This window comes from Streptomyces sp. NPDC039423, from assembly GCF_055598725.1.
Genome location: NZ_JBVKAH010000002.1, coordinates 503006 through 960682 on the forward strand (window position 1 = coordinate 503006; position 457677 = coordinate 960682).

General features: G+C 72.4%; 401 protein-coding genes, 3 tRNA genes, 3 pseudogenes and 2 riboswitches (1 of these 409 running past the window's edge). Of the genes and pseudogenes, 243 read left to right on the plus strand and 164 right to left on the minus strand.

The features are described from left to right. Nucleotides 1-2201 carry the 3' portion of a SpoIIE family protein phosphatase gene (locus ACZ7LK_RS08335; RefSeq protein ID WP_471139083.1) on the plus strand. Its footprint begins 337 nt before the window's first position, so only the last 2201 of its 2538 coding nucleotides appear in the window; its start codon lies beyond the left edge, outside the window; it ends in the stop codon at nucleotides 2199-2201. A 43-nt stretch (nucleotides 2202-2244) separates the two neighbouring features. Here the strand turns inward: ACZ7LK_RS08335 and ACZ7LK_RS08340 are convergent, their stop codons facing one another. Next, the gene (locus tag ACZ7LK_RS08340) at nucleotides 2245-3948 is read right to left on the minus strand and encodes a coiled-coil domain-containing protein (RefSeq protein ID WP_471139085.1); all 1704 of its coding nucleotides are present in this window, start codon (nucleotides 3946-3948) and stop codon (nucleotides 2245-2247) included. 120 nt (nucleotides 3949-4068) lie between these two features. Here ACZ7LK_RS08340 and ACZ7LK_RS08345 point away from each other — a divergent pair, with 120 nt between their 5' ends. Next, nucleotides 4069-5100, plus strand: coding sequence for a glycoside hydrolase family 18 protein (locus ACZ7LK_RS08345; RefSeq protein ID WP_392272246.1), 1032 nt, complete (start codon nucleotides 4069-4071; stop codon nucleotides 5098-5100). Nucleotides 5101-5115: 15 nt separating this feature from the next. On the opposite strand, the gene ACZ7LK_RS08350 is transcribed toward ACZ7LK_RS08345, so the two are convergent. From ACZ7LK_RS08350 to ACZ7LK_RS08365, 4 genes are all read right to left on the minus strand, one after another. After that, nucleotides 5116-5886, minus strand: coding sequence for a succinate dehydrogenase/fumarate reductase iron-sulfur subunit (locus tag ACZ7LK_RS08350; RefSeq protein ID WP_471139087.1), 771 nt, complete (start codon nucleotides 5884-5886; stop codon nucleotides 5116-5118). After that, a complete protein-coding gene (locus ACZ7LK_RS08355; protein ID WP_392272244.1) occupies nucleotides 5883-7793 on the minus strand; it encodes a fumarate reductase/succinate dehydrogenase flavoprotein subunit in 1911 nt (636 codons plus the stop codon). Before ACZ7LK_RS08355 ends, ACZ7LK_RS08350 begins: the two co-directional genes overlap by 4 nt. An 18-nt stretch (nucleotides 7794-7811) precedes the next feature. Beyond that, nucleotides 7812-8651 carry a hypothetical protein gene (locus tag ACZ7LK_RS08360; protein ID WP_392272243.1) on the minus strand — a complete coding sequence of 280 codons (840 nt, stop codon included), beginning with the start codon at nucleotides 8649-8651 and terminating at the stop codon, nucleotides 7812-7814. 323 nt (nucleotides 8652-8974) lie between these two features. Further along, nucleotides 8975-9205: a hypothetical protein gene (locus tag ACZ7LK_RS08365; RefSeq protein ID WP_392272242.1), complete on the minus strand. Its 231-nt coding sequence runs from the start codon at nucleotides 9203-9205 to the stop codon at nucleotides 8975-8977. Between the two features lie 243 nt (nucleotides 9206-9448). On the opposite strand from ACZ7LK_RS08365, the gene ACZ7LK_RS08370 reads away from it, so the two are divergent. The 12 genes from ACZ7LK_RS08370 (at nucleotide 9449) to ACZ7LK_RS08425 (ending at nucleotide 26154) form a co-directional block, all read left to right on the plus strand. Next, on the plus strand, nucleotides 9449-11782 hold the full coding sequence (locus ACZ7LK_RS08370; RefSeq protein WP_471139091.1) for an ABC transporter family substrate-binding protein: 2334 nt from the start codon (nucleotides 9449-9451) through the stop codon (nucleotides 11780-11782). A gap of 365 nt (nucleotides 11783-12147) precedes the next feature. Beyond that, complete coding sequence (typA, locus tag ACZ7LK_RS08375; RefSeq protein ID WP_392272240.1) at nucleotides 12148-14055, plus strand: translational GTPase TypA; 1908 nt, start codon at nucleotides 12148-12150, stop codon at nucleotides 14053-14055. A gap of 474 nt (nucleotides 14056-14529) precedes the next feature. Continuing rightward, nucleotides 14530-16149: a peptide ABC transporter substrate-binding protein gene (locus ACZ7LK_RS08380; RefSeq protein ID WP_392272239.1), complete on the plus strand. Its 1620-nt coding sequence runs from the start codon at nucleotides 14530-14532 to the stop codon at nucleotides 16147-16149. Nucleotides 16150-16306: 157 nt separating this feature from the next. Next, complete coding sequence (locus tag ACZ7LK_RS08385; RefSeq protein ID WP_392272238.1) at nucleotides 16307-17230, plus strand: ABC transporter permease; 924 nt, start codon at nucleotides 16307-16309, stop codon at nucleotides 17228-17230. After that, entirely contained in the window at nucleotides 17223-18173 is a 951-nt protein-coding gene (locus ACZ7LK_RS08390) for an ABC transporter permease (protein ID WP_392272237.1), read from the plus strand. The genes ACZ7LK_RS08385 and ACZ7LK_RS08390 overlap by 8 nt, the downstream gene beginning before the upstream one ends. 11 nt (nucleotides 18174-18184) lie before the next feature. Then, entirely contained in the window at nucleotides 18185-19228 is a 1044-nt protein-coding gene (locus tag ACZ7LK_RS08395) for an ABC transporter ATP-binding protein (protein ID WP_392272236.1), read from the plus strand. After that, the gene (locus tag ACZ7LK_RS08400; protein WP_392272235.1) at nucleotides 19221-20384 is read left to right on the plus strand and encodes an ABC transporter ATP-binding protein; all 1164 of its coding nucleotides are present in this window, start codon (nucleotides 19221-19223) and stop codon (nucleotides 20382-20384) included. The genes ACZ7LK_RS08395 and ACZ7LK_RS08400 overlap by 8 nt, the downstream gene beginning before the upstream one ends. A 221-nt stretch (nucleotides 20385-20605) precedes the next feature. Continuing rightward, the gene (locus ACZ7LK_RS08405; protein WP_471139098.1) at nucleotides 20606-22231 is read left to right on the plus strand and encodes a peptide ABC transporter substrate-binding protein; all 1626 of its coding nucleotides are present in this window, start codon (nucleotides 20606-20608) and stop codon (nucleotides 22229-22231) included. Between the two features lie 29 nt (nucleotides 22232-22260). Continuing rightward, entirely contained in the window at nucleotides 22261-23184 is a 924-nt protein-coding gene (locus ACZ7LK_RS08410) for an ABC transporter permease (protein ID WP_392272233.1), read from the plus strand. Further along, nucleotides 23177-24136, plus strand: a complete 960-nt coding sequence (locus ACZ7LK_RS08415; protein WP_392272232.1) for an ABC transporter permease — start codon at nucleotides 23177-23179, stop codon at nucleotides 24134-24136. The genes ACZ7LK_RS08410 and ACZ7LK_RS08415 overlap by 8 nt, the downstream gene beginning before the upstream one ends. Before the next feature lie 7 nt (nucleotides 24137-24143). Beyond that, nucleotides 24144-25127 carry an ABC transporter ATP-binding protein gene (locus ACZ7LK_RS08420; protein WP_469462477.1) on the plus strand — a complete coding sequence of 328 codons (984 nt, stop codon included), beginning with the start codon at nucleotides 24144-24146 and terminating at the stop codon, nucleotides 25125-25127. Then, nucleotides 25111-26154, plus strand: a complete 1044-nt coding sequence (locus ACZ7LK_RS08425; protein ID WP_392272230.1) for an ABC transporter ATP-binding protein — start codon at nucleotides 25111-25113, stop codon at nucleotides 26152-26154. The genes ACZ7LK_RS08420 and ACZ7LK_RS08425 overlap by 17 nt, the downstream gene beginning before the upstream one ends. A gap of 433 nt (nucleotides 26155-26587) precedes the next feature. Here ACZ7LK_RS08425 and ACZ7LK_RS08430 read toward each other — a convergent pair whose 3' ends face one another. Beyond that, a complete protein-coding gene (locus tag ACZ7LK_RS08430) occupies nucleotides 26588-28717 on the minus strand; it encodes a S9 family peptidase (protein ID WP_392272229.1) in 2130 nt (709 codons plus the stop codon). A 157-nt stretch (nucleotides 28718-28874) separates the two neighbouring features. Here ACZ7LK_RS08430 and ACZ7LK_RS08435 point away from each other — a divergent pair, with 157 nt between their 5' ends. The 4 genes from ACZ7LK_RS08435 to ACZ7LK_RS08450 all read left to right on the plus strand — a co-directional run bounded on the left by ACZ7LK_RS08435 (nucleotide 28875) and on the right by ACZ7LK_RS08450 (nucleotide 32550). Then, nucleotides 28875-29069, plus strand: coding sequence for a hypothetical protein (locus ACZ7LK_RS08435; RefSeq protein ID WP_189550932.1), 195 nt, complete (start codon nucleotides 28875-28877; stop codon nucleotides 29067-29069). Nucleotides 29070-29106: 37 nt separating this feature from the next. Further along, complete coding sequence (gene mshB, locus ACZ7LK_RS08440) at nucleotides 29107-29991, plus strand: N-acetyl-1-D-myo-inositol-2-amino-2-deoxy-alpha-D-glucopyranoside deacetylase (RefSeq protein ID WP_471139104.1); 885 nt, start codon at nucleotides 29107-29109, stop codon at nucleotides 29989-29991. Next, on the plus strand, nucleotides 29988-30356 hold the full coding sequence (locus ACZ7LK_RS08445; RefSeq protein WP_392272227.1) for a DUF6113 family protein: 369 nt from the start codon (nucleotides 29988-29990) through the stop codon (nucleotides 30354-30356). Before mshB ends, ACZ7LK_RS08445 begins: the two co-directional genes overlap by 4 nt. A 142-nt stretch (nucleotides 30357-30498) precedes the next feature. Next, a complete protein-coding gene (locus tag ACZ7LK_RS08450; RefSeq protein WP_471139107.1) occupies nucleotides 30499-32550 on the plus strand; it encodes a peptidoglycan binding domain-containing protein in 2052 nt (683 codons plus the stop codon). Between the two features lie 181 nt (nucleotides 32551-32731). On the opposite strand, the gene ACZ7LK_RS08455 is transcribed toward ACZ7LK_RS08450, so the two are convergent. Both ACZ7LK_RS08455 and ACZ7LK_RS08460 read right to left on the minus strand, forming a co-directional pair. Continuing rightward, nucleotides 32732-33556, minus strand: a complete 825-nt coding sequence (locus tag ACZ7LK_RS08455; protein WP_392272225.1) for a transglutaminase-like and tetratricopeptide repeat-containing protein — start codon at nucleotides 33554-33556, stop codon at nucleotides 32732-32734. Between the two features lie 5 nt (nucleotides 33557-33561). After that, nucleotides 33562-34563, minus strand: a complete 1002-nt coding sequence (locus ACZ7LK_RS08460; RefSeq protein WP_392272224.1) for a GNAT family N-acetyltransferase — start codon at nucleotides 34561-34563, stop codon at nucleotides 33562-33564. A gap of 113 nt (nucleotides 34564-34676) precedes the next feature. On the opposite strand from ACZ7LK_RS08460, the gene fdxA reads away from it, so the two are divergent. Both fdxA and ACZ7LK_RS08470 read left to right on the plus strand, forming a co-directional pair. Further along, a complete protein-coding gene (gene fdxA / locus ACZ7LK_RS08465; protein ID WP_031078476.1) occupies nucleotides 34677-34997 on the plus strand; it encodes a ferredoxin in 321 nt (106 codons plus the stop codon). Nucleotides 34998-35079: 82 nt separating this feature from the next. After that, nucleotides 35080-36177, plus strand: coding sequence for a bifunctional succinyldiaminopimelate transaminase/glutamate-prephenate aminotransferase (locus ACZ7LK_RS08470; protein WP_392272223.1), 1098 nt, complete (start codon nucleotides 35080-35082; stop codon nucleotides 36175-36177). 60 nt (nucleotides 36178-36237) lie between these two features. Here ACZ7LK_RS08470 and ACZ7LK_RS08475 read toward each other — a convergent pair whose 3' ends face one another. Beyond that, nucleotides 36238-36591 (minus strand): ATP-binding protein, encoded by a 354-nt coding sequence (locus tag ACZ7LK_RS08475; protein WP_469462489.1) that lies wholly within the window; start codon nucleotides 36589-36591, stop codon nucleotides 36238-36240. Between the two features lie 329 nt (nucleotides 36592-36920). Further along, on the minus strand, nucleotides 36921-37826 hold the full coding sequence (locus ACZ7LK_RS08480; RefSeq protein ID WP_471139112.1) for a VldE C-terminal domain-containing protein: 906 nt from the start codon (nucleotides 37824-37826) through the stop codon (nucleotides 36921-36923). 51 nt (nucleotides 37827-37877) lie between these two features. Between ACZ7LK_RS08480 and dapE the strand changes: the two genes are divergently transcribed. Both dapE and ACZ7LK_RS08490 read left to right on the plus strand, forming a co-directional pair. Next, nucleotides 37878-38957, plus strand: a complete 1080-nt coding sequence (dapE, locus tag ACZ7LK_RS08485) for a succinyl-diaminopimelate desuccinylase (protein WP_469462564.1) — start codon at nucleotides 37878-37880, stop codon at nucleotides 38955-38957. 77 nt (nucleotides 38958-39034) lie between these two features. After that, entirely contained in the window at nucleotides 39035-39805 is a 771-nt protein-coding gene (locus tag ACZ7LK_RS08490) for an LOG family protein (protein ID WP_392272220.1), read from the plus strand. Nucleotides 39806-39821: 16 nt separating this feature from the next. On the opposite strand, the gene folP is transcribed toward ACZ7LK_RS08490, so the two are convergent. Next, nucleotides 39822-40682, minus strand: coding sequence for a dihydropteroate synthase (folP, locus tag ACZ7LK_RS08495; RefSeq protein WP_471139115.1), 861 nt, complete (start codon nucleotides 40680-40682; stop codon nucleotides 39822-39824). A 127-nt stretch (nucleotides 40683-40809) separates the two neighbouring features. On the opposite strand from folP, the gene ACZ7LK_RS08500 reads away from it, so the two are divergent. Together ACZ7LK_RS08500 and ACZ7LK_RS08505 are read left to right on the plus strand one after the other, a co-directional pair. After that, entirely contained in the window at nucleotides 40810-41175 is a 366-nt protein-coding gene (locus tag ACZ7LK_RS08500) for a DivIVA domain-containing protein (protein WP_471139118.1), read from the plus strand. Beyond that, nucleotides 41172-41762 (plus strand): DNA-3-methyladenine glycosylase I, encoded by a 591-nt coding sequence (locus tag ACZ7LK_RS08505; protein ID WP_471139121.1) that lies wholly within the window; start codon nucleotides 41172-41174, stop codon nucleotides 41760-41762. Before ACZ7LK_RS08500 ends, ACZ7LK_RS08505 begins: the two co-directional genes overlap by 4 nt. A 184-nt stretch (nucleotides 41763-41946) precedes the next feature. On the opposite strand, the gene chcB is transcribed toward ACZ7LK_RS08505, so the two are convergent. Further along, entirely contained in the window at nucleotides 41947-42729 is a 783-nt protein-coding gene (chcB, locus tag ACZ7LK_RS08510) for a 2-cyclohexenylcarbonyl CoA isomerase (RefSeq protein WP_392272216.1), read from the minus strand. Nucleotides 42730-43042: 313 nt separating this feature from the next. On the opposite strand from chcB, the gene ACZ7LK_RS08515 reads away from it, so the two are divergent. Further along, nucleotides 43043-43210 carry a DUF3117 domain-containing protein gene (locus ACZ7LK_RS08515; protein WP_003966491.1) on the plus strand — a complete coding sequence of 56 codons (168 nt, stop codon included), beginning with the start codon at nucleotides 43043-43045 and terminating at the stop codon, nucleotides 43208-43210. A gap of 111 nt (nucleotides 43211-43321) precedes the next feature. Here ACZ7LK_RS08515 and ACZ7LK_RS08520 read toward each other — a convergent pair whose 3' ends face one another. Further along, on the minus strand, nucleotides 43322-43987 hold the full coding sequence (locus ACZ7LK_RS08520) for an O-methyltransferase (protein ID WP_392272215.1): 666 nt from the start codon (nucleotides 43985-43987) through the stop codon (nucleotides 43322-43324). Between the two features lie 144 nt (nucleotides 43988-44131). On the opposite strand from ACZ7LK_RS08520, the gene sigE reads away from it, so the two are divergent. The 5 genes from sigE (at nucleotide 44132) to ACZ7LK_RS08545 (ending at nucleotide 48975) form a co-directional block, all read left to right on the plus strand. Continuing rightward, nucleotides 44132-44896: an RNA polymerase sigma factor SigE gene (sigE, locus tag ACZ7LK_RS08525; RefSeq protein ID WP_392272214.1), complete on the plus strand. Its 765-nt coding sequence runs from the start codon at nucleotides 44132-44134 to the stop codon at nucleotides 44894-44896. Beyond that, on the plus strand, nucleotides 44893-45729 hold the full coding sequence (locus tag ACZ7LK_RS08530) for an anti-sigma factor family protein (protein ID WP_471139125.1): 837 nt from the start codon (nucleotides 44893-44895) through the stop codon (nucleotides 45727-45729). The genes sigE and ACZ7LK_RS08530 overlap by 4 nt, the downstream gene beginning before the upstream one ends. 92 nt (nucleotides 45730-45821) lie before the next feature. After that, on the plus strand, nucleotides 45822-47537 hold the full coding sequence (locus ACZ7LK_RS08535; RefSeq protein ID WP_471139128.1) for a S1C family serine protease: 1716 nt from the start codon (nucleotides 45822-45824) through the stop codon (nucleotides 47535-47537). 188 nt (nucleotides 47538-47725) lie between these two features. Then, on the plus strand, nucleotides 47726-48151 hold the full coding sequence (locus tag ACZ7LK_RS08540) for a sec-independent translocase (protein WP_392272211.1): 426 nt from the start codon (nucleotides 47726-47728) through the stop codon (nucleotides 48149-48151). Between the two features lie 128 nt (nucleotides 48152-48279). Beyond that, nucleotides 48280-48975 (plus strand): hypothetical protein, encoded by a 696-nt coding sequence (locus ACZ7LK_RS08545; protein WP_469462499.1) that lies wholly within the window; start codon nucleotides 48280-48282, stop codon nucleotides 48973-48975. 103 nt (nucleotides 48976-49078) lie between these two features. Here ACZ7LK_RS08545 and ACZ7LK_RS08550 read toward each other — a convergent pair whose 3' ends face one another. Genes ACZ7LK_RS08550 through ACZ7LK_RS08560 form a run of 3 tightly spaced genes read right to left on the minus strand, consistent with a single transcriptional unit; the run spans nucleotide 49079 to nucleotide 52071 of the window. Continuing rightward, nucleotides 49079-50212, minus strand: a complete 1134-nt coding sequence (locus ACZ7LK_RS08550; RefSeq protein ID WP_392272209.1) for an Mrp/NBP35 family ATP-binding protein — start codon at nucleotides 50210-50212, stop codon at nucleotides 49079-49081. Between the two features lie 43 nt (nucleotides 50213-50255). Continuing rightward, entirely contained in the window at nucleotides 50256-50801 is a 546-nt protein-coding gene (locus ACZ7LK_RS08555) for a DUF1003 domain-containing protein (protein ID WP_392272208.1), read from the minus strand. Beyond that, nucleotides 50791-52071, minus strand: a complete 1281-nt coding sequence (locus ACZ7LK_RS08560) for a magnesium transporter MgtE N-terminal domain-containing protein (RefSeq protein WP_392272207.1) — start codon at nucleotides 52069-52071, stop codon at nucleotides 50791-50793. Before ACZ7LK_RS08560 ends, ACZ7LK_RS08555 begins: the two co-directional genes overlap by 11 nt. Before the next feature lie 175 nt (nucleotides 52072-52246). Between ACZ7LK_RS08560 and ACZ7LK_RS08565 the strand changes: the two genes are divergently transcribed. Continuing rightward, entirely contained in the window at nucleotides 52247-53071 is an 825-nt protein-coding gene (locus ACZ7LK_RS08565) for a hypothetical protein (RefSeq protein ID WP_471139133.1), read from the plus strand. A 79-nt stretch (nucleotides 53072-53150) separates the two neighbouring features. On the opposite strand, the gene ACZ7LK_RS08570 is transcribed toward ACZ7LK_RS08565, so the two are convergent. Both ACZ7LK_RS08570 and ACZ7LK_RS08575 read right to left on the minus strand, forming a co-directional pair. Continuing rightward, nucleotides 53151-53657, minus strand: a complete 507-nt coding sequence (locus ACZ7LK_RS08570; RefSeq protein WP_392272205.1) for a hypothetical protein — start codon at nucleotides 53655-53657, stop codon at nucleotides 53151-53153. A 23-nt stretch (nucleotides 53658-53680) separates the two neighbouring features. Beyond that, complete coding sequence (locus ACZ7LK_RS08575) at nucleotides 53681-54814, minus strand: magnesium and cobalt transport protein CorA (protein WP_392272204.1); 1134 nt, start codon at nucleotides 54812-54814, stop codon at nucleotides 53681-53683. Nucleotides 54815-55286: 472 nt separating this feature from the next. Between ACZ7LK_RS08575 and ACZ7LK_RS08580 the strand changes: the two genes are divergently transcribed. From ACZ7LK_RS08580 to ACZ7LK_RS08595, 4 genes are all read left to right on the plus strand, one after another. Next, a complete protein-coding gene (locus tag ACZ7LK_RS08580) occupies nucleotides 55287-55877 on the plus strand; it encodes a suppressor of fused domain protein (RefSeq protein ID WP_392272203.1) in 591 nt (196 codons plus the stop codon). Between the two features lie 153 nt (nucleotides 55878-56030). Continuing rightward, complete coding sequence (locus ACZ7LK_RS08585) at nucleotides 56031-56669, plus strand: DUF6758 family protein (RefSeq protein WP_392272202.1); 639 nt, start codon at nucleotides 56031-56033, stop codon at nucleotides 56667-56669. Between the two features lie 74 nt (nucleotides 56670-56743). Continuing rightward, nucleotides 56744-57610: a PHP domain-containing protein gene (locus tag ACZ7LK_RS08590; RefSeq protein ID WP_471139138.1), complete on the plus strand. Its 867-nt coding sequence runs from the start codon at nucleotides 56744-56746 to the stop codon at nucleotides 57608-57610. A gap of 126 nt (nucleotides 57611-57736) precedes the next feature. Next, a complete protein-coding gene (locus ACZ7LK_RS08595) occupies nucleotides 57737-58342 on the plus strand; it encodes a MarC family protein (protein ID WP_392272200.1) in 606 nt (201 codons plus the stop codon). Nucleotides 58343-58453: 111 nt separating this feature from the next. Here the strand turns inward: ACZ7LK_RS08595 and ACZ7LK_RS08600 are convergent, their stop codons facing one another. Beyond that, nucleotides 58454-58606, minus strand: a complete 153-nt coding sequence (locus ACZ7LK_RS08600) for a hypothetical protein (protein ID WP_392272199.1) — start codon at nucleotides 58604-58606, stop codon at nucleotides 58454-58456. Nucleotides 58607-58781: 175 nt separating this feature from the next. Here ACZ7LK_RS08600 and ACZ7LK_RS08605 point away from each other — a divergent pair, with 175 nt between their 5' ends. Continuing rightward, entirely contained in the window at nucleotides 58782-59693 is a 912-nt protein-coding gene (locus ACZ7LK_RS08605) for an NYN domain-containing protein (protein ID WP_392272198.1), read from the plus strand. Here the strand turns inward: ACZ7LK_RS08605 and ACZ7LK_RS08610 are convergent, their stop codons facing one another. Together ACZ7LK_RS08610 and ACZ7LK_RS08615 are read right to left on the minus strand one after the other, a co-directional pair. Continuing rightward, a complete protein-coding gene (locus ACZ7LK_RS08610) occupies nucleotides 59694-60575 on the minus strand; it encodes an alpha/beta fold hydrolase (protein ID WP_471139141.1) in 882 nt (293 codons plus the stop codon). 98 nt (nucleotides 60576-60673) lie between these two features. Continuing rightward, on the minus strand, nucleotides 60674-62755 hold the full coding sequence (locus ACZ7LK_RS08615) for a DEAD/DEAH box helicase (protein ID WP_471139144.1): 2082 nt from the start codon (nucleotides 62753-62755) through the stop codon (nucleotides 60674-60676). 481 nt (nucleotides 62756-63236) lie between these two features. On the opposite strand from ACZ7LK_RS08615, the gene ACZ7LK_RS08620 reads away from it, so the two are divergent. Then, nucleotides 63237-63983: a ferritin-like fold-containing protein gene (locus tag ACZ7LK_RS08620; protein ID WP_392272195.1), complete on the plus strand. Its 747-nt coding sequence runs from the start codon at nucleotides 63237-63239 to the stop codon at nucleotides 63981-63983. Nucleotides 63984-64111: 128 nt separating this feature from the next. Here ACZ7LK_RS08620 and ACZ7LK_RS08625 read toward each other — a convergent pair whose 3' ends face one another. From ACZ7LK_RS08625 to ACZ7LK_RS08640, 4 genes are all read right to left on the minus strand, one after another. After that, nucleotides 64112-64384: a hypothetical protein gene (locus ACZ7LK_RS08625; RefSeq protein WP_392272194.1), complete on the minus strand. Its 273-nt coding sequence runs from the start codon at nucleotides 64382-64384 to the stop codon at nucleotides 64112-64114. A 172-nt stretch (nucleotides 64385-64556) separates the two neighbouring features. Then, nucleotides 64557-64784, minus strand: coding sequence for a DUF3107 domain-containing protein (locus ACZ7LK_RS08630; RefSeq protein WP_392272193.1), 228 nt, complete (start codon nucleotides 64782-64784; stop codon nucleotides 64557-64559). 85 nt (nucleotides 64785-64869) lie between these two features. Then, nucleotides 64870-65511 carry a TetR/AcrR family transcriptional regulator gene (locus ACZ7LK_RS08635; RefSeq protein ID WP_392272192.1) on the minus strand — a complete coding sequence of 214 codons (642 nt, stop codon included), beginning with the start codon at nucleotides 65509-65511 and terminating at the stop codon, nucleotides 64870-64872. A gap of 145 nt (nucleotides 65512-65656) precedes the next feature. Then, nucleotides 65657-65887 (minus strand): hypothetical protein, encoded by a 231-nt coding sequence (locus ACZ7LK_RS08640; RefSeq protein WP_392272191.1) that lies wholly within the window; start codon nucleotides 65885-65887, stop codon nucleotides 65657-65659. 153 nt (nucleotides 65888-66040) lie between these two features. Between ACZ7LK_RS08640 and ACZ7LK_RS08645 the strand changes: the two genes are divergently transcribed. From ACZ7LK_RS08645 to moeZ, 7 genes are all read left to right on the plus strand, one after another. Further along, nucleotides 66041-67048 carry an alpha/beta fold hydrolase gene (locus ACZ7LK_RS08645; protein WP_392272190.1) on the plus strand — a complete coding sequence of 336 codons (1008 nt, stop codon included), beginning with the start codon at nucleotides 66041-66043 and terminating at the stop codon, nucleotides 67046-67048. 8 nt (nucleotides 67049-67056) lie between these two features. After that, on the plus strand, nucleotides 67057-68373 hold the full coding sequence (locus ACZ7LK_RS08650; RefSeq protein WP_471139150.1) for a DUF3152 domain-containing protein: 1317 nt from the start codon (nucleotides 67057-67059) through the stop codon (nucleotides 68371-68373). Nucleotides 68374-68557: 184 nt separating this feature from the next. Then, nucleotides 68558-70498 (plus strand): DUF3492 domain-containing protein, encoded by a 1941-nt coding sequence (locus ACZ7LK_RS08655; RefSeq protein ID WP_471139153.1) that lies wholly within the window; start codon nucleotides 68558-68560, stop codon nucleotides 70496-70498. Beyond that, nucleotides 70491-71867 (plus strand): hypothetical protein, encoded by a 1377-nt coding sequence (locus ACZ7LK_RS08660; RefSeq protein WP_471139156.1) that lies wholly within the window; start codon nucleotides 70491-70493, stop codon nucleotides 71865-71867. Before ACZ7LK_RS08655 ends, ACZ7LK_RS08660 begins: the two co-directional genes overlap by 8 nt. 129 nt (nucleotides 71868-71996) lie before the next feature. Continuing rightward, nucleotides 71997-72980: an NAD-dependent epimerase/dehydratase family protein gene (locus tag ACZ7LK_RS08665; protein WP_392272186.1), complete on the plus strand. Its 984-nt coding sequence runs from the start codon at nucleotides 71997-71999 to the stop codon at nucleotides 72978-72980. Next, complete coding sequence (locus ACZ7LK_RS08670; RefSeq protein WP_392272185.1) at nucleotides 72968-73732, plus strand: spherulation-specific family 4 protein; 765 nt, start codon at nucleotides 72968-72970, stop codon at nucleotides 73730-73732. Before ACZ7LK_RS08665 ends, ACZ7LK_RS08670 begins: the two co-directional genes overlap by 13 nt. Before the next feature lie 70 nt (nucleotides 73733-73802). Beyond that, complete coding sequence (gene moeZ, locus ACZ7LK_RS08675) at nucleotides 73803-74981, plus strand: adenylyltransferase/sulfurtransferase MoeZ (protein WP_469462517.1); 1179 nt, start codon at nucleotides 73803-73805, stop codon at nucleotides 74979-74981. A gap of 65 nt (nucleotides 74982-75046) precedes the next feature. Here the strand turns inward: moeZ and ACZ7LK_RS08680 are convergent, their stop codons facing one another. The 3 genes from ACZ7LK_RS08680 to ACZ7LK_RS08690 all read right to left on the minus strand — a co-directional run bounded on the left by ACZ7LK_RS08680 (nucleotide 75047) and on the right by ACZ7LK_RS08690 (nucleotide 81079). Next, on the minus strand, nucleotides 75047-76600 hold the full coding sequence (locus ACZ7LK_RS08680) for an alpha/beta hydrolase (RefSeq protein ID WP_471139161.1): 1554 nt from the start codon (nucleotides 76598-76600) through the stop codon (nucleotides 75047-75049). A gap of 75 nt (nucleotides 76601-76675) precedes the next feature. Beyond that, nucleotides 76676-78262, minus strand: a complete 1587-nt coding sequence (locus ACZ7LK_RS08685; RefSeq protein ID WP_471139164.1) for an alpha/beta hydrolase — start codon at nucleotides 78260-78262, stop codon at nucleotides 76676-76678. Between the two features lie 174 nt (nucleotides 78263-78436). Next, the gene (locus tag ACZ7LK_RS08690; RefSeq protein WP_392272181.1) at nucleotides 78437-81079 is read right to left on the minus strand and encodes a lysylphosphatidylglycerol synthase domain-containing protein; all 2643 of its coding nucleotides are present in this window, start codon (nucleotides 81077-81079) and stop codon (nucleotides 78437-78439) included. Nucleotides 81080-81258: 179 nt separating this feature from the next. On the opposite strand from ACZ7LK_RS08690, the gene ACZ7LK_RS08695 reads away from it, so the two are divergent. From ACZ7LK_RS08695 to nudC, 5 genes are all read left to right on the plus strand, one after another. Beyond that, nucleotides 81259-81702 carry an MGMT family protein gene (locus ACZ7LK_RS08695; protein ID WP_392272180.1) on the plus strand — a complete coding sequence of 148 codons (444 nt, stop codon included), beginning with the start codon at nucleotides 81259-81261 and terminating at the stop codon, nucleotides 81700-81702. A 167-nt stretch (nucleotides 81703-81869) separates the two neighbouring features. Beyond that, on the plus strand, nucleotides 81870-85412 hold the full coding sequence (locus ACZ7LK_RS08700; protein ID WP_471139572.1) for an ATP-dependent helicase: 3543 nt from the start codon (nucleotides 81870-81872) through the stop codon (nucleotides 85410-85412). 117 nt (nucleotides 85413-85529) lie between these two features. Next, nucleotides 85530-89225, plus strand: a complete 3696-nt coding sequence (locus ACZ7LK_RS08705) for an ATP-dependent helicase (RefSeq protein ID WP_471139168.1) — start codon at nucleotides 85530-85532, stop codon at nucleotides 89223-89225. A 10-nt stretch (nucleotides 89226-89235) separates the two neighbouring features. Further along, entirely contained in the window at nucleotides 89236-90642 is a 1407-nt protein-coding gene (locus tag ACZ7LK_RS08710; RefSeq protein WP_471139170.1) for a dipeptidase, read from the plus strand. Between the two features lie 67 nt (nucleotides 90643-90709). Continuing rightward, complete coding sequence (gene nudC / locus ACZ7LK_RS08715) at nucleotides 90710-91657, plus strand: NAD(+) diphosphatase (RefSeq protein WP_392272177.1); 948 nt, start codon at nucleotides 90710-90712, stop codon at nucleotides 91655-91657. 101 nt (nucleotides 91658-91758) lie between these two features. Here nudC and ACZ7LK_RS08720 read toward each other — a convergent pair whose 3' ends face one another. Then, complete coding sequence (locus ACZ7LK_RS08720; RefSeq protein WP_392272176.1) at nucleotides 91759-92001, minus strand: mycoredoxin; 243 nt, start codon at nucleotides 91999-92001, stop codon at nucleotides 91759-91761. 159 nt (nucleotides 92002-92160) lie between these two features. On the opposite strand from ACZ7LK_RS08720, the gene ACZ7LK_RS08725 reads away from it, so the two are divergent. From ACZ7LK_RS08725 to ACZ7LK_RS08745, 5 genes are all read left to right on the plus strand, one after another. Next, nucleotides 92161-94380 (plus strand): ATP-dependent DNA helicase UvrD2, encoded by a 2220-nt coding sequence (locus ACZ7LK_RS08725; RefSeq protein WP_471139175.1) that lies wholly within the window; start codon nucleotides 92161-92163, stop codon nucleotides 94378-94380. 169 nt (nucleotides 94381-94549) lie between these two features. Then, nucleotides 94550-94882, plus strand: coding sequence for a hypothetical protein (locus ACZ7LK_RS08730; protein ID WP_392272174.1), 333 nt, complete (start codon nucleotides 94550-94552; stop codon nucleotides 94880-94882). A gap of 169 nt (nucleotides 94883-95051) precedes the next feature. Next, nucleotides 95052-95420: a WhiB family transcriptional regulator gene (locus ACZ7LK_RS08735; RefSeq protein ID WP_073754157.1), complete on the plus strand. Its 369-nt coding sequence runs from the start codon at nucleotides 95052-95054 to the stop codon at nucleotides 95418-95420. Continuing rightward, nucleotides 95417-95743 carry a hypothetical protein gene (locus ACZ7LK_RS08740; protein ID WP_392272173.1) on the plus strand — a complete coding sequence of 109 codons (327 nt, stop codon included), beginning with the start codon at nucleotides 95417-95419 and terminating at the stop codon, nucleotides 95741-95743. The genes ACZ7LK_RS08735 and ACZ7LK_RS08740 overlap by 4 nt, the downstream gene beginning before the upstream one ends. A gap of 115 nt (nucleotides 95744-95858) precedes the next feature. Next, nucleotides 95859-96056: a hypothetical protein gene (locus ACZ7LK_RS08745; RefSeq protein ID WP_392272172.1), complete on the plus strand. Its 198-nt coding sequence runs from the start codon at nucleotides 95859-95861 to the stop codon at nucleotides 96054-96056. 55 nt (nucleotides 96057-96111) lie between these two features. Here the strand turns inward: ACZ7LK_RS08745 and ACZ7LK_RS08750 are convergent, their stop codons facing one another. Both ACZ7LK_RS08750 and ACZ7LK_RS08755 read right to left on the minus strand, forming a co-directional pair. Beyond that, on the minus strand, nucleotides 96112-97488 hold the full coding sequence (locus ACZ7LK_RS08750) for an ABC1 kinase family protein (RefSeq protein WP_392272171.1): 1377 nt from the start codon (nucleotides 97486-97488) through the stop codon (nucleotides 96112-96114). A 64-nt stretch (nucleotides 97489-97552) separates the two neighbouring features. Then, on the minus strand, nucleotides 97553-98698 hold the full coding sequence (locus ACZ7LK_RS08755; protein ID WP_392272170.1) for a ThiF family adenylyltransferase: 1146 nt from the start codon (nucleotides 98696-98698) through the stop codon (nucleotides 97553-97555). A 297-nt stretch (nucleotides 98699-98995) separates the two neighbouring features. Between ACZ7LK_RS08755 and ACZ7LK_RS08760 the strand changes: the two genes are divergently transcribed. The 4 genes from ACZ7LK_RS08760 (at nucleotide 98996) to ACZ7LK_RS08775 (ending at nucleotide 102831) form a co-directional block, all read left to right on the plus strand. Next, nucleotides 98996-99571, plus strand: a complete 576-nt coding sequence (locus ACZ7LK_RS08760; protein ID WP_392272169.1) for a M48 metallopeptidase family protein — start codon at nucleotides 98996-98998, stop codon at nucleotides 99569-99571. Nucleotides 99572-99679: 108 nt separating this feature from the next. Beyond that, nucleotides 99680-101362, plus strand: a complete 1683-nt coding sequence (locus ACZ7LK_RS08765) for a TerD family protein (RefSeq protein ID WP_471139181.1) — start codon at nucleotides 99680-99682, stop codon at nucleotides 101360-101362. A gap of 13 nt (nucleotides 101363-101375) precedes the next feature. Beyond that, complete coding sequence (locus ACZ7LK_RS08770; RefSeq protein WP_392272167.1) at nucleotides 101376-102056, plus strand: AIM24 family protein; 681 nt, start codon at nucleotides 101376-101378, stop codon at nucleotides 102054-102056. A gap of 19 nt (nucleotides 102057-102075) precedes the next feature. Continuing rightward, entirely contained in the window at nucleotides 102076-102831 is a 756-nt protein-coding gene (locus ACZ7LK_RS08775) for an AIM24 family protein (protein ID WP_392272166.1), read from the plus strand. 112 nt (nucleotides 102832-102943) lie between these two features. Here the strand turns inward: ACZ7LK_RS08775 and ACZ7LK_RS08780 are convergent, their stop codons facing one another. Both ACZ7LK_RS08780 and ACZ7LK_RS08785 read right to left on the minus strand, forming a co-directional pair. Next, nucleotides 102944-103474: an NUDIX hydrolase gene (locus ACZ7LK_RS08780; RefSeq protein WP_471139184.1), complete on the minus strand. Its 531-nt coding sequence runs from the start codon at nucleotides 103472-103474 to the stop codon at nucleotides 102944-102946. Continuing rightward, complete coding sequence (locus ACZ7LK_RS08785) at nucleotides 103471-104898, minus strand: zinc-dependent metalloprotease (RefSeq protein ID WP_471139187.1); 1428 nt, start codon at nucleotides 104896-104898, stop codon at nucleotides 103471-103473. The genes ACZ7LK_RS08780 and ACZ7LK_RS08785 overlap by 4 nt, the downstream gene beginning before the upstream one ends. Before the next feature lie 190 nt (nucleotides 104899-105088). Here ACZ7LK_RS08785 and ACZ7LK_RS08790 point away from each other — a divergent pair, with 190 nt between their 5' ends. From ACZ7LK_RS08790 to ACZ7LK_RS08805, 4 genes are all read left to right on the plus strand, one after another. Beyond that, complete coding sequence (locus ACZ7LK_RS08790) at nucleotides 105089-106222, plus strand: SDR family oxidoreductase (RefSeq protein ID WP_392272163.1); 1134 nt, start codon at nucleotides 105089-105091, stop codon at nucleotides 106220-106222. Between the two features lie 161 nt (nucleotides 106223-106383). Then, complete coding sequence (locus tag ACZ7LK_RS08795; protein WP_392272162.1) at nucleotides 106384-106845, plus strand: molybdenum cofactor biosynthesis protein MoaE; 462 nt, start codon at nucleotides 106384-106386, stop codon at nucleotides 106843-106845. 146 nt (nucleotides 106846-106991) lie between these two features. Continuing rightward, complete coding sequence (locus ACZ7LK_RS08800) at nucleotides 106992-107162, plus strand: hypothetical protein (RefSeq protein WP_392272161.1); 171 nt, start codon at nucleotides 106992-106994, stop codon at nucleotides 107160-107162. Between the two features lie 69 nt (nucleotides 107163-107231). Then, nucleotides 107232-108320 (plus strand): YlbL family protein, encoded by a 1089-nt coding sequence (locus ACZ7LK_RS08805; RefSeq protein WP_471139192.1) that lies wholly within the window; start codon nucleotides 107232-107234, stop codon nucleotides 108318-108320. Nucleotides 108321-108445: 125 nt separating this feature from the next. Here ACZ7LK_RS08805 and ACZ7LK_RS08810 read toward each other — a convergent pair whose 3' ends face one another. Beyond that, nucleotides 108446-109003 carry a PPA1309 family protein gene (locus tag ACZ7LK_RS08810; protein ID WP_471139195.1) on the minus strand — a complete coding sequence of 186 codons (558 nt, stop codon included), beginning with the start codon at nucleotides 109001-109003 and terminating at the stop codon, nucleotides 108446-108448. A gap of 138 nt (nucleotides 109004-109141) precedes the next feature. Between ACZ7LK_RS08810 and ACZ7LK_RS08815 the strand changes: the two genes are divergently transcribed. The 4 genes from ACZ7LK_RS08815 (at nucleotide 109142) to ACZ7LK_RS08830 (ending at nucleotide 114589) form a co-directional block, all read left to right on the plus strand. Continuing rightward, nucleotides 109142-112114 (plus strand): UPF0182 family membrane protein, encoded by a 2973-nt coding sequence (locus ACZ7LK_RS08815; protein WP_392272674.1) that lies wholly within the window; start codon nucleotides 109142-109144, stop codon nucleotides 112112-112114. Nucleotides 112115-112189: 75 nt separating this feature from the next. Then, nucleotides 112190-112263 (plus strand) — tRNA-Met (locus ACZ7LK_RS08820). A gap of 257 nt (nucleotides 112264-112520) precedes the next feature. Next, nucleotides 112521-114380, plus strand: a complete 1860-nt coding sequence (locus tag ACZ7LK_RS08825) for a tetratricopeptide repeat protein (protein WP_392272158.1) — start codon at nucleotides 112521-112523, stop codon at nucleotides 114378-114380. A gap of 135 nt (nucleotides 114381-114515) precedes the next feature. Beyond that, nucleotides 114516-114589: transfer RNA gene (locus tag ACZ7LK_RS08830), tRNA-Met, on the plus strand. Between the two features lie 166 nt (nucleotides 114590-114755). Here the strand turns inward: ACZ7LK_RS08830 and ACZ7LK_RS08835 are convergent. Then, complete coding sequence (locus tag ACZ7LK_RS08835; RefSeq protein WP_392272157.1) at nucleotides 114756-115172, minus strand: Fur family transcriptional regulator; 417 nt, start codon at nucleotides 115170-115172, stop codon at nucleotides 114756-114758. Nucleotides 115173-115325: 153 nt separating this feature from the next. Between ACZ7LK_RS08835 and ACZ7LK_RS08840 the strand changes: the two genes are divergently transcribed. Further along, on the plus strand, nucleotides 115326-116777 hold the full coding sequence (locus ACZ7LK_RS08840) for a catalase (RefSeq protein WP_392272156.1): 1452 nt from the start codon (nucleotides 115326-115328) through the stop codon (nucleotides 116775-116777). A gap of 75 nt (nucleotides 116778-116852) precedes the next feature. Here ACZ7LK_RS08840 and ACZ7LK_RS08845 read toward each other — a convergent pair whose 3' ends face one another. Both ACZ7LK_RS08845 and hisN read right to left on the minus strand, forming a co-directional pair. Beyond that, on the minus strand, nucleotides 116853-117257 hold the full coding sequence (locus tag ACZ7LK_RS08845; RefSeq protein WP_392272155.1) for a CBS domain-containing protein: 405 nt from the start codon (nucleotides 117255-117257) through the stop codon (nucleotides 116853-116855). A 220-nt stretch (nucleotides 117258-117477) separates the two neighbouring features. Then, the gene (gene hisN, locus ACZ7LK_RS08850; protein ID WP_392272154.1) at nucleotides 117478-118278 is read right to left on the minus strand and encodes a histidinol-phosphatase; all 801 of its coding nucleotides are present in this window, start codon (nucleotides 118276-118278) and stop codon (nucleotides 117478-117480) included. 109 nt (nucleotides 118279-118387) lie between these two features. Between hisN and ACZ7LK_RS08855 the strand changes: the two genes are divergently transcribed. Further along, nucleotides 118388-119038, plus strand: a complete 651-nt coding sequence (locus ACZ7LK_RS08855; RefSeq protein ID WP_469462542.1) for a TetR/AcrR family transcriptional regulator — start codon at nucleotides 118388-118390, stop codon at nucleotides 119036-119038. On the opposite strand, the gene ACZ7LK_RS08860 is transcribed toward ACZ7LK_RS08855, so the two are convergent. From ACZ7LK_RS08860 to ACZ7LK_RS08875, 4 genes are all read right to left on the minus strand, one after another. After that, nucleotides 119004-119327, minus strand: coding sequence for a DMT family transporter (locus ACZ7LK_RS08860; RefSeq protein WP_392272152.1), 324 nt, complete (start codon nucleotides 119325-119327; stop codon nucleotides 119004-119006). The two genes, ACZ7LK_RS08855 and ACZ7LK_RS08860, sit on opposite strands and share 35 nt — an antisense overlap. A 188-nt stretch (nucleotides 119328-119515) precedes the next feature. Next, entirely contained in the window at nucleotides 119516-120529 is a 1014-nt protein-coding gene (gene rsgA, locus ACZ7LK_RS08865; protein ID WP_392272151.1) for a ribosome small subunit-dependent GTPase A, read from the minus strand. A 4-nt stretch (nucleotides 120530-120533) separates the two neighbouring features. Further along, nucleotides 120534-121850 (minus strand): 3-phosphoshikimate 1-carboxyvinyltransferase, encoded by a 1317-nt coding sequence (aroA, locus tag ACZ7LK_RS08870; protein WP_392272150.1) that lies wholly within the window; start codon nucleotides 121848-121850, stop codon nucleotides 120534-120536. 37 nt (nucleotides 121851-121887) lie between these two features. Further along, on the minus strand, nucleotides 121888-122580 hold the full coding sequence (locus tag ACZ7LK_RS08875; RefSeq protein WP_469462545.1) for a M50 family metallopeptidase: 693 nt from the start codon (nucleotides 122578-122580) through the stop codon (nucleotides 121888-121890). 52 nt (nucleotides 122581-122632) lie between these two features. Here ACZ7LK_RS08875 and ACZ7LK_RS08880 point away from each other — a divergent pair, with 52 nt between their 5' ends. From ACZ7LK_RS08880 to ACZ7LK_RS08920, 9 genes and pseudogenes are all read left to right on the plus strand, one after another. Continuing rightward, entirely contained in the window at nucleotides 122633-123454 is an 822-nt protein-coding gene (locus tag ACZ7LK_RS08880; RefSeq protein ID WP_469462547.1) for an SOS response-associated peptidase, read from the plus strand. A gap of 25 nt (nucleotides 123455-123479) precedes the next feature. After that, a complete protein-coding gene (locus tag ACZ7LK_RS08885) occupies nucleotides 123480-124118 on the plus strand; it encodes an alpha/beta hydrolase family protein (protein WP_392272147.1) in 639 nt (212 codons plus the stop codon). Between the two features lie 293 nt (nucleotides 124119-124411). Then, the gene (locus tag ACZ7LK_RS08890) at nucleotides 124412-125068 is read left to right on the plus strand and encodes a sigma-70 family RNA polymerase sigma factor (protein ID WP_198944053.1); all 657 of its coding nucleotides are present in this window, start codon (nucleotides 124412-124414) and stop codon (nucleotides 125066-125068) included. Next, nucleotides 125065-125364, plus strand: a complete 300-nt coding sequence (gene rsrA / locus ACZ7LK_RS08895; protein ID WP_392272146.1) for a mycothiol system anti-sigma-R factor — start codon at nucleotides 125065-125067, stop codon at nucleotides 125362-125364. The genes ACZ7LK_RS08890 and rsrA overlap by 4 nt, the downstream gene beginning before the upstream one ends. Nucleotides 125365-125597: 233 nt before the next feature. Further along, nucleotides 125598-127139, plus strand: coding sequence for an HD-GYP domain-containing protein (locus tag ACZ7LK_RS08900; RefSeq protein WP_471139206.1), 1542 nt, complete (start codon nucleotides 125598-125600; stop codon nucleotides 127137-127139). A gap of 17 nt (nucleotides 127140-127156) precedes the next feature. Next, nucleotides 127157-128440 carry an HD-GYP domain-containing protein gene (locus ACZ7LK_RS08905; RefSeq protein ID WP_392272144.1) on the plus strand — a complete coding sequence of 428 codons (1284 nt, stop codon included), beginning with the start codon at nucleotides 127157-127159 and terminating at the stop codon, nucleotides 128438-128440. Nucleotides 128441-128545: 105 nt separating this feature from the next. Next, a complete protein-coding gene (locus tag ACZ7LK_RS08910; RefSeq protein WP_189553039.1) occupies nucleotides 128546-129526 on the plus strand; it encodes a tetratricopeptide repeat protein in 981 nt (326 codons plus the stop codon). 99 nt (nucleotides 129527-129625) lie between these two features. Next, nucleotides 129626-130258: a peptide deformylase gene (gene def / locus ACZ7LK_RS08915; protein ID WP_471139209.1), complete on the plus strand. Its 633-nt coding sequence runs from the start codon at nucleotides 129626-129628 to the stop codon at nucleotides 130256-130258. Between the two features lie 57 nt (nucleotides 130259-130315). Continuing rightward, nucleotides 130316-130891, plus strand: a pseudogene (locus tag ACZ7LK_RS08920) (D-Ala-D-Ala carboxypeptidase family metallohydrolase); the annotation flags it as partial. Nucleotides 130892-130895: 4 nt separating this feature from the next. Here ACZ7LK_RS08920 and ACZ7LK_RS08925 read toward each other — a convergent pair. Continuing rightward, nucleotides 130896-131861 (minus strand): helix-turn-helix domain-containing protein, encoded by a 966-nt coding sequence (locus tag ACZ7LK_RS08925; RefSeq protein WP_471139212.1) that lies wholly within the window; start codon nucleotides 131859-131861, stop codon nucleotides 130896-130898. A gap of 93 nt (nucleotides 131862-131954) precedes the next feature. Between ACZ7LK_RS08925 and ACZ7LK_RS08930 the strand changes: the two genes are divergently transcribed. Beyond that, the gene (locus ACZ7LK_RS08930) at nucleotides 131955-132143 is read left to right on the plus strand and encodes a hypothetical protein (RefSeq protein WP_392272141.1); all 189 of its coding nucleotides are present in this window, start codon (nucleotides 131955-131957) and stop codon (nucleotides 132141-132143) included. A 13-nt stretch (nucleotides 132144-132156) separates the two neighbouring features. Here ACZ7LK_RS08930 and ACZ7LK_RS08935 read toward each other — a convergent pair whose 3' ends face one another. From ACZ7LK_RS08935 to ACZ7LK_RS08960, 6 genes are all read right to left on the minus strand, one after another. Further along, nucleotides 132157-133173, minus strand: coding sequence for a ribonucleotide-diphosphate reductase subunit beta (locus tag ACZ7LK_RS08935; protein ID WP_392272140.1), 1017 nt, complete (start codon nucleotides 133171-133173; stop codon nucleotides 132157-132159). Continuing rightward, nucleotides 133173-135530, minus strand: coding sequence for a ribonucleoside-diphosphate reductase subunit alpha (locus tag ACZ7LK_RS08940; protein ID WP_471139215.1), 2358 nt, complete (start codon nucleotides 135528-135530; stop codon nucleotides 133173-133175). The genes ACZ7LK_RS08935 and ACZ7LK_RS08940 overlap by 1 nt, the downstream gene beginning before the upstream one ends. Before the next feature lie 139 nt (nucleotides 135531-135669). Beyond that, a riboswitch (cobalamin riboswitch) is annotated at nucleotides 135670-135792 on the minus strand. A 53-nt stretch (nucleotides 135793-135845) separates the two neighbouring features. Beyond that, complete coding sequence (locus ACZ7LK_RS08945) at nucleotides 135846-136349, minus strand: GNAT family N-acetyltransferase (RefSeq protein WP_469462556.1); 504 nt, start codon at nucleotides 136347-136349, stop codon at nucleotides 135846-135848. Between the two features lie 75 nt (nucleotides 136350-136424). Then, nucleotides 136425-138053 (minus strand): monocarboxylate uptake permease MctP, encoded by a 1629-nt coding sequence (gene mctP / locus ACZ7LK_RS08950; RefSeq protein WP_392272137.1) that lies wholly within the window; start codon nucleotides 138051-138053, stop codon nucleotides 136425-136427. Continuing rightward, a complete protein-coding gene (locus ACZ7LK_RS08955; protein WP_392272136.1) occupies nucleotides 138050-138328 on the minus strand; it encodes a DUF3311 domain-containing protein in 279 nt (92 codons plus the stop codon). The genes mctP and ACZ7LK_RS08955 overlap by 4 nt, the downstream gene beginning before the upstream one ends. A 120-nt stretch (nucleotides 138329-138448) precedes the next feature. Continuing rightward, complete coding sequence (locus ACZ7LK_RS08960) at nucleotides 138449-139213, minus strand: GntR family transcriptional regulator (RefSeq protein WP_366127527.1); 765 nt, start codon at nucleotides 139211-139213, stop codon at nucleotides 138449-138451. Nucleotides 139214-139507: 294 nt separating this feature from the next. Between ACZ7LK_RS08960 and ACZ7LK_RS08965 the strand changes: the two genes are divergently transcribed. The 4 genes from ACZ7LK_RS08965 to ACZ7LK_RS08980 all read left to right on the plus strand — a co-directional run bounded on the left by ACZ7LK_RS08965 (nucleotide 139508) and on the right by ACZ7LK_RS08980 (nucleotide 144361). Then, on the plus strand, nucleotides 139508-140794 hold the full coding sequence (locus tag ACZ7LK_RS08965) for an extracellular solute-binding protein (protein WP_392272135.1): 1287 nt from the start codon (nucleotides 139508-139510) through the stop codon (nucleotides 140792-140794). Between the two features lie 136 nt (nucleotides 140795-140930). Beyond that, on the plus strand, nucleotides 140931-141953 hold the full coding sequence (locus tag ACZ7LK_RS08970) for a carbohydrate ABC transporter permease (protein WP_392272134.1): 1023 nt from the start codon (nucleotides 140931-140933) through the stop codon (nucleotides 141951-141953). Between the two features lie 107 nt (nucleotides 141954-142060). Next, entirely contained in the window at nucleotides 142061-142837 is a 777-nt protein-coding gene (locus tag ACZ7LK_RS08975) for a carbohydrate ABC transporter permease (protein WP_392272673.1), read from the plus strand. 9 nt (nucleotides 142838-142846) lie between these two features. Next, nucleotides 142847-144361 (plus strand): glycoside hydrolase family 3 protein, encoded by a 1515-nt coding sequence (locus ACZ7LK_RS08980; RefSeq protein ID WP_392272133.1) that lies wholly within the window; start codon nucleotides 142847-142849, stop codon nucleotides 144359-144361. Between the two features lie 87 nt (nucleotides 144362-144448). Here ACZ7LK_RS08980 and nagB read toward each other — a convergent pair whose 3' ends face one another. Continuing rightward, nucleotides 144449-145234: a glucosamine-6-phosphate deaminase gene (gene nagB, locus ACZ7LK_RS08985; RefSeq protein WP_392272132.1), complete on the minus strand. Its 786-nt coding sequence runs from the start codon at nucleotides 145232-145234 to the stop codon at nucleotides 144449-144451. A 102-nt stretch (nucleotides 145235-145336) separates the two neighbouring features. On the opposite strand from nagB, the gene ACZ7LK_RS08990 reads away from it, so the two are divergent. Then, the gene (locus ACZ7LK_RS08990; protein ID WP_392272131.1) at nucleotides 145337-146386 is read left to right on the plus strand and encodes an SIS domain-containing protein; all 1050 of its coding nucleotides are present in this window, start codon (nucleotides 145337-145339) and stop codon (nucleotides 146384-146386) included. 15 nt (nucleotides 146387-146401) lie between these two features. Here the strand turns inward: ACZ7LK_RS08990 and ACZ7LK_RS08995 are convergent, their stop codons facing one another. Continuing rightward, entirely contained in the window at nucleotides 146402-147154 is a 753-nt protein-coding gene (locus tag ACZ7LK_RS08995) for an SDR family oxidoreductase (protein ID WP_392272130.1), read from the minus strand. An 84-nt stretch (nucleotides 147155-147238) separates the two neighbouring features. Here ACZ7LK_RS08995 and ACZ7LK_RS09000 point away from each other — a divergent pair, with 84 nt between their 5' ends. Beyond that, a complete protein-coding gene (locus ACZ7LK_RS09000; protein WP_392272129.1) occupies nucleotides 147239-147856 on the plus strand; it encodes a TetR/AcrR family transcriptional regulator in 618 nt (205 codons plus the stop codon). 378 nt (nucleotides 147857-148234) lie between these two features. Next, nucleotides 148235-149704 (plus strand): sensor histidine kinase, encoded by a 1470-nt coding sequence (locus ACZ7LK_RS09005; RefSeq protein WP_471139575.1) that lies wholly within the window; start codon nucleotides 148235-148237, stop codon nucleotides 149702-149704. 192 nt (nucleotides 149705-149896) lie between these two features. On the opposite strand, the gene ACZ7LK_RS09010 is transcribed toward ACZ7LK_RS09005, so the two are convergent. Both ACZ7LK_RS09010 and ACZ7LK_RS09015 read right to left on the minus strand, forming a co-directional pair. Then, nucleotides 149897-150154 (minus strand): WhiB family transcriptional regulator, encoded by a 258-nt coding sequence (locus ACZ7LK_RS09010; protein ID WP_003953983.1) that lies wholly within the window; start codon nucleotides 150152-150154, stop codon nucleotides 149897-149899. 318 nt (nucleotides 150155-150472) lie between these two features. Next, nucleotides 150473-151441 carry a diacylglycerol/lipid kinase family protein gene (locus ACZ7LK_RS09015; protein WP_392272128.1) on the minus strand — a complete coding sequence of 323 codons (969 nt, stop codon included), beginning with the start codon at nucleotides 151439-151441 and terminating at the stop codon, nucleotides 150473-150475. A gap of 92 nt (nucleotides 151442-151533) precedes the next feature. Between ACZ7LK_RS09015 and ACZ7LK_RS09020 the strand changes: the two genes are divergently transcribed. Then, complete coding sequence (locus tag ACZ7LK_RS09020) at nucleotides 151534-151965, plus strand: hypothetical protein (protein WP_392272127.1); 432 nt, start codon at nucleotides 151534-151536, stop codon at nucleotides 151963-151965. 64 nt (nucleotides 151966-152029) lie between these two features. On the opposite strand, the gene ACZ7LK_RS09025 is transcribed toward ACZ7LK_RS09020, so the two are convergent. From ACZ7LK_RS09025 to ACZ7LK_RS09035, 3 genes are all read right to left on the minus strand, one after another. Beyond that, nucleotides 152030-152938: an RNA polymerase sigma factor SigF gene (locus ACZ7LK_RS09025; RefSeq protein ID WP_471139224.1), complete on the minus strand. Its 909-nt coding sequence runs from the start codon at nucleotides 152936-152938 to the stop codon at nucleotides 152030-152032. Continuing rightward, nucleotides 152935-153348: an ATP-binding protein gene (locus ACZ7LK_RS09030; RefSeq protein WP_064068524.1), complete on the minus strand. Its 414-nt coding sequence runs from the start codon at nucleotides 153346-153348 to the stop codon at nucleotides 152935-152937. Before ACZ7LK_RS09030 ends, ACZ7LK_RS09025 begins: the two co-directional genes overlap by 4 nt. Before the next feature lie 241 nt (nucleotides 153349-153589). Next, a complete protein-coding gene (locus ACZ7LK_RS09035) occupies nucleotides 153590-153850 on the minus strand; it encodes a UBP-type zinc finger domain-containing protein (RefSeq protein ID WP_392272125.1) in 261 nt (86 codons plus the stop codon). Nucleotides 153851-153948: 98 nt separating this feature from the next. Here ACZ7LK_RS09035 and ACZ7LK_RS09040 point away from each other — a divergent pair, with 98 nt between their 5' ends. Further along, on the plus strand, nucleotides 153949-155547 hold the full coding sequence (locus ACZ7LK_RS09040) for a Na+/H+ antiporter (RefSeq protein WP_469464264.1): 1599 nt from the start codon (nucleotides 153949-153951) through the stop codon (nucleotides 155545-155547). Here the strand turns inward: ACZ7LK_RS09040 and ACZ7LK_RS09045 are convergent. Both ACZ7LK_RS09045 and ACZ7LK_RS09050 read right to left on the minus strand, forming a co-directional pair. Then, complete coding sequence (locus ACZ7LK_RS09045; RefSeq protein WP_392272123.1) at nucleotides 155523-156446, minus strand: 1-aminocyclopropane-1-carboxylate deaminase/D-cysteine desulfhydrase; 924 nt, start codon at nucleotides 156444-156446, stop codon at nucleotides 155523-155525. The two genes, ACZ7LK_RS09040 and ACZ7LK_RS09045, sit on opposite strands and share 25 nt — an antisense overlap. 10 nt (nucleotides 156447-156456) lie before the next feature. Continuing rightward, nucleotides 156457-157047: an N-acetylmuramoyl-L-alanine amidase gene (locus ACZ7LK_RS09050; RefSeq protein WP_392272122.1), complete on the minus strand. Its 591-nt coding sequence runs from the start codon at nucleotides 157045-157047 to the stop codon at nucleotides 156457-156459. A 253-nt stretch (nucleotides 157048-157300) separates the two neighbouring features. On the opposite strand from ACZ7LK_RS09050, the gene ACZ7LK_RS09055 reads away from it, so the two are divergent. Further along, nucleotides 157301-158716 (plus strand): family 2B encapsulin nanocompartment shell protein, encoded by a 1416-nt coding sequence (locus ACZ7LK_RS09055; protein ID WP_392272121.1) that lies wholly within the window; start codon nucleotides 157301-157303, stop codon nucleotides 158714-158716. A 495-nt stretch (nucleotides 158717-159211) separates the two neighbouring features. Further along, nucleotides 159212-159670: a DUF6304 family protein gene (locus ACZ7LK_RS09060; protein ID WP_392272120.1), complete on the plus strand. Its 459-nt coding sequence runs from the start codon at nucleotides 159212-159214 to the stop codon at nucleotides 159668-159670. A gap of 69 nt (nucleotides 159671-159739) precedes the next feature. On the opposite strand, the gene snpA is transcribed toward ACZ7LK_RS09060, so the two are convergent. Next, nucleotides 159740-160411, minus strand: coding sequence for a snapalysin (snpA, locus tag ACZ7LK_RS09065; protein ID WP_469464263.1), 672 nt, complete (start codon nucleotides 160409-160411; stop codon nucleotides 159740-159742). Between the two features lie 174 nt (nucleotides 160412-160585). Here snpA and ACZ7LK_RS09070 point away from each other — a divergent pair, with 174 nt between their 5' ends. Continuing rightward, nucleotides 160586-161575 carry a LysR family transcriptional regulator gene (locus ACZ7LK_RS09070; RefSeq protein ID WP_392272118.1) on the plus strand — a complete coding sequence of 330 codons (990 nt, stop codon included), beginning with the start codon at nucleotides 160586-160588 and terminating at the stop codon, nucleotides 161573-161575. A gap of 15 nt (nucleotides 161576-161590) precedes the next feature. Beyond that, entirely contained in the window at nucleotides 161591-162118 is a 528-nt protein-coding gene (locus tag ACZ7LK_RS09075) for a GNAT family N-acetyltransferase (RefSeq protein WP_471139231.1), read from the plus strand. Between the two features lie 84 nt (nucleotides 162119-162202). Here the strand turns inward: ACZ7LK_RS09075 and sodN are convergent, their stop codons facing one another. Next, nucleotides 162203-162598, minus strand: coding sequence for a superoxide dismutase, Ni (sodN, locus tag ACZ7LK_RS09080; RefSeq protein ID WP_392272116.1), 396 nt, complete (start codon nucleotides 162596-162598; stop codon nucleotides 162203-162205). A gap of 153 nt (nucleotides 162599-162751) precedes the next feature. Between sodN and sodX the strand changes: the two genes are divergently transcribed. After that, nucleotides 162752-163189 (plus strand): nickel-type superoxide dismutase maturation protease, encoded by a 438-nt coding sequence (gene sodX, locus ACZ7LK_RS09085; RefSeq protein ID WP_392272115.1) that lies wholly within the window; start codon nucleotides 162752-162754, stop codon nucleotides 163187-163189. Here the strand turns inward: sodX and ACZ7LK_RS09090 are convergent. Continuing rightward, nucleotides 163093-163722 (minus strand): CGNR zinc finger domain-containing protein, encoded by a 630-nt coding sequence (locus ACZ7LK_RS09090; protein ID WP_392272114.1) that lies wholly within the window; start codon nucleotides 163720-163722, stop codon nucleotides 163093-163095. The genes sodX and ACZ7LK_RS09090 overlap by 97 nt on opposite strands. A gap of 79 nt (nucleotides 163723-163801) precedes the next feature. Between ACZ7LK_RS09090 and ACZ7LK_RS09095 the strand changes: the two genes are divergently transcribed. Further along, nucleotides 163802-164563 (plus strand): class I SAM-dependent methyltransferase, encoded by a 762-nt coding sequence (locus ACZ7LK_RS09095; protein ID WP_469464271.1) that lies wholly within the window; start codon nucleotides 163802-163804, stop codon nucleotides 164561-164563. A gap of 58 nt (nucleotides 164564-164621) precedes the next feature. Here the strand turns inward: ACZ7LK_RS09095 and ACZ7LK_RS09100 are convergent, their stop codons facing one another. The 3 genes from ACZ7LK_RS09100 to ACZ7LK_RS09110 all read right to left on the minus strand — a co-directional run bounded on the left by ACZ7LK_RS09100 (nucleotide 164622) and on the right by ACZ7LK_RS09110 (nucleotide 167918). After that, nucleotides 164622-165383: an amino acid ABC transporter ATP-binding protein gene (locus tag ACZ7LK_RS09100; RefSeq protein ID WP_392272113.1), complete on the minus strand. Its 762-nt coding sequence runs from the start codon at nucleotides 165381-165383 to the stop codon at nucleotides 164622-164624. Continuing rightward, nucleotides 165380-166285: an amino acid ABC transporter permease gene (locus ACZ7LK_RS09105; protein WP_469464270.1), complete on the minus strand. Its 906-nt coding sequence runs from the start codon at nucleotides 166283-166285 to the stop codon at nucleotides 165380-165382. The genes ACZ7LK_RS09100 and ACZ7LK_RS09105 overlap by 4 nt, the downstream gene beginning before the upstream one ends. Nucleotides 166286-166937: 652 nt before the next feature. Continuing rightward, nucleotides 166938-167918, minus strand: coding sequence for an ABC transporter substrate-binding protein (locus ACZ7LK_RS09110; RefSeq protein ID WP_392272112.1), 981 nt, complete (start codon nucleotides 167916-167918; stop codon nucleotides 166938-166940). Nucleotides 167919-168479: 561 nt separating this feature from the next. Between ACZ7LK_RS09110 and ACZ7LK_RS09115 the strand changes: the two genes are divergently transcribed. The 3 genes from ACZ7LK_RS09115 (at nucleotide 168480) to ACZ7LK_RS09125 (ending at nucleotide 172345) form a co-directional block, all read left to right on the plus strand. Beyond that, nucleotides 168480-169697: an NAD(P)-dependent malic enzyme gene (locus ACZ7LK_RS09115; RefSeq protein ID WP_392272111.1), complete on the plus strand. Its 1218-nt coding sequence runs from the start codon at nucleotides 168480-168482 to the stop codon at nucleotides 169695-169697. A gap of 230 nt (nucleotides 169698-169927) precedes the next feature. Then, the gene (locus tag ACZ7LK_RS09120; RefSeq protein ID WP_392272110.1) at nucleotides 169928-170893 is read left to right on the plus strand and encodes a zinc-binding dehydrogenase; all 966 of its coding nucleotides are present in this window, start codon (nucleotides 169928-169930) and stop codon (nucleotides 170891-170893) included. Nucleotides 170894-170950: 57 nt separating this feature from the next. After that, nucleotides 170951-172345 (plus strand): glycoside hydrolase family 5 protein, encoded by a 1395-nt coding sequence (locus ACZ7LK_RS09125; protein WP_471139238.1) that lies wholly within the window; start codon nucleotides 170951-170953, stop codon nucleotides 172343-172345. A gap of 60 nt (nucleotides 172346-172405) precedes the next feature. On the opposite strand, the gene ACZ7LK_RS09130 is transcribed toward ACZ7LK_RS09125, so the two are convergent. After that, nucleotides 172406-173284, minus strand: coding sequence for a PadR family transcriptional regulator (locus tag ACZ7LK_RS09130; RefSeq protein WP_392272107.1), 879 nt, complete (start codon nucleotides 173282-173284; stop codon nucleotides 172406-172408). Nucleotide 173285: 1 nt separating this feature from the next. Beyond that, nucleotides 173286-174119, minus strand: coding sequence for a DUF4097 family beta strand repeat-containing protein (locus ACZ7LK_RS09135; RefSeq protein ID WP_392272106.1), 834 nt, complete (start codon nucleotides 174117-174119; stop codon nucleotides 173286-173288). Nucleotides 174120-174239: 120 nt separating this feature from the next. Here ACZ7LK_RS09135 and ACZ7LK_RS09140 point away from each other — a divergent pair, with 120 nt between their 5' ends. Beyond that, entirely contained in the window at nucleotides 174240-175130 is an 891-nt protein-coding gene (locus ACZ7LK_RS09140) for a hypothetical protein (RefSeq protein WP_471139242.1), read from the plus strand. 69 nt (nucleotides 175131-175199) lie between these two features. Here the strand turns inward: ACZ7LK_RS09140 and ACZ7LK_RS09145 are convergent, their stop codons facing one another. The 5 genes from ACZ7LK_RS09145 to ACZ7LK_RS09165 form a co-directional block, all read right to left on the minus strand. Further along, nucleotides 175200-175382 carry a DUF6104 family protein gene (locus ACZ7LK_RS09145; RefSeq protein ID WP_003961784.1) on the minus strand — a complete coding sequence of 61 codons (183 nt, stop codon included), beginning with the start codon at nucleotides 175380-175382 and terminating at the stop codon, nucleotides 175200-175202. Between the two features lie 119 nt (nucleotides 175383-175501). Then, nucleotides 175502-179356, minus strand: coding sequence for a multifunctional oxoglutarate decarboxylase/oxoglutarate dehydrogenase thiamine pyrophosphate-binding subunit/dihydrolipoyllysine-residue succinyltransferase subunit (locus ACZ7LK_RS09150; RefSeq protein WP_471139245.1), 3855 nt, complete (start codon nucleotides 179354-179356; stop codon nucleotides 175502-175504). 269 nt (nucleotides 179357-179625) lie between these two features. Next, nucleotides 179626-180714, minus strand: coding sequence for a HAMP domain-containing sensor histidine kinase (locus tag ACZ7LK_RS09155; protein ID WP_392272103.1), 1089 nt, complete (start codon nucleotides 180712-180714; stop codon nucleotides 179626-179628). Further along, nucleotides 180711-181448, minus strand: coding sequence for a response regulator transcription factor (locus tag ACZ7LK_RS09160; protein ID WP_392272102.1), 738 nt, complete (start codon nucleotides 181446-181448; stop codon nucleotides 180711-180713). Before ACZ7LK_RS09160 ends, ACZ7LK_RS09155 begins: the two co-directional genes overlap by 4 nt. A gap of 82 nt (nucleotides 181449-181530) precedes the next feature. After that, nucleotides 181531-182310, minus strand: a complete 780-nt coding sequence (locus ACZ7LK_RS09165) for a spermidine synthase family protein (protein ID WP_469463142.1) — start codon at nucleotides 182308-182310, stop codon at nucleotides 181531-181533. 142 nt (nucleotides 182311-182452) lie between these two features. Here ACZ7LK_RS09165 and ACZ7LK_RS09170 point away from each other — a divergent pair, with 142 nt between their 5' ends. Continuing rightward, nucleotides 182453-183274, plus strand: coding sequence for a rhomboid-like protein (locus ACZ7LK_RS09170; protein ID WP_469463140.1), 822 nt, complete (start codon nucleotides 182453-182455; stop codon nucleotides 183272-183274). Nucleotides 183275-183352: 78 nt separating this feature from the next. On the opposite strand, the gene ACZ7LK_RS09175 is transcribed toward ACZ7LK_RS09170, so the two are convergent. Next, nucleotides 183353-184156: a nucleotidyltransferase domain-containing protein gene (locus tag ACZ7LK_RS09175; RefSeq protein WP_469463139.1), complete on the minus strand. Its 804-nt coding sequence runs from the start codon at nucleotides 184154-184156 to the stop codon at nucleotides 183353-183355. Further along, nucleotides 184150-184572, minus strand: a complete 423-nt coding sequence (locus tag ACZ7LK_RS09180; RefSeq protein WP_392272098.1) for a DUF4259 domain-containing protein — start codon at nucleotides 184570-184572, stop codon at nucleotides 184150-184152. The genes ACZ7LK_RS09175 and ACZ7LK_RS09180 overlap by 7 nt, the downstream gene beginning before the upstream one ends. A gap of 151 nt (nucleotides 184573-184723) precedes the next feature. Here ACZ7LK_RS09180 and lon point away from each other — a divergent pair, with 151 nt between their 5' ends. Further along, on the plus strand, nucleotides 184724-187135 hold the full coding sequence (gene lon / locus ACZ7LK_RS09185) for an endopeptidase La (protein ID WP_392272097.1): 2412 nt from the start codon (nucleotides 184724-184726) through the stop codon (nucleotides 187133-187135). An 81-nt stretch (nucleotides 187136-187216) separates the two neighbouring features. Here the strand turns inward: lon and ACZ7LK_RS09190 are convergent, their stop codons facing one another. Next, a complete protein-coding gene (locus ACZ7LK_RS09190; RefSeq protein WP_392272096.1) occupies nucleotides 187217-188044 on the minus strand; it encodes a trypsin-like serine peptidase in 828 nt (275 codons plus the stop codon). 29 nt (nucleotides 188045-188073) lie between these two features. Continuing rightward, on the minus strand, nucleotides 188074-189075 hold the full coding sequence (locus ACZ7LK_RS09195) for a helix-turn-helix domain-containing protein (protein WP_392272095.1): 1002 nt from the start codon (nucleotides 189073-189075) through the stop codon (nucleotides 188074-188076). Between the two features lie 149 nt (nucleotides 189076-189224). Here ACZ7LK_RS09195 and ACZ7LK_RS09200 point away from each other — a divergent pair, with 149 nt between their 5' ends. After that, nucleotides 189225-192041 carry a M4 family metallopeptidase gene (locus tag ACZ7LK_RS09200; RefSeq protein WP_392272094.1) on the plus strand — a complete coding sequence of 939 codons (2817 nt, stop codon included), beginning with the start codon at nucleotides 189225-189227 and terminating at the stop codon, nucleotides 192039-192041. Between the two features lie 83 nt (nucleotides 192042-192124). Here ACZ7LK_RS09200 and ACZ7LK_RS09205 read toward each other — a convergent pair whose 3' ends face one another. After that, on the minus strand, nucleotides 192125-192955 hold the full coding sequence (locus tag ACZ7LK_RS09205; RefSeq protein WP_471139254.1) for a lysozyme: 831 nt from the start codon (nucleotides 192953-192955) through the stop codon (nucleotides 192125-192127). A gap of 219 nt (nucleotides 192956-193174) precedes the next feature. Between ACZ7LK_RS09205 and ACZ7LK_RS09210 the strand changes: the two genes are divergently transcribed. Continuing rightward, nucleotides 193175-193660 carry a MarR family winged helix-turn-helix transcriptional regulator gene (locus ACZ7LK_RS09210; RefSeq protein ID WP_392272092.1) on the plus strand — a complete coding sequence of 162 codons (486 nt, stop codon included), beginning with the start codon at nucleotides 193175-193177 and terminating at the stop codon, nucleotides 193658-193660. Nucleotides 193661-193726: 66 nt separating this feature from the next. Here ACZ7LK_RS09210 and ACZ7LK_RS09215 read toward each other — a convergent pair whose 3' ends face one another. Beyond that, on the minus strand, nucleotides 193727-194527 hold the full coding sequence (locus tag ACZ7LK_RS09215) for a hypothetical protein (protein ID WP_471139257.1): 801 nt from the start codon (nucleotides 194525-194527) through the stop codon (nucleotides 193727-193729). A 353-nt stretch (nucleotides 194528-194880) separates the two neighbouring features. On the opposite strand from ACZ7LK_RS09215, the gene ACZ7LK_RS09220 reads away from it, so the two are divergent. From ACZ7LK_RS09220 to ACZ7LK_RS09240, 5 genes are read left to right on the plus strand one after another with little or no spacing between them, the layout of a single operon-like run. Then, on the plus strand, nucleotides 194881-197934 hold the full coding sequence (locus ACZ7LK_RS09220; protein WP_471139260.1) for a sensor histidine kinase: 3054 nt from the start codon (nucleotides 194881-194883) through the stop codon (nucleotides 197932-197934). After that, nucleotides 197931-198452 carry a roadblock/LC7 domain-containing protein gene (locus tag ACZ7LK_RS09225; RefSeq protein ID WP_392272089.1) on the plus strand — a complete coding sequence of 174 codons (522 nt, stop codon included), beginning with the start codon at nucleotides 197931-197933 and terminating at the stop codon, nucleotides 198450-198452. Before ACZ7LK_RS09220 ends, ACZ7LK_RS09225 begins: the two co-directional genes overlap by 4 nt. Beyond that, nucleotides 198449-198856 carry a DUF742 domain-containing protein gene (locus ACZ7LK_RS09230; RefSeq protein ID WP_392272088.1) on the plus strand — a complete coding sequence of 136 codons (408 nt, stop codon included), beginning with the start codon at nucleotides 198449-198451 and terminating at the stop codon, nucleotides 198854-198856. Before ACZ7LK_RS09225 ends, ACZ7LK_RS09230 begins: the two co-directional genes overlap by 4 nt. Beyond that, a complete protein-coding gene (locus ACZ7LK_RS09235; protein ID WP_392272087.1) occupies nucleotides 198837-199454 on the plus strand; it encodes a GTP-binding protein in 618 nt (205 codons plus the stop codon). Before ACZ7LK_RS09230 ends, ACZ7LK_RS09235 begins: the two co-directional genes overlap by 20 nt. A gap of 16 nt (nucleotides 199455-199470) precedes the next feature. Beyond that, nucleotides 199471-200706 carry a styrene monooxygenase/indole monooxygenase family protein gene (locus ACZ7LK_RS09240; protein WP_392272086.1) on the plus strand — a complete coding sequence of 412 codons (1236 nt, stop codon included), beginning with the start codon at nucleotides 199471-199473 and terminating at the stop codon, nucleotides 200704-200706. A gap of 108 nt (nucleotides 200707-200814) precedes the next feature. Here the strand turns inward: ACZ7LK_RS09240 and ACZ7LK_RS09245 are convergent, their stop codons facing one another. Next, nucleotides 200815-201714 carry a DMT family transporter gene (locus ACZ7LK_RS09245; protein ID WP_471139265.1) on the minus strand — a complete coding sequence of 300 codons (900 nt, stop codon included), beginning with the start codon at nucleotides 201712-201714 and terminating at the stop codon, nucleotides 200815-200817. Nucleotides 201715-201751: 37 nt separating this feature from the next. Between ACZ7LK_RS09245 and ACZ7LK_RS09250 the strand changes: the two genes are divergently transcribed. After that, a complete protein-coding gene (locus ACZ7LK_RS09250) occupies nucleotides 201752-203167 on the plus strand; it encodes an aminotransferase-like domain-containing protein (protein ID WP_471139268.1) in 1416 nt (471 codons plus the stop codon). A gap of 107 nt (nucleotides 203168-203274) precedes the next feature. Here the strand turns inward: ACZ7LK_RS09250 and ACZ7LK_RS09255 are convergent, their stop codons facing one another. The 5 genes from ACZ7LK_RS09255 to ACZ7LK_RS09275 form a co-directional block, all read right to left on the minus strand. Next, nucleotides 203275-204429, minus strand: a complete 1155-nt coding sequence (locus tag ACZ7LK_RS09255) for a C40 family peptidase (protein ID WP_392272083.1) — start codon at nucleotides 204427-204429, stop codon at nucleotides 203275-203277. A gap of 107 nt (nucleotides 204430-204536) precedes the next feature. Next, entirely contained in the window at nucleotides 204537-207008 is a 2472-nt protein-coding gene (locus ACZ7LK_RS09260) for an outer membrane protein assembly factor BamB family protein (protein WP_471139271.1), read from the minus strand. 39 nt (nucleotides 207009-207047) lie between these two features. Beyond that, entirely contained in the window at nucleotides 207048-207314 is a 267-nt protein-coding gene (locus ACZ7LK_RS09265) for a hypothetical protein (protein ID WP_392272081.1), read from the minus strand. A gap of 11 nt (nucleotides 207315-207325) precedes the next feature. Further along, entirely contained in the window at nucleotides 207326-208054 is a 729-nt protein-coding gene (locus ACZ7LK_RS09270; RefSeq protein ID WP_469463083.1) for a TetR/AcrR family transcriptional regulator, read from the minus strand. Between the two features lie 42 nt (nucleotides 208055-208096). Further along, nucleotides 208097-209032, minus strand: coding sequence for an AurF N-oxygenase family protein (locus ACZ7LK_RS09275; RefSeq protein ID WP_392272079.1), 936 nt, complete (start codon nucleotides 209030-209032; stop codon nucleotides 208097-208099). Between the two features lie 159 nt (nucleotides 209033-209191). Between ACZ7LK_RS09275 and ACZ7LK_RS09280 the strand changes: the two genes are divergently transcribed. Both ACZ7LK_RS09280 and ACZ7LK_RS09285 read left to right on the plus strand, forming a co-directional pair. Next, on the plus strand, nucleotides 209192-210295 hold the full coding sequence (locus tag ACZ7LK_RS09280) for a ferritin-like domain-containing protein (RefSeq protein WP_392272078.1): 1104 nt from the start codon (nucleotides 209192-209194) through the stop codon (nucleotides 210293-210295). 122 nt (nucleotides 210296-210417) lie between these two features. After that, nucleotides 210418-211242, plus strand: coding sequence for a hypothetical protein (locus tag ACZ7LK_RS09285; RefSeq protein ID WP_392272077.1), 825 nt, complete (start codon nucleotides 210418-210420; stop codon nucleotides 211240-211242). A 16-nt stretch (nucleotides 211243-211258) separates the two neighbouring features. On the opposite strand, the gene ACZ7LK_RS09290 is transcribed toward ACZ7LK_RS09285, so the two are convergent. The 5 genes from ACZ7LK_RS09290 to ACZ7LK_RS09310 all read right to left on the minus strand — a co-directional run bounded on the left by ACZ7LK_RS09290 (nucleotide 211259) and on the right by ACZ7LK_RS09310 (nucleotide 218653). Then, on the minus strand, nucleotides 211259-212779 hold the full coding sequence (locus ACZ7LK_RS09290) for a penicillin-binding transpeptidase domain-containing protein (protein WP_392272076.1): 1521 nt from the start codon (nucleotides 212777-212779) through the stop codon (nucleotides 211259-211261). Continuing rightward, the gene (locus tag ACZ7LK_RS09295) at nucleotides 212776-214128 is read right to left on the minus strand and encodes an FtsW/RodA/SpoVE family cell cycle protein (protein ID WP_392272075.1); all 1353 of its coding nucleotides are present in this window, start codon (nucleotides 214126-214128) and stop codon (nucleotides 212776-212778) included. Before ACZ7LK_RS09295 ends, ACZ7LK_RS09290 begins: the two co-directional genes overlap by 4 nt. Nucleotides 214129-214266: 138 nt before the next feature. Further along, nucleotides 214267-215523 carry an ATP-binding protein gene (locus ACZ7LK_RS09300; protein WP_392272074.1) on the minus strand — a complete coding sequence of 419 codons (1257 nt, stop codon included), beginning with the start codon at nucleotides 215521-215523 and terminating at the stop codon, nucleotides 214267-214269. Continuing rightward, nucleotides 215523-216251, minus strand: coding sequence for a hypothetical protein (locus ACZ7LK_RS09305; protein ID WP_392272073.1), 729 nt, complete (start codon nucleotides 216249-216251; stop codon nucleotides 215523-215525). The genes ACZ7LK_RS09300 and ACZ7LK_RS09305 overlap by 1 nt, the downstream gene beginning before the upstream one ends. Before the next feature lie 170 nt (nucleotides 216252-216421). Next, nucleotides 216422-218653, minus strand: coding sequence for a HEAT repeat domain-containing protein (locus tag ACZ7LK_RS09310; RefSeq protein WP_471139278.1), 2232 nt, complete (start codon nucleotides 218651-218653; stop codon nucleotides 216422-216424). Nucleotides 218654-218821: 168 nt separating this feature from the next. On the opposite strand from ACZ7LK_RS09310, the gene ACZ7LK_RS09315 reads away from it, so the two are divergent. Next, a complete protein-coding gene (locus ACZ7LK_RS09315; RefSeq protein WP_469463075.1) occupies nucleotides 218822-219628 on the plus strand; it encodes a nuclease-related domain-containing protein in 807 nt (268 codons plus the stop codon). Between the two features lie 51 nt (nucleotides 219629-219679). On the opposite strand, the gene ACZ7LK_RS09320 is transcribed toward ACZ7LK_RS09315, so the two are convergent. Together ACZ7LK_RS09320 and ligD are read right to left on the minus strand one after the other, a co-directional pair. Then, nucleotides 219680-220573 (minus strand): ATP-dependent DNA ligase, encoded by an 894-nt coding sequence (locus tag ACZ7LK_RS09320; protein WP_392272070.1) that lies wholly within the window; start codon nucleotides 220571-220573, stop codon nucleotides 219680-219682. Then, nucleotides 220570-221454: a non-homologous end-joining DNA ligase gene (gene ligD, locus ACZ7LK_RS09325; protein WP_392272069.1), complete on the minus strand. Its 885-nt coding sequence runs from the start codon at nucleotides 221452-221454 to the stop codon at nucleotides 220570-220572. The genes ACZ7LK_RS09320 and ligD overlap by 4 nt, the downstream gene beginning before the upstream one ends. Nucleotides 221455-221494: 40 nt before the next feature. On the opposite strand from ligD, the gene ku reads away from it, so the two are divergent. The 6 genes from ku to ACZ7LK_RS09355 all read left to right on the plus strand — a co-directional run bounded on the left by ku (nucleotide 221495) and on the right by ACZ7LK_RS09355 (nucleotide 227177). Continuing rightward, entirely contained in the window at nucleotides 221495-222547 is a 1053-nt protein-coding gene (ku, locus tag ACZ7LK_RS09330; RefSeq protein WP_469463072.1) for a non-homologous end joining protein Ku, read from the plus strand. A 215-nt stretch (nucleotides 222548-222762) separates the two neighbouring features. Next, complete coding sequence (gene glgA / locus ACZ7LK_RS09335; protein ID WP_392272067.1) at nucleotides 222763-223983, plus strand: glycogen synthase; 1221 nt, start codon at nucleotides 222763-222765, stop codon at nucleotides 223981-223983. Nucleotides 223984-224074: 91 nt separating this feature from the next. Then, nucleotides 224075-224782 (plus strand): SDR family oxidoreductase, encoded by a 708-nt coding sequence (locus tag ACZ7LK_RS09340; protein WP_392272066.1) that lies wholly within the window; start codon nucleotides 224075-224077, stop codon nucleotides 224780-224782. 41 nt (nucleotides 224783-224823) lie between these two features. Then, the gene (locus tag ACZ7LK_RS09345) at nucleotides 224824-225303 is read left to right on the plus strand and encodes a nuclear transport factor 2 family protein (RefSeq protein WP_392272065.1); all 480 of its coding nucleotides are present in this window, start codon (nucleotides 224824-224826) and stop codon (nucleotides 225301-225303) included. 27 nt (nucleotides 225304-225330) lie between these two features. Continuing rightward, nucleotides 225331-225858: a nuclear transport factor 2 family protein gene (locus ACZ7LK_RS09350; protein WP_392272064.1), complete on the plus strand. Its 528-nt coding sequence runs from the start codon at nucleotides 225331-225333 to the stop codon at nucleotides 225856-225858. A gap of 50 nt (nucleotides 225859-225908) precedes the next feature. Then, a complete protein-coding gene (locus ACZ7LK_RS09355; RefSeq protein WP_392272063.1) occupies nucleotides 225909-227177 on the plus strand; it encodes an MFS transporter in 1269 nt (422 codons plus the stop codon). Between the two features lie 71 nt (nucleotides 227178-227248). Here ACZ7LK_RS09355 and ACZ7LK_RS09360 read toward each other — a convergent pair whose 3' ends face one another. Beyond that, the gene (locus tag ACZ7LK_RS09360) at nucleotides 227249-228223 is read right to left on the minus strand and encodes an SMP-30/gluconolactonase/LRE family protein (protein WP_392272062.1); all 975 of its coding nucleotides are present in this window, start codon (nucleotides 228221-228223) and stop codon (nucleotides 227249-227251) included. 374 nt (nucleotides 228224-228597) lie between these two features. Here ACZ7LK_RS09360 and ACZ7LK_RS09365 point away from each other — a divergent pair, with 374 nt between their 5' ends. From ACZ7LK_RS09365 to ACZ7LK_RS09420, 12 genes are all read left to right on the plus strand, one after another. Next, a complete protein-coding gene (locus tag ACZ7LK_RS09365) occupies nucleotides 228598-229794 on the plus strand; it encodes a low temperature requirement protein A (protein WP_471139286.1) in 1197 nt (398 codons plus the stop codon). Continuing rightward, nucleotides 229791-230252, plus strand: a complete 462-nt coding sequence (locus ACZ7LK_RS09370) for a nuclear transport factor 2 family protein (RefSeq protein WP_392272060.1) — start codon at nucleotides 229791-229793, stop codon at nucleotides 230250-230252. Before ACZ7LK_RS09365 ends, ACZ7LK_RS09370 begins: the two co-directional genes overlap by 4 nt. Nucleotides 230253-230343: 91 nt before the next feature. Then, entirely contained in the window at nucleotides 230344-230790 is a 447-nt protein-coding gene (locus ACZ7LK_RS09375; RefSeq protein ID WP_392272059.1) for a nuclear transport factor 2 family protein, read from the plus strand. Further along, nucleotides 230790-231824 carry an ankyrin repeat domain-containing protein gene (locus tag ACZ7LK_RS09380; protein WP_392272058.1) on the plus strand — a complete coding sequence of 345 codons (1035 nt, stop codon included), beginning with the start codon at nucleotides 230790-230792 and terminating at the stop codon, nucleotides 231822-231824. Before ACZ7LK_RS09375 ends, ACZ7LK_RS09380 begins: the two co-directional genes overlap by 1 nt. A 4-nt stretch (nucleotides 231825-231828) precedes the next feature. After that, entirely contained in the window at nucleotides 231829-232137 is a 309-nt protein-coding gene (locus tag ACZ7LK_RS09385) for a muconolactone Delta-isomerase (RefSeq protein ID WP_392272057.1), read from the plus strand. 185 nt (nucleotides 232138-232322) lie between these two features. Beyond that, nucleotides 232323-233504 (plus strand): MFS transporter, encoded by a 1182-nt coding sequence (locus tag ACZ7LK_RS09390; RefSeq protein WP_392272056.1) that lies wholly within the window; start codon nucleotides 232323-232325, stop codon nucleotides 233502-233504. A gap of 24 nt (nucleotides 233505-233528) precedes the next feature. Then, nucleotides 233529-235178: a benzoylformate decarboxylase gene (gene mdlC, locus ACZ7LK_RS09395; protein ID WP_471139292.1), complete on the plus strand. Its 1650-nt coding sequence runs from the start codon at nucleotides 233529-233531 to the stop codon at nucleotides 235176-235178. Nucleotides 235179-235195: 17 nt separating this feature from the next. Further along, on the plus strand, nucleotides 235196-235708 hold the full coding sequence (locus ACZ7LK_RS09400; protein WP_471139295.1) for a quercetin 2,3-dioxygenase: 513 nt from the start codon (nucleotides 235196-235198) through the stop codon (nucleotides 235706-235708). Beyond that, nucleotides 235705-236649, plus strand: coding sequence for an NADP-dependent oxidoreductase (locus tag ACZ7LK_RS09405; protein ID WP_392272053.1), 945 nt, complete (start codon nucleotides 235705-235707; stop codon nucleotides 236647-236649). The genes ACZ7LK_RS09400 and ACZ7LK_RS09405 overlap by 4 nt, the downstream gene beginning before the upstream one ends. 54 nt (nucleotides 236650-236703) lie before the next feature. Beyond that, nucleotides 236704-237543 carry an NAD(P)H-binding protein gene (locus tag ACZ7LK_RS09410; RefSeq protein ID WP_471139299.1) on the plus strand — a complete coding sequence of 280 codons (840 nt, stop codon included), beginning with the start codon at nucleotides 236704-236706 and terminating at the stop codon, nucleotides 237541-237543. After that, nucleotides 237540-237836, plus strand: coding sequence for an antibiotic biosynthesis monooxygenase family protein (locus ACZ7LK_RS09415; protein WP_471139302.1), 297 nt, complete (start codon nucleotides 237540-237542; stop codon nucleotides 237834-237836). Before ACZ7LK_RS09410 ends, ACZ7LK_RS09415 begins: the two co-directional genes overlap by 4 nt. A gap of 91 nt (nucleotides 237837-237927) precedes the next feature. Beyond that, nucleotides 237928-239307 (plus strand): FAD-binding oxidoreductase, encoded by a 1380-nt coding sequence (locus tag ACZ7LK_RS09420; RefSeq protein ID WP_471139305.1) that lies wholly within the window; start codon nucleotides 237928-237930, stop codon nucleotides 239305-239307. A 104-nt stretch (nucleotides 239308-239411) separates the two neighbouring features. Here the strand turns inward: ACZ7LK_RS09420 and ACZ7LK_RS09425 are convergent, their stop codons facing one another. The 20 genes from ACZ7LK_RS09425 to ACZ7LK_RS09520 all read right to left on the minus strand — a co-directional run bounded on the left by ACZ7LK_RS09425 (nucleotide 239412) and on the right by ACZ7LK_RS09520 (nucleotide 263426). Next, nucleotides 239412-240638 (minus strand): cation:proton antiporter, encoded by a 1227-nt coding sequence (locus ACZ7LK_RS09425; protein ID WP_392272049.1) that lies wholly within the window; start codon nucleotides 240636-240638, stop codon nucleotides 239412-239414. A gap of 4 nt (nucleotides 240639-240642) precedes the next feature. Continuing rightward, nucleotides 240643-241128 (minus strand): cation:proton antiporter regulatory subunit, encoded by a 486-nt coding sequence (locus ACZ7LK_RS09430; RefSeq protein ID WP_392272048.1) that lies wholly within the window; start codon nucleotides 241126-241128, stop codon nucleotides 240643-240645. Between the two features lie 27 nt (nucleotides 241129-241155). Then, nucleotides 241156-243345, minus strand: coding sequence for a 1,4-alpha-glucan branching protein GlgB (glgB, locus tag ACZ7LK_RS09435; protein WP_392272047.1), 2190 nt, complete (start codon nucleotides 243343-243345; stop codon nucleotides 241156-241158). Continuing rightward, entirely contained in the window at nucleotides 243342-245504 is a 2163-nt protein-coding gene (locus ACZ7LK_RS09440) for an alpha-1,4-glucan--maltose-1-phosphate maltosyltransferase (RefSeq protein WP_471139580.1), read from the minus strand. The genes glgB (ACZ7LK_RS09435) and ACZ7LK_RS09440 overlap by 4 nt, the downstream gene beginning before the upstream one ends. A gap of 49 nt (nucleotides 245505-245553) precedes the next feature. Further along, entirely contained in the window at nucleotides 245554-246324 is a 771-nt protein-coding gene (locus ACZ7LK_RS09445) for a MinD/ParA family ATP-binding protein (protein WP_392272046.1), read from the minus strand. 23 nt (nucleotides 246325-246347) lie between these two features. Further along, nucleotides 246348-247667 (minus strand): PP2C family protein-serine/threonine phosphatase, encoded by a 1320-nt coding sequence (locus ACZ7LK_RS09450; RefSeq protein ID WP_392272045.1) that lies wholly within the window; start codon nucleotides 247665-247667, stop codon nucleotides 246348-246350. 6 nt (nucleotides 247668-247673) lie between these two features. After that, on the minus strand, nucleotides 247674-248558 hold the full coding sequence (locus tag ACZ7LK_RS09455) for an ATP-binding protein (RefSeq protein ID WP_471139311.1): 885 nt from the start codon (nucleotides 248556-248558) through the stop codon (nucleotides 247674-247676). 14 nt (nucleotides 248559-248572) lie between these two features. Then, entirely contained in the window at nucleotides 248573-248884 is a 312-nt protein-coding gene (locus ACZ7LK_RS09460) for an anti-sigma factor antagonist (protein WP_392272043.1), read from the minus strand. Beyond that, nucleotides 248881-251049, minus strand: coding sequence for a glycogen debranching protein GlgX (glgX, locus tag ACZ7LK_RS09465; RefSeq protein WP_392272042.1), 2169 nt, complete (start codon nucleotides 251047-251049; stop codon nucleotides 248881-248883). The genes ACZ7LK_RS09460 and glgX (ACZ7LK_RS09465) overlap by 4 nt, the downstream gene beginning before the upstream one ends. After that, nucleotides 251046-251387: an STAS domain-containing protein gene (locus tag ACZ7LK_RS09470; RefSeq protein ID WP_392272041.1), complete on the minus strand. Its 342-nt coding sequence runs from the start codon at nucleotides 251385-251387 to the stop codon at nucleotides 251046-251048. The genes glgX (ACZ7LK_RS09465) and ACZ7LK_RS09470 overlap by 4 nt, the downstream gene beginning before the upstream one ends. Next, nucleotides 251384-253228 (minus strand): AGE family epimerase/isomerase, encoded by a 1845-nt coding sequence (locus tag ACZ7LK_RS09475; RefSeq protein WP_471139316.1) that lies wholly within the window; start codon nucleotides 253226-253228, stop codon nucleotides 251384-251386. Before ACZ7LK_RS09475 ends, ACZ7LK_RS09470 begins: the two co-directional genes overlap by 4 nt. 4 nt (nucleotides 253229-253232) lie before the next feature. Beyond that, on the minus strand, nucleotides 253233-253841 hold the full coding sequence (locus ACZ7LK_RS09480) for a DJ-1/PfpI family protein (protein WP_471139318.1): 609 nt from the start codon (nucleotides 253839-253841) through the stop codon (nucleotides 253233-253235). After that, nucleotides 253825-255480 carry a thiamine pyrophosphate-binding protein gene (locus ACZ7LK_RS09485; RefSeq protein WP_392272038.1) on the minus strand — a complete coding sequence of 552 codons (1656 nt, stop codon included), beginning with the start codon at nucleotides 255478-255480 and terminating at the stop codon, nucleotides 253825-253827. Before ACZ7LK_RS09485 ends, ACZ7LK_RS09480 begins: the two co-directional genes overlap by 17 nt. 39 nt (nucleotides 255481-255519) lie before the next feature. Next, complete coding sequence (locus ACZ7LK_RS09490; protein ID WP_392272037.1) at nucleotides 255520-256356, minus strand: type 1 glutamine amidotransferase domain-containing protein; 837 nt, start codon at nucleotides 256354-256356, stop codon at nucleotides 255520-255522. 47 nt (nucleotides 256357-256403) lie between these two features. Continuing rightward, nucleotides 256404-257108: an EthD domain-containing protein gene (locus tag ACZ7LK_RS09495; protein WP_469463041.1), complete on the minus strand. Its 705-nt coding sequence runs from the start codon at nucleotides 257106-257108 to the stop codon at nucleotides 256404-256406. 143 nt (nucleotides 257109-257251) lie between these two features. After that, nucleotides 257252-258190, minus strand: coding sequence for an NAD(P)/FAD-dependent oxidoreductase (locus tag ACZ7LK_RS09500; RefSeq protein WP_469463149.1), 939 nt, complete (start codon nucleotides 258188-258190; stop codon nucleotides 257252-257254). Between the two features lie 77 nt (nucleotides 258191-258267). Next, nucleotides 258268-259716, minus strand: a complete 1449-nt coding sequence (locus ACZ7LK_RS09505; RefSeq protein ID WP_471139323.1) for a maltokinase N-terminal cap-like domain-containing protein — start codon at nucleotides 259714-259716, stop codon at nucleotides 258268-258270. Then, nucleotides 259713-260912: an IS701 family transposase gene (locus ACZ7LK_RS09510; RefSeq protein WP_469463147.1), complete on the minus strand. Its 1200-nt coding sequence runs from the start codon at nucleotides 260910-260912 to the stop codon at nucleotides 259713-259715. Before ACZ7LK_RS09510 ends, ACZ7LK_RS09505 begins: the two co-directional genes overlap by 4 nt. A gap of 447 nt (nucleotides 260913-261359) precedes the next feature. Continuing rightward, nucleotides 261360-262052 (minus strand): SDR family oxidoreductase, encoded by a 693-nt coding sequence (locus ACZ7LK_RS09515; protein WP_392272033.1) that lies wholly within the window; start codon nucleotides 262050-262052, stop codon nucleotides 261360-261362. A gap of 27 nt (nucleotides 262053-262079) precedes the next feature. Beyond that, entirely contained in the window at nucleotides 262080-263426 is a 1347-nt protein-coding gene (locus tag ACZ7LK_RS09520; protein WP_392272032.1) for a sugar phosphate nucleotidyltransferase, read from the minus strand. Nucleotides 263427-263975: 549 nt separating this feature from the next. Between ACZ7LK_RS09520 and ACZ7LK_RS09525 the strand changes: the two genes are divergently transcribed. The 3 genes from ACZ7LK_RS09525 (at nucleotide 263976) to ACZ7LK_RS09535 (ending at nucleotide 269998) form a co-directional block, all read left to right on the plus strand. Next, entirely contained in the window at nucleotides 263976-264794 is an 819-nt protein-coding gene (locus ACZ7LK_RS09525) for a helix-turn-helix transcriptional regulator (protein WP_392272031.1), read from the plus strand. Between the two features lie 268 nt (nucleotides 264795-265062). Beyond that, nucleotides 265063-267021, plus strand: a complete 1959-nt coding sequence (locus ACZ7LK_RS09530) for a site-specific DNA-methyltransferase (RefSeq protein ID WP_471139328.1) — start codon at nucleotides 265063-265065, stop codon at nucleotides 267019-267021. Nucleotides 267022-267034: 13 nt separating this feature from the next. After that, nucleotides 267035-269998, plus strand: a complete 2964-nt coding sequence (locus ACZ7LK_RS09535; protein ID WP_471139331.1) for a type III restriction-modification system endonuclease — start codon at nucleotides 267035-267037, stop codon at nucleotides 269996-269998. 311 nt (nucleotides 269999-270309) lie between these two features. Here ACZ7LK_RS09535 and ACZ7LK_RS09540 read toward each other — a convergent pair whose 3' ends face one another. After that, nucleotides 270310-270657 carry a hypothetical protein gene (locus tag ACZ7LK_RS09540; RefSeq protein WP_469463034.1) on the minus strand — a complete coding sequence of 116 codons (348 nt, stop codon included), beginning with the start codon at nucleotides 270655-270657 and terminating at the stop codon, nucleotides 270310-270312. A 137-nt stretch (nucleotides 270658-270794) separates the two neighbouring features. Continuing rightward, nucleotides 270795-270962 carry a hypothetical protein gene (locus ACZ7LK_RS09545; RefSeq protein ID WP_471139333.1) on the minus strand — a complete coding sequence of 56 codons (168 nt, stop codon included), beginning with the start codon at nucleotides 270960-270962 and terminating at the stop codon, nucleotides 270795-270797. A gap of 843 nt (nucleotides 270963-271805) precedes the next feature. Between ACZ7LK_RS09545 and ACZ7LK_RS09550 the strand changes: the two genes are divergently transcribed. From ACZ7LK_RS09550 to ACZ7LK_RS09570, 5 genes are all read left to right on the plus strand, one after another. Continuing rightward, entirely contained in the window at nucleotides 271806-272348 is a 543-nt protein-coding gene (locus ACZ7LK_RS09550) for a hypothetical protein (RefSeq protein ID WP_392272026.1), read from the plus strand. Further along, nucleotides 272348-273487, plus strand: a complete 1140-nt coding sequence (locus ACZ7LK_RS09555; protein WP_392272025.1) for a hypothetical protein — start codon at nucleotides 272348-272350, stop codon at nucleotides 273485-273487. The genes ACZ7LK_RS09550 and ACZ7LK_RS09555 overlap by 1 nt, the downstream gene beginning before the upstream one ends. A 4-nt stretch (nucleotides 273488-273491) precedes the next feature. Then, the gene (locus ACZ7LK_RS09560; RefSeq protein WP_392272024.1) at nucleotides 273492-273980 is read left to right on the plus strand and encodes an SRPBCC family protein; all 489 of its coding nucleotides are present in this window, start codon (nucleotides 273492-273494) and stop codon (nucleotides 273978-273980) included. A 1640-nt stretch (nucleotides 273981-275620) separates the two neighbouring features. Then, nucleotides 275621-276448 (plus strand): hypothetical protein, encoded by an 828-nt coding sequence (locus tag ACZ7LK_RS09565; protein ID WP_471139340.1) that lies wholly within the window; start codon nucleotides 275621-275623, stop codon nucleotides 276446-276448. A gap of 224 nt (nucleotides 276449-276672) precedes the next feature. Next, nucleotides 276673-277014 (plus strand): hypothetical protein, encoded by a 342-nt coding sequence (locus tag ACZ7LK_RS09570; RefSeq protein ID WP_392272022.1) that lies wholly within the window; start codon nucleotides 276673-276675, stop codon nucleotides 277012-277014. Between the two features lie 125 nt (nucleotides 277015-277139). Here the strand turns inward: ACZ7LK_RS09570 and ACZ7LK_RS09575 are convergent. After that, a pseudogene (locus tag ACZ7LK_RS09575) lies at nucleotides 277140-277905 on the minus strand (transposase). Nucleotides 277906-278318: 413 nt separating this feature from the next. After that, nucleotides 278319-278390, minus strand: a tRNA-Arg gene (locus ACZ7LK_RS09580). Between the two features lie 120 nt (nucleotides 278391-278510). Between ACZ7LK_RS09580 and ACZ7LK_RS09585 the strand changes: the two genes are divergently transcribed. The 28 genes from ACZ7LK_RS09585 (at nucleotide 278511) to ACZ7LK_RS09720 (ending at nucleotide 308047) form a co-directional block, all read left to right on the plus strand. Next, nucleotides 278511-278990: a response regulator gene (locus tag ACZ7LK_RS09585; protein WP_392272020.1), complete on the plus strand. Its 480-nt coding sequence runs from the start codon at nucleotides 278511-278513 to the stop codon at nucleotides 278988-278990. Between the two features lie 76 nt (nucleotides 278991-279066). Next, nucleotides 279067-280143 (plus strand): ArgS-related anticodon-binding protein NrtL, encoded by a 1077-nt coding sequence (gene nrtL / locus ACZ7LK_RS09590; protein ID WP_471139343.1) that lies wholly within the window; start codon nucleotides 279067-279069, stop codon nucleotides 280141-280143. A 7-nt stretch (nucleotides 280144-280150) separates the two neighbouring features. Continuing rightward, nucleotides 280151-281542, plus strand: coding sequence for a diaminopimelate decarboxylase (gene lysA, locus ACZ7LK_RS09595; RefSeq protein ID WP_471139345.1), 1392 nt, complete (start codon nucleotides 280151-280153; stop codon nucleotides 281540-281542). 95 nt (nucleotides 281543-281637) lie between these two features. Beyond that, entirely contained in the window at nucleotides 281638-282930 is a 1293-nt protein-coding gene (locus ACZ7LK_RS09600; RefSeq protein ID WP_392272017.1) for a homoserine dehydrogenase, read from the plus strand. Nucleotides 282931-282936: 6 nt separating this feature from the next. Then, complete coding sequence (gene thrC / locus ACZ7LK_RS09605; RefSeq protein WP_392272016.1) at nucleotides 282937-283995, plus strand: threonine synthase; 1059 nt, start codon at nucleotides 282937-282939, stop codon at nucleotides 283993-283995. 382 nt (nucleotides 283996-284377) lie between these two features. Further along, entirely contained in the window at nucleotides 284378-285295 is a 918-nt protein-coding gene (gene thrB, locus ACZ7LK_RS09610) for a homoserine kinase (RefSeq protein ID WP_392272015.1), read from the plus strand. A 381-nt stretch (nucleotides 285296-285676) separates the two neighbouring features. Then, entirely contained in the window at nucleotides 285677-287758 is a 2082-nt protein-coding gene (gene rho, locus ACZ7LK_RS09615; protein ID WP_471139349.1) for a transcription termination factor Rho, read from the plus strand. Between the two features lie 310 nt (nucleotides 287759-288068). Then, complete coding sequence (locus tag ACZ7LK_RS09620; RefSeq protein ID WP_471139351.1) at nucleotides 288069-289775, plus strand: trypsin-like serine protease; 1707 nt, start codon at nucleotides 288069-288071, stop codon at nucleotides 289773-289775. Between the two features lie 226 nt (nucleotides 289776-290001). After that, nucleotides 290002-290577 carry a hypothetical protein gene (locus tag ACZ7LK_RS09625; RefSeq protein ID WP_471139353.1) on the plus strand — a complete coding sequence of 192 codons (576 nt, stop codon included), beginning with the start codon at nucleotides 290002-290004 and terminating at the stop codon, nucleotides 290575-290577. A gap of 254 nt (nucleotides 290578-290831) precedes the next feature. Beyond that, nucleotides 290832-291929 carry an LCP family protein gene (locus ACZ7LK_RS09630; protein WP_471139355.1) on the plus strand — a complete coding sequence of 366 codons (1098 nt, stop codon included), beginning with the start codon at nucleotides 290832-290834 and terminating at the stop codon, nucleotides 291927-291929. A 132-nt stretch (nucleotides 291930-292061) separates the two neighbouring features. Beyond that, nucleotides 292062-292286 carry a 50S ribosomal protein L31 gene (gene rpmE / locus ACZ7LK_RS09635; RefSeq protein WP_392272010.1) on the plus strand — a complete coding sequence of 75 codons (225 nt, stop codon included), beginning with the start codon at nucleotides 292062-292064 and terminating at the stop codon, nucleotides 292284-292286. Nucleotides 292287-292391: 105 nt separating this feature from the next. Continuing rightward, the gene (prfA, locus tag ACZ7LK_RS09640; RefSeq protein ID WP_392272009.1) at nucleotides 292392-293471 is read left to right on the plus strand and encodes a peptide chain release factor 1; all 1080 of its coding nucleotides are present in this window, start codon (nucleotides 292392-292394) and stop codon (nucleotides 293469-293471) included. A gap of 32 nt (nucleotides 293472-293503) precedes the next feature. Next, a complete protein-coding gene (gene prmC / locus ACZ7LK_RS09645) occupies nucleotides 293504-294385 on the plus strand; it encodes a peptide chain release factor N(5)-glutamine methyltransferase (RefSeq protein ID WP_179166411.1) in 882 nt (293 codons plus the stop codon). Between the two features lie 29 nt (nucleotides 294386-294414). Continuing rightward, the gene (locus ACZ7LK_RS09650) at nucleotides 294415-295062 is read left to right on the plus strand and encodes an L-threonylcarbamoyladenylate synthase (protein WP_392272667.1); all 648 of its coding nucleotides are present in this window, start codon (nucleotides 294415-294417) and stop codon (nucleotides 295060-295062) included. Then, the gene (locus ACZ7LK_RS09655) at nucleotides 295059-295697 is read left to right on the plus strand and encodes an arsenate reductase/protein-tyrosine-phosphatase family protein (RefSeq protein ID WP_392272008.1); all 639 of its coding nucleotides are present in this window, start codon (nucleotides 295059-295061) and stop codon (nucleotides 295695-295697) included. The genes ACZ7LK_RS09650 and ACZ7LK_RS09655 overlap by 4 nt, the downstream gene beginning before the upstream one ends. Nucleotides 295698-295829: 132 nt before the next feature. Further along, nucleotides 295830-297104 carry a serine hydroxymethyltransferase gene (locus ACZ7LK_RS09660; RefSeq protein WP_392272007.1) on the plus strand — a complete coding sequence of 425 codons (1275 nt, stop codon included), beginning with the start codon at nucleotides 295830-295832 and terminating at the stop codon, nucleotides 297102-297104. 106 nt (nucleotides 297105-297210) lie between these two features. Next, entirely contained in the window at nucleotides 297211-298527 is a 1317-nt protein-coding gene (locus ACZ7LK_RS09665; RefSeq protein WP_392272006.1) for an MraY family glycosyltransferase, read from the plus strand. A 262-nt stretch (nucleotides 298528-298789) separates the two neighbouring features. Then, the gene (locus ACZ7LK_RS09670) at nucleotides 298790-299227 is read left to right on the plus strand and encodes a hypothetical protein (protein WP_469463009.1); all 438 of its coding nucleotides are present in this window, start codon (nucleotides 298790-298792) and stop codon (nucleotides 299225-299227) included. Nucleotides 299228-299452: 225 nt separating this feature from the next. Then, the gene (gene atpB / locus ACZ7LK_RS09675; protein ID WP_392272004.1) at nucleotides 299453-300262 is read left to right on the plus strand and encodes a F0F1 ATP synthase subunit A; all 810 of its coding nucleotides are present in this window, start codon (nucleotides 299453-299455) and stop codon (nucleotides 300260-300262) included. 87 nt (nucleotides 300263-300349) lie between these two features. Then, nucleotides 300350-300583 (plus strand): ATP synthase F0 subunit C, encoded by a 234-nt coding sequence (gene atpE, locus ACZ7LK_RS09680; protein ID WP_010474382.1) that lies wholly within the window; start codon nucleotides 300350-300352, stop codon nucleotides 300581-300583. A gap of 41 nt (nucleotides 300584-300624) precedes the next feature. Further along, nucleotides 300625-301170, plus strand: a complete 546-nt coding sequence (locus ACZ7LK_RS09685) for a F0F1 ATP synthase subunit B (RefSeq protein WP_392272003.1) — start codon at nucleotides 300625-300627, stop codon at nucleotides 301168-301170. Beyond that, nucleotides 301167-301982, plus strand: coding sequence for a F0F1 ATP synthase subunit delta (locus ACZ7LK_RS09690; RefSeq protein ID WP_392272002.1), 816 nt, complete (start codon nucleotides 301167-301169; stop codon nucleotides 301980-301982). Before ACZ7LK_RS09685 ends, ACZ7LK_RS09690 begins: the two co-directional genes overlap by 4 nt. A 126-nt stretch (nucleotides 301983-302108) precedes the next feature. Beyond that, nucleotides 302109-303707 (plus strand): F0F1 ATP synthase subunit alpha, encoded by a 1599-nt coding sequence (gene atpA / locus ACZ7LK_RS09695; protein ID WP_392272001.1) that lies wholly within the window; start codon nucleotides 302109-302111, stop codon nucleotides 303705-303707. Between the two features lie 20 nt (nucleotides 303708-303727). Continuing rightward, nucleotides 303728-304645, plus strand: a complete 918-nt coding sequence (locus ACZ7LK_RS09700; RefSeq protein WP_392272000.1) for a F0F1 ATP synthase subunit gamma — start codon at nucleotides 303728-303730, stop codon at nucleotides 304643-304645. Further along, nucleotides 304645-306087, plus strand: a complete 1443-nt coding sequence (gene atpD / locus ACZ7LK_RS09705; RefSeq protein WP_392271999.1) for a F0F1 ATP synthase subunit beta — start codon at nucleotides 304645-304647, stop codon at nucleotides 306085-306087. Before ACZ7LK_RS09700 ends, atpD begins: the two co-directional genes overlap by 1 nt. A 153-nt stretch (nucleotides 306088-306240) precedes the next feature. Then, entirely contained in the window at nucleotides 306241-306615 is a 375-nt protein-coding gene (locus tag ACZ7LK_RS09710; RefSeq protein ID WP_392222507.1) for a F0F1 ATP synthase subunit epsilon, read from the plus strand. A 129-nt stretch (nucleotides 306616-306744) separates the two neighbouring features. After that, nucleotides 306745-307218, plus strand: a complete 474-nt coding sequence (locus ACZ7LK_RS09715; RefSeq protein WP_392271998.1) for a DUF2550 domain-containing protein — start codon at nucleotides 306745-306747, stop codon at nucleotides 307216-307218. 73 nt (nucleotides 307219-307291) lie between these two features. Then, nucleotides 307292-308047 (plus strand): 4'-phosphopantetheinyl transferase family protein, encoded by a 756-nt coding sequence (locus tag ACZ7LK_RS09720; protein ID WP_471139364.1) that lies wholly within the window; start codon nucleotides 307292-307294, stop codon nucleotides 308045-308047. On the opposite strand, the gene ACZ7LK_RS09725 is transcribed toward ACZ7LK_RS09720, so the two are convergent. From ACZ7LK_RS09725 to ACZ7LK_RS09735, 3 genes are all read right to left on the minus strand, one after another. Beyond that, nucleotides 308048-309904 (minus strand): glycosyl hydrolase family 18 protein, encoded by a 1857-nt coding sequence (locus ACZ7LK_RS09725; RefSeq protein ID WP_392271996.1) that lies wholly within the window; start codon nucleotides 309902-309904, stop codon nucleotides 308048-308050. 131 nt (nucleotides 309905-310035) lie between these two features. Next, complete coding sequence (locus ACZ7LK_RS09730; RefSeq protein ID WP_392271995.1) at nucleotides 310036-310737, minus strand: response regulator; 702 nt, start codon at nucleotides 310735-310737, stop codon at nucleotides 310036-310038. Next, entirely contained in the window at nucleotides 310734-311945 is a 1212-nt protein-coding gene (locus ACZ7LK_RS09735; RefSeq protein WP_392271994.1) for a sensor histidine kinase, read from the minus strand. The genes ACZ7LK_RS09730 and ACZ7LK_RS09735 overlap by 4 nt, the downstream gene beginning before the upstream one ends. A gap of 150 nt (nucleotides 311946-312095) precedes the next feature. Here ACZ7LK_RS09735 and ACZ7LK_RS09740 point away from each other — a divergent pair, with 150 nt between their 5' ends. Further along, entirely contained in the window at nucleotides 312096-312680 is a 585-nt protein-coding gene (locus ACZ7LK_RS09740; RefSeq protein WP_392271993.1) for a hypothetical protein, read from the plus strand. 51 nt (nucleotides 312681-312731) lie between these two features. Here the strand turns inward: ACZ7LK_RS09740 and ACZ7LK_RS09745 are convergent, their stop codons facing one another. Genes ACZ7LK_RS09745 through ACZ7LK_RS09755 form a run of 3 tightly spaced genes read right to left on the minus strand, consistent with a single transcriptional unit; the run spans nucleotide 312732 to nucleotide 314858 of the window. Next, nucleotides 312732-313304 carry a cob(I)yrinic acid a,c-diamide adenosyltransferase gene (locus ACZ7LK_RS09745; RefSeq protein WP_392271992.1) on the minus strand — a complete coding sequence of 191 codons (573 nt, stop codon included), beginning with the start codon at nucleotides 313302-313304 and terminating at the stop codon, nucleotides 312732-312734. Nucleotides 313305-313317: 13 nt separating this feature from the next. Further along, complete coding sequence (locus ACZ7LK_RS09750) at nucleotides 313318-314067, minus strand: ABC transporter permease (protein WP_392271991.1); 750 nt, start codon at nucleotides 314065-314067, stop codon at nucleotides 313318-313320. Nucleotides 314068-314075: 8 nt separating this feature from the next. Continuing rightward, entirely contained in the window at nucleotides 314076-314858 is a 783-nt protein-coding gene (locus ACZ7LK_RS09755) for an ABC transporter ATP-binding protein (RefSeq protein ID WP_392271990.1), read from the minus strand. Nucleotides 314859-314936: 78 nt separating this feature from the next. Between ACZ7LK_RS09755 and ACZ7LK_RS09760 the strand changes: the two genes are divergently transcribed. The 4 genes from ACZ7LK_RS09760 (at nucleotide 314937) to ACZ7LK_RS09775 (ending at nucleotide 320277) form a co-directional block, all read left to right on the plus strand. Continuing rightward, complete coding sequence (locus tag ACZ7LK_RS09760) at nucleotides 314937-315587, plus strand: TetR/AcrR family transcriptional regulator (RefSeq protein ID WP_392271989.1); 651 nt, start codon at nucleotides 314937-314939, stop codon at nucleotides 315585-315587. Nucleotides 315588-315752: 165 nt separating this feature from the next. After that, a complete protein-coding gene (locus tag ACZ7LK_RS09765) occupies nucleotides 315753-316601 on the plus strand; it encodes a 3-hydroxyacyl-CoA dehydrogenase family protein (RefSeq protein ID WP_392271988.1) in 849 nt (282 codons plus the stop codon). A 179-nt stretch (nucleotides 316602-316780) separates the two neighbouring features. Then, nucleotides 316781-317104 (plus strand): STAS domain-containing protein, encoded by a 324-nt coding sequence (locus ACZ7LK_RS09770; protein WP_031073773.1) that lies wholly within the window; start codon nucleotides 316781-316783, stop codon nucleotides 317102-317104. A 296-nt stretch (nucleotides 317105-317400) separates the two neighbouring features. Beyond that, nucleotides 317401-320277 (plus strand): ATP-binding protein, encoded by a 2877-nt coding sequence (locus tag ACZ7LK_RS09775; RefSeq protein ID WP_471139372.1) that lies wholly within the window; start codon nucleotides 317401-317403, stop codon nucleotides 320275-320277. 136 nt (nucleotides 320278-320413) lie between these two features. On the opposite strand, the gene nucS is transcribed toward ACZ7LK_RS09775, so the two are convergent. Beyond that, entirely contained in the window at nucleotides 320414-321076 is a 663-nt protein-coding gene (gene nucS, locus ACZ7LK_RS09780) for an endonuclease NucS (RefSeq protein ID WP_185923484.1), read from the minus strand. Between the two features lie 220 nt (nucleotides 321077-321296). On the opposite strand from nucS, the gene ACZ7LK_RS09785 reads away from it, so the two are divergent. Next, nucleotides 321297-321689 (plus strand): SCO5389 family protein, encoded by a 393-nt coding sequence (locus ACZ7LK_RS09785; RefSeq protein WP_064071815.1) that lies wholly within the window; start codon nucleotides 321297-321299, stop codon nucleotides 321687-321689. Between the two features lie 113 nt (nucleotides 321690-321802). Here ACZ7LK_RS09785 and ACZ7LK_RS09790 read toward each other — a convergent pair whose 3' ends face one another. Then, on the minus strand, nucleotides 321803-322837 hold the full coding sequence (locus ACZ7LK_RS09790; protein ID WP_392271986.1) for an LLM class flavin-dependent oxidoreductase: 1035 nt from the start codon (nucleotides 322835-322837) through the stop codon (nucleotides 321803-321805). A 192-nt stretch (nucleotides 322838-323029) separates the two neighbouring features. Between ACZ7LK_RS09790 and ACZ7LK_RS09795 the strand changes: the two genes are divergently transcribed. Next, nucleotides 323030-323359 carry an ATP/GTP-binding protein gene (locus tag ACZ7LK_RS09795; protein WP_392271985.1) on the plus strand — a complete coding sequence of 110 codons (330 nt, stop codon included), beginning with the start codon at nucleotides 323030-323032 and terminating at the stop codon, nucleotides 323357-323359. Between the two features lie 12 nt (nucleotides 323360-323371). On the opposite strand, the gene ACZ7LK_RS09800 is transcribed toward ACZ7LK_RS09795, so the two are convergent. The 7 genes from ACZ7LK_RS09800 to mce form a co-directional block, all read right to left on the minus strand. After that, nucleotides 323372-324181, minus strand: a complete 810-nt coding sequence (locus ACZ7LK_RS09800; RefSeq protein ID WP_392271984.1) for an ABC transporter permease — start codon at nucleotides 324179-324181, stop codon at nucleotides 323372-323374. After that, nucleotides 324178-325392, minus strand: coding sequence for an ABC transporter ATP-binding protein (locus ACZ7LK_RS09805; protein ID WP_469463606.1), 1215 nt, complete (start codon nucleotides 325390-325392; stop codon nucleotides 324178-324180). Before ACZ7LK_RS09805 ends, ACZ7LK_RS09800 begins: the two co-directional genes overlap by 4 nt. 173 nt (nucleotides 325393-325565) lie before the next feature. Beyond that, nucleotides 325566-326345 (minus strand): ABC transporter permease, encoded by a 780-nt coding sequence (locus ACZ7LK_RS09810; protein WP_471139377.1) that lies wholly within the window; start codon nucleotides 326343-326345, stop codon nucleotides 325566-325568. A 2-nt stretch (nucleotides 326346-326347) separates the two neighbouring features. Then, complete coding sequence (locus ACZ7LK_RS09815) at nucleotides 326348-327283, minus strand: ABC transporter ATP-binding protein (protein ID WP_469463607.1); 936 nt, start codon at nucleotides 327281-327283, stop codon at nucleotides 326348-326350. 214 nt (nucleotides 327284-327497) lie between these two features. Further along, entirely contained in the window at nucleotides 327498-328436 is a 939-nt protein-coding gene (locus ACZ7LK_RS09820; protein WP_064071808.1) for a coiled-coil domain-containing protein, read from the minus strand. Between the two features lie 115 nt (nucleotides 328437-328551). After that, nucleotides 328552-332607, minus strand: a complete 4056-nt coding sequence (gene scy / locus ACZ7LK_RS09825) for a polarized growth protein Scy (RefSeq protein ID WP_471139382.1) — start codon at nucleotides 332605-332607, stop codon at nucleotides 328552-328554. A 166-nt stretch (nucleotides 332608-332773) separates the two neighbouring features. Beyond that, complete coding sequence (mce, locus tag ACZ7LK_RS09830; protein WP_392271979.1) at nucleotides 332774-333226, minus strand: methylmalonyl-CoA epimerase; 453 nt, start codon at nucleotides 333224-333226, stop codon at nucleotides 332774-332776. A 138-nt stretch (nucleotides 333227-333364) separates the two neighbouring features. Between mce and ACZ7LK_RS09835 the strand changes: the two genes are divergently transcribed. Further along, nucleotides 333365-334573 (plus strand): acetyl-CoA C-acetyltransferase, encoded by a 1209-nt coding sequence (locus ACZ7LK_RS09835; RefSeq protein ID WP_392271978.1) that lies wholly within the window; start codon nucleotides 333365-333367, stop codon nucleotides 334571-334573. 16 nt (nucleotides 334574-334589) lie between these two features. Next, nucleotides 334590-335546, plus strand: coding sequence for a methylmalonyl Co-A mutase-associated GTPase MeaB (gene meaB / locus ACZ7LK_RS09840; RefSeq protein ID WP_392272666.1), 957 nt, complete (start codon nucleotides 334590-334592; stop codon nucleotides 335544-335546). Nucleotides 335547-335645: 99 nt separating this feature from the next. Here meaB and ACZ7LK_RS09845 read toward each other — a convergent pair whose 3' ends face one another. Continuing rightward, on the minus strand, nucleotides 335646-335930 hold the full coding sequence (locus tag ACZ7LK_RS09845; RefSeq protein ID WP_392271977.1) for a PepSY domain-containing protein: 285 nt from the start codon (nucleotides 335928-335930) through the stop codon (nucleotides 335646-335648). Nucleotides 335931-336047: 117 nt separating this feature from the next. Here ACZ7LK_RS09845 and ACZ7LK_RS09850 point away from each other — a divergent pair, with 117 nt between their 5' ends. Together ACZ7LK_RS09850 and ACZ7LK_RS09855 are read left to right on the plus strand one after the other, a co-directional pair. Next, a complete protein-coding gene (locus ACZ7LK_RS09850; RefSeq protein ID WP_392271976.1) occupies nucleotides 336048-336707 on the plus strand; it encodes a response regulator transcription factor in 660 nt (219 codons plus the stop codon). Next, nucleotides 336704-338059: a sensor histidine kinase gene (locus ACZ7LK_RS09855; protein WP_471139387.1), complete on the plus strand. Its 1356-nt coding sequence runs from the start codon at nucleotides 336704-336706 to the stop codon at nucleotides 338057-338059. Before ACZ7LK_RS09850 ends, ACZ7LK_RS09855 begins: the two co-directional genes overlap by 4 nt. 3 nt (nucleotides 338060-338062) lie before the next feature. Here the strand turns inward: ACZ7LK_RS09855 and ACZ7LK_RS09860 are convergent, their stop codons facing one another. The 4 genes from ACZ7LK_RS09860 to ACZ7LK_RS09875 all read right to left on the minus strand — a co-directional run bounded on the left by ACZ7LK_RS09860 (nucleotide 338063) and on the right by ACZ7LK_RS09875 (nucleotide 340735). Further along, the gene (locus ACZ7LK_RS09860) at nucleotides 338063-338539 is read right to left on the minus strand and encodes a MarR family winged helix-turn-helix transcriptional regulator (RefSeq protein WP_392271974.1); all 477 of its coding nucleotides are present in this window, start codon (nucleotides 338537-338539) and stop codon (nucleotides 338063-338065) included. Between the two features lie 137 nt (nucleotides 338540-338676). Beyond that, on the minus strand, nucleotides 338677-339450 hold the full coding sequence (locus ACZ7LK_RS09865) for an AIM24 family protein (protein WP_392271973.1): 774 nt from the start codon (nucleotides 339448-339450) through the stop codon (nucleotides 338677-338679). Further along, nucleotides 339447-340097 carry an AIM24 family protein gene (locus ACZ7LK_RS09870; RefSeq protein WP_392271972.1) on the minus strand — a complete coding sequence of 217 codons (651 nt, stop codon included), beginning with the start codon at nucleotides 340095-340097 and terminating at the stop codon, nucleotides 339447-339449. The genes ACZ7LK_RS09865 and ACZ7LK_RS09870 overlap by 4 nt, the downstream gene beginning before the upstream one ends. Beyond that, nucleotides 340097-340735, minus strand: coding sequence for an AIM24 family protein (locus ACZ7LK_RS09875; RefSeq protein ID WP_392271971.1), 639 nt, complete (start codon nucleotides 340733-340735; stop codon nucleotides 340097-340099). Before ACZ7LK_RS09875 ends, ACZ7LK_RS09870 begins: the two co-directional genes overlap by 1 nt. A gap of 174 nt (nucleotides 340736-340909) precedes the next feature. Here ACZ7LK_RS09875 and ACZ7LK_RS09880 point away from each other — a divergent pair, with 174 nt between their 5' ends. The 4 genes from ACZ7LK_RS09880 (at nucleotide 340910) to glxA (ending at nucleotide 345471) form a co-directional block, all read left to right on the plus strand. Continuing rightward, nucleotides 340910-341254 carry a DUF3817 domain-containing protein gene (locus ACZ7LK_RS09880; protein WP_392271970.1) on the plus strand — a complete coding sequence of 115 codons (345 nt, stop codon included), beginning with the start codon at nucleotides 340910-340912 and terminating at the stop codon, nucleotides 341252-341254. Next, a complete protein-coding gene (locus tag ACZ7LK_RS09885; RefSeq protein ID WP_392271969.1) occupies nucleotides 341251-341544 on the plus strand; it encodes an MTH1187 family thiamine-binding protein in 294 nt (97 codons plus the stop codon). Before ACZ7LK_RS09880 ends, ACZ7LK_RS09885 begins: the two co-directional genes overlap by 4 nt. Nucleotides 341545-341703: 159 nt before the next feature. Continuing rightward, nucleotides 341704-343497: a glycosyltransferase family 2 protein gene (locus ACZ7LK_RS09890; protein WP_392271968.1), complete on the plus strand. Its 1794-nt coding sequence runs from the start codon at nucleotides 341704-341706 to the stop codon at nucleotides 343495-343497. Nucleotides 343498-343500: 3 nt separating this feature from the next. Next, nucleotides 343501-345471 carry a radical copper oxidase GlxA gene (gene glxA / locus ACZ7LK_RS09895; protein ID WP_392271967.1) on the plus strand — a complete coding sequence of 657 codons (1971 nt, stop codon included), beginning with the start codon at nucleotides 343501-343503 and terminating at the stop codon, nucleotides 345469-345471. Between the two features lie 116 nt (nucleotides 345472-345587). Here glxA and ACZ7LK_RS09900 read toward each other — a convergent pair whose 3' ends face one another. Beyond that, nucleotides 345588-346625 carry a glycoside hydrolase family 6 protein gene (locus tag ACZ7LK_RS09900; protein WP_471139393.1) on the minus strand — a complete coding sequence of 346 codons (1038 nt, stop codon included), beginning with the start codon at nucleotides 346623-346625 and terminating at the stop codon, nucleotides 345588-345590. Between the two features lie 159 nt (nucleotides 346626-346784). Here ACZ7LK_RS09900 and ACZ7LK_RS09905 point away from each other — a divergent pair, with 159 nt between their 5' ends. The 3 genes from ACZ7LK_RS09905 (at nucleotide 346785) to ACZ7LK_RS09915 (ending at nucleotide 349463) form a co-directional block, all read left to right on the plus strand. Next, nucleotides 346785-347294 (plus strand): MarR family winged helix-turn-helix transcriptional regulator, encoded by a 510-nt coding sequence (locus tag ACZ7LK_RS09905; RefSeq protein WP_392271965.1) that lies wholly within the window; start codon nucleotides 346785-346787, stop codon nucleotides 347292-347294. 52 nt (nucleotides 347295-347346) lie between these two features. Continuing rightward, on the plus strand, nucleotides 347347-347679 hold the full coding sequence (locus ACZ7LK_RS09910; RefSeq protein WP_469463611.1) for a DUF3817 domain-containing protein: 333 nt from the start codon (nucleotides 347347-347349) through the stop codon (nucleotides 347677-347679). 83 nt (nucleotides 347680-347762) lie between these two features. Further along, complete coding sequence (locus ACZ7LK_RS09915) at nucleotides 347763-349463, plus strand: acyl-CoA mutase large subunit family protein (protein WP_392271963.1); 1701 nt, start codon at nucleotides 347763-347765, stop codon at nucleotides 349461-349463. A gap of 93 nt (nucleotides 349464-349556) precedes the next feature. Here ACZ7LK_RS09915 and ACZ7LK_RS09920 read toward each other — a convergent pair whose 3' ends face one another. Beyond that, a complete protein-coding gene (locus tag ACZ7LK_RS09920; protein ID WP_392271962.1) occupies nucleotides 349557-350018 on the minus strand; it encodes a MarR family transcriptional regulator in 462 nt (153 codons plus the stop codon). Nucleotides 350019-350080: 62 nt separating this feature from the next. On the opposite strand from ACZ7LK_RS09920, the gene ACZ7LK_RS09925 reads away from it, so the two are divergent. Continuing rightward, nucleotides 350081-350572 (plus strand): GNAT family N-acetyltransferase, encoded by a 492-nt coding sequence (locus tag ACZ7LK_RS09925; protein WP_471139584.1) that lies wholly within the window; start codon nucleotides 350081-350083, stop codon nucleotides 350570-350572. Between the two features lie 25 nt (nucleotides 350573-350597). On the opposite strand, the gene ACZ7LK_RS09930 is transcribed toward ACZ7LK_RS09925, so the two are convergent. After that, entirely contained in the window at nucleotides 350598-351224 is a 627-nt protein-coding gene (locus ACZ7LK_RS09930; protein ID WP_392271961.1) for a TetR/AcrR family transcriptional regulator, read from the minus strand. A 294-nt stretch (nucleotides 351225-351518) separates the two neighbouring features. On the opposite strand from ACZ7LK_RS09930, the gene ACZ7LK_RS09935 reads away from it, so the two are divergent. The 4 genes from ACZ7LK_RS09935 to ACZ7LK_RS09950 all read left to right on the plus strand — a co-directional run bounded on the left by ACZ7LK_RS09935 (nucleotide 351519) and on the right by ACZ7LK_RS09950 (nucleotide 355668). Beyond that, complete coding sequence (locus tag ACZ7LK_RS09935) at nucleotides 351519-352487, plus strand: tetratricopeptide repeat protein (RefSeq protein WP_392271960.1); 969 nt, start codon at nucleotides 351519-351521, stop codon at nucleotides 352485-352487. A 587-nt stretch (nucleotides 352488-353074) separates the two neighbouring features. Next, complete coding sequence (locus tag ACZ7LK_RS09940) at nucleotides 353075-353740, plus strand: DUF6230 family protein (RefSeq protein WP_471139399.1); 666 nt, start codon at nucleotides 353075-353077, stop codon at nucleotides 353738-353740. Between the two features lie 94 nt (nucleotides 353741-353834). After that, nucleotides 353835-354368, plus strand: a complete 534-nt coding sequence (locus ACZ7LK_RS09945; protein WP_471139402.1) for a DUF6114 domain-containing protein — start codon at nucleotides 353835-353837, stop codon at nucleotides 354366-354368. Beyond that, the gene (locus ACZ7LK_RS09950; protein WP_471139405.1) at nucleotides 354358-355668 is read left to right on the plus strand and encodes a hypothetical protein; all 1311 of its coding nucleotides are present in this window, start codon (nucleotides 354358-354360) and stop codon (nucleotides 355666-355668) included. The genes ACZ7LK_RS09945 and ACZ7LK_RS09950 overlap by 11 nt, the downstream gene beginning before the upstream one ends. 149 nt (nucleotides 355669-355817) lie before the next feature. Here the strand turns inward: ACZ7LK_RS09950 and ACZ7LK_RS09955 are convergent, their stop codons facing one another. From ACZ7LK_RS09955 to pta, 4 genes are all read right to left on the minus strand, one after another. Next, nucleotides 355818-356312 carry a hypothetical protein gene (locus ACZ7LK_RS09955; protein ID WP_471139407.1) on the minus strand — a complete coding sequence of 165 codons (495 nt, stop codon included), beginning with the start codon at nucleotides 356310-356312 and terminating at the stop codon, nucleotides 355818-355820. Nucleotides 356313-356463: 151 nt separating this feature from the next. Beyond that, on the minus strand, nucleotides 356464-357894 hold the full coding sequence (gene pyk, locus ACZ7LK_RS09960) for a pyruvate kinase (RefSeq protein ID WP_392271955.1): 1431 nt from the start codon (nucleotides 357892-357894) through the stop codon (nucleotides 356464-356466). 87 nt (nucleotides 357895-357981) lie between these two features. Beyond that, nucleotides 357982-359211: an acetate kinase gene (locus ACZ7LK_RS09965; protein WP_469463614.1), complete on the minus strand. Its 1230-nt coding sequence runs from the start codon at nucleotides 359209-359211 to the stop codon at nucleotides 357982-357984. A gap of 29 nt (nucleotides 359212-359240) precedes the next feature. Then, the gene (gene pta / locus ACZ7LK_RS09970; protein ID WP_471139410.1) at nucleotides 359241-361349 is read right to left on the minus strand and encodes a phosphate acetyltransferase; all 2109 of its coding nucleotides are present in this window, start codon (nucleotides 361347-361349) and stop codon (nucleotides 359241-359243) included. Between the two features lie 326 nt (nucleotides 361350-361675). Between pta and ACZ7LK_RS09975 the strand changes: the two genes are divergently transcribed. Beyond that, entirely contained in the window at nucleotides 361676-362701 is a 1026-nt protein-coding gene (locus tag ACZ7LK_RS09975; RefSeq protein WP_392271952.1) for an ATP-dependent 6-phosphofructokinase, read from the plus strand. A 197-nt stretch (nucleotides 362702-362898) separates the two neighbouring features. Further along, on the plus strand, nucleotides 362899-363318 hold the full coding sequence (locus tag ACZ7LK_RS09980; protein ID WP_469463617.1) for a hypothetical protein: 420 nt from the start codon (nucleotides 362899-362901) through the stop codon (nucleotides 363316-363318). Between the two features lie 48 nt (nucleotides 363319-363366). Here the strand turns inward: ACZ7LK_RS09980 and ACZ7LK_RS09985 are convergent, their stop codons facing one another. From ACZ7LK_RS09985 to ACZ7LK_RS09995, 3 genes are all read right to left on the minus strand, one after another. Continuing rightward, nucleotides 363367-364053: a helix-turn-helix domain-containing protein gene (locus ACZ7LK_RS09985; RefSeq protein WP_392271950.1), complete on the minus strand. Its 687-nt coding sequence runs from the start codon at nucleotides 364051-364053 to the stop codon at nucleotides 363367-363369. A gap of 110 nt (nucleotides 364054-364163) precedes the next feature. After that, entirely contained in the window at nucleotides 364164-364892 is a 729-nt protein-coding gene (locus ACZ7LK_RS09990) for a response regulator (protein WP_469463618.1), read from the minus strand. Then, nucleotides 364889-366601, minus strand: a complete 1713-nt coding sequence (locus tag ACZ7LK_RS09995; protein WP_469463619.1) for a sensor histidine kinase — start codon at nucleotides 366599-366601, stop codon at nucleotides 364889-364891. Before ACZ7LK_RS09995 ends, ACZ7LK_RS09990 begins: the two co-directional genes overlap by 4 nt. Before the next feature lie 124 nt (nucleotides 366602-366725). Here ACZ7LK_RS09995 and ACZ7LK_RS10000 point away from each other — a divergent pair, with 124 nt between their 5' ends. Next, entirely contained in the window at nucleotides 366726-368072 is a 1347-nt protein-coding gene (locus ACZ7LK_RS10000; protein WP_392271947.1) for a cation:dicarboxylate symporter family transporter, read from the plus strand. Nucleotides 368073-368227: 155 nt separating this feature from the next. Next, complete coding sequence (locus tag ACZ7LK_RS10005) at nucleotides 368228-369415, plus strand: YncE family protein (protein WP_471139415.1); 1188 nt, start codon at nucleotides 368228-368230, stop codon at nucleotides 369413-369415. Between the two features lie 76 nt (nucleotides 369416-369491). Here the strand turns inward: ACZ7LK_RS10005 and ACZ7LK_RS10010 are convergent, their stop codons facing one another. Next, on the minus strand, nucleotides 369492-370091 hold the full coding sequence (locus ACZ7LK_RS10010; RefSeq protein WP_471139418.1) for a TetR/AcrR family transcriptional regulator: 600 nt from the start codon (nucleotides 370089-370091) through the stop codon (nucleotides 369492-369494). A gap of 102 nt (nucleotides 370092-370193) precedes the next feature. Here ACZ7LK_RS10010 and ACZ7LK_RS10015 point away from each other — a divergent pair, with 102 nt between their 5' ends. Next, the gene (locus ACZ7LK_RS10015) at nucleotides 370194-371810 is read left to right on the plus strand and encodes an MFS transporter (RefSeq protein WP_392271944.1); all 1617 of its coding nucleotides are present in this window, start codon (nucleotides 370194-370196) and stop codon (nucleotides 371808-371810) included. A gap of 101 nt (nucleotides 371811-371911) precedes the next feature. Here ACZ7LK_RS10015 and ACZ7LK_RS10020 read toward each other — a convergent pair whose 3' ends face one another. Both ACZ7LK_RS10020 and ACZ7LK_RS10025 read right to left on the minus strand, forming a co-directional pair. Next, nucleotides 371912-372742 carry an aldo/keto reductase gene (locus ACZ7LK_RS10020; RefSeq protein WP_392272664.1) on the minus strand — a complete coding sequence of 277 codons (831 nt, stop codon included), beginning with the start codon at nucleotides 372740-372742 and terminating at the stop codon, nucleotides 371912-371914. 44 nt (nucleotides 372743-372786) lie between these two features. Continuing rightward, on the minus strand, nucleotides 372787-373662 hold the full coding sequence (locus tag ACZ7LK_RS10025; RefSeq protein WP_392271943.1) for an NAD-dependent epimerase/dehydratase family protein: 876 nt from the start codon (nucleotides 373660-373662) through the stop codon (nucleotides 372787-372789). Nucleotides 373663-373707: 45 nt separating this feature from the next. Between ACZ7LK_RS10025 and ACZ7LK_RS10030 the strand changes: the two genes are divergently transcribed. The 4 genes from ACZ7LK_RS10030 to ACZ7LK_RS10045 all read left to right on the plus strand — a co-directional run bounded on the left by ACZ7LK_RS10030 (nucleotide 373708) and on the right by ACZ7LK_RS10045 (nucleotide 377341). Then, nucleotides 373708-374220, plus strand: a complete 513-nt coding sequence (locus ACZ7LK_RS10030) for an Lrp/AsnC family transcriptional regulator (RefSeq protein ID WP_392271942.1) — start codon at nucleotides 373708-373710, stop codon at nucleotides 374218-374220. A gap of 29 nt (nucleotides 374221-374249) precedes the next feature. Next, a complete protein-coding gene (locus tag ACZ7LK_RS10035) occupies nucleotides 374250-374639 on the plus strand; it encodes a MerR family transcriptional regulator (RefSeq protein ID WP_392271941.1) in 390 nt (129 codons plus the stop codon). Continuing rightward, nucleotides 374636-374971: a thioredoxin gene (gene trxA / locus ACZ7LK_RS10040; protein ID WP_392271940.1), complete on the plus strand. Its 336-nt coding sequence runs from the start codon at nucleotides 374636-374638 to the stop codon at nucleotides 374969-374971. The genes ACZ7LK_RS10035 and trxA overlap by 4 nt, the downstream gene beginning before the upstream one ends. Before the next feature lie 147 nt (nucleotides 374972-375118). Next, nucleotides 375119-377341 (plus strand): HelD family protein, encoded by a 2223-nt coding sequence (locus ACZ7LK_RS10045; RefSeq protein ID WP_392271939.1) that lies wholly within the window; start codon nucleotides 375119-375121, stop codon nucleotides 377339-377341. Here ACZ7LK_RS10045 and ACZ7LK_RS10050 read toward each other — a convergent pair. The 6 genes and pseudogenes from ACZ7LK_RS10050 to ACZ7LK_RS10075 form a co-directional block, all read right to left on the minus strand. Further along, nucleotides 377331-377636: a hypothetical protein gene (locus ACZ7LK_RS10050; protein WP_471139423.1), complete on the minus strand. Its 306-nt coding sequence runs from the start codon at nucleotides 377634-377636 to the stop codon at nucleotides 377331-377333. The two genes, ACZ7LK_RS10045 and ACZ7LK_RS10050, sit on opposite strands and share 11 nt — an antisense overlap. A gap of 76 nt (nucleotides 377637-377712) precedes the next feature. Further along, nucleotides 377713-379938 (minus strand): 1,4-alpha-glucan branching enzyme, encoded by a 2226-nt coding sequence (gene glgB, locus ACZ7LK_RS10055; protein WP_471139586.1) that lies wholly within the window; start codon nucleotides 379936-379938, stop codon nucleotides 377713-377715. A 192-nt stretch (nucleotides 379939-380130) separates the two neighbouring features. Further along, entirely contained in the window at nucleotides 380131-381513 is a 1383-nt protein-coding gene (locus tag ACZ7LK_RS10060; protein WP_469463623.1) for a maltokinase N-terminal cap-like domain-containing protein, read from the minus strand. Between the two features lie 448 nt (nucleotides 381514-381961). Further along, nucleotides 381962-383653: pseudogene (gene treS, locus ACZ7LK_RS10065) on the minus strand (maltose alpha-D-glucosyltransferase); the annotation flags it as partial. Beyond that, entirely contained in the window at nucleotides 383650-385635 is a 1986-nt protein-coding gene (locus ACZ7LK_RS10070; protein WP_471139589.1) for an alpha-1,4-glucan--maltose-1-phosphate maltosyltransferase, read from the minus strand. The gene ACZ7LK_RS10070 and the pseudogene treS, both read right to left, overlap by 4 nt. A 262-nt stretch (nucleotides 385636-385897) precedes the next feature. Further along, complete coding sequence (locus ACZ7LK_RS10075) at nucleotides 385898-386839, minus strand: SDR family oxidoreductase (protein ID WP_392271936.1); 942 nt, start codon at nucleotides 386837-386839, stop codon at nucleotides 385898-385900. Nucleotides 386840-386969: 130 nt separating this feature from the next. Here ACZ7LK_RS10075 and ACZ7LK_RS10080 point away from each other — a divergent pair, with 130 nt between their 5' ends. The 6 genes from ACZ7LK_RS10080 (at nucleotide 386970) to ACZ7LK_RS10105 (ending at nucleotide 396380) form a co-directional block, all read left to right on the plus strand. Next, the gene (locus ACZ7LK_RS10080; protein WP_471139427.1) at nucleotides 386970-387941 is read left to right on the plus strand and encodes an AraC family transcriptional regulator; all 972 of its coding nucleotides are present in this window, start codon (nucleotides 386970-386972) and stop codon (nucleotides 387939-387941) included. A 118-nt stretch (nucleotides 387942-388059) separates the two neighbouring features. Beyond that, nucleotides 388060-389511 carry a 4-hydroxyphenylacetate 3-hydroxylase family protein gene (locus ACZ7LK_RS10085; RefSeq protein ID WP_469463625.1) on the plus strand — a complete coding sequence of 484 codons (1452 nt, stop codon included), beginning with the start codon at nucleotides 388060-388062 and terminating at the stop codon, nucleotides 389509-389511. Nucleotides 389512-389755: 244 nt separating this feature from the next. Then, on the plus strand, nucleotides 389756-391147 hold the full coding sequence (locus ACZ7LK_RS10090; protein WP_469463626.1) for an MFS transporter: 1392 nt from the start codon (nucleotides 389756-389758) through the stop codon (nucleotides 391145-391147). A gap of 61 nt (nucleotides 391148-391208) precedes the next feature. Further along, entirely contained in the window at nucleotides 391209-392330 is a 1122-nt protein-coding gene (locus ACZ7LK_RS10095; protein WP_469463627.1) for a monodechloroaminopyrrolnitrin synthase PrnB family protein, read from the plus strand. Nucleotides 392331-392343: 13 nt separating this feature from the next. Next, nucleotides 392344-393627, plus strand: coding sequence for an FAD-dependent monooxygenase (locus tag ACZ7LK_RS10100; RefSeq protein WP_471139431.1), 1284 nt, complete (start codon nucleotides 392344-392346; stop codon nucleotides 393625-393627). Between the two features lie 125 nt (nucleotides 393628-393752). Then, nucleotides 393753-396380 carry a glycosyltransferase family 1 protein gene (locus ACZ7LK_RS10105; RefSeq protein WP_392271930.1) on the plus strand — a complete coding sequence of 876 codons (2628 nt, stop codon included), beginning with the start codon at nucleotides 393753-393755 and terminating at the stop codon, nucleotides 396378-396380. 316 nt (nucleotides 396381-396696) lie between these two features. On the opposite strand, the gene ACZ7LK_RS10110 is transcribed toward ACZ7LK_RS10105, so the two are convergent. Beyond that, complete coding sequence (locus ACZ7LK_RS10110) at nucleotides 396697-398730, minus strand: M4 family metallopeptidase (RefSeq protein WP_392271929.1); 2034 nt, start codon at nucleotides 398728-398730, stop codon at nucleotides 396697-396699. Between the two features lie 396 nt (nucleotides 398731-399126). On the opposite strand from ACZ7LK_RS10110, the gene ACZ7LK_RS10115 reads away from it, so the two are divergent. The 4 genes from ACZ7LK_RS10115 (at nucleotide 399127) to ACZ7LK_RS10130 (ending at nucleotide 405320) form a co-directional block, all read left to right on the plus strand. Next, entirely contained in the window at nucleotides 399127-399630 is a 504-nt protein-coding gene (locus tag ACZ7LK_RS10115) for an SseB family protein (protein ID WP_471139434.1), read from the plus strand. Continuing rightward, on the plus strand, nucleotides 399627-400274 hold the full coding sequence (locus ACZ7LK_RS10120; protein WP_392271927.1) for a hypothetical protein: 648 nt from the start codon (nucleotides 399627-399629) through the stop codon (nucleotides 400272-400274). Before ACZ7LK_RS10115 ends, ACZ7LK_RS10120 begins: the two co-directional genes overlap by 4 nt. Next, the gene (locus ACZ7LK_RS10125; RefSeq protein WP_471139437.1) at nucleotides 400274-405019 is read left to right on the plus strand and encodes a putative T7SS-secreted protein; all 4746 of its coding nucleotides are present in this window, start codon (nucleotides 400274-400276) and stop codon (nucleotides 405017-405019) included. The genes ACZ7LK_RS10120 and ACZ7LK_RS10125 overlap by 1 nt, the downstream gene beginning before the upstream one ends. Nucleotides 405020-405083: 64 nt before the next feature. Beyond that, the gene (locus ACZ7LK_RS10130) at nucleotides 405084-405320 is read left to right on the plus strand and encodes a hypothetical protein (RefSeq protein ID WP_392271925.1); all 237 of its coding nucleotides are present in this window, start codon (nucleotides 405084-405086) and stop codon (nucleotides 405318-405320) included. 80 nt (nucleotides 405321-405400) lie between these two features. On the opposite strand, the gene ACZ7LK_RS10135 is transcribed toward ACZ7LK_RS10130, so the two are convergent. From ACZ7LK_RS10135 to glgX (ACZ7LK_RS10145), 3 genes are all read right to left on the minus strand, one after another. After that, a complete protein-coding gene (locus ACZ7LK_RS10135; protein WP_471139440.1) occupies nucleotides 405401-407332 on the minus strand; it encodes an ABC transporter ATP-binding protein in 1932 nt (643 codons plus the stop codon). After that, nucleotides 407329-409110, minus strand: a complete 1782-nt coding sequence (locus tag ACZ7LK_RS10140; protein WP_471139442.1) for an ABC transporter ATP-binding protein — start codon at nucleotides 409108-409110, stop codon at nucleotides 407329-407331. The genes ACZ7LK_RS10135 and ACZ7LK_RS10140 overlap by 4 nt, the downstream gene beginning before the upstream one ends. 96 nt (nucleotides 409111-409206) lie before the next feature. Further along, the gene (gene glgX / locus ACZ7LK_RS10145) at nucleotides 409207-411483 is read right to left on the minus strand and encodes a glycogen debranching protein GlgX (RefSeq protein ID WP_471139445.1); all 2277 of its coding nucleotides are present in this window, start codon (nucleotides 411481-411483) and stop codon (nucleotides 409207-409209) included. A gap of 279 nt (nucleotides 411484-411762) precedes the next feature. Between glgX (ACZ7LK_RS10145) and ACZ7LK_RS10150 the strand changes: the two genes are divergently transcribed. The 8 genes from ACZ7LK_RS10150 to ACZ7LK_RS10185 all read left to right on the plus strand — a co-directional run bounded on the left by ACZ7LK_RS10150 (nucleotide 411763) and on the right by ACZ7LK_RS10185 (nucleotide 419585). Continuing rightward, the gene (locus tag ACZ7LK_RS10150; protein WP_392271921.1) at nucleotides 411763-412995 is read left to right on the plus strand and encodes a L,D-transpeptidase; all 1233 of its coding nucleotides are present in this window, start codon (nucleotides 411763-411765) and stop codon (nucleotides 412993-412995) included. Nucleotides 412996-413192: 197 nt separating this feature from the next. Next, on the plus strand, nucleotides 413193-414452 hold the full coding sequence (locus tag ACZ7LK_RS10155) for a L,D-transpeptidase (protein WP_392271920.1): 1260 nt from the start codon (nucleotides 413193-413195) through the stop codon (nucleotides 414450-414452). A gap of 115 nt (nucleotides 414453-414567) precedes the next feature. Further along, complete coding sequence (locus ACZ7LK_RS10160) at nucleotides 414568-415335, plus strand: enoyl-CoA hydratase/isomerase family protein (protein ID WP_392271919.1); 768 nt, start codon at nucleotides 414568-414570, stop codon at nucleotides 415333-415335. A gap of 231 nt (nucleotides 415336-415566) precedes the next feature. Continuing rightward, nucleotides 415567-416082, plus strand: coding sequence for an ATP-binding protein (locus ACZ7LK_RS10165; RefSeq protein WP_392272661.1), 516 nt, complete (start codon nucleotides 415567-415569; stop codon nucleotides 416080-416082). A gap of 345 nt (nucleotides 416083-416427) precedes the next feature. Beyond that, nucleotides 416428-417633: a YncE family protein gene (locus ACZ7LK_RS10170; RefSeq protein WP_471139450.1), complete on the plus strand. Its 1206-nt coding sequence runs from the start codon at nucleotides 416428-416430 to the stop codon at nucleotides 417631-417633. Between the two features lie 61 nt (nucleotides 417634-417694). Then, nucleotides 417695-418336 (plus strand): ADP-ribosyltransferase, encoded by a 642-nt coding sequence (locus ACZ7LK_RS10175; protein ID WP_392271917.1) that lies wholly within the window; start codon nucleotides 417695-417697, stop codon nucleotides 418334-418336. Nucleotides 418337-418431: 95 nt separating this feature from the next. After that, nucleotides 418432-418647, plus strand: coding sequence for an EF-hand domain-containing protein (locus ACZ7LK_RS10180; RefSeq protein WP_392271916.1), 216 nt, complete (start codon nucleotides 418432-418434; stop codon nucleotides 418645-418647). Continuing rightward, nucleotides 418644-419585: a CopD family protein gene (locus tag ACZ7LK_RS10185; RefSeq protein ID WP_471139452.1), complete on the plus strand. Its 942-nt coding sequence runs from the start codon at nucleotides 418644-418646 to the stop codon at nucleotides 419583-419585. The genes ACZ7LK_RS10180 and ACZ7LK_RS10185 overlap by 4 nt, the downstream gene beginning before the upstream one ends. On the opposite strand, the gene ACZ7LK_RS10190 is transcribed toward ACZ7LK_RS10185, so the two are convergent. The 4 genes from ACZ7LK_RS10190 to gcvT all read right to left on the minus strand — a co-directional run bounded on the left by ACZ7LK_RS10190 (nucleotide 419572) and on the right by gcvT (nucleotide 423926). Next, the gene (locus tag ACZ7LK_RS10190; RefSeq protein ID WP_392271914.1) at nucleotides 419572-420942 is read right to left on the minus strand and encodes an L-serine ammonia-lyase; all 1371 of its coding nucleotides are present in this window, start codon (nucleotides 420940-420942) and stop codon (nucleotides 419572-419574) included. The genes ACZ7LK_RS10185 and ACZ7LK_RS10190 overlap by 14 nt on opposite strands. Nucleotides 420943-421102: 160 nt before the next feature. Further along, on the minus strand, nucleotides 421103-422362 hold the full coding sequence (gene glyA, locus ACZ7LK_RS10195) for a serine hydroxymethyltransferase (protein ID WP_392271913.1): 1260 nt from the start codon (nucleotides 422360-422362) through the stop codon (nucleotides 421103-421105). 12 nt (nucleotides 422363-422374) lie between these two features. Further along, nucleotides 422375-422752, minus strand: a complete 378-nt coding sequence (gene gcvH / locus ACZ7LK_RS10200; RefSeq protein WP_392271912.1) for a glycine cleavage system protein GcvH — start codon at nucleotides 422750-422752, stop codon at nucleotides 422375-422377. 58 nt (nucleotides 422753-422810) lie between these two features. Next, entirely contained in the window at nucleotides 422811-423926 is a 1116-nt protein-coding gene (gene gcvT, locus ACZ7LK_RS10205) for a glycine cleavage system aminomethyltransferase GcvT (protein ID WP_392271911.1), read from the minus strand. A gap of 155 nt (nucleotides 423927-424081) precedes the next feature. Continuing rightward, nucleotides 424082-424174: riboswitch (glycine riboswitch) on the minus strand. Between the two features lie 153 nt (nucleotides 424175-424327). On the opposite strand from gcvT, the gene ACZ7LK_RS10210 reads away from it, so the two are divergent. The 10 genes from ACZ7LK_RS10210 (at nucleotide 424328) to ACZ7LK_RS10255 (ending at nucleotide 435009) form a co-directional block, all read left to right on the plus strand. Then, nucleotides 424328-424990 (plus strand): AAA family ATPase, encoded by a 663-nt coding sequence (locus ACZ7LK_RS10210; RefSeq protein WP_471139458.1) that lies wholly within the window; start codon nucleotides 424328-424330, stop codon nucleotides 424988-424990. Nucleotides 424991-425094: 104 nt separating this feature from the next. Continuing rightward, nucleotides 425095-425844, plus strand: a complete 750-nt coding sequence (locus ACZ7LK_RS10215) for an enhanced serine sensitivity protein SseB (protein ID WP_392271909.1) — start codon at nucleotides 425095-425097, stop codon at nucleotides 425842-425844. Between the two features lie 41 nt (nucleotides 425845-425885). Next, nucleotides 425886-426677 carry an enhanced serine sensitivity protein SseB C-terminal domain-containing protein gene (locus tag ACZ7LK_RS10220; protein WP_392271908.1) on the plus strand — a complete coding sequence of 264 codons (792 nt, stop codon included), beginning with the start codon at nucleotides 425886-425888 and terminating at the stop codon, nucleotides 426675-426677. Between the two features lie 297 nt (nucleotides 426678-426974). Further along, on the plus strand, nucleotides 426975-427973 hold the full coding sequence (locus ACZ7LK_RS10225; protein WP_392271907.1) for an ABC transporter permease: 999 nt from the start codon (nucleotides 426975-426977) through the stop codon (nucleotides 427971-427973). An 85-nt stretch (nucleotides 427974-428058) separates the two neighbouring features. Continuing rightward, a complete protein-coding gene (locus ACZ7LK_RS10230; RefSeq protein ID WP_392271906.1) occupies nucleotides 428059-429813 on the plus strand; it encodes an ABC transporter substrate-binding protein in 1755 nt (584 codons plus the stop codon). Between the two features lie 81 nt (nucleotides 429814-429894). Beyond that, nucleotides 429895-430902 (plus strand): ABC transporter permease, encoded by a 1008-nt coding sequence (locus tag ACZ7LK_RS10235; RefSeq protein ID WP_392271905.1) that lies wholly within the window; start codon nucleotides 429895-429897, stop codon nucleotides 430900-430902. Then, nucleotides 430899-431990: an ABC transporter ATP-binding protein gene (locus ACZ7LK_RS10240; RefSeq protein WP_392271904.1), complete on the plus strand. Its 1092-nt coding sequence runs from the start codon at nucleotides 430899-430901 to the stop codon at nucleotides 431988-431990. The genes ACZ7LK_RS10235 and ACZ7LK_RS10240 overlap by 4 nt, the downstream gene beginning before the upstream one ends. Next, nucleotides 431987-433222, plus strand: a complete 1236-nt coding sequence (locus ACZ7LK_RS10245) for an ABC transporter ATP-binding protein (RefSeq protein WP_392271903.1) — start codon at nucleotides 431987-431989, stop codon at nucleotides 433220-433222. The genes ACZ7LK_RS10240 and ACZ7LK_RS10245 overlap by 4 nt, the downstream gene beginning before the upstream one ends. 261 nt (nucleotides 433223-433483) lie before the next feature. Then, nucleotides 433484-434164 (plus strand): trimeric intracellular cation channel family protein, encoded by a 681-nt coding sequence (locus ACZ7LK_RS10250; protein ID WP_392271902.1) that lies wholly within the window; start codon nucleotides 433484-433486, stop codon nucleotides 434162-434164. Nucleotides 434165-434190: 26 nt separating this feature from the next. Continuing rightward, nucleotides 434191-435009 (plus strand): thioesterase family protein, encoded by an 819-nt coding sequence (locus ACZ7LK_RS10255; RefSeq protein WP_392271901.1) that lies wholly within the window; start codon nucleotides 434191-434193, stop codon nucleotides 435007-435009. 121 nt (nucleotides 435010-435130) lie between these two features. Here ACZ7LK_RS10255 and ACZ7LK_RS10260 read toward each other — a convergent pair whose 3' ends face one another. Then, the gene (locus ACZ7LK_RS10260; RefSeq protein WP_392271900.1) at nucleotides 435131-435748 is read right to left on the minus strand and encodes a TetR family transcriptional regulator; all 618 of its coding nucleotides are present in this window, start codon (nucleotides 435746-435748) and stop codon (nucleotides 435131-435133) included. Between the two features lie 117 nt (nucleotides 435749-435865). Between ACZ7LK_RS10260 and ACZ7LK_RS10265 the strand changes: the two genes are divergently transcribed. From ACZ7LK_RS10265 to ACZ7LK_RS10275, 3 genes are all read left to right on the plus strand, one after another. Beyond that, entirely contained in the window at nucleotides 435866-436012 is a 147-nt protein-coding gene (locus ACZ7LK_RS10265) for a hypothetical protein (RefSeq protein ID WP_392271899.1), read from the plus strand. 10 nt (nucleotides 436013-436022) lie between these two features. Next, the gene (locus ACZ7LK_RS10270; RefSeq protein WP_392271898.1) at nucleotides 436023-436316 is read left to right on the plus strand and encodes a DUF4190 domain-containing protein; all 294 of its coding nucleotides are present in this window, start codon (nucleotides 436023-436025) and stop codon (nucleotides 436314-436316) included. A 95-nt stretch (nucleotides 436317-436411) separates the two neighbouring features. Further along, nucleotides 436412-437581 (plus strand): cysteine desulfurase family protein, encoded by a 1170-nt coding sequence (locus ACZ7LK_RS10275; protein ID WP_392271897.1) that lies wholly within the window; start codon nucleotides 436412-436414, stop codon nucleotides 437579-437581. Between the two features lies 1 nt (nucleotide 437582). Here the strand turns inward: ACZ7LK_RS10275 and ACZ7LK_RS10280 are convergent, their stop codons facing one another. Continuing rightward, nucleotides 437583-438266, minus strand: coding sequence for an N-acetylmuramoyl-L-alanine amidase (locus ACZ7LK_RS10280; protein ID WP_392271896.1), 684 nt, complete (start codon nucleotides 438264-438266; stop codon nucleotides 437583-437585). A gap of 60 nt (nucleotides 438267-438326) precedes the next feature. Here ACZ7LK_RS10280 and mnmA point away from each other — a divergent pair, with 60 nt between their 5' ends. The 4 genes from mnmA (at nucleotide 438327) to ACZ7LK_RS10300 (ending at nucleotide 442315) form a co-directional block, all read left to right on the plus strand. Next, a complete protein-coding gene (mnmA, locus tag ACZ7LK_RS10285; RefSeq protein WP_471139466.1) occupies nucleotides 438327-439451 on the plus strand; it encodes a tRNA 2-thiouridine(34) synthase MnmA in 1125 nt (374 codons plus the stop codon). 91 nt (nucleotides 439452-439542) lie between these two features. Then, on the plus strand, nucleotides 439543-439938 hold the full coding sequence (locus ACZ7LK_RS10290; protein ID WP_471139468.1) for a hypothetical protein: 396 nt from the start codon (nucleotides 439543-439545) through the stop codon (nucleotides 439936-439938). Next, nucleotides 439935-441752 (plus strand): alpha/beta hydrolase, encoded by a 1818-nt coding sequence (locus ACZ7LK_RS10295; RefSeq protein WP_471139470.1) that lies wholly within the window; start codon nucleotides 439935-439937, stop codon nucleotides 441750-441752. Before ACZ7LK_RS10290 ends, ACZ7LK_RS10295 begins: the two co-directional genes overlap by 4 nt. A gap of 113 nt (nucleotides 441753-441865) precedes the next feature. Continuing rightward, a complete protein-coding gene (locus ACZ7LK_RS10300; protein WP_469464454.1) occupies nucleotides 441866-442315 on the plus strand; it encodes a hypothetical protein in 450 nt (149 codons plus the stop codon). A 9-nt stretch (nucleotides 442316-442324) separates the two neighbouring features. On the opposite strand, the gene ACZ7LK_RS10305 is transcribed toward ACZ7LK_RS10300, so the two are convergent. After that, entirely contained in the window at nucleotides 442325-442648 is a 324-nt protein-coding gene (locus ACZ7LK_RS10305) for a DUF427 domain-containing protein (RefSeq protein WP_469464455.1), read from the minus strand. Nucleotides 442649-442698: 50 nt separating this feature from the next. Between ACZ7LK_RS10305 and ACZ7LK_RS10310 the strand changes: the two genes are divergently transcribed. From ACZ7LK_RS10310 to ACZ7LK_RS10365, 12 genes are all read left to right on the plus strand, one after another. Further along, nucleotides 442699-443238, plus strand: a complete 540-nt coding sequence (locus tag ACZ7LK_RS10310) for an LOG family protein (protein WP_469464456.1) — start codon at nucleotides 442699-442701, stop codon at nucleotides 443236-443238. Between the two features lie 27 nt (nucleotides 443239-443265). Continuing rightward, nucleotides 443266-443955, plus strand: coding sequence for an SDR family oxidoreductase (locus tag ACZ7LK_RS10315; protein WP_469464457.1), 690 nt, complete (start codon nucleotides 443266-443268; stop codon nucleotides 443953-443955). Then, nucleotides 443952-444956: a methionine synthase gene (locus ACZ7LK_RS10320; RefSeq protein WP_392271889.1), complete on the plus strand. Its 1005-nt coding sequence runs from the start codon at nucleotides 443952-443954 to the stop codon at nucleotides 444954-444956. The genes ACZ7LK_RS10315 and ACZ7LK_RS10320 overlap by 4 nt, the downstream gene beginning before the upstream one ends. Nucleotides 444957-444979: 23 nt before the next feature. After that, nucleotides 444980-447163: an NAD-dependent DNA ligase LigA gene (gene ligA / locus ACZ7LK_RS10325; RefSeq protein WP_471139473.1), complete on the plus strand. Its 2184-nt coding sequence runs from the start codon at nucleotides 444980-444982 to the stop codon at nucleotides 447161-447163. Between the two features lie 226 nt (nucleotides 447164-447389). Then, the gene (locus ACZ7LK_RS10330; protein WP_392271887.1) at nucleotides 447390-449498 is read left to right on the plus strand and encodes a putative bifunctional diguanylate cyclase/phosphodiesterase; all 2109 of its coding nucleotides are present in this window, start codon (nucleotides 447390-447392) and stop codon (nucleotides 449496-449498) included. A 372-nt stretch (nucleotides 449499-449870) separates the two neighbouring features. Continuing rightward, nucleotides 449871-450167 (plus strand): Asp-tRNA(Asn)/Glu-tRNA(Gln) amidotransferase subunit GatC, encoded by a 297-nt coding sequence (gene gatC, locus ACZ7LK_RS10335; RefSeq protein WP_016642027.1) that lies wholly within the window; start codon nucleotides 449871-449873, stop codon nucleotides 450165-450167. Between the two features lie 2 nt (nucleotides 450168-450169). Next, nucleotides 450170-451663 (plus strand): Asp-tRNA(Asn)/Glu-tRNA(Gln) amidotransferase subunit GatA, encoded by a 1494-nt coding sequence (gatA, locus tag ACZ7LK_RS10340; protein ID WP_392271886.1) that lies wholly within the window; start codon nucleotides 450170-450172, stop codon nucleotides 451661-451663. Nucleotides 451664-451751: 88 nt separating this feature from the next. Further along, nucleotides 451752-451991, plus strand: coding sequence for a hypothetical protein (locus tag ACZ7LK_RS10345; protein WP_064071714.1), 240 nt, complete (start codon nucleotides 451752-451754; stop codon nucleotides 451989-451991). Nucleotides 451992-452007: 16 nt separating this feature from the next. After that, the gene (gatB, locus tag ACZ7LK_RS10350) at nucleotides 452008-453519 is read left to right on the plus strand and encodes an Asp-tRNA(Asn)/Glu-tRNA(Gln) amidotransferase subunit GatB (RefSeq protein WP_471139476.1); all 1512 of its coding nucleotides are present in this window, start codon (nucleotides 452008-452010) and stop codon (nucleotides 453517-453519) included. A gap of 501 nt (nucleotides 453520-454020) precedes the next feature. Further along, nucleotides 454021-456303 carry an MMPL family transporter gene (locus ACZ7LK_RS10355; RefSeq protein WP_471139479.1) on the plus strand — a complete coding sequence of 761 codons (2283 nt, stop codon included), beginning with the start codon at nucleotides 454021-454023 and terminating at the stop codon, nucleotides 456301-456303. A gap of 18 nt (nucleotides 456304-456321) precedes the next feature. After that, nucleotides 456322-456897 (plus strand): GNAT family N-acetyltransferase, encoded by a 576-nt coding sequence (locus ACZ7LK_RS10360; RefSeq protein ID WP_392271882.1) that lies wholly within the window; start codon nucleotides 456322-456324, stop codon nucleotides 456895-456897. A gap of 35 nt (nucleotides 456898-456932) precedes the next feature. Further along, nucleotides 456933-457595: a hypothetical protein gene (locus ACZ7LK_RS10365; protein WP_471139482.1), complete on the plus strand. Its 663-nt coding sequence runs from the start codon at nucleotides 456933-456935 to the stop codon at nucleotides 457593-457595. The last annotated feature ends 82 nt before the right edge of the window (nucleotides 457596-457677 follow it).

Here is a 457677-nt window from a genome sequence, read left to right on the forward strand (position 1 = left end):
AGACCGAGCGCGGGGAGAGGGCGGCGCTCTGCATCGTCGTCGACGTCCGGGCCCTGCGGCGCATGGAGACCGATCTCGCCGCCGCGCAGGCGATTTTCGGTCAATCACCTTTCGGTTTCCTGTTGTTCGACACCGACCTGACGGTCAAGCGTGCCAACCAGCGCTTCGCGACCGTCTTCGGCGGCTCCGCCGACGACCACCGCGGGCGCACCGTCCACGACTACCTCTCCCGCCCCGAGGCCGAGCGGATGACCGCCGCGCTGCGCCGGGTGCTGGAGACCGGCGAGTCCGTCACGGACCTCCAGCTCACCGGCGCGGTGCCCGGCAGCACCGACCGCAGGCACTGGTCGATCAACCTCTACCGGGTGCACAGCGGCTCCGGCCGGCCCGTGGGCGTCGCCGGACTCGGCACGGACGTCACCCGCCGCCAGATCGCCGCCCGCGAGGCCGCCAACGCCCGCCGCAACCTCGCCCTGCTCAATGAGGCGAGCGCCCGCATCGGCAACTCCCTCGACCTGGAGACCACCGCCCGCGAGCTCCTCGACGTCGCCGTCCCCGGCTTCTGCGACCTCGCCTCCGTCGACCTGTACCAGGGACTGCTCAGCGGGGACGAGGCGCCGCCCGGGCGGGCCGACGGGTCCAGCGCCGAACTGCGCCGGGTCGCCTTCGCCAGCGCCGTCTCGGACGCCCCCCTCGTCAACCCCGGCTCCGCGTCCGGCTGCTGCGAGACGGCGTCCACGGACGTCGGCGCCATCCACCGCTACCCCTTCAACTCGCCGTGCGCCGACGCCCTGCGCACCGGACGGCTGCGCGCCGTGCCCGGCGCCGACGGCAGCCTCGTCCAGTCCACCCTCGTCGTGCCGATGGTCGCCCACGACACCGTCGTCGGCCTGGTGCAGTTCTCCCGCACCAAGGGCAGTGAGCCCTTCGGCGAGCGGGACCGGGCGCTCGCCGTCGAGCTCGCCGCCCGCGCGGCGGTCTGCATCGACAACGCCCGCCTCTACCGGCGGGAGCACGAGCGGGCCCTGATCCTCCAGCGCAGCCTGCTCCCGCCCGGCGACCCCGAGGCCGCCGGTCTGGACATCGCCTGCCGCTACCTGCCCGGCAACACCGCCACCGAGGTGGGCGGCGACTGGTTCGACGTCATCCAGCTACCCGGCCACCGCACGGCCCTGGTCGTCGGCGACGTCATGGGGCGCGGGCTGCGGGCCGCCGTCGCCATGGGGGAACTGCGCACCGCCGTACGCACCCTGGCCCAGCTCGACCTGGAACCGGCCGAGGTCCTCTCCCACCTCGACGAGATCGCCCGCGGCCTCGGCACGCCCACGGGCGGCGGACAGGCCTCCCGGGTCGCCGCGGCGCGCGGCCCGGAGCTGTCCGAGGTCTACCTGGCGACGTGCGTCTACGCCGTGTACGACTCGGTCACCCGCCGGTGCACCTTCGCCAACGCCGGCCACCTGCCGCCGGTGCTGGTCGAACCCGGTGAGGAGGCCCTGCTCCTCGACGTACCGCCGGGGATGCCGCTCGGCGTGGGCGGCGAGCCCTTCGAGGAGGTGGAGGTCGAACTCCCCGAGGGCGCGCTGCTCGCCTTGTACACGGACGGGCTCGTCGAGTCCCGCCACCACCCGCTCGACGAGGGCATGCAGGCCTTCCGCAGCGCGCTGACCGATCCGGCACGGCCGCTGGAGGACGTCTGCGACCACGTCCTGAACACCCTCGACACCCGGCACGGCGAGGACGACATCGCGCTGCTGATGGCCCGTATCCAGGGGCTGCCCGCCGAGGCGGTCGGCGACTGGCGGATGCCCCGCGAGCCGCGCTCGGTGGGGCGCGCCAGGGAGCTGGCCCGAGCACAGCTCACCGCCTGGGACCTGGAGCCGCTCGTCGACACGGTCGAACTCCTCGTCAGCGAGCTCGTCACCAACGCGCTGCGGTACGGCGAGGGCGAGATACGGCTCCGGCTGCTGCGGGACCGCTCCCTCGTCTGCGAGGTGTGGGACGCGGGCCTGGTCCAGCCCCGGCGGCGGCGGGCGCGGGACACCGACGAGGGCGGCCGCGGCCTCCAGCTCGTCGGGCTGCTCAGCGCCGGGTGGGGCTCCCGCCGTACACCGCGCGGCAAGACGGTCTGGTTCGAACTGCCGCTGCCGGACGGTGACGCCATGAAGGAACCGACCGTCGACCAGCTCCTGAGCATGTTCTGACGCCCGCTCGCGCGGCGCGGCGCGTCCGCGCCGCGCGCGGCCGTCATGTCCCGGAGGAGGGGCCGGGGCGGAACCGGTCGCCCCCGCCCAGCCGGCCGCGCGTCCTCCGGCCACCGAAGCGACCGGGCCCGCCGCCGTACCGCGCGTCCGCCCGGCCACCGCCGCCATCGGCCCCGGGCGGGTCGTCGCCGCCCGCGCCGCCGGTGCCGCCCGGTTCGCCGCGCAGCAGGATCCCGCCGAGCACCGCCCCGCCCAGCCCGTCGGGGGGTGCATCGCCGTCGGGGGGTCCGCCGCCCGGGGGAGCGAACCGCCGTACGTCCTGCTCGGCCAGGCTCAGAGCCTGCCGGGCCAGCGCGTCCGCCTGCCGGGCCTCGGCCGCCGCCTCCCGCGCGTCCTCCGCGCCACCCGCCGCGAGGTCCCCCGTCGCGAGGTACCCCTCCGCGAGCTCCCGCGCCCGCTCCATCCGCCGGTGCGCCTCCGCGAGCCGGGTACGGGCCAGGGCGCCCACGGCTCCCCGGTGCGCCGCGAGGTGGTCCGCGGCCGCTTCCACCGCCGAGCCGGCCGTGAGCAGCGCCGCGTCGAGCAGTGCGCCCGCCCGCCGCGCGCCCCGGTCCTCCCGCGCGGCCGCCAGGGCCTCGTCCAGCGCGGCGCCCGCCTCCCCGACCCGGCGCAGCGCGTCGATGGGGTCGTACCGTCCGTCCGCCACCGCCGCCCGTACGTCGGTGACGACCGACTCGGCGCGGGCGGCCCGGCCCCGCAGCCCGGCCGGGGGCGCCCCCGCCGCCCCCTCCAGCAGCCCGCCCGCCTCGGCCAGGTCCGCCTCGGTGCCGGCGAGCACGGTCGGCAGCCGCCCCGCCGCCTCCGCCAGTTCCCTCGCGCGCCGGTCCACCGCGTCGACGAGCAGCGCCGCCTGGTGGAGGGCCCCCTCGGCGGCCCGTACACCGACCGCCGCGGCGGCGGCATCGCCCCCGTCCACCGCCTCCGCGGCCCGCTCCAGGCCGGCCGACGCGAACAGCAGCCGCTCCCTGGCCCGCCGGGCGCCCTCCGCCACCGGCACGGCGGCCGACTCCGCGTACCGCTCGCGCATCGCGACGAGTCCCGCCTCCGCCAGGTCGGCCCGGCCGCGCACCGCGCGGAACTCCTCCCGGGCCGCGGCGAGGACTTCCCCCGCCGTCCGCTCCAGGGCGCGCAGCCGGTCGAACGCCTCCGCCTCCGCGTCCAGCCGCCGGCCGGCCTCCTCGCACCGCGCGACGATCTCCTCCAGCGTGCGGCGGCGGGTCGCCTCGTCCTCCGGGCGTTCCTCGTCGAGCCGCTGGCGCAGCCGGAAGGCCTCGGCCAGCTCGCCCTTCGCGTACGCCACCGCCTCGGTGAACGGCCGCGCCGGTTCCCGCCCGAGCCGCGCGAGGGCGAACCCCAGCTCCTCCTCGCTCGTGCGCACCGCCTCGTCCGTATCGGCGAGGAGCCGTCCGGCGCGGGCGTCCGGCTCGTCCGGGGAGGGCCGCGCCGGGGCCGGTTCCCACCGGTCGTGTCCGCCGTGCGGGGTGGTGCGGGTGGCGGTGCGCCGACGGCGCTTGGCGTACGTGTACGCCGCCACGGCGGCGACCGCGACGAGCACCGCCACGGGCAGGACCAGATCGGCGCCGGAGGACCCCTGCCCGCGCGGGGTGCCGGGCAGGGCAGCCGGCGACCACGCCGCCACCAGTGCACAGAGGGGTACGGCGAGGAAGGCCAGAGTGGCGCTCCGCATCACATGCGTGAGGCTATGTCGGGCTTTGTCCGCACGCGACCCGGCGCCGATCGTCACTGTCAGTGGCGACCCTTAGGGTGGAGATCGTTCGGCACCGCTGACGGGGGGTTCGTTGTGAACATGCGTGCGCTGAGGGCGAAGTGGCGAGGTCCGGGGCTCCGGTGGCCCAGGCGGATCGCACTGGCGCTGCTCCTGCTGGTCGTCCTGCCCCCGCTGACCGCCGGGGCGGCGCTGCGGATGAACTACGCGGGGGAGGTGCGGGAGGGGACGAAGACCCGGGGCAAGGACGCCGTCTGGCTGGGGCACGCCTGGGTGGACGGCCGGAAGAAGGACGCCGATCTCGCCGCGTTCGCCGCGCGGATCAAGGGGACCGGCATCCGGGACCTGTACGTCCACGCCGGGCCGCTGGAGCACGACGGGAGCCTGCCCGCCGGGCGGTACCCGCGGGCGAGGTGGCTGATCGACTCCGTGCACCGCACGATGCCGGGGATACGGGTCCACGCCTGGCTCGGTGACGTGCTGGCCACCGAGGGGCCGGAGGGGCTGCGGCTGGAGCGGGCCGCGTCCCGCGCCGCCGTCGTGCGCTCGGCGCGGCAGGTCCTGGACGCGGGCTTCGACGGCGTCCACTTCGACCTGGAGCCGCTGCTGTCCGGCGACCGGCACTACCTGAGCCTGCTGGACGACCTGGGCGAGCTGACGAGGGCCCGCGAGGCGCCCCTGTCGGTCGCCGCCCACCAGATCGACCCGCTCCCGGCGGCGCACGCGGTGAACGGCGCGCTGAGCGGCAGCGAGAAGTGGTGGTCGCAGGAGTTCTTCGGCCAGGTGGCCCGCCGGGTCGACCAGATAGCCGTGATGTCGTACGACACCTGGATGCCGCTGGAGGGGATGTACGGCGGCTACGTCGCCCAGCAGACCTCACTCGCCCTGGAGGTCACCCCCGAGGACACCGACCTGCTCATGGGCCTGCCGTTCTTCCACGAGGACGACCTGGGCCATCACGACGCGGCCGAGACCGTCGCCGCCGCGGTCCGTGGCACCCGGCTGGGGCTGGGGCGCACGGACCACGACCGCGAGCGGTTCGGCGTCGCCCTGTACGTCGACTTCGCCGCCACGGAGGAGGACTGGGCGGCGTACCGGGCGGGATGGCACTGAGGCGCCGGGACGAGGTCAGCCCATCCGGCGGCCGATCTTGTCGCCGAGCCACACCAGAGGGTCGTACTTCCGGTCCACGGCCCGCTCCTTCAGCGGGATCAGCGCATTGTCCGTGATCTTGATCTGTTCGGGGCAGACCTCGGTGCAGCACTTGGTGATGTTGCAGTAGCCGAGCCCGTGCTCCTCCTGTGCCGTGCGCTTGCGGTCCAGCCCCGCTTCCGCGGCCGCGTCCAGGGGGTGCATGTCCAGTTCGGCGATGCGCATCAGGAAGCGCGGACCGGCGAAGGCGGGCTTGTTCTCCTCGTGGTCCCGGACCACGTGGCAGGTGTCCTGGCACAGGAAGCACTCGATGCACTTGCGGAACTCCTGGGGGCGCTCCACATCGATCTGCCGCATCCGGTAGTCGCCCGGTGCCACGCCCGGCGGCGGGACGAAGGACGGCACCTCACGGGCCTTCTCGTAGTTGAAGGACACGTCCGTCACCAGGTCGCGGACGACCGGGAAGGCCCGCATCGGCGTCACCGTGACGACCTCGTCCCGGGAGAACACCGACATCCGCGTCATGCACATCAGCCGGGGCCGGCCATTGATCTCGGCACTGCACGAACCGCACTTGCCGGCCTTGCAGTTCCAGCGCACCGCCAGGTCCGGCACCTGGGTCGCCTGGAGCCGGTGGATGATGTCGAGGACGACCTCCCCGTCGTTCACCTCGACGGTGAAGTCCTCCAGTCCGCCGCCCTCCGTGTCGCCCCGCCACACCCGGAAGCTCGCGTCATAGCTGGTCACTCGGGCAGCTCCTCTTCGGCGAGGTACTTGACCAGCTCCTCCTTGTCGAACAGGGCGAGCAGGTCGGGACGGATGGGTTCGGTCGTCGTGCGGTCGAGGGCGATCTGGCCCTCGGCGGACTCCGGGTCGGCGATCCGGCACAGCAGGTTCACCCGCCGCCACGAGCGCTCCATGGCCGGGCAGTCCTCCCGGGTGTGCCCGCCCCGGCTCTCCGTGCGTTCCAGCGCCGCGCGGGCCACGCACTCGCTGACCAGGAGCATGTTCCGCAGGTCCAGCGCCAGGTGCCAGCCGGGGTTGAACTGCCGGTGCCCCTCGACGCCCGCGCCCCGGGCCCGCAGCCGCAGCTCGGCCAGCGTCCGCAGCGCCCGCTTCATCTCCTCGTCGCGGCGGATGATGCCGACGAGGTCGTTCATCGTCTGCTGGAGCTCCTGGTGCAGGGCGTACGGGTTCTCCGGCCGCGGGCCCGGCCCGTCGGCGGCCTCGCCGCTGAACGGGCGCAGTGCCTCCGCGGCCGCCGCCTGCACCTGATCGTCGGCCGCCCGCGGACGGGCGGCCAGGCCGCTCGCGTACCGGGCCGCGTACAGCCCGGCCCGCCGGCCGAAGACCAGCAGGTCGGACAGCGAGTTCCCGCCGAGCCGGTTGGAGCCGTGCATCCCGCCCGCGACCTCACCGGCCGCGAACAGCCCCGGCACCCCCACCGCCGCGGCCGTGTCCGACTCCACCGCCACACCGCCCATCACGTAGTGGCAGGTCGGCCCGACCTCCATCGCCTCGGCCGTGATGTCGACGTCCGCGAGTTCCTTGAACTGGTGGTACATCGACGGCAGCCGGCGCCGGATGGTCTCGGCCGGCATCCGGGTGGACACGTCCAGGAACACCCCGCCGTGCGGCGATCCCCGGCCCGCCTTCACCTCGGAGTTGATCGCGCGGGCCACCTCGTCGCGCGGCAGCAGCTCGGGCGGCCGCCGGTTGTTGTCCGGGTCCTCGTACCAGCGGTCGCCCTCCTCCTCCGACTGCGCGTACTTCTCCTTGAACACGTCGGGGACGTAGTCGAACATGAACCGCTCGCCCTCGGAGTTGCGCAGCACCCCTCCGTCGCCGCGCACCGACTCCGTGACCAGGATGCCCTTTACCGACGGCGGCCAGACCATGCCGGTCGGGTGGAACTGCACGAACTCCATGTTCACCAGCGGCGCGCCCGCCAGCAGGGCCAGCGCGTGACCGTCGCCGGTGTACTCCCACGAGTTGGACGTCACCTTGAACGACTTGCCGATGCCACCGGTCGCCAGGACGACCGCCGGTGCCTCCAGCACGAAGAAGCGGCCGGACTCGCGCTCGTAGCAGAAGGTCCCGCACACCTGGTCGCCGTCCTTGAGGACACGGGTGACCGTGCACTCCTGGAACACCTTCAGCCGGGCCTCGTGGTCGCCGAAGGCCCGGAAGTCCTCCTGCTGGAGGGAGACGATCTTCTGCTGGAGCGTCCGGATCAGCTCCAGGCCGGTCCGGTCGCCGACGTGCGCGAGGCGCGGGTACTCGTGGCCGCCGAAGTTGCGCTGCGAGATGCGGCCGTCCTTCGTACGGTCGAAGAGGGCGCCCCAGGTCTCCAGCTCCCACACCCGGTCCGGCGCCTCGCGCGCGTGGAGCTCGGCCATCCGCCACTGGTTGAGGAACTTCCCGCCGCGCATGGTGTCGCGGAAGTGGACCTGCCAGTTGTCACCCGCGTTGACGTTGCCCATGGACGCGGCGATGCCGCCCTCGGCCATCACCGTGTGGGCCTTGCCGAACAGGGACTTGCAGATCACCGCCGTACGGGCACCCTGCTCGCGCGCCTCGATCGCCGCCCGCAGCCCCGCACCGCCGGCCCCGACCACGACGACGTCCCATTGCTGCCGTTCCGCTGCGCTCATCGGAAAGGCACCCCCTTTCTAGAAGAAGCGCGGATCCTCGAAGGCGCCCGTGGCGAGCAGGTACACGTAGAAGTCGGCGAGCGCGACGCTGAGCAGCGAGGCCCAGGCGAGCTGCATATGACGCGCGTTCAGCCTGCCCACCCAGCTCCACAGCCGGTAGCGGACCGGATGCCGGGAGAAGTGCTTCAGGCGCCCGCCGACGATGTGCCGGCAGGAGTGGCAGGAGAGCGTGTACGCCCAGATCAGCGTGATGTTGACGAGGAACACCACTGTCCCCAGGCCCATGTGCCCCCAGGCGTAGGACGCGTCTCGGAAGGCGAGCACGGTGTCGTACGTCAGGATTCCGGCGACCGGCAGGGCGGCGTAGAAGAAGTACCGGTGGATGTTCTGGAGCACCAGCGGGAAGCGGGTCTCGCCCGTGTACGCGCGGTGCGGCTCGGCCACCGCGCAGGCCGGTGGCGACGCCCAGAAGCCCCGGTAGTAGGCCTTGCGGTAGTAGTAGCAGGTCAGCCGGAAGCCGAGCGGGAAGATCAGGATGAGCAGGGCGGGGGAGAGGCCCCACCAGCTTCCGAAGACCTCCCAGTTGGGGCCGCCCTTCATGGGCGCGCAGTTCTCGGCGAGGCAGGGCGAGTAGAACGGCGAGACGTAGGGCGCCGCGTAGTAGTCGCTGTTCGCGAAGGCGCGCCAGGTCGAGTAGACGATGAACGCGAGCAGTCCGGCCGCGGTGGCGGCGGGTGCGAGCCACCAGCGGTCGGTACGGAGGTGGGCGGCCGCGATGCGGGCGCGGGCCGGGCCGCGCACGCCGCCGCGCCCCGGTTCCGCCGGATCGGTGTGTGGTTGTCGGGTGCCTGTGGCCAACGGGGTCTCCTGGGGCCCGCGCCGGTGGTGGCGCGTGCCGGTCGGTGAGAGTGGTTGCCGGTTCGGCTGCGGACCGCGCCCGGCGTACCGCGGCCGGGCGGGTGCCTGTGCGGGGCGGAGGGGCCCGGCGGCCCGGGCCCGGGCGCGGCGCGGCCTTCCGCCCGGCACCCTGACGCGGCACCGGACGCCCGGCACCCTGACGCGGTACGGGGCGGCGCGCACCGGCGCACGGGTCGCCGGCGGCCGCGCCGGTCATGGTCCACCGCCCGGCGGGCGGGGGCCGTGGCACCGCCGCGACGCCCTGCCCGTCGGTGCCACGCCCGTCAGGGGGCGCGGCGGTCCCGCGCGCCCAGGCCCTCGTCGTCCGAGTCGGTCCACAGGGTGTTGTCGTACGGCGTGTCCGGGATGGTCACCAGGCCGTCGGGCCGGCCGACCGCCATGGGGACGGGCTTCCCCTCCCGCTGCTGCGTGAGGTTCCGTTCCAGCTGGATGACCGAGCGGGCCAGCTCCTCAAGGCGGCGCTTGACCTCTGTCAGATCGTCTTCGAGTGACATGAATTGCCCTCACTTCCGCAATAGCGGGTGGCAAACACGCGCCTGAGAGTGTCGCGCGTCACATCCCCCATTGTGAAGCCATGTGCACCGATTCCACTCCCCCGGGGCTTGGGCCGCACGGGTGGAGTTCGAGCGCCGGGCCGCCGTGTCGCCGCCGCGGAGCCCTCCCGGTCGCTTTCAGTGTATGGGCAATAGGTGTGATCATCTCTAAATTCCACAAAACAGGACGAAGAGGTACAAGACATGTCCCACGTCGGCGCCCCTCGGGGGAGGACATGCTCCCGGGGACCCCGTTCCCGCACGCTGCGGTCCGCCGTCCTCCTCACCACCGGCGTACTCGCCGTCTCCGTGCTGGGCGGCTGCAGCTCCCCCGAGGAGGAGAGCGACGCCAAGGCCGTACCCCAGGACATCGCCCACGCCGCCCGCGCCAAGGTCGCCGACGGCGGCACCCTGCGCTGGGCGGTCGACGCGATGCCCACCACCCTCAACGCCTTCCAGGCGGACGCCGACGCCACCACCACCCGCATCACCCAGGCCGTCCTGCCCACCCTCTTCACCCTCGACGAGCGCGGCCGCCCCCAGCGCAACGCCGACTACCTGGAATCCGCCGAGATCGTCGAGCGCGAGCCCAAGCAGGTGGTCCTCTACAAGCTCAACCAGCAGGCGGTGTGGAGCGACGGCCGCGAGATCGGCGCTCCCGACTTCGTCGCCCAGTGGCGGGCGCTCAGCGGCAAGGACTCCGCCTACTGGACCGCCCGCAACGCGGGCTACGAGCGCATCGAGAAGATCGAGCGCGGCGCCGGCGACCTGGAGGTCCGGGTCACCTTCAACAAGCCGTACACCGACTGGCGCGCCCTGTTCTCGCCGCTCTACCCCAAAGAGGTGATGGCGACCCCGGCCGCCTTCAACGACGAGGCCCGCACCCGGCTGGCGTCGACCGCCGGCCCCTTCCAGCTCAAGGGCGTCGACTCCCGCGCCGGCACGGCCACGCTCGTCCGCAACCCCCGCTGGTGGGGGGAGCCGGCCAAGCTGGACGCGATCGTGCTGCGCGCCGTCCCGCGCACCGGCCGCGCCACCGCCCTCGCCGCCGGGACCGTCGACCTCGCCGAGATCGACCCCGCCACGGCGGACCGCATCACCCGCGCGGCACAGCAGAAGGACGGCGCGGCCCACGGCAAGGCCGGCACGCCCGCCGGGGGCGCCGGTGCCGCCAAGGCCCCGCTCCCCGCGGCGGCCGGCCCCAAGGACCAGCAGGACCGGCAGGACCAGCAGTCCCTGGCGGCCCGGGCCGCCGAGGGGCGGGTCCTGCGCGGCTGGGTGGTGCGCAAGTCCCTGGAGCCGGCGTACACGCAGCTCGCGCTGAACGGCGAGAGCGGGCCGCTGTCCGACGAGCGGGTGCGCCGCGCGGTGGCCCGCGCCCTGGACCGCCGGGAGCTGGCCGAGGCGGTCCTCAAGCCGCTGGGGCTGCCCGCCCAGCCGGTCGGCAGCCATCTCGCGCTCGCCGGGCAGCAGGCGTACGCCGACAGCAGCGGCGCCCTGGGCGGCCAGGACACCGAGGAGGCCCAGGAACTGCTGGCCGACGCGGGCTGGACGCGTGGCGGCGCCCGTAAGCCCGCCGCCCCGAAGGCGGGCGCGAAGGCCGGCGCCGGGGCGTCCCCCGCCGCCCACGGCCCGGTCGCGGGCGGGAAGAACGGCGGGAAGGCCGACGTACCGTCCGACGAGGGCCTGTACATCGTCGGCGACGACAAGCCGGCCATCGGCGGCGACGACAAGCCGGCCATCGGCGGCAACGACGGCCCCGAGGGCACGTACGTCCTGGCCCCCGCCCCCGCCGCGGCGGCCCAGGGCATCGCCCTCCACCGCCAGGCCGAGGGCCAGGCGCACCGGCGGACCGCCGTCCTGGAGGACACCGACACCGACACCGACACCGGCGCGGCCGCCCGGTCCGAGGCGCAGGGCGGCGGCGTCCCCGGCGCCTACGCGCCCGTCGGCACCGCCGCCCCCGCCCCGGCGGGCCCCGCGGGCCGCGCGGCCGCCGGCCCGCTCGGCAAGGACGGCCAGCCGCTGACGCTCCGCTTCGTCCTCCCGTCGGGCCCCGACTCGCAGACGCTGCGGACCGTCGGTGAGAAGATCACCCGCATGCTGGACCGCGTCGGCATCGGCACCGAGATCGTCAAGGTGCCCGACGACAGCTATTTCAAGGACCACATCGCGTCCGGGGCCTACGACCTGGCCCTCTTCTCCTGGCCCGCCACCGCCTTCCCCGCCACCGACGGGCGGCCCATCTTCGCCAAACCGCAGCCCGCCGCCGACGGCTCGCTGCTGGTGGAGCAGAATTACACCCGGGTCGGTACGGACCACATCGACCAGCTCTTCGACCAGGCGGCCGCCGAGCTGGACGAGAAGGCCGCCCGCGACCTGGTGAAGCAGGCCGACGCCCGGATCTGGGCGGCCGCCGGCTCCATCCCGCTCTTCCAGCGGCCGCAGCTCGTGGCGGCCCGCCCGACGGTGGTGAACGCGGGAGCCTTCGGCTTCGCGACCCCCCACTACGAGGACATCGGCTTCCGGCGGAAGTGAGCCGCCGGGGGCGAGCCGCCCGCGGCAGGTAAGGCCAAGCTCAGAATCCGCTCAAGTCACTTGCCCGCCGGTCCCACCGGCGGGCAAGCTCCGTTCCGGACCATGACCCGGGCTCCACCACGCAGCACCCACCCGCGCGCACCGCGGCACCCGCACGCGGGCGCGCACCAGGACCCGTACCCGCCCCCGTACGCGGATCCCGCAGCACCCCGCCACACACCCGTTCGATCTTCTCCGGATGGGCCGGGAAGCCTTGTGCGCCTCGGCCCCGTACCATGGACACAGCCGTGGCGCGTCCGCCCGGCGGGCGTACGAGGAACAAAGAGACGCCGCACCCACGATCCTGAGAGAAGCGCCAGCCACTCATGCCCACGCGCCACGACATCCGTAACGTAGCCATCGTCGCCCACGTCGACCACGGCAAGACGACCATCGTCGACGCCATGCTCAAGCAGGCCGGCGCCTTCGCCGCCCACCAGCTCGACTCGGTCGACGACCGCATGATGGACTCGAACGACCTGGAGCGTGAGAAGGGCATCACGATCCTCGCCAAGAACACGGCGGTGAAGTACCACCCCAAGGACGGCGGGGCGCCCATCACCATCAACATCATCGACACCCCCGGCCACGCCGACTTCGGTGGTGAGGTCGAGCGCGGCCTGTCGATGGTCGACGGCGTGGTGCTCCTCGTGGACGCCTCCGAGGGTCCGCTGCCGCAGACGCGCTTCGTGCTCCGCAAGGCGCTCCAGCGCCGGATGCCCGTCATCCTCTGCATCAACAAGACGGACCGCCCGGACTCCCGGATCGACGAGGTCGTCAACGAGACCTACGACCTGTTCCTGGACCTGGACGCGGACGAGGAGCAGATCGAGTTCCCGATCGTCTACGCCTGCGGCCGTGACGGCATCGCGTCGCTGACCAAGCCGGAGGACGGCACCGTCCCGGCGGACTCCGCCAACCTGGAGCCGTTCTTCTCCACCATCCTGGAGCACATCCCGGCGCCGACGTTCGACGAGGAGGCCCCGCTCCAGGCGCACGTCACCAACCTGGACGCCGACAACTTCCTCGGCCGTATCGCGCTGCTCCGCGTCGAGCAGGGCGAGCTGCGCAAGGGCCAGACGGTCGCGTGGATCAAGCGCGACGGCACCGTCTCCAACGTGCGCATCAGCGAGCTGATGATGACCGAGGCGCTCACCCGCAAGCCGGCCGAGGTGGCCGGCCCCGGTGACATCTGCGCCGTCGCCGGCATCCCGGACATCATGATCGGCGAGACGCTGGCCGACCCGGAGAACCCGGTCGCGCTGCCGCTGATCACGGTCGACGAGCCCGCGATCTCGATGGTCATCGGTACGAACACCTCGCCGCTGGTCGGCCGGGGCGCCACCGGCAAGGGCGCGGACAACAAGGCGGCCGTGAAGGACCGCAAGGTCACCGCCCGCCAGGTGAAGGACCGCCTGGACCGCGAGCTGGTCGGTAACGTCTCGCTGCGCGTCCTCGACACCGAGCGCCCGGACGCCTGGGAGGTGCAGGGCCGCGGTGAGCTGGCGCTGGCCATCCTGGTCGAGCAGATGCGCCGCGAGGGCTTCGAGCTGACCATCGGCAAGCCGCAGGTGGTCACCAAGGAGATCGACGGCAAGGTCCACGAGCCGGTCGAGCGGATGACCATCGACGTGCCCGAGGAGCACATGGGCGCCGTCACGCAGCTCATGGGCGTCCGCAAGGGCCGCATGGACAACATGTCCAACCACGGCTCCGGCTGGGTGCGCATGGAGTTCGTGGTGCCGTCCCGCGGCCTCATCGGCTTCCGTACGGAGTTCCTGACGCAGACGCGCGGCACGGGCATCGCCCACTCCATCCACGAGGGCCACGAGCCGTGGTTCGGCACGCTGACGACCCGTAACAACGGTTCGCTCGTCGCCGACCGCTCCGGCGCCGTCACCGCCTTCGCGATGACCAACCTCCAGGAGCGCGGCGTCCTCTTCGTGGAGCCCGGCACCGAGGTGTACGAGGGCATGATCGTCGGCGAGAACTCGCGCTCCGACGACATGGACGTCAACATCACCAAGGAGAAGAAGCTCACGAACATGCGGTCGTCCTCGGCCGACTCGTTCGAGGCGATCGTCCCGCCGCGCAAGCTCTCCCTGGAGCAGTCCCTGGAGTTCTGCCGCGACGACGAGTGCGTCGAGGTGACCCCCGAGGCCGTACGCATCCGCAAGGTGAACCTGGACCAGCGCGAGCGCGCCCGCGCCGCCTCGCGCGCCAAGAACGGCTGACACGGCCCCAGGGCCCGCCCGCCGGGCCCGCCGGCCGCCGACTCCCCGTCCGGGAAGGGTTCATCCCTTCCCCGGCGGGGAGTTTTTCCTGCGCCCGCGCCGGGCAGGGAAGGGTCGCCGACCGACCGCTCGTCAACGCTTTTTCACCGCCGAAGCGTCCGGATATCGACCGTCGCTCTCCGGAACATGTGTTAACGGTCCGTTTCGCGGGTGTCTGTCTGTGCTCGCTTTGTCCGGATTTCGGTCTTCGGCCCCTTGGTGATGTTGCCAAAACGAGACCCTTTAAGTGTGGTTTACGGCCCGGACGTACTTAATAGTTGGCTCCATTGAGCTCGGGTCAATGGGTCACGCGCTGTGGGGAGCGCCGACTCACGAGCACACTCGGGGCACTTGGGTCATCGCCGTCAGGGGTGTCGGCGTGCAACCTCGAAGTGCCCTTCTCGTAGTGACAAGTGGACTCATGAGGAGGAACCCATGCGCGGTGCCAAGAGCGCCAAGTGGGTCGCGGGCGCGATAGTCGTCGCCCTGGCAGCAACGGCTTGTGGCGGTGGCGGTAGCGAAGGCAAGAGCGGGGGCGCCCGCCAGGTCGTGATGGAGCTCGGCGAGCCCCAGAACGGTCTGATCCCTTCGAACACGTACGAGTCCGAGGGCTCCGAGGTCATGAACGCGCTGTTCACCGGCCTCGTCAAGTACGACGAGAAGAACGAGACCCAGCTCGACATGGCCGCGTCGATCGAGACCAAGGACAGCAAGGTCTGGACGATCAAGCTGAAGGACGGCTACACCTTCCACAACGGTGAGGCCGTCACCGCGCAGTCCTTCGCGGACGCCTGGAACTACGGCGCCAACCAGGACAACACGCAGGAGACGAACCCGCTCTACAACAAGATCGACGGGTACGCCGACCTGAACCCGGGCGCGGGCAAGAAGCCCGCGACGGACAAGATGAAGGGCCTGAAGGTCGTCGACGAGAAGACCCTCGAGGTCACGCTCACGGCCCCGTTCAGCGCCTTCAAGACCATGCTGGGCTTCAACGCGTTCTTCCCGCTGCCGAAGGCCTTCTTCAAGGACCCGAAGGGCTTCGAGACCGCGCCCATCGGCAACGGCATGTTCAAGATGGACGGCAAGTTCGTCCGTAACCAGCAGATCAAGACCGTCAAGTACGACAAGCACCCCGACGCGTCGCAGATCAAGGTCTCGGGCGTCACGTTCAAGATCTACAACAACCAGGACACGGCCTACCGTGACCTGCTCGGCGGCCGCGTCGACATCATGGACACCGTTCCGCTGTCCGCGATGACCACCGCCGCGAAGGACCTCGGCGACCGCTACATCCAGGGCACCGACTCGGGCGTCGGCTACATCGGCTTCCCGATCAAGTACAACAAGGTCTACGCGAAGCCGGAGATCCGCAAGGCGATCTCCCAGGCGATCGACCGCAAGGCGATCACCGAGAAGATCTTCGTCAACACCCGTACGCCGGCGGACGACTTCATCAACCCGCTGGTCCCGGGCTACCGCAGCGGTGCCTGTGGCGCCCCCTGCACCTTCGACCCGGCCGCGGCCAAGAAGGCCTTCGACGCCGCGGGCGGCCTGCCGGGCAACAAGATGGAGCTCGGCTACAACGCCGACGGCGGCCACAAGGACTGGATCGAGGCCGTCGCCGCGCAGCTCGAGAAGAACCTCGGCGTCGACGTCACCGTCAAGCCGTTCGAGCAGTTCCAGACCATCCTGAACGACCTCGGCGAGAAGAAGTACGGCGGCGCGTTCCGTCTGGCCTGGTCCATGGACTACCCGCACGCGGAGAACTACCTGCGTCCGGTCTTCTCCCAGGACGCCATCGAGAACGGCTCCAACTACTCGGGCTACGTCAACCCGCAGGTCGAGAAGCTCCTCGACCAGGGCGACACGGCGACCACCGAGGACGCCGCCATCAAGGCGTACCAGCAGGCTGACGACCTCATCCTGAAGGACATGCCTTACATCCCGGTGTACTTCTACAAGCTGAACGCCGGCGTCAGCAAGAACGTCAAGCCGGGCGTGCGGATCGACAACATGACCCAGATCGACTGGACCACGGTCAACCCCGCCTGACGGTTCGGAGGATCTCCTCCCGGGAGATCCTGACAGCAGTGGGGGTGACGGGGTTCTGCCCCGTCACCCCCCTTCTGCCGTCCGTTGTCGATTACCCCTCACCCGGGGCGGGGCCCATTGGTGTGCCCCTCCCGGTATCCGTACAACTGGAGACCTGATGGGTCGTTATGTGATCAGGCGTCTTCTGCAGGCGATACCCGTACTGCTCGGCGCGACAATTCTTCTCTACTGCCTCGTCTTCCTGCTGCCCGGTGACCCGATCCAGGCACTGGCCGGAGAGAAGCGGGCGGACCCGGCCATCGCAGCGATCCTGCGAGAGCAGTACCACCTCAATGACCCGCTCTACATGCGGTACTGGTACTACATCTCCGGAGTGCTCACCGGGGACTTCGGCACCGACTTCACCGGCCGCGCGGTGTCCGAGATCATGGGCGAGACCTTCCCGGTCACGCTCCGGCTGGCGGCGATCGCCTTCGTCGTCGAGTCCATCGTCGGTATCGTCGCGGGTGTGTTCGCGGCGCTCGGCCGTGGCAAGTTCCTCGACAACGTCGTGCTCCTGTCGACCCTTCTCCTGGTCTCCATCCCGGTGTTCGTGCTCGGCAACGTCCTCCAGCTCGTGCTCGGCGTCCAGTGGGCGATCGCGCCGATCTCGTACGACGCCGAGGACATCACCACCCTGATCCTCCCCGGCACCGTGCTGGCCTCGGTCTCGCTCGCGTACATCGCGCGGCTGACCCGGACCAGCATGATCGAGACGATGCGCGCCGACTACGTGCGCACCGCGACCGCCAAGGGTCTGAGCCGGTCCCGCGTCATCGTGCGCCACGGTCTGCGCAACGCGATGATCCCGATCATCACCTTCCTCGGTGTCGACCTCGGCTCCCTCATGGGCGGCGCGATCATCACCGAGCGCATCTTCAACATCCCCGGCATCGGCGGCACCCTCTACCAGGCCGTGTACCTGCGCCAGGGGACGACCGTCGTCAGCATCGTGACGGTGCTCGTCCTCGTCTACATCGCCGCGAACCTGATCGTGGACCTGCTCTACGCCGTGCTCGACCCGAGGATCCGCTATGCCTGAGAACACCTCCACCACCGTCGAGGAGAGCGAGGCCGTCAAGACGGCCGCGCCCGGCAGCCCCGTCCGCACCAAGCAGGACAAGCCCGAGCGGGTCGCCAGCATGTGGAGCGACGCCCGGCGCGACCTGATGCGCAACTGGGTGTTCCTGGTCTCCGCGGTGCTGATCCTGTTCCTGCTGGTCATGGCGGCCCTGCCGCAGCTGTTCACCAGCGGCGACCCGTACGCCAAGGGCTTCTGCGACCTGTCCAACTCGGTCACCCCGCCCAGCGGCGCGCACTGGTTCGGCTTCGACGTCCAGGGCTGCGACATCTACACCCGCACGATCTACGGCACCCGCAACTCGATCATCGTGGGTGTCCTGACGTCGGTGCTGACGACGCTCGCCGGCGGCGTGCTCGGCATGATCGCCGGTCTGCGCGGCGGCTGGCTGGACGCCGTGGTGTCCCGCTTCACCGAGATCTGGTTCGCCATCCCGACCCTGCTCGGCGGTCTGCTGGTGCTGGCGATGCTGGGCACCGGCAACGTCGTCACCGTCTCGCTGATCATGGCCGTGCTCGGCTGGCCGCAGCTCTTCCGCATCATGCGCGGTTCGGTGATCACCAACAAGCAGAACGACTACGTGATGGCGGCCCGCGCCCTGGGTGCCGGCGGCTGGCGCATCGCGATGCGCCACATCCTGCCGAACGCGCTCGCGCCGGTCATCGTCGTCACGACGATCAACCTCGGCGTCTACATCTCGGCCGAGGCGGCGTTCTCCTACCTCGGCATCGGTGTCCAGTCCCCGAACATCTCCTGGGGCCTGATGATCAGTGACGGCCAGGACCGCTTCCTGAGCAGCCCGCACATGGTGCTCTTCCCGTCGCTGTTCCTGAGCATCACGGTCCTCGCGTTCATCATGCTCGGCGAAGCTGTTCGCGACGCCCTCGACCCCAAGCTGCGCTAGGAGGGCGTACGTTGACCACCATCGACAACAAGACGAGCGCGCCGGGCGCCACGAGCGCCCCGCTCCTCGAAGTGCGCGACCTGCACGTCGAGTTCCACACCCGCGACGGTGTCGCCAAGGCCATCAACGGCGTGAGCTACAGCGTCGACGCCGGTGAGACCCTCGCCGTCCTCGGCGAGTCCGGCTCCGGCAAGTCGGTCACCGCCCAGGCGATCATGGGCATCCTCGACATGCCGCCCGGCCGGATCCCCAAGGGCGAGATCCTGTTCCACGGCCAGGACATGCTGAAGATGTCCGCCGAGGAGCGCCGCAAGATCCGCGGCCGCCGGATCGCGATGATCTTCCAGGACGCGCTCTCCGCGCTGAACCCGGTGCTGACCGTCGGCTACCAGCTCGGCGAGATGTACCGCGTGCACCTGGGCATGTCCCGCAAGGACGCCAAGGCCAAGGCCATCGAGCTGATGGACCGGGTGAAGATCCCGGCCGCCGCGGCGCGGGTGAACGACTACCCGCACCAGTTCTCCGGCGGTATGCGCCAGCGCATCATGATCGCCATGGCGATGGCCCTGGAGCCGGACCTGATCATCGCGGACGAGCCGACCACCGCGCTCGACGTGACCGTCCAGGCCCAGGTCATGGACCTGCTCGCGGAGCTCCAGCGCGAGGAGAACATGGGCATGATCCTGATCACCCACGACCTGGGTGTGGTCGCCGACGTCGCCGACAAGATCGCGGTGATGTACGCCGGCCGGATCGTCGAGAACGCGCCCGTCCACGAGCTGTACAAGCGCCCCGCGCACCCGTACACCCGTGGCCTGCTCGACTCCATCCCGCGCCTGGACCAGAAGGGCCAGGAGCTGTACGCGATCAAGGGCCTGCCGCCCAACCTGATGAAGATCCCGCCGGGCTGCGCCTTCAACCCGCGCTGCCCCAAGGCGGACGACATCTGCCGTACGGAGATCCCGGCCCTGGTGCCGGTGACGGAGCAGGACGGTGGCGAGCTGCCGGGCCGCGGCAGCGCGTGCCACTTCTGGAAGGAGACGATCCATGGCTGAGCTCAGCAAGCCCGCCACGTCGGCACAGGACGCGGCCGTGGACGCGACCCCGAACGTCACCGAGGTGGAGACGGTCGAGGCGGCCACCGAGACCGCCGCCGTCGCGGCCATCGAGGCCCCGGTGGAGCGCGGTGAGCCGATCCTCCAGGTGCGCGGTCTGGTGAAGCACTTCCCGCTGACCCAGGGCATCCTGTTCAAGAAGCAGGTCGGCGCGGTCAAGGCCGTGGACGGGGTCTCCTTCGACCTCTACCAGGGCGAGACGCTCGGCATCGTCGGCGAGTCCGGCTGTGGCAAGTCCACGGTCGCCAAGCTGCTGATGATGCTGGAGACGGCGACCGCGGGCGAGATCTTCTACAAGGGCCAGGACATCACCAAGCTGTCCGGCCGGGCGCTGAAGGCGGTCCGCCGGAACATCCAGATGGTGTTCCAGGACCCGTACACCTCGCTGAACCCGCGGATGACGGTGGGCGACATCATCGGCGAGCCCTTCGAGATCCATCCCGAGGTGGCCCCGAAGGGCGACCGGCGCCGCAAGGTGCAGGAGCTGCTGGACGTCGTCGGTCTGAACCCCGAGTACATCAACCGCTACCCGCACCAGTTCTCCGGCGGTCAGCGCCAGCGCATCGGCATCGCCCGCGGCCTGGCCCTCAACCCGGAGATCATCATCTGCGACGAGCCGGTCTCGGCGCTGGACGTCTCGGTGCAGGCGCAGGTCGTCAACCTGATGGAGAAGCTCCAGGACGAGTTCAACCTCTCCTACCTCTTCATCGCGCACGACCTGTCGATCGTCCGGCACATCTCCGACCGCGTCGGCGTGATGTACCTGGGCAAGATGGCGGAGATCGGTACGGACGTCCAGATCTACGACCACCCGACGCACCCCTACACCCAGGCGCTGCTGTCGGCCGTCCCCGTCCCGGACCCGGACGCCCGCGACGGCCGCGAGCGGATCATCCTCACCGGTGACGTCCCGTCTCCGGCCAACCCGCCGTCCGGCTGCCGCTTCCGCACCCGGTGCTGGAAGGCCGAGGACAAGTGCGCCACCGAGGTGCCGCTGCTGGCGATCCCCGAGCGCTTCCAGGGCTCGGACAGCCCGGCCGCGCACGAGTCGGCGTGCCACTTCGCCGAGGAGAAGGACGTCGTCCACGCGGCCTAGGCAGTGTCCGTAGTCGCGTACGGCTCACCGCGCACGAGGGTGCCCCGGCCGGATCCCGGCCGGGGCACCCGTGCGTCCGCGGCCGGGTCCGGTTCCGGGCGCGCACCCGCGTCCCGCATGCGGGTGGTGCCGTGCCCGTACGGGCGGACAAAGAGTGCGATACCCGTGCGTATGCGGTGGTATGTGGGCCTAGGCGAGTCCGAGGACCACGGGAGGCACCCATGCGCCGAGCCACCAGGCACGCCCAGTGGGCCGCGTGCGCGACCGCCGTCGCCCTCGCGGCGACCGCCTGCGGGGGCGGCGCCGACAGCGGCGGCGGAGCCGACGGGATCCTCAGCTCCTCCTGGGGCGACCCCCAGAACCCCATCGAGCCGGCCAACACCAATGAGGTCCAGGGCGGCAAGGTCCTCGACATGCTCTTCCGCGGCCTGAAGAAGTACGACCCGAAGACCGGCGAGGCCAAGGACATGGTCGCCGAGAAGATCGAGACCACCGACTCCCGGAACTTCACCATCACGCTGAAGCCCGGCTGGAAGTTCAGCAACGGCGAGCCGGTCACCGCCCGCTCCTTCACCGACGCCTGGAACTACGGCGCCCACGTCGAGAACAAGCAGGCCAACTCGCCGTTCTTCAGCGACATCGTCGGCTACGAGGAGGTCCACCCCGCCTCCGGCACCGCCAAGGCCACGACCATGCGCGGACTGGTCGTCAAGAACGACCGCACCTTCACCGTCGCGCTCAAGGACACGTTCTCGAGCTGGCCCGAGACCCTCGGCTACCAGGCCTTCGTCCCGCTGCCCAAGGTGTTCTTCACCGACCACGACGCCTGGCTCGCCAAGCCCATCGGCAACGGCCCCTACACCGTCGAGTCCTACGCCCGCGGCAGCGGCATGAAACTGCGCCGCTGGGACGGCTACACCGGCGAGGACAAGGCGCAGAACGGCGGTGTCGACCTCACCGTCTACACCGACAACAACACCGCCTACACCGACCTGATCGCCGGCAACCTCGACCTCGTCGACGACGTACCCGCCCAGCAGCTCAAGAACGTCAAGAACGACCTCGGCGACCGCTACATCAACCAGCCCGCCCTCATCATCCAGACCCTCGTCTTCCCGCTCTACCGGCCCGAGTGGAACAAGGCCGGCATGGAGAAGGTCCGCCGCGGCCTGTCCAGGGCGATCAACCGCGAGGAGATCACCAAGCAGATCTTCCAGGGCACCCGCACCCCCGCCAAGGACTGGACCTCACCGGCCCTCGGCGCCGACGGCGGCTACAAGGAGCTCTGCGGCGACGCCTGCGACTACGACCCCGCCGCGGCCAAACGGCTCATCGAGGAGGGCGGCGGGCTGCCCGGCGGCAAGGTGACGCTCACCTCCAACGTCGACACCGGCTCCCACCGCGCCTGGATGGACGCCGTCTGCAACAGCGTCAACAACGCGCTCGGCCGGGGCGCCGTCTGCACCGTCAACCCCATCGGCACCTTCGCCGACTTCCGCAACCAGCAGACCACCTTCAAGCTCAGCGGCCCCTTCCGCTCCGGCTGGCAGGCCGACTACCCGCTGATCCAGAACTTCCTCGAACCGCTCTACTACACCGGCGGCTCCTCCAACTACGGCAAGTTCAGCAACAAGCAGTTCGACGCCCTCGTCGACAAGGCCAACCGCGAGGCCGACCGGGCGACCGCCGTCAAGGACTTCCAGGCCGCCGAGCAGATCCTCGCCGAACAGATGCCGGCCATCCCCCTCTGGTACCAGAACGGCAGCGCCGGCTACTCCGAGCGGCTCTCCGACGTCGCCCTCAACCAGTTCAGCGTCCCCGTCTACGACCAGATCAAGGTCGGCTGACACCCGCCACCTCCCCCACCGGAGCCCCCATGGGACGCTACGTGATCCGGCGGCTGCTCCAGATGATCCCGGTGTTCATCGGCAGCACGTTCCTCATCTTCTTCATGGTGTACGCGCTCGGCGACCCGGTCGCGGCCCTGTTCGGCGACAAGGCACCCGACCCCGCCACCGCCGCCCGCATCCGTGAGGACCTCCACCTCGACGAGCCGCTGTGGAAGCAGTACCTGCTCTACATGGGCGCGATCTTCCAGGGCGACTTCGGCACCGCGTTCAACGGCCAGCCGGTCACCGAACTGATGGCCTCCGCCTTCCCCGTCACCCTCCGCCTCACCGTGGTCGCCATCGTCATCGAGATCGTCGTCGGCATCACCCTCGGCGTCGTCAGCGGCCTCAAACGCGGCCGCCCCCTCGACACCGGCCTGCTCGTCCTCACCCTCGTCGTCATCTCCATCCCCACCTTCGTCTCCGGCTACCTCCTCCAGTTCCTCTTCGGCGTCAGATGGGGCTGGGTGCGCCCCTCCGTCTCCTCCGACGCCCGCATCGACGAACTGATCCTCCCCGGCGTCGTCCTCGCCCTCGTCTCCCTCGCCTACGTCACCCGCCTCAGCCGCACCTCCATCGCCGAGAACGTCCGCGCCGACTACGTCCGCACCGCCGTCGCCAAAGGCCTGCCGCGCCGCCGGGTCATCACCCGCCACCTGCTGCGCAACTCCCTCATCCCGGTCGTCACCTTCATCGGCGCCGACATCGGCGCGCTGATGGGCGGAGCGATCGTCACCGAGCGGATCTTCAACATCCACGGCGTCGGCTACCAGCTCTACCAGGGCATCCTCCGCAACAACGCGCCCACCGTCGTCGGCTTCGTGACCATCCTCGTGATCGTCTTCCTGGTGGCGAACCTGCTCGTCGACCTGCTCTACGCGGTCCTGGACCCGAGGATCCGTTATGCCTGAGCCCGACCCGTACGAGAACCCGAGGGAGGCCATCGCCCCCACCGGCGCGGGCGGCGGCATGGACCTCGCCATGAGCGAGGCCGAGACGCTGCGCCCCACGACCGGCAGACCCCGCAGCCTGTGGTCCGACGCCTGGCACCAACTGCGCCGCAACCCCGTCTTCCTGGTGTCCGCGCTGCTGATCGTCTTCCTCGTCCTCATCGCCATCTGGCCGCAGATCCTCACCAGCGCCGACCCGCTCCAGTGCGACCTGTCCAAGTCGCAGCAGGGATCCTCCCCCGGCCACCCCTTCGGGTACGACACCCAGGGCTGCGACGTGTACACCCGCACCGTGTACGGGGCCCGGGCCTCCATCACCGTCGGCGTCTGCGCCACCCTCGGCGCCGCCCTGCTCGGCAGCCTGCTGGGCGGGCTCGCCGGGTTCTTCGGCGGCTGGTGGGACGCGCTGCTCTCCCGGGTCGCCGACGTCTTCTTCGGCATCCCCGTCGTCCTCGGCGGCCTGGTCTTCCTGTCCGTCGTCACCAGCTCCACCGTCTGGCCGGTGGTCGGCTTCATCGTGCTGCTCGGCTGGCCCCAGCTCGCCCGTATCGCCCGCGGCTCCGTCATCACCGCCAAGGAGAACGACTACGTCCAGGCCGCCCGCGCCCTCGGCGCCGGCAGCGGCCGGATGCTGCTGCGCCACGTGGCGCCCAACGCGGTCGCGCCCGTCATCGTCGTCGCCACCATCGCCCTCGGCACCTACATCGCCCTGGAGGCCACCCTGTCGTTCCTCGGCGTCGGACTGCGGCCGCCCACCGTCTCCTGGGGCATCGACATCTCCAACGCCGCCCCCCAGATCCGCAACGCCCCCCACATGCTGCTGTGGCCCGCTGGCGCCCTCAGCATCACCGTCCTGGCGTTCATCATGCTCGGCGACGCGGTGCGCGACGCCCTCGACCCGAAGCTGCGGTAGGCCCACCATGCTGCTCGAAGTACGCGACCTGTACGTGGAGTTCCGCACCCGGGACGGGATCGCCAGGGCCGTCAACGGCGTCACGTACTCCGTGGACGCCGGCGAGACCCTCGCCGTGCTCGGCGAGTCCGGCTCCGGCAAGTCCGTCACCGCCCAGGCCGTCATGGGCATCCTCGACACCCCGCCCGGGCGGATCACCGGCGGCGAGGTCCTCTTCCAGGGGCAGGACCTGCTGACGCTCAAGGAGGACGCCCGGCGCGCCGTACGCGGCGCCCGGATGGCGATGATCTTCCAGGACGCGCTGTCGTCCCTCAACCCCGTCCTCACCGTCGGCGACCAGCTCGGCGAGATGTTCGTCGTCCACCGCGGCATGTCCAGGAAGGACGCCCGGGCCAAGGCCGTTGAGCTGATGGACCGCGTCCGCATCCCCGGCGCCGCGCAACGCGTCGGCCAGTACCCCCACCAGTTCTCCGGCGGCATGCGCCAGCGCATCATGATCGCCATGGCGATGGCGCTGGAACCGGCGCTCATCATCGCCGACGAACCCACCACCGCCCTCGACGTCACCGTCCAGGCCCAGGTCATGGAACTCCTCGCCGGACTCCAGCGGGAAATCGGCATGGGCCTCATCCTCATCACCCACGACCTCGGCGTCGTCGCCGACGTCGCCGACCGGATCGCCGTGATGTACGCCGGGCGGATCGTCGAGACCGCGCCCGTCCACGACATCTACAAAAGCGCCGCTCATCCCTACACCGAGGGCCTGCTGCGGTCCATCCCGCGCCTCGACCGCAAGGGCAAGGAGCTGTACGCCATCAAGGGCCTCCCGCCGAACCTCACGGCCATCCCGCCCGGCTGCCCCTTCCACCCCCGCTGCCCCCGCGCCCGCGACGTGTGCCGCGTCGACGTCCCCCCGCTGTACCGGGTAGCCGAGGACCGGCGCAGCGCCTGCCACTTCTGGGAGGAGACGGTCCATGCCTCCTCTTCTTGAGGTGCGCGAGCTCGTCAAGCACTACCCGCTGACCCGGGGCGTCCTCTTCCGCAAGCACATCGGCGCCGTCAAGGCGGTCGACGGCGTCTCCTTCGCCCTCCAGCCCGGCGAGACCCTCGGCATCGTCGGCGAGTCCGGCTGCGGCAAGTCCACGGTCGCCAAGATGCTCGTCAGCCTGGAACGCCCCACCGCCGGACAGATCCTCTACAAGGGCGAGGACATCACCAGGCTGTCCGGCCGGGCGCTGAAGGCGGTCCGCCGGAACATCCAGATGGTGTTCCAGGACCCGTACACCTCGCTCAACCCGCGGATGACGGTGGGCGACATCATCGGCGAGCCGTACGAGATCCACCCCGAGGCGGCCCCCAAGGGCGACCGGCGCCGCAAGGTGCAGGAGCTGCTGGACGTCGTCGGCCTGAACCCCGAGTACATCAACCGCTACCCGCACCAGTTCTCCGGCGGCCAGCGCCAGCGCATCGGCATCGCCCGCGGCCTCGCCCTCCGGCCCGAGGTCATCGTGGCCGACGAACCGGTCTCGGCCCTCGACGTCTCCGTCCAGGCCCAGGTCGTCAACCTGATGGAACGGCTCCAGGACGCCTTCGGCCTGTCGTACGTGTTCATCGCGCACGACCTGTCCATCGTCCGGCACATCTCCGACCGCGTCGGCGTGATGTACCTCGGGCGGATCGTCGAGACCGGCACCGACACCGAGATCTACGACCACCCCACCCACCCCTACACCCAGGCGCTGCTGTCGGCCGTGCCCGTACCCGACCCGACGACCCGGGGACGGCGCGAGCGGATCCTGCTCACCGGCGACGTGCCCTCGCCCACCGACATCCCCTCCGGCTGCCGCTTCCGCACCCGCTGCTGGAAGGCGCGCGAACGCTGCGCCACCGAGGTGCCGCTGCTCGCGGTCCCGGCCGTCTTCCGCGACAGCGACACCCCGGCGCGGCACGACTCGGCGTGCCACTTCGCCGAGGAGAAGCACGTCGTGCCCGGCGGGACCGGGGGGCCGGCGGGCTGACCGTCCGTCAACCTCGTTAACACCCGGGCAACCCGCCCGACCCCGCTCCGATATACGGACACGGCACGCTGGCCACCGTACGGCCGTGCGGGTGCCGTGGACCGGCCGGGGCGCACCACGCCGCCCCGGCCGGTGTGGGCGTCCCCCTTCTGGGCTCGGTTCACCTCCGGGGCGCTGGAGCCGGGCTCACGACCCCGACCGTGCTCGACCCGTTCGTTCCTCACGGGCCTCCGCGCGCTCGGGACCGTTCCCCCGGCGGCGCCCCTTCGGCTCACTCGCCCCCTTTCCGGGCTCGGTTCGCCTCCGGGGCGCTGGAGCCGGGCTCACGACCCCGACCGTGCTCGACCCGTTCGTTCCTCACGGGCCTCCGCGCGCTCGGGACCGTTCCCCCGGCGGCGCCCCTTCGGCTCACTCGCCGGCGCGCCGCCCCGCGTTAGGCGAGCCCCAGCGACCGCTTCAGGAAGTCCACCTGGAGCAGCAGCAGGTTCTCCGCCACCTGCTCCTGCGGCGTCATATGCGTCACGCCCGTCAGCGGCAGCACCTCGTGCGGCCGGCCCGCCGCCAGCAGCGCCGACGACAGTCGCAGCGTGTGCGCCGCCACCACGTTGTCGTCCGCCAGCCCGTGGATCAGCATCAGCGGGCGGTGCGGGTTCTCCGGCGCCGACAGGCCGTCGTCCGTGATCAGCGAGTTCGCCTCGTACACCTCCGGCGCCTCCTCGGGCAGGCCCAGATACCGCTCCATGTAGTGCGTGTCGTACAGCCGCAGGTCGGACATCGGCGCGCCCGCCACCGCCGCGTGGAACACGTCCGGCCGCCGCAGCACCGCCATCGCGGCCAGGTAGCCGCCGAACGACCAGCCCCGCATCGCCACCCGGCCCAGGTCCAGCGGGAACCGGTCCGCCAGCCCGTGCAGCGCCTCGATCTGGTCGTCCAGCGCCAGCGTCAGCCGGTTCTTGACCGCCTTCTCCCAGCCCGGCGACCGGCCCGGAGCGCCCCGCCCGTCCGCCACGACCACCGCGAAACCCTGCTCGGCGAACCACTGCGACGTCAGGTGCGGATTGTGCGCCGCCACCACCCGCTGCCCGTGCGGCCCCCCGTACGGGTCCAGCAGCACCGGCAGCGGCCCGTCGCCCTCCCGGTGGTCCCGGGGCAGCAGCACGGCGCACGGGACGCGGTGCGGGCCCGCCTCGGTGAGCGTCAACCGCGGCGACAGCACCGGCCGCTCCGCGTACGACTCCACCCGCGCCACCGGCTTGCCCTCCCGCAGCACCCGCACCGTCGTCCCCGGCTCACCGGGCCGCGCCGACGCCAGCACCGTCACCGCGCCGGACCGGACCGCCGCGTGCACACCGGGCCCGTCGGAGACGCGCTCCACGCCCAGTTCGTTGACCCGGTACACATGGATCTCGCCAATTTCCGCGTCGACGGCCTCCTCGCCCGCCGACGCCGACACCAGCACGTCGTTCTCGCCGACGTCCAGCACCGCCCGCAGGTGGAGCTGCGCCCCCGTCAGCGTCCGGTCGCCGACGGCCAGCACCCGCGCCCCGCCCTCGTCGGCGATCCGCACCAGCCGCCCGTCCGGCGCCCACGCCGGCACCCCGCCGAGCAGTTCCAGCCAGTCCGGGTCCTCGTCGACGTGCACCGTCCGGGTCGACCCGGACGCGGTGTCCACCGCCAGGTAGAGCTGGGTGCGCTGGTCGCGGGCCTGCACCAGCAGCAGCGGAGCCCCACCGGAGGACCAGTGGACCCGCGCCAGGTACGGGAAGCGCGTACGGTCCCACTCCACCTCCGTACGCGTACCGTCCAGGCCGAGCAGACACAGCGACACCTCCGCGTCCGCCGTCCCCGCCGCCGGGTATGCCACCTTCACCGGCTCCCGGTCCGGATGCGCCGGGTCCGCGATCCACCAGCGCCGCACCGGGCGGTCGTCGGCCCGCGCGACCAGCAGCCGGTCCGACTCCGGCGACCACCAGAAACCGCGCGAGCGGCCCATCTCCTCGGCCGCGATGAACTCCGCGAGCCCGTACGTCACGTGCCCGTCCTCCGGCTCGGCCAGCGCCCGGTCACCGCCCTCGCCCCCGGTGCCCGTCACCCGGAGGGCGCCCCCGCTCACATACGCCACGTGCCGCCCGTCCGGCGACGGCCGCGGGTCGATCACCGGGCCCGGTACGCGCAGCTCACGCGCCGTCCCGGCCCTCAGCTCCGCCACGAACAGCCGCCCCGAGAGCGCGAACGCGGCCAACTCGACGGCCCCGTCCACCGCGTACCCCACGATGCCGCCCGCGCCCTCCCGGCTGCGCTCGCGGCGTGCCCGCTCCTCGGGCGACAACTCCTCCTCCGCGCCGCCCAGCAGCGCCCCGGGATCGGCGGCCACACGCTCCCGCATGCCGTCGTCCAGGTCGAGCACCCACAGCCGGTTCGCTCTGTCGGTGCCGGCGGGGGAGCGGAGGAACACGACCCGGGAGCCGTCCGGCGAGACGGTGAACGCCCGGGGAACACCAAGGGTGTAGCGCTGAGTCCGCGCGTACTGGCGAGGGAATGAGAGCTGTTGCCTGGAGGTCATACGACCGAAACTAGCGGTCGTGCGCCCCCATGTGCTGCCGTGCACCGATCGATGCGTGGGAACGGATAGTTATGATCCGTAGCGCCGGGTGGGTATGTACCCTCCGGCACGTGCTCCCTGCCCGGTCCGGAACGAACACGTATGGAGGTGAACCGCCGTGGCACTCTCGATTTCGGCGGTGGTGCTGCTGGCGATCGTCGTCTTCCTGCTGATCCGGAAGTCCGGCCTGAAGGCCGGCCACGCGGTCGTCTGCATGCTCCTCGGCTTCTACCTGGCGAGTTCCTCCATCGCCCCGACCATCAGCGAGCTGACGACCAACGTGGCGGGCATGATCGGCGGCATCAAGTTCTAGTCGCCGGGTTCCGGGCACCACCCCCTAGGGTGTCGGTATGACGGAACTCCCCGCCCGTCGTCTGCTCCTGGTGCACGCGCACCCCGACGACGAGTCGATCAACAACGGCGCCACCATGGCCAAGTACGCGGCCGAGGGCGCCCAGGTCACCCTGGTGACCTGCACACGCGGCGAGGAGGGCGAGGTCATCCCGCCCGCCCTCGCCCATCTGGCACCCGACCGGGAGGACCGGCTCGGCCCCCATCGCGTCGGCGAACTGGCCGTCGCGATGAAGGAGCTGGGCGTCACCGACCACCGCTTCCTGGGCGGGGCCGGCCGGTACCGCGACTCCGGGATGATGGGCACCGAGCAGAACCACCGCGACGGCGCCTTCTGGAGCGCGGACGTGAACGAGGCCGCCGCCCACCTGGTAGCCGTCGTCCGCTCGGTCCGCCCCCAGGTGCTGGTCACCTACGACCCGGACGGCGGCTACGGCCACCCGGACCACATCCAGGCGCACCGCGTCGCCATGCGCGCCGCAGAACTGGCGGCCGAACCGGACTTCCGGCGCGACCTGGGCGCACCCCACCGGATCGCCAAGACCTACTGGAACCGGGTGCCGCGCACGGTCGCCGAGGAAGGCTTCGCCAGGCTCCGGGCCGCGGGCGCCTTCCCCCGGACCGCGTCCGTCGCCGACGTGCCCGGCGTGGTCGACGACGAGCTCGTCACGGCCGCGATCGACGGCACCGCGCACGCCGGCCGCAAGGCCGCCGCGATGCGCGCCCATGTCACCCAGATCACCGTGGAGGGGGAGTTCTTCGCCCTGTCCAACGACCTGGGCCAGCCTCTCTTCACCACGGAGTACTACCAGTTGGTACGGGGGGAAGCGGGCGCCCCGGCCGGCCGGCGCGAGGACGACCTGTTCGCCGGGGTGACGTCATGAGGGCCGCGCGGATCGCCTCCTACGCGGGCCTGGCCGTGCTCGGGGCCGTGGTCGGCCTCGCCGGGGCGCTGGTCCAATCGGCCTGGTTCCCCGGTGGGTTGCTGCTGGCGCTGGCGGCGTGCGCGGGGCTGTTCCGCGGCGGGATGCGGGCGACGGGCACTCAGGCGGGTGTGCTGGCCCCGGGGGCCGGCTGGCTGATCGCCGTGGTGCTGCTGAGCCTCGGACGGCCCGAAGGGGACCAGCTTTTCTGGGGCGGCCTGGCCGAGCTGGTGTACGTCCTGGGCGGCATGGTCATCGCTGTGATGTGCGCCACGATCACACGGCTTCCGCATCGGGACGGCCGATCCGGGTCACTTGGCATGTGACGTGCCCTGACTTGGGGCGGAATGCCCGGCCGGGTTGCCCTGGTCGTGGGATACCCGGCGGCGGCGGCCAGTATGGTGGTGCGCGCCGCCGAGCGCCCGCACGTGTAAGAGCGGGCGGCGGAGCCAACCGGGAGAACCTGCTTTGAGTCGTGAAACTGACAGTTCGTCCTCCGGCGCCCAGGGGCGCGGCGGAGCCGCGTACCCCTCGGGTACACCGCCGTACGGATCGCGCCAGTATCCGTCGCTGCACCCGACGCAGGACGCACCGGAGGAGGGTGCCGGAGCCGCCGCCGCGGAGCCGGACGAGCCCAGGACCGAGACCACGCTGACCACCCGCATCCGGATCAACATCCCGGGTTCGCGGCCCATCCCGCCGGTCGTCATGCGCAAGCCGGTGAGCGAGACGGACGGGGCGGGCACCGCCCCGGCGCCCCGCTCCGCGCCGGCGGAGCGGCCGCCGGCGGCCGAGGCCCCGGAGCCGGCGGAGGAGCCGCCCGCGGAGGAGAAGCCGGCCAGCGACTGGTTCGCCCCCCGCAAGCCCCCGGCCCCCGCGCCCGCCCCCGCCCAGCCGCAGGCCTCCGCGCCGGGGCAGGCCTCCGCGCGGCCTTCCGCGCCCGAGCGGCCCCAGGGGCCCGGCCGCGTCCCCGGCCAGGGGCCCGCGCCCACCGGTGCGCCCGCGCCCGGCGGCCCGGCCGCCCCCGGCGGGGTGCCGCGCCCGGCCGACGCCCCGCGCGCCGAGGCGCCGCGCCCGCACAGCTCGCTGGCCGACCTGGCGGGCGACACCGCGCCCCCCGGCCCGGGCGGCCCGGCGCGCCCGGACGGCCCCACGACGGGCCCCGTGACCGGCGCCATGGCCGCCGTGCCGTGGATGTCCGACGACACCGCCGTACTGACCCCGCAGCAGCCCGCGCCCGAGCCGGACCCCGGCGCCGGGTACGACACCGGGTACGAGCCCGGCTACGAACCCGCGTACGGCCAGGACCCCCAGGTGCCCCGGCAGGGTGCCGCGCGTCCGCCCGCCGGCCCGCCGGCCGGGGGGCACGTGTCGGGCGACACCCTCACCAGCGGCATCCCCGTGATCCCGCCGGAGCACCGCTCCTCGTCGCCGTTCCCGGTCACCGGCCCCGCGCAGGTCGCGGCCGACCGGGTCCCCCCGGCGTACGAGGACTTCGAGCCGGAGGCGGCGCCCGCACCCGTACCGCCCGCCCCGGCCCCCGCCGCCTCCCCGGCCCGCCCGCAGCAGAAGAAGGGCCGCTCCAAGGTGGTCCTCCTGGGCGCCGCGGTGATCGGCCTGGCCGGTGTCGCCTACGGCGCCGGGCTGCTGCTGAACCACTCCGAGGTCCCGAAGGGCACCACGGTCCTCGGCGTCGACATCGGCGGCGGGACCAAGGAGCAGGCGGTGCAGAAGCTGGACACCGCCTTCGGCGACTGGGCGTCCGCCCCTATGCAGCTCAGCGTGGGCGGCAAGAAGGAGGAGCTGGCCCCCGACAAGGCCGGGCTGTCCCTGGACGCCCAGGAGACCGTGCGGGCCGCCGCGGGCGCCGACTACAACCCGGTCTCCGTGATCGGCTCCCTCTTCGGCGGCGAGCGCGTCGCCCAGCCGGTGATCCTGGTCGACGAGGAGAAGCTGGGCGTGGCCCTGACCGACCTCGCGGGCACCTCCGGCTCGGCCACCGAGGGCACGATCCGGTTCGAACCGGGCAAGGCCGTCGCCGTACCGGGCAAGGCGGGCAAGACCCTGGACGTCCAGCGGTCGATGATCTCGGTACGGGACGCCTACCGCGCCCAGGTCGAGACCGGCAGGACGAACCCGGTCGAACTGCCCGTCGTCACCAAGGAGCCGACCGTCACCCAGGCGGAACTGAACCGGGCGATGAAGGAGTTCGCCGAGCCCGCGATGTCCGGGCTGGTGACCATCCAGGCCGGCGGCAAGCAGATCCAGTTCGGCCCCGAGAGGTCCCTGCCGAAGATCCTCTCCATGAAGCCGGTCAACGGCCGGCTGGTCGAGGTCTACGACAAGCAGGCGATCAACACGCTCCTGGACGGCGTCTTCGAGGGCGTCATGATCACCAAGGGCGACGGCAAGGAGCACGAGGTCTCCGCCGACGACGTGGCCCACGCGATGCAGAAGGCCCTGCTCGGCAAGACCCCCGCCGAGCGCACCGGGACGATCGAACTCGACCCCCAGGGCTGAGCCCGCCCCGGCCCCCGGCCCCCGTCCCACCCGGGCGGGGGCCTTCCGGGTGCCTCCGGTCCCCGGCGGCCTGCCCGGGCACCGGACCGGTTACCGGTGCGGACCTGACCGCTCGGCCCCGCCTCCGTAAGGATCGTGGGGGAGCACGTCGACCGGGACCGACCCCCGCCGCCGGCCGCGATCAGTTCAGCCGGGCACGGGCCGCACGGGCACGGTGGCGGACCGTCTCCGCCACGGTCGGCTCGACGGCGGCCACCACCTCCGCGTACGCGTCCATCTCCGCCGCGCCCGTCAGGAAGTCACCGCGCTGCACCAGCAACTGGGCCCGTTCGTACCGCAGCCGTGCGGGGTGCGCGGGCAGCAGCAGGGACAGCTCCACCGCCCACAGGGCCACGTCCGAACGCTCCGGGCGTACGGACGCCCAGGCGCGGATGTTGTTGAGGATCCGCTGCACGATCTGCAACGGGTCCGCGGGCGTCAGCATCGACGGGACCAGCCGCTCCCCGGTCGCCCCCGCCACCAGCAGCTCCGCGTCCGCCCCGGTCAGGGCCCGGCCACCGGCGAACGGGTCCGCCAGCACCCGCTCCTCCGGGTCGCCGAACCCGACGACGAAGTGCCCGGGCAGCGCCACCCCGTACACCGGCGCGCCCGCCCGCCGGGCCACCTCGGTCCACACGACCGACAGCAGGATCGGCAGCCCCCGGCGCCGCCGCAGCACCTCGTGCAGCAGCGACGACTCCAGACGCTGGTAGTCGCCGGGCGTGCCGTGGAAGCCGCACCGGTCGCCCAGCAGGGCGGCGAGCGCGGCCACCCAGGAGCGGGGCCCGCGCAGCCCGTACGGCAGCAGCCCTGCCAGCCGGTCCAGCTCGATCTCTGCGGCGTCCATCCCGGCCTGCCCCAGGGCGGGATCCGCCTCCGCGCCCACCAGCAGGCACAGCGCCGCGAGGTCCGGACGCTCCTCGCGGGCCTCCTCGGCGAACCGGCGGCGCCACTCCGTGGTGTGCATACGCCTCACGTACCCGCTTCGGGGGACCGGAAGTGGTGGTACAGGTGGTGGACGGTGAAACCCATCCCCCCGTACAGGGCGAGGGCGCCCTCGTTGTCCGACTCCACCTGGAGCCAGGCGGCCGACGCGCCCTCGTCCAGCGCCCGGCGGGCGAGCGCGGCCATCACCGCCGTGCCGAGCCCCCGCCTGCGGTACGCCGGGTCCACCTCGACCGCCATGAAACCGGCCCACCGCCCGTCGACCACGCACCGCCCGATGGCGGCGGGCACGTCACCGTCGCCCGGCACGGTGGCGAACCACACCGACGGCCCGCTGCCCAGGACGCGCAGCACGTGCGGGCCCGGCTCGCCCGAGCGGTTGTAGCGGCGCAGCCACGCCCCGTCGACGGACCGGGACAGCCGTACGTCACCGGCGTCCAGGTCCCCGACCGGCGCCAGCGCCCCGGTCCGCAGCTCCGCCGAGACCTCCCGGCGCCAGCCCCGCTCCTCCAGCGCCGCGCACAGCCGCTCCTGGGTGTCCGCCGCGCCGGTCGCCGCCTGCACGTACGCGGGCAGGCCCCGCTCCTCGTACCAGGCACGCGCGCGTGCCAGGGCCTCGTCCAGCGGCATCCCGGGATCACCGAGCGGCAGCACGGAGTTGGCCCGGCGGGTGAACCCCGCCGCGGCCCGCAGCGTCCAGTCGCCGAGCGGCTCGCTCTCCACCGGCTGCCACGCCCGCGCGGCCGCCCGGGTCAGCTCCTCGAAACCGGCCGCGGGGCCCCGCCGGCGGGCCGGCGCGGCGGGCACGACCTTCCCCGCGACCAGCGCCGATTCCGCGATGCGGACGGTCTCACCCGTCCGTCGTGTGATCACCAGCACACCCCCGGTCCATGATGTGAGAACACCGACCGTGTCGGTGAACCTCTCCGGCCGCGCTCCGGTGTCGCTCAACCGGCGGACGGAGACTCGTTTACCCACGTCAGAAGGGGTGATCCGGACCTCCAGCCGTCCGCCCGCAGTGAATTCCACAGCTCAGTCCGCCCCTCCTGTTCGGTTCCGTCGTGAGAACGGAGATACTAGGTGCGGGCATCGACGACGCCGCGCTCCCGCGCAAACAGCCCTACCGAGGAGGAACGACCAGCGTGACCTACGTCATCGCGCAGCCTTGTGTCGACGTCAAGGACAAGGCGTGCATCGAGGAGTGCCCCGTCGACTGCATCTACGAGGGCCAGCGGTCCTTGTACATCCACCCGGACGAATGCGTCGACTGCGGTGCTTGTGAGCCGGTCTGCCCGGTCGAGGCCATCTTCTACGAGGACGACACCCCGGAGGAGTGGAAGGACTACTACAAGGCGAACGTCGAGTTCTTCGACGATCTCGGTTCGCCCGGTGGTGCCTCGAAGCTGGGCCTGATCGAGCGCGACCACCCCTTCATCGCCGCTCTGCCGCCGCAGAACGGCTGATCGCGCGCCCTCGGTCCCGTACGGCTCCGCCGCTGTACGGGACCGACGCGTATCGCCCCTGAAGCAGAAGAAAGCGAGCACCGTGTCCTCCCCCGTCTCCTCCCGCCTCCCCGTCTTCCCGTGGGACAAGCTCGAGCCGTACAAGAAGACGGCCGCGGCCCACCCGGACGGCATCGTGGACCTGTCCGTCGGGACGCCGGTGGACCCCGTCCCCGAGGTGGTGCGGCGGGCTCTGGTGGCCGCGGCGGACTCGCCGGGCTACCCGACGGTGTGGGGCACCCCCGAGCTGCGCGACGCGCTCACCGGCTGGTGCGAGCGGCGCCTGGGCGCGCGCGGCTTCGCGCACACCAACGTCCTGCCGGTCGTCGGCTCCAAGGAACTGGTCGCGTGGCTGCCGACCCAGCTCGGCCTGGGCGCCGGTGACACGGTGGCCTACCCGCGCCTCGCCTACCCGACGTACGAGGTCGGCGCCCGGCTGTGCGGCGCGACGCCGGTCGTCTACGACGACCCGACGGAGCTGGACCCGGCCGGGCTGAAGCTGCTCTGGCTGAACTCGCCGTCCAACCCGACCGGCAAGGTCGTCCCCAAGGACGAGCTGGTCCGGATCGTGGCCTGGGCCCGCGAGCACGGCGTCCTGGTCTTCAGCGACGAGTGCTACCTGGAGCTCGGCTGGGAGGCCGACCCCGTCTCGGTCCTGCACCCGGACGTGTGCGGTGGTTCGTACGAGGGGATCGTCGCCGTCCACTCGCTGTCCAAGCGCTCGAACCTGGCCGGCTACCGGGCCGCGTTCATCGCGGGCGACGCGGCCGTCCTCGGCGAGCTGCTCCGGATCCGCAAGCACGGCGGCATGATGACGCCCGCCCCGGTCCAGGCGGCCACGGTCGCGGCGCTCGGCGACGACGCGCACGTGGCCGACCAGCGCGCCCGGTACGCGGCGCGGCGTACAGCGCTGCGCACGGCCCTGGAGACGCACGGCTTCCGGATCGAGCACAGCGAGGCCAGCCTGTACCTGTGGGCGACCCGGGACGAGCCCTGCTGGGACACCGTGGCCGACCTGGCGTCCCTCGGCATCCTGGTCGCGCCGGGCGACTTCTACGGCGAGGCGGGGGAGCGGTTCGTCCGGGTGGCGTTCACGGCCACCGACGAGCGGGTCGAGGCCGCGGTCAAGCGGCTGGTCTGAGACACACCGAAGGGCCCGGGGAGCGTGCGTCGCTCCCCGGGCCCTTCGGCGTGCGTACGGTTACGCGCCCAGCGCCGGCAGGCCGGCCGGCATGCCGCCGACGAGCCCGCCGGCGGCCTCCTGGGCGGCGGGGGCGGCGGTGCCGCCCGTCTTGGTGACGGCCTGGCCCGCGGCGGGTCCGGCCTGCTCGACCGTCCGGCCGCCCGCCTCCCCGACCGTGCCGGTCGTGTTCCGGGAGGCGCCGCTGACGGTCTCGGACGCCGAGGCCGTGTCGAGGCTGCTCACGCCGCCCAGCTCGGGTGCTTGGGGAAGGTCCACGGCGCTCGCGGAGCCGGCCGCACCGACCACGGGAGCTGCGCCCGCTGCGAGCAGCAGCGCGGCACGGGCGATCCGGCGGGTCAGGGGGAGGGACATGATGCTCCTTCGACGGAAGAGGTCGTTGTCTGTGGTGCCTGTCCGACGATCGGACGCTGTGACAACCGCTCGGGGGCCGGGGGAGGTTGCGGTGACCCGAGGTAAAGAGTGGGTAATGCGTCGCATTATCGGCCCGCCGTAAACCCGGGCAAAGGGGCCCACTGAGGAACCGTCACTTCGCAGCTCGGAACGGGTGCGCGGGCCCGGTACCGAACACGGTCGGCATCCCGTGTGCACGCTCCTCGCCCGGGTGAACGCCCGTACGCGCGCACGGCCCGCCCGGAACCCCGACCCGGCCCGCGCGCGGGGGCGGACCCGGGGCGCCGCGCCTAGGAGCGCTCGGCGACCCGGATGTGGACCTCGTCCGCGCGCGGGGCGGGGCCCTCGGCGGGGCGCCAGCCGTCCTCGGAGTCCGCCGCGCTCCAGACCCGGCCCGCGTACGTCACCTCGGCGATCCGCAGGGCGTCCGCCCGGGCCACCGCCCACTGCGCCAGCTCCCAGCCGCCGCGCGAGCCCCCGGGAGCCGCGCCGGCGCCCTCGGGGCCGGCCGGGCCGGCGGCGACGGTCCGCACCGGTACGACGATGTTCCGCGCGGTGCCGCCGGCCGGCGCGTCCCCGCCGAACGCCCGCTTCAGCTCCGCCCGCACCTTCGCCGGGTCGCCGGCCCGTGCCGGCCCCGTGCCGGCCGTGCACGTCAGGGACGCCGGCGACCGCCCGGTGAGCGCGGCGGCCAGCAGCGCGGCGTCCGGCTCGTGCTTGGCGTACGCCTGCGGGAACCCGCTGCGCTGCACGCGCTGCGCGGCGACGGTCAGCGGCAGCCGCGAGTAGCCCGGGACGTCGGCCAGGTGGTCGTAGAACTTCCCGGCCGAGAACACCGGGTCCAGGATCTGCCGCTCGGTGCCCCACCCCTGCGAGGGGCGCTGCTGGAACAGCCCCAGGGAGTCGCGGTCGCCGTACCGGATGTTCCGCAGCGCGGACTCCTGGAGGGCGGTCGCGAGCGCGATGGTGACCGCCCGCTCGGGCATTCCCCGGGTGGTGCCCACGGCGGAGATCGTCGCGGCGTTGGAGGCCTGCTCGGGGGTGAACCGGTACGTGTTGTTCCCGCTGCCCACGACGCAGTGCGGGGCGTCCTTGCCGCCCGTCACGTACTGCACCACCACGTACGCGATCACCGCCAGCAGCACGGCGAGCGCGACGGCGGTTCTCAGTCGGCGGGGGCGGATGGACTCGGACACGAAGCACACCGTACTGGAGGCCGCGTTAGGCTCGGCACCATGTCCGAAACGATGCCCGCCACCCTGCTGGACCTCACCCAGGACGGCCCCGCGCTCACCGCCGCGCTGGTCGACTTCCCCTCGGTGAGCGGCACCGAGAAGCCGCTCGCCGACGCGATCGAGCAGGCGCTGCGCACGCTGCCGCACCTGACCGTCGACCGGTACGGCAACAACGTCGTCGCCCGGACGCACCTGGGCCGGGCCGAGCGGGTGGTGCTGGCGGGACACATCGACACCGTGCCGATCGCCGACAACGTCCCCTCCCGTCTCGACGGGAACGGGATCCTGTGGGGCTGCGGCACCTCGGACATGAAGTCCGGCGTGGCCGTCCAGCTCCGCATCGCCGCGACCGTCCCGGCGCCCAACCGCGACCTGACCTTCGTGTTCTACGACAACGAGGAGGTCGCCGCCCACCTCAACGGCCTCGGGCACGTGGCCGAGGCGCACCCCGAGTGGCTGGAGGGCGACTTCGCCGTCCTGCTGGAGCCGTCCGACGGCCAGGTCGAGGGCGGCTGCCAGGGCACCCTGCGGGTCCACCTCCGCACCACCGGCGAGCGGGCGCACTCCGCGCGGAGCTGGATGGGGTCCAACGCCATCCACGCCGCCGCGCCCATCCTGGCGAAGCTGGCCGCGTACGAACCGCGCCGCCCGGTGATCGACGGGCTGGAGTACCACGAGGGCCTCAACGCCGTGGGCATCGAGGGCGGGGTCGCCACCAACGTGATCCCCGACGCGTGCACCGTCACCGTCAATTACCGCTACGCGCCGGACCGCTCCATGGCGGAGGCCGAGGCCCATGTGCGCGAGGTGTTCGCGGACTGCGGGGTCGAGGAGTTCGTGGTGGACGACCACACCGGCGGCGCCCTGCCCGGGCTGTCGCACCCGGCCGCCGCGGCCTTCATGGCGGCGGTCGGCGGCACGGCGCAGCCCAAGTTCGGCTGGACCGACGTGTCCCGGTTCAGCGCGCTGGGCGTGCCCGCGGTCAACTACGGCCCGGGCGACGCGCTCTTCGCGCACAAGCGGGACGAGCACGTCGCCGTGGACCGGATCACCCACTGTGAACGGCGACTGTACGACTGGCTCACTGCCTGACCTCCGTAATTTCGCCTTTTGTCACGTCCTCCGTCCTACCCTGAGCGGGAAACGATGTTCAGCGGAGGGAGCGGATCATGGGCAACCCCGAGGCCGAGGCCGAAGGACTGCGAGCGCTGGCCGAGCAGCGGCTGGGGCCGGTACTGCGCCGCCGGGAGCAGGTCCAGCCCGGCACCACCGATCAGCGGCTGCTGGACACCGCGGGCGACTCCGAGTGGGTCCACACCGACCCGTGGCGCGTCATGCGCATCCAGTCGGAGTTCGTGGAGGGCTTCGGCGCGCTGGCCGAACTGCCCAGCGCGATCAGCGTCTTCGGCTCGGCCCGCACCCCGGAGGGCACGCCGGAGTACGAGGCGGGCGTGCGGCTCGGCCGGGCGCTGGTCGAGGCCGGCTTCGCGGTGATCACGGGCGGCGGCCCGGGCGCGATGGAGGCGGCGAACAAGGGCGCCCGGGAGGCCAAGGGCGTCTCGGTGGGCCTGGGCATCGAGCTGCCCTTCGAGCAGGGCCTGAACCCGCACGTCGACATCGGCGTCAACTTCCGGTACTTCTTCGTCCGGAAGACGATGTTCGTGAAGTACGCCCAGGGGTTCGTGGTCCTGCCGGGCGGGCTCGGCACCCTGGACGAGCTGTTCGAGGCCCTGACGCTGGTCCAGACGCGGAAGGTGACCCGCTTCCCGATCGTGCTGTTCGGCACCGCCTACTGGTCGGGCCTGGTCGACTGGCTGCGCGACACGGTCATCGCCCAGGGCAAGGCCTCGGAGCGGGACCTGCTGCTCTTCCACGTCACGGACGACGTGGAGGAGGCGGTCGCCCTGGTCACCAAGGAGACCGGGCCCGGCCACCCCTGACGGGGCGCTCCGGGTGTTACGCCAGCCCCCGGCGGGCGACCGCCGGGGCGCGGTGGCCCGCGATGGACGCGACCATGTCCAGCACCTGCCGGGTCTCGGCGACCTCGTGGACGCGGTAGACCCGGGCGCCCAGCCAGGCCGAGACGGCCGTCGTCGCGAGCGTCCCCAGCAGCCGCTCCTTGACCGGCCTGTCGAGGGTCTCGCCGACGAAGTCCTTGTTGGACAGCGACACCAGCACCGGCCAGCCGGTGTCGGTCAGCTCGCCCAGCCGCCGGGTCGCCTCCAGGCTGTGCCGGGTGTTCTTCCCGAAGTCGTGACCGGGGTCGATCATGACCCCGTCGCGGCGTACGCCCAGGGCGGCGGCGCGCTCGGCCAGGCCCACCGTCACCCGCAGGATGTCCGCCACCACGTCGTCGTACGCGACCCGGTGCGGCCGGGTGCGCGGCTCCGCGCCGCCCGCGTGCGTGCACACCAGCCCCGCCCCGTACCGCGCGGCGACCTCCGCGAGCTTGGGGTCCACCCCGCCCCACGCGTCGTTCAGCAGGTCGGCCCCCGCCTCGCAGACCGCCTCCCCGACGTCGTGCCGCCAGGTGTCGACGCTGATCACCACGTCGGGGAACCGCCGGCGGACCTCGGCGACGAAACCGACCGTGCGGCGCGCCTCCTCCTCGGCGGTGACCTCTTCGCCGGGACCGGCCTTCACCCCGCCGATGTCGATGATGGCGGCGCCCTCCGCCACCGCCCGCTCGACGCGGGCGAGCGCCGGCTCGTCGTGGAACGTGGCGCCCCGGTCGTAGAAGGAGTCGGGCGTCCGGTTCACGATCGCCATGATCACCGGCTCGTGCGGCCCGAATTCCCGCCGTCCCAAGCGCAGCATCCCGTTCGTCCTCCTCGCGTTCGTCGCCTGCGACCTTAACCGTCGGTGGGGCATGGCACGATCGGCACCGTCGGGTTTTCGCTCCGGGTGGAGAGGCACGGTCGTGTTCTGGTTCTTGGCTGTAGCGATGGTCGTGGTCGTTGCCGCGGTCACCCTCGCCGTGATCGGCGGCGGGGAGAGCGACGTGCTCCCGGAGGCGGCGCCCGAGCACACGGTGGACCGGCTGCCGCTGACCCGCCCCGTCGGCCGCGCCGACGTCGACGCGCTGCGGCTGCCGCTGGCGCCGCGCGGCTACCGCATGGCGGAGGTCGACGACGTCCTCGGCAGGCTCGGCGCCGAGCTCGCCGAGCGGGACGCGCGGATCGCCGACCTGGAGGCCGCGCTCGCGGGCGCCCGCGCGGACGCGGCCGGCCGGCCGGAACCGTTCGACCTGCCCGGCGAGGCCCCGGGCGGGGAGGCGGGACACCAGCCGGGCGGGGAGCGGGACCGGTGACCGGGGAGGCACTGCCGGGCCAGGACGGGAAGCTGCGCTGCCCGTGGGGCCTGTCGACCGAGGACTACGTGCGGTACCACGACGAGGAGTGGGGACGCCCGGTCCACGGTGACGACGCCCTGTTCGAACGGCTCTGCCTGGAGGCGTTCCAGTCCGGCCTGTCCTGGCTCACCATCCTGCGCCGCCGGGAGGGCTTCCGGCGGGCGTTCGCCGGCTTCCGGATCGCCTCGGTCGCGGAGTTCACCGACACGGACAGGGGCCGGCTGCTGGCCGACACCGGCATCATCCGCAACCGCGCCAAGATCGACGCCTGCCTCGGCAACGCGCGCGTGCTGGCCGGCTGGGCGCCCGGCGAGCTGGACGCCCTGATCTGGTCGTACGCCCCGGACACCGCCGACCGTCCGGCACCCCGCACCACGGCCGACGTGCCGGCGGTCACCGACGAGTCGACGGCGCTGTCCAAGGCGCTCAAGAAGGAGGGCGTCCGGTTCGTCGGCCCCACCACGGCCTACGCTCTGATGCAGGCCTGCGGCCTGGTCGACGACCACCTCGCCGACTGCGTCGCCCGCACCGACGCCCCGGCCTGACCGCCCCGGCCGCCCGGGCCCTCCCGGCCGCCCGGCCCCGGCCACCCCGGCCTCCGGCCACCCCGGCCCCGGCCACCCCGGCCTCCGGCCACCCCGGCCTCCGGCCACCCCGGCCTCCGGCCACCCCGGCCCCCGGCCGCCCGGCCGGGACCGGCGTCCGCCCCGGCCCGCCCGCCCGGCGGGATCAGCGGCCGAGGTAGGTGGGCTTCTCCTTGGCGAGGAAGGCCTGCACCGCGATCCCGTGGTCCGCCGACGCGCCCGCCTTCGTCTGGAGCTCGTCCTCCTTCTCCAGCGCCTCGTCGAGCGTGTGGGCGGCGCCGTACGCCAGGGACTCCTTGAGCGCCGCGTACGCCAGGGTCGGGCCCGCCGCGAGGGTGCGAGCCACGGACGCGGCCTCCGCCGCCAGGTCCGCGGCCGGGACCAGCCGGGTCGCGATGCCCAGCTCGTACGCCTCCCGCGCGCTGATCGAGCGCGGGAAGAACAGCAGGTCCGCCGCCCGGCCCGGGCCCACCACCCGGGGCAGGGTCCAGGAGACGCCGGAGTCGGCGGTCAGCGCCACCCCGGCGAACGAGGTGTTGAAGGACGCCGTGTCGGCCACCACCCGGTAGTCCGCCGCCAGGGCGAAGCCGAAGCCCGCGCCGGCCGCCACGCCGTTGACCCCGGCGACCACCGGCTTCGGCATGCCGGCGATGGCGCGGACGATCGGGTTGTAGTGCTCCCGCACGGTGCTCATCGTGTGCTCGGTGCCGATCAGCGCGACGTGTTCCTTGAGGTCCTGGCCCACGCAGAAGGCCCGGCCCGTCGCGGTGAGCAGGACCGCCCGCACGGCGGTGTCCCCGGCCGCGGCCGTGAGCGAGTCCCGGAGGGCGACTTTCGCCTCGGTGTTCATCGCGTTCATGGCGTCGGGCCGGTTGATGGTGATCGTGGCGAGCCCGTCGCTCACCTCGTACAGCACGGTGTCGGCCATGGCAGGGTCCCCTTTGCGGCTACGGCGGTGATGTCCCGCCCAGCATGGCGGAGATCATCCCGCCCGGACATGTGACCTGCGTCAAAGAAGACCGGGCCCCGCCGACGTGTGCGGCGGCGAAGTATCGCAGGCGGATCGCCGAATTGGACGGTTTTGCGAGAGCGCGTTGCGCAAGCGATGCCGACCGATGTTGGTCATCGGGTCCTGCCATGCGGGATAATGACCTGGAAGCAATGTGTTCGATGCCGGTGATGCGTGCCCATGCCAGAGGGCCGTCGGCGACGATGAGCTGGTTTCAGGAAGGGGAACGAGCATGGCGGCCATGAAGCCGCGGACGGGCGACGGCCCGCTCGAGGTGACCAAGGAGGGGCGGGGCATCGTCATGCGCGTTCCGCTCGAAGGCGGCGGTCGGCTTGTCGTCGAGCTGACTCCGGACGAGGCCGACGCGCTCGGCGACGCACTCAAGAAGGTCGTCGGCTAGCGGAACGCCCCCTGTGTTTTCGGGAAGCCCCGGTGCGGTGCGCGGTGACGCGGCCGGGCCGGGGCTTCCGTCCTGCGCGGCCGTACCCGGGCCCGTGCACCCGTACGCGGCTCAGCCGCGCCGCACCGCGCACAGCAGCCCGTCGCCCACCGGCAGCAGCGCCGGCAGCAGCTCCTGGCTCTCCCGGACCGCCCGCAGCAGCTCCCGCACCCTGAGCACCTCGGCCGGCTGGGCCGCCGAATCCACCGTCCGGCCGTCCGCGAAGACGCCCTCGAAGCAGACCAGGCCACCCGGTCGCAGCAGACGCAACGATTCGTCGAGGTAGTCCAGGCACTCGGTGCGGTCGCCGTCGCAGAAGACGAGGTCGTACCCGCCGTCCGCGAGCCGGGGAAGGACGTCCAGGGCGCGCCCGGGAATGAAACGGGCCCGGTTCCCGGCGAAGCCGGCCGCCCGGAACGCCTGCTTGGCGAACTGCTGGCGCTCCGGCTCGGTGTCCACCGTGGTCAGCACGCCGTCCGGGCGCATCCCCTCCAGCAGGTAGATGCCGGACACCCCCGTCCCGGTGCCGATCTCCGCCACCGCCTTGGCGTCCGCCGTGGCCGCCAGCAGACGCAGCGCGGCGCCGGTGCCTGGCGACACCGAGGGCAGCCCCGCGTCCCGGGCCCGGTCGCGGGCCCAGCGCAGCGCTTCGTCCTCGGCGACAAAGGCGTCGGCGAACGCCCAGCTCGTCTGCCGGTTGGCGGTAATGACCCTCTCCTGTCCCCGTAGTTGGCGCAACGGTGACTGTAGCCGTTCGGGGCCGGGAACCCGCAGATGGGACCACGCGTTGTGGAGGGGTGGGGGGAGCACATGGATCAAGAGCCGAAGACGGTCCCAAATTCACGTAAAGATTCTTATCCGGAGCTAACGGGCGAGGTGGCTATGGTAGGGGCTCCACTGGACACCACCAGAGCCGATAGGGGAGGTGCGGCTGCGCCTGTGGATCGGGGAGGAGTGCTGCGGCGCCTTCTCAGGTCGGCGGGTGAGCCGAAATCCGTGACCGACACCGCTGACCGTTCCGTGCCCGCACCCTTCGCACCCACCACAGCGACCTTCGCATCGGATGCGGAACCGCAGGCGTGGACTCCGCCCTCGTGGGAGGAGATCGTCAGCACGCACAGTGGCCGGGTCTACCGCCTCGCGTACCGCCTGACCGGCAATCAGCACGACGCCGAGGACCTCACCCAGGAAGTGTTCGTCCGGGTGTTCCGCTCACTGTCCACGTACACACCGGGCACCTTCGAGGGCTGGCTGCACCGCATCACCACCAACCTCTTCCTGGACATGGTGCGCCGCAAGCAGCGCATCCGGTTCGACGCCCTCGGCGACGACGCGGCGGAGCGGCTGCCCAGCCGGGAACCCTCCCCCCAGCAGGTCTTCCACGACACGCACTTCGACGCCGACGTCCAGCAGGCCCTCGACACCCTCGCTCCCGAGTTCCGCGCGGCCGTGGTGCTGTGCGACATCGAAGGGCTGTCGTACGAGGAGATCGCCGCGACCCTGGGGGTCAAGCTCGGCACCGTCCGCAGCAGGATCCACCGCGGGCGCTCGCACCTGCGCAAGGCCCTCAAGCACCGGTCGCCCGAGGCCCGGGCCGAGCAGCAGCGCGCCTTCGTGGCCGTGGGCGGGGAGGGCGGACCCGCGTGAGTGGCACCGGTCCGACCCCCGCGGAACAGCACCTGGGGGACCGCCTCGCCGCGCTCGTCGACGGCGAGCTCGGTCATGACGCCCGCGAGCGGGTCCTCGCCCATCTGGCGACCTGTCCCAAATGCAAGGCCGAGGCCGACGCGCAGCGACGGCTGAAGACCGTGTTCGCCCAGGCCGCCCCGCCGCCCCCCTCCGAGGGGCTGCTCGCACGCCTCCAGGGGTTGCCCGGGGGCGCTCCGGGCGACGACGACCGGGGCGGACCCTTCGGCGGTGACGGACCCTACGGAGTGAGACCCGGCGCCTTCGGGTACGCCCAGGGAGCCGACTCCGGGTTCCGGATCCACGACGTGGGCCGTCAGGAGCAGGAGCGCTCCCCGTGGCGCGGCCGGAGGTTCGCGTTCGCGGCCGCCAGCGCCGTGTCGTTCGCGGCCATCGCCCTGGGCGGTGCGCTGCCGACCGTCGCCACGGTGGACGCGCGCGGCGACGGCACGGGCAACAACGTCACGCCGCTGCGGTCGCCCGGACAGACCCAGAGCACCGGGTCCGGGGCCGGCGAGAACAGCCGCCGCCGGGGCGGTGGGTACGGCCCGGTGCGGACGGCCGACCGGCCGGTCACGCCGCTGTCCGCCGTACCGCTGCACGCGGTGCAGCGCCCGGGAGCGCACCCCTTTCTCTCGGCCTCCCCGCTCGGCGTGGTGAACGCGGCCGGCAGCGCGCCGCCCGCCCCGCTGATACGCCCCACCGGGGCGGTGTCGCGGCTCGCGACGGCCACCGGGACCACCCCGGCCGCCACCCCGTCACCGAGCTCGCTCTCCCTGTCCGCGGGCCACTGACCGGCGCCCCCTGCGCGGCGGCGGTCCGACCTGGTTGAATCCTGCGCAGGGGCGTCCCGAGGGGGCGCGTACGGGTACGCAGCGGGGAGAACATGGACGACGACAAGCCCACGGGGCCGAAGCCGAAGTGGTGGAGTCGCCCGACGCGGCAGCAGACCGTGACGGCCGGGCCGGAGACCGCCCCCGCCCCGGCCCCGGACATCCCGGATCAGGCCGCCCCGGCCCCGGACGCCCCGGAGCAGGCCGTCCCGGCGCGCGAGGCGGCCGTCCCGGAGCCGCGCCCGTCCGACGCCACCGTGGCCGCCGCCGAACAGCAGCCCGCCGCCCCCGCCGCCGAACAGCAGCCTGCCGCCCCCGCGCGCCCGCAGCCGCTGCACCAGCCGGACGAATACCGCACCCCGCCCTACGGCGAGCCGGGCCCCTGGGCGCCCGCACCGCCCGTCCAGCGGCCGGTGGCGACCCCCGCGCACGGGACCACCGTCCCGCCCGCCTACGGGACGCCCCAGCCGGGCACACCGCACCAGCAGCCGCACCCACCGCAGCCCCGGCCCGCCGCCGCGCCCCCGCTCCCACAGCCGCAGGCCCACCCCGTGCCGCAGCCGACGCAGTGGTTGCAGTACGACCCGTGGAGCACTCCCGCCGGGCCCCAGGCCCCGCTCCTCCACCCCGGCGGCGCCGCGCCGCACGCCCCGCGCAAGGGCCGGCGCCGCGGCCCGGTCGTGCTGGCCGCGCTGCTCTTCGCGGGCCTCACCGGCGTCCTCGGCGGCGGTGTCGGCGCCTACCTGGAGCGGCACGGCGGCCTCACCACCGTCGAGCTCCCGCAGGCGGGCCCCGAGAACAGCGGCCGCGCCCCGGACAGCGTCGCCGGCATCGCGGCCCGCGCCCTGCCGGGCGTGGTCACCCTCCACGTCAGCGGCAGCGGCGAGCAGGGCACCGGCACCGGCTTCGTCCTCGACGAGCAGGGCCACATCCTGACCAACCACCACGTGGTCGACCCGGCCGGCACGTCCGGCGACATCACCGTCACCTTCAGCGGCGGCGAGACGGCCGCCGCCGAGCTGGTTGGCAAGGACAGCGGCTACGACCTGGCCGTCGTCCGGGTGAAGGGCGTCGCCAACCTCCGGCCGCTGCCGCTGGGCAACTCCGACAACGTCCGCGTCGGCGACCCGGTCGTCGCGATCGGCGCCCCCTTCGACCTCCAGAACACCGTGACCTCCGGCATCATCAGCGCCAAGGAGCGGCCGATCACCGCGGGCGGCGAGAAGGGCGACGGCAGCGACATCAGCTACGTCGACGCCCTCCAGACCGACGCCCCGATAAACCCCGGCAACTCGGGCGGCCCGCTGCTCGACTCCCAGGCCCGGGTGATCGGCATCAACAGCGCCATCCGCGCCGCCGACAGCGGCTCCGGGGCCGAGGGCGGCCAGTCCGGGTCGATAGGCCTCGGCTTCGCCATCCCCGTGAACCAGGGCAAGCGCGTCGCCGAGGAGCTGATCAACACCGGCAAGGCCGACCATCCGGTCATCGGGGTCAGCCTGGACATGAAGTACACCGGTGACGGCGCCAGGGTCGGGGACAAGGGCCAGGACGGCAGCGCCTCCGTCACGCCCGGCGGCCCGGCGGCCGAGGCGGGCGTCCGGCCCGGTGACGTCATCACCAAGGTGGACGGCCAGCGGATCCACAGCGGCGAGGAGCTCATCGTCAAGATCCGCGCCCACCGCCCCGGGGACCGGCTCCGGCTGACCCTGGAGCGGGGCGGCCGGGAGCAGACCAAGACGCTGACCCTGGGGTCCTCCGCGGGTGGCTGAACGTGCACCGGCAGGTCACCGCGGCGTCGCCGGCAGGTACCGCCCCGACAGCGCGGCCAGGTACCGTGTTACGGGCCCCGGGCCCTGCCGAGCGGACCGACGGGAACCGGCGGGCCGGCGGAACCGGCGGACCAGGACCTGACCGGACCAGGACCGGACCGGACCGGACCCAGTGAAGGAGCAGCAAGGTGTTCAATGACATAGGCGCACTCGAGCTGGTGGCGCTCGTGGTCCTTGCCGTGCTCGTGTTCGGCCCCGACAAGCTGCCGAAGGTCATCCAGGACGTCTCCGGCTTCATCCGCAAGATCCGTGACTTCTCCGAGAGCGCGAAGCAGGACATCCGCAGCGAACTGGGTCCGGAGTTCAAGGACTTCGACTTCGAGGACCTGAACCCCAAGACGTTCATCCGCAAGCAGCTCACGGAGAACGAGGACCTCAAGGAGATCCGCACCAGCTTCGATCTCAAGAAGGAGATCGACGACGTCGCCGACGCCGTCAACGGCCGCGAGCGGGACTCGTCCGTCCCCGCCGGGGTCAACGGCACGGACATGCTGAAGAAGGGCGACGGGCCCGGCCGCGGCGAGCGTCCGCCGTTCGACGCCGACGCCACCTAGATCCCCACGCACCGCACTTCCGGAAAGAGCCCCCGCAGGGTGGCTATCCTCTCCATCTGTCCGGTAGCGAGAACGCCCGTCGGGGCGTGCCGTCCCGGACTCCATGGATCGAGGAGGCGGCCGGGCAGATGGAGACGACGAGTCGAGTGGGGGCGCAGGGTGCCGCACCCGGCGCCACGTCGGCGCCCGAGGGGGCGGGGTCGCCCGAGGGGGCGCCCGCGGCCCGGCGTACGGCCGACGGCTATCAGCGGGCGTCCTTCCCCTGGTACGCACTGGACGAGGCGTACACCGGGCCGCGCTGGCTGATGCAGGTGGGCACGTCCGCCGACGGCACGGTGCAGCACGGCTCGATCGGCCACGGCGACGAGCCGTCGATACGGCCGGACCGGCTCGACCCGGCCGGCGCCGAGAAGGAGCGGTTCGCGGTCGTGGTGACGATCGCGGCGAGCCCCGTGCGCCGCAGCGGCGACGGTACGGGCGTGCTGGACGCCACCAGCGTGTCGTCCGCCGCCTGGCTGGCCGGCTCCGGGCTCCTCGCGTACACCTGGCCGCCCCAGCTCGACCACACGCGGCGGGACGACTGGCTGGACCAGCAGACGGAGGCCGCCTTCGAGCTCGCCGACGACCTGGACGGCCCGGAGTGGTCGACGCTCTCCCTGCCCGTCGACGGCGTCCCCACGCCGTTCCACTACCGCGAGTCGGAGTTCGGCTGGGTGCTGGCCGGCACGACGGACCGGGGCGTCCATCTGGGCGCGTACGGCCGGGGGATGAGCGCCTACGGCCTGGGCTTCGCCGTGGTGCAGGACGTCGCCGCGTACGTCTAGCCGCCGGGTACGGGCGCACGGCCCCGTACGCCAGGAGTGCGCGAGAGGGGCACCGCTCGACGAGCGGTGCCCCTCTTCCGTCTTCCGTACCCGTGCGCCGGGGTCAGAACTTGTTGCGCGGGGTGATCCCCAGCGACATGCCCGACAGGCCGCGCTGACGGCCGCCGAGCTTGCCCGCGATGGAGCGCAGCGCGGCGCCCGCCGGCGAGTCGGGGTCGGACAGGACGACCGGCCTGCCCTCGTCGCCGCCCTCGCGCAGCCGTACGTCGATCGGGATGGAGCCCAGGACCGGCACCGTGGCGCCGGTGGTCCGGGTCAGGCCGTCGGCGACCTTCTGGCCGCCGCCCGTGCCGAAGACGTCGACCATCTCGTCGCAGTGCGGGCAGGGCAGGCCCGACATGTTCTCGACGACGCCGACGATCTTCTGGTGGGTCTGCACGGCGATGGAACCGGCACGCTCGGCGACCTCGGCCGCCGCCTGCTGCGGCGTGGTGACGACCAGGATCTCCGCGTTCGGCACGAGCTGTGCCACCGAGATGGCGATGTCGCCGGTGCCCGGCGGCAGGTCCATCAGCAGGACGTCCAGGTCGCCCCAGTACACATCGGCGAGGAACTGCTGGAGCGCCCGGTGCAGCATCGGGCCGCGCCAGACGACCGGCGTGTTGCCGGGAGTGAACATGCCGATGGAGATGACCTTCACGCCGTTCGCCGACGGCGGCATGATCATGTTCTCGACCTGGGTCGGACGGCCGTCGGCGCCCAGCATGCGGGGCACGCTGTGGCCGTAGATGTCGGCGTCCACGACACCGACCTTCAGACCGTCGGCGGCCATCGCCGCCGCCAGGTTCACGGTCACGGACGACTTGCCGACGCCGCCCTTGCCGGAGGCCACGGCGTAGACCCGGGTCAGCGAGCCGGGCTTGGCGAACGGCACCTCGCGCTCGGCGGTGGTGCCGCGCAGCGCGGCGGCCAGTTCCTTGCGCTGCTCGTCGCTCATCACGTCGAGCGTCACGTCGACGCCGGTGACGCCCTCCACGCGGGAGACCGCCTCGGTCACGCGGGTGATGATCGTCTCGCGCATGGGGCAGCCGGAGACCGTGAGGTAGACGGTGACGGCGACCGTCCCGTCCGCACCGATCTCCACCGACTTGACCATGCCGAGCTCAGTGATCGGTCGGTTGATCTCGGGGTCGTTCACCGTCGCCAGTGCTTCGCGCACCGCGTCTTCCGTAACCATATGGAGATGGTACGGCGCCGCCCCCGGCCCCCGGAAAGCCCTGTCAGCGGTCGGCTTCGTCACTCCGGTGGGATCCGCCGGGCGGGAATAGATCCCGGCGCTCGTCCAGCTCCCGGACGAGGTCCGCCAGCTCGGAGCGGATCCAGTCGCGGGTGGCGACCTCGCCGAGGCCCATCCGCAGGGCGGCGATCTCCCGGGTGAGGTACTCGGTGTCGGCGATGGACCGCTCGTTCTGCTTGCGGTCCTGCTCCAGGTTGACCCGGTCGCGGTCGGCCTGCCGGTTCTGGGCCAGCAGGATGAGGGGGGCCGCGTAGGAGGCCTGGAGGGACAGGGCGAGGGTCAGGAAGATGAAGGGGTACTCGTCCCAGCGCAGCTCGTCGGGCGCCGAGATGTTCCACACCACCCAGACGACGACGATCACCGTCATCCAGACCAGGAACCGGCCCGTGCCGATGAAGCGGGCGACCCGCTCCGAGAGCCGGCCGAACGCCTCCGGGTCGTAGGCGGGCAGCAGCTTGGGCCGCCGGATGCGCGGCTGGTCGAGCCGGATGCGGGGCGTGGACGGCTCGCCGGGGCGCTCATGCGCCATGCGGGGCCTCGCTCTCGCCGTCCGGTTCGAACTCCGTCTCGCGCCAGTCGTCGGGCAGCAGGTGGTCGAGCACGTCGTCGACGGTGACCGCGCCGAGCAGGGAACCGCTCTCGTCCACGACCGGGGCGGCGACCAGGTTGTAGGCGGCGAGGTAGCTGGTCACCGAGGGCAGCGGGGTGTCGGGGGACAGCGGCGCCAGGTCGGTGTCCGCGATGGCCGAGACGAGGGTGAAGGGCGGGTCCCGCAGCAGCCGCTGGAAGTGCACCGTCCCCAGGTACTTGCCGGTCGGTGTCTCGTCGGGCGCCCGGCACACGTACACCTGAGCGGCGAGGGCGGGGGAGAGGTCCTGCTGGCGCACCCGCGCCAGCGCGTCGGCGACCGTCGCGTCGGGGCGCAGCACGATGGGCTCGGTGGTCATCAGCCCGCCCGCCGTGCGCTCCTCGTACGACATCAGCCGGCGTACGTCGGCGGCGTCGTCCGGCCGCATCAGGGTCAGCAGGCGCTCCTTGTCCTCCTCGGGCAGCTCGGACAACAGGTCGGCGGCGTCGTCCGGGTCCATGGCCTCCAGGACGTCGGCGGCCCGCTCCTCCTTCAGCTTGCCGAGGATCTCGATCTGGTCGTCCTCGGGCAGCTCCTCCAGGACGTCGGCCAGCCGGTCGTCGTCGAGGGCGGCGGCGACCTCGGCCCGGCGCTTGGGGGTCAGGTGGTGCAGGACGTTGGCGAGGTCGGCCGGGCGCATCCGCTCGAAGGTGGCGACCAGGCTCTCGGCGCCCTGCCCGTGCTCCTCCAGCGAGAAGCCGGTCACCGCCGACCACTCGACGGTGAGCGTCTCGCCCTTGCGGCGCAGCGCCCCGCCGCCGCCCCGGCGGACCGCGACCTTGTCGATCTCCCAGTCGCGGCGGGCCGGGAGCTGCTGGATGGCCACGTCCAGGACGGTCACCTCGGAGCCGTCCTCGACGAGCCGGACGCGCCGGTCGAGCAGCTCGCCGAGGACCAGCCGCTCGGTGGGGCGCTGCTCGAAGCGGCGGACGTTGAGCACACCGGTGGTGATGACCTGGCCCGACTCGACCCCGGTGACCCGGGTCATCGGCAGGAAGATCCGGCGGCGGCCGATCACCTCCACCACCAGGCCCAGCAGGCGGGGCGGGCGGCGGCCGACGCGCAGCATCGCGACCAGGTCGCGGACGCGGCCCACCTGGTCGCCGTTGGGGTCGAAGACGGGGACGCCGGCGAGATGGGAGACGAAGATGCGGGACGCGCCTGCCGCCATGCCGCACACCTCCTCGCCTGCCGGGAAAACGTCCTTTGTGCCGGTTCAGGCTAGCCCGTCCCGGTGCGGGTCGCCCAGGCAGGGCGTCCGTACGGCTCTCTGCCGACCGCCGTGGGCGGCACGGGTACGCTGCGGTCTGCCAACCCCCCACGGTTTGATGAGAGGCAGTGCGCTGGTGACCCTTCCCGCCCCGGCTTCGCGCGCCCGCCGGGCCGCCCTCCCCGTCGCCCTGTGTGCCGGGCTGACCGCGGTGCTCACCGCCTGCGGAGAGGAACCCGATCCGGACGCGGGCACGAACGGGGTGGGCAGACTGTCCGCCACCGCGATCGAGTCCAAGGCGCGGGCGGCGGCCAACGGGGCGACGGCGGTGCGGCTGTCGGGGTCACTGGTCAGCAAGGGCGGCACCTACGAGCTGAACATGCGGCTGAACCGGTCGGGGGCGGCGGGGTCGGTCGTGACCAGGACGTCGACCTTCGAGCTGCTGCGGGTCGGCGACGCCCTGTACCTGAAGGCCGACGCGGACTTCTGGGCGAGCGCGACGGGCGAGGACGGCGAGGAGGACGGCGCCGGCGGGTCCGGGGAGTCCGGGGAGTCCGGAGAGGCGGGCGGCTCCGGGGACCCCGGGGACGAGGCGGCGGACAAGCTCGACGACAAGTACGTGAAGGTGCCGCAGGACGACCCCTCGTACAAGCAGCTCCGGGGCTTCACGGAGATGAACGTCCTGCTGGGCGGGCTGCTGGAGCTGCACGGCGACGTGGTGAAGGGCGACCGTTCCAAGATCGGCGGGATCCGCACCATCAAGGTCGCGGGAGGCCCCAAGGGCGAGGGCGGAACCCTGGACGTGTCCCTGGAGGGCACGCCGTACCCGCTCCAGTTCGCCCGGGGCGGCGGCGCGGGAGTGGTCGTGCTGTCGGACTGGAACAAGCCGTTCCCGCTGGCCGCCCCCTCCAAGGACGAGACCCTCGACTACGGCCGCCAGCTCCCGCGCACCAGCGACTGACCGCCGCCGCGGGCACGCGCCCGGGCGCCCTGGTGGCCTCCGGCGCGCCGGCGCCCCGTGCGCTTCCCCCCCGGGGGTGTCAGCGCTTCTTGCGCTTGAAGAGCAGCCGGGGCAGCGCGGCCGGTACCGGCCGGCGGGTGGTGGCGGTGGTGGGCAGCGGGCGGGCGGCCAGGGAACCGTCCGGGTGGGCGGTCGTGGCCCCGGTCGGCGCCAGTCGCAGGACCCGGCATTCGCGGGCCCAGCGGTCGGTCATGGTCTCCGCGTCCGGGGCGTTCAGCCGCTTGCCCTTGAGCTCGGCGACGGCGGCCTCCCACACCTCGGTCCCGGCGGCCAGCTCGGTCACGCCGGCGGTCCAGGCGACCACCCGGCCGCCCTTGTCCTTGCTGCGGACCGTCACCTCGGCCTCGGAGCCGTCGGTCAGCCCCGGCAGCGGCTGCTCGCCCGGGCCGTCGCCGACGACGTACGCCGCTCCGTCGAGCCATACGTGCCACAGCGCGCGGGCGGGGCCCCCGCCGCGTACCCAGATAAGGCCGGACTTCTTGGTGGCCTCCTCGACGAGGGCCTGCTGGAGCGACGCATTTGTCATGGGCCGCAGCTTAACCAGTCGGGCTACAGCCAGCCGTTGCGCTTCAGGGTGCGGTGGATGGCGAAGCAGACGCCGATGATGCCGGTCAGCACCATCGGGTAGCCGTACTTCCAGTGGAGCTCCGGCATGTGGTCGAAGTTCATGCCGTACACCCCGCACACGGCGGTGGGCACGGCGACGATCGCCGCCCAGGAGGTGATCTTGCGCATGTCCTCGTTCTGCGCGACGGTCGCCTGTGCCAGGTTGGCCTGGAGGATGGAGTTCAGCAGCTCGTCGAAGCCGATGACCTGCTCCTGGACGCGCGCCAGGTGGTCGGCGACGTCCCGGAAGTACTTCTGGATGTCGGGGTCGACCAGCCGCATGGGCCGTTCGCTCAGGAGCTGCATCGGCCGCAGCAGCGGCGACACCGCCCGCTTGAACTCGAGCACCTCTCGCTTGAGCTGGTAGATCCGCCCGGTGTCGGTGCCGCGCGTGGAGGTCTTGGTCGGCGGCGAGAAGACGTCGATCTCGATCTGGTCGATGTCGATCTGCACGGCGTCCGCGACCGCGATGTAGCCGTCCACCACGTGGTCGGCGATCGCGTGCAGTACCGCCGAGGGGCCCTTCTCCAGCAGCTCGGGCTCGCCCTCCATCCGGTGCCGGAGGTTGCGCAGCGAGCCCTGGCCGCCGTGCCGGACGGTGATCACGAAGTCCCGGCCGGTGAAGCACATCACCTCGCCGGTCTCGACGACCTCGCTGGTGGCCGTGAGTTCGGCGTGGTCCACGTAGTGGATGGTCTTGAAGACGGTGAACAGCGTGTCGTCGTACCGCTCCAGCTTGGGCCGCTGGTGGGCGTGGACCGCGTCCTCGACGGCCAGCGGGTGCAGTCCGAACTCGGCGGCGATACCGGCGAATTCGGCCTCGGTCGGCTCGTGCAGGCCGATCCAGGCGAAGCCGCCGCCCTCGCGCACCTGCCGCATGGCCTCGCGCGGGGTGAGGCAGGCGTCGGTGGTGTCGTCCTTCAGCCGGCGGCCGTCGCGGTAGACGGCGCAGTCGACGACGGCGGTGGACGTGGAGGGGTCACGGGTCGCGTCGTAGGAGTTGTACGTGTTGTAGGAGGCACTGCTCTTGCGCAGGGACGGGCGGACCGCTGCGCGCAGGTCACGGATCATCGACATGGCTGGCTCCTTCACGGAGAGGCCGTCGCGGGGCGTGGCACAGCCCGGAATGGGGACGTGTCGTTCCTTACGTCCGCAAAGCGGGCGGCACCTCGGGATCGCGGTGGCGGCGTTCGCTACAGACAGGCAAAACGGTGTGCTCTTCCGTCGTGCGAAAAGCCATGACCCCGGTGTCGCGCTCCCTGGGAACGAGCGCGAGGAGGCGGATGGGATGCCTCTCAGGTCACAGAGAAAAGCCGCGGGCGGAAGAGCGGGTGGTACTGCACGGTCGACTTCGATCCACCGCAGCCCCACCTCCTCCGGCCGGTCCCCCGTGGGGGATGACGTGTTGTCGGGACCGGAGAGTGCCTCTCCCGGCCACCGCCGGAGGAGCTCCGGCGTGCTGTCCCGAACAGCAGACGGCCAAGACTATCAGCCGACTGAGGGTCAATCCCTTACTTTGCCCGTTCCATACGCGCTCTATGCTCGCCACATGGGAGAAGTTCTTGCTCTGGTCGAGGCCCGTTTGCGCACCGCCCTCGGAGAACCGGACGCGCGCGCCGCGGTGACCTTCCTGGGCACCGACCGCATCGAGGTCCTCCGTTTCCCGGACGCCGCCCTCGGCCTGGTGAGGTACGCCACCCTCGGTATGGCGGACCGGCCGATGACCGACCCGGCCGCCGTCCTGGCCGACCCGGTCGAAGGGCCGCGCGCCGAGCTGCTGCTGACGGTACGGGCGGGGCTCGCCGACACCGACAAGGTGCTGCGCCCGCTGGCGGTCCTCGCGGCCACGCCGCAGGTGGAGGGCGTCGTCGTGGCCCCGGGCGCGTCCCTGGACACCGGCGAACCCCTGTGGCCGGGCGCGCCGTTCACCTCTGTGCTGGTGGCGGAGTCCGGCGGACTGGTGGAGGACCTGGAGCTGGACGCGCCGATGGATCCGGTGCGCTTCCTGCCGCTGCTGCCGATGACGCCCAACGAGGCGGCGTGGAAGCGGGTGCATGGGGCGCAGGCCCTCCAGGAGCGGTGGCTGGCGGCCGGCACGGACCTGCGCGATCCGCTGCGCGGGCCGGTGCCCCTCGGCTGAGCCGGCCCGGCCGGCCCACTGGGTGCTCCATGCACACAGTGAGCGGGACGGGCTAATAAATGTGATCTACATCCATATTGGTGGGTGTCGGCGGCACACCGGACGGGTGATCGTCCTTGACGGGGCGACGGGCGGGGAGGACCGTTGAACCCTATGAGGGGCGAACCCAGTTGCCCGAAGTGCGGTGGTCGGGTCCGGGCGCCCGGTCTCTTTTCCGACGCCTGGCAGTGCGACCTGCACGGCGCCGTGCACCCGCTGCAGCCCGTGATCCCGCCCAGCGTCGAAGCGCTCGGCGTGGTGACGCACCGGTCGCTGGTGCCCGTGTGGATGCCCTGGCCGCTCCCGGTGGGCTGGCTGTTCACCGGCGTCGCGTACGCGGGGGACGACCGCAGCGGCGGCCGCGCCACCGTCGTCGCCTGCTCCGGCCCCGGGCCGCTCGGCGGCGTGGGCGAGCTGCTGCTGGTCGCCGAGGAACTGGGCGTCGGACTCGGGGCGCGGTACGCCGGGCTCGACGGCCCCGACCCGGGCCCCCACATGTGCACCGGCACCCGCCCGCAGGCCAAGGTGCTCGCCGCCGGCCGCCCCACCCCGCTCTGGCACGTCAGCGACGCCCCCGAGGACCGGGCCGTGTTCGCCGGTGAGGCGCGGGGTCTGTGGCTCTGGGCGATCGTCTGGCCCGAGAAGTCCGGCCTGCTGATGTACGACGAGCTGGTGCTGACCGACCTCCGCGAGGCCGGGTCCGAGGTGGAACTGCTCCCGTGCGGAGCGCTCAGCCCCAGGCTGCTGGACTGACGGGGCCGGGGGGTGCGGCCGGGGCCGTTATCCTTGGGTGTCCCCTGTCCGTCCCGAGCCCCGGAGTCCGCGTCGTGCGCATCGACCTGCACACCCACTCCACGGCTTCCGACGGTACGGACACCCCCGCCGAGCTCGTGGCCAACGCCGCCGCGGCGGGACTCGACGTCGTCGCGCTGACCGACCACGACACCACCCGCGGCCACGCCGAGGCGGTCGCCGCCCTCCCCGAGGGCCTCACCCTGGTCACCGGCGCCGAGCTGTCCTGCCGGATCGACGGCATCGGCATGCACATGCTGGCCTACCTCTTCGACCCGGACGAGCCCGAGCTGCTCGCCGAGCGGGAACTGGTCCGGGACGACCGCGTCCCGCGCGCCCGGGCCATGGTCGGCAAGCTCCAGGAGCTGGGCGTCCCCGTCCGCTGGGAGCGGGTCGCCGCCATCGCCGGCGACGGCTCCGTGGGCCGGCCGCACATCGCCGAGGCTCTCGTCGAACTCGGCGTCGTCCCCACCGTCTCTGACGCCTTCACGCCCCAGTGGCTCGCCGACGGCGGCCGGGCGTACGTCGACAAGCACGAGCTCGACCCGTTCACCGCGATCCGTCTGGTCAAGGCGGCCGGCGGCGTCACGGTCTTCGCCCACCCCGGTGCCGCCAAGCGGGGCCGCACGGTGCCCGAGTCCGTCATCGCCGAACTCGCCGCGTACGGCCTCGACGGCATCGAGACCGACCACATGGACCACGACGGGCCGACCCGCGACCGGCTGCGCGGACTCGCCGCCGACCTCGGGCTGCTCACCACCGGTTCCAGCGACTACCACGGCACCCGCAAGACCTGCGGGCTCGGCGACCACACCACCGACCCCGAGATCTACGGCGAGATCACGCGCCGCGCGACCGGCGCGTTCCCCGTCCCGGGCACCGGGGGACCCTCCCGGGCCTAGCCGTCCCGCACCCCGTGCTGCTGCCGCCGCCCCGTGGGCCGCGGCTCCCTCGGGCGCGGCTCGCCGGGGCGGTCGCCGCCCCGCCCCTCCTCACTTCCGTACGACCCTCTCTCGCAAGGCCTCACCGTGTTCGACGTCGCCGTCTTCGGCTCCCTGTTCCTCACCCTCTTCGTCATCATGGATCCCCCCGGGATCACCCCGATCTTTCTCGCCCTGACCTCGGGGCGCGCCACCAAGGTGCAGCGCCGGATGGCCTGGCAGGCCGTCGCCGTCGCCTTCGGCGTCATCACCGTCTTCGGCATCCTGGGCCAGCAGATCCTGGACTACCTGCACGTCTCCGTGCCCGCGCTGATGATCGCCGGCGGGCTGCTCCTGCTGCTGATCGCGCTCGACCTGCTGACCGGCAAGACCGACGAGCCCAAGCAGACCAAGGACGTCAACGTCGCCCTCGTTCCGCTCGGCATGCCGCTGCTGGCGGGACCCGGTGCCATCGTGTCCGTGATCCTCGCCGTCCAGCACGCGGACGGCGTGCGCGGCCAGGTCTCGGTGTGGGCGGCCATCGCCGCCATGCACGTGGTCCTCTGGCTGACCATGCGCTACTCGCTGCTGATCATCCGGGTCATCAAGGACGGCGGGGTCGTGCTGGTGACCCGGCTCGCCGGGATGATGCTGTCGGCCATCGCGGTGCAGCAGATCATCAACGGCGTCACCCAGGTCATCCAGGGCTCCTGACCCGGCCGCCCGCCACCGGCCACCCGCCCCCGCACAGCACTGCGCCCCCGTACGGATTCCGGCTCACATCGGGCGCCGGAGTCCGCGCGGGGGCGCGGTGGCATGTACGGGTTACGAGGCCGGGGCACCGGTCGGGCGGATCCAGATGCGCTGGCCGATCGAGGCGGCATGCTGCACGATCCGGTTGACGGAGGCGGCGTCCACGACGGTGGTGTCCACGGGCGTGCCGTCGACGTCGTCGAGTCGCAGGATTTCGAAGCGCATGGGGCTTCTCCCTTCGTCCGAGTTGATCCTCCTGGTGGAGAACTGTGTTTCGTTACCCGTTCCAACGGCTTGTAGGGGGCAAACATTCCCTACGCTAAAGAAAATTTTCGCACGTCTAAGTAATCGCGGGTGGATGGTGGCGACCGGGCTCCCGGACCCCGACAATGGGCACCGTATGAACCAGCACCCTGACACCCCCACCCTCAGCGAGCTCGGCACCCGCCTGGAGCGCACCAACGAGCTCCTCCAGCGGATGCTGGCCGAGGTCGCCAAGACTCCCTCGACACACGCCATCTTCGTCGACGCCGGTTACGTCCATGCTTCGGCCGGGTTGCTGGTGGCGGGCACCGAGGACCGGCGCTCCTTCGACCTCGACGCGGAAGGGCTCATCGAGGCCCTCATCGACAAGGCCCGCTCCGTCTTCGCCGACAGCCGGCTGCTGCGCGTCTACTGGTACGACGGCGCACGCCGCCGTATCCACACCCCCGAACAGCAGGCGATCGCCGAACTCCCGGACGTCAAGGTGCGGCTCGGCAACCTCAACGCCCACAACCAGCAGAAGGGCGTCGACTCCCTCATCCGCTCCGACCTGGAGTCCCTGGCCCGTCACCGCGCGATCAGCGACGCCGCCCTGATCGGCGGGGACGAGGACCTGGTCTCGGCGGTCGAGGCGGCCCAGGGGTACGGGGCCCGCGTCCACCTCTGGGGCATCGAGGCGGCGGAGGGCCGCAACCAGGCCGAACCCCTCCTGTGGGAGGTCGACAGCACCCGCACCCTGGACCTCGACTTCTGCCGCCCCTACGTCAGCCGCCGGCCCGTCACGACCTACGAGAGCGAGGGCGAGCCGCCGCCGTCACGGGACGAGGTGCGGTTCGTGGGCGCCCGGATCGCCGAGGCGTGGCTGGGGGAGCGCGGCCGGGCGGCCATGGCCGAGCTGCTGCCCGGGCACCCGTACCTGCCCGGGCCGGTGGACCAGGACCTCCTCATGGAGGCGGAACGCGTCCTGAGCCGGTCGCTGCGCGGGCACGCGGTGCTGCGGCGCTCGCTGCGCGACGGCTTCTGGCAGCACCTTCAGTCCCGGTTCTGATCAGGCCCGGTTCCGACCACCGGCGTGGTCGTCCCAGAACCGGGCGACCGCCGCCGCCGTCTCCCGCGGCCGGTCCGTGTTCGGTGAGTGCTCGGCCCCCTCGACGCGGGTACGCCGGGCGGCCAGCCGGCCCGCCATCGCGTCCAGCAGCGCCACCGGCCAGGTGTCGTCCCGGATGCCCGAGACCACGTGCACGGGCAGCGGCGGCTCCAGGGCGGCCAGCTCGTCGACACGGTCGGGCTCCACCGACAGCCGGCGCCCGGTGGCCAGCAACTGCGCCGGATTGTGCAGCAGCCAGCGCCGCCGCAGGTCCTCGCGATTGCCTCCCGCCTCGTCGGCGTCCTCCGGCGGGTCGAGCGCCCGCATCGCCTCCCACACCTGGCCCATGGTCATCACCGCCAGCGCGTCGCTCAGCAGCTTGATCTTCTCCTGCTGGGCCGGAGCGACCTGGGCGGGCCCGGACGACATCAGCGTCAGCGTGGTGAACGGCGCCGGGTCCAGCAGCACCGCCGCCCGGGCGATCTGCCCGCCCAGGGAATGGCCGAGGAGATGGACCCGGCCCACCCCGAGGGCGTCCGCCTGGGCAAGCACGTCACGGGCCAACTCCTCCTGCTCGTACGCCTGTTGGTCAGCCGTCCCGGGGGTCTCGTACTGCCCGCGACCGTCCACGGAGACGGTGCGGTAGCCGGCCTCGGCGAGCGGTTCGAGCATGGCGATGAAGTCCTCCTTCGACCCGGTGTACCCGGGCAGCAGGAGGGCCGTCCCCTTCGGCTCCGTACCGTCGGCGGGCGCCGCGTCCAGGACGGCGAAGTCACCACGAGCGGTGCGGAGGGCGTAGGAGCGGGCACAAGGGGGTGGGGTGAACGTGGGAGGGCGGCTCATGGGACGAGGCTAGCGGGGCCCGGGGTCCGGGCGCGGGTACGGCCACGGCCCCGCACCCGGAAAGGGAGCGGGGCCGTCGGCCGTGTGCGCGGGGTCCGTCAGCCCTCGGGCTGGGCGGCGGCCGCGGCCTTGACCGTCCGGCGCCGGCGCGGCTTGGCCTCGGTGACCGTCTCGGTGGCGTCGGCGGCCGGTTCGGCGGTCTTGCGGGTGCGGGTGCGGCGGGGCTTGGTGGGCTCCTCCGTGACCGGCTGGGTGACCGTCTCGGTGGCGTCGGCGACCGGTTCGGCGGTCTTGCGAGTCCGCGTGCGGCGGGGCTTGGTGGGCTCCTCCGTGACCGTCTCGGTGGCGTCGGCGACCGGTTCGGCGGCCTTGCGGGTGCGGGTGCGGCGGGGCTTGGTGGGCTCCTCCGTGACCGGCTCCGCGGCCGGCTCGGTGGCGTCGGCGACCGGTTCGGCGGCCTTGCGCGTCCGCGTGCGGCGGGGCTTGGTGGGCTCCTCCGTGACCGGCTCCGCGGCCGTCACGGTGGCCTCGGCGACCGGTTCGGCGGTCTTGCGGGTGCGGGTGCGGCGGGGCTTGGTGGGCTCCTCCGCGATCGGCTCGGTGACCGTCTCGGTGGCCTCGGCGGCCGGTTCGGCGGTCTTGCGGGTGCGGGTGCGGCGGGGCTTGGTGGGCTCCTCCGCGATCGGCTCCGCGGCCGGCTCGGTGACCGTCTCGGCCGGCGTGACCGGTGCGGTGGCCACGGCCTCCGTCACCGACGGGGCGCCCGCACGGGTGCGCGTCCGGCGACGGCGCGGGGTGCGCGGCTCCGGGGCGGCGTCGGGCGCGGGGGTGACCGTCTCGGCGGTCGTCGCCGCCTCGTCGGCGGCCAGCGGCGTACCGCCCCGGGTGCGCCGGCGCTGACGCGGCGTACGCGTACGCTCCGGGCGCTCCTCCGTACGGCCCGCGCGCTCCGGACGCTCCGAGCGCCGTCCGCGCGACCCGCGGCCGCCCGTCTCGCCGAGGTCCTCGACCTCTTCCGCGTCCAGACCGGCCCGGGTGCGCTCGGCACGCGGCAGGATGCCCTTCGTGCCCTCGGGGATGTCCATGTCCGCGTACAGGTGCGGGGACGTCGAGTACGTCTCGACCGGGTCGTTGAAGTCCAGCCCCAGCGCCTTGTTGATGAGCTGCCAGCGCGGGATGTCGTCCCAGTCGACCAGCGTGACGGCGATGCCCTTCTTGCCCGCGCGGCCGGTGCGGCCCACGCGGTGGAGGAAGGTCTTCTCGTCCTCGGGCGACTGGTAGTTGATCACGTGCGTGACGCCGTCGACGTCGATGCCCCGTGCCGCGACGTCGGTGCAGACGAGCACGTCCACCTTGCCGTTGCGGAAGGCGCGCAGCGCCTGCTCACGGGCGCCCTGGCCGAGGTCGCCGTGGACCGCGCCGGAGGCGAAGCCCCGCCGTTCGAGCTGCTCGGCGATGTCGGCCGCCGTCCGCTTCGTACGGCAGAAGATCATCGCGAGTCCGCGGCCATTGGCCTGGAGGATGCGCGAGACCATCTCGGGCTTGTCCATGGAGTGCGCGCGGTACACGTACTGCTTGGTGTTCGCGACCGTCGCCCCCGCGTCGTCCGGGGAGGTGGCGCTGATGTGCGTCGGCTGCGACATGTAGCGGCGGGCCAGGCCGATGACCGCGCCCGGCATGGTGGCCGAGAACAGCATGGTCTGGCGCTTCGCCGGAAGCATGTTGATGATCCGCTCGACGTCGGGCAGGAAGCCCAGGTCGAGCATCTCGTCGGCCTCGTCGAGGACGAGCGCCTTGACCTTGGACAGGTCCAGCTTGCGCTGGCCGGCCAGGTCGAGCAGGCGGCCCGGGGTGCCGACGATCACGTCGACGCCCTTCTTCAGGGCCTCGACCTGCGGCTCGTAGGCGCGGCCGCCGTAGATCGCGAGGACGCGGACGTTACGGACCTTGCCGGCGGTGAGCAGGTCGTTGGTGACCTGGGTGCACAGCTCGCGGGTGGGGACGACCACGAGCGCCTGCGGAGCGTCGGTGAGCTGCTCGGGCGTGGCCCGGCCCGCCTCGACGTCCGCGGGGACGGTGACGCGCTCCAGCAGCGGCAGGCCGAACCCGAGGGTCTTGCCGGTGCCGGTTTTGGCCTGGCCGATGACGTCGGTGCCGGAGAGGGCGACCGGGAGGGTCATCTCCTGGATGGGGAAGGGGGACGTGATGCCGACGGCTTCGAGGGCCTCGGCCGTCTCGGGAAGGATCCCGAGCTCTCGGAAAGTCGTAGTCAGGGTGCTGCCTCTTCTGTGAGACGCGGCATGAGGCGAACGCTGGGGGTCTTACCGTGCCGGTAGCGGCCGGCCGCGGGTCGTCAAGACCGCTGCCGGGTGGCGCGGGACCACTTCCGTCGCTCGAGCGTCATACCGCTGAGGGGCCCCTCATGTGCGGCTCATGCGCACGGAGGGCTGTCGGGTCGGAGCCGATCGGGCCACCGACCGGGCATCCTCATTCATGAGATGGCCCGCCGAGTACGTACGAACATGACTGAGTGCTCAGCAGGCGCAATATCACTGTACCCCGGATCCGCGCAGGTGTGTCGGGCCGATTCATAAGGAGGGGGAGGTCACAGTGGATGACCAGGACCTTCCGACGTCCGGCGGGCGGGCTATTGTGCGCTTCATGGAGACGCCTGACAACGCCACCGCCTCGTCCGCAGCCGAAGAAGCACCTACCGGGATCGCCGCCCTCGACTGGGCCGGAGCCTCCGCCGAGCCGCAGTACCGCGCAGCCGTCGTGGACCTGCTCGGCGCGCTCGCGTACGGGGAACTGGCGGCCTTCGAGCGGCTGGCCGAGGACGCGAAGCTGGCGCCGACGCTCGCCGACAAGGCGGAGCTGGCGAAGATGGCGTCGGCCGAGTTCCACCACTTCGAGCGGCTGCGGGACCGGCTGGCGGCGATCGACGCCGAGCCGACGGCCGCGATGGAGCCCTTCGCCAAGGCGCTGGACGACTTCCACCGCCAGACCGCCCCGTCCGACTGGCTGGAGGGCCTGGTCAAGGCGTACGTCGGCGACTCGATCGCCAGCGACTTCTACCGGGAGGTCGCCGTCCGTCTGGACTCCGACACGCGCGCGCTGGTGCTGACGGTGCTGGACGACACCGGGCACGGCAACTTCGCCGTCGAGAAGGTGCGCGCCGCGATCGAGGCCGACCCGCGGGTGGGCGGCCGCCTCGCGCTGTGGGCGCGCCGGCTCATGGGCGAGGCCCTGTCGCAGGCCCAGCGGGTCGTCGCGGAGCGGGACGCGCTGTCGACGATGCTGGTGGGCGGCGTCGCGGACGGGTTCGACCTGGCGGCGGTGGGCGAGATGTTCTCCCGGATCACGAAGGCGCACACCAAGCGCATGGCCGCGCTGGGGCTGGCCGCCTGACGCCCACGGTGCCCCGGTGTCCCCCGTCGGGTTCACCCCGCCGGGGGCCGCTCCAGGGGTGCCGGGGCACCCGGCACCCGCTTCCGAAAGGCGACACCCGCCCCCAGGGGGCGGGGCACACGCCCCGGTCAGGTCGGCGTGGCGGCGGAGCGGCGCAGCCGGCGGCTCGGACGCAGCAGGAGCGAGAGCACGACCGCGGCGACGGCGACCGCGCCCAGTACGGTGCCGGGCGCGTGGCCCGGGCCCAGCGCGGCATGGGTGATCAGCGAACCGAAGAGCGCACCGAGCACGCCCGCGCCGAGGACCACGCGGCGTGACGGGAGCCGGCCGGCGAGTCGGTGGGCGGCGGCCCAGGACAGTGCGAATCCGAACACGACGGAGCCGAAAGCTTCCCAGAACACGCGGATCACCTCGCGGACGGCGGGCCGGGCAAAACGGTCACAGCCCGTACTACCCGATGCGCACGAAACGCAATCATCCTCGTGGGGCGGGACCGCGGACGCGGGACCGTACACACGGACAAGGCCCGGCGGGATCATCCCGCCGGGCCTTCGCGTCGTGCGTCCGTGCTGCTCAGATCGCCCCGAAACCGACCCGGGGCTTGGCCGGCTCGCCGATCTCCACGTAGGCGATCCGGTCGGCCGGCACCAGGACCTTGCGGCCCTTGTCGTCCGTCAGGCTGAGCAGCTGCGTCTTGCCGGCCAGCGCATCGGCCACCGCGCGCTCCACCTCCTCGGCGGACTGCCCGCTCTCCAGAGCGATCTCCCGGGGCGCGTGCTGCACGCCGATCTTGACCTCCACGGCTATGTCCCTCCGAACGGTCAGCGTTGCGCGGTCAGCCGCGCCGTACGCTGCACACATTAGCCCGGAGAGACCACACCGATCATCAGTGGGATTCCGAGCCGTGCAGCGGGAAGCCGGCGATGCCCCGCCAGGCCAGCGATGTCAGCAGCTGCACCGCCTTGTCGCGCGGGATGGGCGACTCGCTGGACAGCCAGTACCGCGCGACCACCTGGGAGACGCCGCCCAGGCCCACGGCCAGCAGCATCGACTCGTCCTTGGACAGCCCGGTGTCCTCGGCGATGACGTCGGAGATGGCCTCGGCGCACTGGAGCGATACCCGCTCGACGCGCTCGCGCACCGCCGGCTCGTTGGTCAGGTCCGACTCGAACACGAGACGGAAGGCGCCACCCTCGTCCTCGACGTACGCGAAGTAGGCGTCCATGGTGGCCGCCACGCGCAGCTTGTTCTCCGTGGTGGAGGCGAGCGCGGTGCGCACGGCTTGGAGCAGCGACTCGCAGTGCTGGTCCAGCAGCGCCAGGTACAGGTCCAGCTTCCCGGGGAAGTGCTGGTAGAGCACGGGCTTGCTCACACCCGCGCGCTCCGCGATGTCGTCCATCGCGGCCGCGTGGTACCCCTGTGCGACAAACACTTCCTGGGCGGCGCCCAGGAGCTGGTTGCGTCGGGCTCGGCGCGGCAGGCGCGTGCCCCGCGGGCGCGCCGCCTCTGTCTGCTCGATGGCTGTCACGCCGCCTCCCAAAATCGATCCTTGCGCGCAGTGCGCCGCGCCCGCCATCGTACTTTTGGGTAACCCGGCTGTGCGCGGTGCGAGCGCAGAATTTCATGTACCGGACGCCCGGGGTAGCCGGAGATTCAACGTTAAACCGACCAAATCATCGGTAGTCGTCCTCGTCCAGCGTCACCACTCGGGTCTGTTCGGCGGCGTCGGCCTCGTTCGCCACGGTCGGGTCGATACGGGTGAGCGGGTCGTCCGCGTCGGGGCTGAGCTCGCGGTGCTGTTCGGCCGCGTCGGCCTCGGGCGTCTCCTCGTCCAGCGCGGCGGCCGCCGCCTCGCCGTTCTCGGTGGCGTCGAAGGTCTCGGGGTCGGTCGGATCGACGGTCATGGGCTCCCTTTCACTGGGCTGGTCCACATCGTGTGCGGGGGCCTGGGCGTACTGCCCTCAGGTACGAGCCTAGGAGGTACCCCCTTCCAGCGCTATGCGATCTGTGACGGCGAACACACCGGAGCGCGCGTGATCGTCTCGTAACATTGGCGCATGTCTTCGACCGAGCTGCCGGAATCCATCGCCGCCACCGCGGCGGGGCCCCGGGTGAGCGCCGTACGGGTCGCGGAGGGGGAGCGGCTGCGTTCCGTCACGCTGCCCGGCCTGACGCTGAACGTGCGCTGCCGGCCGTCGGAGCGGCGCGGACTGCCGCCCGCGCTGTACGTGCACGGGCTCGGCGGTTCCTCGCAGAACTGGTCGGCCCTGATGCCGCTGCTCGAGGACGTCGTGGACGGCGAGGCGGTCGACCTGCCCGGTTTCGGCGACTCCCCGCCGCCCGACGACGGCAACTACTCCCTGACGGCGCACGCCCGCGCGGTCATCCGCCTGCTGGACGCCGGGGAGCGCGGGCCGGTGCACCTGATCGGGAACTCCCTGGGCGGTGCCGTCGCCACCCGGGTCGCGGCGGTCCGCCCCGACCTGGTCCGCACGCTGACCCTGGTCTCGCCCGCCCTTCCGGAGCTGCGGGCACAGCGCGGCGCCTGGCCGACGGCGCTGCTGGCGCTGCCGGGGGTCGCCTCCCTCTTCACCCGGCTCACCAGGGACTGGACGGCCGAGCAGCGCGTACGCGGAGTGCTGGCGCTCTGCTACGGCGACCCGGGCCAGGTCACCGACGAGGGCTTCCGCAACGCCGTGGAGGAGATGGAGCGGCGGCTGAAGCTGCCGTACTTCTGGGACGCGATGGCCCGGTCGGCGCGCGGCATCGTCGACGCGTACACCCTGGGCGGGCAGCACGGGCTGTGGCGGCAGGCGGAACGGGTGCTCGCCCCCACCCTGCTGGTGTACGGGGGCCGCGACCAGCTCGTCTCGTTCCGGATGGCCCGCCGGGCGGCGGCCGCTTTCCGCGACTCGCGGCTGCTGGCGCTTCCGGACGCCGGGCACGTGGCGATGATGGAGTACCCCGAGACGGTCGCGCAGGCCGTACGGGAGCTGATCGCGCAGCACGACCGACGCGACGGCCGCGACGGCGCACAGGACGACGAACACGACGGCGGGAGCTGATCCGGGGCGTGGGACGACACAGCCGCAAAGGCCCCGCACCTCAGGGCTCCGAAGAGACCAAGGGCGAGGCCAGGGGCGCGGTGCGGGAGGGCGCGCGCCCCGGCAGCGGGCGCCGGCGCAAGTCCTCCGGCCCACCTCCCGAGGCGCACCACCCCCACGGCGCGGAGCACGTACGCGGCGGCCACCCCGAGCAGCGCGAGCCGGGCGGCGGCTGGGGCGAGCCCGGCCGCTACGGCGACTGGCGCGGCGTACCGGCCCGCCCCGCACCGCCCACCGGCCCCGCGGGCGCGGGTTCTGGACCGGCCGGCCCCGCGCCCGCGGGTCCCGCCGCGCGGGGGCCGGCCACCGGGGTGGGCGCCGGGGCCCGGATACCGGGACCGCGCCGCGAGTTCGTCGAGGCCTTCGACCGCGCCCCGCACGACGGCCCGCCGCCCGAGGGGCCCGGCCGGCCCCCGCTGCGGGAGGCCGGGCCCCCCGCGGGCGGCGGCCGGAGCGGCGGCAAGGGACGTACGTTCACCGGCATCGCCGCCGCGGCGGTCACCACCGTCCTCGCCGTCGTGGTGGCCGGCCAGGTCACCGGCACCGGACCGGACAGCGCCGCCGCCCGCCCGCCGGGCGAGGCCGCCGGCCGCGCCGCCGACGGCGGCACCGGGTCCCGGTCGGACCGCTCCGACGAGCGCGCCGTCCCGCCCGGGGCGGCCCGCCGCGCCGCCCCGGCCCCGGTGACGTACGCGCAGGCGATGGCCAAGCGCTTCCCGCTCGACCCGGGGACGAAGGGCTCCGGCGCGTTCGAGGTCGTGCCGGGCACCGACCCGGCCCCCGGCAAGGGGCGCAAGGTGCGGTACCGGATCGACGTGGAGAAGGGGCTCGGTCTCGACCCGGCGCTGTTCGCGCGGGCGGTCCAGGAGACCCTGAACGACGACCGGAGCTGGGCGCACGGCGGTGCCATGACCTTCGAGCGCATCTCCAGCGGCGAGCCGGAGTTCGTGGTCACGCTGGCGAGCCCGGTGACCACCGGCGTCTGGTGCGCCAAGTCGGGGCTGGACACGACGGTCGACAACGTCTCCTGCGACTCCGCCGCCACCGAGCGCGTGATGATCAACGCGTACCGGTGGGCCCAGGGCTCGCAGACGTACGGGGTCGACGCCATGTACACGTACCGGCAGATGCTGATCAACCACGAGGTCGGGCACCGGCTGGGGCACAACCACGTGAACTGCCGCACGCCGGGCGCTCTCGCGCCGGTGATGCAGCAGCAGACGAAGTCCCTGGAGATCGAGGGCGTCAAGTGCCGCCCCAACCCCTGGGTGTTCCCCACCGGCTGATGGGGCCGATCCACTTCTAGCGCGTCGAAACGCGGCGCGTACAGGAAAGTTACGAGCATTCACCCCTTCCGGTGGCGCAACGGACAACCGTCCATCGCGCCACCGGCGGATCCGCTTACGTTCTTCCCGCTGTGAGCCGCCGGACCAACGGTGGCCGCGCACAAGGGAGATCGGGGGTGTACTCGTGCGGATCGGACTGCTCACCGACGGTGGATACCCGTATGCGTCGGGTGAGTCCAGGGTCTGGTGCGACCGGCTCGTACACGGGCTCGCGCAGCATGAGTTCGACGTCTACGCGCTGAGCCGCAGCGCCCGCCAGGAGGACGGCGGCTGGCTCCCGCTCCCGCCCCAGGTGCGGCGGGTGCGCACGGCTCCCCTGTGGGGGCCCGAGGACACGGCGCGAGCCGGGCGCGCGTACGGCCGGCGTGAGCGCCGGCGCTTCACCACCGGCTTCACCGCCCTCGCCGCCGCCGTCTGCGGCACACCGGCGGCATCGACGGCACCGGCCGCGTCGACGGCACCGGCCGTGTCGGCCGCGTTCGCGGAGGGTCTGTACGGGCTCGCCGACCTGGCCCGGGAATGCGGCGGCCTCTCCACCGCCCTCCGCTCGGAGGACGCCGTCCGCGTCCTGGAGAGCGCCTGCCGCGCCGGGGGCGTGCGCCGGGGCGTGCACGGCGCCACCGTCTCGGACCACCTCGCCTTCGCCGGCCAGGTGGAGCGCGCCCTGCGGCCCTTCTCCCTCGACTGGTACGGCGAGAACGACCTCGGCGCGGTCGACCTCTGCCATGCGGCGTCGGCCGGCACGGCGGCCCTGCCCGGCCTGCTGGCCAAACGCTTCTTCGGCACTCCGCTGCTGGTCACCGAGTACGGCGTACGGCTGCGCGCGCACTACCTCGCGGCCGCCGAGGCCCCGCTGAGCGCACCCGTACGCGCCCTGCTCGCCGCCTTCCACCGCTGCCTGGCCGCCGAGGTGTACGACCAGGCGGCGGCGATCACCCCGGGCAACGGCCACGCCCGGCGCTGGCAGGAGAAGTGCGGCGCCGACCGCGCCAAACTGCGCACCGTCCACCCGGGCATGGAGGCCGAGCGGTTCGCGGCCGTCGGCGAGGGCGGCGACGGGGGAGACCCCCGCACCCTGCTGTGGGTGGGCCGCGTCGAGCCGGCCAAGGACCTCGTCGGTCTGCTGCACGCCTTCGCGGAGGTCCGGCGGCGGGAACCGGCGACCCGGCTGCGGATCGTCTCCGCGCCCGTCCGGGACGCCGAGTCCGCCACGTACCGCGCGCACTGCCAGGCCCTGGCCGCCCAGCTCTTCCCCGACGAGGCCACCGGCGCGCACGCCGTGGGCGACAACCCCGTCTCCTTCGAGGAACTCGGCGGCCCGGAGGCGCCCGATCTCGCCGGCACCTACGCGGCGGCCGGCGTGGTCGTCCTGTCCAGCGTGGTCGAGGGCTTCCCGGTCGGGCTCGTCGAGGCCATGTTCTGCGGGCGCGCCACCGTGTCGACCGACGTCGGCGCCGTCGTCGAGGTCATCGGCGGTACGGGGCTGGTCGTGCCCCCGCGCAACCCGCGGGCGCTCGCGGACGCCTGCCTGGCGCTGTTGCGCGACCCCGCGCGCCGGGAACGGCTGGGCGCCGCGGCCCGGGCCCGCGCCCTCGAACTGTTCACCGTGGAGCAGAACCTGGCGGCGTTCCGCGCCCTCTACCTGGAGCTGATCTCCCGGGCGCCCGTCCGTCGCGCGGCGGAGGCCGTCGGCGCGGACGGCGAGCCCCGGCTGTTCGCCCACCCGGCCGAGGCCCATGTGCCCGGGCACTGGACGGGCCGCGGCTCCGGCGGCGTGACCGCCCCGGCGTGGGCCACCGCACCGCACCCGGGCGGCGCCCCCGGCGTCCCGGCCGCCGCCCCGGCCCGCAACCGGCCCCCGGCCCCGGACCCGGACCTGCCCCCTACCCCCACCTCCACCCCCACCCCCACCCCGGCCCCGACCGCGTTCCGGGCCGCCCCGGCGGCCGCCCTGGTGACGACGGCGGACGCCCAGGCGCCCGTGGTCGCGTCGCTCCCGGTCGCGGCCTCGTTCCCCGTCGCGGCCGCGTACCCGGTCGCGGGAAGGGCGGACGGACATGTCTGACACGGGCACACCCGTACCGGGCGCCACACCCATCACGGACGGCCACGCCAGGGGCCCGCACCCGGAGCCCGGGGCCACCGCCTGGGACAGCCGCGCGGAAGCCCTGCTGTCCCGGCCCGCCCTCGGGGCCACCGGCGCACCCGCCGGCGCCCGGCCGTCCGGGCCCACCGCGTCCGGGCCCACCGCGGCCGGACCCACCGCGTCCGGGCCCATCGCGGCCGGGCTCCCGGTGGCAGGACTCCCGGCGGGCGGGTACACGACGGGCGGGTACACGGCGAGCGGCCTCCCGGGGCCCGCCCGCCGAGGGTCGGCCGATCCGGTGAAGGCGCTGCTGCACCGGCACCGGGACCTGTGCGAACGGGCGGTCGACCCGCTGGAGATCGCCGCCGGCCTGGAGGCCCACGGGGTCACCGACCGGACCGCCGCCCGGTTCCGGCACCGGGACGTCTTCTCCCTCGCCGAGGAGCTCTACGCGCGCGTGCCGCGCGGTGATGACGGCGACCCGCCCCGGCCCGCCGCGCCCGCTCCCGGGGCGGACGCCGGGCGGAGCGGCCGGGCCGTCCGGGCCGTCGTCCTGGCGCTGCTGCCCGGCGCCCTGGGCGGGCTCACCGTCGCGGGGCTCGCGCTGACGGACGGGCCGGCGCGGGCGGCGGTCGGGCTGATCGGTGTCGTGGCGCTCGCCCTGGCGGTCACGGCCGGGCGCCCGCGCGGACGGCGGGGCACGCGCGCGTGCACCGGCTTCCTGCTGCTGTACGCCCTGTTCGGCGACGGCCTCCTGGACGAGCTCCTGACCGGCGGACCCGACGGGCCCTGGCCACTGGACGCGCCACCGCTGCTGGGCCTCGCCCTCGCCGCCGCGCCCGCCGTCTGGTGCGCCCGCCTCTTCGCCGTACGGGCCCGGCGCAAGCTCACCGCCAGCCGCGGCCTGGCGGACTTCGCCGCCCGGACCCGCCCGCTGCTCCTCGGCACGGTGGCGCTGTACACGGCCGCGCTGACCGGACTGCTCGTCCTCGTGGACACCGCCCTCGGCGGCACCGCCCCCGGGGACGGTTCGCCCGGCGGGGGCGCCCTGGCCCTGGGCAGCCTGCTCCTGCTCGCCCGGCTGCTCACGGCCCATGGCTTCGCCCGGGCCGCCGCCGCCGGGCTGCTCGCCGCGTGCGCCGCGGAGGCGGTCGCGCTCGCCTCCGTCCTGGCCGGCCGCCTCCCCGGCTGCGACCTGCTCGGCCGCCCCGTCGAGGCGGCCGTGGCCGCCGGGGGCCCGGCCGTGGTGCCCGCGTCCGCGTGCGGCGCGGCGGCGCTCGCCCTGCTGGTGTACGCCACCGCCGTACTGGCCCGGGCCTCCGCCCACGCGGACGACACCACCACCTGAGACCCCCACCCCCCCCGTGACCCCCGCCGGTACCCGGGTACGCCTCCCCACCGGCACACACTCCAAGGAGACAACGGACATGACCCCCCAGATCCCCGCAACGGCCACTCGGCGCGAAGGGGGCGCGCGATGAGGGTGCTGCTGCTCGGTGCCAATGGATTCATCGGCCGCTTCGTCGCCGACCGGCTGCTGGCCGACCCGGCCGTCCACCTCACCGCCCTCGGACGCGGCGACGACGCCGACGTGCGCTTCGACCTCGCGGGCGGGAGCCCCGGCGCGCTCACCCGGTTCCTGGACGCCGTCCACCCCGGCGTCGTCATCAACTGCGCCGGCACCACCCGGGGCGGCGCGCGCGAGCTGACCCGGCACAACACCGTCGCCGTCGCCACCGTCTGCGAGGCGCTGCGCCGCAGCGGCTGCGGGGCGCGCATGGTCCAGGTCGGCTGCGCCTCCGAGTACGGGCCGTCCCAGCCCGGCTCGTCCACCGCCGAGGACGCGGTGCCGCGCCCCGGCGGGCCGTACGGCGTGTCCAAGCTCGCCGCCACCGAGCTCGTCCTCGGCTCCGGACTGGACGCCGTCGTCCTCCGGGTCTTCTCACCCGTCGGACCCGGCACCCCCGCCGGCTCGCCGCTCGGCCGGCTCGCCGAGGCCATGCGGCGGGCCATGCAGACCGGTGACGGCGAGCTCAAGCTCGGGGGACTCGGCGTGCAGCGCGACTTCGTCGACGTACGCGACGTGGCGCGCGCCGTGCACGCCGCCTCCCTCTCCGCGGCGCAGGGCATCGTCAACATCGGCACCGGCCGGGCCGTACGGCTCCGCGACGCGGCCGCCGTGCTGGCCAGGGTCGCCGGGTACGCCGGGTCGCTGCACGAACTGGAGGCGCCGGCCCGGCCCGCCCTGTCGGCGGTGGGGTCCATGGCGTCCATCGGCGCCCAGCGCGGGGAGAGCGTCCCCGACCATGTGGTGCCCGCCCCGCACCCGTATCCCGACGGGTGCGGCAACTGGCAGCAGGCCGACGTGCGCACCGCTCGCGACCGGCTCGGCTGGCGGCCGCGCATCAACCTGGAGGAGTCCCTGGCCGACATCTGGATGGAGGCGGCGTGCCGCATCTGACCCGTACGGACACGGGGCTCTCCGCCACCGGCGCCGAACGGCTCGGCTTCGGTGTGCCCGGCTACGCCCATCCCCTGATCGCGCCGGTCGAGTGGGCGGAGCTGACCCGGCCCGGAACGCCCCTGCACTGGGCCGTCCTCAACGTCGCGGACGGCCCCGGGGCCCGGCCCGACCCGCACTGCCTGGAGGCGGTGGGCAAGCTGCGCAACGCGGGCGGCCGGGTGCTGGGCCACCTCGACCTCCGCCACGGCTCCCGCCCCTTCGGTGACCTCGTCACCGACGCGCACCGGTTCCTGGACTGGTACCTGGTGGACGGCTTCCTGCTGGACCGCTGCCCCACCGACCGGGCCGACCTGGCCGCCGTACGGCGGGTCACCGCCACCCTGGAGGTGGTCCTGGAGCACGCCGACGGCGGGCACTTGGTGCTGGGGCACGGCACCCATCCGCACCCGGGCTACGCCGAGGTCGCCGACCAGCTGGTGACCTTCTCCGGGCCCTGGGCCGAGTACCGCTGGTCACAGGTGGCCGAGTGGACCGCCGACCATCCGCCGGAGCGCTTCGTCCATCTCGTCCACGGGGTACCGCGCACCCATCTCGACGAGGCGACGCGCATCGCGCGCTGGCAGGGCGCGGGGACGATCTTCTTCACCGACCGGACGGGCGACGACAGCGGACAAAACAGCCCATTCGCGGCTCTGCCCGGCTACTGGGACGAAATCGTCTCGCAGATCGGACGAGGTGTCTCGGAATGAGGAGTGCCATGGCAGTGTTACGGAAGAACAACCGTACTGACTACCGACCAGCTGTATTGATGAGGTCTCCGTGTCGCTGCCACCCCTGGTCGAGCCGGCTGCCGAGCTCACCGTAGACGAGGTCCGCAGGTACTCCCGCCACCTGATCATCCCGGATGTCGGGATGGACGGGCAGAAGCGGCTCAAGAACGCCAAGGTGCTCTGTGTGGGCGCCGGAGGCCTCGGCTCGCCCGCCCTGATGTACCTCGCCGCGGCCGGCGTGGGCACGCTCGGCATCGTGGAGTTCGACGAGGTCGACGAGTCGAACCTCCAGCGCCAGATCATCCACAGCCAGTCCGACATCGGCCGTTCCAAGGCCGAGTCCGCGCGCGACAGCGTGCTCGGCATCAACCCGTACGTGAACGTGGTCCTGCACGAGGAGCGGCTCGAGGCCGACAACGTGATGGACATCTTCGCCCAGTACGACCTGATCGTCGACGGCACGGACAACTTCGCCACCCGCTACCTGGTCAACGACGCCTGCGTGCTGCTGAACAAGCCGTACGTCTGGGGCTCGATCTACCGCTTCGACGGCCAGGCGTCCGTCTTCTGGTCCGAGTACGGCCCCTGCTACCGCTGCCTGTACCCGGAGCCCCCGCCGCCGGGCATGGTCCCCTCCTGCGCCGAGGGCGGCGTGCTGGGCGTGCTGTGCGCGTCCATCGGTTCCATCCAGGTCACCGAGGCGATCAAGGTCCTGGCCGGCGTGGGCGACCCGCTGGTCGGCCGGCTGATGATCTACGACGCCCTGGAGATGCAGTACCGCCAGGTCAAGGTCCGCAAGGACCCCGACTGCGCGGTCTGCGGCGAGAACCCCACCGTCACCGAGCTCATCGACTACGAGGCCTTCTGCGGCGTCGTGTCGGAGGAGGCCCAGGAGGCGGCGCTCGGCGCGACGATCACTCCCAAGCAGCTCAAGGAGTGGATCGACGAGGGCGAGAACATCGACATCATCGACGTCCGTGAGCAGAACGAGTACGAGATCGTCTCGATCCCCGGTGCCCGTCTGATCCCGAAGAACGAGTTCCTGATGGGCAACGCCCTCCAGGGCCTGCCCCAGGACAAGAAGATCGTCTTGCATTGCAAGACGGGTGTCCGCAGTGCGGAAGTGCTCGCCGTGCTGAAGTCCGCGGGCTTCGCGGACGCGGTGCACGTCGGCGGCGGCGTCATCGGCTGGGTCAACCAGATCGAGCCGGAGAAGCCGGTCTACTAGACCACGGCGGAAAACAAGGGCCGGACCCCGTGCGGGGGTCCGGCCCTTTTGCCCGGGCGGGATGTTCAGGAGCAGGTCGTGCCGTTCGGGGGGACCTTGCCCTCCAGCAGGTAGGCGTTGACGGTGTCCCGCACGCAACGGTTGTCGCCGGTGTACGCGCCGTGCCCCTCGCCCTTGAAGGTGAGGAGGACGCCGACGCCCGCCCCCAGCTCGTCCGCCATCTTCTTGGCGCCCTCGTACGGCGTCGCGGAGTCGCCCGTCGTCCCGACCACCAGGATCGGGCCCGCGCCCGGGGCGCTGGTCTCGGGGGTGGCGCTCTCGCCCTTCACCGGCCAGTCCGCGCACCACCCGGCCGTGTCCCAGGCCATGAACTCGGCGAAGACCGGCGATATCCGCCGGAACTCCGGCAGCAGCGCCTTGGCCTCGGCGGCCGTGGGCCGGCTGCTGCTGTCGGCGCACGAGATGGCCCGCTGCGAGTGCGCGCGGGTGTCGTAGGTGCCGTCCTCGCCGCGGCCGTTGTACATGTCGGCCAGTCGCAGCAGCGCGTCACCCCGGCCTCCCTCCGCCTCCTTCAGCCCCTCGGTGAGGTACGACCACATGCGCTCCGAGTACAGGGTCTGGGCGATGCCGGTCAGGGCCAGGCTCTGGGTGAGTTCGCGGCCGTCCGCGGCGGGCAGCGGTGCGCGGTCCAGCCGCTCCAGCAGGGCCGTCACGCGCGCGTTGCCCGCGGCCGCGCCCTCGCCGGTGGAGGCGAAGTAGTTGTTCAGTGCCCGCTGGAAGCCGATCGCCTGGTTGCGGGCGTGGCCGGCGGTGTCCGCGGTCGGGTCGACGACCGCGTCCAGGACGGTCCGGCCGACGTTGCGCGGGAACAGGTGGGCGTACGTCCCGCCGAGCTGGGTGCCGTAGGAGAAGCCCATGTAGTGGAGCTTGTCGTCACCCAGCACGTACCGGACGAGGTCCAGGTCCCGTGCGGTGTTGGTCGTGGTGACGTGGCGGATGACCGTGCCGGACCGCTTGGCGCAGCCGGCGCCGAAGGCGGCCCCGTCCGCGAGGAAGGCGGCCTCCTCGGCGGGCGTGTCCGGGGTGAGGTCGATCCGTGCCACGGAGGCGGCCTGCTCCTCGTTGTCCCGGCACACCACCCCGGAGCTGCGGTCCACCCCGCGCGGGTCGAAGCCGACCAGGTCGTAGCGGCTGCCCAGCTCCTCGAACTGCTCGGCCGCCTGCGGCATGGCGGTCACACCGGAGGCGCCCGGGCCGCCGAAGTTGAACAGCAGGGAGCCGATCCGGCGGTCCTTGTGGCGGGCCTCCTTGCGGATCAGCGCGATGGGCAGGGTCGCGCCGCCCGGCTTCGCGTAGTCCAGGGGGACCCGCACGGTGGCACAGCGCCATTCCGGGCCGGGCTCCTCGGCGCCCCGCGGCGCCTCGCAGCCGCGCCAGTCCGGCTTCTGGCCGGTGAGCGCGGCGGGCAGGGACGCCATCGGGGGGCCCGCCGAGGTCCGGCCGGTGCCGCCGTCCGTACCGCCGGGGGTGCCGCCGCCTCCGCCGTCGCAGCCGGTGACCAGCCCCGCCACCAGCGCCGCCGCGACCGCGAGCCCGGCCGGCCGTACCCGAATGGACATGTGTCCCCCCAACTCCTGTGCCGAACAGCCATCCTAGGCACGGCCCCCGGCGGCACTCCCCGGGAGGACGGCGCCCTACGGGCACACGGTCCCCGACTTCGGCACCGTGCCGTTCAGCAGGTAGGCGTCGACCGTGCGCTTCACGCACGCGTCGCCGCTGTTGTACGCGCCGTGGCCCTCGCCCTCGTACGTCAGCTCCACGCCGACGCCCTTGCCGAGCGCGGCGGCCATCGCCCTCGCCCCGGCGTAGGGGGTGGCCGGGTCCCCGGTGTTGCCGATGACCAGGATGGGCGCCGAGCCGGGGGCGCTGACGTCGGGGTGGTCCCAGGTGCCGGGCACGGGCCACTGGGAGCAACTGATCAGGCCCCAGCCGAGGAAGCCGCCGAAGACGGGGGACGCCTTGCGGAACTCGGGCAGCTTCGCCTTGGCCTGCTCCACGGTGAACCGCTCTTTGTCGTCGACGCAGTTGATGGCCGCGTTGGCCGCCTGGAGGTTGCTGTAGTCGCCGTTCTGGTCGCGGCCGTTCATGGAGTCCGACAGGGCCAGGAGCAGGCCCCCGTCCCCGCCGTCGGCCTCGTCGAGGCCCTGTTCCAGATAGGGCCAGTACTCCTTGGAGTACAGGGCCTGGGCGATGCCGTTGGTGGCCTGGGACTGGGTGAGCTTCCGGTCGCCGATGCCGGGGATGGGCTTCTTGTCGAGCCGGGCGAGCAGGCCGGTGATGAAGCCTTCGATCTCCTTGGCGTCGCTGCCCGGCAGCTTGCAGGCGTCGCCGCGCGCGGCGCAGGCCTCGGCGAAGTTGTTCAGCGCGAGCTGGAAGCCCTTGGCCTGCCCCAGGGCGCCCTGTTCGGTGGTTCCGCCCGGGTCGACGACGGCGTCGAAGACGGCACGGCCGACGGTCTTGGGGAACAGGTGGGCGTAGACGCCGCCGAGTTCGGTGCCGTACGAGATGCCGAAGTAGTGCAGCTTGCTGTCGCCCAGCACCTGGCGCATCAGGTCCAGGTCGCGGGCGGCGTTGGTGGTGCCGACGTGCGGCAGCACGTCACCGGAGTTCTCGTCGCAGGCCTCGGCGAACTTCTTCAGGCCCTCCTGGTAGTCCCGCTCCTCCTGCGCGGTGTCGGGGGTGGAGTCCAGCGCGAAGAAGGCGTCCAGTTCCGGGTCGTCCTCGCACTCGACGCCCTCACTGCGGCCGACCCCGCGCGGATCGAAGCTCACCAGGTCGTAGCGGGTGCGCAGCGACTCGTAGTCCTTGGCGAAGGAGGGCAGGGCGGTGATGCCGGAGCCGCCGGGGCCGCCGAAGTTGAAGATGAGCGAGCCGATCCGGCCGGCCGGGCGGGAGGCCTTCGCCCGGATGAGCGCCAGTTCGATGGTCCCGCCGTCGGGGTCCTCGTAGTCGAGCGGCGCCTGCATGAAGGAGCACTCCCACTTGGTGCCGCCGGGCAGCGGGGACGGGGCGGTGCCCTCGCCCTCCTGGACGGACGGGGCGGCACAGGGCTCCCAGGTCAGCTTCTGGGTGGCCAGCTCCCTGGGACGGGCCGGTTCGCCGCCCTCGTCCCCGTCGCCGGAGCAGCCGGCGGCCATCACCAGGGCGGCGGTCGCGGCGGCGAGCACGGCCGCACGCCGTGGCGTGCGGATGGCGGCGGACCGGGCGGCGCGGGAGGTCATGGCTCCATCGTGCGCCCGGCGCCCGCCCGGCGCCCGTGCCCGCGTCCATGCGGGTGGCCGGGGCGGGTACCGGGGGCGGCGGCCTCCGGGCACCGGGGGACGGCGGCCCGCGGGCGCCGCACACGGCCGCTCCCGGGTGCCCGGCGCCCCGGACCGGTCAGGGGCCCTCCCGCGTCAGAGGGCGCCTTTGCGGGTCAGGAAGTTGAACGAGAACCACCCCGGCAGCACCGGCAGCCACAGCGTCATCACGCGGTACAGCAGCACCGCCGGTGCCGCGACCTCCGCCGGCAGACCGCCCACGGCCACCAGGCCGAAGGTCAGCGCGCCCTCCACGGCCCCCACACCACCCGGTGTCGGAGCGGCCGACCCCAGGGCGTTGCCGGCCAGGAACACCACGGCGAGGCTCGCGTAGCTCAGCGGCTGGGCACCGTCGGAGAACGCCCGGATCGACGCGTCCAGGCACAGCACGAACGCACCGGTCAGCAGCAGCATGCCGCCGATCCCGGTGAGCAGCTTCCCCGGCCGCTGGAGCACGTCCAGCATGCGCGGCACCACACCGGCGAACAGCGACCGCAGCCGGGTGGAGACGAACTTGCGCAGGGCGGGGATCGCCGTGACGACCAGCACCAGCACCGCGGCCGTCAGCAGACCCGCGATCACCGTCCGGGAGGGCGTGAAGTCCTGGGTCTTCTCCGTGCCGGTGAGGTAGCCGAACGACAGCAGCAGCAGGATGTGCGCGCCCAGCCCGAAGAGCTGCGAGGCGCCGACACTGGCGACCGCCAGGCCGGGACGTACGCCCGAGCGCTGGAGGAAGCGGGTGTTGAGGGCCACCCCGCCGACCGCCGCCGGAGCGACGATCTTCACGAACGACCCCGCCACCTGGGCGATCACGGTACGGCCGAAGGAGACCCGCTCCGGGACGAAGCCCAGCAGGCTCATCGCCGCCGCCACGTAGCTCACCGCGGAGAACAGCAGCGCGACCGTGATCCACGCCCAGTCGGCGCCGGCGAACGTGGACACCGACAGCGACGCCTTGGAGATCTGCGAGATCAGGAAGTACACGGCGATGGCGCCGGCGATGATGCTGATCAGCGTCCGCGGCCTGATCCGCTCCAGCCTTACGGGCTCCACCGGGGCCTGCGGCCGGATCAGCAGCACCTGCTGCCGGATCTGGGCCAGCAGGTCCTCCTCGCGGACCTCGTCCATCGCCTCGTCCAGCGCCCGCTTCTCGGCCTGCTTCTCGGCGCGCACCGCCTTGCGGTCCGCCTTCCTCTCCTCCTCGCTGCCGGCGGCGTGCCCCTCCAGCCGGGCCTGCTTGGCCGCCTCGGAGGCGGCGAGGACCGCCTCCCGCTCCCGCTGCGCCCGCTCCCGCGCCAGTCTGCGCAGGGTCGCCCGGGTCGAACGGCTCAGCGCGATCGGCTGGAGCAGCGGCAGGCAGTCGGCGACCCGGTCGGGGCCGAGCGCGTCGACCGCGGCCGCCACCGCCCGCCGCGCGCCGACGCGCAGCCCCAGGGTGGTCAGAAGCTGGGCGATGTCCATCCGCAGGACGAGGTCCCCGGCGGCGATCTCGCCACCCCGGAGATCCGTGACGATCACCCTGCCGGAACGATCCACCACAAGGGCGTCGCCCGTCAGCCGGCGGTGCGCGATACGGCGCGACTGGAGCGCCTTCACCTGCAGCCAGGCGCCCCGGACGACCTCGTCGGTGATCTCCTCGTCGTCCAGCGCGTCCAGAGAACGGCCGCCCAGGTGCTCGTACACCAGCATCACGGCGTCCGGGCCGAGCTCGGAGGTGGCGATCAGCTTGGGCGCGTTGGCGCCGGCGGCGATCGCCGCGTACGCCAGCAGCGCCTCCTGTTCCAGGGCCTGGCGCAGCGACTGGAGGGAGCGGCGGGTGGTGATGCCCCGCAGGGTGAGCCTGCGCCACACCCGGTAGAAGAACCCCTGCGCCTGCTGTTCGCGGTCCACCACGGTGACGTCGAGCGGCGGGCCCTCCTCCAGGGTGACCAGGTAGCGGCGGCCGCGGTCGCCCTGTTCGGCGGAGTCGACGACGTCCTCGGCGCGCATCGCCGTGACCGGGCGGAAGCCGACGTGGCGCAGCCCGGCCAGGAGCGTCTGGCCGGTGGGCCGCACGTTCGGGGAACCGACCGCGTAGAGGGTGCCGTAGGCGACGGTCCAGCCGATCAGGATGGTCAGGACGATCGAGAACGGGGTGGTGTAGTCGGCCACCAGCATCGCGAACGCGTCGAGCAGCAGCACCACCCACAGCGACACCCGCCAGCGAGGCCGGCGGGCCATGCCCACGGCCGTCATGTAGGCGATGACGGGGGCGAGGTACCCGTGGACCGGGTCGGACAGCCCGCCGCCCGCCTGGGGCTGCGTCAGCGCCTCCTGAATGGTGCCCGGCGCGGCCCTGGCGACCCACAGGTCGGTGGCCAGGGTGACCCCGTGCGCCAGTACGGCGGCGAGGACGCCGTCCGCGATGCGCAGCCCGTCCCGCTTGATCAGCCGCTCGATGGCGAAGGCGACCGGGACGAGCAGGACCGCGATGCTGGACACGAGCCCGGCGACCTTGACGAAGACGTCGGGAGCCTGGCCGGTGCCCTTGCTGATGTCCTCCTCCAGGCCCGTGGTCGTGGCGTGGGCGAAGGCGGCGATGGCGATGACGACACCGATCGCGAGGATGCCGATGAGCAGCCGCAGCAGGTCGGACGGCCGGTGGACGCGGGCGGCGAGCAGCGGCTCGTCACCGGAGACGCGGTCGATGTGCCTCTCCGCGTTCACGCATACCGTCTCCTTCGTCTCGTTCGTCTCCATCGTCTCAGGAGGCCCCGAAGTGGACTCCACCTCGGGAGGCCGCACATCCCGCCCCTTCGCCGTGTCTGTGTCTTGTTGATCTCGTATCACCGGTCACCGCCCGGAAGATGGTGGCATGACCGGGCGGCGGCGGGGGCCAGCAGGGTGCATTGCCCGCGTTGTCGGTGGTGTGGTGCAGGATGGACCGGATGAGTGCTGAGGAGCTTCCGGAGTACGCGGAACGGGTGCTGGAAGTCGCCGAGCTGATCCCGTCCGGCCGGGTGATGACATACGGGGACGTCGCCGAATGGCTCGCGCAGGAGGGGGAGCGCGAAGCGCTCTCGGACAAGGATGGTGGTGGGCGACGGGTGGGCGGCCCGCGCCAGGTCGGGCGCGTCATGGCGCTCTACGGCGGCGCGGTGCCGTGGTGGCGGGTCGTGCGGGCCGACGGGCAGCTCCTCCCCGGCCACGAGCTGCGCGCCCTCGGCCACTACCGGGCGGAGGGCACCCCGCTGCGCGAGGCCGCGCGGCAGGCCGAGGGCCACCTCCCGCGGCTCGACATGCGCCGGGCGCGCTGGGACGGCGGGGACGGGTCCGGCGGCGGCGGTTCCGGCGGCGGTGCGAGTGCGATGTCTCACAGGTGACAGCTTCGGCCACGCGGCCGCGCGGCGGACGTGGTGGGCATCGCGGGCACGACCGTACGGAGTACGCGTAACGTCGTCCCGCGTGGCGTGCTCCCCGCGCCCCCCACCCAGCATCCTCAGCACCAGCACACCCACCAGGACCGGCGATCCACGTGAGCTCCTCCTCGATTACCACCGGGCGTACGCCATCTCGTGGGCGGACCCCGGGCGCGTACCGACTGGTGCGTACCCCGCCGGCTCCCGTGAGCCCCCCTCTCCTGGACGCATCGCAGCGTGCCGTGGTTGACCATCCCGGCGGACCGCTCCTGGTCCTCGCCGGCCCGGGCACCGGCAAGACGACGACGCTGGTGGAGGCGGTCGCGGCCCGGATCGCCCGGGGCGCCGACCCGGAGCGGCTGCTGGTCCTCACCTTCAGCCGCAAGGCCGCCGTGGAACTGCGCGACCGGATGGCCGCCCGGATCGGCGGGACGCGCGCCCCTCAGGCGACCACGTTCCACTCCTACTGCTACGCCCTGGTCCGCGCCCACCAGGACGCGGACCTCTTCGCGGAGCCGCTGCGCCTGCTGTCCGGCCCGGAGCAGGACCTCGCCGTGCGCGAGCTGCTGGCGGGCCAGCTCGACCTGGAGCGGGAGGGCCTGGCCCGTATCCACTGGCCCGACGAGCTGCGGGCCTGCCTGACCACGCGCGGCTTCGCCGACGAGGTACGGGCCGTCCTGGCGCGCTCCCGGGAACTGGGCCTCGGCCCGCGCGCGCTCGCCGACTTCGCCGCGCGCACCGGGCGGCGGGACTGGTCGGCGGCGGCCGAGTTCCTCGCCGAGTACCTGGACGTGCTCGACATGCAGGGCGTCCTGGACTACGCGGAGCTGGTGCACCGGGCGGTGCTGCTCGCCGGTTCGGCGGCGCTGCCCGGCTACGACGCCGTGTTCGTCGACGAGTACCAGGACACCGACCCCGCCCAGGTGCGGCTGCTGCGGGCGCTGGCGGGGGGCGGGCGGACGCTGTACGCGTTCGGCGACCCGGACCAGTCGATCTACGCGTTCCGGGGCGCGGACGTCAACGGGATCCTCGACTTCCCCGGCGCTTTCCGCCGCGCGGACGGCGCCCCCGCGCCGGTCGCCGTCCTCACCACCTCGCGCCGGTCGGGCGCCGCCCTGCTGTCCGCCACCCGGCTGCTCACCACCCGGATGCCGCTGCCGCGCCTGCCCGCCGACAAGGCCCGGGCGCACCGGGACCTGACGGCGGGCCGGGGCGGCGGCCGGGTCGAGACGTACACCTTCCCCACCTCCTCCACGGAACTGGACAACATCGCGGACATCCTGCGGCGCGCCCACCTGGAGGACGGCGTCCCGTGGAACGACATGGCCGTCCTGGTCCGCGCGGGCGGCCGCACCCTGCCCACCCTGCGCCGCGCCCTCACCTCGGCGGGCGTCCCGGTCGAGGTGGACGGCGACGACGTCCCGCTGCGCCACGAACCGGCCGTCGCCCCCCTGCTCGCCGCCCTCCGCGCGGCGGCGACCCCGGAGGGGGGACGGGTGGAGGCGGGGGGATCCTCCTCGGGGTCCGAGGGGTCCGAGGGGTCCGAGGGGGCCGAGGGGGCCGAGGGGGCCGAGGGATCCGAGAGGTCCGAGGGGGCCGTGGGATCCGGAGCGCTCACTCCTGTGGGTGACGGCGACGACATCCGCGAGGGTGACGGGAGCGCCGGGGCCGGTCCCCGCGCCGACGACGACGATGCCCCGGCAGGCGCCGCCGCCGACGCCCCGGACGCCGACGCCCCGACCGGCGACACCCCGGCGGGGCCGGGTGTCCCGGTGGACGACACCCCGGCGGGGCCTCGGCCATGGCTGGACACCGAGACCGCCATCGGCCTGCTCGCCTCCCCGCTGGGCGGCATGGACGCGGCCGACCTGCGCCGCCTCGGCCGGGCCCTGCGGGACGAGGAGCGGGCTGGGGGCAACAAGGTCCCGCCGCCCTCCGACGTCCTGCTCGCCCGCGCCCTCGCCGAGCCCGAACGGCTGGTGGCGCACGACCCCGCCTACGCGCGCGGTGCCCAGCGGCTGGGCGACCTGCTGCGCCGCACCCGCGAGCTGCTGGCCGGCGGCGGGACCGCCGAGGAGGCCCTCTGGCTGCTGTGGAACGGCACGCCCTGGCCCGCCCGACTCCAGCGGGCCGCCCTCCGGGGCGGCGCGGCCGGCCGCAACGCCGACCGCGACCTGGACGCCGTGTGCGCCCTGTTCGACACCGCCGCCCGCGCCGAGGAGCGCACCGGCGGCCGGGGCGCCCTGAACTTCCTGGAGGAGCTCGACGCCCAGGACATCGCCGCCGACACCCTGTCCAAGCGGCCGGTACGCCCCGACGCCGTACGCCTGATGACCGCCCACCGCTCCAAGGGCCTGGAGTGGGGCCTGGTCGTCGTGGCCGGCGTACAGGAAGGCCTCTGGCCCGACCTGCGCCGCCGGGGCTCCCTCCTGGAGGCCGACCGCATCGGCCGCGACGGCATCGCCGAGCCGCTCAGCCCCGGCGCCCTGCTCGCCGAGGAGCGTCGGCTCTTCTACGTGGCCGCCACCCGCGCCCGCGACCGGCTCGTCGTCACCGCAGTCAAGGCGCCCGCCGACGACGGCGACCAGCCGTCCCGCTTCCTCACCGAACTCGGCGTCGAACCGAAGGACGTCACCGGCCGCCCCCGCCGCCCCCTCGCCGTGGCCGCGCTCGTCGCCGAGCTGCGCGCCACCACCGTCGACCCGGACGCCACCCCCGCGCTGCGCGACGCCGCCGCCCGGCGCCTGGCCCGGCTCGCCTCGCTCACCGACGACGAGGGGCAGCCGCTGGTCCCCGCCGCCCACCCGTACCGCTGGTGGGGTCTGTACGAGCCCACCCACTCGACCACCCCCCTCCGTGACCGCGACCGTCCCGTGGCGCTCTCCGGCAGCGCCCTGGACCAGCTCGCCAACACCTGTGCCCTCCAGTGGTTCCTGGGCCGCGAGGTCAAGGCGGACGCCCCCGCGACCGCCGCGCAGGGCTTCGGCAACGTGGTGCACGTCCTCGCCGACGAGGTGGCCTCCGGCCGCACCCCCGCCGACCTGGCCGTCCTCATGGAACGCCTCGACTCGGTCTGGGACGCGCTCGCCTTCGACGCCCCCTGGAAGTCCGCCCAGGAGAAGGAGCACGCGCGCGTGGCGCTGGAGAGGTTCCTGCGCTGGCACGTCATGGACCGCGGTGGCCGCACATCCGCGGCCACCGAGCACGCGTTCGACGTCACCCTGGAGGCGGGGGAGTACGAGGTGCGGATCCGCGGCTCCATGGACCGCGTCGAGGCCGACGAGCACGGCCGCGCCTACGTCGTGGACTTCAAGACCGGGAAGTCGGCCCCCACCAAGGACGAGGTCGCCCACCACCCGCAGCTCGCCGTATACCAGCTCGCCGTCCGCGAGGGCGCCGTCGACGAGGTGTTCGACGGTCGCCGTCCCGAGCCCGGTGGCGCCGAACTCGTCCAGCTCCGGCAGGCCGCCCCCAAGAAGGAGGGCGGCGAACGGCTGCCCAAGGTGCAGGCGCAGGAGCCGCTCGGCGGCGAGTGGGTCGGTGACCTGCTCGCCACCGCCGCCGGGCGCGTGCTGGACGAGCGGTTCACCCCGTCCACCGGCAAGCACTGCGACCACTGCGCCTTCCGGGCCTCGTGCAGTGCCCGGCCCGAGGGCCGCCACATCGTGGAGTGAGCCCGGCCGGGCCACCGGGGACCGGGCGCGGCCGGGCACTGGGGAGCGGGGCGGCCGGGGCACCGGGGACCGTGGACGGCCGGGGGCTGTCAGTGGGGCCGGTTAGCCTCGTTGACCGTGACCACTCGCCTCACCGACCCCGAGCAGCTCAAGGAGCTCCTCGGCATCCCGTTCACCCCGGAGCAGACGGCCTGCATCACCGCGCCGCCCGCCCCGCAGGTCATCGTGGCCGGAGCGGGCTCCGGCAAGACGACGGTGATGGCCGCCCGGGTGGTCTGGCTGGTCGGCACCGGGCAGGTCGCACCCGAGCAGGTCCTCGGCCTGACGTTCACCAACAAGGCCGCCGGCGAACTGGCCGAACGGGTCCGCACGGCCCTGGTGCGGGCCGGGGTGACCGACCCGGACGTCATCGACCCGGACGACCCGCCCGGCGAGCCGCGCATCTCCACGTACCACGCGTTCGCCGGTCAGCTCCTCACCGACCACGGCCTGCGCATCGGCCTGGAGCCCACCGCCCGCCTCCTCGCCGACGCCACCCGCTACCAGCTCGCCGCCCGGGTGCTGCGCGAGGCGCCCGGACCGTACCCCGCCCTGACCAAGTCCTTCCCCACCCTCGTCAGCGACCTGCTCGCCCTGGACGCCGAACTCGCCGAACACCTCGTACGCCCCGCCGACCTCCTCCGGCACGACACCGGCCTGCTCGCCGCCCTGGCGGACGCCAGGCTCACCAACGCCGACCTGCGCAAGGTCCCCGAGGCGGCCGACGCCCGCCGGGAGCTCACCGATCTCGTCGTCCGGTACCGCGCGGCCAAGCGCGAGCGCGACCTGCTGGACTTCGGCGACCAGATCGCCCTCTCCGCCGAGCTGGCCCTCACCCGCCCCGAGGTCGGCGCGATCCTCCGGGACGAGTTCCGGGTCGTGCTGCTGGACGAGTACCAGGACACGTCCGTCGCGCAGCGGCTGCTGCTGTCCGGACTCTTCGGCGGGGGCACCGGACACCCGGTCACGGCCGTCGGCGACCCGTGCCAGGCGATCTACGGCTGGCGCGGCGCGTCCGTCGCCAACCTGGACGACTTCCCCGAGCACTTCCCGTACGCGGACGGCACCCCCGCCACCCGCTTCTCGCTCAGTGAGAACCGCCGCAGCGGCGGCCGCCTCCTGGACCTCGCCAACGGCCTCGCCGAGCCGCTGCGCGCCATGCACGAGGGCGTGGAGGCGCTGCGCCCGGCGCCCGGCGCGGAACGCGACGGCAGCGTGCGGATCGCGCTGCTGCCCACCCAGGCGGAGGAGATCGCCTGGCTGGCCGACTCCATCGCCCATCTCGTCCGCACGGGCAAGGAACCCGGCCACATCGCCGTGCTGTGCCGCACGGCCACCGACTTCCCCGAGATCCAGGCCGCCCTGGTGGCGCGGGACGTCCCGGTCGAGGTGGTGGGCCTGTCCGGGCTGCTGCACCTGCCGGAGGTCGCCGACCTGGTCGCGGTCTGCGAGGTGCTCCAGGACCCGGGAGCCAACGCCTCCCTGGTACGGCTGCTCACCGGACCCCGCTGGCGGATCGGCGCCCGCGACCTCGCCCTGCTGGGACGCCGCGCACGGCTGCTCGTCCACCGCTCCCGGGACGACGCCGGGGCGGACGCGGACGAGCGGCTGGCGGCGGCGGTCGAGGGCGTGGACCCCGCCGAGGTGGTCTCGCTCGCGGACGCCCTGGACACCTTCCTGGAGCCGGCCGGCCACGACGACGGCCTGCCGTTCTCCGGAGAGGCCCGGGTGCGCTTCGCCCGCCTCGCCACCGAGCTGCGCGACCTGCGCCGCTCCCTGGCCGACCCCCTGATGGACGTCCTGCACCGGATCCTGGCCACCACCGGCCTGGAGGTGGAGCTGTCCGCCTCCCCGCACGCGCTGGCCGCCCGGCGCCGGGAGACGCTCTCCCACTTCCTCGACACGGCGGCAGGCTTCGCCTCCCTGGACGGCGAGGCGACCCTGCTGGCCTTCCTGGGCTTCCTGCGCACGGCCGCCCAGTACGAGAAGGGCCTGGACAACGCCCTCCCGGGCGGCGAGAACACGGTCAAGGTGCTGACCGCCCACAAGTCCAAGGGCCTGGAGTGGGACGTGGTCGCCGTCCCGGGACTGGTCACGTCCCAGTTCCCCAGCACCAGGTCCCGCGAGTCATGGACCTCCCAGCCCCAGGTCCTCCCGCACGCGCTGCGCGGCGACGCCCCGACGCTCCCCGCGATCGACGACTGGGACGCCCGGTCGCTCGCGTCCTTCAAGGCAGCCATGAAGGAGCACCAGCACACCGAGGAGCTCCGCCTCGGGTACGTGACCTTCACCCGCCCCCGCTCCCTGCTCCTGGGGTCGGCCCACTGGTGGGGCCCCTCCCAGAAGCGCCCCCGGGGCCCGTCGGCGTTCCTCCACGCGCTGTACGACCACTGCGCCGCGGGCTTCGGCGAGGTCGAGGCGTGGGCGGACGAACCGGACGGCGACGCCGGCAACCCCATGCTCCAGGAGTCGGCGGCCGACCATGCCTGGCCGCTGCCCCTGGACCCCGCATCCCTGGCCCGTCGCCGCGCGGCCGCCGACCAGGTCCTGGCGTACCTGGCCGCCCTGCCGGAGGCCGGCACCGAGGACCCCCGGTACCCCGCGGGTCACGACGCTCGGGACCCGGGCCCGGGCCCGGAGCCCGGCCGGGACCTGGACCTGGACCCGGACCTGGACCTGGACCTGGACCACGGTCACCCGGTGGCGGACGACCCGGACGCACCGGACGTCCCCGGCCACCCGGACCCGGACGAGCCCTGGCCCGACGATCCCGGTGCCCCGGAGGACCCCGCCGACTGGGCGGACTGGGACGACTGGCCGGCCGAGCCGCCCACCGAGGGCCCCGCGGTCGCACCCGCGGGGCATCCGCACGCCCCGGCCCGCCACCCCGCCGTCCCCGCCCCGCGCCACGGCGACACCGACGCGGGCGCTCCCCGCACGCGTGACGCGGGCGTGCCCGGCCACCCGGGCGAGGCCCCGCACCCGCACCCGGACCCGGACCCGGGCGAGGCCCCGCACCCGCACCCGGGGGAGCGCCTCACGCCCGAGGAGGCCCGCACCATCGCCTCCTGGGACCGGGATTTGGACGCCCTCACCGGGGAGCTCCTCCGCGCCCGCGCCACCACCCGGGACGTCCTCCTCCCGGCGTCCCTGTCCGCCTCCCAGCTGCTGCGCCTCGCCGCCGACCCCGAGGGCTTCGCGCAGGAGCTGGCCCGCCCCATGCCGCGCCCGCCGCAGCCCGCCGCGCGGCGCGGGACCCGGTTCCACGCGTGGGTGGAGGCCCGGTTCGAGGAGCTGCCCCTGCCGATGCTGGGCCCGGACGAGCTGCCCGGCGGCGAGGTGTACGCCGACGAGCCGGAGATCGCCGACGAGCGGGACCTGGCCGCGCTCAAGGAGGCGTTCGAGAACACCGCGTACGCCCACCGCACCCCGCACCGGGTCGAGGCGCCCTTCCAGTTGGCGCTGGCGGGCCGGGTGGTCCGCGGCCGCATCGACGCGGTGTACCGCGACGTCGACCCGGACACCGGCGCGGTGACGTACGAGATCGTCGACTGGAAGACCGGCCGCTCGCACACCGCCGACCCCCTCCAGCTCGCCGTCTACCGGCTCGCCTGGGCCGAGCAGCACGGGCTGCCCCTCGACGCGGTCACGGCCGCCTTCGTCTACGTACGGACGGGTGAGGTCGTCCGCCCCGGCGACCTGCCCGGGCGCGACGGGATCGAGCGCGTCCTGCTCCGTGGGACGGCCGACGAGACGGCCCCGGATGCCGGATAGGCTCAGAGGCATGAGCGACACCCCGGACAGCGCCGTCCAGACCGTACGTACGTACGTCGAGCAGCACCGCGACGCCTTCCTCGACGACCTCGTCGAGTGGCTGCGCATCCCCTCCGTGTCGGCGCAGCCCGCGCACGCCCCGGACGTACGGCGCAGTGCCGAGTGGCTCGCGGCGAAGCTCCGGGAGACCGGCTTCCCGGTGGCCGAGGTGTGGGAGACGGACGGCGCCCCGGCGGTCTTCGCCGAGTGGCCCTCCGGCGAGGAGGACGCCCCCACGGTCCTGGTCTACGGGCACCACGACGTCCAGCCGGCCGCCCGCGAGGACGGCTGGGACACCGACCCGTTCGAGCCGGTGGTCCGCGGTGACCGGCTCCACGCGCGCGGGGCGGCCGACGACAAGGGCCAGGTGTTCTTCCACACCCTGGGGGTGCGCGCGCACCTCGCGCTGACCGGCCGGACCACCCCCGCCGTCAACCTCAAGCTCCTCGTCGAGGGTGAGGAGGAGTCCGGCTCCCCGCACTTCCGGGCGCTCGTCGAGCGGCACCGCGACCGGCTCGCCGCCGACGCCGTGATCGTCTCGGACACCGGCATGTGGTCGGAGACGACGCCCACGGTGTGCACCGGCATGCGGGGCGTCGCGGACTGCGAGATCGAGCTGTACGGCCCGGACCAGGACATCCATTCCGGTTCCTTCGGCGGCGCCGTGCCGAACCCGGCCGCCGTCGCCGCCCGTGTGGTCGCCGCGCTCCACGACGAGGACGAGCGCGTCACGGTCCCCGGCTTCTACGACGGCATCGCGGAGCTCACCGACGCCGAGCGGGCGCTGATCGCGGAGCTGCCCTTCGACGAGGACTCCTGGCTGGCGACCGCCAGGTCCTACGGGACGCTCGGCGAGGCCGGCTACACCACCCTGGAGCGGGTCTGGGCGCGCCCGACCGCGGAGGTCAACGGCATCGGCGGCGGCTACCAGGGGCCCGGCGGCAAGACGATCGTCCCGTCGTCCGCCCAGGTCAAGCTGTCGTTCCGCCTGGTGGCCGGCCAGGACCCGTACGTGATCGAGGCGGCCGTGCGCGACTGGGTCGCCGCCCGGATCCCCGCCGGCATCCGCCACAAGATCACCTTCGGGGCGCCGACCCGTCCCTGCCTCACACCGCTGGACCACCCGGCGCTCCAGTCGGTCGTACGGTCGATGAGCAGGGCCTTCGACGGCGCGAAGGTCCGCTTCACCCGGGAGGGCGGTTCGGGCCCCGCCGCCGACCTCCAGGACGTGCTGGACGCGCCGGTGCTGTTCCTGGGCGTGTCCGTACCGTCCGACGGGTGGCACGCGCCGAACGAGAAGATCGAACTGGACCTGCTGTTCAAGGGCGTGGAGGCGACCGCCCACCTGTGGGGCGACCTGTCCGCCGCGCTCCGCTGAGCCGTACGGCGAGCGGCTGGACAGGCACCCAGGACAACCCATCCACCCGGGGGAGTTGGAAGTACCAGTGAGCACCATCAGTAACGAGGCCGGGCACCGGCCGATCAGCCTCACCGCTCCGAGCGGCATCGACCGCGCGGCCCACCACCGGCTCGACGAGGCCTGGCTGGCGGCGGCGTGGAGCCACCCGACGACCCGGGTCTTCGTCGTGTCCGGCGGTCAGGTCCTGATCGACGACACCCCCGACGGCCGCACCGAGCTGGTCATGACCCCCGCCTTCGAGGCGCCGGTCACCGAGACCCACCGGTACTTCCTGGGCACGGACGAGGACGGCGTCCGGTACTTCGCGCTCCAGAAGGACTCCCTGCCGGGCCGCATGGACCAGTCCGCGCGGCCGGCCGGGCTGCGCGAGGCGGGGCTGCTGCTGTCCCCGCGTGACGCGGGGCTGATGGTGCACGCGGTGGCCCTGGAGAACTGGCAGCGGCTGCACCGGTTCTGCTCCCGCTGCGGCGAGCGCACGGTGATCGCGGCCGCCGGCCACATCCGCCGCTGCCCGGCGTGCGGCGCCGAGCACTACCCCCGCACGGATCCGGCGGTGATCATGCTGGTGACGGACGACGAGGACCGGGCGCTGCTGGGCCGGCAGGTGCACTGGCCGGAGGGCCGCTTCTCGACCCTGGCGGGCTTCGTGGAGCCGGGCGAGTCGATCGAGCAGTCGGTGGCGCGGGAGGTCTTCGAGGAGGCCGGGGTGACGGTCGGCGAGGTGGAGTACGTCGCCAGCCAGCCGTGGCCGTTCCCGTCGAGCCTGATGCTGGGCTTCATGGCGCGGGCCACGTCGTCGGAGATCGACGTCGACGGGGACGAGATCGAGGAGGCCCGCTGGTTCTCCCGGGAAGAGCTGGGGGCCGCGTTCGAGTCCGGCGAGGTGCTTCCCCCCTACGGGATCTCGATCGCGGCCCGTCTGATCGAGCTCTGGTACGGCAAGCCGCTGCCGAGGCCCGGCACCGCGGCCTGACATCGCCCGGGCCCGGCAGCGCGGCCTGACACCGCCCGGGGTCCGGCAGCGCGGTGTGACGCCGGACCCCGGGCGGCGTCACACCGGCGCCGGCCGTCCGCTCAGGCGCCGATCTTCTGCTTGACCTGGGCCAGCGAGGGGTTCGTCAGGGTCGTCCCGTCCGCGAAGAGGACGGTCGGGACGGTCTGGTTGCCCCCGTTGGCCTTCTCGACGAACGCGGCCGACTCCGGGTCCTGCTCGATGTTGATCTCGGTGTACGCGATGCCCTCGCGGTCCATCTGGCTCTTCAGCCGACGGCAGTAGCCGCACCACGTCGTGCTGTACATCGTCAGGTTGCCCTGCATCGTCGTCGCTCCTCGGGGGTCGCTTCCGGGTGGGGTGCCTCGGGGCACCAGGAATCAGAACGTACCGGGCGGCGCCACCATTCCCGATAAGTACGACCGGAGGGCGGGCCCTGTGGACGACCGTCCCGTCCGCCCCGGGCGACCTGGCAGCATGGCAGGGTGACAGCAGCAACGCACTCCACTCTCTTCCCGCAGGCCCCGGGCGCCGGCCAGATCATGGCCCCGCCCCGGGACGCCGACGCGGTGCTCGACGGGCTGGACCCCGAGCAGCGCGAGGTGGCGACCGCCCTGCACGGTCCGGTGTGCGTGCTCGCGGGCGCCGGTACGGGCAAGACGCGGGCGATCACCCACCGCATCGCGTACGGCGTCCGCGCGGGCATCCTCCAGCCCAGCAGCGTGCTGGCCGTCACCTTCACCAACCGGGCCGCGGGCGAGATGCGCGGGCGGCTGCGGCAGCTCGGCGCGAGCGGCGTCCAGGCGCGCACGTTCCACTCGGCCGCCCTCCGCCAGCTCCAGTACTTCTGGCCGAAAGCCGTGGGTGGCGAGCTGCCCCGGCTGCTGGAGCGCAAGGTGCAGCTGGTGGCCGAGGCCGGTGCCCGCTGCCGGGTCCGGCTCGACCGCAACGAGCTGCGGGACGTCACGGCCGAGATCGAGTGGGCCAAGGTCACCCAGACCGTCCCCGCCGACTACCCGGCCGCGGTCGCCAAGGCCCATCGGGACGCCCCGCGCGACCCCGCGGAAATTGGCCAGATCTATGCGATGTACGAACAGCTCAAGCGGGACCGCGGGGCGATCGACTTCGAGGACGTCCTGCTGCTGACCGTCGGCATCCTCCAGGACCGGCACGACATCGCCGACCGGATCCGCGGCCAGTACCAGCACTTCGTGGTGGACGAGTACCAGGACGTCTCCCCGCTCCAGCAGCGCCTGCTGGACCTGTGGCTCGGCGACCGCGACAACCTCTGCGTCGTCGGCGACGCCAGCCAGACGATCTACTCCTTCACCGGCGCCACCCCCGACCACCTGCTGAACTTCCGCACCCGGCACCCGAACGCCACCGTGGTGAAGCTGGTCCGCGACTACCGCTCCACCCCCCAGGTCGTCCACCTGGCCAACGGGCTGCTCGCCCAGGCCCGCGGCCGCGCCGCCGAGCACCGCCTGGAGCTGGTCTCCCAGCGGGACCCGGGCCCCGAGCCGGTCTACACGGAGTACGGCGACGAGCCCGCCGAGGCGGAGGGCACCGCCCGCCGCATCCGCGACCTGATCGCCGCCGGCGTCCCGGCCGGCGAGATCGCCGTGCTCTACCGGATCAACGCCCAGTCCGAGGTCTACGAGCAGGCCCTCGCCGACGCGGGCGTGCCCTACCAGCTGCGCGGCGCCGAGCGCTTCTTCGAGCGGGCCGAGGTCCGGGAGGCGGGCGTCGCCCTGCGCGGCGCGGCCCGGGCGGGCGGCAACGACTCCCTGCTGGACGACGCGGAGGACCTGCCCTCCCAGGTGCGGGCCGTGCTGTCCACCAAGGGCTGGACCACCGAGCCGCCGGCCGGTTCCGGCGCGGTCCGCGACCGCTGGGAGTCCCTCGCCGCCCTGGTGCGGCTCGCCGAGGACTTCGCCCGGGCCCGCCCCGGGGCCACCCTCGGCGATCTGGTCGCGGAGCTCGACGAGCGCGCCGCCGCCCAGCACGCCCCGACCGTCCAGGGCGTGACCCTCGCCTCCCTGCACTCGGCCAAGGGCCTGGAGTGGGACGCGGTGTTCCTGGTCGGCCTCACCGAGGGCATGATGCCGATCACGTACGCCAAGACCGACGAGCAGGTCGAGGAGGAGCGCCGGCTGCTCTACGTCGGCGTCACCCGCGCCCGGGTCCACCTCACGCTGTCGTGGGCGCTCGCCCGCTCCCCGGGCGGCCGCGCCTCGCGCCGCCCGAGCCGGTTCCTGACCGGGCTGCGCCCCGGCACCGGCGCGCGGGGGGCCCGTGCCGCGGGCGCGGGCGGGAGCGGGGGCGTCGAGCGCGGCGGCGGAGGCACGGCCACCGCCCGGCGCGGGCGCCGCGGCCCGGTGCGGTGCCGAGTGTGCGGCGCGACCCTCACCGACGCGGGCGAGATGAAGCTGATGCGCTGCGAGGACTGCCCCTCCGACATGGACGAGGCCCTGTACGAGCGGCTGCGGGACTGGCGCGCGGAGCAGGCCGGGCGGCTGGGCCAGCCGCCCTACTGCGTCTTCACCGACAAGACCCTGATGGCGATCGCGGAGGCCGTGCCGTCCACGGACGGCGAGCTCGCCCGCATCTCCGGGGTCGGCGCCCGCAAGCTCGACCGCTTCGGCGCCGATGTCCTCGCCATCTGCGCAGGTCAGGAAGTGGATGAGGGTGACGGCGAGGACTGATCCAAACTCGTCGGAAAAATAGTTTGCGCCCGCCCCGTCAAGCCCCATAGGTTCTTAACCACGGAAACGGCGGCTTCTCCGAAGCCCCGTCTTCGTGCTGTACTTATCCGAATACGCGCGGGACCGGTTCCGACCGATCCCCCAGAGACGCCGAGAGGAGGCGATTCCAGTGATCAGCATCACCAGCAGCAACGTCAGCACCACCGCCAAAATGACCGATCGCTCGGTCGTCTCCGCCTGCTCGCTCGGCCTCTCCGGCTCGGCGCTCATCGGCACCGGTATGCCCGGCTTCGCAGCCGTGCGTCCCGCCGCCCTCCTGACGGCCCTGCCCGTCCTGGAGCGCAATGAGCGACCGACCGAGGCACTGGAAGCAGGAGTAGCAGCAGGCAAGGCCCAGGCCTATGCCTTTGCGGCGACCGGTGCCGAAACCAAGACGCAGACGCAGCAGCACCACACGATGTGGGCCTTCCGTGGGCTCGAACCCTGGAGTGATCCAGCCTGATCCCAGATCAGGCCGGCGCCTTCAGGGCCGCGGAACCCCACCCGGGATCCGCGGCCCTTCTGTTTTGCCCGAACGGGCGGAACGGACCGAAGGGGCCTCGGGACGACGCAGTACCCGGTACCAGCCCACCGGCCAACAGCCGGACCGACCAGACGAGGAAAAAGACACCGTGCAACTCGAAGCGCACGCCCCGTCCGTACCGCCTTCCGAAACGATCCCCCCGCCCGGTCTCACGGAGGACCCCACCTTGACCCCCCTCACCGCGCTCACCGCGCTCGACGACGCCATCGAGAACCTCGGCGTACCCGTCCCCTGCCGTTCGTACGACCCCGAGGTCTTCTTCGCCGAGTCGCCGGCCGACGTGGAGTACGCCAAGTCCCTCTGCCGCACCTGCCCGCTCATGGAGGCCTGCCTCGCCGGCGCCAAGGAGCGGCGTGAGCCGTGGGGCGTCTGGGGCGGTGAGCTCTTCGTCCAGGGCGTGGTCGTCGCCCGCAAGCGGCCCCGTGGCCGCCCGCGCAAGAACCCGGTCACGGCATGAACGTCCGCGCCGGAACCATCGACCGCCCCCTCACGCACGATCCCCAGAAGCAGGCCCCGATGACCTCTTCCGCCAGCGAGCCGTTCGGCTCCGCGACCCCAGCCGTCAGCACCATCAACGCGAACGCCTCGCGTCAGAACAGGAACCGTGAGATGCAACTCATCCAAGAAGCCCTGGCCCGTGCCCATATGCACGAGCGCCTGCGGGAAGCCGACGCGGAACGCCAGGCCCTGCGCCTGGTCGCCGCCCGGCGCATGCAGCGCCGCGCCGAGCGCGTGTCCATGCGCGCCCGCCGCGCGCTGGCCATGGCCGTCATGAACTAGTCACGTCCCAGTGCCGGCACGGCACTGAACACCACACGGGGACCGGTCCGCACGGGCCGGTCCCCGCGGTGCGTTGCGCACGGCCCGGGCCACCCGGCGGGGTTATCGTCTCGTAGTGAACGAGCGGACTCCTCCCCCCGCGCAGCCGGGAGCGCAGAGCGTGGTGTGCTCCCGCTGCGGCGCGACCGCCGACAGCCTCCCGGTCACCTGGACCTGTTCCATGGAGAACGGCGGCCGCCTCTACTTCTGCGACGACTGCGCCCGGGCCCACCTCAGAGCCATCGAGAGCAGACTCGACTCCTCCTGGTGGTGACCCGGGCCGGCGGCCCGCGCCCGGCCCGGGACAGGGCCACCGGGCCGGGGCGTGGTCAGGCGCGCGTCTCCGCGGGAGCCGGATCCACGTCGTCCTCCGGCAGGAAGCCGGGCAGCCACGACTCGAGTTCGTCCCGCAGCCGCACCGTCGCGTTCAGCTGGCACAGCACCCCGATGGTGCTCAGCGTCACCCGGTGGATCAGCAGGTACGACGGCGGCAGGTTGAGCTGCTTGCCCAACTGGTGGGCCGGGGAACGGATGTCCGCGATCCGGGCGGCCTGCCCCCGTATCCACTCCCGGGTGAAGGTGAACTCGTCCGCCTCCGCCGGCTCGATGATCGGCAGCAGGTACTCCAGCACCGCGTCCGGGTCGAGATCGATGTTCTCCCTGACGAAGCCCTCCTCGCGCAGCAGCGCGTACACCGCCTCGGCGTCGCCCTCCAGCGTCATGCGCAGCGAGACCCCGATGGTCTCCGGCAGGCCGCCCGGCAGCCGGTCGACGGTGCCGAAGTCCAGCACGCCCAGCCGCCAGCCCGCCACGTCCCCGTCGTCCTCCCCGGACGGCAGCAGCCGGAAGTTCCCCGGGTGCGGGTCCGCGTGCAGCAGCCCGGTGCGGGCCGGCCCCGAGAACAGGAACCGCGCCAGCAACTGCCCCGCCCGGTCCCGCTGCTCGGGCGTGCCGTCGGCGATGACCTTCGACAGGGGTATCCCGTCGATCCACTCGGTCACCAGCACTTGCTCGGACTGGTGCACCACGCCCGGCACCACCACGTCCGGATCGGCGGCGAACACCTCGGCGTGCTCCCGCTGGGCCTCCGCCTCCAGGCCGTAGTCCAGCTCCTCGGCCACCCGGTCGCGCAGCTCCGTGATCAGCGGCTTGATGTCCATGCCCGGCATCAGCGGCCCCAGCAGCCGGGCGAACCGGCTCAGCTGGGTCAGGTCCGACAACAGGGCCTCACCCGCGCCCGGGTACTGCACCTTCACCGCGACGGCCCGCCCGTCGTGCCACACCGCCCGGTGCACCTGCCCGATCGACGCGGCCGCCGACGGCTTGTCGTCGAACTCCAGGAACAGCTCCCGCCATTCACCGCCCAGCCGCTCCTCCAGCACCGCGTGGACCGTACGGGTCGGCATCGGCGGAGCGGCTTCCTGGAGCTTCGTCAGCGCCGCCCGGTAGGGCCCGGCTATCTCCTCGGGGAGTGCCGCCTCGAAGACGGACAGGGCCTGTCCGAGCTTCATCGCCCCGCCCTTGAGCTCTCCCAGCACCCGGAACAACTGGTCCGCCGTGCGCTGCTGGAGCTCCCGTCCCACGATCTCGGCGGACTTGCCACCGATCCGCTTGCCCAGCCCCCATGTGGCCCGGCCGGCGAAGCCCAGGGGCAACGCGGCCAACTTGACGGTACGGGTTACCGCCTTCCGGGGAAGATCAGACATGCGCCCCTCCAATTCCCGAACTGCCGAGCCGCGTCTGCCATCGGCGTCGCACCGTCGACCGCGGTTACCCGGCCATTGTGTCCTGCTCCCTCGCGGGCCCGGAGGGGCGCATCCACTCCGCGCTCCTCGCCGCCCCGCACGGGCACTCCGCGTGGGCCGGCAACCGCTCCGAGCGCCACTCCAGCGTCGGCAGCGACGCCTCCCAGCGGGCGCCCGTGCTCGCCGGCAGGTCCCCGTCCAGGAAGGACAGCGCGTGCGCCGCCGCGAGCCCGGCCACGGCGGCGGCGAGGCCCTGGTCGCACGCGGGCACCTTGTGCTGCCGGCCCGACCGCCACTGTGCCAGCATTCTCGGCCACACCGGGTCCCGGTCGGTCCGCTCCCGCTCCACGCACCCGGCGCAGGCCGTGCCGCCGGGCAGCACCAGCGGCCCCACCACCCCGGTCGCCTCGATCACCCCGGCGTACAGGTGGGGCGTGCCCGTGGCCACCCAGTCGTCCGCGGGCACCGGGTCCGGGGCGTACGCCGCCAGACCGTCCCGCGGAGCGACCACCACCAGCGACAGCCCGGGCTCCGACCCGGCCTCCCGCCCGCCCGGCGCCGCCCGCGGCACCCGCCCGCCCGGCGCCGACAGCCCGACCAGCCGCCGGGCCGACGCGTCACGCCGTCGGCCCACCGCCTCCGCCGGCAGCCCGCCGGGCGCCACGTCCCACGGCTCCACCCGCCCACCGTCCAGCACCTCCACCCGGCCCACCCCCGACGCGGACAGCAGCGCCGCGATGGCCGCACCCACCCGCCCGGCGCCCCTGACCTGCACCCGCATGCCCCGCCGCGCCGACAACCGCCGGGCCGCCGCGCCCGGTTCACGGTGCACGACCGACAGCGACGCCAGGTCGGCCCGCGGCCGGTCGGCCGCGTCGTCCTCCCGGCACGACGCGTCGGCCACCGGGCCGCCGGCCGTGGCGTCGTCCAGCAGCCCCGCTTCCGCCAGCCGGTCCAGCAGCGCCTCCAGCCGGCCGTCGGGCAGTCCGAGGGCCCGTGCCTCCTCCCGCAGCAGCGCCAGCCCCCGCGTGCCGTCGAACAGCGAGAGCAGGCTGCCCGTCGTCGTGTCCACCGGGCCGACCACCACCGCGTGCGCCGGTGCGGCGCCGAACTGCACGTACTGGAGATTCCGCCAGGCGCGCCGCAGCGCGGGCTTCACCATCGGATGCATATCCGCCCCCGTGATCATTTCCGCTCCCCGCCCCTCTCCGCCCGGCCCGCCGCCCCGGCCGTCGGCGATCTCAGCCATATCGGCCAACTCAGCCATCCCGGCGATCGGCGGTGGTCCGGTGGTCGTGGTGGTCGTCGATCTTTCGGCGTCAGAATGCCCGGCCGCGGTCGTCGTCGCGGAAAGTTGTCCACAGGGCAGGGGTATTAGTCGTTCAAATGGTGCAGCCTGTGGATGGATGAACGGCGAACCGTTCCCGGCTCGGGACTTCCCGTGCTGACAGCGGGTAACGTCGGGGCCGTGCCCGCCGACCCACAGCGCAGTCCGACCAGCGACCCGTCCCGCACCTCGGGGACGCGTGCGGTCGAGGTCCGCAGGAGCTCCCGGCGCCGCAGGACCGTGTCCGCGTACCGCGAGGGCGACCGGACGATCGTGCTGATCCCCGCCCGGATGTCGGAGGCGGAGGAGCGGCGCTGGGTGACCGTGATGCTCGACAAGCTGGCCGCGCAGGAGAGCAAGCGCGTCCTCGGTGACGCGGAGCTGACCGAGCGGGCGGAGCGCCTGTCCGCCCAGTACTTCGACGGCAGCGCGCGGCCCACCTCCGTCCGGTGGGTGACCAATCAGAACACCAGATGGGGCTCGTGCACCCCGGCGGAGGGCAGCATCCGCCTGTCGCACCGCCTCCAGGGCATGCCGGAGTACGTGGTGGACTACGTCCTCGTCCACGAGCTGGCGCACCTGCTGGTACCCGGTCACGGGCCCCGGTTCTGGCGGCTGCTCGAGGCCTACCCGCGCACCGAGCGCGCCCGCGGCTACCTGGAGGGCGTCGTCGCGGCGGGCCGGCTGCCGCACCCACCGGTCGCTCGCGGAGAGTGACGTTCACCGATCCTGTACCGAAACAGTCCCGACTTGGCTCATTGTCGTCGCCAGCCGTTAGCCTGGCGCGACGGATTCACACATCGGGATGGGGGACGGTCGTTACGCATGGCCAGGGAATTCCAACGGGGCCACAAGGCCAAGATCAGCGATCTCACACCCGGAACCGATCTGTACGTGGGCGTGCAGATCGCCGCTCCAGGACTGACCTTCGACATCAGCTGCTTCGGCCTGGACGCCAATGAGCAGCTCTCGGACGACCGGTATTTCGTCTTCTTCAACCAGCCGAAGTCGCCAGAGGAGTCCATCCAGCTGCTGGGTCCGCAGGCCGGGGACACCGAGTCCTTCCGCGTCACGCTGGACCGCGTCCCGCCGCAGATCCACAAGCTGTCCTTCACCGCGACGATCGACGGTGCCGGACAGATGTCCCAAGTGGGGCCCGGTTACCTCCGTATCGTCGCGGGCGGCGAGGAGGTCGCCCGGTACGCGTTCGACGGCTCGGAGTTCAGCACCGAGCGCGCGGTGATGCTCGGCGACTTCTACCTCAAGGACGTCTGGCGGTTCGCCGCCGTGGGCCAGGGCTTCGACGGCGGTCTGGAGGCGCTGCTGAAGAACTTCGGCGGCGAGGTCGCCGAGGAGGAGCCGGCCGCCCCGCAGCAGCAGCCGCAGGCCGCCGCGCCGTCGTTCGCCCCGCCCCCGTTCGCGGCCCCCGGCGCCCCGGCGGCCGCCGCACCCCAGGCGCCCCAGCCGGCCCCGTCGTTCGGCGCCCCCGTCGCACCGGCTCCCGCGCCGGCCGCTCCCGCCCCGGCGCCCGCGCCGGTGCACAGCGCGCCGACACTGGCCGCGCCCATGGCACCGGCCGCGCCGGCCCCGCCGCACCAGCCGTCCCCGTACGGCCAGCCGCCCCAGCCGTCCCAGCCCTCTCCGTACGGTCAGGTCCCCGGGCAGACGCCCCCGCCCGGCACGACCCCGCCCTACGGCCAGCAGGCCCCGTCCCCGTACGGCCAGCAGGCCCCGGCCGCCTACGGCCAGCAGCAGTACGCGCAGCCCTACGGTCAGCAGCCGCCCGCCGGAATGCCGCCCGCCGGCATGACCCCGGGCGGCATGCCCCACGGGGCGCCCCAGGGCGGCGCCGGACTGGACGCCGCACTCCAGAAGTACCGCGAAACGGCCACCGGACAGCGCTGGACACCGCAGAACCAGCAGCTCATGCGGGTCGACCTCGCGATGGGCGGCACCCCCGTCCTGGCCCGCCAGGGCAGCATGGTCATGTACCAGGGCAAGGTCGAATTCGGCTACAAGGGAGCCGGTTTCGCCGGCCGCGTCGTCGGCAATGCCACCGGCCAGGAAATGCAGCTGATGCGCTGCACCGGCCGCGGCCAGGTCTTCCTCGCCGAGGAGGGCGCCCATCTGCACCCGATCGAGCTCCAGGGCGACGGCATCTGCGTCAGCGCCGAGAACGTGCTCGCCTTCGACGAGTCGCTCCAGTACGAGGTCCGCCGCATCGAGGGCCACGGCATCCCCGGCGGGGCGCTGTTCACCATGCTGTTCCAGGGCTCCGGCACGGTCGTCGTGAAGACCCACGGCGTCCCGGTCGTCCTGCCGGTGACACCGACCACCTTCGCCGACTGCAACGCGGTGGTCGCCTGGTCGGCCGCCTCCCAGGTGATCCTCTCCAGCCAGGTCCGGCTCCGGCGCAACGCCTACCCCGGCCACAGCGGGGAGACGGTCAACCTCCAGTTCCGGGGCGCACCCGGCAACTTCATCGTCGTCCAGCCCTACGAGGTCTGAGGGAGCCCGAACAATGAACCAGCAACTCGCGGGCTACGCCCCGACCCCCGTCGTGGCCCGGATGGAGAACCACGGCCGCTCCATGCTCAAGGTCGCCATGACCTCCGGGCAGGACCTGTACGCGCGTACCGGCTCTGTCGTCGCCTACGAGGGCTTCGTCCAGTACGAGCCCAACCCGCCCGCCGTCCGCCAGATCGCCTCCCAGTGGGTCACCGGCGAGGGCGCGCCCGTCATGAAGTGCTCGGGCGACGGACTGCTCTACCTCGCCGACTACGGCGCCGACGTCGTCGTCGTCAACCTCGACAACGACGCCCTGTCCGTCAACGGCACCAATGTGCTGGCCTTCGACGCGCACCTCCAGTGGGGCGCCGAACGCGTCAAGGGCATGGCCAAGTTCGCCGGCCAGGGCCTGTGGAACGTCCAGTTCGCCGGCACCGGCTGGGTCGCCCTCACCTCGCGCGGCACCCCGATCGTCGTCGACTGCGGACGGGGCGAGGACGAGACGTACGTCGACCCCGACGCGCTCGTGGCCTGGTCGCCGTCGCTCAAGGTGAAGGGCAAGCGCAGCTTCAAGGCCTCCTCCCTGATCGGGCGGGGCAGCGGAGAGGCGTACCAGATGGCCTTCTCGGGACAGGGCATCGTCGTCGTACAGCCGAGCGAGGACAGCACCGACCGCCTGCGGGTCCGGGGCTGAGGGGGAGCGAGAACACATCATGCAGAGCCCGCTTTTCAGCCACGCCGAACAGCAGAGCCAGGACCGGTACGTCGTGCAGAACCCGCAGCTCCTGCGGGTCGCCCTCACGGGGCACGACGACGTCCTCGCCCGCAAGGGCGCCATGGTCGCGTACCAGGGCCTGATCGACTTCGACGGCGAGTACCAGAACAACAACCAGCGCCGCGCCCGCGCCAACACCGGCGAGGGCCTGGACCTCATGCGCTGCTCGGGGCAGGGCACCGTCTACTTCGCCAACCTGGCGCAGTACGTCCACGTCGTGGACGTCGACCAAGAGGGCCTGACCGTGGACAGCGCCTACGTCCTGGCGCTGGACTCCACGCTGCACACCGAAGTGATCGCCGTCGACAGCCAGTACGGCATCTCCGGCTCCGGCAAGTACCAGCTGAACATCTCCGGCCGGGGCAAGGTGGCCCTGATGACCTCCGGCCAGCCGCTGATGATGCAGGTCACGCCGGACAAGTACGTCAGCGTCGACGCCGACGCGATCGTCGCCTGGTCGACGTCGCTGCGGGTCCAGATGCAGGCGCAGACCCACTCGTCCAACGTGCGCCGCCGGCGCGGCAGCACCGGGGAGGGCTGGGAGCTGAGCTTCCTGGGCCAGGGCTTCGCGCTGGTCCAGCCCAGCGAGGTCATGCCGCCGCAGAACGCCCAGATCGGGCAGGGCCTCGGCGCGCAGTTCGGCGTCGGCCAGCACGGCGCCCACGCCCAGAACCAGAACAACGCCTGGAACTGACGTCCACGAGGGGGCGGCCGCCACGGCGACCGCCCCCTCACGCGCGCCCGGAACCCGCGCCCGGAACCGGCGCCCGGAGACCCGCTCCCGGACCCCGCTCCCGGAGACCCGCCTAGAGTGACGCCCGGGCCGCCTCGACCAGCCGCACGACCGACGTGTCGGCCACGGCCGCCACCTCGTCGTAGGGGAACCAGCGCAGGTCCAGCGACTCGTCGCTGATCGCCTCCACCGCGTCCGCCGGGGCCACCGCCACGTACTGGACGTCGAGGTGCCAGTGGCAGGGCGCCGGGATCGGGTGCCGGTCCAGCCGGGCCGGCCCGCCGGGCAGCAGCGTCAGCCCGGCGATCCCGGACTCCTCCGTGGCCTCCCGCAGCGCCGCCCCGGCGACCGTCCCGTCACGGGGCTCGCAGTGCCCGCCCATCTGGAGCCACATGCCCAGCTTCCTGTGCAGGGTCAGCAGGACCCGGCCGCGCTCCGGGTCGACCACCAGCGCGCTCGCCGTCAGGTGCCCGGCACCGCACGCCTTCCACATCCCGTCCGGGTGGGCGGCCAGGTGGTCCAGGTAGACCTGCCGCAGCTCGGCCTGGTCCTCCCGCCCTTCGTACGCCTTCAGTACGAGGACGGCGTCGTCGTGCAGGCTCACTTGTCCGTGTCGTCCTTGCCGTCGTCCGTGCTGTCGCCCTTGTCGTCGCCCTCGGGCCGGTCCTGGTTGCCGGCGGCCTCGCCGAGCATCTTGTCGAGCTCCGAGAAGTCCAGGTGCTCGCGGTGGACGAAGCCGTCGGGGTCGTCCAGGTCGGAGGCCGTCGGCAGCATGTCCGGGTGCTCCCACAGACCGTCCCGGCCGTCGACACCGCGCGCGTCCGTGAGCGACGCCCACAGCCGCGAGGCGTCCCGCAGCCGGCGCGGCCGCAGCTCCAGACCGATCAGCGTGGCGAAGGTCTGCTCGGCGGGGCCGCCCGAGGCGCGGCGCCGGCGCAGCGTCTCGCGCAGCGCGTCCGCCGACGTCAGCCGGGTCCTGGCGGCCTCGTGCACCACGGCGTCCACCCAGCCCTCGACCAGCGCGAGCGCCGTCTCCAGACGCGCCAGCGCGGCCTTCTGCTCCGGCGTGTCCTCCGGCTGGAACATGCCCTGCTGGAGTGCCTCCTGCAACTGCTCCGGGTTGGACGGGTCGAGCCCGCCGACCGCGTCCTCCAGCTTGCTGGTGTCGACCTTGATCCCGCGCGCGTACCCCTCGACCGCGCCGAACAGGTGCGAGCGCAGCCACGGCACGTGCGCGAAGAGCCGCTGGTGGGCGGCCTCGCGCAGGGCCAGGTACAGCCGCACCTCGTCCTGCGGGACGCTCAGGTCCTTGCCGAACGCCGCCACGTTCAGCGGCAGCAGCGCGGCCTTGCCGGCCGGCCCCAGGGGCAGCCCCACATCGGTCGAGCCGACCACCTCACCGGCCAGGACGCCCACGGCCTGACCGATCTGCTGGCCGAACATGGCACCGCCCATGGAGCGCATCATGCCGATCAGCGGGCCCGCCATGGCCTGCATCTCCTCCGGCAGCACGTTCCCCATGGCCGCGCCGACCTGCTCCGCGACCGGGTCCACGAGCTGCTGCCAGGCGGGGAGCGTCGCCTCGACCCACTCCGCGCGGCTCCACGCCACGGCGGTGTTCGCCCCCGACGGCAGGGACGTCACCCCGTCCAGCCACAGGTCCGCCAGGCGCACGGCCTCCTCGACGGCCGACCGCTCGCCCGGACGGACGCTCGCGTCCTTGGTGCCGTCGGGCGTGCCCTGCGAGACCGTCTGGCGGGCGATCTGCTTGGCCATGTCCCAGTTGACGGGACCGCCCTCATAGCTGAGCATCTGCCCGAGCTGCTGGAAGGCCGCCCCCAGGTCCGTGGGGTTCAGGGAGCCGAACATCGCGGCGAACGGGTTGTCCCCGCCGCCCGGCATGCCGCCGATCCCGAAGGGGTCGCCACCGGCACCCTTGCCACCTTCGGCAGGTCCCTTCTTCTTGCCTTCGTCGCCGTCCTCCGGCTCCTCCGGCGGAAGGCCGAATCCGAATGGGGTGTCACTCACGGGGTTCCTCGGCTCGTAGGGCCGCCGGCTTCCTGCCGACGGCGGCTGCCCGACAACACCACCAGCGTAGACATCCGAGCCGGATGTGGGCTCGGTGCTCCACCGGCTCATGGCCTGCGGCAGGATGGACGCCACCTGGTACGTACGCGTCATACACGTACGTACTGAAGACAACCGCTGGAGACGCCCGGTGAGTTCCCCAGATCCGCAGGTTCCCGAAGCACACGACGATGAAGTTCGCCAGAGGCGAAACAACCGAATCCCGTCCGCCGGCCGCGGCCCCGTCGTCGCGGTCACCGGTGCCGCGTCCGGCGTCGGCGACCTGCTCACCCGGCGCCTCGCGGCGTCCGAGGAGGTCAAGCAGGTCGTCGCCATCGACGAACGCCGGGGCGAGGTCTCCGAGGCCCAGTGGCACGTCCTGGACGTGCGCGACCCGGCGATCGCCGAGAAGCTGCGCGGCGCCGACGTCGTGGTGCACCTGGCGCTCGACCTCGACCTGGAGACCGACGCGGCCGCCCGTACGGCGTACAACGTGCGCGGCACGCAGACGGTGCTGACCGCCGCGGCCGCCGCGGGCGTGCACCGGGTGGTGCTGTGCACCTCCGCCATGGTGTACGGGGCGCTGCCCGACAACGACATCCCCCTCTCCGAGGACGCCGAGCTCCGGGCCACCGCCGAGGCCACCGGTGTGGGCGACCTGCTGGAGATCGAGCGCCTGGCCCGCCGGGCGCCCCGCGCCCACCCGGGTCTGAACGTCACCGTCGTCCGGCCCGCCGTCCTGGTGGGCGGCACGGACACGGCCCTGACCCGGTACTTCGAGTCGCCCCGGCTGCTGGTGGTCGCCGGATCACGTCCGGCCTGGCAGTTCTGCCACGTCGAGGACCTGGTCAGCGCCCTGGAGTACGCGGCGCTGGAGAAGGTCGAGGGCGAGTTCGCCGTCGGCTGCGACGGCTGGCTGGAGCAGGAGGAGGTCGAGGAGCTGAGCGGCATCCGCCGCATGGAGCTGCCCTCCGCCGTCGCCCTGGGCGCGGCCGCCCGGCTCCACCGGATCGGGCTCACCCCCTCGCCGGCCGGTGACCTGGCCTACACGATGCACCCGTGGGTGGTCAGCGTCGGGCGGCTGCACGACGCGGGCTGGCGGCCGCGGTGGACCAACGAGGAGGTCCTCGCCGCGCTCCTGGAGGAGGTCGAGGGCCGCCACACGGTCGCCGGCCGACGCCTCGGCCGCAAGGACGCCACCGCGGCGGGAGCCGCCGGCGCGACGGTCGCCCTGCTCGGCACGGCCGCCCTGGTCCGCCGCGCCCGCAAGCGCCGCGGCCTGTAGTCCCCGCGCGGCCGTCCCGGCGGGGCGGCCGGGCCCCCGGGTGCACCGGGGGCCCGGGGCCGGGCCGGGGCGGGTGTCTGTAGGAGGCTCCAAGGGGCGCGGGGCCGGGCCGGGGGAAAACGCTATTCCGTGATGTCCGTGCGGTGCGGCACGATGGCTGTATGGCACCCATGTACGACCACCCCGGCGAGCGCGCGGCGGCGGACCCGATCCGGCTGCTGGCGATCCGTGACACCCCGCTCTCCCTCGACGAGGTCTTCCGGGCCGTCGGCGACGACGCGGCCGGCGGGACCGCCCTCTTCGTGGGCACCGTGCGCGATCACGACGGCGGCGCCGACGTGGACGCCCTGGGGTATTCCGGCCATCCCACCGCCGAGGCCGAGCTGCGCAGGGTGGCGGAGAAGGTCGTCGCGGACTATCCGGTGCGGGCCCTCGCGGCGGTCCACCGGGTCGGCGACCTGACGGTCGGCGACCTGGCCGTCGTCGTGGCCGTGTCGTGCCCGCACCGGGCGGAGGCCTTCGAGGCGTGCCGGAAGCTGATCGACGACCTGAAGCACGAGGTGCCGATCTGGAAGCACCAGCGCTTCTCCGACGGCACCGAGGAGTGGGTCGGCGCCTGCTGAGCCCCGGGAATCCACGGCCGTCCGGTTCCGGACGGTGGGCAGGCGTCCGATTTGCGTAACCCGACCCCCGGCACGAGCGTTGAACAGACGGATGGTTAATCTGCTGATCGGTCAGTGCGTTGTGAACATGGGGACGGGAGGTCGCGATGGCAGTTCTCGCCTGGTTGCTGATTCCGCTCTTCGCCGCCATCGGTGCTGCGATATGGGGAAGCTGGGCCTCCCGCGACCGCACCACCGGTGATGTGGCCGAGCTGGCCGGCTACGCGCGCTTCCGCGAGGTGATGGAGAAGTCCCACACCGGCAGCGGTACGGCCTGACTCCCACGGCCGCCCCGTACGGACCGGCCCCGGGGGTGCACGGACACGCGCGTCCCGTACTGTCGTTCCATGCCACGCCGCACCGCGACGATGCTCGCCTCCACCCTCGTCCTCATCGCGCTGCTCTGCGCGGGAGTGTTCTTTCCGGTGCCCTACTCGGAGATGAGCCCGGGACCGACGGTGAACACCCTCGGCGAGGCGGACGGCGAGCCGGTGCTCCAGATCTCCGGCCACAAGACCTACCCCACGACCGGTCACCTCAACATGACCACCGTCAGGGTCACCGGTGCGGACTACCGGATGAACCTCGTGGAGGCCGTCTACGGATGGCTGGCCCACGACAGCGTCGTGGTGCCGCACGACACGCTCTATCCCAACGGCAAGACCGAGGAGCAGTCGACCCAGGAGAACGCCGAGGAGTTCAGCCAGTCCCAGGAGAGCGCCAAGGTCGCCGCCCTCGGACAGCTCGGCATCCCGGTCGCTTCCCGCGTGATCGTCTCCTCCGTCCAGAAGGACAGCCCCGCCGAGGGCACGCTGCACGCGGGTGACGTGATCAAGGCGGTGGACGGCACGGCCGTCAAGGCGCCGGAGGACGTGGCGAAGCTCGTCACCAAGCACCGGCCGAAGGAACCCGTCGTCTTCACCATCGTCCCGGCGAAGGACGCGGCGGCCGCCGAGAAGGCGGGCCGGGAGCCCGCCACGACCGAGCGGGTCACCCTCACCACCAAGACCTCCGACGAGGGCGACCGGGCGATCGTCGGCATCCAGGCCGGGACCGACCACACCTTCCCGTTCGCCGTCGACATCAAGCTCGCCGACGTGGGCGGCCCGAGCGCGGGCCTGATGTTCTCCCTCGGCATCGTCGACAAGCTGACCCCCGGGGACCTCACCGGCGGCAAGTTCGTCGCGGGCACCGGCACGATCGACGACACGGGCAAGGTCGGTCCGATCGGCGGTATCGAGATGAAGCTCGTCGGGGCGCGGAACGCGGGCGCCAGGTACTTCCTGACGCCCGCCGACAACTGCGCCGCGGCGGCGTCCGACATCCCGGACGGACTCACCCTGGTCAAGGTCGACACGATCAAGGACGCGATGACGTCCCTGGAGAAGCTCCGCAAGGGCACCACCACCGGCCTGCCCGGCTGCTCCAAGAGCTGAACGGCCGGCGCGCGGGCCGCACGGCACCGCCGCGCCGCGCGGCCGCCCCCATGCCGCACCGCCGCGGGCGGGCCGCCCCCCGAGCCGGCCGGGCCCCCCGCCGACCGGCTCCGGGGGCCGCCGCCTCAGGACTCGAACGTGGCGGCCAGCGCCTCCGCGAGGCCCGGGACCAGGTCGGCGCCGGTGAGGACCTCGGTGGGGGAGTCCTTCTCCCGCAGCCGGAGGGCCGACTCGCGGGCACCGTCGCGGAGGACCGCCACGGTCATCCGGACCTCCTGACGGTCCGGGTGGGCGGCGACCCACTTGGCCAGCCCCGCCTCGTCGAGGCCGTCCGGGACGGAGGCCTCGGCGGACGGCGGGAGCATCAGCCGCTCCACCGTCATCGCGCAGCCCGCCACGGCGTCGGGCCAGGCGATGGTGCCGAGGAACTCGTCGAGCGGCCGGCCGGCCGGGATCTCGTCCTGCTCGATCGGGGTGAGCGGGGCGGCCGTCTCATCGGCGCCGAGGCCGAGCTGGGCGGTCAGGCCGGGCTCCTGGGAGCGCAGCCGGGCGGTGTCGACGAGGGCGAAGAGCCGGGCCGGCTGGTCCCAGCCGAGGCCGGACGCGTACTCGTCGATCTCGAGCACCGCGCGGGTCAGCGGGCTGGCGGCCATCGGGGGGCCTGAGGGGGAAACGTTGGACATGGTCAATATCCTGCCTCCTTTCGACCCCGAGGCGGGAACTAGGTAAAGCCTCAGTAAGTTGCATCAGTGGGCTCTACGATCGCTGGGCCTGCTACACCACACGACCGCGAACTCGAGGGGCGCACGTTGGCTTTCCAGATGCCGGACCGCGGCGGAGGCCCGACCGGGCCACGGATCAGAGTCGGCCGGCCGTCCCGGCGGGCCCGTACCCTGCTCATGACACTGGGTGTGCTGGCCGTCCTGGCCATGCTCTTCGTCATGTTCGCCGGGTTCTGGACGGACTGGCTGTGGTACAGGTCGGTCAATTATTCGTCCGTCTTCACCACCACCCTCTGGACCAAGATCGGCCTGTTCGCCGTCTTCGGCCTGCTGATGGCCGTGGCGGTGGGACTGAACATCTGGCTCGCGCACCGGCTGCGCCCGCCGCTGAGCGCGATGTCGCTGGAGCAGCAGAGCCTGGACCGGTACCGGATGGGGCTCGCCCCGTACAAGAAGTGGGTGCTCCTGGCGCTGACGGCCCTGATCGGGCTGATCGCCGGTGCCTCCGCCTCCGGTCAGTGGCGCACCTGGCTGATGTGGGTCAACGGCGTGTCCTTCGGGCAGAAGGACCCGCAGTTCGGCCTGGACGTGTCGTTCTTCGCGTTCGACCTGCCCTGGTACCGGTTCCTGCTGGGCTTCGGCTTCGCCGCGACCGTGCTGTCGCTGATCGCCGCCGCGCTGACCCACTACCTGTACGGCGGCCTGCGCATCACCAGCCCCGGCGCCCGCGCCACCGCGGCGGCGACCGGGCACCTCTCGGTTCTGCTCGGCGTCTTCGTCTCGCTGAAGGCGGTCGCCTACTGGCTCGACCGGTACGGCCTGGCGGTGAAGTCCAGCGACTTCAAGGCGACCGGCAACTGGACCGGCCTCCGGTACGTGGACGCCAACGCCTACCTGCCCGCGAAGACCATCCTCTTCTGCATCGCCGTCATCTGCGCCGTGCTGTTCTTCGCGACGCTCTGGCGCCGCACCTGGCAGCTCCCGGTCATCGGCTTCGGCCTCATGGTCCTGTCGGCCATCCTGATCGGCGGCCTCTACCCGGCGATCGTGCAGAAGTTCCAGGTTCAGCCGAACGAGCAGGCCAAGGAAGCGCCGTACATCGAGAAGAACATCGACGCGACGCGCAAGGCGTACGACATCGACCAGACCAAGCCGGAGAACTACTCCGGCAAGTCCACGGTCAAGGCCAAGGACAAGCTCCGGGCGGACGCCGACTCCGCCGCCAGCTACCGCCTGGTCGACCCCAACATCGTGTCGCCGACCTTCCAGCAGCTCGAGCAGCGGCGGAAGTACTACCAGTTCCCGACCACGCTGGACGTCGACCGGTACCAGGGCAAGGACACGGTCATCGGTCTGCGGGAGCTCAACATCAGGGGCATCCCGAAGCGGAACTGGATCAACGACCACTTCACCTACACCCACGGCTACGGCGCGATCATGGCCACGGGTACGGCGACCGACGCCAACGGCTCCCCGGTCTTCACCGAGTCCGGCCTGCCCACCAGCGGCCAGACCCCGAAGTACGAGCAGCGGATCTACTACGGCGAGAAGACCGAGCAGTACTCGATCGTCGGCGGCCCGCAGAAGGAGCTCGACTACGAGGAGAACGGCGAGAAGACCACCAGCTACCAGGGCAAGAGCGGGGTCAACCTCGGCAACGCGTTCAACCGGGCCGCTTACGCCGTGGCCTTCAGCGAGCCCCAGATCCTCTACTCGGGTGCCATCGGCGACGGGTCGCGGATCCTGTACAACCGCACGCCCAAGCAGCGTGTCGAGGCGGTCGCCCCCTGGCTGACCATCGACGGTGACGCGTACCCGGCGGTCATCGACGGCCGCATCCAGTGGATCGTCGACGCCTACACGACCACGAACGGCTACCCGTACGCGTCCCGTACGACGCTGGGGGACACCACCACGGACTCCCTCACCGCCGGCAACCAGACGCGCGCGGTCGTGGCCCAGCAGAACCAGGTCAACTACATCCGCAACTCCGTGAAGGCCACCGTCGACGCGTACGACGGCACGGTGAAGCTGTACCAGTGGGACACCAAGGACCCGGTCCTCAAGACCTGGATGAAGGCGTTCCCCGGCACGGTCGAGCCCAAGAGCGCCATCAAGGCGGACCTCCGGGAGCACCTGCGCTACCCGCAGGACATGTTCAAGGTCCAGCGCGAGCTGCTGACCCGCTACCACGTCCAGGACGCCGCGCAGTTCTACAGCGGCAGTGACGCCTGGCAGGTGCCGGACGACCCGACGAACAAGGACGGCAACGCGGTCCCGCCGTACTACCTGAGCATGAAGATGCCCGGGGACACGAAGCAGGAGTTCGCGCTGACGACGACGTTCACGCCGAACGGCCGGCCCAACCTGGGCGGCTTCATGGCGGTCGACGCCGACGCCAACAGCAAGGACTACGGCCGGATAAGGCTGCTCAGGGTCACGCAGGACGTGCCCGGCCCGGCACAGGTGCAGAACAAGCTCAACAGCCTCCCCTCCGTGGCCCAGTTCGTGCGTGACCTCAAGGGTGCCGACTCCGACATCCAGTACGGCAACCTGCTGACGGTGCCGCTGGACGGCGGCTTCCTGTACGTCGAGCCGATCTACGCGCAGGGCCGCAACGCTCTCTACCCGCTGATGCGGAAGGTGGCCGTGTCGTACGTGGACGCGGACCAGCCGGAGGGCGACACCACCAAGGACACCACGGTGTTCGAGGACAACCTCGCCAAGGCGCTGAACGCGGTCTTCGGGGTGGAGGGCGAGACGCCGACCACGCCGCCGCCGAGCGACCCGACCAAGCCCCCGGTCACCGGTGACGCCGCGCTGGCCCAGGCGATCGCGGACGCCCAGAAGGCGTTCGCGGACAGTGAGGCGGCTCTGAAGAAGGGCGACTGGACCGCGTACGGCAAGGCGCAGGACGAGCTGGCCGCCGCGTTGCAGCGGGTCGCGGACGCCGACGCCCAGCGCAAGGCCGACGCCGGCAAGAACGCCGACGGCAAGCCCGCGGCCGGGGCGGCCAAGCCCGCGGCCGGCGCCGGTACGGCCGGGGCGGCCAAGCCCGCCACGGGCGGCTGAACCACCGGCGCCCCCGCCCGTCCCCAGGGGCGGGCGGGGGGCCCTCCGGGTCGTGATACGGTAGTGACACAACGACGCGGGGTGGAGCAGCTCGGTAGCTCGCTGGGCTCATAACCCAGAGGTCGCAGGTTCAAATCCTGTCCCCGCTACTGAAGACAGGGGCCCGGATCCTTTCACAGGATCCGGGCCTTTGTCGTGTCCGTCGTCCTCCCCCGGGCAGGAGAGTCCGGGTGGGTGGGATCCGGTCGCGGGGACGTCCCGGGGCTCATGTGAAGAACGGCCCTGAGGGGGGCAGTTGAGGTGAGACGTGTTTGACTTGTCTCCCTGTGGGCATGTCGACAAAACGCTGAAGTGACCTCACTGGCTGCGGTATACCAGGTGTACGCGGGTAGCAGGTGGTGCGACGATGGGAATTATGGGGGACAGGGCAACTCTGTTGGAAACAGGGCGGTTTGTGCAGCGGTACACCGATAGCGCCGCGGATGTGATGAGCGACGCCGCCATGGAGACCACCGCCATGGACAGCGCCGAGTCCGGCGACCCCGTGGAGATCGAGGAGCGCCACCGCCGCGCCGCCGAGAACGGCGACACCGCCGCCATGAGCGTCCTCGGAGCCCTGCTGCTGCGCCGCGGCGACCTCGACAGCGCCGAGCCCTACCTGCGCGGCGCCACCGCCGAGGGCGACCGCGCCGCCGCCAACAACCTCGGTGTCCTCCTCCATCAGCGCGGGTACGCCGACGAGGCCGCCGGCTGGTGGCGCATCGCCGCCGTGGCCGGGTCCGCCGCCGCCGCCCACGCCCTGGGCCGCCACTACCGCGAGCGCGGCGACGAGCCGGCGGCCGAGTACTGGCTGCGCCAGTCCGCCGAGCAGGGCCACGCCCTCGGCGCGTACGCCCTCGCCGACCTGCTGGAGCACCGCAGCGACGTGGGCGCCGAGCGGTGGCTGCGCGCCGCCGCCGAGCAGGGCCACCGCGAGGCCGCGTACCGCCTGGCCAGGTCCCTGGAGCGCAGGGCCCAGGCGCGCCCCGCCGACGACCCCGCCACCGGCACGGCCACGGGCACCGAGACCGCCGAACAGTGGTACCGCCAGGCAGCCGCCCGCGGTCACCGCCGGGCCGCCCTGCACCTCGGGGCGATCCTCGAACGGCGCGGCGAGCTCAAGGAGGCCGGCCGCTGGTACCTGACGTCCGCCAAGGACGGCGAGTCCCGCGCCGCCTGCGCGCTCGGGTTCCTGCTCCGTGACGCGGGCGACGAGGAGAGCGCCGCCGTCTGGTGGCTGCGCGCCGCCCAGGACGGCGACGGCAACGCCGCCAACGCGCTGGGCGCCCTGCACGCTGCCCGCGGCGAGCACCAGACGGCCGAGCGCTGGTACCGCGCGGCCACCGACGCGGGCGACGTGAACGGCGCGTACAACCTCGGGCTGCTGTTCGCCGCCCAGAACCGGGTCGCCCAGGCCGAGCAGTGGTACCGCCGCGCCGCCTACGCGGGGCACCGCGAGGCCGCCAACGCCCTGGCCATCCTGCTCCTCCAGAGCGGCGACCCGAACGGCGCGGAACCGTGGTTCTCCAAGGCCGCCGAGGCGGGGAGCGTCGACGCCGCGTTCAACCTGGGCATCCTCCACGCGGGCCGGGACGACGACGCGACGGCGCTGAGCTGGTACGAGCGGGCCGCCGCGGCCGGCCACACCGAGGCCGCCCTCCAGGTCGGCATCGCCCGCCTCCGGGACGGCGACGAGCAGGAGGCCGAGCGCCACCTGCGGTGCGCCGCCGGCGGGGGCAGCGCCGAGGCCGCGTTCCGCCTCGCCACCGTGCTCGACGCCCGCCAGGCGCCGGCCGGGCCGCCCGCGCTGGGCGAGCCCCAGGCGCCCAAGAGCGAGTGCGAGGAGTGGTACGAGCGCGCGGCCGAGCAGGGTCACCGCCGCGCCCAGGTGCGGGTCGGCATGCTGGCCGCCGCCCGCGGGGACAGCGCCGAGGCGGCGCGCTGGTACCGCGAGGCCGCCGAGGCGGGCAGCCGCAACGGCGCCTTCAACCTGGGCCTGCTGCTGGCCCGCGACGGCAACGAGCGGGAGGCCTCGCTCTGGTGGTCCCGGGCCGCCCGGGCGGGCCACGGCCGGGCCGCCCTGCGCCTGGCACTGCTCGCCGCCCGCCGGGGCGAGCTCACCGAGGGCCGCCGCTGGTGCGCGCGCGCCGTCGAGCTGGGCCCGGCGGAGGTCGCCGAGCGCGCCGCCCGGCTCAGCGAGGCCCTGCACCAGGAACTCACGGCCTGACCGCCCCCGGGCGGTGCCCCCGGCGCCGGCGGGGCCCCTGGAGAGGCGGGCGGGCCCTGCCAGGGGGCCTCTTCGGTAAGGCGGGCTTATGGATTTGCGCTGGTCCACGCGGTCCCGTAAGGTTGTGTTCATCGACGCGGGGTGGAGCAGCTCGGTAGCTCGCTGGGCTCATAACCCAGAGGTCGCAGGTTCAAATCCTGTCCCCGCTACTGAAACCGAAGGCCCGGATCCTCAGGATCCGGGCCTTCGGCGTTCCCGGGCGGGCGGCGGCATCGGCACACGAGGCGGCGCATCGGCACATCCGTGCGCCGGCCCGGTCATGACGAAGCCCCCGGCGCGATGGCGTCCGGGGGCCTTGTCGTACGGAACGGGATGTCAGGCGGAGGCGCAGTTCGGGCAGACACCCCGGTAGGTGACCTCGACGTCCGAGATCGTGAAGCCGAAGCGCTCCGTCGCCGGCAGGTCCTCCAGCGGGTTGCCCGTGGGGTGCACGTCGCGGATGGCGCCGCACTGCGCGCACACCAGGTGGTGATGCGGCCGGTGGGCGTTCGGGTCGTACCGCTTGGCGCGACGGTCGGTGGAGACCTCCAGGACCTCACCCAGCGTCACCAGCTCACCCAGCGTGTTGTACACCGTGGCGCGGGAGATCTCGGGCAGCCGCTCCACCGCGCGCGCGTGCACCTCGTCGGCGGTCAGGTGGACGTGGTCCCCGTCGAGGACCTCGGCCACGACACGTCGCTGGGCGGTCATGCGCCAGCCGCGTCCGCGCAGTCGTTCCAACAGGTCACTCATGAAAACCAGCCTAACAGCAGGGGACCCAAGTCCCGAATCGGTGTGGCTTTGGAAGCGGGCTTGACTTAGACAATGTCCATTGTAGGATCGGGGACGGCATTAGCCAAGGGACAGGACTTGCAGGACACCGCAGGATTCACGCAGGAGGCGCACGTGACGCAGGGACCGCTCACCACGGAGGCCGGAGCGCCGGTCGCCGACAACCAGAACAGCGAGACCGCGGGCGTCGGTGGTCCCGTTCTGGTCCAGGACCAGCTGCTGCTGGAGAAGCTCGCGCACTTCAACCGCGAGCGCATCCCGGAGCGCGTGGTCCACGCGCGCGGCGCCGGTGCGTACGGCACCTTCACGGTGACCGCGGACGTCACGCAGTACACCCGGGCGGCATTCCTGTCCGAGGTCGGCAAGCAGACGGAAACGTTTCTCCGCTTCTCGACCGTGGCGGGCAACCTCGGCGCGGCCGACGCGGTCCGCGACCCGCGCGGCTTCGCGCTGAAGTTCTACACCGAAGAGGGCAACTACGACCTCGTCGGCAACAACACCCCGGTGTTCTTCATCAAGGACGCCATCAAGTTCCCCGACTTCATCCACACCCAGAAGCGCGACCCGTACACCGGCTCCCAGGAGGCGGACAACGTCTGGGACTTCTGGGGCCTGTCGCCGGAGTCGACGCACCAGGTGACCTGGCTGTTCGGCGACCGCGGCATACCGGCCAGCTACCGTCACATGGACGGCTTCGGTTCCCACACGTACCAGTGGAACAACGAGGCCGGCGAGGTCTTCTGGGTCAAGTACCACTTCAAGACCGACCAGGGCATCAAGTGCCTCACGCAGGACGAGGCCAACAAGCTCGCCGGTGAGGACCCCGACTCCCACCAGCGCGACCTGCGCGAGTCCATCGAGCGCGGTGACTACCCGTCCTGGACCGTCGGCGTGCAGATCATGCCCGCCGCCGAGGCCGCCACGTACCGCTTCAACCCGTTCGACCTCACCAAGGTGTGGCCGCACGCGGACTACCCGGTCGTCGAGATCGGCAAGCTGGAGCTCAACCGCAACCCGCAGAACGTCTTCGCCGAGGTCGAGCAGTCGATCTTCTCCCCGGCGCACTTCGTGCCCGGCATCGGCCCCTCGCCCGACAAGATGCTCCAGGGGCGGCTGTTCGCGTACGGCGACGCCCATCGCTACCGCGTCGGGATCAACGCCGACCACCTGCCGGTGAACCGTCCGCACGCCACCGAGGCGCGCACGAACAGCCGGGACGGCTTGCTCTACGACGGCCGCCACGCGGGGGCCAAGAACTACGAGCCCAACAGCTTCGGCGGTCCGGCCCAGACCGGTCGCCCGCTGTGGCAGCCGGTGTCCGTCACCGGGGTGACCGGCGACCACGAGGCTCCGGTCCACTCCGAGGACAACGACTTCGTCCAGGCGGGGAACCTCTACCGCCTGATGACGGAGGAGGAGAAGGACCGCCTGATCGCCAACCTGGCGGGCTTCATCGCCAAGGTCTCGCGCGACGACATCGCCGAGCGGGCGATCAACAACTTCCGCCAGGCGGACGCGGACTACGGCAAGCGGCTGGAGGCCGCGGTCCAGGCCCTGCGCGGCTGACAGCACTGGATCGCTTGTCGTGAGCGGAGGGCCGGCTCCCGGACGTGTCCGGGGGCCGGCCCTCTCGCGCGTCCGCTACCCGGCCGTCAGGGTGGCCGGCCGCAGCCGCACCGGGGCCCAGCAACGGATGATGTCGCGGACCGAGACGATGCCGACCGGTCCGCCGTCCTCCAGCACGATCAGGTGCCGGAAACCGCCGTGGGCCATGGCCCGGGCGGCCTCCTCCAGGGTCCAGCCGGGTGCCGCGAAGACGACGTCGGTGGTGGTGTGCGCGCCGGCCGTCTCCAGGTCGGGGTTCTGGCCGGATCCGACGGCCACGAGGATGTCGCGTTCGGTGAGGATGCCGAGGCCGCTGGTGTCGTGGTCCAGGACCACGGCCGCGCCGACGCGGCGCGCGGCCATCAGTGCTGCTGCCTGACGGAGGGTGTGTGCGGGGCCGATGGTGAGGACCACGGTGCTCATGGCGTCACGGACGAACATGGACGGAGCCACCTCCTTGAGGAATCCCCGCACGGGCCCGCGCGAGACCGCACGCGACCGTACGAGAAGGGATTCACAAGTTCACAAGCGGGGGGACTCTTAGAGTGGCAGTGATCGCGCGCGTCAACAAGGGGTGTGCGCCACGTGGCGCACGCACGCCACTACGCATCGTGCCGGACCGGCCTCGCCGGGCGGCCCCGGCCTGCCGGGCCCCGCCCGCTCAGGAGGCGGGGTTCAGGTAGCCCAGCAGTTCCTCGTGGAGCAGGCCATTGGACGCCGCCGCGTTGCCGCTGTGCGGGCCCGGCTTCCCGTCCAGCCCGGTGTACGAACCGCCCGCCTCCTGGACCACGATCGCGGGGGCCGCCATGTCCCACAGGGACAGCTCCGGCTCCGCGCAGATGTCCACCGACCCCTCCGCCACCATCATGTACGGCCAGAAGTCGCCGTACCCCCGCGTCCGCCAGCACGCGCGCGTGAGGTCCAGGAACCCTTCCAGCCGCCCCTGCTCCTCCCAGCCGCTCAGCGAGGAGTACGCGAAAGAGGCGTCGGACAGCTCGGCCACCTTCGACACCTGGATCCGGGTCGCCGACGTCAGGCTCCGCCCCGTGTACGCGCCCAGCCCCTTCGCCGCCCACCAGCGGCGGCCCAGCGCCGGTGCCGACACCACGCCCACGACCGGCTGGAACCCGCCCGGGCCCGCCTCCATGAGCGCGATCAGCGTCGCCCACACGGGCACCCCGCGCACGTAGTTCTTGGTGCCGTCGATCGGGTCGATGACCCAGCGGCGCGGACCGGTGCCCTCGACGCCGTACTCCTCGCCCAGGATCGCGTCCCGCGGCCGCGCCCGCTGGAGCTGGCCCCGCAGCAGCTCCTCGGCCGCCTTGTCCGCCTCGCTCACCGGCGTCATGTCCGGCTTCGTCTCGACCTTGAGGTCCAGCGCCCGGAACCGGTCCATCGTGGCGGCGTCGGCGGCGTCCGCGAGGACGTGGGCGAGACGCAGGTCATCGTGGTAATCGGCCATGGCCCGACTCTATCCCGGGGCACCGGCCGCCCCGGCAGGGCCTCTTGACAGTGCGTGGTCGTCCGTCAACGCTGAGCGCAGAGCCGAGGGACCGGCCCGGGAGGCGACGATGCCCACCACGCGCGAGGCACTGCTGGACGCCGCCCTGGCGGCGCTCGGGGAACTGCCCTGGACCGCGGTCCGCATGGTCGACGTGGCAGCGGCGGCGGGAGTCTCCCGGCAGACCCTCTACAACGAGTTCGGCAGCAAGGAAGGGCTCGCCCGCGCTCTGCTGCGGCGGGAGGCCGACGCCTATCTGTACGGGGTCGAGCGCGCCCTGCGGGCCACGGACCACCCCGCCGGCCCGGCCGCCCCGGCCGTCGACCGGCTCGTCCCGGTCGCCGAGTGGACCGTCGGCGAGGCGGCCGCCCGGCCGCTGCTGCGGGCGCTGCTCACCGGCTGCTGGGACGACCGGCTGCCCGCGCCCCGGCCCGCCCCCGCCCGCTCCCGGGTGCTCGCCGGCTCCGCGGCGCAGCGCCGCGCCGACGCCGGTGCCCCGGACCCCGGCGAGCTGCTGGCGGCCGTACGGGACCGCTCCCGCGCCGCCCTGCGGCGCGAGGGCGACGACCCGGGCGGGGAGGCGTGCGAACTGGCGGCGCGGCTGGCCCTGTCGTACCTGGTCGCGCCCGCCCCGGCGGGCTCCGGGATGCCGGACGGGGACCTCGGCGCGCTGCTCCGGCACGCCCTCAGTGCGACGAACCGGAGAGCTGGAGACCGATGACTCCGACGATCACCAGCGAGATCGAGATGATCTTCATGGTGGACACCAGCTCGCCCAGGAAGATCATCCCGTAGATCGCCGTGCCCGCCGCGCCGATACCCGTCCACACCGCGTACGCCGGGCCCACGTCCAGCTTCCGCAGCGACAGCGTCAGCAGGCCGAAGCTGCCGAGGGCGAAACAGGAGAACGCCACGGTGGGCCACAGCCGGGTGAAGCCGTGCGACAGCTTGAGGCAGACGGCGAAACCCGTCTCCAGAAACCCGGCGACAATCACCAGCAGCCACGCCATCGTCCGTGCCTCCCGCGTCCGTGACCTCGGTGAGTGAGGGATGTCGGTGACTGCCTTCTGTCACTCGGTGCGATTATGCACTTACCGACCGGCACCCACCGTGCACGCGCGCCGCCCCACGGCCCACGCGTCGCGGCGTCCCCGTCCCGGCCGCCGCTCCCCCTGGGGCATGTGCCGGAAGTTCCGTCTCAGTCGCCCTCGCGGCGCTCGCGCGTCGCCAGCAGCCGCCGCAGCGAGTACAGCCGCGCCGGATCGGCGTGCCCCTCGGCCACCCAGGCGTCCAGCCCGCAGTCCGGCTCGTCGTGGCCGCACGCCCGCGGGCACTGCCCGGTGCCCGCCACCAGGTCCGGGAAGGCCAGGATCACCCGGGACGGGTCGACGTGGTGCAGCCCGAACGACCGCACGCCCGGGGTGTCGATCACCCAGCCCTCGGCCCGGTCGAGCGGCAGCGCCAGCGCCGAGGTGGTGGTGTGCCGGCCCCGCCCCGTGACGGCGTTGACGTCACCCGTCAGCCGTCGCCGGTCCTCCGGCACGAGGGCGTTCACCAGGGTCGTCTTGCCGACGCCCGAGTGGCCCACGAACGCGGTGGTCCGGCCGGACAGGTACTCCCGCACCCGGTCGGCGGCCGTGTGCCCGTCGTACAGCTCCTCCTGGCTCGTCACCACGTACGGGATGTCGAGCGCGCCGTACAGGTCCAGCAGCATCGACGGCGGGGCCAGGTCCGACTTGGTGAGCACGAGCAGCGGCTCCAGGCCGCCGTCGAACGCCGCCACCAGGCACCGGTCGATCAGCCGGGGGCGCGGCTCGGGGTCCGCCAGGGCGGTGACGATGGCGAGCTGGTCGGCGTTGGCGACGACCACCCGCTCGTACGGGTCGTCGTCGTCGGCGGTGCGGCGCAGCACCGAGGCGCGCGGCTCGATCCGCACGATCCGCGCGAGGGTGTCCTTCTTGCCGGAGAGGTCGCCCACCAGGGAGACCCGGTCGCCGACGACCGCCGCCTTGCGGCCCAGCTCGCGGGCCTTCATCGCCATGACGACCCGGCCGTCGACCAGACAGGTCAGCCGGCCGCGGTCCACGGTGAGGACCATGCCCTCGGCCGCGCCCTCGTGCTTGGGGCGGATGCTGGTGCGGGGACGGTTGCCCTTGCGGTTGGGGCGGGACCGGATGTCGTCCTCGTCGGTGTGCTTGCCGTAGCGGCGCATGTCGTCAGGCCTCGAGCATTCCGGTCCACATCCGGGGGAAGTCCGGCAGGGTCTTGGCGGTCGTCCCGACGTTCTCGATCACCACGCCCTCGACGGCGAGGCCGATGACCGACCCGGCGGTCGCCATCCGGTGGTCGTCGTAGGTGTGGAACACGCCCTTGTGCAGCGGGCGGGGGCGGATGTGCAGTCCGTCGGCGGTCTCGGTGACGTCCCCGCCCAGCCCGTTGATCTCCTTGGTGAGCGCCGCCAGCCGGTCCGTCTCGTGCAGACGCAGATGGGCCACCCCGCGCAGCGTGGACGGCGAATCGGCCAGGGCCGCGACCGCCGCGATGCCGGGCGTCAGCTCGCCGACCTCGCCCAGGTCCACGTCGATGCCGTGGATCGTGCCCGTACCGGTGAAGGTCAGGCCCTGCTCGGTGAGCTCGCAGGAGCCACCCATCTCGGTGAAGATCTCCCGCAGCGCGTCACCGGGTTGGGTGGTCCGCCCGGGCCAGTCGGGGATGGTGACCCGCCCACCGGTGACCAGCGCGGCGGCCAGGAACGGCTGCGCGTTGGACAGGTCCGGCTCGATCGTCAGGTCGCGGCCGAGGAGCGCCGAGGGGGAGACCCGCCACACGTTCGGCTCGCCGCCCGTCTCCGGCTCGTCGACCTGGGCCCCCACCGCGCGGAGCATGTCGACGGTCATCCGGATGTGCGGCATCGACGGCAGCTTCGCGCCCGTGTGGCGCACCTCCACGCCCTGGTTGAAGCGGGGCGCGGACAGCAGCAGGGCGCTGACGAACTGGGACGACGACGAGGCGTCGATCTCGACCGGGCCGCCCTCCAGGGCCCCCGCCCCGTGCACCGTCATCGGCAGCGAGCCCCGGGCGTCGTCGTCGATCCGGGCGCCGAGGGCGCGCAGGGCGTCGATCACGCCGTGCAGCGGCCGCTCGTAGGAGCGCGGGTCGCCGTCGAACCGGACCGGGCCGGTGGCCAGGGTCGCGACCGGCGGGAGGAAGCGCATGACCGTTCCCGCGTTGCCCACGTCGATCGCGGCGGGACCGTGCAGGCCCGCCGGGATGACCCGCCACCGCTCGCCCGTGCCGTCGGGGCCCACGCCCTCCTCGATGCCGACGCCCATCGTGCGCAGCGCCTCGGCCATCAGCAGGGTGTCGCGCGAGCGCAGCGGGTGCCGCAGCCAGCCCGGCTCGGAGGCGAGGGCGGCGAGCACCAGGGCACGGTTGGTGACCGACTTGGACCCGGGCACGGTGACGGTCGCGTCCACGGCTCCACTCGCGTACGGGGCCGGCCAGAGATCGAGCTGTGCGGGGGTTTCGGTCATGCCCCTCACTTTAGACGGGGCAGATGGTCACGGCCGATCACAGGCCGAGCAGCCAGCGCCCCCCGCCGATCAGGGAGCAGAGGGAGACGGCGTGGAACAGGAACAGCCACAGTGCCGCCGGTACGTGGGTGAGCCGCGAGAGCTGGTCGGCGTCCGAGTCCGGCGCCCCGCCGTGCCGCCGCTTGGCCTGGAGCTCGAAGACCGGGCGTACCCCGCCCAGCAGCAGGAACCACACGGCCGCGTACGCGAACCCCGACCGGACGTCCGGCTCCGCCAGCCACGACACGAGGACGAACGCTGCACCCGTCACCAGGAGGGTGAGCGCCCCGTACGCGTTGCGGATCATCACCAGCATGGCGAGCAGCAGCGCGGTGGCCACCCACAGCAGCAGCGTGACCCGGTGCGCGGCGAGCAGCCAGGCGCCGCCCAGGCCCAGCAGGGACGGCGCGGTGTACCCGGCCGCCGCGGTGAGGATCATCCCCATGCCGGTGGGCTTCCCGCGGCTGACGGTGAGGCCACTGGTGTCGGAGTGGAGCCGGATGCCGTCGAGACGGCGCCCGGTGAGCAGGGCGACCAGCCCGTGGCCGCCCTCGTGCGCGATGGTCACGGCGTTGCGCGACACCCGCCACACCCGGTGCGGGACGGTCACCGCGAGGGCGGCCACCGCGGTGACGACGACGAGCCACAGGTCCGGGGCGGGCTGGGTACCGAGGAATCCGGTGCTGGCCATTTTCTCGGACGGCTCCTCATGGTGTCGGTGGCTCGTGGCAGTGTGGGCAAGTATGTGCGGACGTTATTCGGCGAGTCGTAGGCCCGAGGACCTGACCGGACTCTTCCAGGTGGAGAAGTGGGAGCCGGAGGAGACCCTGGAGCCCGACTGGAACGTGGCCCCGACCAAAGAGGTGTACGCGGTCCTCGAACGCCCCCTCAAGGACAAGGACGCGGATCCGGGCCGTCCGGTTCGGCAGCTACGCGTCCTGAAGTGGGGTCTCGTGCCGTCCTGGTCCAAGACGCCGGAGGGCGCCGCCCGCATGATCAACGCCCGCGCGGAGACCGTGCCGGACAAGCCGTCCTTCCGCCGGGCCTTCGCCCAGCGCCGCTGCATCCTGCCCGCCGACGGCTATTACGAGTGGGTGACCGGCGCCGACGAGCGGCAGCTCGAGGAGCAGGGCAGGAGGAAGCGCCCCCGCAAGCAGCCGTACTTCGTCACCCCCGCCGACGGCTCGGTCTTCGCCATGGCCGGGCTGTACGAGTTCTGGCGCGACCCCACCCTGCCGCCCGAGCACCCGCGGGCCTGGTGGGCCACCTGCTCGGTGATCACCACCGAGGCCGACAAGGAACCGCTCGGGGTGGCCCCCGAGGAGGGTCCGCACTCGCTGGCCGACATCCACCCGCGCATGCCGCTGATGCTGACGCCCGACCGGTGGGACGCCTGGCTGGACCCGGCCCGCACCGACCCGGAGGACCTGCGCTCCCTGCTGACCCCGCCGCCCGCCGGACTGATGCGGGCGTATCCGGTGGCCACCGCCGTCAGCAACGTCCGCAACAACGGCCCCGAGCTGCTGGAGGAAATCGCCGCCCCCGAGGAGGGAACCCTCTTCTGAGCCCGGCGCACGGCAGGATGGGCCGGTGACCACCACCGAGACCGTCCCCACCGGCACCGGGGACGCCCGCATCACCTGGTACGAGGCCGAAGGGCGACCCGCCCGCCTCGTGATGGCCCTCGGCCACGGAGCCGGCGGCGGCATCGAGGCGCGCGATCTCCGGGCGCTGGCCGCGAGCCTGCCGCCCGCCGGAGTGACCGTCGCGCTGGTCGAGCAGCCCTGGCGGGTCGCCGGGAAGAAGCTGGCCCCCGCGCCCAAGCGGCTGGACGAGGCCTGGCGCGACCTGTGGCCGGCGCTCCGCGCCGCCGGCCCGCCCGTGGTGGCCGGCGGGCGCAGCGCCGGCGCCCGGGTGGCCTGCCGCACCGCCCGCGAGCTGGGCGCCCTGGCCGTACTGGCGCTGTCCTTCCCGCTGCACCCGCCCGGCAGGCCGGACCGCTCCCGGGCGGACGAACTGCTCGGCGCCGGCGTGCCCACGCTCGTCGTGCAGGGCGGCAACGACCCGTTCGGCCGCCCGGAGGAGTTCCCGGCCGGGGACCACGAGCTGGTCGGGGTGCCCTTCGGCGACCACGGGTTCGCCGTGCCGAAGCGCGCGCCCGTCACCCAGGCGGACGCCCTGGAGGTCATCACCGGGGCGGTCGGCACCTGGGCCGCCGGCCTGCTGTGAACCCGGCCGCCGGGGCGGGAATGCGGGACGGGGCGCCCGGTGTTGTGACGGGCGTCGGTGAGAGAACAGAGCCAGGAGAGGGAGTCCGTCGCATGGGTTCGACCATCTGCCCGAGCCGGTCGCAGTCAGCCGGCGAGCTGGACTGGACCGTGCTGCCGGCTGCCAGGACCGCCCCCGGCCTGACAGGCCGCACCCCGGGCGGGAAGAATCGGAAGGACCTGTCCGTGGAAGGTCGACTATTCTCCGATTCGAGCGGGTCCGCACTCGGTCTCGCCGCCGCAGCGCTGGAGGAGGTGGGTCCGGTCACTGGGACCGACACAGGGACCGACGACGGCCACGAGGAGACGACCGCCGAGCGCAACGCGCGCTTCGAGCGGGACGCGCTGGAGTACCTCGACCAGATGTACTCGGCGGCCCTGCGCATGACGCGCAACCCCGCCGACGCCGAGGACCTGGTGCAGGAGACGTACGCGAAGGCGTACGGGTCGTTCCACCAGTTCCGCGAGGGCACCAACCTCAAGGCGTGGCTGTACCGCATCCTCACCAACACCTTCATCAACTCGTACCGCAAGAAGCAGCGCGAACCCCAGCGCAGCGCCGCCGAGGAGATCGAGGACTGGCAGCTCGCCCGTGCCGAGTCGCACATGTCCACCGGTCTGCGGTCCGCCGAGTCCCAGGCGCTGGACCACCTGCCCGACTCCGACGTGAAGGAAGCCCTCCAGGCGATCCCCGAGGAGTTCCGCATCGCCGTTTACCTGGCCGATGTCGAGGGCTTTGCGTACAAGGAGATCGCGGACATCATGGGTACGCCCATCGGTACGGTGATGTCCCGACTGCACCGTGGCCGTCGCCAGTTGCGCGGCATGCTCGAGGACTACGCCCGCGAACGCGGACTGGTCCCGGCGGGGGCCGGAGAGTCGTCGAACAACGGGAAAGGCTCGGGCTCATGAGCTGCGGAGAGCCGCACGAGACGGACTGCTCGGAGGTGCTGGACCACCTCTACGAGTTCCTGGATCACGAGATGCCCGACAGCGACTGCACCAAGTTCGAGGTGCACTTCGAGGAGTGCTCCCCGTGCCTGGAGAAGTACGGGCTGGAGCAGGCCGTGAAGAAGCTGGTCAAGCGGTGCTGCGGACATGACGACGTCCCCGCCGACCTGCGGGCCAAGGTCATGGGCCGCATCGAGCTGATCCGGTCGGGCGAGACCGTGCCGGACCACGACATCACCGCCGCCACCCAGGAGTGACCTCCGCCCGTGCGGGATGCCGCACGGAGCGCCGGCCGAGCCCGGGGAACGGGGTCCGCCCTCACGGCGGACCCCGTTTTTCCGTCGTCATGCCTGTCTTCACCCAAAGGTGCTAATCGCCCTCTTCACCCCGCCGCGCCACCCCCAACTCGCTAGCCTGACGCTCCACTTGGTCGACGAGAGCCGAGGAGCCGGCGAGAGGCCGGCGAGGCGGCGGGAGACGGTGGGGAGACGTGGTGGGGATTCCGGTGACGGCACGCGCGTACATCGCGGGAGCCGTGGTCTGTGCCGCGGCCTGCGCGCTCCCGGCGCTCCTCCCCGGTGCGGGGACCCCGTGGCGCGCGCTCACGCTCCTCGCCGCGCTCTACGCCTTCTGCGAGTGGCCCGTCCGCTGCCCCCTGACCGGCAGGGCGCTCGGCGCCGGCGCCGTCCCGATGGGTGCCGGATCGTTCCTCCCCGTGCTGCTCGCCGCCACCCTGCTGCTGCCGCCCGCCGCCGCAGCGCTGGCCGCCGTCCCGGGCGCCCTGCTGTCCGGGGTCGAGGAGCGGCCCGCCCTGCCGCGCCGGATCTGGCGGGCCGCGCGGCTCGCCCTGGCCGCGTGGGCCGCCGCGTACACGGCGGTGCTGCTCGGCGGTCCCGCCGCGGTGGCCGCCTCCGACTTCCCGTACGTCCTGCTGCCGGCCGGCTGCGGCGCGCTCGCCTTCTGCCTGGTGCTCACCGCCCTCGACGGCGGCATCCTCGCCACCGCGGAGCCGGTGCCGGTGCGCGACGCCTGGCCCGGTCTGCTCACCCGGTCGCTCCTCCCGCACGCCGTGCACGGGCTCGCCGGGCTGATGATGGCCGTGCTGTGGCGCAGTCCGTACGGATGGTCGGCGGCCCTGTTCGTGCTGCTGCCGATGTACGTCTCCTGCTGGATGTACGGCCAGTACCACCGGGAGCGCGCCGCCCACCAGGCGACGATCCGGGCCCTGGTCCAGGCGGTGGACATCAAGGACGCCTACACCCGCGGGCACAGCGAGCGGGTCGGCCGGGCCTCCGTACTGATCGCCCGCGAGCTGGGCATGGAAGAGGACCGGCTGGACGTGATCCGGTTCGCCGGGATCCTCCATGACGTCGGCAAGCTCGGCGTACCGACCCGGGTGCTCCGCAAGGACGGGCCGCTGACCCCGCAGGAGCGGCGGGTGATCGAGCTGCACCCGGAGTACGGGCACGAGATCGTGCGCGGCATCGGCTTCCTGGGCGAGGCGCGCGCCGCGATCCTCCACCACCACGAGCGGATGGACGGCAGCGGCTACCCGTACGGGCTGAGCGGCGACCGGATCCCGGAGGCGGCCCGGGTGGTCGCCGTGGCCGACGCGTTCGACGCCATGACCTCGACCCGCTCCTACCGGAGGGCCAGGCCCGTGGCGACCGCTGTCGCGGAGCTGGAGCGGTGCGCGGGGCGGCAGTTCGACCCGCGGATGGTGCGGGCGCTGACGCGGGCGCTGGACCGGTACGGCTGGACGACGGCGGTCACCGCCGACGAGCCCGAGGGCACCGGTGCGGGCACGGAGGCCGGTGCGGGTGCGGGTGCGGGGCCGGGCGGACAGGGCGGACAGGGCGGGGCCCCGGCGCCCGGCGCCTCCCCGGCCGGGGCCCCGGGGGCCGGGGCCGGCGGCTCGCCCCGGGCGGGCGCGCGCCCCGGGACCCCGGCGCGGGCACGCCGCGGCGCGCTGCCCGGGCGGCGCCCGGCACCCGGCCCGGGCCACGGCCAGGCCTGGGGCGGCGCCCGGTGAGGGCGCGGTCGTGGGGGGTGCCGGCCACGGCCGGCGCGCTGCTCCGCACGGCCGCCGGGACGGTCGCGGTGGCCGGACTCGCCTGGACGCTCTGGCACGGGGTCGCCGAGCCGGGAACCGCGCTGGCCTTCGGGGTCCTGGTCACCGTGGGCGAACTCGCCCGGCGGGGCGCCCGCCCGGACGCCGGCCCGCCCCCGGCGCCGGACGACCCGCGGGGCAGGGAGCCCGCCCCCCTCGGGGCCGCCGGGGCCCTGGCGTACGCCCTGCTCGGCGAGTCCGCCGGGCGGGCCACCACCCACGGGGTCGCCCAGATCGTCGCCGTGGTCGTCGCGGGCGCCCTCGTCGGCGCCGTACCGCAGGTGGCCCGGGGGCGGGGGCGCGCGCTCGACCACGTGGCCCGCCGGGTGCTCACCGCCGGCTTCGCCGCCCTGTGCTTCCAGCCCCTGTACAACTCGGGCGAGCTGCTGCGGACCGTCGGACGGGGACACGGCTACGTCCTGTTCCTGCTGGTCCTCCTGGTGCTCACCACCCTGTGCGACGCGGTGCTGGCCGCCCTGCTGCTGCGCTCGCGCACCGGCCATCCGTACGGCCCGCTCCTGCGCGACGAACTGCGCGCCCGGCTCGGCATCGGGTCCGCCGTGTGCGCCACCGGCGCGGTGATGGCCCTGGCGGTGGCGGTCGCCGGGCTGTGGGCGCTGCCGGTGTTCTGCGTGCCGCTGCTGCTCACCCAGCTCTCCTTCCGCCGGTACGCGTCCGTCCGGGACACCTACCGGCAGACCATCGCCTCCCTTGCGCGTGCCACCGAGATCGCCGGGTACACGCGCCCCGGACACGCCCACCGGGTGGCGGCGCTCAGCCGTGCGGTAGGACGCGAGCTGGGACTGTCGGAGCCCGATCTGACCGTTCTGGAGTACGCCGCGCTGATGCACGACATCGGACAGCTGTCCCTGATCGATCCCGTACCGGAAGGAGCCACGGCCCGCCTCCCGGAGGCCGAGCAGCGCCGCATCGCGCTGCTGGGCGGGGCCGTGGTGCGCCGGACCGGCGCCCCGGCGGCCGTCGCCGTCGTCGTGGAGCGGCAGGCCGACCCGTACCGGGAGCAGCCGCTGCCCGCCCGGATCGTCCGCGCCGTGAACGCGTACGACGAGCTGTTCCGGGAAGGCGCGGGGAACGCGGACGGGGCGCTGAGCGCCCTGGAGCGGCTGCGGCTGGGCACCGCGCGGGACTATCACCCGAAAGTGGTGGAGTCACTCGCCAGAGTCCTCGCCCGCGGCGGCGTCACGGGGTCGGCCCCGGGGTAACCCATGGGTAATGAGCGGGCGTGCGACCCGGCATGGTTGGATGCGAACAAGAGGGTGTCCGGGGGCAGAGACCTTCAGCGACCGGCAGACCGGCAGGCGGGAATCGTGAGGATCTTCGGGAAGGTACGGCATCGGCCCTCCGCCTCGTGGCGGCAGGCCACCGACCGCGCGTTCACGCTGATCGGGGACGGGCGGTACGAGGACGCGGGTGCGTTGCTGACGCGTGCGGCGGACCTGGAGCCCTGGCTCTCGGAGTCCTGGTTCAACCTGGCGCTGCTGCACAAGTTCCGGCACGACTGGGAGCAGGCGCGCACCGCGGGGCTGCGGGCCGTCGCGCTGCTCGACAAGGAGACCGGTGCGCCCGACTGGTGGAACGTGGGCATCGCCGCCACCGCCCTCCAGGACTGGCCGCTGGCCCGCCGCGCCTGGCAGGCCTACGGGCTGAAGGTGCCCGGGGCGGCCGCGGCCGGCGGGGAGCCGACCGGGATGGAGCTGGGCAGCGCCGCCGTGCGGCTGTCGCCGGAGGGCGAGGCCGAAGTGGTGTGGGGCCGCCGGCTGGACCCGGCCCGGGTGGAGGTGCTGTCCATCCCGCTGCCGTCCTCGGGCCGGCGCTGGGGCGAGGTCGTGCTGCACGACGGGGTCCCGAACGGTGAACGGACGACGTCGGCGGGGCACAGCTTCCCGGTGTTCGACGAGATCGAACTGTGGGCGCCGTCCCCGGTGCCCACCTGGGTGGTGCTGCTGGAGGCGGCCACCGAGGCCGACCGGGACGCCCTGGAGCGGCTGGCGGCGGACGCCGGGTTCGCCGCCGAGGACTGGTCGTCGTCGGTGCGGCTGCTGTGCCGGGCGTGCTCCGAGTCGCGGATGCCCAGCGCCGAGGGCGAGGGCGAGCACCTGGACCCGCACGACCACAGTGAGCCGGGGCATCCGGGGCCGCTGGGCCACCGGTCGCCGGGCGAGCTGTGGGTGCCCGAGCGGGAGTGCGGCATCGCGGCGCCCGCCGGGCTGGTGCGGGGGCTGCTGGACGGCTGGGTGGCGGACAGCCCGGACAGCCGTGAGTGGCGGGATCTCGAAGAAGTCTGCTGACCCCTGTCGCTCGCGGCCCGTAGGCTGTACGGGCACAACGCGGCGTGCCGTACGGGCACGGCGCGGGCATCGGGTACTCAGGAAGGCGCAGAAGCGGACATGGCGCAGCAGGAGACGGCTCAGCAGGTCGACGACGAGGGCTTCATCGTCGACACGGAGGACTGCGAGGAGCGCGAGCGCGCGTACCGCGAGCGCGGCACCTCCCGCCCGATCACGGTGGTCGGCAACCCGGTGCTGCACAAGGAGTGCAAGGACGTCACCGACTTCGGTGACGAACTGGCGCGGCTCGTGGACGACATGTTCGCCAGCCAGCGGACGGCGGAGGGCGTGGGCCTGGCCGCCAACCAGATCGGCGTCGACCTGAAGGTCTTCGTCTACGACTGCATGGACGACGAGGGCGTCCGGCACGTGGGCGTGGTGTGCAACCCGGTGCTGGAGGAACTGGTCCCGGAGCGGCGGCTCCTGGACGACTCCAACGAGGGATGCCTGTCCGTGCCGGGCGCGTACGCCTCGCTGGCCCGCCCCGACTACGCGGTGGTGCGCGGCCAGGACGTCCAGGGCAACCCCATCAAGGTGCGGGGCACCGGCTACTTCGCCCGCTGCCTCCAGCACGAGACGGACCACCTGTACGGGTACCTGTACATCGACCGCCTGTCGAAGCGCGACCGTAAGGACGCGCTGAAGCAGATGGCCGAGGGGACGCCCCGCTACCCGGTCGTCCCCAACGACTGACCGCTCCGCCGCGGCCCCGTTCCGGTGACCGGGACGGGGCCGTCGCGCGTCCGCCACTGGATCCGCGTCGCCGGCCACCCCGGCTACGGAGGCGTCCTCGCCGTCGACGGGTTCTACGGCCCGGCGACCACCGCGGCGGTCAAGCGCTTCCAGGCCGCCTACGGACTCACGGCCGACGGCGTCGCGGGCCCGGCCACCTTCGGCAAGCTCTACGCACTCCAGGACGACGACTGCACGCCGTCCACTTCACCTACGCCGAACTGAACGACTGCGACACCACCTGGGCCGGCGGAGCCATGAGCGCCGCCACCGCCAACGCCAGCGCGCTGCGCACCATGTGGAAGCTGGAGGTGCTGCGGCACGCGCTCGGCGACCAGCCCATCACCGTGACCAGCGGCTTCCGCTCCCACGCCTGCAACGACGCGGTCGGCGGGGCGTCCGGCAGCCGCCACCTGTACGGGGACGCCGCCGACCTGGGCGCGGGCCCGCGCTCCCTGTGCAGGCTCGCCCGGCAGGCCACAACCACGGCTTCCACGGCATCCTCGGCCCCGGCTATGCCGGGCACGGCGACCACACCCACCTCGACCACCGCGCGCGAGCCGCTTCTGGTCCGCCTCCGCCTGCGGCGTCTGACGGCTCAGGCCACCCGCGCCGGCCCGCGGAAGGTGCGGCGGTACGTGTTCGGGGTCGTCCCCAGGGTGCGCAGGAAGTGGTGCCGCAGCGCGGCCGCGTTCCCGAACCCCGACCGGCCCGCGATCGCGTCCACCGTGTCGTCCGTGGCCTCCAGCAACTCCTGTGCCAGCAGCACCCGCTGGCGTAGGAGCCAGCGGTAGGGCGTCGTCCCGGTCTCCTGCTGGAACCGGCGGGCGAACGTGCGCGGGGACATGTGGGCCCGCGCCGCCAGCTGCTCCACGGTGATCTCCCGGTCCAGGTGCCGCTCCATCCAGTCCAGGACGTCCCCGACCGTGTCGCAGCGGGTGCGCGGCAGGGGCCGGTCGACGTACTGGGCCTGGCCGCCGGCCCGGTGCGGGGGCACCACCATGCGGCGGGCGATGGTGTTGGCCACCTCGTGCCCGTACTCCTGGCGCACCAGGTGCAGACAGGCGTCGACTCCGGCGGCCGTACCCGCCGAGGTGATGACCGGGCCGTCGTCGACGTACAGCACGTCGGGGTCCACCAGCGCCCGCGGGTGGCGCCGGGCCAGCTCGGCCGCTTGCCGCCAGTGCGTCGTGCAGCGGCGGCCGTCCAGCAGCCCGGCCGCGCCCAGCACGAAGGCGCCGGTGCAGACGGACAGCACCCGCGCCCCGCGGTCGACGGCGTCGCGCAGGGCCGCGAGCAGGGGCTCGGGGTAGGGGCGCTGCGCATAGCGGCCGCCCGCGGGAACCGCGACCAGGTCCGCCTCCGCCAGCCGTTCGAGACCGTGCTCCGTCCCGATCGTGAAACCGGCGTGCGTGCGCAGCCGGGGGCCCTCGGCGGACACCACGGCGAAGTCGTGGACGGGCAGCCCGTCGTCGCTCCGGTCGAGGCCGAAGACCTCGCAGACCACCCCGAGTTCGAAGGGGTTCACGCCGTCCAGCAGGACGGCCGCCACATTCCTCAGCATGCGACGAGCATGGCACGGCCCTGGCAGTAATTCGATGGTCGGTGACAGTCCTGCCACTGATCTTTTCCCGCCGCGAGGACGACAGTGGAGGACATGACAACGGTCCTGAACGCCTTCGTCCCCGTCGCCCTCTTCGTCCTTCTCGCCCTGCCCTCGCTCGTCGGGCACGCCCGGGAGCGCGCCGTCGACCGCCAGTTGCGCGGGCCGCGGCGCCCGGCGGACACCCGTCGCCGCGGACCCTCACCCGGGCCCGCGGCGACGCTCGGCGCACGACCGGTCTGATCGACAAGACCTCCTAGAAGTCCTCGTCGAGGTCGACCGAGCCCTCCACCGCCACCTGGTAGGCGGACGGGCGGCGCTCGAAGAAGTTCGTCAGCTCCTGGACGCCCTGGAGCTCCATGAAGGAGAACGGGTTCTCCGAGCCGTACACCGGGGCGAAGCCCAGACGCGTCAGGCGCTGGTCGGCCACGCACTCCAGGTACTGCCGCATCGACTCGGTGTTCATGCCCGGCAGGCCGTCACCGCACAGGTCGCGGCCGAACTGGAGCTCCGCCTCGACGGCCTCCCGCAGCATGTCGGTGACCTGCTGCTGGAGCGCGTCGTCGAAGAGGTCCGGCTCCTCCTTGCGGACGGTGTCCACGACCTCGAACGCGAAGTTCATGTGCATCGTCTCGTCGCGGAACACCCAGTTGGTGCCGGTCGCCAGGCCGTGCAGCAGACCGCGCGAGCGGAACCAGTACACGTACGCGAAGGCGCCGTAGAAGAACAGACCCTCGATGCAGGCGGCGAAGCAGATCAGGTTCAGCAGGAAGCGGCGCCGGTCGGCCTTCGTCTCCAGCCGCTCGATCTTCTCCACCGAGTCCATCCAGCGGAAGCAGAACTGCGCCTTCTCCCGGATGGAGGGGATGTTCTCCACGGCGTCGAACGCCGCCGCCCGGTCCTTCGGATCGGGCAGGTAGGTGTCCAGCAGCGTCAGGTAGAACTGGACGTGCACGGCCTCCTCGAAGAGCTGCCGCGACAGGTACAGCCGCGCCTCGGGGGAGTTGATGTGCTTGTACAGCGTCAGCACCAGGTTGTTCGCCACGATCGAGTCACCGGTCGCGAAGAACGCGACCAGCCGGCCGATCAGGTGCTGCTCACCGGGCGTCAGCTTGGCGAGGTCCGCCACGTCGGAGTGGAGGTCGACCTCCTCCACCGTCCAGGTGTTCTTGATGGCGTCCCGGTAGCGCTCGTAGAAGTCCGGGTAGCGCATCGGGCGGAGGGTCAGTTCGAAACCCGGGTCGAGCAGGTTCTTCTCGGGGGAAGCGGACATCACTGGCAGGCCTCGCAGGACTCGGGGTTCTCAAGGGAGCAGGCGACCGCGTCCTCCGGGGTCACCTGCGCGGGGACGGGGACGGACGCCCGGGCCGCGCGGGCGATCCGGGTCGCCGGGCGCGAGCGCAGGTAGTACGTCGTCTTCAGGCCCTGCTTCCAGGCGTACGCGTACATCGACGACAGCTTGCCGATGGTCGGCGTCTCCAGGAACAGGTTCAGCGACTGCGACTGGTCCAGGAACGGCGTACGGGCCGCCGCCATGTCGATCAGGCCGCGCTGCGGGATCTCCCACGCCGTCCGGTACAGCTCGCGCACCTCGGCCGGGATCCAGGTGAAGCCCTGGACCGAGCCGCTGGACTCGCGCAGCGCCTCACGGGTCTTCGCGTCCCACACGCCGAGCCGCTTCAGCTCGGCCACCAGGTAGGAGTTGACCTGGAGGAACTCGCCCGACAGCGTCTCGCGCTTGAACAGGTTGGACACCTGCGGCTCGATGCACTCGTACACGCCCGCGATCGAGGCGATCGTCGCCGTCGGCGCGATGGCCAGCAGCAGCGAGTTGCGCATGCCGACCTCGGCGATGCGGGCGCGCAGCGCCTCCCACCGCTCCGGCCAGTTCAGCTCGACGTCGTAGTGGTCGGGGTGCAGCACCCCGCGCGCGGTACGGGTCTTCTCCCAGGCCGGCAGCGGGCCGTTGCGCTCGGCGAGGTCGGCGGACGCCTCGTACGCGGCCAGCATGATCCGCTCGGCGATACGCGTCGACAGGGCCCTGGCCGCGGGCGAGTCGAACGGCAGCCCGAGCTGGAAGAACACGTCCTGGAGGCCCATCGCGCCCAGGCCCACCGGCCGCCACTTCGCGTTGGAGCGCCCGGCCTGCTCGGTCGGGTAGAAGTTGATGTCGACGACCCGGTCCAGGAACGTGACGGCCGTGCGGACGGTCGCGTCCAGCCGCTCCCAGTCGAGGTCGCCGCCGCTGACGAACGCGCCGAGGTTCACCGAGCCCAGGTTGCAGACGGCGGTCTCCCCGTCGTCCGTGACCTCCAGGATCTCGGTGCACAGGTTCGAGGAGTGGACCGTGTGGCCCGGCTGCGCCGTCTGGTTGGCCGTGCGGTTGGAGGCGTCCTTGAACGTCATCCAGCCGTTGCCGGTCTGCGCCAGGGTCCGCATCATCCGGCCGTACAGGTCCCGGGCGGGCATGGTCTTGCGGGCCAGGCCCTTCGCCTCGGCGGCGCGGTAGGCGGCGTCGAACGCCTCGCCCCACAGGTCGACCAGTTCCGGCACGTCGGCCGGCGAGAACAGCGACCACTCGGCGTCGGCGTCGACCCGGCGCATGAACTCGTCGGGGACCCAGTGCGCCAGGTTCAGGTTGTGGGTGCGCCGGGCGTCCTCACCGGTGTTGTCCCGAAGCTCCAGGAACTCCTCGATGTCGGCGTGCCACGTCTCCAGGTACACCGCCGCCGCGCCCTTGCGCCGCCCGCCCTGGTTCACCGCCGCCACCGAGGCGTCCAGCGTCTTCAGGAACGGCACGATGCCGTTGGAGTGCCCGTTGGTGCCCCGGATCAGCGAACCGCGCGCCCGGATGCGGGAGTACGACAGGCCGATGCCGCCCGCGTGCTTCGACAGCCGCGCGACCTGGTGGTAGCGGTCGTAGATGGAGTCCAGCTCGTCCAGCGGGGAGTCCAGCAGGTAGCACGAGGACATCTGCGGGTGTCGCGTGCCGGAGTTGAACAGCGTGGGGGAGGAGGGCAGGTAGTCCAGCCGGCTCATCAGCCCGTACAGCGCCGCGACCTCGTCCAGGGCGCGCACCGAGTCGTCCTCGGCGAGGCCCGCCGCCACCCGCAGCATGAAGTGCTGGGGCGTCTCGATCACCTTGCGGGTGAGCGGGTGGCGGAGAAGGTAGCGCGAGTACAGCGTCCGCAGCCCGAAGTAGCCGAACCGGTCGTCCCCGGCCGGGTCGACCAGCGCGTCCATCCGGTCCGCGTGGAGCGAGACGAACGCGGCCGTGCGGTCCGCGATCAGGCCCTCCCGGTGCCCGACGGCCACCGACGCCGAGAACGCCACCGCGCCCTGCCCCGCCGCCTCCTCCGCGATGGTCCGGGCCAGCAGCCGCGCCGCGAGCCGGGAGTACGCCGGGTCCTCGGCGATCAGACCGGCGGCCGCCTCGGTGGCGAGCTCCCGCAGCTCCGCCTCGTCGGACCCGGCGTGCCGGCCGCGCAGCGCGGCGGCGGCGACCCGGCCGGGGTCGGTGTCGGGCAGATCGGCGGTGAGGTCGGTCAGGGTCCGCAGCAGTACGGTCCCGGGTCCGTCGTTTCCGTCGCTCTCGATCGCTGAAACCGGATCGGCTGGCGCGATGGTCACGTGGGGGCTCTCCCTCGCTCGGCTCGGGGCCACCGGCGGCGCGGGCAGGGGAGCGGGCACGCCCGGGTACGGGGGCGCAGGGCACCGCGTCCACCGGCCCACTCCGCGAGGCCCGGACGTCTGGGCACCCGGGCCGGACGGTCCGGGCGCGCTGTCGGCAGGTCTTCGGACTCGTACGTACCCATAGGCACACCAACACACCGTTGCGGGACAGTTCCGGAATTGCACCGGATTCCCCTGCGGCGACAGCGAGGACGAGCATACATGTGGGGGGCGCCGATTGAGGCACCCCCCACATGTTGTGTCGACCGGGGCTCAGAGTTCCACGGCGTAGGTGCGGAGCGTGACGCCCGGAGCGGCCTGCCAGTCCCGTTCCGGGGTCCGGTCGAACCCCAGCCGCTCACAGATCCGGTGCGCCGCCCGCATGGACTGCCACGAGGACACCACCAGCCGCCGGCACCCCTCCACCTCCCGCGCCCGCTCCACGCACGCCCGTACGAGCGCCTCGCCCGCGCCGCGCCGCCGGGCCGCCCGCGCCACCGCCAGCATCCGGAACTCCGCCTCCCCGTCCCGCGCGTGCCCGCCCCACGGACCGCCGCCCCGGGGGACGAACGTCACGCCCCCGAGCACCCGTTCGTCCTCCGCGACCGCGACCAGCACCTCGGCCCGCGCGGCGCGCCCGGCCACGTCCCGCAGCTCGATCAGGTACTCGTCGCTCTCCCCGAAGGCCAGCAACCCGTCGCCGAGGTAGGCCTGGGCCGTGACGTCGGCGAGCGCCTCGTGTTCTTCCGGCCGTACCGCCCTGATGGTGATGTCCATGGGGCCAGAGTGCACAACGAACGGGCCGCCGTGCCCCCACCGGGGGAGGCACGACGGCCCTCGTACGCGGATGGGTCAGTGCCCGGCGCCCGCCGTGGCCGGAGGGAGCTCCACCTTCACGCCAGGGTCGCCCGCGTCGGCCGTGTAGTCCCCGGGGGACGTCTCGTCGACGCCGTCCGGCGCGTTGGTCGCCCGGAGCACGAACGTCAGGACCACCACGACCAGGGCGTTGAGGACGAACGCCGTCAGACCGATGTAGCCGATCTCGCCGATGCCCGGGATCTCGGCGGACGAGCCGCCGAAGTGCTTCTGGGTCGGGCTGGCGACGCCGTACGCCGCCGCCGTGCCGTAGACCATGCCGACCGCCCAGCCGGCCAGCAGCGCCCAGCGGTGGAACCACCGGGTGAACAGGCCGCCCACCAGCGCCGGCAGGGTCTGGAGGATCCAGATGCCGCCGAGGAGCTGGAAGTTGATGGCGACCGTCTTGTCCATGGTGAGCACGAAGGCCAGCGCGCCCACCTTGACCAGCAGCGACACCAGCTTGGACACCTTGGTCTCCTGCTCCGGCGTGGCGTCCGGCTTCAGGAAGTCCTTGTAGATGTTGCGGGTGAACAGGTTGGCGGCGGCGATCGACATGATGGCCGCCGGGACCAGCGCGCCGATGCCGATGGCCGCGAAGGCGACGCCCGTGAACCAGTCCGGGAACATGTCCTCGAACAGCTGCGGGATGGCGAGCTGGCCGTTCTGCACCTTCACGCCGGCCGCGATCGCCATGAAGCCCAGCAGGGCCAGCAGGCCCAGCATCAGCGAGTACAGCGGCAGGATGGTGGTGTTGCGGCGGATCACGTCACGGCTGCGCGAGGACAGCGTCGCCGTGATGGAGTGCGGGTACATGAACAGCGCCAGCGCCGAGCCGAGCGCGAGCGTCGCGTACCCCCACTGGCCCATCTCCCCGGGCACCAGCGCGCCGCGCGGCTTGTCGGTCGCCGGGTTGATCTGCGCGTAGGCCTCGCCCGCCTTGCTGAAGATCTCGTCGAAGCCGCCGAGCTTGATGGGGATGTAGATGATCGCCACCGCGATGACGATGTAGATGAGCGTGTCCTTGACGAAGGCGATCATCGCCGGCGCCCGCAGCCCGGAGGAGTAGGTGTACGCCGCGAGGACACCGAAGGCGATGAGCAGCGGCAGGTCCTTGACGAACCAGTGGGTGGTCTCGCCACCGCCCACGCCCATCACGTCGAGCACCGCCTGGATGCCGACGAGCTGGAGCGCGATGTACGGCATGGTGGCGAGGATGCCGGTCACGGCCACCGCCAGCGACAGGCCCTTCGAGCCGAACCGTCCCCGGACGAAGTCGGAGGTGGTGACGTACCCGTGCTTGTGGGACACCGACCACAGGCGCGGCAGGAAGGTGAAGATCAGCGGGTAGACGAGGATCGTGTAGGGGACGGCGAAGAAGCCGGCCGCGCCGGCCGCGTAGATCGCCGCCGGGACGGCGACGAAGGTGTACGCCGTGTAGAGGTCGCCGCCCAGCAGGAACCAGGTGATCCAGGTGCCGAACGAGCGGCCGCCCAGGCCCCATTCGTCGAGGCTGTGCTCGTTCTCGGCCTTGCGCCAGCGCGAGGCCATGAAGCCCATGACCGTGACGGCCAGGAAGAAGAAGATGAAGACGGCGAGCGCGACGCCGTTCACGCCGTCGTTCACCGCGACGCACCCCCCTGGGCGGAGGGGGCCGAGGACCCGCGCGCCGCCGCGCGGGCCCGCTGGTCACGGTGCCAGAGCTGGTACGCGACCATCGTCAGCACGGTCGATATGACGACCCAGGCCATCTGGTACCAGTAGAAGAACGGGATCCCGGCGAGGGTCGGCTCGACCTTCGCGTACGAGCCGACCCACAGCATCGCCACGAAGGGCGCGAACAGACAGAGCGCCACCACCACCCGCACCGGGGTGATTGCTGGTTGTTTCTCCTGTGTCATACGGCGACTCCGTCCCCTCGCTGATCACATGGCGTAATGCGCACGCAATCTAGGGGACCGGTCCGCCGCGCGGAACCCCGGTCCGGATAACGGACGGGTCTCGTAAGGATCTCGGTGGCGTCAGCCGTTGGGCCGCTTGAGACGGGCCACGAACTTGTACCGGTCTCCCCGGTACACCGAGCGCACCCATTCCACCGGTTCGCCGTTCTCGTCCAGCGAGTGCCGGGAGAGCATCAGCATCGGCAGGCCCACGTCGGTCCCGAGCAGGCCCGCCTCCCGGGGCGTCGCCAGGGAGGTCTCGATGGTCTCCTCCGCCTCGGCGAGGTGGACGTCGTACACCTCGGCCAGCGCCGTGTAGAGCGAGGTGTACTTGACCAGCGACCGCCGCAGCGCCGGGAAGCGCTTGGCCGACAGGTGGGTCGTCTCGATGGCCATCGGCTCGCCGCTCGCCAGCCGCAGCCGCTCGATGCGCAGCACCCGGCCGCCGGGGGAGATGTCGAGCAGCCCGGCGAGGGTGTCGTCCGCCGTCACGTACCCGATGTCGAGGAGCTGCGAGGTGGGCTCCAGGCCCTGCGCGCGCATGTCCTCGGTGTACGAGGTGAGCTGGAGCGCCTGCGAGACCTTGGGCTTGGCGACGAACGTGCCCTTGCCCTGGATGCGCTCCAGCCGTCCCTCGACGACCAGTTCCTGGAGCGCCTGCCGGACGGTCGTGCGGGACGTGTCGAACTCGGCGGCGAGCGTCCGCTCCGGCGGTACGGGCGTACCGGGGGGCATGGTCTCCGTCATGTCCAGCAGGTGCCGCTTGAGGCGGTAGTACTTGGGCACGCGCGCGGTGCGGGTGGCTGCCCCGCCCTCGGTCTCGGTGCCGCCTCCATCCGTGGCCATGACCCGCCTTCCCGACTCCTGTGCTGTTGCCGTCACCGGCTCCTCCGTCTATTGCGGCTCACATGGTGGCACGGACCGGTCACGGGTCGTCGCCCTCCCTCAGGTGTCGGTCCGGTAACGGACCCGACTGCCCTTCTTATACACCCTTGACACCCCTAAAGGTCTAGGCCAAGCTCCGGGTTACTGGTCTAAACCATTAAAGACCAGGTCCCAGTCCCACGGGCAGCACGGGCAGTACACCGGTATGGCTTCGCGGTGGGGGCAGGGTTTGCAGGCATCCCTGAGGAGGGTGGCGTGAAGCGCAAGCTCATCGCGGCGATAGGCGTCGCGGGCATGATGGTCGGTATTGCCGCGTGTGGCTCGGACGACGGCAAGGGGGGCGGCTCCGACGCCGGTGGCGACAAGACCCTGACCGTCTGGGTGATGGACGGCTCGGCTCCCGACGCGTGGATCAAGAACGTCAACAAGGAGTTCGAGGCCAAGCACAAGGGCGTCAAGGTCAAGGTCGAGATCCAGCAGTGGAACGGCATCCAGGAGAAGGTCACCACGGCCCTCTCCGAGGACGCCCCGCCGGACGTCATCGAGCTCGGCAACACCCAGACCGCCGGCTACGCCGCCACCGGTGGCCTCGCCGACCTCACCGAGGACAAGGCCGAGCTCGGGGCCGACGGCTGGAACAAGGGCATGCTCGCCTCCAACGAGCTGGACGGCAAGCTCTACTCCGCCCCCTGGTACGCCGCCAACCGTGTCGTCGTCTACGACAAGGCCGCCTACAAGAAGGCCGGCGTGACCCCGCCGAAGACCCGCGCCGAGTGGATCGACGGCCTCAAGAAGCTCAAGGCGTCCGACGCCAAGACCCAGCCGATCTACCTGCCCGGCCAGAGCTGGTACGTCTACGCGGGCTTCGTCTGGGACGAGGGCGGCGACCTCGCCGTCAAGGACGGCGACAAGTGGAAGGGCAACCTGTCCTCCCCCGAGGCCGTGGCCGCCATGAACTTCTACAAGGAGCTCCAGTCGTACTCGACCGCTCCCAAGGACAAGGACGAGGCGACCCCCCAGCAGTCCACCGACATCGTCCCCAAGGGCGGCGTGGCGTCCTGGATCGGCCTCGGCTGGGAGGCCGGCGGCGCGATCGACGCCATGAAGAAGGCCGGCAAGACCGCCGACTTCGGCTACTTCCCCATCCCGGGCAAGACCGCCGACAAGCCCGGCTCCGTCTTCTTCGGCGGCTCGAACCTCGCGGTGTCCGAGCGCTCGCGGAACAAGGACCTGGCCAAGGAGTGGCTGGCGCTCGCCGCCGGCAAGGAGCACATGGCCAAGTACGCCGAGGCCACCCAGGGCGCGCTGCTCCCCAACAACGACGCGGCGCAGTTCAAGCCGGCCGCCGGCTCCTTCGCCGAGGCGATGGCCAAGGCCGCGCCCGTCGGCAAGATCACCCCGGTCACCCCGGGCTGGGCGAACGTCGAGACCGCTCCCAACCCGATCAAGGACTACATGACCAAGGTCCTGAAGGGCGAGGACGCCAAGAAGGCCGGCGAGGCGGCCGACAAGGTGATCACCGAGCGCGTCAACCAGCAGTGACCGCACCGCCGCGGGTCGCCCCAGGGGTGCGGCCCGCGGCGGTCGCCAGCCCCCCGGTGGTGCGACCGGTGACCCCATGCCGGTCGCACCACCGGGTCCATGACCCGGTCAGCACAGAACCGCGAGGAAGAAGACCATGACCGTGGACTCCCAGGGAGCGGTGAGCGCCGCCCCCCAGGACGCGCCCGGGAGCGCGGCGGGGACGCCGAAGACCCCGCCACCCCCGGCCGGCTCGAAGAACGCCCCGAAGCCTCCTCGCGGCAGGCGCTCCCTGCCCGGCGGGGTGCTGCCCTACCTGCTGATCGCCCCCGCCGTCCTGTCCATGGCGGTGCTCCTGCTCTACCCGCTCGTCCGCAACGTGATCCTCTCCTTCCAGCAGGTCGGCCGGAGGGAACTGATCACCCGGAAGCCCGAGTGGAACGGCGTCGAGAACTACACCGAGCTGCTGGGGGACTCCCAGTTCTGGACCGTCGTGGTCCGCAGCGTCGTCTTCACGGCGGCCAACGTCGCCCTGATCATGCTCCTCGGCACCCTGATCGGCCTGCTGCTCAACCGGCTCGGCACCAAGATGCGCCTGGTGCTGTCCCTGTCGCTGATGCTCGCCTGGGCCATGCCGATCGTCGCCTCCGTCACCGTCTTCCGGTGGCTGTTCGACGAGCAGTTCGGCGTCGTCAACTGGCTGCTGCGCACCCTCGGCTTCGCGGGCTACGAACAGCACAACTGGTTCGAGACCGGCTTCTCCACCCTCGTGATCGTGATGATCCTGCTGGTCTGGGGCTCGATCCCGTTCGTCGCGCTCAACATGTACGCGGCCCTCACCACCGTCGGCGGCGAGCTGTACGAGGCGGCGAAGATGGACGGCGCGAACGGCTGGCGGACGTTCTGGTCCGTGGTCTTCCCCAACCTCAAGCCGTTCTTCCTGATCACCACGTTCCTGGAGATCATCTGGATCTTCAAGGCGTTCGCCCAGGTGTACGCGATGAACCTCGGCGGCCCCGACCGGGGGTCGGAGACCCTGCCCGTGTTCGCCTACATCGAGGGCCAGGGGCAGTTCCACTACGGGGTCGCCGCCGCCATCTCCGTACTGACCATCGTGATGCTGATCGCGGCCATGTCCTTCTACTTCCGCCTGATCCTGAAGCAGGAGGAGGAGCAGTGAGCACCACCACCGCCACCACCGAGGCCGCCGCCCGCACCCCGCAGGTCCTCCGCCGCAGGAAGCCGCTCCGGCCGGGGACGGTCGCCAAGAACGCCGCCGCGCTCGTCCTGGCCGCGCTGTTCGTCTTCCCCGTCTACTGGATGCTCAGCTCCTCGCTGAAGCCGCAGTCGGAGATCCTCAGCAAGGACCCGGTGTTCCTCTTCGTCCCGACGTTCGAGAACTACCCGACCGCCACCGGCGTCGACCTGTTCTGGACGTACGTGGGCAACAGCCTCACCGTCACGATCGGAGCCGTCCTGCTGGCCCTGGTCGTCGCCCTGGCGGCGAGCTTCGCCGTCGCCCGGATGAAGTTCCGCGGCCGCAAGGGCCTGGTGCTGGGCGTGATGATGGCGCAGATGGCCCCCTGGGAGGTCATGGTCATCGTGATGTACATGATCGCCCGGGACGGCGACATGCTGAACAGCATCCCGCTGCTGACCGCGATCTACTTCGTCATGGTGCTGCCCTTCACCATCTGGACCCTGCGCGGCTTCATCGCCGCCGTCCCGGTGGAGCTGGAGGAGGCGGCCCAGATCGACGGCTGCACCCGCGGCCAGGCCTTCCGCAAGGTGATCTTCCCGCTGCTGGCGCCCGGCCTGATGTCGACCTCGCTCTTCGGCTTCATCACGGCCTGGAACGAGTTCGCGATGGTCCTGATCCTGAACAAGGAGAAGACCGCGCAGACCCTGCCCCTGTGGCTCACCCAGTTCCAGACGGCCTTCGGCAACGACTGGGGCGCCACCATGGCCGCCTCCTCGCTCTTCGCCCTGCCCGTCCTCATCGTGTTCCTCTTCCTCCAGCGCCGGGCCGTCGGCGGTATGACCGCCGGCGCAGTGAAGGGATAACGGCACCCCATGACGACTCTCGTACGCGGCGCCTCCCCGACCCTGGTCAGGGACGCGCTCACCGTGCTCCAGCCCGGCTTCACCGGCACCACCCCGCCCGACTGGCTGCTGCGGCGCATCGGCGAAGGCCTGTCCGCGGTGGGCCTGTTCGGGCGGAACATCAGCGACGACGCCCAACTGGCGGCGCTCACCGCCCGGCTGCGGGCCGAGCGGGACGACGTCCTGGTCGCCATCGACGAGGAGGGCGGGGACGTCACCCGGCTGGAGGTCCGCACCGGCTCCTCCTTCCCCGGCAACCTCGCCCTCGGCACGGTCGACGACACCGGCCTGACCAGGGCCGTCGCGGCGGAGCTCGGCCGCCGCCTGGCCGCCTGCGGCGTCGACTTCAACTGGGCGCCCTCCGCGGACGTCAACTCCGACCCGGACAACCCGGTCATCGGCGTACGGTCCTTCGGCTCCGACCCGGAACTGGCCGCCCGCCACACCGTGGCCTATGTCGAGGGCCTCCAGTCCGTGGGCGTCGTCGCGTGCACCAAGCACTTCCCCGGCCACGGCGACACCAATGTCGACTCCCACCTCGCCATGCCCCGCGTCGATGTGGACCTCGACACACTGCACGCCCGTGAGCTGGTGCCCTTCCGCGCCGCGATCGCGGCGGGTACCAAATCGGTGATGAGCGCGCATATCCTGCTTCCCGCGCTCGACCCGGACCGCCCGGCGACCCTGAGCCCGCGGATCCTCACCGGTCTGCTGCGCCAGGAGCTGGGCTTCGAGGGCCTGATCGTCACCGACGGCATGGAGATGCAGGCCATCGCCTCGACGTACGGCATCGAGCGCGGCTCCGTCCTCGCGCTCGCGGCGGGCGCCGACGCCATCTGCGTCGGCGGCGGCCTGGCCGACGAGGAGACCGTCCTGCGCCTGCGCGACGCGCTGGTCGACGCGGTACGAACCGGCGAACTGGCCGAGGAGCGGCTGGCCGACGCGGCGGCGCGGGTGCGCGCCCTCGCGTCCTGGACCCGGGCGCACCGGGCCGGGGGGCCCACGACGGAGCCGGGCGCGCCCATCGAGGAGGGGAGCGCGCCCGGCACCGGCATCGGTCTGGTGGCCGCGCGCCGCGCGCTGACCGTCACCGGCCGGCGCGAGCCGCTCACCGGCCCCGCCCATGTCGCCGTCTTCGCCCCGGTCGCCAACATCGCGGTCGGCGACGAGACCCCCTGGGGCGTCGGCCCCGAGCTGGCGCGGCTCCTGCCGGGCACCACGACGGGGACGTACGCCGCCGACGCCGCCGTGGACCGGGTGCTGCGGGACGCGGGGGAGCGGCGGGTCGTCGCGGTCGTACGGGACGCCCACCGCCACCCGTGGATGGCGGCCGCCCTGGACGGGCTGCTGGCCGCCCGCCCGGACACCGTGGTCGTCGAGATGGGCGTGAACCAGGCGCCGGCACGCGGGGCCCTGCACATCGCGACGCACGGGGCGGCGCGGGTGTGCGGCACCGCCGCGGCGGAGGTCGTCGCCGGGGTGTGAGACCCATGGGGAAGGGCCGGTACCCGAGCGGGTACCGGCCCTTCCGTGTACGCGGCGGGCGCGCCGGCGCGCCCGCCGGGGGAGCGCTCAGATGCCCTGCCAGGAGGGCTTGTTGGCGTAGGTGTGGCGGAAGTAGTCCGCGAGCTTCAGCTTGGCGGCGGCCGCCTCGTCGACCACCACCGTGGCGTGCGGGTGGAGCTGGAGCGCGGAGGCGGGCACCACCGCGGCGACCGGGCCCTCGACGGTCTGGGCGACGGCCTCGGCCTTGCCCTCGCCGGTGGCGAGGAGGACCAGGTGGCGGGCCTCCAGGATGGTGCCGATGCCCTGGGTGATGACGTGGTGGGGCACCTGGTCGATGTCGCCCTCGAAGAACCGCGCGTTGTCGACGCGGGTCTGCTCGGTCAGCGTCTTGATCCGGGTACGGGAGGCGAGCGAGGAGCAGGGCTCGTTGAATCCGATGTGCCCGTCGGTGCCGATGCCCAGTATCTGGAGGTCGACGCCGCCCGCCTCGGCCAGCGCCCTGTCGTACGCCTCGCACGCCGCCTGTACGTCCTCGGCCGAGCCGTCCGGGCCCAGGAAGGCCTCGGGGCCCAGGCCCAGCGGCTCGACGACCTGGCGCAGCACGGTGGAGCGGTACGACTCCGGGTGCCCGGCCGGCAGCCCCACGTACTCGTCGAGCTGGGCGATCCGGGCGCGGGAGACGTCCACCGCTCCCGACCGGACCTTGGCGGTCAGCGCGTCGTAGATGGGCAGCGGGGTGGAGCCGGTGGCCACGCCGAGCAGCGCGTCCGGCTTGCGGCGCAGAAGAGCGGCGATGCCTTCGGCGATGAGCTCGCCGCCCGCCTCGGCGTCCTGGACGATGACAACTTCCACGCTGGGCCTGCCCTCTCGGAGAACGTATGTGGTATAGACCAATCTAGCAGAACGGGCCCTCCGACTGGCGGCTTCCGGAGCGTCCGTGCTCGACTGGTGCGCATGAGCGAGCAGCCGGGCCGGATCATGTCGGGTGAGATGGCGGAGCAGCCTGCCGTGCTGCGCCGGATCCTGGAGCGGGGCGCGCCGGCGATCCGCTCCGTGGCCGGGGCGATCGCCGCCCGCCGCCCCCGGTTCGTCCTGCTGACCGCGCGCGGGACGTCCGACAACGCCGCCCTGTACGCCAAGTACCTGCTGGAGATCCGGCTCGGCCTGCCCTGCGGGCTGACCTCCATGTCGACGACCACCGCCTACGGGGCCCGGCCCGACCTCACCGACGTCCTGGTCATCACGGTCAGCCAGTCCGGCGGCTCACCCGACCTCGTCGCCTCCACCAAGGCGGCCCGTGAGGCCGGCGCGATCACGCTCGCCGTCACCAACAACGCCGACTCGCCCCTCGCGGCCGTCTCCGAGCACCACATCGACATCCTGGCCGGCCCCGAGAAGGCGCTGCCCGCGACCAAGACGTACACCGCCTCGCTGCTGGCCCTCTACCTGCTGGTCGAGGGGCTGCGCGGCGGCGCCGGCGAGACCACCGCCCGTGCCGTCCCCGACCTGGCGGCCCGCGTCCTGGAGCGCCGCCCGGAGGTCCAGGCCCTGGCCGGCCGCTACCGCTTCGCCGAACGCATGGTGATCACCTCGCGCGGCTACGGCTACCCCACGGCCAAGGAAGCCGCGCTGAAGCTGATGGAGACCAGCTACATCCCCGCCCTCGCCTACTCCGGCGCCGACCTGCTGCACGGCCCGCTCGCCATGGTGGACAACATCTCCCCGGTCATCGCGGTCGTCCCCGACGGCAAGGGCGGCGCCGCCCTCCAGCCCGTCCTGGACCGCCTCCGCGGCCGCGGCGCCGACCTGGTGGTCATCGGCCCCGCCCCCCAGGTCGAGGCCGCCTCCGCCGGCTTCGTCCTGCCCACGGAAGGGCTCCCGGAGGAGCTCCAGCCCATCCTGGAGATCCTGCCGCTCCAGCTCCTGGCCCATGAGGTCACCATCGCCCGCGGCCAGGACCCCGACGCGCCCCGCGCCCTCGCCAAGGTCACCGAGACGCGCTGAGCGCCCCGGCCGGGGTCACGGCAGGGAGCCGTTCGTCGCGTCGATCCAGTGCCCCGTCACCGCCCGCGCCCCGTCCGACGCCAGGAACGCCACCACGTCCGCGATGTCCGACGGTGTGCCGACCTTCCCCAGGGCGGAGTACGCCGCCGCCCGCGCCCGCGCCTCGTCGTCGCCCCGCAGCCAGCCCGCGTTGATGTCCGTGTCGACGATGCCGGGCGCCACGGTGTTGACCGTGATCCCCCGGGGCCCGAGCACCTTCGCCAGGTACGACGTGAACAGGTCCAGCGCACCCTTGCTCATCGCGTACGTCAGGTGCTCCGGCATCAGCGCCGCCCGTGAGAGCCCCGTCGAGATGTTGATGATCCGGCCGCCGTCCCGCAGCCGCCCGAGCCCCTCCCGGGTCACGAAGAACGGCGCCTTGGTGTTGACCGCGAAGACCTGGTCGAACCCCGCCTCGTCGATCTCCGCGAACGGCGCCGGAGCCGTGATGCCCGCGTTGTTGACGAGGATGTCCAGCCCTTCCGCATGCCGGTCGAACGCGGCCCACAGCCCCTCCGCGTCCCCCGGCACGCCCAGCTCCTGCCCGATCGCGAACGCCGAGCCGCCGGCCTCCTCGATCGCGGCGACGGTCTCCTTCGCGGCCGTCTCGTTGCTGCCGTAGTGGACGGCGACGAGCGCCCCGTCGCGCCCGAGCCGCTCCGCGATGCCCCGCCCGATGCCCCGGCTGCCGCCGGTGACCAGTGCCGTCCTGCCCGTGAGCGCTCCCATGGAAAACGCCCCCCCTTTTCTCTAGTGGTCGTTACAGAAAGACCGTAGCAGAGATTTTTTAGCGGGCGCTATAAAATGCTTCCCATGGCGACGACACGACGCGGCCGCCCCCGCTCCTTCGACCGTGCCACGGCCCTGGAGCGGGCGACGATGGCCTTCTGGGAGCACGGCTACGAGACGACGTCGGTGGCCGACCTGACCCGGGTCATGGGCATCGGCGCGCCGAGCCTCTACGCCGCCTTCGGTGACAAGCGGGCGCTCTTCGACGAGGTCGTGACCGTGTACGCGGAGTCGTACGGCTCCTACGCGCGGCGCGCGCTGGACGGTGAGCCCACGACCCGGGCGGGCGTCGCCCGGATGCTGCGCGAGGCGGCGACGGAGTTCACCGACCCGGCGCACCCGCGCGGCTGCCTGATGATCTCGGCGGCGCTCAACTGCGGTACCCCCGAGGTGGCCGACTCCCTCCGCGACCGCCGCAACGCGAACCTGGCGGCCGTCGAGTCCCGGATCCGCGCCGACATGGCGGCCGGTCTGCTCCCGCCGGACACGGACGCCCGGGCGCTGGCCCGCTTCAGCGGGGCGGTCCTCCAGGGCATGTCCCAGCAGGCGCGGGACGGCGCGACCAAGGAGGAGCTGGAGGCGGTGGCCGAGGCGGCCATGCGGGCGTGGCCCGGACGGGAGGCGGCGGCTCCCGCCCCGTGACGCACCTGGGTGTCCGGCGGCGGCTCCCGCTCCGTGACGCGCCCGCAGCCGGCGGCTCCCGCCCCCGGAAACACCCGCGGGCCGCGGCGCCAGGACGGGACCCTCAACCCGTCCGGCACCGCAGCCCGGAGTTTCCCGGCCGTGGGTGTGCGGTCCCCCGGCCGTGTGGAGGACTCGGCGCAGTCAGGGCAGAGAGCGCCGGGTACCTCGATCCACCCTCCTGTGCGGGGAGGGCGGAAGCACGTGTTGTCGCATTGTGGACTAGACCAATCCGGTCTGTCCATCGGGCCGCGATCGATAATCCATCACCCATACTCCCTCACCGACCGGCAGAACACCAGGCTCGGGACCGCGGGTACGCTCGCACACGTGCCCTCCATGAACGATCTCGTACGCCAGCACACCGCACTCAGCGAGTCCGACCTCGAATGGCTCCACCTGCTGGTGTCGGAGTGGCAGCTGCTCTCCGACCTCTCCTTCGCCGACCTCGTCCTGTGGGTCCCCACCCTCGACGGCACCCGGTACGTCTCGGTCGCCCAGATGCGGCCCAACACCGGACCCACCTCCTACCAGGACGACATGGTCGGCCACCTCGTCCCGCGCGGCCGCCGTCCGCTGCTCGACGCCGCGCTCGACGAGGGCCGGATCGTGCGCGAGGGCGACCCGGAGTGGCGCGAGGAGGTCCCGGTGCGCGTCGAGTCCATCCCCGTACGCCGCGAGGGCCGGGTACTGGGAGTGATCGCCCGCAACACCAACCTGCTCACCGTCCGCACCCCCAGCCGGCTGGAGCTGACCTACCTCCAGTCCGCCTCCGACCTGGCGCAGATGATCGCCGCCGGGACCTTCCCCTTCCCCGGTCAACAAGTCGACATGGATGCCTCGCCGCGCGCCGGTGACGGCCTGATCCGGCTCGACGCGGACGGCGTCGTGCAGTACGCCTCGCCCAACGCGCTCTCCGCCTACCACCGCCTCGGCCTCGCCGCCGACCTCGTCGGCCAGCACCTCGGCCAGATCACCGCCGAACTCGCCCCCTCCCGGGGCCCGGTGGACGAGGCCCTGGTCAAGCTGGCCAGCGGGTACGCCCCGCGGGAGGCGGAGGTCGAGGGCAACGGCGGCGTCATCCAGCTACGGGCCATCCCGCTCAAGCCCAAGGGGACCCGGATCGGTTCCCTGGTCCTGCTCCGGGACGTCACCGAACTGCGGCGCCGCGAGCGTGAGTTGATCACCAAGGACGCCACCATCCGGGAGATCCACCACCGGGTGAAGAACAACCTCCAGACCGTGGCCGCCCTGTTGCGCCTCCAGGCCCGCCGGATGGACTCCGACCACGGCCGCGAGGCGCTCAACGAGGCGGTGCGGCGCGTCGGCTCGATCGCCATCGTGCACGAGACGCTGTCGCAGAACCTCGACGAGCGGGTCGAGTTCGACGAGATCGCCGACCGGGTGATCTCGATGGTCGCCGAGATCTCGCCCGGCAAGGTCACCTGCCGCCGCAACGGCCGCTTCGGCATCCTCGACGCCGAGGTCGCCACCCCGCTCTCGATGGTCCTCACCGAGATCCTCCAGAACGCCCTGGAGCACGCCTTCGCCCCGGCCGAACGCGGCACGGTCGAGGTCTCGGCGGTACGCGGCGACCCGCGCGCCCGCGACGCCCGCCTGCTGATCACCGTCCAGGACGACGGCCGCGGCCTGCCCGAGGGCTTCGACCCGCAGCGCGCCGGCAACCTGGGCCTCCAGATCGTACGGACCCTGGTGGAGGGGGAGTTGGGCGGCACGTTCGACATGCAGCCCGCCCCGGGAGGCGGCACCCGGGTGGTGCTCGACGTCCCGGTCCAGACGCAGAAGTAGCGGCGGACGCGGCCGGGCGGCCGGCGAGGCCGGTCGGGGCCGGGCGGGAGGACAGCAGCGAGCCCCGGACCGTGGAAAACGGTCCGGGGCTCGAACGCTTTGGGTTACTGCTGCGCGCTGCGGCTCGGGAGGCGGGTCAGTGCGTACACGCTGTACGCGCCGCCTGGCTCAGGCTCGTAGCGGTGGCGTCGCTCAGGCGCTGGCGTTACGCGCCCGGTTGCGGGCGGCGCGGCGCTTCATGGCGCGACGCTCGTCCTCGCTGAGGCCACCCCAGACGCCGGAGTCCTGGCCGGACTCGAGCGCCCACTGCAGGCACTGCTCCATGACGGGGCAGCGTCGGCAGACAGCCTTGGCTTCCTCGATCTGCAGCAGCGCAGGACCGGTGTTGCCGATGGGGAAGAACAGCTCGGGGTCTTCCTCACGACAAACGGCGTTGTGACGCCAGTCCATGGCTGCTACCTCTCCTTGGTGTTGCATGCACGGTGCTTGTGAATGTGAACGCTTTCACGAATCCCCCAACAAGTGAAGGGCCGAACGCCAGATGAACTGGTGTGGTCCTGGATTTGAGGAGGGGTTCTGGCTCTCACTGGAGGCCGGTCTTGCGGGCCGTCCCGATCGCCATGTAGAGATTCGCAAACCTCGGCTGCGGATACAACCCCTTCTGGAAAGTTTTTTTTGATTCCTCGGTGTCGGCTAGGTCACAGCCGTACTTCTATGGGGTGGACCCTGGCCCATACGTTCGAGATAAAGGACCAAGGGCCCTTCCACTCACACAATCACACGCAGTGCACGACGAACGCCTGTGAACGTCACGCTGCTGCGCAGACCCAGGTGGTCTCCGTCCATCTGGAAGGGCAGCGGCACCTTCGAATGCAAGGTGAAGTCGGTCAGGTCGTGCAGGGAGAGGGCGTGCTTGCCCTGGGGTCCGCGCTCCGGGCTGGACGTCAGCAACTGGGTCGCGTACCGCGCCACCGAAGCGGTCGACAGCCGGCTCAGCGCGAGCACGTCGAGCGCGGTGTCGAAGGACGCCCCGGGCGACGCGTACACGGGACGATTCCCCAGGTAGGTCCAGGGGGCGGTGTTGCAGACTATGGACAGCGAGAGGTCGTGGACCGGGTCGTGGCCCGGGCGCTCCAGCGTGATCGCACCGCGGCCCCGGCGCGGCTCGTCCAGGAACTGACGGACGGCCTGCCGGATGTAGAGCGCGTGGGTCGATCTCTTGCCGCGCTCCCGCTGCTGCTCGACCCGGCCGATCACACCGGCGTCGAATCCGAAACCGGCACAGAACGTGAACCAGCGGGCCGGAACGGACTCGTCCTCGGTACCGGGCGTCCCCGCCGCCAGCCCCAGACCGACCGTCCGGTCGCGGCGCTCGCGCAACGCGTCCAGCAGCACGCCCGTCGCCTCGACCGCGTCGTTGGGCAGGCCCAGCGCGCGGGCGAAGACATTGGTGGACCCGCCGGGCACCACCGCCAGGTGCGGAAGCCGGTCGGGATCGGGGCCGTGGTGCAGCAGACCGTTGACGACCTCGTTGACCGTGCCGTCACCGCCGAGGGCGACGACCAGCTCGATGTCCTGGGAGTCGGCGGCCCGGCGCGCGAGGTCACGGGCGTGCCCCCGGTACTCCGTCGTGACCGCCTCCAGCTTCATCTCGCTGGCCAGCGCGTGGATCAGTACGTCACGGGTGCGGGCACTGGTGGTGGTGGCTGCCGGATTGACCACGAGGAGTGCGCGCATGCCCGCCAGGTTACCTACCGCGCGGTACCCGGCGCAGTGGGTCCCCGCCCCTGTCCACGGGCCGGACGCGCCCGGCGGGCTACCCTGCGGGGGTGAGCAGTACGGAGCAGACCCCCGCCACCCCCTCCCCTTCCGCCTCCCGCCCGGGCCGGGTGACCGGCGCCGCGGCCGTGGCCGCGCTGGAGGCGCTCGCCCTGCTCGCGGGCGGCGCCTACCTGCTCGTGACGAGCCTCACGGGCCGGCCCGACGACCTGACGCAGGCGCTCACCGGCGGCGCCACGCTCGTCGCGCTCGGCCTGATCCCGCTCGCCGCCGCCCGCGGGCTGCTGCGCTGCCGTAGCTGGAGCCGCGGGCCGGCGATCATCACCCAGCTCATGGCCGTGCCGGTGGCCTGGACGCTCCTCCGGTCCTCCGGTGCCGCCGTCCCGGCCGGCATCGCCCTGGCGGCCGCCGCGGTCACCGGACTGGTCCTGCTGGTCCACCCGGCCACCACCCGGGCCCTGGGCATCCGGCCCCGCGCCTGACCCCGGGGCATCGCGGGGCCGCGGCGCCGGAGCGCCGAGGGAACCCGGGTGCCGGAGCCGGAGGTCACTCCTCCACGAGGAGCTTCTCGCGCAGCTGCGCCAGTGTGCGGGCCAGCAGACGCGAGACGTGCATCTGCGAGATGCCGACCTCCTGGGCGATCTGCGACTGGGTCATGTTGCCGAAGAACCGCAGCAGCAGGATGCGCTTCTCGCGCGGCGGCAGGTCCTCCAGCAGCGGCTTGAGCGACTCGCGGTACTCGACTCCCTCCAGCGCCTCGTCCTCCGCCCCGAGGGTGTCGGCGACCGCCGGGGACTCGTCGTCCGTGTCCGGGACGTCCAGCGAGAGCGTCGAGTACGCGTTCGCCGACTCCAGGCCCTCCAGGACCTCCTCCTCCGAGATCCCGAGGCGCTCGGCGAGCTCGTGCACGGTCGGGGAGCGGCCGTGCTGCTGCGAGAGCTCCGCGGTGGCCGTGGTCAGGGAGAGGCGCAGCTCCTGGAGGCGGCGGGGCACCCGCACCGCCCAGCCCTTGTCGCGGAAGTGGCGCTTGATCTCGCCGACCACGGTCGGGGTCGCGTACGTGGAGAACTCCACGCCCCGGTCGGGGTCGAAGCGGTCGACGGACTTGATCAGGCCGATCGTGGCGACCTGCGTCAGGTCGTCCAGCGGCTCACCGCGGTTGCGGAACCGGCGCGCCAGATGCTCGACCAGCGGCAGATGCATCCGCACGAGCCGGTTGCGCAGCTCGGCCCGCTCGGGCGAACCGTCCGGCAGTGAGCGCAGCCGCACGAACAGGGCCTTCGCGCCACTGCGGTCGTTCGGATCGTGGTGGTTCTGCTGCTGCTCGTTCATCCGGTCCGCCCGCTCATCCAAAAGACCGTCCACCGGGTGCGGCCGCGCCTGCTGTTCCGGGATCGAGCTCAGTGCCCGTGGGCCGCGCTCCTCGTCTCGCACCGGACCGTCCCCGTTCCTCACGCCGGCCCGGGTCCCGCGCCGCGCTGTTTGTACAGGCTGATGGAGACCGTCCGGTCGTCGGCGACGGACGAGTCGACCTTGCCGGCCAGCGCCGAGAGCACCGTCCAGGCGAACGTGTCCCGCTCCGGCGCCCTGCCGTCGGTGGTGGGCGCCGAGACCGTGACGTCCAGGGAGTCGTCGACGAGGCGGAACACGCAGCTCAGGACCGAGCCGGGCACCGCTTGCTGGAGCAGGATCGCGCATGCCTCGTCGACCGCGATGCGCAAGTCCTCGATCTCGTCGAGGGTGAAGTCCAAACGCGCCGCGAGACCGGCCGTGGCCGTACGCAGCACGGACAGGTAGGCACCCGCAGCGGGCAGCCGGACTTCCACGAAGTCCTGGGTCCCGGGCTCGCCTGCGATCTGGGACACCCTCACCTCCAAGGTGGCACAAGCTCTTTCGGGGCTCCGGGAAGGTAGATCCTCCGCGGAACCGGTGCGGTACGCAGGTGTGCGTAGTCCGCCGTGACGCTATCGCGATCCATGGTGCCGTGTCGCCGGGACCCCCGGTCCGGCGCCTGTCACTCATGGTAAGCACATGGGTACGCTCAGTGGCTAGTGTCGTGCGGGGCCCAATCGCGAGAAACCGGCGGAGGGTTGACGTACCCAGACGTCACACGATCGAACCGTCGACGAAGCACCAACGCCACTTCTCACCGGGTTCGTACGTCCGCATCACCGGATGACCGGTCTCCTCGAAGTGCCCCGTCGCGTGCCGGCCGGCCGAGGAGTCGCAGCACCCGACGTGCCCGCACAACAGGCACAGCCGGAGCTGCACCGGGTGCGTGCCGTCGGCGGCGCACTCCGGACAGGTGTCCGACAGCGGGACGGGCTCGGGACGTGGCAGTTCGGCCAGGTGCAGACACTCACGCATGATGGCCAGGGTACCGAGGCGGGGCCTCGGTGGTCGGTGATCACGGGTGGAGCCGGGGCGGAACGCGCACGGCCGTCCCGCCCGGGAGTGGGGAGACGATGGACGTACTGTCACTGGTGGCCCTGGTCGCGGTGAGCGCCGTGATCGCCGGCGCGGCCCGGCTGACGCCGGTTCCGGCACCGCTGCTGCTGGTCGCCGCCGGGCTGGCCGCCTCGTACGTGCCCGGGGTGCCGGACTACACCCTGGACCCGCACGTCGTGCTGCCGCTGGTGCTGCCGCCGCTGCTGCACACCGCCGCCCTGGACTCCTCCTACCTGGACCTGCGGGCCAACATCCGTCCGGTCGCCCTGCTGTCGGTCGGGTACGTGCTGTTCGCGACCCTCGCCGTCGGCTGGCTCGCCCACCTGATGGTGCCCGACCTGCCGCTGACCGCCGCCCTGGTGCTGGGCGCGGTGATCGCCCCGCCGGACGCGGTGGCCGCCACCGCCATCGCCCGCCGCCTGGGACTGCCCGGCCGGATCACCACGATCCTCCAGGGCGAGTCCCTGGTGAACGACGCGACCGCGATCACCGCGTACAAGGTGGCGCTCGCGGCGGCCGTCGGGGAGGGCGTGAGCTGGGCCGGCGGGATCGGCGAGTTCGCCCTCGCGGCGCTCGGCGGGATCGGCGTCGGCCTGGTGCTGATGGTGCCCATCCACTGGCTGCGCCGCTGGCTGCGCGAACCGCTGCTGCAGAACACCCTGTCCTTGCTGATCCCGTTCGTCGCCTACGCGGCCGCCGAACGCGTCCACGCCTCCGGCGTCCTCGCCGTCGTCGTGGTGGCCCTCTACCTGGGGCACCGCTCCTGGCAGGTCGACTTCGCCACCCGCCTCCAGGAGGAGGCCGTGTGGAAGATGGTCGCCTTCGTGCTGGAGACGTCCGTCTTCGCGCTGATCGGGCTCCAGCTGCCCCACGTGGTGCGGGAGCTCGGCACGTACGGGACGGGGGAGGCCGCCCTCTACGCGGCCGGTGTGTTCGCCGCGGTGGTCGTCGTCCGGTTCGTCTGGGTCTTCCCCGCCACCTACCTGCCGCGGGCGCTGTCGCGCCGGGTGCGGGAGCGTGAGCCCGCCGTCGACCGGACCGCACCGGTGATCGTCGGCTGGGCCGGGATGCGGGGCGTGGTGTCCCTGGCGATCGCCTTCTCCATTCCCGTCAGTACGGCGGGGGAGGCGTTCCCGGCCCGGAACCTGGTGCTGTTCCTGACGTTCACCACGGTCATCGGCACCCTGGTCGTACAGGGCCTCACCCTGCCGCCGCTGATCCGGGCGCTGAAGCTGCCCGGCCGGGACACCCAGGCCGAGACGCTCGCCGAGGCCCAGGCGCAGAGCGAGGCGTCCCGGGCGGCCGAGGAGCGCCTGGAGCAGCTCCTGACCGACGAGCACAACGCCCTGCCGCAGCCGCTCGCCGACCGGCTCCGCACCGTCCTGGAGCGGCGCCGCAACGCGGTCTGGGAGCGGCTCGGCGCGGCCAACCCGGTCACCGGCGAGTCGGCGGACGACACCTACCGGCGGCTCGCCCGCGAGATGATCGAAGCGGAACGCGAGGTCTTCGTCCGGCTGCGCGACGAGCGGCGCATCGACGACGAGATGATGCGCACCCTGCTGCGCCGGCTGGACCTGGAGGAGGCGGCCGCCTACCGCGAGGCCGCCGACGGCTGAACGGGGTCCGGACGGCCGGTGACGACCGCGGCGAGGACGGTCCCCGGTGGGAAGGCTCCCTCCCCGGCGAGCGTGACGAGCCCGTACAGCATTTTGGCGACATATATGCGCTCGACGGCGACCCCGTGCCGCGCCCCGAAGTCGGCGGCGAACGCCTCCAGGGCCGGCGCGGTACGGGCGTAGCCACCGAAGTGGAACCGCTCGTCCAGGCTCCAGTCGCCCGCCGGCCCGCCGAACGCCGCCTCCTGGAGGGCCCGTATCTCTCCGCCCAGGAACCCGCCCCGGAGGACCGGTACGCCGAGCGCGCGGCGGCCGGCGCCCAGCCCCGCCGCCAGCCCGGCGAGCGTGCCGCCCGTCCCGCACGCGACCGCCGCCACGTCCACGCCCCGCGCGGCCAGCTCGCGCCCCAGTTCGGCGCAGCCGCGCACCGCGAGCGCGTTGCTGCCGCCCTCGGGGACGACGACGCTGTCCGGCGGGGCCTCGCCCAGGAGGCGCGCCAGCACCTCCGGATCGCCCTTCGCGCGATACGTGGCGCGGTCCACGAACAGCAACCGCATCCCGTCCGCCGCGCACCGCGCGAGCGACGGGTTCAGGGGCCGGTCCGCGAGCTCCTCGCCGCGCACCACCCCGGTGGTGGGGAAGCCCAGCAGCCGGCCGGCGGCGGCCGTGGCGCGCAGGTGGTTGGAGTAGGCGCCGCCGAAGGTGAGCACCGGGCGCCCGGCCGCGGCGGTCAGGTTGGGTGCGAGCTTGCGCCACTTGTTGCCGGGCAGGTCCGGGTGGATCAGGTCGTCGCGCTTGAGCAGCAGCCGCACGCCGTGCCGGGTGAAGCGCTCGTCCTCCACCGGCTCCAGGGGGGAGGGGAGCCGGGGACCGAGGGAGGACGGGGGCAGCGCGTTCACCCGGCCATTGTCACTTCAGCCGTTCCTCGACGCGTGCCCGCATGGTGTTCATGGAGAAGCCGCGCGGATCGACCTTGCCCGGCTGCCACTCCAGGTGGCCGATGACCGAGCGGGCCGTCCAGCCGTGCCGGCGGCAGATGGCCGCCGCCACCTTCTCGATGGCCAGCAGCTGCGCCTCGGGCCACGGGTCCTCGCCGTCGCCGAGGTTCTCGCACTCGAAGCCGTAGAAGTGGGTGTTGCCGTCGGCGTTCGTCTGGTTGTCGTGCGGCAGCGCCTTCTCGGCGATCACGGCGCGCAGCACGTCCCGGTCGCCCGGACCGGCGTGGTTGGCACGGCCGTAGCCGACCAGGTGGACGCGGCCGTCCTTGGTGATCACGCCGTGGCAGAGCGGGCCCGGGAGGCCCGGGCGGCCCTTGCGGCAGAGATCCACGGTGTGGTCGCTGCCCTCGGTGACGCTGTGGTGGATCATCACACCGTGCACCGGCCCCCAGGGGCCCTTGTGGTTGCGGTTGTGGGTGCGCCAGTCGCCGACCTCGACGACCGTGAGGCCTTCGTCGCGCAGCGCGTCGAGAAAGCCGTTCGCGGACATGGGTGGGGCCACGCCGCCTCCTTCTGGTTGTGCCGTGCCGGGGTGCTACCCCGCCGGCGGGAACGGGTCATGGGGTGTTCGCGGTGTTCGGATGGCGTGCGAGCCGATCCGGACAGCGACGGGTGAGGCTGCTGGGGAGGGCGAAATCCCTGTCATGCCCAGTGGGTGAAAGATCCAGTCTCGCTCTTTTGTGTAATGGCGCCGCCACACACCGTGATGAAAGGCTTTTCCTCTGAAGGTCGGTTCATGGTCGAGAGGGATGTTCATGTCGGTTGGTTCGGTTGGCGAGGAAGTCCGCGACGAGGTAGGGCGGCCGCAGCAGAGTCTCGGCACGGCCGCCGCGCGGAACCTGGCGACCACCACCAAGTCGGTGCCGCAGATGCAGGAGATCACCTCCAGGTGGCTGCTGCGGATGCTGCCGTGGGTGCAGGTGCAGGGTGGTACGTACCGGGTGAACCGGCGACTCAGTTACGCGGTGGGTGACGGCCGGGTCACCTTCGTCCAGACCGGTGAGCAGGTCGCCGTGATCCCGAACGAGCTGCGGGAACTGCCGGCCCTCCGCTCCTACGAGGACGACGCCGCGCTCACGGAGCTGGCGCAGCGCTGCGCGCAGCGGGAGTTCGCGCCCGGCCAGGTGATCGCCGAGGCCGGCGCGCAGACCGACCGGGTGTTCCTGCTGGCGCACGGCCGGGTCGAGCAGGTCGGCACCGGGCCGTACGGGGACGAGGCGGTGCTCGGCGTCCTCGCCGACGGGGCGTACTTCGGCGACGCGTGCCTGGCCGACCGGGACGCCACCTGGGAGTGGACGGCCCGCGCCGCGACCGCCTGCACCGTGCTGGAGCTCACCCGCGCCGACGTCACCAACCTGGCCGAGCGCGCCCAGTCGCTGGCCGGGCACCTGGCCGCGCTGGCCTCCCTGCCGCACCAGCGCACCAACAAGTACGGCGAGAAGGCCATCGACCTGTCGGCCGGCCACGTCGGCGAGGCGGTCGTCCCGCACACCTACGTCGACTACGAGGCCTCGCCGCGCGAGTACGAACTGAGCGTGGCCCAGACGGTACTGAAGGTGCACAGCCGGGTCGCCGACCTCTACAACCAGCCGATGAACCAGACCGAGCAGCAGTTGCGGCTCACGGTCGAGGCGCTGCGCGAGCGCCAGGAGCACGAGCTCATCAACAACAAGGAGTTCGGGCTGCTCGCCAACTGCGACTACGGGCAGCGGCTCCAGCCGCACGACGGCGTGCCCGGCCCGGACGACATGGACGAGCTGCTCTCCCGCCGCCGCGGCAACAAGATGTTCCTCGCCCACCCGCGCGCCATCGCCGCGTTCGGCCGCGAGTGCAACAAGCGGGGGCTGGTGCCCGGCTCGGTGGAGGTGGCGGGCCACCAGATCCCGGCCTGGCGCGGCGTGCCGATCTTCCCGTGCAGCAAGATCCCGGTCTCCGAGGCGCGTACGACCTCCATCCTCTGCATGCGTACGGGCGAGGAGGACCAGGGCGTCATCGGCCTCCACCAGACCGGCATCCCGGACGAGATCGAGCCCAGCATGTCGGTCCGCTTCATGGGCATCGACGAGCAGGCGATCATCTCCTACCTGGTCACCGCCTACTACTCGGCGGCCATCCTGGTGCCGGACGCCCTCGGCGTCCTGGAGAACGTGGAGGTCAGCCGCTGGCGCTGAGGCCGGCCGTGCCCCGTGCCCGCCCGGTGGCGGATGCCCACCGGGCGGGCACGAGCCAGCCCGGCCCGGTGGGCGGGCCGCCGGGTGGCCTCCGGCCGCCGGTGCGGCCGCGAGCGGGGACGGGGGCCTGTCCCGCACCCCGGTCCGCCGGTGCGGCCGCGAGCGGTGACCGGAGCCTGTCCCGCATCCCGGAACCGTCCTACCCTGGGGGTATGGGCAGCGAAGGACGCCGAACCGTCCGCCGCCCGCAGGCCGCGCGCGAGCCCGTGTGCCCGGCCTGCGGACAGCCTGTCGGTACGGCCATCGAACGACACAAGGTGCTCGGAGCCTGGGTCCCGGTGTGGCGCCCACGGCCCTGCCACAACCCCGTGTGCCTGCGGTACACCGCGGCGGAGAGGGAGGACGACCCGGGCAAGGGCGCCAAGACCGGATGAAGTCCGGCTCCTGGGGTGACCGGCGCACGCCGGGGGCGGTCGTAGCGCTACAGTCCGCGCCATGTCATCGGAGTCGACGGAAGTCTGGACCGGCTGGTACCGGGACCGCCGCGGTGCGGAAGCGATCGCGATCACGGCGGACGGGCGGCGGATCGCCACCCGCGTCAGGGGCGTGGAGTACGCGGGCGCGCGCCTGGACGCGCTGAGCGCGGCGGAGGAGAACGGCGGCCTGCCCCTGGCCGGCTGCGTACTGGAGTGGGACCTGCCGCTGCCGGTCCTCCTCGACGGTGACGCCCAACGGGCCACGCTCAGTTGCCTGTTGGCGCTGGGCGAAGCCCTGTCCGACGGCTCGCCCGAGCGGGTGGACCTCCAGCTCACCCTGCACTGCGGGGGAGCGGCGTACGAATCGGGCCTGGCCGGCGGGGACGTCGACCACGCCCTCGACCGCATCCTGCGCCAGTTGCCGCCGGGGACCCGGTTCGGCCGCACGCTCCTGGAGGGCGCCGGGGCCGCGGCCTGACCTTCCGGTACGGCCCCCGGAGGCGGGCCCGGGGCGGCTCGCCGCGGGCCCACCGGGGTGTGGCGAGGGTCAGGACACCCGGGCCACGGCGGCCGCCAGGCCGTTGCGCCACAGGTAGTCGACGCGGGCGCGTTCCTGGGTGTTCGGCTGGGCGTTCTGGCAGGACGTGCCGGGCCCGCCGCCGGACATCAGTTCGCTGCACGGCCCGGAGTAGTGGTCGGGCAGCCCGAGGACGTGACCGGTCTCGTGGGCGGTGACGCGCGTGGAGTTGTACTGCTGGTTCTGCCGGTAGTCGAGGAAGATGTAGCCCCGGCCGTGGCCGTCGGTGCTGGCGTACGAACCGCGGGAGTCGTTGCCCTCGTAGTACCGGAAGTCCGGGTTGCTGCCCTCCTGGAGCTTCACGTTGCTGACGGAGCTGTTCCAGATCTGGGTGGAGCGGGCTATCTGGGTGCGGAAACTCGGGGCGCCTGTCGACGAGTAGACGACGGTGACGGCCAGGGCGCCGGGGTTCGCGGCGCGCTTCTCGGCGACCGACTCCATGACCGCCTCGAAGAAGGCCCGGTTGGCCCTGGCCTCCTCGGCGGAACCGGCGTACGCCGCGTACGACGACGGCACCGGGGCGGAGGCGGCCACCGGGGCGGACGCGGATGCGGGGGCGGCGGTGGCGGTCGCGGCCGGTACGGCGGCCAGGGCGGCGGCGAGGCTCAGGGCAGCCGACAGCACGGCCTTGGGGTGTCTCATGGGGGGCTCCTCGTGATCCTGAACGGCTGGGTGGGCCGTTCGGTTGGGGAGAGTGTCGGGGAGTCGGCGTCCCGTACGGATGATGTCAGCGGGCGATAGCACCGGCGCATCACCCGGCCCCAAGTCCCCTTCCGTATCTGGTGGTTCGGCCGTCAACCGCCTTACTCTCGGGGCATGGAGCTGGAGGTGAGGCACCTGCGGGCGCTGTGCGCCATCGCCGACACGGGCAGTCTGCACAAGGCCGCCCGCCTGCTCGGCGTCAGCCAGCCGTCCCTGACGACGCAGCTACGGCGCATCGAACACGCCCTGGGCGCCGAACTGTTCGCGCGCGAGCGCACCGGGTGCCGGCCCACCCCGCTGGGCCACGCGGTGCTCAGCCGCGCCCGCCCCCTGGTGACCCAGATGGCCGCGCTCGTCACCGAGACCAGGGCGGCCGCCTCCCGCGCCGACGGCGCCCGGCTGCGCGTCGGCTCCACCGCGAGCCGGGCGCTGGCGGGCTGGCTGCGGCGGCTGCGGGACCGGCTGCCCGGCACGGACATCACCCTGCACATGGACGTCTCGGCGGGCGCCCTGCTGCGGGCCCTGGCGGCCGGGCGGCTCGACGTGGCGTTCGTCCACGAGGTCGAGGGCTGCCCGCTGCGCGTACCGGACGGGCTGGAGCGGCGCGTCCTGGTCGAGCGGGAGCCGCAGTTCATCTCCATGGCGCGGGACCACCCGGCCGCCGCCGCGCCCGTCGTCGAACTCACCGACCTGGCCGGTGACCGCTGGATGGTCGACCCCACCGTGGACGGCGAGTGGGACGGGCTGCGCCGGGTACTGGGGGCGGCCGGCATCGACCCGCCCGTCCTGCACGGCGACTACCACACGGCCGCGTCCCTCATCGTGGCCGGTGAGGTCGTGGCGCCCTGCCAGCCGACGTCGGGGCCGCGCGACGACATGGCGATACGGCCGTTACGGGGCGACCCGCTGGCGGTGCGCCTGCTGCTCTACAGCCGCCCCGGGCCGGACCCCGATGACGCCGGCGGCCCGGCGTACCGGGAACCGGCCCGCACCGACCTGCTGTACGCCGACCTCGCGGCCGCCTACCGCGAAGCGGCACTCCGCACCTCGGCGTACCGCCAGTGGCTCCTCCGCCACGGCAGCCCCCTCACCCACGCCGCCTGACCCCGGAAGCCGCCCGTGCCCCCCACCCCTGCCTCCCTCACCGACGGCCACCTCGTGCTGCGCGAATGGACGGACGCGGACCTCCCCGCCATGAGCGAGCTGTTCGACGAGCCCGACGTCGCCCACCGCACGCCCCTCGCCTCCCCCTTCGACCGGGCCGCGGCGACCGCCTACCTGGCGATGATCCGCCGCACCCGCGCCGACGGCACCCGGCTCCATCTGGCGATCACCGAGCACGGCGGCCCCCCGCTGGGCGAGGTCCTGCTCGGCACCGGCCAGGGCGCCATCGGGTACGCCGTGGGCGCCGCCCACCGCGGCCGGGGCCTCGCCGCCGGGGCCACCCGCCTGTTGACCCGCCACGCCCACGAGGTGCTGGGCCTGCCCCGGGTGGTCCTCCTGATCGAGCCGGACAACACCGCGAGCGCGGCCGTCGCCCGCGCGGCCGGCTTCCGCCTCATCGTCGAGCCGCCCGTGACCGTACGCGGCAACGGCCGCACCCACCCGCTCCTCACCTGGGCCCACACCGCCCCCGCCGCGTCCTGAGCCCGGACGCACGGCGGCCCGGCCCCGGAGTCGCCGCCCGGGCCGGGCCGTCGCTGGATCGCGCTGTGCCGCTGGAGGAGCGGCTCAGGCCTTCTTGGTCTCCCAGAAGATCTTGTCGATCTGAGCGATGTGGTCCAGCGCCTTCTGCCCCGTCGCCGGGTCGGTGGACGCCTTGGCGGCCGAGAGGGCCTTCAGGGCGTCGTTGACCAGCTGGTGCAGCTCCGGGTACTTCTCGAAGTGCGGGGGCTTGAAGTAGTCGCTCCAGAGCACCGAGACGTGGTGCTTGGCGAGCTCCGCGCGCTGCTCCTTGATGACCGTGGCGCGGGCCTGGAAGTGCGGGTCGTCGTTCGCCTGCATCTTCTCCTGGGTGGCCTTGACCGACTCGGCCTCGATACGGGCCTGGGCGGGGTCGTAGACACCGCAGGGGAGGTCGCAGTGCGCGCTGACCTTCACCTTCGGGGCAAACAGGCGGGAGAGCATTGAGCTGTCCTTCCTCGTGATCGTCTTCTCAGGTGGGACATTACTCCGTGACAGACGGCTTTTCGCGGGTGCCCCCATGGGCTTACGACAAAAGTCCAGGGTGACCATGGGACTCGTGGAGGAAGGTCCACGAAGGTACGGGAGGTGTGCCGGATGACGGAGCGGGGCCCCGAGCAGGGGCGGGGGCCGAAGGTGGCGTTCGGGATCGCCGAGGTGACGGGGCCGTCGATGGTGCCCACCTTGCACCACGGCGACCAGCTGCTGGTGCACTACGGGGCGCCGCTGCGGGCCGGGGACGTGGCCGTGCTGCGGCATCCCCTCCAGCAGGACCTGCTGATCGTCAAGCGCCTGGTGGAGCGGCGCGACGGCGGCTGGTGGGTGCTGGGGGACAACCGGGCCGTCGAGGCCGTGGACAGCCGTGCCTTCGGCCCCGTCCCGCCGGACCTGGTGCTGGGACGGGTGCGGGCGCGGTACCGGGGGATACGGCCGGGGCGTCAGCGGTCGGCCGGGGTGGTGCTCTCCTGGCTGGTCTCGGCGGTGCGGCCGGTGCTCGCCGACCGCTCCGTCTCCAGGCGCTTGCGGGCCCGGTAGGCGGCGACGTTCGCGCGCGTGGCGCAGCGGTCCGAGCAGTAGCGCCGGGACCGGTTGGTGGAGGTGTCCAGGTACGCGTTGCGGCACGGCGCCGCCTGGCACAGCCCGAGCCGGTCGGCGCCGAACTCGGTCAGGTGGAAGGCCAGGCCCATGGCGGCGATCGCCGCGTACCCGGCGGTCGCGTTGGACGGGTGGTCGGCGAGGTGCATGTGCCAGCGCGGCCGGCCCTCGTCGTCGAGGAAGTCGTGGCCGGAGATCTGCGGGCTGACCGGGAACTCCAGCAGCAGTGAGTTGAGCAGGTCCACGGCCCGCGTCTGGTCGCCCGCGTCGGCCGCGGTGAAGACCGCCCGCAGCCGCGCCCGCACCGAGCGGAACCGGGTGACGTCCGCGTCGGTGGCGCGCCGCGCCATCTGCGAGGCCTCGCCGAACAGATCGCGGACCACCTCCACGGAGGTCAGGGAGTCCTTGTTGCGCGCCGGCTCCTCGGTGTTGACCAGACGTACGGCGTAGTCCGAGTAATAGGCCAGTTCCACTTGTAGTCCTTACGGCGACGATTTAGGCTCAGTAAGAGACGGGTCTGATACGAGGGTATTACGGAGGGCGGAGGTCGTGGTGACGGAGACGGCGGCGGGAACCGACTGGCAGGCCTGGCAGGACAGCTGGGACCGGCAGCAGGAGTGGTACATGCCCGACCGCGAGGAGCGGTTCCGGGTCATGCTCGACATGGTCGAGGCGCTCGTCGGCACCGCGCCGAGGGTCCTCGACCTCGCGTGCGGCACGGGCAGCATCACCAAGCGGCTGTTCGACCGGTTCCCGGACGCCGTGAGCACGGGCGTGGACCTCGACCCGGCCCTGCTCACCATCGCCGAGGGGTACTTCGCCGGGGACGAGCGGGTGACCTTCGTACGGGCCGACCTCACCGATCCGCGCTGGACCGCGGCCCTGCCGTACGACGCGTACGACGCCGTCCTCACCGCCACCGCCCTGCACTGGCTCCGCACCGAGCCCCTGGCCGCGCTGTACGGACAGCTCGGCGGGCTCGTCCGGGAGGGCGGCGTGTTCATGAACGCCGACCACATGCGCGACGCGACCACGCCCCGCATCAACGCCGCCGAGCGCGCCCACCGGCACGCCGCCATGGACCGCGCCAGGGAGGCCGGCGCGCTCGACTGGGCCGCCTGGTGGGAGCTGGCCGCCGAGGACCCGGTCCTGGCCGCGCCGACCGCCGAGCGCTTCGCCCTCTACGGGGAGCACGCCGAGGGCGACACGCCCTCCCTGGAATGGCACGCGCGCACCCTCCGGGAGGCCGGGTTCGCCGAGGCGCGGGCCGTGTGGTCCTCGCCGTCGGACGCGCTGGTGCTGGCGCTGAGGTAGCCGGGAGCACGGGAAGGGGCGGTACGGGAGGAGTCCCGTACCGCCCCTTCCCCCGTCCTTACAGCACCTTCGACAGGAACGCCTTCGTCCGGTCCTGCTGCGGGTTGGTCAGGACGTCCCGCGGGTGACCGGACTCGACCACCACACCGCCGTCCATGAAGACCAGCGAGTCGCCGACCTCACGGGCGAAGCCCATCTCGTGCGTGACGACGACCATCGTCATGCCCGACTCGGCCAGGTCCCGCATCACGTCCAGCACGTCGCCCACCAGCTCCGGGTCGAGCGCCGACGTCGGCTCGTCGAAGAGCATCAGCTTCGGCTCCATCGCCAGCGCCCGGGCGATGGCCACCCGCTGCTGCTGGCCGCCGGAGAGCTGGGAGGGGAAGTTGCCGGACTTGTCGCCCAGCCCCACCCGGTCCAGCAGCTTCAGCGCCCGCTCGCGGGCCACGGCCTTGGACTCGCCCTTGACCTGGACCGGAGCCTCCATGACGTTCTCGACGGCCGTCATGTGCGGGAACAGGTTGAAGCGCTGGAAGACCATGCCGATGTCCCGGCGCTTGAGCGCGACCTCGCTGTCCTTCAGCTCGTACAGCTTGTCGCCCTTCTGGCGGTAGCCGACCAGCTCTCCGTCGACGTACAGCCGGCCGGCGTTGACCTTCTCCAGGTGGTTGATGCACCGCAGGAAGGTCGACTTGCCGGACCCGGACGGGCCGATGAGGCAGAACACCTCACCGGGCGCCACCTCCAGGTCGATCCCCTTGAGGATGTGGGCCGCGCCGTAGGACTTGTGCACGCCCTCGGCCTTCACCATGGCGGTCATCGCGCCACCTCCGGGCGTCGCAGGGTGGACAGATTGGCCTTGACCTTCTGCCACGGGGTCTGGGGGAGGTCACGCAGCGAGCCGCGGGCGTAACGCCGCTCCAGGTAGTACTGGCCGACGCTGAAGATGCTGGTCAGCGTCAGGTACCAGAAGGAGGCCACGAACAGCATCTCCATCACCGCGTACGTACGGCCCGAGATGATCTGCGCGCTGCGCAGCAGGTCGGGGTACGAGACCACGGCCACCAGCGACGAGGTCTTCAGCAGGTTGATGAACTCGTTGCCGGTCGGCGGGATGATCACCCGCATGGCCTGCGGCAGCACCACGCGGCGCATGGTCTGCGCCTGGGTCATGCCGAGCGCGTGCGCGGCCTCCGTCTGGCCCTCGTCGACCGACTGGATACCGGCGCGGACGATCTCCGCCATGTAGGCGCCCTCGTTGAGGCCCAGGCCCAGCAGCGCCACGACCAGCGGGGTCATGACGTCCGACATCTCGTCCTTGTAGATGAACGGGATCTCGAAGTAGGGGAAGATCAGCGACAGGCTGTACCAGAGCAGTAGCTGGACGTAGACCGGGGTGCCCCGGAAGAACCAGATGAAGAGCCAGGAGACACTACCGGTGACCGGGTTCTTGGACATCCGCATCACGGCCAGGACGACGCCGAGCACCAGACCGATGACCATCGAGATGACGCTGATCATCAGGGTCCGGCCGGCGCCGGCCAGGATGTCGCCGTCGGTGATGTAGTCGCCGACGGTCGCCCAGCGGACGTTGCCGCCGGCGAAGGCGGACACCAGCCAGACCAGGACGGCCAGCACGAGCGTGCCGCTGACGTAGCGCCCGTAGTGACGGACGGGGATCGCCCGGATCGGCTCGGCGGCGTCGCCGTCCTCCTTGGCGATCCGGGGGGTGCCCCCGGACCCGCCCGCGTTCCCGGCGTCGCCGGTGGCGGGCTCCTTGGTGAGCGTCGCGGGACGCGCGTCCTCGGGGGCCGCGGCGGGGGTGGCCGCGGGCTCGTCGGCCGGGGAGTCCTTGACGGTCGCCACGGCGTCGGCCGCGGTGGCGGCGGTCGCGGTGGCCTCGGCCGCCTCGGTCGCCTTGGCGGCGGCCTCGGTGGCGTCGCCGGCCGGGGCCGTACCGGCCTCGGCCGCAGTCTCGGTCATGGTCTCGGTCGCCTCGGCGGCGGCCGGGGCGGTCTCCGGGGCGCCGGTGGCCCCGGCGGTCCCGGTGGCCTCGGCCGTCTTCACCGCGTCGGCCGCGGTGGCGGCGGTCGCGGTGGCCTCGGCCGCCTCGGTCGCCTTGGCGGCGGCCGTGGCGCGCTTGGCGGGGGCCTTCTTGGCCGGCGTCGTCTTGCGCGCGGTGGTGGTCTTCTTCGCGGCGGCCGCCTTACGGGGAGTGGCCGTCTTCTTGGCCGCCGTCTTCCTCGGGGTCGAGGTCTTCTTCGCGGCAGCGGCCTTCGCCGGGCCGCTGCCGGGCTCCTCCGACGGGGTGTCGGAGGATCCCGGGTTGAGCTTTTCAGTCACGATGACTGCCTTTCACAGAGCGCGGGGTGGATCACTTGCCGCCGTTGATGACGGCCTTGTCGATCGCACTCTGCGAAGCGCCCCACTTGTCCAGGATCTTCTGGTACGAACCGTCCGCGATGATCGCGTCCAGCGCTTCCTTGATCGCGTCACGGAGCTGGGTGTTGCCCTTGTCCACGGCGATGCCGAACGGACCCGCGTCGACCGGGTCGCCGGCGACCTCGAAGGCCTTGCCGGCGTCCGCGGTCTTCGCGACGTGGACGGCGACCGGGTAGTCGTTCAGGTCCGCGTCCGCGCCGCCCGCCTTCACGCGCACCTGCGCCTCGGCGTCCGTGTCCGGCGTCTCGATGGCGATCTTGGGCTTGCCGTCCTTCTCGCACTTCGCGGACTGCGCCTTGGCGGCGTCCGCGTACGTCGTGCCGAGCTGGACCGCGACCTTCTTGCCGCACAGGTCGTCGAGGGTCTTGATCCCCTTGGGGTTGCCCTTCTTGACCAGGATGGCCGTGCCGGACTGGAAGTAGTCGACGAAGTCGACGCCCTTGCCGGTCTTCTTGCCCTCGTCCAGGCCCTGCTGCCGGTCCTTGTTGTCCGTCATGCCGGACATCACGATGTCGACGCGGCCCGAGTACAGGGAGCCGACCAGACCGTCGAACTTGCCGTTCTCGAACGTGAAGGTCACACCCAGCTTCTTGCCGAGCGCCTCACCGATCTCCGGGTCGATGCCGACGACCTTGTTGCCCTCCATGGACTCCATGGGGGCGTAGGCGGCGTCCGTGCCGACCTTGATGACACCGGACTTCTTGTACTTCTCCGGCAGCTTCGCGAACAGCGGGGCCGAGCTGCCCTGGGAGACGGCGCCCGAGTCCTTCGCCTTGCCGGCTTCGGTCTGGTCGCCGCAGGCGGTCAGCAGCATGGAGCCGGCGACCGCGATCGCGGCGACCGCGGCTATCCGGGACGTCCGGAGCGACCCGGACTTCGCGGCGGTCGTACAGCGGGTGGTGCTTGCGGTCATGGTCGGGTTCCTCCGGCGGGTGAGGGAGTTGCCAAACGGTCGCGCACGCACCATCGGGTGCTTCGACCGCGTGTGATTACGGCATCTTGCCATTCGGACTAGCCCAAACAGGGGGGCCCGCATGTCAAAATCGGATAACGGGAGACCCCCGAACCCCAACAGGCCGGTACATCAAGGCCGGACCTTCTACGGGGTTGCCTTCTTCCGGCCGGAAAATCTCCGGTTGATCTCGTCATTCGGACGCGATAGCGGCCGCAAAGCGGGTTGCGTACGGACTTGTCCAGAAATTCAGCTATGAGTCATGTCACCGGATCCGGGCTGTGGTCCGTGTCGAGGCTCATATGAGATACCGACTCGTCGTCAGAGCGGTCCGTCCGGTAAGAAGGATCCTTACACCCCTCATCCGGGGCTCAGGGCGCGTGTGCGGCGCGCCCGACGCGTACGTACCTCCCCTGCCCGGGCGGGCCAACCACCTGGCGCAGGCACGGACGCGGTGCCCGCCCACCCCTCCTCAACCAGGAGTGGCCACCCTCGAACGAAATGACTTAAGGGGTCAACACAATGGCAGCGGAGATCGTCAATCCTCGCAGCGACAGCGACAACAGCACCGAAGGTGCCGCCGACGAGCCCTTCGATCCGGCGTTCGCGCTGCATCGCGGCGGCAAGATGGCCGTGCAGGCCACGGTGCCGATCCGCGACAAGGACGACCTGTCCCTCGCGTACACGCCCGGCGTCGCCAAGGTGTGCAGCGCCATCGCCGAGCAGCCCGAGCTCGTGCACGACTACACCTGGAAGTCCCAGGTCGTCGCCGTCGTGACGGACGGTACGGCCGTGCTCGGACTCGGTGACATCGGCCCGGAGGCCTCCCTCCCGGTCATGGAGGGGAAGGCGATCCTCTTCAAGCAGTTCGGCGGCGTGGACGCGGTGCCCATCGCGCTCGCCACGACCGACACGGACGAGATCGTCGAGACCGTCGTCCGCCTCGCCCCGTCCTTCGGCGGCGTGAACCTGGAGGACATCTCGGCGCCCCGGTGCTTCGAGATCGAGCGCAAGCTCCAGGAGCGGCTCGACATCCCGGTCTTCCACGACGACCAGCACGGCACCGCCGTGGTCACCCTGGCCGCCCTCCGGAACGCCGCGAAGCTGACCGGACGGGGCCTCGGCGACCTGCGCGCCGTGATCTCCGGCGCCGGCGCGGCCGGTGTGGCCATCGCCAAGTTCCTGCTGGAGGCCGGACTCGGCGACGTGGCGGTCGCCGACCGCAAGGGCATCGTCAGCCGGGACCGCGAGGACCTCACCCCGGTCAAGCGCGAGCTGGCCGAGCTCACCAACCGGGCCGGGCTCTCCGGCTCCCTGGAGAGCGCGCTGGCCGGCGCGGACGTCTTCATCGGCGTCTCCGGCGGTACGGTGCCGGAGCCGGCGGTCGCGTCGATGGCGCCGGGCGCCTTCGTCTTCGCGATGGCCAACCCGAACCCGGAGGTCCACCCCGACGTCGCGCACAAGTACGCGGCCGTCGTGGCCACCGGCCGGTCGGACTACCCGAACCAGATCAACAACGTGCTCGCGTTCCCCGGCATCTTCGCGGGCGCGCTCCAGGTCCGGGCCTCCCGGATCACCGAGGGCATGAAGATCGCCGCCGCCAACGCGCTGGCGGACGTCGTCGGTGACCAGCTTGCCGCCGACTACGTGATCCCGTCGCCGTTCGACGAGCGGGTCGCCCCCGCCGTCACGGCCGCCGTCGCCGCCGCCGCCCGTGCGGAGGGCGTCGCGCGCCGCTGACGCCCGGCGGGTGCTCGTACGGACGAGGGCCCCGCTCCGTCGCCCCCCGGGGAACGGAGCGGGGCCCTTCGGCGTCCGCCCGGCACCCGGGGTCACCCCCGGGACGCACCCGCGTCCGGGAAGGTGGGCGGGCGGCGGCCGGCCGCGCCCACCGGACGGACGGGGGACGGGACTGACGTCACACCGGCGCCCGGTACCGCCGCGCACCGCCCCGCCCTATGGTCAAGGTCATGTTCGCTGCCTATGCCGCCCGAATCGACCGCGACCAGCCCCTGAACGGCCTTGAGCTGGGCGAACGCCCCGCTCCCGAGGTACGCCCCGGCTGGACCACCGTTACCGTCAAGGCCGCTTCCCTCAACCACCACGACCTGTGGTCGCTGCGCGGGGTCGGGCTCGGCGAGGACAAGCTGCCGATGATCCTCGGCTGCGACGCCGCCGGCCTCGACGAGGACGGCAACGAGGTGGTCGTCCACTCCGTCATCGGCCAGACCGGCCACGGCGTCGGCCCGGACGAGCCCCGCTCCATCCTGACCGAGCGCTACCAGGGCACGTTCGCCGAGAAGGTCGCCGTCCCCGCCTGGAACGTCCTGCCCAAGCCCCGGGAGCTGTCCTTCGCGGAGGCCGCCTGCCTGCCGACGGCGTGGCTCACCGCGTACCGGATGCTCTTCACCAACGCCGGCGTACGCCCCGGTGACTCGGTCCTCGTGCAGGGCGCGGGCGGCGGCGTGGCCACCGCCGCGATCGTCCTGGGCAAGGCGGCCGGCCTGCGGGTCTTCGCCACCAGCCGCGACGAGGCCAAGCGCAAGAGGGCCGTCGAGCTGGGCGCGCTCGAGGCGTACGAGCCGGGCGCGCGGCTGCCGCGGCGGGTCGACGCGGTGATCGAGACCGTCGGCGCGGCCACCTGGTCGCACTCGGTCAAGTCGCTGCGGCCGGGCGGCACCCTGGTGATCTCCGGCGCCACCAGCGGCGACCGGCCCTCGCACGCCGAGCTGACCCGCATCTTCTTCCTGGAGCTCAAGGTCGTCGGCTCGACGATGGGCTCGAAGGACGAGCTGGAGGACCTGCTCTCCTTTTGCGCGGCGACGGGCGTACGGCCGGTCATCGACGAGGTGCTGCCGCTGGACCGGGCGCGGGAGGGCTTCGAGAAGATGGCGGCCGGCGACCTCTTCGGAAAGATTGTCCTTTCCACCTCTTGATGGGCCGTCAGTCGCGCTGATGGGATCTCCGGCACCGACACCGTGCCGGAGGTCCCCATGCGCGCCCTCGCCTTCGCCCTCGCACTCTCCGTCCTGCTGGTCCTCGCCCCGCCCGCCGGGGCGTCGGCCCCCTCCCCGCCCGCCGGGCGGGACGTCCCCCGCCTGACCGACGACCGCGGCCGCGTCCTGACGCTGCGCGGCTGGAACGTCGAGGACAAGATCCACCGCGGTGACGCCGCCCTGTCGGCCGTCACCGAGCGGCACTTCCGCGACATGCGGGCCCAGGGCTTCGACTTCGCACGGCTGCTGGTCTTCTGGGACGACCTGGAACCACGGCGGGGCCGGTACAGCGAGGCCTACCTGCGCAAGATCGAGCGGATCCTGGACTGGGCCGAGGCCCATGACGTACGGGTCCTCATCGACGCCCACCAGGACGTCTTCGGCCCGGCCTTCGGCCACCGGGGCATCCCCGCGTGGGCCACCCGCACCGACGGCCTGCCGTTCACCCCGCACCCGGACGACTGGTTCGCCGAGTACTTCGAACCGGCCGTGCAGCGCGCGTTCACACACCTCTACGAGGACGAGGACCTGCGGCGTGCCCAGGCCCGGATGTGGCGGGTCCTCGCCGGCCGCCTCGCACACCACCCCGCGGTGTTCGGCTACGACCTCGTCAACGAGCCGATGGGCGAGCTGCGCGAGGGCGAGGACCTGCCCACCGCCGCCCGCCGCATCGAGCGCGAGCACCTCACGCCGATGTACAACCGCCTCGCGGACGCGATCCGTGCCGTCGACGACGACCACTGGCTCTTCGTCGAACCGACGCCGATCGTGGGCGAGGGCGTCCCGACGGGCCTCGGCCGCGTCGAGGACCACAAGGTCGTCTACGCCCCGCACTTCTACAACACCGCCATGGAGGCGGGCGCCGACTACGACCCGGACGCCGGCTGGATCGAGGCGTACGAGGCGGCCGTCACGCGCTACCCGAAGGAGTACGGCGTCCCGGTGGTCGTGGGGGAGTGGGGCCCGCTGAACAACTCCCTGCCGGGGATGGGCCGCTTCTACCGCGACGCGCTGGCCTCCCTGAACCGCTACAGCTCGGGCTGGGCGGGCTACGTGTGGTGCTACGGCGGCGGGTACTGCGCGGTGGACGGCTCGGGCGCCTGGCGCGCCAACAAGGAGCAGACGGCCGCCCCGTACGCGGAGGCGGTGGCCGGCCGGGTGATCACCCAGAGCCCGTCCCGGCTGTCCTACGTCGCCGGGCGCGGCGGTGCCACGGTGCTGTCACTGCCCCCGTCCCGGGACGGCTGGCGCCTCACGGTCGAAGGCCGGGCCAGGCCGACCGCCACCACGGTCCCCCCGCACCGCTCGGCCCGCATCGACGTACGAGCGCTCCCGGGCGCGGCGGTCACGATCTCGATGGTCCCGGGAACTCGGGGCGGGGACGGGGGCTGAGCCGTCCCCGCACCGGCCGGGACGGCTCAGCCGCCGGGTCGGTCCCGGGTCGGTCCCGGGTCAGTCCCGGGGGGTCCTGAGGAGGGCGGTGATGTGGGCCGCGGCGGTGGAGAGGTGGTGGCGGGCCTCGGTGAGCTGGGCGTCGGTGACGCCGTGGTCGCGGGCCGCGTCGCGGACGTCGTCGCGGAAGCGGTCCAGCAGGCGCTCCAGGTCGCGGGCCGGGTCGGTGGACGGGGTGCCGCCGGCCGCGGCCCACTCCGGGGGCTGCGGGGCGGGGCCGGGCTTCGTGGGGGGCGTGCCGCCGAGCAGGTTGCCCAGCCGGCCGGCGAGGTCGGCCAGGCCGTCGCCGCGCAGCACGGTGTCCTGCACCTGCTGGGCGAGCCGCTGCATCTCCTGGCGGGCCCGGTCCTGGGCCTCCTTGGCCTGGCGCCGAGCGGCCTGCGCGTCCTCGCGGGCGCGCCGGGACTCGTCCTTGGCGCGCCGGGCCTGGTCCTTCCACTCCTGCTTGGCCCGGCGCCACGCCGCCCACTCGTCGCCCGGCGGCGGCGTGCTCCGGGACTCGCCCGCCGCCGCCCGCATCTCGCGGCGCAGCGTGCCCGCCGCCCCGCGCACGTCGTCGCGGATCTCGGCGGCCAGTTCGGAGACCGAGTCGCGGATCTCCCGCTCCAGGTCGGCCAGTTCGGCGCCGCGGCCGGCGAGCTCCTCGCGGCCGGCGTCGGTGATCGAGTACACCTTGCGGCCGCCCTCGGTGGCGTGCGTGACCAGGCCCTCGGCCTCCAGCTTGGCCAGCCGGGGGTAGACGGTGCCGGCGGAGGGCGCGTACAGGCCGTGGAAGCGCTCCTCCAGGAGCCGGATCACCTCGTAGCCGTGGCGCGGCGCCTCGTCGAGCAGCTTGAGCAGGTAGAGGCGGAGCCGGCCGTGGGCGAAGACGGGGGACATGTCAGAGCACCTTTCCGGTGGGGGCTTCCTCCGGCCGGCGCAGCAGCGCGATGGAGCCGGAGACCGTGGAGGCCTTCAGCGAGCCCCTGCCGTCGCCGAGCGTGCCGGTGATCTTCTTCGCGCCCCACTGGCCGGTGACGCGCAGGTCGTCGAAGGCGTTGGAGACGGCCCCGCCCACGGTGTTGGCCTCGACCTGGGCGTCCGCCGGGTGCGGCAGCCGGATGGCGACCTCGCCGGAGACGGTGGTGAGCCGGATGTCGGCGGGCTGCCCGGCGGGGTCGAGGTCGACGACCATGTCGCCGCTGACCGACTCGGCCCGCACGGAGGTGCCGGCCCCGTCGACGACCGTGAGGTCGCCCGACACGGACGTGAAACGGAGGTCCCCGGTGAGCGCCTGGGCCTCCACGCTCCCGGAGACGGTCTCCGCGCGCACCTCGCCGGAGAGGCCGACCAGGGTGGTGTCACCGGTGACGCCGCGGACGTCCGTACGCCCCCGGACACCGGAGACCACGGCCCCCGCGCCGATCACGCCGACCTCGACGCGCGCGCCCGCCGGAACGGCGAGGGAGACCACGGCGCTGCGGTGCCACCCCTTCGGGTCCAGCCACTTGAGGAACCCCTGCCAGGGCAGGTCCTCATAGGCGATGGTCAGGGTGGAGCCCTGCTGGGTGACGATCAGGGGCGGGCCCTCGATCGCGGAGACCTCCAGCCGGACCGGGCCCTCGTCCGTGCCCACGACGTTGACCGTGCCGTTGACCAGACGCACGTTCAGCGCGGTCACGGCTGTGTCGTCGAGGGTGAGTTTCGTCGGCGTGTCGACGGACCACTCCGGCATGGGGCCTCCCTGGGGCAGGACGCGAACGCAACATATCGCGTCTCGTGGAGAACACGATATATCGCGGTGCGGTGAAGTCAAGCGTGCCGAAACGGGGCAAATTGCCCTAGGTTGAGGGCCATGAACGCGACTTCCCCGGGTGCGCTGCTGCTCTGCCGGGCCGATACGGCATCCGTACGGGCCCCGGCCCCGCTCCTGCGCGAGCCTCTGCTCCTCGCCCCGGCCGGTCCCGGCTGGACCGTGCTCGTCCCCGAGGGCGGCCCCTGGCGGGACGGCACCGAACCGGTCGACCGGGTCGCCGCGGGGTGGGCCGGCGCGCTGGGCGTCGCGGGGACGTGGCCGGTGGTGGCCCTGTGGTGGGACGAGGACCGCGCGGGGTGCGTCCTCGCGACCGGCTTCCGCCGCCCCGTCGGCTACACCTGGCTCGCGGACGGCACCCCCGCGGGCGAGGACGAGGCCATGCACACCTTCGCCGCCCGCCTGGGGCTCGACCCCGTCCTGGACGTCCAGGACCTCGAACCCCTCACCCGGCCCGACCCGCACGCCGCCGCCCCGGCCCGGCTGCTGGGCCTCACGGCCGTCCTGACCCGGCACGGCCTGACCCTCCCGCCGGGGCTCACCCCCGGCGCACCGGCATCCCGCCTCTGGGCGGCCGCCGAGGCGCGGGGCGCCGAGCCGGTCGCTCCGGCCACCCGCCCCGGAGGCACCGCACCGGAAACCCCCCGCCCCGCGGAACCGGAAACCCCCCGCCCCGGGGACACCGCCCCGGAGAGCCGGCCCGGCCGCGCCGCGCCGGCGCACCGCGCCCTCGCGGCCCGGCCGCACGGCCCCCGCCACCGCGCCCGCGCGCTGGCCACGGCCCAGCTCGCGGCGGGTCTCCCGCTGCTCGCCTGGGCGCTCACCCGACGCAGCCCGGGCTGGGCGACGACGGCCGTCCTGCTGATCGCCCGGGGCACCCTGGGGCTCGCCCGCGAGCACCCCCCGTACGCCCCGGTCCCGGCAGGGAGCTGACCGCGGAGCCGACCGCGCGGAGCCGGCCCGGCGCGGGGACGGCCGCGCGGGCCCCCGGGCGGGAGCCGACTACTCGTCCTCGTCCTCGTCGTCCAGCCGCGCCAGCCAGGTGGCCAGCCGCTCGACGGGGACCTCGAAGTCGGGGTTGAGGTCGACGAACGTCCGCAGCTGCTCGGCGAGCCACTCGAAGGTGACCTCCTCCTCGCCGCGCCGCTTCTCCAGTTCCTCGATGCCACGGTCGGTGAAGTACAAGACGTGCTCCATAGAAAAGGTCAGGAAGGTTCCCCGCCAGGATATGCACCCGCACGCCGGAGGGCCCGGCCCGCATCGGTGATGCGGGCCGGGCCCTCCGGGTGAGGCCGGGGCGCCGGTCAGGCGTCGAAGACCTCGCTGACGAGCTGGGCCTGCTCGGCCTGGTGGCGCTTGGCCGAGCCGACCGCCGGGGACGAGCTGTGCGGCCGCGAGATGCGGCGCAGGCGCTCACCGTGCGGGATGTCGGCGCCGACCGCCAGGTCCAGGTGGTCGATCAGGTTGAGCGCGATGAACGGCCAGGCACCCTGGTTCGCCGGCTCCTCCTGGGCCCACAGGTACTTCTCGGCGTTCGGGTACTTGGAGATCTCGGCCTGGATCTCCGCACCCGGCAGCGGGTAGAGGCGCTCGAGGCGGATGATCGCCGTGTCCGTGACGCCGCGCTTGACCCGCTCGGCCTCCAGGTCGTAGTAGACCTTGCCGGAGCAGAACACGACCTTGCGGACCGCGTTCGCGTCGACCGAGTCGTCACCGATCACCGGGCGGAAGCCGCCGGTGGTGAACTCCTCCGCCTTCGACGCGGCGGCCTTCAGGCGCAGCATCGACTTCGGGGTGAAGACGACCAGCGGCTTGTGGTGCGGGTTGTGCACCTGCCACCGCAGGAGGTGGAAGTAGTTCGACGGCAGCGTCGGCATGGCGACCGTCATGTTGTCCTGCGCGCACATCTGGAGGAAGCGCTCCGGACGGGCCGAGGAGTGGTCCGGGCCCTGGCCCTCGTAGCCGTGCGGCAGCAGCAGCGTGACGCCGGAGGTCTGGCCCCACTTCTGCTCGGCCGAGGAGATGAACTCGTCGAGGACGGTCTGCGCGCCGTTGACGAAGTCACCGAACTGCGCCTCCCACATGACCAGCGACTCGGGCCGCGCCAGGGAGTAGCCGTACTCGAAGCCCATCGCCGCGTACTCGCTCAGCAGCGAGTCGTAGACGTTGTAGCGGGCCTGGTCGTCGGAGAGGTACTGGAGCGGGGTGTAGTCCTCGCCGGTCTCCTGGTCCACCAGCACCGCGTGGCGCTGGCCGAAGGTGCCGCGGCGGGTGTCCTGCCCGGCGAGCCGGACCGGGGTGCCCTCCATCAGCAGTGAACCGATGGCCAGGGTCTCGCCCATGCCCCAGTCGATCGTGCCGTCGTCGATGGAGGCGGCACGGCGCTGGAGCTGCGGCATCAGGCGCGGGTGCACCTTGACGTGGTCGGGGATGTTGACCTGCGACTCGGCGATCCGCTTCACGACCTCCTGGGAGACCGCGGTGGTGACGGCGACCGGGAACTCGGCCTGCACCTCGGGGCTGTGCGCCGGGCCGGGCTGCGAGGTGGCCTCGCGGACCTCGGCGAACACCTTCTCAAGCTGGCCCTGGAAGTCCTGGAGCGCCTGCTCCGCCTCTTCCAGCGTGATGTCGCCACGGCCGATCAGCGACTCGGTGTAGAGCTTGCGCACCGAGCGCTTCTTGTCGATCAGGCTGTACATCTGCGGGTTGGTGAACTGCGGGTTGTCGCCCTCGTTGTGACCGCGGCGGCGGTAGCAGATGAGGTCGATCACGACGTCCTTGTTGAACGTCTGGCGGAACTCGAAGGCCAGGCGCGCCACGCGGACCACGGCCTCCGGGTCGTCGCCGTTCACGTGGAAGATCGGCGCCTCGATCATGCGGGCCACGTCGGTCGCGTACATCGAGGAGCGCGACGACTCCGGGGCGGCGGTGAAGCCGACCTGGTTGTTGATCACGATGTGGACCGTGCCGCCGGTGCGGTAGCCGCGAAGCTGCGACATGTTCAGCGTCTCGGCGACCACGCCCTGGCCGGCGAAGGCCGCGTCACCGTGCAGGGCGACGGGCAGGACGGTGAAGTCCGTGCCGCCCTTGTTGATGACGTCCTGCTTGGCGCGGACGACACCCTCCAGGACGGGGTCCACGGCTTCCAGGTGCGACGGGTTGGCGACCAGGGAGACCTTGATCTGCTCGCCGTCGAGCCCGGTGAAGGTGCCCTCGGCGCCCAGGTGGTACTTCACGTCGCCGGAGCCGTGCATCGACTTCGGGTCGAGGTTGCCCTCGAACTCGCGGAAGATCTGCGCGTACGACTTGCCGACGATGTTCGCCAGCACGTTCAGGCGGCCGCGGTGGGCCATGCCGATGACGACCTCGTCCAGGCGCGACTCGGCGGCCGAGTCGATCACCGCGTCGAGCAGCGGGATGACGGACTCGCCGCCCTCCAGCGAGAACCGCTTCTGGCCGACGTACTTGGTCTGGAGGAACGTCTCGAACGCCTCGGCTGCGTTCAGCCGGCGCAGGATGCGAAGCTGCTCCTCGCGCTCCGGCTTGGAGTGCGGGCGCTCCACACGGTCCTGGATCCACTTGCGCTGCTTGGGGTCCTGGATGTGCATGAACTCGATGCCGGTGGTGCGGCAGTACGAGTCGCGCAGCACGCCGAGGATGTCGCGGAGCTTCATCATCGACTTGCCGCCGAAGCCGCCGACCGCGAACTCCCGCTCCAGGTCCCAGAGCGTCAGGCCGTGCTCGGTGATGTCCAGGTCGGGGTGCTTGCGCTGGCGGTACTCCAGCGGGTCGGTGTCGGCCATGACGTGGCCGCGGACCCGGTAGGAGTGGATGAGCTCGAAGACGCGCGCGGCCTTGGTGACGTCGTCGTCGTGCGACGCGTCGATGTCCTTGAGCCAGCGGACCGGCTCGTAGGGGATGCGCAGCGACTCGAAGATCTCGTCGTAGAAGCCGTTCTCACCGAGGAGGAGGCCCGCGACGATGCGGAGGAACTCGCCCGACGCGGCACCCTGGATGACCCGGTGGTCGTACGTCGAGGTGAGCGTCATCACCTTGGAGATGCCCAGCTTGTTCAGGGTGTCCTGCGAGGTGCCCTGGAACTCGGCCGGGTAGTCCATCGAGCCGACGCCCATGATGACCGACTGACCGGGCATCAGACGCGGCACGGAGTGGACGGTGCCGAGGCCGCCGGGGTTGGTCAGCGAGACGGTGACGCCGGTGAAGTCGTCCATCGTCAGCTTGTTGTTGCGGGCGCGGCGGACGATGTCCTCGTACGCCTGCCAGAACTCGAAGAAGCCGAGCGTCTCGGCCTTCTTGATGCCCGCGACGACGAGCTGGCGCTCGCCGTTCGGCTTCACCAGGTCGATCGCCAGACCGAAGTTGACGTGTTCCGGCTTGACCAGGACCGGCTTGCCGTCCTTCTCGCCGTACGAGTAGTTCATCGACGGCATGGCCTTGATGGCCTGCACCATCGCGTACCCGATCAGGTGCGTGAAGGAGATCTTCCCGCCGCGGGCGCGCTTGAGGTGGTTGTTGATGACGATGCGGTTGTCGAACAGCAGCTTCACCGGGACGGCGCGGACGGACGTGGCCGTCGGCAGCTCCAGCGAGGCGTTCATGTTCTTGGCGACCGCGGCGGCCGGGCCGCGCAGCGGCACGTACTCGGGGCCGGCGGGGGCCTCGGTGGCCGGCTGCGCCTTGGCGGCGGGCTTCGCGGCGGGCGCGGCGGCCGGCTTCGCGGCCGGGGCCTGCGCGGCGGGCTTCGCGGCCGGGGCCGGGGCGGGAGCCGGGGCCTGCGCGGCGGGCGCGGGCTGGGCGGCGGGAGCCTGGGCCTGGGCGGGGGCGGGAGCAGCGGCCTGTGCGGGTGCCGCTGCTGCCGGCTGCGCCGGAGCGGCCGGGGCCTGGGCGGTGCCCGCAGCCCCCGCGGCTACGGCACCCTCACCCGCGGGCTTGTCCGCCGAGCCGGACGAGGCGCCCGGCTTGTAGTCGGCGAAGAAGTCCCACCAGGCACGGTCGACCGAATTCGGGTCCTGGAGGTACTGCTGGTAGATCTCGTCGACGAGCCACTCATTGGCACCGAACGCGGCGGCAGGGTTCGAAGGACCCTGCCCGTCTTGGTCGGTCGAGATACTCGAGTTACTGGGGGACTGAGACGACACGGCGGCAACCGCCCTCTTCCGCTTCACAAGGTGATGGACAGCGGAAATAAAGGCTACGCCTCCCTGGCCGGGACGTGCAGGCCGGGCATGCCATCGTCGCGTAGATCACATCCGAGGGCGTGTTTCGGCGCTGTAAATGGCGGGAAACAAGCGTGGTTGCCCTGCGAATGGGTAGGGGACAGCGCGGCTACGGCCCCTGCCGGCGCGCACCCTCGGACACGTCCTGCCCATGTAGACGCAGAACGTGGCCTTCCGGTTCGAACCCTACGTCAACCCCGGGACTGCGGGATCCCTGGAAGAGTGACGTGAATACGGCATCCACGTGCGGATTCGGCCACTCCGATGCGGCCACCGTGCAGATCGACCGCCCAGCGGGCGATCGCCAGCCCCAGTCCCGTACCGCCGTCGCTGCCCGGGCCGTGCGGCGAGGCCACGCTGCCCCGGTTGAACCGCTCGAAGACCTTGTGCCGCTCGGACTCCGGGATGCCCGGCCCCTCGTCCACCACTTCCAGGTCCAGCGACTCCGGCTGCCGCCCGCGCCGGGCCCGCACCGTCACCCGGCCGTGCGGCGGCGAGTGCTTCACGGCGTTGTCGATCAGGTTGGCCACCACCTGGTGCAGCCGCTCGCTGTCCGCGTGCGCGGTCAGCTCCGGCGGCGACACGTCCAGGTGCAGGTGCACGTCCTTGCGGGTGTGGCTGCCCGACCCGGAGTCCAGCCCGCGCCGCGCGGCGGCCAGGTTGGCCTCCTTCAGCACCCCGGACAGATAGGGCCACACCTCGAAGCGCCGCGACCTGAGCGGTACGACACCGTTGTCCAGTCGTGACAGGTCCAGCAGCGTCTCCACCAGCCGGCCCAGCCGCTCGGTCTGCTTCAGCGCCGTGCGCATCGTCTCGGGGTCGGCGGCCGAGACCCCGTCCACCACGTTCTCCAGCACCGCGCGCAGTGCCGCGATCGGCGTGCGCAGCTCGTGCGAGACGTTGGCCACCAGCTCCTTGCGGTGCCGGTCCACCGCCTCCAGGTCGTCCGCCATGCGGTTGATCGTGGAGGCCAGGTCGCCCAGCTCGTCACGGCGGTCCGCGCCGCGCACCCGGCGGGTGTAGTCACCGTGCGAGATGGACTTCGCCACGGTGTTCATCTCGTCCAGCGGCGCGGTCAGGCCGTGCGCCACGAACTGGGTGATCAGCAGCGTGGCGATCACCGAGAAGACGGTGATGAAGCGCAGCTCGGTCTCCGTGCGCAGGGCCACCATCAGCAGGCCGGTCGTGATGAAGACCGAGACGACGACGAGGGTGCCCAGTTTGGTCTTGATCGAGATGGAGATCGAGACCGGGCGCAGCCGGGACCGGAGCCACCTCATGGCGCGGGCGTCTCCAGTGCGTACCCGACGCCGTGGACCGTACGGATCCGCTCGGCGCCGATCTTGCGGCGCAGCGCCTTGATGTGGCTGTCCACGGTCCGGGTGCCCGACGCGTCGGCCCAGTCCCACACCTCGGCGAGCAACTGCTCGCGCGAGAGCACCGCGCGGGGCGTGTTCGCCAGGCAGACCAGCAGGTCGAACTCGGTCGGGGTGAGGTGGACGTCCTCGCCCTTCACCCGCACCCGCCGCTGCGCGTGGTCGATCTCCAGTTCGCCGAGCCGCAGGATGCCGCTGCGCGGGGTGACGGCGGCCAGTGCCGCCCGCTCGACCCGCCGGAGCAGCACATGCACCCGGGCGGCCAGCTCCCGCATCGAGAACGGCTTGGTCATGTAGTCGTCGGCGCCGACCCCGAGGCCGACCAGCATGTCGGTCTCGTCGTCGCGGGCCGTCAGCATCAGCACCGGCACCGGCCGCTGGGCCTGGACCCGGCGGCAGACCTCCAGGCCGTCGAAGCCGGGCAGCATGATGTCCAGCACCATCAGGTCCGGCTGCCACGCCTCGGCCGCGTCCACGGCCGCGGGGCCGTCGGTGGCCGTCTGCACCAGGAACCCCTCGGCCCGCAAACGGGCGGAGATGGCCTCGACGATGGTGGTGTCGTCCTCGACGACCAGCACGCGGCGCTGTGTTCCCGGCGCGACCGCCGTGCCGGTACTGCTGGTGTGTGTCTGCTCCATCGCCCCGCCCCTGTCGCGTCCTGCGCGAGCGTGTAGATCCGTGTGTTCGGTCAGCAGCGTAAAGGCACCGGCCGCGTCCCGGCTACGCAGGGCGAACGGCGAGGTGGACCACGTCCGGTACGCCCCGGGCAACCGGGACCTCTTCGGTTCTTACCCCGCTGAACCCGGCATTCCGCAATGACTCTTCGAAATCGGTGGAGGGCTGGGCGGACCACACGGCGAGCACTCCGCCGGGGTTCAGCCGGGCCGCGCAGGCGGCCAGACCGGACGGCGAGTAGAGGCTGTCGTTGTCCTCGGTGACGGTCCAGCCGGGTCCGTTGTCGATGTCCAGGCACAGCGCGTCGAACGTGTCGGAGGAGCCGTGGACGTACGCGACGAGGTCGCCGTGGACCAGCACCGTGCGGGGGTCGGCGAGCGCCTCGCCGGAGACTCGGGCGAGCGGGCCCGAGCGGTGCCAGTCGATGACCGCCTCCTCCCGCTCGACCACCGCGATGCGCCCCCAGGCGGGTTCGGCGGCCGCGTGCGCGAGCGAGAACCCGACGCCCAGCCCGCCCACGAGCACGGCGGGATGCGGCCGGGTCCCGAGCGCCCGGAGGGCCGCGTCGACCAGCAGCCGCTCGGACCGGCCGTCGGAGGTGTCCATCAGGAAGATGCCGTTGGCGATGATCTCGAAGACCTCGCCGCGCCGGCGCAGCACCACCTCGCCGTACGGGCCCTCGCGGCGGTCGACCGTCACGGGTGCGGGCGGGTGGGCCGTACCGGCCGGGTCGGCGGGTGCGGCCGGGCCGGCCCGGTGGGCCGGGTCGGTGGTGGCGGACGGCGTCGGGGCCGGGGGCGTCGTCACGGAAGTCGTCGCAGCCATGATCCTCAGCGTAGCGACGGACGGGCCCGGCGCTGTGACCTATGTCATGGACGAGGCGCACATGATCGCGTTGGCTGGGGCAAGCATGATCCGGGGGTGTCGTGCGGGGGGTTCCGTAGCAACAGGGAAGGGCGGCCTCGCGGTGCACCAGCTCCGGACGCGCGCGACGGCGGACGGCGCCGGGCTGCTGGAGGGCATCCCCGGCCAGCGCCGGGCCGCCGGTGCGGCGACGGATGCCGCGGGTGCGGCGACCGGTGCCGCCGGTGCTTCCCCCGGGGGCTCCCGTCCGGAAGGCGCTTCCGGGTACGACGCCGCGTGTCCGACCGTCCGTACGGAGGGACCCTGGCGGAGGGCGGCGCGGCTCCTTCCCACGCCCACCGGTACGCCGTTCACCTTCGGCTACACGGTCGTCCTGGTCGCCACCTCGCTGTTCGCCCGGTACGGCGACCCCGCGACCGTCGCCGGGCTGCTGCACGCCTCCAGCACCGACGTCGCCCACCTGTCCCGGACGCCGCTGCTCGTGCTGGTCGCCAGCGCGCTGTGGGTGGCGGGTGGCCTGTTCTCGCCGTACGCCCTGGGGTTCGTCTTCGTACTGACGGCGCTGGAGCGCCGGATCGGGGCGTGGCGGGCGGCCGCCGTGTTCCTGGTGGGGCACGTGGTGGCGACCCTGGCGACGGAGATCCCGGTCGGGCTGTCCGTCCTGGCCGGACACCTGCCCCACACATCACTGCACCGGCTCGACTACGGGATCAGCTTCGGCCTGATGGCGTCCGTCGGGGCGCTGGCCGGGCTGCTGAGCCCGGTGGCGCGCGGCGTCGTGCTGGCCTGGGTGTCGGTGATGCTGTTCCAGGACCTGCTGGCCTTCGAGGACCCCCTCACCAACTGGGGGCACCCGCTGGCCCTGTTGATCGGTGTCGGCGGCTGGCCGCTGCTGCGCCGCGTGCGACGGCGCCCCGTGGCCTGAACCGGCCGGGCCGGTCGGGCTCACGGTCCCGGCCGGCTCCGCGATCCCGGCCGGCGGCCCCGTCCCCGGCCCGCCCCGTCACTGCCCGGGGCGGGGCGCCTTCACGCCGTGCAGGACCCGGTACTCCTCCGCCAGCCAGGTCCCCAGGTCCTCGATCAGCACCGCCAGCACCTCCGCATCCACGCCCGCCGGGCGGCGACCCACCGCCGCGGCCGTCCGCATCTGCCCCGCCCGTGCCGGGTAGTGGGTGCCGAACACCGCCGCCATCCCCTCCAGGTCGCTCGTCCAGTCGCCGTGCCGGGGCAGCACCAGCGTGAAGCCCGTGCGCACCAGGTGCCGGCCCACCCCGCGGGCCAGCCGCTCCCGTTCGGCCGCCGTCCCGGCCCCGGCCAGCCGCCGTCGCCAGCGCGGCAGCAGCAGCGCCAGGTCGCCGTTGGTCTCCCGGGCCAGCAGGGAGGTGGGCCGGTAGCCGGGCAGGTGCCCGGCCAGGTCCTCGCCCAGCAGCGGGGTGCACAGGCAGGCCACGAAGAACCCGAGGTCGTACCGCTCCCGCTCGCTGAGCAGGGTGGGCACGCCTAACAACAGCGCCGAGGCGCCGTCGATCTGCGCGAACCGGCCGTCCAGCTCGGCCTCCAGGTCCGCGACGGCGGCCCGGTCGGCCTCCGTGGGCTCCGCCCGCAGCGCGATGAGCAGGTCGAGGTCGGAGACGCCCGCGACGGCGGTGCCGCGCGGAACGCTGCCGTACAGGTACGCGCCGTGCAGCCGCTCGGGACCGAAGGCGGCCGCGATGCCCGCCCGCGCGGCGTCGACCACCGGGGCGAACACCTCCGGCACCCGGTCGAGGGAGCCCTCCCGGGCCAGGGTCCCGTCCTCGTTCAGCACCGGCCCGCCCCGCCGGCCGGACCGAGGGGCGACAGGACGTCCCGGAGCCGGTCGACCGAGGCGCGCCAGCCGCCGTCGGCGGAGCCCCACAGCTCCGGCAGCTCCGACGGCTCCCGCACCACCCGGTCCAGCGCCTCCACGGCCAGGGCCCGGAGGCCGGTGAGATCCGGGAGGGGTTCGTCGGGGCCGTAGTGCGGGTCGGCGGGGTCACCGCCCGGGCACTGCGCGGCGACCAGCGCGGCCGCGGCGACCGCCTCCTCGGCCACGGGCGCCTCCAGGTAGCCGGTCGTGCCGGCCACCACCAGCAGCCGGTCACGGACCAGGCGCGCCCGGTCCTCCTCGCCGGCGTCATCCAGGTCGCCGCAGAAGTCGGCGGCGGTGTCGTTGTCGAACGGGCCGGAATCCCAGGTCCCCATGCGTATCCCCCGGTCGTCGGTACGGTCCCGCGCATCATCGCAGTACCCCCGGGTGACGCCTGATCGCTCAGAGCGAACAGGTCCGGGGAACACCCCGCACGGCAGAAGCATTGAGTGTGTACAGCTCAACTTGACTGCCGAAGGGGAGATCATGGCTTCGACGTCCACACCGCTCACCCTGCCCGTGCTGCCGCTCGACGACGAGGTCGTGCTGCCCGGGATGGTGGTGCCGCTGGACCTGTCCGACACCGAGGTGCGTGCCGCGGTGGAGGCCGCCCAGGCGGCGGCCCGGTCCTCGGGGGGCCAGGGGGGCAAGCCCCGGGTCCTGCTGGTGCCACGCATCGACGGGACGTACGCGGCGACCGGCGTCCTCGGCACCGTGGAGCAGGTCGGACGGCTCTCCGACGGCGACCCCGGCGCCCTCATCCGCGGTCGCGGCCGGGTGCGGATCGGCGCCGGCACGACCGGCCCGGGCGCCGCCCTGTGGGTCGAGGGCACCACCGTCGAGGAGACGGTGCCCGAGCCGCTGCCGGGCCAGGTCGCCGACCTCGTCAAGGAGTACAAGGCGCTGGCCACCAGCTGGCTCAAGAAGCGCGGCGCCTGGCAGGTCGTGGACCGCGTCCAGCAGATCGACGGCGTCTCCGCCCTCGCCGACAACTCCGGCTACTCGCCGTTCCTGACCCTGGCCCAGAAGGTCGAGCTGCTGGAGACCGAGGACCCCGTCGCCCGCCTGAGGCTCGCCACCGAGCAGCTTCGCGAGCACCTCGCCGAACAGGACGTCGCCGAGTCCATCGCCAAGGACGTCCAGGAAGGCGTCGACAAGCAGCAGCGGGAGTTCCTGCTGCGTCGTCAGCTCGAAGCCGTACGCAAGGAGCTGCGCGAGCTCAACGGCGAGAAGGAGGGCGACGAGTCCGACGACTACCGGGCCCGCGTCGAGGACGCCGGGCTCCCGGAGAAGGTGCGCGAGGCCGCCCTCAAGGAGGTCGACAAGCTGGAGCGGTCCAGCGACCAGAACCCGGAGACCGCCTGGATCCGCACCTGGCTCGACACGGTCCTGGAGATGCCGTGGAACGAGCACACCGAGGACAGTTACGACATCGGGGGCGCCAAGGAGGTCCTGGACGCCGAGCACGCCGGTCTGGAGGACGTGAAGGAGCGCATCACCGAGTACCTCGCGGTGCGCAAGCGGCGGTCCGACCGCGGCCTGGGCGTCGTGGGCGGACGGCGGGGCGGCGCGGTGCTGGCGCTGGTCGGCCCGCCCGGCGTCGGCAAGACCTCGCTCGGCGAGTCGGTCGCGCACGCCATGGGCCGGAAGTTCGTACGGGTCGCCCTCGGCGGCGTACGCGACGAGGCGGAGATCCGCGGCCACCGGCGCACCTACGTGGGCGCCCTGCCCGGCCGGATCGTCCGCGCGATCAAGGAGGCCGGGTCCATGAACCCGGTAGTCCTGCTCGACGAGATCGACAAGGTCGGCTCCGACTTCCGGGGCGACCCGGCCGCCGCGCTGCTGGAGGTGCTGGACCCGGCGCAGAACCACACCTTCCGCGACCACTACCTGGAGGTCGAACTCGACCTGTCGGACGTGGTCTTCCTCGCCACGGCCAACGTGCTGGAGGCCATCCCCGAGGCGCTCCTCGACCGGATGGAGCTGGTCCGCCTCGACGGCTACACCGAGGACGAGAAGGTCGTCATCGCCCGGGACCACCTGCTGCCGCGCCAGTTGGAGCGGGCGGGCCTGGAGAGCGGCGAGGTGACGCTGGACGAGCCGGCGCTGCGCAGGCTCGCGGGCGAGTACACCCGCGAGGCCGGCGTCCGGAACCTGGAGCGGTCGATCGCCCGGCTGCTGCGGAAGGTCGCCGCCCGGCACGAACTGGGCGAACAGGAGCTGCCCTTCACCATCGGCGCGGACGACCTCCGGGGCCTGATCGGGCGGCCGCACCACGTGCCCGAGTCCGCCCAGGACCCGGCGGAGCGGCGCACCGCCGTCCCCGGTGTCGCCACCGGGCTCGCGGTCACCGGCGCGGGCGGCGACGTCCTGTTCGTCGAGGCGTCGCTGGCCGACCCGGAGACGGGCGCGGCGGGCCTGACGCTGACCGGCCAGCTCGGTGACGTGATGAAGGAGTCCGCCCAGATCGCGCTGAGCTTCCTCCGCTCGCACGGCGCCGAACTGGAACTGCCCGTCACGGGCCTCAAGGACCGGGGCGTGCACATCCACTTCCCGGCCGGCGCGGTGCCCAAGGACGGCCCGAGCGCGGGCATCACCATGACGACGGCGCTGGCGTCGCTGCTGTCCGGGCGGCTGGTCCGCACGGACGTGGCGATGACCGGCGAGGTCTCCCTGACCGGGCGGGTGCTGCCGATCGGCGGCGTCAAGCAGAAGCTGCTGGCGGCGCACCGGGCGGGCATCACCACCGTGATCATCCCCAAGCGGAACGAGGCCGACCTGGACGACGTCCCGGCCGAGATCCTCGACAAGCTGGAGGTCCACCCCGTCACCGACGTCCGCCAGGTCCTGGAGCTGGCGCTCGCCCCCGCCACCACGGAGGTCCCGGTGGCGGCCTGACCCGGCGGTCCGCCGGCCGGAGCCCCGGGGCGCGCCCGCGCCCCGGGGCTCCGGCCCGTCCCCCGGAAAGTCCCACGCCCCCTACGTGGCGGCGGCCTTGACGGCCCGGTCGAAGAGCGCGCGGGTACGGGCGTCGAAGAGGACCGCCGTGGACTCGGTGTCCGTCTCGCCGCCGCTCAGGACGCCGATCAGGCGGCCGGCGGCGAGCCACGGGCTGCCGCTGGTGCCGTCGAAGAAGCCGTCGCACTCCATCAGCATCGAGCCGGACAGGTCCGGGTCCCGCCGGGTGTCCGTGGTGCAGGAGACCGGGCCGTCGGCCGGGTTGTGCTCCTTGTTCGGGTACCCCACCACCGTCACCCGGCGCTCGGGGCCGGACGCCCAGTCCGGCCGGGCCGCGCCCACCACGTCCTGCACCTGGCGGCCCCGGCCGTCCGGCGCCAGGGTCAGGAAGGCGTAGTCGTGGGCGTCCGCGTCGTCCCCGGCGGCCTTCCACGCGTCGGCCACCTGCACCGTACGGACCTTCCACGTCCCGTACGGCGTCCGCTTCGCGCCCGTGCCCCGGTAACCGGGCGCGAACGAGAAGCCGGAGCTCGCCGAGCCGTCCGCGAACACACAGTGCGCGGCCGTCGCGACGACGTTGCCCCGCGGGCTGTCGACGACGCTCGCCGTGCACCAGTGGCCGTCCTCGTCGAGCAGCACCCCCACCGACGGCAGCCCGGCGGACGGCGCCGCCGACCGCTGCGGAGCCGGAGCCCCGGCCCGGGCCTTCGCCCGGTCCGGCGCGGGGGAGCCGCTCGCGGCGCCCCGGGCCGTACCGTCCGGGCGCGCGGCGGAGTGCGACGGCCCCCCGCACGCGGTGGCGGTGGTGACGACGGCGACGATCCACAGCAACGGCCTCTTCCAGCGCATACGGCCATCCTTGCCCATGGCCGCGCCGCTCAGCCATCCAGCCAGCCCCGTGACGACGCGCGCGCCCCCGCCTGGAACCGCGTCCGCGCGTCCAGCGACTCCAGCAGCCGGCTGATCCGGCGCCGCGCCGTGTGCACATGGACCCCCAGCCGGCGGGCGATCGCCTCGTCCTTGTGCCCCGCCGCCAGCAGCGCCAGCAACTCCCGCTCCGGCCCCGGCAGCGCCGCGGCCCCGTCCTCGACGCCGCCGCCCAGCGGCCCGGCCCGCTCCCACACCGCCTCGAACAGCGGCAGCAGCGCCCCGCACAGCAGCCCGTCCCGGCTCACCAGCGCGGCCGCCCGCGGCCCGGCGGCGTCCGCCGGCGGCAGCAGCGTGACGCGCCGGTCCACCGCGACCAGCCTCGCCGGGACGTCCGCGGCCACCCGTACCCGAAGTCCGCGCCCCGCCAGGCCGGTCAGCGCCCGCGCCCGCCCCGGGTCCGCGAGCCCCGCCCGGTCCAGCACCGCCCGCACCCGTACGCCCCGGGCCAGCAGCGACTCCACGTCCAGCGCGGTGTACGGCGGCCGGTCCATGACGACGACCTCCCGCTCCGCGCCGTCCAGCAGCCGGGCCGCCCGCTCGGCGATGGCCCGCCGCCCCGTCACCACCTCGACGCGCCCCCGTTCGCCCCCCGGGGCACCGGCGTCCCCCGCCAACCGGTCGGCGGCCAGGCGTAACCGGGCCAGTTCGGCGGACCGCAGGTGCAGTTCCGCCTGCCGGCGGTGGATCAGCGTACGGATGGCGGCGGCCGGTGCGGCCGGGTGCGGTAGCGCGTCCCCCGCGCAGGACGGATCGGACGGGTCGGGCGGATCGGGCGGCCGGGCGAAACCGTGCTCGACGAGCCGGTCCAGCGCCGCGTCCAGCCGCTCGCGCGGCAGGCCGAGCAATCGCGCCAGCTCGTCCGCCCCGTCCGCCTGTTCCTTCAGCAGCGCCTCGTAGGCGCGCTCCTCGGTCCTGCCCAGGCCGAGAGTGGTCAGTTCTCCCTGGATCATGCGTCGGATTCTCACTCCGCCTTCACATGCCCCACAAGTGTGCGTGTCCACTTCTCAACCCCGCCCGTCCATTGCCGCGTTGGCGGCCCACGGCTTGCATGGCCATGACCACCTGAACGGCTGACCAGCACGTGGGAGGGATACGGACTGTGCGCGAACCCAGCACGCCCAGCACGCATGCGGGAACATCCGGCATACGGGCGGGGGCCCGGGCGGCGGCTCTGCTCGCCGCCGCCGGGCTCCTGATCACCGCGGTTCCGGCCTCGGCGGCGACCCCGCCGCCCGCCGGACCGCCCGCCGACGTGATCCCGGGGGCGCGGACCGCGACCCCCGCCCTCGTCGACGGCCTCGACGAGGCGACGGACGCGGGGGCGAGCCCGGCGGACGCGGCGCGCGAACACCTCGCCGCCAAGGAGAGCCGCTACAAGATCGCCGAACCGCGGCGTGATCTCGCCCCCGTGCAGACGCTGAAGCGGGGCGCCGAGGAGACCGTACGGTTCCAGCAGAAGCACAAGGGCGTGCCGGTCCTCGGCGGGCAGTACGTGGTGCGGATGGAGAAGGAGGGCGCCGAGCGGGTCGTCACCGGCACCTCCGGCAAGTACTTCACGGGCCTGACGACCGGCGTGGAGCCGGCCGTCGCCAAGGACGTGGCGGTCCGCCGCGCGGTCACCGCGACCGAACGGCGGCTCGGCGGCCACCGCCTGGCGCTCGCCGACGCGGAGCGCGCCCGGAAACACGAGCAGCCGCTGCGCGGCACCGCCGGGGGACTGGTGGTCGTCCCGCGCGGCGAGGGCGTGCTGACGTACCACGTGACGGTGAGGGGGACGCACCCGACCACGGGCGCCCCGGTCCTCCAGCACGTGTACGTCGACGCGCGGGCCGGGTTCCCGGTCCTCCAGTACAGCGGCATCAGGACGCTCACCGCGCCCACCTCCCCGGAGGGGGCGGCGAACGGGACGGCCGGCGCCCCGCCCGCCCCCGGTACCGGGGCGGTCGGCAGCGGCACGCTGCTGAGCGGCGCCAAGGTGGAGCTCAACGTCAGCAAGGCCGGGGACGACCGGTACGTGATGGCCGACCGGGCCCGGATGGCCGACGGCAGCAAGGCCGCGCTCACCACCTGGGACGCGCGCGACAAGGACGTCTCCGAGGTGCTGGGCGGCTGGCCCGCCGACCTCAAGGAGTTCGGCTCGCCCGGCGCGGAGTTCGGCAAGGACGCCACCGAGGCGGGCGCGGTCGACGCGCACTGGGCGGCCGGGCAGGTCTACGACTACTACAAGAAGCACCACGCCAGGGACGGCCTCGACGGGCGCGGCTCGGCGGTCGACAGCCTGGTGGGCGTCACCCAGTTCGGCATGCCGTACGTGAACGCCTTCTGGGACGGCACCAAGATGGTGTACGGCTCCGGCGACAGCGAGTACAAGCCGCTCTCCGCCGACCTCGACGTGGTCGGCCACGAGATGACCCACGGCGTCGTGGAGAACACCGCCAACCTGGTCTACGCGGGCCAGTCCGGCGCCCTCAACGAGGCCGTCGCCGACTACTTCGGCAACGCCATCGACGTCACGGCGTCCGGCACCGCGATGGATCACCCGGACGCCGGGCTCATCGGCGAGGACCTGTGCCGCAAGGCCGCGCCCCGCGCCTGCGCCCTGCGGGACCTCAACGACGGGGCCACCACCTCCAGGAGCTTCCTGGGCGCCACCTTCGGCACCGACAACGGCGGTGTCCACCTCAACTCGACCATCTTCTCCGGCGCGCTGTGGGACATGCGCCAGGACCTGGGCGCCGAGCTCGCCGACCGGATCGTGTACAAGGCGCTGACCGAGTACATGACCCCGCTCGACGGCTTCACCGACGGCCGCAACGCCGTCCTCGCCGCGGCGAAGGACCTGGGCGTCACCGGGCAGCGGCTGAACGCCGCCAAGCGCTCCTTCAACGCCCACGGCATCGTCGCGGGCTGGGAGGACGCCCTGGGCGTGGACTCCGACGAGCTGCTCGGGAAGCTGAACACCACCGGTACCGGGGTGCAGGCCGGCGGCGGCTGGTGGACGGCCGCCAGGTCCAACGACGACGGCACCGAGCCGTACTCCGTCCTCGCCGGCCGCGCGGACGGCAAGGGCGCCCCGAAGCTGCTGAGCCCCAACGACGGCCGCTACCACGTGTACCCGGCGACGGACGGGAAGACCGTCGTCTGGGCGGCGTACGGCCCGGCCGGCGTGGACGTCCTGTCCCGCCCCCTGGCGGGCGGTCCGATCCGGAAGCTGTACTCCGCCACCACCTCCGACGTGGCCGGACTGCGGGTCGAGGGCGGGGTGACGGTCTTCGAGACGACCGGTCTGTTCACCCGGCACGTCGTCCACCTCCGCGCCGGTGACAAGGAGCCGACGTACGTGGACGGCGCGGGCGACGACGTGCTGACCGCCCTGCCGTCCATCGCGCACGGCAGGATCGCCTACGCCAAGCTGTACCCGGAGGGCGGCGAGTACCGCCTCGGGGTCGAGCTGCTCGACCTGAAGACCGGGAAGAAGACGCTGACCGAGCGCCTGGACGAGCCGCAGAACCTGGGGCAGACCGCCCTCAACGGCGGCAACGTCTTCTGGCTCACCGAGCAGAACGTCACCGACAACGGTGAGATGGGCATCCGCCGGGCGAACCTCGACGGCACCGGCGCGTACGACATCAGCTCCGAGCACAAGCCGGGCGCGCTGATCGCCTCCGACCTGACCGTCTCGGAGACGGCGGTGACCGTCAACGCGGTCCTGCCGGACGTCCAGTACCGCAACGAGACCCTGCCGAAGAACTGGCAGTTCACCACCGACGGCTCCCGCCAGGAGCGGGTCTCGTGCAACCGCGGTGAGCAGCTCTCCCCGGCGGCGCTCGCCGGCACCGGCGTCGTCTGGGTCGACGGCACCACGGGCTGGACGAACCTCGTCACCCGCGACCGCCCGGCCGGCCGCTGCGGCTGACGCCGCCGCTCCCGCCCGCCGGCTCCCCGCGAGCCCCCCGGCGCCCGTCCGCGCCGGGGGGCTTCCCCATGCCCGGCGGGGGGTCAGCCCACAGCGAGGGCCTGGAGGCGGTCGTAGGCGCCGTTGAACCTGTCGTGGTCGCCGACGATCGGTCCCGTGGAGGTGTACTGCCACATGGTGTGGTACGCCCAGCCGGCCGGGAGTTCGCCGACCGTCGTGTTGTAGCGGGCCACCCACAGCGGACTGGTCGCGCCGAAGCCGCCGTAGTTGCCGGTGCACTGCTTCCACCAGCTCGTGGCGGTGTAGATCACCGCGTGGCGGCCGGTGCGGTACTGGTAGCGGTTCAGGAAGTCCCGGATCCAGGTGACCATCGCCGACTGGCTCTTGCCGTAGCAGGCCGCGCCGTACGGGTTCCACTCGATGTCCAGCACGCCCGGCAGCGTCCTGCCGTCGCGCGACCAGCCGCCGCCGTTGTTGACGAAGAAGTCCGCCTGGGCCGCGCCCGACGTGGTGTCGGGGGTGGCGAAGTGGTAGGAGCCGCGGATCATGCCCACGTTGTAGGAGCCGTTGTACTGCTGGGTGAAGAAGGGGTTGGTGTAGTACGTCCCCTCGGTGGCCTTGGCGTAGGCCCAGCGCACGCCGCTGTTCCAGAGTGCACCCCAGTCCACGGCGCCCTGGTGGCTGGAGACGTCCACGCCCTCCGTCTGGGCGGCGCGGCCGTCCGGCGGCAGGCCGCCGACGCCGTCGTGGGCGGCGACGCCCATGCCCATGCGGGCACTTCCCCGGGCGGGTCCGGCGGTGGCGGCGGCCGGGTCCGGGAGGGCGAGGGTGAGCAGGAGGGCGAGTACGGCCAGGGTGGTGAGCAGCGCGAGGGCTGGGGCGGAGCGGGTCGTTCCGGATCTGTGCACGGACATGGCGTGCCTCCGAAAGGCCTCGGTGGGGGTGGTGCGGGGATGAGGGGGCATGTCTGGCGTGAACATGCCATTCATGACGCTACGCACGTAGACCCGGCCCGTGGAAGAGTCTCTGGGTGACGCCGTTGGTCTACGCCTGCGAAATACTGGACGAGCTGCGGCGATGGCCGCCGCCGGAAAGAACTTTCAGAACCTCGAAAGCGCGCGAAGGGTGCTGACGTGCAGGAAAGCCCGACGGAGACGGACGCCCGGGGCGGCGAGGGGTGCGCCGCCGCGCACCAGGAGTTCCTCGCCCTGGAACGCGAACTGGCCGTCTTCCTGCGCCGCGCCCGCGCCTCGTCCGGGGAGATGGCCCGCGAGGTGCACCCCGACCTCGAACCCGCCGCCTACGGCCTGCTCGTCCGCCTGGAGGACGCCGGCACGCAGCGCGCCACCGCCCTCGCCGCGTACTTCGGCGTCGGCAAGGCCACCATGAGCCGCCAGTTGCGCGCCCTGGAGGACCTCGGGCTCGTCGCCCGCGACCCGGACCCCGCCGACGGCCGCGCCTCCCTCGTCCGCCTCACCGACGAGGGCCGCGGCCGCTTCCGCCGGGTCCGCGACGCCCGGCGCGCCCGCTACATGCGCAAGCTCGCCGGCTGGGACCGCGCCGAGGTCGCCGAACTGGCCCGGCTGCTGCACCAGCTCAACGCGGGCAGCGAGGACTGACGGCTCCCGCCGGCTCCGGTTCCGGCCCGCGCCCGGCGGGCGGGACCGGCCCCGGCCGGCGGTCCCTCACGGCTGCCGGAGCCCGACGTGCACCACCGTCGCGTCGTCGTGCCTCTTCCAGCGGTACGTGTACGAGGGCGACGCCTCCAGCTCCCGCACCCGCGCGATCAGGCCGCGCGGTCCCTCCTTGGCCACCACGTCGAAGCAGTCGGCCCAGTCGCCCCGCCGGAACACCTCCGTCCAGCGGGTGGCCCCGTCCGTCATCGCCACCAGCGCCCGCACCTCGGCCGCCGGCACGCTGCCCGTGACCGCGAGCTCCGCCACCGACGGGTCGGCCGCCGCCGTGTAGAACCCGCCCTCCTTGTTCCGCACGGTCGCGTCCGCGATCGCGTGGGACGCCAGCGAACCGGGCGGCAGCCGGTCCAGCCGGTCGTCCACCACCGCCCGCACCACCCCGTCGGGCGAGCGGAGCAGCAGCACCGAGTCGGCCAGCACCAGGTAGTCGACCTCCAGCGCCCCCCAGCGCGCCAGGACCACCGTCGCCTGGGGCGTACGTACGTGAGAAAGGTCACACGTGTCGCGGTGGGCGTCCGCGGTGCGCCGGATTGCCTCCGCCAGCACCCCGGTCAACGGCAGATCCGGCCGGGAACCGGACAGTTCGGTCAGCGCGCCCCCGAGCCGCGCGGTGAACCAGGGCACCGAGTGCACACAACCGTCGTCGTCGATCGGGGGAGTGACCCCGTCCAGCACCACCAGCGTGCCGCCCTGGCCGGACGCAGGAACCGCCACGGACGCCCAGTCCTCGTTGGGGCGTTCCGGCGAGCCCGGGACGGAGGAGATCTCGGTCTGCATGGGCCCAGTCTGCATGACTCCTTCACACCGTCCCCGGAAACCGGGAAGAGCCCCGTAGCGGCTGGTCAGCACCGGCCGAGCGGCGGGATCCGAACGTCCGGCGAGGTGCGGGCGGGCATCCTGCCAAAGCCCCCGTCGATCTTTCAACCCGTCCCCCCGCACGACCGCCCGGCACGTGCCCGGGAGAGTTGTTCGCCAACTCCGGAGTGTTGTTCACTCGTTCGGGTGGCGGAGTGGCCGACGTGTGCCTTCTTCGACGGCGGCGCTGGAATGGTCGGGGCCGTACCAGGGGTCGGAGGGCTGTGCGCGTGCGTGACCGGTCGTCACCTCTGCTTCATGGGCGGACGAGTTCGAGAATGTGAGCACCGGTGCAGAAGCGCAGTGAGACTCCCGGCGACCCCCAGGCACCGGGCGGCCGCCGCGTACGCGTACGCAGCCGGCTCGTCGCCGGTGTGGCGCTGGTCAGCATCACCGTCCTGGCGGCCGGAGCCCCCGCCGTCCTCACCGCCTCCGCCGACCTCAACGACTCCCAGCGGCTGGTGACCCTCGCCGAGCTCAACCGGCAGGCGGTCACCCTCGCGCATTCCCTCGCCGACGAACGCGACCAGGTCACCGCCTACATCGCCGCCGGCCGGGGCACCGGCGACGACGACCCGAAGGCCGGGGACACCCCCGCCGTCGACGCCGCCCACCGCGCCCGCGTCGACCGGCAGATCGACGAGATCCACGCCGAGGCCCCCGCCGGCCTCCGCCGCGACCTCGCGGGCCTCCCCGCCACGAGGCGCGCCGCCCTCACCGGCAAGGGCACCGCCATGGAGGCCCACCGGGCCTACACCGAGGTCATCGCCAAGCTCCAGGCCCTCGCCGCCGAACTCGCCGACAAGACGCCCGCCCGCGCCGCCGACGCGGGCGCCGGCACCCGCGCCCTCACCGAACTGGGCCGCGCCGTCGACCAGGCGTCCGCCACCCGCGGCCTGCTCCTCGGCGCCCTGTCCGTACCCGGCAGGAAGAGCACCGGTCCCGTCTACGACCCCGTCACCGGCCGGTTCGTCGAGCCGGAGGACCCCGCCGGGGACGAGGCCGACCGCGCGCGCGGCGTCCTCAGCGCCGCCGCCCAGACGGCCCGGGTCCGCGAACAGGCCGCGCTCGCCGACTTCGACCAGGCCGCCCCGCCCGCCGCCCGCGAGTCCCTCGCCGCCACGGTCACCGGCCCCGAGGTCAAGAGCGCCGAAACGTACCTCGCCCGCCTCACCGACCGGCCCGAGCTGTCCGAGGGCGACCGCAAGACCGACCGGGACAAGCTCCGGGCGGCCCTCACCGCCCGCATCGAGCAGATGCGCGGCGCCCAGTCCGCCCTCGCCTCCGGCGAGGTACAGCGCATGGAACAGCTCCGCGACGACGACGTCACCGCCCTCGAACTGCGCGTCGCGCTCCTCGGCGGCTGCCTGCTCGTGGCCATCGGCGTCTCGGCCGCCGTCGCCCGCACCCTCACCCGGCCGCTCGCCGTCCTCCGCATCGGCGCCGCCCGGATCGCCGAGGAGCCCGAGACCCAGGAGCCGGTCAAGTTCACCGGCCGCAACGACGAGTTCGCCCAGGTCGTCCGCTCCCTCAACACCCTGCACGGCAAGCTGCTGGAGCTCGGCGCCCGCGCCGGACAGCTCGACGCCGACCGCACGGACGCCGTCGCCGCCCGCGAGGCGCTGGCCGCCGAACTGGCGGGGCAGCGCGCCGAGCTGCGCGAGCGGACCGCCGAGGTCGGCGCCGAACTGGAGGCGCTGCGCAGCAGCGTCCACCACACGTTCGTCAACCTCTCCCTCCGCACCCTCGGCCTGGTCGAACGGCAGCTCGCCGTCATCGAGAAGCTGGAGGAGCGGGAGCAGGACCCCGAGCGCCTCGCCACCCTCTTCAAGCTCGACCACATGGCCACCGTCATGCGCCGGCACAGCGAGAACCTGCTGGTCCTCGCCGGCCACGAGCACAACCACGCCCACCAGGGCCCGGTGCCGCTGGTCGACGTGCTGCGCGCCGCCGTCAGCGAGATCGAGCGGTACGAGCGGGTCACCATCCAGTCCCTGCCGCCGCACGCCCACGTGGCCGGGTTCGCCGCCGACGACCTCAGCCACCTGCTCGCCGAACTGCTGGAGAACGCCACCTCCTTCTCCCCGCCGGACGCCAAGGTCCGGCTCTCCGGCTGGCTGCTGGAGAGCGGCGAGGTGATGCTCTCCGTTGAGGACGAGGGCATAGGGATGACGGAGGGCCGGTTCGCCGAGCTGAACGCCCGGCTGGCCGACCCGGAGGCCCGGCCCGCGTCCGAGGAGGACCGGGACGGCGAGGGCCTCGGCATCCGGGTCACCGCGCTGCTCGCGGCACGGCACGGCGTACGGGTCCAGCTGCGCGAGCAGAAGCAGGGCGGTGTGACGGCGGTCGTCGTCCTTCCCTCCGCGCTGCTCCCGGAGGCCCCGCCCACCGCCCTGCCCCCGTCGGTCGCCGTCGCGGGCACGGCCCCCGCGCTGAACCTCCCGGGCTCGGCCGCCGAGGCCAACTCCAACACCCTGCCCGGCGCCCGTACGGCCCGCGACCCCCTGGTCGCCGCCGCCGAGGCGACCCTCGGCGCCACGCCCGGCGCCACCCCGGCGGACGGCGACGCCCCGGCCGAGGGCGACACCCCGGCGGACAGCGAGGCCCCGGCGGACGGCGACGCCCCGGCGGACGGCGACGTCCCGGCCGAGGACGCCGCGGCGCACGAGCGCCCGTCGGCGGACACGCCCGCGCCCGAGGCGCCGGCCCGGGACGTCCCCGCCGAGGTCCCGCCTGCCGCCGAGCCCGCGACGACCGGGTCCGAGCCGGAGTCCGGGTCCGAGGCGTCCGAGCCGGAGTCCGGGCCCGAGCCGGAGTCCGGGTCCGAGGCGTCCGAGCCGGAGACCGCGCCCGAGCCGGAAGCCGAGCCCGGACCCGCCCGGGCCGAGACCACCCTCCAGGTACGGGCACCACGGCCCGCGCCGGAGGCGGAGCCGGCGCCCGCACCGGAGCCGGAGCCGGAGCCGGAGCCGGCGCCCGGGTCCGCGTCAGGGCCGGACGCCGCCGGCGCCGACGACCCGGAGACGCGGACCCACGAGCGGGCCGACGCCCACGGCCCGCGCGCCGAGGACGACGAGCCGCGTGCGCGGGAGCCCAAGTGGGAACGCGTCACCGACAAGGGCCTGCCCAAGCGGACGCCCAAGGTCGTCGAGCCGTCCACGCCGCCCGCCGGGCGCAAGGGCGGCCTCGACGCCGAGGCGCTGCGGCGCCGGCTCGGCGGGTTCCACCAGGGCGCCAAGGACGGCCGCCGCGACGCCGAGGCGGAGATCGCGGAAAGCACCCAGCAGGAAGAAGCGGTACGCAGCGAAGAGACGGGGGACACAGTCGAGGAGGCACGCAGTTGACTGCGACGACCGGCAGTACCACCGGCACGGCGACGTTCGGACTGAGCAGCGAGGCCAAGAACCTGCACTGGCTGCTCGGCAACCTGGTCGAGGAGGTGCCAGGAGTCCGCTCGGTCGCCGTCGTCTCGTCCGACGGACTTCTCCTGCTCTCCTCCGACCCGGCGGCCGGCAAGAGCGACAGGGACCGGACCGACCGGGCGGACCAGGGCCGGTCGGACGGGCCGCGCGGGGCGGCGGCCGACCTCGCCACCATCGTCTCCGGCATCGGCAGCCTCACCATCGGCGCCGCCCGGCTCATGGACGGCGGCGGCGTCAAGCAGACGATGGTCGCCATGGAGGAGGGCAGCGTCTTCGTCATGTCGATCAGCGACGGCTCCCTCCTCGGCGTGCACGCCACCGCCGACTGCGACATGAGCGTCGTCGCGTACCACATGGCGCTCTTCGTGGGCCGCGCCGGACACGTACTCACGCCCGAACTCCGCAGTGAACTGCGCAAGTCGATGGAGAGTGCCGCATGACCTCCGTGTCCGCCGCCGGCCGGCTGCCGGTCCGGGGAGGCGGGCGGCGGCCCGCCCGCGTCCGCCCGTACTCGCTCACCGGCGGCCGTACCCGCTTCGGCCACGTCCTGCTCGTCGAAACGTTCGTCGCCGCGCTCGAAGCGCCGGAGGAGCGCAAGGAGCTCACGAAGGGCGGGCTCGCCCGGGTCATGCCGGAGATGCGGGCCATCGTGGACGTCTGCCGCCGCATGCGCACGGTGGCCGAGATCTCCGCGCTGCTGAAGATTCCGCTGGGGGTGGTCCGGGTGCTGCTCAGCGACCTGGCCGACCAGGGGAGGATCCGCGTGTACGGCACCGGTCACGGCACCGGCCAGCCCGACCGCGCACTGCTCGAAAGGGTGCTGAGTGGTCTCCGCCGTCTCTGAGATATCCCTGGACGAGCCCGAGGCCCAGGCCTGGCAGCTCGACCACACCCGCGCCCCCATCGCCACCAAGGTGGTGGTCGCGGGCGGCTTCGGTGTCGGCAAGACGACCTTCGTCGGGTCCGTCTCCGAGATCACCCCGCTCACCACCGAGGCGCTGATGACGCGCGCGAGCGAGGACACCGACGACCTCTCCGCGACGCCCGGGAAGCTCACCACCACCGTCGCCATGGACTTCGGGCGCATCACGCTCGACGACGACCTGGTGCTGTACCTGTTCGGCACGCCGGGGCAGCAGCGCTTCTGGTTCATGTGGGACGACCTGGTGCGCGGCGCGATCGGCGCGGTCGTCATGGCCGACACCCGGCGGCTGACCGACTGCTTCCCCGCGCTCGACTACTTCGAGAGCTGCGGCCTGCCGTACGTGGTGGCGGTCAACCACTTCGAGGGGACCGAGCTGTTCGAGGCCGAGGACGTGCGCGAGGCCCTCACGGTGCCCGCGGACGTACCCGTAGTGATCATGGATGCCCGGAACCGGATCACGGTGATCGAGTCGCTGCTGGCGCTCGTCGCCCGTGCCCTCGAGATATCCCCCGAGTAAGGAAGAGAGACCCTCGATGCGGAAGATACTCATCGTCGGAGCCGGGCAGTCCGGGCTCCAGCTCGCCCTCGGGCTCCAGTCGCGGGGGTACGAGATCACCCTGATGTCCAACCGCACGGCGGACGAGATCCGGGCCGGCCGGGTCATGTCGACGCAGTGCATGTTCGACACCGCGCTCCAGCACGAGCGGGACCTCGGCATCAACTTCTGGGAGTCCCAGGCTCCGCGTATCGAGGGCCTCGGCGTCTCGGTCGCCGCGCCGGACTCCACCCGCGCCGTCGACTGGGTCGGCAGGCTCGACGGGTACGCCCAGTCCGTCGACCAGCGCGTGAAGATGGCCGGCTGGATGGAGACCTTCGTCCAGCGCGGCGGCCAGCTCGTCATCCACGGGGCGGCCGTCTCCGACCTCGACTACTTCTCCCGCACGTACGACCTGGTGCTGGTCTCCGCCGGCAAGGGCGAGCTGGTGTCCATGTTCGGCCGGGACGCGTCCCGCTCCCCGTACAGCGAGCCGCAGCGCGCGCTGGCCGTCGCGTACGTCCACGGGCTGGGCCCGCGCCCCGAGCACCCCGACTTCGACGCGGTCCGCTGCAACCTGGTGCCGGGGGTCGGCGAGCTGTTCGTGATGCCGACGCTCACGACGAGCGGCCGGGCGGACATCCTGTTCTGGGAGGGGCTCCCGGGCGGCCCGCTCGACGTCTTCCAGGGGGTGAAGGACCCCTCGGAGCACCTGGCGCTGACGCTGGAGCTGATGGAGAAGTACACGCCCTGGGAGTACGCGCGGGCCACCAAGGTCGAGCTGACCGACGCGGGCGGCACGCTGGCCGGCCGCTACGCCCCCACCGTCCGCAACCCGATCGGCCGGCTGCCCGGCGGCGGCCTGGTCCTCGGTGTCGCGGACGTCGTCGTCGCCAACGACCCGATCACCGGCCAGGGCTCCAACTCGGCCTCCAAGTGCGCGGCCTCCTACCTGGCGTCCATCGTGGAACACGGTGACCAGCCGTTCGACGAGAGCTGGATGCGCGCCACCTTCGACCGCTACTGGGACACCGCGCAGCACGTCACCAAGTGGACGAACGCCATGCTCGGCGTCCCGCCGGAGCACGTCCTCGACCTCATCGGCGCCGCCGGGCAACTCCAGCCCGTCGCCGACCGCTTCGCGAACGGCTTCAACGACCCGGCCGACTTCGAGAACTTCTTCTACGACCCGGAGAAGACCGCCGCGTACCTGGCCTCCGTCTCCGGCGCGTAGCGCACCGGCCACCGGCCGCCCCCTCGTGACTCCGTGTCCCCCCGGCCCCGACGGGCCGGGGGCACACACCTTCCCGCCTTCGCGCCTCGGCCCCGGCGCGCCTGGCGGTCAGGCGCCGTCCGCCGGGCGGCCCCGGCGGGTGCGGACGGTGAGGGCGGCGGAGGCGATGACGGCGAGGCCGCCGAGGACGGTGGGCCAGGTGAGCGGTTCGCGCAGGAGGAGCGCGGCCCAGCCGATGGTCATGACGGGCTGGACGAGCTGTATCTGGCTGACGCGGGCCATCGGGCCGATCGCGAGGCCGCGGTACCAGGCGAAGAAGCCGAGGAACATGCTGACCACCCCGAGGTAGGCGAACGCGGCCCATTCGAGCGGGCCACCGGCCGGGGTGTGCGACGCCATGGCGTGGGCGGTCAGGGTGACCATCAGGGGCGCGGACAGGACGAGCGCCCAGGAGATCGTCTGCCAGGCGCCCAGCTCCCGGGCCAGGAGGCCGCCTTCGGCGTAGCCGGTGCCGGCGGCGAGGACGGCGCCGAGGAGCAGCAGGTCGGACCAGCGCAGGCCCCCGAGGCCGCCGCCCTGCGCCGAGGCGAAGCCGATGGCGGCGACGGCGCCGACGGCCGCCAGGCCCCAGAAGCGGGCCGGGGGACGTTCATGGCCGCGCAGCACGGCGATCACCGCGGTCACGGCCGGCAGGAGCGCGATCACGACGGCGCTGTGACCGGCCGACGCGGTGGTGAGGGCGTACGAGGTGAGGACGGGGAAGCCCACGACCACCCCGCCCGCGACGACCGCCAGCCGGGCCCACTGGACGCCCCGGGGCAGCCGCTGCCGGGTGAGCAGCAGGGCGGCGGCCGCGAGCACGGCGGCGACGACGGCCCGCCCGGAGCCGATGAACAGCGGCGACATCCCGCCGCTCCCGACGGCGACCCGGGTGAACGGCACGGTGAAGGAGAAGGCCGCGACTCCGAGCAGACCCCATCCGAGACCGGCTCGGCTCGGGGATAGCACCGGGGCCGCGGGGAGAGTAGCGCTACTGTTGTGTCTCATGAACAACGATAGCAGTGCGCGGATCGTCGCGGGGCTGAGCGAGTGGATCTCCACGGCGGCGCCAGGAGCCCGGCTGCCGTCCACCCGTTCCCTGGTGGCGCGGTACGGGGCGAGTCCGGTGACGGTGCAGAAGGCGCTGCGGACGCTGGCCGCGCAAGGGACGGTGGAGAGCCGGCCCGGCGTGGGCACCTTCGTGCGGGCGGTGCGCGTGGCCCGCCCCCACGACTACGGGTGGCAGACCGCCGCCCTCGGCTCGCCGCAGCACCGCATCCCGCAGGTGTCGGCCGCGCTGCGGCCCGTCCCGAACGACGTGATCGCGCTGCACTCGGGCTACCCGGACCGGGAGTTGCTGCCCGAGCGCCTGGTCCGGGCGGCGTTCACCCGGGCGGCCCGGGGGGACGCCGCGGTCAGCCGTCCGCCGGCCGCGGGGCTGCCGGAACTACAGGCGTGGTTCGCCGCCGAGCTCGGATCCGCGACGCCGGCCGGGACCGCGCCGCCGGCCCCGAGCGACGTGGTGGTCTTCCCCGGCAGCCAGAGCGGGCTGAGCACCGTCTTCCGCGCCCTGGTCGGCGCGGGCCGCCCGCTGCTGGTGGAGTCGCCGACCTACTGGGGCGCGATCCTCGCCGCCGCGCTGGCGGGCGTGCGGCTGGTCCCCGTCCCCAGCGGGGCGGACGGCCCCGACCCGGAGGAGCTGGCCCGGGCGTTCGAGCGGACCGGGGCCCGCGCCTTCTACGCCCAGCCGAACTTCGCCAACCCCACCGGCGCCCGGTGGTCGCCCGGCCTGGCCGCCCGGGTCCTCGACGCCGTGCGCGCGTACGGGGCGTTCCTGATCGAGGACGACTGGGCGCACGACTTCGGCATCACCGCCGACCCGGTTCCGCTCGCCGTCCGCGACGACAGCGGCCACGTCGTCCACCTGCGTTCGCTGACCAAGAGCGTCTCCCCGGCCGTCCGGATCGCCGCGATCACCGCCCGGGGCCCGGCCCGCGAGCGCATCCTCGCCGACGCCCAGGCCGAGTCCATGTACGTCAGCGGCATCCTCCAGGCGGTGGCGCTCGACGTGGTCACGCAGCCCGCCTGGCGCACCCATCTGCGCGGTCTCCGCCGCCAACTGGCCGCGCGCCGCGACCTGCTCGTCGGCGCGCTCGCCGAACACGTGCCCGACGCCCGCCTGGAGACGGTCCCGGAAGGAGGGCTGAACCTCTGGGTCCGGCTGCCGGACGCCACCGACCTGCCCCGGCTCGTCCGCGACTGCGAGAGCGCGGGTGTGGTCGTCGCCCCCGGCGGGGAGTGGTTCCCCGCCGAGCCGACCGGGGCGTACCTCCGCCTCAACTACTCCGGCCCCCACCCCGGCGCCTTCCCCGAGGGGGCCCGCGCCATCGGCCGTGCCCTCGCCGCCCAACGGGCGGGCTAGGGGGTGTCCGGAAAGTATCGGCCTCCGCCGGAGGGCGGGGGCCGCGGTGTCCGGTGCCGTCACCGGACCGTGAGCGGTGGCCGGCCCGCCCCCCTGCCGCCCGGCCGTCAGCCCGCCCCGTACCCCGTGTCGTACCCCTCGTCGGAGCCGCCCGCCGCGCCGGTGGGCAGCCCGGGCGGGGTGTAGGAGCGGAGGGGGCGGGCCGCGGGGTCGGGGCGTACCGCGCCGAGGAGCGGGTTCGCGGCGATGGGGGACACCTTGACCCGGGCGCCGGGGCGCGGCGCCTGGATGACCTTGCCGTCACCGAGGTAGATCGCCACGTGGGTGGCCTTCGGGAAGTACACCACCAGGTCGCCGGGGCGCAGCGCGCGCAGCGGGACCTTGGGCAGGGTGCGCCACTGCTCCTGGCTGGTGCGGGGGATGGCGCGGCCCGCCGCGGCCCACGCCCGGGAGGTCAGGCCCGAGCAGTCGAACGACTCCGGCCCCTCGGCGCCCCAGGCGTACGGCTTGCCGATCTGGCCGGCGGCGTACGCCAGAGCCTGGTCGCCCAGTTCGGAAGGGGTGCGGGCGCCTTCCAGCCGTCCGGTGGCGAGGAGTTCCCGCTGGGCGTCGGCGGTCTCCGTCTCCTCCAGGGCGGTCAGTTCCCCGACCTCCTCGTCCGACAGTCCGGCGAGGGTCTCCTCGACCTCCTTCAGCCGGGCGGTGACGTCGTCCCGGGCCGCCCGCTGCTTCTCCGCCAGCGCCCGCTCCCGGTCCAGCGCCTCACGGGACGCCGCCGCCAGCAGGTCCGCCCGCTTCGTGCCCTTCTCCAGCCGGGCGACGGTGGCGGCCCGTTCGCGCGCCGCGCGCCGGAGCAGGTGGTGCTGGTCCAGGGCGTGGTCGGGGTCGCGGGCGAGGAGCAGCCGCAGCGAGGAGGAGAAGTCGGTGCGCCCCTGGTACTGGGCGCGGGCCAGCCGGCCCGCTTCCGCGCGGCTGCGGGCCAGGGCGTCGCGCGTCCTGGTCAGGTCGCCGGTCAGCTTCTTCGTCTCGGCGGCGAGCGCCTTCAGCTCCTCCTCGGTGGCGTTGTACGTCTCGGTCGCCTCTTCCGCCTGCTGGTACAGGGTGCGCAACCGGGTGAGCAGCTCCGGCACCCCGGCCGGGGCGGCCGGTTCGGGAGCGGCCGGTTCGGGAGCGGCCGGTTCGGGGGCGGCGGACGCGGGTCCGGCGGGCAGCGTGACGAGCAGTGCGGCCGCGCAGACCGCGCGCAGCAGTTTTCCTGACATGGCATCACCTCCGCCCCCATCATGGGGCGGTGGATCATACGACTAACGTATGAAATGCCCGAGGGGGCGGATCGGCCCAACGCGGTCACCCGTCCCGGTGGGGCGGGTCACTCCACCGGCAGCGCGTAGAACATCCGGCCCCGGCGCACGACCGCGCCCGCGGGCCCGGCGGCGAGCACCCCGTACGCGGCCGACTCCTCCCGGCCGCCCGGCTCCTGGACACCGGCGTCCTGGAACTTCCACAGCCGCCGCCCGTCACCCGCCGCGAACGCGGTGACCTGCGAGCCGTCCGCCACGAGCAGGGTGCGGCCGCCGGCGCCGACGGTCACGCCCGGGAGGTCACCGCCGGCCGCCGCCTCCGTGTCCCGCCGCCAGCGCGTCCGGCCGGTCGCCGCGTCGACCGCGTACACCGTCCGGGCGCCGTCCGCGACGTACAGCGTGCCGCCGACCACCTGGGGACGCCCGAAGGCCGCGCCGCCGGGCAGCCGCCACAGCGTCCGGCGGGTACGGGTGTCGAACGCGGACAGCCCGCCCGGGACCGCCGCGTACAGCCGCCCCGATCCGTCCCCCGCCACCGCGCCGCCCGGGAGCGCCCCGCCGAAGGGCCGGAACCACCGCCGGGCGCCGGTGGCCCGGTCGTGCGCGTAGAAGACCGCGAGCCCCTTGGCGGCCTCGACCTGCGCGGCCGTCAGCGACTTCGGGTCCTGGCGGACGACCAGCGCGTCCGGCCGCAGCGCCAGCACCTCGTAGGCCGGGGCGTACGGGGCACGGCCGTTGGGGACCTGGACGCGCCACAGCTCCCGGGCCCGCTCGATGTCGTACGCGAAGAGGTACGTACGGGCCGCGAGCGTGCCGGTGAACCAGACCACGCCGCCGGACTGCCCGGCGACCGACGCCAGGCGGACGCCGGCCGGGTACGCCCGCCGCTCCGCGGTCGTGCCGTCCGTGGGGGACAGCAGCCGGAACCCGTCCGCGCCGGCCACCGCCGGCCGGCCGCCCGGCAGGGTCAGGGCGGGGTGGCCGGAGGCGGCGTCGGCCCGCTGCCACAGGCGCCGGCCGCCGGCGAGGTCGACGCCCGTGGTGTGGGCGCCGGTGGTGAGAACCAGCACCCGGTCCCGCCAGACCGCGGCGTTCGGCGACGGGCGTCCGTCGGCGGGGTGCCGGTACGCCCAGCGGGGCGCGGGCGGCACACCGGGAACCGCCGCGCGGGGGCGGGCGGGCGGCTTGGCGTCGGGCCGCCGCTCCTCGCCGTCACCGGGGGCGAGGGCCAGCACGCCGCCGCCCCCGAGGACGGCACCGGTCACCCCGGCGGCCAGCCCGGTGAGCAGCCCCCGCCGGGACGGCCCGGACGCGGGGGCAGCGGGCGCGGACGCGGGGCCCGGTACCAGCACGGGCGCCGGCCCGGCGGCCCCGCCGGGCAGGACGGGAGCGGTGGACGGCGGCGGCGCGGTCGGCGGGGCGGGCGCGGTGGACGGCGGCGGGGCGGGCGGCGGGGCGGGCGGACCGGACGGGGTCGGCACGTCGGACGTGGCCGGCGGGGCGGGCGGGAGGAGGGCCGGCGGGGCGGCGTCGGGCGTCCGGGGCGCCACCACCAGGCCCGGGCCGGCCGGGTCGCGCCGCCGGACCTGCCGTCCCACCCGGACGGTCCGGCCGTCCCCGTCGGGCCCGGGCGGCAGCGGCGCCACCAGGGCGGCCACCCGTGCCGCCTGCTCGTCCAGCGCCCCGGCCACCCGGTCGGGCAGCCACCCGTCCCCGGCGAGCGCGGACGCGCCCTCCGGGGCGAGGGCCCCGGCGGCCTCCCCCGCCCCGGGCCGGTCCTCCGGCGTCTTGGCGAGGCACCGGGCGATCAGCGGGCGCAGATCCTCCGGCACGGCGCCGAGCGCCGGTTCGGCGTCCGCGATGGCCGCCGCGTCCGCCAGCGGAGGGGTGCCGGTCGCCGCGTACGCCAGCAGCAGTCCGAGCACGAAGACGTCCGACGGCGGGCCCGGCTCCTGCCCGGCGGCCTGTTCGGGGGTGAGGTAGCCGAGCCGTACCGACAACTGCCCGCCCGGCCGGGCCTCCGCCGACTCGGCGGCGCCCAGCGCCCCGAACGCGGTCAGCCGCGGCCCGTCCGCCGCCAGCAGGACGGTGCCGGGGGCGAGCCCGTGCAGCACGGCGCCGGTGGCGTGGACCCGGGCCAGCGTCTCGGCGAGCCCCGCGCCCAGCACCCGTACCGCCCGCCCGGGCAGCGGCCCGGCCAGGGCGACGGCTTCGGCGAGGGTGAGCGCGGGCACGTACGGCGTCGCGGTCCACGGCCTCGGCCCGTCCACGGCGCCCTCCAGCGCCGCGGGCACCCAGCCGCCGGCCAGCCGCTCGGCGGTGCGTGCCTCGGCCGCGAACCGGCGCCGGAAGGCGGGGAGTTCCGCGAGCGCGGCGGGCGCGGCGGTGACGACGACCACCGTGCCGGCGTCGTCCCGCGCCAGGTACCGCACGGCGCTCGCCGACTCCCGCGTCCGCGCGAGCACGGTGTAGGGCCCGCACCGACGGGGGTCACCGTCCCGCAGCGGCTCGATCGGCTGAAGCGGCGACGACGGTTCCATACGGAAGCTCCCCCTTTGGCGGCGCGAATGCCCGTGATCCTACGACTTCTGTGACCACGGCCACTTCAGCTCGCGCCGCTCGCGGCCCTCGGGGGCGTACTCGTACTTCCAGCCGCGCTGGAGGCCCAGGCGCCTGGTGTAGCCGGAGGGGACCCGGCGGTAGGCGTGGACGGTGGGCGGGCCGCCGCCCTCGTCGGGGACGGGGACGGTGTACCACTTGGGCGGGTGGCCGGTCGGGCCGGTCAGCACCGGCAGGATCCGGCCGTCCAGCGGGCCGCCGTGGAATGGGGTGTTCTCGCTTCGCACGGCAGCCAGTGTCACAGCAGGTGCGCGGCCTCGCCCACCACGGGCACCACACGGCGTGCCAGGGTGCCGACCGGTCCCTCGGCCGTCTCCTGCGCCAGGAGCGCCGCCACGGCGCCCGCCGTCTGCTCGTCGGTGGCGGCGGTCGCGGTCAGCAGCGCGACCAGGTGGTCGACCAGCCAGGCGCGCAACTCGGCGGCGGGCGGCCGCTTGTCCTCGTCCAGCCAGATGAGGGACGCCGCCTCGACAGCCGCGATCCAGGTGCGCACCATCATCCGCAGCCTCGGCCCCGGGTCCGGCACCCCCAGGTGCAGCAGGATCTGCTCGGCGGCCGCGCGCCGCACCCCGTCGACGATCGCGGTGGTGCGGGACGTCTCGGCGACGCTGCCGCCCTGGAGCAGGGCGCTGAACCCGGCGTCGTGCTGGTCGACGAAGGCGAGGTACCGGTCGAGGACCCGGGTGAGCCGCTCGGTGGGCGGGCCCACCGGCGGCTCGGCGAAGCACAGCTCCAGCTCGTCGGCGGCCGACCGCAGCGCGGCCTCGTACAACTCCTGCTTGCCGCCGGCGAAATAGCGGTACACCAGCGGCCGGGAGACCCCGGCCGCCTCGGCGACGTCGTCGAGGGAGACCTCCTCCGGCGCCCGGTGCGCGAAGAGCGAGAGGGCGACGCCGAGGAGCTGCGTACGGCGCTCCTCGACGCTCAGCCGTCGGTACGCGGGTGCGGGCGTCGCGGCACTGGTCATGACCGCAGCGTAACTCCGCCCCGTCCGGCGTGGTGCCGGGCTTCAGGCGAGGAGGCCGGAACTCTTCCAGAGCCTGCGCCCCACGCCCCGCAGCACCCCGATGTCGTCGAGGAAGTCCGTCAGCCGCCGGGCGCCCGACTGCATGACCTCGCGGCGGTGACCGCTGGCCCTGACCTGGGCGACGGCCTCGCGCCGGTCGAGGCCGACGTTCTCGTACACCTGGGGGTTGACGAAGCAGACGGAGAAGACGCGGGCCGCCTCGCCGCAGCTGATCCGGGTGAACTCCTGCTCCCAGCGCGGGGCGGTGACCATCTGGCGGCGCAGCTCCTCCCGGGCGTACCGCACGTGGCGGGCCTCCTCCACCACGTGGATCCGGGTCACCCCGCGCACCAGGGTCTGGACCCGCTCGTCGGGGAAGGTGAGGCGCTGCATCCAGTCGAGGATCTCCTCGCCGAGCAGCGTGGCGGCGAACGAACCGGGGGTCGTCGACACGGTCTTCAGCACCCGCGCCATGTTGTGGTAGACGCGCGGCACCTGGTAGGCGGGCGTCCCGCCCTTCTGGATCATCCGGGCGAACATCATCGAGTGGCGGCACTCGTCGGCGATCTCGGTGAGCGCGTACCGGACGTGGTTGCTGGTGACCGACTTGTCGTAGATGTGCCGCACCAGGAGCTGCATCAGGATGATCTCGAACCAGATGCCCAGCGAGGCGAGCGAGGCCGCCTCGTGCCGGGCCAGGTCCATGCGCTGCTCCTCGGACATCCGCCGCCAGAGCGGCGTGTCGTAGAGGGAGACCAGCTCGGGCGGCCAGAACCACTTGCCGTCCTCGACGGGGGCGTCCCAGTCCAGCTCCCTGTCGGGGTCGAAGGAGTGCTTGGCGGAGGACTCGAGCAGACGCTCCGCGACCTGTTCGCGGTCCCGGAGCGGGCCGAGCGCGTCGCTGAGCAGACGTATGTCGCGTTCGGACACGGTGGTCATCGGCGGGGCACCTCGCGCAGTTGGCGTTACTGGGGGTCATCCCTTATAAGACTGCTTGTCAGCAAGGCCGTCAATCCCCTGTGCCCGACTTGTTGACCCGGCGTCTACCAACGTGTGAGCCTGCCAACCACCCGTCAGCGCACAGGCGAAGGAGCCGTCGTGTCGTCGCATGACCTCTACAGCAAGGCCCCGGGAGACCCGATCTGGCAGGTGCCGGCCACCGGCGCGGCCCGCTTCAGCTGGGAGTACGACGACGGCCGCGACCGGCTGCTCGCCCTCTACCAGAAGGGCAAGGACAAGCAGTGGGACGGCGCCCGGCGCATCGACTGGGATCTCGAGGTCGACCCGTACGACCCCCTGGGCACCCCCGACGAGGCCCTGACGCTGTACGGGACGCGCCACTGGGCCAAGATGACCGACAAGGACAAGGGCGAGCTGCGCAAGCACTACGCCTCCTGGCAGTTCAGCCAGTTCCTGCACGGTGAGCAGGGCGCCATGATCTGCGCCGCCCGGATCGTCGAGTCCGTGCCCGACATGGACGCCAAGTTCTACTCCGCCACCCAGACGATGGACGAGGCCCGGCACGCCGAGATCTACGGCCGCTTCCTGCACGAGAAGATCGGGATGCTGTACCCGATCAACGACAACCTCCAGGGCCTGCTGGGCGACACCCTCCGCGACTCCCGCTGGGACATGCCCTACCTCGGCATGCAGGTCCTCATCGAGGGCCTCGCGCTCGCCGCGTTCGGGATGATCCGGGACACCACGGACAAGCCGCTGCCCAAGCAGATACTCGCCTACGTCATGCAGGACGAGGCCCGGCACGTCGCCTTCGGCCGCATGGCCCTCCGCGACTACTACAAGCAGCTCACCGACGCCGAACTGCGCGAACGCGAGGAGTTCGTCATCGAGGGCTGCTACCTCATGCGCGACCGGCTGCGGGGCGTGGAGGTGCTGGAGAACTTCGGGGTGTCCCGGAAGGAGGCCGAGCAGTTCTCCGAGGAGTCCGAGTTCCTGCACCTGTTCCGCAAGCTCCTCTTCAGCCGCATCGTCCCCTGCGTCAAGGACATCGGCCTGTGGGGCGAGCGGCTCCAGAAGGCGTACGTGGACATGGGCGTCTTCGAACTCGGCGACTCCAACCTGGACCTGCTGATGACCCAGGACGAGGAGATCGCCGAGGCGCTCGACCGCGAGCGCTTCGCGGCGGAGGAGGCCGAGCGGGTCGCCGAGGTGACCGAGGCGATCGCGGAGGGCGGCGCGTGACCGGGGCCTTCGCGGAGGGCGGCGCGTGACCGGGGCCTTCGCGGAGGGCGGCGCGTGACCGGGGCCTTCGCGGAGGGCGGCGCGTGACCGGGGCCTTCGCGCCCGTGACGTAGCCTGACGGCATGACCATGCCGCCTCCGTCCCCGCAGCAGCCCGGCCCGTACGGCGCCCAGCCCGGCCCCTACCCGCAAGCACCCGGGCCGGCTCCGTACCCCGGTGCGCAGCCGCCCGGCCCGCAGCCCGGCTTCCCGCAGCAGTACCCCGGGCCGTACGGCGGCGTCCCCTACGGCGCCCCGCCGCCGCGCAAGAAGCGCACCGGACTGGTCGTCGGGATCGTCGCCGGGTCGCTGGTCCTGCTCGGCTGCCTCGGCTACGGCGTGAAGATGGTCGTCGACGGCTCCGGCGGCGGCACGCCCTTCCCGGCGGCCACCCACAAGCTCGTGGTCCCCAAGACCCTGGTGGGCGGCGAGTACACGCTCGCCCAGGACATGTCCGGCACCGAGGGCAAGAAGCTGCTGGAGGACACCTACAGCTCCACCGTCCGCACGGACGGCGCGGCCGTCGCCCAGTACACCGCCCAGAAGGACGGCGCGGTCAAGGCGCTGGTCGTCTCCGGCTACTACGGGCAGGTCAAGCGCCCCGATACCGAGCGCCGCAGCCTGCTGCGCGGGGCGGGCACCGCGCAGAACGCCAAAATCGAGCAGCCGGCCAAGGACGTCACCCCCGCCGGCTCGGACGTCAAGGTCGAGTGCGAGGTGCTCTCCAACACCGAGGCGGGCAACGAGGTGACCTTCCCGATGTGCGCCTGGGGCGACGACAACACCGTCGCCGGGGTCGGCGTGGTCGACGCCTCGCGGCTCGACCAGAAGCCCGGCGACATCGACCTCGCGGCGGCCGCCGAGCTGACCCTGAAGGTCCGCGAGGAGATGCGCAAGCCGATCGGCTGACCCGGCCGGGGCGGTGTCACGGCCCGAACGGCCCGCCCGCCCCGTCCCGTCCGCCGAGGCGCCCGGGGCCGCGCCGCTCCTCCTCGCGCAGCGCGGCCTCCATCACCGCCCGGGCGACGGGCGCCGCGCTGCCGCCGCCGCTGATGTCCTCCCGGTTGGCCGACGCGTCCTCCACGACCACCGCCACCGCGACCGCCGCCCGCCCCGACCCCCCGGCCTGCGCCCAGCCGATGAACCACGCGTACGGCGTGCCCGTGTTGCCCAGCCCGTGCTGCGCCGTGCCGGTCTTTCCGCCGACCGTCGCACCCGGGATCGCCGCGTTGCTGCCCGAGCCGCCCTCGACCACCTCCACCATCAACCGCTGGAGCCGCAGCGCGGTCGGCGGCAGCATCGCCTGCCGGTAGCCGCGCCGGACGTGCTGCGTCACCGTGTCGCCGTCCGAGGTCGTCGTCCGGTCCACCAGGTGCGGCTGGACGATCTCCCCGCCGTTGGCCACGGCGGCCGCCACCATCGCCATCTGGAGCGGGGTGGCCGTGGTGTCGTACTGGCCGATGGCCGAGAGCGCGAGCCGGTCGGCGGACATCCCGTCGTCGAAGTTCGACCTGGCCACCACCGACGGGACGCGCAGCGAGGCGTCGTTGAACCCGAACCGCCCCACCGCCTCGGACATCCCGGCGGTCCCCACCTTCACCCCCAGGTGGGCCATCACCGTGTTGCAGGACCAGCGGATCGCGTAGGCCAGCGAAGCCCCGCCGCACCCCTTCGCCTCGTTGGGCAGCACGGTCCGGGTGCCGGGCAGCAGGTACGGGTCGGGCGTGCCGGTCGGGGCGTCGACGTCCGTGACCACTCCCGCGTCCATCGCCGCCGCCGCCGTCACGATCTTGAACGCGGAGCCGGGCGGATAGGTCTGCCGCAGCGCCCGGTTCAGCATCGGCTGCTCCCGCGCCGCGTTCAGCCGCCGCCACGCCGCCGCCACGCCCCTGCCCGTCCCGGACAGCAGCCCCGGATCGTACGAGGGGCTGCTCACCAGCGCCAGGATGCGGCCGCTGGACGGCTCGATGGCGGCGACCGCCCCCCGCCTGCCGTCGAGCCCCTCGTACGCGACGCGTTGCAGCGGCTCGCGGATCGTGGTGACGACGTTCCCGCCCGGGGGGCGGGTGCGGCTGAGGTCGTACCAGAAGGGGAAGGGCGTCAGCATCGGGCTCGTCCCCGACAGGACGGGATCCTCGGCGTTCTCCAGCAGGGTGGTGCCGTACGTCTGCGAGGCGTACCCGGTCACCGGGGCGTACAGCGGCCCCTCGGTGTACGTGCGCTCGTGGCGAAGCTGCTCGCCGGTGTCCTTGGAGCCGGTGACGGGCCTGCCGTCGACCAGGATGTCGCCGCGCGGCTCGGCGTAACGGGCCATCACGGGCCGCCGGTTGCCCTGCTTCGCGTCCAGCTCCGGTGCCTCGACGATCTGCACACGGGCGGCGTTGACCAGCAGCGCGGCGAGCAGGAGCAGGCACAGGGCGGCGGCGTGCCGGATGCAGCGGATCACCGGACCTCCTCCACGGCGGGCAGCACCGCGCCCGGCTCGACGCCCGGCGGTTCGGGGGCGCGGGCGCAGTCGCTGACCCGGATCAGCAGGGCCACGATGATCCAGTTGGTGACGACCGACGAACCGCCCTGCGCCAGGAACGGCATGGCCATGCCGGTCAGCGGGATCAGCCCCATCACCCCGCCGGCGATGACGAACGCCTGGAGGGCCGGGATGGAGGAGAGCCCGGTGGCGAGCAGCCGGCCGAACGGGTCCCGCAGCGCGAGGCCGGTCCCGAACCCGCGCGCCACCAGCAGGGCGTACAGCAGGAAGACGGCCGTCAGCCCGACCAGCCCCAGCTCCTCGCCCGCCGTGGCCAGGATGAAGTCGGACTTCGCGGCGAACCCGATCAGCACCGAGTCGCCCAGCCCCAGCCCCGTGCCGAGCATCCCGCCGGCGGCGAACGCGAACAGCGACTGGGCGAGCTGACCGGGGCCCTGACCCGCCTCGATGGAGGCGAAGGGATGCAGCCAGTCCTCCACCCGGCCGTGGACGTGCGGTTCGAGACCCCCGACCACGAACGCCCCGGCCGCGGCGAGCAGCAGCCCGACGGCGACCCAGCCGGTGCGGCCGGTGGCCACGTACAGCAGGATCACGAACAGCCCGAAGAACAGCAGCGAGGTGCCGAGGTCCCGCTCCAGCACCAGTACGCCCACGCTCACCAGCCAGATCGCCACGACCGGCCCCAGTACCCGCCCGGCCGGCAGCCGCACCCCCCACACCCGGCGGCCGGTGTGGGCGAGGGCGTGGCGGTTGGCGGCGAGGTACGCGGCGAAGAAGACGGCCAGCAGGATCTTGGCGAACTCGCCCGGCTGGAAGGAGAGGCCGCCGATCCGGATCCAGATCTTGGCGCCGTTGACGGCGGGGAAGAAGATCGGCACGAGCAGCAGGAACAGGGCGGCCGCGACGGAGACGTACGCGTAGCCCTGCAACGTCCGGTGGTCGCGCAGCAGGACGACGACCGCGATGAACAGCCCGACGCCCAGGGTGGACCACACAAGCTGCGTGGGCGCGGCGTGGTCGGCGGGGGTCTCCAGGTCGAGGCGGTAGATCAGGACCAGGCCGAGGCCGTTGAGCAGCACCGCGATGGGCAGCAGCAGGGGGTCGGCGTACGGGGCGCGGAGGCGGACCGCGAGGTGCGCGAGCAGCGCGAGCAGACCGAGGCCGGCCCCGTAGGCGGCGGCGTCGGGGGGTACGGCGCCGTTGCGGGCGAGTCCGACACCGATGTAGCCGTGCACGGAGATGAGCACGGCGCCGACCAGGAGGGACAGCTCGACTCCCCGGCGCCCGGGCGCCCTCGTTGCGGTCATGCTCCGCAACGTAGCGCGGCGTATGTCCGTTATGTCGGACCTGGCGCCCCTCCCGGGCCCGGGTCGTGCCCCACCGCCCACCGGTGGTGACCGCCCCACCCGCCCCCAGCGAGGGGGTACGGCACCCGGCGGGGAGGGTCAGGGGTCCGGGCGGTATTCGGGGAGGGTCAGCCGGGCTTCGGCGCCGCCGTCCGGCGCGTTCGCGAACCGCAGCTCCGCGCCGATCACCGCCGCCTGCCCCGCCGCGATCGTCAGCCCCAGGCCGTGGCCCTTGCCGCCGCTCTCCGTGCGGAACCGCTGCGGCCCGTGCTCCAGGAGGTACTCCGGGTACCCCGCCCCGTGGTCGCGGACCGTCGCCACCGGGCCGTCCACCGTCAGGGTGACCGGCGGCCGGCCGTGCTTGTGGGCGTTGGCCACCAGGTTCCCGAGCACCCGCTCCAGGCGCCGTTTGTCCGTCTCCACGCGCGCGTCCCTGACGACCCGTACCTCCGTGCCGGTGCCCGACGCCCGCACCACCCGCCGCGCCAGCGGGCCCAGTTCGTGCACGTCGAGGTCGACCTCCGCGGTGCGCGCGTCCAGCCGGGAGATCTCCAGCAGGTCCTCCGTCAGCGCCCGCATCGCCTTCACGCGGTCCCGTACGAGCTCCGCGGGCCGGCCCGGCGGCAACAGTTCGGCCGCCGCGGAGAGTCCCGTGAGCGGGGTGCGCAGCTCATGCGCCACGTCCGCCGTGAACCGCTGTTCGCTCAGCAGTTTGCCCTGGAGGCTGGAGGCCATGGTGTCCAGCGCCCCCGACACCGTGGCCACCTCGTCCTCCGGGTGCGCGGGGTCCCGGGTGCGGGGGTCGTTGACGCGCGCGTCCAGGTCGCCGGCGCTGATCCGCCGCGCGACCTGCGCGGTCAGGTGCAGCCGCCGCGTCACCCGGGTCACCGCGAACGAACCGACCAGCAGGGTCGCCCCGATGGCCAGCACCGACGAGCCCACGATCGCCTGGTCCAGCCCGCTGATGGTGCTCGCGCTCAGCGAGTAGTCCACCCGTACCGCCAGTGCCCGGCCGTCGGCGGGGCCGGCCGCCCACATGGTGGGCCGGCCCGCCGGGTCGTCGGCGACCAGGGTGCCGCGGTCGCCCCGGAGGGCGAGGGCGCGCAGCGGTGACGGCAGGCCGTCCGGGTCGACGCCCGCGTACGGCGGGAGCGGCTCGCCCGCCTCGTACGCGTGCGTCACCTCCTCCAGCCGGTCCAGCGCCTTCTCCCGGGCCGTGTCCACCGTCTGCCGGGTCACCGAGACGTGCACGAGGGCGCCCAGCAGGGCGGCCAGCGCGCAGCACATCACCGTGATGAAGAGTCCGGCCTTCCAGGTGAGGGTCGCCATCCAGGCGGGCGGCCGCGGACGCCGCATCACGCACCGCCCGAGGGTGACGGGGAGGGCTCCTCCGTGGCCTGCTCCGGCGGCACCGGCTTGACCCGCACGATCTCGTCCCTGGTCGGCAGCATCGCCTGCTGCTGGGCGTCCCACGACCAGGCGGTGCGGTACTCGTAGCCGGGGATGCCGGCCGAGACCACCCGGACGACCAGGTCCTTGCCGGCGAGCTGCACGCCCACCACCTGGTCGATGGTGGACATGATCCGGGTCAGGTCGTCCTTCCCGGGCATGTACACGCGGAGGCCGGTCTGCTGGTCGGGCATGCGGATGCCGACGACCAGTTCGTCCTTGCCGTCCCCGGTCAGGTCCCGGTAGTACGGCGTCATCACCGGGCACTCCCTCGGCTTGCGCCCGCACTCGCGGATCCGGACGACCGTCTCCTTGTACATGCCGTCCGGCCCGCTGTACTCGTCGGGATGGGCCGCCACCTCGGCCTGGACGACCGCCACCGGATCGACGCGGTGGACGTCGCCGCCGGGGACGCGGACGCCGGGCACCTTCGCGGTGTCGCTCTCGCCGTAGTCGTACGGGGGCGCCGTGACGGGCGGCAGGTCGGGCCACAGCCGCACCGGGCCGACGGCCGTCGGGGTGGGGCCGGCGCTCCGGAGCTCGCCCGCGTCGCCGCAGCCGGTCAGCAGCAGCGCGGCCACCGCGGTGCCGGGCAGCAGCAGTGCCGCGTTCACGGCCGGGCGGTGCGGGCTCACGGTGCTCCTGACGATGCCGCGGCGCGCGCGGCGCGGCCGGTGGTCGGGTCGGTCTTCGCCCACCTTATTCGGACGGAAGTCCCTTTTGTCGACCCGGCCCCAGGCCGCGGGCCCCGCCCCAGGCCGCAGCGGCCCCCGGCTCCGGCGGCCCCGGCCCCAGCGGCCCCCGGCTATCCCCGCCCGCCCAGCGCCCGCCGGCACAGCGCCAGCAGCTTCTCGTCCTGGTGGACGTCATGGTCGCCCGCGGTGCCGTCCGACGCGTTGTGCCGACGGGAGCGGGCCAGCTCCGCCCGCAGCAGCGAGGCCGCCTCCGCCGGTACGGGTCCCGGCTCCCCGAGGCACCCGGCGATCTCCACCCGGGTGTGCTGGTTCTCCTTCCAGGCCCCCACCAGCACCGGCAGCGCCTCGCCCGCGGCCTCGCCGCTCACCCGGCACAGCGCCACGGCCGCGTCCACCCGCAGCCATACCCCGGGCGCCGCCAGGCACGCCCGCAGCTCCGGGACCGCCGCCGCGCCCGCCCGCCCCATCGCGCCGACCACCCTGGCCGCCTCCCGCCGGTGCGCCGCGTCCGGCGCCAGCAACAGCGCCCGCAGCCCGGGCAGGACCGCCCCGGCGTCACCCTCCACGGCCCACAGCGCCCGGGCGGCCGAGGCCGCCACCGCGACCGAGCGGTCCGCCAGCAGCGCCCGCAGATCCCCCAGCGCCTCGCCCGCCGCCGGGCCGAAGGCGGTCAGCGCCCGCAGCGAGGACTCCAGCACCCACTCGCGGCGGAACGCGGGCGCCCCGCGCAGGACCCGCAGCACCTCCGGCAGCGCCTCCACCGCCCCCAGGCGCGCCAGGGCCAGCAGCAGTGGGCCCGCACCCTCACTGAGCCCGTCGTCCAGCGGCAGCGCGCCGAGCCGGTGCCGCAGCGCGGGCACCAGCGGGGCGGCGTGCCCGCCCAACTGCGGGATGGCGTAACCGAGCCGGCTGTCCAGCCCCGGCCGCTCCAGGGCGCGCGCGAGCGCCGGTACCGCCCGCGGATCACCGGTACGGGTGAGGGCCAGCAGCGCGCTGCCCGTTCCGGACCGGCCGCCCGCCCGCGCGGGCGCCCAGGGCACCGGGTCGGCCGCCACCCGGGCGGCCAGCGCGTCCGCCGCCGGACGGGCCACCTCGAACAGCTCGCCCAGCCACGCCACGGCCGCCTCCCGCAGCCTCGGCTCGGGGTCGGCGAGCTGCGCCCCGACGAGCCGCACCACCTCGTCGTACGTCCCCCGCCAGGTGCGCACCAGGCCGCCGCACATCCACACCGCGTCCGCCCGCCGGTCCCGGCCCGGGCTGCGCAACTGGGCGGTGACCAGCGCGATCCGGTCCTCGACGCGGTCGTCCAGGGCGCTGTGCAAGGTCCGCAACAGGTCGTCCGCCCACGCCGAGCCGCGGCCCGCCCGCTGTTCCTCGCGCACCTCCCGCACCTGCCCCACCAGGGTGGGCGCCCCGGGCCGCGGGTCGGCCGGCTCCGGGAGACCGGCGGGGCCCGCGAGGTCGGCGAGCTCGCACAGCTCGGCCAGACCGGTCGCGTGGGCCAGGCCGGGTTCGCTCACCGGACCGGCCGGACCCATGCCGGTCTCGGGCGCCGGGCCGGGCGGCCCGCCCGAGGCCGGCTGCCGGGCGCCGTCCCGCCCGGGGGCCTCCCGCAGCCGGTCCAGCAAATCCGTCACGGTCACCACCACGTCGCCGGGGAGCCGCCCGGGGGCGCACCGGGCGAGCTGGGCGAGTGCGGCCAGGCGCAGCGCCGGGTCCTGGGCGGCGCCCATCAGCCAGCCCAGCCAGTCGACGATCTCGTCGCGCAGCGACTCGTACCGCAGGGCGATCCGGCCCACCGCCTCCACCAGCGCCAGCCGCACCTCGGGGTCGGTCTCGACGGTCAGCCGCTCCCGCAGCAGGGCCAGCACCCGTGCCGGGTCCCCGTGCAGCGAGGCGAGCGCGCCGGGTGCCGCGAGCCGTACCTCCCGGTCGTCGTCGGCGACCAGCGCCAGGAACACATCGGCACCGGCGGCGACGGCGGCGGCCGCCATCGCGTAGTTCGCCGCGTCCTCGAACTCCTCGTCGTCGGGGTCGAGTTCGTCCAGCCCCTCGTCGCCGCCGAGGTCGATGCCGCCGATGCTGGTGAGCAACTCCACGACACACCCCCGGTCCTGCACCTCGGGGTCCGCCACCAGCTCCAGCAGGAAGGGGATGCAGGCGAGCGTCGCGTCATAGACCTCGCCCTGGTGGTGCACCGCGCCGTACATCCCGTCCAGCGCGACCTCCCGCTCCACCGGGTCGGGAGAGGCGAGCCCCCGCAGCAGCCCGGGCACGTCGTCGGCCGGACCGTAGGCATGACCCAGCGAGGCCCAGTCGACCTCGTCGATCCCCGTGAACATGCCGTTCCTCCCCGCGAAACACTGCACTTGGGGGCAATAGTGCACCACACCGGCGAGCGCGGTGCCCCGGCAATCGGACACGCTCGGCACCCCGTTCCCGACCGCCTCCCGTCCTTCTCTTGCCCCCGGACGGGCGGCCTGTTCCCATGGGCGTGGGGGTGATGGGGCATGACGGCACCGCGGGTCACACCGGTCGGCGCGGGAGGCCGCGGCCGGCTCCGCGTCAGCCTGCCGGACGGCCGTGACATCGCGTGGTACGACCCGGAGCGCGGCCGGATCAGTCTGTTGTCCGACGCGTACGAGGACGAGGCGCTGGCCGCGCTCGCGCCGTACATCACCGGCGAGGTCACCGTCGGCCCGCCACCCGTCCCCACCGCCTCCGACCTGGCCCGTCTCACCCTCCACCCCGACGACGACCTCGCCCCCAACCGCCCCGGCGAAGTGCTGCGCGGCGCGCTCGACGCGGTCGCCGGGCGGCGTTTCGCCGGGCTGGGGCGGCCGGATCCGCGCCTGGCCGAGCTGGCCGCGCAGCAGCACGTCGGCGACGCCCTCGACGCGCTGGACGGGGCGGGATGGCGGGTGCTGCACTGCGTGCCCCTGCCGGGCGCCGCCCTGATCGACCACCTGGCGATCGGCCCCGCCGGTGTGTTCGCGGTGCGTACGCTCGCCGGGCGGGGCCGCCGGGTCCGGGTCGCCGGGCAGGCGGTCGCCGTCGGCCGCGCCGAGCCCCGGCCGCACCTGCGCGGGCTGCGCCGGGACGCCGACCGGGCCGCGCACGCCCTGGCCACGGCGGTGCGCCCGGTCCTGGCGGTCGCAGGCCCGGCCCGCCTGGACGTGCCGCCCCGCCCCGACGGGGTGCGGGTGCTGCGGGACGGCGAGATCCCGTCCCTGGCGCGGCTCGGCGCGCTACTGAAACCGGCGGACGTGGACGCCCTGTACACGAGGGCCCGCAACCGCCGCACCTGGCTCGGGTGACTGTCGGGGGCCTCGCTCCGTTCGTCGGGGCGGTCGTGGCGTGCGGGCCGGTCACGCCGGCTCCTTCAGCCGGAGGACGGTGGTGACGGTGTGCCGGGTGGTGCCGGTGGCGACCTCGGCGGTCAGCTCCGGCGGTACGGACCGGTAGGGCACCTCGCCCAGGCCGGCCGCCATGGCGACGTCCTGGCCGCCGGGGGTCAGCGTGGCGAGGGCGGCGCCCGCGCGGGCGCGGAGGCGGGGCGGCAGGGGGCTGGAGACCACCGGGGTGTCGTCGTCGGGGAGGACCAGGACCAGCGAGGCGGGCCGCTGAAGGCTTCCGGTGAACCCGACCACCACCGCGTCCCGGGTGTCGGTGTGCCGCAGCTTGCGCCACGCGCGCGTGCCCGCCTTGTAGGGCTGGTCCAGGCGTTTGACGACCAGGCCCTCCACGCCGATGCCGGGCAGTGTCTCGTACCAGGTCGCCGCCAGGTCCGGGTCGGTGGTCATGGGGACGGGCTGGATCGGCGGGCCCAGGTCCGCGAGCAGGTCCACCAGCCGCTCGCGCCGCACCGCGTAGCGCCGGGGCCGCAGGTCGGTGCCGTCCGCCGCGAGGACGTCGAAGGCGGCGTACGAGGCGGGCAGCCGCCGCGCGAGCCCGGGAGCCCGGCCGGGGGTGGCGGCGGCCCGGCCCTGGACGGCGGCGAAGTCGATCCGGCCCTCCCGCCAGACCACCACCTCCCCGTCCAGCACCGTGCCGGCGGGCAACCGGCGGGCGGCCGCCTCCAGGTCGGGGAACGCGGCGGTGACGATCCGGCCCGAGCGGGCCTGGAGGACCACCCCGTCCTCCTCCCGGAACATCACCATCCGATGACCGTCGAACTTGGGTTCGTACGCCAGTCCCGCCTCGCGCGGCAGGCTGCCCACCGTCTGCGCGAGCGCCACCTTCAGGGGCGGCCGGAGCGTCACGGCAGCGCCCCCGCCCGGCCGGGGTCCAGCAGCGGGGCCAGCAGGTCCCCGTAGTCCTGGAGGCGCGGGGCCATGTCGGCCATGAGGAAGACCAGCCGCGCGGGGTTGCCGCAGGACTCCACCTCCTCCCAGGTCACGGGCGCCGAGACGGCGGGCTCGCGGCGGGCGCGCAGGGTGTAGGGGGCTGCGGTGGTCTTGGCGGCGTTGTTCTGGCTGTGGTCGACGAAGACCTTGCCGGGGCGCAGCGCCTTGGTCATCCGGTGCACGACCAGCGACGGGAGCTCCGCCTCGGCCTCCACGGCGAGCTGCTTGGCGTACGCCTGGACCCGTTCCGAGGGGGCCGGTTCGAGCGGGACGTACAGGTGGAGGCCCTTGGCGCCGGAGGTCTTGGCGTACGCCTCCAGGCCGTCGGCGGCGAGGCGCTCCCGCAGCCAGAGGGCGACCCGGCAGCACTCGACGACGGTGGCGGGGGTGCCGGGGTCGAGGTCGAGGACGAGGCGGTCGGCGAGGGCGGGGGCATCGGCCAGCCACTGGGGGGTGTGGAACTCCACCACCAGGTTCGCCGCCCACATCAGGGACGCGAGGTCCTCGACGATCACCTGGTGGGCGTTCTTGTCCTCCGATCGGGGCACGGAGACGGTTTTCACCCAGGAGGGTGTGCCGGGCGGCGGGTTCTTGGTGAAGAAAAGCTGGCCGTCGGGGCCGTCGGGGTAGCGGAGGAAGGACAGCGGGCGGCCCCGGAGGTGGGGCAGGAAGCAGGGGGCGGCGGTCGCGTAGTAGTGCAGGAGCTCGCCCTTGGTCGTCCCGGTGGCGGGATGGATGACCTTCTCCAGGTTGCTGAGCGCCAGGCGCCGCCCCTCCACCTCCGTGATCGGCGTCATACGATGAGAATCCCACGAATCCGGACGAAAGGGATGAACCGTGCGATCCATCTGGAATGGCGCCATCTCCTTCGGTCTGGTCAGCATCCCGATCAAGCTGGTGAACGCGACCGAGAACCGCTCCATCTCCTTCCGGCAGATCCACACCGAGGACGGCGGCCGCATCCGCTACCGCAAGGTGTGCGAGCTGGACGGCGAGGAGGTGGCGACGGACGAGATCGGCAAGGCGTACGAAGAGGCCGACGGGACCATGATCCCGATCACCGACGAGGACCTGGCCTCGCTGCCGCTGCCGACCGCCAAGACGATCGAGATCGTCGCCTTCGTGCCGGCGTCGCAGATCGACCCGCTCCAGATCGACACGGCGTACTACCTGTCGGCCAACGGGGTCCCGGCCGCCAAGCCCTACACGCTGCTGCGCGAGGCGCTCAAGCGCAGCGAGCGGGTGGCGATCGCCAAGTTCGCCCTGCGGGGACGGGAGCGGCTGGGGATGCTGCGGGTCGTCGAGGACGTCATCGCCATGCACGGGCTGCTGTGGCCGGACGAGATCCGGCGGCCCGAGGGCGTGGCCCCGGACACCTCGGTGACCGTCCGGGACGCCGAGCTGGACCTCGCGGACGCCCTGATGGACACGCTCGGGGAGGTCGACATCGAGACGCTGCACGACGACTACCGGACGGCGGTGGAGGAGATGATCGCCGCCAAGGCGGAGGGCACCGAGGTCGCCGCGCCGCAGGAGGAGAAGCCCGGCGGCCAGGTCATCGACCTGATGGCCGCGCTGGAGAACAGCGTCCGCGCGGCCCGTGAGGCGCGCGGCGAGGACGAGGCGGAGGCGTCGGTCCACGAGCTGCCCGGCCGGAAGAAGACATCCGCCCGCGCGGCGCCCAAGGAGAGCGGCGCCAAGAAGTCCACGGCCGCCAGGAGCCCGGCCAAGAAGGCCGCCCCCGCCCGCAAGTCCACCTCGAAGAGCGCGGCGAGCGGCAAGGAGGCCGAGAAGAGGACCACGGCCAAGTCGACGGCCAAGTCCACGGCCAAGTCCACCGCCAAGAAGACCCCCGCGAAGAAGGCACAGCCCCGCAAGCGGGCCTCCTGACCGATGAGCCACCCGCGCCGGGCGGAGGCGGCCGCTCCGCCCGGCGGGGGGACGCGCGGGGGCGGAGCGATTGGCTAGCGTCCGCGACAGGGGGGACCGCGGCGGGGGGAACGACCGCCCCGCCGTACCGCCGCCGTGGGCCTTCCACCGGGGCCGCGCTCCGCACCGGGGCGCGGCCGCACCGTCTTTCAGGCCCTCGACGTCAGGAAGTACGCATGAATACGCCATCTCCCCGCACCCGGCCCTCGATACGCGTCGACCTGCTCACCAAGGAGTACCCGCCCGAGATCTACGGCGGCGCCGGCGTCCACGTCGGCGAACTGGCCGGGGAGCTGGCCGCGCTGGTCGACCTGCGGGTGCACTGCTTCGGCGAGCCGCGCACCGCCCCCGGGGTCACGGCCTACCGCGAACCCGCCCTGGCGGAGGGCGCCAACCCGGCGCTGCGCACCCTGGGGGTCAACGTGGAGATGGCGGCCCGCTGCGAGGGCACGGACGTGGTGCACAGCCACACCTGGTACGCCAACGCCGCCGGGCACCTGGCCAAGCTCCTGTACGGCGTCCCGCACGTGGTGACCATGCACAGCCTGGAGCCGCTGCGGCCCTGGAAGGCCGAGCAACTGGGTGGCGGGTACGCGCTGTCCTCCTGGGTGGAGCGCACCGCGGTCGAGGCCGCCGACGCGGTGATCGCCGTCTCGCGGGGGATGCGCGACGACATCCTCCGCGTCTACCCGGACGTCGACCCCGACCGGGTCCACGTGGTGCACAACGGCATCGACACCACCGTCCAGCGCCCCGACCACCGGGTGGCGGCCCTGGAGCGGTACGGCGTCGACCCCACCCGGCCCATCGTGCTGTTCGTCGGCCGGGTGACCCGCCAGAAGGGGCTGCCGCAACTGCTGCGCGCCGCCTTCGAGCTCGACCCGGCCGCCCAGCTCGTGCTGTGCTGCGGCCAGCCGGACACCCCCGAGATCGCGGCGGAGACCGCCGCCCTGGTCGACGAGCTGGGCCGGGTGCGCGGCGGGGTCGTCCGGGTGGACGGCATGCTCGACCCGGAGTCGCTGCGCCAGTTCCTCACCCACGCCTCGGTGTTCGTCTGCCCCTCGCTGTACGAGCCGATGGGCATCGTCAACCTGGAGGCCATGGCGTGCGGCACGGCCGTCGTCGCCACCGCCACCGGCGGCATCCCCGAGGTCGTCGCCGACGGGGAGACCGGGCTGCTGGTCCCGATCGAGCAGGAGCGGGACGGGACCGGTACCCCGCTCGACGAGAAACGGTTCGCCTCCGACCTGGCGGCCGCCGTCAACCAGCTCCTGGCCGATCCGGCACGCGCGGCCGCCATGGGCGCGGCGGGGCGCGCCCGGGCGGAGGAACGGTTCGGCTGGGAACGGGCGGCGCACCGGGTGCACGCCGTCTACCAGGGGCTGACCGGGGCGTGAACCCCCGCGCGTGAACCCCCGCGCGTGAACCTCATGTTGTCGAGCCGGAACCTTTGACCCCGCCGTACCGGACGCCGTTAGCGTCGTCATCATGTCCCACGCGCCGCACACAATCCGCACCGCGCTGGTCACCGGCGGCAACCGGGGTATCGGCCTGGAAGCCTGCCGCCAGCTCGGCAGCGCGGGGCTCGACGTCGTCCTGGCCGCGCGCGACCCCGCGCGCGGCCGCGCGGCGGCGGAGAAGCTCACCCGCCAGGGCCTCTCCGTCCGGTTCGAGCAGCTCGACATCACCGACGGCGACAGCGTCACGGCGTGCGCCGCCCGGCTGGCGGACGACGGCGTCGAGGTCGACGCGCTCGTCAACAACGCGGGCGTCTACCCCACCGAGCCGTTCTTCTCCCTCAGCGAGGAGACGATGCGCCGGACGGTCGACATCAACCTGATGGGCGCCTTCCGTACCTGCCGGGCCTTCGTCCCCGACATGGTCCGGCGCGGCCACGGCCGGGTCGTCAACGTCTCCTCCGGCCTCGGCGCGATGACCGACAACGTCCCTTCCCCGGCGGCGTACGGCATCACCAAGGCCGCGCTCAACGCGCTCACCCTCGTCGTGTCCGCCGCCGTCCCGCCCTCGGTCAAGGTCAACGCGGTCTGCCCCGGCTGGGTCCGCACCGACATGGGCGGCTCGTGGGCGCCGACGGGTGTGGAGAAGGGGGCGGACACCGTCACCTGGCTGGCGCTGCTCCCGGACGACGGGCCCAGCGGCGGGTTCTTCCGCGAGCGGCGGCGGATCCCGTGGTGACCCGCCGCCCGCACCCCGACCCGTACACGAAGGGAAGAACGATGAAGCTCTCCTCCGGCCGCGGGCGCCGCACGGCGGGGATCGTGATCGCCGCCGTCGTGCTGTTCGGTGCCACGGCGGCGTTCAGCAGCGACTACGTGCAGGCGGCGGCGAGCGAGGCACTGCGCTCCACTCCCGAGGCGCACGAGCCGAAGGCCCTGTCCTCCCTCGACCCGGCCGTCCGCGCCTACGTGGACGCGGTGGACGACGGGGACGCGGACGCCCTGGCCGCCGCCTTCCACGAGGACGGCACGGTGACGGACACCGGGCGCCGGTTCCAGGGGCGGGAGGCCATCCGCGCGTGGGCGGCGGACGAGGTGATCGGCGGCAAGGTCACGGTGCTCGGCAACACCCCGGGCGCCAACGGCTCGACCGTGCTGCTGCGGTTCGACCCCGAGGGCCTGCTCGCCGGGTTCCGGGCCCGCTACGAGTTCACGCTCAGGGACGGGCTCATCCACGGCGTGTCCATGAGCTACGCCTGACCCCCGACCCTCCCAGGGAGGAACCCCATGAGAAAGCGCCTGACACCCCCGGCCGTCCTCACCGCCGCCCTGCTGCTGGGCGCCACCGCCACCGCCTGCTCCGACGACGGTGGCGGCGGCGACGCGACCGCGGACCGGCCCGCGGCGGCCGCCGCACCGTCCACCCCCGGCGGGACCGCGCCCGGGGCGGCGACGTCCGCCTCTCCCGCGGCCTCCAAGCAGGCGGCGCCCGACAACGATGCCGTCGACCCCGCCGCCCAGGCCTACGTCGACGCCGTGGCCGCCGAGGACCTCGACGCACTGGTCGACGCCTTCCACCCGGACGCCGAACTGACCGACGTGGGGCGGGAGTTCACCGGGCACGACGAGATCCGCGACTGGGCCCGCAACGAGGTCATCGGCGGCAGGCTCACCGTCCTGAAGAACACCCCCAAGAGCAACGGCACCACGCTCCTCGTCCGCTTCGCCCCCGGCGGCGACGGCGGCTTCGAGGCCACCTACGAGTTCGACGTCCGCGACGGGCGCATCGAGAAGCTGAACCTCCAGTACGCGTGAGCACACGCGTCCCCCCAGCCGAAGCACCGACGAACCAGAAGGGCTCCCGTATGAGCACCGCAACCGGAACCGGGCCCGGCCCGACCCGCAACAAACCGGCGCTGGCCGCGCTCGGCCTCGGCGCGTTCGTCATCGGGACCGCCGAACTCGTCATCGTCGGCGTGCTCAGCCTGATCGCCGGTGACCTGGACATCTCCGTCAGCACGGCCGGCCTCCTGGTCACCGCGTACGCGCTCGGCGTCTCCCTCGGCGGTCCGGTGGTGACGGCGGCGACCATCCGGCTGTCCCGCCGGACGCTGCTGCTGGTCGCGCTCGCCCTCTTCGTCGCGGGCAACCTGATCGCCGTGTTCTCCGCGGCCTTCGGCCTGCTGGTGGCCGCCCGCGTGCTGTGCGGCGCCATCCACGGCCTCTACCTCGGCGCCGCGTCCACCGTGGCGACCGGCCTGGTGGCCCCGGAGCACCGCGGCCAGGCCGTCGGCCTGGTCTTCGGCGGCATCTCCGTCTCGACGGTCATCGGCGTGCCGCTGGGCACCCTGATCGGGCAGGGCATGGGCTGGCAGGCCACCTTCGGCAGCGTCGTCGTGCTCGGTGTGCTCGCGCTGGTGGCCACCCTGCTGTGCGTGCCGCGGGTCGAGCACAGCACCGCCGACGGGCTCCGCGCCCAGGCCCGGCACGCCTTCCACCCGCGGGTGCTGGCGATGCTGGCGGCCACGGTCCTGCTGATGGGCTCGCAGTTCATCGCGTTCACCTACCTCACCCCGTTCCTGGAGGACGTCACCGGCATCTCCGGCGGCGCGGTGGGCGCCTTCCTGCTGATCTTCGGTGTGTTCAGCGCCATCGGTACGTTCGCGGGCGGGCGGTTCGCCGACATCAACGCCTCCGCCACCCTGCTGGTGGGCAACCTCGTCGTGATCGTGGCCATGGCCGCGCTGTGGGCGTTCGGCTCCAGCGCCTGGCTGGTGGGGCTGGCCCTGGCCGGCTGGGGCATCGTCGGTTTCGGTGTCACGCCGTCCTTCCAGCTCCGGGTCATCTCCCTCGCGGGTGAGGGCGCCGACCTGGCCGCCACGCTCGGGGCGTCCGCCGCCAACGTGGGCGTGGCGCTGGGCTCGGCGGTCGGCGGCTGGGCCCTGGCCTCCTTCGGCACCGGGGAGGTGCCGGTGGCCGCCCTGGTGGCCGCCGTCGTCGCGCTGCCCGTGGTGTGGGCCACCCGGTTCCTGAAGGCGCCGCAGGGGCCGGCGTCCGGGCCGCGCGCGGCGGACGGGGGCGGCGCGGGCGGCGCCGGGGACGTGCGGACCGTACCGGTGACGACCGCCGGCTGAGGCCGGGTCCGCCGGGCCGGAGGAGCGGCGGGGGGACCGGGGCGGGCCCCCCGGTCCCCCCGCCGTCGGCCTCAGAACCCGGTCACGTCGGCGATGGTGAACGGGAGTTCGGCCGTACCGCCGGCCATCTTGTCGAACTGCGAACGCACCACGTACAGGTGGCTGTTGCGGCGCACCAGCGTGGTCGGCATGTCCAGCGTGGCATCGACGACCTGGCGCTCCACGGTGAAGGACGTGACGTCCGGGTTCAGCCGCAGCCGGGTCAGCGTGTCGTTGCCGTAGTGCGCGACCCACACCCGGCCGGACTCCAGGTGCAGTCCGTCGCCGTACTTGAGGCTGACGGTGCCCGCCACCTTCTGCATCGCGCCCGATCTCAGGTCGATCTTGTACAGTCCGCCGCCGGCCGAGTCGACCGTGATCAGGTAGCCGCCCGCGGCGTCGGCCTCGATGCCGTTGAGCGTCACCGTCTTCGCCGGCTGCGGCGGGATGACGCCGGTCAGGTTGTACGCGGTGGTCAGCGTCCCGCCGTCGCCGCCCGCCGATATCGCGGTCCGGAGCTGCGCCGGGGTGACGCGGTAGACCACCGCGAGGTACGAGTCGGTCACGTAGGCCGAGCCGTCCGGAGCGATGTCCAGGTCGTTGAGCAGGGACGCCTCCGGGGCGGACACGGCGAAGTGCGCGACGCGCTTGCGGGTCGCGAGGTCGTAGACCATCACGCCCTTGGGGTCGGTGACCCACAGCCGGCCGGCCGGGTCGACCTTGAGGCCGGCCGCGACGGTCCGTCCGTCGGTGCCGTCCGGGAGGAACACCTCGGCGGTCTTCTGGCCGGCCGGGGTGCGGTATATCGCGCCGGTGGCGTACGAGCCGACGTAGAAGTCGCCGTTCCTGGCGTCCACGGCGATGCCCTCGGGGAAGGCCCGGGCACCGGGCAGCGTGAAGGCCGTACCGGCCGCGTACTTGGCCTCGGCGCCGTCATCCTCGGCGGCGGCCGTGCCGGTCATCGCGGTCAGGGTGAGCAGACCGGCCAGCGAAAGCCCGGCGGCCATCAGGGAACGGAAAGGGCGAATGCGGTGCACGTGTGTCTCTCTTCTCTCGAAGGGCGGCTTCGGGCCAAGCCGCCCAGGTGTGGGAGACCTTATGTTTCGGACGGCGGCGGACCGCCGGGCCGAAATGCGCCCCCAAAAACCTTCCGGTCGACCGGAAAGCTGAGGTGGGACCGAGGGTGTGGGCGCAGAAAATCCCCCGATTTCGAGGCCCGAGGACAGGCAGACTTTCTTATGTCAAGGGCGGATTTTGCCGTTCCGTGAACATTCGGGCCGGTGTTCGGGCATCGGACCGGTGCGCCGGGCGTCCGCGCGACTTCATGATGTCGAGCCGATTTCTTCGACCCCCGCCCGAACCGGCCGTTACCTTCACGGCCATGTCCCTCGCACCGGAACTCACCCGGGAAACCGGCGACGACGCGCCGCTGGATGACAAGGCGCGGGTCACCACCCTGGAGTTGTTCTTCGACCTCGCGTTCGTCTTCAACTTCACCCAGCTCGCCCGCGTCTTCAGCGACCGCATGAACCCCGAAGGGGTCCTCCAGGTCCTGCTGATCTTCTGGCTGCTGTGGTGGATGTACGGCGGCTACGCCTGGCTCACCAACCACGTCCCGCCGCACGGCAAGCACCAGCGGCTGCTGCTGCTCCTCGGCATGGCCTCGTTCCTGGTCATCGGGCTCACCACGCCCAACGCCTTCCACGGCGACGGCGTCGCCTTCGGCGTCGGCTACCTGCTGATCGTCAGCGTCCACGCGGCCCTGTTCGCCTTCAGCGGCCCCAAGGCCGCCCGCAACATGCTGCGCATCGCGCCCTTCCACGTCACCGGAGCGCTCCTGATCATCTGCGCCGGCTTCCTCGACGGGCCGCCGATGTACGCGTGCTGGGGCGGCGCCGTGCTCCTGGAGATCCTCGCGCCGATCATCACCGGCGTCTCCGGGTTCGACCTGAAACCCGGCCACTTCGTGGAACGCCACGGGCTGCTGATGATCATCGCGCTGGGCGACTCCTTCCTGGCGCTGGGCATCGGCACCGACGGCGCCCCGGCCGGACTGTCCGTGGTCACCACGGCCGTACTCATCTTCGTCATCCCGGCCTGCCTGTGGTGGGTGTACTTCAACGAGTCGGAGAAGGCGCGCCGCGCCGAGGTCGCCCTGGAGCGCCAGGACTCCACCACCCGCTCCCGCATGGCGCTGTCCGCCTTCTTCTACGCGCACGTCCCGATGCTGCTCGGGCTCATCCTGATCGCCGCGGCCGTGAAGAAGACGATCGTGCACCCCTTCGCCGAGCTGCCGCTCGCCCCCTCCCTCGCCCTGGCCGGCGGCGTCGCGCTCTACCTGGCTGGCATCGCCTGGTTCCACGGCATCCTCAAGATCGGCCCGCAGCGGTTCCACTTCGCGGCCGCCGCGCTGGCCTTCCTCACCGTGCCGGCCGGCCACTTCGGCGCCGCCGTCGGCGAGGTGATGTCCCTCGGGGCCCTGATCGTCTGCGCCCTGTTCATCGAGCACCGGTGGACCAAGCAGTCGGGCCACACCTGTTACGCACCCACGGAGAATCTGGAGGTGGTCGGCCGATGAGCACCACGGCGGATCGACTTGACGTCATCGACACCTGCACCCGCATGGGCTGGTACACCGACCAGCGCGACTGGGAGGCGCTGGAGCGGGTGTTCACGGACGAGGTCCGGCTCGACTACACCAGCCTCAACGGCGGCGAGCCGGCCGTCGTCCCCCGCAAGGGCCTGGTGGCCGCCTGGTCCGGGCTGCTCGGCAGCTTCACCGCCACCCAGCACGTGTTCAGCAACTTCCTCGTCGACCTCGACGGCGACACCGCCGTGTGCACCGCCATGTTCCAGGCCACGCACCGGCTGCCGAACGAGCACGGCGGCCCGCTGTGGACCCTCGGCGGCCACTACCGCTTTGCGCTCGTGCGCACCGACAGCGGCTGGCGCATCTCCGACATCGTCATGACGGCGACCTGGGCGGACGGGAACCAGCAACTGCTCACCATGGCCGCGAAGTCACAGGAATCCTGACCCCAGAAAGTCCGCGGCACATTGTTGGCGAGCAGCCGAAAACGGAACCACTATCTTCTGGGAATTCTCTCGGGCTTATCGAGGAGTACACATGAGTGACCTCACGGCAGCGACGCGCATCGTCGCCCAGCGCTGGTTCGACGCGCTCTCCTCCGGGGATTTCGAGACGTGTCTCGGACTGCTCGCCGACGATGTCGAGTGGATCAACTACACGCCGGTCCCCGGCTACAACGACGACATGAAGTGGATCGGCACGATCCGCGGCCGCGACGCGGTCCTCGCCAGCCTCCAGATCTTCTCCGGGGAATGCGAGATCAAGTTCGAGAAGCTGGTCAACCTGTCGGTCGACGGCGAGAACGCGGCGGGCGTCATCCACGAGCTGTCCGTGGTGCGGAGCACCGGGCTGGAATTCGAGATCGAATTCGTCCAGTGGCTGACCGTGCGCGACGGGCGGATCGTCCGCTGGAAGTCCTACACCGACCCGTCCACCATCATCCGCGCCCTGCGCGGTGACACCTCCGGGCAGGTGGCCGCCTGATGAGCGCCGACCTCGTCGCGGCGGTCCGCGACCGCGACACCGCCGACGTGGCGGGGCTGCTGGCCGCCGGCGCCGACCCGTCCACCCGGGACACCGCCAGCGGGCTGACCGTGCTGATGATCGCCGCCGGTCAGGCCGACGCCCCGACCGTCCGCGCGCTGATCGGCGCGGGCGCCGACGTCCACACCGCCGACACCCGCGCCGGCGCCACCGCCCTGCACAAGGCCTGCCAGGGCGGCAGTCTCGACGTGGTGCGCGCCCTGGTCGAGGCCGGCGCGTTCGTCGACGCCGTCGCGCCCACCACCGGGCACACCGCCCTGATGGACGCCCTCTGGTACAAGTACCCGGACATCGCCGCGTACCTGCTCGACCGGGGCGCCTCCCTCAAGGTGTACACGCACTACGGCTTCTCGCTGGAGCAGCACTTCCAGTACGAGCTGAACGTCAACACCTTCGGCAAGGACAAGCTGCTGGAGGCCGAGCGGCACCTCGACGCCCGGCGCGCGAGCGACGAGGCGGCGGTGGCCCGCCAGGAGCTGATGGCCGCCACCGCCGACGGCGACACCGCCCGCGTCCGCAAACTGCTGGACGCCGGCGCCGAGGTCGACGAGCGCTTCCCCTTCCTGGGCGGCTTCAACGACTGGCACACCCCGCTGCTGGTCGCCTCCCGCGACGGCCACGGCGAGATCGTCGCCCTGCTGCTGGAGGCGGGCGCCGACGTCAACGCCGTGGAGCCCACCTTCGGCGCCGTACCGCTGCACAAGGCGGTCTACAACGGCCACGCCGACATCACCGCGCAGCTCGTCGGCCGGCCCGGCATCGACCTGGACTTCCAGGGCGCCACGAACGGCTACACCCCGCTGCACGACGCCCTGTGGCACGGCTACGAGGAGTGCGTCCGCATCCTCGTCGGCGCCGGCGCCCGGCTCGACCTGGTCGGGCACGACGGCAAGACGCCGCTCGATCTCGCGGTCGAGGTGTTCGGCGCCGACCACGCGCTCACCGCACTGATCCGCGACACCGACGGGAAGTGACCCCATGCTGTTCTACGTCCAGATGAAGTGGAAGCACGAGGGCCGGCTCACGCTCGACGAGCTGTGGGAGCTGGAGCAGGAAGAGGCGGTCCACGCCCAGGAGACGGTCGACTCCGGCTTCTGCGTGGGCATCTGGAAGGTGGCCGCCCAGAAGCGCGTCATCGCCATCATCGACTCCCCGGACGCCGAGGAGCTCGACCGCACCGCCCTGGGCCGCCTGCCCATGCGCGAGTACCTGGAGTTCGAGCAGGTCTGGCCGCTGCGGGACTACCTCGGCTTCGCCGAGGACGTCAAGCAGCGCTACAAGGTCTGAGCGGAGCCCGCCCGGCCCCGGCCGGCGGCCCGCGCCCGCCCCCCACACCATCACCCCCACACCCCCACCCCCACCCCCACACCCCCACCCCCACGCCGTCCGGCCGCCGCCGTCCTCGCGCGGCCGGGCGGCCGCGGGGCGTGCGCACACACCGTCCGAACGGAAAACGAAGGAGGGGCTCGCGGATGAGCGGGACCCGCAGCAGTACCCACGCACTGGCCGCCCTCGGGCTCGGCGCGTTCGTGATCGGCACCGCCGAGCTGGTCATCGTCGGCGTCCTGAGCCTCATCGCCGGTGACCTCGACGTGTCCGTCGGCACGGCGGGCCTCCTCGTCACCGCGTACGCGCTCGGCATCTCCCTCGGCGGCCCCCTCGTCACGGCCGCGACCATCAAGCTGCCCCGCCGCACCCTGCTGTGGCTCGCCCTCGCGGTCTTCGTCGCCGGCAACCTCGTCGCCGTCTTCGCCTCCGCGTTCGGCCTGCTGCTGGCCGCGCGGGTCGTCACCGGCGCCATCCACGGACTGTTCATCGGCGTCGCCTCGGCCGTCGCCGCCGGACTCGTCCCGGCCGAGCGCCGCGGACAGGCCGTCTCCATGGTGTTCGGCGGCATCGCCGTGTCCACCGTCATCGGCGTCCCCCTCGGCACGCTCGTCGGCCAGTCCATCGGCTGGCGCGCCGCCTTCACCGGCATCGTGATCCTCGGCGCCCTCGCCCTCGTCGCCGTCCTCGCCCTCGTCCCCCCGGTCGACGGCAGCGGCTCCGGCGGGCTGCGCGCCCAGGCGCGGCACGCCTTCGCGCCCCGCGTGCTGGCCATGCTCGGCATCGGACTGCTGCTGCTCGGCGGGCAGTTCACCGCCTTCACCTACCTCGCCCCCTACCTGGAGGAGGTCACCGGCATCTCCGGCGGCGGCGTCAGCGCCTTCCTCCTGGTCTTCGGCCTCGCCAGCGCCATCGGCACCTTCGCCGGCGGGAAGTTCGCCGACCGGAACGCCGACCTCACCCTCCTCGTCGGCAACACCGTCCTGGTCCTCGCCCTCGGCGCGCTCCACCTCACCGGCTCCAACCCGGTGCTCGCCGCGCTCGCCCTGGCCGCCTGGGGCCTCGTCGGCTTCGGCATCGTCCCGTCGCTCCAGTTGCGGATCATCTCCCTCGCCGGCCCCGGCGGCGACCTCGCCGCCACCCTCGGCGCCTCCGCCGTCAACGCGGGCATCGCCGCCGGCGCCGCCATCGGCGGCTGGGCGGTCGCCACGTACGACGTCGGCCGCGCCCCTCTCGTCGCGCTGATCGTCTGTGCCCTCGCCCTCCCCGCCACCTGGGCCGGGCGCAAGCTCACCCTTCCCACAGTCGTGGCAAGCCCCGCCAACTAACCCACCCCCGTCAGGAGAATGACCGTGACCGAGGCAACCGGCCACCGGACCGTACGCGACGAAACGCTGGACGTCCTGCGCCGACTGGGTCTGACGACCATCTTCAGCAACCCCAGCCACACCGAGATGAAGCTCTTCGAGGCCTGGCCCGAGGACGAGTTCCGCTTCGTCATGGGCCTCCAGGAGGCCTCCGTCGTCGGCATGGCGGACGGCTACGCCCAGGCCACCGGTGAGCCCGCGCTCGTCATCATCAACGGTGGCCCCGGCCTCGCCAACGCCATGGGCAGCGTCTACACCGCCGCCTCCGCCAAGACCCCCATGGTCATCCTCGGCGGCCAGCAGGCCCGCAAGATGCTCCTCGGCGACCCGTTCCTCATCGCCAAGGACGCCACCCAGCTCCCCAAGCCGTACATCAAGTGGGCCGCCGAACCCGCCCGCCCCCAGGACGTCCCGGCCACCATCGCCCAGGCCTACCGGATCGCCAAGCAGGCGCCCCAGGGGCCCGTCTTCGTGGCCGTCCCCGAGGACGACTTCGTACGCCCCGCCGACCCCGACCCGGTCCGCATCCCCACCGTCGAGGACGCCACCGTCCCGTCGCCCGCCGCCCTGGAGCGCATCGCCGCCGCCCTCAACGGCGCCCGCCGCCCCGGACTGATCGCCGGCGGCCCGGTGGACGCCCAGGGCGCGCGCGGCGCGCTGGTCGAGCTGGCCGAGAAGCTCAACGCCCGTGTCTGGGGCGCCCCGGTGTGGAACCGCGGGGCGTTCCCGGAGGACCACCCGCTGTTCGCCGGTGTCCTGCCGCCCATCCCGGAGCTGATCAACGAGCGGCTCGCCGCCCAGCATGACGTGGTCGTCGTCCTCGGCGGGCCCGCGTTCACCCTGTTCACCGCGTGGGACCTGTTCTCCACCGCGCCCGCCGGCCTCGACCGGAGCCCCCGCCCCACCCTCACCGCCGACGTGCGGTTCCTGCACGTCACCGACGACCCGCAGGCGGCCGCCGCCACCTTGGCCGACGCGGCGTTCATCGCCCGGCCCGGCGACGTCGTCCGCGGCCTGGTCCCGCTGGTCGAGCAGCGCGAGCGGGTCGAGCTGGCCCCCGTGCGCGAGCCCGTCGCCGTACCGGAGCCGTCCACGCCGCTCACCCAGGCGTACCTGTTCCACCTGCTGTCGAAGGAACTGCCCGAGACGGCCGTCCTCTTCGAGGAACTGCCCATCGCCCGCGCCGACTTCCACGAGCAGATCCCGCTCGGCGCCGGCAACGGCTACTTCGCCACCGCCAGCGGCGCCCTCGGCTTCCCGTTCGCCGGCGCCGTCGGCTACGCGCTGGCCCGGCCGGACCGCCGCGCGGTCGTGGTCGTCGGCGAGGGCTCGGCCCAGTACACCCTGCACTCCCTGTGGACCGCCGCCCAGCACAACCTGCCGGTCACCTTCGTCATCCCCGACAACGCCGGCTACCTGTCGCTGAAGTACTACCTCCAGGACCAGAAGTCCTGGGAGAAGGGGTACGACCTCAGCGGCGTCGACATGGCCCAGCTCGCCCGCGGCTTCGGCGTGCGCGGCGAACGCGTGGAGACGCCCGAGGGCCTCCAGGCGGCGCTGCGCGAGTCGCTGAGCGCCGACGGCCCGGTCCTGCTCGACGTCGTGGTCGCCGACCCCGGCCTGTTCCGCCTCTGACCCCCCGGGAGACCCAGATGACCACCACCGCGCAGCCCACCACGGGGGCCACCGGCCCCCACCCCGAGGGCGACGTCGTCCACCACCCGGCGGGCACCGGCCCGACGTACTGGTTCGGCGACGCCATCTACACCTTCAAGGCCACCCGCGAGAACACGGGCGGGTCGCTCACCTTCGCCGAGGCGTCCGTCCCGCCCGGCGGCGGCCCGCCGTCGCACATCCACCCGCACGCCGACGAGGCGTTCTACATCCTCAACGGCGACATCGAGTTCCTCAACGGCGAGAAGACCTTCACCGCCCACGACGGCGACTTCGTCTTCGTGCCGCGCGGCACCCGCCACCGCTTCCGCAACGTCGGCCTCCACACCAGCCGGATGCTGTTCCTGTTCACCCCGGCGTACCTGGAGAAGTTCTTCATGGAGATCGGCCGGGAGGCGCGGGCCGGCGAGGCCCCGGTCCCGCTCACCGACGAGCAGAAGCGGCAGATCGTGGAGTTCGCCCCCAAGCACGACCTGCGCCTGGCGCCGTGACGGGGACCATGCGCGCCGCGGTCGTCGACGCCTTCGGCACCCCCGGCACCCTCCACGTGCGGGAGCTGCCCGTCCCGGTGCCCGGCGAGGGCGAGGTGCTGGTCCGCGTCCACGCGGCCGGCGTCAACGCCATCGACTGGGCGACCCGGGCCGGGCGGGGCGTCGGCGTCGAACGGTTCCCCGCCGTGCTCGGCTGGGACGTCTCGGGCACGGTGGCCGCCACCGGCCCGGGCGTCCGGCGGTTCACCGAGGGCGACGCCGTGTTCGGCATGCCGCGCTTCCCGGCCCTGGCGGGCGGGTACGCCGAGTACGCCGTCGCGCCGGAGGGGGAACTCGCCGCCAAGCCGGACGGGGTGGACCACGTGGTGGCCGCGTCGCTGCCCATGGTCGGGCTCACCGCCTGGCAGACGCTCTTCGAGCACGGCGCCCTGAAGGCGGGCGACCGCGTCCTGGTGTCCGGCGCCGCCGGGGGAGTGGGGCACATCGCGGTGCAGCTCGCGGCCGGCGCCGGCGCCGAGGTCATCGGCACCGCGTCCCCCGCCAACCACGACTTCGTCCGCTCCCTCGGCGCCCAGCGGGCCGTCGACTACCGGACCGTGCCCCTGGGGAAGGAGGTCACGGACGTGGATCTGGCGGTCGATCCCATGGGCGGGCCCGAGTTCCACCGGCTGCTCGACGTGGTACGGCCCGGCGGCACCCTCGTCACCCTCAAGGGCGAGGGCCCCGATCACCGGCGGACCGCCCAGGACCACGGCGTGCGCGCCGCCTTCACCTACGTCCACCCCGACGGCCCGGTCCTCGACCGGCTCGCGGGCCTGCTCGCCGCCGGGAGCATCCGCCCCGAGATCCAGCGGACCTTCCCGCTTCAGGAGGTGGCAAAGGCGCACGCACTCGGCGAGCAGGGCCACGTCCGCGGCCGCCTCGTCCTCGACCTGACCTGACCTGACCCGACCTGACCAGATCCGATCCGACCTCACCCGACCCGAGGAGCCCCCATGATCCTGGTGACCGGAGCCACCGGCCACGTCGGCGGCGAGCTGACCGCGAGGCTGGCCGGCTCCGGCCGGCCGGTACGCGCCCTGGTCAGGAACGCCGCCGAACCCCCGGCCGGGGCCCAGGCGGCCGTCGGGGACCTGAACCGCCCCGCGTCCCTGCGCGACGCGCTCGACGGCGTCCGGGCGGTGTTCCTGCTGCCCGGGTACGCCGACATGCCGGGCCTGCTCGCCGAGTTCGCCCGTGCCGGGGTCGAGCACGTGGTCCTGCTCTCCAGCATCGCCGCCCCGGACGGCGACATGGACAACGCCATCTCGCGCTTCATGATCGTCTCCGAGGAGGCGGTACGGGACTCCGGACTGCCCTGGACGATCCTGCGGCCCAGCGGCTTCATGTCCAACACCTTCCAGTGGACCGCGCAGCTCGCGGCCGGCGACCTGGTGCGCGCCCCGTTCCCGGACGTGGCCGTCGCCATGATCGACCCGTACGACATCGCCGCCGTCGCCGCGCACGTCCTGCTCGACCCCGGCCACTTCGGCCGCGCCCACGCCGTCAGCGGCCCCGAACCGCTGCTCCCCGCCGACCGGGTGCGGATCCTCGGCGAGGTCCTCGGACGCCCCCTGCGCTTCGAAGGCCTGAGCGACGCCGAGGCCCGCAAGGAGATGGAGAGCGACGGCACGCCCCCCGAGTACATCGACGCCTTCTTCCGCTACTACGCGGACGGCACCCTCGACGACTCCCGCGTCCGGCCCACCGTCGCCGAACTCCTCGGCCGGCCGCCCCGCACCTTCGACCAGTGGGCCCGCGCCCACGCCGACGCCTTCCAGGAGGACTCGCCATGAGCACCATAGAGACCGTGCAGTTCAAGCTCGTGCCCGGCACCGAGACCGCCGTGTTCGAGGACCTCGACCGCAAGGTCGAGACCGAGTACATGGTCCGGCGCCCCGGATTCGTCTCCCGCGAGGTCTCGCGCAGCGAGGACGGCGAGTACCTGGTGATCGTCCACTGGGCCACCCCCGAGGACGCCGACGCCACCATGAACGGCTTCTTCGGCGCCGCCGAGACGCAGGACTTCCTGGCCGCCGTCGACAAGACCACGGTCCGGTCGGCGCGTTACGCCAAGGTCGCCCGCTGACCCCACCGGGTCCACCGCACCACCCCCAAGGGCGCCCGGCCTGCCCGGGCGCCCTTCGCTCTGCCGCCACACCGACCGAAGGGGCACATCCATGAGATCCACTTCGCTCAGCACCGCACCCGGCCGGGAACTGCGGACGGTGATCCGCGGCGCCGTCCACCTCCCCGGCGACGCCGCCTACGACGGCGCCCGGCGGATCTGGAACGGCGCCGTGGACCGGCGGCCCGCCGCCCTCGTCCGCTGCGCCGACGAACGGGACGTGGCCACCGCCGTCCGTGTGGCCCGGGCGCACGGCCTGCCCCTGTCGGTGCGCGGCGGCGGCCACGACTGGGCCGGCCGGGCACTGTGCGACGGCGGCGTCGTCGTGGACCTCCGGGCGCTCGACGCCATCACCGTGGACGCGGCCGTCGGCACCGCCGAGGTCCAGGGCGGCGTCCGGGCCGGGGGCCTGGTCACCGCGGCCCACCGGCACGGCGCGCGGGCCGTGCTCGGCACGGTCAAGGCCGTGGGCGTGGCCGGGCTCACCCTGGGCGGCGGGTACGGGCTGCTCACCGGCAGCCACGGCCTGGCCGCCGACAACCTGCTCGGCGCGCACGTCGTCCTCGCCGACGGCACCGAGGTCACCGCGGACGCCGAGGAGCACCCCGACCTGTACTGGGCGCTGCGCGGCGGCGGCGGCAACTTCGGCGTCACCACCCGGCTGCGCCTCCGCGTCCACCCCGGCACCACCGTGGTGTCCGGCCTGCTGCTGTTCCCCCTGGACCAGGCCGCGTCCGTGCTGCGCGCCCACCGCGAGGTGCTGGCCGGCGCACCGGACGGACTGACCGTGATGGCGGGCTTCTTCACCGGCCCGGACGGCTCCCCGGTGCTCTTCCTGCTGCCCCTGTGGAGCGGCGACCCGGCGCGGGGCGAGGAGGTCACCGGCGCGCTCGCCCGGCTCGGCACACCGGTGTTCAACGGGCTCGCCCCCATGGCCTACCAGGACGTCCTCGGCCTGTTCGACGACACGATCGTCGACGGCCGGCACAACGAGATGCGCACCCGCTGGCTGCCCGGGCTCACCGACACCACCACGGACCTGCTCGTCTCGGCGGCCGCCCGGATGACGTCCCCGTACTCCGGGATCTTCCTGCACCACTTCCACGGCGCCGCCGCCCGCGTCCCCGCCGACGCCACGCCGTTCGCGCTGCGCCGGGACCACCTCCTGGTCGAGATCGCCGGGTCGTGGGTGCCGGAGGGCGACACGGCCGCCGACGTCGCCCACCGCGAGTGGGCCCGCGGGGTGTCCGCCGAGCTCGCCGGGCACGCGCTGCCGGGCGGCTACCCCAACCTCCTCGGCGCGGACGAACGCGACCGCGCCCTGCTCGGCTTCGGCCCCAACGCCGCCCGGCTGCTGGACGTCAAGCGCCGCTACGACCCCGACGGCGTGTTCAGCGCCGTACCGGCCCTCGCCCCGGCCCGTCACCCCTGACGGCCCGCCGCCCGGCCCCACGACGAGGCCGCCGCCCCGGCGGACAGCCGGGGCGGCGGCCTCCCCGCACGGGCGGCGGCCCGACGAGCGGGTACCGGCGGCCCTCAGTCCGGCACCGGGACCGGCTCGGGCTCGGCGCCCGCCACCGGGGCCGCCGCCACGCCCCGCCCCCGGCCGCGCCGGGCCGTCACCCACAGCGCCACCGGCTCGGTGAACCGCGCCGCCACCGGCCCGAAGACGACCAGCAGCAGGACATACGCCGTCGCCAGCGGCCCCAGCGCCGGTTCCACGCCCGCCGCGACCGCGAGCCCCGCGATCACGATGGAGAACTCGCCCCGCGCCACCAGGGCGCCGCCGGCCCGCCACCGCCCGCGCTCGCCGATGCCCGCGCGCTTGGCCGCCCAGTACCCCGTACCGATCTTCGTCAGGGCCGTCAGCAGCGCCAGCACCAGCGCGGGCGCCAGCACGGGCGGGATCGTCGCCGGGTCCGTACTGAGCCCGAAGAAGACGAAGAACACCGCGGCGAACAGGTCCCGCAGCGGCATCAGCAGGTGGTGGGTGTTCTCCGCCACCTCGCCGGACAGCGCGATGCCCACCAGGAACGCGCCGACCGCCGCCGACACCTGGAGTTCCTGGGCGAACCCGGACACCAGCAGCGTCAGGCCGAGGACCACCAGCAGCAGCTTCTCCGGGTCGTCGCTGGAGATGAACCGCGAGATGTGCCGCCCGTACCGCACGGCGACGACCAGCACCACCCCGACCGCGCCCAGCGCGATGGCCAGCGTGACCCCGCCGGCCGCCCAGCCGGCGCCGGCGAGCAGCGTCGTCAGGATCGGCAGGTACACCGCCATCGCCAGGTCCTCCAGGACCAGCACGCTCAGGATGGCCGGCGTCTCGCGGTTGCCGATCCGCCCCAGGTCGCCCAGCACCTTGGCGATCACCCCGGACGACGACACCCACGTCACCCCGGCCAGCACCACCGCCGCCACCGGGCCCCAGCCCAGCAGCAGCGCGGCGGCCGCCCCCGGCACGGCGTTGAGCACGAAGTCCACGGCACCCGCCGGGGCGTGCGTCCGCAGATGGCCCACCAGGTCACCGGCCGTGTACTCCAGCCCCAGCATCAGCAGCAGCAGGACGACCCCGATCTCGGCGCCGATCTCGATGAACTCCTCACTGCCGCCCAGCGGGACGATCCCGCCGTGCCCGAAGACCAGCCCGGCCAGCAGGTACAGCGGGATGGGGGAGAAGCGCACCCGCGCGGCGAAGCGGCCGAGCAGGCCCAGGGCCAGCACGACCGCACCGAACTCGATCAGGAAGACGGCGGAATGCACGGCATCACTTCCGTTCGAGGATCGCGTGCGCCGCGTCGACGCCCTCGCGCGTCCCGACGACGATGACCGTGTCCCCACCGCGCAGCCGGAACTCCGGCCCCGGCGACGGGATGGGGTGCGCCCGCCGCATCACGGCGACGATCGACGCGCCGGTCGCCGTCCGCATCCGCGTCTCGCCGAGCTGCCGCCCGTTCCAGTACGAGTCGCCGGTGACCGTGACCCGTTCCGCCAGCAGCCCGAAGTCACTGGTGTGCAGCAGGTTCGGGTTGTTGTGGCCGGGCAGCAGCGCCTCGGTCAGGGTGAGCGCCTCCGCTCCGGTCAGCCGCATGGACAGACCGCACGAGTCGGGGTCGTCGTCGTGGTGGACGTTGAGCGTGCGGGTGCCGTCGCGGTGGGCGACGACCGACAGGGTGTCGTGCCGGCGGGTCGTGAGCTCGTACTGCACGCCGATCCCGGGCAGCGGGGTGGTCCTCAGTCGCGGTGCGGGCATGGCGGGTCGCCTCCCTCTCAGTCGTAGTCAGCGGTGCGGGCGGAGCCAGACGGCACCCAGCGGCGGCAGGGTGAGCTCCGCGCTCGCGGGCAGCCCCTGCCAGGGCACCTCCCCGGCCCGGACCGGCCCGGGGTTCGTCGCACCGCTGCCGCCGTAGGCCGCCGCGTCGGTGTTCAGCACCTCGGTCCAGTCGCCCGCCGACGGCAGACCGACCCGGAAGCCGGGGCGCGCGGCGGGCTGGAAGTTGTAGACGCACACCAGCGGTCCGCCCGGTCCGCCGTACCGCACGAACGAGTACACGTTGTCCTGGGCCGCGTCGGCGTCGATCCAGCGGAAGCCCTCGGGCCGGCAGTCCCGGCTCCACAGCGCCGGGTCCGCGAGGTAGTGCCGGTTGAGGTCGCGCACCAGGTCGCGGACGCCCGCGTGCGGGGCGTGCCCCGTCAGCGACCACTCCGGTCCCCGGTCGTGGGACCACTCGCCCTCCTGGGCGAACTCCTGCCCCATGAACAGCAGGTGCTTGCCCGGGAAGGCCCACATCCAGGCCAGGTAGGCCCGCAGGTTGGCGAACCGCTGCCAGGGGTCGCCGGGCATCTTGCCGAGCAGCGACCCCTTGCCGTGCACCACCTCGTCGTGGCTGATCGGCAGCAGGTGGTTCTCGGCGTACGCGTACATCATCGCGAACGTCATCGCGTGGTGGTGGTACTGGCGGTGCACCGGGTCGTGGGCCATGTAGGCCAGCGAGTCGTGCATCCAGCCCATGTTCCACTTGAGGTCGAAGCCCAGCCCGCCGTGGTCCGTGGAGCGGGTCACGCCGTCCCAGGCCGTGGACTCCTCCGCGATGGTCACCACACCGGGGCAGCGGCGGTGCACGGTGGCGTTCATCTCCTGGAGGAACTCCACCGCCTCCAGGTGCTCGCGCCCGCCGTAGGCGTTGGGCAGCCACTCGCCGTCCCGGCGCGAGTAGTCCAGGTAGAGCATGGAGGCCACGGCGTCCACCCGCACCCCGTCGACATGGAACTCCTCGCACCAGTACACGGCGTTCGCGACCAGGAAGTTGCGCACCTCCGTGCGCCCGTAGTCGAAGACGAGGGTCCCCCAGTCGGGGTGCTCGCCCCGGCGCGGATCGGGGTGCTCGTACAGCGGGGTGCCGTCGAACCGGGCGAGCGCCCAGTCGTCCTTCGGGAAGTGGGCCGGCACCCAGTCCACGATCACCCCGATGCCCGCCTGGTGCAGCCGGTCCACCAGGTACCGGAAGTCGTCCGGGGTGCCGAGCTTCGCCATGGGCGCGTAGTAGGAGGTCACCTGGTAGCCCCAGGAGCCGCCGAAGGGGTGCTCCGCGGGCGGCAGGAACTCCACGTGGCTGAAGCCCAGCCCCTTGAGGTACGCGGGGAGTTCGCGCGCCAGCTCCCGGTAGCCGAGGCCGGGCCGCCAGGAGGGCAGGTGCATCTCGTACACGCTCATCGGCGCCTCGGTGGCGTCCCGCTCCCCGCGCCGGCGCATCCAGTCGCCGTCGTTCCAGCGGTACGCGGAGGCGTGCACCACCGACGCGGTGCCGGGCGCCGGTTCGGCCGACGAGGCGAGCGGGTCGGCCTTCTGTATCCAGCGGCCGTCGGGCGTGAGGATCTCGTACTTGTAGCGGCAGCCCGGCTCCGCCCCCGGGACGAACAGCTCCCACACCCCGCTCGCGCCCAGCGACCGGAGCGGATGGGCGGCGCCGTCCCAGTGGTTGAGGTCGCCGACCAGACGGACGGCGCGGGCGTCGGGCGCCCACACCGCGAAGGCGGTGCCGGGGACCGGCCCGTGGCCGGAGTCGTGCTCCCGGACGTTCGCCCCGAGGACCCGCCACAACTGCTCGTGCCGGCCCTCCCGGATCAGGTGCAGGTCGAGCTCGCCGAGCGTGGGCAGGTAGCGGTAGGGGTCGTCGTAGCTGTGGACCTCGTCGCCGTACACCGCGGCGACCCGGTAGTCGGGGACGTCCGCCCCGGGGACCACCCCGGAGAAGACGCCGCCGTCCTCGTGGCGCAGCTCGGCCAGCGGCTCGCCGGCCGGTGTGGTGAGCGTGACCCGGTCGGCCAGCGGGCGCAGCACGCGCACCGTCACGCCGGCCGGGCCGGGATGCGGTCCGAGCAGGGCGTGCGGGTCGCTGACCTCGCCGGTGGTCAGCCGCCTGAGGTCGGTGGCGGCCAGTGGGGTGGTGGTGGTCAGGTCCCTGGTCACGGTGTGCTGTCCCCGTCCGTGAAGACGTGCGCGACCTGCCGGCGCGGGTCGAGGCGTACGTAGTTGGTGCGGCCCCAGGTGTAGGTGGCGCCGTCGTCGGAGAGGGCGTCGCGGACGGTGAAGGTCTCGGTCCGCTCCAGGCCCAGGGCGGGCAGGTCCAGCGAGACGGTCGTCTCCCGGACCCCGTGCGGGTCGAGGTTGAGCACCACGAGCACCCAGTCGTCCCCGTGCCGTTTGGAGAAGCAGACCACCGCGTCGTCCTCGGCGCGGTGCAGGCGCAGGTTGCGGAGCTGCCGGAGGGCCGGGTGGGCGCGGCGCACCTCGTTGAGGGTGCGCAGCAGGGGCGTCAGGGTGGTGCCCGCGGCCTCCTCGGCGGCCCAGTCACGGGGCCGGTACTGGTACTTCTCCGAGTCCAGGTACTCCTCGCTGCCGGGCCCGGCGGCCACGTTCTCGCACAGCTCGAACCCCGCGTAGACGCCCCACGAGGGGGACGCCGTGGCGGCGAGGACGGCCCGCACCTCGAAGGCGGGCCGGCCGCCGTACTGGAGGTAGGCGTGCAGGATGTCCGGGGTGTTCACGAACAGGTTGGGGCGCAGATAGGCGGCGCTCTCCTGGCCGTCCAGCCCCGCCAGTTCGGACAGGTACGACTCGACCTCGTCCTTGGAATTGCGCCAGGTGAAGTACGTGTACGACTGGTGGAACCCGACCCGCGCCAGGGCGTGCAGCATCGCCGGGCGGGTGAAGGCCTCGGCCAGGAACAGCACGTCGGGGTCGGTGGCGTGGACCGCCTCGATCAGCCGCTCCCAGAACGCCACCGGCTTGGTGTGCGGGTTGTCGACCCGGAAGATCCGCACCCCGTGCGCCATCCAGTGGCGCAGGATCCGCAGGCACTCCGCGTGCAGCCCCTCGGGGTCGGTGTCGAAGTCGATCGGGTAGATGTCCTGGTACTTCTTGGGCGGGTTCTCGGCGTACGCGATCGAGCCGTCGACCCGGTGCCGGAACCACTCGGGGTGCTCCTTCACCCACGGGTGGTCGGGGGAACACTGGAGGGCGAAGTCCAGCGCGACCTCCAGGCCCAGCTCGCGGGCCCGGCCCACGAAGGCGTCGAAGTCGTCGAGCGTGCCCAGGTCCGGGTGGACCGCGTCGTGGCCGCCGTCGGCCGAGCCGATCGCCCACGGGGAGCCCGGGTCGTGGGGCCCCGGCGTGAGCGTGTTGTTGGCGCCCTTGCGGTGGGAGGTGCCGATCGGGTGGACGGGCGGCAGGTACACCACGTCGAAGCCCATCGCCGCCACCGCGTCCAGCCGGTGCGCCGCCGTGCGGAACGTGCCCGAGCGGGGCGGCTCCGGCTGCCCGCCGGGGCCCGGCTCCGTGGGCACGACCGCGCCCTCGGAGCGCGGGAAGAACTCGTACCACGAGCCGAACAGGGCGCGTTGGCGGTCCACCCGCAGCGGCAGCTCGCCCGACGGGGTCACCAGCTCCCGCAGCGGGCGGGCCGCCAGCAGGCCGGTCACCACGGGGGCGAGGGCCGCGGCGTGCCGTTGCGCCACGGGCCGGGAGGTGTCCCGCAGACGGGCGGCCGCCTCCGTCAGCACGCCCGCCTCGGCGGCCGGGAACGCCTCCGCGGCCCGCTCCAGCAGGACGGCCCCCTCGGCCAGGACCAGTTCCACGTCGATCCCCGCCGGGACCTTCACCTCCGCGGTGTGGCGCCAGGTCGCCACCGGGTCGGTCCAGGCCTCCACCCGGTACGTCCAGTCACCCTCCCGGTCCGCCGACACCGGCGCCGCGTACCGGTCGGTGCCGGGCGCGGTCGGCCGCATGGGCGTCCACGGGCCGGTCTCCCCGTCCGGACCGGTCAGCACCACGTTGGCGGCCACCGCCTCGTGCCCCTCGCGGAACACGGTCGCGCTCACCTCGAACACCTCGCCCGGCACGGCACGGGCGGGGCGCCGCCCCCCGTCCACACAGGGCCGCACGTCCACCACCGGGATCCGCCCGACGGTGGGCGCGAAGGTCCGGGGCGGGGTCGCCCGGGTCGCCTCGGGGCCGCCCGCCCGGCGCGCGGGACCGGCCGCGCCGGCCACGCTCCGGGGAGCGCCGGCACCGGCGGGCCGGGCCGCGCCCTTCGGCGTGGCGTCGCGCTCTCTGGTCCTGCCGTGCATCGTCATGCCTCCTCGCACCCGGGGTGCAGTCGCTGGAAGGGCGCCGGTGTCACCGGCGTATCGCGGTGGTGCCGTTGCTCACGGCGGAGATGATCCGGCGGTAGCCGGCGACCAGCGGGTGGTGCGGGTACGCCGGGCTGAAGAGCCGCTCACCGGCGAGGGACGCCATCTCCGGGGCGTACGGCAGGACGGCCGTGATCCGGGTGGCGTACGCGGACTCGACCTCCCGGCGCATCCGCTCGTGCACCACGCCGTCCGGGACCATGCTGAGGGCCACGCTCACCCGTACGCACCCGAGCCGGCCCGCCAGCGCCATCGTCTCGGCGGCGCCCGCGAGGTCCAGCCGGTCCGCCCGGGTGACGATCACCAGCGCGTCGGAGCTGGCCATCGCCGTCACCGTCTCGTTGTTGAACCCGGCGTGGGTGTCCAGGAGCAGCACGTCGAGGGCCAGCAGGTCGATCAGCCGGTCGAAGCCCTCCCGCAGCAGGCCCACGTCGTAGCCGCGCCCCATGATCTCGTTGATGCCGGCCGCCCCGCTGCGGGCGGGCACCAGGAAGACGCCGTCGTGGCCGGTGTCCGCCCGGCAGGGGTAGGCGGCGTCCTCGATCTCGCAGTGGCCGACCAGGTAGTCGGCGAGCGAGCGGCGGGCGGCGGGCGGCACGGTGTCACCGAACATCAGGTCCAGGGCGGGCGTCTGGATGTCCGTGTCCACGAGCGCGACCCGGCGGCCCCCCGAGGCCAGGAGCAGCGCGAGGTTCGCGGCCGTACTGGACTTCCCCGTGCCCCCGCGGTAGGAGTGCACGGTGATGATCTGCGACATGGATCCCATCCGGTGGATTCGGTCTAGTGGTCGTCCTGGTCGTCCTGGTCGTCCTGTGTTTCCCGTACTTCGCGCGCCCCGCCGGCCCGCCGGTCCCTCCGGTCCTCCTCGGGCAGGCGCCGGTGGACGGCCATCATGGTGATGTCGTCCGACTGCTCGGAGGGGCCGACGAACTCGCTGAGCACGCCGTCCATGTGGTCCAGCAGCTCCTCTCCGCGCACCGCCGCCCGGGCCAGCTCGGCCAGCAACCGCTCGTCGCCGAAGAACCGGCCCGACATCGAACGCGCCTCGGTCACCCCGTCCGTGTAGACGAAGAGGGTGTCGCCCGGGCCGATCTGCGCGTACCCCAGGGAGAAGGTGCCGTCGGGGATGACCCCGACGGCCGGTCCGGTCGGCTCCAGCAGTACCGGGTCCTTGCCCTCGCCGCTCACCAGCACCGGCGGGTTGTGGCCGCCGTTGATGTAGACGAGGTTGCCGGTGAGCGGGTCCAGGACGCCGAAGAACATGGTGGCGAAGTAGCCCTGCCGGATGTGGTTCCTGGTCAGGTAGTTGTTGGTGCCCACCACGGCGTTGAGCAGCGGGGTCGCGCCGACCACCGGGATGGCCCGGCTCTGCTCCCGCCAGCCGGTGTCCTCGCCCAGCAGGTCGGCGGCGATCAGGCTCTGCAGCCCGCTCTGCTCGGCGGTGTGCCGCAGCAGGCTGCGGATGAGCGCCATGAACAGCGCGGCGCCGACGCCCTTGTCGCAGACGTCGGCCACGACCAGGGCGAGGCGGCGGTTGTTGACCAGCTCGAACACGTCGTAGAAGTCGCCGGCGACGGTCCGGGCGGGCCGGAAGCGGACGTGGATCTCCCAGCCGTCGGGGTTGGGCAGCGACTCGGGCAGGAAACCCATCTGGATCTCCCGCCCGATCTCCAGCTCCCGCTCGTAGCTGAGCAGTTCGGCACGGGCGGTGACGTCCTCCATGGTCCGGGTGAAGTTCGCCCGCTCGTGGCAGTCGCGCAGCCGGGCCCGTACGAGGTCGGGGTAGAACGGCGGCACCAGGTAGTCCGACCCGGCGTGGACGTGGCTGCCCAGCAGGTGCAGGTCGTGCTCGGCGAACGCCACCACGGTGGGCCGCTGGCCCTCGTCGTCCAGGCGGCGGGCCACCGCGCGGACGGTGTGCGGCGACAGGCCTGCGTACGCCAGCAGGACCTCGGTGGCCGGCAGTTGGCCGTGCCCCACGACCAGGACGTCGGCGGGGGTCCGGATGCGCACCACGGCGCCCACGCTGTCCAGGGCCTTCAGCAGCTCCGGCGGGGCGCTGCGGTGCTCGTCCAGCAGCAGCACATTGGTCTGGAGCATGTCACCTCATCCCGTCCGGGGGCCGGCGGCCGTGGCCGGGCGGCGCATCACGAGCGTGCTCACGTTGCGGCCCGCCACCAGCTCGTACTCGAAGGAGTCCACCGCGGTGAAGGCGAGGAAGACCCCGAGGCCGCCGATCTGCCGCTCCGCCAGCGGTACGTCGAGCGCCGGGGCGCGCATGCCCTGGCGCGGGTCGAAGGCCGGGGCGTCGTCCTCGAAGCGCACCCACACCTGGTCCGGGTCGATGCCGCCGTCGACGGAGATCTCGCCGGTGGCGCCCCGGTAGCCGTGCATCACGATGTTGGTCGCCAGCTCGTCGGCGGCCAGCCGCAGCCGGTACAGGGAGCTCTCCGGCAGCCCGGCCCGCGCCCCGAGCCCCAGCACGAACTCGGCCACCCGGTCCAGGCAGGCCAGCCGCGCCGGGATGCGCAGCGCGTCCGGCGCCCCGGCGCCCCACGGCCCGGGTGCCGCGCCCTTCGCGCCGCCGGGCGTGGCGTGGGTGCCGTGGGTGGCGCGCGTGCCGCGCGTGCCCGCGCGGTCGGCGCCGTCCGCCGGTCCGCCCGACCCGGGTGCCGGCGCCGGGACCGGCGCGCGGCCGGAGCCGGACGAGCCGGAGCCGGACGAGCCGCCCGAGCCGGACGAGGCGCGCGAGCCGGACGTGGCGCCCGAGCCGGACGAGGCGCGCGAGCCACTCGGGGCGGCCGGGGCGCAGGTGGCCGGCGCGCAGCCCGCGGCGGCCCCGGCGCCCACGGCGGCGACCGGGGACGCGGCGGCGACCGGGGGCGCGGGCGCGGCGGCCGCGGTCACGCGCGTACCGGCGGTGGCCGGCGCGCCCGGACCGGACGGGGCGGACCCGCCGGCCGGTGACGCGGCAGCGGAGTCGAGCGCCATGTCTCCTCGCCCCCTCAGGCGTCGATCAGGTCGATGCTGTGGTCGAACCCGGCCAGCCTGATCGTGTGGGCGACCGGCTCGGTGGCGCCGACGACCGCGATCCTGACGTCGTCGCCCATCTTCTGGCGGGCGAACACCAGCGACCGCAGGCCCGCGCTGGACATGTACGCCAGCTTCTCGGCCCGGATCACCAGCTCGATCGCCCCGGTCGCGGCGGCCTCGTCGATCGTCTCGTGGAACCGGCCGGCGCTGGAGGCGTCCAGCTCGCCGCCGATCTCTATCGTCGCGACCCGGTCGTTGACCCTGAGCCTCACGTCGAACGTCACGGTGCCATCTCCTTCAGCGTGGTGGGTACGGGGCGGCCGACGAGGACGACCGCCGAGTGCGGCCCCAGGTGGTAGCGCCCCGGGTGTTCCAGCGGGGGCTCCTGGCCGAGCGGGTGCATGCCGTACGGCATCAGGGCCCCCGTGTCGGCGAACAGGTGCCAGGCCTGGCCCTCCGGGAGCTGGGGGAGCTCCAGGTCGTGCGGCTCCCAGTGGGCGTTGACGGCGACGTACACGTGGTCGTCCGGCACCCCGCCCTTGGCGTGCCGGCCGCACCGCATCAGGGCGACGACCCGGCAGTGGTCCGCCCAGTCGGGGTGCCAGGCGCGGACGCCGTGCCAGCTCACGTCCGGGTAGCCGCTGCCCATCGAGTCGACGCCGCGCGGGTGCTCGGTGTTGCGCAGCACCGGGTGCGCGTGCCGGAAGGCGATCAGGCCGCGGGTGAACTCCAGCAGCTCGGCGTTGGCCTCGACGAGGCCCCAGTCGAACCACGACAGCTCGTTGTCCTGGCAGTAGGTGTTGTTGTTGCCGAGCTGGGTGCGGCCCACCTCGTCGCCGGCCAGGATCATCGGGACGCCCTGGCTGGTGAGCAGGATGGCCAGCATGTTCTTCATCTGGCGCATCCGCAGGTCCCGTACGTGCGGGGAGGCGCTCGGGCCCTCCTCGCCGCAGTTCCAGCTGTAGTTGTCGTTGGCGCCGTCGTTGTTGCCCTCGCCGTTGGCCTCGTTGTGCTTGTCGTTGTACGAGACCAGGTCGTTGAGGGTGAAGCCGTCGTGCGCGGTGACGAAGTTGATCGACGCCGCGGCCCCGCGGCCCCAGTACAGGTCCGGGGAGCCCGCCATCCGGGTCGCCAGCTCCCCGGCGACCCCCGGCTCGCCCTTGACGAACCTGCGCACCGCGTCGCGGTACTTGCCGTTCCACTCCGACCAGCGGCCGTAGTTGGGGAAGTGCCCCACCTGGTAGAGCCCGGCCGCGTCCCACGCCTCGGCGATCAGCTTGGTGTGCCGCAGCACCGGGTCGTACGCGAGCTGTTCCAGCAGCGGCGGGTTGGGCAGCGGAGTGCCGTCGGGGGCCCGGTCGAGGATGGCCGCCAGGTCGAAGCGGAACCCGTCGATGTGGTACTCGGCGACCCAGTGGCGCAGACAGCCCAGCACGAAGTCCCGGACGACCGGGTGGTTGCAGTTGACGGTGTTCCCGGTGCCGCTGAAGTTGTAGTACTGCCCGTCCGGGGTGAGCATGTAGTACGTGGCGTTGTCGAGCCCGCGGAACGAGATCGTCGGCCCGTGCTCGTTGCCCTCGGCGGTGTGGTTGAACACCACGTCGAGGACGACCTCGATGCCCGCCCGGTGCAGCTCCTTCACCAGCGACTTGAACTCGTCCGCCTGCATGCCGAAGCGGCCCGTGGCCGCGTAGCCGGCCTTGGGTGCGAAGAAGGAGACGGTGTTGTAGCCCCAGTAGTTGTGCAGCCGCTCCCCGCTGACCGGGTTGGTGCGCGGGTTGTCCAGCTCGTCGAACTCGAAGACCGGCAGCAGCTCGACGCAGTTGATCCCCAGCTCCTTGAGGTACGGGATCTTCTCCCGCAGCCCCGCGTACGTGCCCGGCGCCGTCACCCCCGAGGAGGGGTGCCGGGTGAAGCCGCGCACGTGCGTCTCGTAGATGACGAGGTCCTCGGTGGGGATGCGCAACGGGGTGTCGTCGCCCCAGTCGAAGTCGTCGTTCACCACCTGGGCGCGGTAGGGGTAGACGTTGTCCCAGTCGGGCTCCTCGCCCCACACGTTCCGGCCCGAGACGAGCCGGGCGTACGGGTCGCTGAGCACCCTGCGGGCGTCGAAGCGGTCACCGCTCACCGGGTCGAAGGGCCCGTCGGCGCGGAAGCCGTACTCCAGGTTCTCCAGGTCCAGCCCGAACACCGTCATCGCGTACACGCTGCCGGTGCGGAACTCGGCCGGGAAGGGGAGCTCCGCGGTCGGCCGGGGCGCGCCACGCTCGAAGAGCACCAGGCTCATCGAGGTGGCGCGGTCCGAGTAGACCGAGAAGTTGACGCCGCCGGGCACCGGGGTCGCGCCGTACGGGAAGGGCCGCCCGGCCCGTACCCGGTGGCCGGCGATCCGGTGCGTCGGGTAGGCGTCGACGCGTTCGCGCATCTCCGTCACGTCCCGGGGGCTCATCGTGCCGCCCGCTCCAGCTCGGAGTCCACGTCCTCGCCGATGTCGAAGAAGTCCAGGAAGCCGGTGGCGTTCATGACGAACGTGACCTCCTCCGACAGCCCGACGAGGGTGATCCGGGCGTCCACCTGCTGGGCGCGCCGGTGCACGATCAGCAGGGTGCGCAGTCCGGCGCTGGAGACGTAGGACACCCCGGTGAGGTCGACCAGCACCTCGGCGCCCTGCCGGATGAAGGGCAGGAGCTGGGCCTGGAGGCCCCCCGAGGTGGTGCTGTTGATCTCTCCGTCGAGGGCGATCACGGTGATGTCGCCCTCGGAGCGCGAGTTGACCTTGACGGTCATCCGGACACCTCCGTACGGCCGCGGGGAGCCAGGCGCACCTTGACCTTCACGCGGCCCGAGGTCTCGGGGAGCGTCACGGTCAGCGCGTCGGCGTCGAAGTCGGTGTGCGGCTCGCCCTCGACCTCGACGGACTCGACGCGCACCGAGCCGGCCGGCAGCAGGTCGGGCGCGACCCGCAGGACCCGGCCGTCCAGGTCGGACGGGTCGGGCTTGAACCAGAAGTCCATCGGCTTGCCGTTGACGAGCAGGTTGTTGTAGACGGCGGCGAGGTAGCACAGCTCCGCCGAGTGGTACATGCTCATCGAGTGGCTGCCCTTGAGCCGCTCGACGCCCAGCAGGTAGGGCAGGCCGCTCGCCAGGGTGTTGAAGTAGACGGCGCCCTCGTCGTGGTCGAGGAAGAAGGCGTTGTAGAACGACTGGGCGTCGCGGGCCTCGTCGCGGAAGTCCTCCCGCCCGGTGATGCCGTGCAGGATGAGATAGGCGAGGATCGCCTGCTCCTGCTGCCACCAGGCCTTGCGGTCGTGCCAGGCGAAGCGGAAGTGCTCCTCGCCGTCCACCTTGATCCGCTCGACCACGTCGTACCAGCCGCCGCGCTGCCGGTCGGCGCCGACCTCGGGCATGGTCTCGCCGATGGAGGCGGCCATGTCGAGGTAGGCGGCCTTGGGGCGCAGGCTGTGCATCCGCATCAGGTTCCAGGCGATCTTCAGGTTGTGGCCGACGACCGCCCGGTTCTGCTGCCAGCCGTGCGTGGTGTCGTGCGACCAGTCCTGGTGGAACCGCTCCTGCACGAAGGGGCTGTTCTTCGGGTCGGGGAACCGCTCGACGATGGTGTCGAAGGTGTACTCCAGCATGTCGGCGTACCGCTGCTCGCCCGTCGCCAGGTAGAGGTTGATGAGATAGGCGGGGGCGTGGTCGCCGACGGAGTTCCAGTTCTTGCGGGCCTTGTTGGGGCCGAGGGACTCGTGGTGCGGGCTGAGCAGGATCGGGTCGATGTGGGAGAAGTACCCGCCGTGCTCCGGGTCCAGGTAGAACCGGTCGAACAGCCGGATGGTGGCGTCGGCGTCGTCCTTGATGCGCGGGTCACCGGTGACCCGGAACGTCTGGACCGGCCCGGCGAGTGCGTAGATCTGCTCGTACGCCGGCAGCGCGTCGTAGTCGTCGGAGAACTCCGAGGTGAACAGCTTCTTCTCGATGTCGCCGTCGATCGACAGCCCGTGGTACCAGTACACGACGTTCTCGTCGGTGTCGACGAAGCGCATGTGCTCGCGCAGGTACTCGGTGCCGCGCTCGGCGACCTCCAGGTACTCGTCCTCGCCGGTCAGCAGGAACGCCGACGCCATGCCGTACACCAGCCGGGAGATCGTGTCGGTCTCCTGGACGTGGCTTGCGGTCTTCTCGCCGCCGAGGCGGATCTCGGTGCGGTACTGCTCGAAGTCGACCGGCCCGTCGCCGAACTGGGCCTTGCGGTAGAACGCGGCGATCTCCTGGATCTGCCGCACCCACCAGCCCGCCTCCTCGAAACGGAAGTCGTCGCCCTGCCGGCCCACGAAGACCAGCCGCTTGGCCTCGAACCGCAGCCGCTCACCCGGGTAGAACACGCCGTAGGCGAGGACGAACGTGCCCTCCCGCAGCATGTCGTCGATGTGGCCCGAGGCGTCCTGGTACGGCTCGCCCAGGTTGTGCAGCAGCTCGGCGCTGGGACCGCCGTCCAGGGATATCCGGAACTCGCCGCCGCCCGGGGTGACCACGGTCACCACCCGGGCCTCGCGGTCGAAGCCGGTGACCCGGCCGGCGATGGTGTCGGAGAACGTGAAGTTCACGGTGTCGGAAGTGGTGGACATGGCTTCACGCCCCTCGCAGCACGAGCTCGTCGATGATGGTCCTGGCGAACAGATGGCAGTGGTCGCCCGTCCGCGCGGTGACCAGATCCCCGTCCACGACGACGTCCTGGTCCACATAGTTGGCGCCCATGTTGCGGACGTCGCCGATGAGGTTGTTGTGGCAGACCACCTTGCGGCCCCGGACCACGTACGGGATGGACGCGGCGAGCCACATGCCGTGGCAGATGATCCCCTTGACCACGCCCGACCGGGCGAACGCCCGGCGCAGCAGATCGGTGGCCGGCGCCAGCCGCTCGATGTCCTCGGTGTAGCGCAGCCGGTCGGCGACCATGCCGGAGGGCACGATCAGCGCGCTGTACTCGCGCAGCCTCCGGTCGTCCAGGTCCTCCAGGCTGCGTGTCACCGTCAGCGGCGCCCGGTACTCGTGGCCGGTGAAGGTGATGGCCTTGTTGCCCCACAGCCGGGTGAGGAAGTCGACGCGGGCGCCCTCCTCGGCGAACCGGCGCTGGTAGTAGGCGATTTCCGGCTCGTAGAAGTCGCTCTCGGCGAGGATCGCGATCTTCCGGCCGGTGAGCACACCGTCGCGTGACGGCGTATCAGCGGTGTTCGCCACGGGTTCCCCCTTCAGTGGTCCGCAGGTCGATGAGGAACGGCTTGTCGTCGCTGAGCATCCGCTTGACCGCGTACGCCACCTGTTCGTGGTCGTCGACCCGCAGCGCGTCGACGCCGAACCCCTGGGCGATCTGGCTGAAGCCGAGGTCGGGGTGGGACAGGTCGAACGGGGTGGGGTGGGCGTGCAGGGGGATGTCCCGCTCCCGCCAGTACTGCTCGATGTTGAGGTCGAGCAGCTTGTAGCTGCGGTTGTTGCAGATCACGAACTTGGCGCCGATGTCGTGCCGGACCGCCGTGTACAGCGCCTGGAACGTGTACATCGACCCGCCGTCCCCGGTGAAGCCGATGACGGTCTTGTCCGGGTGCGCCAGCTTGATGCCCAGCGCCCCCGGGATGCCCACGCCCAGCGACCCGCCGCGCGTGGAGAACCAGTGGCCCGGCAGCCGGCCCGGCAGGTAGGCGTTGAGCGGCCCGGCCGCCGTCAGCGCCTCGTCGAAGACCATCAGGTCCTCGGGCGCCTGCCCGGCCAGTTCGGCCAGGAAGTGGTGCAGCAGCGAGCCGTCGTCCTCCGGCCCGGCCGGCCGCTCACGTCGCCGGGTCTCCAGCCGGCCGGACGCCAGCGCCCGCGCCTCCGCGGACAGCCGGCCGTCCAGCTCGGTGGCGAGCGCGGCCAGCGTGGCCTTGGGGTCGGCCACCAGGCCGAGGGTGACCGGGTGGTTCTTGGCGATCTCGTAGCCGTCCAGGTCGATGTGGACGATCTTCGCGTCCGCGCGGAACGGATCGTCCAGGACCGGGAACACCTCGGGGAAGACGTACGTGCCGACGATCAGGACGGCGTCCGCGTCCTTCACCGCCGCCCGGCTCACCTCACCGAACATGTGGCCGAGCTGGCCCCGGTACAGCGGGTGGCGGGCGTCCAGGTTCACCTCGGAGAAGTCCACGCCCCACACGTCGGCGCCCAGTTGCTCGGCCACCCGGACCAGCTCCGCCTGCCCGCCGGACGCCGAGACGCCGTCGCCCACCAGGACGATCGGCTTCTCGGCGCCGGCCAGCAGCCGCGCCGCCTGCTCCACCAGGGAGGGCACCGGAAGCGCCCGGGTCTCCAGGAACGTGCTCGGGACGACCGGCTCGGTGTTGACCGCATCCAGGACGTCCATGGGAAGGGAGACGAAGACCGGGCCGCGCGGCGGTGTCATGGCCATCTTCATGGCCCGCCGAAGCACCCGCAGCACCGAGCCCGGGTCGGTGACCCGGGTCGCGTACTTGGTGACGGGCTCCGCCATGGCCACCAGGTCGGCCGCCATCTGCGCGTCCATCGCGTCGTACCGGACACCCGCCTCGCCGGCGATGACGACGAGCGGCGAGTGACCGCGCTTGGCCTGGTAGAGCATGCCGATCGCGTTGCCGAGGCCGACGCCGCTGTGGAGCTGGAGCAGCGCCGGGCGGCCGGTGGCGCGGGCGTACCCGTCCGCGATGCCGGCGGCGACCGTCTCCTGCAGGGTGAGGATGTACTGGAGGCCGTCGTACTCCTCCAATGCGTCCAGGAATCCCTGCTCGACCGTTCCTGGATTGCCGAACATATAGGGAATTCCATCGGCGAGGAACTGCTCGATGATCGCCGCATTGCCCTGCCTGGCCATGTCTTCCTTCTCTCGTCTCTCGGCGATTAGCTCGTTGGATTACCAGCCGAAGCGGCGCAGCCCGTCCTCGAGGACCTCGACGATCTTCTCGCCGGTGAGATACGAGTCCGGCGTCGAGCGGCCGGTGATGAACGGGTAGTCCACGATCACCGACGTTTCCTTGCCGAAATTGCCGTGGTACCGGCCGTCGGGGCCCGTGGCGTCACGCAGGATGTATTCCAGCGGGTACGGCGGCGGCCCCATGACGAAATCGGTGCCGAGGAAACCGGTCCCGTCCTTGTAGTCGTACTCCTTGCAGTGACCGGTGACGTGCTTGCCCCAGATGATCGACTTGCGGTCCTCCCAGTCACGGGCGAACGCCAGCGGGGTGACGCCGTAGCACTCGGCCGCGATCGGCTTGCCGGCGCGCAGGAAGGACAGGATGATCTGGTGCACCCGCTCGTTGTTCGCCAGGTCCACGATCGGGCCGGAGCCGCCGACGATCAGCAGCGCGTCGTACTCCTCCAGCTCCTGGGCGACCACGTCCACCGCGCGGTGGTAGGCCTCCAGCTTGCGCAGGTAGTCCTCGTCCGCGGTGTACGGGCGCTCCGGCACCCAACTGGAGATGTCGATCGGGTCGTCCAGCCGGTCCGACTCGTCGACCTGCCGGGTCAGCTTGGCGACCTCCTCGGAGGTCACCGACTTGCCGAGCGGCGGGTCGATGTACGCGGGGTCCATGCTCGGCGGCAGCGCGTGCGCCCGCCCGCCGGTCGGGGTGGCGAACACGACCTCGTAACCGCGCTGGTCGAAGTGGTGCAGCGGCCCGACGAGCTCCTCGCCCCAGTAGCCGTACTCCGACAGAATCACGAGGATCTTCTTGGCGTTCCTTCTGGCCACGCCTGCTCCTTCGGTAATCGGTGGGCGGATCAGCGGCGGGTGGCCGGTCAGCGCGGCTCGGGGCCGATGATCCAGTTCTCCTTCACGGCGAGGGAGAACACGTACTTCGGGTCGGCCACCTCGTCACGGGCGGCCGCCACCTGGCCGGTGAAGTGCGGCGAACGCAGCGCCTCCGTCAGGGCGTCGACGTCGTCGAACCAGAGCTGCTCGACGCTGTCGAAGCCGGCCTCGCCGAAGACGTAGGCGCCGTCCACGGTGTGCGCGTGCAGGTAGCGGCGCAGCCCCGGCGTGGCCCCGACGACGGAGGCGTAGCCGCCGAGGGTCCGCTTGCGGTACTCCTCCAGGTCCAGGCCCGGCCGCCGCTTCATCAGGACGGTGAGCTTGACCCGGTCCTGGCCCTTGGCGAGCGCCGGGCCGGGGACGATCTCGTACGCCGTGGTGTCGACCACGATGGTCTGCCAGAAGGCGGCCCAGTTCGGCTCGTCGAGGCGGGCGCCCTGGAGGAACTCCTCCGTCTGGAGCGAGGCGAGCTGCTCCTCGCCGTTCGCCAGCCAGATCTCGGCGATGCCCTGGTGGGGCAGGGCCGGCGTGCCGAGGTCGGCGCCGGTCTCGACCCGCGTGTCGACCATGTATTTGCGGATCTGCGGGATTTTCGCGGCGTACTTCACCGCGTGGACGTCCACCCAGTAGTCCTGGAACTCCTGGGTGGTCATACCCGGCTTGGGCGCCGCCAGAATGAACTGATGAATCATGGAACTCTCCTTTTCGGCCCCGCGCGGCACGGCACATGGAAATGCCACATTTCCGGGATGGTGCTCAGCCATCATTGGCGGCCGTCCGGGGGCGCGGCAAAGAACCTCCGCCGACTTCCTGAACTGACGTGCGATCCGTGCGATCAGTCGGCTTTGAGTTCGGGCGGATGGAGGAAGTAATGCGCCGCGGAGGCCGCTTGGGCGCCCTCGTGCACGGCGGCGGCCACCTGGTGGGAATGCAGGGAAGTGACGTCCCCGGCCGCGTACACACCCGGCACCGAGGTCTTCTGCTCGGAGTCGACCGCGATGTAGCCGGCGTCGTTGAGGCGCACGCCGAGGGAGCGGGCGAGCGCGGTCTCGGGCGTCGCGCCCTGGATGGAGAACAGGGCGTCGAGCCCGAGGCGCAGCCCGCCCCGGGTGACGACGGTACGTAGCTGTCCGTCCGCCCCCTCGACCTCCTCGATCCGGTCGTGGACCACCTCGACGCCGGCGTGGGCGAGCCGGCGGCGGAACGTTTCGCTGATGTCGTCGCGATGGCTGTTGGTCAGCAGCCGCACCCGGTCGGTCAGGGCGTGGAGCTGCATGGCCTCACCGGCGGCCGCGTCGGTGTGGCCGACCACGAGGATGCTGCGGCCCCGGTTCTCGTACCCGTCGCAGGTGATGCACCAGAACATCGAACGGCCCACGTACGAGCGCCAGTCGGGGAAGTGCGGGAAGTGGTCCAGCACCCCGGTCGCCAGCAGCACCGCCCTGGCCCGCCAGTGGTGCCCCTGCGAGCGCAGCGTGAAGCCGCGCTCCGCGTCGCCCTCGACGGAGGTGATCAGGTGGTGGACGATCCGCGCCCCCTCGTACCGGGCGAGCTGCTCGACGGCGAGCTTGCGCAGGTCCACGGTGGCGATGCCGCCGGGGAAGCCCAGGTAGTTGTGGTTCACCTGGTGGTGGGTGGACCGGCCGTGTCCGGTGTCGAACACCAGTACCCGGCGGTTGTACCGCGCCAGGTAGATGGCCCCCGACAGCCCGGCGGGGCCGCCCCCGACCACGGCCACGTCCGCGTCCACGCCCATGCCCGCACCCGTGTCCATGTCCACCGCCCGTTGTGTCCCCGGGGTTCGTGTCCCCGGGGTGTGCGTCGGTCCCGTCATGGCCCGGCCCCCGTCGCTCACCCGGCCGGGCGGTGCCGGCCCGCCAGGCGGCGCACCGCGGCCATGGGGATGGTGAGCCACTCGGGCCGGTTGTGGGCCTCGTACACCGCCTCGTAGACCGCCTTGTCCGCCTCGAAGGCGCGCAGCAGCAACGGCTGGCTGCGCGGGTCGGTGCCGCTCCCGGCGGTGTACCCGGCGCAGTACGCCCGTCTGTTGTGCACCGCCCACGCCGAGGCCCGGCGGGCCAGGCGCGTGCCGTGCACGTTCTGCGGCGACTGCTCGCCGGGCGGTACGCCCAGGACGGCGGCCAGCGCATGGTGCGCGGCGTAGTCGAAGGACCGCAGCATCGCGGCGACGTCCCGCAGCGCGGGCTGGAGCCGGCGGCGCTCCGCCTCCGGCCGGCCCGGCTCGCCCTCGAAGTCGATCACCACCCAGCCCCGCTCGGCGCGCAGCGTCTGCCCGAGGTGCAGGTCGCCGTGGACGCGCTGGACGAGCAGCGGGGCGTGGCCGCGCTTGGCGACCTCCCCGAGGTCCTGGTGCACGGCCCGCAACTGCCGGGCGAACGGCAGCAGCGCCGGCACCTGGTCCAGCGCCGCCTCCAGCCGCCCGGTCAGCACGCCCACGAGCCGGTCGACCCGCGGGGCGTCGAGCTCCAGGGTCGGCAACTGCTCGGCGAGCGCGGCGTGCACCCGGGCCGTGGACCGGCCGAGGGCGTGGGCCTCCTCCGCGAAGCCGCCGAGCGGGGCGACGCTCTCGCACTCGCCCACGATGCAGGCGCGGGCCTCCTCGACGGCGATCGCCCAGCCGTCGCCCCGGTTGGGCACGAACTCCTGGAGGATGCCGAGCGTGATCTCCCCGCCGGGTGCCGCCGGCGAGGTCCGCACCCAGCCGAGCGGCGCCGCGCTGGGCACGTCGCCGGCCCGCCGCAGGGCGGCGAGCATCTCCACCTCCGCGTTCGGGCCGGGCACCACGTGCCGCAGCACCTTGAGCATCATCCGGCCGCCGAACGCGATGGACGTGTTGGACTGCTCGGCCGTGAGTACCGCCGCCGGCAGCCCGGTGGGGATGTCCGCGCCGGGCACGGGGTGGAACTCCACCGCGCCCGCGGTCCCGCCCGCCGCGATCCGGGCGAGCAGCCGCCCCATCAGCTCGGGGTCCTCGGTCGCCTCGTACAGCAGCGCGCCACCGCTGGGCCCGATGACCGCGTCGGCCAGCCCGTCCGGCACCGTGTCGCGCACCCCTACCAGCAACTGGTACCACTCGTCGTGCTCGGTGCGCACGACGACCAGGAGCAGCCGCGGGCCGTCCGCGCACACGGTCTCGACCAGGACGGGCACCACGTCGGGCGCGGCCCGGTCCTTGCCGCCGAACCAGCGCCGGCGGGCCAGCCAGCCGGGCAGCAGGCGGTGCAGGTCGGCGGCGATCCGCCCGGTCTCGGTCACGTCCGGGGACGGGGACACGGTCATGCGGCGGTCACCTTCGCGTTGCGGGGGACGGCGGACTCCGGGACGGGGCCGCGGGCGGCCCGGGAGAGCATGGTGACGGCGTGCGCGAGGGACACCATGGTCATGTGGTGGTGCCAGCCGCGGAACGAGCGCCCCTCGAAGTCGCGCAGCCCCAGCCGGTCGCTCACCTCCGCCTGGTCGCGCTCGACGCGCCGGCTGAGCATCGCGGTGCGGTAGACGGTCCCGAGCCGGGGCCGGGACAGGTTGGACAGCCAGTACTCGCTCGGCGCCCGCCGCCCCGGCTCGCCCCACGCCCCCAGGAGGACCAGGTCCTGCCGGCCCTCCCGGCCGCCGCCCGGGGAGCGCAACCGCACCCGGGCGGAGCCGACCGAGGTGGCGCGGACGACCCCGGTGCGGTGGTCCAGCCATTCGACGGGCATGCGGTTGCGGCTCAGTGCCCCGGTGAGGCCCGCGTCCGGGCCGGCCGCCGAGGCGGGGGAGTGCCCGCGCTCGGCGGGCCGCAGCGGCTCGACGCTCGTGTGCGACATGGCCGGATCCACTCGTACGACGAAGGGGATCTGGCGGTCCATCAGTTCCGCGCACACGGGGTGGGGCGCGGTGTCCCGGAGGTCCATCACCACCGGCCGGGCCGGCATGCTCCACTCGTCGGTCATCCGGGCGACCGAGCCGATCGCGCACTGCTCCGGCGGACAGGACCCGACGTGCTCCGGGATGGAGGCGCGTCGGCGCATCTCCGGCTCGTCCGTCCAGCACTCGGGCAGCGCCAGCCACCAGTCGACGGGGCTGCTGACCTGGTCGGACGCCAGCCAGAGGCCCATGCCCTGCTGGCAGTTGACGATCCGTCCGAGCTGCGCCACGAACTGCCGCTCGACGCCCACGGAGTGCTGTCCCACCTTGGTGATCACCAGCGGGCGCACCACCCAGGCGCGCGGCTCGGTGTGCTCGTGGAGGTGCCGGGCCATTTCCCGCCGTACCGGCACACAGTCCCACGGGGACTTCGTAATGAATTGGTACAGGCTCTGTTCGACGCCGCCGCCCGCGTTGCTCGCGAGGGCCCGCATGGTCTTCTTTCCGTCGACCGAGAGAAGGCCCCGTACGTACAGTTCGCCCCAGCGGCGCTGATCGCTCCGGGGAATGGAAGCGAGCGTCCGCGTGAGGAACTCGGCGAATACAGCGGGGGAATAATCCTCGGGCATATTCAGGTCTGGTTCCACGACCGTTACCCAGCTCTCTCCACAGAAGTCTATGTCGGTCCGGAGGAAATCGGCCAGCCGGTTTTTTCCTCTCATTCACGCCGCGCGGGACCGGGACCTCCGGAAAGAGGGCCCGGGAGCGGAAACCGTGAAGCGGACCCCGGGGCCGGTGCGCGGGTGCGCCGGGGACGGCACCACCACGCGCTTCCGGCCCCGGGTCCGGCCCCGTCGCCTCGGGGGATGTGGGCGGCGGGGGTGATGACGGGGGCGGGGGACGGATCCGGCCCGCCCACGTCGGTCTCGGGGAGCGGCGTCCCGGGGGCCTCCGGGAGCGGCCCGGCCGGCCGGCCGGCCGCGCCGCCACCGCGTCCGGGCCGCCCGGCCCCGCGGGACCCGGCAGGTCCGCGGGGGGACGCCGCTGCGGTGCGGACGCGTCCCGGGCCGCGCCGGCTAGCGGCTGCGCTCGAGCTGGCGGTCGGCGCCGAGCCGGGCGAAGAGCGGCGCCCAGTCGGTCGGCGTCTCGCCCAGTTCGTTGTACATCTCGAAGGTGCGGCCCACGGCCGCCGGTGAGGCGAGGGCCTGCACGCAGGCCTCCGCCACCGCCGTCCGGGACACCCAGCCGTCCCCCCGGTCGCCCTGTTCCAGGCGCACCCGGTTGCCCGCGAAGCTCTCGTCGGTCAGCCAGCTCGGCCGCACCACCGTGTAGGGCAGCCCGGACTCCCGTACGGCGTCCTCCCCGCGCAGCCGCCAGTCGAGCAGCCGGCCGTACGCGTTCATGGGGTGCTCGCGCCGGGTCACGAAGATCTGGCTGACCAGGACGAAGTGCGGCCGCTCACCGTGCTCGGTGGCCGCGGCCAGTACGTTGCGCACCCCGTCGTACATGGTCGTCTCGGGGCTGTCCGGACCGGAGTCCGCGGTGCCCGGCTCGACGCTGAACACCACCCCCGCGCAGCCGCGCAGCGCGATGGCCAGCGAGTCGGCGTACCGCACGTCGGCGCGGTGTTCCTCCACTCCGAGCGGCAGCCGTCCCCGTTCGGGATGCCGGCTCACCACCCGTACCCGGGTGCCTTCTTGAAGCAGGCGGCGGGTCACCAGACTGCCCAGCCGGCCCGCGCCTCCGATAACCGCAATGGGACTCCGCATGGTCCCCTCCAGGAGTGATCCCCGCCGCTACACCCAGTTGAGGATGTCGTCGGCGCTCTTGAGTTCCGTTTCCGCGGGCACCCCGGTCATCGCGGGCACCCTGAGCCGCGGGTAGACGCTCACCCCGCAGAACCGTGACCCCGGCCAGAGCATCGCGCCGTCGCCGATGGCCGAGTAGCGTTCGAGCCGTGCGGGCCGGGTCCGCTCCGAGCAGACCTCGGCCATGGGGCCTATGTAGGAGTCCTCGATCTCGGCGTACGCGCCGACCACGGCGGACTCCCCGACGGCCGAGCGGACCACGGCGGCGCCCTCGCGGACCTCGGCCCCGTCGCCGATGTCCGCGTGGTCGAGCCGTACGCCGGGCCCGATCTCCACCTCGCGGCCGATCCTGACGCCCGGTCCGATCACCACCGAGCCCTCGTCGATCTTCTGGGCCAGGGTGGTGCCGGTGACGTCGTCCTTGGTGCGCAGGCTGCTCTCGTGGATCCAGCAGCGCGGCGAGGCGACGTCGGGCCGCCTCATCAGCCGGTTCATCTGCTCGTACGCGCCGTCGAGCACGAGCCCCAGGGTGTGCAGGTAGTCGGGCACGTTGCCCAGGTCGCCGAGCCGCCCGATGGAGTGGGCCGCCACCGGCAGCCCGCGGGCGGCGAGCCAGGGCAGCAGGTCCTGGCCCCAGTCGAGCCGCTGGTAGCTCTGCCGGAACAGCTCCGGTTCCCTGGCGAGCAGCCGCAGCCGTGCGCAGTCCACCAGGTACATCCCCGCGTTGGTGGGGAGGGTGACCCCCGGGTCCACCGTGGTGCGCGGGAAGAGCTCCCCGATCCGGTCGGGGCCGGGCTTCTCCACGAAGCCCTGGACCAGGCCGTCGTCGTCGGTGCGCATCACCCCGTACTTGCCGGCGATCTCGTCGGCCGTGCGCCGTACGGCGGCCACGGTCACCAGGGCGCCGCGCTCGGCGTGCGTCGCCTCCATCGCCTTCAGGTCGAAGTCGAAGAGGGAGTCGACGGGGAGCACCAGGGCCCGGCCCTGGAGGTCCCACTGCTCGAGGTTGTGCAGGGTGGCGCCGGCCGAGCCGACGTTGTACCGGTCGAAGCGCGAGCGCGAGTAGGTGACGTCGACGCCGTAGCGCTCGCCGTGCCCGAGCAGGAGCTTGATCTGGGTACGGTTCTCCAGGCCGTGGGTCACCACGTAGAAGCGGCGGATGCCCTGCTCACGGCAGGCGTCCACCACCCACTCCACGAGGCGGCGCCCGGCGAACGGGATCAGCGCCTTGCTGCGGATGTGGTCCGGGGACTTGAGCGTGATGGGCTTGGCCCGCTCGCCCCGGCCGCCGGCGAGGAGTATGCCGACCGTTTCCCCGTTCTTGTCCGTACTCATCGAACAGAGCCCCCTCGACTCGGGTGAATCACCGACTCCCCGAATTCGTCCTCCGGAAAACTGACGCCCTGTCGGGCCGCTGGTGCTTTACGGGGACTCAGGGGCCCCATTCGTCGTCTTCGGTGGAGGCCACGATCTGGCCCGTGGCGGAAATGGATCCCTCGCCTCCGCCCTCCGTGGCGGATGCGAAGAGTCCGAGGAGCAGTATCAGAGCCGGAAGCCCGAACAGGCGCCCGGCCTCTCTCGTGCGGTTCACAATCCCTCCCCTGGCCGAAAGGCTCTTTGCCCTTCCGCCTTCAGAAGAATGCCGTACCTCCCCACAGGAAAGGGTCGTTCAGTAGCATCATGATCACGCAATGCGAGAATCGGAAGGAGTGGCAAATGTGCAGGAACTCGGACTTAGCCCCTCATTCGAACGTCGCCAGCCTGTGTGACCGGGGCCTGGAGGCCTACCGTCGTGCACTGGCGCATGGTCCGATATCGGGGGATGTGCCCGAATGTCTGCTCCGCTTGGGTCTCCTACGGCCATTGGCCGAAACCCCGACACTCATGGCCGCCGTGCCCCCGGACATCGCCGGCCGCGAACTCACCCGCCCCATCGAGCGCGCCATGCTCGCGCACCGGCAAACGCTGGCCGCCATCGGTGACTCGATCGCAACGGCCGAGGACATCTACTCCGCGACCCGCCAGGCCGTGTCCAACGCCCCCGTACGTCTGCTCCAAGGAGAGGACGTCATACGTGCCGCGCTCGAACAGGCCGCGGACGACTGCCGCGAGGAACTGCTGACCTGCCAGCCCGGCGGCCGCCGCGACCCGGCGTCCCTGGCCCGCTCACTGTCCCGCGTCCTCACCATGCACCGGCGCGGCGTCAAGCAGCGCACGCTCTACCAGCACACCGTGCGCGCCCACGGCCCCACCCTCGCCTACATCGAGCAGGCCACCGCCTCCGGCGCCCAGTTCCGCACCCTCAACGAGGTGTTCGACCGGCTGATCATCTACGACCGGACCACGGCCTTCATACCGGACCCGCGCCACGAGCTGAGAACCGCGGCCCTGGCCATCGACCACCCAGCGATAGTGCACTACCTCGCCAAGGTCTTCGACCACGCCTGGGCGCGTGGCGAAGCGGTCAGCATCACCCAGGAGTACGTCCGCCCCCCGCTCATGACCGACGAGACCCGTCGCGCCGTGCTGCGGCTGATGGTGGAGGGGTACACGGACGCGGCGATCGCCTCACGGCTGGGCATCAGCCCGCGCACCGTCTCCACCCACATCAAGAAGGCCTCCGACCTCCTGGGCGGCCGGAGCAGGGCCCACCTGGCCTACCTCCTGGCCCGGTCCGACCTCCTCGACGCCGGACACGGCTGACGGGCGGGGCCGCCGGCACGGCGGCGTCCGGACCACACCCCCCACACCCCACACCCACACCCACGCCCCGCACATCCACCCCCCGCACATACACGCCCCCGCACATCCACGCGCACGCGCACCCGCACCCATACCCGCACCCGCACCCGCATCCGACCCCCGTCCCCCGTCCCCCGGGACCCGACACCCCGTCCGCCCCGCCGCCTCCCCGCGCAGTGGCCCCCACCGGACGGCCCCACGACCCGCCGAACGGTACGGTGGCGGTCAAGTGGCGGCGCCCGCACAGGAATTCCCCAGGGGCCCCGTCGCCGACGACAAGGCGTACGGACGACAGGAACGGTGGACGAACAAGGTGTCGATGCAGCGGATGAGGCCGGACGACCCAGAAATCCGGTCCCTCGACCTGGTGGACGAGAACATCACGCAGCTCAAGAAGCTGTTCCCCAGCGCCTGCACCGAGGACGGTATCGATTTCGACGCCCTCCGTGAACTCCTCGGCGGCACCCTCGCCGAAGGCCAGGAAAAATTCGGTCTCTCCTGGCACGGAAAGAAAAGGGCGGCCGAAGTGGCCAGGCGGCGCAGCAACGGCGCACTCCTGCCGCGCCCCGCCGACAGCGTCGAATGGGACACCACCGCCAACCTGATGATCGAGGGCGACAATCTCGAAGTCCTCAAACTTCTCCAGAAGAGCTACGCCCACAAGGTCAAGCTCATCTACATCGACCCGCCCTACAACACCGGCCGCGACTTCATCTACCCCGACAACTTCCAGGACGGCGTCCGCAACTACCTGGAGCTCACCGGCCAGCTCGACGGCGAGGGAGGGCGGCTGAGCAGCAACGCCGAGACCTCCGGCCGCTACCACAGCGCCTGGCTGGACATGATGTACCCGCGGCTGTTCCTGGCCCGCAACCTCCTCAGGGAGGACGGGGTCGTCTTCGTCTCCATCGACGACCACGAGGTGCACAACCTGCGGGCGGTCATGGACGAGATCTTCGGCCCGGAGAACTTCATCGCCTCCGTCATCTGGCAGAAGGTCTATTCCCCCAAGAACAGCGCCCGGCACTTCTCCGAGGACCACGACTACATCCTCGTGTACGCCAGGGACGCCGACGCCTGGACACCGGGACTCCTGCCGCGCACGGACGAGCAGAACGCGGCGTACAAGAACCCCGACAACGACCCGCGCGGCCCCTGGAAGGCCGATAACTTCACCGCCCGCAATTACTACAGCAAGGGCACCTACTCCATCACCACGCCCGGCGGCCGGCTCATCCCGGGCCCGCCGTCCGGCACGTACTGGCGCTACTCCGAGCAGACCATGCGGGAAATGGAGGCGGACAACCGCATTTGGTGGGGGAAGGACGGCAACAACAGCCCCGCCGTCAAGCGCTTCCTCTCCGAGGTCAAACAGGGCCGCATTCCCCAGACCTTCTGGCCCTACGGGGAGGTCGGCCACAACCAGGACGCCAAGCGCGAGCTGCTGGAGCGGGTCACCTTCGCCTCCTCCGACAGCGTCTTCGACACCCCCAAGCCCACCCGGCTCATCCGCCGCATCCTGACCCTGGCGACCCGGCCGGACACCGAGGACATCGTCCTCGACTTCTTCGCCGGGTCCGGCACCACCGGCGACGCCGTCCTCCAGGCCAACGCCGAGGACGGCGGCAACCGGCGCTACATCCTCGTCCAGATCCCCGAGCGGACCGGATACCCCGACCACCCCACGGTCGCCGACATCACCCGCACCCGCCTCCGCGCCGCCGCCGCCGCCCTCCCGGCCGCCCCCGACCGGGGCTTCCGGTCCTTCGCGCTCGGCGACTCCAGCGTGCTGCGCTGGGACACCTCCCGCCAGGACGTCGAGCAGCAGACCCTGGAGGTCGTCGACAACATCGTCCACGGCCGTACCGACGAGGACGTGCTCTACGAACTCCTCCTCGGCCGCGGCCTGGACCTCTCCCTCCCGGTCACCACCCGCGTCTTCGGCGGCATCGCCGTCCACAGCACCGGGGGCGGACGGCTGTTCGCCTGCCTGCCGGAGGCGGACAGCATCGGCAGGGACCGGGTCGAGGCCCTCGCGCACGGCATCGCCGACTGGCGCAAGGAGCTGGAACCGGCGGGCGAGGTGTCCGTCTACTTCAAGGACGTCGCGTTCCGGGACGACGTGGCCAAGGCCAACATGGCGGCCATCCTCGACCAGTACGGCTTCCCCCTCGTGAAGAGCCTGTAGGTGAGCTGACCAGATGACCGACCTCCGTCTGCACTTCGACGCCGAACTGGAGCACCAGCGCAAGGCCGTCGCCGCCGTCCGCGACCTCTTCCAGGGGCAGGAGACCGGCCAGGGCCTGTTCACCGTCACCGAGCAGCGCGCCGACCTCTTCACCCCCGGCACCGGACTCGCCAACCGGCTCACCCTCGGCGCCGAGCGGCTCGGCGAGAACCTCCGCGCCGTCCAGCTCCGCGGCGGCCTGCCGCCCTCGCCCGACCCCGACCCCGACGACCTCAACTTCACCGTCGAGATGGAGACGGGCACCGGCAAGACCTACGTCTACCTGCGCACCATCCACGAGCTCCACCAGCACTACGGCTTCACCAAGTTCGTCATCGTCGTCCCCTCCGTCGCCATCAAGGAGGGTGTCAACAAGTCCCTCCAGATCACCCGGGAACACTTCAAGGCCCTCTACGACGGAACCCCCCTGACGTACTTCATGTACGACTCCGCCCAACTGGGGGAGGTGCGGAACTTCGCGTACGCCACCGGCATCCAGGTGATGATCACCACCGTGGCGGCCATCAACAAGAAGGACACCGCCCTCATCTACCAGCCCAGCGAGAAGACCGGCGGCGACGCCCCCATCGACCTGATCCGCCGCACCCGGCCCGTGCTGATCGTCGACGAACCGCAGAGCGTCGACGGCGGCCTGAGCGGCAAGGGCCGGCAGGCCCTCGCGGCCATGGACCCGCTCTTCACCCTCCGCTACTCCGCCACCCACGTCGACACGTACGACATGGTCTACAAGCTCGACGCCGTCGAGGCCTACCAGGCCGGACTCGTCAAGCAGATCGAGGTCGCCGGCGGCTCCGTCGAGAACGCCCACGGCCGCCCGTACGTCCGCCTCGAATCCGTCAGCATCCGCAAGAACGACTTCTCCGCCACCGTCGAACTCGACGTCGCCGCCCGGAGCGGCGGCGTACGCCGCACCAGCGTCGTGGTGCGCGACGGCGACCTCCTCGACGTGGTCACCGGGCGCTCCGTGTACGAGGGGCTCCAGATCGGCGAGATCGACAAGACCCGGGGCGCCGAGTTCCTGCACCTGCGCGGCGCCGGCGTCAGCCGCTACCTGCGCCTTGGCGAGGCCCACGGCGACATCCCGCCCCTGGAGAAGGCCCGCCAGCTCATCCGCCGGACGATCCGCGAGCACCTCGACAAGGAGGTCCTGCTGCGCCCCAAGGGCATCAAGGTGCTCAGCCTGTTCTTCATCGACCGCGTCGACCGCTACCGCGCGTACGGCGACGACGGCAAGCCCGTCAAGGGCGACTATGCGCGGATCTTCGAGGACGAGTACCAGCGGCTGCGCAATCACCCCCGGTACGCCACCCTGCTGGGCGAGGCTGACCTGGAGTCCGAGGCAGCCGCCGTGCACGACGGCTACTTCGCAAGCGACAAGAAGGGCGCCTGGAAGGACGTCACCGAGGGCCGCGGCCAGGAGGGGGCGGAGGCCCAGCGGGCGTACGACCTCATCATGCGGGACAAGGAACGCCTGCTGAGCCTGGACGAGCCGCTGAAGTTCCTCTTCTCCCACTCGGCGCTCCGCGAGGGCTGGGACAACCCGAACGTCTTCCAGATCTGCGGTCTGCGCGAAATGGGCACCGACCGCCAGCGCCGCCAGACCATCGGCCGCGGCCTGCGCCTCGCGGTCGACCGGACGGGCCGCCGGGTGCAGGGCTCCGACGTCAACACCCTCACCGTGATCGCCACCGAGAGCTACGAGCAGTTCGCCGCCGAGCTCCAGACGGAACTGGAGACCACCGAGCGGATCCGCTTCGGCGTCGTGGAACCCCACCAGTTCGCCGGCCTGCCCTCCCCGGCCGACCCCGCCGTCCCCGTCGGCTTCGACACCTCCGAACGGATCTACGCCCACCTGTGCGCCGAGGGCTACGTGCACCACACCGGGAAGATCGACGCCGAGGCCCTCACCCGGGCCCTCGCCGACGGCACCTTCGCCCTCCCGCCCGAACACTCCGCGCTGACCGCCGCCGTGGCCGACCTGCTCACCCGGCGCGCCCGCGGGCTGAAAATCAACAACCGGGACGAGAAGCACACCGTCAAGGTGCGCAAGCAGGTCTTCGAGAGCGAGGCCTTCCGGGACCTGTGGGAGCGGGTCAAGCACCGCACCACCTACCGGGTGGACTTCGACACCGAGAAGCTCGTCGCCGAATGCGTCCGCGGCGTCCGCGAAGCCCCGCCGGTGACCCCGGCGCGGATGCGCTGGAGCAAGGCCCGCGTCCTGATCACCGAAGCCGGCCTCACCACCACCGACGGGACGACCTCGGCCCCCGAACGCGTCGACCAGGGCGACCTGCCGCTGCCCGACCTCCTCGGCGAACTGGTCGACCGCACCCGGCTCACCCGCCGCACCGTCCGGCGCATCCTCACCGAGAGCGGCCGCCTGGCCGACTTCCGCGCCAACCCGCAGGAGTTCATCGACCTCGTCGCCACCACCATCACCGCCCGCAAACGCCGGATGCTCGTCGACGGCGTCAAGTACGTGCGGCTCGGCAGCGGCGACTTCTACGCCCAGGAGCTCTTCGAGGAGGAGGAGCTGCACGGTTACCTCGACAAGAACCTCCTGCCCGCGCAGCGCAGCGTGTACGAGGAGGTGCGCTACGACTCCGACACCGAGCGCCGGTTCGTCGAGGACATGGAGCAGGACGAGAGCGTCGTCCTCTACACCAAGCTGCCCGCCTGGTTCCGCATCCCCACCCCGCTGGGCGCCTACAACCCGGACTGGGCCATAGTGCGCGACACCCCCGACGGACGGCGCCAGCTCTACCTGGTGATAGAGACCAAGGGCACTCCCCAGGAGCATCTGCTGCGCCCGGAGGAGGCGGACAAGATCCGCTGCGGCAAGGAACACTTCACGGCCCTCGACACGGGCGTCACCTTCACCCAAACCCACACCTGGCAAACCGCCCCCGCCGACTGACCCCCCACCGGGCCGGCCCCCCCGGCCGGCCCGGCCCCGCACCACCATCGCTTACCACCGCCGGCGCGCCTGCCCCGCCTCTTGGTGGTCAGCCCGCCGCGCGTCCGGCCGACTGCCATGGCAAACGCGCCGGCACGGCCAGGCCATCGCCTGCCTCTGCCTCTGGCTCCCATGACCTTCCGGACAGGACCCAGGGCGAAGCCGTGCCCTTACGCAGAGGACGAGCAAGCGAGCGTGCATGCTCGTTCTCCAGCGGCTCCTCCAAATTAGGTAGACGAGCGGCCGTTGCTACGAGCCACAGCAGGGTCGGGTCACTTCGTGGCCGTGGTGATCTGCCAAGCGACCATGCCGGATGCTCCCGCGTCGGCTGTGACGTCGATGGGCAACTGGCCGGGCGCCCGCTCGATTCGCTGAACCCAGGGCACCGCGTCGCAGGACAGTTCCCCGTCCCTGCCCTGCACCACGATCTTCAGGGTGCCTCGGCCGACGCACGCCACTGAGAGCTCGTATTCCTTCCCCGGCGTCAGTACCGAGTGCCGGTGCACCCCGTCGGCCACGCGCTCCAGACCGGACTCGACGAAGGTCGGGTCGTCCGGCGGGACGATTTCCACCGCGGTCTTGGCACGCCGGCCCTGCTCGTCTTCCTTGGCCGTTGGCAAGGGGGACGAGGGTGGCCCGCTGGCTGATGACGGTGGGGGCGACGGAGACGTATTGGGTGTCTGACTGTCCGTGCAGCCGGTGGCGGCCAGGGTGAGGAGGCAGACGGCCGTGCCGGCGAACAGGCTCCGTGCCACTGTCACGACGCGGTTTCCCACTTCTTCCACCCCACCACATACCCCCAGGATCCGTACTGGAGGTGGCCGTACTTGGCGTTGGTGACGTTGCGGCGGTATTCGTGCCCGAGGGTGATTCCGACCTCGGCACCGATGGTGGCGTCCACCTTGGCCTTCGCGGACGCGATCACGCCGCTGAGTTCAGCCTCGGCACCCACGGTGATGGAGGCCGAGATCTTCCCAGCTTTTCCACCCGCACGACCATGGTGCCGCCCGGGCCGTCCTTGTACGACGTACCCCTCCAGTTGGCCGGAGTGAGGGCCATGACCGGGACAGCAGCCGCCTTGTTCATCGTTTTCCTCATCGTTCCCCCTCCATAAGCAGCACGGATGACACCGCTCGCATGGTCAGCGCGGCGGGCCGCGTCAGAACCTATGGCCATCCGCGCCCCACCGGGCAAGAAAGATCCACATTCTGAGGAAACGTTGAGGGATCCCCGCTGATATCGGACGGAACTCACAGTTCAAGCCACACATATCATTGATTCGTCAATCATTTTTGGTTGACGCTGCACAGTCGAGCTTCGAAAATGCGTGCCGCACGGATCACCGCCCCTGTGACGGGTCCGGATGGCCTTACTGGCCAGGCCGGCAGTGGTTCTGACGCGACTTCCGTGAAGCGGTCACGCCGAGTGATCAGTGGGTGTTTCGAGTGCTTGGAGGACCTGTCGCACTTCCTGGCGCCCACTCGTCGGCGTCGGCGCTGTCCCCCAGCCGGTTGCCACTTCTGATCCGTGCTGGAGAACCCGGCCCAGTGCGAGTCTCGCCGCCGTGCGAAGCGAGGCCGGCAGTCTGGGCAGCGGTTCCCTGGCGCAGCCATCAGGGTCGATCACGTCGACTCGTCCTGGCCGGAGCCGCGCAAGAAGCTGCCACACGACACGCCTCAACCAGCGTTCATCGGGTCTCCATCCCGGATGTGATCATCCGACCATCGTCATGATTACCTGAAGGGTGACACCGAACGGGGGATCACACATGAGCGACGGCAAGGCCACAGGGGACGACCGTATTCCGGAGCCGGACGGGGCGAAGCTTCCGCTGTCCCCGGACGAACTCGAGCGGCACAAGGTCCTCCCCGGATGGGAGGGCCACTACAGCGCGCCGCCCGCGGACAGCACCGCCGACCCGCTGGACCGGCCGCAGCTGCGCCCGGACCCTCCTGGCTTCCTGAAGCCGCCGCCCTCTGGCGGACGGCCGGTCGACCTGAAGATCGCACCAGGTGTACTCAAGAAGGCCGCCGGCCAGATCGACGATATCTACACCCACTTCTACAAGCCGGCCGCGTCGCTGGAGGAGCCCGCGCTGAAGGCAGTGGGCGCGCTGGAAGGCCTGGAGTCGGCACGAGCGGTCCGGCTCGCCCACCGGCAGTGGGAGCGGCAGGCCGGCACGGTCACGGCCTGGCTCGCGCACATCGCCGAAAGCCTGCGGTCCAGCGACGGCACCTACACCCGGGCGGACACCGCCGTGGGCCAGACCGCCGGCCAGGTGCGGATCCGCTCGGCGCTGGAGGACTACTGATGGCCGAGACCTTCTACCTCTCCCTGTTGGCAGTGGACCCGCTGGCGGTGGACGGCCTGGCGGACCGCTGGAAGAGCATTCACCAGGACATCAAGCACCTCGGCAAGCGCATGCACGACGAGGTGCTCACGCCGCTGCGCGACAAGGGCTACTGGGAAGGGGCGGCGGCCCCGTACGCCTGGAAGATGATCGACGACATCGAGCGCCAGCTGGAGAGTGCCGCGAAGGTGGCGGACGCGGCCCGGCGCGTTGTCGAGGACGGCGTGGGCGATCTGAAGTCCGCCCAGAATGACCTCAAGGACGCCACGCGGCGGGCCAAGGAGAAGGGCCTGCACATCAACGCGGACGGGACGCTCTCCCCGGACGTCATCCACGGGGTCTGCAAGGTCGAGCTGACCGACGAGGAGAAGAAGACCATCGAGGCGGCGGATCGGGAGATCGCGCAGATCCTCAAGCGGGGGGTCACGGCCGACCGTAACCTCGCCTACAGCCTGATGGCGGACATCGGCCTGGGCCAGTGGTTCAACAGCGATCCGGGGCTCACCGACATCGACTCCACCAAGAAGATCAGCGAGGACGCGTACAACGCGCTGGACCTCGCCCTCCAGGGCAAGGAACCCTATCCGGGGCTCAGTTCGCACGATCCGTACTCGCTGGGGTGGGACTGGGTGACCGGCGACGGCCCCCGGCACCGCGACTACTACTACGGCGACGAGATGACCGAGCTGATCCGGTCCAGCGAGAGCATGGAGCAGCTGCGGCTGGACACGCTGGAGCAGTGGAGGTCCACCGGCCAGCCGCAGGGCAGCGTGGCGTACTCGATCTCGGAGAGCGGCAAGCTGGGCGCGCTCAAGAAGCTGATCACCACGGATCTGCCGGCGATCGTCACCGGGAACGAGGACCATCTGGGCGAGGCGTTCACCGGCTCGTACAACCTGAATTACACAGTCAAGGGCCAGGACCCCGACGGTTCGCTGGTGGTCGAGTACGCGCTGAAGAACAACACCAGCAATGAGTCGCTGCTGCACTACATCGGCTACTACGACTGGCTGGAGAAGTTCAACCGCGAGGAGGGCGTCTTCTCGTCCGTGGACCAGAAGATCGTCTGGACCGAGCGTATTCCGGCGAAGGGGAAGTGAGTCGGTGTTCCGAGTACGTCTGCCGGTGGCCGCCGTGCTGGCTCTGCTGACCTGCCTGCCAGGCTGCTCGTCGGCGTCCACCGCTGTCGGGGGCTGCATGGGGCAGCAGGCGGTCGGAGCGACCTCCGGGGAACTCACGGGCGCCTACCGGGGCGAGGGCGACGCGGAGGGCGTGACGCTCACCCTGAAGGCGTCGGCGAGCAAGCCGGGCAGTGGCACGGTCACCGTTCACGACTGGCCGACCGGTGACTGGTACCGGAGCGAACTCGGCGAGACCTTCGACGGGTCCGGCACTTGGTCCGTGGTGCAGGGCGGCACCTCGGCCACCGAGTTCGCGCACCTGTCTCTCTCCTTCACCGCACCGGAGCGCTTCCTGAATGGGGACACACTCGACTCGCTGTCGATCGCCGAAAGCGACGGACGCACCTATCTCTACGCGGACGACGACCCGGACGTCTGCCCCGCTTTCCGGCTGCGGCTCCAGGGCGGCTGAGCCCGTCGCGACGCGCGGCAGCCGGTGAGTGCGCCCTGTCCCTGCGGAGCCCTCACCGGCTGCTGGCGGTGGCGGAGGCGTACGTCAGCACGCACCAGCTCCCGGTCCTCGTCCGGGTCCCTGCGGTCGTCGCCGTCGGTCACGGTACGTAGGCCCTCACCCTTGACGTCAACGTTGGGCCCGGTCCAGCAACTGCGGCCATGGACTCGCCGGCCGGGCCGAGACCGCGCCGACCACGAAGATCGGTTCGGCATCATCGGCATGACCGGTCCGGTCTCCTCGACGGCCATCAGGCCGGCCAACCCTCACTGGAAGACGGCGACGACAGCGCCTCGCGCTGGCACGACGCTAAGCAGGAAGCCGGAGGCCGCCTTCAGCGGACCGATCGACCGGATGGCTCCCACCGTTGGACGACACAACCTCGGCCCAGGCGACAACGGACCATCGCCCCGCCCAGAGTTCCTCCTGCGGTGATCAGCGGCAACGGCCACATCGGATAGATCCATGAGTCCACCCAACTCGTCTGTTCGCCTTTCTGGAGCCGGCGACCGATGGCGGCTTCGGCAGCTCCCGCCGCCAGCCTGGCGTCCCCGCCGCAGCGGGCCAAAAGGCCGGAACGACGAGAACTAGGAGCAGGCCTGCTCGGCTCAGATCAGGCTCACTACCTGCGGGGATGATCCGAGATCACGCCCACGCCTCGTCCCCGGACCCCGACATACGGCCGCTCCGGGCCGCACACGCCTGCACATACGCGAAGACCCCGGCCTCAGCGTTTCCGCTGGTGACGGGGTCTTTGGGCACCTCATACTGGGTGCCCCCGGCAGGATTGGAACCTGCGCACACGGCTCCGGAGGGCATTGGTGGTCAGCACTTGGGGATGGTCTTGACCTGGGTAAATCTGTCACCCAGGCCAAGAGTCCACGCGCCTCACACGCTACTCACGCGCCCGATGCCGGATGACAGATGGCACGCAACCCGCTTCACCCTCTCTCCGACGCTACCTGCACGCTCGGGTCACCGCTTGCGGCCCCTGTTGGCTTTCTTCCGCTCCGCTTGCCCCCGCTTCGTCCAGTCCCCCTGGTGTCGCCAGCATCGGGAGGTGTTCTTCATGGTCAAGTTTGCGCAGCGGCCTCCATGCTTCAGGGGCCACCCGCACTTGCTCTGCTTCCAATCACTCACGACGCCCCCTGTCCCTGACTTCGGACTCCACAGGGTGGGCCGGCGGTCATCCATGCGGCTAGAGCGCACGACCGGCGCCCCGAGACATTCCGGGCGCGCGGGAACCCACACGCTTTCCAAGTCTGTTTGGCCAGCTCAGGGCCGTATTCACGGACGTCCGCCCGTGTTCAGTGGCGTTCACAGCCCTCTGGAAAACCACAGCCCGTACGGCTATGAACGCCAGCGTACGGAGGTGAATGAGACGGAAACTGAGACGGTCTGTAGCGCTGGGCTGCTCAACCTCCGTGGACGTGGCGGGCCCCTAGGGGGCAGACGAGTGGCTGGCAAAGGCGATGGCGCGGGGCGGAGGGGGTGGGGCCGGAGCGGCGGCCGACTCACGCGGACCACGCCGTTCCCGCTGCTGAGAGGTCACTCTTTTGGCGCCTTGAACCTGAGATCGATGTAATCGTATGGTCCGATTCATGTACCGGATCTTCCTTGGGCGTGTAAACGTTCGTTCATGGCCTGACCCTCATCGTCGAGCCCTTGCGCTGTTTCATGCCTTTTTGCACGTTGGTAGAGGTTCGGAAGTTCAGGAGCACAAGAAGTTCTTCGGTGAGCTGACCTCTGCACTCTCCGAATACGAAGTTGATTCGTCGAGCCCTGTCGGTGATTCCGAGGTGAGCGCCTCGTTCCGCCTGGCGTCTTCTGTCGCGGAAAAGAGAAACTTCAAGGTCTATGGTTCCAGGTCGGGCTGTTTCTTTGCGTTGGATGTTGACAGGCAGTGGATTTCTGTAGCTGTACCGAATGAGACCGAGCCGCGTGCGGCCGCCTCTAACGTCGAAGGCTTCTTTCGTGAACTTATGGGGGGGAGGGAGGGGGCGGGTGGGATTTCACTGAGCGTCGACCTCGTCTCCGCTCCCGGGTCCGTAATTAAGTCACTTGATGAAATGACGCCGCTCGTGAAGCTTGAGCTTACGATCCGGTTGCCGAATGATCACAGAAGTCTGTACGAGGCCATCGCGGACATGGCGAGATACGGCGAATATATTCGGGATGAGGGGTACTATAATAAGCGCGGTTTGTGGATGACGCGCGCCGAGGCGGAACGTCTCGATAGTGAGGCGAGCCGGGGGAGGATTGATGTGAGGGCGGTATCGGCGAACGATGACATCTACGACTCCAGAGATAATCCAGCGGAATTCGAGCCATCGTTCACAGTCACCGGAGAACGAGTGGCTATCGCCCTCCTTCTGGCTTTGGTTTGGCTTGCCGAGAGGTGGCCGTCTGGGGGGTCAGGTTCCGCATGAGCATCGAAGGTCCTAAGGGTGAGAACTCGAGATCGACCGAGCCCACAGGGTGGACACCTGGCAACAAGTACTTCAAAGAATTTGTGCGGGTTCTCCATGTTTGGAGTACATGGTGGGGGGTCCACATTGTTGCTCTGCTCGGGGCGGCAGGGGGAGCGTGGATGGGGCGTGAGTGTCCCACTGGGTTGGAGGCTGCGGTACGAGTCGCAGCTTCACTGGTTGGCGTGATCATCGGTGCGGTACTGGCGGCACTTGCAATGATTACGAGAGCCAGTGACACAGAGTTTCTCAAGAAAGCAAAGGGGGCTGGGATTTTGCCGATCTCCCAATATCTAACCCCCTTCTTTACTGTTATTTTTTTCGGTATTCTTTCGAGCGTTTCTCTCATCTTGGTGGCAGCAGTAGGGGGGTTCGCGTCGACTGGATGGCGCACTGGCCTTGGCGCCGCTGCGGGTTTCTTCACATTTTGGACCTTGGCGGGCTTGCTGCCTGCTTTGGGGGCTCTCGTGGTATTCACTCGACTTGTCGAGATCGCTGCCGCCATTCGCCTCCCAGATGAAAAATAGGGGAACCAGCCAGGAGCGGGCTGTCTTCTCTCAGTCGGTGCGCCGCCCATAAACTCCCTAAGGGCTGTCCCGTAATGATTTTTTGGCCGTCTCAAGCGCGGTGGGCCGCCGTGCGGCCCGCTTCCCTATCCGGCGAGGGCGAGGTTGTGCATCCGGGCGATGCCGAGCATGGCGTGGTGGACGCCGTCGCCCTTGAGGCGGCAGTCGCGGAGGATCTTCCAGGTCTTCATGCGGGCGAAGACGTGCTCGACCCGGGCTCGGACCTGTTTGTGGGACTTATTGTGTTCCTCCTTCCAGTCCGGCAGTTCGGTCTGGCCGGGCTGCCGGCGGTGGGGGATGACGAGGCCGGTGCCCGGGTAGCCGCCGTCGGCGATCGTGACGGTGTTGCCGACGGCGGCCTTGGCACCGGACTCCTCCCACGCCTTGCAGTCGTTGCGGTTCCCGGCCAACGGCCTGCCGACCACGACGACCAGGCGGGTGTCGGCGTCGATGACGACCTGGTGGTTGGTGGAGTACCGGTAGTTCTTCGACCGCTCGGCGATCGTGTGGTCCCGGGTGGGGACCAGGGTGCCGTCCACGATGAGCACAGCGTCCTTGGCGAACCGCTTGCGGGGCTGGAGCGCGAGCATCGGCCCCAGGTGGTCGATGATCCGGCCCACCGCCGACTTCGACACTCCGAACAGCGGCGCGAGTTGCCGCACGGTGAGGTTCGTGCGCCAGTACGCAGCGACCAGCAGGGCCCGGTCCTCCAGCGGTCCACGGCCTGCCTTTGCGGACCGCGTCCGCACCCCCACGTCGCAGCACCGCCACCAGCTTGCCGAACTGCCGCGGGCTCAGCCCGGTGAACGGGGCTATCCAGGACGGCTCCGACGCCGTGATCACACCAGCCACACCAAGATCATCAACACATCCGCCGCCTGATCCAAATGGTTCAGCTCCGCCTCGTATCGAGCTAAGGGCTGTCCCGTAAGCGGGTTCCGCAGTCTGGGCTTCAGAGGAAGCCCAGCGGGACGTCTTTCTCGATGCAGAGCCGCAGGACGCCCGCCAGCTGGCGGGCGTCCTCGATGTGCTGGGAGTGAGTCTCGACGCCTTCTCGGTCGTGGCTGTCCAGGCGCTAGGCGATGACGGCACACAGCTGAGGGGTGAGATTCCATCCTCGCCAGGTGCAGGATGGCCCCACACGCCACTCACACGGGACCAGTGATAGACAGCGACAAAGAGCCGGACCCAGTGGGACTGGGTCCGGCTCTCAGCGTCTGGCACATGTGCTGGTCAGCGGGATGATCACGCTGTTCCGGCTTCTGTGCCCCCGGCAGGATTCGAACCTGCGCACACGGCTCCGGAGGCCGTTGCTCTATCCCCTGAGCTACGGGGGCGTGTCCGTCGCGGTGGTGTTGCTCGCGGCGACGGGTAGAACACTACCAGCTCCGGGGCGGTGCCTGTGAACAGGTATTTAGGGGTGGCCGGGAGGGCCGGGTCGCCCGTGGGGGGCGGAAGTGGGGAAAACCCGGACGCAGGGCAGCGGCTCGACCTACTCTCGAGTTGTGTCAGGCGTGTCCGGCCGGGTGCTCGTCGTGGACGACAACAGGGTCATCCGGCAGCTGATCAGGGTCAATCTCGAGCTGGAGGGCTTCGAGGTCGTGACCGCGGCCGATGGTGCCGAGTGTCTGGACGTGGTCCATGACGTCCGGCCCGACGTGGTGACCCTCGACGTCGTCATGCCCCGCCTGGACGGTCTGCGGACCGCCGAGCGGCTGCGGGAGGATCCGCGGACCAGACACCTGCCCGTGGCGATCGTCAGCGCGTGCGCGCAGTACGAGGTGGAGAGCGGGCTCGCCGCCGGGGTGGACGCGTTCCTGGCGAAGCCCTTCGAGCCGGCCGAGCTCGTGCGGCTGGTGCGGCAGCTCATGCACCGGGAGACGCCGCCCGTCGACGGCCGCAGCGGTGCCGGACATGCCGGGAGTGCCTGGAGCTGACCGGCCGGTCGGGTGGCGCTGCCCGGATGGCGAAACCGGTTCCGTCCGACGGGGCCTCCTCCCATACGCTTGTCCCGTGACCCCCGCAGACCTCTCGCTCACCGTGCTGCACGCCGTGCGCCGCGCGGTCGGTGAGGGCGCGCTGGGGGAGCGGGCGCGGGTGCCCGAGCGCGTGAAGGTGGAGCGCCCGCGGCCCGGCGGGCGCGGGGACTGGGCCACCAACGCGGCGCTCCAGCTCTCCCGGGAGGCCGGGATGGAGCCGCTGGGCGTCGCCCGGGTCCTGGTGCCCCGCATCGCGGAGGCCGAGGGCATCGCGCGCGTCGAGATCACCGGGCCCGGGTTCCTGAACATCACCCTCGCCGACCGCGGCGGCCACGCCCTGGTGCGGGAGGTCCTCACCCGGGGGCGGCGGTACGGGCACGGCACCACCCTCCAGGGGCGCGCCTTCCGGCTGAGCCACCCGGACCACGTCCGGGCCGTCGTCCTGGCCGGCGCCGTGGGCGACCTGCTGCGCGCCCAGGGCGCCGACGTGACCGACGTGACCGACGCCGCGGACGTACCCGACGTACCCGACAGCGGCAGCGCGGCCCGCGCCGAGACCGGCGCCCGCGCCGAGACCGGCGCCCGCGCCGAGACCGGCGCCCGCGCCGAGACCGTCACCCTCCACCCCCTCCCCGTCACCCACGACGTGCGCGCCCTCGGCCCCGACGCCGCCCGCTGGGCGCTGCTCCGCCCCGCCGCGCACGACCGGGCCCTGGCGCCCGACGGGCTGCTCGTCCAGAGCGAGGCCAACCCGCTGTTCACCGTCCGGTACGCCCATGCGCGCGCCCGGGCCCTCCTCCGCAACGCCGCGCAGCTCGGGATCGGCGCCGCGTACGAGGAGGAGGTCGACGCCCCGCGTCTCCTCACCGTCCTCGGCGACCACCCCGCCGTCCTGGAAGCCGCCGCCCGCCACCGCGCCCCCGACCGGGTCGCCCGGCATCTGGAGGCCACAGCCGACGCGTTCCTGGGGTTCCAGCACACCGTGCTGCCCCTCGGCGACGAGAAACCCTCGGCCGCCCACCGCTCCCGGCTCGCCCTCGCCGAAGCCGCCGGGACGGTGCTGGCCGGCGGCCTGGCCCTGCTCGGCATCAGCGCCCCTGACTACTTGTGAGAGAGAAATGAGCCGTTCCGCACACCCCGCCGGGCCCCGTCACGCCGATGTCCTCCCCGAGGGCCACTACGCCGCCCCGCCCGCCGACCTCAACCGCCTGGACGAGAAGGTCTGGGCCCGGACCGTCACGCGGAACGAGGACGGGGTCGTCACCGTCGGCGGGATCCCCGTCACCACCCTCGCCGAGGAGTTCGGCACCCCCGCCTACTTCCTGGACGAGACCGACTTCCGGGCCCGCTGCCGCGCCTGGGCGGAGGCGTTCGGCAAGGACGCGGACGTCTTCTACGCCGGCAAGGCCTTCCTCTCCCGTGCCATCGTGCGGTGGCTGCACGAGGAGGGGCTCAACCTCGACGTCTGCTCGGGCGGTGAGCTGACGACCGCGCTGGACGCCGGGATGCCCCCCGAGCGGATCGCGTTCCACGGGAACAACAAGTCCGCCGCGGAGATCGAGCGGGCCGTGGCGGCGGGCGTCGGGCGGATCGTGCTCGACTCCTTCCAGGAGATCGTCCGCGTCGCCCACATCGCCCAGTCGCTCGGCCGGCGCCAGAAGGTGCAGATCCGGGTGACGGCGGGCGTCGAGGCGCACACCCACGAGTTCATCGCCACCGCCCACGAGGACCAGAAGTTCGGCATCGCGCTGGCCGGCGGCCAGGCCGCCGAGGCCGTACGGCGGGCGCTGAAGCTCGACGGGCTGGAGCTCATCGGCATCCACTCCCACATCGGGTCGCAGATCTTCGACACCTCCGGGTTCGAGGTGGCCGCCCACCGGGTCGTCGGGCTGCTCAAGCAGGTCCGCGACGAGCACGGCGTCGAGCTGCCCGAGATCGACCTCGGCGGCGGCCTCGGCATCGCGTACACCCCCGACGACGACCCGCGCGAGCCGCACGAGATCGCCAAGGCGCTCGGCGACATCGTGACGCGGGAGTGCGAGGCGGCGGGGCTGCGTACCCCCCGGATCTCCGTCGAGCCTGGGCGCGCCATCGTCGGCCCCACCGCCTTCACGCTCTACGAGGTCGGCACCGTCAAGCCGCTCGCCGGGCTGCGAACGTACGTGAGCGTCGACGGCGGCATGTCGGACAACATCCGCACCGCCCTGTACGACGCCGAGTACTCGGTCGCGCTGGTGTCGCGGACGAGCGACGCGGAGCCGATGCTCAGCCGGGTCGTCGGCAAGCACTGCGAGAGCGGCGACATCGTGGTCAAGGACGCGTTCCTGCCGGCGGACGTCGCGCCGGGCGACCTGATCGCCGTCCCGGCCACCGGCGCGTACTGCCGGTCCATGGCCAGCAACTACAACCACGCCCTCCGGCCGCCCGTCGTCGCGGTGCGGGACGGGGAGGCGCGGGTCGTCGTCCGGCGTGAGACGGAAGAAGATCTTTTGCGTCTCGATGTCGGCTGATGAAATAGATGTCTCATAATCCGGACGGAAGGGAGAAACATCCGTCCGGTGAGTGAGACTGGTCCACACCGTAGAAGTATGAGAAACGAGGTCGGATGATGCGTACGCGTCCGCTGAAGGTGGCGCTGCTGGGCTGTGGAGTGGTCGGCTCAGAGGTGGCGCGCATCATGACGACGCACGCCGACGACCTCGCGGCGCGGATCGGCGCGCCCGTCGAGCTCGCCGGTGTCGCCGTCCGCCGGCCCTCCAAGGTGCGCGAGGGCATCCCACAGGAGCTCATCACCACCGACGCGACCGCCCTGGTCAAACGCGGGGACATCGACGTCGTCGTCGAGGTCATCGGGGGCATCGAGCCCGCCCGTACGCTGATCACCACCGCGTTCGAGCACGGCGCCTCCGTGGTGTCGGCGAACAAGGCGCTCCTCGCCCAGGAGGGCCAGAGCCTGTACGCGGCCGCCGAGCAGCACGGCCGGGACCTCTACTACGAGGCGGCCGTCGCCGGCGCCATCCCGCTGATCCGCCCGCTGCGCGAGTCCCTCGCCGGCGACAAGGTCAACCGGGTGCTCGGCATCGTCAACGGCACGACCAACTTCATCCTCGACAAGATGGACACCTCCGGGGCCGGGTACTCCGAGGCGCTCGACGAGGCCACCGCCCTCGGGTACGCGGAGGCGGACCCGACCGCCGACGTCGAGGGCTTCGACGCCGCCGCCAAGGCCGCCATCCTCGCCGGCATCGCCTTCCACACCCGCGTACGCCTCGACGACGTGTACCGCGAGGGGATGACCGAAGTCACCGCCGCCGACTTCGCCTCCGCCAAGCGCATGGGCTGCACCATCAAGCTGCTCGCCATCTGCGAGCGGGCCGCGGACGGCGGGTCCGTCACCGCGCGCGTGCACCCCGCGATGATCCCGCTCAGCCACCCGCTCGCCTCGGTGCGCGGCGCGTACAACGCCGTGTTCGTGGAGGCGGACGCCGCCGGGCAGCTCATGTTCTACGGGCCCGGTGCCGGCGGTTCGCCGACCGCGTCCGCCGTTCTCGGCGACCTCGTCGCCGTCTGCCGCAACCGCCTCAACGACGCGACGGGTCCCGGCGAGTCCGCGTACACCCAGCTCCCCGTCAGCCCCATGGGCGACGTGGTGACGCGGTACCACATCAGCCTCGACGTGGCCGACAAGCCGGGCGTACTCGCCCAGGTGGCGACGGTCTTCGCCGAGCACGGCGTATCCATCGATACGGTGCGCCAGCAGGGCAAGGACGGCGAGGCGGACCTCGTCGTCGTCACCCATCGCGCGCCCGACGCCGCCCTGTCCGGGACCGTCGAGGCGTTGCGGAAGCTCGACACCGTCCGCGGTGTCGCCAGCATCATGCGGGTCGAAGGAGAGTAACCAGCAATGACTCACCAGTGGCGCGGAATCATCGAGGAGTACCGCGACCGGCTCCCGGTCACGGACACGACCCCGGTCGTCACGCTCCGTGAGGGTGGTACGCCGCTCGTACCCGCGCAGGTGCTCTCCGAGCGCACGGGGTGCGAGGTGCACCTGAAGGTGGAGGGCGCCAACCCCACCGGCTCCTTCAAGGACCGCGGCATGACCATGGCCATCACCCGGGCCAAGGAGGAGGGCGCGCAGGCCGTCATCTGCGCCTCCACCGGCAACACGTCCGCCTCGGCGGCCGCGTACGCCGTCCGGGCCGGCATGGTCTCCGCCGTCCTGGTGCCCCAGGGCAAGATCGCGCTCGGCAAGATGGGCCAGGCCCTGGTCCACGGCGCCAAGATCCTCCAGGTCGACGGCAACTTCGACGACTGCCTGACGCTGGCCCGCGCGCTCTCCGACAACTACCCGGTGGCGCTGGTCAATTCGGTCAACCCGGTCCGCATCGAGGGGCAGAAGACCGCCGCCTTCGAGATCGTGGACATGCTGGGCGACGCCCCCGACGTCCACGTCCTGCCCGTCGGCAACGCCGGCAACATCACCGCCTACTGGAAGGGCTACAAGGAGTACGCGGCGGACGGGGTCTCCACCCGCACCCCCCGCATGTGGGGCTTCCAGGCCTCCGGCTCCGCGCCCCTGGTGCGCGGCGAGGTCGTCAAGGACCCGTCGACCATCGCCACCGCGATCCGCATCGGCAACCCGGCGTCCTGGGACTTCGCGCTGGCCGCGCGGGACGAGTCGGGCGGCTTCATCGACGAGGTGACGGACCGTGAGATCCTGCGCGCCTACCGCCTGTTGGCCTCTCAGGAGGGCGTGTTCGTGGAGCCCGCCTCCGCCGCCTCGGTGGCCGGCCTGCTGAAGGCGGCCGAGCAGGGCAAGGTGGACCCGGGCCAGAAGATCGTGTGCACCGTGACCGGAAACGGCCTCAAGGACCCGGACTGGGCGGTCGCCGGCGCGCCGCAGCCGGTCACCGTACCGGTCGACGCGGCCACCGCCGCGGAGCGGCTCGGCCTGGTCTGAGGCGCCGTCCGGGCTCCGGCGGGTCACCGCCCGGAGCCCGGACGGCCCCCTTCCGGCCCGCGCGGCGGCCCATGCCCCCGAGCTGCGAAATCTGGCCGAAAATCGCAACCCGCACGGTGTCGTACTCCGAAGCACGGCACGGCTCGCGACACGCATCGTGCGCCTCCTGTGCGCCCTATGTCGCCACAGAACCTTCCTTCGATAGGCTGTACCGAACCCGCCCCGCCGCATATGCCGCGGTGCTGTTGCCGTTGATGCCGCTGCGGCCCACGGGTCTTCGTACTCCTCGCACCACCCCCGTACCCCCTGTAGAACCACGACCCCCCGACCTCGCACAACACGCGACAACCACGTCGTCAGATCCAAGGAGAGTCATCGAGCGATGGCCGGTCCCGCGTTCCGCGCCGCCGCCGTCCGGGTGCGCGTTCCCGCCACCAGCGCCAACCTCGGCCCGGGCTTCGACGCCCTCGGCCTGTCGCTGGGGCTGTACGACGACGTCGTCGTCCGGGTCGCCGACTCCGGGCTGCACATCGACATCGCCGGAGAGGGCGCCGAGACCCTCCCGCGCGACGAGAGCCATCTGCTCGTACGCTCCATGCGCACGGCCTTCGACCTGCTCGGCGGCCAGCCGCGCGGCCTGGAGGTCGTCTGCGCCAACCGCATCCCGCACGGCCGGGGCCTCGGCTCCTCCTCCGCCGCCATCTGCGCCGGCATCGTCGCCGCCCGCGCCGTGACCATAGGCGGCGACGCCAGGCTCGACGACGCGGCGCTGCTGGAGCTCGCCACCGAGATCGAGGGCCACCCGGACAACGTGGCCGCCTGTCTGCTCGGCGGTTTCACGCTCGCCTGGATGGAGGGCGGCGCCGCCCGGGCGATCAGGATGAACCCGTCGGATTCCATCGTTCCGGTGGTTTTCGTCCCCGCGAAGCCCGTCCTCACCGAGACCGCCCGCGGCCTGCTGCCGCGCACCGTCCCCCACGTGGACGCCGCGGTCAACGCCGGCCGTGCCGCGCTGCTCGTCGAGGCCCTGACCAGGCGCCCCGAGCTGCTGCTGGCCGCCACCGAGGACCGCCTCCACCAGGAGTACCGGGCTCCCGCGATGCCGGAGAGCATCGCACTTGTGAACCGACTGCGCGCGGACGGCGTTCCCGCGGTCATCTCCGGTGCGGGTCCCACGGTGCTCGCGCTGGCCGAGGGCGGCGCGGCGGACAAGGTCGCGCGGCTGGCGGGCGAGGGCTGGGCGGCCAACCGGCTGGCCCTCGACGCCTCGGGCGCGAGCGTCCTGCCGCTCGCCCCGTAGTACACGGTTGCCGGTGTTGGAGAGGGGGAATGTTTGTTGGAGCCGGTAGTGTTAACCTCGAGTCTGCACCCGACGTCTTTGTGGCGTGGTGCTGAGTGTCCCCATCCGGGACCACCATTCTTCCGGGAGCCTCCTCCACTGCCTGAGCAGCCTGCCTGAGCAGTTTCGAGCACGCTCCGGAACCGGCGCGCGACACCCCTCGCTTTTCCCAGGAGCGGGCCGAGCAGGGGGCCTCGGGCCGGACCCAAGCACGTTCCTCTTCTCCGCCGTACCCGGCGGGACCACCGCCCCGACTCGGTCCACCGATCAAGGACCGTTGTCGGACAGCACAACCGGTCGCCGAGCCAGAAGGCCGACGTCCGCTCCAGGGAAGGACCCTTCGTGAGCGACACCACCGATCTGATGGGCGTGACTGCCGACAACAGTGTCGACACCGCCGCGCCCGCCGCAGGTGCTGCCACTGGCACCACGTCACGGCGCCGCCGCTCCGGCACCGGCCTCGACGGCATGGTCCTGGCCGAGCTGCAGCAGGTCGCGTCCGGCCTCGGCATCAGGGGCACCGCGCGCATGCGCAAGAGCCAGCTGATCGAGGTCATCAAGGAGGCGCAGGCCGGAGGCGGTGCCTCCGCGCCCAAGACCGCCGACGCGGCAGGTGCCGCCGAGACGAAGCCCAAGCGTCGCGCCACCTCCAAGGCCCGCACGGGCGAGGACGCCTCCGGCAAGGCCGACAAGGGCATCGACAAGGCCGCCGAGAAGGCCGACAAGGCCGTGGCGCAGCAGCAGATCGAGATCCCCGGCCAGCCCTCCCCGAAGCTTTCGGCCCCGGCCGAGCAGGGCGGCGCCTCCGGTGACGACCAGCCCGCCGGCGAGCGCCGCCGCCGTCGCGCCACCGCCCCCGCCGGCAGCCCCGAGGGCGACGTCCGGACCGAGGTCCGCGCCGACGTCCGTACGGAGGCGAAGACCGACACCCGGGCCGACGGCCAGCCCGAGACCAAGGGCGACGCGTCCGCCGACACCGCCGAGGGCAGCCGCCGCGACCGCCAGCGCGACCGCGGCGACCGCGGCGAGCGTGGTGACCGCGGCGAACGCCGGGACCGCCAGCGTGACCGTCAGCGGGACCGCGGCGGCAAGGGCGACGACCAGCAGGGCGGCGGCCAGCGTCAGCAGCGCCAGGGCGGCCAGCAGGGCGGCCAGACCGGCCCGCAGGACGACTTCGACGACGAGGGCGGCCGCCGCGGCCGCCGTGGCCGCTACCGCGACCGTCGTGGCCGCCGTGGCCGCGACGACTTCCAGGCCGGCGAGCCGCAGGTCTCCGAGGACGACGTCCTGATCCCGGTCGCGGGCATCCTGGACATCCTCGACAACTACGCGTTCATCCGGACCTCCGGCTACCTGCCCGGCCCGAACGACGTGTACGTCTCCCTCGCCCAGGTCCGCAAGAACGGCCTGCGCAAGGGTGACCACATCACCGGCGCCGTACGCCAGCCGAAGGAGGGCGAGCGCCGCGAGAAGTTCAACGCGCTGGTCCGTCTGGACTCGGCCAACGGCATGGCCGCCGACTCCGGCCGGGGCCGCCCCGAGTTCAACAAGCTGACCCCGCTCTACCCGCAGGACCGTCTCCGTCTGGAGACCGACCCGGGTGTGCTGACCACGCGGATCATCGACCTCGTGTCGCCGATCGGCAAGGGGCAGCGAGGCCTGATCGTGGCCCCGCCGAAGACCGGCAAGACCATGATCATGCAGGCGGTCGCCAACGCGATCACCACGAACAACCCCGAGTGCCACCTGATGGTCGTCCTCGTCGACGAGCGTCCGGAAGAGGTCACCGACATGCAGCGGTCGGTCAAGGGCGAGGTCATCTCCTCGACCTTCGACCGTCCGGCCGAGGACCACACCACCGTCGCCGAGCTGGCCATCGAGCGCGCCAAGCGCCTGGTGGAGCTGGGTCACGACGTGGTCGTCCTGCTCGACTCGATCACCCGCCTGGGCCGCGCGTACAACCTCGCGGCGCCCGCCTCCGGCCGCATCCTCTCCGGTGGTGTCGACTCGACCGCGCTCTACCCGCCGAAGCGCTTCTTCGGTGCCGCGCGCAACATCGAGGACGGCGGCTCGCTGACCATCCTGGCCACCGCGCTGGTCGACACCGGCTCGCGCATGGACGAGGTGATCTTCGAGGAGTTCAAGGGCACCGGCAACATGGAGCTCAAGCTCGACCGGAAGCTCGCCGACAAGCGCATCTTCCCGGCGGTGGACGTCGACGCGTCCGGCACCCGCAAGGAGGAGATCCTGCTGGGCAGCGACGAGCTCGCCATCGTCTGGAAGCTGCGCCGGGTGCTGCACGCGCTCGACCAGCAGCAGGCGATCGAGCTGCTGCTCGACAAGATGAAGCAGACGAAGTCGAACGCCGAATTCCTGCTCCAGATCCAGAAGACGACCCCGTCGGCCGGCAACGGCAACGACTGACGTCGTATCAGGAGGCCCTCCCGGTCACTTCGGTGACGGGGAGGGCCTTTTTCACGCCTTTTCACGGGATTCTCACCCACCGCTGGTCAACCAACACTTGACAGGCGTAGCATCCTCCCATCGACGTGGGGGGATTCCGCCGCGCAGTCCGAGCCGAGGCCAGGGGGGTTTTCCGGCTCACTGCCCGTGTAGCAGTCACGCCCCGCCACCGTCATGGATTCTTCCGGCGTTGCGGTCGCGCTCCGCCGGGTCGACCCAAGGGGTTTACTCAGTGCAGATAGGCACGCGCGGCGGCCGTCACCGGCGCCGTATGACACTGGCACTGCCGGCCGCCGCCGCAGTCGTCGCCCTGGTGGGGGCCGGTATCGCCGTCACGAACTCCGACTCGGCGGAAGCAGGCGAGGCGCCTCGCATCAGCGCGCTGCCGTCGCAGTCGGACACGGTTCCGCAGGAGGAACTGGCCCAGCGCGCGGCCGACGCGATGGCGGCCGACGCCAAGAGCCCGCGATCCCTGGTGAAGCAGCCGGACGCCTCCGTGGAGAGCGCGCCCAGCGCCCGCATCATCGGCGGGCAGGAGACCTCCATCTCCACCGCGCCGTGGATGGCGCAGCTGCACTTCAAGGACAGCACCGGCGCCGGCTACTTCTGCGGCGGTGCCGTGATCGCCCCGACCAAGGTCCTCACCGCGGCCCACTGCGTCAAGGGCATCAAGTGGTACGCGGTCGGCAGCATCATCGTGGGCACCGACCAGTTGCCGACGGGTACGGACCTCCACGGAGGCAAGGCGTACAACGTCAGCCGCCAGTGGCACCACCCGTCGTACAACGAGTACACGCTCGACAACGACGTGGCCGTCCTGACCTTGGCCGCCCCCACCACCGTCAAGCCGCTGCCGCTGGCGCAGCCGACGGACTCCGCGCTCTACCAGGCCGGTCTGGACGGCAAGGTGTACGGCTGGGGCCGCACCAGCTCCACGGAGCCCAACAGCGCCTCGCAGACCCTGAAGGTCGCGGACGCCGACGTCGTGTCCGACACGAACTGCGCAACCGCCTACAGCGAGGGCTTCGTCAGGGGCCACATGCTGTGCGCCGGTGCCGCGCCGACCGGCAGTGACGCGACGAGCGAGACCACCTGCAACGGTGACTCCGGCGGCCCCCTCGTGGTGGGCGGCAAGCTGGTCGGCGTCGTCTCCTGGGGTGATGTCGACTGCTCCGCACAGGGCAAGTACGGCGTCTACGCGAAGGTCTCCACCTACTCGGCGCCGGTCCAGGCGCGTGTCGCCGACTCCAACCTGAGCGGCGACCACACCGCCGACCTGCTGGCACGACGTGCGTCGGACGGCACGCTGTTCGGCTGGACCTCGAAGGTCACCTCGCTGAGCCGGACCTACAACCTCGGCAAGCCCACCGGCGTGAACATGATCACGCAGGACGACCTCAACCAAGACGGTCTTCAGGACCTGCTCTACCGGTTCAGTGACGGTGAGGTCTACTGGTCGTACAGCGACACCGCCGACCCCAAGCTCATCGCCAAGGGCTGGAGCAAGCACAAGGCCATCCTGCTCCCCGGTGACGTCACGGGCGACGAGCTGCCCGACATGATCGCCGTCGACTCGACCGGCACCATGCGCATCTACCCCGGCAAGGGCAATGGCGCCTTCGCCGCCCCCGTCGCCGTGGGCTCGGGCTGGGGCTCCTACACGATGGTCCGCGGCCACGGCGACTTCACCAACGACGGCAAGGCGGACATCTTCGCCCGCGCGAAGGACGGCAAGACCTACCTCTACAAGGGCACCGGCGTCGCCACCAAGCCGTGGGCCGCGCCCGTCCTCGTCGGGGCCTTCGGCTCCATGAACGCGCTCGCCACCACCGGTGACGTCAACAGTGACGGCGTCGCCGACGTCCTCGCCCGCGACACGGCCGGCAAGCTCTGGCTGTACCCGGGCAACGGCAGGGGCGGTTTCCTCGCCCGCAAGGACTTCGGCACCGGCTGGCAGGCGTACAACCTGTTCGGCTGACGTCCGGCGCGCCCTTTCCCGGTCGGTGCCCATCGCCTCTCAGGCGGTGGGCACCTTCCGTTTTCCCGGGGAAGCTCAATAAGCGCTCAGATCTTGCACGAGACCCACCACCGAGCCGATGAATGGTGCTTCCATGTGCCTGAGCCCGGCATGATCGTCACGCATTCCGTGCGCGAGATGCCGCCCCGGTGATGCGAGCCGGGGGAACGAACAACGGGGGATGAGAATGAGTCTTCGGCCGTCCGCGGGGGTGCGGTTCGCCCGTCCTGGCATCGCGTGCCTCCTGGCCCTGTCGTGCCTTGTGGCCGCGGGCTGTGCCGGGGGACCGGAGAAGGCGCCCGGGACGCTCACCGGCAGGGCTCTCGACGGGGGGAACCACTCCTCGGGAACCGTCGGGTACGAGCACGCCGCCGTCGGGGACGTTTTCTGGTACGCGATTCCCGTGCCCACCAACATGTCCGACGACGACGTGGAAATCGTGGGGGCGGAAATCCTGGACGTCCCCGGCGGTGTGGAAATCGACCGGTACGGCGCCTACAGCCTGGACGACACCGACGGTATTCCTCTGCTCGTCAAGGAGGGCGACCCGCATTCCCCCCGCTTCCGTGAGCTGAGGGACCACTCCCCCCGGGGCTTCACGGTGCAGGCTAAGACGGTCAGCGAGGTCGTCTACATGGCCCGGCTCCGGATCACCGGCCCCGTGCGGCGGGACGCGACGTCGTGCAGGTACGACTACCGGCAGGGCGACTGGCGGTTCAGCCAGACCCTCAGGTGCTCCTTCGCCCTGCGCCTGAAGGCGTGACACCCCGGTCCGGTGGGATCTCCGTCACGCCGTGGCGGGGGTCGGGGCCGTCCGCGTCCTGCTGAGCGGGGCGGCGAAACCGCTGGTCGGTGGGCGTCCGGGTGCGCCGGGCGGCCGTGCGGCACGCGCGGGGCGCCCTGAGGGGCCTTTTACCCGGCCGTGCAACCCTTTGGGCCGCTTCCCCGTCTGACAGGCCACACAGTGCCTGATCACCACAGCTGGGGGTAGCGGAACCAGCGAGGACTGAGGAGAACATGGCCGAGCAGGGCAGCAGGACCAGCCGAATACGCGCCACCGGACGCCGCCGCATCCAGCGGGGCAAGGGACGCAAGGCGTTCACCGTCGCCGCCTGGTCCGCCGCCGGGCTGGTCGCGGTGGGCGGGTGCGGGTTCGGGTACGTGTACTTCACGCTCAACGGCAACATCGAGAGCGTCGACATCAACGCCCAGTTGCGCGACGACGAGCGTCCGCAGGACGTCGACAACGGCTCCATGGACATCCTGGTCCTGGGCTCCGACTCCCGCTCCGGCGCCAACGGCGCGTACGGCAGGGACGAGGGCGCCGCCCGCTCCGACACCGCGATGGTCCTGCACCTGTACGAGGGCCACAAGAAGGCCAGCGTCGTCTCCCTGCCCCGCGACACGATCGTCGAGCGCCCCGACTGCACCGACAAGTCCGGCGCGAAGGTGGCCGGCCGGCACAAGGCCATGTTCAACACGGCGTACGAGGTCGGCGGCCCGGCCTGCGCGGTGAAGACGGTCGAGAAGATGTCCGGCATCCGCATGGACCACTACATCGAGGTCGACTTCACCGGCTTCAAGAAGCTGATCGACGAGCTCGGCGGCGTGGAGATCACCACCACCCGGCCGATCGACGACAAGAGCAGCCACCTCGCCCTCCCCGCCGGCACCCACACCCTCGGCGGCGAGCAGGCCCTCGGCCTCGTACGCACCCGCAAGGGCGTCGGCGACGGCAGCGACCTCGGGCGCATACAGCTCCAGCAGGCGTTCATGAAGGCCTTCATCGAGCAGGCCAAGAGCGTCGGCGTCTTCAGCAGCCCCAAGAAGCTGTGGAACCTCGCCGACACCGCCACCAAGGCGATCACGCCCGACTCCGAGCTCGACTCCGTCAAGGAGCTCGCCGACTTCGCGGGCGGCCTGGGGCAGCTCGGCGCCGACGACGTCCACATGGTCACGCTCCCGGTCCAGTACGACCCCGCCGACCTCAACCGCGTCATCCCCCTCCAGGCCCAGTCCCAGCAGGTCTGGGCGGCCCTCAAGGCGGACCGGCCGATCCCCGCCGCCGCCACCGCGGACACCGCGAAGGGGCAGGCCGACGGGCTGGTCAGATAGCCCGGAATAGATCCGGGCACCCCCTGGTTTTGGGAGATACGGCCGGTCCTGGCAGACTGGTACGTCGGCCCCGGTTCACGCACGCGCAGCCCGCGCGGGCGACCCGGCGCCCTCCCGAAACTAGGAGACACCTTGAAGCGCGACATCCACCCCGAGTACGTCGAGACGCAGGTCAGCTGCACCTGTGGCGCGTCGTTCACCACCCGTAGCACGATCCAGGGCGGCACCATCCGTGCCGAGGTCTGCTCCGAGTGCCACCCGTTCTACACGGGCAAGCAGAAGATCCTCGACACCGGTGGCCGTGTGGCCCGCTTCGAGGCCCGCTTCGGCAAGAAGGCTGCCGGCTCCTCCAAGTAGCGAGCCACTGCGCCGGTCTCCGGTCGCCCCGCGTCGCCGGGGTGGCCGGGACCGGCGCTTTGCCGTCTTCCACAGCAGCCACATCCGCGAAACCAGGAGCCCCCGATGTTCGAGGCGGTCGAGGAACTGATCGGCGAGCACGCCGATCTCGAGAAGAAGCTTGCCGACCCTTCGGTCCACGCCGATCAGGCCAACGCCCGCAAGCTCAACAAGCGCTACGCCGAGCTGACCCCGATCGTCGGCACGTACCGCTCCTGGAAGCAGACCGGCGAGGACATCGAGACCGCCCGCGAGTACGCGCAGGTCGACCCCGACTTCGCCGCCGAGGTCAAGGATCTGGAGAAGCAGCGCGAGGAGCTGACCGACAAGCTGCGGCTGCTGCTCGTCCCGCGCGACCCCAGCGACGACAAGGACGTCATCCTGGAGATCAAGGCGGGCGCGGGCGGCGACGAGTCCGCCCTGTTCGCCGGCGACCTGCTGCGCATGTACCTCCGGTACGCCGAGCGCGTCGGCTGGAAGACCGAGATCATCGACGCCACCGAGTCCGAGCTCGGCGGCTACAAGGACGTCCAGGTCGCCGTGAAGACCAAGGGCGGCCAGGGCGCGACCGAGCCCGGCCAGGGTGTCTGGGCCCGCCTGAAGTACGAGGGCGGCGTGCACCGCGTGCAGCGCGTGCCGGCCACCGAGTCGCAGGGCCGCATCCACACCTCCGCCGCCGGTGTCCTCGTGACGCCCGAGGCCGAGGAGATCGACGTCGAGATCCACGCCAACGACCTGCGCATCGACGTGTACCGGTCCTCCGGCCCCGGCGGCCAGTCCGTCAACACCACCGACTCCGCCGTACGCATCACCCACCTGCCGACCGGCATCGTCGCCTCCTGCCAGAACGAGAAGAGCCAGCTCCAGAACAAGGAGCAGGCCATGCGTATCCTGCGGTCCAGGCTGCTCGCCGCGGCCCAGGAGGAGGCGGAGAAGAACGCCGCCGACGCGCGCCGCAGCCAGGTGCGCACCGTCGACCGGTCCGAGAAGATCCGGACGTACAACTTCCCGGAAAACCGGATCTCGGACCACCGCGTCGGCTTCAAGGCGTACAACTTGGACCAGGTGCTCGACGGGGAGCTCGACGCGGTGATCCAGGCGTGTGTCGACGCCGACTCCGCCGCCAAGCTCGCCGCCGCCCAGTAAGACCCGACACCCGCACAGCCCGGAGGACCAGCGTGCAGCAACATTTTGGGGGGCGACCCCCAAGCCCCCGCAGTGTGCTGCTTGCCGAGGTGGCCCAGGCCACCCAGCGGCTGGCCGACGCCGGCGTGCCGTCACCCCGCTTCGACGCCGAGGAGCTCGCCGCGTTCGTGCACGGCGTCAAGCGGGGGGAACTGCACAACGTCAAGGACGCGGACTTCGACGCCCGCTACTGGGAGGCCATCGCGCGCCGGGAGGCCCGCGAGCCGCTCCAGCACATCACCGGGCGGGCGTTCTTCCGGTACCTGGAGCTCCAGGTCGGACCCGGCGTCTTCGTGCCGCGCCCCGAGACCGAGTCGGTCGTCGGGTGGGCCATAGACGCCGTACGGGCGATGGACGTCGTCGAACCGCTGATCGTCGATCTCTGCTCCGGCTCCGGCGCCATCGCGCTCGCCATGGCCCAGGAGGTGCCGCGCTCCCGCGTGCACGCCGTGGAGCTGTCCGAGGACGCCCTGGTGTGGACGCGCAAGAACGCCGAGGGATCCAGGGTCACCGTCCACCAGGGCGACGCCCTGACGGCCCTCCCCGAGCTGGACGGCCAGGTCGACCTGGTCATCTCCAACCCCCCGTACATCCCCCTCACCGAGTGGGAGTACGTCGCGCCCGAGGCCCGCGACCACGACCCGGAGATGGCGCTCTTCTCCGGCGAGGACGGCCTCGACACCATCCGCGGCATCGAGCGCACCGCCCACCGTCTGCTGCGCCCCGGCGGCCTCGTCGTCGTCGAGCACGCCGACACCCAGGGCGGCCAGGTGCCGTGGATCTTCAACGAGGAGGCCGGCTGGGCGGACGCCGCCGACCACCCCGACCTGAACAACCGCCCGCGCTTCGCGACCGCGCGCAAGGCGACCCCATGACGAAGCACGTGTACGAGGAGGCCCGCACCATGGCTCGGCGATACGACTGCAACGACGCGACCGACCGCACGACCGGCCTCCGTGAGGCCGCGTCCGCCGTCCGCCGCGGCGAGCTCGTCGTGCTGCCCACCGACACCGTGTACGGGATCGGTGCGGACGCCTTCAGCGCGGAGGCCGTCGCCGACCTGCTGGAGGCCAAGGGACGCGGCCGCAACATGCCCACGCCCGTCCTGATCGGCTCCCCGAACACGCTGCACGGCCTGGTCACGGACTTTTCCGAGCAGGCCTGGGAGCTCGTCGACGCCTTCTGGCCGGGGGCCCTGACGCTGGTCGCCACGCACCAGCCGTCGCTCCAGTGGGACCTCGGCGACACCCGCGGCACCGTGGCCGTCCGCATGCCCCTGCACCCGGTCGCCATCGAGCTGCTCACCGAGGTCGGCCCGATGGCCGTCTCGTCCGCCAACCTCACCGGCCACCCGGCGCCCGAGGACTGCGACGCCGCGCAGGGCATGCTCGGCGACTCCGTGTCGGTGTACCTGGACGGCGGCCCGACGCCCGGCATCGTCCCGTCGTCGATCGTCGACGTCACCGGCAAGGTCCCGGTCCTGCTGCGCGCCGGCGCCCTGTCCGTCGACGAGCTGCGCAAGGTGGTACCCGACCTCGAGGTGGCCAATTGACCGCCCCTGAGGGGCGTGGCATAGGCACGGACCACTCGTTCCGCATCCTCCACGTCAGCACCGGCAACGTCTGCCGCTCGCCGATCACCGAGCGGCTGACCCGCCATGCCCTGTGCGACCGCCTGGGCGACCCCCTGGGCGGCGGCCTGATCGTGGAGAGCGCCGGCACCTGGGGCCACGAGGGTGCCCCCATGGAGGCCAACGCCGAGCTCGTCCTCGCCGACTTCGGCGCGGACGCGAGCGGCTTCGTCGGCCGCGAGCTGCTCGACGAGCACGTCATCCGCGCCGACCTGGTCCTGACGGCGACCCGCGACCACCGCGCCCAGGTCATCTCGATGGGCCATTCGGCCGGGCTGCGCACGTTCACGCTGAAGGAGTTCACCCGGCTCGTACGGGCGATAGATCCGGCCACCCTGCCCGACCCCCTGAGCGACGGCATGGCCGAGCGCGCCCGCGCCCTGGTCCGCGCCGCCGCCGCGCTGCGCGGGTGGCTCCTGGCGCCCAGCGCGGAAGCCGACGAGGTCAACGACCCGTACGGCGCGCCCATCACGTTCTTCCGCTCCATCGGCGACGAGATCCAGCAGGCCCTGGACCCGGTCGTCACCGCCCTGACGGGCGTCCCCACCCGCCGGTAGCCGCGCCCCGGCGCCGGGCCCGCCCGGGACCCGCGGCCCTGACGGGGGAACCGGGGCGGCGCCGGCGGGGCGCGGGGGGCGGGGCGGGCCTACATTGGGTGTGACGGGGCCCGCCCACGCCTGGAGCCACTGATGCCGGTCACCGCTGCTGCCGCCGATGTGCGCGCGTCGAACGCGTACGGGGCGGATGCCGACGTCCTGCGACGGCAGGACCCCGAGATCGCCGACGTCCTGGCGGGGGAGGGGCGCCGGCAGGCCGACAGCCTCCAGCTCATCGCCGCCGAGAACTTCGTCTCGCCCGCCGTGCTCGCCGCGCTCGGGTCGCCGCTCGCCAACAAGTACGCCGAGGGCTACCCCGGCGCCCGGTACCACGGCGGCTGCGAGTACGTGGACACCGCCGAACGGATCGCCGTCCAGCGGGCCACCGCGCTCTTCGGGGCCGACCACGCGAACGTGCAGGCCCACTCGGGCTCCTCGGCCGTCCTGGCCGCGTACGCGGCCCTGCTGCGGCCCGGGGACACCGTGCTGGCCATGGGGCTGGCGTACGGGGGGCACCTGACGCACGGATCGACGGCCAACTTCTCCGGCCGCTGGTTCGACTTCGTCCCCTACGGCGTGGACGCCGAGTCCGGGCTCATCGACCACGAGCAGGTGCGGCTGCTGGCGCACGAGCACCGCCCGAAGGCGATCGTGTGTGGCTCGATCTCGTACCCCCGGCACATCGATTACGCCGCGTTCCGGGAGATCGCCGACGAGGTGGGGGCCTGCCTCATCGCCGACGCCGCCCACCCGATCGGACTGGTGGCCGGCGGGGCCGCGCCCAACCCCGTCCCGTACGCCGACGTCGTCTGCGCGACCACGCACAAGGTGCTGCGCGGACCGCGCGGCGGCATGCTGCTGTGCGGCGCCGAGCTCGCCGAGCGCATCGACCGGGCGGTGTTCCCGTTCACGCAGGGCGGCGCCCAGATGCACACCATCGCCGCCAAGGCGGTCGCCTTCGGGGAGGCGGCGACGCCGGCGTTCACCGCGTACGCCCACCAGGTGGTGGCCAACGCGCGCGCCCTCGCCGGCGCGCTCGCCCGCGAGGGCTTCGCCGTCACCACCGGTGGCACCGACACCCACCTGATCACCGCCGACCCGGCGCCCCTGGGCCTCGACGGCCGGATCGCCAGGTCCCGTCTCGCGGCCGCCGGGATCGTGCTGGACACGTGCGCCCTGCCGTACGGGGACGGGCGCGGGATCCGGCTCGGTACGGCCGCGGTGACGACCCAGGGGATGGTGCCGGCCGACATGGAACGGATCGCCGCGCTGTTCACGGCGGCGCTGCGGGAGGACCCGGAAGCGGCCGGGAAGGTCCGGGCCGAGGTGCGGGAACTGGCCGACCGATATCCACCGTATCGGGGGTAGAAGGACAGGCGTGCAACCGCCGGCGGCACCCGTGTGTCCTCAACCATGGGGACGGCAGAGCTAGGGTGTGGGGCTGAGATGGCCAGCGATTCCTGTGGGGCAGCCCGTGCGTGATTACCTGCTGACGCTCTGTGTCACGGCCGCGGTGACCTATCTGCTCACCGGTCCGGTGCGGAAGTTCGCCATCGCGGCCGGCGCGATGCCGGAGATCCGTGCCCGCGACGTGCACCGAGAACCGACACCGAGGCTCGGTGGCATCGCCATGTTCTTCGGGCTGTGCGCGGGACTGCTCGTCGCGGACCACCTGCCCAACCTCAACAGCGTCTTCGAGCTGTCCAACGAGCCGCGCGCGCTGCTCTCCGGCGCCGCCCTGATCTGGCTGATCGGCGTCCTGGACGACAAGTTCGAGATCGACGCCCTGATCAAGCTCGGCGGCCAGATGATCGCCGCGGGCGTCATGGTCATGCAGGGCCTGACGATCCTGTGGCTGCCCATCCCCGGCATCGGCACGGTGGCGCTGACCCAGTGGCAGGGCACGCTCCTGACCGTCGCCCTGGTGGTCATCACCATCAACGCGGTGAACTTCGTGGACGGCCTCGACGGCCTCGCGGCCGGCATGGTGTGCATCGCCGCCGCCGCGTTCTTCCTGTACGCCTACCGGATCTGGTACGGCTTCACGATCGAGGCCGCCGCCCCGGCGACGCTGTTCGCGGTGATCCTCATGGGCATGTGCCTGGGCTTCCTGCCGCACAACATGCACCCGGCGCGGATCTTCATGGGCGACTCCGGCTCGATGCTCATCGGCCTGGTGCTGGCCGCCTCGGCCATCTCCATCACCGGTCAGGTCGACCCGGACGCGCTGAAGATCTTCGAGGGCTCGACCCGCGAGGCCACGCACGCCGCCCTGCCGGTCTTCATCCCGCTGCTGCTGCCGCTGACGATCATCGCGATCCCGATGGCGGACCTGGTGCTGGCGATCGTGCGCCGGACCTGGAACGGCCAGTCGCCGTTCGCCGCCGACCGCGGGCACCTGCACCACCGGCTGCTGGAGATCGGCCACTCGCACAGCCGGGCGGTGCTGATCATGTACTTCTGGTCGGCGCTCATCGCCTTCGGCACCCTCGCGTACTCGGTGCACTCGGCGTCGATGTGGATCGTGCTGCTGATCGTGGCGCTGAGCGCGATCGGGCTGGTGCTCCTGCTGCTGCCGCGGTTCACCCCCCGCGCCCCGCGCTGGGCGGAGGCCTTCGTCCCGCCGCGCTACCGCCGCCGTACGGTGCGGCTGGCGCCGGCCCCGCCCGGGGGGCCGTCGCCCTCGCACGACGAGGAGCGCGTGCCCGTTCCGGCGGGAGTCAACGGGGCGACCGCCCTCAGTGCCCTTCCCGAGCTCCACGACCGGCGGAAGGCCGGAACGCGCGGTTGACGGAGGTCACGGGTCGGGCCATTACCAGACAAACCGGCCCGCTGTCGCGCACACACGCGCGCGGTCACTCTCATGTGTGAGAGTTGGCACACCTCCGGGTAAAGACCTCATCAAATAGTTTGTGATACCGTTCACGAGACCCGGCGACAGAGCCGAAGGACCGTAGTGCGACGGTTCCGCGGCCCCGAGAGCACGCCTCGGACCGGGATTACGCTCGTCCATGACGACACCACTGCCCCCACCAGCAAGCGGAGATGCCGCCATGCCGTCCAACGACGCCCGCACCCTCCTGCACACCGCCGTACCCACCCTTGCCGTCGGCGCGATCGCGACCGCCGTCAGCGGTGTGGTCGCCGGTGGCAAGGGGGCGATCGGCGCGGTCGTCGGGACGCTCGTGGTCGTCCTCTTCATGGGGATCGGGCTGGTGGTGCTCCAGCGGACGGCCAGGACGCTGCCGCAGCTTTTCCAGGCCATGGGGCTGATGCTCTACACGGCCCAGTTGCTGTTGCTCTTCATCTTCCTCGCCTTGCTCAAGAACACCACGCTGTTCGACTTCAAGGCGTTCGCCTTCACGCTGCTCGCGGCGACCGTCGTCTGGGTCGCGGCCCAGGCCCGCGCCTACATGAAGGCCAAGATCCTTTACGTTGAACCCACGTCCGACAAGGGCACGAAGTCCGAGAAGACGGGGCAGTCGACGTGAGGGGTAGGGCCGGGATAAATGCGCGTTCGCGTTGCTGCTATCGTCCGGTGCCAACTGCGGCACTGCGGGCGCGGGCATCCGAGCTGACGCCTGTCCCAGCGCGAGGCTCGACGCCGAACCGCCGCCCCCCCATCCGTAAGACCAGTCCAGTGCCGACCCGCGGCTGCGTGCCGCGCCGACACAACGAGGTTGCCGTACCTATGCGCCACGCTGAAGGAGCCCGCGGTGAGTGCTGACCAGACGCTTGCCTTCGACGCGAGCTGCCACATCTTCACCCCCTGCGGGTTCCCGGCTCCGGGTCTGCACACGTTCCTGTACGAGCCCATCGCCACCATCGGCGGCTTCGAGTTCACGAAGCCGATGCTGCTGGCCCTGCTGGGCTCGATCGCGATCGTCGCATTCTTCTGGGCCGCCTTCGCCAAGCCGAAGCTGGTCCCGGGCAAGCTTCAGATGGTCGGCGAGGCGGGGTACGACTTCGTGCGCCGCGGGATCGTCTACGAGATCATCGGCAAGAAGGACGGCGAGAAGTACGTCCCCTTCATGGTGTCGCTGTTCTTCTTCGTCTGGATCATGAACCTCTGGTCGATCATTCCGCTCGCCCAGTTCCCGGTCACCTCGCTGATCGCCTTCCCGGCCGGCCTCGCCATCATCGTGTACGTGATGTGGGTCAGCCTGACCTTCAAGAAGCACGGCTTCGTCGGCGGCTGGAAGAACATCCTCGGCTACGACAAGTCCCTCGGCGCGATCCTGCCGCTGATCATGCTGCTCGAGTTCTTCTCGAACCTGATCATCCGGCCCTTCACGCACGCGGTGCGACTCTTCGCGAACATGTTCGCCGGTCACCTGCTGATCGTCATGTTCTCCCTGGCGACCTGGTACCTGATGAACGGCCTCGGTTTCGTCTACGCCGGCGCCTCGTTCGTCATGGTCATCATCATGACGGCCTTCGAGCTCTTCATCCAGGCCGTCCAGGCGTACGTCTTCGTGCTCCTGGCCAGCAGCTACGTCCAGGGCGCGCTCTCCGAGCACCACTGAGCGGGCCTCGGCCCAGCCCAACCCCCTACCAACAGACGTCCGGTGGCCAACCCCCACCGGGTCCTTGAAAGAGAAGGAAGAACCGGCATGTCCGCTCTCGAGACTCTCGCCGCTGTCAACGGAAACGTCGCCTCCATCGGCTACGGTCTGGCCGCGATCGGCCCCGGCGTCGGCGTCGGCATCATCTTCGGTAACGGCACCCAGGCCCTCGCCCGTCAGCCCGAGGCGGCCGGCCTGATCCGTACCAACCAGATCATGGGTTTCGCCTTCTGTGAGGCGCTCGCCCTCATCGGCATCGTCATGGGCTTCGTCTACAAGTAAGCCGGACCGACAGCCCAACCCCTTTCACGGAAGGCACTGATGTGAACGCTCTGTTCCTTGCGGCGGCGGAGGAGCCTCAGAACCCTCTGCTCCCGCATCTCGACGAGCTCGTCATCGGCCTGATCGCCTTCGCCATCGTCTTCGGCTTCCTCGCCAAGAAGCTCCTCCCGAACATCAACAAGGTTCTGGAAGAGCGCCGCGAGAAGATCGAGGGCGGTATCGAAGAGGCCGAGGCGGCCAAGATCGAAGCCCAGAGTGTGCTCGAGCAGTACAAGGCTCAGCTCGCCGAGGCCCGCCACGAGGCCGCGCGGCTGCGTCAGGAGGCGCAGGAGCAGGGCACCGCGATCATCCAGGAGATGAAGGCGGAAGGCCAGCGCCAGCGCGAGGAGATCATCGCCGCCGGCCACGCCCAGATCGAGGCCGACCGCAAGGCCGCGGCGACCGCGCTGCGCCAGGACGTGGGCAAGCTCGCCACCGACCTGGCCGGCAAGCTGGTCGGCGAGTCCCTCGAGGACGTCGCCCGCCAGAGCCGCACCATCGACCGCTTCCTCGACGAGCTCGAGGAGAAGGCCGAGGCCGCCCGATGAACGGAGCGAGCCGCGAGGCACTGGCTGCCGCGCGCGAGCGCCTCGACGCGCTGACCGACAACACGTCGGTCGACGTGGCGAAGCTCGCCGGTGAGCTGGCCGCCGTTACCGCGCTGCTCGACCGCGAGGTGTCGCTGCGTCGGGTCCTGACCGACCCGGCGCAGGCCGGTGAGGCCAAGGCCGAGCTGGCCACGCGACTGCTGAGCGGTCAGGTGGGCGGGGAAGCCGTCGACCTGGTCTCCGGCATGGTCCGGTCCCGCTGGTCGTACTCGCGTGACCTCGTCGACTCCCTCGAGGAGCTGGCGAACACCGCGGACCTCACCGCGGCGCAGCAGACCGGCGCGCTCGACGACGTCGAGGACGAGCTGTTCCGGTTCGGCCGGATCGTCTCGTCCAGCACGGAGCTGCGGGCCGCGCTGACCGACAAGGCGGCCACCACGTCCGCCAAGAGCGAGCTGCTGCGCAGCCTGCTCGGCGGCAAGGCGAACCCCGCCACGGAGCGGCTGATCGTCCGTCTCGTGACCCAGCCCCGGGGACGTAGCCTGGAGGCGGGACTCGACTCCCTGTCCAAGCTCGCCGCGGCGCGCCGGGACCGGATGGTCGCGGTCGTCACCTCGGCGGTGCCGCTGAGCGACCAGCAGAAGCAGCGCCTCGGCGCCGTGCTGGCCAAGCTGTACGGCCGCCAGATGCACCTGAACCTGGACGTGGACCCCACGGTCCTCGGCGGGATCTCGGTGCGGGTCGGCGACGAGGTCGTCAACGGCACCGTCGCCAGTCGTCTCGACGAGGCGGCCCGGCGACTCGCCGGCTGACCAGCACAACCCAAAAAGCGTTACCTACGGCCCGGTTGGGCCGTGCAGAGGATGCAGAAGTTCTGGGGGGAGCCCCCAGATCCCCCAAAGATACTTCGGGCCCAACAAGGAGAGCAGGGAACCCAGATGGCGGAGCTCACGATCCGGCCGGAGGAGATCCGGGACGCGCTGGAGAACTTTGTCCAGTCGTACAAGCCGGACGCGGCCTCGCGCGAGGAGGTCGGTACGGTCAGCCTTGCCGGCGACGGCATCGCGAAGGTCGAGGGTCTGCCCTCGACCATGGCGAACGAGCTGCTGAAGTTCGAGGACGGCACCCTCGGCCTCGCCCTCAACCTCGAGGAGCGCGAGATCGGTGCCATTGTCCTCGGTGAGTTCAGCGGCATCGAGGAGGGCCAGCCGGTCACCCGCACCGGCGAGGTCCTGTCCGTCGCTGTCGGCGAGGGCTACCTGGGCCGGGTCGTCGACCCGCTCGGCAACCCGATCGACGGTCTCGGCGAGATCGCGACCGAGGGCCGCCGCGCCCTCGAACTGCAGGCACCCACGGTCATGCAGCGCAAGTCGGTGCACGAGCCGATGGAGACCGGCTACAAGGCCGTCGACGCCATGACCCCGATCGGCCGTGGTCAGCGTCAGCTGATCATCGGTGACCGTCAGACCGGCAAGACCGCCCTGGCCGTCGACACGATCATCAACCAGCGCGACAACTGGCGCTCGGGCGACCCGAAGAAGCAGGTCCGCTGCATCTACGTCGCCATCGGCCAGAAGGGCTCCACCATCGCGTCCGTGCGCGGCGCGCTGGAGGAGGCCGGTGCCCTGGAGTACACGACCATCGTCGCCGCCCCGGCGTCCGACCCGGCCGGCTTCAAGTACCTGGCGCCCTACACCGGCTCCGCCATCGGTCAGCACTGGATGTACCAGGGCAAGCACGTCCTGATCATCTTCGACGACCTGTCGAAGCAGGCCGACGCCTACCGTGCCGTCTCCCTGCTGCTGCGCCGCCCGCCGGGCCGCGAGGCCTACCCGGGTGACGTCTTCTACCTGCACTCGCGTCTGCTGGAGCGCTGCGCCAAGCTCTCCGACGACATGGGCGCCGGCTCGATGACCGGTCTGCCGATCGTCGAGACCAAGGCCAACGACGTCTCGGCGTTCATCCCGACCAACGTCATCTCCATCACCGACGGCCAGTGCTTCCTGGAGTCCGACCTGTTCAACGCCGGCCAGCGTCCGGCCCTGAACGTCGGTATCTCGGTCTCCCGTGTCGGTGGCTCCGCCCAGCACAAGGCGATGCGCCAGGTCTCCGGCCGGCTGCGCGTGGACCTCGCCCAGTTCCGTGAGCTGGAGGCGTTCGCCGCCTTCGGTTCCGACCTGGACGCCGCGTCGAAGGCCTCGCTGGAGCGCGGTAAGCGGATGGTCGAGCTGCTGAAGCAGCCGCAGTACCAGCCGATGCCGACCGAGAACCAGGTCGTCTCCGTCTGGGCCGGCACCACCGGCAAGATGGACGACGTCCCGGTCGCGGACATCCGCCGCTTCGAGACCGAGCTGCTGGACTTCCTTAACCGGGAGCACAAGCCGCTGATGACCTCGATCCGCGAGGGCGCGAAGATGTCGGACGACACCCTCACCGCCGTCGCCGACGCCATCGCCGCGTTCAAGAAGCAGTTCGAGACCTCGGACGGGAAGCTGCTGGCCGAGGACGCCCCGGCCGCCGCCAACGTCTCGAAGTGACGACGGAAGGGACCTGACTCATGGGAGCGCAGCTCCGGGTCTACAAGCGTCGCATCAAATCCGTCACGGCGACCAAGAAGATCACCAAGGCGATGGAGATGATCGCCGCCTCGCGCATCGTCAAGGCGCAGCGCAAGGTGGCGGCCTCGACGCCGTACGCGACCGAGCTCATCCGCGCGGTCACCGCGGTGGCCACCGGGTCGAACACCAACCACCCGCTGACCACCGAGACGGACACCCCGACGCGGGCCGCGGTCCTGCTCATCACGAGCGACCGCGGTCTGGCCGGCGGCTACTCGTCCAACGCCATCAAGGCGGCGGACCAGCTCACCGCGCGGCTGCGTGGCGAGGGCAAGGAGGTCGACACGTACATCGTCGGCCGCAAGGGTGTCGCCTACTACGGCTTCCGCGAGCGCAAGGTCGCGGAGTCGTGGACCGGCTTCACCGACAGCCCGAGCTACGCGGACGCCAAGGCCGTCGCCGCGCCCCTCATCCAGGCCGTCACCACGGAGACGGCCGAGGGCGGGGTCGACGAGCTGCACATCGTCTTCACGGAATTCGTGTCGATGATGACGCAGACGCCCGTGCAGAACCGGATGCTCCCGCTCAGCCTGGAGAAGGCGGCGGAGGAGACGGGGAGCAAGGGCGAGATCCTTCCGCTGTTCGACTTCGAGCCGTCGGCCGAGGACGTCCTCGACGCCCTGCTGCCGCGGTACGTCGAGAGCCGTGTCTACAACGCACTGCTGCAGGCCGCCGCTTCCGAGCACGCCGCCCGCCGCCGCGCGATGAAGTCGGCGACCGACAACGCCGGAGACCTGATCAACAGCCTCTCCCGGCTTGCCAACGCGGCCCGCCAGGCCGAAATCACCCAGGAAATCAGCGAGATCGTCGGTGGCGCGAGCGCCCTGGCCGACGCGACCGCGGGGAGTGACAAGTAATGACCACCACTGTTGAGACGGCCACGGCGACGGGCCGCGTCGCGCGGGTCATCGGCCCGGTCGTCGACGTGGAGTTCCCCGTCGACGCGATGCCGGAGATCTACAACGCGCTGCACGTCGAGGTTGCCGACCCGGCCGAGGACGGCAAGAAGAAGACGCTGACCCTGGAGGTCGCCCAGCACCTGGGTGACGGCCTGGTCCGCACCATCTCGATGCAGCCCACCGACGGTCTGGTCCGCCAGGCCGCGGTGACCGACACGGGCAACGGCATCACGGTGCCGGTCGGCGACTTCACCAAGGGCAAGGTGTTCAACACCCTCGGTGAGGTGCTGAACCACCCCGAGGAGAACGCCAACGTCGGTGAGCGCTGGCCGATCCACCGCAAGGCCCCCGCCTTCGACCAGCTCGAGTCCAAGACCGAGATGTTCGAGACCGGTCTGAAGGTCGTCGACCTTCTCACCCCGTACGTCAAGGGTGGAAAGATCGGTCTGTTCGGTGGTGCCGGTGTCGGCAAGACCGTGCTGATCCAGGAAATGATCATGCGTGTCGCCAACCTCCACGAAGGCGTCTCCGTCTTCGCGGGCGTCGGCGAGCGCACCCGTGAGGGCAACGACCTCATCGCGGAGATGGAAGAGTCCGGCGTTCTGGACAAGACCGCCCTGGTCTTCGGCCAGATGGACGAGCCCCCGGGCACCCGTCTGCGCGTCGCCCTGGCCGGTCTGACCATGGCGGAGTACTTCCGCGATGTGCAGAAGCAGGACGTGCTCTTCTTCATCGACAACATCTTCCGGTTCACCCAGGCCGGTTCCGAGGTGTCCACCCTGCTCGGCCGTATGCCGTCCGCGGTGGGTTACCAGCCGAACCTGGCGGACGAGATGGGTCAGCTCCAGGAGCGCATCACCTCGACGCGTGGTCACTCGATCACCTCGATGCAGGCGATCTACGTCCCCGCGGACGACCTGACCGACCCGGCCCCGGCCACCACCTTCGCCCACCTCGACGCGACGACGGTTCTCTCCCGTCCGATCTCCGAGAAGGGCATCTACCCGGCCGTGGACCCGCTGGACTCCACGTCCCGGATCCTGGACCCGCGCTACATCGCGCAGGACCACTACGAGGCCGCCATGCGCGTCAAGGGGATCCTCCAGAAGTACAAGGACCTCCAGGACATCATCGCGATCCTCGGTATCGACGAGCTGGGCGAGGAGGACAAGCTCGTTGTCCACCGTGCCCGTCGCGTCGAGCGCTTCCTGTCCCAGAACACCCACGCCGCCAAGCAGTTCACCGGCGTGGACGGCTCGGACGTGCCGCTCGACGAGTCGATCGCCGCGTTCAACGCGATCTGCGACGGTGAGTACGACCACTTCCCCGAGCAGGCCTTCTTCATGTGCGGTGGTCTCGAGGACCTCAAGAAGAACGCCAAGGAGCTCGGCGTCTCCTGAGTCCCGTGACTCGTGAAGGGGGGCGGGTCCGTCCCGCCCCCCTTCGTACGCCCCCCGTTTGACCGAGGGGCCCGGCGATCCGTCGCCGGGCGCCCTACTAGACTTATGACCCAACACCCGGCACACGCCGGGTGGTGACCCGAGGAGCCACCCTTGGCTGCTGAGCTGCACGTCGAGCTGGTCGCCGCGGACCGGAGTGTCTGGTCCGGCGAGGCCACCCTGGTCATCGCGCGCACCACGTCCGGCGACATCGGCGTCATGCCCGGCCACCAGCCGCTGCTCGGTGTGCTGGAGTCGGGCCCGGTGACCATCCGTACGAGTGAGGGCGGGACTGTCGTCGCCGCCGTGCACGGCGGTTTCATCACCTTCGCGGACAACAAGCTGTCGCTGCTCGCCGAGATCGCCGAGCTGGCGGACGAGATCGACCCCCAGCGCGCCGAGCGTGCGCTGGAGCGCGCGAAGGCCGAGTCGGACGCCGCCGCCGAGCGGCGCGCCGGCGTCCGGCTGCGCGCGGTAGCGGTGCGCTAGCGCAGCGCGCCGACAGTTGTGCCCTCAGCCGCGGTCCGGTCTGGAATCATCCAGAACGTGCCGCGGCTGAGGTCGATGCAGGTGCAGGTTGTACTTCGTTGAACGAACGATGCGAGGAGGTCGGTGGAGATGTTCCTCGCTCTGCTGGTGAGCGCCCTGGTCGTCGCGCTGGTGGTGATCGGGCTCTTCGTTTTCGGACTGCGCCGCCGGCTGATCCAGCGGTCCGGCGGCACCTTCGACTGCAGCCTGCGCTGGCACGTGCCGGACGACGGTGACCTTCCCCCTCGCTCCGCCGGGGGGACCCCCACCGGCAAGGGCTGGGTGTACGGCGTCGCCCGCTACAGCGGCGACCGGGTCGCCTGGTTCCGGGTCTTCTCCTACGCCCCCCGCCCCCGCCGCGTCCTGGAGCGGTCCGGCATCGAGGTGCTGGCGCGCCGGATGCCCGAGGGCGAGGAGGAGCTGGCGCTGCTGTCGGACTCGGTGGTGCTGGGCTGTCTGCACCACGGGCACCGGCTGGAACTGGCGATGAGCGAGGACGCGCTCACCGGCTTCCTCGCCTGGCTGGAGGCCGCGCCTCCCGGCCAGCGGGTCAATGTCGCCTGACGGGCATCCGCGGGAGGCTTCGCGACGCGGGGCCTCGGGCGAGGCCCCCCGGACGGTCCGGTCCGGTGCGGGTGTGGACGTCCCCCGGGTGGGGGCGGGCGAGTGCCATGTGTGGATCGCCGACGCCGTGCGCGAACCGTCGCCGTCCCTGCTGGAGCTCCTCGACGCCCGGGAGCGGTCGCGGTACGGGGCCTTCGTGCGCGCGGCGGACCGCGCGCTGTACCTGACCGCGCACGCGCTGCTGCGGGAGCTGGTGGCGGCGCAGCTCGGGACCGCGCCGGGTGAGGTGCGGTTCGTCCACGAGTGCCGGCACTGCGACCGGCCGGAGCCGCACGGCAAGCCCCGGGTGGCCGGTTCCTCGCTGGAGCCGTCGCTGTCGCACTCGGGGGAGCGGGTCGCGGTCGCGCTGTCGCTGGCCGGGCCGGTCGGTGTCGATCTGGAGGAGGTCGCGGAGGACGGCCGGGCGGCGGAGCTCGCGCCGGTGGTCCTGGCGCCGGCCGAGCGGGCCTGGCTGGAGCGGCTGCCGGCCGCGGAGCGGACACCGGGTTTCGTCCGCTACTGGGCGCGGAAGGAAGCGGTGCTCAAGGCGACCGGCGACGGGCTGACGGTGCCCCCCGCGCTGCTGACGGTGAGCGCGCCGGACGCGCCGGCCGCGCTGCTGGAGTGGCGGGAACGCGAAGAGCCGCACCCGCCGGTGCGGCTCCATGACGTCGACGCGGGTGACGGCTACCGGGCAGCGGTCGCCGTCCTGGGGGAGGAATGCCGTGTGGTGCGGCACGAGACGGGGTACGGCGGGGACGGCGTCCTGCGCCGTCCCCGCCGCGGGTGACTACTTCAGTCCGCTGTCGATGGCGCTCACGAGCTCGCCGCCCGCGGTGTCGCCGCTGAACTCCCAGAAGAAGGCTCCGCCCAGGCCCTGGTTCTTCGCCCAGCCCATCTTGGACGTGACGGTGGCCGGGGTGTCGTAGCTCCACCAGTTGGTGCCGCAGTGGGCGTACGCCGTGCCGGCGACCGTCCCGTTGGCGGGGCAGCTGTTCTTCAGGACCTTGTAGTCCTCGATGCCCTGCTCGTACGTGCCCTGCGCCGGGCCCGTGGCGGTGCCGCCCGGCTCCTTCTGCGTCACGCCGGTCCAGCCGCGGCCGTAGAAGCCGATGCCGAGGAGCAGCTTGGCGGACGGCACGCCCTTGGCCTTGAACTTGGCGATCGCCTCGGCGGAGTTGAAGCCCGCCTGGGGGATGCCCGGGTACGAGGTGAGCGGGGAGTGCGGGGCCGTCGGGCCCTTCGCCGCCCAGGCGCCGAAGAAGTCGTACGTCATCACGTTGTACCAGTCGAGGTACTGCGCGGCGCCGCCGTAGTCCGCGGCGTCGATCTTGCCGCCGGAGGAGGCGTCGGCGGTGACGGCCGCGGTGACCAGGTTGCCGGTGCCGAACTTGGCGCGCATGGCCTGCATCATGTTCTTGAAGGCCGCCGGGCCGCTGGTGTCACAGGACAGGCCGCAGGCGTTGGGGTACTCCCAGTCCAGGTCGATGCCGTCGAAGACATCGGCCCAGCGCGGGTCCTCGACCAGGTCGTAGCACGACTGGGCGAAGGCGGCCGGGTTCTGCACGGCCTGGCCGAAGCCACCGGACCAGGTCCAGCCGCCGAAGGACCACAGCACCTTGATGTGCGGGTACTGGGCCTTGAGCTTGCGCAACTGGTTGAAGTTGCCGCGCAGCGGCTGGTCCCAGGTGTCGGCCTTGCCGTCGACGGACTGATCGGCGGTGTAGGCCTTGTCGTAGTCGGCGTAGGAGTCGCCGATGGTGCACTTGCCGTTCTGGACGTTGCCGAAGGCGTAGTTGATGTGCGTGATCTTCTGCGCCGAGCCGGAGGTCACCAGGTTCTTGACGTGGTAGTTGCGGCCGTAGACGCCCCAGTTGGTGAAGTAGCCGAGCTTGACGGCCGAGCCGGGGCCGGGGCCCGGGTCCGTGCCGCCGCCGGTGGTGCGCACGGCGCGGGCGCCGCTGACCGGTCCGGTCTGGTCGGCGGTGTCACGCGCCTGGACGGTGTACGAGTAGTCGGTGCCGGCCGTCAGGGCGGTGTCGGCGTACGTCGTGCCGGTGACCGTGGCGACCTTGGCGCCGTCGCGGAGGACGTCGTAGTTCTTGACGCCCTTGTCGTCGGTTGCGGCGGCCCACGAGAGCTTGACCGAGGTGTTGGTGATGTCGGACGCGGACGGGGTGCCGGGCGCGGAGGGCGGGTTGTCCCCGGGCACGGTGGGGCCACCGTCGCAGGAGCCGCCGTTGAGCTTGCAGCCGGTGGGGGATCCGGTGCCGGTCCCGTTGAACCCGAAGGAGACGGAGGCGCCGGGGGCGAGGGTGCCGTTCCAGCCGACGTTCTTGGCGGTCCAGTGGGTGCCGCTGCCGGTGACGGTGGCGTCCCAGGCGGAGGTGACGGACGTGCCGGAGGGGAAGTCCCACTCGACGGTCCAGGACGAGAGCGTGGTGGTGCCGGTGTTCTTCACCGTCCACCGGCCCTCGAAGCCCGACCCCCAGTCGGAGGCCTTGGTGTACGAGGCGGTCGCCGAGGTGGCGGCCTGGGCGGGGGAGGCGAGGCCGACCATGGCGGCCAGCGGGAGCAGCAGGGCGGTGAGTCCGGCCGTGGCTCTGGCACGGAACCTCGTTCTGCGCGGAAGTGCTTGAGTGCTCAACGGTGCTCCTCAAGTTGCGGGACGGACAACGGTGGGGGTCCGTGAAAGGTGCGCGCCGTGAGCGTAGGAAGGTCTGGACCAATCGTCAATAGGTCCAGACCATAGGTGTACCGGGCCGAGCCTCGCCCCGGTCAGACCCCCAGCTCCTGGGCGAGCACCGCGGCCTGCACCCGGCTGCGCAGCCCCAACTTGCCCAGCAGGCGGCTGACATGGGTCTTCACCGTCGCCTCCGCCATCTCCAGCCGCACCGCGATCTGCGCGTTCGACAGCCCCTCGCCCAGGCACGAGAGGACCTCCCGCTCCCGCCGGGTCAGCACATCCAGTACGGCCGGATCGGGCGCGTCCGGCGCGCGCACCCGGCCGGCCGGGGCCGCGAACTCCGCGATCAGCCGGCGGGTCACCGCCGGGGCGATCAGGCCCTCGCCACGGGCCACCGTCCGTACCGCCCCGATCAGGTCCCCGGCCTCCGTGTTCTTCAGCAGGAACCCGGCCGCCCCCGCGCGCAGCGCCCCGAAGACGTACTCGTCCAGGTCGAACGTGGTCAGGACCAGGACGTCGGCGAGGCGCTCGCCCACCACCCGGCGCGTCGCCGAGACCCCGTCCAGCCGGGGCATCTGAATGTCCATCAGCACCAGGTCCGGGCGCAGCTCCCGCGCCAGCCGCACCGCCTCCTCGCCGTCCCCCGCCTCCCCGACCACCTCGATGTCGGGCGCACTGCCCAGGATCAGCACCAGTCCGGCGCGCACCGCGCGCTGGTCCTCGGCCACGAGCACCCGCACCCGGGCGGCTCCGGCCGTGCTTCCCGTACCGCGTTCCGTCATGCGTCCGGTCATGCCGACGGCTCCCTGTCGTCCTCCGCCACGGGCAGCTCCGCCCGTACCCGCCAGATCTTCCCCGTCCCGTCCCCCGGCGCCGGCGCCGGGCCCGCCGCGAACACCCCGCCCAGCAGCGCGATCCGCTCCCGCATCCCCACCAGACCGGCCCCCGACCCGGGCGCGCGGGGGCCGGGCCGGGCGCCGAAGGGGCTGGTCACCTCGACGGTCAGCCCCGGGGCGGCGGAGGTCAGCGTGACGGTCACCTCGCCCCCGTCCGCGTGCTTGAGCGTGTTCGTCAGCGACTCCTGGACGATCCGGTACGCGGCCAGCTCGACGGGCGCGGGGAGCCGGCCGTCCGGGGCCCGGTCGTCGGTGAGCCGGAAGGTCAGACCGCTCGCCGCACCGTTCACCCGGGCCTGCCGCACCAGGGCGTCGAGGCCGTCCAGGGTCGGTGCGGCGGCCGGCTCGTCATGGCCGCTGGTGTCCCGCAGCAGGCCGATCAGGCGGCGCATTTCGGCCAGGCCGTCGACGCTGTTCTCCCGGATGACGCCCAGCGCCTCCCGGGACGTCCCGGGGTCGTCGATGGAGAGCGCGGCGGTGGAGTGGATGGCGATCGCGGACAGGTGGTTGGCCACCATGTCGTGCAGCTCGCGGGCCATCCGGGACCGCTCGGCGATCACCGCCTGCCGGCGGTCCATCTCCGCCAGCAGCGCGGTCTGCTCCGCCCGCAGCCGGGCCGTGTCGGCGGCCAGGCGGTGATTGCGGACGACGGCGCCGGTGATGGCCGGGAAGAACGTGATCAGTGCCGTGACCACCCCGATCAGCAGCGCCTCCGGAGTGCGGTACCAGGCCAGGAAGCCGAGCGTCACCGCGATGGTGATCAGCCCGCTGGTGACCGGGATCCACCGGACGGAGGCGGGGGGCCCGTACACCACGGCCGCGTACACGATGTCGGCGAACATCACGACCGTCATCAGGTCGCCCCGGGTGAACTGGTCCGCGACGACGGCCACCGTCCCGGCGAGCAGGGCGGTGCGCGGCATGGTGCGGCGCACCAGCGCCAGCGCGGTCATCACCAGGAGGGGGACCAGGACCACCGGGTCGCCCGGCAGCCCGGTGTCCCGCGTCCCGCGCGTGTAGAGCCCGAACCACCACAGCAGCACACCGCAGGCCAGCCCGGCGGCGGCGATCAGCACGTCGTCGCGATGCGTACGGGGAAACGTCACACGCCCATCCAACATGCCGCCCCCGCCGGTGACGTCACCGCGCGGTCGGAGCGCCGCTACATCGAAGGATGCAGTCCCGGTTCGTCACCGGCGACGACGAAACGGCCGCCCGCCGCCGGAAGGCTGGAGGGGTACCGAAGGGAGAGTGCCGTGGTCGTCGCGCTCATCGTCATCTGCGAGGTCGGCTTCTGGGTGTTGCTGGCCGCCGGACTGGCCGTCCGCTACCTGCTGCGGATGCCCCGCACGGGCGCGGCGCTGCTGCTGGGCGAACCGCTGCTGGAGGTCGTCCTGCTGGTCGTCACCGCGATGGACCTGAAGAACGGCGCCGACCCGAGCGCCGAGCACGGGCTGGCCGCGCTGTACATCGGGTACACCGTCGGCCACGGTCACCGCACGGTGAAGTGGCTCGACGGCCATGCCGCCCACCGCCTGGCGGGCGGCCCCCGCCCGGTGGGCCCGCCCCGTTACGGCATGGCCCGCGCCCGTCACGAGGGCCGCCTCTGGCTGGGCACGCTCATCGGGGCGGTGGTCGCCACGGGGCTGCTGTGGCTGGCGGTGCTGTACGTGGACGACCCGGGCCGCACCGGTCCGCTGGAGAACTGGACCGGCGTGGCGTGGCGGGCGGCCGGGATCCACGGGCTGATCGCCCTCTCGTACGCGGTCTGGCCCCGGAAGGCGCCGGCGCCCGAGCCGGAGCCAGGCCGCGGCGGACCGGCCCGCGTGGACCGCCGCTAGGCCGCCGCCGGCCGCCGCTAGGCCGCGGCCGCCGCCGGCCGCCGGCCCGGGTCAGCGCTCGCCGCCCGGGACCCACAGGACGTCGCCGATCTCCTTGTTGGCCGTCCTGGCCAGGATGAACAGCAGGTCCGAGAGCCGGTTGAGGTACGTCGCCGTCAGGGCGTTCATCGTGTCGCCGTGCACCTCCAGCGCCGCCCACGTCGAGCGCTCGGCCCGCCGCACCACCGTGCAGGCCTGGTGCAGCAAGGCCGCGCCCGGGGTTCCGCCCGGGAGGATGAAGGAGCGGAGCTTCTCCAGGTCCTCCAGGAACCGGTCGCAGTCGGCCTCCAGCTTGTCGACGTAACTCTGCTCCACCCGCAGCGGCGGGTACTGCGGGTCCGGGACCACCGGCGTCGACAGGTCGGCGCCCACGTCGAACAGGTCGTTCTGGACCCGGACGAGGACCTTGACGACCTCCTGGTCCAGGCCGCCCAGCGCGATCGCGGTGCCGATCACCGCGTTGGCCTCGTTGGCGTCGGCGTACGCCGCGATCCGCAGGTCCGTCTTGGCCGTGCGGCTCATGTCGCCGAGTGCCGTCGTGCCCTTGTCGCCGGTGCGGGTGTAGATGCGCGTCAGATTGACCATACGGCCACCTTAGTTACGCGCCCGCCCGGCGGAAGACGCGTGTGCCCACCGTCACGGCCACCGCCGCGAACCCGGCGGCCACCAGCACGCCGTACAGCATCGCCGTGCCCGTGTAGTCGCCCACGTACCCGGCGCGCACCGCGTCCACCAGGTAGCGGAACGGCATCAGGTGCGACAGCGCGTCCAGCCAGGCCGGCGCCAGGGCCATCGGCAGCATCAGGCCGGACAGCAGCATCGACGGCATGGCCACCGCGTTGACGGCCGGCCCGAACCCCTGTGGCTCGGGCAGCTTCAGCGCCAGCGCGTAGGACAGGGACGCCAGCGCGACCGTCAGCACGGCGACGAACGCGAAGCCGATCAGAATCCCGCCCAGCGGCGCCCGCAGCCCCATCGCCACGGCGGCCAGCACCAGCAGCACCGCCTGGAACACGAAGACCGCGGCGTCCCGCAGGACCCGTCCCAGCAGCAGCGCGAGGCGGCTGACGGGGGTCACCCGCAGCCGTTCGAGGACCCCCATCCGCTGCTCGATGATGAGCGCGAACCCGGCGAACGACGCCCCGAACAGGCCGAGCTGGAGCAGCAGGCCCGGCACCAGGACCTGCCAGGAGTCGCCGTCCGCGCCGAGCGGCAGGCCGGTGAGGAGCGGGCCGAAGAAGAGCAGGTACAGCAGCGGCATCAGGGCGCCGAACAGTAGCTGGAACCGGGAGCGCAGCGTCTGGCGGGCGTACCGCCCGAAGACCAGGGCGGTGTCGTGGAACAGCACGGGATCTCCTAGACGGCCACGGGGGCCTGGTCGGTGGGGGCCGGGCCGCGCCCGGTGATGGCGAGGAAGGTGTCCTGGAGCGACGCCCCGGCCGATCCGGCGTACCGCTCCTTGAGGTCCGCCGGGGCGCCCTCCGCCACGACCGTGCCCCGGTCGACGACGACGAGCCGGTCGGACAGCTCGTCGGCCTCGTCGAGGTAGTGGGTGGTGAGGAAGACGGTGGTGCCGTGGGTGTCGCGCAGCCGCCGGACCAGCCGCCACAGGTCGGCGCGGCTGCCGGGGTCGAGGCCGGTGGTCGGCTCGTCGAGGAAGAGGACCTCGGGGCGGTGGGTGAGCCCCAGGGCGATGTCCAGTCGCCGGCGCTGTCCGCCGGAGAGGGCCGCGCACGGGCGGTCCAGCAGGTCGGTGAGGTCCAGTTCACGCGCGAGCTCAGCGGCGCGGCCGGCCGCCTCGGACTTCGTGAGGCGGTAGAGCCGGCCCTGGGTGACCAGTTCCTCGCGTACGGAGACGGAGAGGTCGACGCCGCCGGACTGGGCGACGTACCCGATCCTCCGCCGTACGCCGGCGGGGTCGCCGACCAGGTCGCGGCCCGCGACCGTGGCCGCGCCGCCGGTGGGCGGCAGAAGGGTGGTGAGCATCCGCAGCGTGGTGGTCTTGCCCGCGCCGTTGGGGCCGAGGAACCCGAGGATCTCGCCGGGCTGCACGGTGAGGTCGATCCCGCGGACGGCTTCGACGGGGCCGCCGCGGGTGCGGAAGGTGTGGGCCAGTCCGGCCGTACTGATGATGGGCATGCCCCAAGAAAAACAGAGTCCCTAAAAGTTTGCAATGACTCCAAGTTTTCAGAGGGCCCAGAAAGCTAGGATGCGGGCATGGCGACGACCGAGGGACTGAGAGAGCGCAAGAAGCGGCAGACCAGGCAGCACATCTCCGACGTGGCCACCGGGCTGTTCCTGGAACGGGGCTTCGACGCGGTGACGATCGCCGAGATCGCCGCCGCCGCCGATGTCTCCGTCAACACCGTCTACAACTACTTCCCCGCCAAGGAGGACCTGTTCCTCGACCGCGGCGAGGACGTCATCGACCGGCTCTCCCGCTACGTCCGGGGCCGCCGCCCCGGCGAGAGCGCCGCCGCCGCCGTCCTGCGTGAACTGCGTGCCGCCGTGGTGAGCCAGTCCCCGACCGTGGGCCTCTTCGCCGGCTGGGCCGACTTCATGCGGGTGATCAGCGACGCCCACGCCCTGCGGTCCCGGCTGTGGGCCATCCAGCAGGAGGCGCTCGCCGACCTCACCGCCACCCTCGCCCGGGAGACCGGGGCCGCCGACGGCGACCCGATCCCGGCGCTCGTCGCCGGGCAGCTCTCCTGGGTCCACGAGTCCCTCATGGCGTGGATCGGCCAGGAGATGGTCCAGCGGCGCGACATCGGCGAGGTCTCCCGCGCGGCCCTCGGTCTCCTCGACGAGATGGAGGAGCTGATGGGGCGCAAGGTGCTGGAGTATGCGGCGCGCCCCACGTCCGAGTGACCCCGCTCACGGCCCCGCCGCCCCGCCGGGCTCACCCCACCGCCCGTACCGGTGTGATGTCCGTCATCTGAGACGTGACGCGCATCTCTTCGGCGCCACACGGCCGCGCGCGCCCGCTAACCTCCGCGAAGAACCGATACGTAAACGGGTGTTAAGGGGAAGATCGTGGCCAGGAAGCTCGCCGTCATCGGGGCCGGACTCATGGGGTCCGGAATCGCGCAGGTCTCGGCCCAGGCGGGCTGGGAGGTCGTGCTGCGTGACGTCACCGACGCGGCCCTGACCCGCGGCACCGACGGCATCAAGGCCTCGTACGACAAGTTCGTCGCCAAGGGCAAGCTCGAAGCCGCGGACGCCGAGGCCGCCTTGGCCCGCATCACCACGACGACCGACCTGGACGCGGCCGCCGACGCCGATGTCGTCGTCGAGGCCGTCTTCGAGAAGCTCGAGGTCAAGCACGAGATCTTCCGTACGCTCGACAAGCTCGTACGCGACGACACCGTCCTCGCCTCCAACACCTCCGCCATCCCGATCACCAAGATCGCGGCCGTGACGGAGCGCCCGGAGCGCGTCGTCGGCGCCCACTTCTTCTCGCCGGTCCCGATGATGCAGCTCTGCGAACTGGTGCGCGGCTACAAGACGAGCGACGAAACCCTCGCCACCGCGCGGGAGTTCGCCGAGTCGGTCGGCAAGACCTGCATCGTCGTCAACCGCGACGTCGCCGGATTCGTGACGACCCGTCTCATCTCCGCCCTGGTCGTCGAAGCGGCGAAGCTGTACGAATCGGGCGTCGCCTCCGCCGAGGACATCGACGTCGCCTGCAAGCTGGGCTTCGGCCACGCCATGGGCCCGCTCGCGACCGCCGACCTCACCGGCGTGGACATCCTGCTCCACGCCACCAGCAACATCTACACCGAGTCCCAGGACGAGAAGTTCGCGCCGCCGGAGCTGATGCGCCGGATGGTGGACGCGGGTGACATCGGCCGCAAGAGCGGGCAGGGCTTCTACAAGCACTGAGCCGTTTCGACCGTTCCACCATCACCCCTCGGGGTGAATTCGGTATCGGTTCGCTTACAAGGCGCAACTGGTCCGCCGGTCAGGCAGTCAGTTGATGCATAGAAGTACGTGACGACGAAGTACGTGACGACGAAAGACGCGACGACAACGCGACGGCAACGCACTCTCGGGGAGCGCATATGCACATCAGGGGCGACCACGCCGAGCTGGTCGTCGGGGGCCGCCTCGACGTCCGCAGCGCGGCGGACGCCCGTACGGTCCTGCACTCGGCCGTCGACGACGGAGCCGGCGACCTGGTGCTCGACCTGACCGGCCTCGACTCCTGGGACGCCACGGGTCTCGGGGTCATCATGGGCGCCCACCGGCGAGCGGGCCGTTGCGGCCGCCGGCTGGTGCTGCGGGGCGTACCGCCCCAGATGCAGCGCCTGCTGGTGGCCACCCGGCTGCACCGCATCCTCGCCATCGAGGGCGGCATCGCCGCCGAAACGTTGCCCCGCGTGTAGTCCCCGTCCGGCGGGCCGCGCCCGGGCCGCGACGCCCGGCCGCCGCCGGCCCCGCCGGACACTCCCCGACGGCACGGGGCCCGGTGAACCCGCACCAGGCGCCCAATCCTCACAAGACCGTGACGTCCCGGGCGCCGTGCCACCCCGGCTCTTCATCCATACTGAGCGAACGTCTAGGGTTCGGTCGCCCGCCCTTGACGGACCCACCCGGCGGGCACCGGACCAGAAGCGACAGCGGGCGTGCAGAAAGGCCGGGAGGGGCTTTTCCGCGCACCATGCTTTTGGGGGCTTACACCATGGACCCGATCCACCGGGGACCAAAAGACGTCGGCCACGACGACCGCGACGGCCGCCCTCGCACCACACGCGACGGCGGCCCCACACCCGCGTACGGGCAGGGCGGCACCCCGCCGGGTCCCGCCCGCACCGCCCAGCTCGTCTCGGGCGACCTCCTGCTCACCGTCAACCCCATAGACGGCAGCGAGATCGAGCCCTGCCCGCCCGGGCGCCGGCCCGAGGCCCCCGGCCGCCACACCCCCGAGGAGCGCGCCGACCTGGCCCGCGCGTCCGGCCCGCCCGTGCCCCCCGGTCCCGCCGCCCCGCCCCTGCCCCTCCTGGAACGCCAGGAGCAGCGTGAGCGGCTGGTCCGGCTGCTCTCCCGCGGCCGCTCCGTGCGGCTCACCGGCCCGTCCGGCTCCGGGCGCACCGCGCTGCTCGACGCCGTCGCCGCCGACTGCGCGGAGCTCGCGCCCGACGGCGTGGTCCGGCTCTCCGGCCACCACCGCACGCCCACCGAGCTGCTGCACGAGCTCTACGCCACCGTCCACCGCGCACCCGCCACCCGCCCCGACCGCGCCGGCCTGCGCGCGGCGGTCCACGACATCGGCGCGGTCGTCCTCCTGGACGACCTCGAGTTCGGCGGCGCCGCGCTGGACGAACTCCTCGAGGCCACCCCCGAGTGCGCCTTCCTGCTCGCCGCCACGCCCGACGTCGCCGCGCCCTCGCCCGACTCCCACCTCGAAGAGGTGTTCCTCTCCGGGCTGGACCGCGGCTCCGCGCTGGAGCTGCTGGAGCGCTGCGTCGACCGGCCGCTCACCGACGACGAGGCCAACTGGGCCGGTGACCTCTGGTTCGAGTCCGAAGGCCTCCCGCTGCGCTTCGTCCAGGCCGGCGCCCTGCTCAAGCAGCGCGACGACCTGCGCACCGCGCCCTCGGGCGACGAGGACGAGGACGATGTCTTCGCCGACCACCGCGAGGCGCCTCTGCCGCCGCTCGGCGACGCCGCCGCCCCCGCCCCGCTGCTCGCCTCCCGGCTCTCCGAGCCGGCCCGCGAGACCCTGCGCTTCGCGGTCGCGCTCGGCGGCGAGGTCCCGCACCAGGCGCACCTGCCGGCGCTGGTCAACGACACGCACGCGGACGCCGCCATCGGCGAGCTGCTGCGCTGCGGACTGCTCAGCCCGGTCGGCACCCGCTACCGGCTCGCCGCCGGGGTGATGGCGCAGCTCGTCGCCAAGGGGTACGACGAGGGCGCCGCCGACCGGGCCCACACCGCCGCCCAGCACTACGCCTGGTGGGTCGGCCACCCGTCGGTCAGCCCCGAGCGGGCTGTCGCCGAGGCGGACGCCGTACTGGCCGCGCTGACGGCCACGGTCCAGGCCGCCGCGGACGCGGGCGGGCCCGCCACCGCGGCCGCCGGACCGGACGTCCCCGGGGTCTTCGGCGGCTCCGGCTCCCCGGCGTCCTCCGCCCCCGAACCCTCCGCCGAGGAGGAGGACGAGGACGGCTACGCCGCCTCCGCGGTCGTCCTGGCCCGCAGCGCGGCACCCGCCTTCGCGGCCGGACTGCACTGGGGCGCCTGGGAACGGGCGCTGCGCACCGGAGCGGAGGCCGCCCGGCACGCCGGGGAGGTGGCCGAGGAGGCCTACTTCCACCACGAGTTGGGCGTCCTCGCGCTGTGCGCCGGGAACCTGGACCGGGCGCGCGCCGAGCTGGAGGCGTCCATCGCCATGCGCGGCGCCCTCGCCGACAAGCGCGGCACGGTGGCCGGCCGGCGGGCCCTGGCCCTCGTCGCGGACCGGGAGCGCGGGGCGCTGCCGGGTGGCCGGACGGCGGCGGGCGAGGAGGTGCCCGCGGCGCGGTCCGACGAGTCGGCGTCCCCGTCCGGGGGCGTACCCGCGGCCCTCGGCGGTGCGGTGGGCGCGGGCGCCGCGGCGGGCGCCGGCGGGCCGGTGGGCACGAGCGGTCCGGTCGCCGCGGGGCAGGCGGGTCCGGCGGGTCCGGCCGCGGGGCCGGGTGCGGACGCGGTGTCCGGGCCCGGCGGCGGTGGGACCGGGGCGGCCGCCGGCCGCCAGGACCCGTCGGCCCGGGCGGCCGGGGGGACCGCGCGGCGCACCATCCTGAAGGGCGCCCGGCGCAACCTGGTCGCGGCCGGGGCGGGCGCGGTCCTCGCGGCCGTGCTCGGCACCGTGGTGACCCTGGGCGCGACCTCCGGCGGCGCCGAGGACGGCAAGGGCGGGCCGGGCCGCGTCACCTCCGACCGGCCGGCCGACGGGGACGGCGGCAGCGGCGGCCCCGACGCGGACGAGCCGGACCAGGGCTCCACCCGCGACCCCGGCGACGGCACCGGCGACGGCACCGGAGGGTACGGCTCGGGCTCCGGCACCTCCGGCGCGCCCGGAACCTCGGGCCCCGGCGAGAGCGGCACCCCGACCCCGTCGGGCGACCCGTCCGCCACGAGCGGGACGACCACGGGCGGCAGCCCCTCCCCGACGACGGGCGGCAGCTCCACCACCACCGGTGGCAGCAGCTCCCCGACCACGGGCGGCACCGGCTCCCCGACGACCGGCGGCACGTCCTCGCCCACCACGGGCGGCAGCGGCTCGCCCACGACCGGCGGCAGTTCCTCCCCGACGACGGGCGGCACCGACACCACCGGCGGTACGGACACCACCGGCGGCACCGACACCACCGGTGGCACGGACACCACGGGCGGCACCGACACCGGAGGGACGGACACCACGGGCGGCACCGACACCGGAGGGACGGACACCACCGGCGGGGCCGGCGGCGGCACCAGCGGCGGCGGCACGGAGACCACCGGCGGCGCCGGCGGCGCCACCCAGAGCGCGCCCGCCACGAGCGGCGGCCCCTCGCCGAGCGGTACGTCGGCCTGAGACACGACACGGCCCCGGGACGGTGACGTCCCGGGGCCGTGGCCGTACCCGCGAGGGCGTACGACGGCCGAGAAGGTACGACGGCGGGGCAGCGTACGACGGTCCGGGGAAGTGAGGACCCGGACCGGGGGACGGCTCAGAACAGCCGCAGCTTGTCGTCCTCGATGCCACGCAGCGCGTCGTAGTCCAGCACCACGCAGCCGATGCCGCGGTCCGTCGCCAGCACCCGCGCCTGGGGCTTGATCTCCTGGGCGGCGAAGACGCCCTTCACCGGCGCGAGGTGCGGGTCGCGGTTCAGCAGCTCCAGATAGCGGGTGAGCTGCTCCACGCCGTCGATCTCGCCGCGCCGCTTGATCTCCACGGCCACGGTCGTGCCGTCGGCGTCGCGGCACAGGATGTCGACCGGCCCGATGGCGGTCGGGTACTCGCGGCGGATCAGCGTGTACCCGTCGCCCAGTGTCTCGATCCGGTCGGCGAGCAGCTCCTGGAGGTGCGCTTCCACGCCGTCCTTGATGAGGCCGGGATCCACCCCGAGCTCGTGCGACGAGTCATGGAGGATTTCCTCCATCGTGATGATCAGTTTCTCGCCCGCTTTGTTCACGACCGTCCACACACGGTCATCGCCCTCCTTGAGGGTGCACGGCGGCGACATCCAATTGAGCGGTTTGTACGCCCGGTCGTCGGCGTGGATGGACACGCTGCCGTCGGCCTTGACCAGGATCAGACGGGGTGCGGAGGGCAGGTGGGCGGTGAGCCGGCCCGCGTAGTCCACGGAGCAGCGGGCGATGACGAGACGCATGGTCGGCAACGCTACAAGACACACGCTCTTCCGCGCGATTCGGTCCTAAACTCCCGTTCACCCGTGGCCGGTTGTCCACCCAATCTCCTGGTGCGGTCCGGACAGCGCGCTTACCGTGGAAGCGGGAGGTTGTCGCTCGTGCACGCTGCGTTGCGTGCGGGGGGCGTCCTCCTTCCCTGCCCGTAAGACCCCGGTGACCGGGGTCGCGAGAGGAGAACCCATGTCGCTCGACGTCTCACCGGCGCTGTTGGAACAGGCCGAGCGAGGCGAGGTCGACGAAGCCGACTTCGTCGACTGCGTCCGGACCTCCCTGCCCTACGCGTGGGAGATGATCAGCTCACTGGTGGCCCAGCTGAAGGTGGACGGCGGTGCGTTCGCCGACAACCAGACGCCGCCGCCGGACGAGCAGGCGCGCGGACAGCTTCTGCGCGCGCTGGCGAGTGACGCGATCCGGGGTGCGCTCCAGCGGCACTTCGGTGTGCGTCTGGCATTCCAGAACTGCCACCGCGTCGCGGTGTTCCCGCTGGACTCCTCGGTCGACGAGCGGCTCGCCCGCTTCACCTCCGTACGAGCCCAACTGCTGAACCAGTCGCCGACCCTGCGCGACTGCTGACGCCCGAGCGTGTCTTTTGGATCAGCCCCCAGACGATCCGAAAGACACGCCCCAGTGCTGCCGCTCCGCATCGCGGGAGGTGCGACTGGTGCGGGGGCGGCGGCATGGAGTCCTCAGCCGAGCCGGGGCACGACCTCCGCGCCCAGTCGCCGGACGTTCTCCTCCGTGGCGGCGACATCGCCGGAGCCCTCCACGAGCAGGGCGAAGCGCGTGATGCCCGTACGCTCCGAGGTCGCCGCCAGCCGGTCCGCGGCCACCCTCGGGGAGCCCACCGGATGCAGCCGGCACAGCAGTTCGGTGTACGCCACGGGGTCGCGCATGGTCCGGCGCCGGCCGTCGACGGTCACATGGGCGTCCAGCCCCTGCTTGAGCCACCCGGGCATCGCCTTGACCAGCGTCTCCACCGCGTCCGCCGTGCGGTCCGCGATCTGCGCGACGCCCGCCGACACATGCCCGGCGGCCGCCCGCGCCACCGCGTCGGGGCTGTGCCCGGCGGCCAGCGCCTCCCGCCGCCACAGCGCGACCACGTCCGCCTTCTCCTCGTCGTCGCAGTGCATCCCGAGCAGCATCGGCAGGCACCGCCCGGCGGCGAGCCGCACGCTCCGCGGTGAGGTGCAGGCGACGATCGTCTCCGGCACCGGGTCCCCGTCGATGAGCTCCTGCGGCCGCGGGACGACGGCGACCTCGCGGAACCGGTGGCGCGGCCCCTCCGACGAGACCCGCGGCTCCCGCAGCCAGCGCAGCAGCAGATCCAGCGCCTCCGGGAAGCCCGACTCGTACGCCGCGAGGCCGGAGCCGAACACCTCCAGGTCGACCCACGGCCCGCCCCGCCCCACGCCCAGCGTGAACCGCCCGCCGGAGGTGAGGTGCAGCAGCGCCGTCTGCTCCGCGAGCGCGACCGGATGGGTCGTCGGCAGCACGCTGACGGCCGTCCCCACCCGGATGCGCCGTGTGCGGCCGAGCAGCAGCGCGGCGAGCGTCACGGCGGAGGGACACACGCCGTACGGTACGAAGTGGTGCTCGGCCAGCCATACCGAGTCCAGTCCCGCCTCCTCGGCGACCTCCGCCGACCGCACCGCGCGGTGCAACGCCTCCCCGTGGCCCTGGCCGGGAAACTGGGCCGCCAGTACAAAAGTTCCCACACGCATCGCCTTATGCCTCCTTGACCGGCCGACGCGGCTCCCCTCACTGGCAACAACGTCTGGCAGGTGCCAAAGGCAACGGCCCGGCGGCAAGTTGTTGCGATTTTCCGGTAACTCGAACCGGACCGGGCGAGTACCCACAGTCGCGGCCCTTAGGCTGGACGGCACCAGTCCGTGTCTGCCCCAGCGAGGTGTTCCGTGTCCCCGCGCCGTAACCGCCCCCGTGGCGGCGAGAAGCCGAACGAGACCAGCGGCGGTTCGGGCGACCGGTACGGGGGTTTCCAGCGCACCGAGTCGTGGCAGGACGAGGACTGGTCGGTCCGGCACGTCGCGGGCGCGAGCGCCGCGGGCAAGCGCTACCGCTGCCCGGGCTGCGACCAGGAGATCCCGGCGAGCCTCCCGCACGTGGTGGCCTGGCCCGAGTACGGCGGCGTGGACGACCGGCGGCACTGGCACAAGGCGTGCTGGAGCGCGAAGGACCGCCGCACCACCCGGGTGCAGCGGTCCCGCAACGCGCCCCGTCACTGACGGGCGGCCCCGTCAGACGTCGCGCTTCTCCGTGGCGAGGAAGGCCCCGGCCAGCGCCACGGCGGTCACGGCGCTCAGGATCCACAGCGGCGTCCAGCCGTGCGGGCCGCCGTCGATGAGACCCGTGTCGCTGTAGAAGGCGATGAGCAGGCTCGGGATCGAGTACTGGAACAGGAACTCGCGCACCTCCGGCAGCGAGGCCATGAACATCGCGGCCACCAGTGGCAGCAGCATCACACCGATCATGATGGTGATCGCCCCGGCGGAGTGCCGGACGAGCGCCCCCAGGGCGAGCGCCAGCAGCCCGAGGACCGCGGTGAACAGGCCCGCGCCGACCGTCGCGCGGAGCCACTCCTCCCCGGTCGCGGTGCCACCGTCCACCATCGCGGTCTGCATGACGGCGACCAGGGCGGCGGTGACCGACGTGACGACGAGCGTCAGCAGGAAGAAGACGATGGCCTTGGCGGCCAGGACGCGGCTGCGGCTGGGGCAGGCGGTCAGCGTCGTACGGATCATGCCGGTGCCGTACTCGGACGAGATGGTCAGCACGCCCAGCGTGACCACGCAGATGGAGCCGAGCAGCACCCCGTTGAAGCCCAGTGCCAGGACCGGCTCCTCGCCCATGTCGGCATCGGTGGCGTTGATCGCCACGATGGCGAGCAGGCCGACGCCCACCATGAGCAGGATCATGACGCCCAGCGTCCACATGGTGGAGCGGACCGAGCGGATCTTGGTCCATTCCGAGGCGAGCGCGTCCCCGAGGTGGGCGCGGCGCACCGGGATCGGTGAGGTGTACTGCTGCTGGTAGGGGGCGGTGGTCATCGGGCGTCCTCGCTCTTGCTCAGGTCTGCGGGGGCCGCGGCGGGCGCGGGCGGTGCGGCGGGGGCCTGCACGGGCGGCGCGGCGGGCGCGGCCGGGGCGGCGGGCGCGGCCTGGTACGGCTGCGCGGGCTGCGCGCCCGGCTGGGGCCCGCCCTGCTGCGGTCCGCCCGCGTACGGGTTCTGCCCGGGCGGCGGCGGGGCGTACCAGCCCTGCTGCGGGACCTCGGGGACGACCGGCTGCGGCGGCGCGTAGCCCATCGGGTCCGGCTGCTGCATCAGCCCGGCCCGCTGGTCGGTCGTCGACCGGTAGTCCACGGCACCCTGGGTCAGGCGCATGTACGCCTCCTCCAGCGAGGCCTGGTGCGGCGACAGCTCCCACAGGCGTACGTCCGCGTCGTGCGCCAGGTCGCTGATGCGCGGCAGCGGCAGCCCGGTCACGCGCAGCGCGCCGTCCGGCTCGGACAGGACCTGCCCGCCGGCCTCGGCGAGCACGCCCACCAGCTTCTCCCGCTGTGCCGGCTCGGTGTGCGGCGTGCGCACCCGGGCGAAGTCCGCGGAGTTGGCGGAGATGAAGTCCTTGACGCTCATGTCGGCCAGAAGCTGGCCGCGCCCGATGACGATCAGGTGCTCGGCGGTGACGGCCATCTCGCTCATCAGGTGCGAGGAGACGAAGACCGTACGCCCCTCGGCGGCCAGCGCCTTCATCAGGTTGCGCACCCAGAGGATGCCCTCGGGGTCCAGGCCGTTGACCGGCTCGTCGAACAGCAGCACCTGCGGGTCGCCCAGCAGGGCGGCCGCGATGCCGAGCCGCTGACCCATGCCGAGCGAGAACCCCTTGGACCGCTTGCGGGCCACGTCCTGGAGGCCGACCACCCCGAGCACCTCGTCCACCCGGCGGGCGGGGATGCCGGCGAGCTGGGCCAGCGACAGCAGGTGGTTGCGCGCGCTGCGGCCGCCGTGCACCGCCTTGGCGTCCAGCAGCGCCCCGACCTGCCGCGGCGCGTTCGGTAGCTGCCGGAACGGGTGGCCACCGATGGTCACGTGCCCCGACGTCGGCCGGTCCAGTCCGAGGATCATGCGCATCGTCGTCGACTTGCCGGAGCCGTTCGGCCCCAGGAAACCGGTGACGGTACCCGGCCTCACCTGGAAGGAAAGGTTGTACACGGCCGTCTTGGCGCCGTAGCGCTTCGTCAGGCCGACTGCCTCGATCATTCTCCAGCCCCATCGACAGATGTCACGTCGTCGGGCCCGCGGCACGCTGACGCAGGACCCCCGTAAGAGGTAAGAGCGTATCCGCCCCTTGACGGTTCCGCCGAGGCCGGAGAGGAAGGGGGCGGGCCGGGGGCGGGACCGAGCCGGGAAGGAACACGGACCCCTGGGCGTCCCTAGGCGTCCCGCCGCTTCAGCACCACGTGGCCGCCCGCGAGGGCCGCCGCCACCCAGAGGGCCATGATGCCCATGCCGCCCCACGGGCTGTACGGGGCCGGGTCGCTGCCCAGCGCGCCGGGGACCACCTGCATGATCGTGGAGCCCGCCTGGTCGGGGAAGTACTCGGCGACCTCCTTCGCCTTCGGGACGTTCGACAGGATCTGCGAGACGAGGAAGAAGAACGGCACCAGGATGCCGAGCGACAGCACCGTCGAGCGCAGCATGGCCGCCACGCCCATGGAGAACACCGCCATCAGGCCCATGTAGAGCCCGCCGCCGACCACCGCGCGCAGCACGTTCGGCTCGCCGATGGTGGTGCGGAGGTCGCCGAGCAGCGCCTGGCCGAGGAAGAAGGACAGGAAGCCGGTCGCCAGTCCCACCGCCAGGGCCAGGGCCCCGGCCACCGCGATCTTGCTGAAGAGGAACGTCGCCCGGCGCGGTACGGCGGCCAGCGACGTACGGATCATCCCCGTGCTGTACTCGGTGCCGACCACGAGGACGCCGTACACCACCATCGCGAGCTGGCCCAGCAGCATGCCGGAGAAGCTGACCACCGTGGGGTCGAAGGTGGCCCGCTCGACAGCCGTCATCTCGTCGAAGGTCTCCCGCACCAGGGCGGACAGCGCCGCTCCCATCGCGACCGTGACGACCAGCGCCGAGGCCAGGGTCCAGACGGTCGAGGAGACCGTACGGATCTTGGTCCATTCCGAGCGGAGGACCGCGGGTGCCGACGCCATCGTCAGACCTCCCTGGACCACTGGGGCCCGGTGCCCGCATGCGCGTGGTACTCCACCGTCGCGGCCGTCATCCGCATGAACGCCTCCTCCAGCGACGCCCGCTGGGCGCTCAGCTCGTGCAGCGTGACCCCGTGGCGGGCCGCCAGCTCCCCGACCTGCTCGGTCGACGCGTCCTCGACCTCCAGCGCCCCGTCCCCGGCATCGACCGCCGTCAGCCCGGCGGACCGGAGCGCGTCCCGCAGCCGCTCCGGCTCGGGGGAGCGCAGCCGGACGTAACTGCGGGAGTTCCGCTGGATGAAATCCGCCATGGAGGTGTCCGCGAGAAGCCGGCCCTGCCCGATGACGATCAAGTGATCGGCGGTGAGGGCCATTTCGCTCATCAGATGACTGGAAACGAAGATCGTCCGGCCCTCACCCGCCAGCGTCTTCATCAGATTGCGGATCCAGTGAATTCCCTCGGGGTCCAGACCATTGACGGGCTCATCGAACATGAGGATTTGTGGATCACCCAGGAGAGCGGCGGCGATTCCCAGCCGCTGCCCCATACCCATCGAAAAACCTTTCGGTTTCTTCCTGGCCACCGCGGCCAGTCCCACCAGCTCCAGCACCTCGGCGACCCGCCGCCGCGGAATGCGGTTGGACTGCGCGAGGCACAGCAGGTTGTTGTACGCGGTGCGCCCGCCGTGCAGCCCCCGCGCCTCCAGCAGCGCGCCGATGTACTTCAGCGGCTCGTCGAGCTCCCGGTAGTGCCGGCCGTCGATCCGGACCGTGCCGTCGGTCGGGTGGTCGAGCCCCAGCACCATGCGCATCGTGGTCGACTTGCCCGCGCCGTTGGGGCCGAGAAAGCCCGTCACCACACCGGGACGGACCTGGAAGGACAGGTGGTCGACCGCCGTCTTCGTACCGAACCGCTTCGTCAGGTCCTCGAGCTCGATCACCCGTCCACGCTACGGGCGCGCCGGGGGCCCCGCCACCGGAACGGCACGCCCCCCTTTTCCCGCGCCCGGTGCGTGCCCCGGAGCGCACGGGGAGGAGTGCGCCGGGCGCACGCGGAAGGGCCCCGTGAGGCCCCCGCGCGCACCGCCCCGGAAGGCGTGCGCGCGGGGATCCCACGGGGCCCCTCGGGCCGGCCAGGACCTCGCCGGCGTCGTACTAGCGGGTCTGCTGCGCCGGGACGCCGCGCGAGACCGGCTCGTCGTCCGCCGGGGAACCGGCCGCGGCGACGGCCGCACCGGTCAGCGTCGCCAGCATCTCGCGGACGTTGGTCAGCTGCGCGTTGATCGAGTCGCGACGGTTCGTCAGCGCCGCCAGCTCGCGCTCCGATTCGCTGCGGATACGATCCGCCTTGGCGTTCGCGTCCGCCACGATGTCCTCGGCCTGGCGCTGCGCCGTCTCCACCGTCTGACGGGCCCGGCGCTCCGCGTCCGTGCGCAGCTTCTCGGCCTCCAGCCGGAGCTGCTCCGCCCGGTGCTCGATCTCGGCGAGACGCTTCTCCGCCTTCGCCTGACGCGAGGCCAGGTCCCGCTCGGACTGCTCCCGCCGCTTGGCGAGGTTCGTCTCGAAGTCGGCGGCGGCCTGGGCGGCCTTCGCACGGGTCTCCTCGAAGAGCGCGTCCGCCTCCTCCCGCTTGGACTGCGCGTCCTTCTGCGCCTCGGCGCGCAGCGAGTTGGCCTCGCCCTGGGCCTTCTCGACGATCCGGACGCCCTCGTCCTCGGCCTTCGCCTTGCGCTCCGCCGCGAACGACTCGGCGTCGTTGCGCACCTGCTGGGCCGCCGACTCGGCGAGCTCGCGGTGCTGCTCGGCGGCGCGACGGGCCTCCTCGCGCAGGTCCTTCGCCTCCTCCTCGGCGAGGCGGAGGATCTTCTCGACACGGGCGCCGAGACCGGCGTACGACGGCTCGGCGTCGCTGACCTGGGCCTGGGCGTTCTGCGTCTCGAGGTGGAGCTCCTCGATGCGCTTTTCCAGAGAGGTGATTCGGGCCAGAGCACTGTCTCGGTCGGCGACGAGCTTGGTAATGCGGTCATCCACCTGACCGCGGTCGTAACCACGCCGCACGAGCTCGAAGCCGAAGGGGGAGGAAGTGTCGCTCATGGGGTTCCTGTCGAATGAGACCGGTGAGGTGTTAGGGGGAATCCTAGGGGTCCACACGGCGTGTCTTCGAGCGGATGCCCGTTCAAACTGGAGAATGTCCAGCCTTTTGAGTGGCTTACTCGTCGGTTGACTTGCCACTCGAACGGGTAACCCCTGCCGCCGCGGTGGCCTTGACCCCGCCGCCCTCCTTCGTACCCCCCGAAGGCGCTTCGAAAGACTCCAACGCCTCCAGCACGTCCTGGACACGGGAGATCTCGGCCTGGATGTCCTCCCGGCGCCGCACCAGCACCTCCAGCTCCCGCTTGCCCTCGGAGATCATCTTCTCGGCCTCGCGCTCGGCGTCCGCCTTGATCTTCTCCGCCTCGCGCGTGAGGCTGGCCTTCTTCTGCTCCGCCTCCTTGAGCAGCCCCTCGGCCTTCTTCACCGCCGAGATACGGACCTTGCTCGCCTCCGAATTCGCGTTCGCCAGCAGCTCCTTGGCCTTGGCCTCCGCCTCGGCCCGCTGCTCGGTCGCGGCCTTCACCAGCTTGTCGACCCGCTCGCCCGCGGACTTCATCTGCTCGGCGCTCTCCCGGCGGGCCCGCTCGTGCAGTTCCTCGATCTCCGCCTCCGTACGCCGGCGGAGCTCCTCCGTCCGCTCCCTTATGGCCGTGGCGTCACCCCGCGCCCCGACCAGCAGCTCGTCGGCGTCCGTACGCGCCTTCTCCACCAGCGCGTTGCCCTCCACGGTGGCCTCGGCGACGATCCGCTCGGCCTCCTTGCGGGCCGCGCCCACCATCGTGTCGGCCTGCGACTCCGCCTCCGCGGTCGCCCGCAGCGCCTCCTCCCGCGCCTTGGCCACGAGCTGGTCGGCCTGCTCGGCCGCGTCCGCCCGCCGCTTGGCCGCCGCCTCGCGCGCCTCGTCGACCACCCGGTCCGCCTCGGCCCGGGCCTCGGACCGCACCTGCTCGGCGGCCGCCTCCGACTCCGTGCGCAGCCGGTCCGCCTCCGTGCGGATCCGCTCCGCCGCCTGCTGCGCGGAACCGACCGTCTCGGCGGCCTCGGCCCGCAGCCGCTCGGCCTCCCCGGTCGCCTCGGCCACCAGTCGCTCGGCCTCCGCCGTCGCCTCGGCCACCAGCCGCTCGACCCGCTCGGCGGTCTCCGCGCCGATCCGCTCGGCCTCGCCCGTGGCCTCGCCGATGAGCTGGTCCGCCTGCGCCGCCGCGTCCGCGCGCCGCTTGTCGGCCGCCTTCCGCGCCTCGTCCAGGGCCTGCTCGCCGTCCGCCCGGGCGGCCGCCCGCAGCTCCTCGGCCTGCGCCTCGCCCTCCGCCTTGACCTGCTCGGCCTCGTCGAGCAGCCGCGCCGCGTCCCGCTCCGCCGTCGCCAGCAGCTCGGCGGCCTCGGCCGTCATCCGCTCGGCCTCGCTCGTCGCCTCGCCGACCAGCCGGTCCGCCTGCGCCGCCGCCTCCGACCGGATGCGGTTGGCGTCCTCCCGCGCCTCCGCCCGGGTGCGCGCCGCGTCCTGCTCCGCCGAGGCGAGCGAGTCCGACGCCTCCGTCCGCATCCGCTGCGCGTACTCGGCCGTGTCGGACTTCAGCCGCTCCGACTCCGCGATGGCGTCCGCCATCGTGCGCTCCGCGAGCGCCTTGGCCGCCTCGGTCTCCTCCTGGGCCCGCTCGCGCAGCCGGCTCGCGTCCTCCGCGGCCCGCTCCCGCTCCGCGTACGCGTCGGAACGGACCCGGTCCGCCTCCTCCTGCGCCTCGCCCCGCGTGCGCTCCGCCGCGTGCTCGGCCGCCGACCGCAGCCCGGCGATCTCCTCCTCGGCCTGCTCGTGCAGCCCGGCGACCGCGTCCCGCACCTGCTGCGCGGTCTGCTCGGCGGCCGACACCATCTCGGTGGCCCGCCGGTCCGCCTCCTCGACCAGCCGCTGCGCCTCGGTCTGCGCCTCCTCGACGCGCTTGCGCGCCGACGCCAGCAGCTCCTCGCTCTGCTCGCGGGCCCGCTCCCGCTCCTGGTCCGCCTCCGTGCGCGCGGCCCCCAGCGTCTCCTCCGCCTCGCGGCGGCGCCGGTTGGCCTCGTCCTGCGCGGCGGCCAGCTCCTCGGCGGCCTCCGCCGTGACCCGCTCGGCGGCGGCCTGCGCCTCCGCCCGCATCCGGTCGGCCGACTCCAGCGCCTCCGACTTGAGGCGCTCCGCCTCCGCGGCCGCCTCCGAACGCAGCCGTACCGCCGCGTTCTCCGCCTCCGCCCGGGCCGTCGACGCGTCCGCCGCGGCCTCCGTGCGCAGCCGCTCGGCCTCCTGCTCGGCCTGCGCCTGGAGCGTACGGATGCGGTCTGCGGCCTCGGTGCGCAGCCGCTCGGTCTCCTCGGCCGCCTCGCGGCGGATCCGCTCGCCCTCCGCCCGCGCGTCGGCCAGCGCCCGCTCGGCGGCCGCGAGGCGGCTCTCCGCCTCCGTGTGCAGCCGGGCCAGCTCCTCGGCGGCCTCCGCCTGCCGGGCCGCGATGCCCCGCTCGGCCTCCTCGCGCAGCGCGGCGGCGGCCCGCTCGGCCGCGTCCCGCACCGACTCGGCCTGCTCATCCGCCTCCGTACGAAGCTGCTCGGCCTCCGCCCGGGTGCGCTCCAGCGTCTCCTCGGCCTGCCTGCGCAGGCCCGTCGCCCGCTCGATGGCCTCGGTGCGGACCCGCTCGCTCTCGGCCGTCGCGGACGTCCGCAGCTCGTCCGCGTCCGCCTTCGCCTTGGTCAGCAGCTCCTCGGCGGTCTTGGCCGCCTCCTCGATCTGCTGGACCGCCTCGCGCCGGGCCTCGCCCCGGATCCGCTCGCCCTCGGAGATCGCCTCCGCCCGAAGCTGCTCGGCGTCCCCGCGCAGCCGGCGCGCCTCCTCCTGGAGCTCGACCGTCTTGGCGCGGTACTCCTTGGTGTCGTCCTTCGCGGCGCCCTTGAGCTGCTCGGCCGTGTCGTGCGCCTCGGCACGCAGCCGGTCCGCCTCGGCCTCGGCCTCGCGGCGGATCCGCTCGGCCTCCTCGGACGCCTTGCGGGTGGTCTCCTGGGCGTCGACCGACGCCTTGGACAGCACCTCCTCGGCGGTACGGGCGGCCTTGGCGAGCTGCGCCGCCGAATCCTCCGCCGCCGCCGTACGGGCCTTCTCCGAGGCTTCCGCGACCAGCTTCTCCGCCGCCGCGCGGGCATCGGCGAGCGCCTGCTCCGCCTCCGCCTTGAGGGCCTCGGACTCCTTCGTCGCCTCCGCGACCAGCCGGGCGATCTCCGCCTTCGCGGTACGCGTGCGCTGCTCGGTCTCCGACTCGGCGCTCGACAGCCGCTTGCCCGCCGCCTCGCGGGCCTCCGCCAGGACCTTGTCGGCCTCCGCGCGGGCCTCGCGCAGCCGCTCCTCCGCCTCGGCCATCCGCTGCTCGGCGGCCCGGCTCAGCTCGGCCGCCTGCTGGCGCGCCTGGTCCGACTCCGCGGTGGTCGCGCTGCGGAGCTGCTCGGCGTGGCTGGTGGCCTCCGCCGCCTGGGTGGACGCGGCGTTCAGCAGCCGCTCGGCGTCCTTGCGGGCGCGCAGCAGGATCGCCTCGGCCTCCGCGCGGGCCGTCTCCGTCTCGGCGCCCAGGCGCCGGCGGGCCTCCTCGGCGAGCCGGGTGGCCTCCGCGCGGGCGGCCGCCAGGGCCTGCTCGGCCTCCGCGCGGGACTCCTCCATCAGCCGGCGGGCCTGCGCCTCGGTGCGGGCGCGAAGCTGCTCGGCCCACGCCACGTTCTCGTTGACGTGCGCCTCGACCGTCTGGCGGCGCTCGGAGAGCTCCTGGTCCAGCCGCTGGCGGCGCTGCACCGCCTCGGCGTGCAACTCCGCCTGGAGGCGGGCCTGGTGCTCGGCGTGCTCCTGCAGTATCCGCTGCGTCTGGGCCCGCGCCTCGCGCAGCTCGCGCTCGGCGTCCGAGCGGAGCTGGTCGGCCTGGACCTGGGCGTTCCGCAGCAACTGCTCGGCCTGGTAGCCGATGTCGGCGTTGTCGTACGCCGGACGGGACGCGATGGTGCGGCGCGCCTCGTGGAGCTTGGCGCGCAACACCTCGACCTGGTAACCGAGGTCCTCGGCGTGCTGGACGGCCTTCTCCCGCTCGGTCTTCAGCCGGTCCATCTCGGCCTCGAACCGCGAAAGGTGGTCGTCAGCCCGGTGGCTCTCCTGGCGTTCGTAGCCCCGCACTGCGCGGTCCCATCCGTCCCCTGGTCGCAACTCTCTTGGTACGAGCACCGTTCGCCGGCGAACGGCCCCCCGGGGAATGGTGTCAGATCACAGACGGAGACGCGGCACGGCCCCGATCCGGCCCCGGCCCGGAGCCGCCCACTCTACCGGGCCAGGAATCCGGAGGTCAGTGCTCCACCGAGGACGTCCCGGCGGACGGCTCGGCCGAGGTCACCAGTTCCGTGAGGACGCCGTGGCAGTCCTTGGGGTGCAGGAACGTGATGCGCGATCCCATGGAGCCGATGCGGGGCTCGTCGTACAGGACCCGCACACCCTTCTCACGGATCGCCGCGGCGTCGCCGTCCACGTCGGCGGTGCCGAAGGCGATGTGGTGGACCCCCTCGCCGTTCTTGGCCAGCCACTTGCCCACGGCGGAGTCCTCCCGGGTGGGCTCCAGGAGCTGGAGGTAGGAGGCACCCCCGTCGGACGTCTCGTTGATCTTGAGCATGGCCTCACGGACCCCCTGCTCCTCGTTGACCTCGGTGTGGAACACCTCGAAGCCGTACGTGGCACGGTAGAACTCAACGGTCTTGTCGAGGTCGAAACAGGCGATCCCGATGTGGTCGATTCGCGTCAGCATGGCACCAGTGCAGCGCTCCGGAGGTGGTTACGCAACGTGCGCGCCATCACACTGGCTGGCCGGTGACCAGGACACGTACCGCTCAGTACATTGGCGGTAAACCCTCGTTCACACTCCACATCCAAGGGGCCGTGCCTCATGTCTGGAACGACCGGTACCACCTCAGTCATCGTCGCGGGCGCACGCACGCCCATGGGCCGTCTGCTCGGCTCGCTGAAGACCTTCTCGGGCGCCGACCTCGGCGGCTTCGCCATCAAGGCCGCGCTGGACCGGGCCGGCATCGGCGGCGACCAGGTGCAGTACGTGATCATGGGCCAGGTGCTCCAGGCCGGGGCCGGCCAGATCCCCGCCCGCCAGGCCGCCGTCAAGGCCGGCATCCCCATGAACGTGCCCGCCCTCACCATCAACAAGGTGTGTCTCTCCGGCCTCGACGCCATCGCCCTCGCGGACCAGCTGATCCGCGCCGGTGAGTTCGACGTGGTCGTCGCCGGCGGTCAGGAGTCCATGACCAACGCGCCGCACCTGCTGCCCAAGTCCCGCGAGGGCTACAAGTACGGTGCGATCGAGATGATCGACGCCATGGCGTACGACGGCCTCACCGACTCCTTCGAGAACATCGCCATGGGCGAGTCCACGGAGAAGCACAACACCCGCCTGGGCATCGCCCGCGAGGCGCAGGACGAGATCGCCGCGCTGTCCCACCAGCGGGCCGCCGCCGCGCAGAAGAACGGCCTGTTCGAGGCCGAGATCACCCCGGTCGAGATCCCGCAGCGCAAGGGCGAGCCGGTCGTCTTCAGCAAGGACGAGGGCATCCGGCCCGAGACCACGGTGGAGTCCCTGGGCAAGCTCCGCCCGGCCTTCGCCAAGGACGGCACGATCACCGCCGGCACCTCGTCGCAGATCTCCGACGGCGCGGCCGCCGTCGTGGTGATGAGCAAGGCCAAGGCCGAGGAGCTCGGTCTGGAGTGGATCGCCGAGATCGGCGCCCACGGCAACGTGGCCGGGCCGGACAACTCGCTCCAGTCCCAGCCGTCGAACGCCATCCGGCACGCGCTGGCGAAGGACGGGCTGGACGTCGCCGACCTCGACCTCATCGAGATCAACGAGGCGTTCGCGGCCGTCGCCGTGCAGTCAATGAAGGACCTCGGGGTTTCCCCGGAAAAGGTGAACGTCAACGGTGGCGCCATCGCGCTCGGGCACCCGATCGGCATGTCCGGCGCCCGTGTCGTCCTCCACCTCGCGCTGGAGCTCAAGCGGCGCGGTGGCGGCGTCGGCGCGGCGGCGCTGTGCGGCGGCGGCGGCCAGGGCGACGCGCTCATCCTCCGCGTCCCCGGCAACGGCAAGTAAGGGAGCTGTGTAAGTGATGGTGGACGTCCCCGCACTGGTCGCCCAGGCACGGGAGGGCCGGCCGCGCGCCGTGGCCCGGCTGATCTCGCTCGTGGAGGGGGCGTCCCCGCAGCTCCGTGAGGTGATGGCGGCGCTGGCACCGCTCGCGGGCAACGCCTATGTGGTGGGCCTCACCGGCTCGCCCGGCGTCGGCAAGTCGACCTCGACGTCGGCGCTGGTCAGCGCGTACCGGCGGGCCGGCAAGCGGGTCGGCGTCCTCGCCGTCGACCCGTCCTCGCCGTTCAGCGGCGGCGCGCTGCTCGGCGACCGGGTGCGGATGTCCGAGCACGCCTCGGACCCGGGCGTGTACATCCGCTCGATGGCCACGCGCGGGCACCTCGGCGGGCTCGCCTGGGCCGCCCCGCAGGCCATCCGGGTGCTCGACGCGGCCGGGTGCGACGTGGTGCTCGTGGAGACGGTGGGCGTCGGGCAGTCGGAGGTCGAGATCGCCTCCCAGGCCGACACCTCCGTGGTGCTGCTCGCCCCCGGGATGGGCGACGGCATCCAGGCCGCCAAGGCGGGCATCCTGGAGATCGGCGACGTGTACGTCGTCAACAAGGCCGACCGGGACGGCGCCGACGCGACCGCGCGCGAGCTGAACCACATGCTCGGGCTCGGCGAGTCGCGCGGGCCGGGCGACTGGCGGCCGCCGATCGTGAAGACGGTCGCGGCGCGGGGCGAGGGCGTCGACGAGGTCGTGGAGGCGCTGGAGAAGCACCGCGCGTGGATGGAGGAACGGGGCGTCCTCGCGGAACGGCGACGGGCGCGGGCGGCGCACGAGGTGGAGACCATCGCGGTCACCGCCCTGCGCGAGCGGATCGGCGACCTCCACGGGGACCGGCGGCTGGACGCGCTCTCGGAGCGCATCGTGGCGGGCGACCTGGACCCGTACGCCGCCGCCGACGAACTCGTCGCCGGCCTCACCGGCCACTGACCCCGCCCGCCCCGGGCACGCCCGTGCGGTGGCCTGCCCGGGCGGTGGGCACGACGGAACCGGGGCGGCGTCCCTTCCGGGGGCGCCGCCCCGGCCGGGTCAGTCCGTGGGGTCGGGCTTGGCCTCGCCCTTTCCGTCGACCGTCCAGTCCCGCGTCCCGCCGTCCTTCGTGACGAGCTCGACGTCCCAGGACCGCCCGTCGTCGTCCAGCTCCAGGGACACGACCGTGCCGTGGGCGGCGACCGCCTTGAGGGCCTGCTCGGCCGTGACGGCCGGGCGCTGCACCGGGGCGTCGTCGTCCGACGTGGCGGCGAACGCGGCCGCCGTGCCGCCCGTGAGCAGGGCCGCCGCCGTGACCGTGGCGATGATGACGTTGCGCTTCATGGAAGGTCCTCCGATGGGTGGTGCGATCGGTACGGCACCCACCGTGCCGCCGGCGCGCTGAAGGGGGCCTGAAGGCGGCTGAAGGGTTCTTCAGCTTCCGTTTGGGACCCTGGGCGCATGCGCCTGTTGATCGTGGAGGACGAGAGGCGGCTCGCCCTGTCGCTCGCGGCGGGGCTGCGGGCCGAGGGCTTCGCCGTGGACGTGGTGCACGACGGCCGGGAGGGCCTGCACCGTGCGGGGACCGGCGCGTACGACCTGGTCGTGCTGGACATCATGCTGCCCGGCATGAACGGGTACCGCGTGTGCGGGGCGCTGCGGGCCGCCGGGCACGAGGTGCCGATCCTGATGCTCACGGCCAAGGACGGCGAGTACGACGAGGCCGAGGGGCTCGACACGGGCGCCGACGACTACCTGACCAAACCGTTCTCGTACGTGGTGCTGGTGGCGCGGGTGCGGGCGCTGCTGCGGCGGCGCGGGGGGAGCGCGTCCCCGGTGCTGGCGGCCGGGGCGCTGCGGGTGGACACGGCCGGCCGGCGGGTGCGGATGGGGGAGGAGGAGGTGGCCCTCACCGCGAAGGAGTTCGCCGTGCTGGAGCACCTGGTCTCGCGGGCGGGGGAGGTGGTCGCGAAGACGGAGGTCCTGGAGCACGTGTGGGACTTCGCGTACGACGGCGACCCGAACATCGTCGAGGTGTACGTCAGCACCCTGCGGCGCAAGCTGGGGCCCGGGGTCATCACGACGGTGCGCGGCGCCGGGTACCGGCTGGAGCGGCCGTGAGGTCCGTACGCGCGCGCACCGCGCTGGGCGCGACGCTCGTGGTCGCGCTGGCCCTGGTGGTGGCGGGGGCGGCCCTGCTGGGGGTGCTGCGGGGGAACCTGGTGGACCAGGCCGGGCTCCAGGCCGAGGTGACGGCGCGATCGGTCGCGTCGCAGATCGCCGCCGGTACGCCCTACCGCCGGCTGGACCTGCCCGACGACACCGAGGAGCACCCGGTGCAGGTGGTCGACGGGGACGGGCGGGTCGTCGCCGTCGGGGAGGACGTCGAGCGCATCGAGGGGGCGGGCAGCCCCGGCACCAGGGCCGTCGCGGGCGGTGCCGCCGGCACCCGGGGCGAGGTGTCGGAGGACGTGGACCACGCGACGGGCGAGGTCACGGTCGACGGCGGGACGGCGACGTACCGCTTCGCCGCCGTGGAGGTCGGCGGGGTGACCGTCCACGCGGGGGCGCCGCTCGCCGCGGAGGAGGCGACGGTCGCCGGCGTACGGGACGCGATGCTCGCCGCGCTGGTGCCGCTGCTGCTGGTGGTGGCGGGCGTGACCTGGCTGGTGACGCGGCGGGCGCTGAAGCCCGTCGAGGGCATCCGGCGGGAGATGGCGGCGATCACCGGGTCGGAGGACCTGTCGCGCCGGGTCCCGGTCCCGGCGACGCGCGACGAGGTGGCCCGGCTGGCGCGGACGACCAACGAGACGCTGGCGGCGCTGGAGGCGAGCGTGGAGCGCCAGCGGCGGTTCGTCGCCGACGCGTCGCACGAGCTGCGCAGCCCCGTCGCCAGCCTGCGCACCCAGCTTGAGGTGGGCGCGGCGCACCCGGAGCTGCTGGACCTGCCAGGGGCGGTGGCCGACACCGTACGGCTCCAGCGGCTCGCCGCCGACCTGCTGCTGCTGGCCCGGCTGGACGCCGGGGAGCGGCCCGGCCGGGGGCGGGTCGATCTGGCGGCCCTGGTGCGGCAGGAGGTCGCCCAGCGCACGGGCGACCGGGTGCCGGTGCGGATCGAGGCGGAGAAGGCCGAGGCCGGCGGGTCGCGCGGGCAGCTCGCGCGGGTGCTGGGCAACCTGCTGGACAACGCGCAGCGGCACGCCGGGACGGCCGTGTGGGTGACCGTGCGCCGCGCGGGCCGGCACGTCGTGCTCACCGTCGCGGACGACGGGGCCGGCGTGCCGGAGCCCGAGCGGGAGCGGGTCTTCGAACGGTTCGTCCGTCTCGACGACGCGCGGAGCCGTGACGAGGGCGGTGCCGGCCTGGGGCTGGCCATCGCCCGCGACGTGGCGGTGCGTCACGGCGGGACGCTGACGGTGGGGCGGGCCGCGTCGGGCGGCGCGCTGTTCGAACTGCGGCTGCCGGCGGCGTGAGCCCTACGGTTTGCCGCGCAGGCCCCGGAGCTGTTCGGCGATCGGGGTGAGGGCCTTGCGGAGGTCGGCCAGGGCCTCGGGGCTCAGCAGGTCGATGAAGTGCCTGCGCACCGAGTCGACGTGGTGCGGGGCCACGTTCCGCATGGTGTCCATGCCCTGCTCGGTCAGCACCGCGTACAGCCCGCGCCGGTCGGACTCGCAGTTCTCCCGGCGTACCAGCCCCGCGTTCTCCATCCGGGTGATCTGGTGGGAGAGCCGGCTCTTGGACTGGAGCGTCGCGGCGGCCAGGTCGCTCATGCGGAGGCGGTGGTCGGGCGCCTCCGACAGGTTGACCAGGATCTCGTAGTCGTTGATGGTCAGGCCGAATGGCTGGAGGTCCTTTTCCAGCTGGTACGTCAGCAGCCTGTTGACGTCCAGATAGGTGCGCCAGGCGCACTGCTCGTCGTCGGTCAGCCAGTTGGTGGCCGTCTCGGTCTCCATATATGGATTCTACCTAAGAAGTTGAATTCTGGACGATTGAGGGTCGGTGACGCCGGGCACGCCGGCCCCCCGTCCTCGCGGCCGCACCGGGTCAAGGGTGCAGACGTTCGAGGGCGTCACACTCCGCAGACTACCGCTCACAGCCCGAAGCGACGCTGGAGGTCCCCCAGCTGTCCGGGAAGGCGCGGTGCGGAACCGGGCCGGACGTGGCCGGATCCCGCCCCGGGGACGCCCGGCTCGTGCGGCACCGCGCCCGTCGCCTGCTCCGCCATCAGGGCCTCCGTCGACTGGAGCAGTACCGTCCCGGCGCCGACGAACTCGAACTGGTGCTCCTCGCCCGACGCCCCGCCGAGCCCGGTCAGCGCCCGCAGCCCGCCCATCACCCCGGTCATGTAGCCGTGGTCGTAGTGGTGGCAGGGTGAGGGGCAGTCGGCCCAGCCGACCAGGGCCTGCGGGTCCACGCGCAGGGGCGGCTCCATGAACACCACCGGGCCGTTCGACGCGGCCACGAACTTCCCCGTGCCGATGAGGGTCAGGAAGCCCGGCACGATCGACTGCTTCAGTGCCAGGGAGGGCTGGTAGGCGAGAAGATTGCCGGCGCGGATCGTGAGGTTGCCGTCGTCGAGGTCGAAGGAGTTCACGTCGAACGCGCGGTCCGCGAGCAGCATCTTGCCGCTGCCCTCCGCCACCACCCAGTCGCTCGCGTGCAGCGGGGAGTGGAAGCTGGAGCGGACGAGCCGGTCCAGGCCGCCGTGGCCGATGCCGTTGAAGTCGATGCGCCCGTAGTAGGCGATCATCTTGCCCTTCTGGAGGAACCACTGGGAGCCCTTGAGCTCCACGCAGAAGGTGTACGCGTTGACGTTGTCGTCGCTCGGCAGGGTCATGGGGTCGTGAATGACGGGCGTGCTCACAGCTTCTCCTCCGACGCCTGGACGTACACCGCACCGTTGCCGCTCAGCTCGAGCTGGAAGGCCTCGCCGGAGCCGCGTCCCACCATGTCGCGCCAGCCGAGGGCGGTGGACAGTTTGTTGCGGACGTCGCCGTGGTGGGCGACGTAGGCCTGCGGGTCCACGTGCACCGGACGGTTCGGGGTGATGGGCAGTTCGATCACTCCGCCGTGGGCCATCACGGCGACCGCGCCGTGGCCCTTGAGCGTCGTGGTGAACAGGCCCTGGCCGGTCACCTGGCCGCGCACCATGCCCATGACGCCGCCCTGGGAGCCCATGAACATCGTGCCCTGCTGGAGGGTGCCGTCGAAGGCCAGCAGGCGGTCCGCCTCGACGTACAGGGTCTCGCCGGTGAGGGTGATGACCTGGATGTGGTGGCCGCCGTGCCCGAACATCACCGTGCCGCTGCCCTCCACCGTCATCAGGGGGGCTGCCTCGTCGGCGACCCGGCGGCCGATCATCGACATCACGCCGCCCTGGCCACCGGCCATGTTCGGCGTGAAAGTGACCTCGCCCCGGTAGGCCAGCATCGCGCCACGCTGGCTGAACATCTTCTGTCCGGGGGAGATCGTCGCCTCGACCATCTTCGAATTGACCTCGCGGAACGGCATCAGACGTCCCCTCCGATCGTGTTGCGCTCGCTCGGCTGGACGTAGACCAGGCCGTCGCCCTCGAAGCGGATCTGGAACGCCTCGCCGCCACCCTCGCCCAGCAGTGTGCGGAAGGTCACACCGGACTGGAAGTTCTGCTGGAGGTTGCCCTGGTGCGCCACGTAGGCGCCGGGGTCCACCGACAGCGGGTACTGCGGCGTCACGCGCAGCACCACGGCCGGCCCGTCGGACATGATCGCGGCCTGTCCGGTGCCCTCGACCGTGGTGGTGAACAGCCCGGTCCCGGTCGCCCCGCCGCGCAGCCCGGTGAAGCTGGTGCCGGTGCGCAGGGAGGCGTCGGCGCACAGCAGGTTGCTGGACTCGACGTACAGCTTGTCGCCGTACAGCGAGACCAGGTTGATCTCGGACGCCCGGTCGGCGAAGAAGCAGGTGCCCTCCCCCTTCACCTCCATCATCTCCATCTGCTCGCCGGTGAGCCGGCGGGTCACCATCCCGCGGAGGCCCTCACCGCCGCCGGACATCTTCTTGAACGCCATCCGGCCGTCGTAGGCGACCATCGAGCCGTTCTTCGCTTTGACGGCGTCGCCGGTCATGTCGACGGCGAGCACCTTGCTGCCTTGGAGTCGGAACGTTGCCACGCGATGACGGTAACCGCAGGCCGCGGCGGCAGACAGGGCCCCGGGGAGGATCCCGACCCTGATACGGGGCGTGCGCGGCCGCCTGTCACAATGAACGGGTCGCTTGTGCACCGATTCACAAGATCCGGGCGCGGGCGACAGTCGCCCCCCGACCGACGCCGAAGGTGCTGCCTCGTGGACATCAAGACCGCCGCCTCCCTCCACCGCCTCCGACTGGTCTCCGCCCCGGAGGCCGTGTCGTTCATCCTGCTGCTCGTCTGCTCGGTGCTGAAGCGCACGACGGAGTTCAACGCGGTCCCGGTCATGGGCGCCGTCCACGGCGTGCTCTTCGTCCTGTACGTGCTGTTCTGGGCCGACGCCTGGAACCGCACCAAGTGGGAGCCGAAGACCGCCGCCCTGTACTTCGTGCTCTCCGTCCTGCCCTTCGGCGGGTTCTTCGCGGACCGCAGGCTCAAGCGCGCCGCCGACGACGCGGTGATCGCCTCCCGCGCCCGCCGCGAGGGCACGGTGAACGCGTGATCGTCGCCTTCTCCGTCACCCCGCTCGGCGTCGGCGAGGAGGTCGGCGCGTACGTCGCCGACGCCGTGCGCGTCGTCCGCGAGTCCGGGCTGCCGCACCGCACCGACGCCATGTTCACCTCCGTCGAGGGCGAGTGGGACGAGGTCATGGACGTCGTCCGGCGCGCCGTCGCCGCCGTGGAGGCACGCGCGCCCCGCGTCTCGCTGGTCCTGAAGGCCGACATCCGGCCCGGCGTCACGGACGGCCTGACCTCCAAGGTCGCCACGGTGGAGCGCCACCTCTCCGCCTGACCGCGCGTCCGCCCGTGCTCCCGGCCCGCGCCGGCCGGGGCACGGGCCGCTTCACACCCGGCGCGGCACAGAAACGCCCGCTCGGACGCCTCCGGTCGACACGTCGCTGGTTCTCCCCTTTGGTGGGGATATGCGACCCGCTCGACAGCTGGAGGCACCGTGCGGCCGGATGGCTACGACTACGACACCTACAGCCGTCTCGCCGGCCCCCTGACGGAACCGGGCCGGACGGCGTACCAGGTCCGGTACCGCAGCCTGCTCTCCCAGGAGCCGCACCGAATACGCGCCGTCCTGCTCATGACCCTGGCCCCGCTGCTCTCGGCGGCGGTGCTGGTGTACCTGGTCTGGCCCACCCACTGGACCACCCGCGAGGGCGGCGACCGCTGGCTCATCAGGTTCGACGCGGTGATGCTGGTGTCGATCGGGCTCATCTGCCTCTTCATGCTGATCAACGTGGTGTCCATCGCCCACGCCACGATGGTCGCCCGCGACCCGGTCCCCGTCGTGCCGCAGAAGGGCACCCGCGTCGCGTTCCTCACCACGTACGTACCGGGCAAAGAGCCCCTTTCCATGGTCCGCGCCACCCTCGAAGGCGCCGTCCGCGTCACCCACGACGGACGGCTGGACGTGTGGCTGCTCGACGAGGGCGACGACGAGCGGGCCAAGGCCCTGTGCCGCGAGCTCGGCGTACGCCACTTCACCCGGGCCGGGGTCCCCGCGTGGAACCGCCCCACGGGCGCGCACAAGGCCAGGACCAAGCACGGCAACTACAACGCGTGGCTCGCGATGCACGGCGACGACTACGACTTCTTCGCCTCCGTCGACACCGACCACGTCCCGCTGCCGAACTTCCTGGAGCGGACCCTCGGCTTCTTCCGCGACCCCGACGTCGCCTTCGTCGTCGGCCCCCAGGTGTACGGCAACTACACCTCGCCCGTCACCAAGGCCGCCGAGTCCCAGCAGTTCCTGTTCCACGCCCTCATCCAGCGCGCCGGCAACCGCTACCACGCCCCCATGTTCGTGGGCACCAACAACGTGGTGCGCGTCCGGGCCCTCAAGCAGATAGGCGGGCTGTACGACTCCATCACCGAGGACATGGCCACCGGCTTCGAGCTGCACCGCACCGCCAACCCGCGCACCGGGCACCTGTGGCGGTCCGTCTACACACCCGACGTCCTCGCGGTCGGGGAGGGGCCCGCCTCCTGGACCGACTTCTTCACCCAGCAACTGCGCTGGTCGCGCGGTACGTACGAGACCCTCTTCACGCAGTACGGGAAGGCGTTCTTCCGGGTGCCGCCCGGCCGGCTGCTCAACTACACGCTGATGCTGGTCTACTACCCGATGACGGCCGTCAACTGGTTCCTCGGCGTCCTGTCCTGCGTGCTGTTCCTCTGGCTCGGCGCCTCCGGAACCCAGGTCTCGTCGTCCGTCTGGCTGATGCTCTACAGCGACGCCGCCGCCCTCCAGATCGGCCTCTACCTGTGGAACCGCCGCCACAACGTCTCCCCCCACGAACCGGAGGGGTCCGGCGGCCTGGCCGGCATGGCGATGTCCGCGCTCTGCGCCCCGATCTACCTCAAGTCCCTGGTGTCGGCCCTGCTGCGCACCCACGGCCGCTTCGTCGTCACCCCCAAGGGCGGTGAGGCGAGCCCCGACCGGCCCGCCACCTTCCGTATCCACCTGTACTGGGCCGCCGTGCTCGCCGCCTCCCTCGTGGCCTCCGCCGTCCTCGGCCACACCCACGCGGCCATGCGCACCTGGGCGGTGCTCGCCCTGCTCATCGCCCTGGCCCCGGTCGCCGTCTGGGGCGGCGGCCTGCTCCTCGAGCGCCGGGCCCGCGCCCGCCTCCGCGCCCCGGATCCGGTGCCCGCCCCGCCGGTGGCGGTCACGGTCCGGCCGAAGACCGGGGACGACCCCGAGCCCGCGTTCGCCACGACGACAGGAGGGAACTGACCCATGGCCTACCGGCCGTCGAAGAAGCTCAAGAAGACCCTGCTCGGCGGAGGAGCGGTGGTTCTGCTCGCGGGCCTGAACGCGCCGGCCGCGCTCTCCTTCGCCGAGGAGAAGTACCACGCGTACAAGATCGCCCAGCCCGGGTACAAGGCCGCCTACGGCTCCTGGCAGCGGCTCGACGTGCCCGGCGCCTACCGGCTCAACGCCATCCACGCGGCCCTGCTCCACACCGGCAAGGTGCTCCTGATCGCGGGCTCGGGGAACAACCAGAAGAAGTTCGACGCGGGCACCTTCGAGACCATCCTGTGGGACCCGGTCGCCCACACCTTCAAGAAGATCCCGACCCCGGAGGACTTCTTCTGCGCGGGCCACAGCCAGCTCCCCGACGGCCGCCTCCTGGTGGCCGGCGGCACCGCCCGCTACGAGGTCCTGGACGGCGAGGTGAAGCGCGCCGGCGGCGGGATGCGCGTCAAGAACGAGAGCCCCGACAAGGCCGTCACCCTCAAGAAGGGCACCGTCTTCCGCTCGCCGTCGGGCGTCGAGTACGTCTCGAAGTTCGACGTGACCGTCCCCAAGGCCAAGCGCGACTTCAAGATCTCGTACTTCACGAGTGGCCAGATGAAGCCCTGGGAGACCAAGGTGACCGCCGCCGAGGCGCGGGTCTTCGTGGAGGCCAGGAAGGAGGGCCCCAAGGCCCTGACCACCCAGGCCGCCCAGTACCGGGTCGTCGGCCTCAAGGGCAAGGACGCGGCCAACGTCTACGGCATCGCCCAGCGGCTCACCACGGAGAAGCAGGACTTCCAGGGCATCAAGGCGGCGTACGAGTTCGACCCGAAGGCCGAGAAGTACGTGCCCGTCGCCCCCATGAAGGACGCCCGCTGGTACCCCACCCTGGTGACCCTCCAGGACGGCCGGGTGCTCGCCGTCTCCGGCCTCAACGACGTGGGGGACGTCGTACCCGGCGACAACGAGATCTACGACCCGAGGACGAAGAAGTGGACCAAGGGGCCCTTCCGCTACTTCCCCACCTACCCGGCCCTCTTCCTCACCCAGGGCGGCAAGCTCTTCTACACCGGCTCCAACGCCGGTTACGGGCCCGCCGAGAAGGGCCGCGTACCCGGCCTGTGGGACCTGCGGAAGAACACCTTCCAGCCCATCCGGGACATCACCGACCCCGACCAGCTCGAAACCTCCGCCTCCCTGCTGCTGCCGCCCGCCCAGGACCAGAAGCTGATGGTGCTCGGCGGCGGCGGGGTCGGCGAGTCGGAGCTGTCCACCCCCCGCACCGCGCTGATCGACCTCAAGGCCGCCAGGCCGGCGTTCCGCACGGGCGCGTCCCTGCCCCAGGGCACCCGCTACCTGAGCAGCGTGCTCCTGCCGGACGACACCGTCTTCACGACCGGCGGCTCCGAGAAGTACCGCGGCCGCAGCGGCAGCGACATCCTCAAGGCGCAGTTCTACGAGCCGGCGACCGACTCCTTCCGGGAGGCGGCCGAGCCCACGGTCGGCCGCAACTACCACTCGGAGGCGCTGCTGCTGCCCGACGGCCGGGTGGCGACGTTCGGCTCGGACCCGCTGTTCAACGACAAGGACAACACCAAGCTGGGCACCTTCGAACAGCGCGTGGAGGTGTTCGCCCCGCCCTACCTGTACGGACCGGGCGCCGACCGCCGGCCGGTGCTGGACGAGGGCCCCGGGGAACTCGACCGCAACGGCCGGGCCACCTTCCGCACCAAGGACGCCGCCCGCATCGTCAAGGCCCGGCTGATGCGGCCCAGCGCGGTGACGCACACGACGGACGTGGAGCAGCGTTCCATCGCGCTCGGCCTCACCAGGAGCAAGGACGCCATCACGGTCACGGCCCCGCTGGACCCGACCCTGGTGCCGCCCGGCTGGTACATGCTCTTCGCGGTCGACAAGGACGGGCGCCCGTCGGTGGCCAAGTGGGTCCGGGTGGGCCGGACGTCCCCCTGACCGGCCCCGCCGGACAACGCCCGGCCCCGCCGGACAACGCCCGGCCCCGCCGGACAACGCCCGGCCCCGCCGGACAACGCCCGGCCCCGCCGGACAACGCCCGGCCCCGGGCCCCGTCAGCCCTTGGCGCGGCGCGCCAGGCCCAGGGCGTACTCCGGCCACCACGTCCCGGCGGCCGGGCCGCCCCGGCAGGTGCCGTCGGACTCGCCCGGGCGCTTGATCCACAGGTAGGCGTCCACCCGCTCGTCGCCGGTGTCCTCGGTGGGCGGGGTGCCGAGCGCCCGCCCCGGCGGGTTGCACCAGGCCTCCTCGCCGTCGCCGGGGAAGGGGCCGGCGCCGTTGCGGCTGGTGTCGATGACGAAGTGGGCGCCGCCGAGCAGCGCCGACAGCTCCGTGCCGAAGGCGGTGACCGACGCGGTGGTCTGGAAGTTCGAGACGTTCAGCGCGAAGCCGTCCGCCCTGGTGACACCGGCCCGTCGCAGCGGGTCCACCAGCTTGCCCGGGTCCTTGAGCCAGGCCGGGTTGCCGGCGTCCAGGTACACCTTGGTGTTCGGCTGCCGCTTGAGCCGGTCGACCGCCCCGGCGAGCAGCGGGTAGCGCTCCGGGTGGTGCTGGTCGGGCGTGCAGCCGTCCACCATGTGCGGCACGGCGTCCGGCTCCAGGACGACGATGGCGGGCGCGTTCCCGATGGCCTCGGCGAACGAGCCGATCCACTCCCGGTAGGCCTCCGCGCTCGCCGCGCCGCCCTTCGAGTACATGCCGCAGTCGCGGTGGGGGATGTTGTACGCGACGAGGACGACCCGCTGGCGGGCGGCGGCCGCGCCGCGCACGGCCCGGCGGATGTCGGCGGCCGGCTCGTCCCAGGCGGGCCACTGGGCGGTCGGCCGTTCGGAGATCCGCCGCATCAGCTTGGCGTCCTCGGTGCGGCCCTGGGCCTCGTACACCTTGACCTGGCGGACCGCGGGGCCGGCCGGGTCGATCCAGAACGGCGAGCTCTTGCCCGGCGCGCTGCGGCCGACCGGCTCCTGGGCGGGTGCTTCCCCGCCGCCCTCGCCGCGCGGGCCGGAGGCGCAGCCGGCGGCGGCGAGGGCGGTGACGGACGCGGCCGCCACGAGAAGGGCGGTGCGTTCGCAAAACGGTCTGCGGCCGGACATCCAGCCCCCTCGTATGGCTCTGACGACGCGATGGACGGATCTGTCAATCCTGACATAGCGGGCAAGAGGTACGAGGCTGCGACACCGTCCCATCGTGGCGGGCGACCGAACACCGAGACGGGGCTGACCAGCATGTGACCAGTCGGTATGGTCGACGGCGTGCCGAAACCGCTCAGTCTCCCGTTCGACCCCATCGCCCGCGCCGACGAGCTCTGGGAGCGCCGCTGGGGGCCCGTCCCCTCCATGGGCGCGATCACCTCGATCATGCGCGCGCACCAGATCCTGCTCGCGGAGGTCGACGCGGTGGTCAAGCCCTACGGCCTGACCTTCGCCCGGTACGAGGCGCTGGTGCTGCTCACCTTCTCCAAGGAGGGCGAGCTGCCGATGTCCAAGATCGGTGAGCGGCTGATGGTGCACCCCACGTCCGTGACGAACACGGTCGACCGGCTGGTCAGGTCGGGGCTGGTGGCCAAGCGCCCCAACCCCAACGACGGGCGCGGCACCCTCGCCTCCATCACCGACAAAGGCCGCGAGGTCGTCGAGGCGGCGACGGCGGACCTGATGGCCATGGACTTCGGGCTCGGGGCCTACGACGCCGAGGAGTGCGCCGAGATCTTCGCGATGCTGCGCCCGCTGCGGATCGCGGCGCACGACTTCGAGGAGAAGTGAGGCGGGGTCCCCGCGCGAAGATCGCCCGGAACGGGCGGTTACGCTCACTGTCATGAAGAGGAGCGTGCTGACCCGCTACCGGGTCATGGCCTATGTGACCGCCGTCATGCTGCTCGTGCTCTGCACGTGCATGGTGTTCAAGTACGGGTTCGACAAGGGCGAGGATGTGACCTTCATGGTCTCCCAGGCCCACGGCGTCCTCTACATCATCTATCTGATCTTCGCCTTCGACCTCGGTTCCAAGGCGAAGTGGCCGTTCGGCAAGCTCCTGTGGATCCTGCTCTCCGGCACCATCCCCTTCGCCGCCTTCTTCGTCGAGCGCAAGGTCACGCGGGACGTCGAGCCGCTGCTGGCGGACGCCGCGCCGGTCGCCGTCAAGGCGTAGCCGCCCCTCCCGGACCGCCGTGCGCCACGCGCACGGCGGTCGGCCATCGACATTTACTAGGACGTCCTAGTAAATTCGGAGGCATGGACGCTGACGCCATCGAGGAAGGCCGCCGACGCTGGCAGGCCCGTTACGACGCCGCCCGCAAGCGCGACGCCGACTTCACCACGCTCTCCGGCGACCCCGTGGAGCCCGTCTACGGCCCCCGGCCCGGTGACACCTACGACGGCTTCGAGCGGATCGGCTGGCCCGGTGAGTACCCCTTCACCCGCGGCCTGTACCCGACCGGCTACCGGGGCCGCACCTGGACCATCCGCCAGTTCGCGGGTTTCGGCAACGCCGAGCAGACCAACGAGCGCTACAAGATGATCCTCGGCAACGGCGGCGGCGGGCTCTCCGTCGCCTTCGACATGCCGACCCTCATGGGCCGTGACTCCGACGACCCGCGCTCGCTCGGCGAGGTCGGCCACTGCGGCGTCGCCATCGACTCCGCCGCCGACATGGAGGTCCTCTTCAAGGACATCCCGCTCGGCGACGTCACCACGTCGATGACGATCAGCGGCCCGGCCGTCCCCGTCTTCTGCATGTACCTCGTCGCCGCCGAACGGCAGGGCGTCGACCCGGGCGTCCTCAACGGCACCCTCCAGACGGACATCTTCAAGGAGTACATCGCCCAGAAGGAGTGGCTCTTCCAGCCCGAGCCGCACCTCCGCCTCATCGGCGACCTGATGGAGCACTGCGCCCGGAACATCCCGGCGTACAAGCCGCTCTCCGTCTCCGGCTACCACATCCGCGAGGCCGGTGCGACGGCCGCGCAGGAGCTCGCCTACACGCTCGCCGACGGCTTCGGGTACGTCGAGCTCGGCCTCAGCCGGGGCCTGGACGTGGACGTCTTCGCCCCCGGCCTGTCCTTCTTCTTCGACGCCCACGTCGACTTCTTCGAGGAGATCGCCAAGTTCCGCGCCGCCCGCCGCATCTGGGCGCGCTGGATGAAGGAGGTCTACGGCGCGAAGAGCGACAAGGCGCAGTGGCTGCGGTTCCACACCCAGACCGCCGGTGTCTCCCTCACCGCCCAGCAGCCGTACAACAACGTCGTCCGCACCGCCGTGGAAGCCCTCGCGGCCGTCCTCGGCGGCACCAACTCGCTGCACACCAACGCCCTCGACGAGACCCTCGCCCTGCCCTCCGAGCAGGCCGCCGAGATCGCCCTGCGCACCCAGCAGGTGCTGATGGAGGAGACCGGCGTCGCCAACGTCGCCGACCCGCTGGGCGGTTCCTGGTACGTCGAGCAGCTCACCGACCGCATCGAGGCCGACGCCGAGAAGATCTTCGACCGGATAAAGGAGCGCGGGCTGCGCGCCCACCCCGACGGGCAGCACCCCATCGGGCCGATCACCTCCGGCATCCTGCGCGGCATCGAGGACGGCTGGTTCACCGGCGAGATCGCGGAGTCTGCCTTCCGGTACCAGCAGTCGCTGGAGAAGGGCGACAAGCGGGTCGTCGGCGTCAACTGCCACCACGGCTCCGTCACCGGCGACCTGGAGATCCTGCGGGTCAGCCACGAGGTCGAGCGCGAGCAGGTCAAGGTGCTCGGCGCGCGGAAGGCCGAGCGGGACGAGGCGCGGGTACGCACCTCCCTGGACGCCATGCTGGCCGCCGCCCGGGACGGCTCCAACATGATCGGCCCGATGCTGGACGCGGTCCGCGCCGAGGCCACGCTCGGCGAGATCTGCGACGCCCTGCGCGACGAGTGGGGCACGTACACCGAGCCGCCGGGCTTCTAGCTCGTATCCGCGGGTCGTGTCCGCGCCCGCACGGCGGCCCCCGTACCGGTTCCGGTACGGGGGCCCGCGCGGCCGCCGTACGCGCGACCGCCGCTACGGCAAGTCGGCGTCGCCGCCCAGATTGGCGACGAGCCGGCGCAGGACGTTCACCGCGACCGCGTACTCCTCGGCCCCGATGCCCTCGTGCATCCGCGCGTGAACCCGCGCGTTGCGCTCCCGGGCGCGGAGCCGGCCGGCCTCGCCCCCGGCGGTGAGAGTGAAGGCGCCCTCCGGCGACTCGGTCGCCCAGCCGCGGGCCACGAGGTCGTCGTACACCGCGTCGAAATCGGTGTCCTGGTCGTCGTAGCGCGACAGGCGGCGCGTCAGCGCCGGACGGGTCCAGGTGCCGGGGGCCCCGGCGACGTGGTTCAGCGTCCACCAGTGCGGCTGGGTGAGGTCCTCCTCGGCCAGGGCCGCGCGCAGCGCGCCGACGACCGCGCGGTGGGCGAGACCGGTCCACGCCCCGGCGGGCTGGGCGGCCAGTTCCTCGGTCGAATACTGCGTGATCATCGTCATGCCTGAACCGTAGAAACTCGACTGCGCTCGAGGTCAAGGCCGGGCATGCTGGCCCGATGCGCATCACCATCCGGAAGGCCGAGGACGGGGACTGGTCCGCCATCTGGCCGTTCTTCCACGAGATCGTCGCCGCCGGGGACACCTTCACCTACCCGCCGGACCTGGACGAGGAGGAGGGGCGCGGCTGGTGGATGCTGCCCGCCCCGCACCGGACCGTCGTCGCCGTCGACGAGGCGACCGGCGCCGTGGTGGGCACCGCCAAGATGAACAGCAACCAGGCCGGCAACGGCGCGCACATCGCCAGTGCCAGCTACATGACCGACCCCGCGCACGGCGGCCGCGGCGTGGGCCGGGCCCTCGTCGAGCACAGCATCGCGTGGGCACGGGAGCAGGGCTTCCGGGGCATGCAGTTCAACGCGGTCGTCGAGACCAACGTCCACGCGGTACGGCTCTACGAGCGGCTCGGGTTCCGGATCGTCGGCACGGTCCCCGAGGCCTTCCACCACCCCTCGGCGGGGTACGTGGGCCTGCACGTCATGCACCGCCCGCTCTGACGGCGCCCGCCCGCGCGGGCCGCGGTCAGGTCCGGGCCGCCGCCCCCAGGCCGCCCAGCAGCAGGGCGGTGAAGCGCTGGACCCACTCCGCGTCGACCGGTTCGGCGCTCACCAGCGCCCGGTGGACCACGGCCCCCGCGATCACGTCGAAGATCAGGTCGTCCGTCCCGGCGGCCGACGCCGGGCTCGCGGGGAGCTCGCCACGGGCCTGGGCGCGCTCCCGGCCCGCCAGGACGAGGCGCTTCTGCCGCTCCACGATCGAGGTGCGGATCCGCTCGCGCAGCGGCTCGTCGCGGGTGGACTCGGCGATGACGGCCATGAGCGCTGTCTTGGTCTCGGGCCGCTCCAGCAGGGCGGCGAACTGCACCACCACGCCCTCGATGTCGGCCGGCAGACTGCCCCGGTCAGGCAGTTCGAGCTCGTCGAAGAGGACGGCCACCGCGTCGACGACCAGTTCGTTCTTCCCGGCCCAGCGGCGGTAGAGCGTCGTCTTGGCGACCCCGGCGCGGCCGGCGACGTCGCCCATCGTCAGCTTCGACCAGCCCAGCTCGACCAGGGCGGCCCGGGTCGCCTCGAGTATCGCGGCGTCGGCCTCCGCCGAGCGGGGGCGACCACCGGTACGGCCGCGGGGAGAGGTGGAGCTGCTGCACATGACGCTCGACCATACCGGCGAGTACGTCCGGTGTTACCGGTCCGTACATGTGAGGCAGTTCACCGCTCCCCCCGGGCTCCGGACGGCTCGGATCGGGGTTACGCTACGACGCGTAGCGAAAGGCTTTGAGCGGCCCGAGCGACAACCACAGGCGCCAGGGTGGGGACCCGGTGCCGAAAACATCAGCCGGATCGCGTACGTCCGTACGCCCCGCATTCCGGCGGGGGGCGAGCGGACGGCCGCGGTTCGGCCATGGCTTACCGGTTACGCGCGCGGAAGGGGGAGGATGTACCCATGCAGCCTAGGAACATGTCCATGAGCGGCGTCGTCGACCTCGCCGCGGTGAAGGCGGCCGGAGAGGCCAAGGCGAAGGCGGAGCAGGCGCGAGCCCAGGCCGCCCGGGAGGGCGGCGGCGCGGCGGTCTCCCCGTCGGCCCTGGTGATCGATGTCGACGAGGCGGGGTTCGAGCGCGACATCCTCCAGCGCTCCACCGAGGTCCCGGTCGTCATCGACTTCTGGGCCGAGTGGTGCGAGCCGTGCAAGCAGCTCGGCCCTCTGCTGGAGCGGCTGGCCGCCGAGTACAACGGCCGGTTCGTGCTCGCCAAGATCGACGTCGACGCCAACCAGATGCTGATGCAGCAGTTCGGGATCCAGGGGATCCCGGCCGTTTTCGCGGTGGTCGCCGGCCAGGCACTGCCGCTGTTCCAGGGGGCGGCGCCCGAGGCGCAGATCCGCCAGACCCTGGACGAGCTGATCCGGGTGGGCGAGGAGCGGTTCGGCCTCACCGGCATCACGGTCGAACCGGACGCGGCCGGCGCCGCCGCGGCCCCGGCGCAGCCGGCCGGCCCGTACGACGCGCTGCTGGAGGCGGCGGTGCAGGCGCTGGACGCCAACGACTTCGGCGGGGCGATCCAGGCGTACAAGAACGTCCTGGTCGACGACCCGGCCAACACCGAGGCCAAGCTGGGCCTCGCCCAGGCGGAGCTGCTCTCCCGGGTGCGGGGCATGGACCCGCAGCTGGTCCGCAAGAACGCGGCGGACGACCCGGCCGACGTGCCGGCGCAGCTCGCCGCCGCCGACCTGGACCTGGTGGGTGGCCACGTGGAGGACGCCTTCGGCCGGCTCGTCGACACGGTGCGCCGCACGGCGGGCGATGAGCGGGACACGGCGCGGGTGCGGCTGCTGGAGCTCTTCGAGGTGATCGGCCCCGACGACCCGCGGGTCACCCGGGCCCGCGCGGCACTGGCCCGCGTGCTGTTCTGACGCACTGACCCCCCGTCAGAGCACGGGCGATTTGGCGACACGGTGACAAAATGCGGCCGCGCTTTACCAAAACTTGGTAAACGCGGCCGCTGTTACTTCCAGTAAATCAACACCCGCTTTATGTCCGGCTTTTGCCGCTGAAATCACCTTCTGTCGAACCGGTCGGTAGCACCCTGTGTGCCCGGGCGACATCACCCCGTCGTGGCGTGGTTATCCACCCGTTACTAGCCAGTAACGAACCCTCTTGTGTCGGCGCCGTGAATGGACCACGATCGGCCACGCTCGGTCCAATCCCGTACCACCCGGCAACCAGCCGCGTATACGGGAGCGGATCCCCACCGAGTGGGCCGGCGACATTGCCGCCGGCTCCGGACAGGGGGGTTCCTGCCCATCCCGGCAGGGCCTGTCCAAGCAGGGTTGCGCGAACGCGTGGCCAGTGGTTGTCGCTCGGGGGTGATCGCCGGTGATTCGGACGCGGCTCGCGCCTGACCCACGGGCGCTCTCCTTCCCGAGGACGTAGCACTTCTCCCATCCCAGGACGGGCCCTGGGCCCATCCGGAGATGTACGTCCGAGAAGGAGGAAACTTATGAAGTCCCAGATTCGCGGTGGGACCAGATGGAAGCGGTTCGCCGTCGTCATGGTGCCGAGCGTGGCCGCGACGGCCGCGATAGGCGTCGGTCTGGCCCAGGGTGCGCTCGCGGCGTCGTTCGCCGTGTCCGGCCAGGAGTTCAAGGTGACGGCCGGCCACCTCGACGGTCGCGGCTTCGCCCAGTACGGCGGCGTCGACATGGGGTACGCGAACGTCAAGGAGGGCAACCAGGTCGTTCCGCGGCCGGTCGCCATCTCGACGTTCAAGAACGCCACGATCACCAAGATGTGCCAGTCCGTGGTGACCCCCGACGTCCCGGTCTTCGGCAAGATCACGCTGAAGCTGACGGCGGGTCAGGACCCGAAGAAGCCGGTCGTCGCGGAGAACCTCTACCTCGACGTCACCGACCTCGACGCCGACGCCAAGTTCGAGAACATCGACATCGGCATCGCGGCCAAGGCCACCGACGACGAGCGCATCGGCAAGGGTCCCGCCGTCAAGGACACGAACATCAACCAGAACGGCTTCGCCCAGCAGGCGGACCGCGCCGTTCTGACCGGTGTCAAGCAGAAGGCGTGGGCGACCACCGCCGGCTCCTTCGAGCTGAGCGGTCTGAGCATGCGTCTGCACCGGGGCGACGGCCCCGACGTCGAGTGCTACTGACCGGTGAAACATGCGGGCGGGCAGGGATGCCCGTGGCGACCGTGCCCGCCCGTCTCCCTCTATAGATAGCAATGCCAGTACCAGGGAGCTTTTCATGAGCGCCGAGTCACCGGGTCAGAACGAGCACTACCTCCGCGTCATCCGCAGGCGGTTCCGCCAGTGGCGGGAGACCCGCCCGTTCTGGGCAGGCCTCTTCACCCTGCTGGGCGGATTCCCCATCGCCTACTTCCCGTACGCGAGCCTCAAGCTCGGGCAGATGACGCTCTCCATGGCGACCACGGCGGGCGCCGGATCACTGATCATCGGCGTCCTGCTGATGACGCTCGGTCTGACCATGTGGTTCCAGGCCATCGTGCGCGTGTTCGCCGGTGTCGCCACGATCCTGCTGGCCCTGATCTCCATCCCGGTGGCCAACCTGGGCGGGTTCCTCATCGGATTCCTGTTCGCCCTCACCGGTGGCGCGATGTCCATCGCCTGGGCGCCCGGGAAGCCGCGGGAGGCCGAGCCCGCCGAGACGGTGGAGGTGCCGGACGACCCGGCCCCGCTGGACGGCGGTACGGACGACACGGACGCGTACGGGACCGGCACGACAGTCGACGCCAACGGCGGGAGGAACAGTGCGGGGTGACGAAACCCAGCCGGTGACGAGAAAGGGGCCGCGCCACGCGGCACCGAGAAAGTCGCTGCTGACCAAGATCCAGGCGCCCGCGAGCAAGGCGATAGCCCTGGCCGCGATGCCCACCGCCGTGATCGTCGGTCTCGGGATGGCGCCCAAGGCGGCCCTGGCCGACGACAAGGACATCCCCTTCGCGCCCGGGCCGTGCGTGACCCGCTCCGACGAGCCGTCCGAGTCCGAGAAGCCCACCGCGTCGGCCTCACCGTCGCCCACGCCGTCGCCGAGCGCGACCGGTTCCGCCGGCACGGACGAGGAGAAGGAGCCGGCACCCGGCCCCAGCCCGTCCGCGAGCGAGACGCGGGAACCGGACACCACCGAGCCCAAGGCCGGCGCGACGAAGCCTCCCGCCGCCACGAGCCCGGCCCCCTCCGCGACCCCGACCCCGACCGCGAGCCCGGAACCCACCGAGACCAGGAACCCGCTGGACCCGCTGGGCATCGGCGACGCGATCAAGGACGTCTTCGACGGCCCCGACGAGGAGCCGACGGCCACCCCGTCGACCACCGCCCCCACCACGGCGGAGCCCTCCACCGAGCAGCCCACCGCGAAGCCGTCCGCCGAGGACCCCGCCGAGCCGTCGGCCGAGCCGGTCGAGAAGCCCGCCGGGAAGCCGGCCGGGCGGGACGACGACGTCGTCGACGAGACCAAGGAAGCGATCAAGGACGCGGCCGACAAGGCCGGCGCCGAGGTCGAGGAACTTCCCGAGGACGCCAAGGGACTCGACCCCAAGAAGGACGAGGACATCCCGGACGGCGCCAAGCCGCGCTTCCCCTGCCCCACCGCCGACCCGGAGGCCCTCGCCGCGGCCGAGCTGGAGCCCGGCATCCCGCTGCTGCCCGACGACCCGTGGAAGCTGGAGAGCACCAAGCTCACCCTGCGGGGCCTCGACTACCACGGCATCGTCGAGGTCAAGACCGGCAGCGGCAAGATCAAGAAGGTCCTGAAGTTCACGGCGGAGTCCGTCAGCATCGACGACCTCCACCAGCTCACGGTCCACTCCGACGGCCACACGGGCCACGTCACCTCGCGCCCCGGATCGACCTCCACGATCACCGGCGGCACGGTGACCATGTACACGGAGGAGCTGAAGGGCAACCTCTTCGGCCTCATCCCGATCACCTTCAGCCCGGACACCCCGCCCCCGCTGAACGTCCCGTACGCCTTCTTCACCAACGTGAAGGTCACCCAGGCCGGCCAGTTCGGCGGCGACCTCACGGTCCCGGGCCTGAAGAACTTCATCGAGGCCGACTGACCGGACAGCCTTTCCGGGAGCCGCACGACACGAGGGCCTCCCCACCCATGACGGGTGGGGAGGCCCTCGGCGCTTGCCGGGCACGGGCTACCGCCCGGGCCGGCGGCGGCATCCCGTGAACAGGGTGCCGCCCCCGGCCGGTACGGGACTCAGCCGAGTGCCTCGGCCGCCGTCCGCCGGATGCGCTTGGTGCGGCCCGAGGCGGCCAGGGCTCGCAGCACCGTCCCGTCACCCGCCTCGGTGGCGGCACGGAGCTGGAGCCAGTCGCTCCAGTCGTCGATCATCTCGGGCACGCGCTCCGCCGCGACCGCTCCGGACCGGAGATCCTCCAGGGTGGCCAGCTCCCGGGCCCGGCGTTCACCGAACGCGCGGACCTCCGGTGCGAGGGCCTCGACCCAGGCGCCCCGCTCGGAGCGGGGGAGCCGTTCGAGGGCCTCGCCCACGACGCCCGAGGCCAGCGCGCCGTCCGGTTCGGCGGCGACGGCGGCCAGCAGGGCCGACCGAGCCGTGTCCGATTCGAGGGCCGCCCGGTATAGCTCCCATCGGGCATGGCCGTCGGAAGCGTCGGACCGGGACCTGCCGAGGTGCTCCTCCAGCAGCCGCAGGGCGTCCCGCAGCTCGGCGGGCGGCTCAGCATCCGCCATTGGCCTTGAACCTTTCCATGGCTACCCGGATGTTCTCCTGCCGGTACGCACGTGGGCCGCGCCGTCCGGCCATGGACGGTGCGGCCCACGTGAGTGAACTGCGGATTCCCGGACCGGAGCCCCCGGTTGCGGGGGCTCCGCCGGGGGCGCGTCAGGCGCGGGATTCGCCGCCCAGGTGGTGGACGCGGACCATGTTGGTGGTGCCGGGGACGCCGGGGGGCGAGCCGGCGGTGATGACCATGGTGTCGCCGGCGTTGTAGCGCTGGAGCTTCAGCAGCTCGGCGTCGACCAGGTCCACCATCGCGTCGGTGTTGTCGACGTGGGGGACCACGAAGGACTCGACGCCCCAGCTCAGGGCGAGCTGGTTGCGGGTGGAGGCCTCCGTGGTGAAGGCGAGGATCGGCTGCTGGGCGCGGTAGCGGGAGAGGCGGCGGGCCGTGTCGCCGGACTTGGTGAAGGCGATGAGGGCCTTGCCGTCCAGGAAGTCCGCGATCTCGGCGGCCGCGCGGGCGACCGAGCCGCCCTGGGTGCGCGGCTTCTTGCCGGGGACCAGGGGCTGGAGGCCCTTGGAGAGCAGCTCCTCCTCGGCCGCCGTGACGATCTTCGACATCGTCTTCACGGTCTCGATCGGGTACGCGCCGACCGAGGACTCGGCGGACAGCATGACCGCGTCGGCGCCGTCCAGGATCGCGTTGGCGACGTCGGACGCCTCGGCGCGCGTGGGGCGCGAGTTGGTGATCATGGATTCCATCATCTGGGTGGCCACGATCACCGGCTTGGCGTTGCGGCGGCACATCTCGATGAGGCGCTTCTGCACCATCGGCACCCGCTCCAGCGGGTACTCCACGGCCAGGTCGCCGCGGGCCACCATCACACCGTCGAACGCCATCACGACGTCCTGCATGTTCTCGACGGCCTGCGGCTTCTCCACCTTGGCGATGACCGGCACGCGGATGCCGACCTCGTCCATGACCTTGTGGACGTCCTTGACGTCGTCGGCGTTGCGCACGAAGGACAGGGCGACCAGGTCGCAGCCCATCCGCAGCGCGAAGCGCAGGTCCTCGACGTCCTTCTCGGACAGCGCCGGGACGTTCACCGCGGCACCCGGCAGGTTGATGCCCTTGTGGTCGGAGATGACCCCGCCCTCGACGACGATGGACTTGACGCGCTGGCCGTCGACCTCGATGACGCGCAGCTCGACGTTGCCGTCGTTGATCAGGATCTGGTCGCCCTTGGAGACGTCTCCCGGGAGGCCCTTGTAGGTGGTGCCGCAGATGGACTTGTCACCGGGGACGTCCTCGGTGGTGATGGTGAACTCGTCCCCGCGGACGAGCTCGACCGGTCCCTCGGCGAAGGTTTCCAGACGGATCTTGGGGCCCTGGAGGTCGGCGAGGACGCCCACCGCGCGGCCGGTGTCCTCCGCGGCCTTGCGGAGGCGGTGGTACCGCTCCTCGTGCTCAGTGTGGGATCCGTGGCTCATGTTGAAACGGGCCACGTTCATACCGGCCTCGATGAGAGCTTTCAGCTGCTCGTACGAGTCGACGGCGGGGCCCAGTGTGCAGACGATTTTGGAACGGCGCATAAGGCGGATCCTATCGGTTTGTTTCACTGCGGAATATTCCGTCTGGTGGAATGTACAAATGGGCGGAGCGGCGCTCAATCGTGGGGCTCAATGGGCCGGCGAAGTGACCAGTGAGTAGGTTTGCTGCGCGATTTCCAGCTCCTCGTCCGTCGGCACCACGGCGACCGCCACCCGCGCGTACTCCGGCGAGATCAGCCGCGCCTCACCGGAGCGGATCTCGTTGAGACCCGCGTCCACCGCCAGGCCCAGCTCCTCCAGGCCCGCCACCGCAGCTTCCCGCACCGCGGCCGCGTTCTCGCCGACACCCGCCGTGAACGCCACCGCGTCCACCCGGCCGAGCACGGCGTAATAGGCGCCGATGTACTTCTTCAGCCGGTGGATGTAAATGTCGAACGCGAGCCGCGCCCGCTCGTCGCCCTCCTCGATCCGCCGGCGGATCTCCCGCATGTCATTGTCGCCGCAAAGCCCCACCAATCCGCTCTTCTTGTTCAGCAGGACATCGATCTCATCGGTCGACATTCCGGCCACCCGCACCAGGTGGAAAACGACCGCCGGATCGACGTCGCCGGATCGGGTACCCATCACCAGCCCCTCCAAGGGGGTCAGGCCCATCGAGGTGTCCACGCACCGGCCCCCGGCCACCGCCGAGGCCGAGGCGCCGTTGCCCAGGTGCAGCACGATCACGTTCACCTCGGACGGCTCCTTGCCCAGCAGCCGCGCGGTACGCCGGGCGACGTACGCGTGCGACGTGCCGTGGAAGCCGTACCGCCGGATACGGTGCGCGTCCGCGGTCGCGGTGTCGATCGCGTACCGCGCCGCGTGCTCCGGCATCGTGGTGTGGAACGCCGTGTCGAAGACGGCCACCTGGGGGAGGTCGGGGCGCAGCGCCTGGGCGGTGCGGATGCCGGTGATGTTCGCCGGGTTGTGCAGCGGGGCCACCGGGACCAGCCGCTCGATCTCCGCCATCACCTCGTCCGTGATCACGGTGGGCGCCGAGAACCTCAGCCCGCCGTGCACCACCCGGTGCCCGATCGCCGCCAGTTCGGGCGAGTCCAGGCCGAGCCCGTCCGCCGTCAGCTCCTCGGAGACCGCCTTCAGCGCGGCCTCGTGGTCGGCGATCGGGGCCGTACGCTCCCGCTTGCCGGACTCCCCGCCGGCCAGCGGCGTGTGGACCAGGCGCGAGGTCTCCTCGCCGATCCGCTCGACCAGCCCGAGGGCCAGCCGCGCGCCGTCGCGCATGTCGAGGAGCTGGTACTTCACCGACGAGGAGCCGGAGTTGAGGACGAGGACCCGGGTCGGGTTGCTCGCATTGCTCATGGGTTCGGTGCCTTCTGCCGTACGGGCGGTCATGCGGACGCGGTGGGCTGGGACTGGATCGCGGTGATCGCGACGGTGTTCACGATGTCGCTGACGAGCGCGCCGCGCGACAGGTCGTTGACCGGCTTGCGCAGGCCCTGGAGGACCGGCCCCACGGCCACGGCGCCGGCCGAGCGCTGCACGGCCTTGTATGTGTTGTTGCCGGTGTTGAGGTCCGGGAAGATCAGCACGGTCGCCTGCCCCGCGACCTCCGACCCAGGCAGCTTGGTCGCCGCGACGGACGGCTCGACCGCCGCGTCGTACTGGATCGGGCCCTCGATCTTCAGCTCGGGGTGCGCCTCGCGCACCAGCTTCGTCGCCTCGCGCACCTTGTCGACGTCCGCGCCGGAGCCCGACGTGCCCGTCGAGTACGACAGCATCGCGATCCGCGGCTCCACGCCGAACCGGGCGGCCGTGGCGGCGGACTGGACCGCGATGTCGGCGAGCTGCTCGGCGTTCGGGTCCGGGTTGACCGCGCAGTCGCCGTACACCAGAACCCGGTCGGCCAGGCACATGAAGAAGACCGACGAGACGATCGACGCTCCCCCTCGGGCTCCGCCCTGGGAGGTACCCGCAGGCTTCGCTTTGATGATCTCGAAGGCGGGGCGGATCGTCGCCGCGGTGGAGTGCACCGAGCCTGACACCATCCCGTCCGCCAGGCCCTCCTGCACCATCAGGGTGCCGAAGTAGTTGACGTCCGACACCACGTCGTAGGCCAGCTCCACGCTGACGCCCTTGTGGGCGCGCAACTCGGCGTACCGCTCCGCGAACCGCTGGCGCAGCTCGCTGGCCGCCGGGTCGATGAGCTGGGTGTGCTTCAGGTCGATGCCCAGGTCCGCGGCCTTCTTGCGGATCGCCTCGACATCACCGAGCAGGGTCAGTTCGCACACGTCCCGGCGTACGAGGACGTCGGCGGCGCGCAGGACGCGCTCCTCCGTGCCCTCCGGCAGCACCACCCGGCGCCGGTCCGCCCGCGCCTGCTCCAGCAGGTCGTGCTCGAACATCATCGGGGTCACCCGGCCGGTGCGCGCCACCGAGATCCGCTTGAGCAGGTCACCGGTCTCCACGTACCGCTCGAACAGCCCGAGCGCGGTCTCGGCCTTGCGGGGCGTCGCCGCGTTCAGCTTGCCCTCCAGGGAGAACAGCTCGGCGGCCGTCGGGAAGCTGTTGCCGCTCACGGAGATCACCGGGGTGCCGGGCGCCAGCCGCGCGGCGAGGGTGAGGATCTCCCGGCTGGGCCGCTCGTTCAGGGTCAGCAGGACGCCCGCGATGGGCGGCGTCCCGGCCGAGTGCGCGGCCAGCGCGCCCACCACCAGGTCGGCGCGGTCGCCGGGGGTGACGACCAGGCAGCCGGGGGTCAGCGCGTTGAGGAAGTTCGGCAGCATGGCGCCGCCGAACACGAAGTCCAGGGCGTCGCGCGCGAGCCCGGAGTCGTCGCCCAGCACCACCTCGGCGCCCAGCGCCTGGCTGATCTGCGCGACCGTCGGGGCGGACAGCGCCGGCTCGTCGGGGATCACGTAGCAGGGGACGGGCAGCCGGGCCGCGAGGCGCTCGGCGATGGCGTCCCGGTCCTCGGGCGCCACCCGGTTGGCCACCATGGCGAGGATGTCGCAGCCGAGGCTCTCGTACGCGCGGAAGGCGTTGCGCGTCTCGGCGCGGACGGACTCGGCGGCCTGGCTCTTGCCGCCGACGACGGGTATCACCGAGGCGCCGAACTCATTGGCGAGCCGCGCGTTCAGCGCCAGTTCCTCGGGGAGCTGGGTGGCGTGGAAGTCGGTGCCGAGCACCAGCACGACCTCGTAGTCGCGGGCCACCCGGTGGAAGCGCTCGACGAGCTGCGCGACCAGCTCATCCGTGCCCTTCTCGGCCTGGAGCGCGGCCGCCTCCTGGTAGTCCATGCCGTAGACGGTGGCCGGGTCCTGGGACAGCCGGTAGCGCACCCGCAGCAGGTCGAAGAGACGGTCGGGACCGTCGTGCACCAGCGGCCGGAACACCCCCACCCGGTCCACCTGGCGAGTCAGGAGCTCCATGACTCCCAGCTCCACGACCTGCCGGCCGTCCCCGCGGTCGATCCCGGTCACGTACACGCTGCGCGCCACGCAAGCTCTCCTGTCCCCTGAAGTCGAATGAATGGGCGAACAAAAAACCCCGTTGGGGCGGCCATACCCTCTTGACAATACCTCTGGCGCTGGGTAGGGCGCCCCCCGGGCGTCTGGCCCGCCGGGACGGGGGAACCCGGGTCGTGGAGCCCGCGCTCGGGCGGTGGCGGAGCAGGGCCGGAGCAGGGCCGGGGCGGGGCCGGGGCGGGGCCGGGGCGGCTGTGACGGCCCTTCGGCGCGGGCGCCGTGAGCACGGACGGGACACCCGGCGTGGGACAATTCGGTAAGGCTCACCCGTACCACTACTGAGCAGGAGACACGGCACGATGCGCATCGGAGTTCTCACCGCAGGCGGCGACTGCCCCGGCCTGAACGCAGTGATCCGGTCGGTCGTGCACCGTGCCATGACCGGCCACGGCGACGAGGTGATCGGCTTCGAGGACGGCTTCAAGGGTCTGCTCGACGGCCACTACCGGCCCCTCGACCTCAACGCGGTCAGCGGCATCCTCGCCCGCGGCGGCACCATCCTCGGTTCGGCCCGCCTGGAGCGTGCCCGGCTGCGCGAGGCGGCCGAGAACTGCGAGGAGATCCAGAAGCGGTACGGCATCGACGTTCTCATCCCCATCGGCGGCGAGGGCACGCTGACCGCCGCCCGGATGCTGGCGGACGCCGGGATGCCGGTGGTCGGCGTGCCGAAGACCATCGACAACGACATCTCCTCGACCGACCGGACCTTCGGCTTCGACACGGCCGTGACGGTGGCCACGGAGGCCATAGACCGTCTGAAGACCACTGCCGAGTCCCACCAACGGGTGATGGTGGTCGAGGTGATGGGACGGCACGCCGGGTGGATCGCCCTGGAGTCCGGCATGGCGGGCGGCGCGCACGGCATCTGCCTGCCCGAGCGGCCCTTCGAGGTCGACGACCTGGTGAAGATGGTCGAGGAACGCTTCGCGCGCGGCAAGAAGTTCGCCGTCGTCTGCGTCGCCGAGGGCGCGCACCCGGCCGAGGGCTCGATGGAGTACGAGAAGGGCGCGATCGACCAGTTCGGCCACGAGCGGTTCCAGGGAATCGGCAACCGGCTCGCCGCCGAGCTGGAGCAGCGGCTCGGCAAGGAGGCCCGGCCGGTCATCCTCGGCCATGTGCAGCGGGGCGGCGTGCCGACGGCGTACGACCGGGTCCTCGCCACCCGTTTCGGCTGGCACGCGGTGGAGGCCGCGCACCGCGGGGAGTTCGGCAACATGACGGCGCTGCGCGGGACCGACGTGGTGATGGTGCCGCTCGCGGACGCGGTCACCCGGCTGAAGACGGTGCCGCACAACCGGATGTACGAGGCGGAGTCCGTCTTCTGACGCCCGGGGGCCGCGCGGACGCCGCCCCCGGGCGGATGCCGTCCCCCGTGAGTGGGCCCTTCCCCGTGCGTACGCCGTTTCGCGGCCGGCGCGTCCTGCCCTCTTGAGCCGGGCCGCCGCTTCGGCGAGGCTTGCGCTTGTCCGGGACATGCCCCACCGGGTCCGGGTGGGCGGCCGGCGAGGGAGGGCGGCGCCGCATGACCGACGAGGAACCTCCCGCTCCCCGGGAGCGGGCGGCCGGGTTCGGCGCGGTGCCCGGAGGGGCGCCGGAGGGCGGGCCCGACGGCCCCGCGGAGCCGCGGTGGCGGCGGGCGGCCGTACCGGTGGTCGCCGGTGCCGCGCTGGTGGTCGCCGCCGTCACGGTCGTGACGTTCGTACGGGGCGGGGACGCCGATCCCTATCGCCCGGACGCCCCCGCGACGACCGTCCCCGGCACGGCGAGTCCCGCGACGACCGCACCCGGAAGGGCGCCGGGCAGCGGGGCACCTGCCACCGGGGCGCCCGCCACCGGGACGCCCCGCGCCGGGGCGGCGACGTCGGCCGAGGTGGCGGCGGCCGGGGCGGCGGCATCCGGAGCGGTGCCGTCCGGGGCGGTGGGCGTGCCGCGGCGTCCGTGACGGCCGGCGCGCCGGGGGCGGGAGCCGGCGCCGGGAGCCCGGCGGCCGTCAGAGACGGGCCAGCTCCCAGAAGTGCTCGACGACCCGCGCCAGGTACTCCCGGCCGGCCTCGCCGCCGCTGTCGCCGGTCACGTCGGAGCCCCAGCTATTGGTCGCCACCATCCGCGACTGGTAGTCGGCGTGGAGCTGCTGGAGGACGTCTTCCAGGTGGTGGCGGTCCATGGGCAGCAGCTTCGCCGCCGGTTTCACATACGCCTGCCACCGCGTGGTCGCCGCACTCCGCAGCAGGTCCGCGAGCTCCTCGTCCCGGCCCGTGGCCGTGATCAGCTCGCGCGGCCCGAGGGCGAGCGCGTCGGCCAGTGCCGCCGTCTGACGCTCATTGCCGCGCCACCGGCCGGACTCCTCCATACGCAGGTACGCCTTGGTGTCCAGACCGACCCGGCGGGCGAGGTCCTCGGGCGCGAGGGCCCGAGCCAGGCGGTGCTCGCGCAGGGTGGTGGCGGCGGCCAGCAGCTCGCCGGGCGAACACCACAGGACGCCGGCGAGGGCGGTCAGCTCCCGCGGGTCGGGCGCCGCCGCGCCGCGCTCCCAGGCGATGACCGTCTCGGGCGGGACGCCGAGGCCGTACTGGGCGCGCAGGCCGTAGGCGACATGGGCGGGAGCCATTCCCAGCGCCTCACGCAGTCGGCGCGCGGCGATGGCGTTGAACGGTGGGGACGGGGGAGAGGGGTGCACGCGGCACACCGTAGGAGCAGAGGGTCACTTTTGGCTACGGTCGGTTCACCCAAGGCCAAATGTCGTAGGAACGTCCAGATGCGCCCGCTACTGCCCTACCTGTCGGTAATTTACCCTGCTCCGGCCCCGGTTCCCTCCCCGGGCCCCGTTCCGGCCCCGGAGGGGACCCAGCGGTACCGGAGTTCCGGGCGGCCCACCTGTCCGTACTGCGGACTGCGCTCCGCCCGGCCCGCGGTGACGAGGTGCTCCAGATACCGGCGGGCGGTGATGCGGGAGATGCCGACGGCCGCGGCGGCCCCGGCGGCCGTGAGCCCGGTGTCCGCCTCGCGGAGGGTACGGGTGACGGCGGCGAGGGTCGGGGCGCTGAGGCCCTTGGGGAGGGCGGCGGGCTGGGGGGTGCGGAGGGCGGCGAGGGCCCGGTCGACCTCGTCCTGGCCGGACGCCTCGCCGGCGGCCGCGCGGAACTCGGCGTACCGGACGAGCCGGTCGCGCAGGGTCGCGAAGGTGAAGGGCTTCAGCACGTACTGGACGACGCCGAGCGAGACGCCCTCGCGCACGACGGCCAGGTCGCGGGCGGAGGTGACCGCGATGACGTCGGCGTGGTGGCCGGAGGCGCGCAGCGATCGCAGCAGGTGCAGGCCGTGACCGTCCGGCAGGTACAGGTCGAGGAGGATCAGGTCGACCGGCGTCCGCTCCAGCAGCCGGACGGCGGCGGCGCGCGAGTGCGCCACCCCGACCACGGTGAAGCCCGCCACCCGGCCCGCGTACAGCGCGTGCGCGTCCGCCGCGACGGGATCGTCCTCGACGACCAGGACCCGGATCGGCGCAGGCCCGGTCATGACGGCACCTCGCCGGCCCGGACCGGCCGCTCGCTCCCCGCGGCGCCGACCGCGCCCGGCCCGCCCGCGTCCGCGGCGACCGCGCCCGGCTCACCGGCGCCCCGCGTGACCCCGGCCCGGGCGGCCGCGGGCGGCAGCGGGAGCCGGACCGTGAAGCGCGCGCCGCCGTCGGGGGCGTCGTCCAGGGCGACGGTGCCGCGTGCCCGGTGGGCCGCCTGCCGCACGAGCGCCAGGCCCAGGCCCCGCCCCGGGCCGTGGGTGGACCATCCGCGCCGGAAGACGGCCTCGTGGTCGTCCGCGCCGACGCCCGGGCCCGAGTCGGCGACCCGCAGCAGCAGTTCACCGTCGTCCGTCCGCGCGGTGACCGTGACCCGCGCGGCGGGCGTCCCCCGGGTCGCCTCCAGGGCGTTGTCGATCAGGTTGCCCAGCATGGTCACCAGGTCGCGCGCCGGGAGCGCGGGCGGCAGGACACCGTCGTCGATCCGGCTGTCCTCCGTCAGCACCAGCTCCACGCCCCGCTCGCTCGCCTGGGCGGCCTTGCCCAGCAGCAGGGCCGCCAGCACGGGTTCGCCGACCGCGTCGACCACCCGGTCGGTCAGCGTCTGGGCCAGCTCCAGCTCCGCCGTCGCGAAGCCCACGGCCTCCTCCACCCGCCCCAATTCGATCAGCGACACCACCGTGTGCAGCCGGTTGGCCGCCTCGTGCGCCTGCGAGCGCAGCGCCTGCGTGAAGCCGCGCTCCGAGTCCAGCTCGCCGGACAGGGCCTGCAACTCGGTGTGGTCCCGCAGTGTCACCATCGTTCCCCGCCGCTCCCCGCCGACCACCGGCCGGGTGGACACCACCAGCACGCGATCGGCCGTCAGGTGCAGCTCGTCCACCCGCGTCCCGCCGGACAGCAGCGCGCCGGTGAGCGACGGCGGCAGGCCGAGCCGGTCGGCCGGCGTGCCCACCACCCCGGGCCCCAGGCCCAGCAGCTCCCGCGCCCCGTCGTTGATCAGCGCGATCCGCCGCTCCCCGTCCAGCATCACCAGGCCCTCGCGCACCGCGTGCAGCGCGGCCTCGTGGTAGTCGTGCATCCGGCTCAGCTCGGCGGCGTTCATGCCGTGCGTGTGCCGCCGGAGGCGGGCGTTGACCACGTACGTCCCCGCGCCGCCCAGCGCCAGCGCCGCGCCGGCCATCCCGAGCAGCGCGGTGACCTGGCCCTGGAGCTGCTCGCTGATCCGGTCGACGGTGATGCCCGCGCTGACGAGGGCGACGACCTCGCCCCGGTCGTACACCGGGGCCACCGTCCGCACCGAGCGCCCCAGCGTCCCCACATAGGTCTCGGAGTACGTGTCGCCGCGCCGGGCGGCGTCGATGTGTCCCAGGTACTTCCTGCCGATCCGGTCCGGCTCGGGGTGCGTCCAGCGCGTGCCGTCCGGCGCCATGATCGTCACGAAGGTGACGCCGGGCTCCCCGACGAGGGAGGCGGCGTACGGCTGGAGCCGGGCGGTCGGGTCGTGGGACCGGGCGGCCTCCACGACCGTGGGGGCGCGGGCGACCGCCGTCGCCGTCGCGGTGGTCTGCCGCCGTGCGGTCTCCTCGGCCTGGCCGCGGTCGTCGGCGTACGCGAAGAGCGCGCACCCCGCCACGACCGCGGCCACCAGCACGACCTGCATCGCGAAGAGCTGGCCGGCGAGGCTGCGGGGACGGGTGTGCGAGAAGCGCATGAGCGAGGTCCGCCTGTCCGAAAACGTGTGAACGAAAGGTACGCAACGGTGACCGCCGTCACAAGGTGAGAGATGGTCTCGGGGATCCACAGGGACAGTGGAGCGACTCACCGAGGAGGACCCCGTGGCCGCACGACGGGACCGTACCCACTATCTGTATCTGGCCGTCATCGGGGCGGTCGTGCTCGGCATCGCCGTGGGCTTCGCCGCCCCGGGGGTGGCCGTCGAACTGAAGCCGCTGGGCACCGGCTTCGTCAACCTGATCAAGATGATGATCTCCCCGATCATCTTCTGCACGATCGTGCTGGGCGTCGGATCGGTGCGCAAGGCCGCGAAGGTGGGCGCCGTCGGCGGACTGGCCCTGGGCTACTTCATGGTCATGTCGACCGTGGCGCTCGCCATCGGCCTGGTCGTCGGCAACGTGCTGGAGCCGGGCTCCGGCCTCCGGCTGACGGACGAGGTCGCGGCGGCGGGCGAGAAGCAGGCGTCGGGGGCGAGCGAGAGCACCGCCGACTTCCTCCTCGGCGTCATCCCCAAGACACTGGTCTCCGCGTTCACGGCGGGCGAGGTGCTCCAGACGCTCCTGGTGGCGCTCCTGGCCGGCTTCGCGCTCCAGGCGATGGGCGGGGCGGGGGAGCCGGTGCTGCGCGGGATCGGGCACATCCAGCGCCTGGTCTTCCGCATCCTCGCGATGATCATGTGGGCCGCCCCGGTGGGCGCGTTCGGCGCCATCGCGGCGGTGGTCGGCGAGACCGGCGTGGACGCCCTGAAGTCGCTGGCCGTCATCATGATCGGCTTCTACCTCACCTGCGCCCTGTTCGTGTTCGGCGTCCTCGGCACCCTGCTGCGGCTGGTGGCGGGCGTGAACATCCTGACGCTGCTGCGGTACCTGGGCCGGGAGTTCCTGCTGATCCTGTCCACCTCCTCCTCCGAGTCGGCGCTGCCGCGCCTGATCGCCAAGATGGAGCACCTGGGCGTGAGCAAGCCCGTCGTCGGCATCACCGTCCCGACCGGCTACTCCTTCAACCTGGACGGCACCGCCATCTACCTGACGATGGCCTCGCTGTTCGTCGCCGAGGCGATGGGCGACCCGCTCTCGCTCTCCGAGCAGGTCTCCCTCCTCGTCTTCATGATCATCGCCTCGAAGGGCGCGGCGGGGGTGACCGGCGCGGGCCTGGCGACGCTGGCCGGCGGTCTCCAGTCGCACCGCCCCGAACTGGTCGACGGCGTGGGCCTGATCGTCGGCATCGACCGCTTCATGAGCGAGGCCCGCGCCCTGACCAACTTCGCGGGCAACGCGGTCGCCACCGTCCTGGTCGGCACCTGGACCAAGGAGATCGACAAGGCGCGGGTGGCCGACGTCCTGGCCGGGAAGGTGCCGTTCGACGAGAGGACCCTGGTCGACGACCACGCCCCGGCCCCCGGTGGCACGGACGACCTCCCCGAGCCGCGCGAGCCCGTCAAGGTCTGACGTACCGGGCCCGAGGCGCCCCGGGCGTACGGAGTCCGGGCGACCGAACCGCGCGGGAGGCCCCCGCGCGGTTCGGTCCGTTCCGCCCGTACCGCCGGTAACAGGAACGTGTCATCGTAGGGACCACTTCTGGCATGTGCATGAAGGGATCCCCCATGTCGCGTCTTCCCGCACTGCTCGCCCTCACCCTCACGGTGGCCCTCGGCCAGGTCACCGCCTCCGCCGCCGAGGAGCCCAGGACCGCCCCGCGCGACGTCGTGGTCGTCGGCAACAGCGCGGACGGCACGGTCAGCTTCATCGACTCCCGTACGTACGAGAACCTCGGCTCCCTCGACGTCGTCCCCGACCTCGACGCGGTCCTCGCCGGCATGGACCCGATCCGCCGCGCCGCCTACGAGATCGTCCGGCAGCAGGCGGGCGGCGACAAGTTCGTGGACGACGCCCACCTCTCACCCGACGGGCGCACCCTCTACGTCTCGCGCGGCAACCTCGGCGACGCCGCCGCGTACGACATCGCCTCCGGCCGGCAGCTCTGGCGCACGCACCTCGACGGCCTCAAGGCCGACCACGCCGTCCTCTCCCCGGACGGCTCCACCTTCGTCGTCTCCGCCATCACCGCCGCCAAGGCGCAGGCCCTGGACACCGCGACCGGCCGCGTCACCGGGGAGTTCGCGACCGGCACGTACCCGCACGAGAACATGTACTCGGCGGACGGCAGCCGCATCTACAACATGTCCATCGGCATCACCTCGTTCCCCAAGGCCCTCAACGCCCTCAAGGGGACCAAGCAGGTCACGGTCGCCGACGCGGCCACGCTGAAGGTGCTGCGGAAGTACACCTTCGACAAGGGGGTGCGCCCGGCCGTGATCACCCCGGACGGGAAGACGATGTACGCCCAGCTCTCCTACCTCAACGGGTTCATCGAGTACGACCTCCAGGCCGGGCGCACGGTGCGGACCGTCGAGATGCCGTTCAGCGCGGCGGGGGCGGCGCTGAAGCCGGACGACTACCCGCAGAACTCCGCCCACCACGGCATGGCGATGAACGGCGCGAACGACAAGCTGTGCATGGCCGGCACCATCGACGACTACACGGCCGTCGTCTCCCGCCCCGGCCTGACCACCGACGGCCTCGTCCCCTACGAGCCGGGGGCGCTGCCGTACTGGTCCCTCACCGGGCCCGGCGGCACGCACTGCTTCGTGACCCTCTCCAACCGGGACGAGGTGTCGGTCGTCGACTACCGCACCGCGAAGGAGGTCGCCCGGGTGAAGGTCGGCGACTTCCCGCAGCGCGAGCGGGCCGGGCGGGTGGCGGCGGACGCGCTGTCCGGTCTGGACCGCTGATCCGGCTGGATCCGGCAGGCAGGCCCTAGGGGGCGTCCGGGGCACCGCGGGCCAAGCGAGACTTCACGGACACGGCCTACGGCTCCAGCGACGCCACCAGCTCCGCCGCCCGCTCGGCCGGCGTCCCCGCCGAGATCAGCATCGTGACCGCGGCGGACCGCCCCGCCCGGTCCGCCGCGAGCGCACCCGCGTTCACCGCCTCCATCAGCCCGAAGAGCACCTGCTCGTGCACGTACGCGAGGGCGGCGGCCGGCAGCGGGGAGGTGAACACGCCCTCGTCCAGGCCGCGCCGCAGCACCGCCGCGCAGGCCTCGCGCACCGGGGTCAGCCGCTCCCGGATGCCCTCCATGGTGACGCTCCGCTGGGCCAGTGCCACCAGGAGCCGGTAGCGGTCGGCGATCTCCCACACCGCGAGCGTGGCGCGGGCCAGCGCCTCGGCCGGGTCGTCCACGCCCTCGCGGCCGCTCGCGTGCGCCCGCGCCACCGACTCGACCGCGCTGTCCACGAGCGCGGCGATCAGCGCTTCCCGGCTGGGGAAGTGCCCGTACACGGTCCGGCGTACGACCCCGGCCGCGCGGGCGATCTGGTCCATGGAGGCGTCCGGGTCGCGCAGCAGCTCGGTGAGGGCCACCTGCTCGATACGGCGCCGGTTGGCATCGGCTCTTCCAGAAGTCACGCCTTCATTTTGCACATGGCTGTGCAGTGGCGTAACTTGCACAGGAGTGTGTAATTGCACATCACTGTGCAAGATCGTGTCGCTGGAAGGGTGGACAGAACCATGCGTCTCGTCATGAACGAGCCGGTCGAGAGGATGGACCGGCCCTATGCGAAGCGCTGGTGGGCACTGCTCGTGCTGTGCCTGAGCCTGCTGATCATCGTGATGGCGAACACCGCCCTCACCGTCGCCGCGCCCGACATGACCCAGGACCTGGGGCTGTCCAGCTCCGACCTCCAGTGGGTCATCGACGGCTACACCGTCCCCTACGCGGCGCTGATGCTGCTGCTGGGCGCGATCGGCGACAAGTACAGCCGGCGCGGCGCGCTCGTCCTGGGCCTGGTCGTCTTCGGCGCCGGCTCGGTCGCCGGCTCGCTGGTCGACTCCTCCGCCGGTGTCATAGCCGCCCGGGCCGTGATGGGCGTCGGCGCGGCGATGATCATGCCCGCCACGCTGTCGCTGCTCGCCGCGACCTTCCCGCGCGCCGAGCGCGCGAAGGCCATCGTCCTGTGGACGGCCACCGCCGGTCTCGCCATCGCCGCCGGGCCGCTGGTCGCCGGCGCCCTGCTGGAGAACCACGGCTGGGCGTCCACGTTCCTGATCAACGTTCCCGTCGCCGCGCTCGCGATCGTCGGCGCCTTCGCCCTCGTACCGCCGTCGAAGGCCGCCCGGCACGGGCGCATCGACTACGTCGGCGGGCTGCTCTCCGTCGTCTGGACCGGAGCGCTGGTCTACATGATCATCCAGGGCCCGCACTTCGGCTGGGACGCCAAGGCCGTGGGCGCCGCGGTCGTCGCGGGCGCCGGGCTCGTCGCCTTCGTGGTCTGGGAGCTGCGCCACCCGCGCCCGGTGCTGGACGTCCGCCGCTTCCTGAACCGCGGCTTCGCCGGCTCCAACCTGGCCGTCGCCCTGTTCTTCCTCGCCGTCTTCGGCGCCTTCTACTACCTGACCCAGCACCTTCAGTTCGTGCTCGGGTACGACCCGTTCGACACGGGCGTGCGGATGCTGCCGCTGGCTGGCGCCGTGTTCGTCGGCTCCGCGCTGACCGGGTTCCTCACCCCGCGCCTGGGCATGAAGGTCACGGTCACCGCGGGCATGGCCCTCGGTACGCTCGCCCTCGCCCTGCTGACCCGGGTCGACGCGGCCTCCGCGTACGGCGACTTCGTCGCCCCGCTGGTCGTCCTGGGCGTCGCGATCGGCCTCGCGCTGTCCCCCTGCACCGACGCCATCATGGGCGCGTTCCCCGAGTCGGAGCTGGGCGTGGGCGGTGCCGTCAACGACACCTCGCTGGAGCTGGGCGGTTCGCTCGGCATCGCGCTGCTCGGCTCGGTACTGGCCTCCTCGTACTCCTCGCACCTCGCCGACGCCACCGAGGGCAGCGGCCTCCCCGCCGAGGCGCTCACCACCGCCCAGGACTCGGTCGGCGCCGGATTCGCCGTCGCGCACGGCATCGGCGAGCAGGCCGCCCATGCCTCGCCGGCGCAGGCCGCCCAACTGACGCAGGGCGCCGAGCGGATGGCCGACGCCGTGGGCTCGGCCTTCTCCGACGCGGTGGCCCACACCAGCCTCGTCGGCGCGGCGATCCTGGCCGTCGGCACGGTCCTGGTGGCCCTCCTCCTGCCGGGCCGCACGGCGCGCGCGAAGGCGGAGACCGAGGCCCGCGAGCCCGAGCTGGTCTGAGCCCGCCCCCGCACGGCCGGGCCGTGACGTGCCGCCGGGGGGCCGCACGTCACGGCCCGGCGGTTTCCGCCCCTCACGGGCGGCGCCGAGGCCCCCGCGCCTCACGGGCCGAGCAGCTCCCGCTCCCGCTCGTCCAGGACCAGATCCGCCGCCGCGGCCGAGTCGCGGGCCGTCTCCGGGCGGCTGGCCCCCGGGATGGGAACGACCACCGGGGAGCGGGCCAGCGCCCATGCCAGGGCCACCCGCTGCGGGCTGACCCCCCGCTCCCGCGCCACCCGGTGGAAGGCGCCGAACCGGGGGTCGGCCTCCCGGGCGGACGGGCCGTCCAGCGAGCTGCGCGAGATGCCGCCGAGGGGGCTCCACGGCAGGAACGCCAGCCCCAGCTCGGCGCAGAGCCGCAGCTCGGGCTCGCTGTCCCGGACGGCGGGGGACCACTGGTTCTGCACGGAGACCAGCCGGTCGCCCAGGACCTCGCGGGCGAGGCGGATCTGCGCCACGTCCACGTTCGAGACGCCGGCCATCCGGATGGTGCCCGCGTCCAGCAGGTCGCGGAGCGCGCCCAGCGATTCGGCGTACGGCACGGCCGGGTCCGGCTTGTGCAACTGGTACAGGCCGATCGCCTCCACCCCCAGCCGCCGCGCCGACGCCCGGGCGGCACGCCGCAGGTGCTCGGGGCGGCCGTCGACGGTCCAGCCGCCGCCGGGGGTGCGGCCCCGGCCGCCCTTGGTGGCGACCAGCACCCGGTCGCGGGCCCCGCCGCCGTATGCCGCCAGGGCGCGCGCGACCAGGCGTTCACCGTCGCCGGGCTCGCCGCCCGCCGGGGCGTGGTACGAGTCGGCCGTGTCGATCAGGGTGACGCCCGCGTCGAGCGCGGCGTGGACGGTCGCCAGCGCGCGGGCCTCCTCGGGGCGGCCCTCGATGGACAGCGGCATCGCCCCGAGCCCCACGGCGCCGACCGCGACGTCCCCGAGGTACCTCACGCCAGGGCCCCGAGGGTTTCGCCGACGGCCCGTTCCAGCCAGTCGGAACTGTGCCGGAAGGGGTAACCGAGCTCCGTGGCACGGGTGTTGTCCATGGCGTATCCGCGCCGGAAGGAGAAGGGGGACACCTCGCCCGTCCCGACCTCCCGGAATTCCGCCCGGCCACCGGTCCGCGCCTCGACGGCCGCGCAGATGTCCCGGGTCGTCAGGGGACCGTGCGACGCCGCGTTCACCGGCCCGGTGAAGTCCCGCTCGGCCGCCCACGCCAGGAAGTCCGCGATCTCCTCCACGTACACATAGGTCGCCGGACGGTCCGCGGGGGCCACGGCGACGGGGAGCCCCGCCCCGATCCTTTCCGCGTAGTGCGTGAGGCGACCGGTGAAGTCGTCGGCGCCACCCAGGACATGGGCGACCCGCACGGCCGTGAAGCGCAGCGACGGGTCCCGTGCGAACACGGCCTCGGCCTGCCGCTTGCCCTCGCCGTAGGGGAGGTCGGCGTCCAGGTCCACCGCGACCGTGCGCGGATCGACGGCCTCCTCCCGCACGGGCGAGGCGGAATCCTCGTTCTCGTACACCTCGACCGTCGACGTCATCACGTAGCGCCGGGTGCGCGGCCCGAGGACCCGCCGGGCGATCTCCGCCTGGCGGGGGGTGTAGCAGACCTGGTCGAGCACGACGTCGAAGGTCCGCGGACCGAGCGCCTCCTCCAGGGCCCGTTCGTCGTCACGGTCGGCGATCAGGTGCACGGCCCCGGCGGGCGGCGCGGACGATCCGCGATTGACGACGGTGACGGTGTGCCCCGCCTCCAACAGCCGCTTCACCAGGCGCTTTCCGAAGTACCGGCTCCCGCCGATCACGCATATTCCGAGCATGGGCACCAGTGTTACGGTGACGGGCCGCAGCCTGAAGGGGGAACCATGGGAGATCCGGCCGCCGCGCCCAAAGAACAACGGCATCCGCGCCCCGTGGCCGTCGGAACGACGGCGGTGTCCTTCGACCAGGTGGACCGGCAGATCCTGGAGCTCGTCCAGAGCGACGGCCGCATCAAGCTGAGCGAGCTCGGCCGCCGGGTCCGGCTCAGCCCGGCGGCCGTCGCCGAACGCGTCCGCCGCCTGGAGACGTGCGGTGCCATCACCGGGTACGGCGCGCACGTGTCACCGGCCCGGCTCGGCTACGGCATCCAGGCCTTCATCCGGGTCGACCCGCACGGTGGCTACACCCTCCGGCACCCGAGGACCCTGGAGCTGCTGGACCGCCCGGAGGTCCTGGAGGCCCACCACGTGGTCGGCGAGGACTGCTGGATCCTCAAGGTGGCGGTCACGGACACCGTCCACCTGGAGGACGTGCTGGAGCAGACGTCCGCGCTGGGCCGCACGACCACGTCGGTCGTGCTCTCCTCGCCGGTGCCGCGCAAACCGCTCTTGCCTTGACGTCCGCGTCAAGCCCTACCGTCGGGGGCATGCGAATCGGCGAGCTGGCGAAGCGCGCGGGCACGACCACCCGGACCCTGCGCTACTACGAGTCCCGTGGCCTGCTGCGCGCGCGGCGCGCGGAGAACGGCTACCGCACGTACGACGAGGACGACCTGCGGCTGCTCCAGCAGATCCGGACGCTCCAGGACTTCGGGTTCGACCTGGAGGAGACCCGGCCGTTCGTCGACTGCCTGCGCGCCGGCCATCCGGCCGGGGACGCCTGCCCCGCCTCGCTGGACGTCTACCGGCGCAAGCTCGACGAGCTGGACGGCCTGATCGGCCAGCTCCGGGCGGTGCGCGCCGAGGTCGCCGCCCGGCTCGCGCTGGCGACCGGGACGCCCGAACCACGCTGCCAATTCGAGAGGACGACGGAATGATCCACGCCCATGGAGTGCCCGAGGTGACCGACGCGGACTTCGACACCGAGGTCCTGTCCGCCGACCGCCCGGTCCTGGTCGAGTTCACGGCCGACTGGTGCGGCCCGTGCCGCCAGCTCGCCCCCGTGCTGAGCGCGGTCGCCGCCGAGGAGGCGGACCGCCTGAAGGTGGTGCAGATCGACGCGGACACCAACCCGGAGACGGTGACGCGCTACAACGTGCTGTCCATGCCCACCCTGCTGGTGTTCCGCGCCGGCGAGCCGGTGAAGTCGATGGTCGGCGCCCGCCCCAAGCGCCGGCTGCTCCAGGAAGTGGAGGACGCGCTGGTCTGAGGCACAGCGGCACCGACGTACGGAAAACGCCCCGGGCCGCATTGGCGGCCGGGGCGTTTTCTCGCGTATATTTGAGTTTTCGCATGCGCGCACGCCAAAAGGCGCGCAGAAGTTCAATAAGCGCACTGTATCGCGTCGGGAGTTGGATTGTCAACCGAGGAATATCGGAAAGAGCAGCAATTCATCAATGGGCTCTACGCGCGACTCGACCACCTGCGGACCCAGGCCGAGACCGCCGTCCGCGCCGCCCTCAAGGACGTCGGCACCGGGTTCCAGGCGCGGCTGGAGCGGGACGTGCTGGTCGCCGAACAGTCCGGGCTGCTCGCCGCCTTCGACGCCGGCGAAAGCGGGCTCTGCTTCGGACGACTGGAATTCCGCGACGGCCGCGACCACCACATCGGGCGCATCGGCATCCGGGAGGACGACGAGGAACGCACCCCCCTCGTCGTCGACTGGCGCGCCGACGTGGCCCGGCCCTTCTACCTCGCCACCGGGTACGAGCCGATGGGGCTGCGCCGCCGCCGCCACATCACCACCGAGGGACGCCACGTCACCGCGCTGCACGACGAGATCCTCGACCTGACCGACACCACCCGCACCGGGCACGAGAACCCCGACGCCGACGAGGTGCTCCTCGCCGCGCTCGACGCCGCGCGCACCGGCCGCATGAGCGACATCGTGCAGACCATCCAGGCCGAACAGGACCGTGTCATCCGCGCCCCGCACCAGGGCGTGCTCGTCGTCGAGGGCGGCCCCGGCACCGGCAAGACCGCCGTCGCGCTGCACCGCGCCGCCTACCTGCTCTACGCCCACCGCGAGCAGCTCGCCCGCCGCGCGGTCCTCATCGTCGGCCCCAACTCCGGCTTCCTCGGCTACATCGGCGAGGTGCTGCCCGCCCTCGGCGAGACCGGCGTCCTGCTGGCCACCCCGGGCGAGCTGTTCCCCGGCGTCCGCGCCACCGGCACCGACACCCCCGAGGCCGCCGAGATCAAGGGACGCGCCGGCATGGCCGACGTCCTCGCCGGGGTCCTCCGCGACCGGCAGACCGTCCCGCCCACCGACGCGCCGATCGAGATCGACCACGACGACTACGGCACCCTCCTGCTGGACCGGAACATGGCCGAGGACGCCCGCTGGGACGCCCGCGGCACCGGCCTGCCGCACAACCTCGCCCGCCCCCGCTTCGCGTTCCGGATCATCGACGCGCTCACCGACCAGCTCGCCGAGCGGCTCGGCGCCGACCCCTTCGGCGGCCCCAACCTCCTCGACCCCAGCGACATCACCCAGATGCGCAAGGAGATCGCCGCCAGCCCCCACGTCCACGCCGCGATCGAGGAGCTGTGGCCGGCGCTCACCCCGCAGGAGCTCGTCGCCGGCTTCCTCGCCGAGCCCGACGGCCACCTCCCGGACGGCGAGGCCGAGTTCGTCCGCCGCACCGGCGGCCCGTGGACCGAGGCCGACGTACCGCTGCTGGACGAGGCGGCCGAACTGCTCGGCGAGGACGACACCGCCGCCCGCGCCGCCGCCGAACGCGAGCGCAGCGCCCGCATCGCCTACGCCCAAGGCGTGCTGGACGTCTCCTACGCCTCCCGTACGTACGAGTTCGAGGACGAGGAGTCGGAGGTGCTCGGCGCCCACGACATCATCGACGCCGAACGGTTCGCCGAGCGCCACGAGGAGGCCGACCACCGCAGCGCCGCCGAACGCGCCGCCGCGGACCGCACCTGGGCCTTCGGGCACGTCATCGTCGACGAGGCACAGGAACTGTCCGCCATGGCGTGGCGGCTGCTGATGCGCCGCGTCCCCACCCGCTCGATGACCCTGGTCGGCGACCCCGCCCAGACCGGCGACGCGGCCGGCTGCGGCTCCTGGCAGGACATCCTCGGCCCGTACGTCGGCGACCGCTACGAGCACGTCCGCCTCGGCGTCAACTACCGCACGCCCGCCGAGATCATGGAGGTCGCGGCGGCGGTGCGGCGCGCCGAGGACCCGGACTTCGTCCCGCCCCGCTCCGTGCGGTCCACGGGCGTGGCGCCCTGGGAGCGGACCACGGACGACCTGCCCGGCGAGGTCGCCGAGGCCGTACGCCGGGAACGGCCCGCCGAGGGACGGCTCGCCGTGATCGCCCCGCCCGGCCGGCTCCCGGCGCTCGGCGCGGCCCTCCCCGAAGCCTCCCGCGGACCGGAACCCGACCTCACCCGGCCGGTCGTCCTGCTGGAGCCGCGCCAGGCGAAGGGCCTGGAGTTCGACACCGTGATCGTCGCCGACCCGGAGGGCATCCGGTCCGGCGGGCCGCACGGCGTCAACGACCTCTACGTGGCGCTGACCCGAGCCACCCAGCGGCTGGGGGTGGTCCGGGTCAGCGGTTGAGGTGGAGCCGGGCCAGCTCCTCGGGGGTGGGCGCGGGCGAGCCCGAACTCCGCTCGATCCGCTCCCGCAGCGCTGCGGGGTCGCGCCGCCCGGTCGCCCCGACGACGACCGGGCCCCGCCAGCCCCCGGGCGCGGTGAGCGCGACGCGTTCGCCGTCCAGCGTGAACGCCTCGTACTCCCCGCCGGCCACGTCCACGGCCTCCAGCTCGTGCGCCGCGGCGTCGAACGAGGGCAGGACGTACACCCAGTCATCACGGTCGAAGACCAGCAGGGTCTGTGCGGGAAGGTCGGTCATGGCGGTCATCGTCACCCGCCGGCCGGCCTCCCCGCACACCGTTTTCGGCCGCCGCGCGCCACGGCGGCCCGTCCGGTCAGGCCGGCTTCAGCCACACCGTCGCCAGCGGCGGCAGCGTCAGCCGGACGTGCCCGCCCTCCGGCTTCACCGGGCCGGCGGTGCGCACCCCGCTGCCGCCGTACTCCGTGGCGTCGGTGTTCAGGACCTCCGCCCACGCCGCGATCCGGTCCGGCACCCACAGCCCGTAGTCCTCGCGCACCACCGGCGAGAAGTTGCTCACCGACAGCAGCGGCGCGCCCTGCGCGTCGTACCGCAGGAAGGCGAACACGTTGTCCTCGGCGGCGTCACCGAGCGACCACTGGAAGCCCTCCGGGACGGTGTCCCGCTCCCACAGCGCGGGCGTCGCCGTGTAGACCGCGTTCAGGTCGCGGACCAGGTCCCGCATCCCGCGGTGGTCGCCCGCCGAGTGGTAGCCGTCCTCCGTCAGCCACCACTCCGGGCCATGCGCCTCCGACCACTCCGCCCCCTGGGCGAACTCCTGCCCCATGAACAGCAACTGCTTGCCCGGGTGCGCCCACATGAAGCCCAGGTAGGCACGCTGGTTGGCGCGCCGCTGCCACCAGTCGCCCGGCATCTTGGTCACCAGGGCCTGCTTGCCGTGCACCACCTCGTCGTGGGAGATGGGCAGCACGTAGTTCTCGCTGTACGCGTACACCATCGAGAACGTCATCTCGTTGTGGTGGTACTTGCGGTGCACGGGCTCCTTGGAGACGTACACCAGCGAGTCGTGCATCCAGCCCATGTTCCACTTCAGCCCGAAGCCCAGCCCGCCGCTGTCGGTCGGGCGGGTGACGCCCTCCCACGCGGTGGACTCCTCGGCGATGGTGACCACACCCGGGCAGCGGCGGTAGACCGTGGCGTTCATCTCCTGGAGGAAGGCCACCGCGTCGAAGTTCTCCCGGCCGCCGTGCTCGTTGGGCAGCCACTCGCCGCCCTCGCGCGAGTAGTCCAGGTACAGCATCGAGGCGACCGCGTCGACCCGCAGGCCGTCGACGTGGAACTCCTCGCACCAGTAAACCGCGTTCGCGACCAGGAAGTTGCGCACCTCGGTACGGCCGTAGTCGAACTCCAGCGTCCCCCAGTCGGGGTGCTCGGCGCGCCGCGGGTCCGGGTGCTCGTACAGCGGGGTGCCGTCGAAGCGGGCCAGCGCCCAGTCGTCCTTCGGGAAGTGGGCCGGCACCCAGTCGACGAGGACGCCGAGCCCGGCGCGGTGGCAGGCGTCGACGAAGAACTTGAAGTCGTCGGGGCTGCCGAGGCGGGCCGTGGGCGCGTAGTACGAGGTGACCTGGTAGCCCCAGGACGGGCTGTAGGGGTGCTCGGCCACCGGCATCAGCTCGACGTGCGTGAAGCCCAGGCCCTTGACGTAGGCGGGCAGCTCGTCGGCAAGCTCACGGTAGGTCAGGCCCGGCCGCCAGGACGGCAGGTGCACCTCGTACACCGAGAAGGGCGCCTCGTGGACGGGCCGGTCGCCGCGGTGGGCCATCCAGTCGCGGTCCTGCCACTCGTAGTGCGAGGCCGTGACGACGGACGCCGTCTCCGGCGGGCACTGGGTGCGGCGGGCCATCGGGTCGGCGCGCAGCGAGCAGTGCCCGTCCGGCCCGGTGACGGCGAACTTGTACAGCGCCCCCTCGCCCAGGCCCGGGACGAACAGCTCCCACACCCCGGTGCTCCCCAGCGACCGCAGCGGCAGGCCGGTGCCGGCGTCCCAGTAGTTGAACTCGCCGACCAGCCGCACCCCGCGCGCGTTGGGCGCCCACACCGTGAAGCGGGTGCCGGTGACGCCCTGGTGGGTCATCGGGTGGGCGCCGAGCGCCTTCCACAGCTCCTCGTGCCGGCCCTCGCCGATCAGGTGCAGGTCCAGCTCGCCGAGCGCCGGCAGGAAGCGGTACGGGTCGTCCCCCTCGGCGACGGCGGAGTCGTACGCCGTCCGCAGCGTGTACGCGGGCACCGCGGACAGCGGCAGCACCACGGAGAACAGTCCGTCGCCGTCGTCGTGCAGCTCGGTGCCCACCCCGTCGACGACCACGGTCACGCCGCGCGCGCACGGGCGCAGGGCCCTGATCGCGATCCCGCCGTCGACCGGGTGGGCGCCCAGCAGGGCGTGCGGGTCGTGGTGCTCACCGGCGAGCAGCCGCCCCCGGTCGGCCGGGCCCAGCGGCGCGGCGACCACCCCGTCGGCGGCCGCCCGCGGCCGGGGCGTGGCGCCGGGCGGCGGCGTGGGCAGGGTGGTGGCGTCCCCCAGCGGGGTCTGCCTGACGGCGGGTGCGGGAGGCGCGGTGGACGCGGGCGCCGCGGGCGCCTTCTCGGGTGCCGGCGCGGCCGGTGCTCCCGGGGCCTTGGTGGTGGCCGGGGCCTTCTTGGCTGCCGGGGCGGCCGGGTTACGGGTGGGGCGACGGGGGGTCACGGGGAGAAGCCTCCTCAAGGGGCGTTCACATCACGGAGTGGTGGTCTGCGCGGCCAGGCGGTGGATGGCCGCCATCGGGACCGGGAGCCAGTCGGGGCGGTGCCGGGCCTCGTACAGGACCTCGTAGACCGCCTTGTCCGTCTCGTACGCGCGCAGCAGCTCGGGCTCGTCGCGCGGGTCGGCGCCCGAGGCCTCGGCGTATCCGGTGCAGTAGGCGTCCCGGCACCGTTCGGCCCAGTCGGGGTTCCAGGGGTGGTGCGAGCGGGCCGCGTAGTCGAAGGAACGCAGCATGCCGGCCACGTCGCGCACCGGCGGCTGCGGGCGGCGGCGTTCGGCGAGCGGCTTCGCGGGCTCCCCCTCGAAGTCGATCACCGACCAGTCGCCGTCCCCGGTACGGAGGGTCTGGCCCAGGTGAAGGTCGCCGTGGACCCGCTGGGCCCGCCCGAGCAACCCCTCCGTCCGGGCCGCGCCGACCGCCTCGAAAGCGGCGCGCAGTCCCGGGACGTACGGCATCAGCGCGGGTACCGCCTGGGCGGCGGCGTCCAGCCGGCGGCCCATCCCGTGGACCAGGTTCTCGGTCTGCGGGCGGCCCAGGGCCACTGTCGGGAGGGCGTCCGCCAGCGCGGTGTGCACCTCGGCGGTGGCCCGGCCGAGCGCCCGCGCCTCGGCGGTGAAGTCCCGGCCGGCGGCGAGGGCGTCCAGGGCGAGCTGCCAGCCGTCCTGCGACCCGCGCAGATAGGGCTGGAGGACGCCCAGGGTGCTGGCCTCCGGCCGGCCGTTGCCCGTCTCGTACCAGGCGACGGGCGCGGGAACCCGGGTGCAGCCCGCGCGGGCGAGCGCGAGCGGCAGCTCCAGGTCGGGGTTGGCGCCCGGGTAGACCCGGCGGAACACCTTCAGGATGTACTGGTCGCCGTACACGAGCGACGAGTTGGACTGCTCCGTGTCCAGGACGCGGGGCGTGAGGCCCTCGGGGATGGCGACGGTCCGGGAGAACCGCAGCGGACCCATCGGGCCGGGAGTGCGCAATCGTTCCAGCAGCAGCGCCGCGAGCCGTGGGTCGCTGAGCCCCTCGTAGACCGTGCGCCCGGCGAGCGGTCCGTCCGGGACGCGGCCGATGAGCGCGGGGGCGAGCTGCGGCGGCAGGGTGTTCCGCACGCCCAGCAGCAACTGGTAGCAGTCGCCCTGGGCGGCGGTGCCGGCGCCGGGCTGCTGGACCCGCACGAGCAGGTGCAGCAGACCGGGTCCGGTGGTGTCGAGCGGGAGCAGTTCGGTCACCGAGACGAGGGTGAAAGCGGTGACGGGGCGGCCTTTCCCGGCGAACCAGCGCTGGCGCGGCAGCCATTCGTGCAGCAGCGGCACCAGGGAGGGGAGCAGGGCGACCGGAGCCCGGGCGGTGGATGCGGTCTCCGACATGGCAGCGCGTCCTTTCCCCGGGCACTACGAAATGCACAGAACGTGCAGAGTGTCCCGGAATGCGGCGAGTGCTGTCCGGCTGTGCGGGACGTGTCGGGCGGGGATGGTCGAGATAGACCCGAATCGACGTATGAGGGGGAGAGTGCCCAGGGCGGGGCGACGGAAACGCCCCGCCCTGATGTCCTCACCCCTTCCCGGCCGCCCCGCCGCCGGCGGGGGACGGGCCCCGGTCCCCGCCGGCCGGCACCCGGCCGGGCACGGTCACCCGCTCCGGAGCGGCCCGCCCGGGAGCCGCCTCGCCGCCCGCCGCGCCCGGCACGGCTACGGCCGCCGCCCCGGCACGGGCCGCGCCCGGCGTCGTCACCGCGCCGGAGCCTGCCGGGATCACCGGGGCGGACGTGGCGACGGTGGCTTCCGTGACCGTCCGGCCCGTGGCCGGCTTCACCGGGTCCTGGCGGAGGCGGAACCAGTAGAAGCCGTGCCCCGCGAGGGTGAGCAGGTACGGCCATTCGCCGATCGCGGGGAAGCGGACCCCGCCGATCAGCTCCACCGGGTGCATCCCGTTGAAGCGCCGCAGGTCCAGTTCGGTGGGCTGCGGGAAGCGGGAGAAGTTGTGCACGCACATCACCAGGTCGTCCCCGTACTCCCGCAGGAAGGCGAGGACGGCCGGGTTGGACGACGGCAGCTCGGTGTACGAGCCCAGGCCGAAGGCCGGGTTCTGCTTGCGGATCTCGATCATCCGGCGGGTCCAGTGCAGCAGCGACGACGGGGACGCCATGGACGCCTCGACGTTGGTGACCTGGTAGCCGTAGACCGGGTCCATGATCGTCGGCAGGTACAGCCGTCCCGGGTCGCAGGACGAGAAGCCGGCGTTGCGGTCGGGCGTCCACTGCATGGGCGTGCGGACGCCGTCGCGGTCGCCCAGCCAGATGTTGTCGCCCATCCCGATCTCGTCCCCGTAGTAGAGGATCGGCGAGCCGGGCAGGGACAGCAGCAGCGCGGTGAAGAGCTCGATCTGGTTGCGGTCGTTGTCGAGCAGCGGGGCCAGGCGCCGCCGGATGCCGATGTTGGCGCGCATCCGCGGGTCCTTGGCGTACTCCGCGTACATGTAGTCGCGCTCCTCGTCGGTGACCATCTCCAGCGTCAGCTCGTCGTGGTTGCGCAGGAAGATGCCCCACTGGCAGTTCGCCGGGATCGCCGGGGTCTTCGCCAGGACTTCGGAGACGGGGTAGCGGGACTCCCGGCGCACCGCCATGAAGATGCGCGGCATGACCGGGAAGTGGAACGCCATGTGGCACTCGTCGCCGCCGGCCGAGAAGTCGCCGAAGTAGTCGACGACGTCCTCGGGCCACTGGTTGGCCTCGGCGAGCAGCACGGTGTCGGGGTAGGAGGCGTCGATCTCCTTGCGCACCCGCTTGAGGAAGGCGTGGGTGGCCGGGAGGTTCTCGCAGTTGCTGCCCTCCTGCTGGTACAGGTACGGCACGGCGTCCAGGCGGAACCCGTCGATGCCCAGGTCGAGCCAGAAGCGCAGTGCGGACAGGATCTCCTGCTGCACGGCCGGGTTCTCGTAGTTCAGGTCCGGCTGGTGGGAGAAGAACCGGTGCCAGTAGTACTGCTTGCGCACCGGGTCGAAGGTCCAGTTGGACGTCTCGGTGTCGACGAAGATGATCCGCGCGTCCTGGAACTGCTTGTCGTCGTCGGCCCAGACGTAGTAGTCGCCGTAGGGGCCGTCGGGGTCGCTGCGGGATTCCTGGAACCACGGGTGCTGGTCGCTGGTGTGGTTCATCACGAAGTCGATGATCACTCGCATGCCGCGCTGGTGGGCGGCATCGACGAACTCGACGAAGTCGGCCAGGTCGCCGAATTCGGGCAGTACGGAGGTGTAGTCCGATACGTCGTAACCGCCGTCCCGCAGAGGGGACTTGAAGAACGGCGGGAGCCAGAGGCAGTCGACCCCGAGCCACTGCAGGTAGTCCAGCTTGGCGGTGATGCCCTTGAGGTCGCCGACGCCGTCGCCGTTGCTGTCCTGGAACGAACGCACCAGAACCTCGTAGAAGACGGCTCGTTTGAACCAGTCGGGATCACGGTCCTTTGCCGGTGTGTCCTCGAACGTGTCGTGGACGGGCTCGTTGACGATCATGATGTGGGTGACCCTCCGATCGGCGGGGACGGTCGCAGGACAAGGATGTGCGCGGGCGTGACACCCGGCTCGAGGCGCACATAGTTGGCCCTGCCCCAGTGATAGGTCTCACCGGTGAGCTCATCGCGCACCGGCACGGTCTCGTGCCAGTCGAGGCCGAGTTCCGGCATGTCCAACGACACCGTCGCCTCGTGGGTGTGGCGCGGGTCGAGGTTGACGACCGTCAGAACAATGTTCGAGCCCGCTCGCTTGCTGTACGCGATGACGGCGTCGTCGTCGGTGTGGTGGAAGTGCACCGAGCGCAGCGTCCGCAGGGCGGCGTTGCGGCGCCTGATCCGGTTCAGACTCGTGATCAGCGGCGCGATGGTGCGGCCCTCCCGCTCGGCCGACTCCCAGTCGCGTGGGCGCAGTTGGTACTTCTCGGAGTCCAGGTACTCCTCGCTGCCCTCGCGCGCCGGGGTGTTCTCGCACAGTTCGTACCCGGCGTACACGCCCCACGTCGGGGACATCGTCGCGGCGAGCACCGCGCGCGCCTCGAAGGCGGGGCGGCCGCCGTGCTGGAGGTAGGCGTGCAGGATGTCCGGGGTGTTCACGAAGAAGTTCGGCCGCATGTAGGCGGCGGCGTCGCCGGACAGTTCGGTGAGGTACTCCGTCAGCTCCTGCTTGGTGTTGCGCCAGGTGAAGTACGTGTACGACTGCTGGAACCCGATCGCGCCCAGGGTGTGCATCATCGCCGGGCGGGTGAAGGCCTCCGCCAGGAAGATCACGTCGGGGTCGCTCTTGTTGATGGTCGCGATGACCTTCTCCCAGAACACCACGGGCTTGGTGTGCGGGTTGTCGACGCGGAAGATGCGGACGCCGTGGGCCATCCAGTGGCGGAGTACGCGCACCGTCTCGCGGATGATGCCGCGCATGTCCCGGTCGAACGCGATCGGATAGATGTCCTGGTACTTCTTGGGCGGGTTCTCGGCGTACGCGATGGTGCCGTCGGCCCGGTGGTGGAACCACGCCGGGCGCTTCTCGACCCACGGGTGGTCCGGCGAGCACTGGAGCGCGAAGTCCAGCGCCACCTCCAGGCGCAGTTCGCGCGCGCGTTCGACGAAGGCGTCGAAGTCCTCGAGGGTGCCCAGGTCCGGGTGGACCGCGTCGTGGCCGCCCTCGGGGGAGCCGATCGCCCACGGCACACCGACGTCGTCGGGACCGGCCGTCAGGGTGTTGTTGGGACCCTTGCGATGGGTGGTGCCGATGGGGTGGATGGGCGGCAGATATACGACATCGAACCCCATCGCGGCGATGGCCGGAAGTCGCTCCGCGGCCGTGCGGAACGTTCCGGAGACCAGGCGTCCGTTTTCCCGGCGGGCCCCCTCGGAGCGCGGGAACATCTCGTACCACGACCCGAACAGCGCCCTCTCCCGCTCCACCAGCAACGGCAACGGCTTGGCGGCGGAGACCAGTTCGCGCAGCGGATGGGCGGCCAGCGCCTGGACCGCCTCGGTGCCGAGGGCGGCCGCGAGCCGGTCCTCGGCGGAGCGCCGCTCGTCCCGCAGGGCGTCCACCACGGCGAGCACGGCCTCGCGGCCCTCGCCCTTCGGTACGCCGTCGGCGGCCCGTTCGTGCAGCGTGGCGCCCTCGGCGAGGACCAGGGCGGTGTCGATGCCGGCCGGGACCTTGATGCCGGCGGTGTGGCGCCAGGTGGCGATGGGGTCGCTCCAGGCCTCGACGGTATAGGTCCACCGCCCCTCCGCCGTCGGAGTGACCTCGGCGCCCCAGCGGTCGGTGCCGGGCGCCAGTTCCCGCATCGGGGTGAACGGGCCCGGCTTGCCGGCCGGGTCCGTCAGCACCACGTTCGCGGCCACGGCGTCGTGCCCCTCGCGGAAGACCGTGGCCGTAATCTGGAAGGTTTCGCCGACCACCGCCTTGGCGGGCCTTCTGCCGCAGTCGACCAGCGGGCGTACATCGAGAACGGGAATGCGACCAATCAGCGAGTTCACGGCATCACCTGAGGGTTGCGTACGGGGTATCGCTCTTTGTACTTGCTCCGTTGACGAGTGGCAGAGCGCAGGCATCACCGCTCCTGTCCGGGTTCACTCGGGTGGGCGGGTACCGGAGGAGCCCTACCCACACCCTTCGGGTGGGCAATCCGGCGTGTTGTTAACTACTCAGGCGTACGCGAACACGAAAGGAACCGGCCCCGTTCGAGTGGAATATCGTGGCCGGTTCCCGCTCGGGTGTGTCCAGTGGCGTTCAGGTGAGCGTCTGGGCGTCCCGCTCCTCCGGATCGTTCGCCCAGATCTGCCACGGCCGGCGTGACACCCAGGCGTCGACCGGCGTGGGCGTCAGCGACAGCGCCTCCGCGGACAGCCCGTCATCCCCCGCCAGCAGCAGTGGATCCCGGCCCGCGGCCATGTAGTGGTAGATGCCCGCCACCCCGGCCGCCGCGACCGGGCCGATCGCCTGCGCCAGCCCCTGCTCGAAGACGTGCGGGGCCAGCGTCCGGTAGCGCACCCGGCGCCCGAGCCCCTTGCCGAACTCCTCCGCCAGTTCATCACCCGTCAGGGCCCGCGCCCCGCCGATGTCGTACGTCCGCCCCTCCACGCCCTCCGCGGTGAGCGCCGCGTACACCGCCCCGGCCAGGTCGCGGTGCGACAGCCACGCGGTCGGCACGTCCGCCGGCAGCGGATAGGAGAGGATGCCGTCGTTGACGAGCGCCGGGCCGTTCCAAGGGCTGAACAGGTTGTCGAGGTAGACCGGCGGGCGCAGCACCACCAGCGGCACGCCGCTCTCCCGCAGCACCTCCTCGGCGATCCGGCGGGTCTCGAAGGCCGCCACGTCGGTGGCGGCGCGCGGCACCCGGGTGTTGGCGTTGTACACCAGGCGCCGCACCCCCGCCTCCACCGCCGCGTCCGCGACGTTCCGGGCGTAGGCGCGCACCCGCTCCGCCTCGTACACCAGCGGCATCACCACCGCGGCGTGCGTCGCCCCGGTGAAGAGCTGCCGTACGGCCTCGGCGTCACCGAGGTCGCCGGTGGCGCACGAGACCCCGGGCAGCGGGGGCCGGTCGCCCTCGGGACGGCGGGAGAGCGTACGCACCCGGTGGTCACGCTCGGTCAGCAACCGGGCCACCGCACCCCCCTGGAAACCGGTCGCTCCCACCACTGCTACCCGCATCCGATTCTGCTCGGACATCTGCTCCGACATATGCCTGATCGGCCCTTCGATAGGGTGTGACTGCTGCCATGAAGGCGTTCACTCAGGCTGGCGGCGGCGGCTTTGGCCGATCAATTAACAATTCGGGGCGGGGGTTGAAGGATCGTCCATGGACACCGTGCGCACCGAAACCGGGAACGACGACCGGCACGACGACCTCCTCAGTGAGCTGCTGCAACCACTGCGGCTCACCGGCGTCTTCGACAGCCGCTGGCACGTCCGCGCCCCCTGGGCCATCGAGGGCGACGCCGAGCAGGGCTGCGCCGTCCTCCACTACATCGTCGAGGGCGGCTGCTGGATCACCGCCGAGGGCCAGCCGCCCCAGCAACTGCACGCCGGTGACCTGGCCGTCTTCCCCACCGGCACCGCGCACCGGCTCTCCGACCGGCCCGACCGGCAGGGCGTGCCGCTCAAGGCGGTCCTGCCGGAGCGGGAGCCCGGCACCTCCGGCGAGATCCGCATCGGCGGCACCGGACCGGAGAGCCGGCTGCTGTGCGCCGGGCTGCACTACGACTCCAGCGCCGCCACCGGTCTGTACAAGGCGCTGCCCTGGGCCCTGGTCCTGGACGGCTCCCAGGTCGGCCGCGAACCGCTGCTGCGGGACACCCTCCGGCTGCTCGCCGCCCCCGACCGGCCCATCGGCCCCGGCGACCGGCTCATCACGCTGCGGGCCTTCGAGATGGCCCTGGTGCTCGCGCTGCGCCCGCTGCTGCGCGAGTTCGCGGAGAACCCGGCGTCCCTGCCGGTCCTGCGCCACCCGGGCGTGAGCCGCGCCCTGGTGATGATCGCGACCCGGTTCGCCGAGCCCTGGACCATCGAGTCGCTCGCCCGGGAGGTCGGCATGTCCCGCTCCGCGTTCACCGCCGCGTTCCGCGCGCTCGTCGGCGAGGCACCGGCGCGCCATCTGACCGGACGGCGCATGCAGGAGGCGGCGCGGCTGCTGGGCGAGACGTCGCTGCCCCAGTCGGCGGTCCCGCAGCGGGTCGGCTACCAGAGCGCGGTCGGTTTCCACCTTGCGTTCCGCAAATGGTTCGGCGTCACTCCCGGTGAGTACCGGGCGGGCGCGGCACGCGCCGCCTAATGGTTTCCGGACGCGGACTGGCCGGTTCTTAAGGACCATTGGACGGACGTTCATTGCCGTAGGTGTGTACCAACGGACAGGCTCTGCTGCGGCAATGGCATCCGCAAGAGGAGAAACGGTGACGAGGTCCGGTCAGGAGTACCTGGCGTCGCTGCGCGACGGCCGGGAGATATGGCTCGACGGGGAGCGGGTCGAGGACGTCACCTCGCACCCCGCGTTCCGCAACACCGCCGCCTCGATCGCCCGGCTGTACGACCTGGCGCACGACTCCGAGCACACCCCGGTCCTCACCCAGGGCGGTGTCCACCGGGCGTACGCGATCCCGCGCTCGTACCAGGACCTGGTGGCGCGCCGTGAGGCGTACAAGGTGTGGGCGGAGGCGAGCTTCGGCTTCCTGGGCCGCACCCCCGACTACATGGCGGGCGGCGCGGCGGGCTTCGCGGCGCTGCCCTCCCTCTTCGCCACCGAGGCGTACGACGGCTCCGCCGCCGCCCTCGCCCACCACCGGCGGCTCGCCGAGGGCGACCTCTACCCGGTCTTCACCATCACCAACCCGCAGATCGACCGCACCCGGCCGGCCTCCGGCCAGGAGGAGGACGACCTGGTGGTGCGGGTCGTCGCCGAGAAGGACGGCGGGATCGTGGTGCGCGGCGCCAAGATGATCGGCACCGCGACGGTCTTCGGCAACGAGGTGATCGTCGGCACCATCGAACCGCTCGCCCCCGAGGACGTCGCGCACGCGGTGTGCTTCTCCGTCCCGGTCGACACCCCCGGACTGAAGTTCCTCTCCCGGACCTCCTACGAGGCACGGGCCCGCAGCGTGTTCGACAACCCGCTCTCCTCCCGCTTCGACGAGAACGACGCGCTGCTCGTGTGCGACGACGTGTTCGTGCCCTGGGAACGGGTGCTGACCTACCGGAACGTGGACGTGTCGTTCCGGATGTGGTGGCACACCCCCGCGTACCTGAACCTCGTCCACCAGGCCGCGACCCGCTTCTGGACGAAACTGGAGTTCCTCGCCGGCCTCGCCATCCTGATCGCCAAGGCCAACAACACCTACGAGCTGCCGCCGGTCACCCAGGCCGTCGGCCGCCTCCTCGGCCGGGTCGCGCAGGCCAAGGCGTTCGTCCTCGCGGCGGAGGCCTCGTACGAGGAGGTCGACGGCGGCCGGGGCGGGGTCGCGCCCGGCAAGGACATCTCGTTCGCCCAGCGCATCATGGCCGGGGAGCTCTACCCCCAGGCCGTCCAGGAGGTCAAGCTGCTCGCGGGCGGCGGCCTCATCCAGCTCCCCGCGTCCGGTGAGGACCTGCTCCACCCGGAACTGGGCCCGCTGCTCCGCAGGTACGTCCGCTCGCCCGGCACCCCGGCCGAGGACCGCGTGAAGTTGCTGAAGCTGGCCTGGGACGCGCTCGGATCCGAGTTCGCCGGCCGGCACGAGCAGTACGAACGCTTCTACCACGGCGCCCCCCACGTCTACCTCACCCAGCAGGCCCGGGAGGGCGGGGCGCCCGGCTGCGAGGCCCTCGCCCGGACCTGCCTGGACGGCTACGGCCTGGGGCGTACGCGATGACCGCACCCGCCCGGCTGCGCGCGGCCGACCCTGGCCGGTGCGCCCGGGGCGGCCGCGCGGTCCGCCCAGGCCGTGCGGTCCGCCCAGGCCGTGCGGTCCGCCAGGCACACGCGGTCCGCCCGGCACACGCGGCCGTCCCGGCACACGCGGTCCGCTCGGCGCACGCGGCCGTCCCGCTACGGCGCCCGCACCGCTCCCTCCCGGGCGCCGCCGACCCCGGCTGGACCCGCGCCGGGGGCCACCGGTGAGCCGCCCGGGGGGAACGCGCGGCACGCTGGGACTGCTGGCCGCCACCCAACTCCTGATGATCATGGACACCGCGATCATCAACGTCGCGCTGCCGTCCGTCGGCGCCGACCTCGCGGCCGGGTCCGCCAACCTGTCCTGGGTGGCCAACGCCTACCTCATCACCTTCGGCGGGCTGCTCCTCCTCGGCGGCCGCACCGCCGACCTGTTCGGTCACCGGCGGCTGTACGTCCTCGGACTCGCCCTCCTCGCGGCCGCCTCCGCCGCCGGGGCACTCGCGCAGAGCACCGGCGCGCTGATCGCCGCCCGTGCCGCGCAGGGGATCGGCGCCGCACTCGCCGGGGCCGCCGCCTTCGCCCTGCTGCTGGTCCTGTTCCCGGACGGCCCCGCCCGGCACAGGGCGCTCGGCGTCTTCGCCGCGACGGGCGGTCTCGGCGGCGTCCTCGGCACCGTCCTGGGCGGGGCCCTCACCGACCTGCTCGGCTGGCGCTCCACCTTCTGGCTGAACGTCGCCGTCGCCGCCGTCCTCGCCCTGCTCGCCCCGCGCCTCCCGGCGGGCGGCAGCCGGGGCGCCGGGCCCGGCTTCGACCTGCTCGGCGCGCTCACCGCCACCGGGGGCCTCGGCCTCGTCGCCTACGCCCTCGTCGGACGCAGCCTGCCCGCGGCCGCGGCCGGCTCGGCCCTGCTCGCCGCGTTCGCCCTCGTGGAGACCCGCGCCGCCCGGCCCCTCCTACCGCCCGCCGCCCTCAAGCGGCCGGTGCCGCGCCTCGCCAACGGCCTCGCCGCCCTGGCCCAGATGGCGCTGTTCCCCATGTTCTTCCTGGTCAGCCTGCACCTCCAGCACGTCCTGGGGCACTCCCCGCTCACCGGTGGCCTCGGCCTGCTGCCCCTGTCGGTGGTCGTCGTCGCCACCGCCCCGCTGACCGGCCGCCTCATCCGGCGACTCGGCCTCGGCCGGACCATGACCCTCGGCTTCGGGCTGCTGCTCGCCGGCATGGTCTGGCTCGCCCTCGCCCTCGATCCCCACGGCACCTTCGCCACCACCGTCCTCGCACCCAGCCTCGTGCTGGGTGCCGCCCTGCCGCTGGTCACGGTCACCACCAACGTGGCCGCCACGGCAGGGGCCGCGCCCGAGGAGACCGGCCTGGCCTCCGGGCTGGTCAACACCAGCCAGCAGTTCGGGTCCGTCCTGGGCCTGGCCGTCCTCGTGGCCGTGGCCACCACCCGTACCGGAGCGGCCACACCCCAGGCCGAGACCGCGGGCCACCAGGCGGCGCTGCTCGTCGGCGCCGCGTTCGCCGCGGCGGCCGCGCTGCTGTCCGTACGGCTGAGCCCGCCCGCGCCCGCACCGGCGCCGCCACGCCAGGACCGGGTGGGCGACCCGCGGTGACCGCCTGACCAGCGAACACCGCGCCACTCCCGAATCCACACCGCCCGAGGGGGGCATCCCGTTGACCCTGTACGACCTTGTCGCGCCCGGTCCCGACACCTGTGCCGAACCGCGCTACCGCCTCACCGAGATACGCGACGCCGACCCGCTCGGCGCCGACGCGCTGCTCGCCGCGCTCCCCGCGATGAACCGGGACGCCGACGTCGCCGCGCTCACCGTCGCGCTGCGCACCCTCGTACCCGACCTCGACCGGGTCGCCGAGTGGTGCGTCATCGAGGCCCTCGCCGCCATGCGGGACCTCGGCATGCTGCTCGGCTCCCTGAAACGGCACGGCGTCCAGCCGGTCGCCGCCGTCCCCGAGGTGCTCCCCGTCCTGGAGGAGCTGGCCCGCCGCACCGACATGGTGCCCCGGGACACCGTGCACCACTACACCACCTGGAACCCGCTCGGCCCCCGGCAGCGGATGTACACCGGCCACGAGATGGAGGCCCACCTCCAGGAAGCCGTCCGGATGGTCTTCCCCGGCCTCGTCGCCGCGCTCGACACCTGTGAGCGGCTCGCCGGGCTCGAACCGTACGAACCCGGCTTCGCCCGCACCCTGGACCGCACCGCACAGCACGTCCAGGCGATGGTCGACTCCATCGACTTCACCATCACCCACGTCTCGCCGTCCTACTTCGCGCGCACCCTGCGGCCGTACTTCGAGGAGGTCGACGTCGCCGGCCGCGCCTGGCTCGGCCCGGCCGCCGCCCAGGTGCCGCTGTGGCTCGTCGATCTGACGGTCTGGCAGTGCGACCGGCCCGACCCCGGCTACGACGCCTTCCTCGCCGAGTCGGTCGCCTACAGCCTCCCGTCGTGGCGCGCCTTCCACGCCGCCCACAAGGACGGGGTGTCCGCCGTCAGCAAGCTCTCCGCCGCGCTGAGCTGGGAGACCGCCCACCGGCTGCCGCCCCAGCTCGTCGCCTCCGCCCACTCCCTGGCCCGGGTGCTGCGCGTCCTCAAGACGTTCCGCGCCCGCCACCTCGGCATCGCCCGCAAGGCCTACGGCGACGACCTCCGCCTGTACGACCAGGGCAGCGGCGGCGCACCGGTCGCGCTGCTGCGCTCGGTGCTCGACCTGACCCGGGACAACGAGACGCTGGTGCGCCAGGCCACCGAACGCCCGCGCACCACGGCCGCGTGAGGGGGCGAGCACCATGACCCCGCACATACTCGTCGCCGGCGGCGGCATCGCCGGCCTCACCACCGCGCTCGCCCTCCACGCCGCCGGCTTCCCCCGCGTCACCGTGGCCGAGGCCGCCCGGGAGATCCGGCCGCTCGGTGCCGGGCTGAACCTCATGCCCAACGCCGTGCGCGAGCTCGACGCGCTCGGACTCCTCGACGACCTGGAGGCCGACGCCGTCCGCACCCGCGAGCTGCGCTACTACCACCGCTCGGGCGGGCTGATCTCCCGCGAGCCGCGCGGGCTGGGCGCCGGCTACCACTGGCCCCAGCTCTCCCTCGCGCGCGGACACCTCCAGCGGGTCCTCGCCGACGCGGTGCGCGACCGGCTCGGCCCCTCCGCGCTCGTCACCGGTGTCCGGGTGACGGGCCTGGAGCAGTTCCCCGACGGCCGGCCGCGGGTGCGCCTGGAACACCGCGAGGGCACCAGGGGCGGCCGCGCCTCCCTGGAACCCGACGTCCTGATCGGCGCCGACGGCATCCGCTCCGCGGTCCGCGCCGCCCTCGAACCCCACGAGGGCGAGCCGCCCTGGAACGGCATGCTGGTCTGGCGCGGCGTGTCGTGGCTGGACGCCCGCCGGGCCGGCCCCTTCATGCTCATCGCGGGCGACGACCGGCAGAAGGCCGTCGTCTACCCGATGGCCGAACGTCCCTCCGGGGACGTCCTGGTGAACTGGGCGCTCGCGATGCCCGCCGACAGCATCGCGACCCCCGGCCACCGGGGCGACTGGAACCGGGCCGTGCCCGTGTCCGGGCTCCTCCGCCACTACGACGGCTGGGAGTTCGACGGCGTCCGCGTCCCCGACGTGCTGCGCGCCGCCGAGGCCGCCTACGAGTACCCCATGGTCGACCGCGAGCCGCTGGCCCGCTGGAGCCACGGCCGCACCACCCTGGTCGGCGACGCCGCCCACGCCATGTACCCCATCGGCTCCAACGGCGCCACCCAGTCGATCATCGACGCCCGGGCCCTCGCCCACGCCATGGCCCGGCACGCCGACCCGGCCGCCGCCCTCGCCGCCTACGAGGCGGAGCGGCGGCCCGCCATGACGGACCTTCAGCGCGCCAACCGGCGCCTCGGTCCGGAAGTCGTCATCAATCTGGCCCACCGGCGCGCCCCCGGCGGCTTCACCCACATCGACGACGTGATCCCGCCGGAGGAACGGCGCGGGATCGCCGCCCGGTACGCCGCGACCGGCGCGTTCGACCCGGAAACGGTCAACGCGGGGTCGCCCTACCGGGTCCCGGTGAGCGCGCGGTGAACGCGCTCCCCCCGAGTGCGCCGTGGTTACGGAGGGCGAGGTCCCGATAACGTCGGAGGGTGAAGGCGGGCGCACACCGTGGTGCGTCCGCCCCGATACGTACCTGCCCTGCGAAGGTGGAACACGTGAAGGCAATCCGTCGATTCACCGTGCGCCCCGTCCTCCCCGAACCGCTGCGGCCGCTCAGCGACCTCGCGCGCAACCTGCGCTGGTCCTGGCACGCCGAGACCCGTGATCTGTTCCAGGCCGTCGACCCCGAGGGGTGGCGGGCGGCCGGCTGCGACCCCGTGCGGCTGCTGGGCTCCGTGTCCGCCGCCCGGCTCGCCGAGCTCGCCCGCGACCGGCGCTTCCTGCGCCGCCTGTCGGCCGCCGCCGACGACCTCGACGACTACCTGCGCGGCCGCCGCTGGTACCAGAACCACTCCCTCCCCGACGGCGACCTGCCCGCCGCCGTCGCCTACTTCTCGCCCGAGTTCGGCGTCACCGCGGCCCTGCCCCAGTACTCGGGCGGCCTCGGCATCCTCGCCGGCGACCACCTGAAGGCCGCCTCCGACCTCGGCGTACCGCTCATCGGCGTCGGCCTGCTCTACCGGCACGGCTACTTCCGCCAGTCGCTCTCCCGGGACGGCTGGCAGCAGGAGCACTACCCGCTGCTGGACCCCAACGAGATGCCCGTCGCCCTGCTGCGGCAGCGCGGCGGCGCCCCGGTCCGGGTCTCCCTCGCCCTGCCGGGCGGCCGCAGCCTGCACGCCCACATCTGGGTGGCCCAGGTCGGCCGCGTACCGCTGCTGATGCTCGACTCGGACGTCGAGGAGAACGGCCCCTCCGAGCGGGACGTCACCGACCGGCTGTACGGCGGCGGCAGCGAACACCGGCTGCTCCAGGAAATGCTCCTCGGCATAGGAGGTGTCCGGGCGGTACGCGCGTACTGCGAGCTCACCGGCCACCCCTCGCCCGAGGTGTTCCACACCAACGAGGGGCACGCCGGATTCCTCGGCCTGGAGCGCATCCGGGAACTGAGCGAGGAGGGCGTCGACTTCGACGCCGCCCTGGAGGCCGTCCGGGCGGGGACGGTCTTCACCACCCACACCCCCGTCCCCGCCGGCATCGACCGGTTCGACCGCGAGCTGGTCGCCCGCCACTTCGGCGACGGCGCGGAACTGCCCGGCGTCGACGTCGAGCGGATCCTCCAGCTCGGCAGGGAGACCTACCCCGGCGGCGAGCCGAACCTCTTCAACATGGCCGTCATGGGGCTGCGCCTGGCGCAGCGCGCCAACGGCGTGTCCACCCTCCACGGCGCCGTGAGCCGGGAGATGTTCGCCGGCCTGTGGCCCGGGTTCGACCCGGACGAGGTGCCGATCACCTCCATCACCAACGGCGTCCACGCCCCGACCTGGGTGGCCCCCGAGGTGTTCCGGCTCGGTGCCCGCAGGATCGGCACCCAGCGCGCCGAGGACGCGCTGAGCGTCGGCGGCTCCCAGCGGTGGGACGCCGTCGGCGAGATCGCGGACTCCGAGATCTGGGACCTGCGGCGCGAGCTGCGCGAACAGCTCGTCACGGAGGTCCGGACCCGGCTGCGCGCCTCCTGGCGGCAGCGGGGCGCGGGCTCGGCCGAGCTCGGCTGGATCGACGGGGTCCTGGACCCCGACGTCCTGACCATCGGCTTCGCCCGCCGGGTCCCCTCGTACAAGCGTCTGACGCTGATGCTGCGGGACCGCGACCGGCTGACGCGGATGCTGCTGGACCCGGACCGGCCGGTGCAGATCGTCGTCGCCGGCAAGGCCCACCCGGCGGACGACGGGGGCAAGCGGCTGGTGCGGGAGCTGGTCCGGTTCGCCGACGACCCGCGCGTGCGCCACCGGATCGTGTTCCTGCCCGACTACGGCATGGGCATGGCGCAGAAGCTGTACCCCGGGTGCGACGTGTGGCTGAACAACCCGCTGCGCCCGCTGGAGGCGTGCGGCACGTCCGGGATGAAGGCCGCCCTCAACGGCTGTCTCAACCTGTCCGTCCTGGACGGCTGGTGGGACGAGTGGTACGAGCCGGACTTCGGCTGGGCCATCCCGACCGCCGACGGCCCGACGACGGACGAGGACCGGCGCGACGACCTGGAGGCGAACGCGCTCTACGAGCTGATCGAGAAGCGTGTCGCCCCCCGTTTCTACGACCGGGGCGCGAACGGGCTGCCCGAGCGGTGGATCGAGATGGTCCGCCGTACGCTCGCCAACCTGGGCCCCAAGGTGCTGGCGGGACGCATGGTGCGGGAGTACGTGGAGCGGCTCTACGCCCCGGCGGCCCTCGCCCACCGGGCGCTGGACACCGGCGCCGCACGGGAGCTCGCCGCCTGGAAGGCCCGGGTGCGCGCCGTATGGCCGCGCGTGGCCGTCGACCACGTCGAGGTGGACGAGGCCAACGGCGTCGCCGAGCTGGGCTCGACCCTGGCGCTGCGGGTGCGGGTGGCCCTCGGGGACCTCCAGCCGGAGGACGTCGAGGTGCAGGCGGTCGCCGGCCGGGTCGACACCGACGACCGGCTGCGGGACGCCGAGACCGTGCCGCTCAAGCCGGCCGGCGGCCCCGACCAGCAGGGGCGCTGGGTGTACGAGGGGCCGCTCACCCTCGACCGGACGGGCCCGTTCGGGTACACGGTCCGGATACTGCCCACCCACCGGCTGCTGCCCGCCGGCGCCGACCTGGGCCTGGTCGCCCTGCCGACCGAGTCGACGGGCGAGGGCGCGGGCGTGCTGATGCGCTAGGTACCGGGGCCCGCGGCCCGTCGCCCCCTCCCCTCGTGGGGGGCGACGGGCCGCGCGCCGCACAGCCTGCCGCCCCCGCCCTCTCCGGGGCATCGGCCGGGGAACCGATCCGGTCCTCGGCCGTTCGGCGGAGGCGTCCCCCGCCGTGAGGAGGAGGACCGCCCGGCCGCGGTCCGTCCGGGGGCGGGTGGCAAGCCGCGGGCGGGCGGCGCGCCCCGGGCCGTACGCCCCGGGCCCGTCCGCCACGCCGTCCGGACGCACGACCGCCCGGCGGCACGTGGAGTGCCACCGGGCGGTGCGTCACCGCTTCCCGGGCTTACGGGAAGGTGAGCTTGAAGCTGTTGATGTAGCCGGTGTCCTGCGCGGCCTTGTCCTGCACGCGCAGCTTCCAGCTCCCGTTGGCGACCTCGCTGGACGCGTTGACCGTGTAGGTGGCCTTCACATTGTCGGCGGAGTCGGAGGAGCTGAACGGCTTGAGGTTGTAGACCGAGCCGTCCGGGGCCACCAGGTCGACGACCAGGTCACCGCGCCAGGTGTGGACGATGTCCACGTCCACCTTGAGGGTGGAGGGGGCGTTGCCGGCGATGCCGGTGACGCTGACGGCCGAGGTGACGGCGGCGCCGTTGTCCGGGATGGCGACGTCGGCGGTGTTCTCGAAGATCTTGCCGGTACCGGGGTCGCCGCCACCGGGACGGGAGCCGACGTTGACACCGGCCCAGGCGTGCTCGACGGCCTTCACCTCGGCGCTGCCCGCGCCGTACAGCTCGGTGGCGACAGCGACCGTTCCGGTGCGGGCACCGGCGTAGTTGGTCGTCGAGTTGAACTTGGTGGTGAGCGCCTTGTACCAGATCAGCGCGGCCTTGTCGCGGCCGATGCCGGTGACGGGCAGGCCGTCGGAGGTCGGCGAGTCGTAGTTCACGCCGTTGATGGACTTGGCGCCGCTGCCCTCGGAGAGCAGGTAGAACCAGTGGTTCGCCGGGCCGGACGAGTAGTGGACGTCGACGTTGCCGATACCGGAGTACCAGGCGTCCTTCGACGAGCCGTCCTTGCTCGGCTTGTCCATGTAGCGCAGCGGGCTGCCGTCGCCGCGGATGTCGAGCTTCTCGCCGACCAGGTAGTCGCCCTTGTCCTGGGCGTTGTTGGCGTGGAACTCGACGGCGGCGGCGAAGATGTCGGAGGTCGCCTCGTTGAGACCGCCGGACTCGCCGCTGTAGACCAGCTTGGCGGTCGCGGAGGTGACGCCGTGCGTCATCTCGTGGGCGGCGACGTCGATGGACGTCAGCGGCTTGGTGTTGCCCGCCCCGTCGCCGTACGTCATGCAGAAGCAGCTGTCGGTCCAGAAGGCGTTGACGTACGCGTTGCCGTAGTGGACGCGGGAGTACGCGCCGACGCCGTCGCCCTTGATGCCGGAACGGCCGTGCACGTTCTTGTAGTAGTCCCAGGTGAGCGCGGCGCCGAAGTGGGCGTCGGCACCGGCCGTCTCCGCGTTCTGCGGCGTGCCGTCGCCCCAGACGTCGTCGGAGCCGGAGAACAGCGTCCCGGTGCCGGAGGTGCCGCGGTTGAGGTTGTACGTCTTGTGGTTGCCGCGGCCGGTGTCGGTCAGCGTGTACGAGGGCGCGGTGCCGAGCGTCACCTGGCCGCTGTACTGGGTGTTGCCGGTGCCGGTGTGCACGGCCTGCCACTCGTACAGCTTGGCGCCCGTGGTGGCGTCGGTGACGACGTGCAGCTCGTTCGGGGTGCCGTCGTGCTGGAGGCCGCCGACGACCGTCTCGTAGGCGAGGACCGGCTTGCCCTGCGCGAGCCACACGACCTTGCGGGGGGCGCGCTCGGCGTCGGTCGCCTTGGAGCCCTCGGCCCGGGCCGCGCCCAGGGCCTGCTTCTCGGCGGCCGCCGGGGCGATGTCCGCGGTGGTGTCCACGCCCTTGAGCACGGCGCGGGAGGCCTTGCTGACCGCCTCGGTCCGGCCGGAGCGGGTCTCGCTGACGACGAGGTCGCCGCCGAGGACCGGGAGGCCGGCGTAGGTGCGCTCGTAGCGGGTGTGGGTGGTGCCGTCGCGGTCCTGGACGACGTCGCGGACGGCGAGCTTCTCCTGGGCGCCGAGGCCGAGCTCCTTGGCCGTCTCGGCCTTGGCGGCGTCGGCGGCGCGTATCAGCGCGGTGCGCTGGGCGGGGGAGAGGTCGGCGGGCAGGGCACCGGGGTCGGCCTTGCCGGCCGTCCGGGCCTTGGGTGCCGCGGTCCGGGGTGCGTCGGCGGCGGTGGCGGCACCGGTCTGCACACTCACGGTGAGCATGGCGGCGGCGGCGATCAGGGCGCCGGTCGCGGTGGCGCGACGGCTGGGCGTGGATCTCACGCAGACTCCTTTTGCGAGGGGGGTACCGGCGGCTGGGTGGGGCCGGCCGGGCGGAGCAGCCTGAACGAGCGCGGAACACGTGCGGGTCGAACGAAGGAACGCGGTCCGAACATGTGGTGCGGAGAACGGGGTAAGAGTGGCGCCGGTGACGGGTCCCTGTCAGGAGCGCGTCAACAGATTGGCCGGAATTCGTCCGTTGCCCGAAAAGCCGTGTTCGTTAACCGGACGTTTCGCCGAGGTGCCGCCGCCGCGTCCTGTGTCCGGCGCGGGACCGAGGGGTGCGCGGCACCGCCTTGGTTCCGGCGATCGGCTATGGCGGTTACCACACCGCTTACCGTCGGTACTCGGCATTCACTCTGTTGCTGACGTGAACCTGATCATGACAGCATTCCGGACATGGCCGAATACGGGGACGCGGTATCCAGGACCGAACCACGCTCAAAACTCGCCGGCTTGGCCGACGCGCCGCCGGATCCACCACCTGTGGAGAAGCCGGCACCCGCTCCGCCCGCCCCTCCGGCGGCGCGGGCCGATAATCAACTGACCTCCGCGCGGCGTGAGTTCGCGGCGCTCCTGGGTGAATTCCGGCGCAGTGCGGTGCTGGTGCCGTTCGACGACCACGGAAGCCTGTGGACGGCGGAGCAGAACGGGGTGCGGTGGATCTGCGCCTTCTCCGACGAGGAGGCGCTGGCCGCCTTCGCGCGGGCGCGGGGGGACGCGGACAGGGAGTGGACGTACCGGACGGTTCTTGGCGCGCGGCTCCTCGATGTGATGGTGCCCATGCTGCCGGGTCCGGCCGGGGTGGCGCTGGACGCGGGCAGCGAGGAGGGCATGCTCTTCCCGCCCGTCGTGGGCATCGTGCCCGACGCGGTGGCGGTCGATCTCGGGGGGAACGCGTGAGCGGCGAGGAGCCGGATCTCCAGGCGCCGCCGGTGGCGCTGGCGGCCATCGCGATCGGCATCGACCTGGCCCATGCCGAGCTGAAGGAGCTCGGCATGATCGGTGAGGCGACGGCCGGCCGGGGCTTCTCCGATCTGGCCCTGTCCGGGCTGGAGCTGGGCCACGCCGGGCTGACGGAGCAGTTCAGGACGTTCTGCGAACGCTGGGAATGGGGCGTGCGGGCCCTCACGCTGAAGGGCAACCTCTTCGCGCAGGGGGTGGGGCTGTCGGCCGGCTCGTTCTACGAGCAGGAGCAGTACGTCAAGGACTCGGTCAAGATCGGTGTGAACTCGCTGAACGGCAACCCGCACTTGAGCGAGGACCAGGTCAAGCAGATGAGCTGGGACACCATCAGTACTCAGAGCGTCTTCGACAACCCGGACTACAGCGCCGAGTCGATGACGAAGGCCCATGAGGAGGTGAAGCAGACCTGGAAGAACACCGGCTACGACGTCATGGACGCGCAGATGGACTCGATGGAGCGTTCGGGTCTGCTCGATCCGAAGCTGCGTGAGCGGATGGACGTGGAGTTCCGCGAGACGCTCGATCCGGACGAGGCGACGGTTGCGCAGGCCGAAGAGCCGCGGTGGGGGGAGAACGGCTGATGTCCGACTTCGGAATCATCGGCGATCTCGCCGGCAAAGCGACCGACAAGGTCGTCGACGGGATCGATGAGGGAATCGACAAGGGCAAGAAGCTCGTCGGCGAGGCCGCCGACTACGCGACCGACAAGGCCGGACAGTACCTGGAGGCCCACGGCCACAAGCGTGCGGCGGACCTGGTCACCGACTGGGGTGACGGGTTCGCCTCGTCGATGGGCGCGGAGGTCGGCGAGCAGCAGCTCGGGCAGACCGAGGAACCGAACGAGCTGATCCACGGCAATCCGACGAAGATCGCCGACTCGGTGAAGAACCTGCGGGACTTCCAGCTGGCGTTCGACCTCGTCGGCGCGGGGATGAAGAAGCTCGACTCCAGCAACTGGAAGGGCGAGGCTGCCGACACCTTCCGCACCAAGTTCTCCACCTTGCCCACCGACTGGCTGCACGCCGCTGACGCCTTCGAGGCCGCGGCCGGCGCCCTGGAGCGGTACTCCAACGCCATCACCAGCGCACAGGCCATGGCCCGCGAGGCGATCGTCCTGTACAAGCAGGGCCGGCAGGCCTCGGCGGCGCACGAGAAGGACGTGACCGCGTACGAGTCGGCCCGCGAGAGCGACAAACCACTGCCCAAGCCCGGCGCGGATCCCGGCAAGGCCCTGTGCACCCGTGCCCAGGAGATCCTCAGTGACGCCCGCCGCGCCCGCAACGAAGCGGCCGAGCAGGCGAAGACGGCCGTCACGAGCGCGATGGCACATGCCCCCAAGGAGCCCAAGGGCAGGGAGAAGCTCAAACTGGAGCTCGCCGACTGGAGCATGGCCTCCGGCACGGAGGGCCTGCACCTCCTCGGCGGGGTGACCAAGGGCGCCGCGGGCCTGATCAACTTCGTCCGCTCCGTCAACCCGATGGACGGCTACAACCTGACCCACCCCGCTGAGTACTACAAGGGCGTCAACATGACGCTCGCCGGGCTCGTCTCCACCGTCGCCAACCCCGACCGCGCCCTCAAGAACGCCTGGGAGGCGGCGAAGGGGGACCCCGCCGAGTTCCTCGGTCGTCTCATCCCGGAACTGATCGGTACCAAGGGCGCGGGCGTACTCCGGGGCGGGCTACGGGCCGGCATGCGCAGCGGCACCCGCCACGGCGGCCTCGACGGACCCGGGCGCAACGGTGTGCAGGATCCTGCCGACCCGTCCCGGACCGCGCGCGGGGCGGAGAACGATCCCTCGGACCCGATCGATCTGGCCACGGGCGTGATGTACCTGCCGCAGACGGACATCGCGCTGCCCGGCACCCTGCCCCTCGTGTTCCGCCGCCGTCTGGCATCGGACTACCGGGCCGGGCGCTGGTTCGGCCCCTCCTGGTCCTCCACGGCGGATCAGCGCCTGGAGATCGACTCCGAGGGTGTCGTCCTCATCGCCGAGGACGGCCTGCTTCTGGCGTATCCGCACCCGGCTCCGGGCGTCCCGGTCCTGCCGAGCCACGGACCACGCTGGCCTCTGGACCGGGACGTGGACGGCGGATACACCGTCACCGACCCGGAGAGCGGGCGCGTTCGGCACTTCGTCACCCACCACGACGAGCTGGCTCTGCTGACGCAGATCGATGACCGCAACGGCAACTGGGTCACCTTCGAGTACGACGACGAGACCGGTGCTCCGACGGCGATCGTGCACAGCGGCGGCTACCACCTGAAGCTCACCACCTGTGAGGACAGGATCACTGCCCTGCACCTCGCGGGCGGGGCGCCGGACGGCTCGGACCAGGAGATCCTGCGTTACGGCTACACCGACGGACACCTCACCGAGGTCGTCAATTCCTCCGGGATACCCCTCCGGTTCGCGTACGACGAACGCGGCCGGCTCACCTCCTGGACGGACACCAACGGCAGGCGCTACGAGTACACCTACGACGATCGCGACCGCTGCATCACCGAGGGCGGCGTCGAGGGTCATATGGCGCTGCGGCTCGATTACGACGGTACCGACCCCGAGACGGGGCTGCGCGTCACGAGGGCCACGACAGGCACTGGCGCGGTTCATCAGTACGTGGTCAACGACGCGCACCAGATCGTCAAGGAAATCGACCCGCTCGGCGCCGTCACCCACTTCGAACGCGACCGCTACAACCGGCTGCTGTCCCGGACGGACCCGCTCGGCCGCACGACCCGCTTCGAGTACGACGCGTCCGGCCGCAGGACGTCGGCGATCCGGCCGGACGGTCGTGCGCTGTCCGCCGAGTACAACGAACTCGGCCTGCCGGTACGCGTGACCAACCCGAACCACACCTCGGTCCGCCAGGAATACGACGAGCGAGGAAACCGGGTCGCGGTCACGGACCCGGCCGGTGCCGTCACGCGCTTCACGCTGAGCGAGGCAGGACACACCACGGCGGTCACCGACGGGCTCGGGAACACCACCCGTCTCCGCAACGACGCGGCCGGTCTGCCCGTCGAGATGACCGATCCGCTCGGCGCGGTCACCCGGTTCAGCCACGACGCCTTCGGCCGCCCTGTCGTCGTCACCGATCCGCTCGGCCACACCACTCGCCTCGAATGGACCCCGGAGGGCAAGCTCGCCCGCCGCGTGGAAGCCGACGGCACCGAGCAGTCGTGGACGTACGACGGTGAGGGCAACTGCCTGACCCACACCGATCCCATGGGGAGGGTGTCACGCTTCGAGTACACCCACTTCGACCTCATAAGCGCCCGTACGGGCCCGGACGGCGTGCGCTACGAGTTCACCCACGACCACGAGCTGCGCCTCACCCAGGTCCTCAACCCACAGGGTCTTACGTGGGACTACGAGTACGACGCGGCGGGTCACCTCATATCCGAAACCGACTTCGACGGCCGCACGATCACGTACGCGCGCGACGCCGCCGGCCGCCTCGTCTCGCGTACCGACGCCCTCGGCCAGACGATCCACTACGAGCGCGACGAACTCGACCGCGTCACCCGCAAGGACGCCGCCGGAGCCGTCACCACCTACACCTACGACCTCTTCGACCAGCTCGCGGAAGCGCGCAACGCGGACGCGACGATCACGTACCTGCGCGATCGTCACGGGCGCCTGAAGTCCGAGACGGTCAACGGCCGCACCCTCACCTACGCCTACGACAAGCTCGGCCGTCGTACGGGCCGGACCACACCCACCGGCGCGGTCAGCACGTGGGTCTACGACGCGGCAGGCCGCCGCACCTCCCTCACCACCTCCGGCCGCACACTCGTCTTCGAGCACGACGCCGCGGGCCAGGAGATCACCCGCCACATAGGTGACACCATCACCTATACGTCCCAGTACGACTCTCTCGGGCGCCTCACCAGCCAACAGGTCACAGGCGCGGGCGGGCGCGGCATCCAACGCCGCGACTACGCCTACCGTGCCGACGGCAACCTCATCGGCATCGACGACCAGCTCACCGGCTCCCGCACCTTCGACCTCGACGCATCCGGCCGCGTCACCGCTGTTGAGGCGGCAGGCTGGACGGAGCGCTACGCGTACGACGAGGCCGGCAACCAGACCCACGCGTCCTGGCCCGCCTCCCACGCCGGGCAGGAGGCCACCGGACCCCGCGCCTATGCGGGCACGGTCATGACGCGCGCCGGCAACGTGCGCTATGAACACGACGCCCTCGGCCGGATCACCCTCCGCCAGAAGTCGCGCCTGTCACGCAAACCCGACACCTGGCGCTACGAATGGGACGCCGAGAACCGCATGCGGTCGGTGACCACACCGGACGGCACGGTCTGGCGTTATGAGTACGACGCGCTGGGCCGTCGGACCGCGAAGCAGCGCCTCGCTCCCGACGGCCGGACCGTTGTCGAGAAGACCATCTTCACCTGGGACGGGGTGACACTCTGCGAGGAGACCAGCGAGAGCGAGGCCCTTCCCAAGCCCGTCGCCGTTACGTGGGACTACCACGGCCTTCGCCCCCTCACGCAGACGGAACGCATCCTCGCGCCCACCGCGGCGCGGGAAACCATCGACGAACGATTCTTCTCCATCGTCACCGACCTGATCGGCACTCCGCGTGAGCTGGTCGATGAAACGGGCGACCTGGCGTGGAGCACCCGTACCACGCTGTGGGGTACCACGACATGGGCAGCGTCGAGCACCGCCCATACCTCATTGCGTTTTCCAGGTCAGCGCTTCGACCCGGAAACCGGGCTTCACTACAACCTCCACCGCTACTACGACCCCGAGACAGGCCGCTACCTCACATCGGATCCGCTCGGTCTGGCCCCCGCCGCCAACTCCGTAACCTACGTACCCAATCCCCACTCGCAGATAGATCCATTCGGACTCTTCGGGTGCCCGGAGGAGGAGCATCTCTTCCGGGGTACAACGGAGGGGTACAACGCCAGTGTCAACATTGAGAAATCCGGTTTTACGCCCACATCCACGGACCCCGGAGTCGCGGCCACCTTCGCCCGGCACTCGGAACAATTCGGAGACGCTGTACTTCAGCTCATTCCACGCAGCGCCCTCGAGGGAGTTCCGATGGAGCGGGGCTTCATTCGCGCCGAGGCGGAGGTGGGTGTGGGGCTCCACGCATCAGAGCTCGCCAAGCGGGCCAGCGTGACGATTCCCTCCAGCGTGGCGAAGGATATCCTGGACCAGATGGGGATCAAGATTCCCAAGCTGCACACATATCAGAACATCAGCGACGCACTGGAGTGGGACATTCCGAAGCTCACGCCGGATCAGATATCGCAATTCGTCGCGGAGGCTTACAAATATGCAAGAGGCTAGTCGGTTGCAGGTTCACAGCGTTGAGGAGGCGGGTGAGCGCGGAGGGATTGTGATCGTGCGATGCGTGGGCGGCGTCGCACGGGTCGGCCAGACCTACACGCTCGAGGAAGAGGCCGGCTCCGGCACCGGTGCGCCGCATTTCGTTCTGGACAGGATCGAGCGGTACCCCGACGTCTTCGTGGATGTCTTCGGCCCGCCCCACGCGGCGCGAGTCCACGTGTCCGGTGACTCGCCTGCATCGCTGTCGAGAGGGGTCGTCATCACTTCCAGTGATGGCGATGATTCCATCCCCGAGGAATGACCAGGGCCGGATCGTGCGGAGAGCCACCCGGCCGGCTCCGGGATTTCCGGAGCCGGCCGCGGGCCGGTCGCCCGTGCCGATCAGCCCACCAGGCTCTCCCGCCAGGCCCGGTGCAGCCCCGCGAACCGGCCCTCGCCGCGGATCAGCTCCGCCGGGGTGCCGTCCTCCACGATCCGGCCGCCCTCCATCACCAGCACCCGGTCCGCGATCTCCACCGTGGACAGCCGGTGCGCGATCACCACCGCCGTGCGGCCGTGCAGCACCGTGTCCATCGCGCGCTGCACCGCCCTCTCGCCCGGGACGTCCAGCGAGCTGGTCGCCTCGTCGAGGATCAGCACCGCCGGATCGGCCAGCAGCGCCCGGGCGAACGCCACCAACTGGCGCTGGCCGGCCGAGATGCGCCCGCCGCGCTTGCGCACGTCGGTGTCGTAGCCGTCCGGGAGGCCCGCGATGAAGTCGTGCGCGCCGATCGCCTTCGCGGCCCGCTCGATCTCCTCCCGGGTGGCGTCCGGCCGCCCGATCGCGATGTTCTCGGCCACCGTCCCGGAGAACAGGAACGCCTCCTGCGTCACCATCACCACCCCGCGCCGCAGGTCCGGCGTGTCCAGGTCCCGGAGGTCGACGCCGTCGAGCAGGACGCGCCCCCCGGTGGGGTCGTAGAAGCGGGCCAGCAGCTTGGCGAGCGTCGACTTGCCCGCGCCCGTCGAGCCGACCACCGCCACGGTCTGCCCCGCCGGGATGGTCAGCCCGAAGCGCGGCAGCACCTCGCCGCCCGTGCGATACCCGAAACGGACGTCCTCGAAGACGACCTCGCGCCCCGGCGCCCCCTCCCGGGACGGCGGCAGGGGGCGGGGCGTCACGGGCTCCCGGACCGTCGGCGTCTGCGCCAGCAGGCCCGCGATCTTCTCCAGCGAGGCGGCCGCCGACTGGTACGAGTTGAGGAACATCGCCAGCCGGTCGATCGGGTCGTACAGCCGCCGCACGTAGAGCACGGCCGCCGCCAGCACCCCGAGCGCCAGCGACCCGGACGCGACCCGGTAGGCGCCCCACAGGACCATGCCGGCCACCGCGGTGTTCGCCACCAGCCGGGAGCCGACGACGTACCGGGCCATCTCCAGTATCGCGTCGCCGTTGCGGCGCTCGTGGCGGTGGTTGAGCGTGCGGAACGCCGCGTCGTTGGCCCCCTCCCGCCGGAACGCCCGCACCGGCCGGATGCCGTTCATCGTCTCCGCGAACTTCACGATCACGGCGGCGATCGCGGTCGACCGGGCGCTGAACGCCACGGCCGCGCGCCGCCGGTACACCCGCACCAGCAGGTACAGCGGGACGAAGGAGGCCACGGCGACGGCGCCGATGCCCAGGTCCAGCCAGAGCAGCAGCAGCGAGATGAAGGCGAAGGACAGGAGCACCCCGACCAGCTCCTGGAGCCCCTCGCCGAGCAGTTCGCGCAACGACTCGACGTCGGTGGTGGACCGCGAGATCAGCCGGCCGGAGGTGTACCGCTCGTGGAAGTCGATGCTCAGGGCCTGCGCGTGCCGGAAGATCCGCCCCCGCAGATCGAGCAGCACGTCCTGGTTGACGCGGGCCGAGGCGCGGATGAACGCGTACTGGAACAGCCCCGCGCCCACCGCGCACAGCGCGTACCCCACGGCCACGGCGACCAGCGGGCCGTGGTCGCCGTCCCGGAGCGCGGGCACGGCCCGGTCGATGGCGTACGCGACGACCAGCGGGCCCGCCTGCACGGCGGCCTGCTGGAGCAGCAACAGCAGCGCGGCCAGCGCCACCCGGGCCCGCCGGGGCGCCAGCAGGGACCTCAGCAGCGCCCGGGTCGCCCCGTCCGCCACCGGCAGCGCGTCCCGGTCGAACGCGTCCGCCCCGCCGGGCCCCGCCTCGGCACCGGGCCCCGCGCCCGGGGCTCCGTCCGTGGGCGCCCCCGCCACCGGGGTGGCGTCCTCGCGCGGCGCCCGGTCGTCCGGGGGCGTCGAGGCCGTCTGGCCGACCGTGTCCGTCATCGCGCACCACCCGTCGTCTCGGTTCCGGACATGAGCCAGGCGTATTCCGGGCTGTCCCTCAGCAGTTCCTGATGTGTGCCCACCGCGGCGATACGGCCCCCCGAGAGGAGCGCCACGCGGTCGGCCAGCATCACCGTGGACGGGCGGTGGGCCACGACCAGGGCGGTGGTGTCCCGCAGCACGTCCCGCAGCGCCGCCTCGACCAGCGCCTCGGTGTGGACGTCCAGCGCCGACAGCGGGTCGTCCAGCACCAGGAACCGCGGCCGGCCCACCACCGCCCGCGCCAGGGCCAGCCGCTGCCGCTGACCGCCCGAGAGGCTCAGACCCTGCTCGCCCACCTCGGTCGCCGTGCCCCGCGGCAGCCCCTCCACGAACCCGGCCTGGGCGACCTCCAGGGCACGCCGCAGCTCGGGCTCGCCCCCGCCGCCGGGGCCGGCGCCCATCAGGACGTTCTCCCCGACGCTGGCCGAGAACAGCGTGGGTTCCTCGAACGCCACCGACACCAGCTCCCGCAGCCGCTCCCGGGGCATCGCCGCGATGTCCTCGCCGTCCAGCAGGATGCGCCCGCCCGTCGCCTCGTGCAGCCGTGGGATAAGGGCCGTCAGAGTGGTCTTGCCCGAGCCGGTGGCGCCGACCAGCGCCATCGTCTCGCCGGGGCGGACGACCAGGTCGATCCCGTCGAGGACCGGACGCGACCCCTCCGGGGCGTCCGGATAGCGGAACGACACGTTCTCGAACCGGAGGCCGCCGGACCGCTCCGCGGACGAACCGCTCCCGCCCGGGTCCTCCGCCGCCTCGTCCATCACCTCGAAGTACCGTTCCACCGACGTCGCCGCCTCCTGGCTCATCGCCAGCAGGAAGCCGATCGACTCCACCGGCCACCGCAGCGCCAGGGCCGTCGACAGGAACGCCACCAGCGTGCCCGCCGACAGCACCCCGTCCGCGACCTGGACCGTGCCCAGCACCAGGGCCGTCCCGATGGCCAGTTCGGGCACCACCGTGATGACCGCCCAGATGCCCGCCAGCAGCCGGGCCTTGAGCAGCTCCGTGCCCCGCAGCCGGTCCGCCAGGGCGCGGAACGCCTCCGCCTGGCTCCGGTGGCGACCGAAGCCCTTGATGATCCGGATGCCGAGCACGCTCTCCTCGACGACCGTCGTCAGATCACCGACCTGGTCCTGGGCGCGCCGGGCCACCAGCGAGTAGCGCGACTCGAACAGCGAGCAGACCACGATCAGCGGCGCCACCGGCACCAGCAGCACCAGCCCCAGCGACCAGTCCTGGACCAGCAGCACCCCGCAGCCGACCAGCACCGTGACCCCGTTGACGAACAGGAACGTCATCGGGAACGCCAGGAACATCCGTATCAACGACAGGTCCGTGGTCGCCCGTGACAGCAGCTGGCCGGAAGCCCACCGGTCGTGGAAGGCGATCGGCAGCCGCTGGAGATGCCGGTAGAGGTCCGCGCGCATCGCCGCCTCGACGCCCGCCAGCGGCCGCGCCACCAGCCACCGGCGCAGCCCGAACAGCGCCGCCTCCGCCACGCCCAGCGCCAGCACCACCAGGGCCCCGAACCACACCCCGCCGGGGTCCCGTCCGGCCACCGGCCCGTCCACGATCCCCTTCAGGACGAACGGGATGACCAGCCCCAGACAGGACGCCAGGACCGCGACGAGCGCCGCCGTCCCCACCCGGGTGCGCACGGGTCGCACGTACGGCCACAGCCGCAGCAATGAGCGAACGGCTGAGCGGTCCTTGGTCGGTGCATCCTGTTTCGGCATCAGGACCGAGCCTACGGTTCGGCACTGTCATCGCTCACGCGCTTTTTCCGGACGTCCGGCGCCGGCCGTCCCGGGGCTTTTCCCGGACGTCCCCGGTCAGTCCCGCACCCGCAGCAGCAGCACCGACCGCTCCGGCACCTCCAGCACCTCCCCGCCCGGGTGCACCGTTCCCGGTGCCCGCGACTGGTCCTCCCGGGAGGTGTCCACCACCAGTTCGTACGCCTGCGCCCACGGGGGACCGGGGAGGCGGAAGTCCACCGGCTCCGCACCCGCGTGCAGGACCGCCAGGAAGCTGTCGTCCGTGACGGGCTCCCCCCGCGCGTCCCGGCCCGGGATGTCCCGCCCCGACAGGTACATCCCGATCGTCGCCGTCCGGGCGTACCAGTCCCCCTCCGTCATCTCCGTGCCCGCCGCCGTGAACCAGGCCAGGTCCCGCAGCCCGTCCACGCCCTGGGGGCGGCCCGAGAAGAACGCCCGGCGGCGCAGCACCGGATGGGCGTGGCGCAGCCGCAGCAGCCGGGACGTCAGCTCCAGCAGCCCCTTGGGCCCCGGCCGTTCCGGAAGGGACCAGTCGACCCAGCCCAGTTCGTTGTCCTGGCAGTACGCGTTGTTGTTGCCGCCCTGGGTGCGGCCCATCTCGTCGCCGGCGACCAGCATGGGCACGCCGGTGGACAGCAGCAGGGTGGTCAGCAGGTTGCGCACCTGGCGCCGCCGCAGCGCGTTGACCGCCGGGTCGTCGGTCTCGCCCTCGGCGCCGCAGTTCCAGGCCCGGTTGTCGTTCGTGCCGTCCCGGTTGCCCTCCCCGTTGGCCTCGTTGTGCTTGTGCTCGTAACTCACCAGGTCGCGCAGCGTGAACCCGTCGTGCGCGGTGATGAAGTTGACGGAGGCGTACGGGCGGCGGCCGCCCCACGCGTACAGGTCGCTCGACCCCGACAGCCGGTAGCCGAGGTCACGGACGTCCGGCAGGGCACCGCGCCAGAAGTCCCGGACGGCGTCCCGGTAGCGGTCGTTCCACTCGGTCCACAGCGGCGGGAAGGCCCCCACCTGGTAGCCGCCGTTGCCGACGTCCCACGGCTCGGCGATCAGCTTCACCCGCCGCAGCACCGGGTCCTGCGCGATGACCGCGAGGAACGGCGACAGCATGTCGACGTCGTGCATCGACCGGGCCAGCGCCGCCGCCAGGTCGAAGCGGAAGCCGTCCACGCCCATCTCGGTGACCCAGTAGCGCAGCGAGTCGGTGATCAGGCGCAGCACGTTCGGCTGGACCACGTGCAGGGTGTTGCCGCAGCCCGTGTAGTCCGCGTACCGCCGGGCGTCGGCGGCCAGCCGGTAGTAGCCCCGGTTGTCGATGCCGCGCAGCGACAGCATGGGACCCAGCTCGCTCGCCTCGGCCGTGTGGTTGTAGACCACGTCCAGGATGACCTCGATGCCGGCCGAGTGCAGCGCCTTGACCATCCGCTTGAACTCGCCGACCTGCTGTCCGGCCGTGCCCGAGGCGCTGTACGCGGCGTGCGGCGCGAAGTAGCCGATGGAGTTGTAGCCCCAGTAGTTCTTCAGCCCGCGCCGCAGCAGGTGGTCCTCGTGGGCGAACTGGTGCACCGGCAGCAGCTCCACGGCCGTCACGCCGAGGCCGGTCAGGTGCTCGATCGCCGCCGGGTGGGCCAGGCCCGCGTAGGTGCCGCGCAGCTCCTCGGGGATGCCCGGGTGGCGCCGGGTGAAGCCCCGGACGTGGACCTCGTAGATCACCGAGTCCGCCCAGGGCGTCTTGGGCCGCCGGTCGTCGGACCAGTCGTCGTCGTCATGGACGACGACCCCCTTGGGGACGTGCGGGGCGGAGTCGCGGGTGTCGCGGACGGTGTCGGCGACGTGCTGCTCGGGCCAGTCCCGTACGTGGCCGTACACCTCGGGCGGCAGGGAGAAGTCGCCGTCGACCGCCCGCGCGTACGGGTCCAGGAGCAGCTTCGCCGGGTTCCAGCGGGCGCCGGTCCACGGGTCCCAGCGGCCGTGCACCCGGTACCCGTACCGCTGCCCGGGGCGCACCCCGGGGACGAAGCCGTGCCAGATCTCGTGCGTCAGTTCGGTCAGGGGCAGCCGGGTCTCGGTGCCGTCCCCGTCGAACAGGCACAGCTCGACCGCCTCCGCCCCGCCCGCCCAGAGCGCGAAGTTCGTGCCCGTCGCCCCGCCCGGCCCGGCCCGGAAGCGGGCGCCCAGCGGTGTGGGCGCACCCGGCCACACGGGTGGGACGGGTGTGCCCGGGTCCTGGGGGAGCCCGTGCCGCCCGTCGAGGAGGCCCCCGGCGGGGGCGGGCCTCCCGTCCAGCAGTGCGTCACCCACCGCACGCTGCACTGCCTGCTGCTCGGCTGCGCTCGACACCTGCCGGCCTCCCGCGGCTCCCACTCGTGGCGGCTCGGTACGCCTCCGGGGTGCTCACGCGCGGGCCGGCGGTCGATCGCGCCCGGCTGCCCGCTCCGCACAGCCCGCGCGCGTTCTCCCTCCCGGCACCCGCCCACCCCTTCGGTTCACTCGCCGCAAGGCCGCGGCGTCCCTGCCGCGGCCCGCACTGGTCCTCCACCTGTTCTTCCCGGCCTGCCTGCCTCCCAACATGACCCGCACTGACGTTTCCCCCGGAGGGTGGCACTCGTTGGTCGCATCGTGAGACACGTACTGAAGCGGGCAGGGCTCGGCGTCGCCGCTGCCGTGACATGCGCCCTGGTGGCGGGGCTGGCCGGGTGCACCGGTGACGGTGTGCCGGTCCTCGGCACGGGCGGCAAGGGGCGGTCGCCCGAGGACACCATCCGGGTGGTGCCGGAGGACGGGGCGAAGGGGGTCGCCCCGGACGGCAGGGTGGAGGTGAGCGTGCCCAGCGGGCGGCTGGAGCGGGTCAGGGTGGTGAAGGTCGAGGACGCCCAGCCGGTGGAGGTACCGGGCGCGATCTCCGAGGACGGGCTGCGCTGGCGCCCGGCGCCCGGGGCCCGGCTGGAGCTGGCCGCCAAGTACGGCGTGGACGCGGTCGCGCTGGACGCGCACGGCCGGCGCTCCGCCCGCCACTCCACCTTCACCACCGCGGTCCCCGAACACAGGTTCATCGGCTACTTCAAGCCGGAGAACCGCTCCACGGTCGGCACCGGCATGATCGTCTCCTTCTCCTTCAACCGGCCGATCGAGAACCGGGCGGCCGTCGAGCGCGCCATCCGTGTCACCACCCGCCCGGCGGTGGAGGTGGTGGGCCACTGGTTCGGCAAGGAGCGCCTGGACTTCCGCCCGCGCGCGTACTGGGAACCGGGCACGGAGGTCACCGTCGACCTCCGGCTGCGCGACGTGGAGGGGGCGCCGGGGGTGTACGGGATCCAGCGCAAGAGCGTCGGCTTCACCGTCGGCCGCTCGCAGGTCTCCCGGGTGGACGCGGAGGAGCACACCATGGAGGTGCGCCGGGACGGCCGGCTGCTGACGACGCTGCCGATCACGGCGGGCGCGCCGAAGACCACCACGTACAACGGGAAGATGGTGGTGACGGAGCTGTTCGACGTGACGCGGATGAACGGTGCCACGGTCGGCTTCAAGGACAAGGACGGCAAGGGCGAGTACGACATCAAGGACGTTCCGCACGCCATGCGGCTGACCGACTCGGGGACGTTCCTGCACGGCAACTACTGGGCGCCGGCGTCCGCCTTCGGGTCGGTGAACGTCAGCCACGGCTGCGTGGGGCTGCGGGACGACAAGGGCGGCAGCACGGACTCCCCGGCGGGCTGGTTCTTCGACCGGACGCTGGTCGGGGACGTCGTGGAGGTGGTCAACTCCACCGACCGGAAGGTCTCCCCGGACAACGGCCTGGGCGGCTGGAACATGGACTGGGACCGCTGGAAGGAGGGCTCCGCCCTGCGCTGACCCCGGCCGGCCCCCGCCGCCCCCGGCACGATCCCGCACGGCCCGCCCCGGACCCGGGCACGTTGGGACCGAACGGTGACATACGCGGACGCTCGGCCCCACTCCCGGTGTGATTATCTATCGCGGTGCACGCGCGTGTGGCGTGCGGGGGTGCGGGCCGTGGCGGGGCCAGGGCCGTGCGAGGGGAGAACAGCGAAGTGGACGTGCAGCCGATATCGGGGGCATCGGCCGGGGCGGGCAGGCGTGGCGCGGGGGTCGGCGGGCGACTGCCGGCGCTGGCGCTGGGGGCGTTGCTGCTGCTGGTGACGGCCTGCGGTGGACCGGACTCCACCGACGGGGGCAAGAGCGGGGGCGGGGCGAAGGCGGAGGGCGCCACGCAGGCCGGGAACGCGGCCTCGCAGGCCGTGGTGACCATCGCGCCCAAGGACGGGGCGGCGTCGGTCGCCACGAGCGGCGCACTGAAGATCACCGCCGAGAAGGGCAAGCTGACCACGGTCACGGTCGCCGACCCCAAGGGCAACAAGGTGGAGGGCCGGCTCACCGCGGACGGCGCCGCCTGGGAGCCGGTGCGGCACCTGGCCGCCGCCACCAAGTACAAGGTGCACGCGGTCGCCGAGGACGGCGAGGGCCGGGAGTCGGCGAAGGACACCACCTTCACCACCCTGGTGCCCAAGAACACCTTCATCGGCCACTACACCCCGGAGGACGGCTCGACCGTCGGCGCGGGCATGCCGGTGTCCATCAACTTCTCCCGCGGCATCACCAACCCGGAGGCGGTGGAGAAGGCGATCAAGGTGACCGCCGTGCCGTCCGTCCCGGTCGAGGGCCACTGGTTCGGCAACGACCGCCTGGACTTCCGCCCCGAGAAGTACTGGGCCGCGGGCACCAAGGTGACGGTACGGATCGACCTGGACGGCGTCGAAGGCCGGCCGGGCGTGTACGGCAAGCAGACCAGGACGGTGAACTTCACCATCGGCCGCAGCCAGGTCGCCACGGTCGACGCGAGCGCCAAGACCATGAAGGTCGTCCGGGACGGAAAGCTGATCAAGACGCTGCCGATCACCGCCGGAGCGCCGTCGACGACCACGTACAACGGTCAGATGGTCATCAGCGAGAAGTACAAGGTGACCCGGATGAACGGCGCCACCGTCGGCTTCGGCGGCGAGTACGACATCAAGGACGTGCCGCACGCCATGCGCCTGTCGACCTCGGGCACCTTCGTCCACGGCAACTACTGGGCCTCCGCGGACACCTTCGGCTCGGCCAACGTCAGCCACGGCTGCGTGGGTCTGCGGGACGTGCGGGGCGCCTACGACGACGCCACCCCGGCGGCCTGGTTCTACGACAACTCGATCATCGGTGACGTGGTGGTCGTGAAGAACTCCAAGGACAAGCAGATCCAGCCGGACAACGGCCTCAACGGCTGGAACATGTCCTGGGCGGAGTGGATCGCGTAGCCCCGGCGGTCCCCGTCGTACGGGCCCGGTGCCGTTCCGCACGGCACCGGGCCCGTCGTCGTACGGTGCTCTCCCGGGGGAGACCCCCGAAAACCCCACGGCTAACCTGCCCTGCATGACAGTCACTCTCGAAGTCTCCGAAGGCGTCGGCACCCTCCGCCTGGACCGCCCGCCGATGAACGCGCTGGACATCGCCACCCAGGACCGGCTGCGCGAGCTCGCCGAGGAGGCGGCCCGCCGTGACGACGTACGCGCCGTGGTGATCTACGGCGGCGAGAAGGTGTTCGCGGCCGGCGCGGACATCAAGGAGATGCAGGCCATGGACCACGCGGCCATGGTGCTGCGCTCCAAGGCCCTCCAGGACTCGTTCACCGCCGTCGCCCGCATCCCCAAGCCCGTCGTCGCGGCCGTCACCGGATACGCGCTGGGCGGCGGCTGCGAGCTGGCGCTGTGCGCCGACTTCCGGATCGCCGGCGACAACGCCAGGCTGGGCCAGCCCGAGATCCTGCTCGGCCTCATCCCCGGCGCGGGCGGCACCCAGCGCCTGGCCCGCCTCGTCGGCCCGTCCAAGGCCAAGGACCTGATCTTCACGGGCCGCCATGTGAAGGCGGAGGAGGCCCTCGCCATCGGGCTCGTCGACCGGGTCGTACCGGCGGCCGAGGTGTACGAGCAGGCGCACGCCTGGGCCGCGAAGCTGGCCCAGGGGCCGGCGCTGGCGCTGCGCGCGGCCAAGGAGTGCGTCGACGCGGGCCTGGAGACCGACATCGACACCGGCCTGACCATCGAACGCAACTGGTTCGCCGGGCTGTTCGCGACCGAGGACCGTGAGCGCGGGATGCGCAGCTTCGTCGAGGAGGGGCCGGGCAAGGCCAAGTTCCTGTAGGGGCGCACGAGTTGTCAGCCGTGCGGGTGGTTTAGGGCAGCCTTAAGGACACCTTAAGCCCGTCGGGCCCCCCGCCCGCGCGGCCCGGGGGCGCCGGCCCCGTCTCCGCTGGTCAGGGAGGCTCTTTCGGGCTCTTCCTGCCGGCGTCATATGCCGGACGGCGCCCCGGGAGGCCTTCCTCCCGGGGTGCCGATTCCACCGGAACGGCCACGCCGGGGCTGCCGGACGGCCATGATGGTGGGCATGGCGGGGCTGGAAGGTGTGGAGCAACCGGGGCAGCGCGGCAGCGCTACCGCCGCGCGGTGGGTGCCCGCCGCGGAGGACGAACAGGCGCTGAAAGCGCTCGAACTGTTCGGCAATCCGACGGAGGGGGAGGTGCGGTTGCCGTCCCGTCCCGAGTCCGCCGCCACCGCCCGCCGACTGACCCAGTGCGTCGTGCTCCGCCAGTGGGGGCTCGCCCCGCAGACCGCCGAGCACGCGGTCCTGCTCGTCTCCGAACTCGTCGGCAACGCCGTCCGGCACACCGGCGCGCGGGTCTTCGGCCTGCGGATGCTGCGCCGCCGGGGCTGGATCCGGATCGAGGTGCGCGACCCCTCCCGCGGGCTGCCCTGCCTGATGCCGGTGCACGAACTGGACACCAGCGGCCGGGGCCTCTTCCTCGTGGACAAGCTCTCCGACCGCTGGGGAGTGGACCTGCTCCCGCGCGGCAAGACCACCTGGTTCGAGATGCGCGTCTCCGACCGCTGACGCACGGAAGCCCCCTCGCGCCGGATGCGGCGCCGCGGGGGCTTCCTGTGGAGCGACGTGGGCGAAGGGGGTGTGTCCACGGTCGCGGGAACGACCTGGCCCGGGTCAATGGGGGTCGTGTGTCTCCGACTATGGCAGACAGGGGGCCTTGCCACCAAAAGACCAAACGCGGACAAAATCAGCAAATCGGTCCAGCGAGGAAATGAATCGCAGGTGAGATGGGCCACGAGCCTCATAAAGCATGAATAAATATGGGGTCCGGTGGGTGAATCATCGACCTGCCGATGTGCGTCACGGAGGCCCGGAACGGCGGCAGGGGAGCGGACCGGCACCCCCGGCGCCCTAATGGGGCGCGTGACGACGCTGCGCCTGACCAGGCGATCGAAGGGCCTCCTCGCGGCCACCGCGCTGCTCGCCGCCGCCGTGGCACTCCCCGGGTGCGGTGGCGGCGCGGAAGGCCGGCCCGAGGCGCGCGGCAGCCGGGCCGCCGCAGCCCCCGTACCGAGGAAGACGGCCCCGGCCGGCCTGCCGGGCATGCCGCCCCTCCTGGACCCCACGGACATCTACGCCGCCGACCGCCCCGGCATGCTGTCCCCGGTGGTCAAGGGCTTCCCGTCCCGGGTGTACGTCCCCAACACCCTGTCCGGCACCGTCTCCGTCATCGACCCCAGGACCTACCGGGTCGTCGACACCCTCCGGGTCGGCGCCCAGCCCCAGCACGTCGTGCCGTCCTGGGACCTCAAGACGCTCTGGGTCAACAACAACCGCGGCCACACCCTCACCCCCATCGACCCCGCCACCGGCACCCGGGGCAAGGACGTGGACGTGCACGACCCGTACAACCTGTACTTCACGCCCAACGGCAGGTACGCGATCGTGATGGCCTCGCTCGACCGCGAACTGGTCTTCCGCGACCCGCACACCATGGAACGCCGCCACACCGAACCTGTCACCTGCTACGGCGTCAACCACGCCGACTTCTCCGCCGACGGCCGCTACTTCATCGTGAGCTGCGAGTTCTCCGGCGAACTGCTCAAGGTCGACACCGAGCGGATGAAGGTCGTCGCCCAGCGGAAACTGCCCTTCCGGGGCGCCATGCCGCAGGACGTGAAGGCCTCGCCGGACGGCAGGACCTTCTACGTCGCCGACATGATGGCGCACGGGGTGTGGATCCTGGACGGCGACTCCTTCGGCACGCCCAGGCTCCTGCCCACCGGCAAGGGCGCCCACGGCCTCTACGTCTCGCGCGACTCCAAGGAGATGTACATCCCCAACCGGGGCGAGGGGTCCGTCTCCGTCTTCGACTTCACGCGCAAGCGGCTGACCAAGAAGTGGCGGCTCCCCGACGGCGGCTCCCCCGACATGGGCGGGGCGTCGGCCGACGGCAAGGTGCTGTGGCTGTCCGGCCGTTACGACTCAGAGGTGTACGCCATCGACACCACCACCGGCCGGCAGCTCGCCCGCATCCCGGTCGGCGGCGGCCCGCACGGCCTCGCCGTCTACCCCCAGCCGGGCCGCTACTCGCTCGGCCACACCGGAGTCTTCCGCTGACACGCCGCCGACCGGGTGAAGATCCCCGGTCCGGGGCGGCACGGCGGCCATCGTGAGCGCCATGATCACCTCTCGTCCGCGGCACCGTGCCGCCGCGCTCGCCGTGTCCGTCGCCGCCCTCCTCGTACCCGCCGCGTCCACCGAGGCCGCCCCGGCCGCCGGGGCCCCCGCCGCGGCGGCTCCCGCCCTCGCCGCGGCGGCCGCCGCGAAGGCCCCGTCGAGCTGTCCCGTCGTCGAGGACCGGCTCTACCCGGCGGCGGACCGCCGCGTCGACCCCGACCGGATCACGCCCGCCCCCGCCTGGCGCAAGGACTGCAAGCAGCTCTACCGCGCCGACAACCGCCCCCCGGCGGTGATCTTCGAGGAGGGCTTCCGTCCGAAGGCACCCCTGGACGGCCAGTACGACATCGAGAAGTACGTGCTGGTCAACCAGCCCTCGCCGTACGTCTCCACGACGTACGACCACGACCTCTACAAGAAGTGGAAGAGCGGCTTCAACTACTACCTGGACGCCCCCAAGGGCGTGGACGTCAACGGCACCATCGGCGACACCCACAAGTACGCCGACCAGGAGGAGGTGGCCTTCCCCGGCGGCATCGCCCGCAAGCACATCGTCGGCGTCTGCCCGGTCGACCTGGTGAAGAAGATCGAGATCATGACGGAGTGCGAGGACAACCCGTACTACGAGCCCTGGCGCCGCTGAGCCCCGCCACGGTGGACCAAGGCCCCCGGATCCGGCCCCCCGCCCCTGCCGATAACCTGACCGGCGTCAGTTATGCACCAAGAAGGGGTGGACCAGTGGCGGACATCGAAGAGGCGCGCAAGGCGTTCGAGCGGTACGACGTGAACGGCGACGGGCTCATCTCGGCCGCCGAGTACAAGAGCGTCATGGCGCAGCTCGGCGACTTCAACGTCACGGAGACCGTGGCCCAGGCCGTGATCAACGCGCAGGACGGCAACGGTGACGGCATGCTCACCTTCGACGAGTTCTGGGCGCACCTCAGCAAGGCGTGACCGTAGACACCGGAAACGGCGCCGCCCGGCGTACCGGGCGGCGCCGTACGCGTACCCCGCTCCTCACCACCCTGGCGGCCCTGCTCGCCCTCGCCCTGTGCGGCACCGGGATCGCCGCCCGGGGAACGGGGGAGCTGCACATCCCCGCGCCCGGCACCACCACGGTGCTGCGCGCCGCCGTGTTCGCCGCCCTCGCCCTGCACCTCGGCGAACTCGCCGGCGCCCGGCTCGCCGGGCCCGGCCGCGTGCCCCGCCCGTGGGCCCTGTGGGCCGCCCTCGGCGGGGCCGCCGCGTCCGCCGGGCAGATCGTCCTGCTGGCGCGGATCAGCGACCTGGACCTCACCGCCACCTACGGCACCAGGGACGGCGGGCTGCTGCTGGCCATGGCCAACGGCTTCGCCCTGGCCGCCGGGTGCGTGGCGCTGGGGCGGCCCGGCTGGGCGGCCGGCCCGCTCGCCCTGGTCGTCGGGGCGGAGGCGCTGCGCGCGCACCCCGAGCCGTACACCCCGGAGCTCGGCACCGCCCTCACGGTGGTGCACCTGACGGCCGCCTCCCTGTGGGCGGGCGGGCTGCTGTACGCGCTGCGCGTGGTGCGGCTGCGCGGCGGGGCGGGGGAGATCCTGCGGCGCTACGCCCGGCTCGCCCTCTGGCCGTACGCCGCGCTCGCCGTCACCGGCACCTGCTCGGCGCTGCGCCGCCTGCCCGCCGACGTGGTGGTCACCTCGGCGTACGGCAGGCTGCTGCTGGCCAAGCTGGCACTGGTCGCCGTGGCCAGCGCGCTGGCGCTGACCGCCCGGGGCCGCCTGCGCCGGGGCGCGGACGCGACGACCCCCGCCCGCACCGAGCTGGCGGTGCTGGCGGGGGTCGTCGTGGTGTCGGCGCTCCTGACGGTGGTGCCCGACCCTCACTGGGTGAGCACGCGCCTCAGCATTCGATGATGTTCACCGCGAGGCCGCCGCGCGCGGTCTCCTTGTACTTCACGCTCATGTCGGCGCCCGTCTCCTTCATGGTCTTGATGACCTTGTCCAGGGAGACCTTGTGGCTGCCGTCGCCGCGCATCGCCATGCGGGCGGCCGTGACGGCCTTGACCGCCGCCATGCCGTTGCGCTCGATGCACGGGATCTGGACCAGTCCGCCCACCGGGTCGCAGGTCAGGCCGAGGTTGTGCTCCATGCCGATCTCGGCGGCGTTCTCCACCTGCTCCGGGCTGCCGCCCAGCACCTCGGCGAGGGCGCCCGCTGCCATGGAGCAGGCCGATCCGACCTCGCCCTGGCAGCCGACCTCGGCGCCCGAGATGGAGGCGTTCTCCTTGAAGAGCATGCCGATCGCGCCCGCGGCGAGCAGGAAGCGGACCACGCCCTCCTCGTCGGCGCCGGGCACGAAGTTCATGTAGTAGTGCAGGACCGCGGGGATGATGCCGGCGGCCCCGTTGGTCGGTGCGGTGACGACCCGGCCGCCCGCGGCGTTCTCCTCGTTCACCGCCATCGCGTAGAGGGTGATCCACTCCATGGCGAGGGCCTGCGGGTCGCCCTCGGAGCGCAGCTTGCGGGCGGTGTTCGCGGCGCGGCGGCGGACCTTCAGGCCGCCCGGCAGGATGCCCTCGCGGGACATGCCGCGGTCCACGCACGCCCGCATCACGCGCCAGATCTCCAGGAGGCCCTCGCGGATCTCCGCCTCCGTGCGCCAGGCCTTCTCGTTCTCCAGCATCAGCGCGGAGATCGACAGGCCGGTCTCCTTGGTCAGGCGCAGCAGCTCGTCACCGGTGCGGAAGGGGTACTTCAGCGCGGTGTCGTCGGGGACGATCGGGTTCTCGCCCGCCACCGCGTCCTCGTCCACGACGAACCCGCCACCGACCGAGTAGTACGTCTTCTCCAGCAGCGTGGCGCCGTCGGCGTCGTACGCCCACAGGGTCATGCCGTTGGCGTGGTACGGCAGCGCCTTGCGGCGGTGCAGCACCAGGTCCTCGTCGAAGTCGAAGCCGATCTCGTGGGCGCCCAGCAGGTTGATGCGCTTGTCGGCCTTGATCCGCTCGACCTTGTCGTCGGCGCTCTCCACGTCGACCGTGCGGGGCGAGTCGCCCTCCAGGCCGAGCAGGACGGCCTTGGGGGTGCCGTGGCCGTGGCCGGTCGCGCCCAGCGAGCCGTACAGCTCGGCGCGTATCGAGGCGGTGGGGGCCAGCAGGCCCTCGTTCTTCAGGCGGCGGGCGAACATCCGGGCGGCCCGCATGGGGCCCACCGTGTGGGAGCTGGACGGGCCGATGCCGATCGAGAACAGGTCGAAGACCGAGATGGCCACGGGGGTACTCCTTGGTGGGAAGACGTCGCTGTCTGCCGGGGTGGTGCAGGGACAACGGGGGTGGGGCGAAGAGCGGGGCAAGAGACGGGGCACCGCACTCACTGTCCAGTGTGCGCGGTGCCCCGCAGATCAGTCTGTTACGTACGTAACGCCGTACGGGCTACAGACCAGGGTAAAGCGGGTGCTTCGCGGCGAGGGCCGAGACCCGGGCCTTGAGCGCGTCCGCGTCGTAGGCCGGCTTCAGCGCCTCGGCGATGATGTCGGCGACCTCGGTGAAGTCCTCGGCCTGGAAGCCGCGGGTGGCCAGCGCCGGGGTGCCGATCCGCAGGCCCGAGGTGACCATCGGGGGCCGCGGGTCGTTCGGGATCGCGTTGCGGTTGACCGTGATGCCGACCTCGTGGAGCCGGTCCTCGGCCTGCTGGCCGTCCAGCTCGCTGTTGCGCAGGTCGACCAGCACCAGGTGGACGTCGGTGCCGCCGGACAGCACGGAGACGCCGTGCTCCTTGACGTCGTCCCTGATCAGGCGCTCGGCCAGGATGCGGGCGCCGTCCAGGGTGCGCTGCTGGCGCTCCTTGAAGTCCTCGCTCGCCGCGACCTTGAACGAGACCGCCTTGGCGGCGATCACGTGCTCCAGCGGACCGCCCTGCTGACCGGGGAAGACCGCGGAGTTGATCTTCTTGGCGAGCTCGGCCGTGGACAGGATCACGCCACCGCGCGGGCCGCCCAGCGTCTTGTGGGTCGTGGTGGTGACCACATGGGCGTGCGGCACCGGGTTGGGGTGCAGACCGGCGGCGACCAGACCCGCGAAGTGGGCCATGTCGACCATCAGGTACGCGCCGACCTCGTCCGCCACCCGGCGGAAGGCGGCGAAGTCGAGCTGGCGCGGGTAGGCGGACCAGCCGGCGACGATCAGCTTCGGCTTGTGCTCCTTGGCGAGCTTCTCGACCTCGGCCATGTCGACCTGGCCGGTAGCGTCGTCGACGTGGTACGCGACCACGTTGTAGAGCTTCCCGGAGAAGTTGATCTTCATGCCGTGGGTCAGGTGACCGCCGTGGGCGAGGTTCAGGCCCATGATCGTGTCACCCGGCTTGAGCAGGGCGAACATCGCCGCGGCGTTCGCCTGGGCGCCCGAGTGCGGCTGGACGTTGGCGTGCTCGGCGCCGAAGAGGGCCTTGATGCGGTCGATGGCGATCTGCTCGACCACGTCGACGTGCTCGCAGCCGCCGTAGTAGCGGCGGCCGGGGTAGCCCTCGGCGTACTTGTTGGTCAGGACGGAGCCCTGGGCCTCCATGACCGCGACCGGAGCGAAGTTCTCCGAGGCGATCATCTCGAGGGTGGACTGCTGCCGGTGGAGCTCGGCGTCGACGGCGGCGGCGACGTCCGGGTCCAGCTCGTGGAGAGGGGTGTTCAGAAGCGACATCGGGGAAGGTCCTTAGCTGCCGGAGAACTCGGTGTACTCGTCGGCGGTGAGCAGGTCCTTCGGCTCCTCCGCGACGCGTACCTTGAACAGCCAGCCGCCCTCGAACGGGGCGGTGTTCACCAGCGACGGGTCGTCGACGACGTCCTGGTTGGCCTCGACGACCTCGCCGGTCACCGGGGAGTACAGGTCGCTGACGGACTTGGTCGACTCCAGCTCACCACAGGTCTCGCCCGCGGTCACCGTGTCACCGACCGCCGGGAGCTGGACGTACACGACGTCGCCGAGGGCGTTCGCCGCGTGCTCCGTGATGCCGACCGCCGACACGCCGTCCTCGGCGGCCGACAGCCACTCGTGCTCCTTGCTGTAGCGCAGCTGCTGGGGGTTGCTCATGACTGGGATTCTCCTGTACGCGGGGGAGTGCTGGTGAACGGGGTGGTGGTGCGGGTGGTCACTTCTGGCGCTTGTAGAACGGCAGCGCCACGACCTCGTACGGCTCATGGGTACCGCGGATGTCGACACCGACGCCCTCGGTGCCCGGCGCGGCGTGCGCCGCGTCCACGTAGGCCATGGCGATCGGCTTGCCCAGCGTCGGCGACGGGGCACCCGAGGTGACCTCGCCGATCACCGTGCCGTCCGCCACCACGGACATCCCGGCGCGCGGCACCCGGCGGCCCTGGGCGACCAGGCCGACCAGTGTGCGCGGCGGGGCGATCTGCGCCCGCTCGGCGGCGGCCGTCAGGGCCTCGCGGCCCACGAAGTCGCCCTCCTTCTCGAACTTGACCACCCGGCCCAGGCCCGCGTCGAACGGGGTCAGGGAGGTCGTCAGCTCGTGCCCGTACAGCGGCATGCCCGCCTCCAGGCGCAGCGTGTCGCGGCAGGACAGCCCGCACGGGATCAGGCCGACCCCGGCCCCCGCCGCCGTCAGCGCCTGCCACAGCTCCTCCGCGTACCGCGGCTCCACGAACAGCTCGAAGCCGTCCTCGCCCGTGTAGCCGGTACGGGCGATCAGCGCGGGCACGCCCGCCACGGTGCCGGGCAGGCCCGCGTAGTACTTCAGCCCGTCCAGGTCGGCGTCGGTGAGCGACTTCAGGATGCCGGGGGACTCCGGACCCTGGACGGCCAGCAGCGCGTAGGCGTCCCGGTCGTCGCGCACCACGGCGTCGAAGCCGGCGGCACGGGCGGTGAGCGCGTCGAGGACGACCTGCGCGTTGGAGGCGTTGGCGACCACCATGTACTCGGTCTCGCCGAGCCGGTACACGATCAGGTCGTCGAGGATCCCGCCGTCCTCCTGGCAGATCATCGTGTAGCGGGCGCGGCCGGTGCCGACGCTGCCGATGTTGCCGACGAGCGCGAAGTCCAGCAGGTCCGCGGCCTGCGGCCCGGTGACGGTGATCTCACCCATGTGGGAGAGGTCGAAGAGTCCGGCCTTGGTGCGGACGGCGTTGTGCTCGTCGCGCTCGCTCCCGTACCGCAGCGGCATGTCCCAGCCCGCGAAGTCGGTCATGGTCGCGCCCAGCGCACGATGCACGGCATCGAGGGCGGTCAGGCGGGGGGCAGTGCTCATGTGATGTGGCTCCCAGGTCCCAGGACGGGCATGGCTCGAAGACGATCCTCCCCATCTGTCATCGGAACCTGAGAGGTTCACCGTGACCGTACGGGGACGGCCCTCGGCTTGCACCTTGGGTGGAGCCGCCGCGGCGGCCCGCTTTTCAGATCTGCCTCATCCACGCGGTACGGGGCCTGAGAGATTCAAGGGAGGAACTTGCTCCTTCGGCGCCCGGGCGGGACCCGGAACTCTCCCGCGCGGATTCAAGCGGCCGGTATGCGGTTGTGGCGCAACGGTGTGCGTCGGCGCGCACATCATTGCACGCGGTCCGGCGACGGCAAATCGCTTGTGCCTTATTACCCCTTCTTTACACTTCTTGGGCAAGGGTCGGGTCAGCCGACCCAGCAGGGGGAGAAGCGATGACGTTGCAGCGGACCGGTGGGTACGCGACGACGGGTGTACCCGCTCAGCCGGGCCTGCCCGCGCGGGGCCGTGCGGCGGCCGCCGCCCTGCCGGTGGTGCGCGACCTGCGGGACCGCGACGGCCGGCTCCCCCGGACCCTGGCCTTCGCCCCCGGCGACCTGGTGGTCGTCTCCGGCCTGCCGGGCAGCGGGAAGTCCACGCTGATCGCCCGGACGGCCCCGGGCTGCGGCATCGACTCGCAGGACACCCGCGAGCGCTGGGAGCGCCGGGTGCCCGGCTTCCTGCCGTACGCGGTCTACCGCCCCCTCGTCCGGTTCGCCCACTACGCGGGGCTGTGGCGGGTGCTGCGCTCCGGCGCCGCCGCCGTCGTCCACGACTGCGGCACGCAGGCCTGGGTGCGCCGCTGGCTGGCCCGCGAGGCGGCCCGGCGCGGCAGGGCCCTGCACCTGCTCCTGCTGGACGTCCCGCCCGGCACCGCCCGCCAGGGCCAGCGGGAGCGCGGCCGCGGGGTGTCCGGGTACGCCTTCCGGCGGCACCGCGCGGCGGTGGGCCGGCTGGTCCGGGACGCCGAGCGGGGCGTCGTGCCGCGCGGCTGCGCCTCGGCCGTCCTGCTCGACCGGCCGGCGGCGTCCGCGCTCACCCGCGTCACCTTCTCCTGACCCCGCGCGCTCCGGCACCCCCAGCGGCCGACGCGCTCCGGCGGGCCCCGCGTTAGGGTGCTGCGGGCAGCGACAGGCACGCGCGGGAAGGACCAGGAACACCAGTGGACACTGCATGGCCGGGCAACGAGCTCGAAGAGGTGCTCGCCGCCTCGCTCGGCAACCCCGCGGCCGGCGGCCGCCTCGTCGAGGTGCTGGGCCGCAGCGACATATGGGTGCCCCTGCCCAACGGCGGCGCCCCCGACAGCCCCAGCCTCGACCTGCCCACCCTGGAGATCGACGGCCTCCCCTACGTCCCGGTCTTCAGCTCCCTGGCACAGTTCACCCACTGCGTCGGCGCCCACATGCCGTACGCCGTCGCCCCGGCCGTCGAGTTCGCGCGCGGCCTGCCCCCGCAGCTCGGCATCGCCGTGAATCCGGGCGGTGCCGTCGGCGCCCCGCTGCCCCCGCCCGCCGTCGCCGAGCTCTGCCGGACCGGCCGCACCCCGCTGGACGGCCCCGCGAGCGGCGCCCGGGTGCGGCTGTTCGAGCCGGACTGGCAGGAGGACCCGGTGGACTTCCTGTCCGCCGCGGCCGCCGAGTTCGACGCCACCGCCACCGTCCTGACCGCCCGCCGCTGCCTCGCCAGCATCGAGGGCGACAGCCCGACCCTGTTCATCGGCGTACAGCTCTCCTCCTGGGAGGGTGCCGACCGCACCGTACCGATGGACGCCCTGGGCCGGGCACTGGGCCGCGTCGGCCCCACGGCGGTGCCCTGGCCGGTCAACATGGTCCTGCTCGACGTCGCCCAGGACCCGGTCGGCGACTGGATGCTGGAGAAGGTGCGGCCCTTCTACCGGCGCGGGCACGCATAAGCTGGTCTGGTCGGGTGGACGGAAGAGGGGCGGGACCCAGGGTGAGCGCGTCAGGCACCGCGGCGGCCGGAGCGGCCGCCGGACAGGTCGAGCACCTGCTGGGCGAGGTCACGCCCGGGCGCTACGACACGTACGAGGCGCTGCTGCACGCCCTGGCCGAGGGCCGGCTGTGGATGCTGCTCTGGCACGGCCACGCGGGCTCCTCCGACGCCCAGTACGGCAACATGGAGGTCGACGGCCTCGGGTACGCCCCGTGCGTCACCTCCGCGCAGGAGCTCGCCGTCTCCGGCTGGAACCGCGCCCACGAGGTCATCGGCGGCCGCGACATCGCCCGCGCCCTCTACCCCGACCGCTGGGGCATCTGGCTCAACCCGCACGCGCCCGGCGGCGGCGTCGGCATCCCGTGGCCCGACCTGCGCCGCATCGCCACCGGCCTGGACCGGATGCCCGCCGGACCGCTCAAACTGTCCGAACCCGGCATCCAGATCCCGCAGTTCTACGCCCTGCTCACCCAGAACGCCCACCGCACCCCCGCCGTCCGCTCGCTGCGCCGCGCCTGGGTCCAGCCGGCCCTCGGCACCCCGTACCTCGCCATCGGCCTCGACCTGTACGACACCGGCCAGGCGTCCGTCGACGCGGTGCGCGCGATGATGCAGCAGTCCGTGACCGCCGTCCCCGACGGCCTGCCCGTCTCCACGGTCGCCATGTCCGACGAGTACGACCCGGTGACGATGTGGCTGCGGGCCAACGCCCGCCCCTTCTACGACCGGGAGGCGCACGCCACCGCCCCCATGGTCCCGGGCACGGGGTACGGCTACCCGCCCCGCTCCTGACACGTCCCGAGCGGGCCGCGACCCGGTGTCCGTTTCGGTGGAGTAGCGGCCGAGTTGGTCCGCTGAGGCGATCTTCCCGTCCGCATAACGGAAGCCGACGACCCGCATCACGGTTGCGCAAACATTCCCGGTGAGGTCTGGCGGGTGATCGTGAACCCATTGAAGACTCCCCCCAACCAGGGGACGTCGCACATGCGTGCAGCGCATTTCCGCACCCCCTGAACGGACCGCGCCGCAGACCCGGGCGGTTCGTCGAGCACTGTCGGCGACCGTCGGCACGGGCGAGCACGAGGGACGATGACCGCACCCATGGAGACCACCGGATCGCAGGCCGAGGCAGCGCCTGAGGCCGTACTTGAAGGCGTCAAGTCCAAGCAGATCGAAGGTCGTTCACTCGGTCAGATCGCCTGGACCCGCTTCAAGCGGGACAAGCTGGCGGTGACCGGCGGGATCGTCGTCGTCCTGCTCATCCTGATCGCCGTCCTCTCCCGCCCGATCCAGTCGGTGCTGGGGCTGGACCCGAACGCCTTCCAGCAGGACCTGCTCGACCCCAACACCTCCCTCCCCAAGGGCGGTCTCGGCGGGATGAGCGTGGACCACCCGCTGGGCGTCGACCCGAAGTTCGGCCGCGACATCCTCGCCCGGATCCTGGAGGGCTCCTGGGTCTCGCTGGTCGTCGCCTTCGGCGCGACGATCCTGTCCAACGTCATCGGCGTGGTGCTCGGCCTGATCGCCGGGTACTACGGCGGCCGCGTGGACACCTTCGTCAGCCGGCTGATGGACACCTTCCTGGCCTTCCCGCTGCTGCTGTTCGCCATCGCCATCTCGGCGACGCTCCAGGGCGGTGCCTTCGGTCTGGAGGGCCTGCCGCTGCACATCAGCGTGCTGATCTTCGTCATCGGGTTCTTCAACTGGCCCTACATGGCGCGTATCGTGCGCGGCCAGACCCTGGCCCTGCGCGAGCGCGAGTTCATCGACGCCTCGCGCGGGATGGGGGCCCGCGGCCCGTACATCCTCTTCCGCGAGCTGCTGCCGAACCTCGTGGGACCGATCACCGTCTACGCGACCCTGCTCATTCCGACCAACATCATCTTCGAGGCGTCGCTCAGCTTCCTCGGCGTCGGGATCCAGCCACCGCAGGCCTCGTGGGGCGGCATGCTGAGGGACGCGGTCAACTTCTTCGAAGTCGATCCGCAGTACATGCTCGTCCCCGGCCTCGCGATCTTCATCACCGTACTGGCCTTCAACCTGCTCGGTGATGGCCTCCGGGACGCTCTCGACCCGCGCAGCCGCTGACGTCTGCCACGTCATCCGCGGCGGCCGCGCAACCGGCCGGGAACGTACCGGCAATTTTCCGAATACAAAGGGGAGTTCGACGAAAATGCGAAGGTCAGCAGTGGCCGCTCTCGCGGTCGTCAGCAGTGCCAGCCTGCTTCTCGCGGGCTGCAGCAAGGCGGACGACGGCGGCTCGGACGGCAACAAGGGCAACGCCAAGGCGAACGCCGCGACGACCGGTGTCGTCAACGCCTCGGACAAGAAGGGCGGCACGGTCACCTACGCGATGGCCGACGCCCCCGAGTCGTTCGACCCGGGCAACACGTACTACGCCTTCATCTACAACTTCAGCCGCCTTTACGCGCGTCCGCTGACGACCTTCAAGCCGGCCCCCGGGGAGAAGGGCAACGAGCTGGTCCCCGACCTCGCCGAGAGCATGGGCGTCCCCAGCGACGGCGGCAAGACCTGGACGTACAAGATCCGCAAGGGTCTCAAGTACGACGACGGCACGCCGATCACCGCCAAGGACGTCAAGTACGCGGTCGAGCGCTCCAACTTCGCCCGTGACGTGCTGTCGCTGGGCCCCAACTACTTCCAGCAGCTCCTCGACGACCCCGCCAAGTACAAGGGCCCGTACAAGGACAAGAGCGAGAAGGGTCTGGCCTCCATCCAGACCCCGGACGACCACACCATCGTCTTCAAGCTCAACAAGCCCTTCGCGGACTTCGACTACCTGGTCAGCGCCCCGCAGACCGCCCCGGTGCCGAAGGCCAAGGACAAGGGCGTGGACTACACCAAGTCCATCGCCTCGTCCGGCTCGTACAAGTTCGCGAGCTACCAGGACGGCAAGCAGATCACCCTGGTCCGCAACGAGAACTGGAGCGCGGCCACCGACCCGCTGCGCAAGCAGTACCCGGACAAGATCGTCCTGAACCTCAAGGTCGCCCAGGCCACCATCGACAAGGACCTGGTCGCCGGTGACGTCGTCGCCGACCTGGCCGGCCGCGGCGTCGACACCCAGACGCAGGCGCAGGTGCTCGCCAAGGACGACCTGAAGGCCAACACCGACAACGCGCTCGGCGGCCGCCTCGTCTACACGGCGATCAACACCAAGGTGAAGCCGTTCGACAACGTCGAGTGCCGCAAGGCCGTGCAGTACGCCATCGACAAGGTCTCCGTGCAGACCGTCATGGGCGGCCCCATCCGCGGTGACATCGCCTCCACGGTGCTGCCCACCGACATCCCGGGCTACCAGAAGTTCGACACGTACGCCACGCCCGGCAACAAGGGTGACGTCGCCAAGGCCAAGCAGCACCTGAAGGCCTGCGGCCAGGAGAAGATCTCCACCTTCATCTCCGCCCGCAGCGACCGCCAGAGCGAGGTCGACGCCGCCACGGCGGTCGTCGAGTCGCTGAAGAAGGTCGGCATCGACGCCAAGATCAAGCAGTACCCGTCGTCGAAGTACTTCTCCGACTACGCCGGTGTCCCCTCCTTCACCAAGAAGCAGAACATCGGTCTGATCATGATGCAGTGGGGCGCCGACTGGCCGACCGGCTACGGCTACCTCCAGCAGATCGTCCACGGCAAGGCCATCGGCCAGTCCGGCAACACCAACCTCTCGGAGCTGAACGACCCCGCGGTCAACAAGCTCCTGGACGACGCCATCGCCAACACCGACGAGAACGCCCGCAACGCGGCCTACGGCGAGATCGACAAGAAGGTCATGGACCAGGCGGTCATCGTCCCGTTGACCTACTTCAAGGTCCTGCTGTACCGCTCGCCCCACGGCACCAACATGGTCTCCACGGCGGCCTTCAGCGGCCAGTACGACTACCTCAACATCGGCACCACGAAGAAGTAGCCCCGGAAGGCAGGTGAAGGCATTGGTGCCCGCGGGCCCCCGCGCACACCGCGCGGCCCGCGGGCACCGGCGCCGGTCCCCGTGATCTCGTACATCATCCGCCGGCTGATCGCGGCAGTGATCCTGCTGCTGGTCGTCACGGCGGTCACCTTCGGCATCTTCTTCATCCTGCCGAAGCTGGCCGGACAGACCGTCGATCAACTGGCCCAGCAGTACATCGGCAAGAACCCCACACCGCAGGACATCGAGGCGGTCAAGAAGAACCTCGGCCTCGACAACCCGGTCTACGTGCAGTACTGGGACTTCATCAAGGGGATCGTCTCCGGCGCCACCTACGAACGGGGCCCCGCCACCGTCCGGTGCGACATGCCCTGCTTCGGTTACTCCTTCAAGACCAACCTGGAGGTCTGGCCGGAGCTCGTCGACCGGCTCCCGGTCACCATCTCCCTGGCCATCGGCGCCGCGGTGCTGTGGCTCGTCTCCGGCATCGTCGTCGGCGTCATCTCGGCCCTCAAGCCCGGCTCCTTCTTCGACCGGGCCGCCATGGGCGGCGCGCTCGCCGGCGTCTCGCTTCCGATCTTCTTCACCGCCCAGCTCTTCCTGCTGCTCTTCAGCTACAAGCTGGAGATCTTCGGGCGGACGTACGTCCCGTTCACGGAGAACCCCTCGCAGTGGGCCAACACCCTCTTCCTGCCGTGGTGCTCCCTCGCCCTGCTCTACGCGGCGATCTACGCCCGCCTCACCCGCTCCGGGATGCTGGAGGCGATGAGCGAGGACTTCATCCGCACCGCCCGCGCCAAGGGCATGCGGGAGCGCCGGGTCGTCGCCAAGCACGGCCTGCGGGCCGCGCTCACCCCGATCGTCACCGTCTTCGGCATGGACATCGGCCTGCTGCTCGGCGGCGCGGTGATCACCGAGTCGGTGTACTCGCTGCACGGCATCGGCGAGTACGCGGTGCAGTCGATCGTCGCCAACGACCTGCCGCCGATTCTCGGCGTCACCCTGCTCGCGGCGTTCTTCGTCGTCTTCCTCAACCTCGTGGTTGACCTTCTGTACGCCGTCGTCGACCCGCGCGTGAGGGTGTCATGACCGAACTGTCCAAGACCGGCGCCGTGGTGGAGGACCGCCCCGGCACCTCCGAGCCGCGCGCCTTCCTCGACGTCCGCGACCTCAAGGTCCACTTCCCCACCGACGACGGCCTGGTCAAGTCCGTCGACGGGCTCTCCTTCCAGTTGGAGAAGGGCAAGACCCTCGGCGTGGTCGGCGAGTCCGGCTCCGGCAAGTCCGTCACCTCGCTCGCCATCATGGGCCTGCACCGGCTCGGCGCGCGCGGCAAGAACGTGCGGATGAGCGGGGAGATCTGGCTCGACGGCAAGGAGCTGGTGAACGCCGACCCCGACGAGGTGCGGCGGCTGCGGGGCCGCGAGATGGCGATGATCTTCCAGGACCCGCTGTCGGCGATGCACCCGTACTACACGGTCGGCAACCAGATCGTGGAGGCGTACCGCATCCACAACAAGGTGTCGAAGAAGGTCGCCCGCACCCGGGCGATCGAGCTGCTGGACCGCGTCGGCATCCCCGAGCCCGGCAAGCGGGTGGACTCCTACCCGCACGAGTTCTCCGGTGGCATGCGCCAGCGCGCCATGATCGCGATGGCGTTGGTCAACAACCCCGAGCTGCTGATCGCCGACGAGCCGACGACCGCGCTGGACGTCACCGTCCAGGCGCAGATCCTCGACCTGATCCGCGACCTCCAGAAGGAGTTCGGCTCGGCGGTCGTCATCATCACGCACGACCTCGGCGTGGTGGCCGAGATCGCCGACGACATCCTGGTCATGTACGGCGGCCGGTGCGTGGAACGCGGCCCGGTCGACAAGATCTTCTACGAGCCGCAGCACCCCTACACCTGGGGATTGCTGGGCTCGATGCCCCGCATCGACCGGGAGCAGACCGACCGGCTCATCCCGGTCAAGGGCCAGCCGCCGTCCCTCATCAACGTGCCGAGCGGCTGCGCCTTCAACCCGCGCTGCCCGTACGCGGACGTGCCCCAGGGCGGGATCACCCGCACCGAGCGCCCGGAACTGCGTGAGGTGGCCTCCGGCCACTTCACCGCCTGCCACATGGACCAGGCGGAACGCACGCGGATCTGGACCGAAGAGATTGCGCCGAAGCTGTGACCGACAACGCGACGACAGGATCCGAGTCCCTGCTGAGGGTCCAGGGCCTGGTCAAACACTTCCCCATCAAGAAGGGCGTGCTCCAGCGCCAGGTCGGCGCCGTGAAGGCCGTCGACGGCATCGACTTCGAGGTGCGCCGCGGCGAGACCCTCGGCGTGGTCGGCGAGTCCGGCTGCGGCAAGTCGACGATGGGCCGGCTGATCACCCGGCTGCTGGAGCCCAGCGGCGGGAAGATCGAGTTCGACGGCACCGACATCACGCACCTGAAGACCGCCGGGATGCGGCCGCTGCGGCGCGACATCCAGATGATCTTCCAGGACCCGTACGGCTCGCTGAACCCGCGCCACACCATCGGCTCGATCGTCTCCGCGCCGTTCCGGCTCCAGGGCGTCGAGCCCGAGGGCGGGGTCAAGAAGGAGGTCCAGGGCCTCCTGGAGCGGGTCGGGCTCAGCCCCGAGCACTACAACCGCTACCCGCACGAGTTCTCCGGCGGCCAGCGCCAGCGCATCGGCATCGCCCGGGCGCTCGCCCTCAAGCCCCGGCTGGTGGTCGCCGACGAGCCGGTCTCGGCGCTGGACGTGTCGATCCAGGCGCAGGTGGTGAACCTGCTGGACGACCTCCAGGACGAGCTGGGCCTGACGTACGTGATCATCGCGCACGACCTGTCGGTCATCCGGCACGTCTCGGACCGGATCGCGGTGATGTACCTCGGCAAGATCGTCGAGCTGGCGGACCGCACACCGCTGTACGAGGCGCCCATGCACCCGTACACCAAGGCCCTGATGTCGGCCGTCCCGGTGCCGGACCCCCGGCGGCGCGGCGCCAAGAGCGAGCGGATCCTGCTCAAGGGCGACGTGCCGTCGCCGATCGCCCCGCCGAGCGGGTGCCGCTTCCACACCCGGTGCTGGAAGGCGACCCAGGTCTGCCAGACCCAGGAGCCGGCGCTGCTGGAGGTGGCCCCCGGCCGCCGGGTGGCCTGCCACCACCCCGAGAACGCCCCGGACCAGTTCCCGGGCGACCCGGCACTGGCCACGGCGGGCGAGGCGATCGAGATCGTCCCCGCGACGAAGGCCGCGACGGCGGAGCCGGCCGCGCCGGTGATCCCGGCCCCGGCGGCCGAGCCGTCCCCGAAGGGCGCCGCGCCGGAGGTCCCGGCCCCGGCGGCCGCGAAGGACGCCGCGCCGGAGGACGGGCCGGCCGCGGACACCTCCGAGGGCCCGAAGAAGGCCTGATCCCTGCCGGGGTGGTCCTTCGGGGCCACCCCACCGGCGTGAGGGTGGCGGGGCGGAGGCGGGGGTCCTCGGACGTAGAGGAGTGCGGCGACAGTCCGAGCACCGCCCGCCGGAGGCTCCGTCACCCGCCCCCGGGAGCAACGTCCCAGCGGCGCCGAGGCGGGCGGACGACCCGCGAGGGCGGCGTGCCGGACCGGCGCGCGCGGGGGGTGGCCGTCCGTCGGGGGCGGAGCCCCCGAAGGGAACCGGCACAATTGGGCGGTGCTCCAGGAATTCTTCACCCCCTCCGTGCAACACGCGCTCGACCTCGCCGGCATCTTCGTGTTCGCGATCTCCGGCGCCCTGCTGGCCGTGCGCAAGAACTTCGACGTCTTCGGCATCGCCGTCCTCGCCGAGGTCACCGCCCTGGGCGGGGGGCTCTTCCGGGATCTGGTGATCGGTGCCGTACCGCCCGCCGCGTTCACCGATCTGGGGTACTTCGTGATGCCTCTCGTCGCCACGGTGCTCGTCTTCTTCCTGCATCCGGTGGTCGAGCGCACCCAGGTGGCGGTGAACGTGTTCGACGCCGCCGGGCTCGGGCTGTTCTGCGTCGCGGGCACCACCAAGGCGTACGAGCACGGTCTCGGCCTGACGTTCTCGGCCGTGCTGGGGCTGGCCACCGGGGTGGGCGGCGGTGTGCTGCGGGACGTGCTGGCCAACGAGGTGCCGTCGCTGCTCCGCTGGGACCGGGACCTGTACGCCGTGCCGGCCATCGTGGGGGCCACCATGGTCGCGCTGTGCATCCGGTTCGAGATGCTGAACTCCTTCACCAGCGCCCTGGCCGCCGTGACCACGTTCCTGCTGCGGCTGCTGGCCATGCGGTTCCACTGGCGGGCGCCGCGGGCGTGGAACCGCCGCTCCTCGGCGAGCGAGGAGCCGCTCCCCGAAAAAGCTACCGCTTAGTAATGTCGTGTTGTACTGTGCCGGACATGGACAGCGAGTTCGACCGCGACACCGCGGTGACCCTTCGCGAGCCCGGCGTGTACGACGCCGAGCTCTCCGCCGGCTGGACGATCATCAAGGCCGTCAACGGCGGTTACCTGCTCGCCATGCTGGGCCGTGCCCTCGGTGACACCCTGCCGCACCCCGACCCGTTCACGATCACGGCGCACTACCTGACGGCGTCCGTGCCGGGCCCCGCGGTGATCCGCACCGAGACGGTCCGCACCGGGCGGACGCTCTCCACCGGCCAGGCCTCGCTCTTCCAGTACGCGGAGGACGGCACCGAGGTCGAGCGCCTCCGGGTCCTCGCGTCCTACGGCGACCTGGACGCCCTGCCCGACGACGTACGGACGACGGCCAAGCCGCCCGCCATCCCGCCGCGCGAGCACTGTCTCGGTCCGTCCGACGGCCCGGCGCCCATTCCCGGTTCCTCCGCGATCACCGAGCGCCTGGACATCAAGCTCGACCCCACCACCCTGGGGTGGGCGGTCGGCGCCCCGTCCGGCAAGGGCGAGATGCGCGCCTGGTTCGGGCTGGCCGACGGCCGCGACCCGGACCCGCTGTCCCTGCTGCTCACCGTCGACGCCCTGCCCCCGACCTCGTTCGAGCTCGGGCTCACCGGCTGGACCCCGACCGTCGAGCTCACCACCCACATACGCTGCCGTCCCGCGCCCGGTCCGCTGCGGGTGTCCATCACCACGCGCAATCTCGCGGGCGGCTTCCTGGAGGAGGACGCCGAGGTCTGGGACAGCGCCGACCGTCTGGTGGCCCAGTCCCGCCAGTTGGCCCGCGCCCCCCGGCGCTGACCCCGCGAGCCGACCCGCCGAGCGCCCCGGCGTCCCGCCACCAGCGGGACGCCGGGGCGCTCCGTGCGTCGCGGTCCGTGCGTAGTGGCCCGTGCGTCGCGGTCCGTGCGTCGTGGCCCGGTCAGTCCAGCCAGTGCCGGCGGCCCAGACTGACCAGCCGGAGCTGGCGGCGGGCGGTGCGTGCCACCCGGTCCCGGTCCCCGGCCGGCGCCGCCAGGAACTCCGAGGCGGTCATCACCATGTGGTCGACGTACAGTCCGGCGAGCATGAGCAGGTCGTCCCGCTCCCACCCCTCGCTCTCGGGGTGCTTGGCCAGCTCGTCGGCCACCTCCCGGACGAACCGGTCGAGTTGGCCGGATATCGCCTCTCGGACGGCCGCCACGCCGCCGTGCCGTTCCCGGGCGATGAACCGGACGTGTGCGGGGTACCCGCGTACGAGCCCGGCGATCAACTCGACGGTGGCGGTGATCCGTTCGTCACTGTCGCCGGTGGCCGCCAGGGTCGTACGGATCGTGCCGTGCAGGCTGCCGAGGGCCTCGTCGACGAGGGCGACGCCGAGGTCCGCGGTGTCGCGGAAGTGCCGGTAGAAGGCCGCCGGGGCGACACCGACCGCGCGGGTCACCTCGCGCAGGCCGAGGCTGCTCAGGCTCTGCTCCTCCAGCAGGTGGAGGGCGGCGTCCAGGAGCGCCTGACGGGTCTTCAGTTTCTGGGCCTGCCGGATCCCGGAGGTGTGACTCATGCCATTCAGTAAACAACCGTTCTCCGGACCGTTCCAGTGCTGAGGCTCGCTAGACTGGGTAGTCAGTGAACAAGTGTTTTCCGATTCAACACGACGAGGAACGAGGGAGGTCCACCGATGTTGTTCATCGTCGCCGCCCTGCTGATGCTGGGTGTCGTCCTCGGGACCGTGGCACACGTACCGGTCCCGGTCACTCTGGTCGCCGCCGCCGTCATCGGCGCGTGGCTGCTGGTCTTCGCCATCCGGGAACGACAGCACCGCTGAGGAGGCCGCCATGGAACTCACCGCACACAGCTCCCGCACCGCCCACCGCACCCGCCGCCCGCGCAACCGGACCCGCGACGCCGACGGGATGGCCGTGGCCTCGTTCGTCCTCGGGCTCCTCGGCCTGCTGGTGATGAACATCCTGCTCGGCCCGGTCGCCATCGGGCTCGCCGTCCTCGCGCTCCGGCGCGGCACCACCCGGCGCGGGCGCGCCGCGCTCGGCCTGGGACTCGGCATCGCCGACCTCGCCGTCCTGGCCGCGCTGGTCACCATGGACGGGACGGTCTCCTGGGGCATCGCCTGATCCGGCCACGTCCGCCGGAGTCCGGGGGCCGCGCGCGGTACGGCCGGTACGGCGCTGATCCGGCGCCGCCGGGAGGCTCGTAGAATCGTCGCACCATGGCTTACCTCGACCACGCCGCGACCACTCCGATGCTGCCGGAGGCGATCGAGGCGATGACCGCCCAGCTCGCCGTGACGGGCAACGCGTCCTCGCTGCACGCCGCCGGCCGCCGGGCCCGCCGTACCGTCGAGGAGGCCCGCGAGACCCTCGCCGAGGCGCTCGGGGCGCGCCCCAGCGAGGTCGTCCTCACCTCCGGAGGCACGGAGGCGGACAACCTCGCCGTCAAGGGCCTGTACTGGGCCCGCCGGGACGCGGACCCGCGCCGCGTCCGCGTCCTCGCCAGCCCCGTGGAACACCACGCCGTCCTCGACGCCGTGCACTGGCTCGGCGAGCACGAGGGCGCCACCGTGGAGTACCTGCCCGTCGACGGGTACGGGCGCGTGCACCCCGAGACGCTGCGCGAGGCCATCGCGCGCGACCCGTCGGACGTCGCCCTCGCCACCGTGATGTGGGCCAACAACGAGATCGGCACCCTGATGCCGGTCCGCGAACTGGCCGCCGTGGCCCGCGAGTTCGACGTCCCCCTGCACTCCGACGCCGTACAGGCCTTCGGTCAGGTGCCGGTCGGCTTCGGTGACTCCGGCCTCGCCGCCATGACCGTTTCCGGCCACAAGATCGGCGGCCCCTACGGCATCGGCGCGCTGCTCCTCGGCCGCGAGTACGGCCCGGTCCCGGTGCTGCACGGCGGCGGCCAGGAACGGCACGTCCGCTCCGGCACGCTGGACGTCCCGGCCGTGGCCGCCTTCGCCGTCGCGGGCCGCCTGGCCGCCGAGCGGCGCGAGGAGTACGCCGCCCGGACCGGCGCCCTGCGCGACGAGCTGGTCGCCGCCGTCCGCGCCGCCGTCCCCGACGCGATCCTGGGCGGCGACCCCGCCCCCGAGGGGCGCCTCCCCGCCAACGCCCACTTCACCTTCCCCGGCTGCGAGGGCGACTCGCTGCTGCTGCTCCTGGACGCCCAGGGCATCGAGTGCTCCACCGGCTCGGCCTGCACGGCCGGCGTGGCCCAGCCCAGCCACGTCCTCCTGGCCACCGGGACGGACCCCGACCTGGCGCGCGGCACCCTGCGCTTCACCCTCGGCCACACCTCGACGCGCGCCGACGTCGAGGCGGTCGCCAAGGCCATCGGACCCGCCGTGGAGCGCGCCCGGACCGCGGGCCTCAGCTAGGTCATGTGCCGGAAGTCCCGCCCGGCCGGGAACGTGTCCCGGGCGCCCGCGCGGCGTCCCGGACCAGCCGCATGTACCGGTCCCAGTCCCAGTGCGGGCCCGGGTCGGTGTGGTCGGTGCCCCGCACCTCCACATGGCCGATGATGTGCTCGCGGTCCACCGGGATCCCGTACCGCGCGCATACCCCGGCCGTCAGCCGGGCCGACGAGGCGTACATGGCGGCCGTGAAGTCCTGCGGCCGGTCCACGAACCCCTCGTGCTCGATGCCGACGCTGCGCTCGTTCATGTCCCGGTCGCCCGCGTGGAACGCCACGTCCAGCTCCCGGATCATCTGCGCCACGTGCCCGTCCTTGCGGACGACGTAGTGCGTCGCCGCGCCGTGCCCCGGGTCCTTGAACACCTTCAGCGCCGACGGGTAGCTGCCCTGCACGACATGGATCACGACCCGGTCGATGGTGAAGTCGTCCGGGCGGTCCGCCCGCCGCCAGTTCGCCCGTGACGCCGCCGTCCACTCCGCGCCCGCGTGGTCCAGCTCACCCTCCACACGGGGCTTCTCCACCCCCGGCACCCGGTACCAGGCGCGGCGCAGCTCGTCGCGCGCCAGCACCGCCGTGCCCACGACGGCCGCCCCGCCGCCGATCAGCACGGCACGACGGCCCACCGCACCCGGCTTCTTCTCTCCCATGTGACCGTGAACGCCTACTCACGCGAGCTTGGTTCCCGGGGCCCGTACCCTGGTAGGGCTATGACTCAGACTCCCCAGCGCCCCCTCCGTGTGCTCGCCGCCATGTCGGGCGGCGTGGACTCCGCCGTCGCCGCCGCCCGCGCCGCCGAGGCCGGCCACGACGTGACCGGCGTGCACCTCGCCCTGTCCGCGAACCCGCAGTCCTTCCGTACCGGCGCCCGGGGCTGTTGCACCATCGAGGATTCGCGCGACGCGCGCCGCGCGGCCGACGTCATCGGCATCCCGTTCTACGTGTGGGACCTGGCCGAACGGTTCCGCGAGGATGTCGTCGACGACTTCATCGCCGAGTACGAGGCCGGCCGCACCCCCAACCCCTGCCTCCGCTGCAACGAGAAGATCAAGTTCGCGGCGCTGCTCGACAAGGCGCTCGCCCTGGGCTTCGACGCCGTCTGCACCGGCCACTACGCCACGGTCGTCACCCGCGAGAACGGCACCCGGGAGCTCCACCGGGCCTCCGACATGGCCAAGGACCAGTCGTACGTCCTCGGGGTGCTGGACGAGAAGCAGCTCGCGCACGCGATGTTCCCGCTGGGCGACACCCTCACCACCAAGGACGAGATCCGCGCGGAGGCGGAGCGCCGGGGGCTCGCCGTGGCGAAGAAGCCCGACAGCCACGACATCTGCTTCATCGCCGACGGCGACACCCAGGGCTTCCTCGCCTCCCGCCTGGGCAAGGCGGAAGGCGACATCGTCGACGAGTCCGGCACCAAGGTCGGCACCCACGAGGGGGCGTACGGCTTCACCATCGGCCAACGCAAGGGGCTGCGCATCGGCCACCCCGCCCCGGACGGCAAGCCCCGCTACGTCCTGGACATCTCGCCGGTGAACAACACGGTCACGGTGGGTCCCGCCGAGGCGCTCGACGTCACCGCCCTGACCGCCATCAAGCCCCGCTGGTGCGGCACCGCCCCCGCCGGCCCCGGCGCCTACACGGCCCAGCTCCGCGCCCACGGCGACGAGACCCCGGTCACGGCGACCCTCGCGAACGGCGAGCTCCACGTGGCCTTCGAGGAACCCGTCCGCGGCGTCGCCCCCGGCCAGGCGATCGTCCTCTACGACGGCACCCGCGTGGTCGGCTCGGCCACCATCGCCACGACGACCCGCCGGGCCCCGGTCACCGCCTGAGCGTCAACCCGGCGGTCACGGCCCGCCCCGGCGCGAACGAAGCCCGCGCGGCCTGCGCTACTGTCCCGGCGCGCACAGTACGTCGCTGTGCGTGACCTTCGATGGACGGGGGACGGCGCGGGTGACGTACACACAGCGCTGGCAGGAACTGCTCGACCTCGCGCCGGGACCCGGCACGCTCACGCACAGCGGCGGCCCGTGGACCGCCGCGTCCGGTACGGCCGGTGAGTTACGCGTACGGACCGAGGGCAGCCGCCGCTCGCTCGGCACCGGGCACCACGCCGTCCGGTCCCCGGGGACGGGGCTGGCGTCGGTCGCCTCCTTGCAGGCCGTGCTGACTTCCTGGGAGGAACGCCTCGCCCTGGTACGGGACGAGTGCGCGTACCTGACCGGGGCCCTGTCCGCGGTCGCCAAGGAGCTGGGCGAGACCGACACCGGGGTCGGCCAGGCCGTGGGCGCCGTCCGGACGGGCGGCCGGGAGCGGTGAGCGGCACCACCCTGACCTGGCGGCTGCTGCGGGACCTGCGGCCGGCCGCCCTGGAGGGCGCCGGCGACGCCTGGCACGACGTGTCCGCCCGGTCCGGCTCGGACCGGGCCCGGGTGGACCGCCTGATGACGGCGAAACTGCGGGAGACCCAGGACAGCCGGTCCGCCGGGGCGGCCCTCGTACGCCTCGGACGGCTGAGCCGCAACTACCAGTACCTGCACACCGAGTGCGGGCTCGTCCGTACCGCTCTGAACGCCCTGGCGGCCGATCTCGCCGAGCCGCAGCGGCAGTTGCGGCAGGCGCTGGACGAGGCGGCCGAGCTGCGGTTCACCGTCCACGAGGACGGCTCCGTCAGCTTCCCGCCCGCCACCGCGGCCACCCTTGCGGGTGAGACCCCCACCCCGGGCGGCCGCGCCCACGGCGACGGCCGCCTCCCCCTGGACGCCGCCCCCGGCCCGGCCGGCCCGCCCCCGTCCGTGCGACCGCTCAACCCGAACGCCGAGAAGGCCCAGGCCCTCGCGGACCGCATCGCCCGCGCCGTCCGCGCGGCCGCCGAGATCGACCGCGAGTACGCCCGGACACTGGACCGGCTCCGGGCGGCGAAGGGCCTCGACGTCACCACCGCGACCCTCGCGGACGCCGCCCGCGACACCGCGCACGTCCGCACCGCGGCGGGCCGCCACCTCGGCGACGGCATCCCCGCCGACAGGTCGCCCGCCGCGCTCAAAGCCTGGTGGGACGGCCTGCCCGAGGAGCAGCGCCGCGAGTACCTCGACGTGGCGCCGGACCTCATCGGCGGCCTGGACGGCATCCCCGCCGCCGCCCGCGACGAGGCCAACCGCAGATACCTGCCCCTGCTCATCGACGAACTGGCACGGCGGCACGACGACGACTCCCGCACCAAGCTGGAGGCCCTCCGCATGATCCAGGACCGCCTGGAGAAACCGAGCGTCCCGCCGATGTACCTCCTCGGCATCGGCGACGAGGGCAACGGCCGCGCCATCATCTCCTACGGCAACCCGGACACCTCCCGCCACGTCTCGGCCTACGTCCCCGGCCTGGGCACGAAGCTGGACGGCGAGTTCGTCGAAGACACAATGCGCCGCGCCCAGGACACGGCGGTCGGAGCGCGCAGGGTTGACCCTTCCAGCGCCTCCATCATCTGGCTGGGTTACGACGCCCCACAGAGCGTGGACGTCGCTGCCCATGGTGACGCCGACACGGGAGCCCCCGCGTACAACCGATTTATGGCGGGGCTCGAAGCGACGAACAGCCATGGTGACCCGCACCTGACAGCAGTCGGTCATTCCTACGGCTCGTTCACGGTGGGAACGGCGGCGAAGCAGTCAGATGGAATCCCGGGAGTTGACGACGTCATCCTGCTCGGGAGTCCGGGAGTCGGCGTGGACAGGGCAGAGGATCTGGGAGTAGGGCGGGAGCACGTATTCGTCGGCTCGGCAGACAACGACCCGGTCACTCAGCTTCCTGCCAGAGGGCAAAGCGGCGCCGGCGCCGTCGGCGCCCTGGCCGGGGCGCCTTTCGGCCCCTTGGGCAGCGCCGCTGGTGCGTACATCCTGGGAGATGCCGCCGACCAGGGCGATGACGATCTCTACTTCGGCAAGGACCCGGCGAGTCAGGCATTCGGTGCCCAGCGCTTCAAGGTTGATCCGGGGCCCCATGCCATCTTGGAAGCCGGCGGCTTCACCGCCCATTCTCAGTACTTCACGCCGAAAAAGGATCAGGTGTCCGCAGACAACATTGCTGCGATCGTGGCAGGTCGCCCTCAGGACGTCGTCAAAGAGGAGTACCGGTGAAGCGAGCGTGGCGGGTGTCGGGGCGGGCCCTTTCGGTCGCCCTGGCAGGGCTCCTTCTAGGAGGGTGCGGATACGCCGGGGGCGAGAAACGAGGAAGTGGAGCGGCGGCTTACATGGATATGCAAGGTGCGGCGGACCGGGCCGACGCGATGCTGGACGCGACGATCAATGCCATCGTGCCGAAGGTCCGCTGGGTCCATGACACGACGACCGCCGGGAGTTGCGACGTGTCCCGCCGTCGCACGGTGACGACCATCATCTCCGATGAGCGGAGAGGCAACTTTCTTGGTGTGATCCATCGGTTTTGGAAAGCGAGTGGATATGAGATCACGACCGTGCACCCGAGCAGGGATCGCCCCAGAATGTACGCCAAGTCTCCGGACGGCTTCGGGATCAGTCTGGTCTTCGGGTACAAAGGCCAGGCGTTCTTCGAAGTCGCAAGCCCCTGCGTGACCAAGTCCGATGTGGCTGAGCCCGCCTATCCGCCCGGCGGGATCCCCACCCCCAACGTCCGCTCGGCGTTCTGGTCGGTGGAGGAGCCGGTGGGGGGAGGCGGGCGGTGACGGGGGCGGTCAGAGGACGTCCGTGTCGTAGAAGCACAGGTGGTTCCGGATCGCGGCGACGTCCGGCTTGGGGTCCGGGTACGCCCAGACCGCGTCCTGGGCGCCCGGCAGGGACCAGTAGGACGCCGTTCCCTTGAACGGGCAGTACGTGTGCGTGTCGGAGACCGTCAGCAGCTCCGTGCGGACGTCCTCGGCGGGCAGGTAGTACCGCACGGGGCAGCCCGTCTCCCGGAGGACCAGCGGCCGGTGGCTCTCCGCGACCACCCGTCCGTCGTGGACGACCCGTACGTGGTCGGTGCCCTGCTCGACGGTGATGCGGTGTCCTGGCGTCATGGTTGTGACAACGGCCGTGCCGGGCGCCGGGTTCCCCGTACCGTGGCCCCATGGACATCTGCGTCTTCCTCTCCGCCGCCGACCTCGACGAGCGGTACACCGTGCCCGCGCGGGAGTTCGCCCGGCTGCTCGGCAAGGGCGGCCACACCCTGGTGTGGGGCGGCAGCGACACCGGTCTGATGAAGGTCGTGGCGGACGGGGTCGAGGAGACGGGCGGGCGGCTCGTCGGCGTCTCCGTGGACTTCCTGGCCGCCAAGGCGCGGCAGCGTGCGGACGAGATGCTGTTCGCCAAGGACCTCGCCGAGCGCAAGGCGTGGATGCTGGCCAGGTCCGACGCCGTCGTGATCATGGTGGGCGGCACCGGCACCCTGGACGAGGCCACCGAGATCCTGGAGCTGAAGAAGCACGGCAAGCACACCAAGCCGGTGGTGCTGCTCAACGCGGCGGGCTTCTACGACGGCCTGAAGGAACAGTTCCGGCGCATGGAGACCGAGGGCTTCCTGCCGCTCCCGCTCACCGAGCTGGTGTTCTTCGCGGAGGACGGCGCGGCGGCGCTCGCGTACCTGGAGGAGTGCGCCGGGATCCGGTAGCCGCGTTACGGATGCGAGCATGGCCGTATGGCTACACACATGATCACCGGGGCGGGCTCCGGCATCGGCGCGGCCGTCGCGCGCCGCCTGCACGAGCGGGGCGACGAGCTCGTCCTGCTGGCCCGTGACGCCGGGCGCGCCAAGGAACTGGCCGACACCTACCCGGGTGCCCGCACGCTCGTCGGCGACCTCGCCAACCCCGACCGGCTGTCCTGGGCCTTCTCGCACCAGACCCTCCCGGACCGGCTCGACTCGCTGCTGCACATCGCGGGCGTGGTCGACCTCGGGCCGGTCGGCGAGCTCACCACCAAGGCGTGGCGCAGCCAGCTCGACGTGAACCTGATCGCGCCCGCCGAGCTGACCCGGCTGCTGCTGCCGCAGCTGCGGGTGTCCCAGGGTCACGTGGTGTTCGTCAACTCGGGCGCCGGTCTGAACGCGCACGCCGAGTGGTCCGCGTACGCCGCCTCCAAGCACGGGCTCAAGGCGCTGGCCGACTCGCTGCGCCACGAGGAGCACGCCGGCGGGGTCCGCGTCACCTCCGTCTACCCGGGCCGGACGGCCAGTCCCATGCAGGCCAAGGTGCACCAGCAGGAGGGCAAGGAGTACGACGCCTCCCGCTGGATCGACCCCGAGTCGGTCGCGACGGCGATCCTCACGGCCATCGACCTGCCGCGCGACGCCGAGATCAACGACCTGACGGTGCGGCCCGGACGATGACCGAGAACGAGGCTTTCGGCTGGGGCCCGGCCACCGGGATCGGGTCCATGCCGGGCGGCGACGCGCGGGAGGCCGCCAGGACCGTCACCGGCACCTTCGAGGACTTCCCGTACCTCGCCGAGCTGCCCGCGCGCGGCCCGGGCGCCGACATGATCGGGCGGACCATCGGGCTGCTCGTGGAGATGTACGCGCACGTCGAGCCGAGCGGCTGGCGGGTCAGCGACCGGCCGGGCCGCGACACCCGGCGGGCCAGGTCGTGGATGGGGGAGGACCTCGACGCCCTGGAGGAGTTCACCCAGGGGTACCAGGGACCGCTGAAGGTCCAGGCCGTGGGGCCGTGGACGCTGGCCGCCGCGCTGGAGCTGCGCGGTGGCGAGGCCGCCCTCGGCGACCCGGGTGCCGTCCGGGACCTGACGGCCTCGCTGGCGGAGGGGCTGCGCGCCCACCTCGCGGAGCTCCGGCGCCGGGTGCCGGGCGCCCGGGTGGTGCTCCAGCTCGACGAGCCGTCCCTCACCGCCGTACTGCGCGGGCAGGTGCGGACCGCCAGCGGCTACCGCACCCACCGGGCGGTGGACCGGCAGGTCGTGGAGAGCGGGCTCAGGGACGTGCTGGCCGTGCACGACGGCCCGGTGATCGTGCACTCGTGCGCCCCGGACGTGCCGTTCGCGCTGCTGCGGCGGGCGGGTGCCGCGGGCATCTCGTTCGATTTCGGGCTGCTCACCGAGCGTGACGAGGAACAGATCGGCGAGGCGGTCGAGGGCGGCACGAGGCTGTTGGTGGGCGTCGTCGAGTCGACCGACGTTCCATTGTCGGACCCTGCCGGTAGCGTCATGGGTGTCAGGACGCTGTGGCGCAGGCTGGGGCTGGATCCGGGGACTCTGGCCGAGTCTCTGGTGGTCACCCCGTCGTGCGGGCTGGCGGGCGCTTCACCGGCGTACGCCCGGGCCGCGCTCGCGCACTGCGTCACGGCGGCGAGATCACTCGCGGACAACCCTGAGTGACGTCAGTAACGGGAGGAAAGACGGTGGCTGTCGAACAGCAGGACGTCGTGCCGGCGGAGGCGCGGGACAAGCACGCACAGCTGGCCGAGCAGGTCGAGGAGCACCGCTTCCGGTACTACGTGAAGGACCAGCCGGTCATCAGCGACGCCGACTTCGACAGGCTGCTGCGCTCCCTGGAGGCCCTGGAGGAGGAGTACCCGGAGCTCCGCACCCCCGACTCGCCGACCCAGAAGGTCGCCGGGTCGTACGAGACGGAGTTCACGGCCGTCCAGCACCGCGAGCGCATGCTGTCGCTGGACAACGCGTTCGACGACGAGGAGCTGGCCTCCTGGGCGGACCGCCTCGCCAAGGAGGTCGGCACCTCGGCGTACCACTTCCTGTGCGAGCTCAAGGTCGACGGTCTCGCCGTGAACCTGACGTACGAGAAGGGGCGACTGACCCGCGCGGCCACGCGCGGGGACGGCCGCACGGGCGAGGACATCACGCCGAACATCCGCACCATCGCGGACGTGCCCGACCGGCTGAGGGGCGACCGGATCCCGGACCTGGTGGAGGTCCGTGGCGAGGTCTACTTCCCGATGGAGAAGTTCGAGGAGCTCAACGCCCGGCTGGTGGAGGCCGGTGACAAGCCGTTCGCCAACCCGCGCAACGCGGCGGCCGGTTCGCTGCGCCAGAAGGACCCCAAGGTGACCGCCACCCGCCCGCTGCACATGGTGGTGCACGGCATCGGCGCGCGGGACGGCCTGGAGATCGCCCGGCTGTCGGAGGCGTACGGGCTGCTGCGCGAGTGGGGTCTGCCGACGGCCCGGCACAACAAGGTGGTCGACGGCATCGAGGGCGTGCGGGAGTTCATCGCGTACTTCGGTGAGAACCGGCACTCGGTGCAGCACGAGATCGACGGCGTGGTCGTCAAGCTCGACGAGATCCCGCTCCAGGGCCGGCTCGGGTCCACCTCGCGCGCGCCGCGCTGGGCGATCGCCTGGAAGTACGCGCCGGAGGAGGTCAACACCAAGCTGGTCAACATCCGGGTCGGCGTGGGCCGGACGGGCCGGGTGACGCCGTACGCGCAGGTGGAGCCGGTCACGGTCGCCGGTTCGGAGGTCGAGTTCGCCACCCTGCACAACCAGGACGTGGTGAAGGCCAAGGGCGTGCTCATCGGGGACACGGTGGTGCTGCGCAAGGCCGGTGACGTGATCCCGGAGATCCTCGGGCCGGTCGCCGACCTGCGGGACGGCACGGAGCGGGAGTTCGTGATGCCCGCCGAGTGCCCGGAGTGCGGGACGCCGCTGCGGCCGATGAAGGAGGGCGACGTCGACCTGCGCTGCCCGAACGGCCGTACGTGCCCGGCGCAGTTGCGGGAGCGGCTCTTCTACCTGGGCAGCCGCAAGGCCCTCGACATCGAGAACTTCGGTTACGTGGCGGCGGCGGCGCTGACCAAGCCACTGGAGCCGGCCGAGCCGCCGCTGAGGGACGAGGGCGACCTGTTCGACCTCACCATCGAGCGGCTGCTGCCCATCAAGGCGTACGTCCTGGACCAGGACAGCGGTCTGCCCAAGCGGGACCCCAGGACGGGCGAGGAGAAGATCGTCACGGTCTTCGCCAACCAGCAGGGGGAGCCGCGCAAGAACGCCCTGGCCATGCTGGAGAACATCGCGGCGGCCAAGCAGCGGCCGCTGGCCCGGATCATCACCGGTCTGTCGATCCGTCACGTCGGGCCGGTGGCGGCGGAGGCGCTCGCCCGCGAGTTCCGCTCCATCGACCGCATCGAGCGGGCGAGCGAGGAGGAGCTGGCGGCCGTCGAGGGCGTGGGCCCGACCATCGCGGCCTCCCTCAAGCAGTGGTTCGAGGAGGACTGGCACCGGGAGATCCTGCGCAAGTGGCGGGCCGCCGGGGTGCGGATGGAGGAGGAGAGCACGGGCGAGGACGAGGGGCCGCGCCCGCTGGAGGGGCTGACCGTCGTCGTCACCGGCACCCTGGAGAAGTACACCAGGGATGGCGCAAAAGAGGCCCTCCAGAGCCGCGGAGCGAAAGTGACCGGTTCCGTTTCGAAGAAGACCGCTTTCGTGGTGGTGGGTGACAACCCCGGCTCCAAGTACGACAAGGCGATGCAACTGAAGGTTCCGGTCCTGGACGAGGGCGGGTTCCAAGTCCTGCTCGAACAAGGGCCGGACGCGGCGCGCGAGGTGGCGGTTCCACTCGAACAGTAGGCCGGGGAACGCCCGAAAAAGGTCACCCGTTCAGCGCATACCAGATGGATAAGGGTGGCCGGGTCGCATTCGGGCAAGACCAGTAGAGCGCTGCCCGTCGAAGCCTTCCGCGGCCTACTGTTGAGACGGCGCCTGTCGTGCACGGCCGCGAGGTCGATTCCGGCCGTGTCGGCATGACAACGGGCGAACGCGTGGCAACGGCACCGCCGGCTGTGAGAGGGACGGAATGAAACCGACCGAGAGTGCCGCCCCGGTCTCACGGCCGCGTGCGTACGCGGCCCGCGCGGGCATCGCATCCAGGCTCCCGAACGTCGTCCTGGCCGCCGCCGCCCTCGTCCTCCTGGCAGGACTCTACGGCGGCCTGAGCGGCGGTCACGCCCTCTTCCCCGGGTCCACCGCGGGCTGGTCGCTCGCCGTGCTCACCGGCATCATCGTCGGCCACCTGGTCGCGCTCGGCCGCGACCGGTGGTGGGGCGGCACCGGCTCCGGCGCCGCGCTCACCCTGGCCGTCCTCCTGCTGTACGGCTGGGTCCCGGCCGGACTGGTCAGCCTCGCCGTCGTCGTCCTGGTCGGCGCGGCACGCCGGCACCGCTGGCGCCAGGGGCTGCTGCACGGCGCGGCCGACATCCTCGGCATCGGGGCGGCGGCCCTGGTCCTCGCCGCCTTCGGCGACGTACCGACCGTCGAACAGCCGTGGCGGCCCCTCGAATGGGGTATCGGGACCGTGCCGGAAGTGGCCCTGGCCGCCGCCGCGTACCTGGTGGTGACCCGGCTCCTGCTGTGGTACACGCTCGCCCCGCAGAGCGGCGGCCTGCCGACCGCCGCCCGCACGGCGCTGCTCCGCCAGGGGCTCGTGGCGGTCGCGCTGCTCGGCATCGCCCCGCTCATCTGCGTCGTCGCCGTCTCCCTGCCGGTGGTGCTGCCCCTGTTCGCCGTACCGCTGATCGCCTTGGACTCCACGCTCTGGATCGCCCGCGCCCGGGCGGAGGAGCAGTTGCGCGACCCGCTGACCGGGCTGCCCAACCGGCAGTGGCTGCTGGAGCGGACCTGGTCCGCGCTGGAGGAGGCGGAGGGCGAGGGGGCCAGGGCGGCCCTGGTCCTGATCGACCTGGACCGCTTCCGGTCGGTCAACGACACGCTCGGCCACCTGGCCGGCGACCGGCTGCTGCTCCAGATCGCCGACCGGCTGCGGCTGGCGCTGCCGCGCGGCGCGGAGGCCGCCCGGCTGGGCGGCGACGAGTTCGCCGTCCTGCTGCCGACCGCCGACTCCACCACGAGCGCCCAGCGGGTGGCCCGGCAACTCGCCGCCGAACTGTCCTCGCCGCTCGACCTCGACGGACTGACCCTCGTCCTGGAGGCCAGCGCCGGCGTCGCCGTCTTCCCCGACCACGCCCTCGACGCGGAAGGGCTGCTCCAGCGCGCGGACGTCGCCATGTACCAGGCCAAGCGGGACCGCACCGGCGTCGAGGTGTACGAGTCCAAGCGCGACTCCAACACCCCGGACCGGCTCGGCCTCCTCGGCGACCTGCGGCGCGCGCTGGACGCCGGGGACGTCGAGCTGCACTACCAGCCCAAGGTCCGCTTCGACGGACACGTGGCCGGGCTGGAGGCGCTGGTGCGCTGGGTGCACCCGGAGCGGGGCAAGGTGCCGCCGGACGAGTTCATCGCGATCGCCGAGTCCTCCGGGCTGATGCCGCACCTCACCGAGTACGTCCTGGAAACGGCGCTGGGGCAGGTCGCCAAGTGGCGGGCCCAGGGCCTGTACGTCCCGGTCGCGGTGAACGTCTCCCCGCGGGACGTCCACACCCCCGGCTTCGCGGGCGCGGTCGCGGCGCGGCTGGCCCGCCACGGGGTGCCGGCGGGGGCGCTCCAGCTCGAGATAACCGAGCACGTCCTGCTGGAGGACCCGGAGCGCGCCGCCGACACCCTGGCGGGGCTCACGGGCCACGGCGTGAAGATGTCCCTCGACGACTTCGGCACCGGCTACTCGTCGCTGGTCCACCTCCGGCGCCTCCCGGTGAGCGAGCTCAAGATCGACCGCTCGTTCGTGGCGCGGCTGGCGATCGACAACGAGGACGCCGAGATCGTCCGCTGCACGGTGGACCTGGCCCACTCGCTGGGCCTGCTGGTGGTCGCCGAGGGCGTCGAGGACGACGAGACCTGGGAGCGGCTGCGGGACCTGGGCTGTGACGCGGTCCAGGGCTGGCTGGTCGCCGCGGCGATGCCGCCGGCGGAGACGACGGCGTGGCTGCGGGCGCGGGGCGAGGCGGGCTGGCACCGGCCGCCGCGGGCGCTGCCGCCGGCCCCCCAGGACGCCGACCAGGTCGTCCAGTAGCCGGCCCCCTCGGGCCCCCGCACCTCCACCCACCGGCCGTGACCGCCCCACCCGCGCCTGGGCGCGCCGGTGAGGCGCACCATCCCGGGGGAGCGGGAAGGGCACCGCCCCGGTGCCGTCGTGCCCACCCGTGCCGCCCCGGCGGAACGACTGCCCACAACGGGCGGAGGGCGGGCCCCGGCGGAACGGACGCCACCCTCGGCGGGCGCCACGGGGGGCGCGGGCCCCGGCGGAGCGACGGCCCGCGAGGGGCCGCGGGGCGGGGCGGGGGAAACCGTTTAACGCGGGGCGGGGGAAACCGTTTAACGGGTAGAGGGCGCCGCCCCATAGGATTGGGCCAAAACCATCACACTCACCCCTGAGGATCGCTGCATGCCTGGCATCACGCGCGAGGAGGTCGCCCACCTCGCCCGGCTGGCACGTCTTGAGCTGAAGGACGAAGAGCTCGACCACTTCGCCGGACAGCTCGACGACATCATCGGCGCGGTCGCCCGCGTCTCCGAGGTCGCCGACCAAGACGTACCCCCGACCTCCCACCCGCTGCCGCTGACCAACGTCATGCGCGCGGACGAGGTCCGTCCGTCGCTCACCCCCGAGCAGGCGCTCTCCGGCGCGCCCGCCCAGGAGCAGCAGCGTTTCAAGGTGCCGCAGATCCTGGGGGAGGACTGACCATGACGGACATCATCAAGCTCACCGCCGCCGAGATCGCGGAGAAGATCGCCTCCGGCGAGCTCACCGCGGTCGAGGTCACCGAGGCCCACCTGGCCCGGATCGAGGCCGTCGACGAGAAGGTCCACGCCTTCCTGCACGTCGACCGGGAGGGCGCCCTCGCCCAGGCCCGGGCCGTGGACGAGAAGCGGGCCAACGGCGAGAAGCTGGGCCCGCTGGCCGGCGTACCGCTCGCGCTCAAGGACATCTTCACCACCCGGGACATGCCGACCACCGTCGGCTCCAAGATCCTGGAGGGCTGGATCCCGCCCTACGACGCGACGCTGACGAAGAAGCTGAAGGCCGCCGACGTGGTGATCCTCGGCAAGACCAACATGGACGAGTTCGCCATGGGGTCGTCGACGGAGAACAGCGCGTACGGCCCGACCGGCAACCCGTGGGACCTGACGAGGATCCCCGGCGGCTCCGGCGGCGGCTCGTCCGCCGCGCTGGCGTCGTACGAGGCGCCGCTGGCGATCGGCACGGACACCGGCGGTTCCATCCGCCAGCCCGCGGCCGTCACCGGCACGGTCGGCGTCAAGCCGACGTACGGCGGGGTCTCCCGCTACGGCATGGTCGCCTTCTCCTCCTCCCTCGACCAGGGCGGGCCCTGCGCCCGTACGGTCCTGGACGCGGCGCTGCTGCACGAGGTCATCGCCGGGCACGACCCGCTGGACTCCACGTCCGTCGACGCGCCCGTGCCGCCGGTCGTCGAGGCCGCGCGGAACGGCTCGGTGCGGGGCATGCGCGTGGGCGTCGTCAAGCAGTTCCGCGGCGAGGGCTACCAGGCCGGCGTCGTCCAGCGGTTCGACGAGTCGGTCGAGCTGCTCAAGGAGCTGGGCGCCGAGATCGTCGAGCTGGACTGCCCGTCCTTCGACCTGGCGCTGTCGGCGTACTACCTGATCGCCCCGTCGGAGTGCTCCTCCAACCTCGCCCGGTTCGACGGCCTGCGCTACGGTCTGCGGGTCGGCGACGACGGCACCCGCTCCGCCGAGGACGTCACGGCGCTGACCCGCGAGGCCGGCTTCGGCGACGAGGTCAAGCGCCGCGTCATGCTCGGTACGTACGCGCTCAGCTCCGGCTACTACGACGCGTACTACGGCAGCGCGCAGAAGGTACGGACGCTGATCACCCGGGACTTCGAGAAGGCCTTCGAGCAGGTCGACGTGATCGTCTCGCCGACGACGCCGACCACCGCCTTCCCGATCGGCGAGCGCGCCGACGACCCGATGGCGATGTACCTCGCCGACCTGTGCACCATCCCGACCAACCTGGCCGGCAACGCCGCCATGTCGCTGCCCTGCGGGCTGGCGCCGGAGGACAACCTGCCGGTGGGTCTCCAGATCATCGCCCCCGCCATGAAGGACGACCGCCTCTACAAGGTCGGTGCGGCCGTCGAGGCCGCCTTCGTGGCACGCTGGGGCCACCCGCTGCTGGAGGAGGCTCCCTCGCTGTGAGCGACGCACGCGCGGCCGCCGGGCCGCAGATGACGACGAAATCCGCACCCCTGCGCCGCGCGGGCGGAGAAGCGAACGGAGAGACACAGTGAGCGCACTGACCAAGGCCAAGGGCTTCAGGAAGTCCCGGGCCGGAACGTATCTGTCCATCGGCACCACCGCCTTCGGCGCGCTCAGCGTCATCAAGCAGGCCCGCAAGGCGCGTGGCGAGAGCGACACGCTGCTGCTGCTCGACGCCGTCGTGTCGGCCGCCGCGATCGCGACCGGCCTCGCCATCCTGGTGCGCGAGCTGAAGCGCGTCGGCGACGACGACGTCCTGTTCGGCTGAGAGGGAAAGTTTCACCGTGACCGTCATCACTGAGCTGGTGTCGTACGAGGACGCCCTCGCCGCCTACGACCCCGTCATGGGGCTCGAGGTGCACGTCGAACTCGGCACCAGGACCAAGATGTTCTGCGGCTGTTCGACCGAGCTGGGCGCCGAGCCCAACTCGCAGACCTGCCCCACCTGCCTCGGCATGCCCGGGTCGCTCCCGGTCGTCAACGCCGTCGGCGTCGAGTCGGCCATCAAGATCGGTCTCGCGCTGAACTGCGAGATCGCCGAATGGTGCCGTTTCGCCCGGAAGAACTACTTCTATCCGGACATGCCGAAGAACTTCCAGACCTCGCAGTACGACGAGCCGATCGCCTTCAACGGCTACCTGGACGTCCAGCTCGAGGACGGCGAGGTCTTCCGCGTGGAGATCGAGCGCGCCCACATGGAGGAGGACACCGGCAAGTCCACCCACGTGGGCGGTGCGACCGGCCGGATCCACGGCGCCTCGCACTCGCTGCTGGACTACAACCGCGCCGGCATCCCGCTGATCGAGATCGTCACCAAGCCGATCACCGGCGCCGGTGAGCGCGCTCCCGAGGTCGCCAAGGCGTACGTGGCCGAGCTGCGCGAGGTCATCAAGGCGCTCGGCGTCTCCGAGGCCCGTATGGAGATGGGCCAGATGCGCTGCGACGTGAACCTGTCGCTGCGCCCGCACGGCACCGAGAAGTTCGGTACGCGCTCGGAGACCAAGAACGTCAACTCGCTGCGGAGCGTCGAGCGGGCCGTACGGTTCGAGATCAGCCGCCACGCGGGCGTGCTGAACGCGGGCGGCACGATCATCCAGGAGACCCGCCACTTCCACGAGGAGGACGGCTCCACGACGTCCGGCCGGGTGAAGGAGGAGGCCGAGGACTACCGGTACTTCCCGGAGCCCGACCTCGTCCCGGTGGCCCCGTCCCGCGAGTGGGTCGAGGAGCTGCGCGGGGGGCTGCCCGAGCTGCCGCGCGTGCGCCGCAACCGGCTGCGCGAGGAGTGGGGCGTGTCCGAGCACGACATGCAGTCCATCCTCAACGCGGGCGCGGTCGACCTGATCGTCGCCACCACCGAGGCGGGCGCCCCGGCCGACCAGGCCCGCAAGTGGTGGATGGGTGAGCTGGCCCGGCACGCCAACGAGTCGGGTACGCCGCTCGAGGCGCTGGCCATCACCCCGGCCCAGGTGGCCCGGGTGACCGAGCTGGTGGCGTCCGGCGACCTCAACGACAAGCTGGCCCGCCAGGTCATCGAGGGCGTGCTGGGCGGCGAGGGCGACCCGGACACGGTCGTCGAGAAGCGCGGCCTGAAGGTCGTCTCCGACGAGGGTGCGCTGGGTACGGCCGTGGACGAGGCGATCGCCGCCAACGCGGCCATCGCGGACAAGATCCGCGGCGGCAAGGTGGCCGCTGCCGGCGCCCTGGTGGGCGCGGTCATGAAGGCCACCCGGGGCCAGGCGGACGCGGCCCGCGTGCGCGAACTGATCCTGGAGAGGCTCGGCGTCGAGGGCTGACACCGGCACCGCTCGGCCCCCGCACCCGATGGGTGCGGGGGCCGAGTCATGGCCGCCGGGGGCCCCGCCACCGGGGGGAGGGGGTGTGGCGGGGACCTGGCCGTCCCGTGGGGGGAGCCGAGGTGACTTCTGCCCCCGGTCCCACGGCTCATGCCGGGTTGGCGAGTTGTGGTCATCCTGGCCGGGTCCGGTACGTCGATTCTCGGACATTCACCGTCGCGTCGGTGGCAGGCCCTGACGGCTTCCGGGGGGTGATGGGCCACATCGAGAACGGGCGCGCCGGCGCCTCCGGCCGACCCCGGTCCCGGCCCGGGCGGACGGGTACGCGGAGCCCCATGATCCTTGGCCCGAGCTTCTGCGCACCGTGACACGGCGGCTGTGAGGATCGCCACGAAACGGACAATGGATCTTTTTAGCCTGCCAGAGTGGCGGTACGTAGGTCATGCGTTCTTTACGGGCAATTCCCGATAGAGACCACGAACCACCCCAGGGAGTGCCCCGTTGGCAGCCATCGCCCGATGGTGCATCACGCACCGCCTCGCCACCGTCCTGCTCTGGGCCGCTGCCCTGGTCGGTGTCACGGCGGCCGCCGGCCTCGCCGGTTCCGCGTACTCCAACGACTACGACGTCCCCGGCACCGAGTCGGGCCGCGCCACCGTGCTCCTCGACGAGGGCTTCCCCGGCCGGAGCGGCGACGGCGACACCATCGTCTGGCACACCACCCGGGGCAGCGTCCGCGCCGAGCCCGTCGAGGACCGGATGGCGGCCATGCTCGACGACGTCGCCCGGCTCCCCGGAGTCGCCTCCGTCACCAGCCCGTACGACCGCGCCCCCGGCCCCGGCGCGACCTCCGGCGCCGCCCGTGCCGCGGACGCGGCCCACGAGCCCGCCGGGCCGTCCTACGAACCCGGCCGGATCAGCGACGACGGACGCACCGCCTACGCCACGGTCGCCTTCGACCGGCCCGCCGGCGAGATCGCGCCCGACCGCATCGAGGCCGTGGTCGACACGGCCCGCGCGGCCGCGACCGACGGCGTCCAGGTGGAGCTCGGCGGCAGCGCCGTCGCCGTCACCGAGGCGCCGGCCTCCCACACCGCCGAGATCGTCGGCGTGGCCGTCGCCGCCGTGGTCCTCTTCCTCGCCTTCGGCTCGCTCGCCGCCAGCGTCCTGCCCATCGCCACCGCCCTGGTCAGCGTCGGCACCGCCTACGCGGGCATCAGCCTGCTGGGCCACGTGATGACGGTCGCCGACTTCGCGCCCATGCTGGGCATGCTCATCGGCCTCGGCGTCGGGATCGACTACGCCCTGTTCATCGTCACCCGCCACCGCAAGGGCCTCAAGCGCGGCCTCCCGGTCGCCGAGGCCGCCCGGAACGCCGTCGCCACCACCGGCCGGGCCGTCGTCTTCGCCGGCGCGACGGTCTGCATCGCGCTGCTGGGCATGCTGATCCTGCGCCTGGGCTTCCTCAACGGCGTCGCCATCGCGGCCTCGCTCACCGTCGTCCTCACCGTCGCCGCGTCCGTGACGCTGCTGCCCGCGCTGCTGTCCTTCATCGGCATGCGCGCCCTGTCCCGCCGCGAGCGGGCCCGGCTCGTCGAGCACGGCCCCGAGCCCGAGCTGCCGACCGGCTTCGCCGCCCGCTGGTCGGCGTTCGTCGAGCGCCACCCCAAGCTGCTGGGCGCCGTCGCCGCCGTCGTGATGCTGGTCCTCGCGCTGCCCACCCTGGGCCTGCACCTGGGCACCTCCGACCAGGGCAACAACCCGGCCGCCTCGACCACGCGCAAGGCCTACGACCTGCTCGCCGACGGCTTCGGCCCCGGTGTCAACGGCCCCCTCACCCTGGTCGCCGAGCTCGACGGCGCCGACGACCGGCTCGCCCTCGCCGCCCTCCCCGACGCCCTCCGGGCCACCGGCGGCGTGGAGACGGTCGGCCCGGTCACCTACAGCGGCAGCGGCAACACGGCCGTCCTCACCGTCGTACCGGACTCCGCGCCGCAGTCGGAGGCGACCAGCGACCTCGTCGACCGGCTGCGCGACGACGTCCTGCCGACCGCCGAGGAGGGCACCTCCCTCGAGGTGTACGTCGGTGGCGTCACCGCCGGGTACGACGACTTCGCGCAGGTCATCATCGGCAAGCTGCCGCTGTTCGTGGGCGTGGTCATCGCCCTGGGCTGTCTGCTGCTCCTGCTCGCCTTCCGCTCGATCGGGATCCCGCTGAAGGCGGCCCTGATGAACGTCACCGCCGTGGCCTCGGCCTTCGGTGTCGTCGTGGCGATCTTCCAGTGGGGCATGGGCAGCGAGCTGCTCGGCCTCGGCCGGGCCGGCCCCATCGAACCCTTCCTGCCGGTGATCATGGTGTCGGTGCTCTTCGGGCTCTCCATGGACTACCAGGTGTTCCTGGTGAGTCGGATGTACGAGGAGTGGCTGGAGACCGGTGACAACCGGCGGGCCGTACGCGTCGGTCTCGCCGAGACGAGCCGGGTCATCAACTCCGCCGCCGTGATCATGATCGCCGTGTTCCTGGCGTTCGTCCTCTCCGGGGACCGGGTCATCGCGATGTTCGGCATCGGACTGGCGGCCGCCGTCGCCCTGGACGCCTTCGTCCTCCGTACGCTCCTGGTGCCCGCCCTCATGCACATGCTCGGCGGCGCCAACTGGTGGCTGCCGGGCTGGCTCGACCGCGTCCTGCCCCGCATCAGCGTCGAAAACCCCGAGTGCCACGATTCCGAGCGTGCGAAGATCCCGTGGCAGCGCGCGAGCGACGACGGGCAGCTCGTGCCATAGCGGTGGAGGACCACGACGGTGTTCGCGATATCCCTGGGTGACGACGGAGCCGAGCTGCGGCCGCTGGAGCCGTGGCAGGCCGAGGAGTACCTGGCCCACATGGACCGGGGCAGGGACTACATCGGGCAGTACGTCGCCCTCCCGACCGTCTGTACCGACCTCCCCTCCACCAGGGCCTTCCTCCAGGCGTACGCCGACAAGGCGGCCTCCGACACGGGCCGGATCCTCGGCATCTGGCTCGACGGCACCCTCGTCGGCGGGGTCCTGCTGCGGGTCATGGACACCGCCGCCGGCACCTGCGAGGCGGGCTGCTGGCTGGAGCCCTCGGTGTCCGGCCGGGGCCTGGTCACCCGGGCGGTCCGCGTGCTGATCGACTGGGCGGTGACCGAGCGCGGGATGCACCGTGTCGAGTGGCAGGTCTCGTCGGCGAACACCGCCAGCATCAACGTCGCAAAGCGCCTCGGCATGACCAAGGAGGGCGTGCTCCGCGAGAGCTACCCGTACCGGGGCGTACGCCACGACATGGAGGTCTGGTCCGTCCTCGCGCCCGAGTGGCGTGCGGCACGCGGCGGGGCGCGGGACGCTTCGCGTTAAGGGGCCTCTCAGAAACGGTACCTAGCGTGCCGGGCATGAACCCCACCAGGACGAACCCCGGCACCACCGGCTCCGCCCCCGCGGAGCCCGACGACACCAGGGCCCCGACGGCGAAGGCTCCCGCGGCGGCGACGGCCACCACCGACGGCCCGCGCGAGCACGCCCCGGACGACGACGCCACCCGCACCCACGGGCCCGCCGGGTCCGGGTCCGGCGAAGACGCCTTGGACGCCCCGGACGACGACGACGCCACCCGCGCCGCCCCGGACGACGACGCCACCGGGGACGCCTCCCGGCCGGCGTCCGGGCCGGGAGGCGTCACGGGCGGCCTCGCCGCCGCGGCGGCGGCCGTCGTCGCCACCGCGCTCGGCCTCGCCTCGCTGACCGGCACCTGGCCGGGCCGCGTCGCCGCCGAGCGCGAGACCCTCGTCGGACAGATCGCCACCTCCCGGACCGGCTCCGCCACCCAGCAGATCTCCGAGATCTACGGGGACGCCTGGCACACCACCGCCTTCGTCAACGGCCTGTTCGCCCTCCTCGCGCTGCTCACCGGTCTCGTCGTCCTCACCCGCCCCCGGCGCCCCCAGTGGGTCGGCGCCGTGGCCCTGGCCGGTGCCGTGCTCGGCGGCCTCGGCCTGCTGCTGTCCGCCGGCATGTACGCCGACCTCTTCCTCCCGCTGCCCGGCACCGGCGCCTAGGGGGTGTCTCGCCGATCGTGCCGGGCTCACGGCGCCCGGCAAGTCACTCCCTAGGGCACTCCCCGGGCCCTCCTGAGGTACC

Excerpts from the sequence above, each read along its gene's own strand:
- ACZ7LK_RS08340 (WP_471139085.1), bottom strand. The coding sequence starts at position 3,948 with ATGCGGAGCGCCACTCTGGCCTTCCTCGCCGTACCCCTCTGTGCACTG.
- ACZ7LK_RS08345 (WP_392272246.1), top strand. The coding sequence starts at position 4,069 with ATGCGTGCGCTGAGGGCGAAGTGGCGAGGTCCGGGGCTCCGGTGGCCC.
- ACZ7LK_RS08355 (WP_392272244.1), bottom strand. The coding sequence starts at position 7,793 with ATGAGCGCAGCGGAACGGCAGCAATGGGACGTCGTCGTGGTCGGGGCC.
- ACZ7LK_RS08365 (WP_392272242.1), bottom strand. The coding sequence starts at position 9,205 with ATGTCACTCGAAGACGATCTGACAGAGGTCAAGCGCCGCCTTGAGGAG.
- ACZ7LK_RS08370 (WP_471139091.1), top strand. The coding sequence starts at position 9,449 with ATGTCCCACGTCGGCGCCCCTCGGGGGAGGACATGCTCCCGGGGACCC.
- typA (WP_392272240.1), top strand. The coding sequence starts at position 12,148 with ATGCCCACGCGCCACGACATCCGTAACGTAGCCATCGTCGCCCACGTC.
- ACZ7LK_RS08380 (WP_392272239.1), top strand. The coding sequence starts at position 14,530 with ATGCGCGGTGCCAAGAGCGCCAAGTGGGTCGCGGGCGCGATAGTCGTC.
- ACZ7LK_RS08385 (WP_392272238.1), top strand. The coding sequence starts at position 16,307 with ATGGGTCGTTATGTGATCAGGCGTCTTCTGCAGGCGATACCCGTACTG.
- ACZ7LK_RS08390 (WP_392272237.1), top strand. The coding sequence starts at position 17,223 with ATGCCTGAGAACACCTCCACCACCGTCGAGGAGAGCGAGGCCGTCAAG.
- ACZ7LK_RS08400 (WP_392272235.1), top strand. The coding sequence starts at position 19,221 with ATGGCTGAGCTCAGCAAGCCCGCCACGTCGGCACAGGACGCGGCCGTG.
- ACZ7LK_RS08405 (WP_471139098.1), top strand. The coding sequence starts at position 20,606 with ATGCGCCGAGCCACCAGGCACGCCCAGTGGGCCGCGTGCGCGACCGCC.
- ACZ7LK_RS08410 (WP_392272233.1), top strand. The coding sequence starts at position 22,261 with ATGGGACGCTACGTGATCCGGCGGCTGCTCCAGATGATCCCGGTGTTC.
- ACZ7LK_RS08415 (WP_392272232.1), top strand. The coding sequence starts at position 23,177 with ATGCCTGAGCCCGACCCGTACGAGAACCCGAGGGAGGCCATCGCCCCC.
- ACZ7LK_RS08420 (WP_469462477.1), top strand. The coding sequence starts at position 24,144 with ATGCTGCTCGAAGTACGCGACCTGTACGTGGAGTTCCGCACCCGGGAC.
- ACZ7LK_RS08425 (WP_392272230.1), top strand. The coding sequence starts at position 25,111 with ATGCCTCCTCTTCTTGAGGTGCGCGAGCTCGTCAAGCACTACCCGCTG.
- ACZ7LK_RS08430 (WP_392272229.1), bottom strand. The coding sequence starts at position 28,717 with ATGACCTCCAGGCAACAGCTCTCATTCCCTCGCCAGTACGCGCGGACT.
- mshB (WP_471139104.1), top strand. The coding sequence starts at position 29,107 with ATGACGGAACTCCCCGCCCGTCGTCTGCTCCTGGTGCACGCGCACCCC.
- ACZ7LK_RS08445 (WP_392272227.1), top strand. The coding sequence starts at position 29,988 with ATGAGGGCCGCGCGGATCGCCTCCTACGCGGGCCTGGCCGTGCTCGGG.
- ACZ7LK_RS08455 (WP_392272225.1), bottom strand. The coding sequence starts at position 33,556 with ATGCACACCACGGAGTGGCGCCGCCGGTTCGCCGAGGAGGCCCGCGAG.
- ACZ7LK_RS08475 (WP_469462489.1), bottom strand. The coding sequence starts at position 36,591 with ATGTCCCTCCCCCTGACCCGCCGGATCGCCCGTGCCGCGCTGCTGCTC.
- dapE (WP_469462564.1), top strand. The coding sequence starts at position 37,878 with ATGCCCGCCACCCTGCTGGACCTCACCCAGGACGGCCCCGCGCTCACC.
- ACZ7LK_RS08490 (WP_392272220.1), top strand. The coding sequence starts at position 39,035 with ATGGGCAACCCCGAGGCCGAGGCCGAAGGACTGCGAGCGCTGGCCGAG.
- folP (WP_471139115.1), bottom strand. The coding sequence starts at position 40,682 with ATGCTGCGCTTGGGACGGCGGGAATTCGGGCCGCACGAGCCGGTGATC.
- ACZ7LK_RS08500 (WP_471139118.1), top strand. The coding sequence starts at position 40,810 with ATGGTCGTGGTCGTTGCCGCGGTCACCCTCGCCGTGATCGGCGGCGGG.
- chcB (WP_392272216.1), bottom strand. The coding sequence starts at position 42,729 with ATGGCCGACACCGTGCTGTACGAGGTGAGCGACGGGCTCGCCACGATC.
- ACZ7LK_RS08515 (WP_003966491.1), top strand. The coding sequence starts at position 43,043 with ATGGCGGCCATGAAGCCGCGGACGGGCGACGGCCCGCTCGAGGTGACC.
- sigE (WP_392272214.1), top strand. The coding sequence starts at position 44,132 with ATGGTAGGGGCTCCACTGGACACCACCAGAGCCGATAGGGGAGGTGCG.
- ACZ7LK_RS08535 (WP_471139128.1), top strand. The coding sequence starts at position 45,822 with ATGGACGACGACAAGCCCACGGGGCCGAAGCCGAAGTGGTGGAGTCGC.
- ACZ7LK_RS08545 (WP_469462499.1), top strand. The coding sequence starts at position 48,280 with ATGGAGACGACGAGTCGAGTGGGGGCGCAGGGTGCCGCACCCGGCGCC.
- ACZ7LK_RS08550 (WP_392272209.1), bottom strand. The coding sequence starts at position 50,212 with ATGGTTACGGAAGACGCGGTGCGCGAAGCACTGGCGACGGTGAACGAC.
- ACZ7LK_RS08555 (WP_392272208.1), bottom strand. The coding sequence starts at position 50,801 with ATGGCGCATGAGCGCCCCGGCGAGCCGTCCACGCCCCGCATCCGGCTC.
- ACZ7LK_RS08560 (WP_392272207.1), bottom strand. The coding sequence starts at position 52,071 with ATGGCGGCAGGCGCGTCCCGCATCTTCGTCTCCCATCTCGCCGGCGTC.
- ACZ7LK_RS08570 (WP_392272205.1), bottom strand. The coding sequence starts at position 53,657 with ATGACAAATGCGTCGCTCCAGCAGGCCCTCGTCGAGGAGGCCACCAAG.
- ACZ7LK_RS08575 (WP_392272204.1), bottom strand. The coding sequence starts at position 54,814 with ATGTCGATGATCCGTGACCTGCGCGCAGCGGTCCGCCCGTCCCTGCGC.
- ACZ7LK_RS08580 (WP_392272203.1), top strand. The coding sequence starts at position 55,287 with ATGGGAGAAGTTCTTGCTCTGGTCGAGGCCCGTTTGCGCACCGCCCTC.
- ACZ7LK_RS08585 (WP_392272202.1), top strand. The coding sequence starts at position 56,031 with ATGAGGGGCGAACCCAGTTGCCCGAAGTGCGGTGGTCGGGTCCGGGCG.
- ACZ7LK_RS08600 (WP_392272199.1), bottom strand. The coding sequence starts at position 58,606 with ATGCGCTTCGAAATCCTGCGACTCGACGACGTCGACGGCACGCCCGTG.
- ACZ7LK_RS08605 (WP_392272198.1), top strand. The coding sequence starts at position 58,782 with ATGAACCAGCACCCTGACACCCCCACCCTCAGCGAGCTCGGCACCCGC.
- ACZ7LK_RS08610 (WP_471139141.1), bottom strand. The coding sequence starts at position 60,575 with ATGAGCCGCCCTCCCACGTTCACCCCACCCCCTTGTGCCCGCTCCTAC.
- ACZ7LK_RS08615 (WP_471139144.1), bottom strand. The coding sequence starts at position 62,755 with ATGACCCTCCCGGTCGCCCTCTCCGGCACCGACGTCATCGGCCAGGCC.
- ACZ7LK_RS08620 (WP_392272195.1), top strand. The coding sequence starts at position 63,237 with ATGGAGACGCCTGACAACGCCACCGCCTCGTCCGCAGCCGAAGAAGCA.
- ACZ7LK_RS08640 (WP_392272191.1), bottom strand. The coding sequence starts at position 65,887 with ATGACCGTCGATCCGACCGACCCCGAGACCTTCGACGCCACCGAGAAC.
- ACZ7LK_RS08645 (WP_392272190.1), top strand. The coding sequence starts at position 66,041 with ATGTCTTCGACCGAGCTGCCGGAATCCATCGCCGCCACCGCGGCGGGG.
- ACZ7LK_RS08660 (WP_471139156.1), top strand. The coding sequence starts at position 70,491 with ATGTCTGACACGGGCACACCCGTACCGGGCGCCACACCCATCACGGAC.
- ACZ7LK_RS08665 (WP_392272186.1), top strand. The coding sequence starts at position 71,997 with ATGAGGGTGCTGCTGCTCGGTGCCAATGGATTCATCGGCCGCTTCGTC.
- ACZ7LK_RS08680 (WP_471139161.1), bottom strand. The coding sequence starts at position 76,600 with ATGTCCATTCGGGTACGGCCGGCCGGGCTCGCGGTCGCGGCGGCGCTG.
- ACZ7LK_RS08685 (WP_471139164.1), bottom strand. The coding sequence starts at position 78,262 with ATGACCTCCCGCGCCGCCCGGTCCGCCGCCATCCGCACGCCACGGCGT.
- ACZ7LK_RS08690 (WP_392272181.1), bottom strand. The coding sequence starts at position 81,079 with ATGGAGACGAACGAGACGAAGGAGACGGTATGCGTGAACGCGGAGAGG.
- ACZ7LK_RS08695 (WP_392272180.1), top strand. The coding sequence starts at position 81,259 with ATGGACCGGATGAGTGCTGAGGAGCTTCCGGAGTACGCGGAACGGGTG.
- ACZ7LK_RS08710 (WP_471139170.1), top strand. The coding sequence starts at position 89,236 with ATGAGCGACACCCCGGACAGCGCCGTCCAGACCGTACGTACGTACGTC.
- ACZ7LK_RS08720 (WP_392272176.1), bottom strand. The coding sequence starts at position 92,001 with ATGCAGGGCAACCTGACGATGTACAGCACGACGTGGTGCGGCTACTGC.
- ACZ7LK_RS08740 (WP_392272173.1), top strand. The coding sequence starts at position 95,417 with ATGAACGTCCGCGCCGGAACCATCGACCGCCCCCTCACGCACGATCCC.
- ACZ7LK_RS08750 (WP_392272171.1), bottom strand. The coding sequence starts at position 97,488 with ATGTCTGATCTTCCCCGGAAGGCGGTAACCCGTACCGTCAAGTTGGCC.
- ACZ7LK_RS08755 (WP_392272170.1), bottom strand. The coding sequence starts at position 98,698 with ATGCATCCGATGGTGAAGCCCGCGCTGCGGCGCGCCTGGCGGAATCTC.
- ACZ7LK_RS08765 (WP_471139181.1), top strand. The coding sequence starts at position 99,680 with ATGGCCAGGGAATTCCAACGGGGCCACAAGGCCAAGATCAGCGATCTC.
- ACZ7LK_RS08770 (WP_392272167.1), top strand. The coding sequence starts at position 101,376 with ATGAACCAGCAACTCGCGGGCTACGCCCCGACCCCCGTCGTGGCCCGG.
- ACZ7LK_RS08775 (WP_392272166.1), top strand. The coding sequence starts at position 102,076 with ATGCAGAGCCCGCTTTTCAGCCACGCCGAACAGCAGAGCCAGGACCGG.
- ACZ7LK_RS08795 (WP_392272162.1), top strand. The coding sequence starts at position 106,384 with ATGGCACCCATGTACGACCACCCCGGCGAGCGCGCGGCGGCGGACCCG.
- ACZ7LK_RS08800 (WP_392272161.1), top strand. The coding sequence starts at position 106,992 with ATGGCAGTTCTCGCCTGGTTGCTGATTCCGCTCTTCGCCGCCATCGGT.
- ACZ7LK_RS08805 (WP_471139192.1), top strand. The coding sequence starts at position 107,232 with ATGCCACGCCGCACCGCGACGATGCTCGCCTCCACCCTCGTCCTCATC.
- ACZ7LK_RS08810 (WP_471139195.1), bottom strand. The coding sequence starts at position 109,003 with ATGTCCAACGTTTCCCCCTCAGGCCCCCCGATGGCCGCCAGCCCGCTG.
- ACZ7LK_RS08815 (WP_392272674.1), top strand. The coding sequence starts at position 109,142 with ATGCCGGACCGCGGCGGAGGCCCGACCGGGCCACGGATCAGAGTCGGC.
- ACZ7LK_RS08825 (WP_392272158.1), top strand. The coding sequence starts at position 112,521 with ATGGGAATTATGGGGGACAGGGCAACTCTGTTGGAAACAGGGCGGTTT.
- ACZ7LK_RS08835 (WP_392272157.1), bottom strand. The coding sequence starts at position 115,172 with ATGAGTGACCTGTTGGAACGACTGCGCGGACGCGGCTGGCGCATGACC.
- ACZ7LK_RS08845 (WP_392272155.1), bottom strand. The coding sequence starts at position 117,257 with ATGTTCGTCCGTGACGCCATGAGCACCGTGGTCCTCACCATCGGCCCC.
- hisN (WP_392272154.1), bottom strand. The coding sequence starts at position 118,278 with ATGGCCGATTACCACGATGACCTGCGTCTCGCCCACGTCCTCGCGGAC.
- ACZ7LK_RS08855 (WP_469462542.1), top strand. The coding sequence starts at position 118,388 with ATGCCCACCACGCGCGAGGCACTGCTGGACGCCGCCCTGGCGGCGCTC.
- ACZ7LK_RS08860 (WP_392272152.1), bottom strand. The coding sequence starts at position 119,327 with ATGGCGTGGCTGCTGGTGATTGTCGCCGGGTTTCTGGAGACGGGTTTC.
- rsgA (WP_392272151.1), bottom strand. The coding sequence starts at position 120,529 with ATGCGCCGCTACGGCAAGCACACCGACGAGGACGACATCCGGTCCCGC.
- aroA (WP_392272150.1), bottom strand. The coding sequence starts at position 121,850 with ATGACCGAAACCCCCGCACAGCTCGATCTCTGGCCGGCCCCGTACGCG.
- ACZ7LK_RS08875 (WP_469462545.1), bottom strand. The coding sequence starts at position 122,580 with ATGGCCAGCACCGGATTCCTCGGTACCCAGCCCGCCCCGGACCTGTGG.
- ACZ7LK_RS08880 (WP_469462547.1), top strand. The coding sequence starts at position 122,633 with ATGTGCGGACGTTATTCGGCGAGTCGTAGGCCCGAGGACCTGACCGGA.
- rsrA (WP_392272146.1), top strand. The coding sequence starts at position 125,065 with ATGAGCTGCGGAGAGCCGCACGAGACGGACTGCTCGGAGGTGCTGGAC.
- def (WP_471139209.1), top strand. The coding sequence starts at position 129,626 with ATGGCGCAGCAGGAGACGGCTCAGCAGGTCGACGACGAGGGCTTCATC.
- ACZ7LK_RS08925 (WP_471139212.1), bottom strand. The coding sequence starts at position 131,861 with ATGCTGAGGAATGTGGCGGCCGTCCTGCTGGACGGCGTGAACCCCTTC.
- ACZ7LK_RS08930 (WP_392272141.1), top strand. The coding sequence starts at position 131,955 with ATGACAACGGTCCTGAACGCCTTCGTCCCCGTCGCCCTCTTCGTCCTT.
- ACZ7LK_RS08935 (WP_392272140.1), bottom strand. The coding sequence starts at position 133,173 with ATGTCCGCTTCCCCCGAGAAGAACCTGCTCGACCCGGGTTTCGAACTG.
- ACZ7LK_RS08945 (WP_469462556.1), bottom strand. The coding sequence starts at position 136,349 with ATGGACATCACCATCAGGGCGGTACGGCCGGAAGAACACGAGGCGCTC.
- ACZ7LK_RS08955 (WP_392272136.1), bottom strand. The coding sequence starts at position 138,328 with ATGACACAGGAGAAACAACCAGCAATCACCCCGGTGCGGGTGGTGGTG.
- ACZ7LK_RS08960 (WP_366127527.1), bottom strand. The coding sequence starts at position 139,213 with ATGGCCACGGATGGAGGCGGCACCGAGACCGAGGGCGGGGCAGCCACC.
- ACZ7LK_RS08970 (WP_392272134.1), top strand. The coding sequence starts at position 140,931 with ATGACCGTGGACTCCCAGGGAGCGGTGAGCGCCGCCCCCCAGGACGCG.
- ACZ7LK_RS08980 (WP_392272133.1), top strand. The coding sequence starts at position 142,847 with ATGACGACTCTCGTACGCGGCGCCTCCCCGACCCTGGTCAGGGACGCG.
- ACZ7LK_RS08990 (WP_392272131.1), top strand. The coding sequence starts at position 145,337 with ATGAGCGAGCAGCCGGGCCGGATCATGTCGGGTGAGATGGCGGAGCAG.
- ACZ7LK_RS08995 (WP_392272130.1), bottom strand. The coding sequence starts at position 147,154 with ATGGGAGCGCTCACGGGCAGGACGGCACTGGTCACCGGCGGCAGCCGG.
- ACZ7LK_RS09000 (WP_392272129.1), top strand. The coding sequence starts at position 147,239 with ATGGCGACGACACGACGCGGCCGCCCCCGCTCCTTCGACCGTGCCACG.
- ACZ7LK_RS09005 (WP_471139575.1), top strand. The coding sequence starts at position 148,235 with ATGAACGATCTCGTACGCCAGCACACCGCACTCAGCGAGTCCGACCTC.
- ACZ7LK_RS09010 (WP_003953983.1), bottom strand. The coding sequence starts at position 150,154 with ATGGACTGGCGTCACAACGCCGTTTGTCGTGAGGAAGACCCCGAGCTG.
- ACZ7LK_RS09015 (WP_392272128.1), bottom strand. The coding sequence starts at position 151,441 with ATGCGCGCACTCCTCGTGGTCAATCCGGCAGCCACCACCACCAGTGCC.
- ACZ7LK_RS09035 (WP_392272125.1), bottom strand. The coding sequence starts at position 153,850 with ATGCGTGAGTGTCTGCACCTGGCCGAACTGCCACGTCCCGAGCCCGTC.
- ACZ7LK_RS09040 (WP_469464264.1), top strand. The coding sequence starts at position 153,949 with ATGGACGTACTGTCACTGGTGGCCCTGGTCGCGGTGAGCGCCGTGATC.
- ACZ7LK_RS09055 (WP_392272121.1), top strand. The coding sequence starts at position 157,301 with ATGTCGGTTGGTTCGGTTGGCGAGGAAGTCCGCGACGAGGTAGGGCGG.
- ACZ7LK_RS09060 (WP_392272120.1), top strand. The coding sequence starts at position 159,212 with ATGTCATCGGAGTCGACGGAAGTCTGGACCGGCTGGTACCGGGACCGC.
- snpA (WP_469464263.1), bottom strand. The coding sequence starts at position 160,411 with ATGAGACACCCCAAGGCCGTGCTGTCGGCTGCCCTGAGCCTCGCCGCC.
- ACZ7LK_RS09070 (WP_392272118.1), top strand. The coding sequence starts at position 160,586 with ATGGAGCTGGAGGTGAGGCACCTGCGGGCGCTGTGCGCCATCGCCGAC.
- sodN (WP_392272116.1), bottom strand. The coding sequence starts at position 162,598 with ATGCTCTCCCGCCTGTTTGCCCCGAAGGTGAAGGTCAGCGCGCACTGC.
- sodX (WP_392272115.1), top strand. The coding sequence starts at position 162,752 with ATGACGGAGCGGGGCCCCGAGCAGGGGCGGGGGCCGAAGGTGGCGTTC.
- ACZ7LK_RS09100 (WP_392272113.1), bottom strand. The coding sequence starts at position 165,383 with ATGACCGCCATGGTGAAGGCCGAGGGCGTGCACAAGTCCTACGGCGCG.
- ACZ7LK_RS09110 (WP_392272112.1), bottom strand. The coding sequence starts at position 167,918 with ATGACCGCAAGCACCACCCGCTGTACGACCGCCGCGAAGTCCGGGTCG.
- ACZ7LK_RS09115 (WP_392272111.1), top strand. The coding sequence starts at position 168,480 with ATGGCAGCGGAGATCGTCAATCCTCGCAGCGACAGCGACAACAGCACC.
- ACZ7LK_RS09120 (WP_392272110.1), top strand. The coding sequence starts at position 169,928 with ATGTTCGCTGCCTATGCCGCCCGAATCGACCGCGACCAGCCCCTGAAC.
- ACZ7LK_RS09125 (WP_471139238.1), top strand. The coding sequence starts at position 170,951 with ATGCGCGCCCTCGCCTTCGCCCTCGCACTCTCCGTCCTGCTGGTCCTC.
- ACZ7LK_RS09130 (WP_392272107.1), bottom strand. The coding sequence starts at position 173,284 with ATGTCCCCCGTCTTCGCCCACGGCCGGCTCCGCCTCTACCTGCTCAAG.
- ACZ7LK_RS09135 (WP_392272106.1), bottom strand. The coding sequence starts at position 174,119 with ATGCCGGAGTGGTCCGTCGACACGCCGACGAAACTCACCCTCGACGAC.
- ACZ7LK_RS09140 (WP_471139242.1), top strand. The coding sequence starts at position 174,240 with ATGAACGCGACTTCCCCGGGTGCGCTGCTGCTCTGCCGGGCCGATACG.
- ACZ7LK_RS09155 (WP_392272103.1), bottom strand. The coding sequence starts at position 180,714 with ATGAGGTGGCTCCGGTCCCGGCTGCGCCCGGTCTCGATCTCCATCTCG.
- ACZ7LK_RS09160 (WP_392272102.1), bottom strand. The coding sequence starts at position 181,448 with ATGGAGCAGACACACACCAGCAGTACCGGCACGGCGGTCGCGCCGGGA.
- ACZ7LK_RS09165 (WP_469463142.1), bottom strand. The coding sequence starts at position 182,310 with ATGGCTGCGACGACTTCCGTGACGACGCCCCCGGCCCCGACGCCGTCC.
- ACZ7LK_RS09180 (WP_392272098.1), bottom strand. The coding sequence starts at position 184,572 with ATGGGGACCTGGGATTCCGGCCCGTTCGACAACGACACCGCCGCCGAC.
- lon (WP_392272097.1), top strand. The coding sequence starts at position 184,724 with ATGGCTTCGACGTCCACACCGCTCACCCTGCCCGTGCTGCCGCTCGAC.
- ACZ7LK_RS09190 (WP_392272096.1), bottom strand. The coding sequence starts at position 188,044 with ATGCGCTGGAAGAGGCCGTTGCTGTGGATCGTCGCCGTCGTCACCACC.
- ACZ7LK_RS09195 (WP_392272095.1), bottom strand. The coding sequence starts at position 189,075 with ATGATCCAGGGAGAACTGACCACTCTCGGCCTGGGCAGGACCGAGGAG.
- ACZ7LK_RS09205 (WP_471139254.1), bottom strand. The coding sequence starts at position 192,955 with ATGTCCGTGCACAGATCCGGAACGACCCGCTCCGCCCCAGCCCTCGCG.
- ACZ7LK_RS09215 (WP_471139257.1), bottom strand. The coding sequence starts at position 194,527 with ATGCAGACTGGGCCCATGCAGACCGAGATCTCCTCCGTCCCGGGCTCG.
- ACZ7LK_RS09230 (WP_392272088.1), top strand. The coding sequence starts at position 198,449 with ATGACCTCCGTGTCCGCCGCCGGCCGGCTGCCGGTCCGGGGAGGCGGG.
- ACZ7LK_RS09240 (WP_392272086.1), top strand. The coding sequence starts at position 199,471 with ATGCGGAAGATACTCATCGTCGGAGCCGGGCAGTCCGGGCTCCAGCTC.
- ACZ7LK_RS09250 (WP_471139268.1), top strand. The coding sequence starts at position 201,752 with ATGAACAACGATAGCAGTGCGCGGATCGTCGCGGGGCTGAGCGAGTGG.
- ACZ7LK_RS09255 (WP_392272083.1), bottom strand. The coding sequence starts at position 204,429 with ATGTCAGGAAAACTGCTGCGCGCGGTCTGCGCGGCCGCACTGCTCGTC.
- ACZ7LK_RS09260 (WP_471139271.1), bottom strand. The coding sequence starts at position 207,008 with ATGGAACCGTCGTCGCCGCTTCAGCCGATCGAGCCGCTGCGGGACGGT.
- ACZ7LK_RS09270 (WP_469463083.1), bottom strand. The coding sequence starts at position 208,054 with ATGACCAGTGCCGCGACGCCCGCACCCGCGTACCGACGGCTGAGCGTC.
- ACZ7LK_RS09275 (WP_392272079.1), bottom strand. The coding sequence starts at position 209,032 with ATGACCACCGTGTCCGAACGCGACATACGTCTGCTCAGCGACGCGCTC.
- ACZ7LK_RS09285 (WP_392272077.1), top strand. The coding sequence starts at position 210,418 with ATGACCATGCCGCCTCCGTCCCCGCAGCAGCCCGGCCCGTACGGCGCC.
- ACZ7LK_RS09295 (WP_392272075.1), bottom strand. The coding sequence starts at position 214,128 with ATGACCGCAACGAGGGCGCCCGGGCGCCGGGGAGTCGAGCTGTCCCTC.
- ACZ7LK_RS09300 (WP_392272074.1), bottom strand. The coding sequence starts at position 215,523 with ATGCGGCGTCCGCGGCCGCCCGCCTGGATGGCGACCCTCACCTGGAAG.
- ACZ7LK_RS09310 (WP_471139278.1), bottom strand. The coding sequence starts at position 218,653 with ATGTTCACGGGGATCGACGAGGTCGACTGGGCCTCGCTGGGTCATGCC.
- ACZ7LK_RS09315 (WP_469463075.1), top strand. The coding sequence starts at position 218,822 with ATGACGGCACCGCGGGTCACACCGGTCGGCGCGGGAGGCCGCGGCCGG.
- ligD (WP_392272069.1), bottom strand. The coding sequence starts at position 221,454 with ATGACGCCGATCACGGAGGTGGAGGGGCGGCGCCTGGCGCTCAGCAAC.
- glgA (WP_392272067.1), top strand. The coding sequence starts at position 222,763 with ATGAATACGCCATCTCCCCGCACCCGGCCCTCGATACGCGTCGACCTG.
- ACZ7LK_RS09340 (WP_392272066.1), top strand. The coding sequence starts at position 224,075 with ATGTCCCACGCGCCGCACACAATCCGCACCGCGCTGGTCACCGGCGGC.
- ACZ7LK_RS09345 (WP_392272065.1), top strand. The coding sequence starts at position 224,824 with ATGAAGCTCTCCTCCGGCCGCGGGCGCCGCACGGCGGGGATCGTGATC.
- ACZ7LK_RS09350 (WP_392272064.1), top strand. The coding sequence starts at position 225,331 with ATGAGAAAGCGCCTGACACCCCCGGCCGTCCTCACCGCCGCCCTGCTG.
- ACZ7LK_RS09355 (WP_392272063.1), top strand. The coding sequence starts at position 225,909 with ATGAGCACCGCAACCGGAACCGGGCCCGGCCCGACCCGCAACAAACCG.
- ACZ7LK_RS09360 (WP_392272062.1), bottom strand. The coding sequence starts at position 228,223 with ATGGCCGCCGGGCTTTCGCTGGCCGGTCTGCTCACCCTGACCGCGATG.
- ACZ7LK_RS09365 (WP_471139286.1), top strand. The coding sequence starts at position 228,598 with ATGTCCCTCGCACCGGAACTCACCCGGGAAACCGGCGACGACGCGCCG.
- ACZ7LK_RS09370 (WP_392272060.1), top strand. The coding sequence starts at position 229,791 with ATGAGCACCACGGCGGATCGACTTGACGTCATCGACACCTGCACCCGC.
- ACZ7LK_RS09375 (WP_392272059.1), top strand. The coding sequence starts at position 230,344 with ATGAGTGACCTCACGGCAGCGACGCGCATCGTCGCCCAGCGCTGGTTC.
- ACZ7LK_RS09380 (WP_392272058.1), top strand. The coding sequence starts at position 230,790 with ATGAGCGCCGACCTCGTCGCGGCGGTCCGCGACCGCGACACCGCCGAC.
- ACZ7LK_RS09385 (WP_392272057.1), top strand. The coding sequence starts at position 231,829 with ATGCTGTTCTACGTCCAGATGAAGTGGAAGCACGAGGGCCGGCTCACG.
- ACZ7LK_RS09390 (WP_392272056.1), top strand. The coding sequence starts at position 232,323 with ATGAGCGGGACCCGCAGCAGTACCCACGCACTGGCCGCCCTCGGGCTC.
- ACZ7LK_RS09400 (WP_471139295.1), top strand. The coding sequence starts at position 235,196 with ATGACCACCACCGCGCAGCCCACCACGGGGGCCACCGGCCCCCACCCC.
- ACZ7LK_RS09410 (WP_471139299.1), top strand. The coding sequence starts at position 236,704 with ATGATCCTGGTGACCGGAGCCACCGGCCACGTCGGCGGCGAGCTGACC.
- ACZ7LK_RS09415 (WP_471139302.1), top strand. The coding sequence starts at position 237,540 with ATGAGCACCATAGAGACCGTGCAGTTCAAGCTCGTGCCCGGCACCGAG.
- ACZ7LK_RS09420 (WP_471139305.1), top strand. The coding sequence starts at position 237,928 with ATGAGATCCACTTCGCTCAGCACCGCACCCGGCCGGGAACTGCGGACG.
- ACZ7LK_RS09430 (WP_392272048.1), bottom strand. The coding sequence starts at position 241,128 with ATGCCCGCACCGCGACTGAGGACCACCCCGCTGCCCGGGATCGGCGTG.
- ACZ7LK_RS09440 (WP_471139580.1), bottom strand. The coding sequence starts at position 245,504 with ATGCACGGCAGGACCAGAGAGCGCGACGCCACGCCGAAGGGCGCGGCC.
- ACZ7LK_RS09445 (WP_392272046.1), bottom strand. The coding sequence starts at position 246,324 with ATGTCGCAGATCATCACCGTGCACTCCTACCGCGGGGGCACGGGGAAG.
- ACZ7LK_RS09450 (WP_392272045.1), bottom strand. The coding sequence starts at position 247,667 with ATGCTCCAGACCAATGTGCTGCTGCTGGACGAGCACCGCAGCGCCCCG.
- ACZ7LK_RS09455 (WP_471139311.1), bottom strand. The coding sequence starts at position 248,558 with ATGGCGCTCGACTCCGCTGCCGCGTCACCGGCCGGCGGGTCCGCCCCG.
- glgX (WP_392272042.1), bottom strand. The coding sequence starts at position 251,049 with ATGAGCCCCCGGGACGTGACGGAGATGCGCGAACGCGTCGACGCCTAC.
- ACZ7LK_RS09470 (WP_392272041.1), bottom strand. The coding sequence starts at position 251,387 with ATGACCGTCAAGGTCAACTCGCGCTCCGAGGGCGACATCACCGTGATC.
- ACZ7LK_RS09475 (WP_471139316.1), bottom strand. The coding sequence starts at position 253,228 with ATGTCCACCACTTCCGACACCGTGAACTTCACGTTCTCCGACACCATC.
- ACZ7LK_RS09485 (WP_392272038.1), bottom strand. The coding sequence starts at position 255,480 with ATGGCCAGGCAGGGCAATGCGGCGATCATCGAGCAGTTCCTCGCCGAT.
- ACZ7LK_RS09495 (WP_469463041.1), bottom strand. The coding sequence starts at position 257,108 with ATGATTCATCAGTTCATTCTGGCGGCGCCCAAGCCGGGTATGACCACC.
- ACZ7LK_RS09500 (WP_469463149.1), bottom strand. The coding sequence starts at position 258,190 with ATGGACACGGGTGCGGGCATGGGCGTGGACGCGGACGTGGCCGTGGTC.
- ACZ7LK_RS09505 (WP_471139323.1), bottom strand. The coding sequence starts at position 259,716 with ATGACCGTGTCCCCGTCCCCGGACGTGACCGAGACCGGGCGGATCGCC.
- ACZ7LK_RS09510 (WP_469463147.1), bottom strand. The coding sequence starts at position 260,912 with ATGCCCGAGGATTATTCCCCCGCTGTATTCGCCGAGTTCCTCACGCGG.
- ACZ7LK_RS09515 (WP_392272033.1), bottom strand. The coding sequence starts at position 262,052 with ATGCGGAGTCCCATTGCGGTTATCGGAGGCGCGGGCCGGCTGGGCAGT.
- ACZ7LK_RS09520 (WP_392272032.1), bottom strand. The coding sequence starts at position 263,426 with ATGAGTACGGACAAGAACGGGGAAACGGTCGGCATACTCCTCGCCGGC.
- ACZ7LK_RS09525 (WP_392272031.1), top strand. The coding sequence starts at position 263,976 with ATGGCCGCCGTGCCCCCGGACATCGCCGGCCGCGAACTCACCCGCCCC.
- ACZ7LK_RS09535 (WP_471139331.1), top strand. The coding sequence starts at position 267,035 with ATGACCGACCTCCGTCTGCACTTCGACGCCGAACTGGAGCACCAGCGC.
- ACZ7LK_RS09550 (WP_392272026.1), top strand. The coding sequence starts at position 271,806 with ATGAGCGACGGCAAGGCCACAGGGGACGACCGTATTCCGGAGCCGGAC.
- ACZ7LK_RS09555 (WP_392272025.1), top strand. The coding sequence starts at position 272,348 with ATGGCCGAGACCTTCTACCTCTCCCTGTTGGCAGTGGACCCGCTGGCG.
- ACZ7LK_RS09565 (WP_471139340.1), top strand. The coding sequence starts at position 275,621 with ATGTACCGGATCTTCCTTGGGCGTGTAAACGTTCGTTCATGGCCTGAC.
- lysA (WP_471139345.1), top strand. The coding sequence starts at position 280,151 with ATGAGCCGTTCCGCACACCCCGCCGGGCCCCGTCACGCCGATGTCCTC.
- ACZ7LK_RS09600 (WP_392272017.1), top strand. The coding sequence starts at position 281,638 with ATGATGCGTACGCGTCCGCTGAAGGTGGCGCTGCTGGGCTGTGGAGTG.
- thrC (WP_392272016.1), top strand. The coding sequence starts at position 282,937 with ATGACTCACCAGTGGCGCGGAATCATCGAGGAGTACCGCGACCGGCTC.
- thrB (WP_392272015.1), top strand. The coding sequence starts at position 284,378 with ATGGCCGGTCCCGCGTTCCGCGCCGCCGCCGTCCGGGTGCGCGTTCCC.
- ACZ7LK_RS09620 (WP_471139351.1), top strand. The coding sequence starts at position 288,069 with ATGACACTGGCACTGCCGGCCGCCGCCGCAGTCGTCGCCCTGGTGGGG.
- ACZ7LK_RS09625 (WP_471139353.1), top strand. The coding sequence starts at position 290,002 with ATGAGTCTTCGGCCGTCCGCGGGGGTGCGGTTCGCCCGTCCTGGCATC.
- ACZ7LK_RS09630 (WP_471139355.1), top strand. The coding sequence starts at position 290,832 with ATGGCCGAGCAGGGCAGCAGGACCAGCCGAATACGCGCCACCGGACGC.
- prfA (WP_392272009.1), top strand. The coding sequence starts at position 292,392 with ATGTTCGAGGCGGTCGAGGAACTGATCGGCGAGCACGCCGATCTCGAG.
- ACZ7LK_RS09650 (WP_392272667.1), top strand. The coding sequence starts at position 294,415 with ATGGCTCGGCGATACGACTGCAACGACGCGACCGACCGCACGACCGGC.
- ACZ7LK_RS09660 (WP_392272007.1), top strand. The coding sequence starts at position 295,830 with ATGCCGGTCACCGCTGCTGCCGCCGATGTGCGCGCGTCGAACGCGTAC.
- ACZ7LK_RS09670 (WP_469463009.1), top strand. The coding sequence starts at position 298,790 with ATGCCGTCCAACGACGCCCGCACCCTCCTGCACACCGCCGTACCCACC.
- atpE (WP_010474382.1), top strand. The coding sequence starts at position 300,350 with ATGTCCGCTCTCGAGACTCTCGCCGCTGTCAACGGAAACGTCGCCTCC.
- ACZ7LK_RS09690 (WP_392272002.1), top strand. The coding sequence starts at position 301,167 with ATGAACGGAGCGAGCCGCGAGGCACTGGCTGCCGCGCGCGAGCGCCTC.
- atpA (WP_392272001.1), top strand. The coding sequence starts at position 302,109 with ATGGCGGAGCTCACGATCCGGCCGGAGGAGATCCGGGACGCGCTGGAG.
- ACZ7LK_RS09700 (WP_392272000.1), top strand. The coding sequence starts at position 303,728 with ATGGGAGCGCAGCTCCGGGTCTACAAGCGTCGCATCAAATCCGTCACG.
- atpD (WP_392271999.1), top strand. The coding sequence starts at position 304,645 with ATGACCACCACTGTTGAGACGGCCACGGCGACGGGCCGCGTCGCGCGG.
- ACZ7LK_RS09715 (WP_392271998.1), top strand. The coding sequence starts at position 306,745 with ATGTTCCTCGCTCTGCTGGTGAGCGCCCTGGTCGTCGCGCTGGTGGTG.
- ACZ7LK_RS09730 (WP_392271995.1), bottom strand. The coding sequence starts at position 310,737 with ATGACCGGACGCATGACGGAACGCGGTACGGGAAGCACGGCCGGAGCC.
- ACZ7LK_RS09745 (WP_392271992.1), bottom strand. The coding sequence starts at position 313,304 with ATGGTCAATCTGACGCGCATCTACACCCGCACCGGCGACAAGGGCACG.
- ACZ7LK_RS09755 (WP_392271990.1), bottom strand. The coding sequence starts at position 314,858 with ATGCCCATCATCAGTACGGCCGGACTGGCCCACACCTTCCGCACCCGC.
- ACZ7LK_RS09760 (WP_392271989.1), top strand. The coding sequence starts at position 314,937 with ATGGCGACGACCGAGGGACTGAGAGAGCGCAAGAAGCGGCAGACCAGG.
- ACZ7LK_RS09770 (WP_031073773.1), top strand. The coding sequence starts at position 316,781 with ATGCACATCAGGGGCGACCACGCCGAGCTGGTCGTCGGGGGCCGCCTC.
- ACZ7LK_RS09775 (WP_471139372.1), top strand. The coding sequence starts at position 317,401 with ATGGACCCGATCCACCGGGGACCAAAAGACGTCGGCCACGACGACCGC.
- nucS (WP_185923484.1), bottom strand. The coding sequence starts at position 321,076 with ATGCGTCTCGTCATCGCCCGCTGCTCCGTGGACTACGCGGGCCGGCTC.
- ACZ7LK_RS09785 (WP_064071815.1), top strand. The coding sequence starts at position 321,297 with ATGTCGCTCGACGTCTCACCGGCGCTGTTGGAACAGGCCGAGCGAGGC.
- ACZ7LK_RS09790 (WP_392271986.1), bottom strand. The coding sequence starts at position 322,837 with ATGCGTGTGGGAACTTTTGTACTGGCGGCCCAGTTTCCCGGCCAGGGC.
- ACZ7LK_RS09800 (WP_392271984.1), bottom strand. The coding sequence starts at position 324,181 with ATGACCACCGCCCCCTACCAGCAGCAGTACACCTCACCGATCCCGGTG.
- ACZ7LK_RS09805 (WP_469463606.1), bottom strand. The coding sequence starts at position 325,392 with ATGATCGAGGCAGTCGGCCTGACGAAGCGCTACGGCGCCAAGACGGCC.
- ACZ7LK_RS09810 (WP_471139377.1), bottom strand. The coding sequence starts at position 326,345 with ATGGCGTCGGCACCCGCGGTCCTCCGCTCGGAATGGACCAAGATCCGT.
- ACZ7LK_RS09820 (WP_064071808.1), bottom strand. The coding sequence starts at position 328,436 with ATGAGCGACACTTCCTCCCCCTTCGGCTTCGAGCTCGTGCGGCGTGGT.
- mce (WP_392271979.1), bottom strand. The coding sequence starts at position 333,226 with ATGCTGACGCGAATCGACCACATCGGGATCGCCTGTTTCGACCTCGAC.
- ACZ7LK_RS09835 (WP_392271978.1), top strand. The coding sequence starts at position 333,365 with ATGTCTGGAACGACCGGTACCACCTCAGTCATCGTCGCGGGCGCACGC.
- meaB (WP_392272666.1), top strand. The coding sequence starts at position 334,590 with ATGGTGGACGTCCCCGCACTGGTCGCCCAGGCACGGGAGGGCCGGCCG.
- ACZ7LK_RS09845 (WP_392271977.1), bottom strand. The coding sequence starts at position 335,930 with ATGAAGCGCAACGTCATCATCGCCACGGTCACGGCGGCGGCCCTGCTC.
- ACZ7LK_RS09850 (WP_392271976.1), top strand. The coding sequence starts at position 336,048 with ATGCGCCTGTTGATCGTGGAGGACGAGAGGCGGCTCGCCCTGTCGCTC.
- ACZ7LK_RS09860 (WP_392271974.1), bottom strand. The coding sequence starts at position 338,539 with ATGGAGACCGAGACGGCCACCAACTGGCTGACCGACGACGAGCAGTGC.
- ACZ7LK_RS09870 (WP_392271972.1), bottom strand. The coding sequence starts at position 340,097 with ATGCCGTTCCGCGAGGTCAATTCGAAGATGGTCGAGGCGACGATCTCC.
- glxA (WP_392271967.1), top strand. The coding sequence starts at position 343,501 with ATGGCCTACCGGCCGTCGAAGAAGCTCAAGAAGACCCTGCTCGGCGGA.
- ACZ7LK_RS09900 (WP_471139393.1), bottom strand. The coding sequence starts at position 346,625 with ATGTCCGGCCGCAGACCGTTTTGCGAACGCACCGCCCTTCTCGTGGCG.
- ACZ7LK_RS09910 (WP_469463611.1), top strand. The coding sequence starts at position 347,347 with ATGAAGAGGAGCGTGCTGACCCGCTACCGGGTCATGGCCTATGTGACC.
- ACZ7LK_RS09915 (WP_392271963.1), top strand. The coding sequence starts at position 347,763 with ATGGACGCTGACGCCATCGAGGAAGGCCGCCGACGCTGGCAGGCCCGT.
- ACZ7LK_RS09920 (WP_392271962.1), bottom strand. The coding sequence starts at position 350,018 with ATGACGATGATCACGCAGTATTCGACCGAGGAACTGGCCGCCCAGCCC.
- ACZ7LK_RS09930 (WP_392271961.1), bottom strand. The coding sequence starts at position 351,224 with ATGTGCAGCAGCTCCACCTCTCCCCGCGGCCGTACCGGTGGTCGCCCC.
- ACZ7LK_RS09935 (WP_392271960.1), top strand. The coding sequence starts at position 351,519 with ATGCAGCCTAGGAACATGTCCATGAGCGGCGTCGTCGACCTCGCCGCG.
- ACZ7LK_RS09940 (WP_471139399.1), top strand. The coding sequence starts at position 353,075 with ATGAAGTCCCAGATTCGCGGTGGGACCAGATGGAAGCGGTTCGCCGTC.
- ACZ7LK_RS09945 (WP_471139402.1), top strand. The coding sequence starts at position 353,835 with ATGAGCGCCGAGTCACCGGGTCAGAACGAGCACTACCTCCGCGTCATC.
- ACZ7LK_RS09955 (WP_471139407.1), bottom strand. The coding sequence starts at position 356,312 with ATGGCGGATGCTGAGCCGCCCGCCGAGCTGCGGGACGCCCTGCGGCTG.
- pyk (WP_392271955.1), bottom strand. The coding sequence starts at position 357,894 with ATGCGCCGTTCCAAAATCGTCTGCACACTGGGCCCCGCCGTCGACTCG.
- ACZ7LK_RS09965 (WP_469463614.1), bottom strand. The coding sequence starts at position 359,211 with ATGAGCAATGCGAGCAACCCGACCCGGGTCCTCGTCCTCAACTCCGGC.
- ACZ7LK_RS09975 (WP_392271952.1), top strand. The coding sequence starts at position 361,676 with ATGCGCATCGGAGTTCTCACCGCAGGCGGCGACTGCCCCGGCCTGAAC.
- ACZ7LK_RS09980 (WP_469463617.1), top strand. The coding sequence starts at position 362,899 with ATGACCGACGAGGAACCTCCCGCTCCCCGGGAGCGGGCGGCCGGGTTC.
- ACZ7LK_RS09990 (WP_469463618.1), bottom strand. The coding sequence starts at position 364,892 with ATGACCGGGCCTGCGCCGATCCGGGTCCTGGTCGTCGAGGACGATCCC.
- ACZ7LK_RS09995 (WP_469463619.1), bottom strand. The coding sequence starts at position 366,601 with ATGCGCTTCTCGCACACCCGTCCCCGCAGCCTCGCCGGCCAGCTCTTC.
- ACZ7LK_RS10005 (WP_471139415.1), top strand. The coding sequence starts at position 368,228 with ATGTCGCGTCTTCCCGCACTGCTCGCCCTCACCCTCACGGTGGCCCTC.
- ACZ7LK_RS10015 (WP_392271944.1), top strand. The coding sequence starts at position 370,194 with ATGCGTCTCGTCATGAACGAGCCGGTCGAGAGGATGGACCGGCCCTAT.
- ACZ7LK_RS10020 (WP_392272664.1), bottom strand. The coding sequence starts at position 372,742 with ATGCCGCTGTCCATCGAGGGCCGCCCCGAGGAGGCCCGCGCGCTGGCG.
- ACZ7LK_RS10025 (WP_392271943.1), bottom strand. The coding sequence starts at position 373,662 with ATGCTCGGAATATGCGTGATCGGCGGGAGCCGGTACTTCGGAAAGCGC.
- ACZ7LK_RS10030 (WP_392271942.1), top strand. The coding sequence starts at position 373,708 with ATGGGAGATCCGGCCGCCGCGCCCAAAGAACAACGGCATCCGCGCCCC.
- ACZ7LK_RS10035 (WP_392271941.1), top strand. The coding sequence starts at position 374,250 with ATGCGAATCGGCGAGCTGGCGAAGCGCGCGGGCACGACCACCCGGACC.
- trxA (WP_392271940.1), top strand. The coding sequence starts at position 374,636 with ATGATCCACGCCCATGGAGTGCCCGAGGTGACCGACGCGGACTTCGAC.
- ACZ7LK_RS10050 (WP_471139423.1), bottom strand. The coding sequence starts at position 377,636 with ATGACCGACCTTCCCGCACAGACCCTGCTGGTCTTCGACCGTGATGAC.
- ACZ7LK_RS10060 (WP_469463623.1), bottom strand. The coding sequence starts at position 381,513 with ATGTCGGAGACCGCATCCACCGCCCGGGCTCCGGTCGCCCTGCTCCCC.
- ACZ7LK_RS10075 (WP_392271936.1), bottom strand. The coding sequence starts at position 386,839 with ATGTCCGAGCAGAATCGGATGCGGGTAGCAGTGGTGGGAGCGACCGGT.
- ACZ7LK_RS10080 (WP_471139427.1), top strand. The coding sequence starts at position 386,970 with ATGGACACCGTGCGCACCGAAACCGGGAACGACGACCGGCACGACGAC.
- ACZ7LK_RS10100 (WP_471139431.1), top strand. The coding sequence starts at position 392,344 with ATGACCCCGCACATACTCGTCGCCGGCGGCGGCATCGCCGGCCTCACC.
- ACZ7LK_RS10115 (WP_471139434.1), top strand. The coding sequence starts at position 399,127 with ATGGCCGAATACGGGGACGCGGTATCCAGGACCGAACCACGCTCAAAA.
- ACZ7LK_RS10125 (WP_471139437.1), top strand. The coding sequence starts at position 400,274 with ATGTCCGACTTCGGAATCATCGGCGATCTCGCCGGCAAAGCGACCGAC.
- ACZ7LK_RS10135 (WP_471139440.1), bottom strand. The coding sequence starts at position 407,332 with ATGACGGACACGGTCGGCCAGACGGCCTCGACGCCCCCGGACGACCGG.
- ACZ7LK_RS10140 (WP_471139442.1), bottom strand. The coding sequence starts at position 409,110 with ATGCCGAAACAGGATGCACCGACCAAGGACCGCTCAGCCGTTCGCTCA.
- ACZ7LK_RS10160 (WP_392271919.1), top strand. The coding sequence starts at position 414,568 with ATGACAGTCACTCTCGAAGTCTCCGAAGGCGTCGGCACCCTCCGCCTG.
- ACZ7LK_RS10165 (WP_392272661.1), top strand. The coding sequence starts at position 415,567 with ATGATGGTGGGCATGGCGGGGCTGGAAGGTGTGGAGCAACCGGGGCAG.
- ACZ7LK_RS10170 (WP_471139450.1), top strand. The coding sequence starts at position 416,428 with ATGGGGCGCGTGACGACGCTGCGCCTGACCAGGCGATCGAAGGGCCTC.
- ACZ7LK_RS10175 (WP_392271917.1), top strand. The coding sequence starts at position 417,695 with ATGATCACCTCTCGTCCGCGGCACCGTGCCGCCGCGCTCGCCGTGTCC.
- glyA (WP_392271913.1), bottom strand. The coding sequence starts at position 422,362 with ATGTCGCTTCTGAACACCCCTCTCCACGAGCTGGACCCGGACGTCGCC.
- gcvH (WP_392271912.1), bottom strand. The coding sequence starts at position 422,752 with ATGAGCAACCCCCAGCAGCTGCGCTACAGCAAGGAGCACGAGTGGCTG.
- gcvT (WP_392271911.1), bottom strand. The coding sequence starts at position 423,926 with ATGAGCACTGCCCCCCGCCTGACCGCCCTCGATGCCGTGCATCGTGCG.
- ACZ7LK_RS10210 (WP_471139458.1), top strand. The coding sequence starts at position 424,328 with ATGACGTTGCAGCGGACCGGTGGGTACGCGACGACGGGTGTACCCGCT.
- ACZ7LK_RS10225 (WP_392271907.1), top strand. The coding sequence starts at position 426,975 with ATGACCGCACCCATGGAGACCACCGGATCGCAGGCCGAGGCAGCGCCT.
- ACZ7LK_RS10230 (WP_392271906.1), top strand. The coding sequence starts at position 428,059 with ATGCGAAGGTCAGCAGTGGCCGCTCTCGCGGTCGTCAGCAGTGCCAGC.
- ACZ7LK_RS10240 (WP_392271904.1), top strand. The coding sequence starts at position 430,899 with ATGACCGAACTGTCCAAGACCGGCGCCGTGGTGGAGGACCGCCCCGGC.
- ACZ7LK_RS10255 (WP_392271901.1), top strand. The coding sequence starts at position 434,191 with ATGGACAGCGAGTTCGACCGCGACACCGCGGTGACCCTTCGCGAGCCC.
- ACZ7LK_RS10260 (WP_392271900.1), bottom strand. The coding sequence starts at position 435,748 with ATGAGTCACACCTCCGGGATCCGGCAGGCCCAGAAACTGAAGACCCGT.
- ACZ7LK_RS10265 (WP_392271899.1), top strand. The coding sequence starts at position 435,866 with ATGTTGTTCATCGTCGCCGCCCTGCTGATGCTGGGTGTCGTCCTCGGG.
- ACZ7LK_RS10270 (WP_392271898.1), top strand. The coding sequence starts at position 436,023 with ATGGAACTCACCGCACACAGCTCCCGCACCGCCCACCGCACCCGCCGC.
- ACZ7LK_RS10275 (WP_392271897.1), top strand. The coding sequence starts at position 436,412 with ATGGCTTACCTCGACCACGCCGCGACCACTCCGATGCTGCCGGAGGCG.
- ACZ7LK_RS10280 (WP_392271896.1), bottom strand. The coding sequence starts at position 438,266 with ATGGGAGAGAAGAAGCCGGGTGCGGTGGGCCGTCGTGCCGTGCTGATC.
- mnmA (WP_471139466.1), top strand. The coding sequence starts at position 438,327 with ATGACTCAGACTCCCCAGCGCCCCCTCCGTGTGCTCGCCGCCATGTCG.
- ACZ7LK_RS10300 (WP_469464454.1), top strand. The coding sequence starts at position 441,866 with ATGGATATGCAAGGTGCGGCGGACCGGGCCGACGCGATGCTGGACGCG.
- ACZ7LK_RS10305 (WP_469464455.1), bottom strand. The coding sequence starts at position 442,648 with ATGACGCCAGGACACCGCATCACCGTCGAGCAGGGCACCGACCACGTA.
- ACZ7LK_RS10310 (WP_469464456.1), top strand. The coding sequence starts at position 442,699 with ATGGACATCTGCGTCTTCCTCTCCGCCGCCGACCTCGACGAGCGGTAC.
- ACZ7LK_RS10315 (WP_469464457.1), top strand. The coding sequence starts at position 443,266 with ATGGCTACACACATGATCACCGGGGCGGGCTCCGGCATCGGCGCGGCC.
- ACZ7LK_RS10320 (WP_392271889.1), top strand. The coding sequence starts at position 443,952 with ATGACCGAGAACGAGGCTTTCGGCTGGGGCCCGGCCACCGGGATCGGG.
- ACZ7LK_RS10330 (WP_392271887.1), top strand. The coding sequence starts at position 447,390 with ATGAAACCGACCGAGAGTGCCGCCCCGGTCTCACGGCCGCGTGCGTAC.
- gatC (WP_016642027.1), top strand. The coding sequence starts at position 449,871 with ATGCCTGGCATCACGCGCGAGGAGGTCGCCCACCTCGCCCGGCTGGCA.
- gatA (WP_392271886.1), top strand. The coding sequence starts at position 450,170 with ATGACGGACATCATCAAGCTCACCGCCGCCGAGATCGCGGAGAAGATC.
- ACZ7LK_RS10365 (WP_471139482.1), top strand. The coding sequence starts at position 456,933 with ATGAACCCCACCAGGACGAACCCCGGCACCACCGGCTCCGCCCCCGCG.